The sequence below is a fragment of the Sphaerisporangium siamense genome (assembly GCF_014205275.1).
GTDB lineage: Bacteria > Actinomycetota > Actinomycetes > Streptosporangiales > Streptosporangiaceae > Sphaerisporangium > Sphaerisporangium siamense.
In genome coordinates, this window is sequence record NZ_JACHND010000001.1 from 7,126,149 (window position 1) to 7,587,521 (window position 461,373).

Here is a 461,373-nt window from a genome sequence, read left to right on the forward strand (position 1 = left end):
CGACCAGACGCGCGCACACCCCATCGGCGCGGCCCTGAACGCGGCCCCCAAGTACGTCGCCTCGACCACGCTCACCGCGCCGCGCTGGGAGAACACGACCGTTCTCCGCGGTGACCTCGCGGCGGCCATCGGTGAGCTGAAGGCCACGCCCGGGGGTGAGCTGCAGGTGCAGGGCAGTGGCACCCTGACCAGGTGGCTGCTGGAGAACGACCTGGTCGACGAGATGACTCTGATCGTGGTCCCGGTGATCCTCGGCCAGGGCGCGAGACTGTTCCCGCAGACCGGTCTGGATCTCGCGCTCGACCTGGTGGAGTCGCGGGTCGACTCGAAGGGCGTGACCATCCAGGTCCACCGGCCGGCCGGACGCCCGCGGTACGCGTCGGCCTGAAGCCTCTGCCACCGAACCACGCTGTCCTGACACCACAGGAGATGATCTTTCAGATGCGATACCTGGTTTCCGTGATCGACGACAAGAGCGATCCCGGCAGCACGGACAGGCGGCCTGCCATCAGCGCGTTCAACGAACGACTGATCGCCGAGGGCTACTGGGTCTTCTCGGGCGGACTCGCCGGCACCGACGCGGCCACGGTCATCGACAACCGGGGCGAGCAGGCGGTGTTCAGCGACGGGCCTTTCGTCGAGTCGAAGGAGTACCTCGCCGGCGTCTGGGTGTGGGAGGCCCCCGATCTGGACGTGGCGCTCAAGCTCGCCGCCGAGGCGTCCAAGGTCTGCGATCGCAAGATCGAGGTGCGGCCGTTCCTGTGAGCGACGTCGAGGAGGCGATCACCCGGGCCCACCACGACGAGTGGGCGCGGGTGGTGGCCGCCCTGACCAGGCGCTTCGGCGCCCTCGACATCGCCGAGGAGGCCGCGGCCGAGGCGTTCGCGACCGCCGTCGAGCGGTGGCGGGCCGACGGCCTGCCCCCCAACCCGGGCGCGTGGCTGACCACCACCGCCGGCCGCAAGGCCATCGACCGGATCCGGCGCGAGCACAAGCGCGACGACAAGCACAAGGAGGCGCGGACACTGCACGGCGACACCCCACCCGAGCCGCTCGGCGCCATCGACGACGACCGGCTCCGGCTGATCTTCACCTGCTGTCACCCGGCGCTGGCGGTGGAAGCGCGCGTGGCGTTGACGCTGCGCATGGTCGGCGGCCTGACCGTGCCCGAGATCGCCCGCGCCTTCCTGGTGCAGGGGACCACCATGGAGCAGCGCGTCACCCGCGCGAAGGCCAAGATCAAGGCGGCGCGCATCCCCTATCGGATGCCGTCCGCCGACGATCTGCCGGCACGCGTCTCCGGCGTGCTGACCGTCCTGTTCCTCATCTTCAACGAGGGCTACCTGGCCAGCGGCCCCGGCACCGATCCCGTACGACACGACCTGACCACCGAGGCGATCCGGCTCACCCGCCTGATCCGCGCGCTCCTGCCGCAGGACGGAGAAGTGGCCGGCCTGCTGGCGCTGATGCTGCTCATCGAGGCCCGCCGCCCCGCCCGGGTCTCGGCCGGCGGCGAACTGGTCCCCCTGGCCGAGCAGGACCGCGGCGCCTGGGACGCGGAACTGATCGCCGAAGGTCATCGGCTGGTGCGCGAGCGCCTGGCCGCCGCCGCTGCCGGGGAGGCTCCGGGTCGCTACCAGATCCTCGCCGCGATCAACGCCGTGCACACCTCCGCCCGCGACATCCGCGACACCGACTGGTCGCAGATCCTCGCCCTCTACGACCAGCTCGTCCGCCTCGCCCCCTCGCCGATCACCGCCCTCAACCGGGCCGTCGCCGTGGCCGAGCTCGACGGGCCGGAGGTGGCACTGGCCATCGTCGACCGCCTCGCCGAGGCGCTGGCCGGCTATCACGCCTACCACGCCACCCGCGCCGACCTGCTGCGCCGGCTGGGCCGGAGCCGGCAGTCACGCGCGGCCTACGACCGGGCCATCGAGCTGGCCGGCAACACCGGCGAGACCGCCTACCTCACCCGCCGCCGCGACCAACTGCGGCCCGACGGCCCACACACGGCCCAGAGCCGATGAGACGGCGCGGGCGGACGCACGCCGCCGGCCCCGGACCGTACGGCCCGGCGAGACCGGCTCCGCGCCGCGGCTACAGCACGGGCAGGTAGCGGCCGAGTTCGAACTCGGTGACCTGGCGGCGGTAGTCGCTCCATTCGGCGCGCTTGTTGCGGAGGAAGAAGTCGAAGACGTGTTCGCCCAGGGTTTCGGCGACGAGTTCGCTGTGTTCCATGGTGGTGATGGCCTCGTCGAGGCTCTGCGGGAGCGGGGCGATGCCGAGGGCGCGCCGTTCGGCGGTGGTGAGGGCCCAGACGTCGTCCTCGGCGCCGGGCGGCATCTCGTAGCCGCCTTCGATGCCCTTCAGGCCGGCGGCGAGGATGACCGCGTAGGCGAGGTAGGGGTTGCAGGCGGAGTCGAGCGAGCGGAACTCCACGCGGGTGGAGTTGCCCTTGTGCGGCTTGTACATCGGGACGCGCACGAGCGCGGACCGGTTGTTGTGGCCCCAGCTGATGTAGCTCGGCGCCTCGCCGCCCTGCCCGGCGATGGCCTCCGACCCGCCCCACAGCCGCTTGTAGGAGTTCACCCACTGGTTGCACACCGCGGTGATCTCGGCGGCGTGGCGGAGCAGCCCTCCGATGAACGACCGGCCGATCTTGGAGAGCTGGTACTCGGCGCCGGGCTCGTAGAAGGCGTTGCGGTCGCCCTCGAACAGGGACATGTGGGTGTGCATGCCCGAGCCGGGGTACTCGGTGAAGGGCTTGGGCATGAAGGAGGCCCAGATGCCCTGCTCCAGCGCGACCTCCTTCATGACCAGCCGGAAGGTCATGATGTTGTCGGCGGTGGTGAGCGCGTCGGCGTACCGCAGGTCGATCTCCTGCTGGCCGGGGGCGCCCTCGTGGTGGCTGAACTCCACCGAGATGCCCATGGCCTCCAGCATCATGATCGCGTTGCGGCGGAAGTCGTGGCCCGAGCTGTGCGGGGTGTGGTCGAAGTAGCCGCCCGAGTCGTTGGGCACCGGCCTGCGGCCGTCCTCGGGGCGATCCTTCAGCAGGAAGAACTCCACCTCGGGGTGGGTGTAGAAGGTGAAGCCCATGTCGGCGGCCTTGGCGAGCGTGCGCTTGAGCACCCAGCGCGGGTCGGCGTGCGAGGGCGAGCCGTCCGGCATGAGGATGTCGCAGAACATGCGGGCGGCGCCCGGCGTCTCGCTGCGCCAGGGAAGGATCTGGAACGTCGAAGGGTCCGGCTTGGCCAGCATGTCGGACTCGTACACGCGGGCGAAGCCTTCGATCGCCGAGCCGTCGAAGCCGATGCCCTCGGCGAACGCCCCCTCAAGCTCGGCGGGCGCTATGGCCACCGATTTGAGGAACCCGAGGACGTCGGTGAACCACAGCCGGATGAACCGGATGTCGCGTTCTTCGAGCGTGCGGAGCACGAACTCCTGCTGGCGGTCCAAGGCATCCCCTTCTGCCGGACGGTGATCGTGAACACCATCGTCGTCGCGCTGAGCCGATTGCTGAGTCGGCGGAAGACATGTCTGGTCATCTACCAGTCTGCCCGCTTGAGATTTCGGACACGTTACGAGGGCCCGTCGCGGCGCGTCCCGCGCGGCCCTTGACCCGCATCGCGGCTCCTTTCCGGTTCTGGACACGGCCCGCCTGAGCGGGCGGCGGAACGTCATCGGCGGGTGTATCACGGATACGGGCGGTCATCACGTAATGTGACTGCATGATCTCGTTCTGTATTCGTCAAGGGTGACCTCGGCGCGAGGAGTCGGCAATGAACGCGGATCGACGGCACGTCCGGCGCCCGGCCCCGCGGGCTCCGCTGAGGCGGCGTCCGGCCGGCCTCGGGCGGCGCGCGTCCGCCCTCCTGCACACGGCGGTGGCGCGGCGCCTCGCCTGGGCCGTCTCGTCGGCCGCGGCGCTCGCGCTGGTCGCCCTCGGCGCGCAGACCGGCAGGAACGCCGCCTGCGCGACCACGCTCACCGGCCCGTACGGCGGCGGGGTGCGCGGGCTCGCGGCGGGGTCCCTGCCGCCGCGAGCACGGCCGGGGGACGAGTGCTCCCTGGCGGGCGCGGTGAGGGACGGCCTGCTCGCGGCGGTGTCGGCGCAGGAGTACGCGGGCTCGGCCGCCTGCGGGGCGTACCTGGACGTCGCGGGCCCGCTGGGCGTGGTGCGCGTCCAGGTGGTGGGCCGGTGCCGGACGTGCGCGCCGGGCGAGGTGGACCTCAGCGGCCCGGCGTACGCCCGCATCGCCTCCCCGGGGCGGCGCGTGGTGCCGGTCGGGTACCGCACGGTGCGCAACCCGGCGGTGGCGATGCCGGTGGCGTTCCGGCTCAGGCAGGGGTCCTCGGCGCGCCGGCTGGCCATCCAGGTGGTCGACCACGGCAACCCGCTGGTGCGGCTGGAGGTCCTGCGCGACGGGCGCTGGGTGGAGCTGTCGCGGGACGCGGGCAACTACTGGGTCGCCGGGCGCGGCGCGGGCCCCGGCCCGTTCGTCGTGCGGATCACCGACGTGTACGGCCAGCGGCTCACGGCCTCCGGCATCCGCCTGACCGGCGGCGGGCTGCAGCGCACCCCGTACCGGTTGTACGCCCCGGCGGAGGCGTCGCCGCCTCCTCCCACGCGCACGGCCACGGGCAGGCGGGCGGCGGCGGTCCCCTCGCCCGAGCCGTCGCCGCCCGCGGACGGCGACGCGGCGGCGCCCCGGGAGACCACGACCTCCCCGGCGACCGAGCCCCACGGGGCCTCGCGGGATCCCGGTTCCCGGGGCGGCGCGCGGAACCCCGGATCCGGCGCGCCCGCCCAGGAACCTCGCGGGCCGTCTCAGAGGCCCCGCGTGGCTGCCGACGGGTCCGGCACGGTCGCCCAGGGGTCCGGCACGGTCGCCCAGGGGTCCGGCACGGTCGCCCAGGGGTCCGGTGCGGTCGCCCACGGGCCGGGCGCCGTCTCCCATGGGCAGGAGGGCCGTCCGGTCGCGGCGACGCCGGCCCCGCATCCTTACGGGTCCGCCGGCCGGGCGCGGGGCGAGGCCTTGAACGGCAGCACTGACGGCGGCACGGAAGGCGGCTCGCATGGCGGCGCGGACGGCACCGCGCCGTTCCCACGGACCGGCCACCCGGGCGACCCGCGACGACCGGAGACGCTCCTGCCGGGTGGTCCCGTGCCGCTGGCGGCCCTGCCGTCCGCGCCGCCGTTCTTCTGCTGAGCTCCCGGCACCGCGCTCAGGAGCCGCAGGCCAGGGCGTCGCCGGTGGGGGTGCGGCGGTAGAGGACCTCGCGGCCGAGGCGGCGGCGGGCGACCAGGCCGTTGCCGCTGAGCACGGACAGGTGCTGCGAGACGGCGCCGGGCGTGAGCGACATGCGCCGGGCCAGCGCCGTCGTGGACGCCGGGTCGCGCAGCGAGAGCAGGAGCTGGGCGCGGGTCCTGCCGATGAGGGAGGCCAGGGCCTCGGGCGCGGGCGGCGGACCGTCGTCCCAGAGCGTGCCGATGCCGCGGGCCGGGTAGACGAGCATGGCATGGTAGGGCGCGGTCATGGTGGCGATGTCGGGCCAGCGGAACGCGCTCGGCACGAGCAGCAGGCCGTCGCCGCCCAGCCCGCCGGAGTGGCCGCAGCCGCCGGTGGTCGTGGTCAGCCGGTCGCCGTGCCAGTGGACGGCGGCGTGCAGGTCGGCGAACAGCTCGTGCGCGCCGCCGGTGGCGAGCCGCCGTGACCGCCACATCACGTCGGCCTCCAGCAGGCCGTACACGCGCGGCCAGAACTCGGAGAGGGCCAGCTCCCAGTACGCGTCGAGCGTGCCGGCCACCCGGCGGACCCCCGCGACCGGGTCGGCGCGGAACCGCGCGATGGCCTGCCGGTCTGGGGTCTCCACCCGTCCCGCCTCCTCGGCGGCCTTCTCGGGGACGGCCCTTCGGACGCGGTCGAGCTCGGCGGCGAAGTCGGGAAGGGGGGTGTCCGGCGGCGGGGTGAGGAAGTCGGCCATGTAGCCGCGCGCGGGCACCAGGGCGAGCAGCTCGGACAGGTCGAGCGCGCCGAGCCGGGGCCGTACCGCGCGCAGCCAGGGCAGGTGCACGGAGTGGCGGGCGGGGGCGTGCAGCACGCGCAGGCTGGCCACGAGCTCCCACATCGGGGAGAAGGCGAAGCGCAGCCGCGCCACGTCGCCGGCCGCGAACCGCCACTCGACGCTCATTACGGCACCGCCCCCCGACGTTTTAGTGTGCGCTAAAAGATTGGCACGGCACACGCCCGAGGCTCAACGCTTGTCCGCGTGACCACCCGAACCCACAGCCCCCGCCCCAAGCCGTCGTCCCTGCTCGGATCCAGGATCGGAGGGTTCCCGCGCGCCTTCTGGGTCCTGTTCGGCGGCACCTTCGTCAACCGGCTCGGCACCATGGTCGAGCCGTTCATCGGCGTCTACCTGACGCAGGCGCACGGCATGTCCCTGGCCACGGCCGGCCTGGTGTTGGCGGTGTTCGGGGTGGGGTCGCTGTTCTCGCAGCTCGTCGCGGGCTGGCTGGCCGACCATGTGGGACGCAGGGCGACCCTCACCGGCGGCATGCTGGCGACGGCCGCGTGCATGATCCTCCTCGGGTACAGCACGTCGCTGCCGGCGATCGTGGCGGTGATGGCGGTGCTGGGCCTGGTCGTGGACGCCTACCGGCCGGCCTCACAGGCGCTGGTGGCCGACCTGATCCCGGCCCACGACCGGCCGCGCGCGTTCGGGCTGCTGTTCTGGGCCATCAACCTGGGGTTCGCGGTGGCCATGATCGCCGGAGGGTCGCTGGCCCAGGCGGGTTTCGTCTGGCTGTTCTGGATCGACGCGGTGTCCTCGCTGATCTTCGGTTTCCTGGTGTGGCGGGCGGTGCCGGAGACCCGGCCCGAACGCGCGGAGCAGGCGGGCGGGTTCCGCGAGGCGCTGAAGGACCGGCTGATGGTCGTGTTCGTGGTCACCTCGCTGCTGTACGCGTTCGTCTACCTGCAGGCGTACTCGACGCTGCCGCTGGCGGTCGCCGGGCAGGGGCTGTCCACCACCGCCTACGGGCTGGCGATCTCGGTCAACGGCATCCTGATCGTGCTGGTGCAGCCGCTGGTGGGGCCGTGGCTGAACAGGCACGACCCCGGGCGCACGCTGGCGGTGGGCATGGCCGTGGTGGGCGCGGGGTTCGCGCTGATGGCGCTGGTGTCGACGACGGCGGGGTACGCGGCGGCGGTCGCGGTGTGGACGCTCGGCGAGGTGATCACGGCGGGCATGGCGGGCGCGGTGGTGGCGGCGCTCGCCCCGCCGCACCTGCGCGGGCGCTACAGCGGGCTGTTCGGGTTCGCCTGGTCGGCGGGCGGGCTGCTCGCGCCGCTGGCGGGCACCCGCCTGCTGGCGATCGGCCATGAGGCGCTGTGGGTCTCGGTGGGCGCGGTGGGGCTGGTCGCCGCCGCGGGCCAGTTCGCGATCGCGCCCGCGATCCGCCGCCGCTCCGCCGCCTGACCGGTCCGCCCCGCCCCGGCAAAGCCGTCACCTCCCATTAAGTACCGCGTATCAGTTGAAATGCGATATCAACCGGTCATTGATCGGGCGTTATACGAAGTCCCATACTTTCCGGATGCCTCCCGCACGGACCTGGGAGCGCAGAGGGGGACGGGGCATGCGGCGGCTTGGATGGATGGGCTGGACCGCGGTGGCGGTCGCGACCGCGTCGGCGACGATCGTCGCCGCGGGGCTGGCCGTGCGCCTGCAGATTCCGGTGGCGGACCGGATACGTCCGGGCGTGGTGACCGGCGACGACGTGGTGGGCGTGGCCTACCCGTTGCTCGGCCTGCTGCTGACGCTGCGCAGGCCCCGCCTGCTGCCGGCGTGGCTCATGCTCGGCGGCGGCCTCGCCACCGCGACGCTCTGCCTGTCCCAGGGCTTCTACGAGCAGGCGCACCTCGCGGGCGACCGGACGTCCGTGACCCTCATCGGCGACTACAACGCCGCCATGGGCGCGGTGTGCATCGTCTGCGTCGACCTGCTGATCCCCCTGCTGTTCCCGGACGGCCGCCTGCCCTCCCGCCGCTGGCGGCCGGTGGCCGTGTTCGCCGTCGGGACGATCGTCGTGCTGGCGTTCCTGCACGTCGTGCGGCCCTCGGCGCCCGGCTCCCCCAACCCCCTCGCGGTCCCCTTCCTCGCGCCGCTGGCCGAGCTGACCGCCGCGCCGGACGTGGACTGGTACCTCGTCGCCGAGGGCCTGTGCCTGCTGTCCCTGCTGGACCGTTTCCGGACCACGGACGCCGCGGGCCGGCGCCAGATCGGCTGGCTGCTGTACGCGGTCGCCGCCAACTGGGCCGTGGAGGAGTGGATGCCGTTCTCCGTGCCCGCCATGCTGACGACGGCCGCGATCCCCGTCGCCGTGGCGGTCGCCGTGACCCGCTACCGCCTGTACGGCATCGACACGCTGGTCAGCCGCACGCTGATCGCGGCCGGGCTGGTCGGCGCGGTCGGCGCCGTCTACTTCGCGGTCAGCACGCTCGGCCTGGTCGCGGCCGGGCTCGGGCAGCTCGCCGGCCTCGCCGCCGCCCTGTTCGCGGGCGCGGCGTTCCAGCCGCTGCGGCGCGCGCTGCGGCGGCTCGTCGACCTGGCCTTCTACGGGCACAGCGGCGACCCGCGCCGGCTGGCCGAGCGGCTCACCATGGAGGTGCACAGCGCCGACCCCGCGGGCGCGCTGGCGGCCGTGGTCGCGACCGCGCGCGACAGCCTGAACGTGTCCGGCGTGACCGTGGAGGTGGCCGGGGGGCGTCCCGGGCGCGTGGCGATCGGGACGGTCGGCGCCGCGCCCCGCGAGGTGCCGCTGGTCTGGCACGGCGAACCCGTCGGCCGCATGCTCATCGGCCGCCCCGGCCCGCGCCGGTTCCCCCGCGCCTACGACGAGCGGATGATCGCGACGCTCACGCCGTTCGCGGCCGACGTGGCCCACGCCGCGCGCATGGCCGCCGACCTGCAGCGCTCACGCGAGCGCATCCTCGCCGCGCGTGAGGAGGAGCGCCGCCGCCTGCGCCGCGACCTGCACGACGGCCTCGGCCAGGCCCTCGGCGACATGTCCATGTCGGTCACGGTCGCCAGGAAGCTGCTGCGCGACTCGCCGGAGTCGGCCGAGCCGCTGCTCGCCCGGCTGCGCGGCGGCATGGACCGGATCACCCAGGAGATCCGCGAGCTGGTCTACGGCCTGCGCCCGCCCGCGCTGGACGACCTCGGCCTCGCCCTGGCCGTCGGACGCCTGGCCGAGCCGGACGCGCGGGTGGAGGCGCGCGGCGACCTGGGCGGGCTGCCCGCGGCGGTCGAGGTGGCGGCCTACCGGATCGCGCAGGAGGCGCTGACCAACGCCCGCCGCCACGCCCGGGCCTCCTCGATCCTGGTGGAGCTGTCCCGCTCCCCCGAGGCGCTGTGCCTGCGCGTCCGCGACGACGGCGCCGGGCTCGCGCCGGACGCGCGCGGGGGCGTGGGGCTGGCGTCCATGCGCGAGCGCGCGGCCGAGCTGGGCGGGACCTGCGCGGTCACCTCCGCGCCCGGCGAGGGGACCGTGGTCGAGGTCGTGCTCCCCGTGTCGGAGGACTCGGCTCCCGCCCCCGAGTCCGGCGGACCAGCGGGGCCGCCGCCGGAGACGCCTCCGCGCCCGGAGACGTTCCTCCAGGCTGCGGGGCTGGAGGCCCTCGGCCGGGCGTGACCCGGACGGCCGGGGCGACCCGACACGGCTCAATGGACGAAATATCGCTTCTTGTCGGCCCATAATTCGGTGATGCCGGAAACCACGCGAACGGTACCGGCCCAGGGAAAGGTGCACGGAATGGTCAGGATCACGGCGGCGCGCGCGGTGGCCGTCGTCACGGCGGTGGCGTCCCCTTTCATGGTCATCGCCGGGCTGATCATCTACATCAGGCTCCCGGGGGCATGGCGGCCCGACGTCCCGGCCAACCCCGACTTCGCCGCCGGGCTCACGATCCCCCCGGTCGGCGCGTTCCTCGTCTTCCACCGGCCCCGGCTGATCATGGCGTGGCTGATGTGCGGCGGCGGGTTCGGCGCGGCGATGGACCAGTTCTTCGGCATGATGACCCTCCGCCTGGCCGCCGACGGCGACCTGATACTCGCCGGGTACATCCGCTACCTCTCCCTCGTCGGATGGTTCGCGGCCGGTTTCTGCCTGGCGGTCCTGCTGCCGCTCCTCTCCCCCGACGGACGGCTGCCCTCACGCCGCTGGCGGGCGGTCGTGGCCCTCGGCCTCCTCGCCACCGGCCTGGAGTTGTTCCGCGCGTTCACCAGGCCCGCGCCGATCAACACCCGGCGACCGGCCCTGGTGGCCAACCCCCTCGCCATCGAGGCGCTGCGGCCATACCAGGAACTGATCAGCCAGATCGCCTGGATCGGCATCTTCGGCGCGGTCGTGCTGGCGCTGCTCTCGCTGGTCGTGCGCTTCCGGCGCGCCGACCCGGTCACCCGGCGTCAGATCGCCTGGCCCCTCGTCGCGCTCACCGGGTACGTGGTCTTCCTGCTGATGGGCGAGCGGGCCTGGTTCCTCGCCGTGCTGTGGGCCGCGCTCATACCCGTCGCGATCGCGTTCTCCGTGATGCGCTACCGCCTGTACGGCATCGACACGATCGTCAGCCGCGCCGTCGTCGCCGGTGGCATCATCGCCGTGGTCAGCGGCATCTACTTCGGGGCCGGCGGGCTCGCCGGGCTCGTGGTGTCCGGACGCCACCAGATCGGCGGGCTGGTCGCCGCCCTGTTCGCGGGCGCGTTCTTCCAGCCGCTGCGCCGGACCTTCCAGCGCCTCGTGGACCGGGCGATGTACGGCCGGGTCGGCGATCCGCGGCTGCTGGCCGACCGGCTCACCCAGGAGGTGAGCAGCGCCGACCCCGCCAACGCGCTGTCCTCGGTCGTCGCCGTCCTGCGCGACGGCCTCGCCGTCCAGGGCGCCGCGGTCGAGGTCGTGGGCGGCAGGCCCGCGTACGTCGAGAGCGGCCACGTCGGCGACGCGCCGCGGCGGATCCCGCTGGTCTGGCACGGCGAGACCGTCGGCCGCCTGCTGCTCGGGCCGCCGGGACCGCGCCGCTTCGCCGCCGCGCACGACGAACGGGTGATCGGCACGCTCGCCCCGTACGCCGCCGACGTGGCGCACGCCGTCCGCATGGCCGCCGACCTGCAACGCTCCCGCCACCAGATCCTCAGCGCCCGCGAGGAGGAGCGCCGCCGCCTGCGCCGCGACCTGCACGACGGGCTCGGGCAGACCCTGTCCACGATGGCGATGACGATCAACATGGCCCGCAGCAGCCTGAGGAAGTCCCCCGACTCGGCCGACACGCTTCTTCGGGACCTGCGCACCGGCATGGACGCGGTGTCCGGCGACATCCGCCAGCTCGTCTACGGCCTGCGCCCGCCCGCGCTCGACGACCTCGGCCTCGCCGGGGCCGTGCGCGCCCTGGCCGCGGAAGGGCCGCCCCCCACCCTCGTGGAGACCTTCGGCGACCTCGCCACCTTGCCCGCCGCCGTGGAGGTCGCCGCGTACCGCATCGTCCAGGAGGCCCTGACCAACGTGCGCCGGCACGCCCGCGCCGCGGGCGCCGTCATCACCTTGGACCGCGCCGCCGACGTCCTGCGCCTGCGCGTCCGCGACGACGGCGCCGGCCTCCCCGACCGTCTCCGCGCCGGAGTGGGCCTCCACTCCATGCGCGAACGCGCCGCCGAACTCGGCGGCACCTGCACCACCTCCCCCGCCCCCGGCGGCGGCACCGTCGTCGAAGCGGTCCTCCCCCTGTGACCGACCGCCCCGGGAGAACACGCCGAATCCTCAAGATCGGCGGCGGCCGGTCACGGTGACGTCGGGTGTCGGAACGCCTCTGCCGATCAGGACTTGCGATCTTGCTCTGGGAGGTAGGGGCTGAAATGGTCGGCGACGATGCCCGCGATCGCGGCGGCGTCGCCGGAACCGTCGACTTCGATCACGCGGATGCCGAGCCGGCGGGCGGTGCGGACGGCGTCCTCCGCGACGAGGCGATCCCGGGTGAGGCGGTTGGCCTGCGCGCGGGCCGGATCGCTGAGGCGGTGCCCGAGCGAGGCGGCGCGCGGTAGTTCTCGCAGTTGGTGCCGGCGGAACTCTGGCGTGGGCACCATGACGACCATCCGGCGCGGTGAGTCGATGATGGGGGCGACGAGTTCGGGGCGCAGTCCCCAGCCTTCGGCGATGATCGGGTGGCCTGACACGAGCGCGCGCAGGTCGTCCAGGGCCCACTCGAACCGCTCCGGGAAACCGGCCAGGGTCGCGGCGGCCATCGCTTCCGGGGTGGTGTGCACCCACACCTTGTCCGGGTCGGGCTCGGCGGCGGGCTCGCCGAGCCCGACGCGACGGGCGATCCGGCGAGCGTTGTGACCGCGGGCGTCGTGGTAGTCGTAGTTATAGACGGTGACGCCGTACTCGACGGCCAAGAGCCGGGCCACGGTCGACTTCCCGGCCCACTGTCCACCCCCGATCCACAATGCCCGGCGCAACGTACCGAAGGGATCCCGGACTTCGCCGTCCGCAAGGGAGTCATGGCCGGTCATCTGATGTCCTCCTGTGTCGTGAACGGTCTGCTCCCTGGCGGCGGGCCAACGCACCGGCTCACATCCGCGCGGCGGCCGCTCTCTCCAGTTCGTCGACGGTGCCGGACATGATCGTGCGGAGGTGCTCGGTGATGAGCTCCAGCGGCCAGTCCCACCAGGCCAGGGCCAGGAGGCGCTCGATGTCGGCGTCGCTGTGGCGGCGGCGGATGAGCCGGGCCGGGTTTCCGCCGACGATGCCGTAGTCGGGCACGTCCTCGACGACCACGGCGCCTGAGGCGACGATCGCGCCGTGGCCGATGCGGACGCCGGGCATCACCATGGACCGGTAGCCGAACCAGACGTCGTTGCCCACCACGGTGTCACCCCGTCCGGGCAGGCCGGCGATGAGGTCGAAGTGCCCGGCCCAGCCCCCGCCCATGATCGGGAAAGGGAACGTCGAGGGTCCGTCCATGCGGTGGTTGGCGCCGTTCATGATGAAGCGCACGCCCTCGCCGAGCGCGCAGAACTTTCCGATGATCAGCTTTTCCGGCCCGTAGTGGTACAGCACGTTGCGGGTCTCGAAGGCGGTCGGATCATCGGGGTCGTCGTAGTAGGAGAACTCGCCGACCTCGATCAGCGGCGAGGTGACCAGCGGCTTGAGCAGCACGACTCGGGGCTGCTCGGGCATGGGGTGCACCACGGTCGGATCGGCAGGAACGGGCATCACGAATCGTTTCCTTTCCGAAGAGATGTCGGTGGCGTTGGACCACGTCGGGCCTCGTCGCCGTGGCGCCGTGCGCCTTGGGCTGGGGCACACCGCCCTGGTGATCCGGAAGGGCGGGCTTCAGCCTGTCGGCCCTATCGGAACGGAACGTTCCGTGCGGATAATAGGATCCCAAGCTCGACTTCTGATGTCAAGTACGGAACGAACCGTACCGATAAGGTCTCAGTATGACCGGCACACCCCATCGTCGCGGCGCCGACCGGACCGAATCCATCATGCGGACCACGCTGGAGCTCGGCCAGGAGATCGGCTACGCCAGACTGAGCATCGAAGCGGTCGCCGCCCGTGCGGGCGCCAGCAAGCAGACCATCTACCGCCGATGGTCGTCCAAGGGGGCCCTCCTTCTCGACTCGCTGTTGTCGATGAACGGGCCCCGCCTGGACTATCCCGACACCGGCGACATCGTCGCCGACCTGCGCACACAGATACACGCGGCCGTCGACCTGCTGGCCAGGCCCCCCTTCGCCCCCTTGTTCAAGGCCCTGATCGGCGAGGCCCAGCATGATCCCCAAGTCGCCGCCGCACTCAACGAGCGCTTCATCACCCCGCAGGCGGACAAGACCGTCACCCGACTGAAGACGGCCCGTGACCAGGGCCAACTCTCACCCGCTTTCGACCTCGACCTGGCGATGGCGATCCTGTCCGGCCCGCTGTACTTCCAACTCCTGATCACTCAGGAACAACTGACCCACGAGTACGTCGACCGAATCCTCGACGCGCTTTTCGCCGGTATGGGCCCCCGGCCACACACTCCGACATCCCATGCCAGGCCGCCAAGCCCGTCGGTGCCTCCTGCCTGATCGTGATGCCGCGTCCGGGAAGCCAATACAGATAGACGAGAAACTTGCCGATTGACCAGCGGTTGCACGGCCGGCCGAGCTTGACGGGTCGCGCGCCGGCCTTCGGATCTGACACGGCAATGACCGCCACCACGGACTCGGCCGCGCCTGATCGCAGGGACCCCGACGTGAGACCAGTCCCGTTGGGTGCGTGCTCATAGGGGGTTGACGCTGGTCGGCCGGGACGGAGTCGTAGGGGTGGGAGGTGACGGCGGTGGGGGGCGAAGGGATGGGTGAGGGGTGGTGGGCGGAGGGTTGATGGGGGGTGGGAATCGAAGGGTGGGGGTGGGAGGGGATTGTGAGGGAAGCTCACGGATGGGCAACGGCGCGGGGTGGTGGCGTACGGGGAGGGGGGTTTGGCCCTACGCTATGCGCTGCGATGTTGAAATTTCGTGCTCTTGGGCCCTTTCAGGTACTTCATCATGATTCCGTGCTGGACCTGGGCGGGCAACGCCAGCAGGCCGTGCTGGCGCGGCTGCTGGTGGCGCGCGGGCGGTCCGTGCCCATGAGCGTGCTGATCGACGAGTTGTGGCCGGGCGATCCGCCGTCCCAGGCGCTCTCGACGATCCAGGGTTACGTCTCGCGGCTGCGCCGCGCGCTGGAGCCGGACCGGGCTCCGCGCGAGGAGGCCGCGGTGCTGGTCTCGGCTCCTCCGGGGTACGCGCTGCGCGCCGACACGGACACGGTGGACAGCTGGCTGTTCGAGAACCTGGTCCGCGCCGAGCAGGGCGGCGACGCCGCCGCGGTGCTGGACCGGATGGAGCGGGCGCTCGGGCTGTGGCGCGGCCCGGCGCTGGCCGAGTTCGCCGACCTCCCCTGGGCCGCCGCCGAGGCGATGCGCCTGGACGAGCTGCGCCTGCTCGCCATCGAGCAGCGCGCGGAGGCGGCGCTGCGGCTCGGCAGGGCCTCGGCGCTGATCCCGGACCTGGAGTCGCACGCCTCGGCGCACCCGCTGCGCGAGGAGGCGTGGCGCCTGCTGGCCCTGGCCCTGTACCGGGCGGGACGGCAGGGCGACGCGCTCGGGGCGCTGCGCCGGGCACGGGCGCTGCTGCGCGAGGAGCTGGGCCTGGACCTCGGCCCGACCCTCCAGCGGCTGGAACGTGACATCCTCTCCCAGGCGTCCCACCTGGACACTCCGGCGCCGGACGCCGCCCCCGTGGAGGCGCCGGCGCAGGAGACCTCGGTTCTCCGGGTGGTGGTGGCCGACGACCAGGCCCTCGTCCGCACCGGCCTGCGGGTGATCATGGAGAACGAGCCCGGCCTGGAGATGGTGGGCGAGGCGCAGGACGGCGAGCAGGCGATCGCGCTGATCCGGCGCGCCCGCCCGGACCTGGTGCTGATGGACATCTCCATGCCCCGGCTGGACGGCCTGGCCGCCGCCCGCCGGATCCTCTCCGACGCCGCCCCGCCGAAGGTGATCATGATGACCACCTTCGGCACCGACGAGAACCTGTACGCGGCGCTGCGGGCGGGCGTCAGCGGCTTCATCCTGAAGACCTCGCCCCCCGAGCAGCTGCTGGCCGCGATCCACGCGGCGGCGGACGGCGACGCGCTGATCGATCCCGCGGTCACCACCCGCCTGATCGCCGGGTTCGCCGGGCGCGGCGACCCGGCCGTCCCGGCGGGGCTGAAGGGCCTGTCCGACGGCGACCTCGACCTGGTCAAGCTCGTCGCCCGCGGTCTCACCAACCAGGAGATCGCCACGACCCTGGCCGTCCCCGAGTCCGACGTGGGCGCGTCCCTGGCCCTCATCCTGGACCGCCTGGCCCTGCTCGACCGGGCCCAGCTCGTCATCCTGGCCTACGAGTCCGGTCTGATCAGCCCGGGCACCCACCTCGGCTCCTAGCCCGGCGGACCGTCACCGCTCCGCCCGAGCGCTCGCAGGACGGCGGCGAACTGCTGCTCACGATCATGTTGGACGGCATGCGCCCCCAGGGCTGATCCTCGGCCGGGTCCACGGGAGCGCCGCGCGTAAGGTGGAGATCGTGCCACAACTGCGTATAGCCCTCGCCCAGACCAACCCGGCGGTCGGCGACCTGTCCGCCAACGCCGCCACCCTGCTGGAGTGGACGCGCCGCGCCGCGGACCGCGGCGCGCATCTGGTCGTGTTCACCGAGATGTTCCTGACCGGCTATCCCGTCGAAGACCTGGTGCTGCGCGCGTCGTTCGTGGACGCCTCGATCGCGACGCTCGAGGCCGTGGCCGCGCGGCTGGCCGCGGAAGGGCTCGGCGAGCTGCCGGTCGTCGTCGGCTACGTCGACCGCGCCGGCGTGGCGCCCCGGCCGGGTCAGCCCAAGGGCGCGCCGCTCGACGCCGCCGCGCTGCTCCACCGCGGCCGGGTCGTCGTGCGCACGGCCAAGCACCACCTGCCCAACTATGGCGTGTTCGACGAGTACCGCTATTTCGTGCGCGGCGACCGCATGCCGATCTTCCGCCTGCACGGCGTCGACGTCGCGATCGCCGTCTGCGAGGACCTGTGGCAGGACGGCGGCCCGGTGTCGGCCGCGGCGGAGGCGGGCGCCGGGCTGCTGGTGGTGCCGAACGCCTCGCCGTACGAGCGCGAGAAGGACGACGTGCGCCTGGCGCTGTGCGCCGACCGCGCCCGCGAGGCCGGGTGCGCGCTGGCGTACGTCAACCAGGTCGGCGGCCAGGACGAGCTGATCTTCGACGGCGACTCGATCGTGGTCGGCCCGGACGGCGGGCTCATCGCCCGCGCGGGCCAGTTCCGCGAAGAGCTGCTGGTCACCGATCTGGAGCTGCCCGCGGCCGACCCCACGGCCCTCCCGGGCGCCTTCCCGGTGGACGCCAAGGACGGCACCACGATCACCGTCGAGCGGGTGGAGCTCTCGGCCGAGCCGCTGCCCGCCTACACCCCCGAGCCGCCCGTCGTGGCCCCGCGCCTGGACGACCTGGAGGAGGTGTACTCGGCGCTCGTGCTCGGCGTGCGCGACTATGTCACCAAGAACGGCTTCGGCTCGGTGATCCTCGGCCTGTCCGGCGGCATCGACTCCGCGCTGACCGCCGCCATCGCCGCCGACGCGGTGGGCCCGGACCGCGTCCACGTCGTGCTCATGCCGTCACGCCACTCCTCCGACCACTCGGTGGGCGACGCCCGCGAGCTGGTCGAGCGGCAGGGGCTGCACTCCCGGCTGGTGCCCATCGAGGGGATCGTCGACGCCTTCGAGAAAGAGATCGACCTTCACGGGCTGGCCGCGGAGAACCTGCAGGCGCGGGTGCGGGGCATGCTGCTGATGAGCCTGTCCAACGAGCACGGCCACCTGGTGCTGACCACCGGCAACAAGAGCGAGCTCGCCACCGGCTACTCCACCCTCTACGGTGACTCGGCGGGCGGGTTCGCCCCGATCAAGGACGTGCTGAAGACGACGGTGTGGGAGCTGTCGCGGTGGCGCAACGCCCAGGCGGGCCGGGGCGGCGAGCTGCTGTACCCCTTCGCCGTGCCGCCCATCCCGGAGAACTCGATCACCAAGGAGCCGAGCGCCGAGCTGCGCCCCGGCCAGCGCGACACCGACTCGCTGCCGCCGTACGACCTGCTGGACCGGCTGCTGGCCGACTACGTCGAGCGGGACATGGGCAAGGGCGAGCTGGTGGCCGCCGGGCACGACGCCGAGCTGGTGGCGCGGGTGATCCGGCTGGTGGACCTGGCCGAGTACAAGCGCCGCCAGTACCCCCCGGGCCCGAAGATCACCCCGAAGAACTTCGGGCGCGACCGCCGGCTGCCCATCACCAACCGCTGGCGCGAGACGCCCGCCACCTAGGCGTTGAGCCCCTCCAGGACCTGGCCGGTGATGCGCTCGGCCAGGTCGGCGGGGAGGTCCTCACCGCCGTCGCGCCACTTGCTGAAGAACAGCATCGCGCCGCTGAGGGCGGCCATCGCCACCTCGACGTCGACGCCGGCGCGGAACTCGCCGGTGTCGACGCCGCGCTGGATGATGGAACGCAGCAGGTCGCGACGGGGCTTGACCGCGATCTCGCGGAACCGCTCGGCCAGGTGCGGGAAGCGGTCGGACTCGTTCAGCGCGACGGTCATGATGCAGCGCAGACGCCGGTCGTGGGTCTCCTGCAGCATCGCGCCCAGATGGCGGACGATGTCCTCGCGGGCCGACCTGCCGAGCGGCTCGGGCAGCGGCGGCTTGAGGGTGGCCAGCGCGTCCACGACGAGGTCCTCCTTGTTGGACCAGCGCCGGTAGATGGTGGTCTTGCCGACCCCCGCGCGCGCCGCCACGGCCTCGATGGACAGCTCGGCCACGCTGGTGCCCTCGGCCAGCAGGTCGATCGTCGCGTCGACGATCGACCGCTCGGCCTTCTCACTGCGGGGGCGGCCCGGCGCGCGGGCCGGTCCCGCCTGCCCCATCTGCTGCGTCACCATGGTGCGATCACACTACTGCCGGTTCCGATTTCTCGGGCCGCGCCACCGGCGGCACGGCCTTCTCCTTGCCGGGCAGCCATCTGGCCACCACCGCCGCGCCGACGAGCGCGATCGCGGCGGAGCAGAGCGCCGTCACGTGCATGCCGTCGACGAACGCCTGCTTGGCGGGGGCGACCAGCGCGGCGCCGCGCGCGCCGAGGGACTCGGCGACGCCGAGGGTGGCGGTGATCGACTCGCCCGCGGCGTGCCGGACCCCCTCGGGCAGGACGTTCAGCGTGCCGGCGACGTTCTCGCGGTAGGTCGCCGACAGCACCGAGCCGAGCAGCGCCACGCCGAGCGCGCCGCCGACCTGCCGGACAGTGTTCGTCATCGCCGAGCCCACGCCGGCCTTCTCGCGGGGCAGCGAGGACATCACGGCCTCGGTCGCCGGGGAGCCGATGTTGGCCATCGCCGCACCCTGGACGAAGGCGATGATCTCGAACACCACGATCGGGCTGTCCACCCCCACGAGCAGGTAGGCGGCGAGGGAGGCCGCGACCAGGAGCATGCTGACGGTGGCGACGATCTTGCCGCCGAAGCGCCGGACCATGCCCGCGCTGAGCGGCGAGAAGATGAGCTGGGCCGCCGCGAACGGCAGCATGAGCGCGCCCGCGGCGAGCGGCGAGTATCCCTTCACGAGCTGCAGGTAGAACGAGATGAAGAACATCACGCCCATCATCGCGAAGAAGACCAGGCCGACGCTGGCCACCGCCGTGGAGAAGCGGGGGACGGTGAAGTAGCGCACGTCGAAGGCCGGGTGCGCCGTTCTGCGCTCGTGCAGGACGAACGCCACGAGGACGGCGATGCCGCCGAGGGCGGGCGCCCAGACCTGCGGGTCGGCGACGGTGCCCAGCTCGCCGATCTTGATGATGCCGTACACGACACCGACCAGGCCGACGATGGACAGCAGCACGCCGAGCGGGTCGAGCCGCGCCCTGTCGGGGTTGCGCGACTCGGGCACGATCACCGCGATCAGCACCGAGCTGACGACCACGATGGGGACGTTGACCAGGAAGACCGAGCCCCACCAGAAGTGCTCCAGCAGCAGGCCGCCGACGATCGGGCCGATGGCGACGGCGAGGCCCACCCCGCCGGCCCAGACGCCGATCGCCTTGGCGCGCTCGCGGGGCGCGAAGACGTTGGAGATGATGGCGAGCGTCGCGGGCATGACGGCGGCGCCGCCGAGGCCCATGGCCGCCCGCGCGGCGATCAGCTGGCCGGGATCCTGCGCGTAGGCGCTGGCCAGGGACGCCAGGCCGAAGAGCACCATCCCGATCTGCAGCATGCGCTTGCGTCCGAATCTGTCACCGAGTACCCCGAAGGTGAACAGAAGCCCCGCGAACACAAGGGTGTAGCTGTTGATGGCCCATTCGAGCTGGCTCTGCGACGCCCCGAGCCCCGCGTCGGGGTCGGAGATGACCTTCAGAGCCACGTTGAGAATGGTGTTGTCGAGAACCACGGCCAGCAGGCTGAACACCATCACGCCGAGGACCTGCCAACGGCGTGGGTGACCTGTCGGGTGTTCCACGAATCCCCCAAGTACACGTAAGAGCGAAATTTCGATACGGATGCGTTTCGCTAGCCTACGCTACAAGGCACCGATTCGATACGCAACAGTCCCGTTTCGTAATACTACGCCGACAGGCCTCGGGATCGCGGCGCCGGCGGCCTCCGCCCACGCGCCCCGGGGAGGCGTAGGGGTCGCCGGGCGCGGGTAAAGGACGTCCCTGGACGCGTGAAGGGATGAGTAGAGGGCAGCCCGGGTGTTGTCATAACGGTCAGCCGTGCGATGATCTGACCGTCCGGGGACGCCACTGGGGCGCCTCGAGACCTGGAGGTATCCATGATGTCCTCTACGTCGAGAATCACCAGCTCGCCGACCACGCTCTATGGCGGCCAGGCTGGGCGAAGGGTGACCGTCCGCGACATCGCCGCCGCCAAGGAACGCGGCGAGAAGTGGCCCATGGTCACCGCCTACGACGCCATGACCGCCAAGGTGTTCGACGAGGCGGGTATTCCGGTCATGCTCGTCGGAGATTCGGCCGCGATGGTCGTGTACGGCTACGACTCCACGCTCCCGGTCTCGGTGGACGATCTGCTGCCGCTGACCGCCGCCGTCGTCCGCGGCTCCTCCCGCGCGCTGGTCGTCGCGGACCTTCCGTTCGGCTCCTACCAGGCGTCCCCGGGTGACGCCCTCGCCACCGCGGCGCGCTTCATGAAGGAGGCCGGCGCGCACGCGGTCAAGCTGGAGGGCGGCCGCCGCGTCCTCCCCCAGATCGAGCTGCTCGTCTCGGCGGGCATCCCCGTGATGGGGCACCTCGGGCTCACCCCGCAGTCGGTCAACGCCTTCGGCGGCTACCGGGTGCAGGGCCGGGGCCAGTCCGGCGACGAGCTCATGGCCGACGCCAAGGCCCTGGAGCACGCGGGCGCGTTCGCGGTCGTGCTCGAATGCGTGCCGGCCGACCTGGCCGCACGGGTCAGCGCGGCCCTGTCGGTGCCCACGATCGGCATCGGCGCCGGGCCCTCCTGTGACGCCCAGGTCCTGGTCTGGCAGGACCTCATGGGCCTCACCCCGCACCCGGCGAAGTTCGTGAAGAAGTACGCCGACCTGGCGGGTGAGATGGACCACGCGGTCCGCGCGTTCGCCCACGACGTCGTCTCCGGCGTCTTCCCGGCCCCGGAGCACAGCTACAGCTGACCACCACCGCGCACGGCCGTGCCCACCCGGCACGGCCGTCGCCCTGTCACCGCGCCCGCCGCCCGCCCGGACGAGACAGGCGGGCGGCGGGTCAGGCCAGGGTGGACGGGTCGGTGTTGCCGCCGCAGACCACGACCGCGACGCGCTCGCCCGGCCCGGGGACGTACGCGCCGGTGCGCAGCGCGGCCAGCGCGGCAGCCCCCGCGTGCTCGGCGGCCACGCGGTGGTCCCGCCACAGCTCGCGCCGGGCCTCGACGATCGCCTCCTCCCCCACCAGCACGACGTCCACGCCGAGGGCGCGGGCGGTGTCGAAGGCGATGCGCCCGGCCCGGGTCGCGCCGAGCGCGTCGGCGCCGACCCCGCCGACCTCGACCGGCACCGGGCCTCCCCGCGCCAGCGCCTCGTGCAGGGTCGGGATGCGCTCGGGCTCCACCGCGACGACCCGCGGCCCCCCGTCCTCGCCCGACAGGGCCGCCGCGACGCCCGCGACCAGCCCGCCGCCGCCCACCGCGACGAGCACCGTGTCGACGCCGCCGATCCCGCGCGCCTGGTCCAGCAGTTCGAGGCCGAGCGTGCCCTGCCCGGCGACCACGTCGGCCTGGTCGTAGGCGTGGATCTCCAGGGCGCCGGTCTCGGCCGCCCGCTTGGCGGACGCCTCGTAGGCGTCGGCGAAGATGGCGCCGGTCTGGGTGACGTGCGCGCCGAGCGCCCGCAGCCCGGCCACCTTGACCGGCGCGCACACCTCGGGCACGAAGATCTCCGCCCGGACGCCGAGCGCGCGCGCCGCGTACGCGACCGCGACGCCGTGGTTGCCGCCGCTCGCCGCGATGACCCCCGCCTCGGGCACGGTCCCGGCGGCCAGGACGCGGTTGAAGGCGCCGCGGACCTTGAACGAGCCGGAGTGCTGCAGGGACTCCAGCTTGAGCAGCAGTCCCGGCGCGGCCTCGGCCACCGGGGTGCGCCGGACGTACCCGGCGATCCGGGAGGCGGCCCGCTCCACCTCCGCACGCGTCATGATCATGGGGTCTCCGCCCGGCGGAGGGCCTGGGTGAAGTCGGCCCACAGGTCCTCGGCGTGCTCGATGCCGACGGCCACGCGCACGGTGCCCTCGCCGATCCCCGAGCGCGCCAGTTCCTCGGGCGTCTGCGCGCGGTGCGAGGTGGTGGCCGGGTGCAGGACCAGGGTCTCCACCCCGCCGAGCGAGGGCGCGAGCAGCGCCAGCCCGAGGGCGGCCATGAACCGCTCCCCCGCGGCGCGCCCGCCGGCCAGGTCGAAGGAGAAGACCCCGCCGAAGTCGGGCAGGAGCTTGGCGGCCAGGGCGTGGGAAGGGTGGGAGGGCAGTCCCGGCCAGTGGACGGCCGTGACGGCGGGGTGCTCGTCGAGGCGGGTGGCGAGCACGCGGGTGTTCTCGCAGTGCCGGGCCATGCGCAGGTGCAGGGTCTGGATGCCGCGCAGGGTCAGCCACGCGGCGAAGGGGTCGAGCGTGGCGCCGAGCTCGATGGCGAAGGACCACACCTTCCGGTGCAGGGCCTGGTCGGCGAAGACGGCCACCCCGCCGAGGACGTCGCTGTGCCCGCTGAGGTACTTGGTGACCGAGTGGACGACGACGTCGGCCCCGTGCTCCAGCGGGCGGCACAGCACCGGGGAGGCGAAGGTGTTGTCGACCACCGTCACCAGGCCCGCCTCGCGGGCGGCGGCGCACATCGCGGGCAGGTCGGCGACCTGGGTCATCGGGTTGGCGATCGTCTCCAGGTACAGCAGCCGGGTGCGGGGCCGTACGGCCGCGCGCACCGCCGCCGGGTCGTCCTGGCCGACGTAGGTGACCTCGACGCCGAACCGGTGCGCCAGGTCGGCGATCATCGACGCGGTCCCGCCGTACAGGGCCCGCTGGGCGATCACGTGGTCGCCGGGGGACAGCAGGCCGAGCAGCACGCAGTTGACGGCCCCCATGCCCGACCCGGCGGCCACGGCGGCCACGCCGCCCTCCAGGCCGGCCACCGCGTCCTCCAGCGCCCGGACCGTCGGGTTGGTCAGCCGCCCGTACACGAAGGCGCCGTCCGGCCTGGTCATGCCGTCGGCGAAGACGGCCGGGTCGTCGAAGGCGAAGCCCGAGGTCTGGTAGATGGGGGTGGCGATCGGGGTGCTGCCGTCCAGGGACGGCCGCGGCACGTGGACGGCGCGGGTATCCGGATGCAGGTCGCTCATGCCGCTAAGGATGTATGGATTGAGCCGGATTTGTCAGTTTCATATCGCCCGGCCGCGGGTTCACACGTCCGTGACGCGGATCCCGGCGTGCGCCTTGTACCTGCGGTTGATGGAGATCAGGTTCGCCGTGAACGCCTCGACCTGATGGGCGTTGCGCAGCCGCCCGCCGTAGATGCCGCGCATGCCCGGGATGCGGGCCGCCAGCGCCTGCACGGTGTCGGTGGCCTGCCGGTCGTCGCCGAGCACGAGCACGTCCAGGTCGATCTCGGACACCTCGGGGTCGAGCAGCAGCACCGCCGAGACATGGTGGAACGCCGCGACGACCCGGCTGTCCGGCAGGATGGCCGCCGCCTGCTGGGCCGCGCTGCCCTCCTCGACGTCCAGCGGGTAGGCGCCCTGCTTGTCGAAGCCCAGGGGGTTCACACAGTTCACGACGATCTTGCCCGCCAGCGCCGGCCGGAGCGCCTCCAGCGTCGCCCGGTGTCCCTCCCAGGGGACCGCGATGACGACCACGTCGGACTCGGCCGCGACGACCGCGTTCTCCTCGCCGCGCACCGGCAGCCCCGGGCCGAGGCTCTCGGCCGCCTCGTGCGCGCGCGACGCGCTGCGGGACCCGATCAGGACCTGGTGGCCGACCGCCGCGAAGCGGTGCGCGAGGCCCATCCCTTGGTGGCCGGTTCCGCCGAGGATTCCGATCGACAGGCCGCTGACGTCCAGACCCTCATCCCCCATGATCATCATCCCCTCACGTGCGGTGCGATTCTCCAGATCATGCCAGGTGCCGCTATCCAGGACGGCGGCGGGGCCGGTGATGCACCATGGAGCCCATGGACGCTGCGTCGGTGACCTTCCTGCGCGAGGTGCTCTCCGCGACCGGGTGGGTCGAACGCACCCGCGAGTTCGGTCGATCCCTGCGCGCGACACGCACGCCGGGCGGGCTGCTCGTGGTCGGCACCCCCGAGGAGGAACCCTGGCACCTGGCCGCCCACCTCGGCGACGAGGCCCGGCTGTCCGGGCTCGCCCAGCTCGCCCCCACGCTGGTGCGCTGGTCCCCGCCCCCCGGCGCGCCGCCCCACCTGGCCGTCGGCGTGGACCGCATCCAGGCGGCCCGCCGCGGCGAGACCCTGTTCGTGGTCACCGAGCACAAGGCGCCCGCCCCCCTGCTGGACCGGGTGGACGACGCGCGGCGCACGGGGGCGACCATCCTCACCCTGGACGGCGGCGACCCCGACCTCGAAGGGCTCGCCCACGACGCGCTGGCCGTGCCGCCGGAGGAGGGCCTGTTCACCTTCGACGCCGCCCAGCATCTGGTGAGCATGGCGGCGGGCGAGGCGCCGAGGTCGCGCTCCCGTTTCCTGGACCGTCTGGCCCGCCTGGCCGAGCGCGTCAGCGGCCCGCGGGTCCCCGAGTGACCATCTGTCGCCATATCGCGAGCTTTATGGGGAGCAAAACCTCACCCGGAATGGCAATGCGTTCCGCTCGCTTCTGAAGCCTCACCGCCCGCGTCGCATCCCTGCCCCGACGCCTCCGCGGCCCCGGGCCCGGGCGGGCGTAGCCTGGTGAACGAGCCGGTCAGCGGCATGACCGACCGGAAACCGACCTCTTCGCTGATTGGGGTGAGCTCGGTTGTACCGCAGGGTCTTGAGCCGCGACTATGGCGCGGCGTGGGCGACCGTCCGTCTCGGGGAAGCCTGAGATGGGGTCCTCGGTGGTCTCCTATCTCATCGACGCGTTCGGCATGCTCGGCGCCGCCGCGCTGCTGTACGCCTACGCGATGCTCTCCATGGCGAAGATGTCGGGGGGCGGCCTGACCTACCAGCTCATCAACCTGGGCGGCGCGGTCGCGCTGATGGTCAACTCCGCCTACCACTTCGCCTGGCCGTCGGCCGTGCTCAACCTGGTCTGGTGCGGGATCGGCGTGCTCGCGGTGACGCGGATCATCGCGGCCAGGCCCTGGAAGCGGCGGCAGCCCTCGGGAGGAGGTCCGGGCTGAGCGCCCGGTCCCGCTCTAGTCGCCGTTCCACTCCTTGTCGTCCTCGCGCCACGAGGCGTTGCGAGCGGCGGCGGTCTCCAGCGCCGCGGCCGCCTCGCCCTCGGTGGCGTAGGGGCCCATCCGGTGCTTGTCGGGGCATCCCTTGTCCGACTCGACCCTCATGTGCTTGAGGCAGAACCACCATTGGCCGCCGCTCATGTGCCCTCCTCAGCCGCTGCGCGCCCGCCGTCCACACAGATCCTGCCCTACGGGGGCGGAACTAGACTTGCCGCATGACGACAACGCTCCGGCCAGGACGGCTCTCGCCCACCCGCAAGGTTCCCGCCCACATCGAGCGCCCGGAGTATGTCGGCCGCAAGCAGCCCCGCCGGGGAGAGACCGACGTCCAGACGCCCGAGACGATCGAGCGCATGCGCGTCGCCGGCCGCATCGCCGCCCAGGCCCTGGAGGAGGTCGGCCGGCACGTCGCGCCCGGCGTGACCACCGACGAGCTGGACCGCGTCGGGCACGAGTTCCTCTGCGACCACGACGCCTACCCCTCCACGCTCGGGTACCGCGGGTACCCCAAGTCCCTGTGCACCTCGATCAACGAGGTGATCTGCCACGGCATCCCCGACGACACCGTCCTGCGCGACGGCGACATCGTCAACGTGGACATCACCGCCTACATCGGCGGCGTGCACGGCGACACCGACGCCACCTTCCTGGTCGGCGAGGTGGACGAGGAGTCCCGGCTGCTGGTCGAGCGCACCCGCGAGGCCATGATGCGCGCGATCAAGGCCGTCGCGCCCGGACGGCAGCTCAACATCGTCGGCCGGGTGATCTCCGCCTACGCCAAGCGGTTCGGCTACGGCGTCGTGCGCGACTTCACCGGCCACGGCATCTCGACCTCGTTCCACTCCGGCCTCATCGTGCCCCACTACGACGACCCCTCGCTGGCCGTGACGCTCGTGCCGGGCATGACCTTCACGATCGAGCCGATGCTCACGCTCGGCACCATCGAGTACGACCTGTGGCCCGACGGCTGGACCGCCGTCACCAAGGACCGCAGGCGCACCGCCCAGTTCGAGCACACCATCGTCGTCACCGACAGCGGAAGCGAGATCCTCACGCTGCCCTGACGCCGCGCGGGGTGTGGTTTTCCGCAGGGCCTCGATGCGGAGCACCGCCGGAAGGCCGGTGGTGCTCCTCATGCCCGCATATGTCCGATGTTGCATAGCCTCTCGGGCATGAACACGACGACCGTTGACGGGGTCGCCGGATGGGCGATCGGACTCATGGAACAGCTCGGCGCGCCGGGAGCGGGGCTCGCCATAGCGCTGGAGAACCTGTTCCCACCGCTGCCGAGCGAGGTGATCCTGCCGCTGGCGGGGTTCACCGCGAGCCAGGGCCGGATGGACCTGCTCGACGCGGTGGTGTGGACGACGCTGGGCTCGGTCATCGGCGCGCTGGCCCTGTACGCCGTCGGGGCGCTGCTCGGGCGCGACCGCGTGGTGGCCATCGCGAGCCGGCTGCCGCTGATCAAGGTGTCCGACGTCGAGAAGTCCGAGGCGTGGTTCGCCAGACACGGCCGTAAGACGGTGTTCTTCGGGCGGATGATCCCGATCTTCCGCAGCCTGATCTCGATTCCCGCGGGCGTCGAACGCATGCCGATCGTGTCGTTCACCCTGCTCACCACCTGCGGAAGCCTCATCTGGAACACCGCGTTCGTCCTGGCCGGATACCTGCTGGGCGAGAACTGGTCGCTGGTGGAGACCTACGCGGGCATCCTGAGCAAGATCGTCCTCGGGCTGGTGGCGCTGACCGTGATCGTGTTCGTGTGGATGCGGCTGGCCGAGCGGCGCAAAGGCAGGCATGGCTCTCGCTGAGGAGGCGACCGGCGCGGTCCCGGGGACGACGTGGCGCGGGCGTGCGGTCCGGCGTGCCGTGCGGCTGCTCGCCGGACTGGCGCTCGGCACGGTGACCGCGCCCGCGGAGCTGGCCTGCGCGGTGGCCGGGGCCGCCGCCCTCCCGTTCCGGGCGGGCGGCCCGCGGGGACGACACGCGGGGCGGGCGGTGGAAGGGGCGGCCCGGTGGCTGGCCGCGCTGGAGCTGCGGCGCCTGCGCTTCTGCGGCGCGCGCGGCCTGCCGGAGTCGCCGGCCCGGGGCTCCCGGCCGCTGGCCTACGTGGCGGCGCGCTGGCCGGTGGGCCTGCTCGGCGGCGCCGTGCTGCTGTTGCTGGCGATCGGCGCGGGCACGATGGGACAGGTCGCGGCGGCCTGGCTGACCCGCGGCACCTTCGACGACATCCCGCCCACGCCCTGGATCGTCCTGTACATCGGCACCGGCGCGGCCCTGCTGCTGTTCCTGGACGTGATGGGCATGATCGGGGTGCTCAACCTGGACCGCGCGCTGGCCGTCCGCCTGCTCGGCCCGAGCCCGACCGAGCGGCTGGAACGGCGGATCACCGAGCTGGCCGAGACCCGCGCCGGGGTGGTCGCGGCCGTGGACCAGGAGCGGCGCCGCATCGAGCGCGACCTGCACGACGGGCTGCAGCAGCGCCTGGTCGCCCTCGCGGTGCTGATCGGGCGGGCGCGCCGGGGCCGCTCGCCCGAGCTGCTGGACGCGCTTCTCGCGCAGGCGCACCAGGAGGCGCGGGCCGCGATCGGCGACCTGCGCGAGGTGGCCTGGCGCGCCTACCCGAGCGGACTGGACTCGCTGGGGCTGCAGGAGGCGCTGGCGACGCTCGCCGAACGCGCGGCCGTCCCCGTGCGGGTCGAGTACGGGCTGGAGGAGCGGCCCGCGCCGCACCTGGAGACGGCGGCGTACTTCGTGGCGTGCGAGGCGGTCACCAACGCCGCCAAGCACGCCGGGGCCGGGCTCGTCACCGTCCGCCTGGCCCGTGCGGGCACAATGCTGGTCGTGCGCGTCCATGACGACGGACGGGGCGGGGCCGACCCGGCGGGCGGCGGCCTGTCCGGGCTCGCGCGCCGGGTGGCGGCGCTGGACGGGCGCCTCGCCGTCCACAGCCCTCCCGGGGGGCCGACGAGCGTGACCGCGGAGCTGCCATGCGGGTGATCCTGGCCGAGGACTCGGCGCTGTTGCGCGAGGGGCTGGTGCGCCTGCTCGCCGAGGAGGGCCACGAGGTGCAGGCCGCCGTCGGGGACGCCGCCGCGCTGCTCGCGGCCGTCGCCGAACGCCGTCCCGACATCGTGGTGGCCGACGTGCGGATGCCGCCGACCCACACCGACGAGGGGCTGCGGGCGGCCCTGGAGATCCGGCGGCGCTGGCCGGGCACGCCGGTGCTGATGCTGTCGCAGTACGTCGAGCGCAAGTACGCCACCGAGCTGATGGGCGGCGACGTGGCGGGCGTGGGCTACCTGCTGAAGGACCGGGTGGCCGAGGTGTCGGACTTCCTGGACGCGCTGGAGCGGGTGGGGGCCGGCGGCGCGGCGTTCGACCCGGAGGTCGTGCGGCGGCTGCTGGCCCGCACCACGCACGCCGACCCGCTGGCCACGCTGACGCCCCGCGAGCGCGACGTGCTCGGGCACATGGCGCAGGGCTACACCAACGCCTCGATCGCCGCGCAGTTGCACGTCTCGCAGAGCGCGGTCGAGAAGCACGTCAACGCGATCTTCGACAAGCTGGCGCTGTCCCACGTCACCGGGTACAGCCGCCGGGTGCTGGCCGTCCTGCGTTTCATCGGGACATGACGCCGCCGGCGCCGCGGGCCTGACGGGCGGGGTACCGATCACATACGATCGGATTTCCTATATGTCAACGCCGGCGACGGACGCCGCCTAGCACGAGGAGACACCGCGTGGACGACTTCCGGCCGGCGACGACCGCGGAGCACCTGCTGTGGCTGCTGGCGCAGCACGGCGTCGAGCACCTGTTCCTGAACCCGGGAACGGACTCGGCCCCGCTGCAGGAGGCCGCGGCCACGCTGGCGAAGGCGGGCGTGGTGATCCCCAACATCGTGACCTGCTCCTTCGAGTCGGTCGCGCTGGCGGCCGCGCACGGGTACTGGCAGGTCACCCGCCGCCCGCAGTGCGTGTTCGTACACGTGGACGTCGGCACGCAGAACCTCGGCGCGATGATGCACAACGCGCTGCGCGACCGGGCCGGCGTGATCGTCATCGCCGGCAAGACGCCGTACGGCGAGGAGCCCGACGCCCCGGGCGGGCGCTCCACCCCGATCCACTGGCTGCAGGACGTGCCCGACCAGGCCGGGACCGTCCGCGCGTACACCAAATGGGTGACCGAGATCACCCGCCCCCAGATGCTGGCCCGCGCGATCGGGCGCGCCGCGCAGGTCGCGGCGGGCGGCCTGCCCGGCCCCGCCTACCTCATGGTCTCGCGCGACGTGCTGATGGACCCGCCCGCGCCCGAGCTCGGCCGCACCACCGGCTACGCCGTCCCCCGGCCTCCCGCGGCGGACGCCGAGACCGTGCGGTGGATCGCCGAGCGGCTGGTCGCGGCCGAGCGCCCGCTGCTGATCACCGCCAAGACGGGCAGGCGCCCCGACGGCTTCCGCGCCGTCACCCGGCTCGCGGACCTGGCGGGCGTGCGGGTCGTCGACCTGGCCGAGAGCGGCTGCGTCAACATCTCCACCTCCCACCCGATGAACGTCCTCTCGGCCGCGGACGCGCGGCGGGCCGTCGAGGAGGCCGACCTGATCCTCGTCGCGGACGCCGACGTGCCGTGGATCCCCAAGGTCACCCGTCCCCGCGACAACGCCACGATCGTGCACATCGACGCCGACCCGCTGAAGACCGACATGCCGCTGTGGACGTTCCCGGTGGACCTCGCGGTGACCGCCGACGGCGCCACCGCCCTCGACCAGATCGCCGTGCGGCTGGAGGAGCTCGGGCTCACCCCGGCCGACGACCGGCCCGGCCTCGCCGCGGACGCGCCGTCCGGCGCCGGCGCGCCCCCGCCGCCCGCCGCCCGCCCGGCCGGCGACCACATCACCGTCGAGGAGGTGTTCACGGCGCTCAACAAGGTGCTCGTCCCCCAGGATCTGGTGGTCGAGGAGGCCGTGACCAGCGCGGGGGCCCTGCACGAGACCCTGCACCGCACCCTGCCCGGCACGATGTACGGCGCGGGGACCCCCGGGCTGGGCTGGGGCCTGGCCGGGGCGGTCGGCGTGCGCATGGCCTCGCCGGGCAGCCGGGTCGTGACCGTGGTCGGCGACGGCAGCTTCATGTTCGGCGTGCCCACGGCGGCGCTGTGCCTGGCCGCCGAGGCGAACGCCCCGATCATGGCCGTGGTGGTGAACAACAACGGGTACCGCGCGAGCAGGCTGCCGGTCTTCGAACTGTTCCCCGACGGCCTGTCCGCCGCCCGGGGCGACGCCGAGGGCACCCGGTTCGCCGCGCCGCCGGACTTCGCGGCGGTCGCCCGCGCCTGCCACGCCCACGGCGAGACCGTCACGGCCCTCGCCGCGCTGGTCCCGGCGCTGCGCCGGGGACTGCAGTCGGTGGAGTCCGGCCGCTCCGCGGTGATCGACGTCCGCGTCCTGCCCGACTAGGACGGCGGGGCGCGCGCCCGGGACCTGACGTCCGGACACGCGCCCCGTCGCGCTGTCACCTCATCTGCGACCGGCCTCCCACGTCGACGCGTCTCCCCACGCGCCCGTCGTCCGCGAGGTCGTCCTGCCGTCGCGCCGCCCGCTCCAGCGCGCGGAAGACGCGCTCGCGCCGGCGGAGCAGCCTGGCGGGGTTCCTCGCCAGGCTTCCCTTCAGGTACACCACGTTCGTCGCCGACGCCCCGAGGCCCCCCACCTCCGGCAGCCGGATGACGGCCAGATCCTCGGCGTGCGCGAGCACCCGGCTTCCCGCCGCGTGACCGAGCCCGCTGATCTCGAAGCTCATCACTCCCGCCCGGCAGGCGAACGCGACCTTCATCCCCTTTCCTGTGCAGTGCACGGGCACGGCCTTCCCCAAGAGCCTTTCCCGCGTCGTCAGACCCGCCTCCAACGTGATCCGCATCGCCCGGTCCGGAGCGAGGGGGAACTCCCCGCAGACGCGCTCGCGCGCCGCCATCCCCTGGCGGTGAAGCCAGGAGACCAGGACTCCGAAGACGAGCGTGACCAGGAGGATGGCGATGGTCAACCCCTCCATAGCCGGCTCCTTGCCTGTGTCCGCGCCGTCCGGCCCCGGCATACGGCTCGTACGTATGCCAAGAAAACCGGCAGGTTCGGACAAACCCTCCCTTTAGACATAAGGACCATATCCCCACGGATCATCTCCGGCGTCCACATCCACGGCGGGTTTTCCGGCGAAGCTCTCAGTACTAAGTACTGCCGGCGCCCGGCGCGTGAACACCGGTGAACGCCACGTGCGGAAACACGCGCGGGCCACGCGGCCCGGCCGGATCCTGACCGCGGCGTCCGACGGTAAGAAGCCTTACCAGTGAGGTTCTTCGCTGAAATGCCCGAGCCTGGCGGCGATGCCCGACCGCTGTTCGACGCCGAGTTTCCGCAGTATCCGCGAGACGTGGCCTTTGATGGTGGATTCGGTGACGAAAACACGGGCGGCGATCTCCTTGTTCGTCATCCCTCCCCTGGCGATGAGGAAGGCGATCTCCCGCTCCTTGGAGGACAGCGAGTTGAGCAGGTTCTCCTCGCGCAGCGAGGGGCGGGCGATGATGTCCATCGTCGCGGTCTGCCCCTGCTCGCACCGCCGCCTGAGCCTGCGGACCCGACCGAGCAGCGGCGACCCCTCCAGTGCGGCGGCCTCCTCCAGCTCGCAGATCCCGGCGTGCAGGGCGGCGAGGATGGCGGACACGTCCTGCACGACCTCCATGACGGTGGGCGGGTCCGTCTCGGAACCCGCCCCCGGTGGAGCCAGCTCCTCGCGGTCCAGGGCGTCCTCGCGCTCCCGGGCGAGCACGGTCGCCACCGACCGCGCCGTCCACTCGAACGCGCGCGCGTGCTCGCCGGTGTAGACCCCGGCCTTGTACGACTGCATCGACGCGAGCCCGATCACGACCTGCCCGGCGTCGCGCCGCTCGAAGACGGGGATCGTGACGGCGTCCGCCGAGGGGCGCTTCTCGTCGCCGAACGCGGCCCCGTTGTGCAGCAGCGCGCCGTTGTCGTCGGCGAAGGTGTACGCGCGCCGGTGCCGGAGGATCCAGGCCGCCTGCCCCTTCGGCCCGTAGCCGGACACCTCCGGGGGGATGTACTGCTTCACGGGCAGCGTCACGTCGAAGGTGTAAGGATATACGATTTTCCGGTCGTCCCGGTAAAAGCCAACATAGAACGCGTCCACGGCGCAGAGCGTGCTCATGGCGAAGCGCCAGTAGTCGAACAGCGCGTAGTGATCGCCCACACGCGCCCGGATTCCGCGGTCGGCCTGGCTCAGCGCCGCGGCGACCTCCGGTGAGAACCCGGAGCGCGAACGAGGCACGGACACGCGTCCTCCCATGACTGACTGCGGCGCCGGCGAAACACTCGGTGCCCGCGAAGATCGGACCCGGAGTGAGCCTTCCTGACTGGCACCTGCCATGTCATCATTTCACTGAATTTGGTTGCCATTAAGATATCCTTCACCTTCACCGCCGGCACACCGCAGACACCCCTCAAAGCCGTCACCATGCCCCCTGCCTGCGGATATATGACAGTGGCATGGATTAGAACGCGCCAATTCGCTCCGGAAACGAAAGGCTACGCTCCGCATGCGCTGACTCGATATTGCCGGTCACCAGTCAAGTCCGGCGGAGACCGGTCGACACGCCCGATCACGCCGTTCGTGAAGGGCGTGTTCTCGTCTTCCGTCCGGCCCTCCCCCGGCGCCCGCGCGCCGGCGGCCCGCCCAGGGCCGGCACCGTGCCGGCACCGTGCCGCCGCCGGGCGGCCTCCGGGTGACAGGGCAGTGGATATATCGCTGTTCAGCCGACCTCACTCCCGCCACAATGATCCGGTGAGCATTCGCGTGGCCGCCGTCGGCGAACTCCCCGTGCTGCAGGACATCGAACGCGCCGCCGGGCGGCTCTTCCGCGAGATCGGCATGCCGTCGGTCGCCGACGAGGAGCCGCTCTCCCTGGAGGTCCTCGCCGGGTACCAGGGGGCGGGGCGGGCGTGGGTGACGACCGACGCCGAGGAGCGTCCCCTCGCCTATCTCATCGCCGAGGTCGTGGACGGCAACCTCCACCTGGCGCAGGTCTCCGTCCACCCGGACGCGGCGCGCCGGGGCCTCGGGCGGGCGCTCATCGACCACGCCGCCGCCTACGCGCGGGCCGGGCGGTTCCCGGCGCTCACGCTGATCACGTTCGCGCGGGTGCCGTGGAACGCGCCCTATTACGAGCGCTGCGGGTTCTGGTCCCTGGACGACGGCGAGCTGACGCCGGGCCTGCGGGCGCTGCGCCGCGAGGAGGCCGCGCAGGGGCTGGACCGGTGGCCGCGCGTGTGCATGCGCCGCGACCTCTGACGGACCCTCTGAATTTCAGCCCGCAATATACCGATTTTCAGTGTTTTTCATTACTGCATCGAACCCGTCCACCCCACGGATCGAACGGCCGCGCATATGCCCCCCGCCGCGCGACGCCCCGCACGCACGCCTTTTCGCCCGCGAAGCCGCTGATCACCCCCACGCCGCACGCTCCGGCCGCATATGCTGGACCCCGTGAGAAATCGTTCACGGTCGCGTATTAAATAGCGGTTCCCCCTCGGCGCCCCCCGTCGACCCGGAGGAGATCCGTGTCCTCAGCACTCCCCTCCGCCACCCCGGAAGGCCCGCGTCCCGTGCCGTCGCCCGGCCGGGCCCCCGCCGAGCCCGCCCACACCCCGCAGTCGCGGCGCGAGGGCCTGCAGGAGTTCCTCCGCGTCTTCGACCGGATCCGCATCCGCCCCACCCGGCGCGGCGGCGACATCCCTCTGCCGATCCTGTGGGTGACCGGCCCCTGGGAGGCGACCTCCGCGCTGGCCGACGCCTTCGAAGAGCGGTGCGCGGGCACCCCGCACACCGTGGTCGCCCCGGCCCAGGACCCGCCGGACGAGCGCTCCGCTCCCCCGTACGCCGCGCTGGCCGCCCAGCTCTGGGACGCCACCAGGCACCTCGCCGAGCACGCCGCGCCCGGCGAGGCCCACCTGCGCTTCCCGCTGTTCGCGCAGGTCCAGTGGCTGCTCGGCCTGCACGTGACCGAGGAGGGCCACGAGCTGCGCGACGGGGTGCGGCGGGCGATGAACCAGCGGCGCAGGCAGATCAAGACGGGCACCGAGCAGGAGCGCAGGTCGTTCTGGAAGAACGTCCGGGCGTACGCGGAGGGGCCGCTGCCGGCGTGGGCCGCCGCCACGGCGATCCTGAGCGCGGGCTGGGCCGACCAGCTCACCACCCTGTTCGGCCTGTGCGCCCTGCTGGCGGGCCCGGTCATCGGCTCCCTCCACGTCCTGCTGCTGTCGCGCACGTGGGCGGGGCGGCGGCGGTACATGTGGTTCCTGCGCCAGCCGTACCTCATGCCGGAGAACCGCCGCAACCAGCCCCGCGACCTGACCGGCTTCGCCGTGCGCCTGCTGTCCGCGCGCGACGACGCGGCAGCGGCCGAGCCGCGCCGGTCGCGCGAGGCCGCGCAGGCCAACGACGAGATCGAGCGCCTGCTGGTGAACGCCTTCCTGGAGGATCTGCGCCAGGGGTTCGAGCGGCGGCTGTGGAAGGTCTGGCGGCGGGTGGCCTGGGCCCGCACGTCCTATCCGGTGATGCTGGTGAACGGCGGCGACCCGCGCCTGGTGTCGCGCATAGAAGAGGTGCGCGGGGCCGCCCGCCTGGCCGATCCCCTGCTGGTGGTCGTGACCGGTCCGGGCGAGCGGCCCGGACCGGCTTCCCGGCCCGGCGTGCTGGCCGGGCGTCCCGACACCGCCGAGGAGCTGTGGGACCGGTGGGGCGCCGAGCTGGCCAGGGACCGCGCCCTCGGATCCGTCCGCGACCTGCGGATCGAGCTGGAGGCCGAGGACGAGCAGGCCGTGGCCAAGGCCAACTCCCTGCCCGTGTACCGCAGGCCGCGTCCCCTGCTCGCCCATCCGCTCATCCCCTGGATCGCGGTCACGGCGCTGGTCGCCGTCTCGCTGGTGCGGGTGCTGGCGACCGCCACCGCGACCTGCGGCCCCGGCATCTGGCGGACCTCCACGGGCGAGTGCGTGGGGGTGAGCGAGGGCGGGTTCGAGTTCGCGCCCCACCTGGCGCCCGTGCTCGGGCTGATCGACCGGCAGAACCGGGCGATCCTCACGTCCGGCCATCCGTACGCGACCGTGGTCTACTTCGGCAAGCTGACCACCTCGGGCACCTCGCAGGCCGGGGCCTACGATCCGCTGACCGACATCCACGGCGAGCTCGCCGGGATCGCCCTGGCCCAGGGCCGGCTCATCGAGAACAACACCGACGGAAGCCTGCTGCAGATGCGGGTGGTCCTGGCGAACGCGGGCGCCGACTTCCGGTACGCGCAGGACGTCGCCCGCGAGACGGTGCGCAGGGCCGAGGAGGATCCGACGATCATCGGCGTGATCGGGCTCGGCGAGAGCAGGACGCACGTCCGCGCGGCGATCGAGGAGCTGGGCAGGAAGGCGCTGCCCGTGATCAGCACGACGGCGACGTTCGACGACCTGGACGTGCGGGTGCGGGACGGCAGGCGCGTGCCGTCGTTCTTCCCGCTGGCCCCGCCCAACAGCAGGCTCGCCGCCGTCGCGGCGGGCTGGGCGCGCGCGGGCGTCCCCGAGCGGAAGGTGCGCGGGGCCAGGACGGCGAAGGTGTTCATCGACAGCACCTCGACCGACCTGATCGGCACGGATCTCGGCGCGAAGTTCACCGCCGCCTTCGGGCGGGAGGCCGAGCCCGTCCCGTACCGTCACGCGCGGGACTTTCCCGCGCTGGTCACCAAGGCCTGCGGCCAGAAGACGCAGCCGGACCTGATGTACTACGCGGGGCGGACGGCGCAGTTCGGCGCGTTCGTCACGGCGATCGAACAGTCCCAGTGCCAGGGACTGACCATCATGGCCAACGACGACGTCACCCAGTACGTCAACGACCATGCCCCTGAACTGGGCGGCAACCAGCGCGTGCGGGTGATGTACGTCGCGCTCGCGCCGCCGAGCGCCACCCGCGACCAGCAGCGGGTCTTCCCCGCGAAGTTCAAGACGGACTTCTACCGGCGGCTGGACGCGCTCACCGCCTCGCTGGGCATGACCCGCCTTCCGCGGACGCATCTGCCCTCGCCCGAGTACGCGGTGCAGGCCCAGGACGCCGCGGTGGCGCTCATGGCCGCCGCCCAGGAGGCCTTCGCCGGGCAGGGCGTCACCGCCGCGCCGGACGGCCCGCCTCCCGTGGTGGACCGGGGCGGCGTGCTGCTGGCGCTGGAGAACCTCCAGGAGATCGACGGCGACAGCGGTCTGGTCAAGCTGCACGGCGCCGCCGACCGGCGGCACGCCAAGGACCGTCCGATCCTGCTGGTGGCGCTGGACCCCGACGGCCGCCAGGTGGTGATACGCCAGTGCGGCAAGCTGTACGCCAAGCAGCCGGCGACGGCGGACTGCCGCGAGCCCTGACGTGGACGCGGTCAGATCCGGCCGCTGACGGTGGTGCCCTCTCCCACCACGCTGTTGATCGTCAGGACGCCGCCGACCTGGCTGAACCGCAGCTTCATGAGGTCCATGCCCCGGCCGGTGCGCCCGGGAGGGAAGCCGATGCCGTTGTCGCTGACGGTGAGCCGGAGCCCGGCCCCGCCGGTGGTCAGCGCGATCGACACGGTGTGAGCGCCGCTGTGCCGCTCGACGTTGGTCAGGGCCTCGGTCACCACCGCGTAGACGGCGTCGGCGACCGGCCCGGTGACGCGGTCCTTGGGCATCGCCCAGACCTCGACGGTGATCCCGGTGCGCTCCGACCACTCCGTCAGGTAGTCCTCTATCGCCCGCGCCAGACTTCGCTTTCCGCGCATGGCCAGCTCTTCGTACAACTCCCCACCCTCCGTCCCGGCGCACCGCTCAGCCGACGTGAATCCGGTCCCCACCCGTACGCCCCGCTCATTGATCGGGGCGACGCTACCGGCGCGTGCTTGAAAAGCGGTTGTACCTGAATGGGACAGTGATGGGACGACCCCGGGCGAGGCGTCCGACCCAAGCCCACCCATTGTGTATATGCCCGAAACCCTCACCTGCCACGCTACCCGCAGGTAGGAGGCGGCGCGTTCAGTGACCGGGGGTACCTGGTTTGCCCGGGATCGCCATAGGGAAACCGGGGTGAAACGTCATTCTTTGCCAGTCTTGTCCAGACTGTCCATTTTATTGAGCTTGGCAAGGTAGGCGTTATAGGCGTCCAACGCGGCGTCCCCGGTGCCGCCCACCCGCGCGGCGCGCGCGTCGGCGCGGCGGTCGGCGCGCCGGGCCGTGCGGTCCTCGGCCCGGTACCACTGGAAGGCCAGCGCGATCAGGACGATCAGCGTGGGGATCTCGCCGAAGGCCCAGGCGATGCCGCCGCCGGTGCTCTGGTCGGCCAGCCCCGACGCCCCCCAGGTGCGGCCGAGCTGGTCGTACCACTCGGCGGCGATCACGGTGCCCATGTTCATCAGCGCGATGCCGAAGAACGCGTGGAACGGCATGGTCACGAACAACAGCAGCAGCCGCCCGACGTAGGGCAGCCGGGTGGGCGCCGGGTCCACGCCGATGATCACCCAGAAGAACAGGCAGCCGCTGAGCAGGAAGTGCAGCGTCATCGCGATGTGGCCGAGGTGCTCCTCCATGGCCGCGGTGAACAGCGGCGTGAAGTACAGCATGTAGGTGGAGGTCACGAAGAGGATCGTGGCCACGGCCGGGTGGGTGACGACCTTGGTGATCCTGCTGTGGAGGATCGCCGTGATCCACTCGCGGGGGCCGCGGTCGCCGCGCCGCGCGGCGGGCTTCAGCGCGCGCAGCGCGAGCGTCACCGGGGCGCCGAGCACCAGGAAGATCGGCACCAGCATCGACAGAACCATGTGCTCGGCCATGTGCACGCTGAACAGCACCGGCGCGTACCGGGCGACGCCGCTCTGCGTGACCAGCACCAGCAGGAGCACGCCCACGCCCCAGCTGATCGTGCGGCCCACCGGCCAGCGGTCGCCGCGGCGGGCCAGCCGGACCACCCCCGCGCCGTACAGCCCGGCCAGGACGGCGGCGATCACGCCGAAGAACAGGTCGAACCACCACAGGGACGCGAGGTTGGCCACCGAGACCGGCGGCGGGACGACGTAGCCGAGCAGCTCGAACGCCCGGTCCAGAGGCTGGTCCAGCAGCGGCGGCGGCGCGGTGCGCGAGAGGGCGACCGCCAGGCCCACGGCCAGCAGCATGACGAGGCCCTCGGCCCCCGCGAGCCGGACGAACGCGCCGGGCCTGCCCGCGGACAGCTCGGGCAGCGTACGGCGGCGGTGCCACCATCCGAGCACCCCGAGGGCGGTGAAGGCGACGGCCTTGGCCACGAGGATCAGCCCGTAGGAGGTGGTGAACAGCTCCGCGACGGAGGTCAGGCGGGCCAGCGCGCTGAACATGCCGGAGAGGCCGGTGCCGATGAAGCACCACAGCGCCATGCGGGAGAAGCGGTCGGCGGCGAGGTCCAGGTGCGGCCCGCCGCGCAGGGCGTGGGCGCACAGCAACAGCAGCCCGCCCACCCACAGCGACAGCACCGCCAGGTGCAGGGCGACGCCGGTCGTGGCGAGGCTGTGGTTGGGCGCGGAGGAGGAGTGGCCGGTGAGCGCCGGCGGCATGAGCGTGGCCAAAGCCAGCACCAGCAGGCCGCCTGAGGCGCCTGTGGTGATCGCGCCGCGCGAGAACAGCGCGATGGCGGTGCCGAACAGCACCACGAGCGTGAGCGAGATGCCCTGCGGGACCTGGCTGGCGTAGCTGGTGAGCTCGTTGCCGCCGAGCGCCTCGGCGACGGGGATGCCGAGGGTCTCCGACAGGCTGAACACCAGCGACGAGGCGGCGGCGAGCGCCCAGAGCAGCGCCGTCCACGCCGCGGCCCGCACGTAGACCTGGGCGGGCTTGCCCAGCAGGCCCTTGTCGCTGGGCAGGAAGACGGTGGCGGTGAGCAGCAGGCCGACGGTCAGCACGCCGGCGACGTCCATGGTCAGCTTGGAGACGGGCAACGCCCACCGGGTGAGAGTGCCCTCGTCGGGCAGGCCGGGGATGATGCGGGGGGTGGCCGCGCCGCCCGCGACCATGGCGGCGACCAGGCCCGCGAGCGCCGCGCACACCCCCGCGACGGCGAGACGGACCGCCCTGCTCACGACTTCTTCCGCAGGCTGATCGCCGTGCCGATGCCGATGCCGGCGATGCCGAAGACGGCGATCCACAGCCAGGCGGGGATGCCGGAGCCCTCGTCCTGCTGGTCGGCCTGGCCGGCCACCGGGGTCGGGGTGAAGGGCGGCGGCGAGCTCGTCACGGGCGCGGGCTGCTCGGGCGAGGCCGGCGCCGAGGACGTCTCCGAGGTGGTGGGCGTCGGCGAGGCGGCGGTGGGGGCCTTCACGGTGAAGGGGATCTCCCCCTCGATGGGGTGGCCGTCGACCGAGACCACGCGCCAGGCGATGACGTACTTGCCGGACGGCAGCGCGCCGGAGACCTTCTGCGTGACCGTCGCGCCGTCGAGCTTCGCCTTGCCGTCCTGGTGGGCGCGGCCGTCGGCGTCACGGACCAGGACGACGGGGAACTTCACGCTCTCGGTGAAGGTCAGCGTCACCCCCTCCAGGGTCTCGACCGTGGAGCCCTTCTTGGGGTCGCTGCTCTTCAGGGCCGTGTGGGCCAGCGCCGGCGAGGCCAGGGCGGTGCCGAGCACAAGGGCGGCGAGGAGCGCGAGCGCGGCGGCGAGCGGAGAAGTCCTCATAATGCCCTAAGGCTACTCAGGGGTCAGGCCGGTCCCTACCACAACTCACCCCTACCGGGGGAGGGCGGCGTGGGACCGGCTCCGGAAACACGACGTCCTCGCGGGGACGGCGCCCCGCGAGGACGTGAGGGACCCGCTCAGCGGGCCCGGTGGATCACAGGCCGACGCAGGCCAGGGCCTGCTGGTAGGCGGCCACGCTGGCCTCGCCGTCGTCCATCCGCTCCAGGGCGGTGGCGGCGGTCAGCCAGCCCTCGGCCGTCTTGCGCGTGACCGGCGAGGAGGACAGCAGGTCCTCGGCGGCGACGAGCTCGGCGGCGGCCTCCTCCGTGCGCCCGAGCGAGAGCAGGGCGTTGCCGAGCACGAGGTGGGCGTCCGCGCGCACGGAACGGGGACGCTCCTGGGCCAGTTCGTTGGCCCGGCGGGCGTACCCGGCGGCCTTGTCGGGGTTGTGGAGGGCCATCTCGACCTTGGCCAGCTCGACGGCGCACCGGGCGCGGTCGGCGACGCTGCCGGAGCTCTCGGTCAGCTCGCGCTCGCCGCGCAGGAACAGGTCGCGGCACGCCTCGGCCTCCGCCGGGCTGGCCCGGAACCGCAGGACGGCGACGGCCAGCCGCAGCCGGGCCAGGTTGCGCGGCTCGGCGCCGTTCTCCGACTGGATGGCGAGGGCGCGTTCGCCGAAGGCCAGGGCCTCGGCGATGCGGCCGGTGCGCTCGGCGACGATGGCGGCGTTCCAGCAGGCGGCGACGGTGGCACGGGGGGTGCCGAGCATCTCGGCGGCCGACAGCAGCTCGGCGGCGAACTGCTCGGCCCTGAGCATGTCGTTGCGCAGCTCGTAGGCGGACAGCAGCGTGGCCCCGAGCTCGACGAGGTCGTCGGTCCAGGCGGGGCGGGCCGGGCCGATGATGGCCTCTTCGCCGACGCGCACGGCGGCGGCGAGGTCGCCCGACTCGCGGTAGCACCGGGAGAGCGCGATGGCGACGGCGATGGAACGGTCCGGAGGCAGCGGATCGCTACCGGGCTCGCGCAGCCGGCACAGGACGGAGATCGCCTCGTCGAGGTCCCCGCACGCCTCGCTGGCCAGGGCGTAGCCGTATTCGGCCTCCTGGCGCAGGGAGATGAGGCCGGCGAGGCTGCCGTCCTCCAGCAGCTCGGCGTAGCGCCGCCGCGCCTCGGTGACCTCACCGTTGTTGAGGGCGAGGCTGGCGTACCGCAGGCCGAGCTCCAGCTCCTGCATCTGCTCGGCGGTGACACCGTTGATCAGATATGTCAGCGAGCAATCGAGCTTGGCCGCCAGCAGTTCCAGAACCGCCGCCGTCGGCGTACGCTTGCCACTCTCAATGAGTGACACATAACTGTCTGAGAGTTCAGGGTGCGCCAGTTGTGCTTGCGAAAGACCACGCTGGCGACGAATCGTCTTGATTCGCTGGCCTATGAGATCTTGACCAGTCACTGGCACTCCTTGAAGATGTAAAGCCCCGACAACTGCCACGAACGGGAGTTCTCCATGCGTCGTCGCCGTCTCGCCCTCTCGGCCCTGAGCGTATGCTTCCTCGCCCTGCTGGGCGTCGGAGCCAATGCTATGACTGCCGAAGCTTCCACGTCTTCCCATCTCATGGCAAACGACTTCCCTTGCTGCTGATTTGTGACTCAACAGGCACGTAGCGCGAGAAACAGGTCAACCCTGTCCGCCATAGAGGACAGGTTCCGTCCTGTGAGCTCCTCGACCCGCTGAATGCGGTAGCGCACCGTGTTGACATGCACGTGCAGCCGCGCCGCGCATCCGTTCCAGGAGCCGGCGCAGTCGAGAAACTCCTCAAGGGTACGGACCAGCTCCGACCGGTGACGCCGGTCGTACTCGAAAAGCGGTTCCAAGATCCGCTGCGCGAACGATCGCCGCACCTCGTCGGGCACGGTGGCCAGCAGAAGATCACAGGTGTAGATCTCATCGCTGGTCACCACCCCTCCACCTCGCGCCTCCGCAAGACGCCGCGCGTGAGCCGCCTCTTCCGCGCCCCCGCGGACGGCTCCGGGCCCGGTCAGGACGGCGCTCACGCCGACTGACACCCGCACCTGCCGGTGACCGGCCTGGAGCGTCGCCACTCCGTCCCTCAGCAGGCCCAAAACCGCGTGCACACTACGGTGCACATGCGTTCGGTCTTGCAATTGCACGGTAAGTCGCACGGGCACCTCTGCGCCAGGCCTGTCTTCCCATTTTTCTTTCTTCTCTCGTGCCGTGTTCGGTTCGTCCTCGCGCGCCCCGGAGCCGGAAAACGCCCGCAGAGGGACGATCGCGACGGCTCCCGCCATGTCTCCGGCCTGCACGGCGGCCACCACGCGGCGGGCCAGCGACTCCTCCAGCACCCGCCCGCCCAGCTCGGCCGGGCCCGGCCCGGCCGCCGCGCCGGGCGGCGCGGCCGTCGCGGCGACCATGACGTACGGCTCCGCGGCGCCGATGCCGCAGGTGCGCAGCCGCGCCGCCAACTCGGCCGCGTCCGGGGCCGCTGAGCGGGCGAGCGCGACGAGCTGCCCCGCCAGCCGTCGCTCCACCCGTCGCCCCTCCTCGGCCCGGCCCCGCGCGAGCGCCGCGCAGGCCGCCAGTTCGAAGCCTACGTCCGCACGGTCCAGCAGGTCGGACCCGAGCACCAGCGCCCAGCCCGCCGCCCGGTGCGTGCGATCCACCGCGAACAACGTGTACGGCCCGTCCGGGGTGCGGGCCACGTGCGGCAGCCGGGGCGCGGCGAGGAACTCGCGGGCCAGCCGCGCCGCGAGACCGCCGTCCAGGTCGCCGGCCACCACCGTGCCGGTGGCCGACACGACCGCGCCCTCGACGCCCAGCTCACGGCGGGTCAGCGCGCACAGCTCCTCCAGGCCGCCGCCCTCGGCGACGGCGGCGACGATGCGGCGGTGCAGGCCGAGCGCGCCGCGCGGGTCGGCCAGGCGCGCCTCCACCTTCTCCCCCAGCGTGCGGAAGGAGGTCTCCTCCGGCACGTCGAGCAGCGGAAGGTCATGCGCGCGGCACGCCTCGGCCAGGTCGCGCGGCACATCGCCGAGCAGCGCGCGCCCGGCGCCGAGCGCGGCGACCCCGGCGGCGGCGAGGGCCTCGACGAAGCGGCGCGAGTCGCCCGGCTCGCGCCGCCACATGAGCCCGGTGAGCACCAGCTCGCCGCCGGACAGGTACCTGCCGGGGTCGGGCAGGTCGGTGATGTGCACCCCGGAGAACGGCCGGTCCAGATGGGCGGGATCCGACAACAGGGTCAGCCCAAGCTCCCCCATGGCGATCAGCTCGCGTATCCGCATCTCTCCAGGCTAACCAGGATCTTTTGGAGGAACCTCCAAGTGGCCCGCCCACCCACCCGGGCGTTTCGCGGTCCGGCGCATAGGACCGTCACCGCCCGGCTGATGTACTGCCGTTGTGACGCACACCGCCAGCGGCCGCGGCCAGGACCAGGGCGTCGGGACGAGCGCGCCCCGGCCGGACGGCGCGCTCAAGGTCACCGGCGAGTTCGCCTACGCGTCGGATCTCTACCTGGCCGGCATGCTCTGGGGTGCGACGCTGCGCTCCCCGCACCCGTCGGCGTGGATCCGCGCGATCGACCCCGGCCCCGCGCTGGCGATGCCCGGCGTGCGCGCGGTGCTCACCCACGAGGACGTCCCCGGGCTCAAGTTCTACGGCCTGGAGCACAGGGACCAGCCCGTGCTGGCCGTCGACCAGGTCCGCTACCAGGGCGAACCTGTCGTGATCGTCGCCGCCGACCACCCGGAGACCGCCCGGCGCGCGGCGGCGGCCGTCCGCGTGGAGTACGCGCCGCGCGAGGCCGTCACCGACGCGCGGCGCGCGCTGTTCGACCCGGACTGCCCGGCGGTGGGGCCGGACGGCAACGTCGTGCGCCACCAGCCCGTGCGGGTCGGCCGCGTGCCCGAGCCCGGGACGCCCGGGGCCGCGGAGGTCGTCGTGACCGGCGAGTACGAGGTCGGCATGCAGGACCAGGCGTTCCTCGGCCCCGAGTCCGGCCTCGCCGTGCCCGCCGAGGACGGCGGGGTGGACCTCTATGTCGCGACGCAGTGGCTGCACGTCGACCAGGACCAGATCGCGCCGTGCCTGGGGCTGCCCAAGGAGAAGGTGCGGCTGGCGCTCTCCGGGGTGGGCGGCGCGTTCGGCGCCCGCGAGGACCTGTCCATGCAGGTCCACGCCGCCATGCTGGCCCTGCGCACCGGCCGGCCGGTCAAGATGGTGTACGGCCGCGAGGAGTCGTTCTTCGGGCACGTCCACCGGCACCCCGCGCGCATGCGCTACGAGCACGGCGCCACCCGCGACGGCAGGCTGGTGCACGTCAGGGCCGAGATCGTCCTGGACGGGGGCGCGTACCGCTCCTCCTCCCCCGCCGTCGTCGGCAACGCCGCCTCGCTCGGCGTGGGCCCGTACGAGGTGCCCAACATCGAGATCGACGCCTACGGCGCCTACACCAACAACCCGCCGTGCGGCGCGATGCGCGGATTCGGCGCGGTGCAGGCGTGCTACGCCTACGAGTCGCAGATGGACAGGCTCGCCGAGGCGTGCGGCCTGGACCCGGTGGAGATCCGGGTGCGCAACGCGGTGTCCCAGGGGTCGAGGCTGGCGACCGGCCAGGTCATCGACTCCCCCGCGCCGCTGGCCGCCATGCTGCGCGAGCTGGCCGCGATGCCCCTGCCCGCCGCGGACCGGCCCGCCGACCTGCGGGCGCTGCCCGGCGGGGTGGCCCAGACGACGCACGGCGAGGGGGTGCGGCGCGGCGTCGGGTACGGGGTGGGCATCAAGAACATCTGCTTCTCCGAGGGGTTCGACGACCACTCGACCGCGCGGGTGCGGCTGGAGCTGGCCGGCGACTCGCTGCACGTGCATGTGCACACCGCGGCGGCGGAGGTGGGGCAGGGACTGGTGACGCTGCAGGCGCAGATCGCCCGCACCGAGCTCGGCGTCGAGCTGGTGACCGTCGCCCCCGCCGACACCTCGGTCGGCTCGGCGGGCTCCACCTCGGCCTCCCGGCAGTCGTACGTGACCGGCGGGGCGGTCAAGGCCGCGTGCGAGGCGGTGCGCGAACGACTGGACGCGCTGCGCGCCGGACGTCCCGGGCTCACGGCCGAGGAACTGGTGGCGCGGTACGGGCCCATCGAGGAGACGCGCGAGTACCGCCACCGGCCCACCTTCCCCATGGACCCGGTCACCGGGCAGGGCGACTCCCACACCCAGCTCGCCCTGTGCGCGCACCGCGCCGTGGTGGACGTCGACGTGGAACTGGGGCTGGTCAAGGTGGTCGAGCTGACCGCCGTCCAGGACGTGGGCAAGATCCTCAACCGGTCGGCGCTGGAGGGGCAGATCCACGGCGGGTCGGCCCAGGGGCTCGGGCTCGCGCTCATGGAGGAGATCCAGGTCCGCGACGGGCGGGTGCTCAACCCGTCCTTCACCGACTACCTGATCCCCACCATCCTCGACATGCCGCCCATGCGCCTGTCGATCCTGGAGAACCCCGACCCGCACGCGCCGTACGGCCTGCGCGGGGCCGGCGAGCCGCCCACCCTGTCCTCGACCCCGGCCATCGTCGCCGCCGTCCGCGCCGCCACCGGCCTGCCCCTCGCCCGCGTCCCGATCCGCCCCCACGACATCGCCCTGACCTGAACCCGGCCCTCCCGCCGCCCCACCATCGCCGCAGGCTCGGGCATTCCGGGTGTGGGAGGTCGGGGTCCGGGAGTTCGGGGTCAGCCGTCGCCGCGCTCGCAGGCGACGCCGTCGCCGTCCCGGTCGGGGTACCAGGCGTACTCCTCGTGGACGCCCTTGGTGTAGGGGCCGTAGCCCGCGGCGTTGGCGGCCTGGCAGGTCGGGAAACGCGGGTCGGCGGTGCGGCGGCTCGTCGGAAGGGCGCCCGAGGACTTCGCGTCGGGCGTCCGCCCGCCGGACTCGCTCAAGGTCGGCGTCCGCCCGCCCGTGGCCGCCGGGCCACCGACGGGCTGCGTGCCCGTGGCCTGCGCGGACGGCGCGCCGAGGTACGGGGTGCCACTGGAGGTCGGCGCGATCGGCACCCGGCCGCCGGAGGACGGCTGCCCGGACGGGACGGTCGCCCCGGGCGAGGCGGCGGGGTCGGCCGGACCGGTGGGCGCGCCGGTGGCGCCCGAGCCGGGCGCGCAGGTCGCGGCGGCCCCGGGCGCGCCGGTCGCCGCGGGGTCGGTGACCCCGCCCCCTGGGGACGTCCCCTGACCGGTGCCGTTCTGCGGATCCTGCTGCCCGGTCCCGTTCAACGGCCCCTGCCCCGTGCCGTTCTGGGAACCCTGGCCGCTGCCGTTCTGAGAGCCCTGACCTGTGCCGTTCTGAGAGCCCTGACCTGTGCCGTTCTGGGAACCCTGGCCCGTGCCGTTCTGGGAGCCCTGCTGGCCGGTGGTGCCGGGTGGGGGGACCTGGCCGGTGCCTCCGGACGGGGTGGTCTGGCCGGGGGCGTCCGGGGGCAGCGTGTAGGGCCGGCCGGTGTCCGGGGCGCTGGGCGGGCAGGTGGTGGCGGGGGCGCTGGGGGTGGCGCCGTGGCCGAAGAGGCGGGCCACCATCACGTCGGCGGCCTCCTTGGTCAGGCCGGAGATGCTGAAACTGTCGCCGGTGAGCTTCTGGGCGACCCGCGGCGCCGTCACGACCCTGTCGCTCACCACGACGGCGAGCAGTTCGTTCAACGAGTCCTCGGTGAGGGAGGCCAGCCGGTCGCGGCTCTCGGGCACGGGGACGACGCGGACGGAGTAGGAACCGTCGGCGTCACCGACGGCCTCGACCTTCAGCACGGAGGTGACGGTGACCCCGGGGGCGAGCTGGTAGCAGGTGGTGCCCGCGTCGTCGAGCACGGCGTCCCCTCCGGGGCTCGGGCAGGGGGCGGGCCGGGTGCCGGTCACCGGGGCGAAGTGGATCGTGGCGGCCAGGCGGCTCGGCGCGGGCGCGCCTAAAGGACGGTCGGGCTGGCGGGTCATGAGCACGGCGATGGTGGCGACGACGCCGGTGACGATGACGACCACGATGAGCCCAGCGAGCAGGGCGACGGTGGTCGAGCGCGAGGCGCGCGGCGGCCCCTGCGGGCCGGCGGGGGTCGAGGGGTCGCCGGGCCCGGCCGGCCCTCCGGGGCCGGAGCGGCCGCCGGGCGGCCGAGCGCCGTGCCCCCCGGGGGGACCGCCCGCGCCGGGCACGCCCGTGCCGCCGGTGGGCACGCCGTGAGGATCCAGCGGCGCCTGTGACCGATCACCGTGATCGCCCGCCGACGGATTACGCATCCACACCCCTGTGCCAGACATCGCAGGGCCGAGCCTATCGAGGGTCCCGGCTTCGGGCTAACCGAGCACGAAAGATCCCGAAGCCCGTTCTAGGCTGGAGGCGTCCTGACAATCTGCCACGTACCTGGGCTGATTCCTGCCAACCTGCTCCGTGGTCGGCGCCCGGCAGGGCACGCAAAGTAGGAGAGGACAGGCCGAAAGGGTCACCCCCCGCCCCCGCGGACGTTCATGGCGCCGCCGGGACGGGCGGCACCGGGGGTCACGGCGGGAAGACGGCGCGAGCCGGGGCCGGATCCCGCGATGGTCGCGAGGGCAGCACCAGGCGAATCCCACAGGGAGACAGGGCTCCCGGCGGCGGGCCGCGCGACCGGTCCCGCCGCCACGGGCGGCCACCGAGTCAAGGAGGACTCATGAAAGTCGGCGTTCCCCGAGAGGTGAAGGATCAGGAGCACCGCGTGGCGCTCACGCCCGCGGGGGCGAACGAGCTGGTCAGGCACGGCCACCAGGTGTTCGTCGAGCAGGGCGCGGGCGAGGGCTCGTCCATCCACGACGGCGACTTCCGCGCCGCGGGCGCCGCGATCCTCGGTTCGGCCGAGGAGGTCTGGCGCGAGGGCGACCTCATCCTCAAGGTCAAGGAGCCCGTCCCTTCCGAGTACTCGCTGCTGCGCGAGGGCCAGGTCCTGTTCACCTACCTGCACCTGGCCGCGTCGCGGAAGCTGACCCTGGCCATGGTGGAGTCCGGGGTGACCGGCATCGCCTACGAGACCGTGCAGCTCGCCAACGGCGCGCTGCCGCTGCTCGCGCCCATGTCGGAGGTGGCCGGGCGCCTCGCCCCGCAGGTGGGGGCCTACCACCTGATGCGGCAGGGCGGCGGCAGAGGGGTGCTCATGGGGGGTGTGCCGGGGGTGTACCCGGCCAAGGTGGTCGTGCTGGGCGCCGGGGTGACCGGCATGAACGCGGCGACCATCGCGCTCGGCATGCAGGCCGAGGTGCTGCTGCTGGACAAGAACATCGAGCGGCTGCGCCAGATCGACACGATCTACCGGGGGCACCTGCGGACCGTCGCGTCCAACGCCTACGAGATCGAGCGCGCCGTGCTGGACGCCGACCTGGTCATCGGGGCCGTGCTCGTGCCGGGGGCGCGGGCGCCGAAGCTGGTGACCAACGACCTGGTCTCGCGGATGAAGGACGGGGCCGTGCTGGTGGACATCTCGATCGACCAGGGCGGCTGCTTCGAGGACTCGCGCCCCACCACGCACGCGCACCCGACCTACCGGGTGCACGAGACGGTGTTCTACTGCGTGGCGAACATGCCGGGCGCGGTCCCGACGACCTCCACGTACGCGCTGACCAACGTCACCCTGCCCTACGTCCTGGCGATCGCCGACAAGGGCTGGCGGGAGGCGCTGCGCGACGACCGGGCGCTCGGGCACGGGCTGAACACGCACGCGGGCGTCCTCACCAGCCTTCCCGTCGGCGAGGCCCACGGCCTGGAGGCCGTGGACCCGTCCGCCGTGCTGCGCTGACCCCGGGGCGGGGCCCCGGGACTCAGGAGGAGGAGGGCGACGCCTGCGGCATCGAGCTCGCGGCCGGGCTCGGAACCGCGGTCGGGCTCACCGTCGGGATCGGCGCCTGCGCGGCCGTCTCGCTGGTGCTGCCCTTGCCGGTGCAGGTGGCGCCGTACTCGGGCGTGGTCTCGGGGTTCTGCTTGTACTTGGTGATGTACCTGCTCAGCTTGGGGTCGTCGACGCCCGTGAACTCCAGCTGGTGGTTCCAGGAGCTGGCCACCACGGGCGCCTTGAGGCCCGGGTAAGGGCTGAGCAGCAGGTAGTCGGTGGTGACCAGGGCCTTGAGCTTCTCGACCTGGTCCTTCGGGAGGTCGGGCCGGTAGGTGATCCACACCGCGCCGTGCTCCATGGAGTGCACGGCGTTCTCGTTGTTGAGGGCTTCGTCGTAGACGCCGCACTGCTGCCAGGTCGGGTTGTGCTCACCGCCGACGGGCGGGTTCTCCTTGTAGTTCACCTTGATCAGCGTGTGCTCGCCGTTCTTGTAGGTGAAGCTCTTGACGCCGTCGAGGGAGGTGGCGGCCCGGTCCTTGATGACGTACCAGCCGACCAGCCCGATCAGCAGGACGATGACGAAGGCCCCCGCTCCCCACATGAGCGTCGCCGTGCGCCGCTCCTTGCGCTTCTGCGCGGCACGCAGCTGGGCGAGTTGCTCTCGCCGCGCCTGCGTCCTCTCCTTGGCCATCAGTCCTCCAACGGCTGTTCATGACCCTTGAATGCTCAAGCTCCGATACTTATGTGGAGGATAGTGGGTGGGTAATAAGGTTTGCGCTCAAGCGCCCTGACAATCACTACTCTGGCTGGCAATGGCAACCATACGAACGCGCGTGATCCTCGTGGCCGTCATCACCTGCCTGGCCACGGTCGCGGCGATGCTGCTGATCACGGGCAGGTCCGGTCCCCCCGGAGACGCCTCCGCCGAGGCGGGGTTCGCCCGCGACATGGCGGTCCACCACGCGCAGGCGGTGGAGATGAGCTTCGCGGTCTACGACAAGACCGCGGACACGGCCCTGCGGGGCCTGAGCTACGACATCATCACCACGCAGACGGCCCAGCGCGGCATCTTCATGGGATGGCTCCAGCAGTGGGGCCTGACCCAGGCGACCACCCGGCCGGCGATGGCGTGGATGGCCGGCCACGGGCACGTGGCGCCCGGCACGCCCGCCACGATGCCGGGCATGGCGAACGACCAGGAGATGAAGAAGCTGCAGGCCGCCGGGGGCAAGGACGCCGAAATCCTGTTCCTGCAGCTCATGATCCGTCACCACGAGGGCGGCGTGCAGATGGCCAGGGCCGCGCTGAACCTGTCCAAGCGCTCCGAGGTCCGCTCGATCGCGCAGAACATCGTGGACACCCAGGACAGCGAGATCGGCTACATGACCGAGCTGCTCCAGGCGCGCGGCGCCAAGCCGTACCCCTCGATCCTCAACTGATCACCGGCCTGGAGCGCTCTCAGCGCTGGGCCATCTCCTCCGCGAGCGCGGCGGCGAAGGCGTCCACGTCCGCCTCGGTGGTGTCGAAGGCGGTCATCCAGCGCACCTCGCCCGTGGACTCGTCCCAGGTGTAGAAGCGGAAGCGCTTGCGCAGGCGGTCGGCGACGTCGCGCGGCAGCACGGCGAAGACGGCGTTGGCCCGGACCTCCCGGGTGACGGTCACCCCGGGCACGTCGCGGACGGCCGCGGCCAGCCGCGCCGCCATGGCGTTGGCGTTCCTGGCGTTGCGCAGCCACAGGTCGCCCGCGAGCAGCGCCTCGAACTGCACCGAGACGAAGCGCATCTTCGAGGCGAGCTGCATCGCGGTCTTGCGCAGGTAGACCAGCCCCCGCACGGCCGCGGGGTCGAGCACCACCACGACCTCGCCGAACATCAGGCCGGCCTTGGTGCCGCCGAAGGACAGGACGTCCACGCCGGCGTCGGTGGTGAGCGCGCGCAGCGGCACGTCCAGGGCGGCGGCGGCGTTGGTCAGGCGGGCGCCGTCCAGGTGGACCAGCATGCCGAGGTCGTGGCAGTGCGCGGCGATGGCGGCGATCTCACCGGGCGTGTAGAGCGTGCCGAGCTCGGTGCTCTGCGAGATCGACACCACGCGCGGCTGGGCGCGGTGCTCGTCGCCGAAGCCCCACGCCTGGCGGTCGATCAGGGCCGGGGTGAGCTTGCCGTCGGGGGTGGGGACGGTGAGCAGCTTGAGCCCGGCCGTACGCTCGGGCGCCCCGCCCTCGTCGGTGTTGATGTGGGCCGTCTCCGCGCAGACGACGGCCTCCCAGGGGGCGGTCATCGCGCGCAGGCCGACGACGTTGGCGCCGGTGCCGTTGAACACCGGCCACGCCTCGGCCCGCTCCCCGAAGTGCCGCCGGAACACCTTCTGCAGGTGGGCGGTGTAGGCGTCCTCGCCGTAGGCGACCTGGTGGCCGCCGTTGGCGAGGGCCAGCGCCTCCAGGACCTCCGGGTGGACTCCCGCGTAGTTGTCGCTGGCGAAGCCCTTGACCGCGGGGTCGTGGTGCCGTCGCGCCTGGGTCACGAGGTCAGGTCCCATCGGAGGCCGTTGACCTCGCCGGCCGGGCGGTCCCACAGGGCGGCGACGGCCTCGGCCAGGTCCTTGACGTCGGTGTAGCCGGGGAACTTGCGCTCGGGGCTCGCGGCGCGCATGGCGTCGTTCACCAGGGCCTTGATCACCAGGATGGTGGCCGCGGCGGGGGTGTCGCGCAACGCGTCGGCGAACGCGAGCGTCCACGCCTCGGCGGCGGCCTTGGCCGCGGCGTAGGCCGCGTTGCCCTGGGTGGGGCGCGCGGCGGCCGTGGCCGAGACGATGGCGAACCGGGCGTCGGGGCTGTCCCGCAGCAGCGGCTCGAAGGCGAGCGTGACGTGCTGCAGCGTGCGGACGAGCTGCCGGTGCAGGAAGTCCCAGTCGGCGAGGTCGGTCTCGGCGAAGGTCTTGGACCCCCGCCAGCCGCCGACCAGATGGACGACGCCGTCGGCCCGCCCGTGCTCCTCGGCCACGCGGGCGGCGAACGCGCGCACGGCCTCGGGGTCGGCGAGGTCGACGGCGTGGACGCCGGGGGCCTCGTCCAGCCCGGCGCCGATCACGGTGTCGCCGCGGGCGGCCAGGCGGGCGGCGACGGCCTCGCCCGTGGGGCCGCCCGCGCCGGTGACGACGACGACCCTGCCGGACGTGCTGGGCAACCCGTACGGTCCTGCCTGCTCGGTGGTGCTCACCCGCGGATTCCCTTCGTGGCCTCGACGACGCCGGACAGCTTACGGCGCAGGGCCTCGTAGAACATGCTCAGGGGGAACTCGTCGGGCAGGACCGCGTCCACGACCGCCTTCGGGAAGCCCTCGACGGGCAGGGCCTCCACGCCCTGGTGCCACACCGAGGCCGGGTGCGGGGCGACGTAGGCGGCGACGAGCTGGTGCGCGGCGAGCCAGTGCGCCAGCTTGGAGCGGTCGATGCCGTCGCGGTAGAGCTTCTCGACCTCGCCGCGCAGGTCGGCGACGCCGTCCGCCACGCGGTCCCAGTCGACGGCGAGCCTGTTGTCGGTCCAGCGCACGATGTCGTTGCGGTGCAGGTAGGCGAACAGGAGCTGCCCGCCGAGGCCGTCGTAGTTGCGCACCCGGTCGCCGGTGATCGGGAAGCGGAACAGCCGGTCGAACAGGATGGCGTACTGGACGTAGCGGGCGTGCGGCACGCCTTCCTCCTCCAGCTTCACCGCCTCGCCGAAGGCCGTCAGGTCGCAGCGCAGCTCCTCCAGCGAGTACAGCCAGTACGGCATGCGCTGCTTGATCATGAACGGGTCGAAGGGCAGGTCGCCGTGGCTGTGGGTCCTGTCGTGCACCAGGTCCCAGAGCACGAAGGTGTCCTGGGCCAGCTCCTGGCTGTCCAGCAGGCGGGCGGCGTCCGGCGGGAGCGCCAGCTTGAGCGTCTCGGCGGCGGCGCGGCTGACGGCGCGGAAGCGGGCGGCCTCGCGGTCACAGAAGATGGCGCCCCAGGTGAACCGCGGCGGGACCTCGCGCACGGCGACGGTCTCGGGGAACAGCACGGCGGAGTTGGTGTCGTACCCGGCGGTGAAGTCGACGAACTCGATCGGCACGAACATGGGGTTGTCGTAGCGCTCGCGCTCCAGGTCGGCCAGCCAGCCCGGCCAGACCGTGCGGATCCAGACGGCCTCCAGGTCGCGGTCGGGGTTGCCGTTCTGGGTGTACATCGGGAAGACGACCAGGTGCTCCAGGCCGTCGACGCGCTGGGCGTCGGGGTGGAAGGCGTTGAGCGAGTCGAGGAAGTCGGGCTTGCCGAAGCCCTCCGCCTCCCACTTGCGCAGGTCGGCGAGCACGGCGGCCAGGTACTCGGCGTCGTGGGGGTAGTTCGGGGCGAGCTTCTCGACCCCTTCGGCGACGCGGGCCACGATCGGGGCGGCCGCGGCGGCGTCCTCGATGGAGCCGTCCTTGGCGGTGAGCGGGCGCAGCTCCTCGACGGCCCGCTTGAGCGCGTCGGTGAGCGCGGCCACGCCGGGGTCGGCGGCGGCGCGCGCTCCGGCGGCCTCGGGGACGCGGGCGGCCCAGGTGACGACGTTGCCCCACAGGCGGGCGTGCCGGAGATCGCCGATGGAGTCGTCGCCGAACAGGTCGGAGTCGGCGAACACCACCACGCGTCCCTGCCCGTGGCGCAGCGCCACGGCCAGCGCGCGGCCGGCGGGGTCGGCGGCGGGCGAGGTCTCGAACAGCACGGCGGCGCCGGCGGACGGGGTGAGCACGCCCGCGCGGTAGAAGCACGCCTCGCGCGCCCCGGCGGTGAGGTTCTCGCCCTCGGTCGCGACCGGGCGGCCGAGCACCCAGGTGGCGACGCCGTTGTGGCAGTTGGCCGGGTCCTGCACGGTGGTGTGCTCGATCTCCACGCCGAACCGGGCGAGCAGGTCGGCGAGGTTGTTGCCGTACTTCTCCTGCTCGCACTCGGCGAGGACGATCAGGCCGCCGCCGCCCGCGACGTACCGCTCGATGGCGTCGATCTCCTCGACGGGCAGCGCGGGGCTGCCGCGCCCGATGGTGCGCTCCCAGCGGTCGCCGGAGGGGTGGGCGATGACGAACACGTCGTGGCCGGCCAGGAGGGCGGGCGTCACGGGGCCCTCGGTGTGCGCGGCGACGGCGTGTCCGAGACGACGCAGGACCTCCGCCGCGCGGGCGTAGCTGTTGTCGTCGGGATGAGCCGGGTTCATCGTCTCGGCGACCTCGCGCCGGATCGTCCACGACTCGTTGTGCGCCTCGTCGAACAGCACCCGCGGGAAAGCCCTCATGCCATCCCATCCCTTCGCTAGCGTAATTTCTCCAGCAACGCTGGGATCTATACGGAAAATATACACACAACATGGCTCATCACGGGAAACCTGTCGTCGCGGTGACCGCCCTCCACGGGCCCGGCCGGTGCGGAAACCCCTGTGGCGACGGGGTTTCCGGCGTGACGGCCGCGGTCCGGCTTTTCCGCCCCGCGGGGGACGGCGGGTCACCCGCCCGGCGGACGCGCCGCCCGCCCCCGCCCCCGTAGCGTCCACTCCGACACGGTGAAGAGCACCGTGCCCCCGCCCGGGGACGGTGGGCCCGCATCGGGCCGCCGTCCCCGCCTGCCCGAGAAAGCACGATGAACGTCATGCCGCGACTGTCCGACTCGATCGGCTTCCGAAGGTTCGCGACGGGCGCCGGCCTGATCCTCTCCGGCGCCTTCCAGCTCACCGCCACCCTCGTCGACCCGGGCACCTGGGGCGACTCCCGCGAGACCGTCAGCTTCGGCGACAACCCCGCCCTGGCCCAGCTCCAGTCCGCGCTCTACCACTGGAGCTGGGTGCTGCTCCCGATCTCCGTCATCGGCCTGCTGCACGTGCTGCGCAAGCGCGCGGTCGTGCTCGGCCACATCGCCGGGGTGCTCACCGTCCTCGGCTTCGTCAGCATCTCGGCGCTGCTGATGGGCGACCCCGTCGAGTGGTACTTCGGGCAGCACTACCCGCCCGACCAGGCCGACAAGATGTTCGAGGCGGTCTACGACCTGCCCGGCGTCGTGTTCGCCTTCCAGATGCCGTGGGTGTTCCTCGGCCCGATCGGCCTGGTGCTGCTGCTCGTCGCCCTGTGGCGCGGCGGGTTCGCCCACTGGTGGACGCTCGTCGTGGGAGTCGTGGCCTGGGGGTCGCCGTACGTCACCGAGTACGGCCCGATCAGCCTGATCTGGAGCGCCGGCAACCTGGCCGTCCTCGGCTACTACGGGATCAAGGTGCTGCGCATGGGGAACGCCCGCTGGGCCGAGTACTATCCCGTCCAGTCCGCGCCCGGCCGCACCACGCCCGACTCGTACGCGAACACCACCGCCTGAGCGCGGTCGCGCAGGCGCAGCTTCATCAGGACACGCGCGACATGGGTCTTCACGGTGGCCTCGCCGACGAACAGCTCCGCGGCGATCTCGGCGTTGGTGAGGCCGCGGGCCAGGTGGCGCAGGACCTCCAGTTCCCTCGGGGTCAGCTCGTCCAGCGCCGGCGGCCGCACCGGCTCGGGCCGCCCGGCGAAGGTCGCGATGACGCGGGTGGTGACCGCCGGGTCCAGCAGGCCCTCGCCGGCGGCGACCACCCGGACGGCCTCCACGAGCTGCTCGGGCGGCGACACCTTCAGCAGGAAGCCGCTCGCCCCGGCCCGCAGCGCGGCGTACAGGTTCTCGTCGGTGTCGAAGGTCGTCAGCACGACGATCTTCGGCGGGTCGTCCACCGCGGCGAGGATGCGCCCGGCGGCGGTCAGGCCGTCCATGACGGGCATCGTGATGTCCATGAGGACGACGTCGGGGAGCAGGCGGCGGGCCAGCGCGACGGCCTCGGCGCCGTCGGCGGCCTCGCCGACGACCTGCATGCCCGGCTCGGACTCCAGGACCATGCGCAACCCGGCGCGCACCATGGCCTGATCGTCGGCCACGACGACGCGGATGGACATGCGGGGCTCCTTCCGGTCGGGTACGCGGCGCGGGCCGCCGGGCCCGGCTCCGGCCCGTGGCGCTCCGCACCCCCCTGGCCTGGACCCTAACGCCCCGCCGTCCTCGCCACCACGCCGGACGGCCGCCTCGCAAGCCGTCCACAAGCGGGCTTCAAGTGACCCCTAGATCATTGGCGCTGTCGCAGATCGTTCAACGGGCGATTGCAAGTGCGTGACGGGGGCCGAATCCGCCTTGAACGCCGCCCTCCGCACTGCGACCCTGGAGTCACCCACGGTCCTGAATCAGGAGGCGGTAATGCCCCGCCCGCACCACCTACTCGCGGGGTTAGGCGTCGTCGCGTCGCTCGGCCTCACGATGCACCCGCACCCCAGCGGCTCCACCGACCGCGTGACCCCCGGAACGGTCCGCGTGGAGTCCCGCGCGCACGTGTCGATCAACCTCTCCGACGACCGCGGCAAGATCCGCAACTTCGCCCGCGAGTACGAGACGCCGATCGGCGAGGGCAGCGGCTTCACCGTCACCCCCGACGGGGTCGTGGTCACCGCCACCGGCGTCGTCCAGGCCGGCCGCGACCCGCTGATCTACGCGGCCAACCGGGTCTTCGCCGAGTACTTCAAGGTCAAGGTGCCCGCCGACTTCGACAAGCACCGGCTGGACGACCCCGACCTGGACGCCCGGCTGCGCGCCTGCTACCCGCCGCAGGGCCGCGACTCGATCTGCCTGGCCACGGTCACCACCAAGATCACCGTCTTCCCGTACGCCGACCCGCCCGCGCCCGAGGGGTACCCGGCCGACCTGCTGCACCCGGGCTCCTCGGCGGGCGCCCCGGCCGTGCTGAAGATCACCAAGGGTGCCGAGGACGGCACGCTGCCGACGGTCCCGCTCGGCACCGCCCTCGCGAGCGGCGTCGAGTCCGTGGACGTCGCCGGGCTGCCGTCCCGCCCGAGCGCCAAGGCGCCGCCCAAGGTGCAGACCGCCCACCTCGACCCGCCCGGCGGGCGCACCTTCAAGGCCGCCGAGCGTGAGAAGCTCGACGCCTTCCTCGACGACGACGGCAACGGCGCGGCGGTGGTCGACGACGCCAAGAGCGAGGTCGTGGGCCTGATCACCGGCGGCGACGGCGTCCAGACGCTGACGCCCGTGGAGGACGTGCGCGCGGCCCTGGTCGCCGCGGGCGTGACCGCGCGCAGGGGCCCGGTGGACACCGTCTACGAGACCGCGCTCGGCTCCTACCACAACAAGGCCTACACCACGGCGATCCCCGTGCTGGAGCAGGTGCTGCGGCTGCGGCCCGACCACGCCGTCGCCCAGGACCACCTGCGCGTCGCCCGCGCCAACCGCACCGCGCCCACCACCCGCCCGGCCGCGAGCGCGCCCGCCAAGAGCGGCACGGGCGTGCCGCCCATGCTGCCCGCCGCCATCGGCGTGGTCGCCGTGGGCGTGGTCGTCGCGGTGGCCGCGCCCCTGCTGCTGCGCCGCAGACGGCGGGAGAACCTCGCGCCGGAGGAGCGTCCGCCGGACGCCGTGACCGCCGCCTTCGCCCGGCCCGCACAGGGCACGCAGGCGATCCACGTCGCCGCGGGCGAGGGGCAGGGGGCCCCTCCCGCCGCGACCGACCCCGGGCAGACGCGGTTCTGCACGCAGTGCGGCATGCGCCTCGGCCAGGCGCACCGCTTCTGCGGCTTCTGCGGCAACCCGACCGACCAATGAGAAAGGCAGTCGCGGGGAACGCATGAGCGATCAAGCATTCTCGATGCCGCCGCTGGTCGGCGGGCAGGTGGCCGACTACCTCGTGGAGGCGGTGATCGGCCGCGGCGGGATGGCCACGGTCTTCCGCGCCCGCGACCAGCGCCTCGGCCGCACCGTCGCGCTGAAGGTCCTGGCGCCGCAGCTCTCCCAGGACCAGCGCTTCCGCGACAGGTTCGTGCGCGAGTCGCGCCTGGTCGCCGGGATCGACCACCCCAACATCATCCCGATCTACGAGGCGGGCGAGAGCGACGAGCTGCTCTTCATCGCCATGCGGTACGTCGAGGGCTCCGACCTGCGCAGGCTGATCCAGGCGAGCGGCCCGCTGCCGGTGGCCCGCGGCTACGCGCTGTTCTCCCAGATCGCCTCCGCACTGGACGCCGCCCACCAGCAGGGGCTCGTCCACCGGGACGTGAAACCGGCGAACATCCTGGTCACCGACGGCTCCGACCGCGATCCCGAGCACGTCTACCTGACCGACTTCGGGCTGACCAAGAGCACGTTCTCCGAGGCGGGGCTGACCAGCCAGGGCCACTTCATGGGCACGCCGCGGTACGTGGCGCCCGAGCAGATCCGCGGCCTGCCCGTGGACGGGCGCAGCGACCTGTACGCCTTCGCGTGCGTGGTGTACGAGGCGCTGTCGGGGCTGCCGCCGTTCCAGCGGGACACCGAGCTGGCGCTGCTGTACGCGCACGTCTCGCACGACCCTCCGCCGCTGACCCCGTACCGGACCGACCTGCCGCACGCCGTCAACCGGGTGATGGCGCGGGCGCTGGCCAAGTCGCCGGGCGAGCGGTACACCACCTGCCGCGAGTTCGTGACCGCGCTCAGGGACGCGATCAGCGCCGAGGAGCCGCACAGCCCGCCGGAGGGCCGCCCGTCCTGGCCGCCGTTCCCGGGCGCGCCGTTCACCCCTCCCCCGGGGACGCCGGCGCAGGCGTCCTCCGGCTCGCCATGGAGCGCCGCCCAGCCGGGTGGCCCCACCTCCCACCCGGACCACGGCCCCGCCCCCATCCCAGGTCATGGTTCCGCGCCCCTCCCGGGCCACGGTTCCGCCCCCGCTCCGGGCCACGGCCCTGCCCCTGTCGCGGGTCACGGGCCCGTCCCCGGCCACGGCCCCGCGCCCGCCGCGGGGCACGGTGCCGCCTCCGTCCCTGGTCAGGGCCGGGCGTCGGCCTCTCCGGGTACCGGGCACGTCCACGCGCCGCCTGACGGGGCAGGGCACGTTCCGGCTTCGGGCTCCCTCGGGCACGTCCCCGCGTCCGTACCGCCGGGGCAGGCTCGGGGGGCGGGCACCGTGCCGCCGGGCTTCCCGGTCCCGGGCGGGTATCCGGAGACGGGCGCCTCCACCCACCCCGGCCCTCCGCCGCCGGTCAAGCGGCGCCGCCCGCCCGCCGGGCTGCTGATCGCCGCGGGCGCGGTGCTGGTCTCGCTGGCGGTGGCGGCCGCGCTGCTCCTCGCCCAGGGGTCGCCGGTGGCGCCGGGCCCCAAGCGGTATCCGGGGACCCCTGCCGCCCCCATGGCGTTCGAGTACCCGGGCACATGGGAGTCCCGCACGCACAACGACGAGTACGCCGTGTTCTCCCCGGCGGCGGCCGAGTTCGACACGTTGTTCTCGGTGCCGATCGCCTCGGACTGGACGGCCGTCAACGCGCTGCTCGCGAGCAGTCCCGAGCGGGCGACCGGCGTGTTCGCCGAGCTCAACGACACGATCAGCACCGCCGACGCCCCCGAGACGCTGAAGCGCAGCCTGAGCTTCGTGCTGCCGGGGCCGGCCGACTTCGCCTCGGCGCCGACCTCGGCCACCGTCGGGGGCAGGCCGGCGTTCCGGCTCACGGGCGTGGTGAACGACCCGGCCCAGCAGGGACGCCTGGACCTGGTCGTCTACATCGTCAGCCGCGGCCAGGACAAGCCGGTCGCGCTGCTCGCCTTCTTCTGCCCGCCCGCGAGGTGCGACCAGACCGCCATCGACCGCATCACCTCCACCACGACGTTCCCTTCCTGAGCCCTCCCGGGTCCTCGCGCGGCCGGGCCGGTCGTCACGGCGTGATGTCGTGGGCGGCCGACCAGGCGCGCGCCCCGTCGAGGACGGCGTGGTGGACGGCGCGGGCGAGGCGGGCGCCCCAGATGGACCTGGGCCCGCCGAACGGCTCGCGCGGGCCTTCGGCGCGCACGGCCACGCACACGGCGTCGGAGGCGGTGCCGGTGCAGGCGTACCCGGCCTCGATGAGGGCCTGGGTCTTGGCCTCGGTGACGGTCATCACGGTGTTGACCAGGGCGGCGTCGGACATGGCCACGGGGAGGGCCACGATGATGTTGACGGTGCCGGGGGCGGGGTGGAGCCGCTGCGGGCGCAGCTCGGGGTCGGGGACGCCCTCGGGCGAGGCCGCCCAGGTGGGCACGCGCAGGCCGACGGTGGCGACCGCCTCGGCTCCGCCGTCCTCGGCGCGGGTGTAGCGGTCGACGGAGGCGGCGGTCATCATGCCGACGCCCGTGCCGGGCGGGGCCAGCGCGCGCAGGTGCTCCCTCGGGTCCATGCGCGCGTACCCGGCCACCACCTGGGCGTTCAGCACCCATTCCGCGGGGGCGATGCCGCCGCCGAGCACGGCGGAGGAGATCGCGCGCCGGCCGGGGCCGAACTCCCACAGCAGCGAGGCGAGACGCGCCCCGTCCTCGTGCCGGTGGCTCAGCGACGGCGGGGGCGGCATGGGGGACTCCTCACGGCGGGGTGCTCGCAGCGTACCCCGGGGCCCTCAGGCCGGCTCGGGGGCGTCCTGGCGCGGGCGGACGAGGTTGACCAGCGGGCGGCCGTCGGGGCCGGTGTCGACGCGGACGCGGGCGCCGAAGTGGCGGGCGAGCAGGGGCTCGGTGAGGACGTCGGCCACCGGGCCCGCGGCGGCGAGGGCACCGCGGGCGAGCAGCAGCATGGCGTCGGCGTACTGCCCGGCCAGGCTGAGGTCGTGGATGGTGGTGATCACGGTGAGGCCGTCGGCCAGGCGCAGCCGGTCGACCAGTTCGAGCACCTGCTGCTGGTGGCCGAGGTCCAGGGCGGTGGTGGGTTCGTCGAGCAGCAGCACGGGGGCCTGCTGGGCGAGCGCGCGGGCCAGGACGACCCGCTGGCGCTCGCCGCCGGACAGGTTGCCGAGCGGCCGGTCGGCGAGCGCGGCCAGGTCGAGGCGTTCGAGCACGGACCCGGTGACGCTTCTGTCGCTCCTGGACTCCCGGCCGAGGTAGGAGATGTACGGCGTGCGGCCCAGCATGGCGTACTCGAACACGGTCAGGTGCGGCGGCAGCAGAGGGTCCTGCGGGGCGTAGGCCATCAGGCGGGCGCGCCTGCGCGGGCCGAGGCCGCGCGCGGGCACGCCGTCGACGAGGACCTCGCCGCTCGCCTCCACCAGGCCCATCATCGCCCGCAGCAGCGTGGACTTGCCGGCGCCGTTCGGACCGATCACCGCCAGCCACTCGCCGCCGCGCGCCGACAGCCCCACGCCGGACAGCACGGGCCTGCCGTCCAGCGAGACGCCGAGGTCGCGCACCTCGACGGTGTTCACCGGGTTCACCGGGTTCACCGGGTTCGGCGGGGCGCTCACACGCTCACCGAGCGGGTGGCGCGCAGGATGCCGACGAAGAACGGCGCGCCGACGAACGCGGTGACCACGCCGATGGGCAGTTCGGCGGGGGCGAGCATCGTGCGGGCCAGCAGGTCGGCGAGCACCATGAACGCGGCGCCGCCGAGCAGCGACAGCGGGAGCACCACGCGGTAGGACCCGCCGGCGAGCCGCCGCACGGCGTGCGGGACGACCACGCCGACGAACCCGATGAGGCCGCTGACCGCGACCGCCGAGGCCGTGGCCAGGGAGGCGGCGCACAGGACGACGAGACGGACCCGCGCGGCGTCCACGCCGAGGCTGACGGCCTCGTCGTCGCCCACCGACATGACGTCGAGCAGGCGGCCGTGGGCCAGCAGGACGACCGCCGACACCACCGCGTAGGGGGCGACCAGCCGGACCTGCGACCAGTCGCCCGCGACGCCGCCGAGTATCCACGAGTAGATCTTCTGGAGCTGCTCGACGCGGATCTGCTGGACGAACGCCTGCAGCGCGGCGAGGAAGGAGGAGACCGCGACCCCGGCGAGCACGAGCGTGGCCGTGCCGCCGCCGCGCCCGGCCGTGCTGCCGAGCGCGTACGCCAGCAGCACCCCGCCGATCGCCCCGCCGAACGCGGCGATCGGCACCAGGCCCTGCACCTGGACCAGGACGATCATCAGCGTGGCGGTGAAGCCGGCGCCCGCGGCGGCGCCGAGCAGATAAGGGTCGGCGAGGGGGTTGCGGAACACGCCCTGGTAGCCGGCGCCGGACATGGCGAGCAGGCCGCCGACGACGGCGGCCAGCACGACCCGGGGCATGCGCAGCTCGAAGAGCAGGCCCTTCTCGACCGGCGACAGGCCCGAGTCCACCGAGACGAACGGCAGCCGGTCGAGGAGTTCGAGCAGCATGCCCTTGGCGGGGATGCCGACCGCCCCGATCGTCAGTCCCGCGAGCAGGCAGATCGCGAGCACGACCAGCGCCACCGCGAGCGCCGCCGGCCGTGCGCGCGCCGGAGACGCCGTCGCCATGGCCGCCGGTCTCAGCCCGCGGCCTTCTGGACGGCCTCGCCCACGACCTTGACCAGGTCGACCACGCGCGGCCCCCAGCGGGAGGCGATGTCGTCGTCGAGGGGGACGACCCGGTCGTTCTTGATGGCGGACAGGCCGGCCCAGCCGGGCCTCTTGGCGAGGGTCTCCCTGGACTGGCCGCAGCACTTGGTGTCGCCCAGGAAGATCAGGTCGGGGTCGGCCTTGACGACGAACTCGCTGGAGAGCTTGGGGTAGCCGCCGGCGGGGTCGGGGGCCTTGTCGGCGATGTTGGTCAGGCCGAACAGGCCGTAGACCTGGCCGAGGAAGGTGCTGGAGGTCACCGAGTAGGGGGTGCTGTCCAGCTCGTGGTAGTAGCTCAGCTTCTTGTCCTTGGGCGCGGCGGCGGCGATCGCGTCGATCCGGCCCTTCATCCCCTGGGCGAGCTCGGTGGCCTTGGCGGCGTTGCCGGTGGCGGCCCCGAGGTCGGCGATCTCGTCGTAGACCTCGTCGAACTTGGTGGCGGCGGGCTCCAGCAGCACCGGGACGCCGAGCTTGGTGAGCGCGCCGACGACGCCGTCGATGTCGTTGGACAGGACGACCAGGTCGGGGCGCTTGGCGACGATGGCCTCGACGTTGGGCTTGAAGCCGGACAGGTCGGTCCTCGGCGCCTCGGCCGGTTGGTTGGACTGGTCGTCCACGGCGACGACCTGCGGCCCCGCGCCGATCGCGAACAGCGTCTCGGTGTGGCTGGCCGACAGGGAGATGATCTTCGTGGGCCTGGCGGCGATCGTCACCGGGCCGTTGCCGGCCTGGACGGTGACGGGGAAGCCGGCGGCGCCGGCGGATGGGGCGGGGGTCGTACTGGTGACTGCGCTGGTGGCTGAGGGGGCGTCGGTCCGGCCGCACGCGGCCAGCGTCAGCGTACCCAGCAACGCGCACGCCAGGACCGTGCGTACGGGCCTCACGTGGGTTCCTCCTGTTGCCGGGAAACGAGGACCCGTGGTCATGACGGATCACCCTTTTCCACGAGGGTTGACGGCGTCGGCGCGGGTGGAGGCGACCTGGCTCGATCCGGGGGGATCTCACAGTTGCGGGACAGCGCCGGAATCACACCGGACTTCGCTCCACGCCACGCGTCACACGAACCGTATCAACCAACGGCCAGAGGGGATACGCCAGGTCGTGACGGGCGTACCACCGCGGGTCAGGCGAGCTGGGCCTCGGCCGCGGCGATGATCTCCTGGAGGCGGAGCCCGTGGCGGGCGTCCAGCGGGTGGCCGCCGCCGGCGCGCACGGTGGCGGCGAACTCGGCGGCCATGGCGGGGAAGACCTCCGGGCCGAGGGCGTCCCCGGTCAGCGTGGCGCCGCCCCGGTGGCCGTAGACGGCGACGCGGGAGACGCCGTCCTCGCCGTGCGCGGCCATGGACAGCGACGCCTCGCTGACCGCGCCGGTCTCGTGCTCCAGCAGCAGGCCCGTCCAGGCGAGCGGGTCGCCGTGGGCGCGCACGCCGATGACGGGCCCGAGCGCGGCGTCCAGCAGGTCGATCACGTGCGGGCCGACGTCGAGGATCGCGCCGCGCTCGCGCCGCCACGGGGAGTCGATCTCGTGCAGGGCGCCGGAGACGTTCACGGCGTGCCCGCCGAAGGGGTCGATCTCGGAGACCCGCCGCAGGAAGTCCTTGGTCGCGGGGGCGTACCGGAAGGTCAGCACCATCTGGGAGGCGACGCCGGCCTCGCCCACGGCGTCGGCCAGGCGGCGCGCGGCGTCGAGGTCGGCGGCGAGCGGCTTCTCCAGCAGCAGGGCCTTGCCGGCCTTGGCGGCGAGGAGGCCGAGCTCGGCCTGCACGGCGGGCGGGACGCAGAAGGCGACGGCCTCGCAGACCTCGAACAGCTCCTCGACCCGCTCGTACACCGGGGCCCCGAGGCGGGCGGCGGCCTCGGGCCTGCGCGCCCACACCCCGGCGAGCCGCGTGTGCGGCCCGGCGGCGAGCATGGGGGCGTGTACGGCCTCCGCCCAGGGCCCGGCTCCGATGAGACCCACCGACACTGGTTCCACGACGCTCAGCTCCCCGGGTGTCCGACCGATCGGAGCGAGACTAGCCCAGCCACGCGGGGTGTCCGGCGTCGGGTATCGCGCCCCTGGATTCCGGACTGTACGGAAAAGGCCATTTTCGGCGGTCTAAGTGGTTATTGACCGAAACCTTGATCGCGGTCCGCGATCGTGATACTTCATTGATCATGTGGCATTTTGCCGCACGAAATTACCAATTGTCGCGTTCGCGGTATGCGGTGAGCGGCGCTCGATAGGAGGCCCCGGAGCCGGACCTCCCCGCCGGTTCCGGGCGCCCGCCTCGTGCGGCACAACCGGTCACGGCCTTTCACGGCCTTTCACGCATGACGCGAACGCGGCACGGCCCGCAGCACACCCTTGGAGCACCCCACGATGTCGGTCGCCGCTTCCCCCCGGCATGCCCGAACCGTCCCCCTCCACCGGCTCTTCCCTCAGATCGTGCGCGACCCCGTGAACACGCTGGCGGCGCTCGCCAGACGTTCCCGCGGGACGATCGTCCGTCTCCCGGCGGGATCCACGCCCGTCTACCTGGTCAGCCACCCCGACCACGTCCAGCACGTGCTGCGTGGCAACTGGGAGAACTACCAGCGCCAGGGGATGTTCTGGCGTCCCCTGCGGCGGTTGCTCGGCGCGAGCATCCTCGACGACGGCGCCGCCTGGGAGGCGAGCCGCGGCATCCTCCAGCCGCTCCTGACCGCCAGGAAGGTCGGCTCCCTGGGCGAGGAGATGGCACGTGCCATCGACGAGCGGGTCGGCGAACTGGAGGTCCACGCCGCCTCGGGACGGGCGTTCGACGCGGGCGAGGAACTGGCCGACCTCGTCAACCAGACCGTGATCAAGGTGCTGTTCGGCGGGCGGCTCTCGCCCGAGGACGGGCGCCGCCTGTCCCCCGCCTACGACAAGGCCGCGCGCGCGGTCGCGCTCCGCATGTTCCTGCCCTCCCTGTCGTACTCGATGCGGCTGCCCGGCGACCGGGCCTACCAGGAGGCCATCGAGACGATCGACGAGGTCGTGCTGCCCATGATCCGGCGGCGCCACCCGCGGCCCGGCGGCGACGTGCTGTCCGCCCTCTGCCACGCCCGGCGGGAGCGGGGCGAGGGCGAGCGGCAGATCCGCGACGACGTCGTCAGCGTGTACGGCGCGGCGGCGGAGTCGACCGCGACCACCCTGACCTGGCTGTGGCCGGCGCTGGACCGGCGCCCCGACGTCGCCGCCAAGCTGTACGCCGAGGTGGACCGGGTCGTCGGCGCCGGGCCCGTGCGGGCCGGTCACCTGCCGGAGCTGACCTACACCTCGATGGTGCTGCGCGAGCTGATGCGGCTGTGGCCGTCGGGGTGGCTGTTCCCTCGCATGGCCGAGAAGGCCGACCGCGTCGGCGGAGTGGCCGTCGAGGCCGGGGCGCAGGTGCTGATCACGCCGTACGCCACCCACCGGCTGGACGAGTTCTGGGAGCGCCCGCTGGAGTTCGACCCCGAGCGCTTCGCGCCGGGCGCGCAGGAGCGCCGCCACCGCTATGCGTACTTCCCCTTCGGCGGCGGCCCGCACCTGTGCCTCGGCAGGCCGCTGTTCGAGATGGCCGCGCCGCTGATCATCGCCGCCGTCCTGAGCCGCTTCCGCCCGATCCTCCGCGGCGGCGGGCCCTTCACGCCCTTCCCCGCCGGGTCGCTGCGCCCGCGCCGGAAGGTGGAGCTGGTGCTCGTCCGCGCCCGGCGGGGCGCGGCGTGAGCGCGGGCCTGGACGCGCTGGAGAGCGGGCGCGTCTGCGCGGTCGCCGGACGCTCCCAGCGGCACATGCAGCAGTGGGCGGCGGCCTATCCCTCGCTGTTCTCGGCCCGGCCGTTCGACGCGGCGCTGCACGGCACCGTCTCGATGGCCATGGCCTTCAGCGGCCCGTGGTTCAGCGCGGAGGAGCTGGCGGCCACCAACAAGGCGTGCCTGTGGGCGTTCGCCCTGGACTGGCTGGTCGACTACGTCCACACCTCGCCCGGCCAGGTGCGCGAGCTGGTCGGGGCGTGCCTCGCGGTGGCGGACGGCGCCGCGCCCGCCCTGGACGACGACCTCGCCCGCATGCTGGGGGACCTGCGCGCCGACCTGGCGGACGCCCCGGCGTTCCCCGAGCTGCGGGCCGTCTGGCGCGAGGAGCTGGCGCGGATGCTCGGCGCGATGGCCCGGGAATGGGAGTGGAAGGCCGCCGGGGCCCGGCCGTCCCTGGAGGAGTACCTCGGCAACGCCGACAACCACGGCTTCTGCTTCGTGTTCACCTGCCACTGGATCGCCACCGGCGGGCCGGGCGCGGCGCGGGACGCCGGCCGCGTGCTCCAGGCCGGCCGCGCCGTCCAGCGGGTGATGCGCCTGCTCAACGACCTCGGCTCCTACGAGCGCGACAAGAGCTGGGGAGACGTCAACGCCCTGCTCATCGGCGTGCCCCGCGAGACGGTCGCCCGGCGCGCCGCCGCGCTCACCGGCGAGGCCAGGGGCCTGATCGCCGGGCTGCGCGGCGGGCACGAGCGGCTGGCCGTCTATCTGGAGCGCCAGATGGACTTCTGCGCGGGCTTCTACGAGCTCGGCGAGTACTGGGGCCGCCTGTGAGCGGTCCCGACCTCGCCTTCGCCGCGCGCGGGGGCGAGGTCGGCGTGCGCGACGCCGAGCGCCTGGTCGCCGGGCTCGCCGGGCGGCCGTGGGGCGACGTCACCGTCTCGGTGTACGAGACCGGGCGCGTGGTCGCGCTGGCCCCGTGGCTGGCCGGGCACGCCGAGCGGATCGTGTACCTGACGGCGGCGCAGCGGGAGGACGGCGCCTGGGGCGTCCACGACGACTACAGCCTGGTCCCCACGCTGAGCGCCACCGAGGCGCTGCTCGCCGAGCTGGCGCGCGGCGCCCCCGAAGGGCTGGGCGAGCGGGTCGCCACCGCCGCCGCGCGCGGGCTGCGCGCGCTGTCCGCCCGCCGCACGTCCTCTTCCGCCGCCCCGGACATGCCGGCGCGCGAGCTGATCGTGGCGTACCTGACCGAGGCGATCGGGCGGCGCCTGCACGAGCTCGGCGGGCGGGCGCGGGACCTGTCCGGCGGGCACGGCGTGGAGGGCGTCGCGCTGCCCCCGCCGGACCGCGCGGGCGTGGCCAAGCTGGCCGGGATCCGGGCCGCGCTGCGGTCCGGCGCCCGGCCGCCCGAGAAGCTGACGCACGCCCTGGAGGTCGGCGGCGAGGCGGCGGCAGGAGCCAGAGGCGTGGAGCTCACGCCGTCCGGGACGATCGGGGCCTCGCCCGCCGCCACCGCCGCGTGGCTCGGCGCGCGGACCGTGCCGGGGCCCGGCCATCCGGCCCGCCGGTACCTGGAGACGGTGGCGGGGCTGCACGGCGGGCCGGTGCCGTGCGCGCTGCCCATCACCGTGTTCGAGCGGGGATGGGCGCTGGCCACGCTGGCGCGGGCGGGCGTGCCGCTGCGCGTGCCGCCCGCGCTCACGGCCAGTCTGCGCCCGGCCGCGCGGCCCGGAGGGGTCGCCGCCGGGCCGGGGCTGCCCGCCGACGCCGACACGACCTCCGTCGCCCTGTACGCGCTGGCCCTGCTCGGCGTCCGCGTGGAGCCCGCCGCCCTGTGGGACTACCGGGCGGACGAGCACTTCGTGACCTGGCGCGGCGAGGAGGGGGTCTCCACGACGGTCAACGCGCACGTCCTGGACTGCCTCCACGCCTACGCGGCGGGCCGCGGGGGCGCGCCCGGCCGGTACGCGACCGCGGCGGGCGAGGTGGCGCGGTGGCTGCGCGAGCGGCAGCGGGCCGACGGGAGCTGGACCGACCGGTGGCACGCCTCGCCGTACTACGCCACGATGTGCTGCGCCCTGGCGCTCGACGGCCGCCGCGACTCGGCGGGGGCGGTGCGGCGCGCGGTCTGGTGGCTGCTGTCGGCGCAGCGCGGGGACGGCTCCTGGGGCGTGTGGAGCGGCACGGCCGAGGAGACGGCGTACGCCATGCAGGTCCTGCTGCTGTGCGGGACGGCCGGCGACGAGGCCGCGCGGCACCGGGCGTGCGCGCGGGGCCGGGCCTTCCTGCGGGACACGGGCGGGCGCGCGGGCGGTCCGCCCATGCCCGCGATGTGGCACGACAAGGACCTGTACGCGCCGCGCGCCGTCGTCCGCGCCGCGGTGACGGCGGCCCTGCACCTGGCCTCCCGCGGCACGGAGGTATCCCTACTTACCTGACAAAAGGGACGAAAGACGCAATACTTCACTATAGAAAACCTTCCTAACTAACCCCCTGACAATCTTGACTTCAGGGGGTTCTAGTCCGTTTTCGCCCGTGCTAGGGTGCCTGCGGGCAAGAAGGTGGAATTGCACCTGCCAAGTGGTACGGCGGCCAGCGAACGAGCAAGCCGCTCATATGCCGATATCATTCGCCGTGAACCGCACCGAGGCTTCCTGACTTTGGCCAGGGATGGAGTTATGCGCTTCCAGAATCCGCGGGTCCGGACCAAGGTCACGGCGCTCCTGTTATCCCTCGCGGCGCTCTGGGCCTTCGCGGCCTGGGTGACGCTGCGGGAAGGACTCAACCTTCTGTGGGTCTCGACGCTGGACACGAACGTGTCCCAGCCCGCCGAGCGGCTGATCACCGAGCTGCAGCGCGAGCGCCTGTTCACCGCGGCGGTCCAGGCGGAGCCCTCCTCCCCTGACCAGCGCAGGAACGCCCTGGCCCCCCAGCGGGCGCGGACGCTGGAGGCGGGCGCCACCTTCCACCGGCTCGTCGGCGACGACGGCGTCCGGCGCGCGGCCGGCGCGGTGGTGATCCAGCGGATCGAGGCGGCCGACCGCTCGCTCCAGCGCCTCGTCCCCCTGCGCAAGAAGATCGACGCGGGTGAGCTCGACCGCCACGCGGCCGGCGACGCCTTCACCCAGGTCATCGAGTCCATCTACAACATCTACGACGGGCTGGCCGGCCTGGACGACCAGGACTTCGCGCGGGACACCCGCACCCTGGTCGCGATGGCGCGGGCCAAGGAACTGCTGTCGCAGGAGAACGCGTTCGTCGTGGGCGCGCTGACCTCCGGCGGCCTCGGCCCCAACGACCGGATCAAGTTCACCCAGCTCGTCGGCGCCCAGCGGTACTCCCTGGACGGCGCCTCCGCCGACCTGCCCGCCGCCGCGCACGCCGCCTACGAACGGCTGGCCGCCGGAGACACCTTCGGGCGCCTCCGCGCGCTGGAGGACCAGCTCGTCCGCGTCCCCCCGGACGGCGCCCGGTCCTTCCTGCCCGTCGCGTCGTGGCGGTCCTCCGCCGACGCCCTGATCGCCGAGCTGGACCGGCTCGTCGAGGACGCGGGCGACGCGCTGGTCGACCGCGCGACGCCCCTGGCCACGGCCGTCGTCATCCGCCTGGTGCTGGCGGGCGGGCTCGGCCTCTTCGCGGTCATCGCCTCGATCGTCCTCGCCATCACCACCGCCCGCACCCTGGTGCGCCGGCTGGAGGAGCTGCGCACCGCCGCCCTGGAGCTGGCCGGGCGCAGGCTGCCCGGCCTGGTCGAGCGGCTCGGCCGCGGCGACGAGGTGGACGTGACCGCGGAGGCCCCGCCGCTGGCGGTCGGCAACGACGCCATCGGGCAGGTGAGCCAGGCGTTCAACAGCGTGCAGGAGACGGCCATCCGCGTCGCGGTGCAGCAGGCCGAGCTGCGGCGCAGCTACCGGGGCATCCTGCTCAGCCTGGCCCGCCGCACCCAGTCGCTGGTCCACCGGCAGCTCACCGTCCTGGACGCCATGGAGCGGCGCGAGACCGAGCCGGAGGAACTGGCCGACCTGTTCCGCGTCGACCACCTGGCCACCCGCATGCGGCGCAACGCCGAGAACCTCATCGTGCTGTCCGGCGCCTCCCCCGGCCGCGCCTGGCGCCGGTCGGTGCCGATGGTGGACGTCGTGCGCGGCGCGCTGGCCGAGGTCGAGGACTACACCCAGGTCACGCTCATGCCCATGGGAGAGGCCGAGCTGGCCGGCCGCGCGATCGGCGACGTCATCCACCTGCTCGCCGAGCTCATCGAGAACGCCGTCTCCTTCTCTCCCCCGTACGCGTCGGTGCAGGTCAGCGGCCAGGAAGTCGCCAAGGGCTACGTCGTCGAGATTGAGGACCGCGGCCTCGGCATGAGCCCGGAGGACCTGGCGGACGCCAACCAGCGCATCGCCGACCCGCCGGAGTTCAAGCTGACCGGCACGCCGCGCCTCGGCCTGTTCGTCGTCAGCCGCCTGGCCTCCCGCCACAACATCAAGGTCACGCTGAAGGCGTCCCCGTACGGCGGCACGACGGTGGTGGTGCTGATCCCGCGCGAGCTCATCGACGGCGACGCCGACCTCGACCCCGGCATGGAGCCCATGACCGAACCCACGACCGACTCCCCCGCCGACGCCACTCCCGGGCCCTTGACCGGACCCGTGGCCGGCGACGCCCTGCCGTCCCCAGCCGCCGGCGTGCCGCCCCAGGGATCGCACCACCTCCGCGAGGACCTCCCCCGGCCGCCCTCCCCCGCTCCCCGCGACCTCTCCGATCTCCCCCTCGCCGAGGCCCCGGACCTCGCGCCGTACGTCCCCGGTCCGGCCCTGCCGACGCGCAGCCGTGGCGGCAGGATGGCGGCGCACGACGGCCCGCCCCCGAACGCCGCCCCCGGCCCGCGCCACGCGGAGCCGCGCGCCACGGCCGCCGCCGACGAGGCCGCGCCCGCCTTCACGCCCTCGGGCCTGCCCCGCCGCGTCGCCCAGGCGCACCTCGCGCCCGGGTTGCGGCAGGATCCGGCCGCGCCCTCCCCCGGCCAGGAGGAGGATGACCACTTCTCGCCGGAGGAGATCCGCCGGCTGATGGGCTCGTTCCAGAGCGGCACCGAGCGCGGGCGCTCGGAGGCGGCGGGGCTGCCAGGAAGAGAACACCGTGATCCGGTAACAGAGGACGGCGAGTGATGCAACGGACGAGTTCCCCCGCCGATCTGACCTGGTTGCTCGACGACCTGGTCCATCGGGTGAGGGAGGCCGAGCACGGGATCGTCCTGTCCACCGACGGTCTGCTCCTCGCGGCGTCGCGAGGGCTGAGCCGGCCCGACGCCGAACACCTGTCCGCCGTCGCGGCGGGCGTCCAGAGCCTCGCCCAGGGAGCCAGCGAGCGCTTCCAGGGCGGCGCCGTGCGCCAGACCATCATCGCCATGAGGTCGGCGTATCTGGTGGTCACCGTGGCGGGCGAGGGCGCCTGCCTCGCGGTGCTGGCCGCGCAGGACGCCGACGTGGGCCTGGTGGCCTACGAGATGGCCATGCTGGTGGCGCGCGTCGGCCAGTACCTGACCTCACCCGCACGAACGGAGACCCTTCCCCCGAGGAATCCCCCTAGGAACGAGGACGCCTTATGACGAGCCTCTCCGACGACCCCGCGGACGAGCAGTGGCTCGACGACGAGGCCGGACGCATCGTCCGCCCGTACGTGATGACACGCGGCCGCACGGAGCCCAGCCGGGGCAAGATCGACCTGATCACCCTCGTGGTGACCATCAACCCGGTGATCACGGCCGAGCCCGGGCTCGGCCCCGAGCACCACACCATCGTCAAGCTCTGCGACAGGCCGTTGTCGGTCGCCGAGATCGCCGCTCACCTCGACCTCCCGGCCGGCACCGTGCGCGTCCTGCTCGGCGACCTCGTCGACAGGGGCTTCGTGGCCATCCAGGAGCCCGCGCGGGAGACCGACGTTCTGGACCTGGAAACCTACAAGGCGGTGCTCAATGGACTACGGACGCTCTAGCCGCGACGTCGGCCGGGCGAAGCTGCCCACCGCGATCAAGATACTCATCGCGGGCGGGTTCGGGGTCGGGAAGACCACCATGGTCGGTTCGGTGTCGGAGACCAGGCCGCTGCGCACCGAGGAGATGCTCACCGACCGGGGCGTCGGCGTCGACGACCTGGCCGGCGTCGAGGACAAGAAGACCACGACGGTCGCGATGGACTTCGGCCGCATCTCGATCGGCGAGGACCACGTGCTGTACCTGTTCGGCACGCCCGGGCAGGAGCGGTTCTGGTTCGTGTGGGACGAGCTGGCCCTCGGCGCGATGGGCGCGGTCGTGATCGCCGACACCCGGCGGCTGGCCGACTGCTTCCCCTCGGTGGACTACTTCGAGCGCCGCGGCACGCCGTTCATCGTCGCGGTCAACTGCTTCGAGGGCGCCAGGCGCTACGACCTGGAGGAGATCCGCATGGCCGTCGACCTCGGCCCGGAGACCCCGGTCGTGCTCTGCGACGCCCGGCGGCGCGAGTCCAGCAAGAACGTGCTGGTCACACTCGTGGAGCACGCCATGCAGGCCCGGACGCGGCGCTCCGCGCAGGAGCCCGCGACCCGCTGACGGCACCCCGCCGGCGTCCGTTCCGTCCTCAGGCCCGCTCGCCTTCGAGGGCGCGGGCGAGGGACGCGAGCTCGGGGACGCCGGCGGCGGCCGTCAGGCTCTCGGCGAGCACCGTGTCATGCGTGGGGCGCGCGGCGGCGAGGAGCGCGCGGCCCGCCTCGGTGACCTCGGTGTAGATGCCGCGGCGGTCGGTCGGGCACAGGTAGCGGCCGAGCAGGCCGCGGTTCTCCAGCCGGGTGACCAGTCTCGTGGTCGCGCTCTGGCTGAGCACGATCGCGCACGCGAGCTGCTGCATGCGCAGATGGTGCTCGTCCTGACGGCTGAGCACGTCGAGAACGGCGTACTCGACCACCGACAGGTCGTGCTCGCGTTGCAGGGCCCTCTCCAGCGCGTCCTCGATGCGGGAGTGGAGCGCCGCGAGCCTGCGCCAGCCCTGCGCGCGGGACTCCGCGGCCTCCTCGGCGCCGTGGGCCGCGGGGGCCTCATCGGGGAGCGACATGACGGCCTCCAGATCGAGACATGACATGCCGCATCCTACCGGACAAGCGCCCCTATACCGCGCTTGCAATTACCCGCGTGCGCAATTATTGTCGGCGGTCGATGAAGGCTCGCGCAACCGTCTGGAGTCATGGCATGCAGATCGACCTCAAAGGCCGCACGGCGCTGGTGACCGGCTCCAGCGCGGGCATCGGCCACGCCATCGCCACCTCTCTCGCCCGCGCCGGCGCCCGCGTGCTCGTCAACGGGCGCGACGAGGTCCGCGCGCGCGAGGCCGCCGCCCACATCACCGAGCTCACCGGCAACCAGCACGTCCACGCCCTCGTCGCCGACGTCGCCACGGCGCACGGCGCGAACGTCATCACCGCCGCCGAGTCCGAGGTCGACATCCTCGTCAACAACGCGGGCGTCTTCGCGCCCGCCCCGGTGTTCGAGGTCAGCGACGGGGAGTGGCGGCGGTACTTCGAGGTCAACGTGCTCAGCGGCATCCGGCTCGCCCGCCACTACATCCCCCACATGACCGCCAAGGGCTGGGGGCGCGTCGTGTTCATCAGCAGCGACTCCGCCGTGCTCCCCCCGACCGAGATGGTCCACTACGGCATGACCAAGACGGCCCAGCTCGCCGTGTCCCGCGGCATGGCCCAGGCCGTCGCCGGCACCGGCGTCACCGTCAACTCCGTCCTCGCGGGCCCCACCCTCACGCCCGGCGTCGAGCAGTTCATCACCAGCCTGATCGGCGAGGACGTCCCCTTCCACGAGGCCGAGCGCCGTTTCATCACCGAGGAGCGCCCGACCTCCCTCATCCGCAGGCTCATCCGGCCCGAAGAGATCGCCAACCTGGTCCTGTACCTGAGCTCCGACCACTCCTCCGCCACGACGGGCGGGGCCCTGCGCGTCGACGGCGGCGTGATCCCGACCCTGATCCCATGACCCGGCCTTCGGCGTCGCACCACCCGGCCGTCCGCCACCGCAGGGGCGGAGCGACCCCGATTTGGACGGAGCCTTCCACATTCGTTGTCCGGCCTTTGCGGCAAGCTCCCCCGATGTGCTGGCCGTTACCACCGTACGGTCATATTGTCCTCTTGTGGGCGATTTGCGGCATTCATGGTGCGAGGCCGAGCCAGACGACGGCTCCGGCCCGGCACACCGGTTCCGCACGCCCGCCCACCACGCCGCCGGCTCCGACGGAGATCCCGATGAGCAGGCCGGCTGACGACGCCTCCCACGGCATGTTGCTGGACGAGGAACTGGGCGCGGCGGTCCGCCGCACCGGGGCCTCGGGCGGGGCCGTCTACCTGCTCACCCGGCAGGAGCCGGTGCTGGCCCTGGTGACGTTGTGCGGTCCGCTCCTGGAGTTCGCCCTCCCCTGGCGGCGCCTGCCGCTGGACACCCCCGCCCCGATCACCGACGCGGTGCGCGAGAACAGCCTGGTGTGGATCGGCCGTCAGGAGGCCCTGGCCCGCCGGTATCCGCGCCTGGCCGCGGCCTTCCCCCACGAGCTCTCGGTGGCCGCCGTCCCCCTGACCGGCGCCCGGCGCCGCTGGGGGGCGCTGCTGCTGATCTGGCTCGACGAGCATCCGCCCGAGCTCACCAGGCGCGAACGCACCACCATCACGGCCAGCGCGCGGCGGCTCACCCGCGCGCTGGACGACGCCGCCCAGCTTCCCGTCATCCCCGAGCAGCCCCGCATCGCCCCGCTGGACCGTCCCCAGGCCGCGCAGCCGAGCCTCGCGGCCATCGACTTCGCCGAACGCCTGCCCGGCGCCCTGGCCCTCGACCTGGAGGGCCACATCACCTTCGTCACCGCCCGCGCGGCCGACCTCCTCGGCCGCAGCCCCGACCAACTGCTCGGCACCCTGCCGTGGCAGTCGCTGCCCTGGCTGGACGACCCCATCTACGAGGACCACTACCGCACCGCGGTCGCCACCCGCGAGCCGGTCTCCTACTCCGTGCTGCGCCCGCCGGATCAGTGGCTCGCCATGCAGCTCCATCCGGACGCCTCCGGCATCAGCGCGCTCATCACCCCCGTGGGCGCCGGGCAGACCCCGCCCGCCACCCCCTCGCGCAGCCTTCCGGCGTCCGGCATCGCCGGCGTGGGCCGCCTGTACCAGTTGATCCACCTGGCGGCCGCGCTCACCGAGACCGTCGGCGTGCAGGACGTCGTCGACCTGATCGCCGACCAGGTCCTGCCCGCCTTCGGCGCCCAGGGCATGGTCCTGAACACTTTGGACGCCGGCCGCCTGAAGATCATCGGATACCGCGACTACGACCCCAGGCGCATCGAGATGCTGGACGGCCTGCACCTGGAGAGCGACCTCACCCCCGTCGGCCACGTGCTCGCCAGCGGCACCCCCGCCTTCTTCTGCGCCCCCGAAGAGATGGCCCGCGACTACCCGCAGGCGCCCGCGATCAGCGGCAAGCAGGCGTGGGCGTTCCTGCCGCTGATCACCTCCGGCCAGCCGGTCGGCTGCTGCGTCCTCTCCTACCGCCACCCCCACACGTTCACCGCCGACGAACGCGCCACCCTCACCTCGCTGGCGGCCCTCATCGCCCAGGCCCTGGACCGCGCCCGGCTGTACGACGCCAAACACTCCCTGGCCCACAGCCTCCAGCAGGCCCTCCTCCCGCACATCATGCCGGTCATCCCGGGCCTCACCGCCGCGGCCCGGTACCTGCCCGCGAGCCACGGCATGGACGTCGGAGGCGACTTCTACGACCTCATCCGCCTCGACGACTCCACCGCCGTCGCGGTCATCGGCGACGTCGAAGGCCACAGCGTCACCGCCGCCGCGCTGATGGGCCAGGTCCGCACCGCCGTCCACTCCCACGCCACCACCGGCGTGCCCCCCGAGGAGGTGCTCGCCCGCACCAGCCGCGTCCTGGCCGACTTCGAGTCCGACCTGTTCGTCTCCTGCCTCTACGTCCACATCAACCTGGCGCGTGGCCGTGCCCGCCTGGCCAGCGCCGGCCACCTGCCGCCGGTCCTGCGCCACCCCCAGGGGCACACCGAGGTCCCCGGCATCCCCCCTGGCCTGCTGATGGGCATCGACCCCACGACCACCTACGAGAGCACAGAGATCTCCATGCCGCCGGGCACGCTGCTGGCCCTGTTCACCGACGGCCTCGTCGAGAAGCCCGGCACCGACATCACCGACAACATCGACAACCTGGCCACCCGGCTCCTGCACGCCCCCAACCCGGACGTGGACGCCCTCGCCGACAGCCTGATCCGCCACGCCACCCAGGCCGTCAGCCGCGACGACGACATCGCCCTCCTGCTCATCGCCACCGACCCGGCCGACGGGGACCACGACCACGCCGATACGCCTTCGGGACAGGAATACGGCAAGGTAGGCGATGGAAGGTTACCGTGACGAGACCAAGTGAGGCCAGGCGATGACCATGACTTTCGAGTCATCCGTCCCCGAGGTACGGCTCAACAACGACGTGCGGATTCCGCAGCTCGGGTTCGGCGTCTTCAAGGTGCCCGAGCCGGAGACGGCCGCCGCGGTCACCACCGCGCTGGAGAGCGGCTACCGCAGCATCGACACCGCCGCCGTCTACGGCAACGAGACGGCCGTCGGCGCGGCGCTGGCCAAGTCGGACGTGCCCCGCGACGAGATCTTCGTCACCACCAAGCTGTGGAACGACTCCCAGGGGTACGACGCGGCGCTGGCCGGCTTCGACGAGAGCCTCGCCCGGCTCGGGCTCGACTACGTCGACCTCTACCTGATCCACTGGCCCGCCCCCGCCAAAGACCTCTACCTCGACACCTGGCGCGCCTTCGAGAAGCTGTACGCCGACGAGCGGGTCCGCGCGATCGGCGTGTCCAACTTCCAGCCGGCCCACCTGCGGCGCCTGCTGGAGCACACGGGCGTGGTCCCCGTCCTGAACCAGATCGAACTGCACCCCTACCTCCAGCAGGAGGAACTCCGCGCCCTGCACGCCGAGCACGGCATCGCGACCGAGGCGTGGAGCCCCATCGCCCGCGGCGGCGCGCTGCTCCAGGACCCGGTGATCACCTCCATCGCCGCCCGGCACGGCAGAACCCCGGCCCAGGTCGTCCTGCGCTGGCACATCCAGGTGGGCAACATCGTCATCCCCAAGTCGGTGACGCCGTCCCGCGTGCAGGAGAACATCGACATCTTCGATTTCTCCCTCACCGCCGAAGACCTCTCCGCCGTCACCACCCTCGACAACGGCACCCGCACCGGCCCCAACCCCGACACCTTCAACTGACCCCCTCCTCTCGTCCCACCCGCGTCCAGAGGTCTCGTGCCCACCCGTGGCCGTCCGCTGGGGTCGGCCGCCGCAGGCCCACCCAGAAGTACGCGAGGACTCAGCGCGTGACCGAGGAGGGCGCGACGCGAGAAGGGATAGGAAAGCAACCGGAGAGGTAGAGGCACAGGCAACCGAGGTAGAGCAGAGCGATGAGATAAGAGGCGTGGAGGGGCGAGACGGGAGCGTGGCGATCCAGGTATTCAGGTCGCGTCGATGTCGGCGGCGAAGCGGTCCCAGGCGGCTTGGCGGGAGATGCCGAGGGCTTCGCCGATCCTCGCCCATGTGACGTCACGGTCGCGGAGGACGCGTACCCATGCCCGCAGGTCGCACTCGGCCTGTTCGACGGTGAGCGCCTGCCGGGGCAGGGCGGCGAGCAGATCCTCGTCGCTCATCCCGGAGATCCACTCGTCAGCGTCCGGATCCGGCCCGAGCTGCACCCGCCGGACCCGCCCCGCCACTCCCCGGCCGGCTCGCCCGTCTCGCCACCCGTCGATCTGCCCGTCCGTTTCCCCTCCGGTCCCCTCCTCTTGTCTCCCTCTGGTCCCCTCTTCGTGTCTCCCTTCGGCGTCCTCGACCCGTCCCCCGCCGGCGCGCTCGGCCGCTCCCTCACCGACTTCCGCGCCCACACCGTCATCGTCAGCGCCGCCCCGCCGGCCGGTGGACGGGTCGTCCGGCGCGGCGTGCTCGCAGGGGTGAGGTGCCGGTTCGGTGATCAATCGGTGGCAGAGGGACACGCAGGTATCGCAGATGTAGACGCCCGGGCCGGCGATGACCGTCGCCGACTCGGAGTGGGGCTTTCCGCAGAAGGAGCAGCGGGTCGCCAGTTCGGTGATCGGCGTCACCTGACGGATGCGCTTGCTTCGCGTCACGCGCCAACCATGCCACTTTCCCTCTCATCTGTCAGCCCTGCCTTGACAAGCAATCACGTCAAGGGCAGGCTGACAAATCATGATCCACGACGCACGGCACAGCTCCATGGGCATACCCGCCCTGTATCGCGTTCCCAGCCACAGCGGGCGCGGCCGTGCGTTCGAGGCTAGTGGCATCGACGTGGCGACCCTCGGCTACGCGGAGGAAGAATTCCTCCTTAAAGGCACCGCTTTTTCCTACCGGGACACGACCACGGCGCGCTCCCACGGGGGCACCGGCCCCGGCGCGGTGACCGTCCACGCGCAGGCGCCGTACGTCACGAGGATCCTCGTCCGTACGCCCGCGCGGCGGGAGCGGTTCGCCGGGACGGTCGTGGTCGAGTGGCTGAACGTCGCCGACTTCGTGGACGCGGGCGTCGAGTGGACCTACACCTACCCCGAGTTGGTGCGGCGCGGAATGGCGTGGGTGGGCGTCTCGGCGCAGTGCGCCGGGGTGATCGGCGGCCCCCGCCCCGTCCAGGGCCCGGCCCCCGGCGGGCTCAAGGCGTGGGACCTGGAGCGGTACGGCAGGCTTGAGCACCCCGGGGACGACTGGTCGTACGACATGTACTCCCAGGCGGGCCGGGTGGTACGTGACATGTTCCCCGGCGCGCGGCTCATCGGGGCCGGGGTGTCGCAGGCGGCCTACCGGCTCACGACGTACATCAACAAGATCGACCCGCTCGACCGGATCTACGACGGTTTCCTCGCGCACAGCCGGGTCGGGGCGGCGGCGCCGCTCGCCTTACCGGACCGGCCGGAACGGACCGACTGGCGCCCGGTCCCGTTCCGCGACGACCTCCGCGTGCCCGTCCTGGCCCTCCAGACCGAGACCGACGTCGTCACACTGGGGTACATGGCGGCCCGGCAGCCGGACGGCGAGCGCTTCCGCCTGTGGGAGGTCGCCGGCGCGGCACACGTCGACACCTACAACGACGCGGCCACCAGCGGCGCGGTCACCTCCGCCGTACTAGCCGCCGGAACCCTCCCCGGCCTGACTTCCGGAGCCTTTCCCGGCCACGCCCCCGACACCCTCCCCGGCCACACCGCCGAAGCCCGCCCTGGCCACACCCCTGGAAACGTCCCCGGCCACACATCCGGAGCCTTTCGCGGCCACACTCCCGAGACCCTCCCCGGCCGCATGCCCGAACCTCTTCCCGGCCGTACATCCGACGCCCGTTTCGGACTCGCTTCCGGAGCGTTCCCGGGGCCTGCCGCCGGAGCCTCCTCAGGACGCACGGGATCGTCCCGAGGTCTCACCAGAAGATCATCCCCTGACCTCGCCGCCGGATTCGCGGCCGGGCCCGGGGCGGGGGCCGCCGCCATGGCCGCCGCGCTGGCGCCCCGCACGCGGGCCTGCGGCCTCGACTTCCCGTACCTCGTCAACTCCGCGCCGCAGCACCACTATGTCGCCAAGGCTGCCCTGTACCACCTCGACCGGTGGATCCGCGACGACATCCCGCCGCCGCACGCGCCCCGCCTGGCCACCGTCTCCGGCTCGCCACCCGCTCTGGTCCGCGACGCCTACGGCAACACCCTCGGCGGAATCCGCACCCCCTGGATGGACGCCCCCACCGCCGTACTCACCGGCATCAGCCCCGACGACGGCCTCCTGGAACGCCTCTTCGGCCTGACCGTCCCGTTCTCGAAGGAGATCCTCGCGACCCTGTACGCGGACGACGCCGCCTACCGCACGGCCTTCACCCAGGCCACCGACACCGCCGTCCGCGAAGGCTTCCTCCTCGACTCCGACGCCCCCTTGATCAAGTCCTGGCCCTCACCACCCAGGTGACCAGGCCGCTGCGGCTGAAATGGTTTCTTGGGTGGTTGAGGTGTGTTGACCCCACCCGTGCGGCCCCGTCGTGGCCGGGCACGGGTGGGATCAACACCCCCCAACCAGCCCACAAACACCTCAACCGCCCAGGGATTCCACGTTGACGGTGTCCGGCTGTCCGCGCCCGAGTTGGGCGATCATGAATCCGCTCCTCATGCCGGTCGTGCATTGGGGGGCGACGATCTGGACGGTGATGTTGGGCCGTCGCGTGAGGTCGGAGATGATTTCCAACTGACGGCGCATCGTCTCAGGGGCGGCGACCGGACGCCGCAACACGTACTCGTCGCTGAGCGCCCACACCATGGGCGGGACCTCCCCATCGAGGATGGCCCCCCGCCGCACCCGCGCCCGCACGCGTTCGTCGACCTCGTCCGCGGTGATCCCCGGCGCCCCCAGGAATACCGACCTGGCGTAGTCCTCGGTCTGGAAGAGCCCTGGGACCAGCAGCGGATCCCATGTGCGCAGGACCGAGGCACGGGGTTCGATCTCCTCGGTCCAGCGGGTGAACCAGGCCGGCCCGGGGCTCTGGAGCATGAGGCGGTATAGGCGGTCGAAGTGGCCGTCACGGCCGAAAATCGCACGGCCGGACGAATTCGGACGACGGCGGGCGTTCCCCGCGTTCTATTTTTCCGATCATATCCGGACTGTAGGTGGTTCGTTCGCCGAGCTGAGGCTGTGAAAGCCCTGCCTTCTTCCGGCAGCGGCGCAATTCACTGCCGAAGAAAGCGCCGGGGCCGGCGTTCGGATCCAATGCGCGCTCTCGCCCCGCGAAACCCTCACCAAACCCTCCGCGATCCCGAGAATCCGCTTTTCGGAGTCTCGCACACGCCGACCGGCGAAGCGGGCCGGAACGAAGACGTGATCCGGACAACCATTTGTCGGTGGACTGTCATTACTTTCCGTTACTCACCGTCACGGTGGGCAGAGATGCCGAGGTCACGCGTGACGGGGCGCCCGCCCCCGTTCGTGGCGTCGAGCGAGGAGGCCATCTTGCCGAGGGGCAGGCACGAAGAAAGGGATGGTACGCCCGAAGCAGCACGACGGCGGAGCTGGGAGCCGGAGGCTCGGGCGGAGGCGGAGCGGCTGGGCGCCGCCGAACCCGGATGGGTGATCTTTTATGGGGTCTGGAGCCGGAGGTATTTCGCCTTCGCGATCAAGAAGGGGGTCGAGCCGGCGATGGTGGACGCACCGATCACGCGTGTTCTCCGGCTGCTGATGCGCGAGGCCGAGGGCTCGGACAGAGGCACCGATGAACCCGAGTATCCGGCATGTCGTTGAATCGTGAGGTCACGGCGTCAGCGCGCGAGAACAAGATCGAATTTACGCTCGCTTGACAGTTCGCGATCTATTGCTTTTCTTCATCGATTTCCGCCAGAGCCCACCCCCGGGCGAACAGCATAAACCCGGACAGAGTACTGTTTCCGGGTCATAGACGGCGCGGGCTACCCCAGCGGGCGGGGAGAGCTGCTCCCCGGGCCGCCTTTCGTAGCGACAGGCCATCCGCACCAGACAAGGACTCTCATGATCGGCACACCGGACGGTCCCCAGACCGTGTGCTGGGACATCCCCATGGACCCCGCCATCCTCGCCGACGTCCGTGGCAGGCTCCGGCGCACGCTGACGGAATGGCACCTCGGCGGCTCGCGGGACCTGGCGGACGACATCGTGCTGGCGGCCTCCGAGGTCCTGAGCAACGCCGTGCTGTACGGCCTGCCACCGATCAAGCTGACGGTCCGCGTGAGCGACGACATGCTCTGCGCGGAGGTGACCGACCACGGCCGGGGCCGCCCCGAGCGCAAGACCCCCATGATCGACCACGCCGGCGTCCCGGACGGGGACGACGACACCGAGCACGGCCGGGGGCTCGCCATCGTCGAGGCGCTGTCGGACGAGTGGGGCGTCCAGCCGGCCGGCGACGGCGCCGCGAAGACCGTCTGGTTCCGCAAGAAGTGCCCTTTCCCCGCCAAGCCCGGCGACCACTAACCCGCGGGACCTACTCGGGCCAGGCGGAGCCGCGGATGACCTCGACGAAGTCGATGTGGCGGTAGCCGGGGACGAAGTGTTCGAGGACGTCGGCGTTGACCGTGCCGAAGGTGGTGTCGGGGCGGTCCTTGAAGCCGTCGGTGAAGGCGGCGAGGATCCGGCGCTTGAAGTCGGGGCGCGGGTGGGCGGCGGTGACGGCCTCGATGTCGGCGGGGTCCAGGGCGTCGTGGCCGATGCCGAGCACGTCGGTCTCCACCCCGGCCGTGACCAGCGCCACCTCGGGTTCCAGCCGGGAGGGGATCTCGGGTGTGGTGTGCAGGGCGATGCCCTCCCAGACCTTGCGCACGCTCTCCTCGGGGACGCCGTGCGCGCGCAGGAAGCGGCGTGCCTCGTCGGCGCCGTCCAGCTCGAAGCGCTGGTCGGTGCGCCGGTAGGTCTCGGTGAGCCCCAGGTCGTGGAACATGGCGCCGACGTAGAGCAGCTCGGGGTCGGCGGACAGCCCGAGCCTGCGTCCCTGGAGGGCGCCGAACAGGAAGACGCGGCGGGAGTGGTCGTACAGCAGGGGCGGCGCGGCGTCCCGCACGAGCGCGGTGGCCTCGGCGGCGAGGGCGGAGTCGGGGATTTCGATGCCGGCGATCGTCTCGCTCATGCGTATGCGCTCCTGACGTATGGTCGGACGGCGGCGAGATGCTCTCACGTCAACTTTCGCAAGGGCGTGGTCTCTCCGGTCCCACACGCCGGGGCGTCTTCGGCACAGAAATGGGCATCGGCGGTCCGAGTCCGCGAGGAATGACCAAGACGGCGCAAAGCGCAGGCCATGAATCCGCATAATCTCATGGCCGATCACATTTTGAGTCTCATTTTAACAAATTCGGGGACTTAACTGGATGTACCCGGAGGAAGAAAAAGGAGGGTCGCCCCCGATCAGGGCTTCCCAGGGAGTTGAGTGAGTGGCAGTCCACCTACGGCCCCAGTCCATCCAAGGACGCTTCACGTTGATCACGGCCATCGCGGCCCTGATCCTCTTCGCGTTGCTGGGTGCCGGGATGGCGGCCACGGCGCGGATGAAGATCCAGGACGGGATCTTCCGGGACACGCAGAACGCCGCCACCGACTGGGCCGGCTCCCTCGACCCCTCCGCCGTGCCGCAGGTGACCCACGAGAGCGGCATCGACCTGCTCCAGCTCGTCGACTCCCACGACCGGGTGAAGGCGGCCACCGAGGCGGCGAAGGGCCTTCCGCCACTGAGCCACCTCCGTCCCCCGGAGACCAGCCGTATCAAGAACGAGATCGTGTGCACGCGGGACGACGGATGCCTTCTGGTCACCGCCGTCCGCGTCCCTCCGCTGTCGTCGCGCGTGCTGTGGGCCGGGGAACCGCACTACGTCTTCGCGGGCAAGCCCGAGCCGCCCCTGCTGACCGCGAACCGCCTGGAGCTTCTCACCGCCGCCGCCGTCCTGCTGGCCACGGGTCTGGCGGCGTGGGTGTCCTGGTGGGTTGTGGGACGCACGCTGCGCCCCGTGGCGGCGATCCGGGCCAGGACGGCCGAGATCAGCGTCAGCGACCTGAGCCTGCGCGTGCCCGAGCCGCCAGGGGACGACGAGATCGCCCAGCTCGCCCGCACCTCCAACGAGACGCTGGCCCGCCTGGAGCAGGCGGTGGAGCAGCAGCGCCAGTTCGCCTCCCTGGTGTCGCACGAGCTGCGCTCCCCCGTCGCGGCCCTGCACGCGCACCTGGACGAGGCCCTGATGTATCCCGAGGACGTGGACACGCGGCAGACGTTCCAGAGCGCGCTGGCGGCCACCGAGCGGCTCCAGGCCATCATCGACGACATCCTGGTGCTGGCCCGCATGCGCACCACCGTGCGCTCCGGCCCCGAGCCGATCGACCTGAGCGCGCTCGTGAAGGGCGAGGCCGCCAACTGCCCGCACACCCCGCCGGTGTACACCCACCTCCTGAGCGAGATCACCGTCATGGCCAACCGGATCTCGCTGGTCAGGGTCGTGGACAACCTGCTGGTGAACGCGCAGCGGCACGCCGAGAGCCGGGTCGACGTGACCACCGCGCGGTCGGGCGACCAGGCCGTCCTGACGGTGACGGACGACGGCGACGGCATCGCGCCGGAGGACAGGGAACGCGTCTTCGAGGCGTTCGTGCGCCTGGACGAGGGCCGCCGCCGCGACCCCGGCGGCAGCGGCCTCGGCCTGGCCATCTGCCGCGCCATCGCCTCCGCCCACCACGGCACGCTCACGATCGAGGACTCCCCGCGCGGCGCCCGCTTCGTGCTGCGCCTGCCCCTGAGGAAGACCCAGCCGATCCGCGCGCAGCGTCTCACGCTGAGACGCGACCCCGCCGCTCAGGCACGGTAGGCGGTGGCCATGGCGTGGAAGACCTTCTTGGGTTCCCAGGTCATGTCCGGATAGGTCGTGCCCATGCGGCCCTCCAGGACCTTTACCACGCCGTAGGAGGCGAGGTCCAGGTCGTACCGGGGGTCCTCGCGGTGCGGGTGGCCGTAGGCGGCGAAGGTGAACCAGAACGCGGCGTCCACCCCTTCGGCCTCGAAGACGGGCAGCAGCTCGCGCAGGTAGGTCACCTGCTCGGACTCCTCGCGCCGGAAGTCGCCCGCGAGGCGGTGCGGCTCTCGCGAGCGGTCGACGACGGCCCAGGCCATGCCGCCGCGGTCGGCGGCGCCCTCGTAGGCGCAGGTGCCGAACTCGGTGACGACGACCGGCTTGCCGTGCCGGAAGTGCCGGCGCAGGGTCTTCACGTAGGTGGACGCGGTGCGCCGGTCGCGGTAGCTGTCGACCGAGACGATGTCGAACGGCGTCCAGTCCACCCGCTCCCAGGGGCCGGAGGCGTAGGTGACCCGGCCGCCGAAGTGTTCGCGGGCGACGGCGGCGGCCTCGGCGAGGAACGCGTTCACGCCGCGGGGCACCCGCGCCAGGCGGGCCAGCCGCCATGGCCGCGTCGCGATGCCGGAGAGGTAGGCGATGCGCTCCTTGTACGTCGGGCCGGGGATCCATCCGGCCCCGAACAGGCTCAGCTCGCAGCCGAGCACGAGCACGACCTCGGCGCCCTCCGCGCGCACCTTCTCGGCGCGCCGGGCGCAGTCGGCGAAGTACGGCAGCATCTCGGCCGGGCCCATCTCGCAGGGGAACGGCGAGAACCAGACCTCCAGCCCGGCCTCGGCGGCGTGCCGGGCGGCGGTCTCCAGGCGATCGGGCAGGCCGCCGGAGACGCGGACCGCGCCGCAGTGCAGGTCCTCGGCGATGACGCGCATCTCGCGCCGGACGATCGCGGGGTCGAAGTTCTCCCGCGAGGTCGTCCCGCCGGGCAGGAAACCGGTGTCGTAGTTGATGCCTTTCACGCGCATGGAAAGCCCTTCGCTGATCACGTGCGGTGGCGGGCGCGCGGCCCGCTCACCGGGGATAGAGGTGGCCGACGCCGTTCTCCAGCAGGTCGAAGGCGTGCTCGACGGCGCCGGCGAGGTAGGCGCCCGCGTCCGCGAGGGAGCCGCCGTCGACAAGGAACCGGAAGAAGCCGGCCTTGAGCATGAGGATGGTGCCGGTGATCTGCGCGGCCACCAGGGACGGCGTCAGGTCGCCTGGCGCGGCGCCGGCCTCGGCGGCGAGGAGGCGCGCCAGGCGGTCGCGCTGCTCGTCGAGCAGGCGGTGCATACCGGCCAGGAGCACCGGGCTGTCCATGATCACCCGCATCCATTGGATCACCGCGCCCTCCGAGCCCAGGGCGGGCTGGGAGCCGGGGTCGGCGGCGAACGCCCGGTAGTGGGCGCGCAACGCGCCGACGGGGGTGACGCCGGGCGGCCGTGCGGCGACGATCGGCGTGGGGTCGTCGGCGGCGGCGGACTCCAGGATCAGCGATTCCTTGGTCGGGAAGTACTTGAAGAGGGTGACCTTGGCGACCTCGGCCGCGGCGGCGACCTCCGCCACCGTGACCGCGTCGAAGCCCCGCTCCATGAACAGCCGCATGGCGGCCTCGCGGATCGCCTCCTTCGTGCGCCGCTTCTTGCGCTCCCGCAGCCCCTCGGTCATGCCCGCGACGCTACCGCGAAACGCTTACCGAGTTCAATCCTTAACCCGGTACAGAAATCTCCCGTGGTCCCGTGCCGCACGGACGCCTGGCGCGGCCCGGCGCGGGCATGATGGAGCGCTATGGACGAACTGATACTGCTGCGGCACGGCGAGACCGAGTGGAGCCGGGACGGCCGGCACACCGGGCGGACGGACATCCCGCTCACGCCGAGGGGCGAGGAGCAGGCCCGCGCCCTCGCGTCCGCGGTGGACGGCGGCGCGCTCACGCTCGTCCTGGTGAGCCCGGCGGGCCGTGCCCGGCGCACGGCGGAGCTGGCGGGGCTGACCGGATCGGCGCCGTACGACGTCGAGCCCGCGCTGTGGGAGTGGGACTACGGCGGCTACGAGGGCGTCAGCACGCCGGACGTCAGGAAGGAGCGCCCCGGCTGGTACCTGTGGCGCGACGGAGTGGTCCCGGGGGACGCCGCGCATCCGGGCGAGACCCTGGAGCAGGTGGCCGCGCGGGCCGACGCGGTGATCGCGCGGGTCCTGCGGGTGGAGGGGAAGGTGGCGCTGGTGTCGCACGGGCACTTCCTGCGCGTGCTCACGGCCCGCTGGCTGGGGCTGTCCCCCGGTCTGGGGCGGCACTTCAAGCTGGACACAGGGACGGTGTCGGTCCTCGGCTTCGAGCGCGAGGAGCGGGCGGTGACCCTCTGGAACGCTCCCGCCCGGGGCTGAGCCGCGCCGGGCCCTGGCGGGGAGGGTCGCGGGGCCGTCAGCCGGTGATGGCGGCCGGGGGCCGGGGGCCTCGTCCGGTGAGCCATTCGAGCACTTCGCGGTGACCGCTGCGCGCGTCCTCGAAGTGACCCCAGCGCCAGTAGCGGGGCTGTTCCCTGACGCCGGTCACCCAGGTGCGGTAGGAGACGGGCGAGCGGCCGTCCTCGGTGGAGGCCGCGGACGCGACGCCGTACGTACGGATCACGACGCGGCCCCCCGGTGCGAACAGCACGTCGTCGGCGACCGGGTACAGCGTCATCTGGTCCAGCATCGGGTGCCCCCACGGAACCTCTTCAGGGAAGTGGACACATCCAGTGTGCAGGAACGGCGACGGCCCCCGGTTACGCGAGGCGTGCTCTCCGGTTAACCGGACTCGCGATGTGCGGATCTATGTAAACAGGGTGTTACGCGACCAGATTGTCGAACTCGCCGTCCTTGACGCCGAGCACCAGGGCCCGGATCTCGTCACGGGTGTAGATGAGGGCCGGGCCGTCGGGGTACCTGCTGTTCCGGACGGCGACACCCCCGTCGGGAAGCTTGGCCAGCTCGACGCAGTTACCCTGCGAGTTGCTGTGAACACTCTTGCGCCACGCCACGCCGGTGAGGCTCGTGGCCGGCATTCCGTTGTACGGCTGGTTCATCTAGATCTCTCTGAGTATGTCGCCGAGTATCTCGGCGGTGCCCCCGGGAGTTGTGCTCTCGATGCAGAGCTGTTCCATGGCGGTGAGGTATGGATCGATGTCCTCACGTTTGTCCAGGTAAAGGGCACCCCACAGCTGCTCGACGTAGACCACGTCCGAAAGGTCGGACTCCGGAAAACGCAGGATGGTGAACGCTCCGCCTTCGGCCGCGTGCATGCCGAACTGGAACGGCATCACCTGCAAGGTGATGGTCGGCAGGCTCGCGACCGCCATCAGGTGTTGCAGTTGCTCGTACATGATCTCCTTGCCGCCGATGGGCCGCCGCAGGGCGGCCTCGTCGATCACGGCCCAGAGTTTCGGTCCTTCCTTACGGGTGAGACGCTCCTGCCGTTGCATGCGCAGATGCACGCGGCGCTCGATCTCCTCCTCCGGCACGTCCGGATACCCGAGCCTGATCACCGTCCGGGCGTACGCGGCCGTCTGGAGGAGGCCCGGCACGAACTGCACTTCGTAGGTGCGGATCACCGAGGCAGCCTCTTCTAGGCCGACGTACGTCGAGAACCATGTGGGGAGCAGGTCACTGTATTTGTGCCACCAACCGGGGGTGTTCGCCTCGCGGACCATCTCCAGCAGACCACGGCGATCGGCGTCGTCGTCGACCCCGTACAGCGTGAGCAGGTCTTCGACGTCACGTGTCTTGAACCCGACCCGCCCCAGCTCCATGCGGCTGATCTTGGATTCCGAGGCACGGATGTGGAAACCCGCCATCTCACGGGTGAGCCCGCGCTCCTCGCGCAGCCGCCGTAAGCTGGCGCCCAACATAATGCGCCGAACCGTTGAGCCGGAACCAGGCGGATCGATGGACACGTGCTTCCTCCGGTTGTGGACTGGTTCACAGTCTGTCAAAGATCGCGCGTGTGGTCCCCCTTCGGTTTCACTCCCAAGGCTAACCGTAGCGCTTGCATGCCCCCTATGCACGTGCATTCGACCTTGCACCTGCACGGGAGTTTGCCTCATCATGATCCCGTGCACTCCACGGACCTGACACGTGGGCACAGTCTGTGGTCGGCCGGCGATTGGTGGCCTCCCATCGGCTGGTGGCCCCGTCCCGCTCGCGACCTCACCTCCGCCGGAGCGGCGACGTCGAGCGCGAGCTTCGTCCTGCCCCCGCGGGCGGAGTCGGTGCACGCCGCGCGCAGCTACGCCTCCGGCAGCCTGTGCGGCTGGGGCATGGGCGACATCGCCGGCGACCTGGAGCTGGTGGTCTCGGAGCTGGCCACCAACGCGCTGCGGCACGGCCTGCTGCTGGACCGGCGCGACGCCGCGCGCCGCGCCACCGAGCCGATCCGCATGTCGATGATCCGCAGGGACTCGCTGGTCACCTGCGCCTTCGCCGACCCCGGTGCGGCGCCGCCCGTCATGCGCGACCCCTCACCGCTCGAACCCGGCGGCATGGGCCTGCACATCGTCGAGTCGATGAGCCTGCGCTGGGGCTGGCACCCCCTGCCCCCCGCGGGCAAGGTGGTCTGGGCCGTCCTCAAGAGCTGACCCAAGAACCCCACCCGCACCGTGCGGCGCCGTACCGGCCCGGCGGTGGTTACGGAACTCACAGGTTCCGGTTCTATTCTGCTACGTCGATCCCGTGGGACCGGTGCGTTGCATTACGGTGGCCTCCTGGTGACTCCCGCGAGACCTTGAAAGAGCTGTGATGGATGATCACCTGCTCGACTGGCTGGCCACGCTCGACGAAGACCGGCTCGCGCGCGTCCTGGCGGGCCGGCCCGACGCCATCGCCGCGCCGTGGCCGCGCCGCCTCGACACGCTCGCCCGGCGCTTGGGCGACACCTTCGCCGTCATGGAGGTGATGCGCGGCCTGCCGCTGCCTCCGCTGGAAATCCTTCAGGCGTGCCTCGTCATCGGCGAGCGCGCCACCGCCGACGAGCTGGCGCGCTTCCTCGGCGTCAGCACGGCGGAGGTCATGCCCTGGCTGGACGGCCTGTACGACCGGGCGCTGGCCTGGCCTGGGCGCGACGGCCGCGTCCACCTCACCTCGGCCGTCTCCCGCTGGTGGGCGGCGCCGTGCGGACTCGGCGAGCCCCTCGCCTCCTACCTGGACTCCTGGGCCGTCGACACCGAGGGCCTGCGCCGCCTGAGCCGCGCGCTCGGCCTGCCCGCGCAGGGCGGCAGGCGCCAGCTCATGGCCCGCGTCACCGCCGCGCTGTCGAACGCCGACGCCCTGACCGGCCTGCTGCGCGACGCGCCCGACGGCACGGTCAGCCTGCTGGACGAGTTCGCCTGGGACGGCCCGGTGCGCGGCGTCATCGGCGACCGCTTCACCGCCCCCGGCACCCCGGAGAAATGGGCGGGCGACCACGGCCTGCTGTTCCGCCCGCAGTGGGACATCGCCGAGATGCCCCGCGAGGTCGCCCTGGCCCTGCGCGGCCCCGACTACCACGCCCCGTTCACCCCTGAGCCCCCGAAGCTCGGCACCGTGGCCGTCGGCGCCGAGTCCGTCGACCACGCGATGTGCCTGGCCGCGCCGCACGCCGTCGACCGCGCCGCCGCGCTGCTGGAGAACACCGACAAGACGCCGCTGCCCCTGCTCAAGGCCGGCGGCGTCGGCGTGCGCGAGGTCCGCAGGATCGTCAAGGAGACCGGCTGCGCCGAGGACGAGGCCCGGCTGCTCCTGGAGGTCTGCGCGGTCGCCCGGCTGCTGGCCTGGGACGACGCGGCGGGCGGCCTGGTGCCGACCAAGCGCTTCGACGCCTGGCGGCTGGAGGACGCGCCCTCGCGGCTGCGGGTGCTGCTGGCCGCCTGGTGGCGCATGGAGCGCACCTCCCTGCGCCGCTCGGGCGGCCGCTACCCCACGGTGCTCGGCGACGACCCGTCCGGCGAGACCGTCGCCCGCATCCGCAGGGCCGTGCTGACCACGCTGGCCACCCTCCCCGAGGACGCCGCGGTGGCCAGCGTCCCCGAGCTGGTGCAGGCCGTGCACTGGCGGGCCCCCTTGCTGGACCGCGAGCTGCTCGCCGAGTGCTGCCCGGCCGTCCTGCACGAGGCCCGGCTGCTCGGGCTGGTCGACTCCGACGCCCTGACCGCGCTCGGCCGGGCCCTGGCCGCGCTCGGCTCGGCCGCCCCCGGCGACGAGCAGGACGAGAGCGTGCCCCACGTCGAGCGCGATCCCGGCCTGGTCGAGGCGTCCGTGCACGCCCTGGCCGGGGCGCAGCGCACCGCCCTGTTCGGCGCCGACCTGACGGCCGTGGTCACCGGCCCGCCCGCCGCCGAGCTGGCCGGGCTGCTCGACCGCGCCGCCGACCGCGAGTCCCAGGGCGCCGCCTCGGTGTGGCGGTTCTCCCCCGCCAGCGTGCGGCGCGCCCTGGACTCCGGGTACACCGCGGACTCCCTCCTGGAGGACCTCGGCGCCGCCGGCACGCTCCCGCAGCCGCTGACGTACCTGGTCAAGGACGTCGCCCGCCGCTACGGCGAGGTCACGGTGACCACGGTCGGGTGCATCATCCAGGGCGCCGACCCGGCGCTGCTCGCCGAGATCGCCGCGCACCGCCGCCTGTCGCGGCTGGGGCTCCGGCTGCTCGCGCCCACCGTGCTGGCCGGGGCCGCCTCGGCCGAGCGCACGCTGGCCGCGCTGCGCGACGCCGGGTACGCGCCGGTGCCCGTGGACGACACCGGGTCGATCGCCGTCCGCCGCGAGCCGCAGGGCGGCCGGCTGATCCTGCTGCCCGGCGGCCGGGTGGCCGAGTTGGAGGAGCCCCCGCCGTTCATCCCCGACCCGCCGCCCGACCCGCGCGAGCACGCCAGGCGCCTGGTGCGCGCCGACGACGACCAGCGTCCCGCCGGGCAGACCTGGGCGGTGATCGGCCGCATGGCCACGCGCCTGCCCACCGCGCAGCAGTCGCTGCTGGGGTTCGTCGTGGACCGCGGGGTACGCGCGCTGATCACGTTGTCCGACGGGCTCACCGCGACGGTCAGTCACGGTGAGCTGCGGCGCGGCGTGCTGGACGCCTGGTGCGAGGAGGCCGGCGACTATCTGGAATTTCCGCTGCACGAGATCGCCTCGGTGACCAGCGGCTAACGCACGGAGCACCGCCACCCTCGCCCCCGGCGCGCATGAGGGCCGTCGCTCCGGGCAAGGGGAGGGCGGGGGCCGGCACCTCCGCCGTCCTCCGCCGGTCCTAGGTCGTGGGCGGACTCATGAACTTACGTCAGGCACGGACCCCGGCGCTTCACCTGCGCCACCGCTGGCAGACGATCGAGGCGATCGGCCACGTGGTCACCCAGCGGTGCCAGATGTGCGCGCGCACCCGCGTGCGGGTGAGATCCGGCCCGCTGCCGGTGCGGTGAGACGCCGCTACGGCGTGAGCGTGAGCGTGCCGGCCGCGTCCGCGCGCACGGCCCGCTCGGTCTGGCGCATGGGCGTCGTGCCGCCGTTCCCCCACAGCTCCGCCTGGTCGTGGTAGTTGAGGTGGAAGGCGTGGCCGGACGCGCCGGTCAGGTTGACCCACCGTGACCGGTCGAGGTCGGCCAGGTCAACGATCATGCGCATCGACGGCACCCAGTCGACCTCGTAGCCCGCGACGGCGTCCCAGCCGGTGGCGTCCACGGCGTCCTGGCCGCCGCCGAGCCGCAGCGGCCCCCTGTTGAACAGCCACTCTACGGGGCCGATGCCGGAGGTGCCGAAGGTCTCGTGGGTGAGCTCCAGGGTGTGCAGGTCGCCCCAGCGCCAGTCCTCGGGCGTGCCACCGAGCCGCTCGCGCAGTTCCTTCGCCGCGCCGGTCATCGCGGCGGCGAGGATCTCGTCCCTGCCCTCGGTCCTGTCCTTGGTGCGCGCGTCGTCCCACCAGGGGTCGGCGGGGCGTTCGAGCAGCGTACGCACCACCTCGTACCAGCGGTCGCCGCCGCCCGCGCGCCCGCCCTCGGGCAGTTCGTCGTCGAAGGTCCGCTGGAGGAGCTGCCGCCAGACCGCGTTGAAGTACGCGGCGGGGGCGCTGTCGCGCCGCTGGGTGTGGTCCCAGCCGTCCAGCAGCCGCGCCTCCGGGACCCGGGCGCCGGCCTTGAGCAGGTAGGGCACCAGGGTGGGCGCCATGGTGTTGGAGGAGTCCATCTGGATGTCGGCCATCGTGGCGGCGGTGACCTTGCCGCCGCCCGCCAGGGCGCGGGCGAGCCGGTCGGCGATGCGCTGGGAGCGGTAGCCGTAGGCCCAGTCGGAGGTCAGGAAGCGGTCGTAGCCGGGGCCGATCGCGGCGTTGTTGGCCGTGGCGATGTAGCCCTCGGGCGGGTTGTAGGACTTCGGGAGCTCGTCGAAGGGGATGTAGCCGGTCCACTCCTCCTCGCCCGTCCAGCCCTTGCTCGGCCAGGTGCCGTCCCCCTTGGCGCGCACAGGGATGCGCCCCGGCGCCTGGTACCCGATGTTGCCGTCGATGTCGGCATAGATCATGTTCTGGGCGGGGGCCTCGAAGGCCGCCGCCGCCGTCCTGAACTCCTCGAAGTTCGACGCCGTGTCCAGCATCAGCAGGGCGTTGGCGGTGCGGCCGGGGTCGAGCGCGGTCCACCGCAACGCGATCTCCACGTCGTGCCCGCCCGCCGGCGCCTTGCCCCCGGTCACGGTCCCCGGCCGCTCCCCCGCCCGCGCCGCCGCGCCGGCCAGGGCGTCGCCCGCCGCGCCGAGCACGCCCGAGACGATCGGGCCGTGCGCGGTCGCGCGCACGGTCAGCGTCTCCGGGGCACGCCCGGCCACCTTGATCTGCTCGGTCCTGGTCTCCATGGGCACCCATCCGCCCTTGGACTCGTAGGAGTTCCCCCGGGTGCGCTCGACGTACACGTCGGCGACGTCCGGGCCGAGGTTGGTGAAGCCCCAGGCCACCCGGTCGTTGTGGCCGATCACCACGCCCGGCATGCCGGAGAAGGTGTACCCGACGACGTCGTAGGGGCAGGCGGCAGACTTCGCCCGGCAGTGCAGGCCCGCCTGGTACCAGATGGACGGGATGCGCGGCCCGAGGTGGGGATCGTTGGCCAGCAGCGGCCGGCCGGTGGCGGTGTGCGCGCCGGACACGACCCAGGAGTTGGAGCCGATCCCGGCCCGGTCGCTCCCGCCCGTGCCGAACGGCGACGGCAGCGCGGCCAGCGTCCGGGCCGCCCCGGCCAGCGCCCGTACGGTGGCCGTGTCCGCCGGGGCGGCCGTGCCCCGCGCGGTGGTGGCGGCGGGGTCGAAGGCGCCGTCGCGCACGGCGCCCGCCGTCACGATCGTGCGGTGCCGGTCGAACGGGTAGGCCGGGAAGAGCTGCCGCACCCGCTCCTCGGGCAGGACCGAGGAGTCGAGCGCCCGCTCCAGTTCGGCGTCCAGGTTGGAGCGCAGGTCCCACGCCATCGCCTTCAGCCAGGCGAGGGAGTCGGCGGGCGTCCACGGCTCGGGCTCGTAGGCGCCGTTGGTCAGCTTGAGCACGGCGTATTCGAGGCTCTTCTCGGCGAAGCCCCGGTGGGCGGCCATCCAGGCGTTCACGCCGGCCGCGTAGTCGGTGAACGCCTGGCGCGTGGGCGCGTCGAGCAGGGCCACCTCGCGCTCGGCCGTGCGCCGCCAGCCGAGCGTCCGCACGACCTTGTCGACCTCCAGGGTGGTGGCGCCGAACAGCTCCGACAGCCGCCCGGCGGTGGTCTTGCGGCGGAAGTCCATCTCCCAGAAACGGTCCTGGGCGTGGACGTACCCTTGGGCCATGAACAGGTCCTTGGGGTCGTCGGCGTAGATCTGCGGGATTCCGTACCGGTCGCGCACGACGGTCACGGGGGCGCTCAGGCCGGGCAGCCGCAGTTCCCCGTCGGTCTGCGGGAACGACCGGCGGACGGTCCAGGTCACCGCGGCGGCGAGGAGGAGCACCACCGCCAGGAGGCCGATGAGGACGCGTGCCCCCCAGCGAAGCGGGCGGGGCAGCCTGGCGAAGGGGGCAATCCTCACGAACTCACGGACCTTTCCTGACACATGGGCGCACCACAGTATGCGGTCCCGCCGCCGGGGCGCCGGTCACCGAGAGGTCGCTCTTCGGACACCGCCCGGCCACGTCGCGCGGGACGGCCGTCAGTCCGGGACCAGCGCCGTGATCAGCTCGCGCAGGCCCGCGACCGTGCGCGCCGCGTCGCACGTGCCCCGCAGCGCGGCGGCCATCTCGGCGCCGAGCGGGGCGAGCAGGGCGTGGGCCAGGTAGTCGGCGTCGCGCCCGCGCCCGGCCTCGGCAAGGAGGATGGCGAGGTGGCGGTGCCAGAAGCGGTAGGCGCCGAGGCGGTAGCGGGCGCCGGGGGACGCGGTCTCGGAGACCCGGAGCAGGTCCAGGTGGCCGTACAGGTAGGCGGCGTAGGCGTCGGCGAAGGCCAGCAGGCGCGCGGCGGGCGGCGCGCCGGGGCCGAGCGGCGGCGGGCCGAAGATGACGCGTTCCTGCAGCTCGCGTTCGCGCGCGTCGAGGAGCGCGGCGGCCAGGCCCGACCTGTCGCCGAACCGGCGGAACAACGTGCCCTTGCCCACGCCGGCCTCGGCGGCGATGGCGTCCATGGACACCGCGGCGACCCCGTGCTCGCCGAACAGCCGCGCCGCCGCGGCCAGCACCCGCTCGCGGTTGCGCGCGGCGTCGGCGCGCTCGCGCGGACGGCCCTCGCGGAGCAGGTCCACCAGCTCGTCCCGCGGCGCGCCCGCGTCACCCATGAGGACCGTCGTCGCCGGGCGATGCGTCGAGGTGGCGCTCCAGGGCGTCGAGGTGGCCGGCCCACATGCGGCGGTAGGGCTCCAGCCACTCCAGGACCTCGGTGAGCGGCTCGGGCCGCAGCTCGTAGACCCGCCGCTGGGCGTCCGGGCGCATGCGGACGAGCCCCGCCTCGCGCAGCACCTTCAGGTGCTTGGACGTGCCGGGCTGGGTGAGGCCGAGTTCCTCCACCAGCTCCCCCACCGCGCGGGGCCGCTCCAGCAGCAGGTCGAGGATGCGGCGGCGGTGCGGTTCCGCCAGCACGGCGAACGCGGTGGCCATGCCCCGATCATAACCAGCAGGGCATATAGCCACAAGGCAATGGGTGGGCCACGGAGGCCCGGGGTCGCCCGGCGGGAGCGGTCAGCCGTCCTCCTTGCGTCCCACGCCGCCGACCATCCACACCGACTCGGGCCTGCGCACGGCGAGAGGGTTGGCCGGGCGCCACTGCCGCAGGTAGACGAGCCCCGGCTCGATCAACCGCAGGCCCTCGAAGAAGCCGAGCACCTGTTCGCGGGTGCGCGAAGGATCCTCCTCGCGGCCGAGGATCCGTTTGTAGACGTCCACGATCGGCTGGGCGGACTCCGGGCGCGAATCGAGCACGGCGTGCGCGATGACCATATGACCACCCGCGGGCAGCCGGTCACGGAGTTCCGCGACGCGCTTGAACGGGTCGTCGGCGTCCGGCGTGAACTGCAGCACCCCGAGCATGACCACGGCCAGCGGGCGGTCCAGGTCGATCACGCCGCGCAGCCGGGCGTCGGCGAGCAGGTCGGCGGGATGCAGGATGTCGCCCTCGACGACCGTCGTGCGCGCGTCGAGGGCCAGCAGGGCCCGCGCGTGCGAGAGGACCACGGGGTCGCGGGAGACGTACGCCGTGCGGGCTTCCGGGGTCAGCTCCTGGGCGATCTGGTGGGTGTTGTACCCGCTCGGCAGGCCCGTGCCGATGTTGATGAACTGCGTGATCCCCTCGCCGATCAGGTACCGCAGCACCCGCACCTGGAAGTCCTGGGCCTCCTTGGCCATGGCGCGCACCTCGGGCGCGATGGCCAGGATTTCCTCGGCGGCCTCCCTGTCGGCGGCGAAGTTGTCCTTTCCACCGAGGAAATAGTCATTCATACGCGCCACATTGGGCCTGCTGGTGTCCAGACCCGCCAAGCCCCGTCGGGTCTCTTCCGTCATTTCATCTCCTCGGCCGCACACGACTTCGATGGCACTGTACCGGGTTCGGTAGGGATATTTACCATCATGACCCGACCGTAACCGCTGGGCCTGACCACTACCTCGACCCTATGGTCCGAAACCTATTCAGATTGGCCACCGAAACATGATAAGGCAGGGCCATAAACCGGATAGGAACCAACAAACTACGATTAACGGCCGACTCGGCTTGATCTTCCCCGACTCCGGACACGCGGGACGGACGCGCAGCGGAGGGCAGCTTGGGGTCACTGTTCACCCTCCGGCCGAATAAGCTTCAGACGTGGCTGACCCGAAGTTCGAGATCCAGATGCTCCACGATCGCGTCATGGTGAAGGTCGAGCAGGACCGCGAGGAGCGGCGCAGCTCGGCGGGCATCGTCATCCCCGCGACCGTCACGATGGCCAACCGCCTCATCTGGGGCGAGGTGTGCGGGGTGGGAGCCAATGCCCGCCTGGTCAAGGTGGGCGACAAGGTGCTGTTCAACGCGGAGGACCAGTACGAGGTCGAGGTGCACGGCCAGGTCTACCTGGTCATGCGCGAGCGCGACCTGCACGCCGTCGCCACCCCGCAGTCGGAGCAGGGCACGGGCCTGTACCTCTGACGGCCCGCGCCCGGCCCCGGGAGTCAGCCCAGCGGGTTCAGGCAGTTCACCGCGCCGCGCGGCGCGTCCAGCTCGTCCATCACCAGCCGCTGCACCACCGGGTCGAGGACCACGCCGAGATGGGCGCTGAAGTCCAGCGGGCACACGCGCTGCAGCAGCACGTTCCTCACCCCCGCCCCGCTCAGGAACGACGACGAGAACGGCGTGATCACCTCGTCGTAGCGGGTCGCGATCACCGTCTGGGTCACGCCGGGGACGCCCTCGCCGCCGGAGTTCAGCGCGCCCAGGAACCCCGACCCGGCGAGCTGCTGCCCGCAGGCCGGGCAGGCCGCGGTGACGGGGCCGGTGACGCCGAGCAGGTCGCCGAGCGCGGCCAGGCCGCCGAGCGTGGTGCCGTGGTTGGAGGGCGCGATGCCGACGAGCTTGCGCACCTTGGCGGCCCCGCCGAGGAACCTGAGGTAGTGGCGCGGCATCATCCCGCCCTGGGAGTGGCCCACGATGTCCACCTTGGCGGCGCCGGTCGCGGCGAGCACCCGGTCCACGAACGCCGCGAGCTGGGCGGCCGAGCGCGCGATGTCGCCGGTGCCGTGGACCAGGGCGCCCGGAGCGCCGCCGTAGTCAAGGGCGAAGACGCAGTACCCGGCGCGCCTGAGCGCCGGGGACAGGACGGGCCAGCTCACCGCCATGGTGGCGAAGGTGCCGTGCACGAGGATCACCGGGCGCGGGTGCGCGGCCGTCGGCACGCAGGCCCAGTCGTTCGCCCCCCGGGGAGAGGTCCCGGCCCGGGCGGGGCCGGCGAGCGCCGTGCTCACCAGGGCCGCCGCGACCAGCGCCGCGAGGACGACGCGGATACGCATGCCTTCCCGCCTTCCAGCCATTAACGGCGGGTGTCCGCCCAATGGCTGAGAAGTTAAGCGAGAAGAGCGGAAATAGCTTGTCACCGGCGGCGTAACGCGCCGCGTCATATGTCGCGCGGATGATAAAAAGAGGGACGCTGCGGGCCGACCGCCGTTTTCATCCCTTTTCGCGGGCCTCGGCACGCGCCGTGTCACCGCGGGCGCGCAGCGCTATTTCCAGCTCGAAGCGGTCGTCGGGCGTCCTCAATTGGTCGCCGAAGAGTTCGGCCGCCTGGCGCAGCCGGTAGCGGACGGTCTGCGGGTGGACGTGCAGGCGGGCCGCGACCTCGTTGGCGTTGTGGCCGCACTGCAACCAGGCCAGCAGGGTCTCGGCGACCCGGTCGCGCTGGGCGGGGCGCAGGCGGCGCAGCGGCGCCAGCCGCACCCGGCGCAGCACGCGCACCAGCGCCTCGTCCTTGAAGATCATCATCGTGGAGAGGTGGTCGGCGCAGCGGATCGGCCCCGACGCGTCCAGCAGCCCGCGCCGGGCCAGCGCGAGCGCGTCACGGGCCAGCCGCAGCGACTGCGCGGCCTCGTGCGGCGGCACAGCGGGGCCGACGGCGATGATCCAGTCCCGCAGCGCGGCGTCCAGGACGCCCGCCCGTCCGGGCCCGTCCGGGTCGGGCAGGATCAGGCAGGGGGCGGCCCGGTCCAGATCGGCCAGCACGTCCGGTGGAAGCGCGGGCCGCGCGGCGGCCTGGGCGCGCGGGGCCAGGGCGACGCCCGCGACCGTCCGCGGCACCGCCCACCGCACCGCGTCCGCCAGGTCCCGCACGGCGCGCGGGTCGGCGGGCGGGTCGCTCACCAGCAGGTCCAGCAGGCGCCTGCGCCGCAGCTCCACCTCGCCCGCCACCTTGACCTGGGCCTCGGCGTACCCCTCCGCCGCGGCGGCGGCGATCTCGTCCAGGTACACGAGGATCGCCTCGCCGACCTCGCACACCCGCCGCCGCGACAGGTTCAGCCGCTCGGACTCCAGGGCCAGCCGCCGCCAGGCGACCCGGGCGCAGATGCGCAGCGCCGCCTGCAGGGAGTCCAGCGGGCGGCCCTCGGCGGCCTCGCCCTTGCCGATGGCCCGGTAGACCTCCAGCAGCCGTCCCCGGCCGGCGCCGTCGTCGGCGACCCGCACCAGGAACTGCCGCAGCGCCTCCTCCACCGCGCGCCGCACGGCCCCGACGTACTGGGCGTCCCCGGGCCGCGAGTACTCCGGCACGCTGGCCTGGATCTCCCCCATCATCTCGTCGGCGAGCTCGTCGAGGTGGTCACGGACGACGTCGGCGAACTCGCGCGGCACCTGCGACAGCGCCGGGGTGGCCACGCTCACGCCCGCCTCGTGATGGCGCTCATCGCGATGCACCTCTTCATGCGGCGAGGTCCCTGCCGCCGGAGCGGCCCTGCGCACATTCTGATCGGTTCAGATCACATTTCTTCCTGACTCGCTGTACGCCCGGGTGACAATCCAGTACCCGCACGCCGAAGGCGACACGGCCGGAGGTGGAGGGCGTCAGGTCAGGAAGCCGCGGGCCATCTGCAGGAGGTCGACGCCGGTGGTGAGCCTGAGGGCGAAGTAGACGATCACCGCCGCGACCGCGAGCGTCGCGCCGCCGACGATGATGCGCACGGGCCAGTTCTGACGTTTGAGCCAGTCCGTCCAGGCGGAGAGGGTCTTCTTGGCGAACTCCAGCAGGCGGTGCGCCCAGGCGAACTCGGTGGCGAGAATGGCGAGGCCGGCGAAGACGATCAGCCAGCCGGGGCCGGGCAGCGGGACCAGCAGCAGGCCGCCGATCACCAGCGCGGCGCCGATCACGCCGATGACGATCTTCAGCGTCATGCGGCCCGTGCGGGTGGCGCGGACGCCGTCCAGCCAGCCCCGCCGGTTCTCGGCGTCACCTCGCCTGTCGTCGGTCACGGCCACCGGCACACCCCCGTACTGTTCCTGTCGCGGTCCAGAATATGCGCCCGGCGCGACGGTCCCGCGCGGCACGGGGTATGCGGCCGGGCCGCGCCCCCATGACCGGCGTCCTGACCGGCGTCGGGACCCCGGGCAAGGTTGGGTCTTCTCAAGATTCCCCGGCCGGGTTATCAAAAGCCCAAGTGGACGTGTGAGGGCGGGCGCTCCATCCCATGAATCGGCCGACGCCGGGCTTCCGGCGCGGTGATCCATGCCCGCGTGCCCGATCTCGGATGGAGGACCCGTCATGCGCCCCGCGCGAAGCCTCGCCACACCCGCCCCGGCCTCCTGACGCCGCCCTCGTCCCCTGCTGTCAGCGATCACCCCCCACTCCGATGGAGAACGCCATGCGACGGTTACGAAACGTGTTACTCAGGATCCTGTGCGTCGTATCGGCGCTCGCGGCCGGGCTCACCGCCGCGGGCACGAGCGCGCGGGCGGCGGTGCCCGACCGCTGGGGCTTCGCCGTCGTCGACGTCCAGAACGGCGTCCCCGACCTCTCCCACCAGGCGGGCAGCTGGGCGCCCGGCCCGACCGTCACCGTCACGCCGGGCGCCGTCGGCCAGGTCTACGTGAAGTTCCCGCAGATCGGCATCCCGTCCGGCGGGGTGGTCCACGTCACGGCGATCACCCAGACCGGCCAGTGGTGCCAGGTGCAGAAGTACACCGCCTCGGGGCCGGACGAGATCGTGGCGGTGCGGTGCTACAAGTACGGCGGCACCCCGCAGTTCACTCCCTTCTCCATCGTCTTCTCCCAGAGCACCGGCCTGCTGCCGGCTCCGAAGGCCTTCGGCTACCTGCTCTGGACCGGCGCGGCCATCGGCACGCAGTACAACTCCGCCGGTGGGGGGAACACCGTCACGCCGCTCAGCACGGGCGTGTGGCGGGTACGGCTGCCCGGGCTCGGCTCGGCCGGCCAGGCGGGCGGCTTCCAGGCCACGGCCGTCAACCCCGACAAGCCCGCCCGGTGCAAGGTGAGCGACTGGACGCCGCTCGCGGCCGAGCAGGTGATCATCGTCCGCTGCCACAACGCGACCAACGTCCCGGCCGACTCCGGGTGGACCCTCACCTACCAGCGGGAGCGGGCGATCACGGGCGCCGCCGTGCCGCCGAAGAACTTCGGCTACATCTTCGACACCACGCCGGCCAACCCCGGGCCGTACACCCCCGTGCCGCCGGCGATCACCTACAACTCGCTGGGGTCGTTCAACGAGATCCAGGGCGCGGGGACGGGGCTGCGGCTGGTGACCTTCCACAAGGTCGGCGTGCTCCAGGACGACGTCCAGGCGACCGCGTACGGGCCCGGACCGGAGTACTGCAACCTGCTCGCGGTGTGGGCGACCTTCGGTAACGAGGCGCTCGTGCGGGACGTGGCCTGCTACAACGGCGTGACCCGTGTCGACCGGCAGTCGTTCGTGACGTACGTGTCGGCGTTCTGACCGACCCTGGCACGGTGGCGCGGCGCGGGGCCCAGGTGTGGGGGCTCCGCGCCCGCCGTCCTCATCCTCCGGAAAACCAGCGATTGTCCAGGTGAAAGCAGGAAATTTCGGGGTAGCCGGATGCGCGTGCCACACCACCTCGCTCTCGCGGCGCAGGACCTGAGGCTCGACGTCAACCTGCTCGACTACCTCGTCCTGGCGCTCTACTTCCTCACCGTGCTCGGCATCGGCCTCGTCGTGCGCCGGACCGTCCACACCAGCCTCGACTTCTTCCTCTCCGGCCGCTCGCTGCCCGCCTGGGTCACCGGACTGGCCTTCCTGTCCGCCAACCTGGGCGCCACCGAGATCCTCGGCATGGCCGCCAACGGTGTGCAGTACGGCGTCCAGACCCTGCACTACTACTGGATCGGCGCCGTCCCGGCGATGGTGTTCCTCGGCGTCGTGATGATGCCGTTCTACTACCGCTCCAAGGTGCACAGCGTCCCCGACTTCCTGCGGCGCCGCTTCAACGGCCAGACCCAGCTGCTCAACGCGATCACGTTCGCGCTCGCGCAGATCCTCATCGCGGGGATCAACCTGTACGCGCTGGCGCTGGTCATGGGCGCGCTGCTCGGCTGGCCCCTGCTGCTGTCGATCGTCGTGTCGGCGGCGATCGTGCTGGCCTACGTCGTGCTCGGCGGCCTGTCCTCGGCGATCTACAACGAGGTGATGCAGTTCTTCGTCATCCTCGCCGGGCTGGTCCCCGTCACCGTCCTCGGCCTGATCAAGGTGGGCGGGTTCTCCGGGCTGGCCGACAAGGTGCGCCAGTCCTCGCTCGGCGAACCGGGCCTGCACGCCTGGGCCGGCACCGGGGCCGCCGACACCAACCCGCTCGGCGCGCACTGGATCGGCATCGTGCTCGGCCTCGGGTTCGTGCTGTCGTTCGGCTACTGGACGACCAACTTCACCGAGGTCCAGCGCGGGCTGTCCGCCCGCGACACCACCGCCGCGCGGCTCACCCCGATCGTCGCCGCCTACCCCAAGCTGGTGATCCCGGCCGTCACCGTGATCCCCGGCCTGGTCGCGCTCGTGCTGTTCAGCGACCTCGGCAAGCCCGGCGGCCCGCAGTACAACTACGCGATCCCGCTGCTGATGGGCGACCTGCTGCCGAACGGCGTCCTCGGCGTCGCCGTCACCGGCCTGCTGGCGTCGTTCATGGCGGGCATGGCGGCCAACATCAGCGGCTTCAACACCGTCTTCACCTACGACATCTGGCGCTCGCACGTGAAGAAGGACCGTCCGGACGAGTACTACCTGCGCCTCGGCCGCCTCGCCACGGTCGGCGGCGTCGTGCTCGGCATCGGCACCGCGCTGATCGCGGCCGGGTTCAGCAATATCATGAACTATTTGCAGACGCTGTTCTCGTTCTTCAACGCGCCCCTGTTCGCCACCTTCATCATCGGCCTGTTCTGGCGGCGTATGACCGCGTGGGCCGGGTTCTGGGGGCTGCTGTCGGGGACGGTCGCGGCGTTCGCGTCCTACATCCTCTTCAAGGCCGGGGTGCTGGACTTCGGCACCGAGCTGAACGCCACCTTCTGGGGCGCGGGCACCGCGTTCGTCGTGGACGCCCTGGTCTCGGTCGCCGTCACCCTGGCCACCACGCCTAAGCCGGAGAGCGAGCTGCGCGGGCTGGTCTACGGCCTCAGCGACGCCTCGATCGCCGACGACACGCCGGCGGGCGGCAGGACGTGGTACCGGTCGCCGATCATCCTCGGCACGGGAGCCGTGATCCTGGCCGCCGCCCTCTACATCCCCTTCATCTGATCACGGATCCGATTCGGAGGACCCCTGTGAGCGAGGAGACCACCCGCAAGCGCGCCGCCCGGCGCTTCGACATCCGGCGGATCATCGGCGGCCTTTTCGCGGTGTACGGCGTGATCCTGACCATCACCGGCCTCCTGGACGGCCAGGCCGAGCTGGCCAAGGCCGAAGGCGTCCGCATCAACCTCTGGACGGGCCTGTCCATGATCGCCGTCGGCATCGCCTTCATCGCCTGGGAACACCTACGCCCCTACACTCCCCCGCAGCCACCGCCCGAGGAGCCCGAGGACCGGCCCTGAGCCCTTCTCCGGAGGTGCGGCCGGCGAGGCGGCGGAAGGAAATCCCGTTGCGGCCCGGCGGCGCGCCCGGTCACCATGATGTCCATGTTCCTTCGCGCTCTCCCTGTGACGCCCGCCGCCGCGGGTGCGGGTGAGCGTGCCTTCGACGGCCTGGAGCGTTGACCTCTTTCCGTGCGTCCTGATGTGGCCCGGCGGGGAGAGGTTGATCGCCCGTGTACGGGTCACACGACCTTCAGGTCCTCAGGGAAGGAATCATGGCCAAGCAGGCCTATGTGCGGAACAAGCCGCACCTCAACATCGGCACGATGGGGCATGTCGACCACGGGAAGACCACGCTGACCGCCGCGATCACCAAGGTGCTCGCCGAGCGGGGCGGGGCGACGTACACGCCGTTCGAGAGGATCGACCGCACGCCCGAGGAGGCGCGGCGCGGGATCACGATCAACATCTCGCACGTCGAGTACGAGACGGCCACCCGTCACTACGCGCACGTGGACATGCCCGGTCACGCCGACTACGTGAAGAACATGATCACGGGGGCGGCGCAGCTCGACGGGGCCATCCTGGTGGTCTCCGCGCAGGACGGCATCATGCCGCAGACGCGCGAGCACGTGCTGCTCGCCCGGCGGGTCGGCGTGGAGCACCTGGTCGTCGCGCTGAACAAGGCCGACGGCGCCGACCCGGAGCTCGCCGACCTGGTGGAGCTGGAGCTGACGGAGCTGCTCGCCGAGCACGGCTACCACGACGTGCCCATGGTCAGGGTGTCGGGGCTGCGGGCGCTGGAGGGCGACCCCGCGTGGACGGCGTCGGTCGAGGCGCTGCTGCGGGCGGTGGACGAGCACATCCCCGTCCCGGTCCGCTACGTCGACGCGCCGTTCCTGATGCCGGTGGAGAACGTGCTCACCGTCACCGGGCGGGGCACGGTCGTCACCGGGGCGATCGAGCGCGGGTCGGTCAAGGTCGGCGACACGGTCGAGGTCATCGGTCTCGGCGCGGGCTTCACGGCGGTGGTCACCGGGGTCGAGACCTTCGGCAGGGTGATGGACCGGGGCGAGGCGGGCGACAACGCCGCGGTGCTCCTGCGCGGGGTCCGGCGGGAGCAGGTGCGCCGGGGGCAGGTGCTGGCCGTCCCCGGCTCGCAGACGGCCCGCCGGCGCCTCGCCGCCAGGATCTACCTGCTCACCGAGGCCGAGGGCGGGCGGCGCAAGCCCATCGCCGACGGCTACCGGCCGCAGTTCTACCTCCGGACGACGGACGTGCCCGGCCAGATCGCCCTGGACGCGCCCGCCGCGCCGGGAGACACGGTGGAGGCGGTCGTCGACCTGGGCAAGGAGGTGGCCCTGGAAGCCGGCCTGAACTTCGCGATCCGCGAGGGCGGGCTGACGGTCGGGGCGGGAACCGTGCTGGCCGTCCTCGGCTAGGCGGAGACCCTCCCCTCCACGGCGGGCCCCGGCGTACGCGCCGGGGCCCGCTCCCTCTCAGGGCTTGCGCCGGTCGGGGGCCGGGCTGCCGATGGTCATGCGCCGGGCGATGTCCCACAGGTGTTCCAGGGTCGCGGTGACACGCGGGGTCTCCGGCCCGAGGAGCCGGGCCCAGGCGCCGGCGCCGCCGGGCAGGACACCGGCCCCGCCCGTGAGCCCGCTGCGCGTCGCCGCCTCGTGCAGTTCGCCGGCCAGATCGCCGGCGGCGACGGCGGCGGTGACGACGTACAACGTGGACAGCACGCCGTGGCCGCCGAACATGGCCGGGCCGGTGACCGGGGCCTGGGCGGGGACCAGCCTGACCGGATCGGCGAACAGCAGGTCACCGGCGGGCCGGTGGACGTCCAGATCGCTGCAGTAGGCGGTGTAGGCGTGCCGTTCCCCGCGGGCCAGGCGTCCGGCCAGCATGGTCTCCCCCAGGATCACCGTGGCGGACGGGTCCACGGTCAGCCGGGTGCGCTGGTAGAAGCGCGAGCCGGCGAAGGGGATCACCGGGCCGGGGAGGTACTCCAGGGAGCCGCCGGGTCCCACGGCGATGGAGACGAGCTGGGTGGCGTAGTCCTGCTCCATCCGGTAGATCTTCGTCGCGGCCTGCGTGGTGACGTACACGGACGCGTCCGCGCCGCAGGTCAGGTCCAGCCGGTAGCGGTCTCCCTGCAGCACGCCGCCGCCCACCGCGATGACCATCACGCAGGCCAGGTCCGGTCTGGACGGATCGTGGTAGAGCGGGCGCATGATCTGGAGCGGCGTCTTCTGGTAGTGGCCCGTCAGCTCGGTCCGCTCGCCGCGCCGCTCGAAGACCAGGTCCAGCACGCCGACCTTGCCGGGGCTGCCCACCGGCAGGGTGTCCGGGACCTGCGCGTACCGGGCCACCGCCTCCGGTATCGCGGGGATCGTGTAGCGGTCGGCGGCGAGCCGGTCTATCGGGCGGATCCCCATACCGGCCTGCGGCTGGCGACGAAGTCGGCCACATCGCGTACGCCGGTGCCCCTCAGGGAGTCGGTCAGGATGACCGGGCGTCCCTCGCGGACGCGGTCGGCGTCGCGGGTCATCACGTCCAGGTCGGCGCGGACGTACTGGGCGATGTCCACCTTGTTGATGACCAGCAGGTCGGATTCGGTGATGCCCGGCCCCCGTTTGCGCGGCATCTTGTCCCCTTCGGCGGTGTCCAGGACGAAGATGTAGACGTCGGCCAGGAGGGGGCTGAAGGTGAGGGTGAGGTTGTCCCCGCCGCTCTCGTACAGCAGCGTGTCGATGTCGCCGAAGCGTTCCAGCAGGTCGGCGCCTGCGGCGAGGTTCATCGACGGATCGTCGCGTACGGCCGTGTGCGGGCATGAGCCGGTCTCCACGCCGATGATCCGCTCGGGGTCCAGGACGCCGCGCAGCGTGCGCTTGATGTGGTCGGCGTCCTCCCTGGTGTAGATGTCGTTGGTGACGACGCCCACGCTGTGTCCCTGTTCGAGCAGGATCGGGACCAGCGCCTCGATCAGGGCGGTCTTGCCCGATCCGACGGGGCCGCCGATGCCGACCTTCAGAACGTTCTCCATGTGCGTTGCCCTTCGGGTGGTGGACGGTCAGGTGGTGAAGAGGCGGGCCGCCGCCCGCTCGTGGGCGGCGCTCATCGTGTCCGCGACGGGAGTGGCGGCGTGCAGGTCGAGCGGGCCGCGCGCGGCCAGGGCGTGCCCGGCGGCCCGTTCGATGGCGCCGGCCGCGCCGTGCAGGGTGGTCTGGGCCTGCCGGAAGTCGAGCCTGCGCAGGCGGACGGCGGCGCTGACCCAGCTCGCGGCGAAGGCGAACAGGTCGCAGGTCACCGCGTCGCCCACCGGCACGCCGAGCCCGGCGTGGGCGGCGCCCATGACGACGGCGTGGTTGCCCGGGGTGGTCCTGGTCTCGACCAGGCCGGCGAGCCGGGCGAGCTCGGGGGTGGCGAAGACCAGGGCCGCCGTCCGCAGGACCTGGTTGCCGGTCCTGGTGGCGGCGGACCGGATCTCGCGGTTGAGCTTGAGGGCGTGCAGCCGCCGGTCCACCTCGATGACCGTGTCCCAGTCGCCCGCCGTCACCGCCCGGTGGGTGAGGACCAGGGCGGTGGCGTCCCCCGGCCCGGCGGAATGGAGGAGTACGTCCTCCAGCAGCGCGCCCACGTCGACCGGCCCGGCCTGCGCGTACGCCTCCAGGCCGTGGGAGAGCGTGTACAGGCCGCTCGGGAAGGCCGAGTCGGTGAGCTGGAGCTGGGCGAGCAGGTTCATGCCAGGAAGAACAACTGGGTCAGCGGCAGTTCCCGTGCCGGTTCGATGGTGGCGTGCTCCCCGTCCACGGTCACCTTGTACGTCTCCGGGTCCACGGTGATCCGGGGCAGCGCCGTGTTGCGGAGCATGTGCCGCTTGTCCACCGTCCGGGTGTGGCGGACCCGGGCGATCATCCGCTGGAGGCCGAGCTTCTCCGGCACCCCGGCGGCGATGGCGGCCTCCGGCAGGAACGTCACGTTGCACTTGCGCTGCGCCATGCCCATCGCGCCGAACATCGGCCGGTAGTAGACGGGCTGCGGGGTGGGCAGCGAGGCGTTCGGATCGCCCATCCGGAACCAGTTGATCAGGCCGCCCTTGACCACGAGGGCCGGTTTGGCGGCGAACGAGGTGAACGGCCACAGCACGATGTCGGCCAGCTTGCCGTCCTCCAAGGAGCCGACGGTCTCGGCGATGCCGGTGGTGCGGGCCGGGTTGATGGTCAGCTTGGCCAGGTAGCGCAGCACCCTGAAGTTGTCGTTGCGCTCGGAGTCCTCGGGCAGCTTGCCGCGCTTGTCCTTGCAGTGGTGCGCCACCTGGAAGGTCCGCGTGAAGGTCTCGCCGATCCGGCCCATCGCCTGGGAGTCGGAGGAGGTCATGCTGATCACGCCCATGTCGTGCAGGACGGTCTCGGCGGCGATGGTCTCCGCCCGCACCCGGCTGTCGGCGAACGCGACGTCCTCGGGGATGTCGTGGCTGAGATGGTGACAGACCATCACCATGTCGAGCAGTTCGTCGACGGAGTCGATCGTGTACGGCAGGGTCGGGTTCGTCGAGGACGGCAGGACGTTGGGCTCGCCGGCGATACGGATCATGTCGGGGGCGTGCCCGCCGCCCGCGCCCTCGCTGTGGAAGGCGTGGATGGCACGGCCGTCGATGGCGCTGATCGTGTCCTCCAGGTAGCCGGCCTCGTTGAGGGTGTCGGCGTGCAGGGACACCTGGACGTCGTACTCGTTGGCCACCCGCAGCGCGCAGTCCACCACCGACGGGGTCGAGCCCCAGTCCTCGTGGACCTTCAGCACGCACGCCCCCGCCTCGATCTGGTCGGCGAGCGGGGCGGGCAGGCTCCCGTTCCCCTTGGCCATGAGCCCGATGTTGATCGGCAGCGCCTCGATGGCCTGGAGCATCCGGCCGATGTTCCACGGGCCGGGCGAGCAGGTCGTGCCGCGCGTGCCGTCGGTGGGACCGGTGCCGCCGGCGATCAGCGTGGTGATGCCGTTGGTCAGCGCGTGCTCGGCCTGCTGGGGCGCGAGCAGGTGGACGTGCGGATCGATGGCGCCCGGAGTTGCGATCATGTTCTCGCCCGCCAGCACCTCCGTACCGGAACCGACGATCAGCCGGCGGTCCACACCGTTCTGGGTGTGCGGGTTGCCCGCCTTGCCGATGCCGACGATCCTGCCGTCCTTGATGCCGATGTCGCCTTTGACGACGCCGAGCACCGGGTCGAGCACGACGACGTTGGTGATCACCAGGTCGAGCGCGATCGTGGTGTTCCTGGAGCCGGGATCGGCCGCCATGCCGTCGCGGGCGGTCTTGCCTCCGCCGTAGACGACCTCGTCCCCGTAGGCGCCCACCGCGTGGTCCTTCTCGATCTCGATCACCAGGTTGGTGTCGGCCAGCCGGATCCTGTCGCCCACGGTCGGGCCGAACATGGCCCCGTACTGCTCGCGGCGCATCGTTCCCATCGACGTCAGCCCTTCTTCCTCTTGGCGGGTGCTTTCTTGGGCTTCGGCTTCTCGGCGGGCTTGCCTTCCGACGGCCGCCGGACGACGGCGGAGGGTTCCGGCTCGTCGGCGTAACCGAGCTCGGCCAGCCGCCGCAGGGCGCGGATCCGGCTGTCCCTGGACCTGAGGCCGCCGTTGAGCAGCCCGGCGAAGCCGACCACGCGCATGCCGCCGCCGTACTCGACGAGGTCGACCCGGTGGGTGTCACCGGGCTCGATGCGCACGGCGGTGCCCGCCGGGATGTCGAGGTGCATGCCGTACGCCTTCTCGCGGTCGAAGCTGAGCGCCCGGTTCGCCTCGAAGAAGTGGAAGTGCGAGCCGACCTGGATGGCCCGGTCCCCGGTGTTGCGCACGGTCAGCGTGACCGTGGCCCGGCCCGCGTTGATCTCGATCGGGCCGTCCGCGTAGATGATCCTGTCGGTGTCCGTCATGGCGAACCGTTTCCTTCGTGCTACGGCGGCGTCAACCGCCGATCGGGTCGTGACAGGAGACGAGCTTGGAACCGTCCTTGAAGGTCGCCTCGATCTGCATCAACTTGAGCATTTCGCGCACCCCGGGCATGACGTCGCCGGTGCCGAGCACATGCTTGCCCAGTTCCATGCACTCGGCGACGGTCTTGCCCTCCCGGGCGCCCTCCAGGATCGCGGCGCTGATCAGGGCCACCGCCTCGCTGTAGTTCAGCTTCAGGCCGCGGTCCCGCCGCTTGGCCGCCAGGTCGGCGACCGCGTAGACGAGCAGCTTGTCGATCTCCCGCGGGGCGAGGTACATGGGTTCTCCTTAGGTGGTGGCGCGCCGGACGCCGGAGAAGATCGGCACCGCCGCCAGGAAGGTCCAGGTGACCAGCACGAACGGCCAGGTGAGGGTGTGCCCGCCGACCGGCCGGAACAGGTCGCTGACGAACGCCGTCAGCACCGTCGCCGCCACCACGCCCACCAGGGCGTACAGCACGCCGAGCGGGGTCGGCGCGACGAACGTGCCGCACAGGGCGATCCCGGTCAGCACGGCGTTGTAGCCGTACAGGCCCGCGCCGATGTCCGCCGCGGCCGCTCCGAGGAGCAGCGCGACCACGATGCCGAGGGCACTGGAGACCAGGGCGGCCAGCGCCACGACGGGGCCGGCGAACAGCAGCCCGATCAGGAAGATCACCCCGACGTAGAACTTGTCCTGGAAGAACACCTGGCCGATGCCGTTGAACAATCCCTGCCACAGGTCGGTGAACGTCACCGTCGCGCCGGGGTGGGCGGCGGACGGCGGGGCGCGCCCGCCCCAGACCCGCGCGAACGCCGGGCCGCCCACCAGCATGATCGTGGTGATCACGCAGAACGGCGCGGTCAGCGTCGACAGGTCATGCGGCGTGAGCAGCGCGTTGAGCGCCGCGGTGAGCACGCCGCCCATGATCGCTCCGAGGATCACCAGCAGCACGGTGACCCACCGCACGTCGAAGTACAGCACCAGCGCGACGCCGATCAAGGTTCCGTTGAATCCTTCGAGCCCGCGGGTCACGCGCTCCCGGGGAACGCCGAAGAACCAGGCGGTGAGTGTGGCCACGGCGGTGCCGAGCAGGCCGAAAGTCCCGAACTGCCAGCCACCGGCGAACAATGCGATGACGAAGCAGATCGCCGTCCGGTAATCGCTTTGCAGATCGACCTGGCTGACACCGCGGAGGATGGCCGGCGGCAGATCGGAGATGGTGGCACGCACGTCCGTCCGCTCCTCTTGATCACGACTGGCCATCGGTGGGAGCGTGCCCGGGGAGATATCCACTCAAGCGTGAAAGGCAATTTATTGGACATTCTTTGCGTGTGACACCGGGGCCGACGCTGAGCCCTGAAAGCGGATATTTACGAGTAAAGGCCCTTGGCCGGCACGGCACGGCCATAGGCGCGCGTCGACGCCCGGCGGTGTACGCCGAACATGGTTCGGCGCCCGGAACCTCCACCTGAGCGCTTCATGAGCGTCGCCCCGATCGGGCCGGCGCCGCCCTTATGGGCACGGCCGAGCCAAGGAAGCGACACGCGGCCCCTGATGGGCGCCCCCGAGGGCCGCGCCCGGCCGCGTCCCAGCGCAGGTGTCCACGGGACGACTCCCGGCGAAACGCCTGGTGGAGCGAGGGTTCTCGTGGTGGCGTGGTAGGGCGGGTGGGACTTGAACCCACGACCGACGGATTATGAGTCCGCTGCTCTGACCGGCTGAGCTACCGCCCCGCAAGGGTGGAGTCTCTCACAAGTTGGCACGCGTGTGAGCCCGGGAAGATATTCACTTTAGCCGGTACCTGGACAAGTTTGGGGAAGACGGGCATCGGCAGGGGCTTCTGGACTCGGAGTGGCAGGGTCAGGGGTTCGATGGCGTCGCCCGGGAAGGTGGCGGTGCGCGTGGATCCGCGGCCGTAGCGCCGGCGCTTCATGCGGACGGTGCTTCGCGGGGCGGGAACCACGAGCGGCCGATATGTCGCGGGCCGCAGTCGCGTGAATGCGCTCGGGTACGCCCGATGGCGCTTCGCCGGGCCGTGCGGCAGCGGTTCTTGGCATGATCACGCGTCGTGGTCGCCTGGAGACATTTCCGGGCAGTGTGTTTCATTGGCCGGGCGGGGAGACGGCGGGCTTCGCGGTTCGTCGAACAAAGCCGGATACTTCTGTTTTTCGGGTTGTTTGGCGGGTTCGACGGGTTTTGTGAAGCGCGAATGAATGTCGGTGCGGGTCTGTAGGGTGCCGGGGTGCTTGGAAATGGGGTGCGGCGGGGCGTCGCGGCGGTGGCCGTCATTGTGCTGCTTCTGGGCTGGACGGCGGTGGGTGCGGCCGTGGTCGGTGACAGCGTGATGTGCTCCATGAGTTCCGTCGGGACGTCCGTCTCCGTGAGTTGCGACGACCCTCAGTCCGAGGCCGAGATACGGGCGCAGGCGTTCACCGCGGAGGAGGCCAGGGCCGCGGGTTGCGAGCCCATCGTCTGGGACGACGACGACCCGGACCGCTCGCCCGGGGCGGACTCCGACTTCGAGGACGATGCGGGGGCGGGGTCGGGGGACGGGGCGGGCGTGGTGATCGATACACAAGCCATGGACGAGCCGTCGTATCTTCCGCGCGTGCCGGACGCGGCCGTGGCGGCGCGGGTCGGGCGGGCGTGGGACCGCATCGAGAGATGGCTGGGCGCGCACGCCTCGGCGACACTGCGCAAGCTGCGGTTCCCCGTCGAACCCGAGCGGGTCGCCCGCTGGGAGGACGACCACGATCGCAGGCTGCCCGACGATCTTTACGCTTCCTACCTGCGGCACGACGGCGCCGACGGCAACCTCGGGGAGGGGTTCCCGTTGCCGCCGTCGTACGGGCTTCTCGGCCTGGCCGAGATCGACTACATCAACTGGGGGCGGTGCCAGGATCTCGTTCTCGAAGGGGTGCGGGAGAACGCCGATCCCGAGCACGGGACATGGCACGGCACCCTGATGCCGGTCGGCAGCGACAGCCACGGAGCGGAACTCTTCGTCGAACCGCGCAGCGGGCGGGTCGGGGAATCGCCGTCGGGCGGGAGCCTTCGGTACGACGGCCCCATGGGCTGGCCGTCCTATGTCGCCATGCTGGAGGAGCTCGCGCGGTCACTGGAAAGCGGTGCGGCGCTGCGCGACTGGTACCCCACCGTCACCTCGGGCTGCGAGCTGCGGTGGGCCGATGAGCCGGCCGAGTCCCTGCCCGGGGGGTGCGCGGGCGGCGCCCGGCCGTCGCCGTCTCCCACACCCACCGTGGCACCGACGCCAGAAAAGCTCTCACCCGCGCAGGCCCGTGCCAGCGGGTGCCTGCCCGGACGCCGTGCTCCCGTCGTCCGCGTGCCGGATCCGGCGGTCACCGCGCGGGTCGCCACGGTCTGGCGGCGTATCGAGCGGTGGCTGGCCCGGAAGGCCCCTGTCACCTACAAGACCCTCACTCCCCCGGCCCGCCCCCTCGACATCGCGAAGGCGGAGGCCGCCATGGGCCTGCGGTTCCCCGACGATCTGCGCGCCTCGCTTCTGCGCCATGACGGCTCGGGAGAATGGGGGTTCGGACCCGCGCCGTTCTATGACCTCATGTCGGCCAAAGACACCCGGGCGGGATGGAAGATGCTCTGCGATTTCCTTCTCGGCGGGCCGGAGGAGATGGTCGGCACCTGGTGGGACGGTCACCTCATCCCGTTCGCCGACGCGCACGACGGGGGCTACCTCTTCATCGACACCCGCACCGGCAAGACGGGCGAGTACTACAACGAGTCCGGGCTGACCTTCGAAGGGGACGACGTCTGGCCGTCATACCTGGCATTACTGAAGGCCACCGCCCGCTCCCTGGAGACCGGCCGGCCTATCCGGGGCTGGCGCCCGACGGTGAAGAAGGGCGAACTCGATTGGAAGAGCACGAGAAACCCCCGCTAGCGACCCGTTGCTCATCCATGAACTCCCCCACCCAGCCCGTACGGCCGGTGCCGCGCCCTCAGTCGAGGGACCGGACACGCCCCACACGGGGATGGGGTTCTGGCTCGCAGCACCACGCATGGTGCTCTGAAGCGTGGTGTGTACGGAAAGCCCGGCAGGCAAGAGTCCGTGCGGAGAACCAGCGGCGCCGTACGGGAAGCTGAACAGGCAGGAGCGTGCGCGAGCGGGTGGGAGTGGGCCGGTGAGTGGTGTGCTTTATGTCGTCGTGTGTGCGGCCGGTGCCGCGTCTGGCGTTGGAGAGTTGGTGGCGCGGGCTCAGGGGGACGGGTGGACGGTTCAGATGGTGGCCACGCCGTCGGCGCTGGACTTCATCGATGTTCCCGCGCTGGAGCGGCAGACCGGCCGTCCGGTGAAGAGTCGTTACCGCACGCCGAATGAGCCGAAGCCGCCCCGGGCCGACGCGATCATCGTCGCGCCCGCCACGTACAACACGGTGAACAAGTTCGCCCAGGGGATCGCCGACACCTACGCCCTGGGCCTTCTCGCCGAGGCTCCCGGACTCGGTATCCCCGTGGTGGTCATGGCCCTCGTGAACTCGGCCCTGGCCCAGCGGGCGCCGTTCCGCAGAAGCGTCGAGGAACTGCGCGCGGAAGGCGTCCACGTGATCCTCGGCCCTGAGGAATCCCCCACCGCCAACGGACCCACCGCCCCTTACCCCTGGCACCTCGCCCTCGCCGCCCTCCGCACGACCGACCCGCGCGCACCTCGGTGAGGTCACCAGACGGCGCGTCCTCATGGTGGTCATGGCCCTCGTGAACTCGGCCCTGGCCCGTCGGACGCCATTTCGCGCCGCGCGATCGTCAGGAGGCGGCAGGCCGTTGGTGATCTCTGTGGGTGGGAGGGTGGGGGCCTCGGTAGGGGAGGGTTCGGGTGTAGACGATGTTGGTGGTGGTGCTGCCGAACTGGGCGAGTTCGTCCACGAGGTGTTCCAGGTGGGGCATGGAGGTGGCGGCGATCTTGAGGGTGTAGCAGTCGTCGCCGGTGGTGCGCAGGCACTCCAGGATCTCGTGGCGCTCTTCCAGCAGGCGGCGCAGGGGCTCGTGCCTGCTGCCGGGGTATTTCAGCCGTACGACGGCCAGGATGGGGAAGCCCGCCTTGGCCAGGTCGACGTCGGCGCGGTAGCCGGTGATGACGCCCGCGGCCTCCAGCCTCCTGACCCGCTCGGTGGTCGCGGAGGCGCCGAGGTTGACCCGGCGGGCCAGTTCGGTGAGAGGGACGCGGCCGTCTCGCTGGAGCTCGACGAGGATGGCCCAGTCGGTCGCGTCGAGATTCTCGGCCATTGGGCGAATATACCGGGACTTTCCCGGTGAATAGGGGTTCCGGCAGGGATGTGCCACTTCCCGGTGATTCGGCCCCTCGATAGCCTTGACCAGTGCGAACAGGCGTCAACGTTCCGAATTTCGGACCCGGTACCAGCCCGGAGGCGCTCCGGCGTTGGGCGCGGACCGTCGAAGGGCTGGGGTTCGACCTGCTGATGGTGTCCGACCATGTCGTGGTGACGCCGGACGTGGCCGCGCAGTACCCCGAGCCGTTCTACGAGCCGTTCACCACCCTGTCCTATCTGGCCGGCGTCACGAGCCGGGTGCTGCTCGGGACCACGGTGCTCGTCGCGCCGTACCGGCACCCGCTGCTGGTCGCCCGCATGGCCGCCAACCTGAACGACCTCAGCGGCGGGCGGTTGGTGCTCGGCGTGGGGGCGGGGTGGGCGCATGAGGAGTTCGAGGCGCTCGGGGCGCCGTTCGAGCGGCGCGGGGCGCTCACGGACGAGCTGCTGCGTACGCTGCGGGAGGCGTGGCGGGAGGAGGGCTACCGTGCCGGACGGATCCCGCTCCTGGTCGGCGGGAACAGCGACGCGGCTTTGCGCCGGGCGGCGCGCCTGGGGGACGCCTGGCATCCATTGCGGTTCACTCTCCCCTGGCTGCGCGAGAAGCTGGGGCGCGTGGACGCGATCCTCGGAGGGGAGCCGGCTCCGGCGCTCGTACCCCGGATCATCCTGCGGATCACCGGCTCGCCCGTGACGGGTCCGGAGCGGCTCGCGGGCGAGGGAACGATCGCGCAGGTACTGGCCGATCTGGAGGAACTACGCGCCCTCGGGGCCGAGACCGTCGTGCTGGACCCGTACACCGGTGACCCGGCGGAGACGGGCACCCCGGAGGTCGCCTGGCAGGCTCTGGCCACCGTGTCCGCCCACCTGTCCCGATGAGCGCCCAAGTACTCAGCCCCCCACCCGCACAGACCGCGCGCCCAGACCGATGACGGCCACAGGATCGGAGGCTCGTCGCGTGGAGATCGTCGCCAGTTCGTCGGGCCAGGAATGGAGTGATGATGACGCAGGATGAGGAGCGGCTGTTGCGAAGGGCCGTGGAGTTGGCCGGGGAGGCGCGGGCGGCGGGGAATCCGCCGTTCGGGTCGCTGCTGGTGGGGGCGGACGGGGAGGTGCTGGCCGAGGAGCGGAACACCTCGCTCTCGGACGGCGATATCACCGCCCACCCCGAGCTGAAGCTGGCGAGGTGGGCGGCGCGCGAGCTGGACCCCGGTACGGCCGCGGCCACGACCATGTACACGAGCTGCCAGCCGTGCGGGATGTGCACCGGCGCGATCGAGCGGTCAGGACTCGGTCGCGTGGTGTTCGCGCTGTCCACCGAGCAGCTCAACTCGCTGAAGCGGCCCGGTGCTCCCGGCTTCCCGCAGGTGCCGCACGACGGGCCGGGCCTGTTCGACGAGGCACGCGTCCCCGTCGACGGCTATTACTGACGGCGTCGAAGGACCGCCGCCGACCGGGTGCCGAAGGGCCGGGCAGGGAAGGGTTGGGAAGGGCCGGGCCCCCGACAGGTCCGGCCCTCCCCCGCTCTACGGCTTCCCGTAATCGATGGACCCTCCCCCAGCCTTTCGGACTTTTCGTCCTAATCCAGGATTCCTTCACTTATTCGGACTTGCAGTCGATATCCCGACTTACCGGGTTCACTCCAGCGTCCTTTCGTCATAGGTGCCATCACACCCGCGCCGACGTGCTCGCGGGACGCGGCGCGGGCGGTGGTGCGGCAGCGGATTCCTCCGGGAGGCCGTGGTGAAGCCACCAGCGGGCCAGGGGCTCGGGGGACCACCAGGCGTGGCGGCCAAGGAGGCGCATGGTGGCCGGGACCAGCAGGCCGCGGACGATCGTGGCGTCGACGAGCAGCGCGATGACCGAGCCGACCCCGATCATCTTGATCACCGTGATGCTGGTGGTGACGAACGCCGCCAGGACGACGCCGAGCAGGAGCGCGGCGGCGGTGATGACGCCCGCGGTGTGCCGGACGCCGAGCGCCACCGACTCGACGGGGTCGCCGGTGCGCAGATACTCCTCGCGGATCCTCGCCAGCATGAACACCTCGTAGTCCATGGCCAGCCCGAACGAGACCGCCCCGATGAGGACGGGCATGTTGGCGTCGAGGAACCCGGGCGCGGTGAAGCCGAGGAGGCCGGACAGGAAGCCGTTCTGGAAGATCAGCACCATCGCGCCGAAGGCGGCCGACAGGGACAACAGGTTCATGACGATCGACTTGAGCGGCAGCGTGACCGACCCGAAGGCCAGGAACATCACCACGAACGTGACCACGACGACGATGAGCAGCATCCAGGGCAGCCCGCGGCCGATCATGTCCAGCATGTCGGCGATGGACGCGGGCCGGTTGGTGAACAGCGCGGTGGCGCCGGCGGGCGGGGGCTCGGCGCGCAGCTTCGCGACGACCTCCCGCATCTCCGCGCCGTAGGAGCTCATGGAGTAGCCGAGCGTGATCCGGGCCAGGTTCCCCGAGGCGCCGGTCACCGCGGCGCGGTCCACTCCGTCGATCCGGCCGAGCCGCCCGGCGAAGTCGGCCAGCGCCGCCTGGGCGCCGGGCGCGGTGGCCGGGCCTGGCATGCGGACCACGGTCGTGACGACCTTGGTCGGGTCGTAGGGGAACTCCTCGGCGAGCTGCCGGGTGGCCGCGGCCCCGTCGACGTCGCCCGGCATCGCCCATTCCCCCGGCCGCGACCAGACGACGCCGAGCAACGGCAGGCCGAGCGTGACGAGCGCGAGCCCGACGGCCAGGACGACGGTGAACGGCCTGCGCATGACGCCGTGCGCGACGCGGTACCAGCGCCGCCCCTGCGGGCGGTCGCCCCGGAGCCATGGCAGCGGCAGGCGCAGCGCGTCGACCCTGCGGCCGATGAGGCGCAGCAGCGCCGGCAGCACGGTGAGCGCGGCGATGACGGCGAACAGGACGACGGCCACGCCGGAGTAGGCGAGCGAGGTGAGGAAGCGGGAGGGAAAGACGACGAGGCCGCCGAGCGTGACGGCCACGGTCAGGCCGGAGACAGCCACCGTGCGGCCGGCGGAGCCCATGGCGCGGGACACCGCGTCGTCGACGGTGCGCCCGGCCGCGAGCTCTTCGCGGAACCGGGTGAGGATGAGCAGCGCGTAGTCGGTGGCGAGGCCGAGGCCGAGGATGACCACGACGTTGATGGCCGCCGTGGACAGGTCGACGATCCCGCCGACCACGCGCAGCACGCTGAGGGAGCCGACGGCGACGACGACCGCGACGGCCAGGGGCAGCGCCGCCGCGACGACCCCGCGGAACACCAGCAGGAGCAGGATGATCAGGAAGGGGAAGGAGATCAGCTCGGCCCGGGACAGGTCGCGGGAGTTGATGGTGTTGAACTGCTCCCCGATGGCGGTGAGCCCGCCGGTGCGCTCGGTCAGGCCGGGGGCGTCGAACAGGCCGGCGATGTTCCGGTACACCACGACCTGTTCCTCTTCCGTGGCCCCGGGGAGCTGGAGGGCGAGGTAGGTCTTGTGCTTGTCGCGGGACACGAAGTCGGCGGAGCCGGTGGACCAGTAGGTCTCCAGCCGCACGTAGGCGTCCTTGGGGACGCGGGCGGCGACCTGCTCGACGGCCTGGCGGAAGCGCGGGTCGTCCACGGTCATGGCCGGGCTCTCGTAGATGACGACGACGTCGGGGACGTGCCGGCCGAGGGTGCCGGCGAGGATGCGGTTGGCCTGGGCGGATTCGCTGCCGGGCGCGTCCAGGCCGGCGCCTCCGCCGAGGATGCCGCCGGCGCCCGAGCCCCACGCGCCGCCGATGACGACGAACAGGACGGCGGCCGCGAGGACCCATAACCGATGTCCGGCGGCGAACCGCCCTAGTTTCGCGAACATTTCATCTCCTCGGAAGCGGACACGCAGCGCCGGTGAGGGGCGGTGCGCCTCGCGGGATGATCGGATGCAACATGAATAGTAGAACTCATCACTATCTATATCTCGGACGAAAAGGCGCCGGCGACGGAACGGGGTGCCACGGGCCCGAACCGCCGCCGGCGCCGGTCTAGAGCGTCACCTCCTGCGGCGGAGGGACGGCCAGGGACGGAGGGCGCCACCCGCCGTCGGCCGGGTTGAGGGTCACGCCGGGCGGCACGTCGCCCATGGCGCCGAGGCGGATGGGGCTGACCTTGAGGCCGGTCCGCCCGAAGGGCCGATACTCCACGTCGATCACCTCCCGCGCCGCCGCAATATGGATCGCAATATGGATATGAGAACTGTCTACTATCTCTTCGCTAGACTGCGCAAGGGGCTCTCAGGGATCGGGCCCGAGGGAGGACCATGCGCATCGCCGAGCTGAGCCGCCGCGCGGACGTACCCGTGCCCACGATCAAGTACTACCTACGCGAGGGCCTCCTCTTCCCGGGCGAGCGCACCAGCCACAACCAGGCCCAGTACACCGAGGCGCACGTCCGCCGCCTCCGGCTGGTCAGGGCCCTCATCGAGGTCGGCGGGCTCAGCGTCGCCGCCACCCGCGAGGTCCTGGCCAAGATGTACGGGCCCGGCATGAGCGTGCTCGACTCGGCGGGCAAGGCGCAGTTCGCCATGGTCACCCCGCGCCCGGTGATCGAGGACGAGGCGTGGGAGGCCGCCACCCGGCACACCGACGAGCTGATCGAGCGGCTCGGCTGGCGGGTCCGCGCCACCAACCCCGCCCGCCAGACCCTCGCATCCGCCCTCGCCACGCTGTTCCGGCTGGGCCAGACCGACCAGCTCAAGCTGCTTGACGGCTACGCGCGGGCGGCGCGGCAGGTGGCCGAGGCCGACCTGGCGCAGCTCCGGCAGGAACACGACCCCGACACGCTGCTGGAGACCGCGGTGATCTGGACGGCGCTCGGCGACGTCGTCTTCAGCGCGCTGCGCAGGTTCGCCCAGGAGGACGCCTCCTACGGAGCCGCGGCCCAGGAGCGCCCGGCTCCGAACGGTACGCCCGAGAAGCCCACCACGCCTTCCGGCCAGGACACGTCCGGCAAGCCCACCGCGCCGTCCGAGGGTCAGGCGGGCCGGAGGCGGTAGAGCTCGTCGGCGGCGGCCATGCAGGAGGTGCCGAGCTCGAAGGACGAGAAGAGGTGCAGGCTCTCGGTGGTCTCGATCTCCAGAAGCTCCCAGCTCAGCCCGTAACGCGCGGTGCGCGCCACGCGGATGCCGGTGACGTCCGGCCACGGCAGCCGCCGGCGCCGGGCGAGCCCGGTCACCACCGTCAGCCCCTGGTCGTCGGCGGCGAGCCGCACCGGCGCCACCACGTCGTGCAGGGCGAACCCGCCGAGCAGCAGCGCGCCGCCCGCGCAGAGGATCAGGGCGCGGACGTCCCCGGCGACGACGCCGAGCACGCAGAACGCCGCCGCGGCCGTCCACTTGAGGATGGTGAAATCACGCCGGACCCTCCACTGCCGGGCCTGCCGGGATATGCCGGTCATACCCCGTACGCTACCGCCCGGGCTCCGGCGCGGGCGGCTTCTCCCCCGCGCCGTCCCCCGGCCCGGCTCCGTCCTTGGCTTCGCTCCCGTCTCGGTCCTTGGCCCCGTCCTTGGCTTCGTCCTCGTCCGGGATCTTGCGGGTGTCGCGCGGCTCCATGTACGGCTCCTCGCCGGCGGGGTGGCCGGTGGCGATGGCCCGCCCCCTGGCCAGTTCCGCGTCGAACTCCACGCCGAGCAGCACGGCGATGTTGGTGATCCACAGCCAGACCAGGAAGACGATGACCCCGGCCAGCGCGGCGTAGGTCTTGCTGTAGGAGGCGAAGTTGGCGACGTAGAAGCCGAACGCGGCCGAGGCCGCGATCCACAGCACGACGGCCAGCGTGCTGCCGGGCGTGATCCAGCGCAGCCCCGGCTGGCTGACGTTCGGCGCCGCCCAGTAGAGCAGGGCCAGGACCGCCATGACGACGAGCACGAGCACCGGCCACTTGGCGACGCCCCACACCGTGACCGCGGTGTCCCCGAGGCCCAGCAGCCGCCCGGCCTGCTCGGCGAGCCCGCCGGTGAAGACCACCGCCACCGCGCCCACCGCCATCAGGACGACCAGGACGGCGGTGATGGCCAGGCGCAGCGGCAGCGTCTTCCAGATCGGGCGCCCTTCCGGCATCTCGTACATGACGTTGGACGCGCGCATGAACGCCCCGACGTACCCCGAGGCGGACCACAGCGCGACCGCGATGCCGATGATCGTGGTGATGCCCGCGGCGCGCGGGCTGTCCTGCAGGGCGCGCAGCACGCCGTCGATGATCTCCCGGGCCGGGCCGGGGGCGACCGCCGCGAGGTTGTCCACCAGCGGCCGGGTCGCGGACTCGCCGAACAGGCCGAGCAGGGAGACCGCGGCGAGCAGCGCCGGGAACATCGACAGGACCGCGTAGTAGGTGAGCGCGGCCGCCCAGTCGGTGACCTTGTCCTCCTGGAACTCCTTCACGGTGCGCTTCAGCACCGATCGCCAGGAGCGTCCCGACAGGTCGAAGGGCCCTCGCGGCGCGCGGGCCGACACCTTCGCCCGCGCCACGTCGTGTGTAGCCATGCAATGCACCACTTTCGCAAGAAACGCCGTTCCCGGCCGCTTCCCGGGCCTCCCTGCGCCAAACGCCGCCCGGCACGACGACGCCGCCGCCCCGGGAAGGGCGGCGGCGTCCGGCGTGCCCGCGGATGGGATGTCGCGGCGCGCCGAGACGCGCCGGACGTGCCCGTGTCCTTACGGGGTATGGCGCTCGTTGGGCACGCAGTGCGTCATCGACAGCCCCGTCACGTCGCGCGGGCCGTTCTTGCCGAGGTTGGACAGCCGCTTGCGGTCCTCCTCGGTCAGGTCCTGGCTCGCCAGCGGCTCCAGGTGGGCGACGTCCTCCGGCGCGATGCCGAGGCCCTCCCCCACGCGCAGGCCGAGCTCGTCCTCGACCAGCAGCAGGTGCCACACCATGCGCTCCTGTATCGGCCGCGCGCACTGCGAGAGCAGCGTGACGAAGTTGCGGACGAGGTCGTCGCGCTCCCACTGCTCCATCAGCAGGTAGCGCTGCCCGGCCTGCAGGTAGTCGTTGGCGCGCGGGATGCGCTTACGCGTGAGCCGCCCGGTGATGACCGGCCCCTGCTCGTCCTCGGTCGGGTACTGATCCTCCCGCAGCCCTCCGGTGATGGAGGGCTCGTAGTTGACGTGCGGGTTCTCGCCCTCCCCGTCCACGTGGTAGGTCATCTGGCCGTCGCGCTGGTTGGTGCGCACCTCGGCGTTCTTCGCCTGGTTCACCGGGAGCTGGAGGTAGTTCGGCCCGACGCGGTAGCGCTGGGTGTCGCTGTAGGAGAACGTGCGCCCGACGAGCATCTTGTCGTCGGAGAAGTCCAGCCCGTCGATCAGCACGCCCGTGCCGAACGCGATCTGCTCGTTCTCGGCGAAGAAGTTCCGCACGTTGCTGTCCAGGACCAGCCGGCCGACCGGCAGCGCGGGAAACTCGTTCTCCGGCCACACCTTGGTGTCGTCGAGCGGGTCGAAGTCGAGTTCCGGGTGCTCCTCGTCGGTCATGATCTGCACGCGCAGCTCCCACTCGGGGTGGTCGCCGCGGTCGATCGCGTCCTGGAGGTCCTTGGTGGCGTGCCCGAGGTCGCCCGCCTGGACGGCCGCGGCGTCCTCCTCGGTCATGCTCCTGACGCCCTGCTTGGGGATCCAGTGGTACTTGACCAGGTGCGTCTCCCCGCGCTCGTTCACCCACTTGTAGGTGTTCACGCCGAACCCCTGCATGTGGCGGTAGTCGGCGGGGATGCCGCGCGGGCTGAACAGGTTGACCAGCATGTGCATGCACTCGGGCGTCTGCGACATGAAGTCGAAGATCCGGTTCGGCTCCTGGCGGAAGGTCACCGGGTCGGGCTTCAGCGCATGGATGACGTCGGGGAACTTGATGGCGTCCCGGATGAAGAACACCGCGAGGTTGTTGCCGACCAGGTCCCAGTTGCCGTCCTCGGTGTAGAACTTGACGGCGAAGCCGCGCGGGTCGCGGGCGGCCTCGGAGGAGTCACGCCCGCCGATGACCGTCGAGAACCGCACCGCCACGTCGGTGCGCTTGCCCGGGCCGCGGAACGGCGCGGCGCGGGTGTAGCGGGCGATCGGCTCGTCCCCGAGGTGGCCGGTCGCCTCGAAGAACCCGTACGCCGTGACGCCGCGCGCGTGCACGACGCGCTCGGGGATGCGCTCGCGGTCGAAGTGGCTGATCTTCTCCAGGAACTGGTAGTTCTCCAGCGTGGCCGGGCCACGCGCGCCGACCGTCCGCTGGTTCTGGTTGTCGTAGATGCGGTGGCCCTGCCGGTTGGTCAGCACCGGGCGATCGTCGCCGGATCGCGGTCCGATGCTCGACACGTCCGTCATGACGACGGCTCCCTCCTGTGACGGTCACGGTCTGCGATCCCTATCCGGGATGACGCACGTCAAAGCTCAAGGGCGCGTCAAATGTCCCTGACGTGATGGATGTCACGTCAGATCCAAGCACTCCCGCGACGTGGTGATCTCGGCGCGCATGTTGCGCCTCATCATCGTCAGCGCGGCCTCGGCGAGGTCGGGGTGGATGTGGGCCACGCAGTCCTCCGGGACGCGGACCGCGTAGTGGCGGACGTAGGCGTCCAGCGCGGTGTAGAGGACGCACTGCTCGGTGACCTGCCCGGTGAGCAGCACGGTCTCCACCCGGCGCTGGGCCAGCAGGTACTCCAGCGGGGTGCCGAAGAAGGCGCTGTGCCGCACCTTGGGCAGGAACGCGCAGCCCGGCGGCGGCAGCAGCGGCTCCACCAGGTCGGGCCTGCGGCCCTTGCGGGCGCGGTCCTCGATCTCCTCCCGGGTCGCGGTGAAGTCCCCGTAGTTGTCGTTGACGTAGATCAGCTCGATGTCGTCCCGCTCGTGGGCGCGCCGGACCAGCCGGGCCAGCGGCGGCACCACCCGTTCCGCCGACTTCTCCAGCAGTTCGACGTCCTCGTGCGTATATGGGCTGAGCATGTCGATCACGATGAGCGCGGTGGTTCCCATGGTCCCCCCATGCCCACCGCGCTCCGTGGGACGCCTCAGGCGGGACGGACCGCCGGGACGCGGCGGCGGGCCGGACGCCAGGTGGCGACCATGGCCAGGGCCAGCAGCAGCTCGGCCGCGTCCCCGCCGTAGTACATGATCTCGGCGGCGCCGCGCAGCTGCGCCGCGGGGACGGCCAGCGGCAGCAGGCCCGCGTACATGAGCTGCGCCACCGTGGCGTGCGCGGCCACGGCCACGCCGAGCACGACGAGCCGGTGCGGGACCGACGGCCTGCGCGGCCCGGGGTCAGGGCCGGCGATCGCCCAGGCGAACAGGCATCCGGACAGCAGGAAGTGCGCGTGCAGCAGGTGGTGGAGGATCGGATACGCCGCGACGGCCTCGTACAGCGGCGTGGCGTACAGCGCCGCCATGCCGCCCACGCTGAGCGCGAGCGCCACCCAGGGGCCGGCCAGGACGTGCGCGACCCGGCCGCGCAGCACGCGGCCCACCGCCCGCGCGCCCCGGGGCGGCAGCGACCGCAGCAGCAGCGTGACCGGCGCGCCGAGCACCAGCCCGAGCGGGGCCAGCATGCCGACCAGCAGGTGCTGGAGCATGTGCCCGCGGAAGTCGTGCGCGGCGAACGTGGACACCGGGGGCAGCAGGCCGGCCGCCAGCAGCGCGGCCCCCGCGGCGAAGCTCGCCGTCCTGAGCCCGCTCCAGCCGCGCGGCTCCGCGCGGCGCGCCACGGCCGCCGTGACGTAGAGGCCGGCCATCGCGATGACCAGGGCGGCGGCGGCCGTCGTCCACCCGTCGCCGCCGTGATGCGTCCCGTGCACGGGGCTCACGCCTCCAGCACGGAGTCGCGCTCCAGCCCGGGCGGGTCCGCGCACAGGTCCAGCGGGGGCGCGCCGCGCTGGAGCGCGAGCCCTCCGGCGACGAGCAGCGCGCCGAGGACCAGGAACCCGATGTCCCACCACGTCTGATAGGGGCCGCCGCGGACGTGGTGGATGCCGAGCAGGTGGTGATCGGCGACGCCCTCGACCAGGTTGAACAGGCCCCAGCCGACCAGGCCCCACCCCCACAGCGCCCGCGACCGCCACACCCGCCCGCGTGAGTGCGTGACCCGCGAGTACAGCAGGCCGAGGCCGGCCAGCACGGCGATCCAGGTGACCACGTGGAACAGCCCGTCCCACAGCGTGTTCATCTCCAGGCCGGACACGGTGTGGGGCGAGTAGTACCTCACTCCAATGTTGTCGGTGTCGGTGCTGCTCAGCATGTGGTGCCACTGGAGCACCTGGTGCAGCACGATGCCGTCCACGAAGCCGCCCATCCCCACGCCGAGGACGATCCCGGGCAGCGCGAGCTCCCGTCGTCCCGCGGTGTCCGTCACCATGGTCCCTCCCTGCAGGGCCCGTAGGGGGGCGCGATCCCCATTGACCGCGCCGCCGCCACTCGGACCGTGCCCGGCGGGAGCGTCGGCTAAGCGACGCGATTATTCGGACCGGGAGGGGTCTGGACGGCGCCCGCAGAGTGCTGTCCAGATCGCCAGCGGGGTGACGGGCGTCGCCGTGATCGCGTCCGCGATCTCGGGGAGCGCCGCCGCGACGGCGTTGCCCACCGCGGCGGGCGGGCTCACCGTCCCGGCCTCCCCCACCCCCTTCATGCCGCCCGGCGTGCGCGGCGAGGGCGTGACCAGGAGGCGGACCTCGACGGCGGGCACCTCGCGCGTGGTGGGCGGCAGGTACTCGGCGGGCGGCCCGCCCTCTTCTGCGTAGGCGACCTCCTCGGTCAGCGCCATGCCGATCCCCTGGGCGACGCCGCCGCGGAGCTGCCCCTCGACGATCGCCGGGTTGACCACGACGCCGCAGTCGTTGACCACCCAGTACCCCTCCACCTCCACGGCCCCGGTCTCGGGGTCCACGGCGACGGCGGCGGCGTGCGCGCCGTAGGCGTAGACGTAGCCCGGCGGGTCGTAGGTGGCCCGTTCCTCCAGGCCGGGCGCGACGCCCTCGGGCAGGTCCCAGCCGCGCCAGGCCGAGGCGGCGACCTCGCGCAGCGTGACGTGCGCCACCGGGTCGCCCTTGACGCGCACCGCGCCGCCGACGATCTCGAGGTCCTCGGCGGCGACCTCCAGCCGGTCGGCGGCGATGGTCACGATCTTGTCGCGCAGGCGCTCCGCCGCGCGGATCAGCGCGCCGCCGCCGACGGTCAGCGAGCGGCTGGCGATGGACCCGATGGAGGAGTACGGCGTGACGGCGGTGTCGCCGAGCAGCACCCGCACGCTCTCCAGCGGCACGCCGACCTCGTCGGCGGCGAGCTGGGCGAGGGTCGTCTCGATGCCCTGCCCCATGCCCGCGACCCCGCTGGACACGACGAGCGAGGCGTCCGGCTCCAGGCGCAGCACCGCCGTCTCGAAGCCGCCCGCCTGGATGCCCGCCGCCTTCATCTCCATCGACGGCCCCATGCCGGTCGCCTCGACGTGGAAGGAGTACCCGACCGCGCGCCTGCGCCCGTCCTGGGGCCGGGGCGGCGCGCCGTCCACCAGGTCGCGCAGCTCCCGCAGCGCGCGGGGATAGTCGCCCGAGTCGTACACCTGGCCGGTCCTGGTGGGGAACGGCATGTCGGAGGGGCGGACCAGGTTGCGCAGCCGCAGCTCGACCGGGTCCAGGCCGAGCCGCCGCGCGGCCTCGTCCACCAGGCGCTCGCGGGTGAACGTCGCCTCCGGCTGGCCGAACCCGCGGTAGGAGCCGGTGGGCGTGGTGGTCGTGACGACGCCGCGCACCCGCGCCCCCACCCGCCCGATCCGGTACGGGCCGGGCAGCGTCACGGCCGAGACCGCGATCGGCGAGATGCCGACGTTGGACGGGTGCGCGCCGAGGTCGCCGAGGACGTCGCAGTGCAGCGCGACGAAGCGGCCGTCGTCGTCCAGGGCCAGCCGGGCGCGGTGGACGGCGTCGCGGGCGGGCAGGCTGGCCGTCAGGTGGTCGGTCCGCGACTCGACCCACCGCACGGGACGGCCGAGGCGGATCGCGGCCAGGCAGATCAGCGCCTCGTCGGGGTAGAGGTGCTCCTTGCCGCCGAAGCCGCCGCCGACGTCCCCGCCGATCACCCGCACCTTGTCGAAGGACAGGCCGAGCGCCTCGGCGGCGTGGTCGCGCATGTGGTGCGGGGCCTGCGTGGCGGCACGCACGGTGAGCGCGCCGTCCTCGAAGGAGGCCACCAGGCCGCGCGGCTCCACGGGGCTCGGCGCGGCGCGGCCGATCCGGAAGGTCATCTCGACGACGTGCGCGGCCCCGGCGATGGCGTCCTCGCAGTCGGGGTCGCCGAGCGGGAAGTCGGTGACCAGGTTGGTCCCCCACTCCGGGTACAGCAGCGGGGCGTCGGCGTCCAGCGCCCGGTCGACGCCGACGACGGCGGGCAGCTCGTCGAAGCGCAGGTCCACCAGGGCCGCGGCGTCGTGCGCCTCGGCCTCGGTGGCGGCGACCACGACCACGACCGGCTGCCCGGCGTACCGGACGACCTCGTCGGCCACCGGGTAGGACGTCAGCGGCTGGCCGGGGGCGAGCGTGACGCAGGGCAGGCGGACGTGGGCCGCGTCCGGCGGGGTGATCACGTCGAGCACCCCGGGAGCGGCCCTGGCGGCGGCGACGTCGCAGCGCGTCAGCCGGCCGTGCGCCACCGGGCTGCGCGCCACCACCGCGTGCGCCATGCCGTGGAGGCGGACGTTCGCGATGAACCGCCCTCCCCCGGTGAGTAATCGGGCGTCCTCGCGGCGCGGAGTAGGGGCACCGACGTACGGAGGGCGGTCAGGCATACGCCGATTCTGAACGCCGCGCCCTCGTGAGCCAAGGAGGCTCCCCGTCCCGTCGCCTCCCGCCGGATGGTTCGGCCGGTCGTCACACCGGTCGCGGCGGGGTCTCCGGAGGTACGATCCGGACGTGGCTTCGCACGGAACTTGACCCCGCGCGGCCGTTCGCCGCCGATCCGCCTGACCGGGCCCCGTGGGGCCGACGAGGAGAAGCGAATGTCCCGGCGCGATGAGCTCGTCCAGGCGTTACGCGCCCGCCTGGAGCACGTGATCGCCGCGGAGGACCTCTCCCTCGCGCTGGACCCCGTCGTCGCCGCGGACGCGCGCGAGCTGGCCGAGATCCTGCGGGAGCCCGACGTGGAGGCCCTGTACCTGGTGGGCGCGGCGCACTGGCTGCGCCACCTCGCCCTGCCCGAGGGCGCGGACCAGGAGGACCTGGACAAGGCGCTGGTCATGCTCACGCCGTGCCTGGTCTTCGGCGTTCCCGACCTGCCCGAGGAGCTGCTGCCGGTGCTGGCCGAGCGCGCCGTCCCCATGGTGACGTCGCTCATCCGGGAAAGGGTGCTCGTCGCGGCGGACCCGGAGGCGATGGACGCCGCCGTCGCCGTGTGGCGCCGCATCGTGGACGCCACCCCCGCCGGCCACCCCCGCCGTCCGTCGTACCTGGCCGCCCTGGGCGACACGCTGCGGATGCGCTACGAGCGCACCGGGTCGGCCGACGACCTGGAGGAGGCGGTGGAGATCTGCAGGGAGGCGGCGCGGGGCCTTCCTCCCGGGGTCCCCGAGCATCCGCTGAACCTGAGCACCCTGGGCGTCGCGCTCCAGGCCCGGTACGGCCGCACGGGAGCGCGCGCCGACCTGGACTCCGCGATCGACATCTGCCGCCGCACGGTGGAGGCCGTCCCCGCCGATCACGCGGACCGGTCTCTTTTCCTGTCCAACCTCGGCAACGCGCTCGGCCTCCGGTACGGCGCGGCCGGCGACCCCGCGGACTTGGACGCCGCCGTCGAGGCCGGGCGCCAGGCGGTGGAGAGCTGCCCCGCCGATCATCCGAGCCTCGCCATGTGCCTGTCCAACCTGGCCAACCTGCTGCTCGGCCGCTTCGCCCGCACCGGCGCGACCGGCGACGTGGAGCAGGCGATCGCCGCCGTGCGCCGGGCGGTGGACGCCACCCCCGCCGACCACCCCAACAGGGGCACCTACCTCACCAACCTGAGCGGCGCGCTGTGGGGCCGGTTCGGGCGCACCGGGGACGACGCCGACCTGGAGGCCGCCACCGAGGCCGCGCGCGCCGCGGTCGAGGCGGCCCCGCCCGGCAGCCCGCTGCGCGGCGTGAGCCTGTTCGGCCTCGGCAACGCGCTGTGGAGCCGGTACGAGCGCAACGGGGACGAGGCGGACCTCGACGAGGCGGTGGCCGCCCTGGACGAGGGCGTGCGCGCCTCGGCGGACGGCGGCCCGTTCGCCGCCGCCCACCTGTCGGGGCTGGGCAACGCGCTGCGCGCCAGGTACGAGAGGAAAGGCGTCCAGGCCGACCTGGACGCCGCGATCGACACCGGCCGGCGCGCCTACCACCTCTCCTCCGCCGAGGACCCCAACCGGGGAAGCTACCTGTCCAACCTCGGCAACGCCCTGCGCCTCCGGTTCGAACGCGCCGGGGACCTCGCCGACGGGGACGAGGCGGTGGCCGTCCTGCGGCGCGCGGTCGGCGCCACCCCCGGCGGCCACGCCGCGCTGCCGATGCACCTGGGCAACCTCGGCGGCGCGCTGCTGGTCAGGTTCGCGCGCACCGGCGCGCTCACCGACGTCGACGAGGCGGTCGCCGTCCTGGAACGCGCGGTGGCGACGACGTCCGGCGGCGACCCGAACCTGCCGATGTTCCTCGGCAACCTCGGCAGCGCCCTGTGGAGCCGGTACGAGCGGAGCGGGCAGCGGCGCGACGTCGACCAGGCCATCGCCGTCCTCACCCGGGCGCTGGAACTGGTGCCCGCCGGGCATCCGAACCTCGCCCTGTACCTGTCCAGCCTCGGCAACGGCCTGCGCATGCGGTACGTGCACACCGGAGCGGCGTCCGACCTGGACGAGGCGATCGCGGCGGGGCGGCGCGCCCTGGCGGAGACCCCCGCCGACCACCCTTACCTCGCCCGTTTCCTCGGCAATCTGGGCAGCGCCCTGTGGATCCGGTTCCAACGCTCCGGCGCCCAGGCCGACCTGGACGAGTCCATCGAGATCGGGCGCCGGGCCGTGGACGCCACCCCCGGCGACCACCCCGCGCTGGCGTTGTTCCTGTCCAACCTCGGCGGCAGCCTCCGGATCCGGTTCGAATGGTCCGGGGAACGCGCAGACCTGGACGAGGCCATCACGGCCGGGCGCCGGGCCGTGGACGCCACACCCGCAGGCCACCCGAACCGTCCGATGTACCTCTCCAACCTCAGCGTCTCCCTGCGGGGCCGCGCGGTGCGCACCCGGACGACGTCCGACCTGGACGAGGCCGTCGAGTTCGCCCGCCAGGCGGCCGAGGCCGCGCCCGGCGACCACCCCAACCGGCCCATCTACCTCACCAACCTCGGGATCACCCTCGTCGTCAGGTTCGAGGTGGGCGAGCGGCCCGCCGACCTGGACGCGGCCGTCGTGGCCGCCCGCCAGGCGGTCGCCTCCGCGCCCGCCGGCCACCCCAACCGGCCCATGTACCTGACCAACCTGGGCAGCGCGCTGCGGTCCCGCTTCACCCGCACCGGGAATCCGGCCGACGGGGACGAGGCCGTCCAGGTCGTCCGCCTGGCCGCCGAGACCGCGCCCGAGGGGCACACCAACCGCGTCCAGTGCCTGATCAACCTGGGCGCCACGCTGCGGGAACGGTTCCGCCGCGCCGGCGACCCCGCCGACCTGGACGAGGCGCTGTCGGCGTACGAGCGGGCGGCCCGCACCGTGACGGCCCCGCCCTCCGACCGCGTCCGGGCGGGCCGCGCGGGCGCGGAGCTGGTCGCGGCATCCCGGCCGGGGCGGGCGGCCGACCTGCTGGAGGAGGCGGTGCGGCTGCTGCCGGAGCTCGCGCCGCGGTACCTGGAGCGGTCCGACCAGCAGTACGCGCTGGGCAGGTTCGCCGGGCTCGCCGCCGACGCGGCGGCCCTCGCCCTGGCCGACCCGGACGCCCCCGCGGACCGGGCGGCGGCGCGGGCGCTGAGCCTGCTGGAATCGGCGCGCGCCGTCCTGCTCAGCCAGGCACTCAACACACGCAGCGACCTCACCGACCTGCGCGAACGCCGCCCCGACCTCGCCGGCGAGTTCGTCCGCCTCCGCGACCTCCTCGACCGGCCCCCGGCCGACCCCACCCCCGCCCCCATCCCCCCGGAAGGCGATGCCCTCGCGGAGGTCACCGTGATGGAGGACGGCGGCCTGGTGGAGCCGGTCACGTCGGACACAGCGGACCTGGTGGTCGTGCGGGACGGCGCGGGCCCCGTGGAGGCGGTCGTGGGGGGCGGAGGGGAACTCGGGGAGGCGAGCTTGTGGGAGCACGGGGGACGCGGGGAAGGGGCGGTGGCGCGGGCCTTCGCGCGGGCCGCTCGTGATCGTCGTCGTCTCACCGCCGAGTTCGCCGCCGTGCTGGAGGAGATCCGCGGCCTGGACGGCCTCGGGTCCTTCGCGCTGCCGCCCACCACCGAGGAACTCCTGGCCCAGGCCGAGGACGGGCCCGTGGTGGCGTTGAACGTCAGCGAGCACCGCAGCGACGCCCTCCTCCTCACCCGCGACGGGATCACCGCCCTGCCGCTGCCCGCCCTCACCCACGACACGGTGATCGACAGGGTCGTCGCCTTCCACCGGGCCCTGCGCGCCGTCACGGCCGGCGCGACACCGCCCGACCGGCGGGCCGAGGCGCAGACGACGCTGCGCGAGACCCTGGAATGGCTGTGGGAGGCCGCGGCCGAGCCGGTGCTGTCCGCGCTGGGGTACGACGCGGCCCCGGGCCCCGGCCGGAACTGGCCCCGGGTCTGGTGGGCGCCGGGAGGACTCCTGGGCCTGCTGCCCGTGCACGCCGCCGGCCACCACACCGACCCGCCCGGCCCCGGCCGCCGCACGGTGATGGACCGCGTCATCTCCTCCTACACCCCCACCATCACCGCCCTCCGCCACGCCCGCCGCCACACCCACCCCACCCCCTCCGGCTCCCCGGGCCGGGACGCACGGACGGGGTGGCCGGGCTGGGACCGTCAGGCTCAAGGCCCGGGACGGCCGTCGGAGCCGGGGTTCGCATTGATCGTGGCCATGCCGTCCACGCCGGGCCTGCCGGGACGGGGCGTCCTGCCGAACGTGCCCGCCGAGGTACGCCTGTTACAGGCACGCCTGCCACGGCCCGTGCTGCTGGCCGAGCCCGCACCCGGGCTGCCCGCCGAGGGGGTGGCGACCAAGGCCAACGTCCTCGCCCACCTGCCCGGCGCCGGCATCGCGCACTTCGCCTGCCACGGGCACGCCGACCCCGCGGATCCCTCGCAGAGCAGACTGCTCCTCCACGACCACGAGCAGGACCCGCTCAGCGTGGCGGGCCTCGCCCCGGTCGCGCTCGACCACGCCCGGCTGGCCTACCTGTCCGCGTGCGGCACCGCCGTGACCACGGTCGCCTCCCTGTCCGACGAGGCCATCCACCTGGCGTCGGCGTTCCAGCTCGCCGGGTTCCCGCACGTGATCGGAACCCTCTGGGAGATCAACGACCGGATCGCCGTCGAGATCACCGGCGCGTTCTACGCGGCCCTGGACGCCGGCGCGGGGGTCCTGGACACCGGGCTCGCCGCCCACGCGCTGCACCGTGCCGTCCGGACGGTCCGCGACAGGTTCCCCTCCGCCCCGTCTCTCTGGGCGGCCCACGTCCACGCCGGCGCCTGACCGCCGGGGTCACCCGCGCTTGAGCGGTCGCTCGTTCACCGCCGCGGACGGCCGCGCACGCGGTCTTTCGCGCGCAGGGGACACCGAGGGCGTTACGCACGCGGCAGAACTGGTAGGAAGGGTGTCGTGCCTGCCCTGAAACCTGCAGGCTGAAGGAGCTGACATGCACTTCGAGACAGACCCGCCGCCGGGCCTCACCCTCGTGTCCGAGGCACGGGACGCCGCGCTGGTCGTTCACCTGCGCGGCGAGCTGGACTTCACCGCCGCGCCACTGCTACGCGCCGGACTCGCCCCCGTGTGGGAATCCCCGCCTGGCATGCCATTCGTGCTGGACCTCGATCAGGTGACCTTCTGCGACTCCGTGGGGCTGAGCGAGCTGATCGCCACGCTGCGGCGCAGTCAGAGCACGGGCCGCACCTTCCTGCTCAGCGGCGTCCACGGCGGAGTCCTGCGGGTGCTCACGATCACCGGCCTGAACAACGTGTTCGACCTGCACGACAGCCTCGGGGACGCCCTGCGCCAGGTTCGCGCCTCCACCGTCCCGGACGACGCGCTGCCGGACGGCCCGCTCCCCTTCCCCATGGCCGCGGCCGTCCCTCCGGACACGCTGCCGGACGGCCCGCTCCCATCCCCCGTGGGCGCGGGCGTTGCCCCGGACGCCCCGGTCGCCGCGCCCGTGAGCGCGTCTTCTCCACCAGTCGCGCCCGCCCTGGACGTACGCCACGACTCGCCGCCCGTCGACCCGGCCGCCCCGGTCGCGTGAGCGACACCTGACGCGCCGCGGCGCTACATCAGGCGGCCGCCGCCGACCTCCAGCACGGCGCCCGTCATGTAACCGGCCAGGTCGGAGGCGAGGAACAGCACCGCGCCCGCCACCTCGTGGGGCTCGCCCGCGCGCCGCAGCGGGATGTCGGCCTCGCGGGCGGCGAAGACGTCGGGGGGCATCGCCGCGGTCATGGCGGTCCTGATCAGCCCGGGCTGCACGGCGTTGACGCGCACCCCGCGCGGGCCCAGCTCCTTGGCGGCGGCCTTGGTGAGCCCGACGATGCCCGCCTTGGCGGCGCTGTAGTTCGTCTGCCCGAAGTTGCCGGACTTCCCGGACAGCGATGAGATGTTGACGATCGACCCCGATCGCGCCTCGCGCATCACCTTCGCCGCCGCCCGCACCCCCAGCCACGTCCCCTTCAGATGGACGTCGACGACGGCCTCGAAATCGTCGACGGTCATCTTCCCCAGGGTGGCGTCCCGCGTGATCCCGGCGTTGTTGACCATGATGTCGAGCCCGCCGAACCGCTCCACCGCGTGCGCGACGGCCCCCTCGACGGCCTCTTCGTCGGTGACGTCGCAGGCCAGCGGCACGACCTCGGGCCCGGCGCCGTGCCCGGCCTCCCGGGCCGCCGCCTCCGCGAGCGCCGGGTCCCGGTCGCTCACCACGACGCGCGCCCCGTGCTCGCGGAGCAGCCGTGCGATGGCCAGCCCGATCCCCTGTCCGGCTCCCGTCACCAGCGCCACCCGCCCGGTCACCAGCCCGCCCTCGCCCACGTGCCACCCGCCTTCTGAAACCGCCGAAAGAACACTCAAGGGTATTCAGAGGGCGGTCACCGCCGAGCGCGCGGGTTCCCCGAGGGGTACGCGCTACAGGCGGACCTCGTACTCCGGGGAGCGGCGGCGGCCCGGATGCCCGGGCTCCGCGGCGGGCTCGACCTTGCGGATGTAGCCCGCGGCCTCCAGCAGGTCGAGGGCGGGGACCATCGCCGCGACGGTCTTGAACCGCCGGGCCAGGCGGCGGAAGACGTCACGGCGGCGGAACCGCTCCTCGCCCATCCTGCGTACACACTCCAGCACGGCCCGGGCGTCGTCCGGCAGGGACTCGTCGGGACGGGGCTGCGGGGTGACAGGGCTGATCTGCATCCGCGAGGCGCTCTCGTTCCTGACACGGGAGATCTCCAGGATCAGATCGTCCAGGTCGACGAGCATGCGCGTGGCCGCACGGAAACGCTCAAAGTCATCCTGGATCAACAGCAGCCGCTGCGTTTCCTCTCGCATGGCTGAATAATGTCATTTTTGGCATTTCTGTCAACACCCAACCCAAGAGCCGCGCCTGTCACGTCCGGGAAGGCTCGGCGCCCGTGAGGGCGTAGACAAGGGCGCGGTCCAGGTCGAGTTCGCGTCCTCGGGTGACGGCGTCCCGGTACGTGCGCTCCCCCAGGGCGTCCATCGCCCGTGCCTCGGTTCGCTCGGTGATGCCGTTCGGGAGGGCGCGGCCGATCCGGAGCCCGAAGGCGTCCTCGACCAGGTCGCCGACGCCGAGGAGCCGCGCCGCGCGCTCCATGTCGCCGAGCCCGGCCGCCGCGCCGGCGAGGCTCCTGACGACGGCCGCGATGCCGAGGCTGTCGTGCAGCGCACGCTTGTCGCGCAGCGACGCGCGGCCGAACCGCTCGGCCGCGTGCGGGTCTCCCCGGTCCAGCTCGATGAGGCTGCGCACCCAGTCGCCCGTGGACCGCAGCCAGATGTCACCGTACGCGTCGCACAGCGCCCGCTGCCCGCGCAGGCATGCCAGCGCCTGCTCGTACCTGCCGAGGCGGCGCAGCACGTACGCCTCGCCGGCCAGCGCCACCGCCACCCCGGCGCCATGGTCGCCGCCCTCCTCGTGCGCGCGCCGCGCCCGCTCGTACATCGGCAGCACCTCGGTGACGTACCCCCAGTGCAGACCGGTGTTGGCGCAGCAGATCGTGCCCCACCCCGCCGCCTCACGGTCCCGTCGCGAGAACGCCTGGGAGAGGCACTCGGTGGCGAGGTCGTTGGCCTCGTCCAGGTCGCCCTGGAAGTCGGCGAGCCAGGCGCACACCCACAGCGCCCGCGACCGGCCCGCGGACGGCGCGTGGCTGAGGGCGAGCGCGCGGCGCAGGTGGTGGCGGCCCTCGGCGATGAAGCCGCACGCCATCCAGAAGTACGCGAGCCGCCCGGCCAGCTCCAGGCCGACGGGGTGCTCGGCCTGCTCGGAATGGCAGAGGTCGAGCGCCGAGCGCAGGTTCGGCAGCTCGCGCCGCATGCGGGCGTACCAGGCGACCTGGTCGGGGCCGAACCACGCGGCGTCGAAGCGTCGCGCGAGGTCCAGGTAGTGGTCGCGGTGACGGCGGCGCACGAGGTCCCGCTCGCCGAGCTCGCGCAGCCAGTCGGCGCCGTAGTCGCGCACGGTGCCCAGCATTCGGAAACGGGCGGCCGCGCCGGCGCCGTCACGGCGCAGAATCGACTTGTCGGCCAGCGCGCGCAGCAACTCCGGCACCTGGCCCGGGTACAGGCCCGTGGCGCCGCCGGGGTCGGCGCACACCGCCTGCGCGGCCTCCAGGTCGAAGTCCCCCGCGAAGACCGACAGCCTGGCCCAGAGCAGGCGCTCCAGCGGCTCGCACAGCTCGTGACTCCAGCCGATGGCCGTGCGCATCGTGCGGTGCCGGGGCTGGCCGCCACGGTCGCCGTCCAGCAGCAGGCCGAAACGGTCGTCGATGCGCCCCATGATCTGCTCGACGGACAACGTCCGCAACCGAACGGCCGCAAGCTCGATCGCCAGCGGAATGCCGTCCAACCGCTCACAGATCACCGCGACTTCAGGCGTAGCCACGAACCCCGGCACCACCCGCCCCGCCCTCTCCACGAACAACGCCACCGCCCCACCACTCCCCAACCCCTCGTCCGCGAACGCACCGTCTACGTTTCGACGGTCCACGTTCCCGTCGCCCACGCTTGCGCCATCCACGTTCGCGTTCTTAGCGGTTGCGCCGTTCACAGGTACGCGGTTCACACGTACGCCGTCGGCAGGCGCGCCATCGGCGGGTGCGCCATTCGGGGGCGTGCTGCCGGCGGGTGTGGGGTTCCAAGTTGTGGGGACGGCTCCAGTTGGGCGGGGGTCGATGGGCAGCGGACTGGGCTCGACGGGTAAGGGGGCGACGGGTAGCGGGCTGGGCTCGATGGGTAAGGGGACTACCTCATAGCACGTTTCGCCGGGCATGCCGAGGACGCGCCTGCTCGTTACCAGGGCGCGCAGGCCGGGTGCGGCCTCCAGCAAGGTGACGAGCATGGCCGCGCACTCCTCCGCCAAGTGCTCGCACGTGTCGAGGACGAGCAGTGCGTGCCGGCGTCCCAGGAACCCGGCGAGGACCTCCATCGGCGGACGCCCGGCCTGCTGCGCCACGCGCAGCACCGAGCAGACGGTGTGCCCGAGCAGCTCCGGCTCGCGCAGCGAGGACAGCTCGACGAACCACACCCCATCAGGGAACCGCGGCTGAACGGCCCGCGCGATCCGCAGAGCCATACGCGTCTTGCCGACCCCGCCGACGCCGGTCAGCGTGACGACCCGCCCCCGTTCCAGCAGTCGGATCACCCGGCCGACTTCGCCCCGCCGCCCGACGAAACTGGTGGTCTCCGCGGGAACATCGCCCGCCTTCGTCCAAGCAGGCACCCCACTCGCCGCCCAACGTCGCCTCGCCTCCAGCTGGCCCCGCAATCGTAAATCACCTCCGCCGATCTGGAAAGATCACCAGAAATCCGGCCGTGCAACGTCAAATCAGATAACCGCCCGGCCGTAGCGCCCCATATCGGCCGTCCGCGATCGGCGCCCTCTGTACGGTCTTCCTGGGGCACGCCACAATCGCCCCGTGAACCGTTCCCGCGCATCGACGGCCATGCGCATCGCCGTTCTTTCCGTCGGGCTCGCGCTGATCGCATTAGCCGTGTACTTCATCGCGATAGGTCTGGATAAGGCCGACAAACTAGCCAGCGTCCTGAGCGCTTTGACCGGCCTCACCGGCTTGGCCCTCTCCTGGTACGCCACCATGCGCCCGAGCCGCTCCCAGCCGGCCTGCCCCCCGGACAACGAACCCCCACCCGCCCAAGCCCCGCCCGCCACACGCGAAGACGGCGTCCACAACGTCATCAGCGGCTCAGTCCACGGCCCCGTAATCCAGGGCCGCGACTTCACCGGCCCCCTGACCCTCGGCCCCCACCCTCCGCCTCCGCCCCACGACGACACGCCGCCCCGCTAGCGCCCGAGGGCATGGCATGGTCCGCCCTGCCATGCCGCGAACGCTCAGCAGGCCCTGCCGTCGTTGTCCAGCCCCTCCAGCCGTATGTGGATGTCCCCGGCCTCGGGGAAGGCCGAGCCGCGTCAGCAGGTGGACAACGTGACGCCGACGCTATTGAGGATGTCGGCCTGATTTCTACGGTCGTCGACCTTCACGCACGGAGACGGCCCCGGTTCGTGACCGTGGACGGGCACGTGCGCGTCACCTTGGGGTGAACAAGCCCTAGTCGGGGGTCGGGGTGGTGGCCTCGGCGTGGCGTTGGCGGAGGCGGGTTCGGATTTGGTCGGGGGTGTAGGCGCGGCGGCGGCGTTCGGCGCGGGCTACCACCACGCCGGTCGCGGCGACGCCTGCGAAAGCGGCCAACCCCAGTACTTTCCACCAGCGCATGTCCCTAGGCTACTGGGATGATCCACAGTGGCGGCATCGAACTCGACGAGGCGCTGGAGCTGACGCGTACCGGGGACGTGTGGCTGTTCCGGGGACGGTCGGCGCCGGACCGTGCCATCCAGATGACGACGAACAGTCCCGTGAACCATGTCGGCATGTCCGTGGTGATCGAGGACCTGCCGCCGCTGATGTGGCACGCCGAGCTGGGCAGGTCGTTGCCGGACATGTGGACGGGCACCCATCAGCGCGGGGTGCAGTTGCACGACCTGCGGGACGCGGTGGTCGTGTGGGCCCGGCGGTACGGACAGCGGGCGTGGCTGCGACAGCTCGACGCGGCGGTCACCCGGGAGATGGAGGACGCGCTGCTGCGCACCATCGCGCGCCTGGACGGGACGCCGTTCCCCTCGACGGCGGGCCTGGCCGGCCGATGGCTGCGCGGCCGCCTCCCGCTCGTCCACGGGAGGGGGAGAAAGGCGGACGACAGGGAGGAGTCGGGTAGTAGGGGGGACGCCGCCAGCAGCGGGGAAGTGGGTAACCGGCGGACCGCTTGGCACGAGTGGACCGCCAGAACTGCACGGGTCGCACGGGTCGCACGGGTCGTGGGAAACCGAGGAGCCGACGGGAACGCGGGGCAATCGGGGAGTGCGGCGCTGGAGACGGCTTACTGTGCGGAGGTGGTGGCCGCGACTTATGAGGCGATGGGGCTTCTGCCGGGTGGGCGCAGGCTCAACTGGTATGACCCGGGGCGGTTCTGGAGCGGGGACGAGTTGGTCTTGTCGGGCGGGGCGCGGCTGGGCGGGGAGATCCCAGTACGGATTCCTCCGGAGGCCCGGCCGTCCACGCGGTAGGAGGGCCCCGGGCTGAGTGACACGCGGCCCTGAGTGACGCGCGGCTCTCAGGTCATCGGGGGTGGGCGGCGGAAGGCGCAGTGGGGACGGACCGCCAGGGTCGGAGGGATTCGGAGGGGTCCGGAGGGGGTCAGAGGGCGAAGGCGTGCCGCGGCGGTGGGGCGGTTGGGCAGCGGGGGTGCTTTTCGGCGGGGGCGGGGCGTGTCGCGGCGGTGGGGGCGGTTGCGGCAGCCGGGGGTGCTTGGCAGCGCAGGGGCGGCTGCTGTTAGAGGGTGGGATCTCCGTTTATGCCGTCGAAGAAGACGTAGGCATTTGAGTTCGCGCCTATGAGTGGGATCGGGGTGCCTGAGTTTTTGTCAGGCCGGAAAGCGGGATCACTGTCGTCAGTTGATCATTGGGAGAGGCGGCAGGTCGGCAGCGACACCGGATGCCGATGTCTCGAAGTGGACGGCACGGATTCTTTCTGGAAATTTCTGTAAGGCATTGTGAAGATCCGGGGTTGTGAGTAGCTTCCGGGCAACGTCCGCGAATCACTCCGACCTGTGGAGGTCCTGGTGGTCCGGCCCCTCCCCCCGCACCCCGTGAGAGCGCCGTCCATGCCTCGGAGCCGCCGCGTGGCCGTGCTCCTCGCCGTGGCCCTGTGCGCGCCGCTCGCCGCCGTGTCGGCTCTCTCCCCCGCCTCCGCCTCGGCCGCGCCCCCTGCCCGCCCGGCCGTGAGCGCCATCCGCACCGGCGCGGGCGCGGTCGCGGCCGCCACTGGCGAGGTCGTGTCGTCGGCGTCGCCGGCCGGGGCGCCGTTGGTGTCGCCGCTCAGCCGGGGGGCCGGGCGGGGCGACGAGGGGCTTGCGCGGGATGCGGTGCGGGGGGATCTGACGCGGGAGCGGTTCTACTTCGCGATGACTGATCGCTTTGCCAATGGCGATCCCGGCAACGACCGGGGCGGGCGGGACGGGGGGCGGCTCGTCAGCGGGTTCGATCCGACGGACAAGGGGTTCTATCAGGGGGGTGACCTGGCGGGGCTGATCGGGAAGCTCGACTACATCAAGGGGCTCGGCAGCACGGCGTTGTGGCTGACGCCTGTGTTCGCCAACAGGGCCGTGCAAGGCTCGGGTGCGGACGCCTCCGCCGGGTACCACGGGTACTGGATCACCGACTTCACCTCCATCGACCCGCACCTCGGTACGAACGCGCAGATGAGGCGGCTGGTCCGTGAGGCGCACCGGCGCGGGATGAAGGTCTTCTTCGACGTCATCACCAACCACACCGCCGACGTCGTGGACTACGAGGAGAAGACCTACGCCTACCGCTCCAAGGGCGCGTATCCGTACGTCGACGCCGACGGCAAGGTGTTCGACGACCGCGCCTACGCGGCCGGCGGCACGTTCCCGAAGGTGACCGCGGACTCGTTCCCGTACACCCCGGTCGCCCTGGCGGGCGTCAAGAAGCCGGCCTGGCTGAACGACCCGACGATGTACCACAACCGCGGCGATTCGACGTTCAGTGGCGGCGAGACCGACGAGTACGGCGACTTCGCGGGCCTGGACGACCTGTGGACCGAACGGCCCGAGGTCGTGCGGGGCATGATCGACATCTACCGTACGTGGGTGCGCGAGGCCGGGGTGGACGGCTTCAGGATCGACACGGCCAAGCACGTGAACATGGAGTTCTGGGAGCGGTTCACCCCGGCCCTGCACGGCTACGCCGCCCGGCTCGGCGACGAGCGCTTCTTCATGTTCGGCGAGGTGTACTCCGGCGACCCGGCGGTGACCAGCAGGTACTCCACGCGCGGCGGCATGGACGCCACGCTGGACTTCCCGTTCCAGGAGGCCGCCCGCTCGTTCGCCGGCGGCACGGCCGGGGCGGACCGGCTGGCCCGCCTGTACGCGGGCGACGACTACCACACGAGCGCCCGCGACGACGCGGCGTCGCTGCCGACGTTCCTCGGCAACCACGACATGGGCCGGATCGGCAGGTTCGTCGCCCAGGACGCGCCGGGCGCCTCGGACGCCGAGCTGCTGAGGCGCGACCTGTTCGCGCACGAGCTGATGTACCTCACCCGGGGCCAGCCGGTCGTCTACTACGGCGACGAGCAGGGCTTCACGGGCAAGGGCGGCGACAAGGACGCCCGCCAGACCATGTTCGCCTCGCGCACGCCGAGCTATCTGACCGACGACCTGATCGGCACGGACGCCACGCACGCCCAGGACAACTTCGTCCCCTCCCACCCGCTCTACCGGGGCATCGCGGCGCTGGCGCGGCTGCGCGACGCCCATCCCGCGCTCGCGGACGGCGCGCAGGTCGAGCGGCTGGCCTCGGGCGGCCTGTACGCCTTCAGCCGCGTCGGCGCCAAGGAGCGGGTCGAGTACGTGGTCGCGGTCAACAACGCCCGCACCCCGGCCACCGCGGACGTCCCGACGTACTCGCCGGGCATGGACTTCGCCCGCGTGTACGGCACGGCCGCCGCGCGCCTGACCTCGGCGGCCGACCGCACGCTGCGCCTGACCGTGCCGCCGCTGTCGGCGGTGGTCTACCGGGCCGCCGCGGCGCTCGCCGTCCCGGCGTCCGGGCCCGCGGTGTCGGTCGCGTTGCCGGGCGCCGAAGTCCGGGGCACGCCCGGCGAGCCGAGGATCCCGGTGACGGCCACCGTCCCGGGCACCGGCTTCGACCAGGTGACGTTCGCCGTACGGGCGGGGGACGGCGCGTGGACGGTGCTCGGCACCGACGACGCTCCCACGACGAACGGGACGGCCCGGACCTTCCGCGTGTTCCACGACCTGACCGGCATCGCGCCGGGGACGAAGCTGACCTACAAGGCCGTCGTCAAGGACTCGGCGGGCCGGTACGCCTCGGCCGCCGTGACCGTCACCGTCGCCGCGCCGCCCGATCCCGGGGGGCCGGGGCCGGTGCGACGGGACTGGCTGGTCGTCCACTACAAGCGGGCTGATCACGACGGCTGGGGCCTGCACGTCTGGGGCGACGTCGAGCGGCCCACCGACTGGGGCTCCCCCGTGCCGTTCGCCGGGGAGGACGCCTACGGCCGTTTCGCCTGGATCAGGCTCAAGCCGGGCGCGACCGGCGTCGGGATCATCGCCCACAAGGGGGACGAGAAGGACGGCGGCGACCGGCTGGTGGACCCGCGCCGGACCGGGGAGGTGTGGCTGGCCGAGGGCCGGCCGGAGACGTACGGCTCGCGGGCCGCCGCCCAGGGGTACGCCACCGTCCACTACCGGCGCCCGGACGGGGACCACGGCGGCTGGGGCCTGCACCTGTGGGGCGACGGCCTGGCCGGCGGCACGGCCACCGACTGGGCGAACCCGCGCCCGCCGGACGGCGCGGACTCCTACGGCGCGTTCTGGAGGGTGCCGCTCAAGGACGCCGCGGCGCCGCTGAACTTCATCGTGCACAAGGGGGACGCCAAGGACCCCGGCCCGGACCAGGCGTTCACACCCGCCGCCCGCGCGGATGCGTACGTGAACTCGGGCGACGCCCGGGCGCACCCGACGCGGGCCGCGGCCGAGAACGTCGCGATCCTGCATTATCGCCGCCCGGACGGGAACCACGACGGCTGGGGGCTGCACGTGTGGACCGGAGCCGCGGCCCCCACCGAATGGGCGGCGCCGCTGGCGCCGGCCGGGGCCGACGGCTTCGGCGTGTACTTCAGGGTGCCGCTGGCGGAGGGGGCGACGAGCCTGAGCTATATCTTCCACAAGGGCGACGAGAAGGACCTGCCGTCCGACCGGTCAGTGGACCTGGCCGCGACCGGCCACGAGGTGTGGCGGCTGGCGGGCGCCGAGGGCGACCTGCTGCCCCAGCCCGCGGCGCCGGGCGCCGACGCCGACCTGTCCAAGGCACGGGCCCACTGGATCGACCGGGACACCCTCGCCTGGGACGTCACCCCTTCGGCGTCCTCGCGCTACTCGGTGGCCTTCTCCGCGCAGGGCGACCTGGCGTACGACCAGGGCGAGCTGCGGGGGGACGCCCACCTCATCCGCCTGGCGCCCGGCGAGCTGACCGCGGCGCAGCAGGCCGCCCGGCCGCACCTGGCGGCGTACGCGGCGCTCAAGGTGGACCCCCGTGACGCGGATCTGGTCCCCGGGGCGCTGCGCGGCCAGGTCGTGGCGGTGGAGCGGGACACCTCGGGCGCGCTGCGCGCCGCGACGGGCGTGCAGATCCCCGGCGTGCTCGACGACCTGTACGCCCGGGCGGTGTCCGCCCCGCTGGGCCCGGTCTGGTCCTCGGGGTCGCCGACGGTGTCGGTGTGGGCGCCGACCGCGCGGAAGGTCGAGCTGGCGCTGTACACCGGCCCGGCGGGCGGCGCGCGCACCGTGCACGCGATGCGCCGCGACGACGCCACCGGCGTGTGGTCGGCGCGGGGCACGCCCGCCTGGAAGGACCGCTACTACACCTTCCTGGTCACGGTGTACGCGCCCGCGGCGGGCGGGGTCGTCACCAACGAGGTCACCGACCCCTACGGCCTGGCGCTGGCGGCCGACTCGGCGCGCGGCCGGCTCGTGGACCTGTCGGACCGCTCGCTGCGCCCGGACGGCTGGGCGGACCTGCGCAAACCTCCGGCCACCGACCGGCCGTCGATCTACGAGCTGCACGTGCGGGACTTCTCGGCCTCCGACGCGACCGTCCCGGCGGCCGAGCGCGGCACCTACGCGGCGTTCACCCGTGACTCGGCCGGCACGCGGGCGCTGCGGGCGCTGGCCGCCGACGGGCTGACGCACGTGCACCTGCTGCCGGCCTTCGACTTCGGCAGCGTGCCGGAGCGCAGGGCGGACCGGACCGAGCCGTCCTGCGACCTCGCCGCGCTGCCGCCCGACTCCGACCGGCAGCAGGCGTGCGTGGCGGCCACCGCGGCCACGGACTCCTTCAACTGGGGGTACGACCCGGTCCACTACACGGTCCCGGAGGGGTCCTACGCCACCGATCCGGACGGGTCGCGGCGCGTGGTGGAGTTCCGCGCCATGGTCGCCGCGCTGAACGGGGCCGGGCTGCGCGTGGTCATGGACGTGGTCTACAACCACACCTACGCCGCCGGGCAGGACCCGAGGTCGGTGCTCGACAGGATCGTGCCCGGGTACTACCACCGGCTGCTGGCGGACGGCTCGGTGGCGACGTCCACGTGCTGCGCGAACACCGCGCCCGAGCACGCCATGATGGGCAGGCTCGTCGTCGACTCGGTGGTCACCTGGGCCAGGGAGTACAAGGTCGACGGGTTCCGGTTCGACCTCATGGGCCACCACCCGAAGGCGAACATCCTGGCGGTGCGGGCCGCGCTGGACCGGCTCACGCCCGCCCGCGACGGCGTGGACGGCAGGTCGGTCGTCCTGTACGGCGAGGGGTGGAACTTCGGCGAGGTCGCGGACGGCGCGCGGTTCGTCCAGGCCACGCAGGCGAACATGGCGGGCACCGGCGTGGGCACCTTCAACGACCGGCTGCGCGACGCCGTGCGGGGCGGCGGCCCGTTCGACGCCGACCCGCGCGTGCAGGGGTTCGCCTCGGGGCTCGCGGGGGCGCCCAACGGCTCCCCGGCGAACGGCACCGAGGAGCAGCGGCGGGCCCGCCTGCTCCACTACCAGGACCTGATCAAGGTGGGTCTGGCGGGGAACCTGCGCGACTACCGGTTCACCGCGTCCTCGGGCGCGGAGGTCACCGGCGCGCAGGTGGACTACAACGGCGCGCCCGCCGGGTACACCGCGGCGCCCGGCGAGGCCGTGACCTACGCCGACGCCCACGACAACGAGACCCTGTTCGACGCGCTGGCCTACAAGCTCCCGCCGGACACGCCGATGGCGGACCGGGTGCGCATGCAGTCGGTGGCGCTGGCCTCGGTGCTGCTGTCGCAGGGCGTCGCGTTCCTGCATGCGGGCAGCGAGCGGTTGCGGTCCAAGTCGCTGGACCGCAACTCCTACGACTCCGGCGACTGGTTCAACCGGCTGCTGTGGGACTGCGCGGCGGGCAACGGCTTCGGGTCGGGGCTGCCGCCCGCGGCCGACAACGCGGCCACGTGGCCGTACGCCGGGCCGCTGCTCGCCGACCCCGCGCTCAGGCCGGACTGCGCGGACATCGGCGCGGCGCGGGCCCGTGCGGGCGAGCTGCTGCGGATCCGCTCCTCCTCCCCGGCCTTCGCGCTCGGCTCGCGCGAGGACGTGCAGCGGCGGCTGTCGTTCCCGCTGAGCGGCGCGAACGAGACGCCGGGCGTCATCACCATGCACCTGGACACGGCGGGGCTGGACCCGCGCTGGGCGTCGATCACGGTGGTCTTCAACGCGACGCCGGACGAGCGGCGGCAGGTCGTGCCCGCCCTGAAGGGGGCGCGGGCGGCGCTGCACCCGGTGCAGGCCGCCTCGGACGACCCGGTGGTGGGACGGTCGGCCTTCGACCCGGCGACCGGCGCCCTGACCGTCCCCGCGCGGACCGTGGCGGTGTTCGTCCGCCCGTGACCCTCACAGGTCGAGGCGGGCGTAGAGGGGGGCGTGGTCGGAGTCGGCGGCGTCGCGGCGGGCCGTCGGGTCCTCGGAGATCGACGGCAGGCCGTGGGAGACGACGGAGCGCATCTCCGCGACGCGCTCGATGAGGGCCCGGCTGACCAGGATGTGGTCGATGAGCTCCCCCTTGCCTTGGTGGATCCGCGAGTAGCGGTCGGCCGCGGGCTCGATGCGCGTGGCGAGGTTCCACAGGCGCCAGGCGTCGCCCTTGTCGGGGCGCAGGGCCCCGGGCGTGCCGAGCTCCGATCCCGGGGGGCCCAGCACGATCTGGGTGGTGGCGGCCTGCGGCTCGTCGTTGAAGTCGCCGAGCACGACGAGCGGGCGCCGCCGCCCCTGGCCGTCGAGCAGAGCGTCGGCGAGACCGCGCAGCGTGGTGGCCTCGGCGGCGCGCCGGTAGAGGGCGTAGGCGCCGAACCGGGCGCGCTCGCCCTCGTCGCGGGCGGCGAACCTGCCGCCGGGGAAGCTGAGCAGCTTGGACTTCAGGTGGCAGACGGCGACCGACAGCGTCGTGCCCGGGGTGGGCTCCACCTGGACGGCGAGCATGCCGCGGCTGGTCTGGGAGGTGCCGGGGCCGGTGTCGTCGTTCTGGACGGCGGCCAGGGGCGCGGCGAAGACGCTCACGTCCCGCTGGACGGTGAGCGGGAACCTGCTGATCACGCCGACGCGGATGCCGCGGGCGTCGGGGTGGCCGGACAGCGCGGTGTGCCATTCGCCGCCGAGCTCGGCGGTGAGGTCGTCCAGCGCCTCGGGGTCGCCGACCTCCTGGACGCCGAGCACGTCGGGCGCGAAGCCGGTGATCGTGGTGGCGAGCGCCTTGATCTTGGCCTGGTAGGAGGTGGTGTCGCCGGGGCCGAACTCACCTCCCGGGCGGTACAGGTTCTCCAGGTTCCACGTGCCGACGACGACCATGATCGCTCCCCACCCGCTGTCCCACCCCTGAGGCACGGGCCAGGCGCCGGCCGCGTCCCGCGGCTCAACTATGGGCCTCCGGGCCACGGTGCGCCACGGTTTCGCGGCGAATCGTGACGCGTGTCGCGGGCGATCCACCCCAACGCCCCGTCAACGGAGCATCAGCGAGATTCGACCTTTCCAATCCAGAGATCCGGTTTATCGACCTCAAAGACGGCAAAGGCCGAACTGTTAGGACAAATCGACCCTGGCGAGGAGACGCAATGCTCACGCTGACAGACACCGCCGCCAAGGTGATCCGAGACCTCAACGCCCAGTCGGAATCGACCGACAAGGGCATCCGCATCTCGTCCCAGGGCGACGACGCGGGCTCGCTGATGCTCTCCGTCGCCGAAGGGCCCGAGACGACCGACAAGGTCGTCGAGAGCGAGGGGGCGAAGGTCTACCTCGACCCGGTCGCCGCGTCCGTGCTCGACGACAAGGCTCTCGACGCCGACATCGACGACCAGGGCGGCATCTCCTTCCACGTGGAGGACCAGACGCCCTGATCCCGCACCGTGCGCGACCCACCTCCGGGCGCGCACGGCCTTCACCCGGCCGCCCGCCGCGCGGGCGCCGGCGTCTCAGGGCGCGGGATGAGCCCAGGTCAGCAGGCTCAGCCTCCGCCCTTTCTCCTGGACGACCTTGGGGGGCTCGCCGGTGAGGGCGAAGCCCGCCGCGCGGGCCACCCGCGCGCTGGCCTCGTTGTCCTTCTCGATCTCCAGGCAGACCCGCGAGAGCCCGGCCACGGTGTGCGCGAAGACGGCCATGACCCGGACCGCGCGCGCCGCCAGCCGCCGGCCGCGGTGGGCCGCGCCGACGACGTAACCGATGCTGGCCGTGCCCGCCGGCCAGCCCACCCGGCTCAGCAGGATCTCCCCCTTGGGCACGCCCCCGTCGGTGGTGATCGCCAGGTTCAGCCGTTCCCCTGCCGCGCGCGAGCGCCGCGCCGCCTCCAGGTACCGGCGGGCCGCCGCCAGGTCGAACGGGCTGGCCAGCGGCGTCCAGCGCGCCACGTCGGGGTCGTCGAACAGCTCCGCCATGGCGGGCAGGTCGCCGTCGGTCCACTCCCGCAGGACCAGCCCCTCCCCGCTCAGCCGGATCTCGACGGAGGGCGGGGAGGACGCGGCGGGCGTGCCGTACTCGATCGTCATGGGGGCCTCTCGACGGCGTGGGCCATGGCCGATGACCATGGAGGTGCGGGCGACCACAGGGTGCCAGACCGGCGCGCCGGCGTGGGGCCGGCAAGACCGATCTGCCGGTCATGCCGCCGTTCGAGGGGCGAAACGTCTCGCTGGACGGCCCGGAAGACGCCCGGAAGCGGCAAGCCGTGCCGGGAGGCCGGTCGGCGGCGAACGGGCCTCGGGGACGGGTGCGTCCTCCCGTCCCCGAGGGCTCAAGGTTCCGGCGCGCCCGCCTGCGGCGCACGCGTGCCCGATGGACCCGTCCGCCACCCTAGGACGGCGGCCACGCGGCGGCAATGATCCCGCAGGACACCACCCGGTCACGACCTCATCTCGACACGGGTGCCGCGCCACCCGCCGGCGGCCCGGGTCAGTCGAACAGGCCGGTCTCGCGCCCCTCGGCGTCGAGGGGGCCGGGGGCGCCCGCGAGGCGCGTGTAGTACTCGGCGGGGTAGACGGGGTGGCCGACGTTGTTGGACAGGGCGAAGTGGCCGCCGTTCACCATGATCTGGGTGCGGTGGGCGCGCAGGGCCGCGAGCTTGGCGTCGAACTGGGCGGCCACGTCGACGCGGGTCGTGATCTGCTCGTCGGGGACGCCGAAGCCGAAGTCCTCGACGGACTTCACCCGCGCGAACGGACCGGAGTCCACCGCGCCCTCCAGCAGCGACAGGGGCATGGCGGTGGCGTAGAAGCGCGAGGGCGTCCAGGGCTCGCCCTCGCCGAAGGACGGGTCGCCGGCCTTCTCGAAGGCCCGCCACGCCACCCGGTGGGCCTGGATGTGGTCGGGGTGGCCGTAGTAGCCGTTGTCGTCGTAGGTCACGATGACCTGCGGGCATACCTCGCGCACGATGCCGGCCAGCTCGGCGGCGGCCAGGTCGACGTCGGCCTGCCAGAAGCAGTCCGGGTCCTCGTTGGTGGGGGCGCCCATCATGCCCGAGTCGCGCCAGCGCCCGGCCCCGCCGAGGAAACGGTGGTCGGTGACGCCGAGGGCCGCGCACGCGCGGGCCAGCTCGCCGGCGCGGTACTCCCCGAGGCGGTCCTCGCGGTCGGCGGCGAGGTGGCGCAGCTCGGGCGGGATGACCTCGCCCTCCTCGCCGAGCGTGCACGTCACCAGGCAGACGTGGGCGCCCTCCGCCGCGTACTTGGCCATGGTCGCGCCGGTGCCGATCGTCTCGTCGTCTGGATGCGCGTGGACGAACAGGATGCGTCGTTCGGGCGGCATGCGGCCTGCCTTTCCTTCGGATGGCTGAATCCCGTGGGACGTGCCCGCCCAGAACCATACGCGCGTCGTGTCACGGTCCCGGTACGACTCCGTCGCGGGAACGGCCCCGCGGCTCAGCCGGTGACGACGGCGACGATCCGCGTGCCGGGGGCGAACGCGCCCCGCGCGGCGAGCGCGAAGACGCCGTACATCATCTTGGCGACGTACACCGGCTCCAGGACGCGGCCGTGCCGGGCGGCGAAATCGGCGGCGAAAGCGTCCAGCTCCGGGGTGCGCCGGGCGTAGCCGCCGAAGTGGAAGCCGCACTCCAGGCCGTAGTTGTCCGATGAGGCGCCGAACGCCTCGCGCCGCAGCCGCTCGACCTCGCCCGCCAGGAACTCCCCGCCCTTCAGCGCGGAGAAGCCGAGGGCCCTGCGGGCGGGGGGCAGCCCGGCGGCGATGCCCGCGAGCGTGCCGCCGGTGCCGGCGGCGCAGCAGATCACGTCGAAGGCGACGCCCTGGGCCTCGATCTCGGCGGGCAGCTCGGCGCAGCCGCGCACCGCCCGGGCGTTGCTCCCCCCTTCCGGGATCAGGTGGAACCGGCCGTGCTCGGCGCGCAGCCGGGCGATCACCTCGGGGGTGTGCTTGGCCCGGTAGGTCGTGCGGTCCATGTAGGTCAGCCGCATGCCCTGCGCCGCCGCGTACGCCAGGGACGGGTTGAGGGGCAGGTGCTCCTCCCCCCGGATCACCCCGATGGTCGCGAACCCGAAGAGCCGCCCGGCCGCGGCGGTGGCGCGGATGTGGCCCGAGTAGGCGCCGCCGAAGGTCAGCAGCGTGTCCTCGCCCCGCCGCGCCGCCTCGGCCAGGTTGTCCCTGAGCTTGCGCCACTTGTTGCCCGGCAGGCCGGGATGGATCAGGTCGTCGCGCTTGAGGAACAGGCGCGCGCCGCCGAGCCGCGGGTCGCCGATCTCCTCCATCGGGCTCGGCAGCCGCGCCCCGGGGAGGGAGAGGTGCTCGTCCACAGGCCCAGCTTGGCACGGATGCGGGCCGCACTAGGCTTACGGGGACCCCGAGCGAGGAGAGAGCGTCGTCATGCGTGTCGCCGAAGAATTCCGAGCGGCCTTCGGCCGCGAGCCGGAAGGCGTGTGGCACGCCCCGGGCCGGGTGAACCTCATCGGCGAGCACACCGACTACAACGGCGGGTTCGTGCTGCCGTTCGCGGTGCCGTGGGGCGTGGCCTGCGCCGCCGCCCGCCGCGACGACGACGTGGTCAGGCTGCTCTCCCTGCAGGACGGGTCCGCCCGCGTCCACGAGATCGCCGCCCTCGACGAGGCCGAGGGCTGGACGCGCTACGCGGCGGGCGTGTTCTGGGCGCTGCGCCGGGCGGGGCACGCCGTGGGCGGCGCCGACCTGGTGATCGACGGCGACGTGCCGCGGGGCGCGGGCCTGTCCTCCAGCGCGGCCCTGGAGGTCTCGGTGGCCCTCGCCCTGGACGAGTCGCACGGCCTGGGCCTCGGCCGCATGCACCTCGCCCTTCTGGCGCAGAAGGCCGAGAACGACTTCGTGGGCATGCCCTGCGGCATCATGGACCAGGCCGCCTCCGCGCTCGGCCGCGAGGGGCACGCCCTGTTCATGGACTGCCGCAGCCTCGCGAGCCGCGCCGTCCCGCTCGACCTGGCCGCCGAGGGCTTCGAGATCCTGATCATCGACACCGGTGTCCACCACGAGCTGGCCGACGGCCAGTACGCCCGCCGCCGCCGCGACTGCGAGAACGCCGCCAAGCGCCTGGGCGTCGAGGCGCTGCGCGACGTCACCGACCTGGCCGGGGCGCTGGCGGTGCTGGAGGGCGACGAGCGCAGGCGCACCCAGCACGTCGTGACCGAGAACCACCGGGTCGAGGCCGTGATCGGCCTGCTGCGCGCCGGGGCGCTGCGCGAGATCGGCGCCCTGCTGAACGCCTCCCACCTCTCCCTGCGCGACCAGTACGAGGTGTCCTGCGCCGAGCTGGACGTCGCCGTCGAGGCCGCCGTCCGGGGCGGGGCGCGCGGCGCCCGCATGACCGGCGGCGGGTTCGGCGGCTCGGCGATCGCCCTGGTCGCCACGGACCGTCTCGACGCGGTGCGTCACGAGGTGGCCCGCGCCTACGAGGCCCGGGGCTGGGGCGCCCCGCGTTTCCTGCCCGCGGTCCCGTCCCCGGGCGCCCGCCGCCTGGCCTGATCAGGCCACGCGCGGCACCGTCGGGCCGGCGGTGGCGGCCAGCACGGCGCGGGCGAGGGCGTCCAGCGGCGGCGGGTCGTCGGCGGACAGCGGGTCGGCCCCGGTGGTCCAGCCGCCGAGCGCGAAGCGGCGCGGGTGCGCGGCGCCGCTGCTGTCCACGATGCGGTTGCCCGGCAGGCTCACCTTCAGCCGGCCGCATTCCTCGGCGCACTCGCCCCGGTCGTGCAGGCGCCTGAGCAGCGGGTCGCGGGTGCGGTCCAGGCTGGGGGCGGGGCGTCTGGCGTCGACGAAGGCCGTGGCGGTCACGGCGCCGGGCACGCTGGCCGAGGTGGCGCGCCAGGCGCCGTCCGCCGAGGGATCGACCCGGGCCGCGGCGCCGAGGAAGGTCAGCACGCCGGCCCGGCCGAGCGCCCGGAGCTCGGCGATCCGCGTGGCGGACAGGCCGCCCGCGGCGTGGCGGGCCAGGCGGTGGAGCCAGGCGTCCTGCGGCACCCGCCCGGCCAGGGCGTCCAGCACGCCGCGCAGCCCCTCGATCATGGCGAGGTCGGCGCTGTGGGCGGGGTCGGCGCGGCGGGCCAGGTCGGCGGACAGGTAGCCGTGCATCCACCGCTGCAGCCCCGCCAGGTCGCCGAAGCGCATGCCGGCGAGGGGGCGGTCGAGCCGGGCGAAGGTGAGCCGGTCCTCGAAGCGCGGCACGGCCGCGCGGATCAGCGCGCGCATGGCGGCGCCGTCCCACTCCTCGGGGGCGAAGGCGGCGGCGAAGCCGGGCCAGCCCATGCGGGCCCGGTCCCGGTGGAGGGTGAGCAGGTGGTGGTAGTAGGCGTAGGCCAGGTCCTTGGCGACCAGCGGCCACACCTCGCGCCGGAAGTCGTGCGGCCCGGGGCCGAGCGCGGTGACGAAGCGCGGGGACGGCGGCGGGCCGCCGGTGCGGTAGGCGTGCCGGGCGTGGTGGGGAACCCCGCGCGGGGACCCGACGTGGATCACGGGTTCCGCGCCGCTCGGCAGGTAGACGGGCCCGCCGTCGCGCCCCGGCCGGAACCGCCCGCCCCGTCCGGTGGTGAGCCGGGCGACGACGCCGGACATCACCGCCCCGAGCCCGAGCACCAGCACCGGCCGCCCGCCCGCCACCCGGTCCAGGGAGGGACGACCGCCCGCGTGCCCGGCGGGCCGGTAGTAGAGGCCGTGGTCGCGGGCGAAGTCGCGCAGTTCGCGCTCGCGGGGCGAGGGCAGCACGTCGGGCCAGGCCTGGGCGAGGACGACGGCGCCGGTGTCCAGGCGGGTGCCGTCGTCGAGGAGGACGAAGCGGCCGGACAGGTCGACGGCGCCGGCCCGGTGGGCGTGGACCCGCAGCCCGTCCGGGGACGGCCCCCTGGCCGCCGTACCGGCCGCCTGAGGGTCCACGACGTGGACGTCCAGCGGTCCGGCGGAGGCGTGGGCACGTATCCGCTCCACCAGGCGGATCCCCGTGGCCCCGGCGCCGACGACGCAGATTGACGCGGTCACGCGCGCCTCCCGGTATTCAGCTATCCAGACGGTAGGGATTACAGGAAATCCTCGCCCGTCCATGGTATGACGAACGGCGCCTTCCCCGAAGGGAGGGCGCCGTGCCATGTCGGATGCCGCGCCACCGCGGCGGGGATCAGTGCCGGAGGGCCGCCTGCGCGGCGCGGGCCGCGTCCAGGGTCTCGGCCGGGGTGCGCGTCCGGCGGACGGGGAAGCGGGCGCCGAGGCCGCTGGCCTCCAGCACGCGGAGCACGGACGGGGAGGGCGAGATCAGGCACACCCCTCCGCCGAGGCGCAGCGAGCGCCGCCGGGCGGCCATCAGGGCGGCGACACCGCTCGCGTCCATGAAGGTCACCCCCGACAGGTCCACCTCAAGGCGGGGACGCGGGGGCTGCAGCGCGGCCAGCAGCCGCTCGCGCAGTACGGGTGAACAGGAGATGTCGACGTCACCGGTCACGCGGCAGACCGTCGAATCGGCCTGGATGAGAAGGTGCAGGTCCATCGACGGGACCTCCAATCGATGGACGCGGGGCGGTCGCCACTCGGACGGACCTGCCGCCCGCGTCCCAAGAGTGAGGACGGCGCCCGCCGTCCTCACGGAGCCTCACGGCTCGCTGTGTTCGGTGGTCATGATGACCGGGTGAGAGACGCGGCCCGTCCGGGCGGGGCCTAGCGGCCCCTCCGTGCGAGCACGCGACTCGTCGTCAGGGGGCCTCGCGGCCCCCCTCGCGCGTCGGCGCCCCGCGCGTCAGATCGGGCGGACCTGCTCGGCCTGGGGCCCCTTCGGACCACGCGTCGTCTGGAAGTCGACCCGCTGGTTCTCCTCCAGGCTGCGGTAGCCGCTGGAGTCGATGGCGGAGTAGTGGACGAAGACGTCAGCGCTGCCGTCGTCGGGCGCGATGAAGCCGAAGCCCTTCTCGGCGTTGAACCACTTGACGGTTCCCTGAGCCATGGACTGATTCTCCTCATTGAGACGATCTACGAGGCCCGCGGATGCGGCTCCTCGGGTTGTCCGGCGACCGACCGCCCCTCGAAAGCACGTTGGCTTCGCATGGTGGAACGCCCGCTGTGAGAACTTCGCAGGCGCTGCTACACGTAACGAACCTCTACTACAACCGCTCCCCATTCAACACCATGGCTCGGCGCCCTGGCGAACGCAGGGGCCGCACGAAAGAGGCCGGAAGTGGCCCGCCGGGCGGTGCGGGGCGTCAGTCAGGCGCGCCGAGCGGCGGAAACGCGGGCGGACGGCGTTCCAGATAGCTGGCGACGCCCTCGGCGAAATCGGGCCGGGCGAACGACTCGGTCATGAGCCGGAACGCCTCGGCGGCCGAGACGTCCAGCGTCGTCTCCCAGTCGCCCCAGACCTGCCGCTTGATCACGGCCATGGACGCCGGGGAGCTGTGGGCGGCCAGCTCGCGCGCGTAGCCGGCGACCTCCTCCGCCAGCCGCTCCCCCGGCGTCACCCGGCAGGCCAGGCCGAGCCCGCCCGCCTCCGCGCCGGTGAACGTGCGGCCGGACAGCAGCAGTTCCATGGCCCTGGCCTGCCCGGCGAGCCGGGGCAGTATCCACGACAGGCCGTACTCGGCGATCAGGCCGCGGCGGGCGAACGCGGTGGTCCACTTGGCCTCGGCCGCCGTGAACACGAGGTCGCACACCAGCGCCTGGAGCATGCCGAAGCCGGCGCAGGCCCCGTTGACCGCCGCGATGATCGGCTTGCGGATCGTCGTCGGGTGGGTGCCGGGACGCGTGTCCGGCTCCTCGTCGTAGGAGCCGTCCCGGACGGCGGCCAGCGTCTCGAAGTCGGCGCCCGCGCAGAAGCCCCGTCCCGCGCCGGTGACCACGATGACGCGGACGCCGGGGTCGCGGTCGGCCTCGTCCAGCAGGTCGAAGTAGCGGCGCCCGAGGGCCCCGGTCCAGGCGTTGAGCCGGTCGGGACGGTTGAACGTCAGCGTCAGCACGCCGGCGTCCAGGGACGCCGGCACGAGATCGGACACGGGCCCTCCCCACGGCAACTACTACCGAGTATCGTTCTACAGGGTCTCCCTGTTCTACACCACCGGCTCAGCCTTCGTGCTCGCTCTTGCGCGGATGATGGACGAACGCCGGGGACAGCCGCACGTCGTCGTAGTACCGGTGGAAGACCGGCGTGAGGGCGCCGGACAGCGGGGGAACGATCCACGACCAGTCGGCGGGGCAGACGCGGCCGGAGCGCTCCTCGCGCTCCAGGTGGGTGATGAACCGCCGGGCCTCGGTGTGGTGGTCGCTGATCGTCACGCCCGCGCGGGCGAAGGAGTGCAGCACCGCGACGTTCAGCTCGACCAGCGCCTGGTCCTTCCACAGCGTGCGGTCGCTGGAGGTGTCCAGGCCGAGCCCCTCGGCCACGGCGCCGAGCCGGTTGTAGCGGTCCTCGTCGGCGAGGTTGCGCGCGCCGATCTCCGTCCCCATGTACCACCCGTTGAACGGGGCGCACGGGTAGCACACGCCCCCGATCTCCAGGCACATGTTGGAGATCGCGGGCACCGCGTGCCAGCGCAGCCCGAGCCCGGCGAACCAGGGGTGCGCCGGGTGTTCGAGCGGCACCTCAAGGACCGCGTCGTCCGGGACCGGGGCCAGCAGCGGCGGCGCGCCGCCCGCCTCGACCACCAGCGGCAGCACGTCGAAGTCCGTCCCCCGCCCGCCAGGCCAGCCGAGGCGCAGCGCCGTGGCCGTGAGCGCGGCGTTGCGCGCGTCCCCGGCCAGGACCACGCCGTCCCCGCCGCGGTGGCCGGCGTAGCGGACGAGCTGCTCGTTCCAGATCCGCGGACCGGGACGCCCCGGGCGGTCCTGGGCGAAGACCGTGATCGTGGGGCGGATCCGGCCGCCGCAGGTCGCCTCGCGCAGGTGGCGGACGCACTCCCGCGCGACGCCTTCCGCGGTCTCGACGGCGCGCCGGTCCCGGATCCGCAGCGACCGCCAGTACAGGCGGCCGATGCACCGGCCGCTGTTGCGCCAGGCGACCCGCGCGCCGTACTCCAGCTCCGCGGCGGTGTGGACATAGGTGCCGAACCTGGCGATCTGCGCGGTCACCTCCCGGATCCTCGGCCGCGCCGGACCGGCGGAGGGGTTGTCGGCGTGGAAGAGCCTCAGGAACTCCTCGGCCTGCGCCGGGTCGACAGGGCCCGTGCCGGCGCCCTGGCGGTGCGGAGGCACGGGCCAGGGCCGCCGCGCGGGCACGCCACGGGGACGAAAGGGGGTAGGGGGCCGGGATCTCCACCACGCGAGCATGCGACAACCGCCACGACGAGTCTCACGGGCGTCCGGCGTCGTCCGGGGGTGACGCGAGCGCCCTGCGCGCAGCGGCCCTTCCCCGCTGTCCTTGGCATGATCCGCGGCCACCGGGCCCCAGGCGCCCCGCGGAGACCCGGGCGCGGTCACGGTGCGCGCCCGGACGGTGGCGGGGTGCCACGAAGCCCGGCAAACCCACATCTTCGACCATCGGCTGTGATTTGTCCCGCCATATGGCAAAGAGGGACCCGGAAACGGCGACAGCCCCAGGGTGATCACCCTGGGGCTGTTCGGAGCGTCGCTCCCGCGATAGGACTCGAACCTATAACCTGCCGGTTAACAGCCGGCTGCTCTGCCGATTGAGCTACACGGGATCGCGCGTCACTCGGAGGATCTTTCCGGCCCTTCCTCGCGGCGCGGAACTAGATTAGCGCATTCCGGGGGGTGCGTGTCGCACTCGATCACCCGCCCGGGCCGCCCCGGTAGGCGCCCCGGGCGAAGACGCCGCGACTCGGGACCATAACCGCACGCCGCCGGGGTAGGGGACCCGGCAAGCGGGAAGCCAGCCGCACGCGGAGGTGTGAGAAATGCGATATCGATTTACGTTCGTCGTGGGCCTGGCCGTCGGGTACGTCCTCGGCAGCCGGGCCGGCCGTGAGCGCTACGAGCAGATCAGGCGCATGGGCCAACGGGTCCTGGACAGTCCCAGGATCCAGCAGGCGGCGGGGCTCGCGGGCGCGCAGGCGTCCAAGGCCGCCGAGGTCACCCGGCACAAGCTCGGCGACGTCCTCGGCGACCGGGTGCCGTTCCTGCACAAGAACGGGCGGGTCGTCGGCGAGGCCGACACCGGCACCGGGTGGCCGGACAACGAGGTCCAGCGGGTCACCTGACCCCCCCGCGCACGATCGAGGCCCGCGGCGACGCGGGCCTCGATCGTGTCCGGGCGTCTCCCACGGCCCGCCGGCGCCCCGCTCGCCACACCTGGTGGGGTCCGCCCTCCCCGTCCGTCCATCACCGGCCTCAGACGCCGAGGTTGCGGCGCAGGCCCTCCAGCACCTGCTCGGCGGCGGCGCGCAGGCCGGGGTCGGCCGCGTCCAGCCCGGGGTCGAAGACCATCTCCCACAGCGCGTCGTCCTGGCCGGGCACCCGGCGCGCGACCAGCCGCACTCCCCCGCGGTCCGTCAGCCGCACGTGCCGGTTGACCAGGATGGAGGAGGTGACCCGCTCGCGCACCGCCTCCGGCAGCCGCCCCGGCTCCGGCAGCGGGAGCCGCCACTCGGCCCCGTCGGTCGCGACGACGTGCAGTCCCTGCTCGTCCCACTGGGCCCGGTCGATCATGTACCACGGCAGCGGGGCCTCGCCCGGCAGGCGCAGGGCGCGGTCGGTGGCCACGACGTAGCCGCCGTCCGGCGTGCGGGCGTGGACCAGCGCCCGCTCCCCCGGCTCCAGCGCGACACCGGCCTCGGCGGGAAGGGAGTGGAAACGCCAGGGAAGTCTCATGCGTGCAAGCTACCGGGCGACGGCGGCCGGCCGGCCACCGGGCGGTGGCGGCCCGCGCGCCGTCCACGGCCCATGGCCTGGGTGACCATGGACGGCGCGCGGGCCGAGCCGGTGGCCGGCCGTCGCCGGGCCATAGGGCCGCCCTTTCCGCGGCCCGTGATTCACGCCGCCCGCCCGCCCTCGCCGTTTCCTCTTTTCCGACCATGTATGGGGGCGAACGTGAATCACTCATGAACGAAACCCGTGCCGCGCGACCCCCTTCGGGGTCCATTTCCGAGCCCTTCACGGCGGCCGCGTGAATGGCGCGGCGATCTCAGTCGAGATAGTCGCGCAGCATCTGGGCGCGCGTGGGGTGACGCAGCTTGGCGAGCGTTTTCGACTCGATCTGGCGGATCCGCTCGCGGGTCACGCCGAACTCGCGGCCCACCTCCTCCAGCGTCCGCGGGTGGCCGTCGGACAGGCCGAAGCGCAACTGGATGATGCGCTGCTCGCGGTCGGAGAGGGTGGCGAGGATGTCGTCGAGCTGGTCCTGCAGCATGATGAACGCGGCGGCCTCGATGGGCACGACGGCGTCGGCGTCCTCGATGAAGTCGCCGAGGTCGGAGTCCTCCTCGCCGATGGGCGACTGCAGCGACACCGGCTCCTGGGCGATGCGCTGGATCTCCACCACCCGGTCCACCGGGAGGTCCATCTCCAAGGCGATCTCCTCGGGGGCGGGCTCCCGGCCGAGGTCCTGGTGGAGCTGGCGCTGCACCCGCACCAGCTTGTTGATCGTCTCCACCATGTGCACGGGGATGCGGATCGTCCGCGCCTGGTCGGCGATCGCCCGGGTGATGGCCTGGCGGATCCACCAGGTGGCGTAGGTGGAGAACTTGTAGCCCTTGGTGTAGTCGAACTTCTCGACCGCGCGGATGAGGCCCAGATTGCCCTCCTGGATCAGGTCCAGGAAGAGCATGCCGCGGCCGACGTAGCGTTTGGCGATCGACACCACGAGCCGCAGGTTGGCCTCGATGAGGCGCTGCTTGGCGCGCACGCCCTCCCAGACCAGCTCCTCGAACTCCGGGGTGGGCAGGCGGGCCTCGCAGAGCTTGTCCTCGGCGAACAGCCCGGCCTCGATGGCCTTCGCCAGCTCGACCTCCTCCTCGGCGGTGAGCAGGGGCACTCTGCCGATCTCGCGGAGGTAGATGCGGACGAGGTCGCTGGTCGGCGCGCGCTTGCCGACGTCCTCCTCGTCCGGGCGGGCGGTGTCGTCGTCGCCCTGAGGCTCCAGCACCTCCACGCCCTTTTCCGCGAGCATCCGCACGACGCGCTCCAGCGCGTCGGGTGGCAACTCGGAGCGGTCGAGCGCGGCGGCCACGTCGTCGACGGTGACGCTCCCGCGCTCTCTTCCTCTGGCGACTAGATCCGCCACCTGATCAACCGAAGGCGGTCCACTTGGCAGCACCGATGCACCCACGGTGCATAGTCTGCTGTATGGCCGCCATAAAACGGCAGGCCCTATTTTTGTCACCGATGGTAAGGCTTAATTCATTACCGAATCGATATCAAACAAATGTTTGGTCCCGGTGACCAGCGGAAAGTAAAGATTCTTATGCGCCGACGGCGCGTTCTCTTAACACCCGCCGTTGTTGTTCGAGTGCCACCAGTTCCCCGAACAGACGGTTGTACTCCTGCTGCTGCTCGACCGGGTTCAGCCGCTCCATCCTGGCCTTCACCTGAACGAGCGCGCGGGTCACCGCGATCTCGGCCAGCCGGGCCAGCACGGCGGCGCCGTAGCGCTCCTCGCCCTCCAGCTCGGCGCGCAGCGGCTCGACGGCGAACCTGGTCGCCAGCGCGCGCACCGCGTCGTCCTCGGTGGCGGCGAGCAGGGCGTCCACCCAGTCGCGCCCGCCGGAGCCGCCCGACGACGTCCCCCCCGCCGCCATGACCAGCTCGTACAGCGCGACGTGCTCGGGCGCCGTGAACGCGCCCGTGCCGAGCGCGTCGAACTCGGGCCCCATGAGGGCGGGGCGCTGGACGGCGAGCTTGAGCGCCTCGGCCTCCAGGCGCACCGTGGGGTCGGCGGAATCGACCGGCGGGCGCGGCGCGGGGACCCGCCTGCCGCCGCGCTCGGGGGCGGCGGCGCGGCCGCCCTGGCGTCCCCCGCCCGCGCCGGCCCCGGCGACCTCCTGGATGCGGTGCAGCACCATGCGCTCGTCCATGAAGCCGAGCCAGCGGTCCAGATCGACCGCGTACCTGCCGCGCAGCGCGGAGTCCTTGATGCCGGCGACCAGCGGGGCCGCGGCGTCGAGGGCGGCCAGGCGGCCCTCGTTGGTGTCGAGCTCGTAGCGGGAGATGACGCTGCGGATGGCGAACGCGAACAGCGGCTCGCGCCCGGCGATCAGGTCGCGGACCGCGGCGTCGCCGTGCTTGACGCGCAGGTCGCAGGGGTCGAGGCCGTCGGGCTGGACGGCCACGAAGGTCTGGGTGACGAACTTCTGCTCGTCGGCGAAGGCGCGCAGTGCGGCCTTCTGGCCCGCGGAGTCGCCGTCGAAGGTGAACACGACCTCGCCGCGGAACTCGGCCTGGTCGAGCAGGAGCCGCCGCAGCACCTTGATGTGCTCCTCGCCGAAGGACGTGCCGCACGTGGCGACCGCGGTGGGCACCCCGGCCAGGTGGCAGGCCATCACGTCGGTGTACCCCTCGACGACGACGGCCTGGGAGCGCTTGGAGATCTCGCGCTTGGCCAGGTCGATGCCGTAGAGCACCGTGCTCTTCTTGTAGATCGGGCTCTCGGGGGTGTTGAGGTACTTGGGCCCGTCGTCGCCGTCGAGGAGTTTGCGGGCGCCGAACCCGATCGTCTCGCCGGTGATGTCGCGGATCGGCCAGACGAGCCGGCCGCGGAAGCGGTCCACCGGGCCCCTGCGGCCCTCCCTGGCCAGGCCGCCCTTGATCAGCTCGGCGGAGGTGAAGCCGCGCCCCATCAGGTGGCGGCTCAGCCGGTCCCAGTCGGAGGGGGCGTAGCCCACGCCGAAGTGCTCGGCGTCGACGCGCTCGAACCCCCGCTCGGACAGGAACCGGCGGCCGGGGGCGGCCTCGGCCTCGGCGAGCTGGGCGGCGTAGAACTCGGCGGCGGCCTTGTGGGCCTCGATGAGGCGGCTGCGCTCGCCGTGCTCGCGCCCGGGGACGTACCCGCCCTGCTCGTAGCGGAGCTGGAGGCCGGTGCGCTGGGCCAGCCGCTCGATCGCCTCGGTGAAGGACAGATGCTCCAGCTTGCGGACGAAGGTGATGACGTCCCCGCCCTCGGCGCAGCCGAAGCAGTACCAGTAGCCCCGGGAGGGGGTCACGTTGAACGACGGCGTCTTCTCCTCATGGAAGGGGCACAGCCCCTTGAGGTTGCCGCCGCCGGCGTTGCGAAGCTGGATGTGCTCCCCCACGACGTCGGCGATCGCCGAACGCTCCCGCACGAGCGCGATGTCCTCGTCACTGATCCGCCCTGCCACGCCGCGAGTCTACGACCCACCGCCCGCACGCTGGGCACGCGGCGTCCGTGATGGGAGATTTTTCGCGAATGGGTCGTGTCGGGGTTGAAGGTCGGTTAGAAAGAGAACGCTTGGTTCGGAGCTGGTTTCGGTAACGTCACTCGGGTGGAGATCATGCGATCGGGGCGACTCGCCGCCATTGCCGCGACGATGCTCGTCGCCACCGCCTGCGCCGCGCCCGGCGGAGTGGCCGGCATCAGCACCCGGCCGACGTCCCTTCCGCAGGACGTGCCCAGCGCGCCCGCGGCCTTCGACGACTCCCCGGCCTCCCCGGACGCCGGACGCGGCGCGATCGACGCCGCCACGCTCGGCCCGACCGTCACCCCCAGCCCGCAGGCGCGGGTGACCCCGCCCGCGGGCGACGAGCCGGTCCGGGTGCCCCCGCCCAAGCTGTCGCGCTTCACCTACGCCTTCCCCGTGAAGGGCTGCCGGGCCAGCTACACCCGCGGCCGGCTCGTGCTGCCGAAGGCCACCATCTGGACCGGGAAGGGCTGCGTGTTCGTCGCGCCGGTCGGCGGCGTCGTGCACGAGGTCAACGCCAGGAACCGCTGGACGGCCTCCACCGACAGGGGCGCCGACCGCGAGGGCCGCTTCGTCTCGGTCATCGGCGACGACGGCGTGCGCTACCTCGGCGGGCACCTCGACAGCGTCGCGCCGGGCATACGGCCGGGCACCCGGGTCGCCGCCGGGCGGCTTCTCGGCCGGGTCGGCGACTCCGGGAACGCCAAGGGCGAGGGCACCAACCTGTACTTCGCGCTGTCGTGGTCGACCTCCGCCAAGTACTGGTGGGTGCGCCGGGGCATGGTGGACCCGTGGACGTACCTGGACGCCTGGCTGAACGGCAACGCCACCCTGTCGCCCGCGCCGCGGGTGACCGCCGTGCGCGCCGCCGTCGGGGCTACGCCGCCCTGCCGCACGCTGTGCGCCTCCAAGCCGGTGAAGCGGCCGGCGAAGAAGCCCGTGCCGACGCAGACCGGCGTACCGGACGTGACGCGCGGCTGAGGGCCGCTAGCGGCGTCCGCCGAGGCCGCGGTGCAGGCTCACCGCGGAGCCGTCGGTGAGCGAGGCGATCTGGTCGACGACCACGCGCAGCCGGGCGGCGTCGTCGCGGGCCTCGTCGAAGGCGGGGCGCAGCGCGGGCTCCAGGGTGGCCGGGGCGCCCAGCATGATCATCGAGGCCAGCTCGGCGATCAGCTCGCGCTGGCGGGCCATGTTGGCGCTGTGCTCGTCCCTGGCCATCACGTAGTGGGCCGTCAGCCCCTTGAGCAGCGCGCACTCCAGCCGCGTCGCCCGCGGCACGATCAGATCGGCCCCGTGCCGGGTGAGCGCGCCCGCGCCGTACGCCGCGCGGGTCGCGGCCTGCGCGGACAGGCAGAAGCGTCCGATCAGCGCGCTGGTGAACGACTTCAGCGCGACCAGGTCGCTCATGCCGCCCTCGAAGCGCCACGGCCACAGCGGCTCCTCGGTGAGCCGGGCGAAGGTCTCCTCCAGCTCGGTCATGCCGCTGTCGTCGGCGTACCACTTGAGCGTGCGCTCGCACACCTCACGCCGCTCGCCGGGGTCGCGCAGGCTCGCGGGCAGGACGTGGCCGGAGTGCAGCGCGTCCTCCAGGTCGTGGACGGAGTAGGCGACGTCGTCGGACCAGTCCATGACCTGGGCCTCGAAGCTGACGCTGCCGGCGGGCACGCCCTGCCTGACCCATTCGAAGACCGGCATGTCGTCGGGGTAGACGCCGTACTTGGGGCCGCGCGCGGAGGTCCAGGGGTACTTCAGCGCGGAGTCGAGCGTCGCCCGGGTCAGGTTCAGCCCGGCGCTGCGGCCGTCCGCGGTCAGGACCTTGGCCTCCAGCCGGGTGAGCAGGCGCAGGCTCTGGGCGTTGCCCTCGAAGCCGCCGCAGCGGGCGGCCAGCTCGTTCAGCGCGGTCTCGCCGTTGTGCCCGAAGGGGGGATGGCCGAGGTCGTGCGCGAGGCACGCCGTCTCGACCAGGTCGGGGTCGCAGCCGAGGGCCTTGCCCATCTCCCTGCCGATCTGAGCGCACTCCAGGGAGTGGGTCAGGCGGGTGCGCGGGATGTGGCGGCCGTGGTCGGGGACGTCGCCCGGCCCGACGACCTGCGTCTTGGCCGCCAGCCTGCGCAGCGCCGCGCTGTGCAGCACCCGGGCGCGGTCGCGTTCGAACGCGCTGCGCTCGGGGTTGCCGGCGGGTTCCGGCACCCATCTGGCCTGATCGGACTGGTCGTAGGCACTCATCGGTAGCGGGATGCTACCCGCGCGACGGGTCGGTAATTACTAACATGCGGGAAACTCACGGCATCCACCGCATTTCCGGTATTTCGGCAGATCATCCACCCCGTAGGCCACCCCAGCCCAAGGGGGTCCCACCCCGGCCCGAGCACCCCCAGCGGTGGCCCGGGCCGGAGCCCCGCGTTCAGCGGGTCTCGGACTCCCCGCCCGACAGCGCCGCGCGCCCGGCCTCCAGGCGGGCCACCGGCACCCGGAACGGCGAGCAGGACACGTAGTCCAGGCCGATCTCGTGGCAGAAGTGGACGGACTCGGGGTCGCCGCCGTGCTCGCCGCAGATGCCGAGCTTGATGTCGGGACGGGTGGCCCGGCCCTCCTCGACGGCGATCCGCATGAGGCGGCCGACGCCGCTCCTGTCGATCGTCTCGAACGGCGACACCCCGAAGATGCCGAGGTCCAGGTAGCGCGAGAAGAACGCCGCCTCGACGTCGTCACGCGAGAAGCCCCACGTCATCTGGGTGAGGTCGTTGGTGCCGAACGAGAAGAAGCGCGCCGCCTCGGCGATCTGCCCGGCCGTCAGGGCCGCGCGCGGCACCTCGATCATCGTGCCGATCAGCGCCTCGACGCCGGTCTCCGCCAGGATCTTCTCGGCCTCGTCCCGTACGCCCTCCAGCTCCTGGACGGCGCTCACCAGCGGGATCATGATCTCCGCGCGGGGGTCTCCCCCGGCCGCGCGCCGCTCGGCCGCCGCCTCGGCGATGGCCCGCACCTGCATCGTGAACAGGCCCGGGATCACCAGGCCGAGGCGCACGCCGCGCAGGCCGAGCATCGGGTTCTGCTCGTGCAGGCGCTTGACGGCCGCGAGCAGCTTGCGGTCCCGCGGGTCGGCCTCGTCCCCGGCCACCGCGATCTTCACCGACAGGGCGGTGAGGTCGGGCAGGAACTCGTGCAGCGGCGGGTCGATGAGGCGGACCGTCACCGGCAGGCCGTCCATCGCCGCCAGGATCCCCACGAAGTCGGACTTCTGCAGCGGCTCCAGCGCGCCGAGCGCCGCCCGGCGGTCCTCATCGGACTCGGCGAGGATCAGGTCCTCGACGAGGCGGCGGCGGTCGCCGAGGAACATGTGCTCGGTCCGGCACAGGCCGATGCCCTCGGCGCCGAACCTGCGGGCCCGCGCGGCGTCCTCGGGGTTGTCGGCGTTGGCGCGCACGGCCATGCGGCGGCGCTCGTCGGCGTGGCGCATGACGCGGTCCACGGCCTGGACGAGCTCGTCGGCCGCCCCGCCCACGCCCTCGAAGTACTCCACGACCGGGGAGTCCACGACCGGGACCTCGCCGAGGAACACCTCGCCGGTGCTGCCGTCGATCGAGATGACGTCGCCCTCCTGGACGGTCACCCCGCCGGGGGCGGTGAACCGCCCGGCCCTGGCGTCGACGTCCAGCTCCTCCGCGCCGCACACGCAGGTCTTGCCCATGCCGCGCGCGACCACGGCGGCGTGGGAGGTCTTGCCGCCCCTGCTGGTCAGCACGCCCCTGGCGGCGATCATGCCGGCCAGGTCGTCGGGGGTGGTCTCGCGGCGGACCAGGATGACGTCCTCGCCCTTGCCCGCCAGCTCCGCGGCGCGCTCGGAGGAGAACACGGCCTTGCCGACCGCCGCGCCCGGGGAGGCGTTCATGCCCTTGGTGATGGTCTTCTTCTCGGCGCCCCCGTCGAACCGGGGGAACATGAGCTGGGCGAGCTGGGCGCCGCTGACCCGCCGGACCGCCTCGTCCATGTCGATGAGGCCCTGGTCCACGAGCTGGGTCGCGATGCGGAACGCCGCCGCCGCGGTGCGCTTGCCCACGCGGGTCTGCAGCATCCACAGCTTGCCGCGCTCGATCGTGAACTCGATGTCGCACAGGTCGCGGTAGTGGTCCTCCAGCGTCTTCATGATCTCAAGGAGCCGCCGGTAGGACGCGGGGTCGATCTCCTCCAGCCGCTGGAGCGGCACGGTGTTGCGGATGCCCGCGACCACGTCCTCGCCCTGGGCGTTCTGCAGGTAGTCGCCGTAGACGCCCTGCTGGCCCGAGCCGGGGTCACGGGTGAAGGCGACGCCGGTGCCCGACTCCATGCCGAGGTTGCCGAAGACCATCGCCACGATGTTGACCGCCGTGCCGAGGTCCTCGGGGATGCGCTCCTGGCGGCGGTAGATGATCGCGCGCGGCGCGTTCCAGGAGTCGAAGACGGCGCGGACGGCCTGGCGCATCTGCTCGCGCGGGTCCGAGGGGAAGTCGCCGCCGGTGTGCTCCCTGACGATGCCCTTGTAGGTGTCCACGAGGCGCTGGAAGTCCGCCGCGTCCAGGTCCAGGTCGCTGACCACGCCCTTGCCGCGCTTGAGGTCGTCGATCGCCGTCTCGAAGAGATCGCCCTCCAGGCCGAGGACGGTCTTGCCGAACATCTGGATGAGGCGGCGGTAGGAGTCCCAGGCGAAGCGGTCGTCGCCGGCCTGCTTGGCCAGACCCTGGACGGACTCGTCGTTGAGGCCGATGTTGAGGACGGTCTCCATCATGCCGGGCATGGAGAACTTCGCCCCGGAACGCACGCTGACCAACAGGGGGTCCGCCGCGGCGCCGAGCCGCTTGCCCATACCCTGCTCCAGCGCCTCCAGGTGGGCCTCGACCTCTTCGTCGAGCCCTTCGGGGAGGCCGCCCTCGGTCAGGTAGGCACGGCATGCCTCAGTGGTGATCGTGAACCCCGGAGGCACGGGCAGACCCAGGTTCGTCATCTCAGCGAGATTGGCACCCTTACCACCGAGAAGATCTTTCAGATCTTTGTTGCCCTCGGTGAAGTCGTACACGTATTTGGGCACTCGAGCTCCTTCAACGACTTCGCGGCGTATGATTCCGCCTCGTTGCGGGGGACTCTACCTATGAATCTGACGGGGAAACGTCACCCACGTTTCGGGCTGATGTCTTCGCAGCTAGACCCCAATATAGCGGTCTAATCCATTCCCCCGTGGAAGCCCTCCGGCGGCAAAGTCGAACACCCGCCCACATGGTATATACCAATTACGGGAAGCCGCCGCGAAGATTCACTCCCCATTCCGCGGGCACCCATTGGTGTAGACCATTCTCGGCCGGTACTCCGGCCCGGCCATTCCGGCCCGCCCGCGCCCCGCGGTTCCGGACGCCGGCCGGCTAGAGCAGTTCGCCGAGCGGAGCGTCACGCCGGGGGCGAACACGGCCGCCGCCGGGGTTCGCGGGCGTCGGGACGGTGCCAGGATGGCCGCATGATGGAGTTGAACGGACGTCCGGTCACCGCCGGCGAACTCGGCGCGCTCGCGATGCACAACTACGGCCACTTCACGACCATGCGGGTCGAGGACGGCCGGGTGCGCGGGCTGGCGCTCCATCTCGACCGGCTGCAGGGGGACTGCCGCGTCCTGCACGGCGCCGACCTCGACCTGGACCGGGTGCGCCGCCTGGTGCGGCGGGCCACCGCCGGCGCCCCGCCGGTGGTCGTCCGCGTCACCGTCTTCGACCCCGAGTTCGACATCGCCAGGCCCACGGCCAAGGCCGCCCCCGAGATCCTGGTCGGCACGCGGCCCGTCCCCGGCGACCTGCCGCCCCTGGCCCTCGGCACCGCCGAGTACGAGCGCGACCTGCCGGAGCTGAAGCACACCGGCCTGTTCGGGCCGCTGGTCCAGCGGCGGTTCACCCTGCTCGGCGGCTACGACGACGTGCTGTTCACCGACGGCAGGGCCCGGGTCACCGAGGGGCCGACGTGGAACATCGGCTTCGTCCGCGACGGCCGCCTGCTCTGGCCGGGCTTCGACCGCCTGAACGGCGTCACCATGCGTCTTCTGGAGGGCATCGCCGAGCGCGCCGGCATCCCGTCCACCCAGGCCGAGATCGACATTGACGACCTGCCCGGCATGACCGCCGCCTTCGTCACCAACGCCGCGACCGGCCCGCGCGCCGTCCGCTCCATCGACGGCGCGGAGCTGCGGGCGGACGACGCGATCCTCACCACGCTGCGCCGCGAGTACGCCGCCCTCCCCGGCGACCCCCTCTGATCCGGCCCGTCACCGGGGCGGCCCCTGGACGGGGACGGCGCCGGTCGCGGCGGACAGCAGGTCCTCGTAGACCTCGCGCCCGGTGGTGAACGCGCCGAGCCGGACGGTCTTGTTGTCGCCGTGGTAGTCGCTGGACCCGGTCACGCGCAGGCCCAGCTCGCGGGCCAGCGCGCGGACGTGGGCGGCGTCCCCGGGCGCGTGGTCGACGTGATCGGCCTCGACGCCCCACAGCCCGGCGTCCGCGAGGCCGGCGATCAGCGCGTCCGGCAGGACGTGGCCCCGGCTGCCCGCCATGGGATGGGCCAGCACGGCCACGCCGCCGGCCTCGCCGATCAGCCGTATCGCGGTGAGCACGTCGATGTCGGTCTTGGGGAGCCGGTAGCGCCCGCCGAGCCATTCGGGGGCGAACGCCTCGTCCACCGACCCGACCAGGCCGCGGGCGACCAGGGCGCGGGCGACGTGCGGGCGCCCGGCGGTGCCGCCCGCGACCAGGGCGCGCACCTCGTCCATGGTGAGGTCGATGCCGTCGGCGTTCAGCATCTCGACGATCGCCTCGGCGCGCCGGTCCCGTGAGCGCCGCACCGCGGCCAGCTCGGCGGTCAGCCCCGGGTGGCCGGGGTCGAACAGGTAGGCCAGCAGGTGCAGGCCGATCGTGGGCTCGTCCCGGTACCACCGTCCCGACAGCTCGGCGCCGGGCACCAGCGTCAGCCCCGGCGGCACGGCCGAGGCCGCCCGCGCCCAGCCGGCCGTGGTGTCGTGGTCGGTCAGCGCGATCACGTCGAGCCCGGCCCCGGCGGCGTGCCTCATCAGGGCGTCGGGGGCGTCGGTTCCGTCGCTCGCGGTGGAGTGCGTGTGCAGATCGATCCGCATGCCCCGAGCCTGTCAGCAATCGGGCCCCGGCGTGGCGCCGGCCGCCCCGGGAGACCGGACCCCCGGGACGGTCCTCGCCTCCGGGGAGTCCGGGCACGGCCGGGGGTCAGGGGCGGCGGGTGGACTCGACCAGGCGGTTGAGCTCGGGCAGCACGGCCTCGGACACGGTGATCTTGCGGTCGATGAGCCCGCTCGCGTGGAAGAGGTCGGCGGCGCGCTGCTGCTCGGCGACGAAGTCCTCGGTGACCGGGTTGAGGCCGAACGGGCGGGTGCGCAGGGCGTGCTCCCACGCGTCCAGGTCTCCCCCGTCGTCGGCGGCGAACAGCTCGGCCGCGGCGCGCGGGTTCTCGCGGATCCAGGCGTCGGACTCCTGGAGGGCGCCGACGATCGCGGCCAGCTCCTCGGGGTGGTCGGCGGCGAAGTCGCGGCGGGTGAACCACAGCGAGCGGTGGCTGAACAGCCCGTCGGTGGCGACGAGCTCGCGGACGGTCGTCTCGCGCTCCACGCGGGTCAGCGCGGGGTAGGAGCCGACCCAGGCGTCCACCTCGCCGTCGAGGAAGAGCTGGGCGGCGTCGCCGTAGACGTCGACGGGCTCGATGTCCTTCCAGGTGAGCCCGGCGCGGTCCAGGGCGAACAGCAGGAGCGTGGTCTGCCAGGAGCCGTGGCCGAGCGCGACGCGCCTGCCGGCCAGGTCCTCCAGGGAGTGGACGGGCGAGTCCTGTTTGACGACGAGCCGCCCGTTCTCGTGCCGGGAGCCGGAGACGGCGACGTAGACGATGTCGTGGCCCTTGCCCTGGGCGGTGACGGGCGGGGTGGAGCCGGTGCCGATGAAGTCGTACCCGCCGTCGAACAGGTGGTCGCCGTGCAGGGACGGCAGGGACCTCGTGGGGTCGGGGCGCTCGCCGGCCGGGAGGGAGCGCAGGTCCACCCATTCGACGCCGGGCAGGGAGCGCTCCAGGATGCCGCGGTGGCGCAGCACCCACAGCGAGTTGTTGTGAGGGAAGTAGCCGACACGGACGCTCATGTTCGAGCCTTTCTTCACGCGTGGTCGCGGATGGGAGGTCGGGACGGGGGGCGGTCAGGCGCGGGAGTCGGACAGCGCCGCCCCGAACGGGGAGGCCACGCGCAGGTCGTGGCCCTTGAGCAGGGGCAGGACCTCCTCGCCGACGCGGTAGGCCTCCTCCAGGTGCGGGACGCCCGCGAGGATGAAGGCGCCGACGCCGAGGCCGATCAGCTCGTCCAGCCGCTCGGCGACCTGCGCGTAGCTGCCGACCAGGCCGAACGCCGGGCCGCCCCGCAGCAGGTGGAAGCCGCCCCAGACGTTCGGGGAGACCTCCAGCTCGCGGTGGTGGCGCACCGGCCAGGACACGAACGACTGGCTGCGCAGCCAGCCGACCGAGTCGCCGTCCGGGCTGACCAGCGCGGCCGGGTCGACGTGCTCCCAGCCGCGCCTGATCTCGTCCCAGGCGGCCTCCTCGGTCTCGCGGGCCAGCACGTCGACGCGCACGGCGAACTTCGGGGCGGTGCCGAGTGCGGCGCTGTGCTCGCGCACCTGGCCGAACTTGGCGGCGAGGTCGGGGAACGGCTCCAGCCAGGACAGGTAGTAGTCGGCGTGCCGGCCCGCCGCCTCGATCGCGGCCTTGGAGGAGCCGGAGAAGTAGATCTCGGGGAACGGCTGGCGGGCGAGCGGCTCGGGCAGCCCGGCCCCCTCGACCCGGTAGAACCGGCCCTCGTAGTCGAAGGGCCCGCCGTTCCAAACGCCCTTGAGGACGTCGAGGAACTCCGAGGTGCGCGCGTACCGGTCATCGTGGTCGACGCGGTCGCCCCACCAGAGCTGGGCGGGGCCGCCCCCGCCGGAGATGACGTTGTAGACGACCCGCCCGCCGGTCGCCCGCTGCAGCGTGGCCGACATGCGCGCGGCCTGCACCGGGTGCAGGAACCCCGGCTGGTAGGCGATCATGAACCGGTAGGTCGTGGTCTCGCGGGCGAGCGCGGCGGCCGTGGCCCACGGGTCGTCGGTGAAGGGGAAGGACGGCAGCAGCCCGCCGACGAACCCGGAGACCTCCGAGGCGCGGGCGACGTCGGCCATGTGCTCGACGTAGGAGTAGCCGTCGCGGCGACCGTGCCGCACCCCGGGGGCGAGGCTGCCGGGCACGACGGGCGCCCATTCCCCCCTGCTGGTCACCCGGCGGCGCAGCGACGGCTGGTCGCCGTGGGTGCCGATGCGCCAGTAGATGTCAATGGACATGCGCGGTCTCCCTCTCGAACTCCGTCGCGAACAGTGGCAGCAGGCGTTCGCCGAGCCGGTAGGCCTCCTCGACGGTGGGCCGGGCCGACAGGACGAACGTCGTGATGCCGAGGTCCCGGTAGGCGCGGATCCCGGCGGCGACGCCCTCGTAGGAGCCGACCAGGCCGAGCGCGCCCGGCCCCGCGATCCGGTCGAAGCCCGGCCACAACCCGGTCCGCGGGTCCGGGGCGGGGAAGTCCTCGTCGGCGCCGCCCGCCAGCGCCCACAGGCCGCGGGCGTCGCGCCACGCCTCCTCCTCGTCCTCGCGGGCCAGGACCGGCAGCCGCAGGCCGCAGGCGACCGCGCGTCCCTCTGCCGCCGCGCGGTCGCCCAGGCCGGCGATCCCGACGTCGAGGTTCTGGCCGGGGTCGAACAGGTGCACGTCGGCGTGGCGGGCCGACAGCGCGAGCGCGCCGGGTTCGATGCCGCCGAGGTGGACGCGCGGGAAGGGCAGGCCGGCGTTGGGCGGCTGGAATCCGCCGGCGAGCACCTGGTAGAAGACGCCCTCGTAGGTGAAGCCCTCCTCGTGCCACACGCCCTTGGCGACGGTCAGGAACTCCTCGGCGCGGGCGTAGCGGTCGCCGCCCTGGAGGAAGTCGCCGTGCGCGCGGGCCACGACCGGGTCGAGGGCGACGTCGATCTGCCAGTCGAGCCGCCCGCCGGTGAACCGCTGCAGGGAGGCGGACAGCTTGGCCGCGTACACCGGGGTGGCGATCCCGGCGTGGAACCCGGCGATGACGCGCAGGTGCCTGCTGCCGCGCAGCAGCCCGGCCGCCAGCACCAGCGACTCCTCGCCGTCGGGGTCGAAGGGGACGAGCGCGCCGTCCAGGCCGGCGATCTCGGCGGCCCTGCCGACCTGGGCGATGTGGGCGGACGGCCCGGACACCCCGCCGCGCGGGTCGGTGACGAAGGCGGGCAGCGCGCGGCGTTCCTCCCAGTCGCCGCGGTCGCGGCGCAGCGGGTGGCGTCCGTCGCCGCGCGTGGGGACGGTGACCAGGAACTCGGGCACCGCGGTCATCGCGCCACCGCCCCGGCGAGGTCGCCGGCCAGGCGCGCGCGGGCCGCAGCGAGCGGCTCGTGCGCCGCCCACGCGGCGACGTCGACGTCGGCGTCCAGGAAGCCGTGCACGAGCAGGAAGTCCTTCTGGACGCGGAGCAGGTCCAGGCGATGCTCCGACAGGTCGGGGTGCAGGGAGTGGTGGAAGTCCCCGCGGTAGGCGGTGGCCACCGCGCCGGCGCCGGACCTGGTCTCCGCGGAGAGGATCTCGCGGACCCGCCCGAGGTCGCCGCGCGCCCACTCGGCCGCGCGCAGCGTCTGGACGAGGAATCCGACGACCAGGTCGGGCCGCTCGTCGAGGAGGCGCTCGTGGACGGTGATGGGCCGCGGCGTGCCGTTGTTGACGCGGGTGCGCACGTCCGGGTGGGCGTCGAGGTCCACGGCGACGACCGCGCCGATCTCGGCGGCCTGCTCGGCCGCGCGCGCCCCCTTGGCGTACACGGCGTCGACCTCGCCGCGCGCCAGCTCGGAGATGCCGGGCCAGGCGAAGGCCCGCGCGCCCGCGTCGCGGCCCACGCTCGGCCTGACCTGGGCGGCGACCTCGACGAAGGTGACGTCGTCGAGGGTGAGGCCGCCCTGGGACAGCGCGCCCTTGAACCCGTGCAGGGCCATGGCCCTCGGGAAGCTCTTGGCGCGGGTCTCGGCCCAGCCCGGCAGCGCGACCCGGGCGCCGGCCAGGCCGGCGGCGTTGGCGATCCCGGAGTCGGCGCGGACGAGGATGGACTGCCATTCCTCGATCCAGGTGAGGCCGATCAGCCGGGTCGGGGCGCCGGCGGACCGCGCGGCCAGGGCGGGGACGTTGCCGCCCTCGCGGAACAGGCCGAGCAGGCGGTGGTCGAAGTGGCGCTCGGCCAGCTCGGGCGCCGCGTCCTGCAGGACGCCGATCTCCAGGCCCGCGGCCCGGAACTCCTCGGCGAGCCAGCCCTGGTTGTGGGCCAGGCCGCTGGCGGTGGGGACGGGGCAGCGGGTGTACCAAAGCTTGTCGACGGAGGTCATGGGACTCCTCGGGTGTCTCAGTGGACGGCGGCGGTGACGCCGAGGTGGGACAGGAACAGGCGGCGGGCGCCGGCGAACTCGGGCGCGTTACGGTCACGGGGGTGGGGTAGGTCGATGGTCCTGTCGACGGCGAGCGCGCCGTCCCGCAGCACCACCACGCGGTCGGCGAGCCGGACCGCCTCCTCCACGTCGTGGGTGACCAGGACGACCGCCGGGCGGTGGCGTTCGCACAGCTCGGCGACCAGGTCCTGCATCTGCAGGCGGGTGAGGGCGTCGAGCGCGGCGAACGGCTCGTCCAGCAGCAGCACCTCGGGGTCGCGCACCAGGGCCCTGGCCAGGGCCACGCGCTGCGCCTCGCCGCCCGACAGCGTCGCGGGCCACTTGCGGGCGTACCCGTCGAGGCCGACCTCGGCGAGCGCGCGGCGCCCGGCCTCGCGGGCCGCGGAGGGCAGGCCGAGGGTGACGTTGGCGAGCACCCGCCGGGCGGGGATGAGCCGGGGCTCCTGGTAGACGGTCGTGCGGCGGCGCGCGGCCAGGACGGTGCCCGCGTCGGGCAGTTCCAGCCCGGCCAGGATGCGCAGCAGCGTGGTCTTGCCGGTGCCGCTCGGGCCGAGCAGCGCGAAGAACTCGCCCCTGCGGATGTCCAGGTCGACGCCGTCCAGCACGGTCTTGGCGCCGAACGCCTTGCGCAGCCCCCTGACCTGGACGGCCAGGTCGCCGGCGATCTCGCCGCGCGGCTGGAAGACGGGCTCGCTCATCGGGCCACCACCTGGCCGCGCCACGGCATGGCCAGCCGCTCGACCACGCGGATGGCGCCGTCGAAGATCAGCCCGAGCGCGGCGTAGACGAGCACGCACAGCACCATGTAGTCGGGGCGGAAGTACTGCTGGGCGAGCGTGACCAGGTAGCCGATGCCCTCGGTGGCGCCGATCTGCTCGGCGGCGATCAGGCCGGTCAGCGAGACCGACAGGCTGATGCGCAGGGCCATGAGCACGCTGGGCAGCGCGCTCGGGACGACCACGCCGAGCGCGAGCCGGTGCCCGCGCAGGCCGAACCCGCGCGCGGCCTCCACGACCTTGCGGTCCACGTTCCTGACCCCCAGATAGGTGTAGGCGTACATCGGGATGGCGGCGGCGACCGCGATGAGCAGGATCTTGAAGGTCTCGCCGACCCCGAACCACGAGATGAACAGCGGGACGAGCGCAAGGAACGGCACGGCCCGCAGCATCTGCATGGTCGGGTCGACCAGTTCCTCGCCGAGCGCCGACAGCCCGGCCGCGACGCCGAGCACGAGCCCGAGGCCGCCGCCGGTGAGCACGCCGAGCCCGGCGCGGTGCCCGGAGGCGAGCAGGTAGTCGGTGAGCTGCCCGGTGGCGGCCAGCTCGCGCAGCGCGCCGAGGACCGCGGACGGCGCGGCGAGCACGTCCGGCGGGATGTGCCCGCTCGCGGACCCGTACCACCAGGCGGCCAGGAGCAGCAGGGGGACGGAGATCCGCAGCGCGGCGGAGAGGGCCGCGGGGCGGCGGCGGGCGCCGAGGAACCTCGGCGTCTCCAGCCCCGCCGCCGCGCCGCCCCGGCCCTCCCGCGGGCCGGGCGCGGGCCGCCGCGCGGGCGGCTCGTGTACCTTCTCGATGGTCACGGCGTCACCCCGAGGCGGCGGGCGAGGCGGCGCCGGTCGCGGCCTTGAGGTCGAAGAGGACGTCGGCGGGGTCGATGGGCTTGGTCACGACCCCGTATTCGCGGAACAGGTCGGCCACCGCGGTGATGTAGGCGCCGTCCTCCTTGGTGGCGTACCGGGGGATGTTGGCGTGCTCGGCCGTGTCGATGTCCAGGGCGAGGCGGGCGCCGGTCACGGCGGTGGGCCCTTGGGTGAGGAAGACGTTCTCGAACTTCTCCGGGGTCTTCCTGGCCTCCTCGGTCAGTTCCTGGAGCACCTCCAGGTAGACGCGGACGGCCGCGGGCGCGCGGTCGAGCAGTTCCTCGCGGGCCGCGATGATGGTGAGGTCCTTGTCGTCGAGGTCGCGGCCGTGCACGATCACCCGGGCGCCCTTGGCGACGGCCTCGGGGTAGGCGCGGACGATGGCCCACCAGGCGTCCACCTTGCCGGTGGCGAACGCGGCGGCGCCCTGGTCGGGGTTGAGGTAGACCCGCTTGACCTGGTCGACGGGGACGCCCGCCTTCTCCAGGGCGAGCAGGAGCAGGTACTCGCCCTTGCCGCCCTTGTTGACGGCGACCTGCTTGCCGGCCAGGTCCTTCACGGACCTGACGGGGCTGTCGGGCCGCACCACCAGGCCGTCGGTCTGCGGGGCCGCCGGGTCGGTGACGGGGTCGGTGACCGAGAAGATCCTGATGTCGGGGCTGTTGGCGAGGTAGCCGATGGCGGGCGAGATGGCGCCGGTGAGGATGTTCACCGAGCCGGCGTGGACGGCGTCGACGGTGGCGGTGAAGGATGCGTAGGAGCCGCCCCACTCGACGGTGGCGCCGACGGCCTTGAGGCGCTTCTCCAGGAGGCCCTCGCGCTTGGCGTAGGCCAGGGGGCCGGCGTTTCCGGGGTCCTGAAGCTTGAGGACCGCTCCGGAGCCCTTGGCGGCCGCGGGGCCGCCCGCCGCGGAGGAGGTTCCGCAGGCGGTCGCCAGCCCGGCGACGGTGAGGGCGAGCGCGGCGAGCGCCACGCGCCTGGGACGGGCGTGCGGCCCGGGGGTTTTCCACATGATGGCGAGTCCCTAACGACGAGAGCACGATGAGAGGACAGACGGGGACCGGTGGCGAACCGGCCGCGGGGCATGGTGACGGAGGCCCCCGGGACAGGGGCGCGGACGTGGTCCTGACGGCGGTTCTGAAGGGTCGGGAACAGGCGGTGAGAGGCGTCGTCTCCAGCGCGAGGCCCGCGCGAGACGGAACACGTTCACTGACAGAGGCTGCTGTCCACGTGCATGAAGTCGATCGCGCGCCGGACGGTCAAGTTCACAATCGGCACATTGCCTATATTTCAGGTAGGAAATACGGCAGTCAACCCATGTCTCACATGTCGAGACGCTCGCCGAGTGCGGCGCGCCGGCTCGTGACCGGCCCCTCGCCGCCCGCGCGCACATGTGCGATTCAGAGGTTCGTCCGCGATCAGGGCCGATAGGCTGCTTCGTCATGCCTCAGCCTGGTTCTCCGGCCTCCGCCCGCGACGAAGAGGAGCCGCCCGGCGCGGCGCCGGCCGGCGAGCGGCGCCGGGGGCGGTGGCGGCGGCTGTGGACGGTGGCCGTCATCGTCGTCTCGGTCCCCGCGCTGGCCCTCATCGCGTCCGGGACGGCCCTCTACCTGCTCGGCACGGGCAGCCCGCACGCCGTCACGCGGGGCAGGGACGCCGTGTGGCTCGGGCACGCGTGGGTGGACGGGCGCAACGGCGACCCCGAGGTCGCGGCCCTCGCCGCCCGAATCGGCGGCACCGGCGTGAGCGACCTGTACGTCCACACCGGGCCGCTCGCCCCCGACGGCACGCTGGCCGCCTCCCTCTACCCCCGCGCCGCCTGGGCCGTCGCCGCGCTACGCCGCGCGCTGCCGGGCGTGCGGGTGCACGCCTGGCTCGGGCAGCGGCTGGACCCGGGGCTCATGGACCTGTCTTCGGCCGCGACGCGCGCCACCATCGTCCGCTCGGCCGGGCAGGCGATGGCGGCCGGGTTCGACGGGATCCACTACAACTTCGAGCCGGTCAACGACGACGACCAGGGCCTGCTGGACGTGCTGGACCGCACCCGCGCGGCGCTCCCCCGCGCCGTGCTGTCGATGTCGGTGCACCAGATGGAGCCGCTGCCCGGCATGAGCGCGGCCCAGGGCCTGGTGTTCGGCGAGGAGCGGTGGTGGACGCCGGGGTACATGACGCAGGTCGCCCGCCGCGTCGACCAGGTGGCGCTGATGACCTACGACACCGCCCAGCCGACCGAGGCCCTGTTCACCGGGTACGTCCGGCGGCAGACCTCGCTGGCGCTCGCCGCGGTGCCGCCGTCCACGCGGCTGCTGGTCGGCGTGCCCGCCTACCACGACGACAACTGGACCCACCACCCGTCCGCCGAGACGATGCGGGCCGCGATCCGGGGCGTGCGCCTCGCCCTCGGGTCCGGCGACCGGCGGGACTTCGGCGTCGCGCTGTACGTGGACTTCGCGGCCACCGAGACCGACTGGGCCGAGTACCGCGCCGGCTGGGGCGCGCCCGCGCGCTGAGCGGGGCGCCGGGACCGGCGCGGCGACGCCCTCAGAGGTCGCGGACGGGGGCCGCCAGGCCGGAGCGCCGGTCGTGGTAGGGCCTGGTCAGCAGGCGCCTGCGCCACAGCATCAGAGGCATCGCGCAGGCGAAGCCGCCGACCAGCGGCGTGGCCCCGCCGAGCGCGGCGACGGCGTGCAGCGCGGGCTGGGCGAAGGTGTCCGGGATCGGGATCGTGGTCAGCCGCGAGAACGGCCACACGATGATGAAGGCGCGGCCCACGACCGTGTCCACGGGGATCGCGCCGTCGCCCTTGTCACCCTGGTGGGAGCGCGAGTCGTAGGAGATCTCCCGGTGGTCGCCCATCACCCACAGGCGGCCGGGCTGCACCTTGACCTCGAAGGTCTTGTCCGAGGGCGCGTTGCCGGGGTAGAGGTAGGACTCCTCCTCCAGCGGCACGCCGTTGACCGTGACGCGCCCCTTGTCGTCGCAGCACTTCACCGTGTCGCCGCCGACGCCGATCACGCGCTTGATGTAGTCCTTCTCGCCGGGCGTCACGCCGAAGGCGGTGCCGATCCAGCGCAGCACGGACTCGCCCACGTTGGACGGCGGCGGGACCTCGACCTCGCCCTTCCAGGAGTCGACGCCGGAGAACACGATGACGTCGCCGCGCTCGACGTCGCGGGTGTGGTAGACGAGCTTGTTGACCAGGACCCGGTCGTTCAGCAGCAGCGTGTTCTCCATCGACCCCGAGGGGATGTAGAACGCCTGCACGAGGAAGGTCTTGATCGTCAGCGCCATCAGCAGGGCGGCGATCACCAGAACGGGCAGCTCGCGCCAGAAGGAGCCCTTCTTGCGCTTGTCGCTCTTGGTGGGCCTCTTGGTGTCTTCGGCGACCACGTTCACCCCGTCCTCGACTGGCGGCAAGCGCCCTCTATGCCCATTTTCACCGATGTTTGCTGATACCGGTTGATACCCAGCGACATCGATCGCATCCGCGAATCCGGGCCCACTCGTGCCCGCCGGCGCCACGTCCCCGCGGCCCCGCGCACGGCGGCCTCACGCTCCCTTACGCCCACCAGATCATTGTCCCTGCCCGGGATAAGGCCCGCGTACACGAGGGCCCCGGCCGCGCCGGCCGCCTGGAGCGCCAGGTCCGTCGTTCCGCACGGTTTGACCTCAACAAAGGTTGATGTTTCACGATGGCGGCCGTACGTCCACCGATGAGGGGAGACAAGATGTCCACGACATTCCTGGTGACAGGGGCCACGGGCAACGTCGGCCGCCACGCCGTCGCGCTGCTGCTGGAGGCGGGCGCGCGCGTCCGCGCGCTGACCCGCGACCCGGCCGCCGCGCGCCTGCCGGACGGCGCCGAGGCCGTCGGCGGCGACCTGACCGAGCCCGATTCCCTGAAGGCCGCCCTGGGCGGCGTGGACGGGGTGTTCCTGGTCTGGCCCACCGTGTCCGCCGACCACGCCGCGCCCGCCGCGGTCCAGGCGCTCGCCGGGGCCGCCGGCCACATCGTCTACCTGTCCGCCCGTGGCGTGTCCGACGCGCCGGAGGAAACCCAGGGGTTCATCCTCGGCTCGCACGCCCGCATGGAGCGCCTCATCGCGGACTCGGGCGCGGCCTGGACGTTCCTGCGCCCGTCCGGGTTCGCCGCCAACACCCTGCAGTGGGCCGAGCAGATCCGCACGACCGGGACCGTCCGGTGGGTGTACGGGAACGCGGGGCGCTCGCTCGTCCACGAGCGCGACATCGCCGCCGTGGGAGTGCGCGCGCTGCTCGACGACGGGCACGCCGGGGCCGCGCACGTGCTGACCGGGCCGCGGACGCTGACGCAGATCGAGCAGGTCGCCGCCATCGGGGAGGCGATCGGCCGTCCGGTCCGCTGGGTGGAGACGCCCGCGGAGGACGTGCGCCGGGGGATCCTCGCACGCGGGTATCCGGCGGAGATGGCCGACGCGATCCTCGCGGGCCAGGCCGCGATGGCCGCCTCCCCCGAGCCGGTCACCCCCACCGTGGAACAGGTCACCGGCCGCCCCGCCACCCCCTACCTCCAGTGGGCGGCCGACCACGCCGACGCGTTCCGCTGACCACCGCCTGTCCCCGCCGGCCACGCGGCGGGGACCGTGCCGGGGGACGCTCGGCGGGGCGTGTCAGGCGTGGGTGCGGAGGGTGGCGGCGTGGTCGGGGACGCGGTTGCGTTCGTTGCGCGGGAGGCGGCGGTATCCGGACGACGGCGGGCGTGCCGGGAGCTCCAGGGGCGGGCGCCGCACGTCGTGATAGGGCACGCTGCCGAGCAGGTGCGCGATCATGTTGATGCGCGCGCTGCGCTTGTCCTCGCTCTCGACCTCGTACCACGGCGCCTCGGGGATGTCGGTGTGAAGCAGCATCTCGTCCTTGGCCCGCGAGTAGTCCTCCCAGCGCGTGATCGACTCCATGTCCATCGGGGACAGCTTCCACCGCCGCATGGGGTCCTCCAGCCGGGACCGGAACCGGCGCTCCTGCTCGGCGTCGCTGACGGAGAACCAGTACTTGCGCAGCAGGATGCCGTCCTCCACCAGCAGCCGCTCGAAGATCGGGCACTGGCGCAGGAACCGCGTGTACTCCTCGGGGGTGCAGAACCCCATCACCCGTTCCACCCCGGCACGGTTGTACCAGCTCCGGTCGAACAGCACGATCTCGCCCGCGGCCGGGAGCTCCTGGATGTACCGCTGGAAGTACCACTGGGTGCGTTCCCGTTCGCCCGGCGCCGGAAGCGCCACGATCCTGGCGACGCGCGGGTTGAGGTACTCGGTCACCCGTTTGATCGCGCTGCCCTTGCCGGCCGCGTCCCTGCCCTCGAACAGCACGACCAGCCGCGCGCCCTCGGCCCGCACCCATTCCTGCAGCTTGACCAGCTCGCCCTGCAGGCGGAACAGCTCGGCCTCGTAGACCTTCTTGCCGAGCCGCCCGTCCTTCCCCTTGCCTTCGCCGTGCTTCCCCGCGCCACCGCCGCCGCCCATGCGGACCACCTTCCCGTTCCGTCCGGCGCTCCCCCGCCGTCCCGCCTCGGGAGCCACACGGCGGGGACGCGCCGATCCCGGCACGCCGTGCGCCGTCCTCTACTATGCTCGTCGCCCGTGATCAGCACCAACCCGGCCGTACCGGACAGCGGAGCGCCGGGCCGGGGCGGCGATCACGGACCGGCGGCCCGGGACGGCGGGCGGCCCCCTCTTCTCCTCTCTTCGACCTCCGACGGGCGGGCATCATGAGCGACCACCGGTACTACGAGTTCCTCGCACTGGACCGCCCGCTCGGCCCGGACGAGCAGGCGGAGGTCCGTGCCATGTCGGCCACCGCGGACGTCACCGCGACCCGCTTCACCGACTTCTACGAGTCCGGCGACTTCGGCGGCGACGTCCCGGCGGTGCTGGAGCGCTACTACGACGCGCACCTCTACACCGACGGCGCGGGCACCCGCGAGGTGATGCTGCGCCTGCCCGTGGACGCGCCCGGCCTGCCCGCCGTGGAGGCGTACCTGCTCGACGACCAGGTGGACGCGTGGGTCTCGTCCTCCGGCGACCACCTCGTCCTCGACCTCATCAGCCAGGACGGCGACACCCGGCCCGCCGCGGCCAACGGGACCGCCCTGGTCAACGGGACCGCGCGCGCCGGCGAGCCGGGGAAGGGCGCCGGGGCCGTGGCGGGCGGCGGATCGTCGTCCGCCGTCACGGGCGTCCGGGCCGAGCTCGCCTCCGGCGACCTGCGTCCCCTCTACCTGGCCTGGCTCGCGGCCGTCGGCTCCTGGGAGCGGGACGAGGACGCGTTCGAGGAGGACTTCGAGGACGAGCAGGAGCCCCCGGTGCCGTCCGGCCTGAACAGGCTCACGGAGCCGCAGCGGGCGCTGGCCGAGTTCCTCCGCCTGGACCCCGACCTGCTCGCGGTCGCGGCGTCCGCGGAGACGCCCGCCGACCAGGCGCCCTGGATCGCCGCGCTGCCCGCGAACCAGAAGGACGCGCTGCTGCTGCGGGTGCTGCGCGGCGAGGGCGAGGAGGTCCGGCGGGACCTGCTCCGCCACCACCCCGCCGACGCCTCGCCGCGGCGCACCGTCGGGTACCTGCTCGACAGCGCCGCCGAGGCCCGCCAGGCCCGGGAACGCGCCAACGCGGCGAACTGACGGCCCCGGCCGCCCGCTCCGCACGGCGCGGCGTGGGATCGTGGTCAGGCCACACCATGGAGGCGCACGCCGAGCGGCACTCCGCCCGCCGAAGGGGTGCTTCGCAGGAAAGGTTGTATCAGGATGACCCAGGATCCCGGTCTCGCGCGGCAGATGTGGCACCAGCTCGAACCCGTGCACGCGCCGTTCTGGTACTCCCCCGAGGTGTTCGCCGAGGCGGCGGCGCTCGGCTTCGACGTGGCGACCCGCTGGCCGAGCTACTTCGCCTGGCGGTCCGCGCCACTCGGCGCGCCCGGCGCGGAACTGGTCGCGTCCACGTTCTACAGCTTCAGCCCGCGCATGGTGGGCGAGCACGTCCCCGCCGCCTGGACCGTCGCGTCCTCGGCGCGGGTGCTGGAGGCCCGGCCGCGCGCCGTCGACCGCATGTACCGGGGGCTGCTGGGCGAGGAGAGGCTCCGGGACCCGGGGATCGCCGAGGCCGCGGAACTGCTCCGGGAGGCCGCCGAGTCCGCCGCGCACGCCGGCCGCCCGCTCGCGGCCGCCAACGCCGCCCAGCCGTGGCCGGACGAGCCGCACCTGGTGCTGTGGCAGGCCATCGCCGTGCTGCGCGAGCACCGGGGTGACGCGCACGTCGCCGCGCTGCTGACCGCGGGCCTCGACCCCTGCGAGGCGCTGGTGTCCTTCGCGGCGATCGGCGCCGCGCCGGTGGAGACCTTCGCCAGCCGGGGATGGACGGACGAGGAGTGGGCCGCCGCGTGCGAACGGCTGGCCGCCCGCGGCATGCTGGACGGCGACGGCACGGCGACCGAACGCTGCCGCGAGCTGCGCGAGTCGATCGAGCGGATCACCGACGACCTGGCCTTCGCCCCGTGGCGCGCCCTCGGCGCCGAGCGCTGCGCGCGACTCGCCGAGCTCGTCATGCCCTTGCTCATCGCCGCCCTGGAGTCGGGCCTCCTCCCGTCCTCCAACACCCTCGGCATCGGCAGGGTCCCCGCCCCGTCCCGCTGAGCCGTGACGCCGGACCGGTCACGCCCGTCCTCCGATCCCGCTACGGTCGCTCTATCCGGCGGAGAGGGGATCATCGTGGAAGACATGGTCGGCGGCCTGGAGTTCGGCAGCCGGGTGCGCGGCTGTCTGATCGGCGGGGCGGTGGGGGACGCGCTGGGCGCGCCGATCGAGTTCGACTCCATCGCGGGCATCCGGGCGGTACACGGACAGGACGGGATCGCCGACTTCGTCCACGACCGGCGGGGACGGGTCGGGCTCATCACCGATGACACCCAGATGACGCTGTTCACGGTGGAAGGACTGATCCGCGCCGGCGTCCGCGCGGCCGCCGGGGAACCGGACGGCGAGGTGAGCGTCGTCCGTGACGCCTACCTTCGCTGGCTGGACACCCAGCGGTACGGCTCGCCGCCCCCCGCCGACGGGCGGGTGCGCAGCGGGCGGCTGCGGGAGCAGGAGTGGCTGTACGACCAGCGCGCGCCGGGCAACGCCTGCCTGTCGGGCCTGCGGCAGGACCTCGGCGCGACGGCCGCGCCCGGGGCGGCGGGCGCGGTGAACCCCGATTCCAAGGGCTGCGGCACGGTCATGCGGTCCGCGCCGTTCGGCCTGGCGTTCCGCGACCCCCGCCGGGCGTTCGAGCTGGCCGCCGCGTGCGCGCAGATCACGCACGGCCATCCCACCGGCTATCTCGCCGCGGGTGCGTTCGCCGCCCTGGTGTCGTCGGTCGCCTACGGCGGCACGCTGGCCGGGGCGGTGCGGGACGCGCTCGCCCTGCTGTCGGAGCAGCCGTCGAACGGCGAGACGACCGCCGCGCTCGACGCCGCCGTCGAACTGGCCGCCGAAGGGAACCCCACCCCCGAGACGGTGGAGCGGCTCGGCGGCGCGTGGGTGGCCGAGGAGGCGCTCGCGATCGCCGTCTACTGCGCCCTGGTGCATGAGGACGACGCCGAGCGGGCGCTGCTGCTCGCCGTCAACCACTCGGGGGACAGCGACTCGACCGGCGCCGTCTGCGGCAACATCCTAGGCGCGCTGCACGGCGAGGCCGCGGTCCCCCGGCGCTGGGTGTCGCGGCTGGAGGGCCGCGACACCATCACGGCGCTGGCGGACGACCTCACGGCCTGGCTCACCACCGGCCACGCCGACCCGGACGCCTATCCCGGCTTCTGACCGTCCGTCACCCCGCGGCGGGCGAGGGGTCCGCCGCGGTGAGGGCGCCGGCGAACTGGGAGGCGTACAGGCGGTGGTAGGCACCCTGGGCGGCGAGCAGCTCGGCGTGGGTGCCGTGCTCGACGATGTGCCCGGCCTCCATGACGAGGATGAGGTCGGCGTCGCGGATCGTGGAGAGCCGGTGGGCGATGACGAAGCTGGTCCTGTCGGCGCGCAGGGCGGCCATGGCGTGCTGCACCAGGACCTCGGTGCGGGTGTCGACCGAGCTGGTGGCCTCGTCGAGGATGAGCAGGGACGGGTCGGCGAGGAAGGCGCGCGCGATGGTGATGAGCTGCTTCTCGCCCGCGCTGACGTTGCCGCCCTCCTCGTCGATCACCGTGTCGTAGCCGTCCGGCAGGCTGCGGACGAACCGGTCGACGTAGGTGGCCCTGGCCGCCGCGTGGATCTGCTCGTCGGTGGCCGCGGGGTCGCCGTAGGCGATGTTGTCGCGGATGGTGCCGCCGAACAGCCAGGTGTCCTGGAGCACCATGCCGATGCTCCCCCGCAGGTCCTCGCGCCGCATGGCGGTGATGTCGACGCCGTCCAGGGTGATGCGCCCCGCGTCCAGCTCGTAGAAGCGCATGACGAGGTTGACCAGCGTCGTCTTGCCCGCGCCCGTCGGGCCGACGATCGCGATGGTGTGCCCCGGCTCCGCGACCAGCGACAGGTCCTCGATGAGGGGCCGCTCGGGGTCGTACCGGAAGGACACGTGCTCGAACTCGACACGCCCGCGGCGGGCGGCGGGCAGCGCGGGCTCGGCCGGGTCGGGGGTCTGCTCCTCGGCGTCGAGCAGCTCGAAGACCCGCTCGGCCGAAGCCACGCCCGACTGCAGCAGGTTCGTCATCGAGGCGACCTGGGTGAGCGGCTGGGTGAACTGGCGGGAGTACTGGATGAACGCCTGGACGTCGCCGAGGCTCATCGCCCCGGTGGCGACGCGCAGCCCGCCGACGACGGCGATGGCGACGTAGTTGAGGTTTCCGATGAACATCATCGTCGGCATGACGACGCCGGAGATGAACTGGGCGCCGAAGCCCGCCTTGTAGAGCTGCTCGTTGCGCTGCCGGAAGACCTCCTCGACCTCCGGGCCGCGTCCGAACACCTTGACCAGCTCGTGGCCGGTGAACGCCTCCTCGATGTGGGCGTTCAGGGAGCCGGTGTGCGCCCACTGGGCGACGAACAGCTTCTGCGACCGCTTGGCGATCATGCTGGTGACGACCATCGAGACGGGGATGGTGACCAGGGCGATGAGCGCGAGCAGCGGCGAGATGAAGATCATCATGGCGAGCACGCCGATGACGGTCAGCAGCGAGGTCAGCAGTTGGCTCAGCGTCTGCTGCAGGGTTTGGGAGACGTTGTCGATGTCGTTGGTGACCCGGCTGAGCAGCTCGCCGCGCGGCTGGCCGTCGAAGAACCTCAGCGGCAGCCGGTTGAGCTTGTCCTCGACCTCCTCCCGCAGCCGGTACACCGTGCGCTGGGTCACGTCGTTGAGCAGGTAGCCCTGCAGCCACATGAACACCGACGCCGCGACGTACAGGCCGAGCGCCCACGCCAGGGTGGTCCCGAGCGCGGCGAAGTCGATGCCGTGACCGGGGACGAGGTGCATGCGGGCGAGCATGTCGGCGAAATTGCCGTTGCCCGAGGCGCGGGCGGCCGCGACGGCCTGCTCGGCGGTCGTCCCCTCGGGGAACCGCCTGCTCACGATGCCGCTGAAGATCAGGTCGGTCGCGTGGCCGAGGATCTTCGGCCCGATGACGGACAGGACCACGCTGACCACGGCGAGCGCGATCACCGCGAGGATCCTCGGGCGTTCCGGGCGCAGCCGGCCGATCAGCCGCCGGGAGGACGGCCCGAAGTTCATCGACTTCTCCGCGGGCATCCCGCCCCCGAACGGCCCCCGCCCGAACGGACCGCCGCCCGCGGGCGGCCTCGGACGCGCGGGCGTCACGGTCCGGTCGCTCATTGTGCCCCCTCTTCCCGGATCCGGCTCACGCGGCGGTCTCCGCGGTCATCTGGGACTCCACGATCTCGACGTAGGTCGGGCAGGTGTCCAGCAGGTGCTCGTGCGTCCCGATCCCGACGATGACGCCGTCGTCCAGGACGATGATCTGGTCGGCGTCGGCGATGGTGGACACCCGCTGGCCGACGATGACGACGGCGGCCTCGGCCGTGTGCGGGCGCAGGGCGGCCCGCAGCCGGGCGTCGGTGGCCAGGTCGAGCGCCGAGAACGCGTCGTCGAACAGGTAGATCTCGGGCCTGCTGACCAGCGCACGGGCGATGGACAGACGTTGCCGCTGCCCGCCGGACACGTTGGTGCCGCCCTGCGCGATCGGGGCCTCCAGCCCTTCGGGCATCTCCTCGACGAAGTCGCGGGCCTGCGCGACCTCCAGCGCCTCCCACAGCTCCTCGTCGGTGGCGTCGGGGTTGCCGTACCGCAGGTTGCTCGCCACGGTGCCGCTGAACAGGTACGGCTTCTGCGGCACGAGGCCGATGCGCGTCCACAGCATCTGCGGCTCCAGCTCGCGGACGTCCACGCCGTCCACCAGCACCGCGCCGGAGGTGACGTCGAACAGCCGCGGCACCAGGGAGATCAGCGTGGACTTGCCCGAGCCGGTACTGCCGATGATCGCGGTGGTGGTGCCCGCCGTGGCGTGGAAGGAGATACCCGAAAGGACGGGCGCCTCCGCCCCCGGGTAGCGGAACCCGACGTCGCGCATCTCCAGCTCGCCCCGCGTGCGTCCTCCCGTCACGGGACGCTCGGCGGCGCGCACGGAGGACTCGGTGTCCAGCACCTCCACGATGCGCTCGGCGCAGACGGCGGCGCGCGGGATCATGATGGAGATGAACGTGGCCATCATCATCGCGGTCAGGATCTGCATCAGGTACATGAGGAACGCGGTGAGCGCGCCGACCTGCATCTCGCCGCTGTCCACCCGGGCCGCGCCGAACCACAGGACCGCGACGCTGGAGGCGTTCAGGATCAGCATCACCGTCGGGAAGATGAGCGCGGTGAGCCGGCCGACGCGCAGCGCGGTCCCGGTCAGCGCGTTGTTGGCCTCGGCGAACCTGCGGGTCTCCTCGCGTTCCCTGACGAAGGCCCGCACGACCCGGATGCCGGTGAGCTGCTCGCGCAGCACGCGGTTGACCGCGTCGATGCGGGTCTGCATGGCGCGGAACTGCGGCACCATGCGGACGACGATGAGCCCGATCGAGACGAGCAGCACCGGGACGCACACCAGCATCAGCCAGGACAGGCCGACGTCCTGGTGCAGCGCCATGATGACGCCGCCGAGCCCCATGATGGGCGCGGAGACGAGCATGGTGCACGTCATCACGACGAGCATCTGCACCTGCTGCACGTCGTTGGTCGTCCGCGTGATCAGGCTCGGCGCGCCGAACTGCGAGACCTCCCGGGTCGAGAACCCGACCACCCGGTGGAACACCGCCGACCGCACGTCGCGCCCGAACCCGGCCGCCACCTTGGCCCCGTAGTAGACCGCCGCGATCGAGCAGGCGATCTGCAGCAGCGAGACGGCGAGCATCCAGCCGCCCGCGGTCAGGATGTAGCCGGTGTCGCCCCTGGCCACGCCCTGGTCGATGATGTCGGCGTTGAGGCTCGGCAGGTACAGCGCGGCGATGGTGCCGACGAGCTGGAGGACGACCACGGCGGTCAACGCCGCCGAATGGGGCCGTAGGTGGGTGCGCAACAGCCGGCTCAGCACGGGTCCGCCCCGACGACCCCGGCACGGCTAGAGGACGAAGTCACTCGGGTCAGGCTATAGCAGCACCTATCAGCGGCTCCCCTGGTTTTTCCATGAGCGGAACGCGAGGGAAGCGGCATTATGCCCCGTCCACGGGGGTTTTTCCGGTTGACTCGGCGGCTCACGCTACGACGACGGTTGACGGCAAAGATCCGTCCTGAAGAGGAGGAGCGGCCCGCGAACGCTTGCCAGGCTCTGAAGCGACGGAAATATCCGGATCACAGGAGGAACATCCGCGATGGCGTTCGCTCGCTTATCCCTCCGCAAGACGGTCACCGCCGCAGTCGCCGGCGGCACCGCAATTCTGACCTGGACCGCGACCACCGGGACCGCGACCGCGCAGCCCGTGTCCGCCCGGACCGTGTCCACCGGGACCGTGTCCACCGGGACCGCGCTCGACCGGCAGGCCCTCGCCAGGACCCTCGACGCGGTCGTCGAGGCCGGCATGTACGGCACCTACTCCAGCGTGCGCGACGGGCGGGAGCGCTGGCAGGGCGCGGCCGGGGTCGCCGACGTCCGGACGAAACGGCCGGTCACCCCCGGCATGCTGCACCGGGTGGGGAGCATCTCCAAGACCTTCACGGCCGTCGCCGTGCTCCAGCAGGTCGCCCGGGGCCGGGTCGACCTGGACGCGCCGATCGGGCGCTACCTGCCCGACCTGGTGCCCGGCCCGCGCGGCCAGGCCGTCACCGTCCGCATGCTGCTGAACCACACCAGCGGCATCGGCGACTACATCGCCGGCGCGTTCCCCTCCCTCACCCGAGGGTCCACGGAGAGCGTCGACGACAACCGGTTCCGCACCGTCCGCCCCGAAGAGCTGGTGCGCTTCGGCCTCGAAGCGCCGGCCACGGGCGAGCCGGGCAAGGACTGGTCCTACTCCAACACCAACTACGTCATCGCGGGCCTCCTGCTGGAGAAGGTCACCGGCACCGACGCCGCGACGTACATCACGCGCGACGTCATCCGCAAGGCGGGACTGAAGAACACCTTGTTCCCGCGCACCCCGTTCATCCCGGGGCCGCACTCCAAGATGTACGAGTCGTACTACGGCCTGATCGACCCGCCGCGCGACTACAGCGTCTACGACAGCTCCTGGTACTCCACGGCCGGCGCCGTCGTCTCCACGATGAGCGACCTGAACACCTTCTACCGGACGCTGCTCGGCGGCCACCTGCTCGGGCAGCGCGAACTGGCCGAGATGCTGCGCACCGTCCCGGTCACCGACGGAGACGAGACCTTCCACTACGGCCTCGGCATCTACGCCCAGGACCTGCCCTGCGGCCGGTTCTGGGGCCACGACGGCGCCGTCATCGGCGCGGGCACCTTCTCCCTGTCCAGCCCCGACGGCGCGCGCCAGCTCTCGCTCGGCATCAACCTCATGAAGTACCAGCGCATCGACGAGAACGGAAACATCAAGGACCACCCGATCGACCTGGCCCTCGGCACCCACATCCTCCAAGCCCTCTGCGGCCCCTCCACCCCGAAGGCCCTCACGCAACTCCCCTTCACCCCCTTCCCGACCGAACGCCTCGCGGCCAAGACCCGCTGACGCCCCTGACGGGCGCGGAAGGCGACCCCCCTTCCGCGCCCCCGGGACAGCAGATCCGGCCGCGACACCGGACCGACGGACGAGCCGGCGACCAGACCGGGGAAACGGTGGCCTACCGGAGGAACGGTCAGGCCACCGGGACAACGGTGCGGAACAGGTGAGGGAACCACCTTTTGAACAGGGACGATACAGGGACCGATATCAATACCCGGCTACCGTCGATATTGGACGATCGCCATTTCGGTCTGATGTCCTTCTTTCACTCCGTTCGGTCGAGAGCGAAGGAAGTGAAATGCGAGACCCGTCACCCCGCCGCGTCCCCGTGGCTCTGCAGGCGACCGGCCTGGCCCTCTCCCTCCTGCTGGCGGGCACGGCGTGCGGAGCGCCCCCGGCCTCGGCGACACCCTCGGCGCGCACCACGGTCGCCCCCACCGGAACGGCCACGCCGTCCGTCCTCGCGAGTCCCCAGGCCGCCGCCTCGCGCGAGGCCGACGCACGCCGCCGCCTGCGCGCGCTGGAGAAGTCGTTCAAGGGCCGCATCGGCGCGTACGCCATCGACACGGGCACCGGCAGGACGTTCGCCTACCGCTCCGGCGAGCGTTTCCCCCTGCTGTCCACCTTCAAGGCGACGGCGGCCGCGGCCGTCCTGCACAAGGCCCGCACGTCCGACCCCGGACTCATGAACCGGGTCGTCCACTGGACGCAGGCCGAACTGAAGCCGAACTCCCCGATCACCGAGAAGCACGTGAAGGACGGCCTCACCGTCGCCCGGCTGTGCGAGGCCGCCATCACCCGAAGCGACAACACCGCAGCCAACATGCTGCTGCAGCAGATCGGCGGCCCCGCCGGGCTGACGAAGTACTTCCGCGCCCTCGGCGACCGGACCTCCCGCCTCGACCGCTGGGAGACCGAGCTCAACCAGTGGAGCCCCGGAGAGAAACGGGACACCACCACCCCCGCCGCCATGGCCGTCACCCTGCGAAAACTCACCACCGCGACCTCGTTCGCCCCCGCCGGTCGTCACGCACTCACCCCTCGGGACCGCGCCCGCCTGAACGCCTGGCTCCGCGCGAACCAGACCGGCGACGCCCGCATCCGCGCCGGCCTCCCCAAGACCTGGCTGATCGGCGACAAGACCGGCTCGTCCTCCTCCTACGGCTCGGCCAACGACATCGCCATCGCCCACCCGCCGGGCAGCGCCCCCATGATCATGGCCATCTACACGACCCGCCACGCCCCCGACTCCCCCTACGACGACAAGACCGTCGCCGATACCGCCACCATCCTCGCGCGGGCCCTCGGCAAGCTGTGACGCGACACGGGGCCGCGTCCGTCTTGCGACCGCTCCTCCCCCGGTCACCTTTCCCGCGCGTATGCCGTCATCAGGAATGACCTGTCAGCTCACACGGGAAACGAACGATGCACACCGCCTACCTCATCGTCGCCATCATCACGATCATCGCCAACGCCGGAGTCGCCGTGGCCGACTTCCTCCGGGCCCCGTTCGTCCTCGCGAACTCGGCCGAGGTGGGAGTCCCGGCCCGGTTCATCCCCGTGCTCGCCGCCCTCAAGGCCGCCGGCGCCGCCGGACTGCTCCTCGGCCTCCTCGGCGTCCCGTTCCTCGGGCTGGTGGCCGCCGGCGGCCTCGTCCTGTTCTTCGTCGGCGCGGTCGGCATCCACCTCCGCGCCCGCGTCTTCCACAACCTGGCCTTCCCCGCCACCTACCTCGCCCTCGCCGCGGCCACCCTCATCCTCGGCGTCATGACGCCGGGCTCCCAGATGTAACGTGCTCGCATGAGCGACCTTCAAGGCCTGGCCGAGCGGCTGCGGCAGTTCGTCCAGGCCAGGGAGTGGGAAGAATTCCACACGCCGAAGAACCTGGCCATGGCCCTGGCCGGTGAGGCCGGCGAGCTCCTCGCGGAGTTCCAGTGGCTGACTCCCTCGGAGTCCTCCACCGTGATGGAGGACCCGGAGGCCGCCGGCCGCGTGCGTGGCGAGGTCGCCGACGTGATGCTCTACCTCGTCCGGCTGGCCGACGCTCTCGGCATCGATCTGATCGAGGCCGCACACGCCAAACTCAGCGAAAGCGAACAGCGCTACACCGTACGCGACTACCGCGGCTCCGCCAGAAAAGCCCCACCCCTCCCCTGAACCCCCCATCGCTTCCACTGCAGGCCGCACACCAAGCCAGGGCCAAGGTTCACGACAGTCGAGAAACCCTCCGGACGACTAGGAATAACGACGGCCCGGGGCGGGTTGTCGCGGTCATGACGACTCTGGGACTGATCGGTAGTGGCAACATCGGCGGCACCCTCGCCCGACTGGCGGTCGCGGCCGGTCTGGACGTCGTGCTGAGCAACTCCCGCGGCCCGCACACGCTGGCCTCCCTCGTCGAGGAACTCGGCCCGCGCGCCCGCGCCGCCACCCCCGCCGAGGCCGCGGCCGCCGGGGACTGGGTCGTGGTCACCGTCCCCTTCCACGCCTACCGCCAGATCCCGGCGGAGGCGCTGGCGGGCAAGGTCGTCCTTGACACCGGCAACTACTACCCGCAGCGCGACGGACAGATACCCGAACTGGACTCCGACCAGACGACGACCAGCGAACTGGTCCAACGCCACCTGCCGGAGTCCCGGGTCGTCAAGGTCTTCAACAACATCTACTTCAAGCACCTGGCCGCCCTTGCCCGCCCCGTGGGCGCCGCCGACCGCTCCGCCCTCCCCATCGCCGGCGACGACCCCGCCGCCAAGGCCGCCGTCACCACCCTCCTGGACATCCTCGGCTTCGACACCGTCGACGCGGGCCCCCTGGCCGAAGGCCGCCGCTTCCAACGCGACACCCCCGCCTACGCCACCCTCTACGCCAAGAACCCCGACGGCACCTCCCTCACCCCGGACGACCCAGGCTCCCCGGTCACCGCCGAAACCCTCCGCACCACCCTGACCTCCGTCCGCCACCACGACGACACCGCAGGAGACTGACGACCTCATTACCGGCGCCGGTACATGCCCTGGAAGATGTCCGGCTTCATTCGGCCGGAACAGCGGCGTGACGGATGCGGCCTTTCCAACTCGTCGCCCCGGGGACGCACCACCCCTGGAAGGAGCGCGACGGCCCGTGGGGACATTCCAGCACCGCGACGGACACCGAGCAGCGACTGCCCGGTGTCCGCCTGTGTCACTCAGCCGAAGTTGATCCAGGCTCGGGTGGCGCCGTTTCGGGGGTCGGCGTCGAGGTAGTCGGCCCTGCCGTCACCGTTGAGGTCAGCCAAGCGGATCGCGAGCCGGCCGCCCATCCCGCCGTTCTCGGTGATCTCCGCCTGTATCTCCGGGACGATGTCCCGGATCCACGGAAGGAGGTATGCCGAGGTCGGAGGCGTTGAGGGTGATGGTGACATCCCGGTCGGCCGCTCGCGCCGGCAGGGCGGGAGCGAGGCACATCACCATCGCGGTGGTCAGCACGAAAATCAGGACGCGGCGTAACAATGTTTGTAATTTGCGCGCTTGATGCATATTCCACCTACCAGAGAATTGTTGGATGGGCGTCCGATGACGACGGCGGGCGCGCCACACGCTGACGCGGCGAGCGTCAGCTGTTTCGACGACCGCGTGACAACGCGTCACGCGTGTCGCGCCTCCTTCGGTCAAGACCGCTCAGGGAGAGCCCAGTCGCACTATGGAGCACCGCTCCAAGCATGGCCGTACGGAAACCTCGCTCACCGCGACGCAGGCAGGTGCTCACCCGGGAGCTCATCGTGGAGACCGCCGTCGAACTGCTGGACGTGGCGGGGAAGAACGCCCTGACGGTCCGGGTGCTGACCCGCCGCCTGGCCACCGGATCCGGCGCGATCTACTGGCACATCGGCACCATGGACGAGTTGCTGGACGCGGCGGCCGACACCGTCCTCGCCACCGCCCTGCCCACGCGACCCGCCCCGCCGGCCGAGCCCGCCGAGGGCACGGAGACCACCGATGCCGGAGCGCCACCACGCAGAACTCCCAGCACACCGGGGACGACAGCGCCCCCTCTCCGAAGCCGACCGCACCCGGTTCCTCGACACCGCGTCCAAGGCCTGGCAGGACCTCGACCCCGGCGAATACCCGTTCGTCCGGGCCATCGCCGAGCAGATGCGCGGGCACGACGACCGCGAACAGTTCCTCGCCGGCATCGACCTCGTCCTCACCGGCATCACCGCCCGCCATCCATCCAGCGAGGCGGCCGTCGATCAGACGCTTCACGATCCGCGGTGACGGCCGGGCCGCGGGTCAGGTCACCAGGCCCCTGCGGTAGGCGTAGACCACCGCCTGCACGCGGTCGCGCAGGTCGAGCTTGGTGAGGATGCGCGACACGTACGTCTTGACGGTCTCCTGGCTGATCACCAGCGTGGCGGCGATCTCGCTGTTGGACCGGCCGTCGGCGATCAGTCGCAGCACCTCCAGCTCACGCGGCGTCAGCGCGGCGTGCTCCGGCGCGGCCTCGGCGGGGCGGATCCGCGACGCGTACCGGCCGACGAGCTGCCGCGTCACCTCCGGCGCCAGCAGCGCGGCGCCCGCCGCGACGATGCGGATCCCATGCAGCAGCTGCGCCGGCGGGGCGTCCTTGAGCAGGAACCCGCTCGCCCCGGCCCGCAGCGCCTCGTAGACGTACTCGTCCAGGTTGAACGTGGTCACCACGAGCACCTTGACCGGATGCTCCACCCCGGCGCCGGCCAGCAGGCGGGTCGCCTCGATGCCGTCGAGCACCGGCATCCGCACGTCCATCACCACGATGTCGGGGCGCAGCCGGTGGGCGAGATCCACCGCGGTGCGGCCGTCACCACACTCGCCCACCACCTCCAGGTCGGGCTGCCCGTCGATGATCGTCGCGAAGCCGGTGCGGATCAGCGCCTGGTCGTCGCAGACCAGGACCCGGATCGGCACGGTCACGACGGGCTCCCCGCGGGGATGCGGGCCCGTACGAGGAAGCCGCCGCCCGGCCGCCGGTCGGCGCTGAACTCGCCGCCCAGGGCCTCCACCCGTTCGCGGAGCCCGGCCAGACCCCGCCCGCTCCCACCAGGGGAGGCGGCCCCGGGGCCGATGCCGGGGCCGGTGCCGACCTCCACGCTGATCTCCTTCTCGCCATAGCGCACCGAAACCACGGTGGGGCTGCCGCGGGCGTGTTTGAGGGCGTTCGTCAGGGCTTCCTGGACGACCCTATAGGTGACGAACTCGGCGCTGCCCGCCGATTCCGCCGGGGTCCCCTCCTCGGAGAAGTCCACCGGCTGCCCGGCCTGGCGGGTCCGCTCCACGAGGGTGTGGAGCTCACCGGCGGAAGGCATGCCGGCGTCGGTGTCGTGAGGGGCTTTGAGCAGGTCGAGCATGTGCCGCAGGTCGGTGATGGCCCGCCGGCCGGTGTCGGCGACGTTGCCCAGCGCCGCGTCGAAGCGGTCGGGGGCGGCGGCCAGGTAGCGCGCGGCCTCGGCCTGCACGACCATCGCCGTCACGTGGTGGGTGACGACGTCGTGCAGTTCGCGGGCGATCCGGGTGCGTTCGGCGGTGCGCGTGGTCTCGGCGACGTGGCGACGGCGTTCGGCCTCGGCGGCGCGCGTGGAGCGCACCCATGCCCCGATGCCCCACGCGAGGACCAGGGCCAGGTAGAACACCACGTACCCTTCCGGCCTCTCGGTCGCGCCCAGCCGGCCGAGCGCGAGCGCCAGCGGCACGTACGCCATGGACAGGACGACCACGGTGACACGCCGGTGGCGCTCCAGGTGGGCGCCCGCGCTGATGAGCGCGATGAGCATCGCGTTGCTCGCGAACACGTGGTAGGCGCTGAGCTGGTCGAGGACGAAGCCGAGTGACACCAGAGCCAGACTCGCGGCCGGCCACCGCCGGCGCACGGCGAGCGGAAGGCATTCCAGAGCGATCAGCACGAGCGCCGGCGCGTCGAAGGGGCGGGCCGGGAGGTCGCCGACCTGCGTCCCCTTGCCGTGGAGCGCCGGCAGGAGCGACGCGACGGCCAGCAGCAGCCCGAGCGGCAGATCCCTGACCACGACATCACACCGCCGCCACAGGTCGGTGAGCCGTCGTAGATGGGTCATTCGGCGAGCGTAACGGTCGCGCGGCGCCGGAGCGGGACCATGGTGCCGCGCCGATGGGCCATCCACATGAACACGCCCGTCAGCAGCAGGCCGGCCACCACCGCGTACAGGCTCCCCTCCGGCCCGAACTCACCGCCCGTGAGCAGGGCGGGACCCGACGTCACGCCGTGCAGCAACCCCTCCGGCGTCCCGCTGCCCGAGACCTCGGCGCCGAAGATGCCGGCCGCCGCGAAGTTCCAGCCGAAATGCACGCCGATCGGCACCCACAGGGTGCGCGTGGCGGCGTAGGCGGCGGCGAGCATGCCGCCTGCCTCGATCGCGATGGCGATCGCGCCCCACAAGCTGGCATGTTCGTTGAACAGGTGCGACAGGCCGAACAGCACCCCGGTCAGCGCCAGCGCCAGCCACGTTCCCAAGCGTTCCTCGACGATCCTGAACAGGATGCCGCGAAACAGCAGCTCCTCCGTCACCGCGACGGCGGCCATGACGCCGAGCAGCCCGGCCGCACCCGCCGGCGAACCGGAACCGTCGACCCGGTAGCCCCCCACGAGAGCGATGTTGACGATGACGGCCGCGAACAGCGCGACCCCGACCAGCGTCCCTCGTGCGATGCCGCCCGCGGCGCCCTCCGCCGCCACCTCCATCGGCGCCCGACGCTCGGACCACCGCACCACCCGCGCGTACACGAGCACGGCGGCCACGGCCGTCGCCACGCCGAGCAGCAGCGTCAGAAGCGCGTTCCCCTGCACCGCCCCCACGACCGCGTTGCCGGCGAAGGCGACCACCGCGACGGGCACGAGCTGTTTCAACAACCGCATGACGACTCCTTGACGTGGGAGGACTCCGCGACGGCGCGCCGCCGCCACACCGGGAAACGCTAGGGATTCGCCGGTCTGGAATCGTCCCCGCGTGGTGGACACTCGCCGGTAGCTCGCATGGGGGACAAGCCGCACCTGCGATGCGCCGGACGACATCCCCGCGCGCGACGTCACCGCGGATCGCGTACATCTCCGGCGGCATCCGCACCGCCCGGCAGAGCGCGATGATCATGTCCCCCTATCCGACGGGCCGCGCTCGCCCCCCACAGGAGCCACCCTTGACGGACACACCTGACCTACCGCTGAAGCGCTGTGACCGCGCTGTCCACGCGTTTACTCACATTCCCGTAGCCGCCTGCCTGGGAAAGCACCCTCACAACCGCCCGACGGCCGGCGAACTCATGGTGGCCATCGCGCAGTAGAACCGTGGCGGTGTCAAAGCAAGATCTCCACTATGCCTTGGCACGCAGTTCGGCGGCATGTTCGCCAGCGCAGGCTGGGCGGTTCCGCCATGCCGGCGTCCCCTTGGCATCCGGCACGGCGGTGTAGATAACGATGCCTACCGAGGCCCGGGGAGCCTCGCGAACTCCTGGCAGGGGCCCGCACCCTAGACAGTACGCATCACGTGACTCTTGGAGGGTAAGTATGCCCTCAGAAATGTCGGTCCGGTGGAGAAGAATGCAGGGTGGAGGAGGAGAGATGCCCACAGAACCTCAAGGCTCTGACCTGCCCATCCCCCCACCGAACGGGTGCCGATGGTGCGGCGTGGAAGCACGTGACCATCTACAGCGCTGGAAGGAATCCGTGGGTTGGCACCAATGGGTGGAGCCCACCTCGGAACAGCGTAAGGAGCGCATGCGTGCACGTCGGCGACAAACGAAGCCGAATGACGCCGTCAATGGCGCGGTGGTCAGTCTGCTAGTGCCCTGAGCTCGGCGAACATCTCTCTCAGCGCCGGCGGAACATCCTCGGGCTCCTTCAATGCCAACGCGAAATCGTACATCATGTCCGGCTTGCCCTTAGGTCCACGGTCGCTCTGCACACCCAGCATCTCCAGAACCGCTGAGCTGAACTTACCCGCTCCCCGCTTGGAAGCGAACTCGTTGGGAAGCCATTCGCCATCCTTGGGCCAGATCTGGTTCGCCACCTCGGCCCACTGCTCATCGGTGAAAAGTTCCTCGAACTCGTTTATTCCTCGATCCTCGGCGAGGAACTTCACATATTTCGCCACATCCTTGCCGAAGAAGCTTTCCAGGCGCGCCTGCTTGAAGAGGCCCCCTGTCGCGTTCCGGCTGTCCGCATCAATGGCCAGCATGACGGACCTGTTGTGGGCGACCAGATACCGGGCGAGGTGCAGCGCCCCCACGTTGTTGAAGCAGGCCCACAACGCGATGCCGGCGGACTGCAGGGACAACCCTTCGGACAGGCGGAAGAGCAGCGGAAACGCGCGCTGCTCGGTGTCGCCCTCCACGGCCAGGAAGCACCTCTCGTGCAGGAGCACAGAGTTGCGCAGGCCCAGAGCGGCCGCGATCTGCCGGAGGTGTCCGTCGATGGCCTCATGACCATCGGCGCCGAGTCGCTCGACGACCGTACGTCCGTCCTGCAGCTTCAGGTGCACGACATCGGAGATGTCGACCCCGTCGATCAGGTTCATGGAGTGCGTCGCCACCATCACGTTGACGCGGGGCATCGCGCTCTGTTCCTGGATCAGCCGCATGATCTTCCGCTGGTGTCCGTAGTCGAGATGGGTGTCCGGCTCGTCATAGATCACGATGGTGTGGAGCGGTCCCTGCGTCGGCTCTTCGTCCTCCCCCTGGGCCGCCGTCTCGCACTCGCGGCTTTCTTCGGTGAGCAGTTCGCTGGTCCACTCCCAGATGGCCAGCGAGATCCGGCGCGTGCTACCCAGGCCGGACCGGTCCAGGCTGACAGGCTGGCCGGAGGTCCGCGCGATGCGCAGCGGAGCGCCCTGGAATCCGTGAGTGAACGACACTTCTGGCTCGACGAAGACGTCGGTGAGGTCCGGGCAACGCGTCTTGATGTGGTCACACAGCAACTTCGCGTCGGTCCGGAGACGGTCCTTGACGACCGTCTCCAGCGATTGCACCTGCCCCCGCAGGTGGTCATCGTCCATGTGCGTCTGGAAGCGCCCCAACAGCGCGGACCTGACGGCGTCGTCCGGCCTTTCTGACTTGCCGCCGAACGAGAGGACGCGGGGCATGCGCTTGTACAGGGCGGAGGGCGCCGCGACCCAGCCGTGCGAGTCGGAGTTCTCACGCGCGTAGGCGAGGAGAACCTGCTCCAGGTCGCCCCGCCTCGTGCTCGGCGCGCTGAGGCCCAGTTCCTTGGCCAAAGGCTTCAGGTCGGCCACCCTGTACTGCGACAGGTCTCGGAGCCGCTCGTCGCGCGGAACGGGCATCCAGCACTCGAGATGCGAGTCGAGGTCTTCACCCGCCCTCCTGCGGATGAGCACGGTCTCCGGCAGTCCGAAGGTCGCCTGCTCCCCCTCGTCCAGAGTGAACTCTCCCTGGACCTCCGTCGACTCGCATCGAGGTGGATCAGGGAGCGCCGCCTCCCCCGGTCCGCTGGGCATGTCGTACGTGCGGTCTTCCTCGGTCAGCTTGTACGTCCCGACGAGGAAGCCCAGCGCGGCCAGCACGGCGCTCTTTCCGCCGTCATTGTGCCCGGCGAGGATGGTAGGGGCACTAATAGGAATATCTCGGACATCACTGAGCGAACGAAATCCGCTAACCGTGAAGCTGTTCAGTCGCACCGGATTCGGCCGCTCCGTTCTCTACGTTGAGGAGGCCGGGCCCTCTCACGAGCCGCACGCCCGCTGAGTGGACGCTGCCCCAACGTTCACGACACTTCCCCCGCGTCCCAGAGACCCCATCGTAGAACCTTCTCGGCAACCCCTGAGGGCTCTTCTTCTGACATGGCGCGGAGTGTGCGACCGAATCGGGACATGATTGGTCTGTGGCAGACGGGGGCCGACGTTTAGACTCTCGGCTTCGGCGAGAAAGCTGAGGTGGGCGTGGAGGCCGGAAACAAGCGCTGGGTGGAGGTCACGCCGTCCGAGTATGCCCATGAGCAGGGCGGGCTGGCCGCGATCCGCGAGCTGCTGCCCGACACCGACCCCTACCGCGCCTGGTCGAACTTCACGTTCACCACGCGGAGCGGGCGTCAGTACGAGGTGGACCTGCTGGTCATCGGGCGTGCGGGCATCTATCTCCTGGAGCTCAAGCACTGGTCGGGGACGATCAGCGGTGATCACCAGACCTGGTTCCACAACCGGCGCCCGGAGGACAACCCGCGGCTTCTCACCGACCTCAAGGCCAAGCACTTCAAACAGCTTCTCGTCGACGTCTCGGGCGCGACCCGCGTTCCCTTCGTGCACGCGGGGGTCGTGCTCCACCAGCCGGGCGCGCAGGTCCAGCTCACCGACCGGGGCAGGGCCGGGGTCTACCGGATCGACGGGCAGGGCCCGGCGGGTCTGGAGGAACTGCTCGCCGACCTGGTCGCCCGCCCGCCGCGCGACAGCCGGGACCTGGTCGATCGCCAGCGATCCGTACAGCTCGCCAAGGTGATCGAACGGGCGGGCGTGCGGCGCAGCGTCAGGCATCGCACCGTGGGCAACCTGCTGCTGGACGACAACCCGCTCGCCGAGGGGCCCGGCTGGCAGGACTACCTGGCCAGGCACACCGCGCTCGACCGGGTGCGGCGCGTGCGGTTCTACATCCGCAACGCCCGTGCGTCCGACGAGGAGAAGATGGCGAGCCTGCGGGCCGCCCGCCGGGAGTTCGGCATCCTGGAGAACGTCAGCCACCCGGGCATCGGGCAGGCCATCGAGTTCTACGAGCACGAGCGCGGGCCGGCCGTGGTGTTCGCGCACGACCCGTCCGAGGTCCGGCTCGACCACTTCCTGGCCGCCAGGCCCAACGGCCTCACCATCGAGAACCAGCTCGACCTGGTCCGGGCGCTGGCCGACACACTGGGCTACGCGCACCGGCGCAAGCTGGTCCACCGGCGGCTCAGCCCCCGGTCGGTGTTCGTCCGCCCGATGGCGCAGGAAAGGCTGGGCGTCCGGGTCCGCGACTGGCACACCGCCCTGCGCATGCCCCCGGCCACGCAGGGGTCGTACGTGCCGGGCACCCGCACGCTGGAGGACCTCACCGATACCGGCGTGCGCGGCTTCCTCGCCCCGGAGACCCTGCACAAGCAGGACGCCGACCCGGTGCTGGCCGACGTGTTCGGCCTCGGCGCGCTCGCGTACATGATCTTCACCGGGTTGCCTCCCGCGGACAGCGGCGAGGCGTTGCAGCAGATCCTCGCCCAGTCGGGCGGCCTGGACATCAGCGCGGCCATGGACGGCGCGCCGCAGGCCATGGTGAACCTCGTCAGGGAGGCGACGGCCGGGGACACCGACCTTCGCCTGCAGTCGGTCGGCGACTTCGTCCGCGAGTTCACCAAGCTCGTCGCCGAGCTGTCCCAGCCCGAGGAGGCGGCCGAGCGGGTCGACCCGTTCGACGCCAAGCCCGGCCAGCGCATCGGCACCGACGACGAGCCCACGCGGTTCGAGGTGCTGCAACGGCTGGACCAGGGCTCGACGGCGCTCGCGCTGCTCGTCCGCGACGAGCGGCGTCTGCCAGGCCACGACGCCAACCGCGACACCGTCCGTGGCGAGTCCCGCGAGGTCGCGCCGAAGCGGGCTGAAGCGGTGCTGAAGGTCGCGCTGGACGAGGACGCCGCGCGGCGCCGGCTGCTCGACGAGGCCGAGGTGCTGCCGCAGGCCCGCGACACCCGGATCGCCCAGCTCCTCGAAGGCCCGCTCGTCGTCGGGGGCCGTACGGCGCTGCTGCTGGAGGACGCCGGGCGCGAGAGCCTCGCGGCGATGATCAAGCGAGAGGGACGGCTGTCCCTGGACCTGCTGGAGCGCTGGGGCAAGGACCTGCTGGAGATCCTGGTCTCCCTGGACCTGGCCGGGGTGAACCACCGGGACATCAAGCCGGACAACCTGGCGTTCCGCGAGCTGGGCAAGAGCCGTCAGGTCCACCTCACCTTGTTCGACTTCTCGCTTTCCCGCGCTCCCCTGGAGCACACGGGCGTGGGCACGGCGCCCTACCTCGACCCGTTCTTCGACCGGATCCACCGCCCGCGCTTCGACGCGGCGGCGGAGAGGTACGCGGCGGCGGTCACGCTGTACGAGATGGCCACGGGCCAGACCCCCGAGTACGGCGAGGGCAACCGCAGCCACCCGGCCGTGATCAGCAGCGATGTGACGATCGACCCTGCGCTGTTCGAGCCGACCGTCGGCGAGGGCCTGTCACGCTTCTTCGCGAAGGCGCTGGCCCGCGATCCGAAGAGTCGCCACGACACGATCGAGAGCATGCACACGGAGTGGCGGTCGATCTTCGCGGCCGTGCCTCCCGCGGCGGGTGACGTCCCCGCGCCCGGCGCCGCCGAGCCGGTGGCCGGTGAGGAACTGGACGAGCGGGCCGCCGCCGCCACCTTGGAGACCCCGATAGCCGCCGCCGGGCTGACTCCCCGCGCCGTGGACGCCTTGCACCGCGTGGATGTCCGCACTGTGGCGGACCTGCTCGCCCGTTCTCCGTTCGACATCGCCCGCCTGTCGGGAGTGTCGGAGCCGACGCGCCGCGAGGTCCGCCGCCGCGCCAAGCAGTGGCGTGCCCGCCTGCGGCCCGGGGAGACGGCCACCCCGCCGACCGAGCCGATCGACGTCCCCCTGCACAGCGTCGATGGCGTCCTCACCTCCCTCCTGCCGAAAACCGGCAGGGCGGACTCGTCCGCGTCGGCGGTGATGCGCACCTATCTCGGTTTCGCGGGCGACCATGGCCTGCTGATATGGCCGACCCAGGCGGAGATCGCGCAGCTCCACGGCGTCACCGCGGGTCGCGTCGGGCAGATCGCGCCGCAGACCCGCAAGAGCTGGCCGCGCAACCGGGCGCTGACCGAGGTGCGGACGGAGATCGTCGACCTGGTGTCCCAGGCGGGCGGGGTCGTCGCCGCGTCCGACGTGGCGGAGTCGCTGCTGACCGCGCGGGGGTCGCTCACGGACGGGCGTGAGCGGCTGAGCCGGGCGCTCGGTCTGGTCCGCGCCGTCGTGGACGTCGAGGGCGACCGCGGAGCCGAGGCCCGGCTGCTGACGCGGCGCTGCTTCGGCACGGTCATCCTCGCCCTGGAGGTCCCCGACAACCCGGAGGCCGTCCCCGGCACCGACCTGCTCGACTACGCGGTCCGCCTCGGACGGGCCGCCGACAAGCTCGCCGCCGAGGAGTCGCTGCCGTCCGCGGCGCACTGCGAGGCGCGACTCCGTGAGGTACGGCTCGCGCCGGGCATGGCCCCCCTGTCCCCCGTACGGCTGGCCGCGCTGGCCGCCGCCGCGTCGGAGCGAGCCGCCGCCAACGGACGCGGCGAGGTCTACCCGGCCGGCCTGGACCCAGTGCGGGCGCTGCGCCAGCTCGCCTCGTCGCTGGCCGTCGTCCGGCACGGGCTCGACGTCGACCAGCTCAGGGCTCGCGTCCGGGCCAGGTACCCGCAGGTGGGCGAGCTTCCCGACCGGCCCAGGCTCGACGCCCTGCTGCGCGTGGCCGAGGTGCCGCTGGTCTTCAGCGACGGCCGCTACCTGCCGCGCGACCGCGCGTCGAGCGGCCTCGCCACCGGCCACGGCCAGACCTCGGTCACACGACTCGGAGGAGTCGGCAGGGACCGGAATCTGGCCGCCTTCGAGCAACGCCTGACCCGGTCGATCGCCGAACACGCCTTCGTCACCCTCGCCGTCGACTGGCGCTTCCACGCGCGGGCCGCGGCGGCTCTGGCCGAGCGATTCGGGGTCACGCCGGTCGACGTCACGGCCGACCTGCTGGCCGCCATGCGGCGGGAGGCGGAGGAGCACCAGGTGGACTGGTCGCTCGTACTGCGCAGCGACCGCCCGGACGCCGCGCCCCAGGACGCCGCCAACCTGCGGACTCTCGTCGCGATGGCGGCGGCGTCCCTGGAGTCGCGGCTGGAGGCCGAGACCCGTCCGTTGCTGATCGTCGAGGCCGCCCCGCTGGCCCGTTACGACCGGCTCGCGGTGCTGGAGCGCCTCGCCGACCAGGCGACGGCCCGCCCCGCAGCCCGCTGGCTGCTCCTCCCGGTCGAACAGGACGGCGTTCCGTCCATCGACGGCCGGCCTGCGCCCGGCGCGCTCGGAGCATTACGGCTCTCGACCACCTGGATCACCCGGCCTCGCGACGAGGCCGTCTCCTGACCCGTCGCCGGGCGCACCTCTGCAAGAACCCGGTCCTAGCGGGCCGGATTCACGGGTCCGACTCGCGAGGGCGGGAACGGCCCGGCTCCGGTGCCGCCTCGGTCCGGGCGGTGGCGATGTCGCGGACGGCCGAGGCGACGGCGTCGGCGCCCCGGGCCCCGACGGGCAGAGCACCTGGTTCCCTTACGAGGAACGAGGCTTCGCCGTCGCGGGGCGCGCCGGCCACGGTGACGGTCGCGATCAGGCGTCCGCCGCCATACACATCCAGCTCGGGCGGCAGCACCTCGGGCTTGCGATACCACCCCTCCATGCCGAGGCGCAGTCGTTCGACGGGACGGCAGCGTAGACCGAGGGGCTCCAGTTGTTTGGCGAGGCCACCGAGCGCACCCCGATGCCTATCGACCTGACGCTCGGGCATCCCGAACAGCGACCCGGCGATCACGCCTGCCACCACCCGCCGACCGACGTCACCGGACCACCGATGCCGTGCGCGGCCACGGGTCTACCGGCCGCCGGGTCCCCGATGGCCCGGACCTGGCCAGCCGGGCGCTGACCCGTTCGCATCCGGCTCGCCAGGGCCTGGCTGGTCCGCGCCTGGCTCTTCCGGTGCGGACGCGCCTCGGCTTGGCGCATGAGGGCGCGCAGCTCGTCCGGGTCCGACGCCTCCACCAACCGCTCGGCGACGGTGTTCACACAGGCGATCGCGTAGAAGCGGCGGTAGTACGAACCGTACAGCACCAGCCAGCCGGGTTCGAGCAGGTCGAGCTGAGCGGCGCTGGCCTTCTGGGCGGTGTCCCACTCACGCCGGTCGGGAACGGTCGCCGCCAGGCCGTGACGGTGCCGGCCGGTGGACGGGCGGCGCGTCCGGGCCGGGCGGCCGGAACGCTGCGGGGAATCCGAACGGGCCGAACCGCATGGACGGTCGGACGGCTGGGCGCGGCCGGAGGGGTCCCGGTGGTGGGTCTCCGTGCCGGTCACCGGGAGGTCTCCCGGAGCCGAGGACGTCCACTGCTCGTGGGGGGCTCGCGGTGGGGCATGAATCGCACTCCTGATCGGATCGGGACCGAGTTTCAGAACTGGCGCTCTGTAATTGGTCCATCATTTAGAGTTACCTTGAGGCTCGTGGTAGGTCCCGTCCGGAGCAAGAGCTGATCTACTTCGGTGATCGGCTGGCGATTCCGGCGTCCCCCGGAGGTGAAACGGCATGCCCGCACCACGTAAGAGCACGGACCGATACAGGTCGATGGCGCACTATTTCGGGGCGCTCATCCGCGACCTACGCGATTCGTACGAACTGCGCGTCGGCGAGCCGCTGACCGTCGCCCAACTGTCCATCAGAACGGGCTACTCGCCCTCGATGCTGGGCGCGATCGAACGCGGCGAAAGCCTCCCGGAGTCCGGCCTGCGCGTGCAATCCATCGACGACGCCCTACACGCGGACGGCCAGCTGAAAACCCTGTGGCCCGTGGTGCAACGCCTCGGACATTGCCCCATCGACGACCTGGCGTCCACGACAAACCGGGCTACCGAGAGTTACCGTGAAAACGGCAGCAGCACACTCCTTCACGGAGACGATATGGAACGCCGACACCTATTTCAGCTGGCCACACTTGGACTATTGGCCCAGGCTCCGATCTTCGGCGCCGGTGAGCCGATTCGCCAGCTCCTCGAACAGTCCCTCCAAACGTCCGAAGGCCACACCATCGATGACTGGGAGGCCGTCTGTGCCCATCACCTCTACGCCGTCAACAACCAGCCGCCCGCGAAAGTGCGTGACGATCTCCTGGTAGACCTACTCGCCGTCCAGCGGTCGCTCGCCAACGCGACCCCCGCACAGGCCGGCGAACTCCACCGAATCACGGCCTGGCTTTCGTGTCTTCAGGGCAACCTCCTGACCCGGCTGGGTGAGTACGGAGCGGCCAGGCGCTGGTGGACGACCGCCCGTCACGCCGCCGACGCCTCGCCCGATCGAGACATGCAGGTGTGGGTTCGTGGCAGCGAAGCCGTCTTCGGGCTCTACACCCCACGCGCCACGGAGTCGATACTCCTTCTTTCCCGCAAAGCTCAGCAGCTCGCCGGCGAGCGTGTCACCCCCGGGCTCATCGGAGCAGTCTGCGCGGAAGCACAAGCACTCGCTGTCAGCGGTCATCGAGAAAAGGCCCTCGAACGCCTGAATCGTCTCCATGAACTGGCCGGACGATCCGTCAACCGGCAAGAGTTCGGCTGGAACCCCGGCTCCATGTGGTTCACCACATCTTGGGTCCACTCCTTCAGCGGCACCAGCGAAGCAGCTCGTGAGGCACGTGACAGGGCTGCCTCCTCAATGGGATACCAAGACCAGGCGAACGTGCGCCTGCACGAGGCCATCCATCTCAGCAACGAAGGCGGCCACAACGAGGGCCTCCAGCTTGCCGCGCAGGTCATCGCTACGCTTGAACCTACCTACCTCACTCACATGATCCTTCACACGGCCCGCATGGTCCTCGACACGGTCCCAATCGAGAAGCGCGCCGACCTGCCCGCCCTCGGCGACTATCGAAGCGCTCTGGACGCTCCGGTTCCCAACTGACCGAACGAGTGTTCGGACCGGAGACACAAGACCGCAGAGCGCATGAGTAGCTGGACGCCGGTCGGCCTGAGCGAAGACCATCCCGTTGCGCCAGGTATAGGGGCCGACCGATATCAGGATCCATGCACGCCCAAACGAACTCAGGGCATCGCACACACTCAGACATGCCGAAATTGGGTGATAACGGCTCAAGCCTCACATTCGAGAATTCGAGCGTCAGTGCGATAACGTCGGCCCTGTCACGTCACGTGGTAGTTGAGCTTTCATTCATGTATCAATCTGGAAATACCCGCTGGTCACAGGCGCTGGTAAGGCAAGATTCTGGCTTCGAGTCTTGAGCTTCCGGTGCGTTTCTCTGGTCGGTCCTGAGTGCGTACCGCCTGACGAGGGGTATTCGCCGATGTCTGTGGTCTCTGCGGAGATGTTGAAGGATCTTCAGAGACAGGCTCGTCTCCTGGAAGCCGATCTGCGGGCACAGGCCGAGGAGCGCGAGGAGATCGGCGAACGACTCCGGGAGATGCACGCCAAGGCCACGTCCATCGGCCGCACCGCCGAGACCTGGAACTCCTGGCTCACCGCGCAGGCCGCGCAGGCCGCCAGCTCGTGGGTGCTCGCCTGCGTCTTCGTCCGCTTCTGCGAGGACAACGACCTGACCGCGCACCGCTGGATCGCCTCCGCCGACTACGACTCCGATGCGTCGACCACTGACAACGCGACCGGCCGGCACACCATCGACAACGGGACCGACTGGCACACCACGAACAACGAGGCCGGTGGACCGGCCACAGACCATCGAGTAAGCGGGCCGGCTACCGACAACGGGATAGGTGGGGCCACCAACAACGGGATGGGTGGGCCGACTACCGACAACGAGGTGGGCGGGCCGACGATTGACACCGCGTCGGGTAGGGCGACCACGGCCGCCGCCGACGCCGAGGAAGCCTGGATCGCGGCCAACCCCCGGCTGTCCTCCCGCGAGTGGTTACGCGAGGCGTTCAGATGGCTCCGCTCCACCCGCGCCGGCCACGGCCTCTTCCCCGACACCGACTTCGTCTGGTGGTGGGACATCTCCGCCGACGCCGCCGACGCCCTCATAGCCAACTTCCGCCGCCGCGACCCCTCCGGCATAGGACTCGCCCTCCCCTTCCACTCCCCCACCCTGGACACCCGCTTCCTCGGCGACCTCTACCAGGACCTCTCCGAAGACATCCGCAAACGCTACGCCCTACTACAAACCCCAGAGTTCGTCGAAGAATTCATCCTCGACCTAACCCTCACCCCAGCCCTGGACGACTTCGGCCTCGAGGGCTTCAAACTCATAGACCCAACTTGCGGCTCCGGCCACTTCCTCCTAGGCGCCTTCGGCCGTCTCCTGGATGCCTGGACAGAGCACGCCCCTGGCTTAGACCCTCGCGTCCGTGTTCAAAAGGTGCTCGACAGTATCCACGGCGTCGACATCAACCCAGCAGCCACGGCCATCACCAAGTTTCGCCTGACGGCAGCCGCGCTAAAAGCCTGCGAAATCACCAGCCTAGACGTTCCAGAAGCTCCCGCCCTCCAACTGCGCATCGGCACCGGAGACTCTCTAATCTACGGCGGGGATGGTGGTCGTCAACTGACCCTCGACGACGCCGACCCTCTCAGCGATCACCAGTACGCCTGGGAAGACCTACACCACTATCTCGGCATCCTGCACTACAACCAGTACCAGGTGGTGGTCGGCAACCCGCCTTACATCACCGTTAAAGATAAGGCGCTGAACATTGTATACCGGGACCGCTACGCATACTGCGCAGGCAAGTATGCACTGTCCGTGCCTTTCGCCGAGCTATTTTTCCGGCTGGCAATACAAGACGATCGGCGCCCTGGCTATGTAGGGCAGATTACATCCAACTCCTTCATGAAACGCGAGTTCGGCAGAAAGCTCATAGAGGAGTTTCTTCGAAACAAGGTCGATCTGACTCATGTCGTCGACACCTCCGGCGCCTTTATTCCCGGCCACGGCACCCCCACTGTGATCCTCGCTGGCAAGAACAGAGATCGGAACCGACTCTCCACAGTCCGAGGGGTTCTCGGCGTGCGTGGCGAGCCTTCCCAACCCACGGAACCAGCGAAGGGCCTTGTCTGGCGATCCATTGTAGAAAATACGGGTAACCTAGGCGACCCGCCAGTCGAGACTGAATTCGTCTCAATCAGGGACCTTCAGCGCACTCAGCTTGAGAGCTACCCTTGGTCTCTGTCCGGCGGTGGAGCATCAGCCCTCATGACGCAAGTAAATACGAGGGAATCGACTCTCCTGGGAGACACGGCGCAGGCAACTGGATTCGTGGCGATTACAGCCGAAGATGACGCATTCTTTGCGCCTCAAGATCTAGCTGGCCGTCACAGAGAGGTCGGCCAGCTACGACCAATGGTCGAGGGCGATCAAGTTCGAAACTACGCAATTGAGTTATCCACATGGACAATCTGGCCCTATGACGACTGCCTAAATCCTAAGGATATTGCACAGAATGCTGGGCTAGAAAAATGGTTCTGGCCAAACCGTAGAATTCTGCAGAGACGGAAGCGTTTTGGGCGACCCGTGGAGGAGATCCACACACTGAGATGGTATGAGTTCGGAGAGCTATATCGCGAAAAGTTGACAACACCCCTGTCACTTACTTTTGCCTTCGTGGCTACGCACAATCAGTTCGCGCTCGATCGAGGCGGGAAGGTATTCAAGCAGTCAGCTCCAGTGATCAAACTCCCGGATAGGGCGACCGAGGATGACTATCTACGACTCCTAGGCGTACTCAATTCCTCCACTGCCTGCTTTTGGCTCAAACAGGTTTGCCACGATAAGGGATCTCAGGGCGTCAACGAGGGGTTCAAGTCTCAGGCATGGGAACGCTTCTACGAGTTCACCGGGACAAAACTACAAGACTTTCCACTGCCTACTAATGCATCGTCAACGCGAGCACGACTGCTTGATTCCCTGGCTCAGGCATTGGCCTTAGTTGCTTCGTATGACATCTCCACGCGAATGGCCCCAACACTGGTCTGGCTAACTGAGGCACATAGGCGCTACATAGACATCCGAGCCCAGATGATCTCGATACAAGAAGAACTGGACTGGGAGATCTATCAGCTCTACGCCATCCTAAATGAGGAGCTCACGTACAACGGAGATGATCTCCCCAAATTGAATCTCGGCGAGCGCGCCTTCGAAATCGCTCTGGCTCGCAAGATGGCAGCCGAGGAAGTTGAGACACAGTGGTTCAAGCGGCACGGGTCCGTCCCGATCACCGAGCTACCCGCGCACTGGCCACAGGTGTACAAAGACATAGTGAACCGACGGATCGAGATGATCGGGAGCCATCCGTTGCTTCACCTCATCGAACGCGCCGAGTGCAAGCGCCGCTGGGCGGCTGAGCCGTACGAGAAGAAGCAGGCCGAGGCCCTTCGGTCCTGGATGTTGGATCGACTGGAGGGAGAACACCTCTGGATCGACGGTGAGGATCCGCGTACAGTTTCGGTGGCGCAGCTTGCGGATCTTGTGCGTACCGATGCAGACTTCCGGCAGGTTATGGAGCTGTACCTCAATCGGCCGGACTACGACATGACCGCCGAGTTGGGCAAGCTGCTGAAGGACGAGCACGTCCCCTACCTCGCCGCCTATCGCTACAAGGACTCCGGCCTGCTCAAGCGCAAGGACTGGGAAGGGGTCTGGGACCTTCAGCGTCGTGAGGACGCTGGTGAGAAGGTCACGATCAACGTGCCGCCCAAGTACGCCAGCGCCGACTTCAAAAACGCAAGCTATTGGAAGCACCGGGGCAAGCTAGACGTCCCGAAAGAGCGGTTCATCGGGTACCCGAACGCCGAGCGCGACGGTGACCCGACCCCCGTGTACGGCTGGGCGGGCTGGGACCACCTGGCGCAAGCGAGAGCGCTGGCCGACCTTCTGGTGGACCGGGCCTACGAAACCGACCGGGCGACCCCGCTGCTGGCCGGGATCGCTGAGCTGGAGCCCTGGCTGCACCAGTGGCACGGCGAGTACGACGCCAAGTACAGCGGCAGCCCGGCCGCGTACCTCACCGATTTCCTCAACACCGAACTGCAGCGCCACGGCGTGACCCGTGAGCAGCTCAAGGCATGGCGTCCCCCGGCGGCGGGGCGTGGGCGCAAGAAGGGGGCCTGACGGACATGACGAGGCGTACGAAGAGGGCATGACCATGACGAAGAAGATGCTCAGGGACGTCATCGAGATCCCGGAGGAGCTGAGCGCGAACGACTTCGTGCTCAAGCTCAGCGACGGCGTCTCTCAGGTCAGGGCCACCCTCGCCAGCTACGTGGTCACCCCGCAGCTCGCCGCCTGCTTCGACGAGGCGCTCTCCTACGTCAAGGGCGCACTGGAGAAGGGCCGCAGCGACGCCGCCTTCCTGCACGGGTCGTTCGGCTCCGGCAAGAGCCACTTCATGGCCGTACTGCACGCCATCCTGCGCCACGACCCGGACGCCCGCGCGCTCGACGGCCTGGAGTGGGTGCTGGAGAAGCACGACCGCTGGCTGGCCGGCCGCAAGGTGCTGTGCCTGACGTACCACCTGATCGGCGCGCAGTCGATCGAGCAGGCGGTGCTCGGCGGGTACGTCGACCAGATCCGCCGCCTGCACCCGGACGCGCCGATCCCCGAGGTCCACCGCACCGACGGGCTGCTCAGCGACGCCGACAACCTGCGGACCAGGTTCGGCGACGAGGCGTTCTTCGCCAGCCTGCGCCCCTCCCCCGGTCAGAGCACCCCGCAGCCCGGCGGCTGGGGCAAGCTCGCCCCGAGCTGGAACGCCGAGTCGTACGCGGCGGCCCGCAACGCCCCGGCCAGCGCCCCGGAGCGGATGCGGCTGGTCTCCGACCTGATCCGCGTCCACTTCCAGGGCTACACCGGCAACGCCGGGTACCTCAACCTGGACCAGGGCCTCGCCGTGGTCAGCACGCACGCCCGGCAGCTCGGCTACGACTGCGTGGTGCTGTTCCTGGACGAGCTGGTGCTCTGGCTGGCCTCACGCAGCTCCGACCCGGCGTTCGTCGGCGACCAGGGCGCGCGGGTCGCCAAGCTGGTGGAGGCGTCGGACGCGCACCGCGCGGTGCCGCTGGTGTCGTTCGTGGCCCGGCAGCGCGACCTGCGCGACTTCCTCGGTGACAACGTGCCGGGCGCGGAGAAGTACGCGATCGGCGAGACGTTCCGCTGGTGGGAGGACCGGTTCAACAAGGTCACCCTGGAGGACCGCAACCTGCCGGTCATCGTCGGCCGCCGGCTGCTGCGGGCCTTACCCGGCCAGGAAGGCGAGCTGTCGGCCGCGTTCACGAAGGTGACCCGTGAGCCGAAGATCTGGAACGTTCTGCTGGAGGGCCTGGACGAGTCGGCCGACGCGGCAAGCTTCCGCCAGACCTACCCCTTCTCCCCCGCCCTGGTCTCCACGATGGTCGCCCTGTCCGGCCTGCTGCAGCGCGAGCGCACGGCGCTGCGGACCATGGCTGAGCTTCTGCGGCGCGGCAGGGCCGAGCTGACCGTCGACGACATCGTCCCGGTCGGCGACGTGTTCGACGTGCTGATGGACGCGGGCGTGGTGCCGCTCACCGACGACATGAAGCAGCACTTCGCCAACGCACGCACGCTGTACGCCGAGAAGCTGCTGCCCCGGCTGCTCGACCGGCACAAGCTCGCCGAGGGCGCGCAGCTCGGCTTACCCCGTACCCACCCGTTCGTCACCGACGACCGGCTGGTCAAGACGGCGCTGCTGGCCGCGCTCGCGCCGAAGGTCCCGGCGCTGGCCAACCTGACGGCGGGCAAGCTGGCCGCGCTCAACCACGGCACGATCGCCAGCCCGATCAGGGGCCGGGAGGCCGAACGCGTCCTCGGCCTGTTCCGTGAGCTGGCCGCGTCGGGGGTCAGCGAAATCCACCTGAGCGGCGACCACGCCAACCCGCTCATCACGGTCCAGCTCGCCGGGGTCGACTACGAGAGCGTCCTCGACCGGGTCATGTCCCAGGACAACACGGGCGAACGGCGGCGGCTGCTGCGCGAGCTGGTGTTCAGGTCGCTCGGCCTGCCGCTGAAGGAACTCGACACGATCGGCGGCGGCCTCCCGCACACGGTGACCTGGCGGGGCAGTAAGCGGACCGTGGACGTGCTGTTCGGCAACGTCCGCGACCCGCACGAGCTGCCGGACGCCTCGCTGATGGCCGAAGGCGACCGGTGGAAGCTGGTCATCGACTTCCCGTTCGACACCGCGGGCCACGGGCCCAGCGACGACCTCGCGCGCATCGAGGACCTGGAGCGGTCGGGCGAGCGCAGCCGTACGGTGTGCTGGGTTCCCGCGTTCTTCACCGCCGCCCGGGAGACCGACCTCGGCGAGCTGGTGCGGCTGCGGTACGTCCTCGCCTCGCCCGACCGGTTCGAGTCCAACGCCAACCACCTGTCGGTGCAGGACCGGGCGACGGCCAAGGCGCTGCTGGAGAACCGCAAGCGGACGCTGGAGGAGAAGCTGCTGGGGGTGATCCAGCAGGCTTACGGGGCCGCGAGCCGCCTGGAGGCGGACATCGACGCCTCGCGCGGGCACTCGTCCTTCTTCGGCACGCTCGACCACGGCCTCAACCTGGGCGCCCCGGTGGGCCAGCGGCTGGCCGACTGCATGGAGCACCTGATCGACCAGATGCTGTCGGCGCAGTATCCGGAGCATCCGCGGTTCGCCTCGGAGGTCCGCAAGGCCGACACGGCGAAGGTGCTGGAGTACCTGGAGCAGGCAGCGGCCGAGCAGTCCGGCCGCGTGCCCGTCCAGGCCAAGGACCGCGACGTGCTGCGCAAGGTCGCCAACCCGCTCGGGGTCGGCGAGGCGCTGGAGAACGCGTTCCTGTTCACCGGGGACACGTTCTGGTGGCGCAGGCACTTCACCCAGCTCGCCGCCCAGGAGGGGCTGGGCGACGTGATCCCGGTCGCCAAGCTGCTTGCCTGGATGGACCTGCCGCAGCCACGCGGCCTGGACGCCGGCACCCGGGGTCTGGTGATCGCTGCGTTCGCGCTCATCCAGGACCGGGTCTGGTACCGGCACGGCTCCCGCACCCCCCGGCCGCCGCTGGAGCAGATCACGCCCGACTACGAGCTACGGCTGCCGAAGCTCCCGGACGAGGCGGCCTTCCGTACCGCCCAGGACCGCGCGGCCAAGATCTTCGGGGTGACGGTCACGCCGCTCAGGTCGGCCGCCAACGTGGGCAAGCTGGCCGGTCTGGTCCGGGCGCAGGCCCGCGCGCTCCGCGACCCGGCCCAGGCCCTGCACGACCGGCTCGCCGAGCACAAGAGCGTGCTGAGCGTCGACCCCGCCTGGCCTCGACTGTCCACCGCCGCCGAGGCGCTCGACCTGGTCAAGCTGCTGGTCGCGGAGACCGGCGACACCGAGCTGGTCGAGGTGCTCGCGGCGACGGCCATGCCGGTGAAGGAAGAGGTGCTCGCCAGGTCGCTCAAGTCCGCCCAGCAGACCGCCGAGACGCTGCGCCGGGCCCAATGGGACCTTCTGCGGCCTGTGGCGGCCATGACAGGCGACGCCCAGGCCGCGTCCATCATCGAGCGGTTGCGGGAGACGGCCCGGCGCAACGAGTTCGAGACGGTCGAACGGCCGCTGGCCGTGGCGCTCCGGGAAGCCGGCGCCGAGGCGGCCCGGTTCCTGGCGAGCCGGGTACCGGACGGTGGTTCCTCGGGTGGCGCCACCGGCGGTGGGGACACCTCGGGGACTACTGGCGGCACGGGCGGAGGCGGGAGCACGGACCCCGCCGGGACCACGGGCACCGGCACGGGTTCCGGTGGCTCCGGCAGCGTCGAAGGCGGCACGGGCGGGGGTTCCGGCTCCGGGAGCGACCCGGTTCCGGCGGGCAAGGAGCACGTCTTCCAAGCGAGCAAAGCCGAGCAGGTGCTCATGGACGTCCTCGTCGAGCTCTCGGAGTTCGCCAAGCAGCACCCCGAGATGGAGATCACGATCACGTGGAAAGCCCACTCGTGACGGGTACCCGGGCGCCGCTGGCGGCGGCCACCCTGCCCGTGGTGCGCACCATCATGCGTAAGGTCCACCGGGGCGACCGGGACCGGCGGGTGGTGGGCATCCACGCGCGGCCCGAGTGGAACGGCGAACCCTGCTTCACGCACGACGAGGTCACCGTCCACGTGCGCGCCTGCCCGTCCGCGCTGGCCGTCCGTGAGGCCGTGGTGGAGCACGCGGCCCGCGACGGCGACTACCTTGTGGTGCTCACCGACGTCGGCGACCGTGACCTGGGCATCGGGCTACGGGCACACCTGGCCGGTGGCCACCTCATCGCGATCAAGCCGTGGGAGCTGCTGAAGCAGTCGTTCGACGCCAAGACGCTCGACCCGCTGCTTCTGGAGGAAGGCTGGGCGGCGTCCGCGCTGGCCGCCTGGCAGCCCGCCGAGAACGGCTGGCCCGCCGCTCCGGGAGGGGCGCTCACGCGCGACTTTGCTCTCGGCCGGCTCGGCGAGGTGCTGCTGGGCAGCGGGCCTGACGGCGAGCCGTACCTGACTTCGGGGCACCCCGACGCCGTCAGCCTGCTGCGCTGGACTCTCGACCCGGTGGCCATGAACCGCTTCACCGAGCTGGACGCCGACACCCGTAAGGGCTTCGGCCGCTGGCTCGGAGAGGCGACGGGCACCACGGGCACGTGGACCCTGCGGGCCGTGCAGAGCGGCTACGGGGGGGACGCCGTGCCGCTCGGCCTGGTCGCCGGCCTGCTCGCGCATCCGGATGCGGGCGTGCGGGCGGCGGAGGCGCGCGGGCTGCTGCGCGCCCGGCTCGGCGGGGCCGACCTGCCCGCCGAGGAGGCGAGGAGCTGGGCCCGTGCCGCCGAGGCGTTGGTGACCCAGCTCGACCGGCCCGACAGCCTGCTGGAACGCGCCGAGGCGCTGCTCAGGGAGTTCAACGCCGAGGCGCTGATCGCGCTCTCCCCGCTGCTGCCCGGCGCGTACGACACGCGCCTGCGGAGCTTCGCGCAGGCCGTGAGCGACGCCTTGTCCTCGCCGACCGGACACGGGTGGGGCGCCCTGAGCGTCCCGTCGCCCGCCGCCCTCGCACGGGTCGAGGAGGCGCACACCCAGCTCGTCGCACACGAGCTGGCCGCCCAGCAGCCCCGCACGCCGACGGCCCGGATGGCGCTGCGGCTGCTCCGCTGGCTCGCCACCCCGCCCGGTCCCGCGCCGGATACGCTGGCCGGCGCGCTCTACCGGCAGGTGCAGGACGGGGCCTACGTCGAATGGGCGTACGCGGACGTGTGGACCGGGGACACCGACGACGCGGTGGGAGCCGCCTACCAGCGGCTGCTGGAGGCCGTCGACACCCGCAGGCGACCGGACGACCGGTCGCTCGCCGCCCGGTTCGCGCAGGCCGTGGCGGCCGACGAGCACCCCGGACGGCTGGTGCCGATCGAGGCGGCCATGGCGACCTTGGTACGGCCGCTCGGCCGGGTCCTGCTGGTGGTCCTGGACGGGATGACCGCCGGGAACCTGGCCGAGATCGCGGCCGAGCTGACCCAGTGGGGGCAGCAGCGGTGGCACGAGCTGGTGGACGCCGATCTCGGGCACCGGCAGGTGCTGCTGCCCGTGCTGCCCACCGTCACCGAGGCGTGCCGGACGAGCCTGCTGACGGGCGTGGCCCGTACCGGCGGCCAGGACGACGAGCGCGCGGGCTTCCCCTCGGCCGCGGGCGACCCCAGGGCGCGGTTGTTCCACAAGGGCGACCTGCCGGGGCCGGGCGGCTCCCAGCTCGCCGCCGAGGTCAAGAACGCGATCGCGAGCGACGTCCGCGTGGTCGGGGTGGTGCTGAACACCATCGACGACGCGCTGGACAAGATGAACCCCGGAGGCATGGCCTGGACTCCGGGGCAGATCCAGTACCTGTCCGCGCTGGTGAACGTGGCCGCGACCGCCGGGCGGCTTCTCGTCCTGACCGCCGACCACGGCCACGTGGTCGAGCGGGGTGGCACCATGATCTCGGGGACGGGCGCCGCGTCCGCCCGCTGGCGGCCTGCGGGGCTTCCGGCCGGGGAGGGCGAGGTGCCGGTGCGCGGTCGCCGCGTGCTGCTCGGGGGCGGCTCAGTGGTCCTCCCCTGGAGGGAGGACATCCGTTACACCGGCAGGCGGGCCGGATACCACGGCGGGCTGGCGGCGGCGGAGGTCGCCGTGCCGTTCGCGGTGTTCAGTCCGGCTCCGGTGGAGCAGGTGGCGGGCTGGGTGCAGGCCCCGGCGCAGGAACCGGTCTGGTGGCACGCGCCGCTGGCCGTGCCGTCCGCGCCCTCCGCTTCCCCGGCGGCTCCGCCCGTCGCGGCGGCCCCCCGGGCGGCGCAGTCGCGCGTCAAGGCACGTCCCATACCGGGCCAGGACGCCATCTTCGAGATGGCCCCCGCCGTCGAGAGCGCACCCGGGTCAGGCGGCACGACGCCGGGCGAGGCTCTGGCGACGGCGCGCGCAGACGGGGGATCCTCGCCCGCCGGTACCGGTGGAGCGGCGGACAAGGTCTCCGTCTTCCTCGACGCGCTGGTCGCCAGCGCCCAGTACGCGGCCCAGCGCGAGCGGGCCGGGCGTGCGGCCCCCGACGACGCGCGCGTGGTCGCCGTACTCGGTGCGCTGCTGCGCAACGGCGGGCGGCTGCACGAATCCGCCCTCTCCGCGGTGGCCGGGGTGCCCGCCGCGCGCATGCGGTCGGTGCTCACGGCGATCCGGCGCCTGCTCAGCGTCGACGGCTACGACCCGGTGACCTACGATCCGGACGGGGTCACCGTGCTGCTGTCGGCGGGAGTGCTCGCCGAACAGTTCGGAGTACGGGCACCATGACGGTCATGAACGTGAGCGAACGCCGCCGCAGGGAGGTCATCGACGCGCTGCGCCGGGGAACGGTCCCCGTGGCCGGTCTCGACCTGCTCGCCGTCGGCCTGGACCGCTTCTCCGCCGCCCTGTCCGCCGAACTGGCCACCGCCGCCGACGGCGGGTCGGTGTTCAAGGCCGTGCGCGGCGAGTACGGGTCGGGGAAGACGTTCTTCGCCCGCTGGCTGGGCGAACAGGCGAAGCAGTCCCGGCTCGCCGTGGCCGAGGTGCAGATCTCTGAGACCGAGACGCCGCTGCACCGGCTGGAGACGGTGTACCGGCGGCTGTGCGACAACCTGAGCACGGCCGAGTTCCCGCCGAGCGCGCTGCGTGCCATCGTGGACGGCTGGATGTTCACCCTTGAGGAGGACTCGCTCGCCTCCGGGGTGTCCGAGGACGACGCCGAGGCGCTGGAGGCGGCGGTCGGCGACCTGCTGGAGCGGCGTCTGGCCGAGGTGAGCCGGGCCGCTCCGACGTTCGCCGCCGCCCTGCGCGGCTACCGTACGGCGGTCGCGGCCGGGGACATGGCGACGGCGGAAGGCGTGCTGGCCTGGCTCGGCGGGCAGCCGCACGTGGCCGCGTCCGCCAAGCGGGCGGCGGGCGTGCGCGGCGACCTCGACCACTTCGGGGCGCTCGGCTTCCTGCAAGGGCTGCTCACCGTCTTGCGGGACTCGGGCCATCCGGGGTTGTTACTGGTGCTGGACGAGGTCGAGACGCTGCAGCGGGTCCGCTCGGACGTGCGCGACAAGGCGCTCAACGCGCTGCGCCAGCTCGTCGACGAGATCGACTCGGGCCGCTTCCCCGGCCTGTACGTGCTCATCACCGGGACACCCGCGTTCTTCGAGGGACACCAGGGGCTGCAACGGCTTCCTCCGCTGGCCTCGCGGCTGGCCACCGACTTCACGACCGACCCGCGGTTCGACAACCCGCGCGCCGCGCAGATCCGCCTCCCCGGGTTCTCGCCCGAGGCGCTGCTCGAACTCGGCGGCCGGGTACGCGACCTGTACGCCTCCGGCGCGGCCGACCCGTCGCGCGTGCTGACCGCGGTGGACGACGCCTACGTGGCCGACCTGGCGCGGGCGGTCACCGGCTCGCTCGGCGGCAAGGCGGGGGTGGCACCCAGGGTCTTCCTGAAGAAGCTGGTCGGCGACGTGCTGGACCGGGTGGACCAGTTCCCCGACTTCGACCCCCGCATGCACTACGCCCTGACCATCGCGGGCGGGGAACTGAACGAGTTCGAGCGCAACGCCGCGGCGGGCGGATCGACCTCCCCGGACGAGGTGGAGCTGGACCTGCCGTGACCGGCCTGCACCCCGTCGTGGAGCACCACATCGTCAACACGCTGGGCTGGCCGTCCCTGCGTCCCCTGCAGAGCGCGGCGGTGGAGCCGCTCGCCGGCGGTTCGGACGCGCTGCTCCTCGCCCCCACCGCGGCGGGGAAGACCGAGGCCGCCGTCTTCCCTCTGCTGTCGCGCATGGCCGCGTCGAACTGGCACGGCACGTCCCTGGTGTACGTCTGCCCCATCAAGGCGCTGCTCAACAACCTGCTGCCCCGGCTGGAGGGGTACGCGGCGTGGCTCGGCAGGCGGGTCGCCCTGTGGCACGGCGACGTGCCCACGGGCACCCGTAGGAAGATCCTGCGCGAGCGACCGGACATCCTGCTGACCACGCCGGAATCGCTCGAATCCATGCTGGTCAGCGTCAACGTCGACCACCGGGAGTTCTTCGCCGGGCTCCGGGCCATCGTGGTGGACGAGGTGCACGCCTTCGCCGGCGACGACCGCGGCTGGCACCTGCTGGCGGTGCTCGAACGGCTGACCCGCGTCACGGGACGGCCGCTGCAACGCGTGGGACTCTCGGCGACGGTCGGCAATCCCGGCGAGCTGCTGCGCTGGTTGCAGGGCTCGGGGGCCGGCACGCGCCCCGCGCAGGTCGTCGCCCCCGACCTGAACGGGAACGCCCCGTCCGTGACGCCTCTCGGCCCCTCCGTCAGGGACGCACCTCAGGCTCCCCCACCTGGCGACATCCGGCTCGACTACGTCGGCACGGTGTCCAACGCGGCCACCGTCATCTCCTCCCTGCATCGCAGCGAGAAGCGGCTGGTGTTCTGCGACTCCAAACAACTCGTGGAGGAACTCGGGCACGCCCTGCGCGCCCGGGGAGTGACCACGTTCCTGTCCCACGCGTCGCTGTCTGCCGACGAGCGCCGCCGCTCGGAACAGGCGTTCGCCGAGGCCCGCGACTGCGTGATCGTCTCCACCTCCACCCTCGAACTCGGCATCGACGTCGGGGACCTCGACCGGGTGATCCAGCTCAACGCGCCCATGACGGTCGCCTCGTTCCTCCAGCGCCTCGGCCGTACCGGACGACGGCCCGGGACGCTGCGCAACTGCCTGTTCCTGGCACTGAACGAGGAGGCGCTGCTGCACGCGGCGGGCCTGCTGCTGCTGTGGGGCCGGCACTGGGTCGAGCCGGTCACCCCGCCGCCCGAACCCCGGCACATCGCCGCCCAGCAGGTGCTCGCGCTGTGCCTGCAGGAGCACCGGGTCGGCGACCGGCTCTGGCAGGAGTGGTGGAACGGGCTCGGCCCGTTCGGAGCCACCGCCGCGCCCATCGTGAGCCACCTGATCGACGCCGGATACCTCGACCGGGACGGCGGGATGCTGTTCATCGGGCCCGAGGCCGAGCGCAGGTTCGGCCACCGGCACTTCATGAACCTCACCGCCGTCTTCACCGCCGCACCGGAGTTCACCGTACTGGCGGGACGCACCGAGATCGGGCGCACCGACCCGGCCCTGCTGACCGAGGAGATCGAGGGGCCGCGTCTGCTCCTCCTAGGCGGCCGCACCTGGCGGGTCACCTACATCGACTGGCGGCGGCGGCGCTGCTTCGTCGAACCGTCGGACGGCCACGGCAGGGCCCGCTGGAACGGCGTCGGGATCGGCGGCCTGTCGTTCGCCATGGTCCGGGCGATGCGCTCGGTGCTCCTCGGCGCCGACCCTCCCGTCCAGCTCACCCGGCGTGCCACCGAGCGCCTCGCCGTCCTGCGCGAGGAGGCCGTCGAGTCGGTGCATCCGGGCGGTACGGTCATCACCCGCTCACCCGGCGGGGACGTCCGCTGGTGGACGTGGGCAGGCTTCCGGGCCAACGCGACCCTGGCCGCCACGCTGGCCGGAGTCGCCGACCCGGGGCAACGGGTGGAGGACGCCTTCATACGACTCCGGGAGGAACTCACCCCGGACATGTGGAAGGCCGCCACCGGGGACGCCCCGGAACGGCTCTGCCTGCCCGACGTGGACGAGAAGGCGCTGAACGGCCTGAAGTTCAGCGTCGCTCTCCCCCACCGTCTCGCCACCGCCACCCTGGCCGCCCGCCTCGCCGACCTGAACGGAGCGGCGTCCGTCCTGCGGGAACCAGCACGGTTCAGCATGTTGTGATTTGAGCGGAGCCGCATCGATCCTGCAGGAACCAGAAAGGTTCAGCATGTTCCGATCCAGCAGGACGGAGACGGCGTGGGCTCCCGGGCCGATGTCCGCGATCGAACGGGCGGGCACGCCCGCGCAGTCACTCCCCGAGTGTCTGCGGCTGTTGGATCATGGTGTCGAAGTACCGCTTGGTCTCCGGGTCCACGGCGTATATAGCGGTGCCGACCATGCCGCGGGTGAGCAACACCTTGTAACTGTTGCGGATCAGCCGGTCCGCCTCCGCGTCACTGACCTTCCTCGTGAGCGCAGGGTCCTTGCTCGCGGAGCGGACCGTGATCAGCTTGCCGTCGCGGGCGACGAGGTCCGGGCCGATGATGACACCGTTCCAGTCGTACTCGAAGCCCTGGGCGGTGAAGACGCAGCCCACCTGGCCGAACCCGCCGGGCTCGGTCGCCCACAGCTCGCTCGCTGGGGCGTCACCGACGGCTCGGTCGCCCTTGACGTTCCACGGACGTTCCCATTCGCCGATCCGCACGTCAGGGACCAGCGCCCCATCCTTGGGTTCGCTCCACTTCCAGCAGTAGCCGGCGGTCATGCGAGCGGAGTAGTCACCGTCGCGCTTGGTCCGCAGCAGCGCCTCCAAGTCGTGCGGTGAGTCGGCCAGAGTGACCTCGAAGTGGTCGTCGCCCGTCCATTCCTCCGGAGTACGTCCGCCAAGTCCCAGAAGCCCCAGCACCCAGTTCTCGTACGTCCGGCTGCCTCCGCATCGGAACTGCGCGTCGAGCGACACCTCGTGAACCCGCAGCCCGAGGGACTCGGCGTGCTTCCTGATGTCCGCGACCGTGCCGAGCTCTCCGGGACGTACGACCTGGTGCTCGTCCAGCAGAAAGACCGGAACGCGGGCGGCCGCGATCAGCTCATTCACCTGGGGGCGGCCGGTGCGGTCGCTGCGTCGCGTGAAGCGGTTCGAGGAGTTCTCGCGGATCCGGTGTGCTTCGTCACAGATCAGCACTTCGAATTCGTTCGGCTCCGTCTTCGCGAAGTCGTTGAAGTACTTGAAGAGGGACTGCACACGTTTCGACCCCTTGCCGACATAGCGGCGCATGGTCTGCGTGAACGACCTGGACCCCGTGGCGTGGAAGGCCGCCCGTCCCTGGCGCGTCAGCTCGCCCAGCAGCGCCAACGCGATGACGCTCTTTCCGCTGCCGGGCCCGCCCGACACGATGACGACTTCCTTGGAGTTCGACCGACGGGCCTGCTCCACGTGATGCATGACGAGCTCGTACGCGAGGCGCTGTTCCGCGAGCAGCTTGAACTGCTCGCGGTCCTTGATCTCCGCGGCGGCGAGCTTCAGTAGCTGCTTGGAGGGACGCACAGCGGTGGTGAGCAGCCGGTCGGCGGCCTCCGCGCCGGGCCGCGGAGCGAACCGGTCCCGGAGGTACTCGAGGAACGCCCCCCGCCGGGTCTTGGTGAACATCCGGCTGTGATCGTCCTGGACGAGGTCATACAAGTCACGGACATCAAGGTCGGCGGCGTTGTGGAGGTAGGCGACACCTCGGACCGCCTGCTGGTCGCCTCCCAGAACGGCGGCGAAGTCGGCGATGTACTCGCAGTATCCCTGAACCTGAAGCAAAGGGTGCAGCTGGGGCCGGGACATACCCCCGACGAGGACCAGTTTGTGATCATCCTCGTAGAGATCGGCCTGGCTCCACTGCTTCAACTCCACGACGACATAGGCGTCTTCGCCCGTGCGGCGGTCGACGCCGGCGAGCACCACGTCGGCTCGCTGGCTGGTCAGGGGAAGCTGGTACTCGACCATCATTTCGACCGCGCCCAGCCCGGCGTCGACCAAATCGTTCGCGAGCACGGGAAGGCTGCTGTCCCACGACCGGCGCTCGGCCTGCGAGGGCGTGATTCCCATGGTCATCCGCAGATGCTCGGCAAGACGCTCACTCAACCGCCGTTCCGCGAGCGACTCCGACGCGAGCTTGACCAAACCCTCGGCAGAATGCCGAAACGCCGTCACGAACTACCCCCACGCAGCACGAAATCTCGTGCGGTATGGGGGCATGTCCGTGATCAGTGGATCAGCGGAAGCCCGTCGGGCCGCATCACTTATGTGTCAGGCAGGCTACAGCGATCAACCGTCAAATCCGACCCAATCTGCAGAGCCATCGGAGCTGGGCCACGGGCCGACAATGACGCGCGCGAGCACGGTCGGGCCGCGTCTCGGGGCTGCCTAGATATCAGATTGTGGGTGTACGCCGCTAAGGTACTACCTGTACCATTTAACCCGCCTTCGTCCGTGGCCACGCTGCCGACCTCTTGGCCGGCGCCGTCTTGGGGAGCGCGCTCGTGGCGTTGCGGTGCCTTTACCAGGGCAGTACCGGCGAGCTTGCCACCGCGCTCACCCGCGAAGGCTTCAGTGACGAACTGAAGCAACGCTTCCGAGACGTCTTCTGGCAGGAGCCGTCCGAGCGAGAAGTCCGCTCCTGGACCAACAGCATTCCAAGCGTGGTCGCCCTGCTTGTTGAGGCCGGCCTCGAGGACGTACAGGTGCTCCTGGAGTTGAAGGCTCCGATCACCGACGTGCGTATGGACATGGTTCTCGTCGGCACCTTCCCGCAATCGGACCTCATATCGGTCGTGGTGGTGGAGAACAAGCAGTGGTCCTGGATTCGGCCAGATGCCGGAATGGTGCGGCTGAGCAGGGACGGGATGCCGCAACTACATCCGGCCAACCAGGTATGGGGCTACCTGCAGGTGCTGCACGGCTACGTCCCTATGCTCCGCGACGGGAGACTGTGCGGCATCGTTAACCTGCACAATGCCCCCGCACCTATGGTCGACGCCGTCAGGCCCAAAGTGCAGTGCTTGGAGGAGGTGGTGCAGCGGTGGGTGGCGATGTATGGCGCGGGAGATCAGCGCCAGGAGTTCAAGGAGGTGCTTCGCCGGCAACTGTCGGGCAGACATGCCACGGAGCAGGCCGAACTCCTGCTGCAGGCGCCGGTCAAGCCCGCCGAAGGCCTCATGACGCACGTCGCCCGGTGCGTGCGCGAACGTACGGTATTCCCGCTGCTGGATGAGCAGCGGGAGGCCTATGACTACGTCCGCCACCTGGTGGCCGCGAGCAAGCAGGGCGTGCGTAAGGAGATCGTTGTCATTGTCGGTGGTCCTGGCACCGGCAAGAGTGTGATCGCCGTAGAACTGCTCGGCACACTGACCCGTCAGAAGGTGCACGCCCTCCATGCGACCGGCAGCCGATCCTTCACTCGGACCCTGTGGAAGTATGCGGGCCTGCCCGGCAGGCAGCGAGGAGTCTTCACCTACTTCAACGCCTTCTCCGACGCCACCCCCAACGATGTCGATGTGATCATCGCGGACGAGGCACACCGCATCCGCAGAACCTCGCGTGACCGTATGGATGAGAGGGATCCGCGCGAGCCCCCGCCGCAGATCGACGAGCTGATCCACGCCGCCCGCGTGCCGGTGTTCTTGCTCGACGAGCACCAAGTCGTGCGCCGCGGCGAAGTCGGATCTCTTGAGCTCATCCGTAACAGGGCCAGACATCTGGGGTGCGGAATCCGCGAAATCAACCTGAGTCACCAGTTCCGTTGTGCCGGCTCACCGGAGTACATCCACTGGGTGGAGCGTTTGCTCATGCTCGCCCCCAACACGGGGCGGCCCATGTGGCAACCACTGAAGAACTTCACGCTGTACGTCGCTCGTACCCCGCTGGCGATGGAGAACTACCTCAAGGCACGGGTGGCAGAGAATCACAAGGCCCGGATAGCGGCAGGCTTCTGCTGGCCGTGGAACAAGCCGAACACCGACGGGGGTCTGCCGTGCGACGTGGTCATCGGAGATTGGCGGCGGCCGTGGAACTCGAAGGCCGAAGACTACGTCAACGGTGTGCCGCCATCTCCCTTATGGGCCACCGACCCGGCCGGCTTCGGCCAGATAGGCTGCATCTACAGCGCCCAGGGGTTCGAATACGACTACGCCGGAGTCATCTTCGGCCCTGACCTGATGTGGCGGAACGGGTGGCGGACCGAACGCCGTCATAACAGGGACCCGGACCAGATCAACGCCGATGACTTTCACACGGTCATCCGCAACACCTACCGAGTACTGTCAACTCGCGGGATGCGAGGCACCGTCCTCCACTCCGTCGATCCCGACACCAACCAACTGCTGATCGATTTGGGTGTCCCCCCCTTGGAGGACTGACCTCGCCTGGCGAGCTAAGGGCTATAGCCTGCGCCACTCGGCCTCTTTCGCCCAACACCCGACCTGGCAGGGAGACGCCATAGCGTGTCGTCCCCGCGTGAAACAGCGGGTACTTCGTTGCCTGGCGGCGGACGACCTCACAGCAACGGCGTAAACGTCGTAGGCGTCGGTTACCGTAACCGACATGTCCGAATCTTCTTTCCTCATGGTGCATGTGAGCCAGACTGCTGCAGGGCAGGACAATCTTTCCTTCGGACTCGAGACTCGGACCTGGGGATTTCCGAACCCTCTTGAGAACTATGCGGGCACCAAGATGGACTTCGTCATCCTCGGAACGGGCGCACCTCCGCGGGTGGGCCTCGAGATCTGGCTGCGCAACAGGATCAACCTGTATGTGTGCCAAGCAGTCGGAGACCTCTATGAGGGCACGGCTCCGCACTGGCCCGACGAGATAGAAGACCAGCACGTCAAATACCCGACGCGCTTCGGCATCGAACCGCTCGCCACGCTGGTCGACGTCCCCCTTGGCCCCACCGGCCCATTGCCCGAAGCGGCAAGCGACGCGATCCGCCGGTCAGGTGTCGATCGCGGCAACGGCAAGCCAGTCCGCTTCGATCCCGAGCAGCTGTTCAAACTCATGGGCGTCACTCCCAGGCGCACTTCCGCCGGTGCTGCGGTCATCCCGTTGAGCCGAACTCGCTTTGTCCCACCACCAGTACAACCCAAGCGACCGCGCGGATCCATACACGGTACGGGCGCAGGACGGCAGATCGACCCGCGCAAGCGCCAGGCCATCGAGCGCCACGCGGTTGATCTGGCGATACGGCACTACGAGCAGGCCGGTTGGACAGTGGAGGAGATCGGCAAGCCCTACGACCTTCGCCTGACCAAACCCGGCGCCGAACGGCACGTGGAGGTCAAGGGCACCACGGGCGCCCCCACGTCCGTGGAGTTGACGGCCAATGAAGTCCGCCACGCCCGTGAGTTCCCCGATGTCGACCTGTTCGTGGTCAGCGACATCACCGTCAAGGGCTCTCCCCCTGACTTCACCACCAGCGGCGGCAATGTCACTTTGGTACCCAACTGGGAACCTGCTGAAGAAGACCTACGGCCCACCCGTTTCGAGTACCGCATCCCCTCATGACTACCGCACCATACGGCCCCGACCAGTCGCTCGTGACATCCGGATTCGGGAGAGTGCCAGACGACCGTCCGGAGTGGCGAGGTCAGTTAGTCAGGGTGTTGGGGAGGTGGGGGCCTATGTGGCCGATCCAGATTTTCTTGGTGGGGCCGCCGGAGTCGTCGTGGAAGTGGATTCGGGGGGCTGGGGTACCGCCCTGGCGGAGTTTGATGTGGGCCTCCATCAGGATTTTGCCTGAAGGGTGGACCTCGGCGGGGACGGGGAACATGCGTTTGGCGCTGTACTTGCCGTTGGTGTGGACGGTCTGGGATTCGGTCATGACGACCATGCCGGCGGGGATGGCGTGATCGGTGCTGCACATGCACCATTCGCGGAATCCTCCGCCGGTGAAATCGCCGCTCGAACTGGCTTTGGCGTAGGCGTTGAGGGCGCGCAGGGCGTCCCATGCCTTGCCCGCCCAAGCCCGGGCGAGGACCGGGTAGTCCAGGTCGAGTCTGGTCGCGGCCGAGTCCGTGTCACCAATGCTGACGTGCGTGAGAGTGGCGCGGGCCATGGTGACCGCGTCCATGAGGCTGGTGGGTTCGAACCCGGGCTCATCGGGGGCCAGGCCGTAGTGGGGCTGGCCTGCGGCGGCCAGTTTGCCCTCCAGCCAGCGGATACGCGCGCGGAGTTTCCGGGAGTCGGCCACGACTTCGGCATACTCCTCCTGCAGGATCTCGTACTCGTCCCGCAGGTCGTCGTACTCGTCCCTCTCACGCGGCCGTTCACCGTGCCGGCGGTCGATGACCGCCTCGCGCAGGCCCTCGACGTGCGCTCCGAGGACTCGCATCTGACGGAGCAGCGCTCCGTCAGACGCGTTCCCCTGGGACGAGGCCGCCAGGTTGAGCGCGGCCTCCAACTCTCCGCGTAACTCGTCGGCGACGACCTTCGCGACCCTGGGGGCGAGGTCGGAAACCTCCCACGCGGGCTCGGCCTGCGCGGCACCGGCCGGCTGTCCGAGGGGAGCCGGCTCCGAAGGCGCAGGGTTCACGTCCGGCTCCGCGTGAGCCACCACCTCGGCACGCGCGGCCGGCTCATCGTCCGCCCCTTCCGCGACCGCTGGCGTCGCCACAGATGCGCGGGCGGGGCGTGAGGCGGGAGCGGGGCGTACGGTCAGCGCCATCATGCGGCGGCGTAGTTCTTCTCTCTCGGCGTCGGGGGTGGGCTGCCGTGGAGTGACGGCGTCGTGGATGTCCTTGGGCTGGGACTTGCCGGAGAGGATGCGGGAGACGATTCGGTAGGCGCGCAGGACGTCGTCGGGGAGGGGGCGTCGGGTGGTCTCACCGATGGCGCCTTCCGTGACGATGCGGAGGGCGTCCTGTTCCTGGGTGTGGAGCATGCCGCCGCCGATCGCGCGGTGGCGGTGGGGGGATCTTTCCGTCGCCGGGTCCAACGGCGCCAGGTAGGTGCGGATGCCGCCGCCGTACACGCGCAGGTCGCGGCCGAGGTCCTGGTTGAAGCGGTCCTGGGCGCGCAGGTCGGCGAGGCGGACGACCGCGGCGGCGCCCGCGGCGGTGGTGGCGAGGTGGCCGGCTCTGGCGGTGGCGGCGGAGGCGTCGTGCGGGTCGGGGGACACGACGACGATCGGGACGCGGCGGTCGCGCTCGGCCAGGGTGTGGACCAGCCGGGCGATGTCGTGCTCGTCGATCACCTCGGGCGCGTCGGTCAGGTGTACGGCACCGTCGCTGACGCGCGCGGTGCGCAGGTACGCCGGGAGGAACTCCGGCGCCCGGACGCCGCCCGCCGGGCCGTCCTCCTCGACCGTGACGACGACCCAGCCGCCGAGCCCGGGGATGGGCTCGTGGTAGGTGATCCGGGTGCGCAGCAGTCCCGCTCCGCGCGACTCCTCGACGCGGTAGCGACCGCAGTATGTGCTGCGCTCCATGCGGACGCGCAGACCGTCCGCCTCGAACTCCTGCAGCGGCATGCCGCCGTCCGGGGACGGCAGCCCTCTCGCGGCGAGCCACTCGCCGAAGGTGCGGCGGAGCCGGAGGGAGATCGGCCTCGCGCCGTCGCGAAGTACGACCTGGAACAGGCGGGTTACGTTGGGCATGCGGGCGCTATCCCAACGTGACCGTGGATAAGCGAGCGTGGTCTTCGATCATCGGGACCTCCCTGCAGGCCGATCTCTTCCGATCACTTCCGTGGCCGTCACCGACGGTTGGATGAGATCTTCGCCCAGCGGCGCGTCCGGCGCAGCCGAGATCGGGATTTGGCGTTAGACCGAAACGGCTTCTCGCCGCCGCGCACCGCCCCGAACACGGTCCGAGCACGAAGGGGCCGGCTGCGCCTGTGGCCGTGGCTGCGGGGTTTCAGCGGCGCGTTGAGCCCGCCGCCCGGCCTGACCCTTGGCACGCCCGGGGAAGGCGTACGGATTGCTCGGTGTTGACCGAGGCGTGGACGATCGTTTTGCGGACGAGGTAGTGATCAAGCGGCTTCTCGGGGAGTCGGAGACGTGGGCGTTCGTGGGGTTGGGTGAGGACCCGGAGCGGACGGCCTACCAGCAGGCGCGGTTGCTGCAGGCGCGAGGGAAGAAGATCATTCCTGTTCATCCGTCCGCGACGAGCGTGCTCGGCGAGCGGGTGTACGCGTCGCTGGCCGAGGTGCCAGGGAAGATCGACGTCGTCGGGGTGTACCGGCGGACGGAGTTCGCCGGGCAGGTGGTGGACGAGGCGATCGCGGCGGACGCGGGGGCCGTCTGGCTTCCCCTCGGCGTGATCGACGAGACGGCCGCGCGGCGCGCCCTCGACGCCGGACTCGACGTCGTCATGGACCGCTGCCCGGGAGTCGAATGGGCCCTGCGCCGAGGCGCCTGACCACGTCCTTACCGCACGGCGCGGAGTTCTCTCCGTGTCGTACGGCGCGGAGTTCTCCGTATCGTGTCGCTTGCCGACGCGAGGTTGTGGGTGGGATCGCGGTGCTCAGCCACAATGGCGCCGCACGGGCGGGTTCAACACACCTCAACCACTACAAACCACCTGCCGTCAGGCCCTGTCGATCTCTGTAACGGGTGCGGCCGGGCGGTCGGGGTGGCCTGGGGGGAGGTCATGGGTGTGCAAAGCGTAGCGTTGTAGGTACTGGCAGTGGGGGCCGCGCGGGCCGGGGAGGCGGGGGCGCGGTGGACGCCGGACCTGTAGCTAGGGGGTGGCCATGACGTTCGACGGCCCGCCGAAGCTCCTCGCGGAGCGCGCGCAGTTCATCGACGACCGCCTGGGGGCGGGCTCATGGATGAAGCGCAACCTGCGCAAGGTGTTCCCGGACCACTGGTCGTTCCTGCTCGGCGAGATCGCGCTCTACACCTTCGTGATCCTGATCCTCACCGGCGTCTTCCTGACGTTCTGGTTCAGGCCGAGCATGGGCGAGCTGGTCTACCGGGGCTCCTACCAGCCCTTGTACGGCGTACGCATGTCGGAGGCGTACGCCTCCACGCTGCACATCAGCTTCGACGTGCGCGGAGGTCTGCTGATCCGGCAGATCCACCACTGGTCGGCGCTGCTGTTCGTGGCGGCCATCACCGTGCACATGCTGCGGGTGTTCTTCACCGGGGCGTACCGCAAGCCGCGGGACGTCAACTGGACCATCGGCATCCTGCTGTTCGCCCTGGCCCTCGGCGAGGGCCTGACCGGGTACTCGCTGCCGGACGACCTGCTGTCGGGCGCGGGACTGCGCATCACCCAAGGGGTGATCATCGGGATTCCGGTCGTGGGCACGTACCTCTCGTTCCTGCTGTTCGGCGGGGAGTATCCCGGCGAGGTGGTCATCGAGCGGTTCTTCACCATGCACATCCTGCTGATCCCCGGCGCCCTGCTGGCGCTGGTGTCCGCCCATCTCATGCTGATGTGGGTGCAGAAGCACACGCAGATGCCGGGCAAGGGGCGCACCGAGACCAACGTGGTGGGCGGGCCGTTCTTCCCGTCGTTCATGGTCAAGTCCACCGCCTACTTCGTGGTGACGTTCGGCGCGCTGGCGCTGCTGGCGACGGCCGCCCAGATCAACCCGATCTGGTTGTTCGGCCCGTACCTGCCGTCCAACGTCTCGTCGGGGTCGCAGCCCGACTGGTACATGGGCTTCCTGGAGGGCTCTCTGCGGCTCATGCCGTCGTGGGAGTGGAACTTCTTCGGGTACACGGTCCCGCTGAGCGTGCTCGTGCCCGCCTTCCTGCCGATCGGCATCATCTTCGTCGGCCTGCTGGTGTATCCCGCCGCCGAACGGTGGATCACCGGGGACGACCGTGAGCACCACCTGTGCGACCGTCCCCGCAACAACCCGCACCGCACCGCGATCGGCGTCGCGGCGATCACGTTCTACGGCGTCCTGTGGCTGATGGGCACCAACGACTGGATCTCGGCGCGCTTCCACATCCCCCTCTACTCCACGACGGAGGCCGGGCGGGTGCTGGTCTTCCTCGGGCCCGTCATCGCCTACGTCATCACCCACCGCCTGTGTGTGGCCCTGCAGCGCAGGGACCTGGAGACGCTGGCCCACGGCGTCGAGTCCGGCGTGATCAAGCGGCTGCCGAACGGCGAGTACGTCGAGGTGCACGTGCCCGCTGTGGAGGATCTGGCGGACGTGGTGCGGGGGAAGAAGCCCATCCCGGTGATCCGGGCGGCCCCGGATGGCCACGGGGTGCTGCCGGAGGTCGTACGGCACCCGCTCGGCCGGCTGCGGGCCAAGCTCAGTGAAGGCTACGCCCGGGGGACGACACCAGTCCCGCCCTCGCCGAGGGCCTCGGAGGAGCGGGAGCGGCACGAGAAGGAGATCCCTGGCCCCTCGGGGCGCTCGTAATCCCCGCGACTTCTGGTGGGCGGGCTGTTAAGCTCGCGGGCTTGTGTCGTTCGTTGCCCTAAAGCACCACAAAACCGACGTCCGGGTGCGGGCCACCGTGGCGCTCGCGGCGGGGACGGCCCTCATGAACGCGGCCATGGCGACGGCCGGGGTCACGGCCACCTTCGCCGCCGCCGAGACCCTGGGCACCGCCTGGAGCGGCGTCCCGGTGACCGCGAGCATCGCCGGGACCGGCCTCGGCGCGCTGGTGCTCACCCGGCTGATGGAGCGGCGCGGCAGGCGCCCGGGGCTCGCGCTGGGCTACCTCGCCGCCATCGCCGGGGCCGCGCTGGCGGTCGCCGCGGTGGCGGCCCACCAGATCGTCCTGCTGTGCGCGGGAACGCTGCTGCTCGGGCTCGGCAACGCCGCCGCGCAACTCTCGCGGTACGCCGCCGCCGACTTCCACGCCCCGGAGCGACGCGGCTTCGCGATCGGCATCGTGGTGTGGGGGGCGACGGTCGGCGCGGTGGGCGGGCCGCTGCTGCTCCAGCCGGCCGCCGACGCGGCCGCCGCGCTCGGCGCGCCCCCGCTCACGGGGCCGCTGCTGTCGACGCTGCTCGCGGCGGCGGGCGCGGCGCTGGTCGTCCAGGCACTCCCCCGGAGTTCGACGGCCACGGGCACGGTGCCGTCCGATCAGGCGCCCGTCGCTCGGGCGCGCGGGCTGGCGGGGGCGAGAGTCGTGTGGCCGGCGGTGGCGACCATGGTGACCGGACAGGTGATCATGGTGGCGCTGATGACGGCCGCCCCTCTCGACATGCGCATGCACGGCCACGGGCTCGGCTCGGTGGGGGTCGCCCTGTCGGCGCACACGTTCGGCATGTTCGCCCTGTCGCCGCTCACCGGACGGCTGGTGGACCGCCTGGGGACCCGGCCGGTGATGGCCGCCGGCCTGGTCACGCTGCTCGCCGCCGCGTTCCTGGCCGCCACCGGCGACGCGCACCCGTGGTCGCGGACGGCGGGGCTGTTCCTGCTCGGGTACGGGTGGAACCTGTGCTTCATCGGCGGCAGCGGCGGGCTGGCCCGTGACCTGCCGCAGGCGGACCGTACCCGGCTGGAGGGAGAGGTGGACGCGGTGGTCTGGGTCGTGGCGGCGGTGGCCGGGCAGAGCGCCACGATGATCCTGTCCACGGGCGGGTACGGCGTCCTGGCCGCCGCCTCGGCCGCGCTGGTCGTCCTGCCGGCGGTCCTTCTGCTCAGAGCGGGACGCCCGCCCGTCAGCACGGGACGTGATTGCGCAGGCGAAGGGGATCGGGATACGGCGACAGGTACGACTGCTCGTACACGTAGGCCGCGTTCTCGCCCCTGGCGTGGTGGCGCAGGAGAGTGACGGGCACGCTGAGCGCGACCTGGCGCGCCTGGTAGGACTCGATGACCTCGACCAGGTCGGCGCGGCGGGCGCGGTCCAGCCGTTCGCTGATCATGCCGAGGCAGTGGTGCAGGACGTTGACGTTGCGCCCGACGGTCGCCTTCCTGGCCAGCGCGGCGCGGAAGGCGCCGGCGTAGGAGCGGGCGAGCGGCTCGCGCGGGGCCGTCCCGGCGGTGGCGACGAGCCGTCCGAGCGCGCGGTACGCCTCGGGGGCGTGCGCCAGGACCTGCATCTTGTGGCGGGCGTGGAAATCGACCAGGTCGCGCGGGCGCCACGGCTCGGCGAGCAGGGAGCGCAGCCGGGCCGCGGCGAAGATCCGTTCGACGAACGCCTCGCGCAGAGCGGCGTCGCGCAGGCGGCCCTCGTCCTCGACGGCCAGGGAGGGGTGGGCGTCGATCACCGCCCCGGCGAACAGACCGCGGTTGCGCCGGTCGACCACGCCGTCCCCGGCGTACAGGGGAATGCCGTGGATGCCGCAGCTCGGGCTCTTGGCCTTGAACACGTACCCATCCACGTCGAGCGTGGCGGCGCGGGCCGTGGCCAGGGACCTCATCGGCGCGGTGAGGTCGGCGCGGCCGCGCCGGGTGACCAGGCGCGGGCCTTCGGGCGAACGTTCAAGGCGAAGGGTCTCGCGGGGCGTGCCGAGGCCGATCTCCATCTCCGGGCAGACGCGCACCCAGTCCACGTACTCCGACAGTTCGGTGGTGAGGAACCGGTCGCGGCTGTGCCCGCCGTTGAACCGCACGGGGTCGCCGAGCAGGCAGCTCGACACCGCCAACCGGGGCCTGACGTCCGCGTTCATCATCTTCCCCTTGTCCCATACGAGGCATGAACTTACTCAAAACCTATTCAAGTTCCAGTCGTACCCCGCCACGCCCGGCCGAGGCAACCTCGCGGGCGGCACGCGGACGCCAACAGTGGTCAAAGAATCGGGGCCGGTTCAGGGCCGGGGCGAGACGGCGGGTACGGGGGTGGCGCGGCGATGCAACCGGGACGGCGGGCGCGTACGAAAACCCAGCAAACGAGCCCATGATCCCCGTGGGGACGAAGGAGCGGTGCGCATGGTGACGTCTGCCCGAGAGAAGATCGATGTCCGGGAGCTCGTCGACCGCCGCCTCGAAGAGCTCCTCGCCCAGGAGATGCGGCGGCTGGCCTTCCTCGGGGACGCCGACCGCGAGGTGGTGGGCCGTTACCTCGCCGAGTTCGTGCGCGGCGGCGGCAAGCGGCTGCGGCCGTCCTTCGTCTACTGGGGGTACCGCGCCGCGGGAGGCCCGGAGGAGGACCTGGACGCGGTGCTGCCCGCCGCCTGCGCCGTGGAGATCCTGCACGCGTCCGCGCTGATCCTCGACGACGTGATGGACGAGGCCGGCACGCGGCGGGGCCGCACGACCGCGCACACGGGCCTGACGGCGCACCACCGCGGGCGGGGCTGGTCCGGGGACGCGGGCCGGTTCGGGGACTCCGCCGCCACCCTGCTGGGCATGCTGGCGTTCACCTGGGCCGACGCGGCGCTGCTGCACGGGACGCGACGGCTGCGCGAGGCGATGGAGGTCTTCACCACGCTGCGCGTGGAGGTCATCTCCGGCCAGTACCTCGACGTGGCGAGCGCCGCCCGCGGCGCGGCCGGCCGCGAGGAGACCACGGTGATCGCACGGTACAAGTCCGGCAAGTACACCGTCGAACGGCCGCTGCACCTCGGCCACGCGGTCGCCGGAGGCGACCCGGCCCTGCGTGCGGCCCTGAGCGCGTACGCGCTGCCGGTGGGCGAGGCGTTCCAGCTCCGCGACGACGTCCTCGGCGTCTTCGGCGACCCCGCCGTCACCGGCAAGCCCGCAGGGGCCGACCTGCGCCAGGGCAAGCAGACCTACCTGACCGCGGTGGCACGCGAGCGGGCCGGGACGTACGGCGCGGCGGTGCTGGCGGCGGCACGGGACGACTCCGGCGTCGCGGCGGCGCGCGAGCTGATCGTCTCGACCGGCGCGCTGGAGACGGCGGAGCGCCGCATCGAGACCCTGCTGGACACCGCGCGGAACGCGCTCGTCCGGGCCGCCGTCCCACCGGACGCCGAGGCCGCCCTGCTGGAGCTCGCCGGGCTCGCCACGGCCAGGAGCGCCTGATGGACGGCCGGGGCCGGGCGGGCGCGCGGCGAGCCGGAGGGCCGGCGGGCGGGCGTGGACACGTCGTGGTGATCGGAGCGGGGCTGGGCGGGCTCGCGGCGGCGATGCGGCTGGCCGGAGCGGGCCGCGAGGTGACCGTCGTGGAGGCCCAGGACGTGCCGGGAGGGTGCTGCGGGACCGGCTCCGCGGGCCCGTACCGGTTCGACACCGGGCCTTCGGTGCTGACCATGCCGGACGTGCTCGCCGACACGTTCGCCGCCGCCGGCGCGGAGCTGTCGTCCTGGCTGCCGCTGCGGCGGCTCGACCCGTACTACCGGATGACCTACCACGACGGGTCCCGCCTGGACGTGGTCGCCGGAGCCGAGGCGATGGCCGAGCAGGTACGGGAGCTGTGCGGCCCCGCTGAAGCCGTCCGCTACCTGCGCTTCCGGCGGCACCTGGAAGACATGTTCCACGTCGAATGGAACGCCTTCATCGACAGGGACATGACCCGCCTGCGGGCGCTGGCCCGGCCGTACGCGCTCGCCAGGATCGCCGCGCTCGGCGGCTTCCGCGGCCTGGACGCCCTGGTGCGCCGGCACCTGACCGACGAGCGGCTGATCAGGGCGCACACCTTCCAGGCCCTGTACGTCGGGCTCGCGCCGCGGCGCGCCCTGGGCATCTACGCGGTGATCGCGCACATGGACACGGTCGGCGGCGTCTACTTCCCGGTCGCGGGCGGCATGCACGCGATCCCGCGCGCCATGGCGGGCGCGGCCGAGAAGGCGGGCGCGCGGTTCCGGTACGGCGTGCGTGCCACCCGCGTGGAGACCGGCGGCGCGGGGGTGACCGCGGTCCGGCTGGACACCGGCGAGCGGCTCGCGGCGGACCACGTCGTGCTCGCCTGCGACCGGCTCGCGGCGCGCGGCCTGCTGCCCCCCGAGGCCGGCGACCGCCGTCCGCGCAGGCCGCGGTTCTCGCCGTCCTGCCTGGTCGCGCACTTCGGCCTGGACCGGCCCCTGCCCGGCCGCGCGCACCACACCCTGCACTTCGGGCGGGCGTGGGCGTCCACCTTCGACGCGCTGGCGGCGGGACGCCCGCAGCCGGACCCCAGCCTGCTGGTCACCTACCCCCGGCCGGACGGCGACGCCGCCCCGGACGGCCACGCGACGCTCAGCGTGCTGGAGCCGACCGCGAACCTGACCGGCGGCGGCGACTGGGAACGCCTCACCCCGCGGCTGCTGGACCGCATGCTCGCCCGGCTCGCCGACCTCGGCTACGGAGACCTGTCCTCGGCGCCCCGCCTCGTCCTCGACCCGCCCGCGTGGCGGCGGCGCGGGCACTCGGCCGGCACCCCCTTCGCCCTCGACCACCGGTTCACCCAGACGGCCTGGTTCCGCCCGTCCGGCGCCGCCCGCCGCCTCCCCGGGCTGCACTTCGCCGGCATGTACACCGCGCCGGGGGTGGGGGTTCCGCCGGTGCTGATCTCCGGCCGGCTGGCGGCAGAACGCATCCTGGAGAGCTCCCCATGACCTCGCATCCCCCGCCCCTCACGACCGCGCCTGTCACGCTCACCGCCAGCTACGCGCGCTGCCGCCGGCTGCACGCCGCCTACGGGCGCTCCTACTACCTGGCCACCCGCCTGCTGCCCGCCTGGAAGCGTCCGCACGTCCACGCGCTGTACGGCTTCGCCCGGTACGCCGACGAGATCGTCGACTCCTTCGCGATGACCGGCGACCGGGCCGCGGCCCTGGACGGCCTCACCGCCCGGCTGTCCGCGTGGACCACCGGTGACCGAGCGGCCGCGCGAGCCGATGACCAGGTCGGCGACCCGGTACTGCCCGCGTTCACGCACACCGTGCGGTCCTTCGCCATCGACCCGGACGACGTCGGCGCCTTCCTCGGCTCGATGCGGGCGGATCTGACCGTGACCCGGTATGCCACCTATGAGGAGCTGCTCGGCTACATGGAGGGCTCGGCCGCCGTCATCGGCACGATGATGCTGCCCGTGCTCGAACCCCTGCCGGGCGCCGCGGAGCGGGCCCGCGAGCCCGCCCGGATGCTGGGCCTGGCCTTCCAGCTCACCAACTTCATCCGCGACGTGGCGGAGGACCTCGCCCGGGGGCGCGTCTACCTGCCGCTTGAGGACCTGGACAAGTTCGGCGTCACCGTGGGCGACCTGGCCGACCGCCGGGCGAGCCGCGCCGTGCGCGACCTCATCGCGTACGAGACTGGCCGGGCGCGCGAGCTGTACCGGCGGGCGCTGCCCGGCATCGCGATGCTCGTGCCGTCCTCGCGGCCGTGTATACGCGCGGCGTACGAGCTGTACGGCGGCATCCTGGACCAGGTCGAGGCGGCCGGGTACGACGTGCTGGCGGCGCGGGCGCGGGTGCCGGGGCGGCGCAGGCTCGCCGTGTTCGCGCGGCAGCTCGCCGCCGCCGCCTCGGCGGACCGCGCCGAGCGCCGGACGCGGGCGGAGGCGCGCTGACATGGCACACGACCCGCGGGACCTGCCGGTCGTGGTCGACGCCATGGGCGGCGACCACGGCCCGGCCGAGATCATCCGGGGAGCGGTCCTGGCGCGGCGCGAGCACGGCGTCGAGGTGATCCTCACCGGGCGGCGGGACGTGCTGGACCGCGAGCTGGCCCGGCTCGGCGCGCGCGGCGAGGCCGACGTGGCGCACGCCGGCGACGTCGTCCCGATGACCGAGCGCGGCGCGGGGGCGCTTGCCAGGACCGGGTCCAGCCTCGCCGTGGCCTTCGACCTGCTGGGCCAGGGAGTCGGAGGGGCGTTCGTGTCCGCCGGGTCCACCGGCGCGGTCGTCGCGAGCGCCGTACGGCACCTGGGCCTGGCCGCGCCGGTGCTGCGGCCGGGGCTGGCCGTCGCGCTGCCGACGACGGGCGGCGCGGCCACCGTGCTCATCGACGCGGGCGCCACCGTGGACCCCACCCCCGAGATGATCGTGCAGTTCGCCCTGCTCGGCGCCTGCTACGCCGAACTGGTGCTCGGCGTCGCCGAGCCGTCCGTGGGCCTGCTGTCGATCGGGTCGGAGCCGGGCAAGGGCAACCGGCTCACCCGCCGCGCCGAGGAGCTGCTGCGCCGGGCGCCGCTGCGCTTCCACGGCGTCGTCGAGGGCCACGACGTGCTCTCCGGGACGGTGGACGTCATCGTGACCGACGGGTTCACCGGCAACGTCGTGCTCAAGAACGTGGAGGGGTCGGTGCGGGCGGCCCTGACGCTCGCGGCGCGTCGCGGGGCCGCCGAGCCGGAGCGGCTGCGGGAGGTCGCCCGGCTCTACCACCCCGAGACGCACGGCGGCGCCGCCCTGCTCGGCCTCACCGGCACCGTGGTCGTGGCGCACGGCTCCTCCCGCGCCGCGACGATCGCGCGCGCCTGCGTCGTCGCCCGCGACCTGGCCCGCGGCGGCGTGGCCTCCCGGCTCCGCGACCGGCTCACCGTCAGGACGGCCCCGTGACGACGCACCGGGCCGAACCCGGCCCCGGCGGGCCTACGCGTACGACCGGGGCCATTCCCGGCGGGCTGCCACGTGCGGCCGAGATCGCCTTCGGCGGGCCGTCCGGGGAATGGCGGCGCCGGTCAGGCCGGCGGGGCGTGGAACGTGGCCAAGGGGTCGGCGCCGTCCCAAGTGCCCTCGCTGCCGTAGGGGGTGAAGCGGGCGAACAGTTCCTCGGAGTACCAGTTCTCCGCGCGGACCCGGCCGATCACGCGGCGGTGGGCCTCGCCCGCGTAGGCGAAGGCGCGCACGGCGGCGGCGTCCCGCCACAGCGAGAACGTGGCCTGCCGGGCGAGCGGCCACTCCCCCACGCCGACGGAGGCCAGCCTGCCGTCCTGCGCGCGCAGCAGCTCGTCCACCCCGGGAACCGACCGGTAGAAGGCCGCCAGCCGAAGGGGCCGGATCGCGGCCCGCGTGAGCACCGCCACCGGCCCGCCCGCGCCGGCGGCCCCGCCGACCGGATCGGCCTCTCGCGCGAACCCAAGCCCGTCCTCCTCTCGCGCGATCCCCTCCGCGCGTCGCACCGGCCCGTCGTCCTCTCCCGCGGCGTCCTCTCTCTGTCTCGCGGGTTCGCCGCGGGAGGGGAGTGCGGGGAACGGGTCGGTGCCGCCCCAGGTGCCGCGCGAGGTCACGGGGGTCAGGCGGACCTGCCAGGACTCGGTGGCCTCGCGGCGCCAGCGCGCCGGGATGGGCGAGCGCGCCAGGAAGCGGTCCAGTGCGGTCTCGTCACGCCATACGGCGAACAGGGCCCAGCGGCGCGGGTCGGCGCCCGGCGTCATCGACGGACCCCGCCCGGTGCCGAGCAGCCGCCAGAACAGCAATCCCGGCGTGCGGCGCAGCACCGGACGGTCCAGCGCCATGTGCCGCATCGCCCCCAGGTCCGCGTACCTGGTGAGATGGAATGAAGCGATGACTCCCCTGTTGGTCCAGCTCGCGCTGCCGGTCATCGGCGGCTACCTCCTCGGCTCGGTCCCGGTGGCGGTGCTGGTGGCCAGGGCGCACGGCTTCGACCCCCGTGAGGTCGGGGACCGCAATCCGGGGTTCTGGAACGTGCGCGGCCGGCTCGGCGGGCGCGGCGCGGCCCCGGTGTTCGCCGGGGACATGCTCAAGGGCCTGCTGGCCGGGCTGCTCGGCCTGGTGGCGGGCGGCGCGCACACCTCCGGCCTCGGCGTGGTGGCGGGCCCGAGCGTGCCACCCGTGTACGTGGCGGTGGCGGCGGCGATGATCGGGCACGCCTGGCCGGTCTTCGCGGGGTTCCGCGGCGGACGTTCGATCCTCACCTTCGCCGGAGGCTTCGCCGTCATCTGCCCGCCCGCTTTCGCGGTCGGCCTGGCCATGCTCGGCGGGACCGCCGCGGTGACCCGGTCGTTCGCCATCGGCGCGCGGGCGGGGGTGTTCGCCCTGCCGGTGGCGCAACTGCTGTTCGCGCCGGTCGGCCAGGTCGCCGCCACCGGGGCGCTGATGTGCCTCATCGGCCTGCGCTTCGGCCAGGCGGCCCTGGCCGGCCGCCGCCGGTGACGGTGCCGGCGGCGCGCGTCCGGTCGCGTGCCGGGCCGGGGTAGGTGCGGTTCCGCCAGGTTCGCGGGGGGCGGAGCGTGGCGTGGGTCAGCCGCGCCGCCGTGGCGGGGTCGAGGAGGACCGACAGGGCGACCCCGGCTCCCGGGCGGGCGTAGCTGCCCCGCAGGGCGCCGGCGAGCAGCGCCCGCACCGCGAGCAGGGTGAGGTCCAGCCGGGTCGGGCGGCCGGCGGCGAGCCGGAGCACCGGCAGCGCGGTCGTGAGCCAGACGACGGCGAGGTCGGCGGCCTGCCAGGCGGGTGCGGTGACGTCTGCCAGCGGCAGAGATCTGCCCCATTCGCGCCACACGCCGGAGGGCGACTCGTGCATGTCGACCTCCAGCAGGCCGCCCGCGTCCAGGAAGGCGACCGTCCATCCCTCGGCGGCGAGGGCGCGGGCGAGGGCGACGTCGTCGGTCAGGTGGCGGCGCACCCGGGTGAAGCCGTCGGCACGCAGCATCGCGTCGCGCCGGAAGGCGAGGCACTGGCCGTTGGCGACGATCCGGTGCGGCGGCGGCGGAGCGGGCGGGCCGATCGGGCCGAAGCGGTAGACGAGCGTGGCGAGGAACGAGGCGTGCAGGGCCTGCTCGGCCACCCCGTCGCAGACGAACCGCGGGCCCGCGCTCACCAGGTCGCGTCCGTCCAGCGCGTCCGCGAGCGCGGCGAACAGGCCGGGACGGGGCCTGGTGTCGGCGTCCAGCGTGACGACGACCGTGCCGCGCGCCCGCCGCAGCCCCTGGTGCAGCGCCCACTGCTTGCCGACCCAGCCGGGGGGCAAGGGGGCGCCCGTGACGACCGTCGCGCCGAGGGAGGCGGCGAGGGCGGCGGTGCCGTCGGTGGACTCGTCGTCCACGACGATCACCTCGGTGACGGCCGGGTCGGCGAGCACGGCCGTCAGGCAGGGCGCGACGCGCTGCTCCTCGTCCCTGGCCGGGATCACCACCGAGATCGACGGGACCGCCCCGTCGGCGTGCGACGGCGGAGCGGTCAGCGGGGGGAGGCGCCGCCGGCCTCGCCCCAGCCGTACGGCCACGGCCACGGCGGCGAGCGCCTGGGCCGCGGCGAGCAGGCGCGCGGGGGTCACAGCCGGGCGCCACGGGGAACACCGCCGGGAGGTCGAAGCCGGGCGCGTCATGAAGAACACCGCCGGAAGATGGGGGCCGGGCGGGTCACGGGGAACGCCGCCGGAAGTCGTGCTTGACGAGGTCGGCGACGATGCGGCCGCCCATGGTGACCAGGGGCAGGCCGCCGCCGGGGTGGGCGGACCCGCCGACCAGGTACAGGCCGCGGCGGGGGCCGCGGTTGCCGGGACGCCGGAACGGGGCGAGCGGCCCGCCGTACGCGCTGCCGTAGATGGCGCCGCCCGGCGCGCCGTACCGGTCGCGGATGTCGGCCGGGGTGAACGTCTCCACGAAGCGCAGCCGGCCCGCCAGGTCGTGGCCGCGCGAGGCCAGCCGCTCCAGCACCAGCTCGCCGTAGGCGTCGGGGGACGTGGGCCAGCGCGCGGGGTCGCCCGCGGGGACGTTGACCAGCATCACCCAGTTCTCCGCGCCCGGCGGGGCCTGGGTGGGGTCGTCCACGGCCGAGCAGCCGATGTAGACGGTCGGGTCCTCGGGCGGCCGCCGCCGGTCGAAGATGTCGCCGAACTCCTCGCGGTAGTCGGCGGAGAACACGATCGAGTGGTGCGGCAGCCCTTCGGTCCGACCTTCCACCGCCGCGAGCAGCAGGAACGCCGACGACGACAGGCCGAGCCTGGCGATCCGCCGCAGCCGGGCCCGGTCGGGCAGCAGCCTGCCGTACAGGGCGGCCGCGTCGGCGTTCACCACCACGGCGTCGGCCGCCACCGTCTCGCCGCCCGCCAGCCTCACCCCGCGCACCCGGGCGCGGTCGGCCAGCACCGCGGCGACCTCGGCGCCGAGGTGGATCTCGACGCCCGCCTTACCGAGCAGGACGGCCAGCGCCTCGGCGATCCTGGGCAGCCCTCCGGGCACGTACCAGCCGCCTTCGCCGTGCTCGATGGCGGGGACGCAGCCGAGCGCCGCGGGAGCCCGGTAGGGGCTGGACCCGGCGTAGGTGGCGTACCGGCCGACGTACTGCCGGAGGCGGGGGTCGCGGAAGAAGCGGCGCGCCAGCCCGTCGAGGGTGCGCCCGGGGGCGACGGCCCGCAGGTCGGCGGCGCGCGGCCGCTGCCGCGACGGGGGAAGATGGGTCGGCAGCGCCAGCGGCGCGGAGAAGAACGTGCGCCGGGACGCGGCCAGGCAGTCCCCGGCCCAGCGGTAGAAGGCCCGCCAGCGGTCGCCCTCTCCCGGCGCGAGCCGTTCCACCTCGGCGGCGGTCCTGCCGGGGTCCCGGTAGGCGCGCAGGGTGGAGCCGTCGGCGAACCGATAGCGGCACAGTTCATCCGGTTCGACCAGGTCGAGGGGCACGCCGAGGTCGCGGAACAGGCCGGGCAGCGTCAGCAGCGACGGGCCGAGGGAGAAGGTGAACCCCTCCCGCCGGCGCTCGGCCAGCTTGCCGCCGAGCCGGGGCAGCCGTTCGTACAACCGGACCGCGTGCCCGTCCCTGGCCAGCAGCAGCGCGGACACCATGCCGCCCACGCCGCCGCCGACCACGATCACCTCCGCCATCGGCGCCTCCAGGCGAGCAGCGCGAACGTTCCCATCGCGGCGCCTCCCACGGCGGCGACCAGCGGGTCGGGCGGGCGGAACACCGCCGCGAAGGCGACCGTCTCCATCACCGCCATGACCGTGTAGAGCGCGACCAGGCCGCCGCCACGCACGGGTTCGCCCGCGACGGCGCCGATCACGACCATCACCAGCAGGGACACCACGAGCCACCCCGCGAAGTTGCTGAGCGGCACGCCCCGGTAGGGCCCCGCGTCCGCCCACTCCCACAGGCCGAGGCGCGTCATCTGCGGGTCGAGGAACAGGTCCCACGCGGTCAGCGCGAGCGCCCCCGTGGCCGCGCGCGCCGCCGCCCGGCGGCGGGACCGGCCGGGGACGATCCGGCAGGCGACCGCCCACGCCGCGAGGCCCATGCCGGCCCAGGCCAGGGCGACGATCAGCGGCACCCCGCCGGGGCTCGGCCACAGCAGGCCGCCGTAGCGGTAGTCGCCGAACGGCAGGCCGGTCCTGATGCCGATCCACTCCGCGGCGTAGCCCACCGCAGCGGCGGCGGCGAACGCGCCGGCGGCCCGGGCCGGGCCGTGGCCGGCGGCCGCGTAGGCCAGGGCGCATCCCGCGAACAGGACGACGACCAGCGTGGTCATCCGCACGTCTTCGGGGAGAAGTCCTGTCACCACCTGGGCGCAGATCATGGCGACGAGCAGGAAGGCTCCGGCGGCGGCGAACCGGCGTCCGGGGCCGCGCCGCGCGTCGCCGGTCCGCGCCTCCTCTGGCGTCTCCGTCGTCCTCACGCCCTGTCCTTCGGAGGGCGGCGGAGATCGGATGCACCGAGATCGGGTTCACGGGATTGTCGGGGGCGGCTGGTATCTGTGGGATATGGGCGTCAGCGTGGAAGAGTTTCTGGGCATGCTCGATCGCCTGCCCGAGGTGCGGCAGGGCGACGGGGGCGAGTGGGTCTCGCTGAAGGTGCGGGGCAAGGGCTTCGGGTATCTGTGGGAGCGCACGGAGACCGTGGGGCTGAAGGCGACCATCGAGGAGCAGATGGCGCTGGTGGCGGAACGGCCCGAGGTGTTCGAGGTGCAGTTCACCGCCGGGCGGTTCGGCTGGGTCGTCGTCCACCTGGACAAGATCGAGCCCGACGAGCTGTTCGAGCTGGTCACCGAGGCCTGGTGCCTCACCGCCCCCCGGCCGATGGTCGAGGCGCACGAGGCCGCGCACGGCATCGGCCACTCCGTCTGACCCCGCTACGGCCCGCCGCTCAGTGGCGCAGGGCCTTGGCCAGGTGGGCCCGAGGTCGGCGACGGCGGCCTGCAGCTCGTCCAGGTGCGCGTCGATCGCCTGTCAGCGGGCGATCTCTCGCTGGACCAGGGGAAGGTTGCGTCCACGGACCTCGATGAGCCGCTGGAGAGCCACCGACACTTCGGACATGGAATCTCCTATATAGATGGCTTCCATGGATCGCGCGAAGTGAGTATAGAGAACTTTCCAGCCCTCTACCATTGACTTATTTTTCAAACTAATAGAGGCCCCATCCGGCACATCGATAACACCGTTATGGGCGGCTCCGGAATCCCACTCAGCCCCTCTCTGTGCCTCTACCCAGGGGAATGTCCCTCTTTGAGATCCTTTATGTACATAAAAGATGAAACGTGGTTATTGAAACACCCGTTCCTATGACATGATCACCGCAGATCCGGTTCCTCGGGGGAGGTGGTCACGGGGTGCGTCGCCCCAGGGTGAAGGCCGAGCATCGCCCGCACCGGTTCGCCGACGGGACCGTGCGCATCGGCGGCGAGATCTACGGCGTGGCGGCGGAGATCGACGATCCCGACGGGTGGGCGTGGGCGGCGCTCTCACTCATGGACGGAACCCTCCCGACCGCCGCCCTAGTGTCGCGACTAAGAACCATTTTCCCGGAAATGTCCGGCCAAGTGGCGGAGTCCGTCGTCGCCCAGCTCGTCGATTCCGGATACGTCGAGGACGCCGCCGCCGTGCCCCCGCCCGAGCTGACCCCGCGGGAAGTGGAACGCTACAGCAGGAACCACGCCTATTTCCGGCGCGTCGACCTGACCCCGCGCGTCCACGGCTGGGAGGCGCAGCTCGCGCTCAAGAAGGCGCGCGTCGTGGTGCTCGGCCTCGGCGGCACCGGCAGCCACGCGGCCTGGGCGCTCGCCGCCGCGGGCGTGGGGCGGCTGCACTGCGTGGACCCCGACGTGGTGGAGCCGTCCAACCTCAACCGGCAGGCCCTGTACGGCGAGGCCGACATCGGGCACGGCAAGGCGGAGGTCGCCGTGCGCAGGCTGCGCGAGTTCAACTCCGCGGTGACGATCACCGGCGCCCGGCGCCGCGTCGAGACCCGGCCGCAGCTCGCCGAGCTCATCGCCGGCGCCGACATGCTGGCGTTGTGCGCCGACGAGCCGCGCGGGCACGGCCTGCGGGTGTGGGCCAACCGGGAGTGCGCGCGGGCCGGCATCCCGTGGGCGGGCGGCGGGTACAGCGGCCCCCTGGTGACGGTCGGGGTCTACGCGCCGGGCCATCCGTGCTACGAGTGCGTCAGCGCGGGCGAGCAGGCCCGGCGGCGTCCCGGCAGCCCGGCCGACCTGGGCGGGCCCGGCGTGATCGCCACCTCGGCCGGCATCTCCGGGCACCTCGTCGCGCACGCGGTGATCACGCAGCTCACCGGCGTCCCCGCCATCCCGCCGGGGCGGGTCGGCGGGCTGAACCTGATCGCGCCCGACCAGCTCATCGACGTCCGGCACCCCTCCCGGAAGGAGTGCCCCGTCTGCGGGCCCGGACGCGACGGCCATTGACCTCCCCCGGCGGCGCCAGGACGATCAGGTCAGTCCGTGCGGTCATGCCGCGAGGCCCCTACCGGAAGGCACCCCATGAGTCACGCAGAAAGCGAGATGCAGCCTCCCGAGATCGAACGCGACGGCGAGGTCAGGCCGCCGATCGCGATCCGCAGGCTGGACAAGATCGAGACCACCGCCGACAGCTCCGGCAACTCCAACTGATCCAGAAGTGAATCGGTAGGCGGGTGGGAATCCGCCTACCGACCTGGCGTCGCGCCGTCCCGGCACGCCCTTCCCGAGGTTCCCTTCCGGGGCCGCCACGCGCCCCCGCCGGACGCCCGTCCCACGCCGCCCCCTCTCGCCGGCGACGGGCCCCGTGACCGCCTCGCGCCTCCCGGCGGCGCGCCCGTACCTGACCGGCGGTCATCGACCGACAGAATGGGAGGAAACCTTGGACGCGTTCCACCGGCTCCGGGCCGCGGAGGGGGAAGTGCTCGCCGTCGCCGAGTACCAGCGGGAGTTCGACGAGGTCTTCGCCTCGTCCCGCGACACGGTGTGGAAGCTCGAACGGGCGCAGGTGTTCGACGAGACGGGCCTGGCGAGCTGGCACGCCATGGTCGAGGGCGACTGGGCGCGCTCGCTGGCGCTGATGGAGGAGCACCGCCCGGCGCTGGCGCGCCTGTACGCGGCGCGGCCGGACTTCCGCCGGCTGCGCGTGGTGGAGAGCCCGGTCACGCCGTACCTGCAGTGGGAGATGCACTTCTTCGCGGTGCGGGCGGCGGCCGGCGAGCACATCCGGGTGATGCCGGCGAGCGCGCTGCGCGAGGCCGAGACCACGGCGCCGCTGCCGGAACTGGTGATCTTCTCGCGGTCGCTGTGTTACCAGGTGCTCTACGACGCGATCGGCGCGCACACCGGGGCCCGCAGGGTCACCGACCCGGCGGTGGTCGCCCCGTGCCTGGACGCGCTCGCCCGCCTCTACCACCGGGGCGAGGAGCTGGCCGGCTACCACGCCCGCGCGATCGCGCCGCTGCCTCCGCCGCGGCCGGGCCCCGGCCCGGGGTGAGACCGCTAGGGCCCGGCGCGCGGCGGGCCGAGGAGGCCGAGGTCGTGGGCGTGGACGGCGGCCTGGGTGCGGTCGCGCAGGCCCAGGCGGGTGAGGACGCGGGAGATGTGGTTCTTCACCGTGCCCTCGCTGAGGTAGAGGCGGGCGGCGATCTCCCTGTTGGTCCAGCCGAGCGCCACCAGGCGCAGCACCTCGACCTCCCGGGGCGTCAGCGCGTCCGTCGGCGGGGGCGGCGGTTCGGGGACGGCGGGTTCGGCGCGGAGCCGCAGCCCCCGGGTGAGGTGGGCGGTGGCGGCGGCGTCGAGCGGGGTGACGCCCGCGTGCGCCAGCCGCACCGCGCCGGCCAGCTCGCGGGCGGGCAGGTCCTTCAGCAGGTAGCCGCACGCCCCCGACCGCATCGCCTCGACGACGTACTCCTCGTCGTCGAAGGTGGTCAGCATCAGCACCCGGCACGCGGGCAGGCGCCGGGCGATGACGGCCGCGGCGCGCACGCCGTCGAGGCCGGGCATCCGCACGTCCATGAGGACCACGTCGGGGGTGAGTTCCGTGGCCTTCTCGACGGCCTCGTGCCCGTCGGCGGCCACTCCGGCGACGCTGATGCCGGGCTCGATGTCCAGCAGCGAGGCGATGCTCTCCCTGACCAGCCGCTGGTCGTCCACGACCAGGACGCGCACGGGGCCGTCCGCGCTCACGGCGTGCCTCCGGCCGGGGAAGGCGGCATTCCGGCGGGGAACGGCGGGGTCACGGCGCCGGCGTGGGCGGGCGGGGCGGGGGCGCGCGGGATCGTGATCGTGATCCGGGTGCCCGCGCCGGGGCCGGTGGCCAGGTCGAGGTGGCCTCCGGCCAGCCGGACGCGCTCGCGCATGCCGGTCAGGCCGAAGCCCTCGGCCCCGGCGGCGAACCCGCGCCCGTCGTCGGCGACGACCAGCCGCGCCTCCGCGTCGCCGAGGGCGAGGCCGACGGACACGCGGGTGGCGCCCGCGTGGCGGCGGGCGTTGGTGAGCGCCTCCTGCGCGGCACGGTACAACGTGGTGCGCACGCGCGGGTCGTAGCCGGTCTCGTCGCCGCCGAGGTCCAGCTCGACGGCGGGGGCCTGGCCCGCGGCGCCCGCGGCGAGGTCGGTGAGGGCGGCGAGCAGCGAGAACTCCGGGGCGGGCGCGGCGGGCGCGCGCAGCGTGCGCACCGAGCGGCGCACGTCGTCCAGGGCGCGGCGGGTGGACTCGCGGGCGTCGGCGAGGGCCTGCCGCGCCAGGGCCGGGTCGCGCTCGCCGAAGGCGGTGGCCTTCTCCAGCAGGACGGCGACGGCGGTGAGGTGGTGGCCGAGGCCGTCGTGGATGTCGCGGGCGACGCGCACGCGCTCGGCGGCGGCGGCCAGCTCGCCCGCCTGGCCCGCGTAGGCGGCCAGCCGCGCGTTGGACTCCCGCAGCCGCGCGCGGTCCTCCTCCGCGCCGGCCGCCACGCCCGCGACCGCGAAGGAGAGGATCAGCCCGACGCCCAGCATGAGCAGGTCGGACACGTACTCGATGTCGCCGGGCCAGCCCGGCGCCGCCCACTGGTACCCGGCCAGGACGACGGCGGCGCACGCCACCGCCGACACCGCGCCGGCCGTGCGGCCGAAGGACAGGCGGGCGGTGAAAGGGACGAGCACCAGGAGGACGTGCGACAGGCCGGAGCCGTCGAAGGCCGTCACGAGGACGAACAGCGCCAGCCGGAGGCCGAGCAGTGCCGCGGCGACGCGCGCGGGCGGCGGGCCGGGCCGGAAGCGGCGGGATTCGATCAGGTCGAGCGCGAACAGCGCCCCGATGCCCGCGGCGAACACCACGACGGAGAGCGGCCCTCCGGGCCCCAGGGGCGCCCACGGCCCGGCCGGGAGCGGGGAGCCACCGCCACCGTCCCCGTGGCGCAGCGCCGCGTCGTAGAGCCCCGCGAGGAGTACGGCGGCGTACACGAGGAAGGAGGCCCGCCGGGCGGCCCGCGCCGAGGACACCGGCGACGCGACGGAGGACACCCGCCGCACGACCGGCGGCACGGCCGATGGCGCACGCCGGACGGTCCGGGACGTTGACACGTCCTCAGCGTACGCGGGGAGCTCCAGGGTGCGGGGGCGTGCGCGCGGGGTCTGGCCGTGCGGCACGTGCCGGATGGCACATGGGGCGCGGGCCGCGTGACGGACCCTCGCCGACCGGCACTTACGGGCGGGTGGACGGCGTCCCTACCGTCTGCTGCGGATCTCTTCCACCCGTCGTCCGAAACCGCTCGCGCGGCCGGACCGCAGACCGTGCCCCGGCGCCGTCCGGGGATGTCAGGAGTCCTCATGCAGTCGTTCATGCGTTTCAGCGCGATCACCGGGGTGCTGTGCGGCCTGTTCGTCGCCGTGCCCGGGGCGATCGAGGCGTTCACCGCCGAGACCGCGCCGACCAGCTTCGTGCTGGGTGTGGCGCCGTCGCTCGCCGTGCCGCTGGTCACCGGCCTGTACCTCGGCCAGCGGGCGCGGGCGGGAGGGTTCGGCCTGGTGGGGTACGCGGCGCAGGTCATCGGCCTCGGCCTGTTCGGCGGCGCGGCGTACACGCTGAACCTCGCGCTGTTCCATCTGGACCGCGCCGCGCTCGCCGCGCTGCTGCAGGGGCCGACGCGGGCCGCGCTGCTCGGCAGCGCGGCCGTCTTCGCCGCCGGGACGGCCCTGTTCGCGGTGTCCATGGTCAGGGCGGGCGTCCACCCGCGCGTCCCGGTGGTGGGGTACGGCGTCGCGCTGCCGCTGTTCGCCCTGCTGGCGCCGCTGCCGGACACGGCGCTGACCAGCGCGCTGCACGTGGTCGCGGGGGCGTGCGTGGTGTGGTTGTCGGCCTCGCTGTGGACGCGGCGCGCGTGGCCGGCGGCGGCCCCGGCCGGGGCGCCGGTGGGCTGAGGCGCGCTCAGCCGGCGGCGACCAGTTCCACGGCGTTCACGCCGTTGTTCCAGATCACGTTGTAGGTGGCGCCGGCGGCCGGGTCCACCTGGCCGCGGCCGACGTAGGTGTTGCGCAGGACGCCCATCGCGTCGTAGAGGTACACGGTGACCGAGTAGCCGTAGGGGCCGGTGCCGGCCAGGCGGTACGGCAGGCAGCTCCGCGGGGCCTGGGGCGAGACCTGGATGACGGCCGGCGTGGCCGGATATCCGATCAGCACGTCGGCGCGCTCGAAGGCCGCGCCCTGGGTCAGCTCGTCGCAGACGCTGACCGTGATCCATCCGGCGGTCCGGGTGGCGGGCGTGACCTCCGGCGAGGGCGTGGGGGCCGGCTTCTCGGTCGGGCCGTCCTGGGGCGGGTCGTCGTCGGGGGGAGGCGGCTCGGTCGTCCGCCGCGCGGGCGTAGGGGTGGCGGCGGGCGGCCGTCCCTCGTCCGTGGGGGGACGGGGGGCGAAGTCGCGCGCGGCGCCCGTGCCGCGGGGCTCGGGGACCGGTCCCTTCCTGACCTCGTTGACGAGCACGAGGACGGCCGTGATGAGGCCGAGGACCGCCGTGACCAGCGCGATGACCTTGACCGGGGAAGAATCGGCGGACACGGGTCGCCTCCCGTCCGTGACTCCGGCCGCGCCGTCGCCCTGGATCGCTCGCGTGTGAACTGGAACCCCCTAGGGACAGTGGTACGAGCCCCTGCTTGCGGCGTGGTTGTCCGTCGATTGCAGGCCGGTTTCACCCGTCGGCGCGCACCCGGAAACTCGGGGATTGACGGCTTCCGCAGGTGAGGGTAGCTTCCCGAATTGATAGGAAACTTTCTTATTCAAAACCCTCCCGACGAGCGGTCTTGCGCCGCCCGGCGGGGAGGTCGTGCAGTTGCACGCGCTTTGGGGGGACACGCACGCCCTATCTGCTCCGCTAGAGAGGAAGCCTGATGTCCCGTCTCCGTAAATGGAGAGCGGCCGCAGTGGCGGCCGCGTACGGCGCGGCCGTCATCGGCCTGACCGCGGTCACCGCGCCGCCCGCCAGCGCGGCCGCGTCGCTGACGGCGAAGTTCACGGCCGCCGACCGCGGCACTTGGTGGCAAGGCAGCTACGAGGTCAAGAACTCGGGTGACACCGCCGCCACCACCTGGACGCTGGAGTTCGACCTCAACTCCGGCCAGTCCATCGGGAACTGGTGGAACGGCACGCCGACGATCAGCGGCAGCCACGTCACGGTGAAGCCGGGCAGCGGCAACGCCAACGTCCCGGCGGGCGGCACGACCGGCGCCAACAGCTTCGGCTTCGTCGGGATGGGTGCGACCACGCCCCCCGCCAACTGCAAGATCAACGGCAACCCGTGTGAGGGCGGCACCCAGCCGGACACCCCGCCGACCGCGCCCGGCAAGCCCACGGGGACCTCCACCCCCACGAGCATCACCCTGAGCTGGGCCGCGTCCACCGACGACAAGGGCATCGCCGGGTACGACGTCTACCAGGGCACCACGAAGGTCGTCTCCAGCACCACGACCTCGGCCACGGTGAACGGGCTCACCCCCGACACCGACTACACCTTCACCGTGAAGGCGCGCGACACCGCCGGCCAGGAGTCGCCGGCCTCGCCCGCCACCACCGTGCGGACGCAGAAGCCGACGCAGACGGACCTGCCGCCGAGCGCGCCCGGCAAGCCCGTCGCGACCCCGTCCACCAACAGCGTCGCGCTGACGTGGGCCGCCGCGACCGACGACAAGGGCGTCGCCTCCTACGACGTGTACCAGGGCTCCACCAAGGTCGCCCAGGTCGTCACGCCGTCCGCCACCGTGACCGGGCTCACCCCCGACACCGAGTACACCTTCACCGTGAAGGCGCGCGACACCGCCGGCCAGGAGGGCCCCGCCTCCCCCGCCACCACGGTCCGCACCCTGCAGGACCAGAACCCCGACACCCAGGCGCCGACCGTGCCGGGGACGCCGTCCTCCACCGGCAAGACGACCACCAGCGTGACGCTGCAGTGGGGCGCCTCCACCGACAACCGCGCCGTCACCTCCTATGAGGTCTACAACGGCGACACGCTCGCGGCCACGGTGACCGGGACGCCTCCCGCGACCACCACGACCGTCTCCGGCCTCACCCAGGACACCGAGTACACCTTCAAGGTGCGGGCCAAGGACGCCGCGAACAACCAGTCCGGCTTCTCCCCGACGGTGACCGTCCGGACCGACAAGCAGCCCACCGACCAGTCGGCCTGCCGTCCCGACGGGCTCTACCAGTCGCCCGGCGTGACCAACGTCCCGTACTGCAACGTGTACGACACCAACGGCCGCGAGAAGATGGGCGCCGACCACCCGCGCCGCGTCGTCGGCTACTTCACGAGCTGGCGGACCGGCAAGGACGGCTCGCCCTCGTACCTGCCCAAGGACATCCCGTGGGACAAGATCACCCACATCAACTACGCGTTCGCGCACATCGACGGCCAGAACAAGGTCTCCGTCGGCGGCGCCGGCGCGAACAACCCGTCCATCGGCATGGAGTGGCCGGGCGTGCAGGGCGCCGAGATGGACCCCGCGTACTCCTACAAGGGCCACTTCAACCAGCTCAACAAGTTCAAGAAGCAGCACCCGAACGTCAAGACCCTGATCTCGGTGGGCGGCTGGGCCGAGACCGGCGGCTACATCGACGACAACGGCAAGCGCCAGGCCAGCGGCGGCTTCTACACGATGGCCAGCTCGCAGGCGTCCATCAACACCTTCGCCGACTCGGCCGTGAAGTTCCTGCGTGACTACGGCTTCGACGGGCTCGACATCGACTACGAGTACGCGACCTCCGCCCCGAAGGCCGGCAACCCGGATGACTTCACGTTCTCCGAGCCGCGCCGGGCCACGCTGATGGCCGGGTACGTCAACCTGATGCGCACCCTGCGTCAGAAGCTGGACGCCGCCGCCGCGGCCGACGGCAAGTACTACCTGCTCACCGCGGCCACCACCGCCTCGGGCTGGATCCTGCGCGGCAGCGAGAGCTACCAGGTCACCCAGTACCTCGACTACGCCAACATGATGACCTACGACCTGCACGGCGCCTGGAACCAGTTCGTCGGCCCGCTGCAGGCCCTGTACGACGACGGCACCGACGCCGAGATGAAGCACTGGAACGTCTACGGCACCTACAGCAACATCGGCTACATGAACGGTGACTGGGCGTACCACCACTTGCGCGGCGCCATGCAATCCGGACGCATCAACCTCGGTCTCGGCTACTACAGCCGCGGCTGGAAGGGCGTCACGGGCGGCACCGACGGCCTGTGGGGCCTGTCCAAGCTGCCCGACCAGACCAAGTGCCCGAAGGGCACCGGCTCGGACATCGGCTCCACCGTGCCCTGTGGCGACGGCGCCATCGGCATCGAGAACCTGTGGCACGACCTGGACGCGGCGGGACAGGAGGTGCCGGCCGGCGTCAACCCGGCGTGGCACTACAAGAACCTGCAGGAGGGCAAGCAGGGCAGCTACATCACCCAGTACGGCCTGACGCCCGACACCGACCCGAACGACCGGATCTCGGGCACCTACGCCCGCAAGTACTCCTCGTCCATGGTCGCCCCCTGGCTCTGGAACAACGACAAGAAGGTGTACCTGTCGACCGAGGACGAGCAGTCCGTCCAGGCCAAGGCCGACTACGTGGCCAGCAAGGGCATGGGCGGCATCATGATCTGGGAGCTGGCGGGCGACTACGCCTACTACCCGGAGCGTGACGGCGGCAAGGGCGAGTACTTCATCGGCGACACGCTCACCACGAAGATCTACAACACGTTCAAGACGGCCGCGCCGTACGGGAACCTGAAGGCCGGCACCAAGACCATGCCGACCCAGACCCTGAACGTCAACGCCGAACTGTACGGCTACGCGGTGGGCGACGCGAACTACCCGATCTCGCCGAAGCTGAAGTTCACCAACAACTCCACGACCACCATCCCCGGCGGCGCCACGATCGAGTTCGACTACGGCACCTCCGCCCCGCCGACCATGAACCAGCAGACGGGCTGGACGCTGTCCGTCGTGTCCACCGGGCACACCGGACCGAACGTCGGCGGGCTCAAGGGCGACTTCCATCGGGTCCGGCTGACGGTCCCGACCTACGAGAGCATCGCTCCCGGGCAGTCGAAGGAGATCCAGCTCCGCTACGACCTGCCGATCGCGTCGCCGTCCAACTGGACGATCACGTTCGGCGGCCAGAGCTACCGCATGTCCGTCGACAACCCTCGCTGATCAACCCCGGTTGACCCCGGTTTCGCGCCGCCCGGCCCCTTCCGCCGGGCGGCGCGCCCCTTTTAGGGGGTCTCGGGGGTTTCCGCGGCCCTGCGGCGCCTCGAAGGACATGGTCTGCGCCTAACAGTAATAGGCTTTCCGGCGATCTTTACCGTCGACTCGGAGATGTGCGATGCCGCTTGCGCCTGCCGGACACGGGCCGAGGTCCGTCCTGGCCGCCTGCGCGGCCGGGCTGGTCCTGCTCGCGGGCGCGGGCGCCCTGGCGGCCGACGGGCGGGCGCCCGGCTCCGGCGCCCCCGCGCCGGGCACGCCCGCGGCCGCCGCGCCGGTCGGTCCGGGCCCCGCGAGCCCGGCCCCCGGCCCCTCGGGCAGCCGCTCGCCCTCGGGCAGCCCCTCGCCGTCGGGGGCCGCCGACGGCGTGCCGCAGGCCCGCGCGGGCGACCCCGGCGAGGACACCCCGGCCGGCCGCGGCGAGCGCGCGCGGGTGCGGGTGCCGCGTGCGGCGCAGGGCCGGTACGCGGTGGCCCGCGGCGGCGACGCGCCGCCGAAGGGCCACAAGGGCCCGCTCGTGCGCTACCTGGTGGAGGTCGAGCGCGGGCTGCCCTTCGACCCGGAGGAGTTCGCGGCCGAGGTGCACCGCACCCTCAACGACCGGCGCGGCTGGGGCGCCGGGGGCCGCATGCGGTTCAAGAGGGTGGACCAAGGCCCGGCGCGGTTCCGCGTCGCGCTGTCCAGCCCGGCGACGACGGACGCGCAGTGCCTGCCGCTGCGCACGCTGGGCGAGGTCTCCTGCTGGAACGGCCGGCGCTCGGTCATCAACGCCAAGCGCTGGGCCTTCGGCGTCGAAGGGTACGGCGACGACCTCGGCGCCTACCGCGAGTACGTGATCAGCCACGAGGTGGGCCACGCGCTCGGCCACGGCCACGAGCCCTGCCCGTCGCGCGGCAGGCCCGCGCCCGTGATGACCCAGCAGACCATCTCGCTGCAGGGCTGCCGCCCCAACCCCTGGCCCTACCCGCGCGCGGGCCGGAAGAAGGACCGCGGGTAGCCCCGCCTCCCGTCACGCACCGACACGCCGCGTCACGGACGGTGACCGGCGGCCCGTGATCTCGTAGGGTGGCCGTCGTGCTCCCGGCCCGGCGTCCCCGAGCGCGGGCGAGCCGCACGGGAGCCCGTGCCGGTCGAGCGAATCGGGGTGCCGGATGCGCGCAGCGTTGACCGCCTCGGCGGCGGTGTCCCTGGTCTGGTCCCTCCTTTGGTCCCTGCTCGCCGCCCCGGCGCCCGCCGGCGCCACTCCCCCGCCCGGCGCGTCGTCCCGGCAGGAGGCGTTCCGCGCCGCGGCCTGGCGGTACGGCGTGCCGGAGAAGGTGCTGCTCGGCGTCTCGTACCTGGAGTCGCGCTGGGACGCCAACGACGGCCTGCCCAGCGTCACCGGCGGCTACGGGCCCATGCACCTCACCCTCGGCGGGCCCGCGCCGTCCACCGCCGAGCGGGCCGCCCGCCTCACCGGCATCCCCGCGGACCTGCTGACGCGGGACCCGGCCGCCAACGTGCTCGGCGGCGCCGCCCTGCTCGCCCGCCACCAGAGTGACCTCGGCGCGCCGCCGGACGCCGGCCCCGCCCGCTGGTACGACGCCGTGGCCCGCTACTCGGGCGCCCGGGACCCCGGCACGGCCCGCCGGTTCGCCCGCGAGGTGTTCGCCGTGATCAGGCACGGGGCGAGCCGCGTCACCGACGACGGCCAGAAGGTTTCGCTGCCCCCGTCACCGGAGATCGCTCCGCCCATGGAGGAATCGCGCGGGGCCGGCGGGCGCGGCGAGGCCAAGGACGTCGACTGCCCGCGGCGGCTCGCGTGCGCCTGGATGCCCGCGCCGTACCAGAGGCTGCCGGGCGACGGCCGCACGTACGGCAACCACGACCTGTCGGACCGCCCCCGCACCCAGAAGATCCGGTACATCGTCGTCCACGACACCGAGGAGACCTTCGACAGGACCCTCGGCCTGGTCTCCGACCCGGCCTACGTGAGCTGGCACTACACCGTCCGCTCCGCCGACGGGTACATCGCCCAGCACGTCCGGGCCAGGGACGTCGCCTGGCACGCCGGGAACTGGTACGTCAACGCCACCTCGATCGGCATCGAGCACGAGGGCTACCTCGCCCGCGGCGCCTGGTACACCGAGGCGATGTACCGCGCTTCCGCCCGGCTCGTGCGCCACCTGGCCAAGAGGTACGGCATCCCGCTGGACCGGGCGCACATCCTCGGCCACGACAACGTGCCCGGCACGACGCCGGCGACGATGGCCGGCATGCACGTGGACCCGGGGCCGTACTGGGACTGGGGACACTACTTCGAGCTGCTCGGCCGCCCGATCCGTCCCACGGCCGGCCCGCGCGGGGGGCTGGTGACGATCCGCACCGACTACGCCTCGCACCGGCCGCGCTACACCGGCTGCGAGGCGGCCGGGGTGGACTGCCGCCCGCACGGCTCGTCGGCGGTCCGGCTGCACACCGAGCCGGACGAGGACGCCCCGCTGGTGCGGGACGCCGGCCGCAAACCTGGACGGTCCACCTACGACGTGTACGACCACGGGGCGCGGGCGTCGACCGGGCAGCGGTTCGCCGTCGCCGCCCGCCGGGGCGACTGGACGGCCATCTGGTACCTGGGCCGGATCGCCTGGTTCCACGACCCGCCGGAGGCGCCGACGGCGGTGAACGCCACCGGGCCGGTCGTCACGCCGCGGCGGGGCCTGGCGAGCGTGCCGGTGTACGGCAGGGCCTACCCCGAGCCGGAGGCGTATCCGAAGGGCGTGCCCGTCCAGGACATCGTCCCGCTGCGGTACGAGATCCCCGAGGGGCAGCGGTACGCCGTGGGCCTGTCCACGCGCGGGGAGTACTACTACGCCACGACCTTCGACCCCGCCGACCACCGGGTCGTCAGGGGCCGCGTGCTCTACCACCAGATCCAGTTCGGTCACCGGGTGGCGTACGTCATGGCCGGCGACGTGGACCTGCTGCCCTCGGCGTCGGGGGCGCCCCGGTGACGCGCGGGACGGGCCGGCGTCCCCGTCAGCGGTCCGGGGCCGGTGATCGGATCAGTAGTCGGGCAGGACGCCCTTCAGCCCGGCGCGGGCCTCTGCCGGGTCGTCGGAAGCGGCGCGCACGCCGGTGAGGCGCTCGGCCAGCGCGAGCGCGGCCTCCACTCCGGTCTCCGGGCCGTCCTCGCCGTCCTCGGCGATCAGGCCGAGGTCGCGCATCTCGGCGAAGTGGCGGTCGGGGTCGGCGCCGGACCGCGAGTCGCCGGGGAACTGGGGGTCGAAGCCGAGGATCTCTCTGCCGTCCTCGTAGTAGACGAAGGTCTGGTCGAAGTCGGCGTTGCGGAACACGCTGGCCACGGCGGTGCCCGCGGACAGGGGGCGCAGCAGTTCGTCCATCGTGCCCGCGTAGCCGTTCTCCTCGACCAGCAGGGCGCCCCCGTCGGCGCTCTCGCCGCGCAGGACGCCCCCGAGGACGTCCTCGTCCTCCTCCTCGTCCTCGCTCAGCACCTCGACGCCGATGCGCCGGAAGGCCTCCTCCGGAGTGAGGCCGCGCACGAACGTGAGGCAGAAGCCGAGTTCGCGGGTCGAGAACCAGTCGTATCCGTCCAAGGTGACACCACTCACGTGATCTCCTGGCTTGTCCTCGAATGAGCCCGCCGAGTACCGGTCGAGCCGACCGACAATTGTCGGCCGTACCGGTGTCCACGCCGTGACACGCCCGTGGCCTGGCCATGACGGCCCGGTTGCGGTGCGGGGACGCGCCGCCGCACCCCGAAACAGCACACCGACAAAGACACACTTACGGTGATAATGCGCCACCTAGGCGGATATAACCGAAATCAGGACGAATATACGCGCCGCCGCTTCAGGCAATATTACGGAGTTGTACCGCATCTCACGAGAAGATATTCCTCGGCATTCCTATTCGCTAGCTTTCCAGTCAAGGAACGGGGGGTGGCATGGGAAGGCGGCGCGGCGGCCTGGCGGCGCTCGTGCTGTGGGCCCTGCTGTGCCTGGGAGCCTCCGCCCCGGCCCTGGACGGCGACCCCGCGGGCGACATGAAGGCCGTCTACTGCCTGAGCCGGCCGCACCGCGCCGACCTCATCGAGGCCGCCGTCGTCCTCAAGGCGGGCGCCCGCGACACCGCCACCGGCCCCGAGGCACTGAAGACGCCGGGCAAGGTCTACGCGACGCCGGAGCTGTGGCGCGAGGGCGACTCCGAGGCGTTCGACCGGGTGTGCTCGGCCCTGGTCGCCACCGTCCCGCAGCTCACCGCCCCCGCCGAGCCCAGCCCGCTCGCGGACATGGCCGCCGTCGTCCTCCCGCTGATCCTGGGCGCGGCGCTCACCATCGCCGGCCAGCGCGCCGACGCCGCCCTCGCCCGCCGCGCGCAGGACCACGACGGGGCGCGCGGCGCGGCGGCCCGGTTCCAGCGCGCCGCCCAGGACTACCTCACCGCCTGGGTGGACGACGAGACCGCCCCGAGCGCCCAGGCGTCGGAGGCGGCGCTCGACCTGCTCGCCGCGGTGGCGCGCCTCGGCGGCGGCGCGCGCCGTACGGCCGCCGCCCGCGTCACCGCCGCGCTGCCGGTCCCCTACGACCTGAACGTGATCCACGACGGCGAGCCCGGCCACGAGCGGCGCAGAACGCTCGCCGCCGGGGAGCTCGCCCGCCTGGCCGCGATCGTCCACGCCACGGAGGTGCTCATTCGTACGCGCGCGTTCTGGCCCGCCCCGGCCTCCGATCCCGCACCTCCGCCTCCGGGGGGCGGCCCCGCGACGGCCCCGGGCACGGGAGGAGGCGCCGCGTGATCGAGAACAGCTTCGGCATACCGGAACTGCGCGAGCAGCTCCTCGGCGACGGCCTGGAGCTGGAGAACGTCACCGACGTCCCGCTGTGCCCGTGGCGCATCCGCGGCCACCATCTGCTGCGCGTCGAGGTGGACGACACCGAGGAGGCGTTCCAGAGCTTCCGCCGCCGGCTTCACGACGTGCGCGACCTGCTGGAGGACGGGCGCCTGGTGGTGGTCAACGGCATCGAGGGCAGCGGCAAGACCACGCTCATCCACCGCTGCGTGGACGACCTGCAGAGCAGGATCGTCCAGGCCCTCGGCCACATCCCCGACGACACGCCCACCGGGGAGCCCGGCGACTGGGCGCTCCGCTCCCATGAGGACCGGATCTGCATCGCGGACCTCAGCGACAAGGCGTCCAAGGTCGCCTACGTCAACGGGCAGATCTGCCCGATCTCCGTCATCAACCGGCGGATCTTCGAGCGGGTGGTGGACGCCCTGGCCCGGCGGTTCGGCCCGTCCGAGAAGCTCAGAGCGCTGGCGGCCAACGAGCGGGACTCGCCGGAGATCCTCTACGAGAAGCTCAGCGAGGAGTTCCTGCAGGACCGGAAATTCTTCCTGCTGGTGATCCTTCCGTCCATCAAGCTCGGCCCGAGGCTCGCGCACCTGGAGTTCCTGAGGTCCTACGTCAACTTCACCGATCCGCGCCTGGTGTTCTTCGGAGAGACGACGGAACGCGATATCGCGGGCGAGCTGGGACCGTTCGATTACCGCAAGAAGGACGTCCTGGTGAACGTTTCGGTGGGCGAACTCAAGGACATCGACCTTGAAAAGTTCGTCAAGACCCGGACCAGCCGCAAGGGCCTCGCGAAGTCGCACGTCATCATAGCGCCGCGGACGTTGTCCGATGCCAGGCCCGATATCGACTATAAGACCGTGCGCGTGCTGCAGAACTGGCTGTTCGAGGTCGGCGAGATCGCCCGCGGGGCCTCGCGCGAGGAGATCCTGCCGGACGACTTCACGGTCTACCAGGAACGGCTGCTCGGCACGCTCGTCCGCCACAGGGTCGAGCCTCGATCCGGAGGGGATGGCCAGGGTGAACCCCAAGGATGACAGGGTCGATCCCCGGGACAACCCGTTCCCTTCCGTCCCCATCGCCCGGCTGACGGGCAGCTCCGACCTGCTCCCCGTCGGCCTCCAGGGCGGCCGGGTGCCCATCACCGTGGAGACCGGCGCCATCGCGGCCATGCGCGCCCAGCTCGACGCCTGGCGACGCCAGAGGCTGAACGTGCCGTCCGTGGGCCGCGCCCTGGCCGTGGTCGGCGACCTCGGCACCGGCAAGAGCCACATCGCGCGCGACCTCGCCCACACCGTGATGACCCGGCCCGGTCCCGCCGCGCCCGTGCTGTGGCTGATCGACGAGCCGGTCTGGGACTTCGGCCAGATCTACCGCGAGCGGCTGGTCACCGACCTCAAGGACCAGAAGAGCGTCTTCTACGAGGTCCTGCTGGACTACTACTCCGACGTGACCGCCGAGAGCCTCGCCGGCTCCCGGTCCCTGGACTCGATCGCCGCCGGGCTCAAGGGCCGCGACCTGGACCCGCAGGCGGTCATCGACGCGCTCAACCTGTCGGAGGCCGCGATCCGGGCCGACCTCGAACGGCGGCTCCAGGGCCTCACCGAGCACGGCAAGTTCGCCTCCGCGCTGGCCCTGCTCCAGATCCCGGGGTTCCAGAACGCCGTCTGGGAGTGGTTCATGGGCCATCCCCCCAGCGACATCCTCAGGGAACGCGGCATCGACTCCCCCATCGACGACGTGAGCTCGGTCTTCGAGGCGCTGGCCGTGTTCGCCTTCCTGTACGGGCGGGCGGGACGGCGGTTCATCCTCGTCGTCGACATGCTGGAGAAGGTCCTGGAGTGGCCCATCGACCGGCGGACCGCGTTCGTCCAGGCCTTCGAGAAGCTCGTCAACGTGTACGTCAGCGTGGGCGGCCTGCTGGTCTTCTGCGTGGTCCCCGACGCGCTCGGCATGCTCGGCGAGGGTGTGCAGGAGCGCATCCGGCCGATCCGCACCACGGCCCTGACCGACGAGGAGACCGTCGAGCTGACCCGCCGGTACCTGGAACGCGCCCGCGGCACCAGGGGGGCCGCGCTCGACGCGCCCGGCCCGGAGCCGGACGTTCCCGCCGCGCCTCCGCCGGTACCGGGCGCGCCGGAGGAGGCCCCCGCCGACCTGGCGCCCTTCACCGTCGGCTCGCTGCGCTACATCCGCTCGCTGGCCGGCGGCGTCCCGCGCCGGGTGCTCAAGATCTGCCATCACGCCTGGGCGCAGGCGGCGCGGCGCTCCCCCGGCGACGGGCCGTCCGTCGTGGACGAGGTCATCGTGCGCGACGCGGTCCGCGCCACCTTCGAGACCGCCACGCTGGAACAGGTGCGCGCGTCCATCCGCAGCGTGCTGGAACTGGAGTCGCGGCGCTTCGAGCCGAGCCCGGTCCGGTTCAGCGCCCGCCCGGCGGGCGAGGCGGGCAAGGTCGACTTCTGGATACCCGTGGGACGGCAGGGCGCGGCGATCGCCGTGCTCACCACGGACTCGGTCATGCAGTCGAGCCAGGTGGAGCGGCTGGAGCGCATCGTGTGGGCGGCGCGCAAGGACACGGGGGCGGCCCCGTGTCAGCCGCTGGTGGTGGTCAACGGCTACCTGTCCCCCGCGCTGCGCCAGCGGATCGCCGAGCTCACCGACGCCCAGCCCGTCGTCTACAGCGACCGCGACTTCACGCTCACGCTGCGCGAGGCCGTGCGGGAGCTGGCGCGCCGCCTGGAGGCGGCCGACCGGGACGGCGTGCTGGACGTCATCCGCAGCCGCGTGGAGGACATCTCCTACCAGCAGACCACCGTCCTGGACTACCTGCAGCGGATCGACGGCCGGGTGGAGCAGGCCGACGCGGCGTCCGCGCGGCGGCTCGGCGAGCTGCTCAGGTCACTGCCCGCGGAGCCGGAGCCGCGGGAACGGCGCCGCGAGCATGCCCACCCTCGGGCCGCACGGCACCGGATGCCCGAGGACGTCGAGCGGCACTTCGACCGGGCCTTCGACGCGATCGGGCTGATGAGCGGCGTCCCGGCCACGTTCAGGGACGTGTTCACCGTGGACGAGACGGCGGCGGCCGACGTGCGCCCGCGGCGGCTCGGCTTCACCATGGACGAGTTCCAGGCCGTCGGCGTGGCGGTGCTGCTGGAGAAGCTGCTGGAGGCGTTCCGCGACAGCGTGGCCGCCTGGCTGGAGCAGGCGGACGCCGCGCGGTCACTGCCCGGGGAGACGGTGCCGACGACGGCCCAGGAGCGGCGGCTGCGCACCATCTGCCGGAGTTACGAGATCACCGCGGAGATGCTGCCGGTGTTCCGGCTGGAGAGCATGGCGGCCTTCGGGCCGTTCACCGAGGGGCCCGAGCCGATCGAGCACGCCTCGCGCACGTTCCGCAGGGCCGAGGCGGAGGACGCGCTGTCCCGGCTCGGCGAGCGCGTGCTGGCGGCGGCCATGGCCAGCGTGCGGACCTAGGGCCGCGGCCGGCGTAGGGCGAGAGCCGTCGCGCCGAAGGCGGGCGGCGTCACCGCTTGCGCGCGTGCGAGCCCATGGCGAGGACGTGGCGGACGGCCAGCGGGCGGAACGCCGGGAACGGCGCGGGGCTCGGCACACGGACACCGGTGCGGACCGGGACGGGCACGGGAACCGGGCGGGTGATCCTGTCCCACACGCCGTTCGTGACGATGTGCAGGACGTTGACGGTCAGGATGGCCGGGGCGATCACCCGCACGGCCGCGGGCAGATGCGGCTGCAGGGCCAGGGCCAGGATGATCGCGGTGATGCCGTTCTGCTGGCCGAGGGCCAGGCGGACCCGGTCGGCCGCGCCGAAGCGGCGGCCGATGAGCAGCCCGGCGACCACCTGCGCCCCGAAGGCGGCGAGCCCGAGGATCAGCCCGAGCCGGAGGTCCACGCCGCCGATGAGCAGCATGCCGAGCACGAACGCGGCGAGGTAGAAGGCGACGGAGGTGACGCGGCCGACGAGCGCCTCGACGCCGCGGGGGCGGTAGAACAGGCCCGCGAGGGCGACGCCGAGCATCAGGAACTGCCAGGCGGCGAGGGCGAGCAGCCCGGCGAGCACGATCATGGCGACCAGCGGGAAGGCGGGATGCTCCTTGAGCGGCCGGCGCGCCGGGCGGCGCGCGGCGAGCCACCAGGCGGCCCCGGCCGCCGCGGCGAACGCGGCGTTGGCCGCGAGGCCCGTGCCGTACGACGTCAGGCCGCCCATGGAGCCGCCCGCGGCCGGGCTCAGGGTGGTCGTGACGAGGTAGACGGTGAGCAGGGCCGTGACGGGGTCGTCGAAGGAGGCCCAGGCGAGCAGGAGCGAGCGGGCGCGGCCGGACATCTTCGAGCGGCCGATCATCGCGCTCACCGACAGCGGGTCGATCTGGGCCACGGCGACGCCGAGGATCATGGCCGTGGTACTGCCGGAGGCCAGGTACATGACCACGGCGATCAGCGCCGCCTTCAGCGCCACGCCGACGGTGACCGCGGCGACGACGGTGGGGACGTCCTGCACGGCGTCGCGGGTGATGCCCGAGGCGCTGCCGTACAGGCCCACGGCCAGCAGCGCGTTGACGCCCCACAGGTACCACGGCGAGGTGACGGCCAGGCCGTGGCCGCCGGGGCCGGTGAGACCGGCGGCGGCGAGCCCGAGCGCGGTCACGAGGAGTACGGCCACGAGCCGTCCGGAGGATCGCTCGACGAAAGCGGTGAGCACCTTCACCACGGTCCTCCACATCGACACCGCAGCCCTGTATTAATTAGTCACCACGTATTTTAGTGCTTTCCCCGGCCGCGGTCACCGGTCCTCGGAGGGAAATCAATGATCGAACATGGGTTATGGCCGGGATATTAACCGCCTTTTCCGGCGTCCATCTCATCGGCGGATATATCAGCTTTATCCATGGTTCTTCCCGGTGGCCGTCACCCGGCGACCGCGCCCAGCGCCTCGGCCAGCCGGCGCAGCCGCAGCTCGGCCTGATCCACCTTGTCCTGCAGCAGGGTGACGCCGAACAGGAAGTCCCCGAGGCCGGCGCCCAGCCAGTGCACGTAGAGCGCGCCCTCCTCGACGTCCAGCACGAGCCGCGTGATCGGCGAGTCCCCGGCGCGGCGCAGGGTCTGCCGCAGCCGCGCGACGTCGGTGCGCAGCCGCCCGGCGATCTCGTGGTAGAGGTCCCTGCGCCTGCGCACCCCGACGTTCCTGAACAGGGGGGCGAGCGCGGGGTCGTCGAGCACGTCGCCGGTGTGGACCGGCCACCAGCCGCGGTGGAGGGCCGCGTAGTTGAGGTCGCCGGCGTTGACGGCGTGCGCCCACAGGTCGAACAGCTTGGCCTGGGGCGCCTCCGCCATGCCGGGCTCGCCCCGGACGTAGGGGACGCTCGGCGCGTCGAGCTCGGGCAGCTCGGACACCGGAACGCCGCCGGGGTTCTGCCCGCCGAGGCGCAGGTCCACCACCCGGGTCTCGGTGACCAGGGCGTTGACCGCCCAGTCCATGGCGGACACGCGGTCCGCGGCGAGCGTGGCGCCGACGAGGTACTCCCCCGCGCGGACGCGCCCGCAGTGGAACGCGGCGTCCTCGGTCTGCACCACCGTGCGCATGAGCACGCCGGAGTCCAGCGCCTCCAGCGCGGCGCCGAAATCCTCCACGCGGCTGATGAGCTGGCGGGTGACGTTGCGGTGATTCTCCCGCACCCCGTGGACCGGTTCGGAAAAGCGTTCCGCGTATTCGCCGGACTCGAAGGCGTCGACCGAGAAGTCGAACACGCCGCTTCCGTAATGCGCGACATAATCCAGGCCGGGACCCGCGGCGACGGCGTCCCTGCACCGGTCGATCAGGTTCGCGTACGCCTGCCCCACGTGCGGGTCGCGGGTCACGGTCACGCCGGCGTCGCGTGCCGCGCGCGTCCCTTCGCCGAGAACCTCTGCCATCGTCGTCCCCTTCCCGTCGGTCCAGCGGACCGGGCTTCCCCGCCGTCGCCTCACAGCCCCGGTATCTCAAGGTCGATGTCCGCGCGCACGGCGCGGCCGGTCAGCCCCGCGCCCGCCAGCCTGCTCCTAGTGTCGGAGAGGTTCTTCTCCACCAGCACGGCGTTCGGGTGGCCGGGCACGCCCGCGTCGCGGAAGCCGTCCAGCGCCGCCTGCTCCAGGCCCGCCGCGCGGGCGTGCTCGCCGCGCAGCACCAGCGTGTTGGCGTAGGCCACGCTCGCGGCGATCAACCAGGGGTGGTGCGGGACCAGCCAGCGGCGCAGCCGCCCGAGGGCCTTGGCCCCGATCTCGGCCGCCCCCACCAGGTCGCCGGAGTTGCGCAGGTACGCCGCCAGGCCCACCTCGCACACCCCCGCGTACGGGTGGTCGGGGCCGAGCGTGTCGCGCAGCCCGGCCAGGCACGCCTCGGACTCGTAGGCCGCCGCCTGGTGCTTGCCCAGGGCGTCCAGGTCCGCCGCGAGGCTGGCCCGGCAGATGAGGGTGACCAGGTCGCGGTCGCCCTGGTGGGCGCGAAGGTCGGCCAGGATGCGCTCGTCGCGCTCGCGGGCGTTCTCCGGCCTGCCGAGCCTGCGCTCGGTGATGGCGAGGCCGCTCTCGGCGCGCAGCACCTCCAGGCTGGGGCCGCGGCGCCCGGCGCGGCCGAGCGTGCCCCGGTGCGGCAGCACGCGTTTGAGCAGGGTGAACGAGTCGTCCAGCCGGCCGAGGTCGCGATGGTAGCGCGCCATCGTGATCGCGGTGCGCACGGCCGCGGGGTCGCCCTCGCCGGCCATGCGCACGCGCAGGTCGTAGCGCTCTTCCGCCAGCTCCAGCGCGCGCCGCGCGTCGCCGACCAGGGCCTCGGAGATCGCCAGGTTGTGCATGGCGTTGCCGGTCAGCGGGTGGTGGGCGCCGAGCAGCTCGCGCAGTCCGCGAAGGACGTCGCGCTCCATGTCGCGGGCCTCCTCGAACTCGCCCATGGCGCGCAGCGCCGTCGCGTGGGCGCCCGCGGTGAGCAGCGTGCGCGGGTGGTTGACGCCGAGCACCACCCGCTGGGCCCGCAGCGCCTGGAAGCTGTACCGCAGGTGGTCGTGGTGGTCGCCGCGGCTCCGCGAGACCTCGGCCAGCAGGTCGAGCAGCCGCAGCCGGGGCAGGGACTCGTCGTCCCAGGCGGCGAGCACCCGCAGGCCGATCTCTTTCACCCGGTCGACGGCGAGCTTGTCGTCGGCGCGCAGGACGAACGAGAGCTGGCGCAGGACCCACCGCCGCACCTCGGGCCGCGTGTCGTCCCACGCCTGGACGGCCTCGAAGTGGCGGTCCAGCTCGGCGTGGAGCGCCGGGCCCGACTCGTCCGCGGGATCGGACGGGGAGAGGGCGGCCAGGGCGCCGCGCAGGTCGCGCAGCAGGCCGCGCACCCCGTCCTCGCCCATCCTCTCGCGGACGAGGGCGCGCACCAGGCCGTGCGCGCGGACCGGCTGGTCCGGCCGGCCGAGATCGACCTGGACCAGGCCGTACCGGCCGAGGCTGCGCAGCATGACGTCGACCATGAGGGGATCGTTCAGCTTGTCGGCGTCGGTGAGCAGCCCGAGCATCGGGGCCGAGCGGAGCACCCGCAGGGCGACGCCGCGCGGCGACAGGCAGGCGCACACCCCGAGCAGGCGCAGGGCGGCGTCGCCGCCGAGGTTGTCCCGGCGCAGCGCCCGCCCGCCGATGTCGCCGGGCAGGGTCTCCAGGGCGAGGTCCAGCATGACGCGGGAGGCGGGGGTGGTCTGGCCTCGGCCCTGGCACTCCCCGAGGACGCGGTCGTACTCGTCGGCGAAGCGCGCGACGGCGTGGCTGAGCGCGTCGCGGAAGCGGACGCTGTCCTCGCGCACGCGCGAGCGCATGGTGGAGATCCAGGCGCCCGCCACGTCCAGGACCAGGGGGACGCCGCCGACGCGCTCCACGACGGGCTCGGCCTGCTCCTCCGCGAGGTCGGGCACGTGGCGGGCGAGGAGCGCCAGGGCCTCGGCGCCGGCGAGCGGCCCGATCGCCAGCCCCGGCCTGCGGGAGTCGAGCGGGGCGGCGCGCGTGGTCACGACGACGTCGCAGCGGTCACGGGTGAGGGGGATGTGGGGCGCGAGATCGTCCTCGCCGACGACGCCGTCGTAGAGGAGCAGCCAGCTTCCCGACTCCTCGGAGCCGAGGTGGCGCAGCACGGCCTCGGCCGCGTCGGCGCCGGTGGGGATGCCGAGGGCGACGGCGAGGTCGGCCAGGCCCTGGCGGACGTCGGCGGCGCTCTCGCCCGGGATCCACCACACCAGGTCGTAGGCCCCGGCGAAGCGGTGGCCGTACTCCAGGGCGACCTCGGACTTGCCGATGCCCGGGGGGCCGTGCAGCGTGCACACGCGCTGGTCCTCGCGCGCCGCGGCGAGGGCGTCGCGCAGCGCGTCGATCTCGCGGTCGCGGCCGACGAAGCGCGGGTCGCGCGGCGGGAGGCCGACGGTCGCCGGCGTGCCGGGGAACCGGGCGCCGCCGGGGGTGTCGGCGCGCGGGCCTGTGACGCGCAGCTCGCGCCGCAGCGTGCGCAGGGCCTCGGCCTCGCCGCGCGCGGGCAGTTCGAGCCGCGGCAGGTGGGTGAGGCCCTCGGGGACGCGCCGGCCGTCGACGAGCACCAGGCGGATGCCGGACTCCGGGACGCGGCGCAGCCACGCGACCTGCTCGGGCGGCAGGCCGCCGGGGGAGACCACGAGGATCAGGGCGTCGCCGCCGAGGGCCTGCCCGTCGATCGCGCCGGAGGCCAGGACCCGGACGCGGACCCCGAGGCGTTCGAGCTGGGCGTGCGCCCATTCGGCCCAGGCCCGGTCGCGGGGCGAGTACACCAGCGTCACCCGCCGCAGCGCGCCCGCCCGGCCGCCGGTCAGCTCCGCGGCCAGCCGTTCGTAGGCGACGCGCAGCCCGTCGGCCTTGCCGGGCGGCTCGTTGAGCGTCGCGAGCGTGTCGGAGAAGGAGTACACCGGCGCGTAGGGAATCTCGACGTAGGCCGGCTCGCGGCCCGCGCCGAGCTCGGCGAAGCGGCGCGCGACCACGTTCCTGGCCTGTTCCAGGGGGGCGGCGACGCTGGTCTCGGCCTTGATGCCGAGCGCCAGCACCGCGACGGGGCGCCCCGCGACGAGCTGCACGCGGCGGGCGACGTCGGCGCAGCTCTCGATGCTGCGGATGTTCAGCGGGAAGCAGGCGACGACGACGTCGGCGAGCCCGGAGAACGTCTCGGGGGCCGGGCCGTACCCCTCGCTGGGGGCGTCGATGAGCACATAGTCGAACGCGGCGGCGGCCTCGCGGATCGTCCGGGCCTGGTCCTCCCCCCCGGCGGAGAGGTCGAGCTGGAGCAGGCCCATGCGGCCGGAGAGGCTCACCCCGTCGTCGTCGATGGAGACGGCCCACGGGGCGCCCGGCGGATCGGCGGCGGGCGGGGTGAGGTAGGGGCGCAGATAGTGGTCGGCGCGGATGCGCGAGCCGTGGGCGTCGGCGACGAGGACGTTCAGGCCGTTTCCCGCGAGGATCAGCGCCACGTTGACGATCGCCGTGGTGCGGCCGATATTGTCGCTGGTCGAGCAGAACAGGATGACGCGGCCGGCGCCGGGGGTGTCGGCGACCTCGTTCATGACCCACCACTTCCGCCCGCCGTTCCCTGGGAATGCGGAAACGGCCGCAGCTTTGTCGAGCGCCAGATGGGGGATTAAGTATAGGCACCGGGCGCATGCGACGGGCGCCGTGGGATGCCGCGTTCCGCTTCACTGCGCGGGGGGCGGATCGGCCTCTCGTTCGTAATCGGCGGGATGGGTTCTCTCGTAATCAGTGGAAAACGCGGCCACCCCTCGAATCGCCTCGGCGCGGATCCTTCGCAAGGCAAATATCAGGGCAGATTCGGACATTTCTGCCACAATGTCGAGGGGGACACCGGAAAGGTCGACCAGGTCGGAGTCCAGGCCGCCATCGAAGGCGTCCCCGTCGCCGTCGCTTTCCCGCCTCATTCGAGGCGCCCCTGCGGGTATGAGCCGGACATGCGGGACTCCTGCCGCTGGTCGGGATCACTGCCAGGTGGATTCATAAGGGGGACCACCGCGGTTCTCGTACGGCCCGACGGGCTTCACCATCATAGCCGGGTAATCTTCCCACGGCCCCGGCCGCCGACGCGGCCCGATCATCGGACTTGACGGCGGATCGGCACCGTGAACTACTCTGAAGTGCCGGAGCTGATATCCATGGGGCATATGTGACTGTCAAGCCAGGTGCGGAAGGAAGGGCCGGCGACTCGGGCGACGCGATAAAGCCAGACCATATCAGGGCTTCCGAATGGCCCTATACCTTGGACGTCGGCGCGCGGATCGCGAAAGGGTGGACACCCCGGCCGTTCACGAGTTTCATCCTCAAGCTGCACAGCCGGTGCGATCTCGCCTGCGGTTACTGCTACATGTACCAGGCCGCCGACCAGAGCTGGCGCCACCGGCCCCGCGCGATGCCGAGGTCCACCGTCGCCCACACCGCCGCCCGGATCGCCGAGCACGCCGAGGCGCACGATCTGGCCGAGGTCGGCATCGTCCTGCACGGCGGCGAGCCCCTGCTCGCCGGGCCGGACCTCATCGCCAACACCGTCCGCGCCCTCCGCCGGGCCCTCGGCCCGCGCAGGCGGGCCCGGTTCGCCGTCCAGACCAACGGCATGCTGCTCGACGAGCGCTACCTGCGCCTGTTCGCCGAGCTCGGCGTCACCGTCGGCGTCAGCCTCGACGGCGACGCGGAGGCCCACGACCGCCACCGCCGCCGCGCCGACGGGCGAGGCAGCCACGCCCGGGTCGCGGCGGCGCTCGAACTCCTCCGCCAGGGCCCCTACCGGCACCTGTACGGCGGCCTGCTGTGCACCGTGGACCCGCGCAACGACCCGATCCGCGTCTACGAGGGGTTGCTGCGCTTCGACCCGCCCGCGATCGACTTCCTGCTCCCCCACGGCAACTGGACCTCCCCGCCGCCCGGCCGCTCCCCCGGCGACGCGCGCACGCCGTACGCCGACTGGCTGATCGCCGTCTTCGACCGCTGGTACGCCGCCGAGACCCGGCCCACCGGCGTCCGCCGCTTCGAAGAGATCATGCACCTCCTGCTCGGCGGCGCCGCGCCGGCGGAGAGCCTCGGCCTGGAGCCGATGAGCTGCGTGATCGTCGAGACCGACGGCGCCATCGAGCAGTCCGACGTCCTGAAGACCGCCTACCCGGGCGCCCCGGGCACCGGGCTGAACGTGGCGAGCGCGTCCTTCGACGACGCCCTGCTGCTCGCGCCCATCGTCGCCCGCCAGATCGGCCCGGACGCGCTCGCGCCCGCCTGCCGGTCGTGCGAGCTGCTCCGCGTGTGCGGCGGCGGCCACTACGCCGACCGCTACCGCGCCGGGTCGGGGTTCGCCAACCCCAGCGTCTACTGCCCCGACTTGTACAAGCTGATCACCCACATCCGCCGGCGGCTCGCCGCCGACGTGGCCCGGCTGCGCCGCTCGCTGCGCCCCGTGGCCTCGTGAGCCCGCGTCGGCATTCGCTGCCGGCCGGCCTGTTCGACAGTCTCGCCGCCGGCGGCGGCGGCGCCGCGGCGGTGCGCGCGCTTGCGGCGGCCGAGCACAGCAAGCGGCTGGTCCTGCTGCGCGCCGTCGTCGACACGGCCGCGGCGGCCGGTCATCCCGGGGCGCGCCGGGCCGCCGACGCCTACGCGCTGCTGGCCCGGCTCCAGCGCGCGGTCCCCGCCGCCGTCCGCGACGCGGTGACCTACCCGGCCGTCGGGTTCTGGGCCCTGCGCGTGCTGCGCGGGCTCATGCTCGGCGACCCCCGGGCCGATCCGGCCCAGCTCGCCGCGGTGGCCGCCGTCGCCGCCGTGCGGGGCCGGGTGCCGCTGCGGGTGGGCGTGCCCGTGACGCGGGGCCGGGTCACGCTGCCGTCGCTGGGCGCCGCCCTGCTGCCCGGCACGCCGGAGGCGTGGGCGGCCGTGCGGCCCGACGGGCGGGGCGGCGCCGTGGTCACCGTGGCCGGGCGCGCGGTCACCGTGCCGCGCGACCCGCACACCGAGGCCGGCGCCTGGCTCGGCCTGCGCCGCCTGAGCGCCGGAACCGCCGACGCCGCGGTCACGTTCCTCGTGGACGACACCGACCCGCTGCGCTTCCCGCCGCACCCGCGGGTGGGCCCGCGTCTGTCCCCCGGCGAGGCCGCCGCGTGGCAGACGATGATCGGCCGGGGCTGGGACCTGCTCGGGCGGGCACATCGCGGGGTGGCCGGCGAGGTGGCGGCGGGGCTGTGGGTGCTCGTCCCGCTCCAGGCCCCGCCGGACGGCACCGCGAGCGCGACGTCGGCGGAGGCGTTCGGCTGCGTCGCCATGTCCCGCCCGTCCCGCCCGCTGGACGTGGCCCGGGCCCTGGCGCACGAGGTGCAGCACGCCAAGCTCGCCGCGCTCGGCACGATGTTCCCGCTGATCGCCGAACCCGGCGGCGAGAGGTTCTACGCCCCCTGGCGGGAGGACCCCCGGCCCGCCGAGGGCCTGCTGCAGGGGGCCTACGCCCACCTCGGCATCGCGCGGTTCCTGCGCAGGCAGTGGGAGGGCGAGAGCGACCCGGCGGCCCGCCTGGACGCGCAGACCGAGTTCGCCCGCTGGCGGGAGGCGACCTGGGACGTCGCGCACGTGCTGCTCGGCGGCGGCCTGCTCACCGGGCTCGGCGAGCGGTTCGTCACCGGCATGGTGAGAACGCTCGCCGAGCTGCGGGCCGAGGACGTGCCCCGCGAGGCGGTCGGCCGGGCCGGGCGCCTCGCCGAGGAGCACCTGACCCGGTGGCTGACCCGCGCCGGGACGGGCGTCAGTCGTTGAGGTGCTGGCGCAGGTAGGACTCGACCTGGTCGAGCGCGATGCGCTTCTGCGCCATGGAGTCGCGCTCGCGGATCGTCACGGCGTTGTCCTCCAGGGTGTCGAAGTCGACCGTGACGCAGAACGGCGTGCCGATCTCGTCCTGGCGGCGGTAGCGGCGGCCGATCGCCCCGGCGTCGTCGAACTCGACGTTCCAGCGGCGGCGCAGCAGGGTGGCCAGGTCGCGCGCCTTGGGCGACAGGTCGGAGTTGCGCGACAGCGGCAGGACGGCCGCCTTGACCGGCGCGAGGCGGTGGTCGAGGCGCATGACCGTGCGCTGCTCCATGACGCCCTTGGCGTTCGGGGCCTCGTCCACCGTGTAGGCGTCGATCAGGAAGGTGAGCGTGCAGCGGTCGACGCCGGCGGCCGGCTCGATGACGTACGGCACGTAGCGCTCGCCGGAGTCCTGCTCGAAGAACGACAGGTCGGTGCCGGAGGCGGCGGCGTGGGTGCTGAGGTCGAAGTCGGTGCGGTTGGCGACGCCCTCCAGCTCACCCCACTCCGAGCCGGTGAAGTTGAAGCGGTACTCGATGTCGACGGTGCGCTTGGAGTAGTGGGACAGCTTGTCCTTCGGGTGCTCGTACAGCCTCAGGTTCTCGGGGGTGATGCCGAGGTCGGTGTACCAGCGGAAGCGCTCGTCGATCCAGTACTGGTGCCACTCCTCGTCGCTGCCGGGCTTGACGAAGAACTCCATCTCCATCTGCTCGAACTCGCGGGTGCGGAAGATGAAGTTGCCCGGGGTGATCTCGTTGCGGAACGACTTGCCGATCTGGCCGATGCCGAACGGGATCTTCTTGCGCGAGGACTGCTGGACGTTGAGGTAGTTGATGAAGATGCCCTGCGCGGTCTCGGGGCGCAGGTAGGCCAGGCCGGACTCGTCCTCGACCGCGCCGAGGTAGGTCTTCAGCAGGCCGTTGAACATGCGGGGGGCGGTGAAGGCGCCCTTGGTGCCGCAGTTGGGGCAGACCAGGTCGGCCAGGCCGTTCTCGGGGGCCCGGCCGCCGTGCTTCTCGGCGTAGGCCTCTTCGAGGTGGTCGGCGCGGAAGCGCTTGTGGCAGGACTGGCACTCGGTCAGCGGGTCGACGAACTCCTTGACGTGGCCGCTGGCCTCCCAGACCTCGCGGGCCAGGATGACCGAGGAGTCCAGGCCGACGATGTCGTCGCGGCCCTGCACCATGGACTTCCACCACTCGCGCTTGACGTTGTTCTTGAGCTCGACGCCGAGCGGGCCGTAGTCCCAGGACGCGCGCAGACCTCCGTAGATCTCGCTCGACGGGTACACGAGCCCACGCCGTTTGGCGAGGCTGACGATCGTGTCCATGATGTCGGTGCGGCGGGCCATCGAGAATCTCCATCCGGCTGGCGGTCGGGGTTGGGTCGTGCGATCACAGGGCGCGTCACCTGCTCGATCACACCAAGCTTAGGGGAACGCGCGACGCGACCCGCCCACAATCGCCGGTCAGGCGATCTCCTCCATGATCTCGAAGGCGCTGGGCTCGTTGACGACCATGTCCATGGTCGGATACATGTCCATGCGCGCCGCCGACAGGGCGCGCCGGTAGAAGCCGGCGCCGTCCCATTCGCTGACCAGCGCCCACAGGTTCGGCTCGTCCACGGATCTGCCGATCCTCCCGGAGCGGAACCCGGCCTGGGCGGCCAGCACGGCGAGGACGGATCGGGCGGACCGCGTGAACTCTTCGGCGCGCGCCTCGGGAACGGAGTACCGGATGACCGCGAACATGCCGTTCAGCATGCCAGCACCCGCGGGGTGCCGCCGCGCGGGTCCGCGCCGATAGGCTCGAACCGTGGCCGACAAGCACGACTCCGCCTCCTCGTCCTCGCCGAAGTCCGGGCCGAACTCCGCGCAGAGGTCCGCCCGGGAGCGTTCGGTCCCGGCGCATCCTCTGGCGCGCCGGCCGGCCGGCGGGAACGCACGTCCCGCGGGCCGCCCGCTGCCGCGCGGCGAGCACTTCATGACGCCCGGCGCCACGGGCCTGCGCCGCGCTGTCGAGCGCAAGAGCGCGGCCCCGCTGGTCTACCTGTACGGCCTGCCGCGCTGGATCATCCCCGTGGTGCTGGTGGTGCTGCTGCTGGTGGCGCTCGCCGTGCCCGACTGGCGGGGCGGGCTGGCCGCGCTGCCGGTGCTGGCCTTCGTGGCCTGGCTGGCCTACATGTCGTGGCCGTCGCTGGGCGCGGGAGCGAGGATCCTCCGGGTGGCGCTCGGGGTCTTCCTCGTCCTGCTGGCCGCGGAGCGCTTCGGCCTGATCTTCTGAGCCCGTCCGGGCCGCGCCCCGCGCGGCCTCCGGGTATTCCGGTCGTCGGCGGGTGATTTTGACAACCGTTTTCATTCTGCAGCATACTCGACTTCGTGCCGCCCTTTTCGCCCAAAACCCGCCGAGCCGGACGGCTGTCGTGGCCGCGACGGCGCGCCGCCGCCGTGCTCGGCGCCGCCGCGCTGCTCGCCACCCCCGCCTGCTCGGAAGGCGTGACGGCCTCCGCGGACCAGGCCGAGGGCAGGCCGACGGTGCTCGCCGCCTTCTACCCGCTGGAGTGGATCTCCGTGAAGGCCGGCGGCCAGGACGCCGCGGTGACCGGCCTCACCCAGCCCGGCGTCGAGCCGCACGACCTTGAGCTGACCCCGCGCCAGATCGCCGACATCGAGCGGGCCGACCTGATCGTCTACATCAAGGGCGTGCAGCCGGCCGTCGACGAGGCCGTCATGGAGCACGCCGCCGGCAAGGCGTTCGACGCCGCCTCGGTGGTCGCCACGGTGCCGTCCACCGCCGAGCAGCGCTCCACCGGCGACGGCGTCTCCTACGACCCCCACCTGTGGCTGGACCCGTCCCGGCTCGCCACCGTCGTGGCCAAGCTCGGCGAGCGGCTCGCCGCGATCGACCGCGCCCACGCCGCCGGGTACGCCTCGCGGGCCGGCACGGCGGCCGGCGAGCTGAACGCGCTGGACGCCGAGTTCCGCCGCACCCTGGCCGGGTGCGCCACCCGCACCCTCGTCACCAGCCACACGGCGTTCGGCTATCTGGCGGAACGTTACAACCTGCGGCAGGTCGGCATCAGCGGCCTCGACCCCGAGGCCGAGCCCGACCCGGCCCGCCTCGCGCGGGTGGCCGCCACCGCCCGCGAGGAGGGCGTGACCACGATCTTCACCGAGGAACTCGTCAGCCCCAAGGTCGCCGAGGTCCTCGCCGGAGAGGTCGGCGCCAAGACGGCCGTGCTCAACCCGATCGAGAGCCGTCCCGCCCAGGGCGACTACCTGTCCGCCGCGCGCGCCAACCTCTCCGCGCTCCGCACCGCACTGGGATGCCCATGATGACCGGATCCGCACAGGCGACCGGCGTCGCCCCGCCGCCGGTGACGGCGGACACCACGCCGGCGTTCGCCATGACCGAGGGCCGCGTCGCGCTGGACGGCCGCCCGGTGCTGCGGGGCATCGACCTGCGCGTCACCCCCGGCGAGGTGGTGGCCGTGCTCGGGGCCAACGGCTCGGGCAAGTCCACGCTGATCCGCGCCCTGCTCGGCCTGACACCGCTGTCGGGCGGCTCCACCGAGCTGTACGGCGTCCCGCCGGCCCGGTTCCGGCAGTGGTGGCGCGTCGGCTACGTCCCCCAGCGCCTGTCGGTGGGCGGCGGCGTGCCCGCGACCGTGCGCGAGGTCGTGACCTCCGGCCGCGTCGCCCGTCAGCGGCGCCTGCGCCGCGCGAACGCCGAGGACCGCGCCGCCGTGGCCCGCGCGCTGGACGCGGTGGGCCTGACCGCCCGCGCGGGCGACCCGGTGGGGTGGCTGTCCGGCGGTCAGCAGCAGCGGGTGCTGATCGCCCGCGCGCTCGCCGGCGACCCGGACACCTACGTCATGGACGAGCCGACGGCGGGCGTGGACGCCGAGAACCAGCGGCACCTGGCCGCCACGCTGGCCGTGCTGGTGGAGCGGGGCAAGACCGTCCTGCTGGTCGCGCACGAGCTGGGCCCGATGGCGCCGCTGATCACCCGGTCGGTGGTCCTGCGCGACGGCCTCGTCGTCCACGACGGCGCTCCCCCGCGCGGCGAACCCGCCCACCCCGCCCATCACGCCGCCGACCTGCCGGGGCCGGGGGCCGCGCGATGATCGAGATGCTGCGGTACGACTTCATGTGGCGGGCGCTGGCCGCGGCGCTCCTGGTCGGCCTGTCGGCCCCGGCGGTCGGCACCTTCATCGTCCAGCGCCGCCTCGCCCTGCTCGGCGACGGCATCGGCCACGTCGCGCTCACCGGCGTGGCGCTCGGCTTCCTGACCGGCACCGCCCCCGTGCTCACCGCCGTCGTGGTGGCCGTGCTGGGGGCGGTCGCGATCGAGCTGGTGCGGGCGCGCGGCCGCACCACCGGCGACGTGGCGCTGGCGCTGCTCTTCTACGGCGGCATCGCGGGCGGCGTGCTGCTCATCGGGCTCGCGCCCGGCGGCAGCAACGCGACGCTGACCTCCTACCTGTTCGGCTCGATCAGCAGCGTGAGCGGGCAGGACGTGTGGGTGATCGCGGTGCTGGCCGCCTTCGTGCTCGGCGTGGTCGCGGTCTTCGGCCGCGAGCTGTTCGTGCTGTGCCAGGACGAGGACGTCGCCCGGGTGAACGGGCTTCCGGTGCGCTTCCTCAGCCTGCTCGTCGCGGTCACCGCCGCGCTCACCGTCGTGATCGCGATGCGCGTGGTGGGCCTGCTGCTGGTGAGCGCGCTCATGGTGGTGCCGGTGGCGACCAGCCAGCAGATCACCCGGGGCTTCGTGACCACCATGCTGCTGGCCATGGGCCTCGGCGTGGCCGCGACGGTGGGCGGGCTCACCTCCGCCTTCTACGCGGGGGTCGCGCCGGGCGCGGCGATCGTTCTGCTCGCCTTGTGTGGGTTCGTCATAGCCCTGGGCGTGGGTAGATTCGTACGGCGGGGCCGCGCTCAGCAGGCCGGCCCCTAACCGCGCGCTCGCGCCGTACACAGGAGTGCAGCCCATGACGAGCCGCCGTGACGCCGTACGGGACATTCTCCAGCGAAGCGAGGGGTTCCGCAGCGCTCAGGACATCTACGCAGAGATGCGGGCCGGTGGGGCGAAGATCGGCCTCACCACCGTGTACCGCGCGCTCCAGTCCCTGGCCGACTCCAACCAGGTCGACGTCCTGCGCACGGACGACGGCGAGTCGGTCTACCGCGCCTGCGCCACCGGCACCCACCACCATCACCTGGTGTGCCGGCGCTGCGGCCACACGGTCGAGGTGGCGGGCCCGGCCGTCGAGCGGTGGGCGGAGGCGGTGGGCGCCGAGCACGGCTTCACGGCGGTCACGCACACCGTCGAGGTTTTCGGCACCTGCGGCTCCTGCGCGCGGGTCGCCTCGGCGGGCTGACACGACGCCGGCACGACGGGACGCGCCCGCGCGAAGTCGGGATACGCTTCCGGGAAGGGGTAACCGGAGGGCCGCGCCGCCCTGTGGACCCGCCCTGCGCGCGGCCCGCCCGCGCTCCGCCCGAGGGGGAGCCCATGCCGTTGAGTCATGACATGGTGTGCTCGCTCGCCGCGGCCGCCGATCTCGTCAACTCCGCGCCCGAGACCGGCGGTCCTGACTGGCTCACCGACCTCGCCGGTCTCCACGCCTACCTCGAACGCCACGAGGTGAGCGGCGTCGGCTCCGTGACGGAGGCCGACCTGGCGGAGGTGCGCGCCCTGCGCGCGACCTTCCAGGAGGTGTTCGCCGCGCCCGACGCGGGCGCGGCGGTGGCCCTGCTGAACGTCCTGCTGGAGCGCACCCGCATCGCGGCCCGCCTGACCGAGCACGACGGCTGGCCGCTGCACGTCCACTACTTCGCGCCGGGGGCGTCGGTCGCCGAGCACCTCGCGGCCGACTACGGGGTGGCGCTGGCCCACCTGCTGGTCGAGAACGAGTGGGAGCGGCTGCGCACCTGCGCCGCCCCCGACTGCGACAAGGTCTTCGTGGACGAGTCCCGCAACCGCTCCCGCGTCTACTGCGACAGCCGCACCTGCGGCAACCGCATGCACGTCGCCGCCTACCGGGCGCGCAGGAGGGCCTGAGGGCCTCAGTCGAGGTCGGGGTCGGCGTCGGGGCCGGGCACCGGATTGGGCACGGCGCCGCCGTACCTTCTGTCGCGTTTGGCGTAGACCTCGCAGGCGTGCCACAGGTCGCGGCGGTCGAAGTCGGGCCAGAGCTGGTTGAGGAAGACCATCTCGGCGTAGGCGGACTGCCAGAGCAGGAAGTTAGACGTGCGCTGCTCGCCGGAGGACCGCAGGAACAGGTCGACGTCCGGCATCTCGGGCTCGTCCAGGTAGCGGGCGAAGGTGCGCTCGGAGACCTTGCCGGGCTTGATCCGGCCCGCGGCGATGTCCTCGGCCAGGCGGAGGGCGGCGTCGACGATCTCGGCCCGGCCGCCGTAGTTGACACAGAACTGCAGGTTCAGCGTGGTGTTGCCGCGCGTCATCTGCTCCGCCTCCTGGAGCTCCTTGATGACGCTCTTCCAGAGCCTGCCCGGCCGTCCGGCCCAGCGGACGCGCACGCCCATGGCGTTCAGCTCGTCCCTGCGCCTGCGGATCACCTCGCGGTTGAACCCCATGAGGAAGCGCACCTCGTCCGGGGAACGGCGCCAGTTCTCGGTCGAGAAGGCGTAGGCCGACAGGTTGGGGATGCCGAGCTCGATGGCCCCCTCGATCGCGTCGAACAGCGACGCCTCCCCCGCCCGGTGCCCTTCCGTCCTCGGCAGCCCCCTGGCCTTGGCCCACCGCCCGTTGCCGTCCATGACGATGGCGACGTGCCGGGGGATCAGATCCCGCGGGATCGACGGGGGCACGGCCCCCGACGGGTGGGGGTTCGGCGGACGGACGTTCACGATCTGCTTCTCCTGTGGGTGTCGGGAGTGCCGCGACGACCGGGCGGTCTCAGACGCGCTCGACGTGTCGTAGCGAGCGTATTCCGTGTTCGAGGTGCCATTGCAGGTAAGCCGCGACCAGGCCGCTGCACTCGGCGCGGTGGCGCTGCTCGGAGGCGTCGGCGGAGGCCCAGTCGCCACGGGTGAGGGCGATCATGAGGCCGATGGTCTCGGCCGCGGGGACGGCGGCGCCGGGTGGACGGCAGCCGCCGCAGACCACGCCGCCCGCCGCGATGGCGAAGGCCCGGATGGCGGGCGTGGAGCAGCGCGCGCAGGAGTCGAGCGCGGGGGCGTACCCGGCCACGGCCAGCGAGCGCAGGAAGTAGGCGTCGAGGACCAGCCGGGCCTCGTGGTCGCCGTCGGCGAGGGTGCGCAGGCCGCCGACCAGCAGCAGGAACTGCCGCAGCGCCGGTTCCTTCTCGCCCATGACCAGACGGTCGGCGGTCTCCAGCATGGCGGTGCCCGCGGTGTAGCGGGGGTAGTCGGAGACCAGGGCCTCGCCGTACGGCCTGAGCGTCTCGACCTGGGTGACCACGTCGAGCGAGCGCCCGGTGTGGAACTGCACGTCGATGTGCGTGAAGGGTTCGAGCCGCGCGCCGAACCTGGACATGGTGCGCCGGACGCCCTTGGCGACCCCGCGGACCTTGCCCGTGCGTTTGGTCAGGACCGTGACGATGCGGTCGGCCTCGCCCAGCTTCTGGGTGCGCAGCACGATGCCCTCGTCGCGGTAGAGGTTCACCCGCCCAGTCTAGAGACGTGCGGGAGCGCCGCGACGGCCCCGATGCCGTTCCAGGCCCCTGAATCCCGACATATGACGTTCACAAATATGGACAAACAACGTAAAAACGCTCAAAATTGCCAAAAGGTGATCTGACCCCGCCAAGCGACGAATCGATCTCGGGTCAACCCTCGATGGCATCCTCCCGGCGAACAGTCACTAAACTTTTTTCCCTGGCGACGCCCTGAGATGTCCGCCGCCGGTCCCCGCACGCTGCCTGAAAGGGTGACATGACCCGCGTGGTCCTGCTGGGCGCCTCGCCCGGCCCGATCGCTTACGACGAGCCGAACGTCCCGCCCGCCCGCCTGGCGCTGACGTCGCTCCCCGGCTCCCCCACCGTCCTGGCACGGCTGTACGGCCAGCTCACCGCCATGGACCCGGAGCCCGTCGCCATCGTCCGCCCCGCCGACGCCGACGATCACCGCCGGCACGCCGCGCGGGTCGTCGAGTCCGCCGACACCGCCGCCGACCTGCGGGCGCTCGCCGACGCCGCCGAGACCGCGGGCGACAACCTCCTCCTCATCCCCTCCGGGGCCGTCGTCCACGACGAGCTGATCTACCAGATCACCAAGTCGAAGCGCGGCGCGCTGGCCCTGGTCGCCAAGGAGCCCCGCGAGGAGGACGAGAACGGCGAGCCCGTCGGCTACGACGTCCCCATCGAGGACGCCGAGCCGGAGATCGGCGACCGCGTCCTCGAAGGGCTCATGGTCCGCGCCCGCGTGAGCCGCACCCGCGTGGTGTCCGTGGGCTCGGCCTACCACGCGGTCACCCGCCCGAACGCGATCCTGCTCGGCCCGGTGCACGTCCACCAGCGCCACGCCGCCGTCCTGGCCGAGGCCGCGCGCGAGCTGGCCGACATGGCGCACCTGTTCGGGCCCGAGGACGACCTCGTCCAGCTCCTGGTGCTGGGCCTGGTCCGCAAGGGCGTCTCGGTCGGCATCCGCGGCCGCAGGGACCTGTTCTACGCCCGCGTCGGCTCCCAGGCCGAGACCGACGCCGCCGTGGCCGCCATGGCGGGCATCAACGAGGACCGGGCGCGGCTCAACAACGCGGTCAAGGGCGCGGACGGCTTCTTCACCACGTACTTCGTCAGCACCTACTCGCGCTTCATCGCCCGCTGGGCGGCCCGGCGCGGCCTCACCCCGAACCAGGTCACGCTGATCTCGATCGCGCTCGGCGTGCTGTCGGCCGGGGCCTTCGCGACGGGCACCCGCGCCGGCGCGGTGGCCGGCGGGCTGCTGATCTACTTCGCGTTCGTGTTCGACTGCGTGGACGGCCAGCTCGCCCGGTACGCCCGCAAGTTCGGCGTGCTCGGCGCGTGGCTGGACGCCACCTTCGACCGCGCCAAGGAGTACGTCGTGTTCGCGGGCCTCGCCGTCGGCTCGATCGTCGCCGGCCAAGGCGACGTCTGGACGCTGGCGCTGGTCGCCCTGTCGGTGCAGTCCGTGCGCCACCTGCTGGACTTCTCCTTCGGCGTGGCCAACCGCCGCAAGCCGCCGGTCCCCCTGCCCACCCTGGCGCTGAACGTCCCCGACGACCGTCCTCTGCGCGACGCGCTGGAGAAGCGCCGCAACACCCGCACCGGCGGCGTGCGCGGCCTGCTCAAGCTGTGGACGCGCGCCGGGCGGTTCCGCGCCGTCCACTGGGCGCGCAAGATGATCGTCTTCCCGATCGGCGAGCGGTTCGCCGCCATCGCGATCACCGCGGCGATCTTCGAGCCCCGCATCACGTTCCTCACGCTGGTCATCTGGGGCACGATCGCCGCCGCCTACACGCTCACCGGACGTCTCATGAGGTCGCTCGCATGATCACCCATCCGCAGGCCGCCGCCGCCCCCGTCCCCGACCCCGAGGAGGAGCGCCGCCGCGTGCAGACGGCTCGCCTGCTCGCCTACCGGGACGACGGCCCGCTGGTGGCGCTGCTGCGCGGCGCGATGGGGCCGGGCCTGCCCCCGGTCCCCGCCACGCTCGCCGCCCTGGCGGCCGTGGTCGCGATCGGCGCGACCGGCGTCCTCGGGGACGGCACGGGCGCGGTCATGCTGCTGCCGGTGGCGGCGATGCTCGTGCTGGTGATCCCCACCGCGCCGCGCGACCACCTGGGCCGGTTCGACTGGCTGGTCCCGCCGGTGATCCGGGGCACCGAGTTCCTCACGGTCATCCTGCTCGGCCTCGCGGCGGACACGCCCAAGTGGCTGCTGTTCGTGCTGATCTACGTGGTCGGCTACCACACCTACGACACGGTGTACCGCACCCGCCAGGGCATCTGGCCGGCCCCGTGGGTGTTCCAGGCCGGACTCGGCTGGGAGACCCGCCTGCTCCTCCTCGGCGTGGGCGCGGCCCTCGGCGTGCTCACCTGGGTGGTGGCCGCCCTGTGCCTGTACCTCGGCGTGCTGTTCGCCGTCGAGAGCGTCACGAGCTGGGTGCGCCTCGACAAGCAGGCCTCCCCCGCCCAGGCCTCCGACGACCTGGAGGCCTCCCCCGAGGAGGCCATGGAACAGGCCACCGGCGAGGCCGACAAGGCCTGACCGACAAGGCCTGACCGAAGGAGGCGGGAGCGGTCACGCTCCCGCCTCCTTGTCTTCTCCGGTGTGACCCCGGGATGTGTGCGCGAGGCGTACGGGCTGTATACAGGTGCCCGTGGAGCTGGATGCGCTTGATCGTGCGATCGTCGGGGCCCTGGTCGAGGACGCCCGCTCGACGTACGCGGAGATCGGGCAGCGGATCGGCCTGTCGGCCCCCGCGGTCAAGCGCCGGGTGGACCGCCTGCTGAGCACCGGCGCCATCACCGGCTTCACCGCGCGCGTGGATCCGTCCGCGCTCGGCTGGACCACCGAGGCGTACGTCGAGCTGTTCTGCCGCGGCAAGACCTCCCCCGCCGAGATCGGCGCCGCGGTGGCGCGGCACCCCGAGGTGATCTCCGCCTGCACGATCACCGGCGAGGCCGACGCGCTGCTGCACATCCGCGCCACCGACGTCCGGCACGTCGAGCAGGTCATCGAACGCGTGGCGGCCGAGCCGTTCGTCGTGCGCACCAAGAGCGTGATCGTGCTGTCCCGGCTCATCGACACGCCGCACGCCCGCAACGGGATCGCGCCGTAAACCGGATCGCCGTCCCACGCAACAAATCGCCGTTTCGGCCCGTTATAACGCAACCGATCCCCGATGCCGCGCAATCGGCGCGCCTGGCAGGGCCCGTTACCCGTTTCTAGGCTGATCTCATCCCTGACCAGCCGTTTTCCGACGGAGTGATAGATGGCCCACACCCGGCATTACCTCATGTGCCGTCCCGAGTACTTCGCGGTCGAGTACGCCATCAACCCCTGGATGGACCCGGCCGCCGGCGCCGACGCCGGCGTCGCCGTCCGGCAGTGGGAGAGGCTCAAGGACGTCTACGAGGAACTGGGTCACACCGTCAGCCTGATCGACCCGATCGAGGGCCTGCCGGACATGGTCTTCGCCGCGAACGGCGCCCTGGTCGCCGGGGGCCGGGTCTACGGCGCCCGGTTCGCCAGCGTCGAGCGCGCCCCCGAGGGCCCTGCCTACCTGCGCTGGTTCCAGGACAACGGGTACGGCCCCGTGATGGAGCCCACGCAGACCAACGAGGGCGAGGGGGACTTCCTCACCCTGGACGACGTGATCCTCGCCGGGACCGGCTTCCGCACGGCGATCACGGCGCACAAGGAGGCCCAGGAGTTCCTCGGCCGCCCCGTCGTGACGCTCCAGCTCGTCGACCCGCGCTACTACCACCTGGACACCGCGCTGTTCCCCATCGACGGCGGCAACGTCGCCTACTACCCCGGCGCGTTCTCGCGCGGCAGCCAGGAGGTGCTGCGGCGCATGTTCCCCGGCGCCGTCCTCGCCTCGGCCGAGGACGCCGCGGTGCTCGGCCTCAACGCCGTCAGCGACGGCCACAACGTGGTGATCAACGCGGAGGCCGCCGACCTCTCGCTAGAATTGAAACGCCGGGGACTGAACGTCATCCCCGTCGGCCTGAGCGAGCTGCGCAAGGCCGGCGGCGGTCCGAAATGCTGCACCCTGGAGATCCGCGTATGACCTCCCCGCAGACGACCCGCGACCTCATCGAGCTGAGCGAGCGGCACAGCGCCCACAACTACCACCCGCTGCCGGTCGTCGTGCGCGAGGCGCGCGGCGCGTGGGTCACCGACGTCGAGGGCGCCCGGTACCTCGACTGCCTGGCGGGCTACTCGTCGCTCAACTTCGGCCACGGCAACCCCGTGATCCTGCGGGCCGCCCAGGAGCAGCTCCAGCGGCTCACCCTCACCAGCCGGGCGTTCTTCCACGACCGGTTCGCGGCCTTCTGCCAGGGCCTGGCCGCGCTGTGCGGCAAGGACATGGTGCTGCCCATGAACACCGGCGCCGAGGCCGTCGAGACCGCGATCAAGGTGGCACGCAAGTGGGGCTACGAGGTCAAGGGCGTCACCGCGGACCGCGCCAACATCGTGGTCATGGAGGACAACTTCCACGGCCGCACGACCACGATCGTGAGCTTCTCCACCGACCCCGACGCCCGCGACGGCTTCGGCCCGGCGACCCCGGGGTTCAGGATCGTCAAGTACGGCTCGGCGGAGGCGATCCGCGAGGCCATCGACGCGGACACCGTCGCGGTGCTGCTGGAGCCGATCCAGGGCGAGGCGGGCGTGCTGGTGCCCCCGGCCGGCTACCTCACCCAGGTCCGCGAGATCTGCGACGAGCACGACGTGCTGTTCATCGCCGACGAGATCCAGTCGGGGCTCGGCCGCACGGGCGACACCTTCGCGTGCGACCACGAGGGCGTCGTCCCGGACATGTACGTGCTGGGCAAGGCGCTCGGCGGCGGCGTCGTGCCGGTCTCCGCGGTGGTGGCCGACGCCGGCGTGCTCGGCGTGATCAAGCCGGGGCAGCACGGCTCGACGTTCGGCGGCAACCCGCTGGCCTGCGCCGTGGGCGAGGCGGTCGTGGGGCTGCTGGCGACCGGCGAGTTCCAGGCCAGGGCGCGGGAGCTCGGCGCGCTGCTGCACGAGCGGTTGCGCGGGCTGATCGGCCCGGCGGGAGGGCACGGTGAGGAGGGTGAGCAGGGTGAGCAGGGTGAGCAGGGCCACGGTGTGGTCGCGGTGCGGGGCCGTGGCCTGTGGGCCGGGGTGGACATCGACCCTTCGCTCGGCACGGGCCGCGAGGTCTGCGAGGCGCTGATGCGGCGCGGCGTGCTGGCCAAGGACACCCACGGCTCGACGATCAGGCTGGCGCCGCCGCTGGTGGTGTCGGAGGAGGAGCTGAACTGGGCGGTCGACCGCCTGGCCGAGGCGCTGGCCGAGCTGGCCGGCCGCGCGGGGCGCGCTTAGGCGCCGGTCCGCGGCCACCGGCTGTCACCGCGCGCCGCCGGTGGCCCGCCCGGCTCAGGGCGCGAGCCGGACGGCGGTGACTTCCTCGAAGTCGGGGCGGGCGGTGTGCCAGCGGACGACGGCCGAGCGGCCGTCCAGGTCCAGCGACGCCAGGGCGTTGGGGAACCACGGGCCGTCGGTGATCTTCCAGCGGAGCGTGCGGCGGGGCAGCTTGGCCGTGCGGACCAGGATGATCCCGGCCAGGCTCGCGACGCCGAACGAGCCGATGACGTTGGCCAGGCGCAGCACCCGGCTCAGGGGGTTGCGGATGGGCGAGCAGACGGCCTGGTAGATGCGCGCGGAGTCCAGGTCGGCCGAGACGGGGCCCGCCGCCGCCAGGTAGGAGTAGTGCACGTCCCCCGACATCAGCACGATGGTGGCGGGGGCGCGGCCCTTGCGGCCGGAGGCGACGTCGACCAGGACGTGGCCGAACTCCTCGAACGAGCGGCGGAAGGCCCCCCAGTGTTCGAGGTCGAGCGCCTGGCGCAGCTTCTCGCCCCACCGGGCGGCCCTGCGTCCCCAGGCGCCGTCGGCGACGGCCTCGTTCCAGCTCTCGACGTCGAAGATGCCGCTCGGCAGGAAGACCGGCACCGAGGAGCCGATGAGCAGATGGTCCACGTCGCCGGTGGCCAGCTCGGTGAACCAGTCCCACTCCTCCTGGTCGAGCATCCTGCGGTCGCCGGTGTCGAGCTTCCTGGCGCTGCGGGTGTCCAGCATGACCAGGCGCGTGCGGGAGATGTCGCGGGAGTAGCTCCACCGCGCCGAGGCCGGGTCCGCGTCGGCCTTCGCGGCGAAGGCGTCCAGAAGGGCGCCGCCGTCGCCGTCGCGGCCCTCGGCGACGACCGCGGCGTAGACGGGGTCGGCCTTGCGCTCGGACGGCGAGAGGTTGCCGATGTGCTGGTACACCCAGTACGCGCCGAGGGCCGAGACGATGCGGGTCTGCCACCAGGGCAGCTCGGCGATCTCGCGGCGCCAGGTCTCGGAGGTGTTCCAGTCGTCGCGCACGTCGTGGTCGTCGAAGATCATCGCGGTGGGGACGGTGGACAGGACCCAGCGGACCACCGGGTCGGTCCACGCCTGCCGGTACAGCTCCGCGTACTCCTCGAAGTCGACGATCTCGTCGGGGCCGTCCTGCCTGCGGGCGTGGATGAAGTCGAGCATCTCCTGCGACGGCTCGTCGGCGTAGACCTGGTCGCCGAGGAACAGCATGAGGCTCGGCAGGTCGCCGCCCTCCATCAGGTGCCGGCCGTAGGCGTGCAGGACGTCGACGCCGTGCGTCCTGACGTGCTCGTCGTCGTGGGGGACGCTGGTGCGGCAGGAGCCGAATACCACTTTGCCGACCTCGCCCAGCGGACATATGCGGCTCGGGGGCGCGCCGTCCAGCGGCCAGACCGTCTCGCCGTCCAGTTCCACGGTGTACGGCCCGGTGGCCTCGATGTCGACGAGCGCGTAATGGTGGCCGTGGACCGTGAAGGTGCGATCGGCGGTGCGCAGGCCCCCGGCCTCGATCGTGACCTCGCACGGCGCGCTCGTCTCCACCCATACCGAGGCGCCCGCCTCGTCGACGTACCGCAGCAACGGCCCCACCAGCAGATCGGGCACGTGGCCTCCCCTCGTGAGCATGCAATATGAACCATATGCACGAACTCGCCCGAGGTTAGCGTTCCAGTGCCTCTACCAGAAGTTCGAGGTCGCGCATGAGCCCTTCCGTCCGGGCCGCGCCGTAGGTGGCGAGGATCGCCCGATGGTGCTCGGCGATGCCCGCCTCCAGGCGGCCCAGAAGCTCACTGCCCCGATTTGCCAGGAAAACCGCTACTTTGCGGCGATCTGCCGGATCATGTCCCCGGTAGACCACCGCCCGGTCCACGAGACGGTCCACCGCCTTGGTCAACGTGGGGTGCGGCATGAGCGCGGCCTCGGCCAGGTGACCCATGGAGTGCCCGCGCCCGTCGGCCAGCGCCTGAAGGATGCGCCACTGCTCGACCGTGACGTCCTCGGCCGCCAGCGCGGCGGCCAGCCCGCGGTTGACGGTGCGCTCCGCGCGGGTCAGCAGGTAGGCCAGCGACGAACCGAGACCCCGGGACGCCGGCGCCTCCTGCCTCGCCGGGAGATGAGGTGTCGTCGTCATCGCCGAACTCCCTTCGTGCGCGGGTGTCCGAGGAGGATACTCTTACGTGTGACCCATCCCGTCACGGTCGTCATCGACCCCCTCGAAGCGCATCTGCTCAAGGCCGAGACGTTTCGCGTCGGGCTGGTCGTCCCCGTCTCCGGGGTGCTCGGCCTGGCCGGGCCGTGCGCGATCAACTGCGCCATGCTGGCCGCCTCCGAGGTCAACGCGAGCGGCGGGGTGCTCGGCAAGGCGATCGAGCTGGTCCTGATCGACGCCGGCGCCGCCCCGGCCGAGGTGGCGCGCGAGGTCGCCGGACTGGCGTCCGCCGGAGCCGTCCAGGGACTCGTCGGCACCCACACCAGCGACGTCCGTGTCGCCATCGAGCGGTCGGTCGCCGGCGCGGTACCGTTCGTCTACACGCCTCCCTACGAGGGCGGCGCGCGGCGCCCGGGGGTGTACTTCCTCGGCGAGCCCGCCTCGCGCCAGGTCGGCCCCGGACTCGATTGGCTCATCGACAACCGGCGGGCCAGGCGGTGGTTCCTGCTCGGCAACGACTACGTCTGGCCGCACCTGGTTCACGCCTCGGCCCGCGCCCACCTGCGCGCCAGGTCCGCGACCGTCATAGGCGAGCGGTTCGTGCCCTTCGGAGCCATCGACACCGGCCGGATCATCGAACAACTCGCCGCCGTACGTCCGGACGCGGTGCTGGTCAACCTCATCGGCAGCGATCTGGTGGCCTTCAACCGGGCGTTCACCGCGAGCGGACTCGGCTGCGCGCGGCTGTGCGGCGCCCTGGAGGAGCACGGGCTGCTGGCCATCGGCGGGGACACCACCGGCGAGCTGTACGCCGCCATGGGCTACTTCGGCAGCCTGGCCACCGAGGCCAACCTCGGGCTGGCCGAGCGCTACACGCGCGGCTTCGGCCCGGCGGCGCCGCTGCTCAACGGGCACGGGCACGGCTGCTACGAAGGCGTGGCGATGCTGGCGGCCCTGGCGCGGCGCGCGGGATCCCCGTCCGTGCGGGCGATCGAGACGACCGCGGACGGCACCACGATCACCGGCGGCCGTGGCCGGCTCACCCTGGAGGACCGCCAGGTCAACCAGCGCGTCTACGTCGGACGGGCCGACGGCCTGGACTTCGATGTGGTGACCTCCGTCTGAAGGGGAGGGGCCAAGCGGCATAACGGTCAGGAAAGCGGGCGGCGTCCCCCGGTGACGTCCCCGCGCGCACCCTGGGCAGCGCGCACGAAACCGCAGGTCATCACGGCGGCACAGCACTCGCGCGCCCGGGTGTCCCTTCTGTAAAAGTTTGTCGCGAAACCTTTTCGGTTTCAAGGTTTCGCCCTATCGTACGGCTCTGCCCTGCGTTTGAAGGAGCCGTTCATGACTTCCCCCTTCGATGCGCCGCCGTCGAGCCCCCAGGCGTCGCCCGCCGACTCCGGCGTCGAGCGTTTCGGCTACAAGCAGGAGCTCCAGCGCTCGCTGAGCTTCACCGACCTGCTGATCTACGGGCTCATCTTCATGGTGCCGATCGCGCCGTTCGGCATCTTCGGCAGCGTCTTCCAGGCGTCCGGCGGCATGGTCGCGCTCGCCTACGTCATCGGCATGGTCGCGATGGCGTTCACGGCGCTGTCGTACGCGCAGATGGCGCGCGCCTTCCCGATGGCCGGCTCGGTCTACACCTACGCGGGCCGGGGGATCGCCGCGCCGGTGGGCTTCCTCGCGGGCTGGGTGATCCTGCTCGACTACGTGCTCGTGCCCGCGCTGCTGTACCTGGTGGCCAGCGCGGCGATGGCGTCGTTCGTCCCCGCCATCCCGATCTGGGCCTGGCTGATCGGCTTCATCGTGCTCAACACGGTGGTCAACTACTTCGGCATCGAGACGACCGCGCGGATGAACCGCGTCATGCTGGTCGCCGAGCTCATCATCCTCGCGATCTTCATCGTCATCGGGCTGGTCGCGCTCGCCCAGGGCAAGGGTCACGGCGGCGCCCTCACCCCCCTCTTCGACTCCTCGACCTTCTCCTGGCCGCTGGTCTTCGGGGCCGTGTCGGTGGCCGTGCTGTCCTTCCTCGGCTTCGACGGCATCTCGATGCTCGCCGAGGAGAGCCGCGAGAGCACGCGCAAGCTCGGCCGCTCCATGGTCTACGCGCTGATGCTCGCGGGCGCGCTGTTCATCGTGCAGACCTGGGTCGCCGCGCTGCTCGCGCCGAACCGCGCCGAGCTGCTCGCCAACGGCGACCCGGCCGGCAGCGCCTTCTACGACACCGCCGAGTACGCGGGCGGCCACTGGCTGAGCGTGCTCACCGCCATCGCCACCGCCGTCGCGTGGGGCTTCGCCAACTCCCTCGTCGCCCAGGCCGCCACCTCGCGCCTGCTGTTCGCGATGGCCAGGGACCGGCAGCTCCCGCGCTTCCTCGGCAAGGTGCACCCCAAGCACAAGGTGCCCGTGAACGCCACCTTCCTCGTCGCCGCGGTGTCCCTGGCGCTCGGCCTCTACATGAGCACCCGCGACGACGGCATTCCGGTGCTCAGCTCGCTGGTGAACTTCGGCGCGATGACCGCCTTCCTCGCCCTCCACATCTCGGTCGTCGTCCACTACGTCGTGCGCAAGCGCAGCCGCGCCTGGTGGCCCCACCTCATCGCCCCGGCCGCCGGCTTCCTGATCCTGCTCTACGTCGTCATCAACGCCAAGATCGCCGCGCAGACGGTCGGCCTGCTCTGGCTCGCCGTCGGCGTGCTGATCCTCGTCTACATGCGCATATTCGGCCGGAATCTCAAGCTGTCCGGCATGAACTCGGAGGTCCACAAGTGAACGTCATCTCCTACCGGCCCGGCCCTGACGAGCTGTCGTACACGTTCGGCGGGCGCCCCGCCGTCGGCGCGGTCAAGCCCGGGACGATCGTGGAGCTGTTTACCGAGGACTGCTTCGGCGGCCGCGTCCGCGGCGTGGACGACCTGCCGTCCGAGGTCTGCGAGTTCCCGTACCTCAACCCGGTCACCGGGCCCTTCCACGTCGACGGCGCCGAGCCCGGCGACACGCTCGCGCTGCACTTCGTCTCCATCGAGCCCGCGCGCGACTGGGCGGTCTCGACCACGTTCCCGCACTTCGGGGCGCTGACCGCCACCCACACCACCGCGATGCTGCACCCGCCGCTCGACGAGGTCGTGTGGATGTACGAGGTGGACAGGGAGCGGCGGACCGTCCGCTACCGGGCCAGGCGCGGGGACTTCACCGTCGAGATGCCGCTCGACCCCATGCACGGCACGGTCGGCGTCGCGCCCGCCGCCTCGGAGGCGCGGATGACGATCACGCCCGACGCGCACGGCGGCAACATGGACACCCCCGAACTGCGTGCCGGGGTCACCGTCTACCTGGGCGTCAACGTCGAGGGCGCCCTGTTCTCCATCGGCGACGGGCACTGCCGCCAGGGCCACGGCGAGGTGTGCGGCACCGCGGTCGAGGCGGCGATGAACACGGTCGTCGCCGTCGAGCTGATCAAGGGCGTCGCGACGCCGTGGCCGAGGCTGGAGGACGACGCCCACCTGATGTCCACCGGCTCGGCCCGTCCCCTGGAGGACGCCTACCGCATCAGCCAGCACGACCTGGTGACCTGGGCGGCCTCGCTCACCGGGCTCGACGAGCTGGACGCCTACCAGCTCGTCAGCCAGGGCGGCGAGGCCCCGGTGGGCAACGTCTGCGACAGCAACTACACGATGGTCGCCAAGCTTCCCAAGGCGTACCTCGGCGCCCCCGACCCGTACGAGTCCGCGCACACACGGCTGCGCGGACTGGGCCGGGAGTACCTCTCCTCCCGCTGAGGCCGCGGCCCGGGGACGCCCCGCCGGATTCCCTGAGTCCTCGTGACTCCCTGGTCCGAGGACTTCCGGCGCGGCGTCCCCGGCGCCGCCGAGACCGTGGCCGGCCGCGTACGGCCGGCGTCTTCCCACGCGCCTCCCACGCGCGTCTCACCACGGGGGCGGAGACGCGCGTGGGACCACTCTCCCGCCGGCCGCACCGCCGGTCGTCCTAGCCGGCGGCGGTGACGACGCGCTCGCACAGCTCATGGGTCAGCAGGGCGTCCCGCGCCGAGACGACGCGCCCCGCGCGCACCGCGGCGAGGAACTCGGCGCAGAGCTGCTCGATGCCCCGCTGGCGCCCGACCGGCGTCCAGTCGCCGCGCCGCACCAGCGTCTCGCCCCCGGCGTACTCCACCACGTCCCCGAGGTTGACCACCCGGCGCTTGCGCCCGCCCCCGATGACCTCACAACTCTCCTCGGCGTCCCCGCTCACCCTGCTCATGACCCCGATCGCCGTGAACGCCCCGGCCGCGTGGTCGCCGGTGAGGTGCAGGACCACGTGTTCCAGGAGTCCTTCCCGGACACGGACGTCCACCGTCACGCCGGAGACGTCGCCCGGCGCGAGGAAGCGCAGGGTGTCGACCACGTGGATGAAGTCGTCGAAGACCACCCGCCGGGCGACGTCCTGCTGCCCCGTGCGGTTCTTCTGCATGACGACCAGGTCGCGCGGCCCGTCGAGCAGCGCGGCGTACCCGGGGGCGTGCCTGCGGTTGAACCCCACCATCAGCGACCGCCCGCCCTCCTCCGCGAGCCGCACCAGCTTCTCGGCGTCCGGCAGGTTGTCCGCCAGCGGCTTGTCCACGTAGACGTGCACGCCGGCCCGCAGCAACGTCTCGACGATCTCGACGTGCGCCGCGGTCGCGGCGTGCACGAACGCCGCCTCGACGCCGGCGGCGACCACCTCGTCAACGGAGGTGACCCGCGCCGGGATCCGGTAGGCGTCCCCCAGGCGGTCGAGCGTGGCCCGGTTCCGCGTGCAGAGCAGTACGTCCACCCCCGGCGTCGCCGCCAGCACCGGCAGGTACGCCTTCTCCGCGATGTCCCCGAGCCCGACCATCGCCACCCGCGTCACGTCCATGCCGAGAGCCTACGGGCGCGCATGGCGCCCTACGGGAGCGGCCCCGGTACGCTCCGGCTCAGCGGACGACCTGCAAGAGGCCGAGGTTCTTGGCCTTGGCGGGCTCGGTGAGGGTCTGGAGGCGCTTGCCGGTCGCGTCCAGGACCACCAGGTCGTTGTGCGTCCGGCCGGCGACGCGGACCACCAGGCGGCCGTCCGCGAGATACAGCGCGCCGACGAGCCGGCCCTTGACCGGGATGGGCAGCTTCTTGCCGGTCACCGTGTCGACGACGGTCGGGGTGAACTGGCTCGGCCAGCCGCCGTCGCCCTGCGGCTCGCCCCTGCGCACCATGTGGACGATCACGTTGCGGCCGTTGGGAGACAGGCTCTGCACGTGGGTCGGGTAGGCGATGCCCTTGGCCTTCACCGTCTTGCCGGTCTGCAGGTCCAGCTTGTGGACGCCGTTGGCGGAGCCCGCGTACCCGGCCAGGTAGCGGCCGTCGCCCGACCAGGTCAGGTGGCAGACCCCTTCGGTGACGCCCGCCTTGCGCCTGCCGGTGCCGTCCAGGTTGACGATCGTCACCGGGGAGGCGTCGGTCTTGCTCGGGTTCACGAAGGCCACCCGCCGGGAGTCCGGCGACCACGTCGGCGTCAGGCAGGGGCCGCCGTTCACCGCGCCCTTGGCGATCGTCGTCACCCGGCCGCTCTGGCTCACCTTCACCTCGCCGCGCGGGGTGATCCAGGCGACCTTCCTGCCGTCGGGGGACGCCGCGAACTCGAAGTTGTCCGAGGGGGTGCCGATCCGGGTGAAGCCCTTGCCGGGCTCGTAGCGGTCGATGCCGATGCGGTCGGTGTAGGAGTAGAAGACGGCCGCGCCCGTCAGGGGGCGCACGCGGAGTGCCGTGGCGGCGTCTTTGACGGCGGGCTTGGCGGCGGGCTTGGCGGCGGTGGCGGCGCTCGCTGAGGCGAGGGCCGGGGACGACAGGGTGGCCAGCGTGGCGGCCGTCGCCGCGGCCAACGCCGCGGCGGCCGGGACCCGAAGCTTCACGGGGGTGTCTCCGTCCATGGGTGCGTGCTCGTGTTCGTACTCAGGGTTGGACGCCGCCGAGCCCGGCATTGTTCGCCGCACCGCCCGGTCGCCTCCTCCCAGCCGAGCATGATCCCATCCCTTGTCCTCCGGCCGCGGCGGGGGATCGCCCGTCATGCCGCCTTGGTCGCGCGTATCCACGCGATGGTGCGCTCCAGCGCCTCGTCCATCGGCGTCGGCGCGACGCCGAACGTCGACTCGAACGCCGTGGAGTCCATGACGAACGGGCGCGTGAACTGGTGACGCGTCTCCTCCAGCTCGCGCGGCAGCGGCGAGAAGGCCCCGGCCGCGCGCATCACCCAGTGCGGGATCGGCTTCACCCGTGGGGCGCGGACTCCGGCGACGGCGGCCGCCCGGTCGGCCATCTCCTGGATCGTCAGGGCCGGGGTCGTGGGGACGTGCCAGGGGCGGCCCCACGCCCGCTCGTCGGACCCGGCCGTCATCAGGGCGCGCGCCACGTCCGGCAGGTACGTCATGCTGTGCGGCTGGTGCGGGTCGGCGGGGACGCGCACGGGCCTGCCCGCCAGGATGGGGGCGAGGAACCGGTCCCCGAGGAAGGACTGGCCGGTCATCTCCGGGCCGAAGTAGTCGGATGCGCGCACCTCGGTGGCGCGCAGCAGTCCGGCCCGGTGGGCGGCGAGCGCGTCGGCCCACATGCGGGCGCGGACGCGGCCCTTGGCGCCGGTCGAGGCGAGCGGCGTGTCCTCGGTCATCGGACGGTCGACGGGGCCGTACCCGTACAGGTTGCCCAAGGTGACGAGCACGGCGCCGCTCATCTCCGCCGCCTGGAGCAGGGCGGCGGCGATGGGAGGCCAGTCCTGCGGCCAGCGGTGGTAGCGGGGGTTGGCGCAGTTGTAGAGGGCGTCGGCCTTCCCCGCGACCTTGGTCAGCCGGGCGGCGTCCCCGGCGTCGGCCGCGACCCGCGTCACCCCGGGCAGGACCGGGCCGGAGCCCGACCGGGTCACGATGACGACGTCGTGCCCCGCGTCGGCGAGCAGCCCGGCGAGCCGCGCCCCGACCTGCCCCGCCCCGACGACGACGTGCTTCCCCATGATCATGTCCTTTCCGCGACGGCCCCTTAGTTCGGGGCGCGCCATCGAGCCTTTTGTGGCGATCCTTGTGAGTTCGAGCTACTTGCGGTCTCTGGCGGGTCGTCGTGCGGACGGCCCCGCTATGCGACCTGCTTCCAGGCGACGCGCAGGGCCGCGTTGACGGCGAAGGCCGCCGCGAAGACGAGCGCGGCCGTCGTGAGGCCGGCGGCGGCGGTCGCCATGACGCCCCCGCTGAACCAGAGCACCTCCAGCAGGGCACGCGACGCCCCGCGCAGGGGAACACGCGCCTTGGGCGACCCCAGCAACCCCCACACCACGGCGAACGCCACCGGCCCGCCGACCCCCGCGAGGATCCTGACCGGCCAGGCCGCCCCCAGCGTGAACCCCCAGTACCCGACGGCCAGGTACACGGCCAGTTCGAGCACGAACATCAGCCCCATGTTGGTTCCCTTGGCCACGCCCGTCATCGTGCACTCCCGCAAAGATCTGGATTCCCGCTCCGTTCTGAGAGCAATGCTCTCGCACGAGAACAGCACTCGTCAAGAGCACTGCTCTCGCACACGTCCGCCGCTCTCCTCAGGACCCGCCATAGAGAAGGGATGGAGAAGGCGCGAAGGCGGAGAAGGCCGGGCATGCAGAAGGCACCAGGGTCGGACGGGGAGAAAGCACGCCGTCGTCCCCGGCAGGGTTACGATCCGGCATACGTGCTGCAGGCGACCCCCTTCACCTCTCCCCCGGAGCCGATGTGAGCGAGCTCATGCGTATGCCCCTGTCCGGCGGCGGTCACGTCATCGTGGAACTGCCGGAGGACACGCCGGGAGTGCGGCGCGCGTCGCGGCCCGGGGAGCGGATCGAGGCGGCGGTGACCTCCCTGCAGTCCGCGCTCCAGCCGATCAGGGAGGCCGCCGAGGCCGCCCTCGACACCTTCCGTGCCGCCGGCCCGGACGAGGTGGAGATCGAACTCGGCGTCAAGCTCAACGCCGAGGCAGGGGCACTGATCGCCAAGTCCTCGGCCGAGGGCCACCTCACCGTGAAGCTGGTCTGGCACCGCGCCACGGAGTCCTGACATGCGCCCATGGTCGGTCCGCGTCCACGGCCCCCGAGGCATCTGCGGCGCCGGCGTCCTCCTCGACCCTCACCACGTCCTGACCTGCGCCCACGTCGTCAACACCGCCCTCGGCCGCCCCCCGGACGCCCCGGAACTCCCCGCCAGCCCGATCGAGCTGGACTTCCCGTTCAGCGCGGACGGCCACCGTCTCAGCGCGTGGGTCGCGGACGGCGGCTGGTTCCCGATCCAGGGCGACGAGCGCGGCGACGTGGCCGTCCTCGCCCTGGCCGCCCCGGCTCCGGACGGCGCCGCCCCGGCCGTGTTCCGCGAGCGGGCCGAGCGCGGCACGCCCGTGCACGCCTACGGCTACCCACCCGGCGTGGACACCGGCGTCTGGGCCGTCTCCTACGAGGTCGGCGACCCCGGCGGCCCCGAGTGGATCCAGCTCGACGCGACCAGACCCACCGGCCGCCGCATCGAGCACGGCTTCAGCGGGGCCGCCGTCGAGCGCCTCGGCGACGGCCGCGTCGTCGGCATCGTCGTCACGGAGGACCCGACGGACACGGCCAAGGTCGCCTGGATGCTGCCCACGTCGGTCCTGTCGTCCCGCTGGCGATTACCGCACGTCGAGCGCTCGCCGCACGTCCCCGCGCACGACCGGTCGCGCGGCGGTCCGCCAGGCCCCGCCGCGCGGCCGGCGTGCCTCGCGGACGCGGCGCCGGAAGTGGCCGGGGTGCTCCGCATCATGCGGCAGGTCGCCGACGACCTGCCGTACCCGCTGCGCGGCGGCCACGGCCGCCTGCCCCTGTCCGGCGTCTACGTCCGCCAGAGCGTCACCGCCGCCTCCGAGTCGCGCCGGCCGTGGGACGAGGGAATCGAGGACATGGCGGAGGAGGAGCGGCGCCCCGCCTCCGGGCCGTCCCAGCCCTTCGAGCAGGTCTTCGAGCGGCACGACCACCTGGTGATCGAGGGCGCCGCCGGGCTCGGCAAGAGCACGCTCGGCCGGGTGCTGACCCGGCACATGGCCGAGCGCGTCCTGGACTCCCAGGACATCCCCGCCGACGGTGACCCGGCCCACATGGCCGGGCGCGTCCTGGACTCCCAGAACGCCCCCGCCGACGGTGATCCGGCCCTGGTCCCGATCATGCTGCCCGCGCGCGTGCTGGCCGGCCACCTGGACCGTAGCTGGCCCGAGGCGCTCCAGGCGGCGGTGACCGCGGAGTACGGACGCCCCGACGGCGAGGTACCCGCCGGCGTGTTCTCTCGCCCCCTGCACGGCAGGCGCTGGCTGATCGTCGTGGACGCCCTGGACGAGATCCCCCACCAGGACGACCGGGAGCGCCTGCTGACGGCGCTGGCCGCCCGCCTCCCCGACGGCGACGGCCCGGCCCGGTACCTGATCACGACCCGCCCGCTCTCCCCCGGGGAGATCGACCGGCTGCGCGGCCCCCGGGTCGGCTTCTACGCGCTCCAGCCCTTCGACGACGAGGCCCTGCGCGCGTTCGCCCACAACTGGTTCGACCCCGGGAACATCCCCTCGGGCGACGCGGCGGCCGAGGAGTTCCTGCGCCAGGTGCGGCTGGCCGGCCTGGAGGAGATCCTCGAAGTGCCGCTGCTGGCCACGGTCGCCGCGCACGTCCACCAGTCCCGCCGCGACCGCCCGCTCCCCGCCGGCCGCTACGAGCTGTACGAGGAGTACATGGCGCAGTTCGCCCGGGCTCGTTCCGGGACGGCCGCCACCACCCTGGCGCCCCTCGGCGACCTACCGGGCGGTCCGGCCCTGGCGACGTGGCTGAGCGAACACCAGGCCGACCTGATGGAGGAACTGGCCACCGCGTACACGACCAGCGAGCGTGCGCTGATCGAGGTGGCGCGGCGCTTCCTCGCCGAGCACGCGCCCATGCCCGCGCGCCTGCCGCTCGACTGGGACGACGTCCTCGCGGAATGGCTGTGCCGGTCGGGCATCCTCGGCAGGAGCGGAACGCGCCTGCGCTTCCTGCACCAGACCTTCGCCGAACACCTGGCCGCCACCGCCCGCGCCAAGGCCCTGCCCGACACGTTCGCCCCCGACGAACCGCCCTGGGACGAGCTCGTCCGCGACATGCTGCTGGAAGACGAGAACGCCCGGCGCGTGCTGCTGCACCACCTGCACCTGCGCGGACCGGGCGCGGCGCTGCTCGACTGGCTCCAGCAGGGCACCCTCGACCAGCGAGCCTGCGCCGAGACCCTGATCCAGGAGGGCACCCCCACCTCGGAATCCCAACTCGACGTCCACCTGACCAGGGTGGAGCGGCAGGTGCGGGCGGGCCGGCCTGCGGAACTCAAGAACCTCGCGGGTCTGACCCGCCACGCCATGGTCCGCCGCCGCCTGGAGGCCCTCCTCACCGAGACCACGGCGCTCTCCGCGTACGAGACGATCACCCTGGTCGACCTGCTGCGGGAACGGTCCGACCACGTGCGCCGCGAGGGCCCGTCTCTGCTGCGGACGCTAGCCACCTCGGACGGCTCGGTCCACCTTCCCTTAGAGGCGGCCGTGGTCCTGGCTCGCTTCGGCGGGGAGCACCGCGCCGAGGGCGCCCACGTGCTCTACGCGATCGGCGTCGATCCCTCTTGCGACATCCTCGTCCGGGAGCACGCCGGGGAGGCCCTGGCCCGGCTGGGCCCCGAGAACCGCACGCGTGCCGGAGATGCCTTCCATCGGCTGGCCGCCGATCCGGCCGTCTGGTTCTGGACTCGCCTTCGTTCCGCCGAGCGGCTCGCCGCCCTCGGGGGAGAGCACCGAACCCGGGCGGCGGAGATCCTTCGCGCCATGGCCGCGAACACAGAGGCCCCCGGTTGGGCGCGGCACCCGCCCGCGAAAGAGCTGGCCAAGCTCGGCGGGCGGCACCGTGCCGAAGCACTGGACCTGTTGCGCCGTCTGGCGGACGAGCCGGACGTCGACGCGTACGAACGGGGCGAGGCGCTGGTCGCCATGGCGGAGATCGAGCCGCTGCACCGCTCCGAGGCCGCCGACGCCCTCACGCGCCTGGCCACCGACCTCACGGTGGACGCGTGGACCCGCTTCCGGGCCGCTCGGGAGCTGGCGGATCTCGGCGCCGAGAGCCGTGCGAAGGCCGCGAGGATCTTCTTCGACCAAGCGCGCGATCCGGACACGGACCCGGGCAGCCGGCAGAGCTCCGCCGTCGAGCTGAGCAATCTCGGCACGCAGTTCCATGCATGGGCCCGCGAGGCCCTGCGCCTCGTCGGCACGGACCTCACCATCAGCCCGGACGAGGCCAGGACGGCGGCGACCCGGCTGCCCCTGCTCCGCGCGGAGGGCCACGCGCACGCCGCGGAGATCCTCCTGCGCCTCGCCGCCGCCTCGAGTGTGCCGGTGTACGAGCGATTCAGGGCGGCCACGACGCTGGCCAAGCTGGGAGGCGAGTACACCGATCGCGTACACGGGCTGGTGGTCGGGCTCCTGGACGATCCGCTCGCCCCGTCCTTCGCGCGCGTGCTGGCGGCGGCGATCTGGGCTGCGCTCAGACCCCATGACACGCCCGTGACGGCCGCGCTGGTCCACCAATTGGCCATGGCGCCGACAACACCTCCGGAGGCCCGTATCCTCGGCGCCCGTGCGTTGCTCGGTATGGAAGATCGTGGCCTCGGCCGCGCCGCGGAGGTATTGGGCGTCGTGGCCTCCGACCACTTGGCCGGCGCGCGCGAGCGCGAGCGGGCGGCTGATGAGCTTTTGTCGCTCGGAGACGAGAACCGCGATCGCGCCGCCGTCCATTATGGCGAGATCGCCACCGACCCCACCACCGACGGGGGAGACCGGGTGAACAGCGCCCGGGCCGCAGCGTTGGTGGGGAGTGGCCGTATCCACGGTACCGAGATCCTTTACGGATTCGTTCTCGATCCCACGGTCGAACCCAGGATCCGGATGATCGCCGTCGGCTATTTGGTGATGGGGGGCAGGGAGCATCACCAGCGGGTGATCTCCACGCTATACGGTCTCATCAGCGACCCCGCAGCGCCCGTCGAGTTACGTGTCAGCGCCGCCCGGAGGCTCACCGACTTCGGCCCCGAGCATCGCGAGCGCGCGCTCAAGGTCATCTACCGGCTGGCAGCGGATCCCGGGCTGAGCGACGAGGACAAGCTGGGCTTTCTAACCGCGGTCGACTTGATGGACCGCGAGCGCCGCGCGGAGGTCGCCGTATCGCTCCGCCGGCTCACCACGGATCCGTTCACGCCGGCCGTGACTCGCCGGTCCGCCGCGGTGGAGCTTGGGAAGCTGGGCGGCGAACACACGTCATGGGCCACCGCTGTGCTGCACCGGCTGGCCACCGACCCCGCCCTCCCCCCTGACGCCCGCCGGTCGGCGGCCGAGGAGCTGGCCACGTTGGGCGAGGACGGCAGGCGTCAGGCGGTGGACGTCATGCACGGCCTCGCGCTGGACCCCCGGTCCGTTCCGGAGGACCGTGGCGAGGCGGCGTACGAGCTGGCCAAGCTGAGCGGCGCGGATCGGGACCGCGGCGCGCGTGTCCTTCTCGGCATCGCCGTAGACCCGCGCGTGGCGCCGGGCGACCGGTGCTCGGCGGCCTGGCGGCTCGGACGGCTCGGCGGCGGCCATCGCGACCGCGGCGCGGAGATCCTCGACGACCTCGCCCGCGACCCGGCCGCCGATCCCGACGACCGCCTCATCGCCGCACGCCGACTCGTCACGCTCGGCCCGGCCGCCCAGCCCCGCGCCGTGGACGCGCTGTCCCGGCTCGCCCGCGACCCCGGCGCCGGGGCGTTCGTCCGCCGGTGGGCGGCCGAGTCCCTGGCCGAGCTGCCCTCGCCGCACACCGAGGCCCTCGCCGCCGACTGCCTCGCCTTGCTCGCCGAGGACGGAGCAGCCGACGCCTGGAACCGCTGCTGGGCCATCGAGCGCCTCATGACCCTGGACTCGGCGGCCCGCCGCCGCGCCCTGAAGGCGGCGTACGACTTCACCCGGGAGCAGGCACCCCCGCCCTCGTCACGCGCCGAGCCCCTCCCCCGGGACACGGCTCTCGCACAGATGGTCCGCGCGAGCATGGCCGTCGCGGACACGGTCGCGGCGGACACAGTCGCGGCGGACACGGTTCGCGGTGGCAGGCTGCCGACGGAGGCGGCTCTTGGTGGCAAGGTTTCGGCGGACACGGCGGCCGGTGGGACGGCCGGGTGGTGCGGTCGCGACATGGTGGAGTGGCCTGGTGGCGATGGCGAGCTCGATCTGCCGCGTGTGCTGGCCGTCGCCTGGTTGGCCGATATCGGTGACGAGCATCATCATCGCGCGGTCGATCTGCTCACCCGGTTCTCCGAGGACCGCGCGCACTCGGGCCGCGACCGCATTCTGGCCGCCTTCTCGCTGCTCGGCCTCAGTCACATCCACCGCGAGCGCGGCGCACGCCTGCTCCGGTGGATCGCCGACGACCCGCGCCTGCGGGCCTGGGAGCGCCGCCAGGCCGCCGACGTACTCACGAGGCTCGGCCACGAACATCGCGCCACGGCGGCGGCCCTGCTCGGCGCCATCGTGGCCGACGCCTCGGCCGACCTCTGGGAGCGCGTGGAGGCCGCGCAGGCACTGGACGTGCTGGACCCCACCGGACGGCCCGCCGCAGTGGCCGCGCTACGGCCGGTCGTCGGCGAGTACGCGGTTCCCGTCGAGCAGCGCCTTGCGGCGGTGGACGTCCTTCTCCGGCTCGGCCCCGAGGGACGCTGCGCAGCGATCGACCTGCTCTGGGAGATCGCCGGGGAGGTGGAGGACGAGGCCCGCCGACGCGCCCTCCTCATCCTCGCCCGGATGGAGGACGGACCTCGCGAGGAGGCGGCCCGGCGGCTCGGGGCCCTGGCCGCCGATGCGTACGTCGCCGCGGACGTGCGTCTGCGGGCGGCGCTGGACCTGGCGCGCATGGGCGACGCGTGGCACGCGGGGGCGGTGAAAGCACTCCGCCGACTCGCCGCCGATCCAGAAGTCGACCCCGTACGGCGCGCTCTCACACTGGACGCCCTCGACAAGGCCGTCCACCTCGTCCACCCCCAAGACCCCGACAACCCGGAGAACAATCCCAACGGCCCCGACACACCCGCCGGCCCCGCGTCGTACGGCGGTGCGGCGCCCGCGCCGGCGGGCACGTCACGACGTGAGGTCGCGGAAGCGCTTCTCCTGGCCGCTCGGGACGCCTCCGTACACGTACCGCTGCGCAGGGAGGCCGCGCATGTCCTAGCCAATGATCACGACGGGTACCGGACGCAAGCGGCGGAGATCCTACGAGAGCTCGCCGCGACACGGTCCGCCCCGCCCCGGGAACGCCGGGCGGCTGTACGTGACCTCGCGAGTCTGGGACCTGAGCACCACGCCGATGCCACGCGCATCCTCCAGGAGATCGCCGCCGCACCCGCCGCGAACAGGACGGACACGGTGGAGACAGTGCGGGCCGGATATCCGAAGGGCTTTGCGGAGGACCGGGAGGCCGCAGGCGTTGCGGAGACAGCGGAAGTGGGGGACGGCTCATACGAGCGGGGGATGGCGCTGCTTCTGCTCGCCTCCCTCGATCCGTCGTATCGGAAGGCCGCGGCCGACGCCGCGACGCGAATTCTCGAAGACCCGCGCGTTCCTCCCCGTGAACTTCTGGACGTCGCCGGGGAGCTCCCCGGACTCGGTGCCCGGTACCGGCACCACGCCGCCATGGCGCTCTACGCTCTCGCCACCGACTCCTCGGCGACCACGGAGGACAGGCGCCGCGCGGCGGGAGCCATCGCCGATCTGGTGGGCGGCGAAGGGCGGGTCAGGGGGCCGCTTTGGGTCAGGGAACACGTCGCGTGACGTGCGGATCAGTCCGGAGCGATGCTCTCTATTGATAGCAGTGCTCTGCTATGGTGGAAGGATGAACGCCAGTCGTACCGCGAGGGAGCGGGTCAGGGCCGAGTTGATCGGGGAGATCAAGGAGGCGGCGCGGCGGCAGCTCGCGGTGGAGGGGGCCACGGGGCTGTCGTTGCGGGCCGTGGCGCGGGAGCTCGGCATGGTGTCGTCGGCGATCTATCGCTACTTCCCCAGCAGGGACGAGCTGCTGACCGCGCTGATCATCGAGGCCTTCGACGCGGTGGGCGCGGCGGTCGAGGCGGCGGACGCGGCGTGTCCCAGGGATGCGTATCTGGACCGGTGGATGGCCGCCTGCCGGGCCATCCGAAGCTGGGCGCTGGCCCATCCGCACGAGTACGCGCTGATCCACGGCTCGCCGGTGCCCGGTTACGTCGCCCCGCGGGACACGGCCGCGGCCGCCGCGCGGGACGGCATCGTGATGGCGGCGATCCTGAGCGAGGCGCACAAGGCGGGACGGCTCGCTCCCCGCCCCTCGGAACTCCCGCCTGTGCCGCCCTCCTTCGCCGAGGACGCGGCCGGGCTGCGCGAGGCCCTGTTCTTCGCCCTGCCCGACGACCTCATCATGCAGGCGGTGATGGCCTGGACGTCGATCTACGGCGTGGTCAGCTTCGAGCTGTTCGGCATGTACAACAACGTCATCACCGACACCGCCGCCGCGTTCGACCATCACGCCCTGTGCCAGGCCCGTCTCATGGGCTTCGGGGACTGAGCGAGGAGTCGGCGCCGGGCGGGTGCCCGCGCGCGACAATCGGCGCGGCGAGGGGCTCTCGCGCCATACGATGCGCACACGGGGCGAAAGCATGCGACCCGCCCACCGGCCGGTCGTGAGGCGGGCGCGGGCGGCGGGCTTCGAGGACGAGGCGCGGGCGCGGAACGGAGGAGCGGCGATGGGCGAGCCGGCGACCGAGCACGCCGAGCACGCTGAGGAGGGCTCTGGCCGCGCCGGTCACGCCGATCGGACCGGCCACACCGATCGCGCCGGCCTGTCCCGCACGCAGGTGCCGCGTGATCGGCCGCGTGAGGGGGCCGCCGTCTGGCATCACCGGGGCGACAAGTGGCTGGCGCTCGGGGTGTGGACGGAGCGGCGGGCCGGGCTGGGTGAGGACGCGGACCCGCTGCTGGTGCACCACGGCCCCACCCGCGAGGGCATCGTGGGAGTCTTCGACGGCGCGGGCGGCGCGGGCGCCGCGGTGGTCTGGCGGTCGCGTGACGGGCTTCTCCGGACCGGCGCCTGGGCAGGGTCGCGCATGGCGCGCGCGTGCGTCGAGTCCTGGTTCCTGGACGGCGTCGCGGACGGCACGCCGTTCGAGGCCGAAGAGCTGCGCGGACGGCTCGCGGCGGAGCTGGCCGCGGCCCGTCCCCGCACCACCAGCAAGATCATCAGCTCGATGCGCAGGGACCTGCCGTCCACGATGGCCGCGATCCGCTACAAGGCCGGGAACGGCGGGGTGGAGTGCGAGGCGCTGTGGGCGGGCGACTCCCGGGCGTACGCGCTCACGCCGGGCGCGGGGCTGCGGGCGCTCACCCGCGACCACACCGTCGAGACCGACGCGCTGGAACAGCTCCTGCAGGACCCTCCGCTGACGAACATGCTGTGCGCCGACCGCGCCTTCACCGTCGAGGCCCACCGCACGCCGCTGGACACCCCGTGCGTGCTGGTCTGCGCCACCGACGGCTTCTTCGGGTACGTCGAGACGCCGTCCGACTTCGAGCGCCACCTGCTCGGCACGCTCGCCGAGTCGCGGGACGAGCGCGACTGGGCCGAGCGGCTTGCCGACCGCGTCTCGGGGTACTCGGCGGACGACGCGTCGCTGAGCCTGGCGGCGTTCGGGTTCGCCGGCCTGGACGACCTGAGGGAAGGGTTCGGCCCCCGCCTCCGCGAGCTGGAGGAGGGCTACGCGGGCGCGGAGGACGGCGACCAGGCCGCGCGCACGCGGTGGCGGGAACGTGCCTGGCAGGACTACCGGCGGTGCTACGAGGAGCTCATGCCGCCGCCGCGCGAAGGGACGAGATGAAGTTCGGCGCAGTGATCAGGGGTTACCACGTCGTCAGCGAGCCGACCAACGACGGCGGCGGCAAGTGCGTGTGGGCCTTCGCGGTGCGAGGCGGGCGCGAGTACTTCATCAAGCGCTTCCTGGAGCCGAAGCGGCCCCGCGAGGGGTCCACCGCGTCGGCGGCGAGCAAGGCGCTGCGGCTGCGCGAGTGCGAGGAGTTCGAGCGGCGTCAGCGGGCCATCATGGACCGGCTCTCCTACGACGTGACCGGCGCGGGCAACCTCGTCCTGGCCGCCGACTTCTTCCACGAGGGCACGACGTACTACAAGGTGACCGAGCGCATCGTCCCCTCTCCCCTGGACGAGCCGCACGGCCTCACGCCGCGCGGGAAGTCCGTGCTGTTGAAGACCCTCGGGCTGAGCGTCGGGCTGCTGCACGGCATCGGCGTCGTCCACGGCGACCTGAAGCCGTCCAACGTGCTCATCCAGAAGAAGAACCCGCGCGCCTTCCACACCGCCAAGCTCATCGACTTCGACGACTCCTACATCTCCGGGCGCCCGCCGGGGCGGGAGACCATCACCGGCGACTCGGTGTACGGCGCGCCGGAGTGGCGGCGGTACGTGCAGGGCGACCCGGACTCGCGTCCGGACCACCTGACGACGTCGGTGGACGTCTTCGCGCTCGGGCTCATGGCGCACCGGTACCTGACCGGCGCGATCCCCGGGTTCGACGAGCGGCACGACTCGCCCGCCGACGCCGTGATGGCGGGCGAGGCCCTGCGCATGGACGACCGGCTGGGCGCGCCCGTGCGCGCGCTGCTCTCGGCCATGACGGCCCTGGACCCGGCCGCCCGGCCGCCGGTCTCGGCGTTCCTGGCTACGCTTGGCGATCCGGAGGCGTGCGTGCTGCACGTACGGCCCCCCGAGGGGCCCGGGCCCGCCATGCCCCCTCCCCCGCGGCCGGGCTCGCGCGTGCGCATCAACCTCGGCGACGGCCGTCGCTGACCCCACGGCCCGGCCGGGACGGTCCCGGCGGGCTCGCGAACGATCGGAAGGGACGAACCGGCAATGACAACCGGCCAGCAGCACACCGGGAACCTGCGGTACGCGGTCGACATCGTGCTGTGCATCGACGTGACCGAGAGCATGCGCCCGGTGCTGGACACCGTCAAAGAGAGCGCCCTGTCGTTCCACGAGCGGCTGGAGTCCGTGATGACGCGGGCGGGCAAGGCGATCAGTCAGCTCCGCCTGAGGGTGATCGGCTTCCGCGACTTCGCCGACCGCGCCGACGACGCGATCGAGGAGAGCGACTTCTTCGTCCTTCCCGACCAGGCGCCCGAGTTCGAGAGGTTCGTGCGCCGCCTGGAGGCGACCGGCGGCGGCGACTTCCCCGAGTCCGGGCTGGAGGCCCTCGCGCTGGCCATCAACGCGCCCTGGGAGAAGGGCCTGGACCGGCGGCGTCACGTCATCGTCCTGTTCACCGACGCCCCCGCGCACCCGATCGGCACGCCGGAGGCCATGGCCGCGCACACCTACCCGATGCACATCCCGCGCACCATGGACGAGCTGTTCGAGGAGTGGGGGTACGCGAGCAGCCAGACGGCCGTCATGGAGCACTCGGCGAAGCGGCTCGTCCTGTTCGCCCCCGACACCGAGCCGTGGACCGGCATCACCGACGAGTGGAGCCTCACCATGCAGTTTCCGTCAAAAGCGGGCGAAGGTCTCCAGGACGTCGAAATGGATGAAATCATTAACACCATCGTGCACAGCCTCTGACGCCCGCGCCGCCCGCCCCCGAACCCGAGGACGTACCGTGAGGACGGACGGCGACGCCGAGGGGGGAGAACGGTCCACGCCCTCGACGGGACCGGTCCCCTGAGGGCGAGCGGTAGCGTCCATGAGGACGGAAAGCAGCGCCCCGGAAGACGGCACGCGGGCCGCCGGACGGGGCGTGTTCGGCGGAGTGGGTCGATCGGCAGGGGGTGCCATGGCAGGTACTACATGGCAGTGCGCGGCCTGCGACACCTACAACGACGCGCAGCAGGCCCGCTGCATGGTCTGCGACGAACGCCGCGCCCCCGAACCGCCGTCTCCCGCCGCCGCCCCGCCCGGCGCTCCCCAGGGGAACACCGGTCGTCCCGCGCCCAGCGACGGCCGTACCCAGCCCCGTCCCGGACGACCTCCCGGCTTCCGGGGCGGTCCCGTGCCCCCGGCCGGACCGGTCCGCCCGCCCGCCCCCGGGTACCCCGCACGCCCGGGAGGCTCCCCGTACGGCGGCGCGCCCGGCGGCCGTCCTGTGCCACCACCCGGCATGCCACCGTCCGGCATGCCGCCGCGGCCGGGAACTGTCCCCCCGGGCCGCCCGGGCACGGCCTACCCTCCGTCCGCGGGCCCCACGGGCACCGCTCACCGCCCCGGTCCCGCGGGCGGTGCGGCCGGTCCCACCGGCACGGGGTATCCCCCGTCGGCCGCCTGGCCCTACCCCCTCACGCCCACCGGCCCGGCGAACCCCACCGGCCTGACGGGAGCGCCGTTCCGGCCGCCCGGTCACATGGCGCCGTACGTCCCTCCGGGCACGCCCCTGCGCCCGCCCGGCACCGGCCCCGTGGTCCCCGCCCGCGCCGGCCTGACGTTCGGCGGCTGCCTCGCCATCGGCGCGGCCTGTTTCTTCGGCCTTGTGATCCTCCTCATGGTCCTCGGTCTGCTGGCCAGCCTCTTCTGATCCGGGCGTCCGCATGACCCCGCACCGGCCCGGCGGGGTCAGCGGCCGAGCAGCGTGTCGATTTCGGCGTCGAACAGCAGGGCGGGGTCGAAGCCCATTCCGGTGAAGTGGCCGGCGAGTTCCAGGGACAGGACGCCGTGCAGGCGCGTCCAGCAGGCCAGGGCGAGGCGCAGCGTCTGCGGGGAGACCGGCTTTCCGCCGTCCCAGTGCCGGTGCCCGTCGAGGTGGTCGTCGAAGCCGGTCTTCGCGGCGCCGGTGGACGGGGCCTCGCAGGCGTCGAGCAGGACCGCCATGATCTCGCCGCTGATCGCGGTGATGTCGTCGGGGGCGTGGTAGCCGGGGATGGGCGTGCCGTAGATGAGCAGGTACCGCTGGGGGTCGGCCAGCGCCCAGCGGCGCAGCGCGTGCGCGAGGCCCGGCAGGCCGGCGCCGTCCGCGGCGGCGGCCAGGAAGGCGTCGGCGAGGCTGCGGTAGGCGTCCCTGACCAGCTCGGTGATCAGGTCGTCGCGGCCGGCGAAGTAGCGGTAGAGCGCCGGGCCGCTCATGCCCATCTGCTTGGCGATCGCGTTGAGGGACAGCGCGGACGCCCCGGCCGTGGCGATCTGCTCCCACGCCCGCTCCTTGATCTCCGTACGCACCTGCGTCCGGTACCGCTCACGCGGAGAATCCACGGTCTTCGCCATGCCACCACCTCGCCGTTCGGATGGTTACACCGTATCGCGGACGGTAGCCAATCTAACGAATCTCCCCCGGTCTTCTTGACGGCACGCCCCGGCGCCTGGCAGGGTTATGTTACAAGTTCTAACTAACACAAGAGCATGTAATGGAGGTTCTCATGGCCGGAGAAGAGCGCGTCGAGGTGGTCCTGCCGGGCAAGGTCGAGCCGGACGGGCTCGTGATCCGGCACGTCCCCGTCCCCGTGCCCGGCGCGGGGCAGGTCCTGGTCCGCGTGGAGGCGACCGGGGTGTCGTTCGCCGAGCAGCAGATGCGGCGTGGCCGCTACTACGACCAGCCGCCCTTCCCCTTCGTGCCCGGGTACGACCTGGTCGGCACGGTGGTCGCGACCGGCACGGGCGTCAGGTCCGGCCTGGCCGGCGCACGGGTCGCCGCGCTCACCAAGGTGGGCGCCTGGGCCAGCCACGTGCCGCTGGACGCGGCGGACGTCGTCGAGGTGCCGGACGGCGTCGGCGCCGCCGAGGCGGAGACCGCGGTCGTGAACGGCATCACGGCCTGGCAGATGCTGCACCGCAAGGCGCGGGTCCGCGCCGGGCAGACCATCCTCGTGCACGGCGCCAACGGCGGGGTCGGCATGATGCTCGTCCAGCTGGCCCGCAGCGCGGGCGTACGGGTCATCGGGACGGCGTCCGCGCGCCACCACGACACCCTGCGCGGGCTCGGCGTGACCCCCATCGACTACCGCGCCGGGGACGTCCCCGCCCGGGTGCGGGAGCTGGCGCCCGGCGGCGTGGACGCGGTATTCGACCACGTCGGCGGGCGCAGCGTCCTCGACTCCTGGCGGCTGCTCGCCCCCGGCGGCACCCTCGTCTCCTACGGCAGCGCGTCCACCCGCGACGACACCGGCTCCAAGCAGTGGCCCATCCTGAAGATCCTCGGCCGCACATGGCTGTGGAACGCCCTGCCCAACCGCCGCCGCGCGTACTTCTTCAACGTCTGGGCCGGCCGCGCCCTCGCCAAGGCCCGCTTCCGCGCCCGGCTGCGCGCCGACCTCACCCAGGTCTTCGCGGCCCTGAAGACCGGGGCCATCTCCCCGGCCATCGCCGCCGAACTCCCCCTGTCCCAGGCCGCCGACGCCCTGCGCCTGGCCGAATCCGGCACGGTCACCGGCAAGATCATCCTCACCGCCTGATCCCGTGTTCGGCGGAGCCCCGGGGAGGACCGGCCGCGAGTGGACGGCCTCCGGCTCGGGGTTGCGCGGATTGGGATGATGGGCGGATGGAACGAGATCTGCTCAGCGCCCTCGCGCACCGGGACCATCCGATCGCCGCGCCCGTCTCGGAGGCGAACCTCGATCGGCTGCTGCGGCGGGCCGCGCTGCCGGACGCCGCCCGTGTCCTCGACCTCGGGTGCGGCGAGGGCGAATGGTCGCTGCGGACGCTCGAACTCGTTCCCTCCGCCGTGGCCGACGGCGTCGACATCTCGCCGCACGTCCTCGCCTCCGCCGGGCGGGCGGCGGCCGCGCGAGGGTTGTCCGACCGGCTCACGCTCCACTCCACGCCCGCCGAGCGCTTCTCCGCCCCCGAGCCGTACGACCTCGTGCTGTGCATGGGCGCCACGCACGCCTTCGGCGGCCTCAAGCCGACGATGGACGCGATCGCCCGCCTCGTATGCCCCGGCGGGCTCGCGCTGGTGGGCGAGGGATTCTGGGAACGGCCTCCCACCGCCGAACTGGCCGAGGCCATCGGCGACTACCGCGACCTGGCGGGCACCGTCGAGACGGCCGAGTCCGACGGGTGGCTGACCGTCTACGCCCATGTGAGCACGCTGGAGGAGTGGGACGAGTACGAGTGGTCCTGGACCGGCTCCCTGTCCCGCTGGGCCGCCGAGAACCCCGGCCCCGACGGCGACCAGGCGCTCGCCACCGCGAGAGAACACCGCGACCTGTGGCTCAACGGCTACCGGGCCACCCTCGGCTTCGTCTCCCTGCTCCTGCGACGCGCCCAGGGCCTGAGTGATCAGTAGGCTGCGACGATGGAACGCGTAACCGAGGTGCCCGAGAGCTTCGCCCGGTCCGCGGATCGGGGCCAGGTGAACGACTACGACGCTTTCGCCGAGGCGTACGCGGCGGAGAACGAGAACAACCTCGTGAACGCGTACTACGAGCGGCCCGCGATGCTGGCCCTCGCCGGAGACGTGGCCGGCCGTCGCGTCCTGGACGCCGGTTGCGGCTCGGGCGCCCTGTCCGCCGCGCTACGCGACCGGGGTGCGGTCGTCACCGGCATCGACGCCAGCGCCACGATGCTGGCACTGGCCAGGCGGCGGCTGGGCGACGACGCGGCGCTGCGCGTGGCCGACCTGCGCGACCGCCTGCCGTTCGCCGACGGCGCGTTCGACGACGTGGTCGCGTCGCTGGTGCTGCACTACCTGGAAGACTGGGGGCCGGCGCTGGCCGAGCTGCGGCGCGTGCTCAGGCCCGGCGGCCGGCTGATCGCGTCGGTGGACCACCCGTTCGTGGCCTACACGATCCAGGATCCCCGGCCGGACTACTTCGCCGCGACCAGCTACAGCTTCGAGTGGACGTTCGACGGGCGGTCCGTCCCGATGAGGTTCTGGCGCAGGCCGTTGCACGCGATGACCGAGGCCTTCACCACCGCCGGTTTCCGCCTGGCCGTCATCGGCGAGCCGCAGCCCGACCCGGCCGCCCGCGAGCTGTTCCCCGACGGCTTCCACGACCTTTCGAGCAAACCCGTCTTCCTGTTCTTCGTCGTCGAGGTGCCACCGCCGGCTGCGGGCTCGGACGACTAGCTGTACTGACCACAGAGGTTGGGTACGGGGCGACACGAGCGAATGATCTTGTAATGGGTGAGGGCCTTCGGGTTCGGTGTGGATTGCGACATCTGCACCAAGACCCGAAAGGCCCTCATGCCCCACCGTAACGCCCCCCTGACCGAACTGGGACGCCTTCGCCTGGCCCGGTGCGTCGTCGAGGACGGCTGGCCACTGCGCCGTGCCGCCGAACGCTTCCAGGTCGCGGTGACCACCGCCCGCCGCTGGGCCGAGCGCTACCGCCTGCACGGTGCGGCAGGCATGACCGACCGCTCCAGCCGTCCACGCCACAGCCCTCGGCGTACTCCAACCCGTACCGAGCGGCGCATCATCAAGGTCCGTCTGGCCCGCCGCTGGGGACCGGCCCGCATCGCCTACCTGCTGCGCCTCAACCCCGCCACCGTGCACCGCGTCCTGACCCGCTACCGCCTGGCCCGACTGTCACACCTGGACCGCGCCACGGCCACCCCCATCCGCCGCTACGAGCGCGCCACCCCCGGTGAACTCATCCACGTCGACATCAAAAAGCTCGGCAACATCCCCGACGGCGGCGGCCACAAGATCCACGGCCGGGCGGCAGGCGGCCGCAACAGCTCCGCCCACCGCGACCCGGCCCGGCCACGAACCCGCCACGGCCGCCCCAACCTGGGCTACGGCTACCTGCACAACGCCATCGACGACCACTCCCGCCTGGCCTACACCGAAATCCTGCCCGACGAGACCAAGGAAACCGCCACCGCGTTCTGGCTACGGGCCCAGGCATACTTCACCAGCTGCGGCATCACCGTGCAGCGGGTACTGACCGACAACGGCTCGGCCTACCGCTCCCACCTATGGCGCGACACCCTGACCGCAGCCGGCATCACCCACAAACGCACCCGCCCCTACCGTCCCCAGACCAACGGCAAGGTCGAACGCTACAACCGCACCCTGCTGGACGAATGGGCCTACGCCCACCCCTACCGGTCAGAGACCGAACGCCGCCAAGCACTCCCACAGTGGCTCCACACCTACAATCACCACCGCGGCCACACCGCACTGAACGGCGCACCACCCGCCAGCCGCGTACCCAACCTCACGGGACAGAACACCTAGCCGGTCCCGGATCCGGGACAGGTCCTATTCCTTGGCGAGGGCATCGGCCAGCGTCCCGGCGAACTCGGCGGGCCGGGACCAGTAGCCGGTGTGGTCACCCGGAAAGTCCGCCACGCGCCGTCCCCACCGATCGGCCAGGACAGCACTCGTGCGGTGGCAGAACGACTCGCGTGCCTCGCCCCCGGCCATCACGATCCGTTCCTGCCGAGCGTCCAGCGCGGCCAGGTCGAGGTGGACGCACGGCGCCTGCCGGACCTCGTGCGCGAGGAAGAAGTCGAAGTTGCCCATGACCCGGCGCAGCAGCCCGGCATCGGCGTCGGCCGGTTTCCGCAGGTCGCCCAGTCCCGTGCCCGCGGCGAACGCCTGAATCGCCGGACCGATGCCATCGCGCCGGTAGGTGACGTACACGTCCTCGAAGAAGGTCTGCCACCGGGCGGCGTCCGGGAGCAGCGGTGTCAGGGGCGGCTCGTGGGCGACCAGCCGGGTGACCAGGTCGGGGTGGCCGGCCGCCAGCGCGAGCCCGATGACGGCGCCCGCGCTGCTGCCCAGCACGTGGGCCGGGCCGGTGGCGACGGTCTCCAGCAGGCGCCGGGCGTCCTCGGTGTGCGTCCTGAGCCAGCCGGCGGGGGTCCATCCGTGGGGTGGCGGCTCCTTCAGCGCGCTGCGCGAGAAGCCGCGCCGGTCGTAGCTGATCACGGTGTACCGGTCGGCGAGCAGGCCGGCCAGTGCCTCGTACAGGCCGGCGTCACCGTTGCTGCCGGGAATCAACAGAAGCGCCGGCCCCTGACCGCGAACCTGGTAATAGATATCGGCCCCAGGCAGGTGCAGGTTATCGGTGCGCGGGTCGGGCATCGCGTTCTCCTGACGTTCGAACCTGATCCGACGGCCTGTTCGTGAGCGGAACGCCGTTCTCCGAGGAGGAACGGCGCACCGGAGAACGGCAGAGAAGGAACTCGCAGGTCAGCTGCCACGTTGATTTAACAGTAATAGCCGTTTCGTCGGGATGCGGGGCGGATTTCGGATCGCGCCCGACCGGCGGAAAGAGACCCGTTCCCCATCGCCGCGGGACAGTAGAGTTGAGTGCGGGGGCCAGATCGATCGCCGGATCACGACCGGGCGGGTGGTGAGGTTGCTCTCCGACACAATAAGACTGTTACGAATGCGGTCATGGGTCGCCAGGCGTCGCCGCCTGCCCCCGCGAAACGAAGCCTTGATGGCGCGGTACCGCGAACTGTACGAATCCGCCGGGCAGTTCTTTCTGCCGCATCTCGCCGACGACCTGGACGCGTACCTCACCGCCGCCGCCCCGGCCGGAGGGTCCGACGCGGTACGGCACCTGTACGGACTCCGCTTCTCCTATCCCGACGATCCGCTGGTCACCATGACCGGGCTGCTCGGCCTGAATCCGCCTCCCGACATCCTGATCGGCAGCGTGCCGCGCACGATGCTGTACGACCCGCTGGAGGACGAGCACCGGCCGTTCCTGGTCCCGAACCTGGTCACCTACCAGGTGGACGAGGGCTGCCTGATCATCGGCAGTGCCCAGTTCGTGCGCCTGGTCGACGAGTTCGCGTCGGTCATCTCCTCCACCACCCCGGGCCTGGACGGCCGGCCCGTGTTCAACATCTCTCCCCAGCGCATCATCGACGGGCTCGCCTCGATCGTCAGCGACCGGTGGATGTCGGAGTCCACCCCGCCCACCTTCGGGCACGGCTACCTGCCCGAGGACATCATGGCGAACCCGACGTGGGCCGTCATGAACACCATGGCGTCGCTCGCCTGCTGGTCGTTCCTCGTCCACCACGAGCTCGCGCACATCGAGCTCGGGCATCTCGCCGGCGCCGCGTCGCCCGCCGACGCCGGCTGGTCGGCCGCCCAGGAACTCGCCGCCGACGAGTGGGCGTTGAGGCGGTGCGTCGAACCGTTCCTCTCCTACATGAAGGCGCCGCTCTTCGTGCGGGGAGCGGCCCACGGCACGGCCGGTTTCTGCATCGGCACCGTGCTCAAACTGATCGGGCTCCTGGCGACCCTCGACGCCAGAAGGCCCTCGGGCTCGCACACCCACCCGGAACCGCAGGCGCGGACCGAGGCGGCGGAGCGGGTGATGGCGGAGGAGGCCTACCGGCTGTCGTCCCCCGACGGCCTGGCCACCGCTCTGTTCGGCGCCGCCTCGGCGTTCCACCACATGATCGGCGACCGCCTGCCGGACCTCGACCGAGGAGATCACGCGTGATCGACGACCCCGTCCCCGCGACGTCCGCCGTCCCGTTCGACGGCGCCTCGCTGAAGGAGGTGAGCGACGAGGCGGTGGCCGCGTTCCTGGGAGCCGGGCACGACTCGCGCCAGGTCATCGAGTTCCGGCACGTCGGCAACACCGTGGTCGTGCACAGCAGGTCGTGGAAGAACGTCGTCTACAACTTCCGCAAGGACGTGCAGGCCGTGCTCGGCGCCGCCGGCATGGTCACCGCTCCCTTCTTCACCGAGCCCGTCACCGGCGTGGTCATCACCGGAGTGCTCGCCTGTCTCAACTGCTGGCACCTGCTCGCCTCGACCCGCAAGATAGAACTCGCCGAGCCGCACGCCCTGCTGGTCTCCCGGCTCTCGGTCGCCCGGCTGGCCGGACAGGACGGCAACCCCGCCGTGCTGCGCTACCTGACCGCCGAGTTCCAGGCCAAGGGATGGGACCTCGACAGCGTCATCGACGACCTCCAGTCCATGCGAATCCTCGCCGCCGACCGCGACCGGCAGCGCCTCGTCCTACGCGACCGCATCCTGATCACCCGCCGCCCCACCCCCTGAATCACCCCCGCGCCCCCGGCGCGCTCCGCCCAACCTGACCCGGCGACCAGTGCGTGACCGGACGCCGTTCTCCGAGGAGAAATCGCGACGCTCGGAGAACGGCGGAAGCGGACCTCGTCAGGCCTCGAACCGTCCGGAGCGCACGCCGTTCAGGAACGCCGACCACGCGCCCGGCGCGACGACCAGCGCAGGACCTGCCGGGTCCTTGCTGTCACGCACCGCGAGAACACCCGGCAGATTCGACGCGACTTCCACGCAGTTACCCGTGTCCGCACTGAAAGAGCTCTTGCGCCAACGGGCACCCCGCAGGTCAGCGGTCACGTTGATTCACCACTCTCTCTAGAAGTTTGACCGACTGCTTAAACGGTAAGGCTTCCGCCCTTATCGCGTCATACCGTGCCGTGAGCGCCGCGATGGTCTGTGGCTCGTCCACCGTGCGCCCATGCGGTTGCGCCTCCATGTAGGCGGCATATGGCCAACCGACGCGTTCGGCGACGATGAACCCACCTGCAAGCCCACAGTGCGCCTCGGTCTCATAAGGCACGACCTGTATGGTCACCATAGGGTGCTGCGCGATCTCGATCAGGTACTTCACCTGCTCCCGCATCACTTCCGCCCCACCAATGGAGCGATGCAGCACGGCCTCGTCCACGATGACGCTGATCATCGGAGGCTTTTCGCGACCGAGAATCGCCTGTCGCCGCATCCGTTGCGTAAGGCGTTCGTCCAGCTCTTCCCCAGAGGTGCCGGGTGAGGTCGCCAGGATCGCGCGGGCGTACGCCTGCGTCTGGAGCAGGCCGGGCACGAGCATCGGTTCCCAGTTGTGCAGCGCCGTGGCCTCCTCCTCCACTTCGAGCCACGGCCTGAAGTATTCGGGAGCCGTCCGCCACGTCGTGGCGGCGTACAGCCTGACCATGATGCCGTCGAGCGCCAGGGCCCGATCGCACAGCTCGGCGAATCGCTCGGTCGGCCGGCGTTTGGTCAGCTCGATCAGGTTGACCATGGAGTCCGAATAGCCGGTGAGCCACCCGAGCCTCTTCTGCGAGAGCCCGGCCGCCTGCCGGTAGCGTCGTAATTCGTAGGCGAAGAGGGCGCGCGGCGATTCACGTGGATCTATCTCTCTGCCGGAAGACAATTGCCCCTCCATTTCTCAGAAGCGGACATTTATGCACGATTTACAGAGTCCCACTGACAAAACCCCTAGGGCTGCCGTGGCGGAAATCCGCTGCCGATCGTAACCCGAGGTCACCGAGCCAGGAGTGCGAATTCGTCAAGACGCGAAACCCGCCGGCGACCGAAGCAGGGCGATATTTGTTCCGCGCGCTTCGCGTTGCTCCGCTGGAGCGTCGCCCGGTTCTGGGGTGGGCCAACGGCGAACGGCGTCCTTACAAATTCCGACGCCGTCATGTATTCCGTACCGCATTCCAGCCCTCAGAGACGCCGGGAAAAGCCCCCACCATGGCCTACAGCACTGACAAGACCCATGTTGATGTTGTCGACGTCATCGGTGGCCACGGCAGAGGGATCAGCTCACCCCTCCCACGCTGGCTTTGCCGTCCCGTGCCGCCGCCGCGTAGAACGGCCCGAGGCCCTCGAACCCCTCATAGGCGTCGCCTTCCGGGTCCCGCTGGGCGGGGTCGAAGCCCCATCCCTCGCCCATCAAACCTTTCGCGACCGCGGCGACCTGGGCGGGGTCGAGGACGAACGCCGGGCCGTAGCCGAACTCGTATCCCTCGATGTCGTTCTCGCCGATCTCACCGATCGCCGCCGATCGCCGCCGATCGCCGCCGATCGCCGCCGATCGCCGCCGATCGCCTCGATCAGATCGGGCTTCGCCCGCACGGACTCCAGCAGCTCGCCATCGATCTTCGCGAGGTTCAGCCACATCGACATGGTCACGAATGGTGCTCGGTGAACATCTCGATCAGGCCGTCGGGGACGTCGTCGCCGAACAGGTGCTCGCGGATGTGGGCGTCGTCGGTGGCGGCTTCGACGCTGCGGATGAACATGGCCTGTTCGTATTCGGCGAGGGCGGCCTCGACATCGCCGGGGTGCGCGGCGAGGGCCTTGCCGAGTTCGGCGCCGTCGTACATGGCCAGGTTGGCGCCTTCGCCGTTCGGGGCCGCGAGGTGGGCGGCGTCGCCGACCAAGGTCACCCCGGGCACCCGATCCCACCGGTGCTCGATCGGCAGCGCGTAGTGGGGGCGCAGCACCGGCGGGGTGTCGCCGTCGGTGATCAGCGCGGTGAGCTCCGGGGCCCAGCCGTCGAACTCCCGCGCGATCCGCGCGGCGGCCGCGGCTGCGTCGGTGAAGTCGATGGCGGCGAACCAGTCCAGCGGCTTGGTGAGCACCACGTACGTGTGCAGGGTGTCGCCGCTCTCCCGGTGCGCGTGGATCTCCTTGTCCTGCGCGGGCGCCATGAGCGACCCGCCGCCGACCGCTTTCGCGGCGGCGGGGTGCCGGGTGTCGGCGTCGAACAGGTAGGTCTCGACGAACGACGCGCCGGTGTACTCGGGTGTGGCGGTGGACAGCAGCGGCCGGACCCGTGACCACGCGCCGTCCGCGCCGACCAGCAGGCTCGTAGTGACGGTGGCGCCGTCGGCGAAGATCACCTCGTGGCGGCCGTCGCCGAGGGCACGGGCGCCACCGGCCTTGCGCCCCCACCGGACGGTGCCGGCCGGGAGCGATTCGAGCAGGATCCGTCGCAGCTCGGCACGCTGGACCTCGGGGCGTCCGCCCGTGCCGTCGTCGGCTTTCTCGAACAGGACGGTCCCGTCCGGGTTCAGGATGCGCATCGCCTGGCGGCCCTCCAGGACGAGGCCACGGAACTCGTCCATCAGGCCGGCCGCCTCGACGGCGAGTTGCCCGTTGTAGTCGTGGATGTCGAGCATCCCGCCCTGCGTGCGCGCCGCCGGGGACGGCTCCGCCTCATAGACCGTGGACGGGATGCCGTGGACGTGCAGCACGCGGGCCAGCGTGAGCCCGCCCAGTCCGGCGCCGATGATCGTGACGGGAGTGCGCATGGTGGCTCCTTCGCGATCGAGGCCGCCCGGCGAGATCCGGCACGGCCTGTCTGGGCGTCGTTCCCCCGTTGGAACAGCGCTCCACTATGGAACAGTGCTCCATGTTGGAACGACGCTCCAGATATGTCAAGATGGCGGCATGGCCACGCGAACGCGCCAGTCACAGCGGCGCACAGACGCGCTCTCCCGTGAGCGCATCGTCGAGGCCGCCGTCGAGCTGCTCGACGCGGCCGGCGAGACCGGGCTGACGGTCCGGGCGCTGACCGAGCGCCTCGCCACCGGACCCGGGACGATCTACTGGCATGTGGGGAACAGGGGCGGGCTGCTCGACGCCGCGACCGACGCCGTCGTCGCCGCCGCTCTGGCCACCGAGCCCGCGGGAGCTCCGGACACGCCCCAGGACGAGATCCGCGCCGTCGCGCTCGGCCTGTTCGACGCGATCGCCGCACACCCGTGGCTCGCCACGCAGCTCGCCACGCAACTCTCCCGCAGCCCCTGGGGAGCGGTGACGCCGCGGATCTTCGAAAGCATCGGCCGGCGGGTCCAGGCCCTGGGCGTGCCCGAGGGCCACTGGTTCACGGCGACCTCGGCGCTGGTGCACTACATCCTCGGCGCCGCCGGCCAGAACGCCGCCAACGCCCGCGTCCTCGGGTCCGAAGCGGACCGCGCCGAGTTCCTCGACGCCGCGTCGAAGGCATGGGAAGAGCTCGATCCCGACGACTACCCGTTCATCCGGGCCGTCGCGGACCAGGTGCGCGAGCACGACGACCGCGAGCAGTTCCTCGGCGGGATCGATCTCATCCTGACCGGCGTCACCACCCTCCACCTGCCCGCCCACGACCCCGGCGAGCCAGGGCGCCGGCCGTCCCCGGAGATCAGGCCCGGCGCAGCCGGCGGATCGGGGACGTCAGCAGCAGGGCCGCGCAGACCGCGAAGCTGACGCCGGCGGAGACCAGCAACAGGTCCCGGGGGGCGACAATCTCCGAGACCGGTCCCACCAGTGCCTGCCCGACGGCTATCCCGGACACCGATCCGGCGACCTCGTAGGCGGTGACCCGGTTGAGGACGTCGGGGGCGACCTGGGTCTGGACGCTCGTCGCCCACATCACCGACCAGAACGCCACGGCCATCCCGCCCAGCACGTGACCCGCCATCAGCACCGGCAGCGGCAGTTCCAGCGCCACCGTCAGCGGCATGAACCCGAACCCGAAGATGGCCGCGCCACCGGCGGCGAGCGGCCGTGACGGCCGGAGCCTGATCGCGATCAGCCCGCCGATGACCGTGCCGGAGCCGAGGCCGGCCATCACCCAGCCGTAGGCGGCGTCGCCGAGGCGGTCGCCGATCAGGCGCGAGCCCAGCGGGATGTAGGGGCCGAAGACCAGGACGCCGAAGAACACCCAGATGAGGATCACCGACCACATCCAGCTCCGGGAGCGGAACTCCAGCCAGCCGCGGCGCAGGTCCACCAAGACCGTCGAGCGCATTTTGGCCCCGGCGGCCGGAGCCAGCCGGATGAGGGCCAGGCACAGGCCGCTGAGCAGGAACGTTCCCGCGTCGACCGCGTAAACCGCGCCCGCGCCGGTCAGCGTCATCAGTACGCCCGCGAGGACGGGCCCGCCGAGCTGGGTGGCCGCGTCGGCGATCTTCAACGTGCCGTTGGCGCCCTGCGGGTCCTTGGCGACGAGGGGGACCATGCCGTTCACGCCGGGCTGGAACATCGCGGTCGCCGTACCGGCCAGGAACGAGGCGGACAGCAGCAGCCACAGCGGCGGGGCGCCGGTGAAGAAGGCGATCGCCACCGCGGTCTGGGTGACGATCCGGACGATGTCCGCGCCGACCATCATGGTCCGGGCGCCCAACCGGTCGGCGAACACTCCGCCGAACGGGATGAAGAGCACGACCGGCGCGGTGTAGATGGCCAGCACGTAGCCGACGCCGGCCACCCCGTGAATCGCGCCGACGGCCAGCGCGGTCGCGACGGGCATCATCGCGTCACCGAGCAACGACACCGCTCTGGCGCCGAAATACAGGACGAAGTCCCTGGTCCAGAGCCTGGCCGGTGCGGTGAGGGGTCGTTCGCACTCGGAAAGTGCGGTCATTTCCTGAACTCCATGACCATCTACTCTGGACATCCGATAAGCCCGGCACAGGTGTCCACAATGACATCATTAGGTACATTCATGCCATGAAGCACCGCGTGGTCGCCCTGCTCAGTTCACTCCAGGAGATGTATCCGGTGACCAGCGCCTCCGCGGTCTTCGGCTACCACGGCCCGGACATCCCCGAGCACTACGACTTCACGCTCTGCGCCGAACACCCGGGGCCGATCCGGACCACCATGGGCGTCGACATCATCGTCGAGCGCGGGCTGGAGGCCCTCGCCGAGGCCGACACCCTTCTCATCGCCGGCTGGAGCTCGCCGGTCACGGTCTCCCCCGGCCTCGGCGCCGAGGTCGCCGCGGCCCACGCCCGCGGCATGCGGATCATGGCCATCGCCTGCGGGATCTACGTCCCGGCGAGCCTCGGCCTCCTGGACGGCCGTACCGCCGCCGCCCACTGGGAACTGACCGCCGATCTCGCCGTACGCTTCCCCCGCATCCGGCCCGACGCGTCCGTGCTCTACGTGGACCACGGCGACGTGGCGACGGCCGGCGCCACCGCCACGACCATCGACCTCTGCCTCAACCAGGTCAGGCGCGAGCACGGCGCCGCCCTGGCGATGCGCATCGGCCGCCAGTTGTCGGCCGCCCCGCACCGCGAAGGCTGCCAGCGCCAGTACCCCGAACTGCCCACCACCGGCCCCGTGCCCGACTCGCTCGCCCCGCTGCTGGACTGGATCACCGCCAACCTGGACCGGCCGCTGACGGTCGAGGACATGGCGACCCGTTCCGGGCTGTCCTGCCGTACCTTCAGCCGTCACTTCACCGACCAGCTCGGCATCTCCCCCGGCCGCTGGCTACTCGACCGCCGCCTGGCCCGCGCCCGCGCCCTCCTGGAGGAGACCGACCTCTCCGTAGAGACCATCGCCCAACGCGTCGGCCTGTCCTCCGCGGTGAACCTCCGCCGCCGCTTCCACAACGCCCTGAACACCACCCCCGCCGCCTACCGCCGCTCCTTCCGCTGAACGGCACCCCCATTGCGTCTCCCCACCTTTGAGGGGCGAACCCCGTCGGTCCGGGAATGCATACAGGGTGACGAATCGAAGTGAGGAGCGGTTCCAGCTGGTGGCGTACGGACAGAACGCCGAGGACGTCGTACTGATGCGGGCGTTCGCGCACCGACGGAACGGATTCTTCGTGGATGTCGGGGCCGGTGAGCCGGTCCGTGGGTCATTGACGAAGAACCTGGTCGACCGGCTGGGGTGGCAGGGGGTCAACATCGAACCGCTGCCCGAACGGTTCGAACGGCTGCGACGCGAGCGGCCGACCCAGGTGAACCTCCAGGTCGCGATCGACAGCGAGCCGGGAACTGCGACGTTCTACCGCATCCTCCCCGAAGGGCAACCCGTGGACATGCTGGGGTTGAGCACACTCCAAGCGGCGATCGCCGAACAACACGCCCGACGCGGCGCCCGTGTGGAAGAACTGGAGGTCAGCGTGGAGACACTGGAGTCGGTGCTGGCCACGCACGCGACCCCAGGGTTCGATCTCCTGAAGGTGGATGTGGAAGGCCGGGAGGCGGCGGTGCTGGCGTCAGCGGATCTCGCCTTCTGGCGGCCCCGGGTAGTGGTGGCCGAAGCGACCGTACCGGGATCGCCGGAGCCGAACCACCAGGAATGGGAACCGTGGCTACTCGCGGCTGGATACGTGCTCGCGCTGTTCGACGGGCTGAACCGCTTCTACACGCGTGCCGACGAGCCCGAGTTGCTGGCCCGGCTATCGGTACCGGCGAACGTATGGGACCGATGGATCCCCTGGGCCTGTGCGCGGCGCGGGGGACTGGAACCCTGATCAGCCTGGGCCCGCCACTGGTGCGATCAGAGACAGCAGGTCAGGAGCGTTCATGGACAGCCAATTCGCGAGCCATCGCGCATCCTTGATCTGCCCCTCGGCCCGGACGTCGATCAGCCTGCGCAGGACCATGAGAGGCAACAGAGCGTCCAGCGCCTCCTGCTCGACCGCGGCGGTACCGTACCCCTCCAGCAGCCACTGTGGATGAGCGCCGTGTGGCAAGTCGACGGCAAGGCACCAGGCCAGGTCGAGCATGGGCGGCCCGACCTCCACCGCACCGGGGTCGAAGAAGGCCCGCAGTTCGTCGCCTTCGAACAGGGCGTTGTGGCCGAGGGCCACGTCTCCATGGATGGCCGTCATCGGCTGCCCCGTGCACACCTGGTCGAATAGTCGGGAGAGGCTCGGGTAGGCATGCGGAACAAGGGTTCGTGCAGAGCCGAGCATCACCCCGAGGGCGCCGGGGTCGTCCAGGCGTAACCCTCCCTGATCCCCGGCGTCGTGCCAGCGGCGGATCTGCTCACCCATCTGACGCTGCCGAGCAGGTGTGGGATGGTCACCAGGGAAGCCATCGACCCGTTCCAGGACGAGCCACCAGACGGCCCCGGACGCGGTCTCGAGCGTGCCCGCGTCCAGCAGCGCGGGAACCGAAACTCCCGCATATTCCCGCATCGACTCCATCCGCAGGGCGGTCTCGAACCGTTCATGGAGCCGATGCTGCACTTTGACGATCGTCCGGTGGCCGTAGACCACTGTCGCCTCGAGGTCGTGCCGGTCGCCGAAACCGTCGAATGCCGGACTCTTCAGCGCTGTGGCTCTGGCTTCGGCGACCTCGTTCGGTGGGACCCTGCCGGTGGAGACGATGCCTCGTCTATCGCCAACGTCCAACCGGCCACATGTGGAAGGCGAACTCCGCACCACGTTCATGCTTCGTCTCCCGGCCGCAACCGACGCAGTGGCCGCAACCACCTTTCCTGGGTTGTTCCAGGAAGATCCAGCCATCCTATGCCTGTGAAGTCGTACAGTTCCGGCTGTTCGGTCCAGAGGGCGGTGACGGCTGCCCACGCGGGCAGGAAGGGTTCCTCGACACTCGCCGCCTCGGCGAGGCGGCGAGTGAGATCCCGCGCCTGCTCGTCGCGGCCTCGCGCGATGAGCTGGATGACCTCGACCACGTCGATGGGTAGGAGTTCGGCGGTGGCGCCAACGGTTTCGAAGGTACGGCGGGCCGCGCCGAGGAGGTATTCGGCGCTGTCCCACTCACCCCGCATGGCGTGGGCCATGGACGCGGCCATGTCGCACTGGGCCAGTCCCACGACCTCGCCAAGCGACTGGTTGAGTTCACGGGCCTCCGGAACGATCTGCAGAGTGCGGTCGGGGGCGAACCACATGGAAGCGAGGGCCAGGTGGCGCGCGGCTCGCGCGGCCCAGAGCGGCGCGTCCGCCTGCCGGGCTTGGGCCAGCACCTCCGTGAAGAGTTCCGCAGCCTCCGGGAAACGGGCATTGTGGAGATGCACGTGCCCCAGCAGGTCTTGGGCACCGATACTTTGCAGCCGCGTTGCCGCCGACCAGCCCTCGATCCGCTTCACGACGTCGGTGTAGCGACTGCGGCGGAAGGCATTGCCCGCCAGATCGAACCGGGCTGCGACACCGATCGGCGTGCGCGCCTCGGCGACCACCGTGAAGTGACGGTCAGAGTCCGGCAACGCTCCAGTGAACTGGGCGAGGTCACCGAGCGCGAAGTGAAAGTAGTCGGCGTACGGGCTGGCGTCGATGTCCTCGACTGCGGCTCTCATCGCCGCGTAGCGTTGCGTGGCCTCCTGTCCTGCCTGGGCGCTCAGCCTGGCCACTGCGGTGAGTTCAGCCAGCACGGGTGACGTGCCCTCCGTCAGTTCCGGCAGGGACGCCAGTACCTGCCAGTGCCCCAGGTAGCGGAGTGTGTAGGCCATCTGGCCCAGGCTGGGAGGCAGGACACCGTGCTCGGCCGCGCCGTACAGGGCTAAAAGGAAGGCGGCGACGGTACGGCGGCTGTGGTCGGCGGGGCTAAGATCGGCCGGCGAGTCGTCGCTCCAGATGGAGAGCGTGAAACCGGTCAGATACTCGATGGCCTGAGACACCCGGGCCTGCCGTTCCCGGACGGTCCACCCGTCCAAGGTGTGCGCGTCACAGGCGGTGACACCGCGGCGAAAATTCCCATGCAGGCGGCAAGGCGGCCACACGGTCGGGTCGTAGCGCACGAACCTTCGGGTGAGGAAGTCCTCGATGCGCCTACCGCGTGCCTCGGGCAGGATCGCGGCCAGCAACCGGTCGTCGAATGCTTCCAGCAACGCCGCCGCACGCAGCAGATCTCTGTCCTCCGGCGACAGGTCTCGCATCATCCGCAGGACCAACTCCGGGAACGGCTCGCCGAACACTTCCGGAGCAGGCGTCTCCCCTCGGACCATGTAGCGCTCGAACAACCCCGCCGACAGTTCAAGGTACAGCGGGGAGCCTCCCGAACCGGCGACGATGCGCTCTCGCAGAGGACGTCCGATGGCAGGTGCGTCGTCAACGGTCAGCCGCTCGCGCAGGAAACGGTCGGCATCCTGCGACTCGAGACCGTCGACAGGGAACTGATCAGGCTGATCGTCGGTGTCGGCCATGCCCGGCCACCGGCGTGCCCCTCCGTAGGTCAGTCCGACGCTACGCACCGGATCATGCCATTGCAACGGGCGTCGGCTTCCGACGAGGAAGAACACGTTCGGCATCAAATAGGCCATCCGGGCAACCAGGTCCTCCAGGCCGCCCCGCTCGGATGGCAGCGATTGCACGTTCTCGAACGTGTCCAGGACGCAGAGCGCCAGTACCGGCCTCCTCTGGCGTATCCGTTCAAGGTCCGCACCAAGCAGAATCGGCAGGTAGCCGAGCATCTTGTCCGGGTCGGCTTCCCGGAGGATCGGATCGAACGCCGGCAGGCCGCGGCGAAGTCGCTTGAGGGTGACCGACTGCCGTGCGGAGGTGCCGACCACATCGAGAACCCTGTAGGCCACCGAGACGGCGCCAAGACCGGCGAACAGGCCGTCGACGCTGGAGGCGACCTGCTCTGATAGGCGCAGCGAGTCGGCGACCGCGCCAATCGACGATGACCTGTCCAGGAAGCGGACCAGGGACTCACCGGGGTGCTTACGCTCCCAGTACGCCGAGAGCGCGATGTCGAACGCCGGCCACGGTTTGCCCAGCCGTCCGAGCGCAGCACGTACCCGCAACATGACGGTCTCGAAGCTCTGGCTCGACAGGTCGGCAAAGTCGATCACAGCGACCGCGCAGTCCTCCGGCATACCATCGAGATCGCGGTTCTGCGCGAGCCCCGCGAGGTGGCGGATCAGCGTGGACTTTCCGATCCCGCCTTCCCCGCTCAACACCATCACGTTGTGGGCAGGACGCTGGAAGTTCATCACTTCCGTGGTGGGCCACTCCATGGCCAGATGACCAACAACCCGTTCCTGAAATGCCCGAATGTACCCCTCACGGTTAGTAAAAACCCTATTCGCCTTAAACGGAACCTCAGGCCCGAGTGCGAAGAAATTGTCAAGGTCCACCCACACAGGGGATCATTCGAAAGGCGAGAAAGTAAAGGTAGGTCGCAAAAGACCAGGCTCCTTCAAGGCCGAGCAAGCGCATGGCTAGATGGGCATGGTGACCCGTGACATCGCCTATCGCCCTAATGCTGCTGAGTTGCGATACGAGCCAAGGTCTTCGTAGCTTGTCATGCTTCGACCTGCGCCCGCCTCGGGGTCGAAGGGGCGGAGCCCCTGGGAAAAACAGCCCGGAGCGGAGCGGAGGACCATTTCGGGGATGACCTCCGTCCGCTCCACAAGAGCGGCCTTCGCTGTACAGCCGTGTGCTGAGGGGGGCGGGTGGCCCCCCTCAGCGGGAGTGACGAGAGGTCAGCGGGTGGCGCGGTTCACTGCGGAGAGGATGGCTTTCAGGCTGGCGGTCACCGTGTTGCCGTCGACGCCTACGCCCCACAGGACCTGGTCGCCTACCTGGCATTCGACGTACGCGGCGGCGCGGGCGTCGCTGCCGGCGCTCATGGCGTGCTCGGTGTAGTCGAGGACGCGGACCTCGACGCCGACGCTGCCCAGGGCGTCCACGAAGGCCGAGATGGGGCCGTTGCCGACGCCCTCGACCTCGCGGATCTCGCCGTCGAGGCGGATGTCGGCGCTGATGGCGTCCTTCTCGTCCACCTGGGAGACGTTGCGGTGGGCCAGCAGGCCGAAGCGTCCCCAGGCGTTGTCGGGGTTGGGGAGGAACTCGTCGGCGAAGGCGTCCCACATCTCGGCGGGGGTGACCTCGCCCCCCTGGGCGTCGGTGCGGGCCTGGATGACGCCCGAGAACTCGATCTGCAGGCGGCGCGGCAGGTCGAAGCCGTACTCGGCCTTCATGATGTAGGCGACGCCGCCCTTGCCGGACTGGCTGTTGACGCGGATGACGGCCTCGTAGGTGCGCCCGACGTCCTTGGGGTCGATGGGCAGGTAGGGAACCTCCCACTGGAAATCGTCCACGGGCACCCCGGCGGCGACGGCGTCGCGCTCCAGGGCCTCCAGGCCCTTCTTGATGGCGTCCTGGTGGGAGCCGGAGAAGGCCGTGTAGACCAGCTCGCCGCCGTAGGGATGGCGGGGGTGGACGGGGAGCTGGTTGCAGTACTCGACGACGCGGCGGATCTCGTCGATGTCCCCGAAGTCGATCTGGGGGTCGATGCCCTGGGAGAACAGGTTCATGCCGAGGGTGACCAGGCAGACGTTGCCGGTGCGCTCGCCGTTGCCGAACAGGCAGCCCTCGATGCGGTCGGCGCCGGCCTGGTAGCCCAGCTCGGCGGCGGCGACGGCGGAGCCGCGGTCGTTGTGGGGGTGCAGGGACAGGACGATCGACTCACGGCGGGCCAGGTTGCGGCTCATCCACTCGATCTGGTCGGCGTAGACGTTGGGGGTGGCCATCTCGACGGTGGCGGGCAGGTTGACGATGACCTTGCGCTCGGGGGTGGGCTGCCAGATCTCGGTGACCGCGTTACAGATCTCGACGGCGTACTCCAGCTCGGTGCCGGTGAAGGACTCCGGCGAGTACTGGAAGTAGATCTCGGTGCCGGTCATCTGCTCGGCGAGCTTGCGGCACAGCTTGGCGCCCTCGACGGCGATGGCGGTGATGCCGTCCTTGTCCTGGCCGAAGACCACGCGGCGCTGCAACGTGGAGGTGGAGTTGTACAGGTGGACGATGGCCTGCTTGGCGCCGCGCAGGGACTCGAAGGTGCGCTCGATCAGCTCGGGACGGGCCTGGGTCAGGACCTGGATGACCACGTCGTCGGGGACGCGGCCCTCTTCGATGATCTGGCGCACGAAGTCGTAGTCGGTCTGGGAGGCGGCGGGGAAGCCGACCTCGATCTCCTTGTACCCCATGCGGACCAGCAGCTCGAACATCCGCATCTTGCGGTCGGAGTCCATGGGGTCGATCAGGGCCTGGTTGCCGTCGCGCAGGTCCACGGCGCACCACTGGGGGGCGCGGTCGATGACCTTGTCGGGCCAGGTGCGGTCGGCCAGGCGTACGGGGGTGAAGGGCTGATGGCGGTGGAAGGGCATCGGGGACGGCTGCTGCTGCGGGTACTGCGAATGCATGGACATGCTCCTGGTCGGTGTGGGACCGGCGGCGGCGCGCGTCAGGACGGCATGCCTGAACGTGCTGGTCTCATGGGTTCCGTGGACGTGCACGGGATGGGGGTCGCCACCGGGATTCTCATCCTCGATCGGCCGACGCGCATGGCTCGCTCCGCGGCGAGGGAGCCGGCCTCTTACAGGCCCTCGCCGCGGCGGCTAAGAAGCAGCCCACGCAGCATAGGCATGACCGTACCAGACGGCGGCCGTCCGGCGTGACGGCGGGGCCCGATCAAGGGTCACCCCTGTGCGGGCGCCCACGCCGTAAGCTCCGGGAGGGACATCGAGGAGGTTGGGACATGCAGGACGGCCAGATACTCGCGAAGATCAAGGACCTCATCGCCGAGGAGCACGATCTCCGGGACCGTACCGCGACGGGGGAGGTCTCCTCGCAGGAGGAGCGGGCGCGGATCAAGGAGCTGGAGGATGCGCTCGACCAGTGCTGGGACCTCCTCCGGCAGCGTAAGGCCCGCAGGGAGTTCGGCGAGGACCCGGACTTCGCGAGCCCCCGCCCGGTCAACGAGGTGGAGGGCTACCAGCAGTAGCCCGCATGGCGGACGCCGGCGACGGCCAGGGTTGTCAAAGAAACCCTGGCCGTCGCCATTTGTGTCTTTGCTCGTCGTTTCTCCGTTATAGGCGTTTTGCGCGTTGTAATCGGATTAAACGGAGTAAGCGAGCGGCTCGACGTCGGCGGGGGTGGCATGCGAACGGTACGCGCCCAAGGGCGCCCGCGAACCGGCCCCGCCGAAACCGGGGAAAGCGGCGGGACATCCCGCGTTGTACCGTGGCGATCGGGCCGTACGGCCGGCGCCGCACGACGGCCCGGCCGTACGGTTGGGGGCGCCTCGTGATCTACACGAAGGAGCCCGAGGCTCCCACCGCCAAGCAGGCCAATCTGGGCCGGCTGCTGCTCCGATGGGCGAGCACGACCGACCACAAGGTGATCGGCAACCTCTACCTGGTCACCTCGTTCGTCTTCTTCCTCATCGCGGGCGCCATGGCGATGCTCATCCGCGCCGAACTGCTGCAGCCCGGCATGCAGCTCATGACGAACAAGCAGTACAACGAGCTCTTCACCAACCACGGCGCGCTGATGCTCCTGCTGTTCGCCACCCCCCTGTTCGCCGGCTTCGCCAACGCGATCATGCCCCTGCAGATCGGCGCGCCCGACGTGGCCTTCCCCCGGCTGAACATGATGGGCTACTGGCTGTTCCTGTTCGGCGGCCTGATCGTGCTCTCCGGGTACCTCACCGCGGGCGGGCCCGCCGACTTCGGCTGGACGGCCTACGCCCCCATGTCAGAGGCGACGTACACCTCCGGGGTCGGCCCGAGCCTGTTCATCATGGGTCTCGTCCTGTCGGGCCTCGGCACGATCCTCGGCTCGGTCAACTTCATCACCACGATCATCTGCATGCGCGCGCCCGGCATGACCATGTTCCGCATGCCGCTGTTCACGTGGAACACCCTGTTCACCAGCATGCTCGTGCTGATGGCGTTCCCGGTGCTGGCCGCCGCGCTGCTCGTGCTGGAGATCGACCGCCAACTCGGCTCGCAGATCTTCCGGGCGTCGAGCGGCGGGCCGATCCTGTGGCAGCACCTGTTCTGGTTCTTCGGCCACCCGGAGGTCTACATCGTCGCGCTGCCCTTCTTCGGCATCATCACCGAGATCCTGCCGGTCTTCAGCCGCAAACCCGTGTTCGGCTACATCGGGCTGGTCGGCGCGACGATCGCCATCACGGGCCTGTCGATGACGGTGTGGGCGCACCACATGTTCGTGACGGGAGTGGTGCTGCTGCCGTTCTTCTCGTTCATGTCGTTCCTCATCGCCGTTCCCACCGGGGTGAAGTTCTTCAACTGGGTCGGCACGATATGGCGGGGCCAGCTCACCTTCCCCACCCCGATGATGTTCGCCATCGGGTTCCTGGTGACCTTCCTGTTCGGCGGGCTGACCGGCGTCATCCTGGCCTCGCCGCCGCTGGACTTCCAGGCCAGCGACACCTACTTCGTGGTGGCCCACTTCCACTACGTGCTGTTCGGCACCGTGGTGTTCGCGATGTTCGCGGGCTTCTACTTCTGGTGGCCGAAGTTCACCGGCAGGATGCTGAACGACCGGCTCGGCAAGGTGCAGTTCTGGATGCTGTTCGTCGGCTTCCACACCACCTTCCTGGTGCAGCACTGGCTGGGCGTGCAGGGCATGCCCCGCCGGTACGCCGACTACGCGGCCACGGACGGCTTCAGCACCGGGAACCTGGTCTCGTCGATCGGCGCGTTCCTGCTCGGCGCCTCGACCTTGCCGTTCCTGTTCAACATCTGGTGGACGTGGCGGCACGGCGCCAAGGTGACCGTCGACGACCCCTGGGGGTTCACCAACTCCCTGGAGTGGGCGACCTCCTGCCCGCCGCCCCGGCACAACTTCATCTCCATCCCTCCGATCCACTCCGAGCGGCCCGCGTTCGACCTCCACCACTCGCACCTGCCCATCAACGCCGTACACCCGGCACACCGCGAACGCCCCTCCGACACCGGGAAGGACCGGTGACGGCGCACGTCTGCAGCCTTTGACGCCTCACCGGCCGGGGCCGACCAGGCCGCTCTCGTAGGCCAGGATGACCAACTGGACCCGGTCGCGGACGTTCAGCTTGGCGATGGCCCTGGTGATGTGCGTCTTGGCGGTGAACGGGCTGATGACCAGGCGCGCCGCGATCTCGTCGTTCGAAAGGCCGAGCGCCACGAGCTTGACCGCCTCCCGTTCCCGGGACGTGAGGCCGGCGAGGCGCCGCCCCGCGCCGGGCGAGAGGTCCTGCCGGTGGGCGAAGTGCTCGACGACGCGGCGGGTCACGCCCGGGGACAGCAGCGCGTCCCCGGCGGCGACCGCGGCGACCGCCCGGCGCAGTTCCGCGGGTTCGACCTCCTTGGTGAGGAAACCGCTGGCTCCGGCGCGCAGCGCGGCGAACACGTGGTCGTCGGTGTCGAACGTGGTGAGGATGATGACGCGGCAGCCGGGGCCGGCCGGGTCAACGATGCGGCGCGTGGCGGTGATGCCGTCGGCGCCCGGCATGCGGATGTCCATGAGGACCACGTCGGGACGGGCGCTCACGGCCAGCCGTACGGCCTCGTCGCCGTCCTGGGCCTCGCCGACGACCGTGATGTCCCGGGAGCGAGCCAGCAGGCTGCGGAAGCCCGCCCGGACGAGCGCCTGGTCGTCGGCGATGAGCACCCTGATCGTCATGGGGTCGAGCGTGCCACAGGGATGTCGGCCCGCACGGCGAAGCCGCCGGGGACCGGCCCCGCGGTGAGCGTGCCCCCCAGCGCCTCCACCCGCTCGCGCATGCCGGCCAGGCCATGGCCTTCGACGACAGGCGCGCCGCCGGGGGTGACGCGGCCGTCGTCGGCGACCTCGACGGTGATCGCGCGCGGCCCGTAGCCGATGGTGATTCCGGCCGTGCCCGCCTCCGCGTGCTTGAGCGTGTTGGCGAGGGACTCCTGGACGACGCGGTAGACGGCGATGGCGGACGCGGCCGGGACGGACGCGGGGTCGCCGTGCTCGTCGAGGGTCACCCGCAGGCCGGCGGCGCGCGCGTCGGCGATGAGGGCGCCCAGGGAGGCCAGGTCAGGCTGGGGCGCGGTGTCGCCGGGGGCGTCGCGCAGCACCGCGATGAGGGAGCGGAGGTCGGTCATCGCCCGGTTCCTGACGTCCTTCGCCAGCTGTAGCGCGGCGGCGGCCGCGGCCGGGTCCTCCTGCAGGGTGTCGGCGGCGACGTTGAGCTGGACGCCGACGACGGCCAGCGTGTGGGCGATGATGTCGTGCACCTCGTGCGAGACCCGCAGCCGTTCCTCGGCGGCGCGCGCACGGCTGTCGGTCTCGCGCAGCCGCTCCCGCCAGCGCATCACGGCGGCGTACGTGAGGCCCGCGGCGATGAGGACCGCCAGGAGCAGCCCCTCCCCCGCGACGTGGATCACGTAGCGGGGCACGTTCGTGTCCAGGACCCGGCGGAAGTCGACCGCCGAGTAGACGAGCTGCGCCAGGCCGATGGCGGCGACCCAGCGCACCCGCGGCGTGGTGGCGGCGGTGAAGTAGGCGACCGCGGCCGGCCAGATCCAGCCGGCGGGAGACACGCCTCCGGTGAGGCGGTAGGCGAAGATCCCGGCGATCGACAGCAGGAGCACGGTCATCGGCCGGCGCCGTCTGAACAGCAGGAGCGCTCCGAGAAGCAGAGCGAGGGGGTTCGCGCCGGCCCATGGATTGTGTATGCCGGTGGCCTGGGCGACCGCGACGAAGAAGGCCGTGGTGACGACGGCGAGCGCGACGTCGATGATCCGGGTGAAGTGCCGGACGGGAGCGGGTTCGCGTCGCGGGGGCGATTCGGACATGCGGACGTCCTTCTTGGGGGGTGACGGCGTGACGCCGGGGCCTGGTCGTGCCGAGAAGCTCTGGTCAGACATGGGTGACCATCGGGACGAGGAAACGCTAGGCCGGGCGGCGGGGGGAGCGCGTCGTCCGCCGGCCGTCACTTGGCCGTGCGCGATTCGCGGTACGGACTACACCGAAGGAAGTACAGGACAGGAGGCGCCGACCAGGGCCGGCATGACCATGACCACGGTCATGGTCATGGTCACGGTCACGGTCACGGTCACGGTCACGGAATGATTTTCACGTCGGGGTGGCGCGGCGTGGGGCCGGTGAACAGGGGCGTCGATCGTCCCTTCAGGTGCAGCTCGAAGAACGCGGTGACGTAGGCGCGCTGGGCCGCCACCGAGCGGGCCGGGGCGATCGTCCCGATCAGGTCGCCGGAGGGGATCTTCCCCGACTTCGCGGCGAGCTGGGGCAGGATCACCTGCAGGTCGGTGAACGAACCGTGGCCGGCGCCCGCGAACCGCAGCTCGCGCTTCCAGCCGCGTGAGGCGGTCCAGAACGATCTCCAGGTGGGGTCGGACCGCCGGGTGTGCGCGCCGGCCGCCAGGGCCAGGAAGGGCTTGGACACCCCGGTGCGGGCGACCGGGCCGACGTAGCTGCCGTCGAGGTTCACCGCCGCGTCCACCCGGCGGTCGTCGTGGGCGAGCTGCGCGGCCACCGACCCGCCCAGAGACTGCCCGACCATTCCTACGCGGGACAGGTCCGGCGCGCCGGTCAGCCCGGCGGGCAGCGGAGACGCGTCGGGGCCGCGTCCCCGGCCGAGGTCGGCGAGCCGGTCGAGCACGAACCGCATGTCCGCCAGGCGCACCCGTGCGTGCTTCCTCAGAAGCTTGTCGATCGCCTTCGGGGTGAGCTTGCCGGGGAGAGGCGCGGCCCGTTCGACGCGCCCGCCGGGGAATTCGACCTGGTCGGCCTCGAAGGTGTGGTCCACCGTCACCACCAGGTATCCCCGGGCGGCCAGTTCCTCGACCAGGACGGTGCCGAGGCTGCGCGGGCCGCCGTCCCCTGAGGCGAACAGCACCACCGGCAGCGCCCCCGCCCGCCGGTCGACCGGCGCGCCCAGGCGGGCGTGGGTCCTGGTCGCGGCCCAGTTCACCGTGCCCGGCGGTATCTCCAGTCCCGGCGCGGAGTGAACGTCCCAGTCGGCCGCGGCCCGAGGCGCCATGTGCGGCGCCAGGGGAAAGCGGGCGGAGGGGTGGGCGGCCGGGTACCAGAGGCTCACCATGAGCTCGCGGTAGGGCCGTGACGTCACCAAGGGGTCCCGCCGCGACCGATCCACCAGACGCAGCGCCACCGTCCCGATCGACCGCCGCACACTCGGCGCGGGCAAGACCAACCTGACCGGCCCCTCCCCCGCCGCGTTGAACGTGCCGGTCGAGCCCGACGTGCCTGACGTGTCGGAAGTGTCGGAAGTGCCTGACGAACCAGACGTGCCGGACGTGCCCGGCCTGCCGACGGTGCCCGACGTGCCCGAGCTGCCGGACGTGCCGGTGATGGTGGCGATTTCCGGCGTGCCCGTGGTCGCGGCGGCCGAAGCGGTGGTGAGGGGAGTCGCCAGGGCGGTGGCCAGCCCCAGTCCGGCGGCGACCGAGATGGACGTCATGAAGGCTCTTGGCATGGGTGCTCCTGAAGGTCGTGGTCGGGGGACGTGGTTCAGGAGCCTTTCAGCGGCCTGCGGGCGCGACGAGCGTCCGAGGGATGATCCTTCCGATACAACCCCAGGTTGACCTGCCAGAATGTTCATCCTGCGGGATGACGGCACGCGCGGGGACGGCCACTATGGTGAGCGGCATGAACCGGCCTGACCGCCTCTTGGCCGCGCTCGCCGGCAGGCCGTGGGCGCTCGACGCGCTGGTGGCCGCCGTGCTGTTCCTGGCCACCCTCGGCCCCGGCCGGGTGCCGGACGGCCCTCCATGGCTTCTCGCCTTCCAGGCCGCCCTGGTGCTGCCGCTGGTGTGGCGGCGGCGCGCGCCGCTCACGGTGTTCGCGGTGATCGCCGCGGTGGCCGGGGCGCAGTGGCTGGCCGGTGTCCAGCTCCCCGCCGACGTGGCGTTGCTGGTGGCCCTGTACACCGTCGGCGCGCACTCGTCCTGGCGGCGCACGCTGGCGGCCTGGGTGGTGCTGGAAGGCGGCGCCGTGCTCGCCTCCGTCCGGTGGGCTCCGGAGGGGCGCCTCCTGCCGTCGGTCGCGGCGATGACGGCCTTCACCGTCGCGGCGGCCGTCATCGGCACGAACATGCGCACCCGGCGTGTGTACGTCGCCGGGCTGGAGCGCGACCGGGACCGGCGGGCGCGCCTGGCCGTCGCCGAGGACCGTGCCCGCATGGCCCGCGACATGCACGACATCGTCACCCACAACCTCTCGGTCATGGTCGCGCTCGCCGACAGCGCCCGGTACGTGCGCGACAGCTCGCCGGACAAGGCGGCCACGGCCATGGAGCAGATCTCCGCCACCGGGCGGCAGGCGCTGGCCGACATGCGGCGCTGCCTGGGGGTGCTCCGCCCGGACGAACCGGACGCCGAGCGGCATCCGATGCCCGGCATCGCCCAGCTCACCGCCCTGGCCGACCAGCTCCGCGCGGCCGGGCTGCCGACCCGCGTCCGACTGGACGGCGACGCCGACGGGATCCCGGCCACGGCTCAGCTCACCGTGTACCGCCTGGCCCAGGAGGCCCTGACCAACGCCCTCAAGCACACGACGCCCGGCACCCGCGCCGAGGTCAGCCTGCGGATGTCCCCCGAGGGCGTCACCCTGGAGATCACCGACGACGGCCGCCCCGCCCCGGCCCCCGGCCACGCGCCCAGGCACAGGCCTGGGGACGGGCCGGGGCACGGGATTCCCGGGATGCGGGAGCGGGTGGCCGCGTTCGGCGGGACGTTGCGGGCCGGGCCGCTGCCTGGGGGCGGCTGGCGCGTGGTGGCGCGGCTGAACCTGGAGACGGCCCGGACGGGGGCGCCGTGACCGTCCGCGTCCTGCTCGCCGACGACGAGTCGCTGCTGCGCATGGCCTTCACCATGATCCTGGACGCCCAGCCGGACATGACGGTCGTCGGCGAGGCCGGGGACGGCGCCGAGGCCGTGCGGCTGGCGTCGCGACTGCGCCCGGACGTCGTGCTGATGGACGTCCGCATGCCCGGCATCGACGGCATCGAGGCCACCCGCCGCGTCGTCAGGGAGTCCCCGGCGTCGCGGGTGCTCATCCTGACGACGTTCGACCTGGACGAGTACGCCTTCGCCGGGCTCAAGGCCGGGGCGTCCGGCTTCCTGCTGAAGAACGCGCGACCGGAGGAGCTGCTCGCGGCCATCCGCAGCATCGCCTCGGGTGACGCGGTGGTGTCGCCGCGGATCACCCGTCGCCTGCTGGAGACGTTCGCGCCCCAGTTGATGAACGGCGGCGGCCCGGGGGACGACACGCGCCTCGGCCGGCTCACCGCCCGCGAGCGTGAGGTGCTCGTCCAGGTGGCCCGCGGGCTGTCCAACACCGAGATCGCCGCCGCCCTGCACCTCGCCGAGGCCACGGTGAAGACCCACCTCAGCCGCGTCCTGGACAAACTGGAGCTGCGCGACCGGGTGCAGGCCGTGGTGTTCGCCTACGAGGCGCGGCTCGTCCGGCCGGGCCATGTCCGTGACGAGGGCGGGGCCGGGCGGGGTCAGTCGTAGAAGCCGAGGCGGCGCAGCTGTTTCGGGTCGCGCTGCCAGTCTTTGGCGACCTTGATGCGGAGGTCCAGGTAGACGTGGGTGCCGAGCAGGGCCTCGATGTGCCCTCGCGCCCGGGTGCCGACCTCTTTGAGCCGCGCGCCCTTGGGGCCGATGACGATGGCCTTCTGCGAGGGGCGCTCGACGTACATCTGGGCGTACACGTCGAGCAGGTCGTCACGGCCCTCGCGCGGCACCATCTCTTCGACGACGACGGCGATGGAGTGCGGCAGCTCGTCGCGAACCCCTTCGAGAGCGGCCTCGCGGATCAGCTCGGCGACGAGCACCTGCTCGGGTTCGTCGGTGAGCTCGCCCCCCGCGTACAGCGGAGGGGACTCCGGCAGGCGCGCGGCGAGCAGGTCGCCGAGCAGACCGAGCTGTTCCCCCGACTCCGCCGACACCGGGATGATCTCCGCGAACTCGCCGAGCTTGGAGACGTCGAGGAGCTGTTTGGCGATCTGCTCGCGGCTCGCCAGGTCGCACTTGGTGACCACGGCGATCACCGGGGTCTTCTTCACGGCCGCGAGCTTCTCGGCGATGAAACGGTCGCCCTTGCCCACGGGCTCGTTGGCCGGGAGGCAGAAACCGATGACGTCCACCTCGGTCAAGGTGGACAGCACCAGGCTGTCGAGCCGCTCGCCGAGCAGCGTGCGCGGGCGGTGGAGGCCGGGCGTGTCGACGATGACGAGCTGCGCGTCGGGCCGTGTGACGATGCCCCTGATCGCGCGGCGGGTCGTCTGCGGCTTGGAGGAGGTGATCGCCACCTTCGCCCCCACAAGCGCATTCATCAGCGTCGACTTGCCGACGTTGGGCCTGCCGACGAAGCAGGCGAACCCGGCGCGGAACTCAGCGGCTGAGGAACTCACGCCCCCATTGTCCCCGATCAGATGTAGCGGCCTTTCACGGCGCCGTCGGGGGCCGCGAGGAACAGGACGGCCTCCCCCAGGTCTTCGACGGCGGCGAGGTCGGGCCGCCCGGGCTCGTCCGCGTCGGTGACGAGCGCGGCGGCCTCCAGCGAGACGGCCCCGCTGGACACGGCCATGGCGACCGCGACCTGCACCGCGGACAGCTTCAGGGAGGGCAGGTCCACGTTGGTCGCGGTGTAGGTGCGCCCGGTCTCGTCGCGGACGGCGGCGCCCTCGGCCGTGCCGTTGCGCGCGCGGGCGGCGCGGGCCAACGTGATGATCTTGCTGTCCTCGGGGGCGAGGGAGGTCTCGGTCACGGGCACCAGGCTACTCGGCCGCCTGCCCGACCTTCGCTGCGAGCGCGGCGGCCAGGCGCTCGGTCCGCGCCGGGTCCAGCTTGGCCAGGCCCGTGTGCACGAGCGAGATCAGGACGCCGCCCGAACGCACCACGACCAGGTGCATCTCGTACGGGTAGCCGCCGACCCTGCCCTTGTAGCGTCGCGCCTCCACACCGTCGCCGAGGGCGCGCATGGGCAGCGGCGAGCCGACCAGCCGGTCGCCGGCCCCCGCCGTCCGGACCGAGGCCACCCGGCAGTCGCGCATCAGTCCGCCGACGTTCCGCAGCGCGTCGCGGGCGCCGCCCGGGGCGTACGACGACAGGACGACGCCGGCGGTCTCGCCGAGCAGGTCCCCGCGGAACGTCACCGCCTCCGCCTCGCCCCGCCCGTCCTCGTGCCTGCCCTCGGCCAGGTCGAACAGCTTGCCGCACTGTTCGCTCGCCGGGCGGAACGGGCGCTGCCACGCGGCGGCGGCGCGGTCGGTGAAGCCGTACGAGGGGTCGTCCACCGCGTTCAGCGCCTGGCGTGCCCGCGACATCTCCTCGCGGGCCCGGTATCCGCCGAAGAGGCCGCCCGGCCCGCACGCCGCGGTCGCTCCGGCGATCAGGGCGCAGGCCAGGAGCACGCCGGTGCCGCGCATCGTCCACCCCCGATTCCCCGATATCCCCCGCCTTGACCTGCGGGTTTTCTGCCCGATCACGCAAAGGCGCAATCTCCTGACAAGGCGTGAAGAAGGTGAGGGAACGGAGAACGGCTCGGCGGAGGACGGGAACAGGCGGACGCGAACCGGCACCGTATGATCCGATATTCGCCGAAATATGCGACGGCACAGTGACTAGGCTTCTCGCGCGCGCAACGAATGAGCAGGACGGGGCTGAGCGAATGGCAGGACGGGGTGTCGTCGCCGTCGCGCTGGCGTTCGCGCTCGCCGCGGGCCCGAGCACGGCCGCGGCGGCCGCCGCCGAACCCCAGAGGTGTGCTCCCCCGCGCGGCGGCGTGGAGGTGGGCGAGTCCTGGGCGCAGCGGCGGCTGGCCTTCACCCGCGTCTGGCCGCTCACGCGCGGCGAGGGCGTGACGGTCGCGTTCGTGGACAGCGGGGTCGACACCCGTCACCCGCAGGTGCGGGTCGCCAAGTCCGTCGACCTGACCTCCACCGGCCCCCTGGACTGCGTCGGCCACGGGACGGCGGTGGCCGGGATCATCGGCGGCGCGGACATGAAGGACATCCCCTTCGCCGGCGTCGCGCCCAAGGCGCGGCTCATCTCGATCAAGCAGTCCAACGCCGAGAACGGGGACGTGGCGCTGCTCGCCGAGGGCATCCGCCGGGCCGCCGACCTCGGCGCCCAGGTGCTCAACATCTCCATCCAGACCGGCGACCAGCCCGTCCTGAAGAGCGCCGTCGAGTACGCGCTCGCCGGCGACGTGGTGATCGTCGCCGCGGCCGGCAACATCCGCAAGGAGGACGGCACGCCTGCCCCGTCCTACCCCGCCGCCTATGAGGGCGTGCTCGCGGTCGGGTCCGCCGGGCCGGACGGCAAGCGGACGGACTTCTCCAACGCGGCCACCCCCGTCTCGGTCCTCGCGCCGGGGGCGGCGATCACCAGCACCTGGCCGGGCGGCGCCTACCGCCAGGACCTGGACGGCACCAGCTACGCCGCGCCGTACGTCGCCGGGGTCGCCGCGCTGGTGCGGGCGCGCCATCCCGAGCTGGACAACGTCCGCGTGCGGCGGCGCATCGAGCTGACCGCGGACGGCGCGTCGGGCGCGGGCACCGGGGCCGGCATGGTGAACCCGCTGCTTGCGGTGTCGCAGATCCTCCCCTCGGAGGTCGTGGCCCTCGCGCCGGCGCGGCCCGCGCCGCTGCCGTCCGGGGTCGTCGCCCGGCCGAAGCCGCCGGACACCGAGACGATGACGCGGGCGGGCGGGATCGCGCTGGCCGCGCTGCTGGCCGCCGGGCTGGTGACGGCGGTGAGCGTCGTGATCCCTTTGGGGCGGCGGCGCGGCTGGCGGCCGGGGCGTGCCGCCGTTCCCGGCGATTGAGGTTTGTCCGGGTTTGCAGGGATAAAGCGGGAAATAGCCGTTTCTGGTTACGCGGCGATTCTTCGCGCCTACCGCCCGCGTTCGCCGATGAATGAACTTCTTCCCCATTCATTCGGACATGATTCACGGAAACGTAACAAGTGATGCACGCGTGACAAATTATGTCATGTGGTTCGTGATCATGTGGTGTCATGATGCGCGATGGCGAGCCGTAGGGGAAGGCGATGAGACGAATGCAGCCATTGCTTCCGGGGGATCCCGAGCGAATCGGCGAATACACACTTGTCGGACGCCTGGGCGAAAGCCCACGCGGAACCGCCTACCTAGCCCATCCAACCGCGGCAGGCGCCGCCTCCCCGCCCGGAGAGGAGCCCGCGCCCTCCTCCGAAGCGACCGCTGAGGCCGGCGCGCCCTCGCCGGGCGTTTCCGAGCCCGGCGGCGCCGAGACGGCCGGGGGGCGGTTCGTCGTCAAGCTGCTCCCCCGCCGGCCGGAGGCCGACGAGGAGGCCCGGTCCCGGGTCCTCGACGACCTGTCCGCCGCGCGGCGGGTGTCCAGCGCGTACGCGGTGCGCGCCGTCGACGCCGGATGGGTGGACGACCGCGCCTACGTCGTCCGCGAGTACGTCGAGGGCCGGTCGCTGCGCGAGGCCGTCGAGGCCGACGGCGCGCTGACCGGCGACGCGCTGGAGCGGATCGCCGTCGGCACGCTGACCGCGCTCACCGCCGTCCATCTGGCCGGCATCTCCCACCGCGGCCTCACCGCGGACAACGTCCTCCTCGGCGCGGACGGGCCGCGCGTCGCCGACTTCGGGCTCGGCGAGACCGGCTACCGCTCCCCCGAACAGGTGCGCGGCGAGCCGGCCGGCCCGGCGGCCGACGTCTTCGCGTGGGCGCGCGCCATGGTCTACGCCGCGACGGGCGCCGAGCCGTTCGCCGACGACCCGCGGGCCATCGCCACCACCGCCCCGGACCTCGGCGCGCTTCCCGCGCCGCTGCGCGACGTGGTCGGCGCCTGCCTGTCCAAGGCCCCCGCCAAGCGCCCGACGGCCCAGGGCGCGATGCTGTGGCTCCTCGGCGACGACAAGACCGCCTCGCCTCCGCCCGCGCTCCCCGCCGCCCCGCTGCCGGCTCCCGAGGCCGTCGTGCCCGGGCAGGTCGTCGTTCCGGGACCGGCCGTGGGAGGCCCGGTCATCTCCGGCAGCGTGGAACCCGTCGTCCCTGAGGCCGTCGTCCCCGAGGCGCCGGACGGGCCGGGGCGGGACGTCGCGGCGTCTCAGGCCGGGCCCGCAGCGGTGTGGGAGGTTCCCGCCCAGGCGCAGGCGCCCGCCGAGCAGGTCTGGAGCGCGCCCGCGCTGCCGTCCGAGCCCGGCGCCGCCGCTCCGCCGCGCACGCCCGCCGCCGGGGAGTCCGAGGCGCCCGCCGCCGCCCCGCGCAGGAAGGCGCACTTCCCGGTCGGTCTCGCGGCCGGTGTGGGCGTCGTCGTGGGGCTGGCCGGGCTCGGGCTCTGGGGCGCGGGACACTACTCGGCCACGCAGCAGATCGGCCGGGTCGCCGCCGAGGGCCAGGCGCCGGAGCCGGAGCCGTCCGACGGTCCGGTCGCCCCCGCCGAGGTCGGCGGCACGACCGCGCCGCGCCCGAAGGTCACGGCGCCGTGGGCGACCTCGCCGGCCCCGCAGGACACCGGCGTCTACCCGATGGAGATCACGACGGCCACGCCGTCGGCCGTCGTGCCGACGCTGTCCCCCCCGCCGTTCACCCCGCCGCCCATCCCCACCCAGACGGGTTCGCCCACGCAGGGCTCGCCCACGCCGCGGGCGACGGTCACGGTCACGCAGACCCCGACGCCCACGCCGACCCCGACGGTCGCCCCGTCCGGCGAGCCCTCTCCGAGCCCCTCCGGCCCGTCGCAGACGCCCGACCCCTCGGCGTCGCCCACCGGCTCTCCCACCGGGTCTCCGACGGGATCGCCCACCGGCTCGCCCAGCACCACGGCCGTCCCCAGCGCGACCGCGAGCCCCACCTCCTCCGGCACGGCGCGGCCGACCGCCTCCGGCCCGGTCTACCCCAGGCCCACGGCCTCCCGGAGCGTCACGCCGCCCCCGACCGTCACCCGTCCCCGGCTGACCGTGACCCCGCGCCCCACCACGACCCGGCCCGCGCCCACCGTGACCAGGACCGTCACGCCGCGCCCGATCGTGACCGGCACCGTCGCGCCGCGGCCCACCGGCGCGCCGCTGACCCGCACCACCCCGACGGCCACGACGCGGCCTCCCGCCGCCAACCCCTACACCCCGCAGCAGGTCTGCGGCGCCGGGTTCGCGGTCCAGCGTTCGACCGCCTTCAACGGCGGCGTCGTCCACCAGCTCCGTAACGCGTCGACGGGCGCGGTGTGCGTGGTGACGATGAAGACCGCGCGGCTCGGCACCGCCTCGCCGGTGTCGGCGACCCTGGAGGTTCAGGGCGTGGGCGCCCGCACCGACAGCGGCTCCTACGCGTACTACGCCGGGCCGGTCATCATGCAGGCCAAGGGCAAGTGTGTCCGCTTCTCCGGCACCACCGGCGACGGCTCGGGCGCCGCGCCGCTCGCCTGCGGGTAGGCGTCCCGCGCCATGGCGGACTGGCGGCCCGAGGGGGCGTTCGAGGAGGCGCTCGGCGCCGCGTACGCCGCGGGCGACCTGGCCGCGTGCCTGGCCCTGCTGCGCGAGGCCGAGCTCGCGCTCCCGATCGGGCCGGGCGCGGCGGCGGGGCACGAGCCGGTCGCCTGGCCCACGGTGACCGGCGAGGCGCGCACGTGGATCGTCGCCTGCACCTCCGCCGGGGCCGTACGGGCGGTCGCCGGCGACGCCACCCGGAGCTTCCGCGTCGTCTCCCTGCCCGAGCTGGCCGCGGGATGGCCGGACGCGCGCTGGGGGCTGGCCGTCAATCCCGGGCTGGCCGTGAGCCTCTACCTGGAGCCGGGGACGGTCGCGCGGCTGGCCGCGCCGTCGCCGTCCGAGGACCGCCGCGCCGTGCCGGAGTCCGGCCCGCCGATCATGCAGAAGGCGCTGGGAGCGGCCGGCCTGCGCGATCTGCTGACGGCCGGCGTGTCCCGGGTCTCGGGGTACTGCCACCAGGCGGTGGACGTGGCGCACATCGCGACCCCCGCCGTGCTGGCGGACGCGCTCGGCGCCGAGGGGACGGCCGGCGCGGACGGCTCGGTGAACCTGCTGCGGTGGCGCGCGGCCGGGCTGAACCTGTACCGGCCCCCGTACGGCGGCGCCGACGAGGAGTCCATGGCCGCCGTGGCGGGCTGGGTGATCGAGGAGCCACCGTTCACCGGCATGGGGTACGCCCCGAACGTCGATCAGGTGATCCGCGAGTACAAGATCAGCGGGGTCGGGCTGCCGCACGGCGCGGAGGTGTGGGAGCTGACGGCGTCCGGCGTCGAGCACCGGCGGGCCGTGTTCGACGGGGACCTGGGGCGGTGGCTGCTGGTCCACGTCGTCCCCGCCGGCTCTCCGCCCCCTGGCACGGATGAGCAGCACGGCACGGAGCCCCCGGTCCCCGATCTCGCCCCCGCGGAGCCGTCCCAGGACGCGCCGGCGGCGTGGCATTCGTACCGCGCCCGCCTGGGCGGCGTGGAGTACGAGGCGAGCCCCGAGCCGCGCGCGGACCGGCTGTGGATGCGTCTGAGGAGCGACCGGCCCGCGGCGGGCTTCGTCCAGGTCTCCCCGCGACGGTTCGTGCGCCCGGTGCCCGCGGAGGAGTGCGAGGCGGTGCGCTTCGTGACGACGGTCGCCGAGTGGCGCGGCGCCCCGTGCCAGGTGCACGGCGAGCACGATGGTGAGCTGCTGCTGGAGTACACGGGCGGCCTGCTGCCGGTCGCGCGGCGGCTCGGGCTGGAGCGGGTCGAGCGGGGCGTCCACCGGAGGTGGGTTCCCCGGGACGAGGCAGGCGACCTGCGGGACCAGGCCGTCGACCTCGATTTCTGACCACGGCGTGCCGCACGCGACGAACCGGGCGATTCACCTGCTTGTGACCATCTTGCTTGCCCGCCATGAACGACGGATGCCACACTGATCACTCAAGTACGACTGTTTCCCTGAAGTTGGACCATGGTCGTGGCGCGGTTCAGCGCCGCGACCCTCGTGGGCAGGTACTCGGGGGAGGGTACGTGGAGCCTTTCGGGCGTCCGGACGCGGCCGAACTGCGCGCCTACGCCGACGAACTGCGGGCGACGTTCACACGCCTGCACGAGGAGGCGCCCGCGCTGCACGAGAAGGCGCGCGCCGTCCAGGTCACGGAGAAGTCCCGGGACGGCCTGATCTCCGCGACCGTCGGCCCGCGGGGAGACCTCATCCGGCTCGACATCGACCCCCGCGTCTACCGGCGGCCGGACTCACGGGAACTGGCCGACTCGATCACCGAGACCGTCCACCGGGCCGCCGAGAAGGCCCGGGCGAAGGTCGTCGAGCTGTTCGAGCCGCTCATCCCGGCGGACCAGATGGCGGCGCACCTCGACGGGGACCTCGAACGCGTGCTGGACCAGATGGCCGGCCGGATGCTCGGGAAGGGGTGACCCGCCATGTCCGAACATGTCGACATCCACGCGCCGGCGGCGCACAGGGGGCTCACGCAGTGGGACACCGCGACGAGGGGACTCGCGGCGGTCTGGAAGGACGGGACCGCACGCATCAAGCGGCTCACCGAGGCGGCGCCGTGGGGCGGCGACTCGGCCGGGGCGGCGTTCCTGGCCGCGTACCAGAAGGACGGCGGCACGGAACGCATGATCACCGAGGGCGACAAGGTCATCAAGGGCGTGGACGAGCTCGGCGGCAAGGTGCGCCTCGCCGTCACCAGGACCCGCGGGACCGACGCCGGACAGGCCAGGACCATACAGAGCATCTGACGGTGGCGTCCGCGCGCTCCTGCCGCGCCCCGGCGGTGGCGAACGGGGTGCGGTGACGTGACGATCGACGTGAATCCGAACACCTCGCCCGGCGGATCGACCGCCGGCGGGGGAAGCTCCACCACCGACATCACGCCCGCGTGGGGCGAGAGCCTCCCCGGCTGGGTGGACACGCTCATCGCGCTGATCGTCTCCGGGCAGAGCTGGCCGGAGGCCAGCGAGCGCCTGCTGTGGGAGCTCGCCAAGGAGCACCAGGCGCTCGGCGAAAGCCTCTACGGGGCCGTCGAGCCCGGCGTCACCGCGGTCAGGACCGTCCTCAGCGGGTGGGACGTCCCCGCGACACCGGGCTTCGTCACCGAGGCCGACCGGCTGTTCGCCGAACGGACCGGCGTGGCCGGGCTCGGGGTCCAGAACCTCACCAAGGCGTTACAGGCCGACAACTTCGCACGCGAGACGCAGTACTCGAAGATCTCCATCAATGTCGCGTTCTGGGTGGCGGTGACCGCCGCGTTCATCGCCCTGGTCTCGGCGTTCTTCACCGCGGGCGCGAGCACCCCGATGATCGGGCCCATCGCCGCCTCCGCCCGCGCCACCATCGGGCGCATCCTGCAAAGGCTCGCCGCCGTCGCCGGACGCGACTTCGGCTCCACCATGGTGACCCGGCTCGCCGCGACGAGGGCCGCCCAGGCCGGCGGCGCCGGCCTGTTCCGTACGGCGCTGAGCGGCCACCTCGGCAGGGAGATCATCGAAGAGGTCGGCGAGGAGGTGTTCATCGACGCGTGGACCCAGCGGGAGCAGATGAAGCTGGGGACGCGCGACGACTGGGACTGGAAGAAGACCGCGGCCTCGGCGGTCGGCGGGGCCGGAGGCGCGGTCATCGGCATGAAGGCCGCCGGGCCGATGTCCCGGTTCGGCGACCGGATCCCGCTGCTCAGGGCCCTGAACAACGCGGGGGCAGGGCCGGGCGTCGCCAACGCCTTCGCGCGGTACCCGGGGCGGGCCATCCAGACCGGGCTCAACAACATGGCCGCGTCACCGGGCGGCAGCATCCTGGCCAACGGGCTGGTCTACGGCCAGTGGGAGCTGCCCAACGCGGAATCCCTGCTGGGCGCCGCCATGGGCGGTGCGGGCCGCACCAACACGATCAGCCCCTTCAGCCCCGACGTCCTCAGCGCCGTGACCCACCCGTACACCACCCTCTCCACGGCCACCGCCACGGTCGCCGCGAACGACGCCGCCGCCGCCGCGGACCCCGCTGCCGCCACCGCAACGGCGGGCGTGAACACCACTTCCGCCGCCGACCCCGCTGCCGCCGCTCAGGCCCAGCAGTCCTACCAAGACCCCCGCGACGGCAGCCATCCCGGCATCCCGTCCGCGCAGCCCGCCCAGTCCGTCCCTTCGTCGGACCCCTCGCGCTCCCAGAACCCGTCCGTGCCGACGGGATCCCCCAACGCATCGCAACCCGCTGGATCCCAGCACACCTCCACCCCAAGGGGATCCACCGGACCGCTGCCGCTCTCCCAGCCCACCGGCTCCGGAGGAACAACGGCCGGCCTCGGGGAAACGACCACGACCTCCCCAGCCCCTCACGACCCGCCCCGCTCCTCCATCTCCACGCCGCCCCCTACGGCGGCCAACCCCGGCGCACCTCCCAACGCGAACCCCACGACCCCCGACTCCGGTGCCACGAGCACGAACAACGCCCCCGGCGCGACGACCACGACCGGTGCAAACGGCGCGACGGGCCCCGCCACCACAAGCACCACGGGAGCAACCGGCTCAGGGACGAACAGCACGGGTCCGAACAGCACAGGACCCGCCGGCACAGGTCCGAACAGCCCAGAGCCGAGCACGGGAACAAGCGCCACGGGCACGAGCAGCACGGGTACTACGTCGATGTCGCCCGCCCCGGCGAACGCCGACTCATCCCACAACCCGTCGAGCAACGCGTCGCCCGGTCCGGGCGCGACCACCCCGACCCTGACGCCTCACACCGTCCCGACCACCTCCCAGCCGCACCCGATCGTGACCGGCGCGCTTCCGGCGGCTTCGGTACCGGCTCCGGCGAACTCAGGCCCGGCGCAGGTCTCCGGCCCGGACACACGGGCCGGGGCGGACACGCGGGCCGGGGCGGCGTTGGTCCGGGTGGTTCGTGTCACGGCTCCGGACGCGCTGCCGTTGCAGGACGGCGGCCTGCGGCTCAGCGCGCACGACGGCACGACCGTCCATCTGCCCGGGGAGCGCCTCACCGCGATCCACGAGCACCTGACGGTACGCGCGGGCGACGGCGCGACGTCCCCGCGCCTGGAGGCGGAGGCCGCCGCGCTGCTCGGCATGGAACTCGCCCGCCTCAGCGGCCGGCCTCCGGTCGAGGGAGCCCTCAACACCCTCGCCCAGATATCCGAGGGATCACCCGATCACAGTGATGCCGTCGTCGCGGTGACCCGTGAAGTGCTGGCCGACAACACGACAAGCCGGCCCAATGATCGCCTCACCCCCGCGGCAACCCACCTTCTCACCCTGTCCGCCGCATCCCCGGCACCCGCCCTCTCCGCCCCCGCCCCCGACCACGTTCTGTCGCTGAGTCCTGAAGCTTTGGGCAGGAGGGCCGGGGCGATCGTCCAGGAGGCCGACGCCCTCCCCCTGGCCCTGCGCCTCGACGCCGTGTCGCCGACGGGCAAGCCTCCAACGGGTGGCGAAGATCCGAGCCTTGTCTCGACCAATGCCTCCCAGCCTTCCGGCACGGAGGGTGGGACGGTGCCCGCGCGGCCCATCCGGCGGACGGCCTTCGTCGCCGACGGTCGTCCCGCCCGCGTCGCGGACCTCGACGTGGACGAGACCCGCGCCGCCACGGCCGACCTGCGGGCCACCGATCTGGGACGAGGAGTCAGGGACATCACCTGGCCGCCCGAAAGCGCGACGCTTCGGGTGGAGACCGTGGACCACGGCGTTCAGCACTTCACCTCACGCGTTCGGAACGTGCCCCGCGGACGGCTGGCACGGACCGAGTTGCACACCGGGACCGCCGACGACCCGCACGTCGTCTCGTTCCCTCCGAGAGTGGCGGCCGACCAGGTGCCCAGGGTCTGGGTGCATGAGATCAGCCACACGATGCGGCGGCTGGCGGCGCGCGAGGTGGGCGCGGAACCTCAGGGCGTCGTACGGCGGTATCTGTCCGCGATGAACCCGGCCGCGCCCGTGCGTGCCTCCCGCGACGAGTGCGTGGCGGCGCGGTACGACGAGCACCGGTGGCTCGCCCGGAAATGGGAGTCGGCCCCGACCGAGGAAGAGCGCCTCACCCACCGGGCCGAGATCGAAGGCGTCGCCCGCGAGATCGCCCGCCGCGGCCACGTCCCCCCCACGCCGCCCTGGTCTCCGACCCTCTTCAGCGCCCACGCGACGCCGCCGACGTCCGTGACGGCTCAGACGTCCGCGAACGTGGCCCCCTCCCATGGCTCGACTCCGCGGGCACCGGGGTCGGCGGGCACGGCCGAGCCGGCAGGCGCGCCGTCGTCCCGTACGCCCGATGAAGCGCCCGTGCCGATCACCTCGCTGGCGACGCAGGTACGGCGGCTCGCCGAGTCCCTCGAACAGGCCGAGACGGCGTCGAAGGAAGCAGAAGCGGCGAAAAGGAAGAACGCCGCGGAGGCGCTGGAGCACGCCACCGCCGCCGAGGAGAAGGCCAGAAAGGCGGCAGGTCAGCGTGACCAGGGCGCGGGCGAGCGCCGCCGCAAGGCGCTGGCCGAAGCCGAAGCGGAGAGAGAAGCCGCGGCCCGCTACACGGACGTCGCGGAGGCGTTCCGGCGCGCGGGCGAACGCGCCGCCGAAGCCCGCACCGCCTACGAGAAGACCCTGAACGCCCTCGACGACCTGGCAACGCACACCTCCTCCCGTGCAACCCCCGATCCGGCCGCCCGCACCCCGCAGGAAGGCAAGGGGAGCGCGCCCGAGGCGGAGCAGGTCGCGCGGACTGTGCGGGAAGCCGAGGAGACCGCGCGGGCGGTGGAGAAGGTCGTGCGGGCCGCGCGGGACGCGGAGGGGCTGCTGGAGGCGTATCGAAGGGCGCTCAAGGAGACGCTCCCGCCGGAGATCGCCTTGTCCAGTGGCGTCCCGACGGGACGGCTTCCGCACCTGGGCAGGCTGACCGAGGCGATCAACGCGGAGGTCGGCCCCGATCACCGCTTCACCGAGGACGAGCTGAACTTCCTCCTCCGCGCCGAGTACCGCAGGATCGTCTCGGAGGACGGCCTGGTGCTGCGCCGGGGCCCGCACGAGATCAACATCAGGCTGCGGCCCGGGGATCCCGTCGAGGTCCTGGACCCCGCGGTGAAGGTGTCCGAGCTGATGGTGGGCACGCTGCCGCAGGGCGGCGCGTCCGTGGCGGCCACCTTCGCACGGGCCGTCGGCCTGTCACGCGAGGTGGACGTGGCGTCGCTGGCCAAGCTGGTCGGCGCGGACCATGGTGTCTGGGCGTTCATCAAGGCGGTCGCGCCGTTCGCCATCCTCAAGGGCGGGTACGCCCGCGGCCGCCAGGCGTCCACGACGGGGAGCGCCGCCGAGTACGCCCTGGCCGGCGCGGTCGAGGACAACCGCGGCGAATCCTCCTTGTTCGTCGCCCCCGCGAGCTGGAACCTCCGCGTCCGCGCGACCCCACCCGCCCAGACCACGAGCACCACCCCGTCCGTGGAGAGCACCCCCGAACCACGCGCCCTCCCCGCGAGCGCCCCTGCCCCCAGCCCCACCGGCCACGAGAGCGCTTCCCAGCCGGCCCCCGGCGGACGCGAGAACGTGCGCCGGTGGGAGGGGTTGCCGGTGTGGAGGGACGTCGCTTCCATCTCGTCCGGTACGGCGGAGGATGCGGGGATCCTGCGGCTCTGGGTGTCGCACGCCTACACCCGGCACACTCCCGAGAGCGTCGACCGGCTCCCTCCCGGGCAGCGCGGCAAGACGCCGTTCCCCGAGCATGTCGTCACCGGCCTGACCGGGCTCGAATCACTGGCCGACCGTGTCGCCGCCGCCCTCGGGCGCGCGCCGATCGGCGGTGACACCCGCGACCAGCTCCGCGTGATGCTGACCGACGAGCTGCCGTCCAGGCTCGGCGAGGCGATCAACGACCCGCACGGCTTCCAGCGCGTCGTCACTGGGAACGGCCGCCCGCTGGCGAACATCCGGGTCCGCACCGAGGTCGTCCTGGAACCGGCCCGCGCCACCCCCGACCACCCCGCGCAGGACGGCCCCGAGGCGGTCGGGACGGCGAGCGTCAAGCACCACCAGGAGCGGCTGCGCGTCGGATTCTCCGGCGCGTCCGGAGCCGAGTCGGCCGGCCGTTCGACGAGCGTCAGCGTGAACGCCGGGGCGAAGGCCAAGGCGAACCTGCTCCTGGACGCGACGGGCGCGGACGAACTGCTGGACGCCGCCGGGGTGGACGATTCGGGCGCGGACGGCTGGACGCCGAGGCTCGCCGGGAGCGTCGGCCGGGCGGCTTCGCGGTCCGAGGGGCAGAGCGCGGGCGGCATGGCCATCCACCCGAGCGTACAGCGGTGGTCGGGGCACACGCAGGGGTACCGGATCGCGCTGCGGCACACGATGACCGTCCGCGTGCTCGGCGACCGCGCCGCGCTGCCGCCCGTGCACGGCGCGAGCGAGGGCCTGTTCCGGATCCCGGAGCCGGACGCCTACCGGTACGGCCTGCCGGTGGACGCGGCGGCGGTGGTCCGTGACGAGGCGGGCGACCCGCTCACGAACCCGGACGGTTCGGTGCGGCTGCGCGACGACCCGTCCTTCGACCCGCCGCCGGGGCGCAGGCCCGTGCTGCCGCAGTGGCTCGGCGCGGGTCCGGGCCAGGCACGCGGGGCGGGGCCGGCGTTGGTGCAGCGGGTCACGGGCGTCGACGCCGTCCGCGCCCAGGTCGAGGAGCGGCTGCGCGCGATCGGTGTGCTGCCCGCGCTGGACGCGGACGGCGTCCCCAGGCCGTCCCGTGACCGGCTCGCCGCGGCGGCGCAGTCGCGCAACCTGCGGGAGGTGGCCGAGCAGTTCTCGGCGGCGCGGCTGGAGACGGGCTACGACCAGGCGACGCAGGACGGCATCCTGCTGGACCTGGTGCGCCACAGGACCGGCCAGGCGCCCCGGCACATCACGCTGCGGATCCGCCTGGAGCAGCACACCGAGGCCGCCCGGTACGCCGGGGTGACACCGGCCGAGACGGTGGTCAACCTGGACATCGGCTCGGACACCTCGGCGCGGTCGTCCGGCAGGACGGTGACATGGTCGGGGCGGGGCGAGGTGGGGACCGGCCACGATCCCGCCGGGCCCGGCGACTCCGGCTGGATGTTCACGGGCGGCGCCGCCGGCCGGCAGGTGGCGCACGGGCGCAGCACGGGATGGTCGGCAGGAAACACGGTCAACCAGGTGCGGCTGGCGGAGGCCACGGTCCCGGCGGCGGCCTTCGAGGTCCCGCACACCGTGCACGTCGACCGCCTGCTCACCGGCGGACGGACCAGCCCCTTCCTCGACGAGGACCCGGCCACCCGCCGGATCTCGGCCCGCGTCCTCCTGGCGAGCGACCTGCTCCCCGAAACGACCCCCCATCCGGCGGCGCAGGAGCGGCCGACGTCTGAGGCGGTGCTGGCGCGGGCCACGTTCCTGCACCTGGACGCGGGGGACATGCCGGCGGCCGTCCGGTCCGTCCTGCCGCGGGGGGCGCGGCCGGACTCGGCGGCGCTGCAGCATCTCGCGGCGTTCTCCAACGTCCGTGGCCTCATCTCGCACCCGTGGTGGACCCACACCCCGTACGAGACCGAGCTCGCCGTACGGCCCGGGGGCGTCCGCCCGGTCCGCTCGACGTTGTCGATCCGCGGCGAGCCGGGGACCTCGCGGTTCGTGGGCGCGGTGGACGCGGTGAACGGCCACATCAACCTCACGCTCGCCGGCAGCACCACCTCGGCGGGCCGCCAGCGCACCGTGGCCTGGGACGGCTCGGCGGGGGCGGGCGTGAACCAGGCCGGGGACCCGAAGGGCGGCCTCGGGCCGGGCGGCTCGGCGTCGCGGACGGACGGCTCCTCGCGGTCCGACACCGCCATCTGGGGCAGGGAACGGCTGACGATCGAGGTCGGCAAGCAGTACGTCTTCCAGATGGACGTCGGCTTCACGGTCACCGGCTCCGAGCGCGGCACCCGGGGCGCGCACACCGTCACCCCGGAGAAGCCCGGCGGCGGCACGGTCGTCTACATGCTCCCCGAGCGCGACGCCCTGCTGCTGTACGCGGACGGCACGATGCCGTTGCCGCTCCGCCAGGTGTCCGACGCGGTGGAGCGGTTCGTGGACGGCACGCTGACCCTCGACCCGGTGCTCGCTCCCCTGCTGATCCGCCGCTATCTGACCGACCTGCACGCCGCCCGCACCTCGGGGGAGCCGCTGAGCCCTCTCGCCGGACGGCACACGGCGCGGCTGCTGCTGGCGAAGCTGACCCCGATGTTCGGCACGGACGCGGTCGTGCAGAAGGGTAAGCCGCGGAACAAGCTGTCCCGTCTGCTCACGCACGCCTCCGCCCTGGAACGGACACAGGTCGCGCTGCCCGACCACTACCGGCGCGCGATGGGGCAGACCACGTTCGAGAGCGTCACGCTCCTGGACGGCGAGGGGAGGAAGGTGGAACTGGCCGCCGCCGTGATGGACGCCGTGCGGGCCGTCTCACGGAAGGCGCTGGACGCCGACCCCGCGCTGCGCCGCGCCCTCATGGGCCAGTTCGGCGGGCAGAACTGGTGGGGCTCCGTCGACAACATGATCGACAACGTGACCGGTGACACGGCCCCGGACACCTGGTTCGCCACCGAGTACACCGCGCGGATCGGCGCGCAACGGTCCGAGAAGATCGTCGTACGGGTGCGGGCGCGCATCGACGAGGGCACGCCGGTCCTGGAGGGCCGCAGCGACGAGGTCGGGCAGATCATCCAGAACTACGACTACGCGCAGACCGAGACGTCCCGTTCGACCGGCCGCTCGTTCGCGGGCGACACGGGCGGGGACGGCGTGGTGGGCGACGAGTCCGGGAACGGCAGGGTCGCCACGCACCGGAGCCACGCCTCCACGGGGTCCACCGGCGAGCAGCTCACCCACCTGCAGCGGGTGTCGTCGTTCGACGGCGCCGACCGGGTCCGCCACCCGATCAGGATCAGCGTCGAGGCCGAGCGCATGCCCCTGGCCGGCGGGAGCCCGCGAATCCTCGCCGCACGGGCGGGGACGCTCGTGCGGGGCCCCCGCGTGCACCGGGCGCCCGACCTGCGCGGCGAGGCGGTCCGGCTGGTCCCGGACGGGCTGACGGCGCGCGCCGACCTCGTGTCCGCCCCTTCCCCCGCGGCCCCCGACCCGCGGCCGGCGCCGCGGCCGGACATGTTCCACGTCGACTCCACCGAGGCTCCCACGCTGCTCACCGAGGTGGCCGGCCGCCTCTCGGCGCGGGACATGCTCGGCCGGGCCGGGATGCGGGAGCACCGCACGCATCTGGCCCACCAGCTCTCCGCGATCGCCCGCATGGCGTCCTTCACCTGGATGACCGGGCAGGACGGGCATCGCATGGCGCGCCTTCCCGTCCCGGGCACCCGGGGCGAGGTCGTGGACGTGTGGGTGCGGGCCGTGCTGTCCGAGCCGCACGTCGTCGTCGGCGACCGGGAGAACGTCGAGATCGGCGAGGTGTTCCGCCGCCAGGAGACCACGACCGTCGCCACGAGCCGGAGCCGCGTCACCCCGCTCGGCGGCTCCGTGGGCGGCGGGCACGGTCCCGCGGGCGTCGGCGGGGGTCTGTCGGCCGGCGACCAGGCGTCCGAGCGCGACTCGGCGTCCGGGGGGAACCGCAACGAGACCAGCAACTTCGAGAAGGGGACCGCGGTGACCACGCGGTGGCGGGTGGACTACCACGTCCGCCTCGTCCGCACGACGCTGGACCCCGGCGGCGGCGAGCGCCCCGGACGGACGGTCGCGCTGCCGTCCTCCATCGTCGGCAGCGCCCACCTCCAGCTCATGCGGGACAACCTCGCGGACGTGCTCACCCGTATGGAAACCCCGTCCCCGGCCGGATCCGGCTGGCACGTCCCCGGCCATACGGCGACCACACCCGCCCCCCTGGGGCCGGTCGCGGTTTCTCTGGACGAACTGCTGGCCGAGGCGCAGGGGCGGCCCTCCTTCGCCTCCGACCCCGGCGGGGCGATGGCGGACGCGCTCGGCGATGCCCGAGGCCGCCCAGGGACGCCTGTCCGGCTGCACACGGCCGACGCGGGCGCCTCTCCTGGGGTGGAGGCGGTCACCCACGCGCAGTTGCTGGCACGCGCGCTGCGCGCCGAGGTCCACCTGGACGTGTACGAGACCGACCGTGACCTCCACCGGAGGTACATCGCCTCCCCGGACGGCGCCCTCACCGGCGACCGCCCGGACGGCGGCTTCGCCCCGGCCCTCGCCACGCTCTCCCCGGCCCTGCGCACGGCGGCACGCGACGCCGGCCTCGACCTGCGCGCCCTCCACGCGACCCCGGACGGCCCGGGCACGTTCGCCGACGCGGTGCGGGACGCGCTGGGGACGGGCAACGTGCCTCAGCCGGAGAAGCCGTTCTGGCCGACCAAACTGTGGGGTCCGGGACCGGAGGCGAGCACGGGCTCCTACCTGGGCGGCGCGGGACCGATGACCGCTCCCCCGATCCCGGGGACGGCGTTCACGGCGGACGGGCGGGCCGCGGACCTCTCCGACGTCAGCCCGAACGAGCTGAAGTCCGCGCTCACCGGCGTCACCGGCGCGGACATGCCACGAGGTGTCGGAGCGCCGGTCCTCTCCCCCGACGGCACGACGGTGTCCGTCACCGTGCCGGGCCGGGGCGAACAGCACTTCGGCTGGGAGGTCGGCCACGTGCGGGGCGGCCGGCTCGCCAGGACGATCAAGGGCGACGGCACTCCCGGGAAACCGCATGTCATCCGCGTCGCCCCGAGGGTCGCCCCCCAGCAGCTCCCCCGCGTCTGGGTCCACGAACTCGCCGAGATGACCTACCACCTCGCCACGACACCCCCCGAAGCGCTCGCCACGACACCCCCTGAAGCGCCCGACGCCCCCACGCCCGAGTCCTCGTCCGCAGCCGGAACCCCCGAGACCCAGGGCGCAGGGACGCGAGGCCCCGGGAGCACCGGGAATCGTCCCGAGCAGGGCGTGGTCCGGTTCGTCGGCCAGAGTGCGTCGCCGGACCCGGAAGGCGGCACGGCGGCACACCCGGCGAAGAGCACGTCAGCGAGCACGACGGAGAGCACGGCGGCGACGTGGGACGCGTGCCTCGTGGCGCGTTACGCCGAGCATCGGTGGCTGGTCCGCAAGCTGGGCTCCGCGCGCGGCGACACCGAGCGCGCCGTCTGGACGCACGAGATCGAGGGCGTGGGCCGCGACATCGAGGCACGCGGCGCGGTGCCGCCCGCCCCCTCGTCACGGTCCGGGGAAGCGTCCGTCCCCCCGTCGCCGCCGCCAGGTCCCGCGGGGCCGCCCCCGCCGCCCGGTGCGCCGCCGCCGGGCTCGGGAGACGTTCCCTCCCCCGATGGCGGCCGCGACACGGATGAGGAGTTCTGGGCACGTATGCGGAAGTTGAGCAACTCCACCGGCTGGATTCCCCCAGAAGAGTGGCGCAGGGGCGGGCGGCACGACACCGGCCCGCAGCCGGGGGCAGAGGCTCGTGACGGAGCGGACGGAGCGGTTCGCCGTGGGGCGGAGGGATGAGGATGGCGATCTCTGTGGCGCGGACCAGGGACGAGGCGCACCTGTATCTGGACCTTCATCCCTGCGGGTCCTGCGGCTCGGTGGACACCGAATGGGACGACGGGCTCGTCAGCCTGGACGGGGAGCCGGTCTGCCATTACGCGGGCACGTGCGCGGGCTGCGGCGGGGAGCGGGAGTTCCTCTTCGGTCTCCCGGAGCGGGAGACGGCCGCCGCGCGGTTCCCGTCCTTCGGCGGCCCGGAGCCGTCCGAGCTGCTCGACCCGGGCGAGTGGCTGTGGGTCGCCGACCTGACCGCGGGGAACGTGCCCGCCGACGACCCGCCCGCGGCGCGGCGGGCCCTGACGATCGCCATGGCGGCGGTCGAGGAGGTCGTCAAGTTCATTCCTCCGGGCCGGGAGGAGGTGCCCGAAGAGGCGTTCTGGTCGGACACGGGCCGCCGGGTCCACCACGAGGAGCCGGGGCGTTTCCGCCTCGACCGGCTGCTGGTCGTCCGCGACACCTACCGCTCACTCGCCGCCCGGGAGGAGGAGCGGCTTCCCTGATCGCTTTCCGTGACCGATAGGCTCGAAGGGACCCGCGTGGGACGTGCCGGCTCCGCCGGGACACGCGCACCCAGGCACCAGGAGGCGGCTGAGATGACGGGCGACGTGCCGGTCCTTCGCGCGCGGACGCTGGTGGAGGCGTACCTCTACATCAACCTCACCGTCGCGGCCGACGCCGTGGCCCCGCCCGACGACGAAGAGGCCGTAGAGGGCTCCGAGGGCGAGGAGGCGGCGCGGGGGCGGGCCGCTCGCCGTGCGATCGACTACGAGCGCTGGACGACGTTGACCGAGGGCCGCACCGCCTGGTCGCTGCTCTTCGACGGCCCGGACACCGGCCCCCGCCACAAGATCATCCTCGTGATCCCGTACGACACCGAGTTCGCCGCGCGTCGCGAGGAACTGCGCTTCGGCCCTGGGCGCTCCGAGATCATCGACCCGGGGCAGTGGCAGCTCGTCGGCGCGGGGTACGCGCGCCGCGCCATGCGCGACGACCTGCTGTACGCCGAGAACCCCGGCGACCGGCAGCATTTCCACGAGGTGATCGTGAACTGGACGTACGCCAGGGACGCGGTCGCCGAGGCCGCCAAGTTCCTCCCCGAGGACGGCGACGAGATCCCCGAGAGCGCCTTCTGGTCGGAAGAGGGCGCCGCGACCCGCCGCGACGAACCGGAGCGCTTCACCCGCGAGGGCCTGGAAAGCGACATCGCCCTCTACCAGCGCAACCTCGACCATTTCCTCTCTCTCCACGGCCCGCACACTCCCTGAACGCCCCGCGATTCCCCGTCCATACGCGATGATGTGCGGCGAAGGCGACGGCGGGACTGGGGCTCCTCCCCGGCCTGCTGCCCCCGAAAGGAACCCAGAGCCCCCCGGAGTGGGAGATCTCCGCCTGGCGGAGGCGCGGCCGAGGTCGCGTTCGACGCTGGCGGTGACGCACACGGACCAGCGCGTCCCGCCCGGGGCGCGTCAGTAGCCGACGTAGCCGGAGCCGTTCTTCCTGCCGACGACGCCGGGGACGTTGGACACCGAGCCGTAGCGCTCGATGGCGTAGCGGACGCCGGCGATGATGTTGTCGATCGGGTCGTAGATGTTCTTGTGGCCGGGCAGCGACCAGCGGGAGAAGGTCGGGTCGATGGTCTGCATGAGCCCCTTGGAGGGGTGACCGGCGGCGGCGTTGGAGTCCCAGTTGTTGATGGCGTGCGGGTTGCCGCCGGACTCGTGCTGGATGATCATCCAGATGTCGTTCATGTTCATCTTCTCGACCGGGTAGCCGTGGGCCCTGAGTATCTCCACGGCCTGGCGTATCCACTCGGCGACCTCCCCCTTGGGGGCGGGCCCACCGCCCGGGGGCGGCGGGCCGCTCGGGCCGTACCCGCCGAAACCACCGCCCGAGGAGGGCCCCCCGCCGCCACCGCGCAGTGCCGGGTCGATCTCGCCGGCGGGGACCGGTGTCCACTCGGTGTCGTTCCCGGGGAGGGGGACGAACGTCTGGTCCCCTGCGGCGGGAATGGACGCGAAGGTGGGCGAGGCGCCCTTGAGGTGCTCGCCGATCTCGCCGGACGCCGTGGACAGCGCGGTCTCGGCGCTCCGGACGTACCCCTTGGCGAGCGACACGGCCTTGCCGACCTGCTCGGAGATGCCGGCCTTGAGCTGCTCCTCGGTGGCGTGCGGGTTGCGCCGCCGGTAGTCGGCCACCCAGGCGAGCAGGTCGTCGCAGACGTCCACGACGTCGCCCCGGGCCCGCTCGACCGCTCCCGCGACGGTGTCGAGGGAGTTGGCGCAGGCGCCGAGCGCGTCGTGCAGCGCGTCGCCGGCCCGCACGTACCGCCGCATGTAGGTGACGAAGGCGTCGGCCGAGGCGCCCTTCCACGCCGCGTCCACCCGGGTGACGGCCGCGCCGAGCGTCTCGAACGGTTCGGCGCAGCCGCCCGCGGCCTTGCGCCAGCGTGCCGCGATGCCTCGGATGGCGGCCGGGTCGCCTTTGGTCTTGTCGGCCAGGGCGACGAGTTCCTGACCGCCGGGGAGCGCCGCTACGGCCCCCATGTCGGTCATAGCGCTGGAAGTCCCTTCTTGGTGGCGTGGTGCGCCTTACGGACGTTCTCCTCGATGAGGTCCAAGGCCCGCTCCACGCCGTCGAACCTGCTCGCGACCGTGCCCAGCTCGCCGTCGGCGTGCCCGTCGACCCGTCCGACGGCGCCGACGAGGGCCTCGGCCCCGGCCAGCGTGCCGAACAGGGACGCGGACGGGGCGTCCTTGGGCGGGAAGCCGTCGCCCACGGCGGCGAGCCGGCCTCTCTGGGTGCGCACGGCGCCGCGCAACTTCGCGAGCGCCTCGCGGTTGAGCTCGATACCCGACACCGGAACGGCCCCCTCCCGATGCGACCGGACCCCGTACCATCCGACCCACCGCCACCTTACCCACCACACCGCCCATACGCGATCATTTCCCGCCGTCCCCGCACACGGGGCGTATGCCGATCTCTGCGACGGTGATTGACGGGTTTCGGACGGCAGAAGAGGATGATTTTCGTGACAGAGGGCACTTCCCCCAAGCTTGATCAGAGTCGTCCGAATTCCGCGCGGATGTGGAACTACTGGGTGGGCGGCAAGGACTACTACCCGGTCGACCAAGAGGTCGGCGACAAGATCATCGAGGTGTTCCCGAACATCCTCGACGTCGCCCGGCATTCCCGGGCCTTCCTCGGCCGCGCGGTGCGCCACCTGGCCGGCGAGGCGGGCATCCGGCAGTTCCTGGACGTCGGCACGGGGCTTCCCACGCACGACAACACGCACGAGGTCGCCCAGCGGATCGCGCCCGAGAGCCGCATCGTCTACGTGGACAACGACCCTCTGGTCCTGGTGCACGCGCAGGCGCTGCTGACCAGCAGCCCGCAGGGCAGGTGCGCCTACATCGACGCCGACGTGCGCGACCCCGCCAAGATCCTCGCCGGGGCGGCGGAGACGCTGGACCTCGGCCGCCCGGTGGCGCTGATGATGCTGGGCATCATGGGCAACGTCACCGACGATGAGGAGGCGTACCGGATCGTGCGCCACCTGCTGAACGCGCTCGCGCCGGGCAGTTACCTGGCGCTCAACGACGGCACCAGCGTCGTCCACGGCTCGGCCCGCGACGACGCGATCGAGATCTCCAACGACGAGGGCGGCGAGCCGTACGTGTCCCGCACCCCCGAGCAGATCGCGCGGTTCTTCGACGGCCTCGAACTCCTGGACCCGGGCGTGGTCCCGACCTCCCGGTGGCGCCCGGAGAACACCCCGTTCGGCGTCCCCGACGCCGTGGACGCCTTCTGCGGCCTCGCCAGGAAGCCCTAGACCCCGGAGACGCGAAGGCGCGCCCGGCCCGGCGGAAAAGGTCGCCGGGCGGGCACGCCCGAGGTGCGAGGATTACTGCTTTCTTTGCAGAGCGCGGTGCAGCTTGAGCAGGTTCGAGATCAGCTTGGCGACGTCGTTGTTCTCGGCGTCGGCGGAGTACTGACGGGACGAGTTGATGTCCTCGGTGCGGAGACCCCACTCCTTGGCATGTGCCGGACCAGCCAGAGGCGAGTACGTCTTGCCCTGCCACGTGTGGCCGTATTGCGCGAAGAACTGGTCCATCAATTGTGGTATGACCCCGGCGACCGCCGCGGCCGAGGGAATGGCCGTCCCGAGAACCGCTTCCACGTCGGTGGTCTCAAGGCGGCCCGCGCCGAACCTGGCGATGCCCGCGTCCCCGATGAGCTGCCTGAGCAGCGCGAGGACCAGCTCGGCCAGTCTCGCCCGGGGTACGGTCACCGGCTCCTTCGTCTTCTTCTCGGGAGGAGGCGGCGGCTTGTCTCCGCCGCCCGCCCCCGAAGCCGCCCCACCTTCTGGCAGTATTTCCGTCATGTGACCCCTTCTCGGCTTTTTGGCATTCCCCTGAAGTCCCACAAGTAAACAGGCCCTCAATAAAGAGCGCCAACTTACCTTTGAGTCACATGTAGCATACTTCAAGATACGATATGTTAATAATGCGGCATTAAAGAGCTTTAGAGGGGTATGCCGGATTTACTCAAGGGAAATTCACCCCCATACCCCCCGAAAAGCCCGCACAGCTGAATCCCGGGCATGCCAGGCGAATGGGTCAGCTCTGGGGAGCCGACGGGGCCAGGAAGGCGGTCTGGATCAGGCGGCTGCCGGAGCGGCGGTCCACGTAGTACCCGCGGCCGGGCGGCAGCGCGTGCGGGCGGACGCCGAACAGCACGCCCTCGTCACGGTCGCCGGACAGGATGACGGCCGGGCTGGCCATGTCCTTGAGGCGCTGCATGACCGGGTCGTACATCGCCCGCCCCGCGCCGCCCATCGCGCGGGCGAGCACCAGGTGCAGGCCGATGTCGCGCGCCTGCGGCAGCAGGTCCAGCAGCGGCGCGATGGGGTTGGCCCCGGTGGCGACCAGGTCGTAGTCGTCCACGACGAAGTACAGGTCGGCGCCCTTCCACCAGGTGCGCGAACGGAGTTGGTCGGGGGTGAGGTCCGGCGGCGGAAGCCGCTTGGTCAGCGCCTCGCGCGCCTCCAGGACCATCTCGGCCGCCGTGGTGCTGGAGGCGGCGTAGCCTATGCGGTGCTCGGTATAGGCGGCGTCCAGCAGCGAGCGCCGGTAGTCGATGACGATGAGCCGCGCCTGCGCGGGAGTGTGCCGGGCGACGATCCCTTCCGCGACCAGCCGCAGCAGGTTGGACTTGCCGCTCTCGGTGTCGCCGATAACGGTCAGGTGCGGGTCGGTCTCGAAGTCGGCCGAGACCGGGGACAGGGTGGCCTCGTCGATGCCGATGGGGACGCGCGCCCCGGTCTGCTCCGGCCCCGGCAGCGCGTCGGCGGGCAGGACGGCGGGCAGCAGCCGGACGCGCGGCGCGGGCGGCCCCTGCCACGCCTCGCGGACGGCGTCGACGAGCGCGCGGACGCCCACGGTGAGGTCGTCGGTCTGCCGGACGCCGTCGATGCGGGGCAGCGCGCCGAGGAAGTGGAACCCCTCGCGGGTGAGTCCCCGCCCCGGCATGCCCTCGGGCACGGCCAGCGCCGTCTTGCGGTTCACCTCGGACTCGTAGGCGTCGCCGAGCCGCAGCTCCAGCCGGGAGCCGAACAGGTCGCGGATGCCGGGCCGGAACTCCGACCACTTGTTGGTCGCGGCGACGACGTGGACGCCGTAGCCCAGGCCGCGGGCGGCCAGGTCGGTGATGGTGGGCTCCAGCGCGTCGAACTCCTGGCGGACGGTCAGCCAGCCGTCCACGACCAGGAAGACGTCGCCGAACTCGTTGCCGGTGATCGCGCCCTCGGCGACCATGCGCCGGTAGGTGGCGAAGGAGTCGATGCCCCGTTCGGCGAACTCGCGCTCGCGCCGCTGCATCAGCGCGGTGACCTCGGCGACGGTGCGGCGGACGCGGTCGCCGTCCAGGCGGTTGGCCACGCCGCCCACGTGCGGCAGCCCTTCGAGGGAGGACAGCGTGCCGCCGCCGAAGTCCAGGCAGTAGAACTGCGCCTCGCGCGGGGTGTGGGTGAGCGCGAGCCCGGCGATGAGCGTGCGCAGCAGCGTGCTCTTGCCGCTCTGCGGCGCGCCGACGACGGCGAGGTGGCCGGCCGCGCCGGACAGGTCGACGCCGAGCGGGTCCCGGCGCTGCTCGAAGGGCCGGTCCACGATGCCGAGGACCGCGCGCAGCTTGCCGCGCCCGGCCCAGCCGGTGGTGGACAGGCCGTGCTCGCGGGTGATGCTGAGCGGCGGCAGCAGGTGGCTGAGCGTGAGCGGCTCGGCCAGCGGCGGCAGCCAGATGCGGTGTGCGGGCGGGCCGTGCCCCTGGAACTGGCGGACCATGATGTCGAGCAGGCTGTCCCTGCCCACCGCCGGGGGCCGCGGCTCGGGCTCGGGCCGCCGCACGGGCGTGGGCACGGGGATGTGGGAGGTGCCGTAGACGACGACCTGGCGGCGGTCGGCGGGGGCGCGGCGCTCCTGGCGGCTCTCGGGGGCGAACGCGCCGGAGACGTAGGCGGCCTTGAAGCGGGTCATGCCGCTGTTGTCGAACTTCAGGTAGCCGTTGCCGGGCGCGGGGGGCAGCTCGTAGGCGTCGGCGACGCCGAGCACGACGCGGCTCTCCATGGCCGAGAAGGTACGCAGGCCGATCCGGTAGGACAGGTGGGTGTCCAGGCCGCGCAGCCTGCCCTCCTCCAGGCGCTGCGAGGCGAGCAGCAGGTGGACGCCGAGCGAGCGGCCGAGGCGGCCGATCATGACGAACAGGTCGATGAACTCGGGCTTGGCCGACAGCAGCTCGCTGAACTCGTCCAGGACGACGAACAGCGTGGGCATGGCCCGCAGGTCGGCGCCCTGTTCCCTGGCGCGCTCGTAGTCGCGCAGCGAGGCGTAGTTGCCGGCGGCGCGCAGCAGCTCCTGGCGGCGCACCATCTCGCCGTTGAGCGCGTCGTACATGCGGTCGACGAGGGGTAGCTCGTCCTCCAGGTTGGTGATGACCGCCGAGACGTGCGGGAGCGTGTCCAGGCCGAGGAAGGTCGCGCCGCCCTTGAAGTCGACGAGCACGAAGTTGAGGATCTCGGAGGAGTGGGTGGCGGCGAGGCCGAGCACGAGCGTGCGCAGCAGCTCGCTCTTGCCGGAGCCGGTCGCGCCGATGATCAGCCCGTGCGGTCCCATGCCGCCCTGGGCGGACTCCTTGATGTCCAGCTCGACCACGCGGCCGTCGGCGCCGAGGCCGATCGGCACCCGCAGCCGGTTGCGCGCCGCCCGCGGACGCCACAGCCCGGGGATGTCCAGGCGCAGCGGGTCGGCGACGCCGAGCAGGTCGGTGAGCGTCATGTCGGCGCCGAGGACGTCCTGGCCGTCGCCGCTCTTGGCCGGGGAGGCGCGCAGCGGGGCGAGCTGGCGGGCCAGCGCGTCGGCCTGCAGGTACGTCAGCCGGTCGGGGCGGCCGAGGCCGTTGACGATCTCCTTGCCCGCGTGGTCGAGGACGACGCGGTTGAACCGGTCGGACAGGACCTCCAGCCGCAGCGTGGCGCCCTCCTCCACCGGCGCGGCGGCGCCGCCGAGGTCGATGACGGTGACGCCCTGGATGGCGTCCGCGCCGAGCTGGGAGTCCTGCGGGACGTACCCGCCGTCCAGGATCACCACGTGGTAGGGCAGCGACTCGGCGGAGGCGCCGGGCCGGAACCGGCCGCGGTCCTTCAGCTCGCCGCCGAGCAGCCGGTCGAGGTCGCGCAGGTCTTCGGCGATGAGCCGGACGGGGCCGGCGGCGTCGATCTCCTCGGAGTGCAGGGCGTGCGGCAGCCATTTGACCCACTCCCACTGGGCCAGCCATTCCTTGCCGGCGCACACGGCGATCCGCATGTCCTCCGGGGAGTGGAAGACGGCGAGCTGCCCGATCAGCGCCCTGACCAGGTCGCGCGCGGCGGCGGGGTCGCCGGTGGGCAGGATGCGGGCGAAGGAGTGCAGGGCCAGCGCGATCGGCAGGTCGTCCACGGAGGAGTGGGCGCGGACGAAGCGGCGCAGCGCGCCGGCGGCCATGGCGTCGAGGTCCTCGACGGGCTTGGAGTCGGGCGGGATGAGCTGGACGGCGAGCCGCTGGGTGCCGGTGCCGGCCCGCACGGTGGCGAAGTCGCCGTCGCGGGGGCGCCGCTCCCACAGGCGGGGGCCCATGACGAACGACCAGAGCGCGTCGGGGTCGGGGCCGTTCCACTGGAGCGCCTCGCGCTGCTGCCGCGCCGCCCTGCGCACCTTCCTGCGGGTCTGGGACAGGTAGCGGAAGTAGTCGCGGCGCAGGCCGTTGAGGCGGGACTTGCGCTCGCCGGAGGCCCGGCCGAGCTGGCTCAGGCTCATGCCGACCATGGACAGCGCGAACATGCCGCTGGCGACGTACATGATGGGGCTGCCGCCCGCGCCGGCGGTGAACATCAGGCCCATGGCGGCGCCGCCGGCGACCATCGGCATGAAGGTGAGGATCTGCCCGAACCCACCGGAGGTGGTCTCGGGGATCTCCGGCGGGGACTCCAGCAGGATCTCGCCGCGGGGCGGCGCCGGAGGCGGCCGGCGCTCGGGACGCCGGACGACGACAGTTCCCACGTCGCTCCCCCTGTGTCGCGGACCTGGTCCTCCGCGGCCTCCGTGCCGCGGCCCGGCCGCGGGCCTTCCGGAGACCTCGTGTCTGGGCCAACCGTAGCGAATCCAGATCTTCGTCCCCGCCCGATCTCCAAGAAAGCGCGCATCACTCCCAAAGATGGAAATGTCGGCCATCGCCGAGCCGGTGGGGCCGCTACGGTATTGCGCGTGATGAAGGAGTCGGCGTGACGCTGAACCCCACGGCGGGACCACCCCCCATACCGGGACCGCCGGCCGGACCGCCCGCGCCGGACGGGGCGCCCCGCGCGGCCGTCCTGCATCCGCCCGGCCCGGCCGTGGCGATGAGCCGGGTCACGATCGTCACCCCCCGCAAGCGGGTCGACCTGGCGATCCCCTCCGACCTCCCGCTCGCCCACCTGCTGCCGAACCTCCTGGCCGCCGCGGGCGAGAGCCCCGACCAGGCCGCGTTCACCACGACCGGCTGGGCGCTCCAGCGCGTGGGCGGCAGGCCGCTCAGCCTGGACGCGGGCCTGTCGGCGCTCGGCGTGCGCGACGGCGAGGTGCTGTACCTGCTGCCCCGCCCGTCCGAGCTGCCCGAGGCCGTCTTCGACGACGTCGCCGACACCATCGCCACCGGCATCAAGGAGAGGTCCGGCCGCTGGCAGCCCCGCCACACCCGGGCCACCGGTCTCGGCGCCACCGCGGCCTGCCTGGTCGCGGGCGCGCTCGCCCTCACCGTCGCCGTCGCCGGTCCGCCGTGGCGGCTCGCCACGATCGTCGCGGGCGCGCTCGCCCTGCTGCTGGTGGGCGCGGGGGCCGCGCTGTCGCGGGCGCTCGGCGACGCGGGGGCCGGAGCCGTCGCCGGGTACGCCGCCCTGCCGTACGCCTTCCTGGCCGGGCTCTTCGCCACGGGCGGGGACGCGGGCCTGACGTGGTTCGGCGCGCCCGGCCTGCTCGCGGCGTTCGCCGTCACCGCGCTCGCCGCCACGATCGCCGGCTGGGCCGTCGCCGAAGGGCTCCCCGCCTTCTTCGGCGTCGCGCTCGCCTCGATCACCGGGGCCGCGGGCGCCGCCGCCGTCATGGTGTGGGGCGTGCCCGCCCCGGGCGTCGCCGCGCTGACCGCCGCCCTCGTGCTGGCCTGCACGCCGCTGATCCCCACGCTGTCGTTCCGGCTGGCACGGCTGCCGCTGCCGTCCGCCCCCAGGAACGCCGACGAACTGCGCGCCGACGACCAGGAGCTCGACGGGCCCGACGTCAAGAGGCGCGCCGTGGACGCCGAGCGGTTCGCCACCGGCCTCGCCGCGGGCGTCGCCCTGGTCGCGGTCGCCGCCGAGCTGCTCCTGCTCGGCTCGCCCGGGTGGACCGGCGTGGCCATGCGGGTCACGCTGGCCTTCGCCCTGCTGATGCGCGCCCGGGTCTTCCTCGGCGTCGGCCAGCGCCTGTGGCTGATCGGAGCCGGGCTCGCGGGCCTGGTGCTCCTGCTGGTCGCGGTGGCGCTGACCGGGACCACGGCCGCGCTGCTCGTCCTGCCGGGGCTGCTCGTCATGGCGGCGATCGCGGCGGGCATGGGGCTGTTCCTCCCCCAGCGCCGCCCCACGCCGTTCTGGGGACGCGCCGGGGACATCGTGGAGTTCGTGCTGATCGCCGGGATGTTCCCGCTGGCCCTCGGCGTGCTGGACGTCTACTCCTGGGTGCGCGGCCTGGCCGGGTGACCCGGCGGCCCGCGGCCTCAGCCCGGCCGGTGGTCGTCCATCACGCGGGCGGCCTCCTCCAGCCACGCCCGCACCCGCCGATCATCGTTCACGCACGGGCACGCGGGGTGATCCATCGCTGTAGGGTCCTCGATGTCGGCTTTGCCGCGGCGGCGAAGGAGAGTGGCGCATGACCGAGTTCGGCGACTTCGCCGGCATCGACCTGGAGAAGCTGCTCAACCAGGCCCAGGAGCAGTTCGCCCGCGTCGAAGGGCTGCAACGGCGGCTCGCCGAGCTAGTGGGCCGTGCCCAGGACAAGGACCACCTGGTCACCGTCGAGTACGGCGCCGAGGGGCTGCGCGAGCTGGAGCTGAACCCGCGCGCCATGCGGCTGGCCTCCAACGACCTGGCCGCGCTGATCAAGACGGTGTCCGGGGACGCGGCCCGCGACCTGCGCGAGAAGACGGACGAGGCCATGGCGGAGGTCTTCGGCGCCGAGGACGACCCCATGCGCCTGCTGGAGGACCCCGAGGCCGCGATCGCCCGCGCCAAGGAGGCCGAGGACGCCTACAACCGCGTCTTCGACGACGTCATGTCCGAGCTGGACCGCGTCCGCCGCCGCCTCGACCTCTGACGGACCCGGCGCGGCCCTAGCTCACCCGGGGAGCGCCGGGGAGGGTGCCGTCGGCGGGCAGCCCGGGGACGCCGGGGAGGGTTCCCGTGCCGGGGAGGGCGCTGTCGCCGGTGGTCAGGTTCAGCGTGGCGACCTGGGTGAACATCGGCTGGCCGCCGCCGCTGGGGTTCATCCCCTTCTGCTGGAGCTCCCCCTGCTTGCTCTGGTTCCACATGTAGACGGCGTACATCAGGCCCGACGCGACACCCAGCGCGAGCAGCTTCTTCTTCTGGGCCGCGGCGACCACCCTCTGGAGCCCCGTGGCGATGGCACCCGCGGCGGCCTGCGCCGGGGCCGCGCCGACCCCGGTGGCCATCGCGGCGGCGACCGCGCCGACCAGGGCCAGCAGGATGCCGCCCACGGAGAACACCACCAGCGAGAAAGCGTAGTACAGCTTGGCCAGGTTGTCCATGCTGTCGCCGACGCCCCCGTGGACGTTGCCGCTCTTCTTCAGCTCCTGCTTGAAGGCCGCGACGCTCGCCTCGAACGCCTTGCGGTCCTCGGCGGTCCACTTCTCGTCCGGCACACCGTTGGTGAGGTTGGTCAGCTCGGTGACCAGGCCGTCGAAGTCGGCGGCGACGCTGTGCCAGTCGCGCGCGGCCTTGTCCATGCCGCCGGGGTTGGCGAGCGACGCGCCGGCCATGAGGAAGATGGGCCATCCGCGCGGGTTGAGCGCCGAGAACGCCGCCATGCCCGCGAGCCCGATGGTGTGCAGCGTGACGCCGTTCTCGTAGCTCATGGGGGCCTTTCGCTAGGTGCCCTTGGTGGTGCTGGCCTCCTCGGCCAGCGTCCAGTACCGGGCCGAGGTGTGCAGCATGTCCTTCCACTGGGTGAGGGTCTCCCGCCCCTCCCGCAGGTGGCCGGCCGCGCTGTCGCGGACCTGCGTGTGCGCGCCGGCGATGCCCATGCCGATCACCCCGAACGCGGGGAAGCCGACGTGGATCTGGCTCGTCTTCTGCCGCGAGCCGTCCATCTTGCCGCCGGCCTGGGTGTCGATGGTGTCGCCGAGCCCGCGCAGCGCGGCGGGGTCCGCCTTGCGGGTCTTCCCCGCGTCGGCGGGCAGCGCGGGCCCCTGCGAGGTCCCCGGCTGCTGACCGGGACCGGCCGGCGCCGCGGGGATCGACGGGAAGCCGCCTCCCCCGCCCGACGGGCCCCCGCCTCCGGGCCCTCCTCCCCCGCCGGGCAGGTCCGGCACCGCGGGACCCGAGCCGACGGGGTTCGCGCCGCCCGGCAGGTTCGGGTCCGGGATGGACGGAACCTTCGGATCCGTGCCGGGCACGCTGGGGTCGGGCAGCTTCGGATCCGGGACGGTCGGACCGGGGACGTTGGGGTCGGGAACGTTCGGGCCGGGGATGTTCGGATCCGGGACGGTCGGACTCGGCACGTTGGGGTCGGGGATGATCGGATCCGGTGACGTGGGCCCGGGAACGTTGGGGTCAGGGATGTCCGGGTCAGGGACGTACGGACCCGGATCGCCCGGTTGCCCAGGCTCATCTGGCTGCCCGGGGTCGCCGGGCTGTCCCGGATCACCCGGTTGACCCGGATCACCGGGGTCGCCGGTCACCTCGAACGCGTGCGGCCACCGCGGCTCCAGCGGGTCGATCGGCCCCCCGTCGTCGGGGTCGCCGCCGTTCTGATAGATCAGGTCACGCGTCTCGGGCCGTGACGGCCCCGTCACCTGGAAGAGTGGCCCGCCGCCGTCACCGGGCGGGCCGGACCCGACGGGATCGCCCACCCCGAACGGCATGCCAGAGCCGACCGGCGCCTCGTCTCCGTAGGCGAATCCCTGACCGCCGGGTGTCGCCGGACCGTCGGGCGAGTAGGGGCCACCCTGGAGCCCGCCCTCGGTGGCGGGCCCCCCGTGCACTGGTGCGGAGGCCGCCATACCGGGGTCGTCCCCGTTGAGCAGCGCCTCTATGCGTCGTTCCCCGCTCACTCGCGCCCCCCGTGTCCGCAGGCCCGGTCTTGATCGGTGGATTCGCAGACTAGTCGACGCCCCCGCGCGCCGCACGCGCTTCTATGCTGGCGGCCATGATCCGCCAGGCAAGGCTGGGGTGACATGCAGACCCGTCGCGATCTCTACCAGGCGCACCGGCTGATGATGCAGCGGCTCGGGACGGCGCTGCTCCAGGGCGAGCCCGACGTCCCCGAGTCGCCCATGCGCCGGCACAACGTCGCCATGTTCTGCGGCGTCCTGCTGGCGGTGCTGGTGACGGCCGCGTTCGGCATCTGGGGGCTGATCAGGCCGGGCGGCGCCACCGCGCTCACCGAGCCCGGCACGCTGATCGTCGAGGAGGAGACCGGCGCGACGTACGTGTACAGCGAACGCGAGGCCAGGCTGCTGCCGGTGGCCAACTACGTCTCGGCGCGCCTGCTGCTGGACGCCCCGCAGGTCACGGTGCGCACGGTGTCGTCGGCGTCGCTGCAGGGGTTCTCGCGCGGGGCGCTGGTGGGCATCCCGGGCGCGCCGGACTCGCTGCCCCGGCCCGAGCGGCTGGTCCACGGCCCGTGGTCGGCGTGCGTCGCCGAGGCCGTGGAGCCGGACGGCACGCGCAGGCCGTACAGCACGCTGGTGGGCGGCATGGACGTCGGCGGCAGGCCGTTCGGGCCGGAGGCGATGATCGCCGACGACGGGCAGCAGTCCTGGGTGGTGCTGGCCGACCGCCGCATGCGCGTGCCGGACTCGGTCGTGCGCGCGCTGGCCGAGGGCCGGGACCGCCTGGTGCCGGCGAGCTGGCTGAACGCGCTGCCCATCGGCCCGGACTTCCGGGCGCCCAAGATCCCCGGGCTCGGGCGCGCGACCCGGGGCCCCGACGGCCGGGCGTCGGCGGCCGGGCGGGTGTACAAGGTGCCGGGCGTGACCGGCGGCGGGGACCGCTGGTACGTGCTGCTGCGCGACGGCCTCGCGACGCTGACCCAGACGCAGGCCACCCTCCTGCTGGAGGACCCGGCCACCAAGGCGGCGTACGGCCGCGCTCCCGTGGAGCCGGTCGAGGTGGACGCCGCGCACGCCAACGCGGCGCCCCGGTCGGCCACCTCTCTGGCCGCCGAGGGCCTGCCCGCGACGATGCCGGTGATCGGCGTCCCGGACCGGTCGGCCCCGCTGTGCGCGGTGTACTCCGACACGCGGAAGGGGTCCACGCGGGCGCGGCTGACGATCGGCGGGCGGCTGCGGATGCCGGCGCCGGCCGCGGCGGGCTCCGACCAGGACCATTTCGACCAGGTGCTGCTGCCGCCGGGGGGCGCGGTGCTCGCGGGGCTGCTCCCGGGCGACGGGCAGCTCGACGCGGTGCGGGACTACTCGCTGGTCACCGACCAGGGCCGCAGGTTCCCGCTGGTCTCGGCCGACCTGGTGGCCAAGCTGGGGTACGGCGACACCGACGTCGCGCCGGTGCCCGCCCACCTGCTGCACCTGATCCCCGAGGGCCCCGTCCTGGACCCGGCCGCCGCGCGCACGCCCGTGCCGATCACCGCGACGGACGTCTCGACGGGCACCGTCAGGCCGTGAGACAGGCGAGATAGTTTTTAGTCAGATGTACGGAAAACCGTTATTGACTCGCAATACGACAGATGGCCACCCTGTGGTGATTGATCCTAGTGTTTCAGGCGATCAGCATCGCGGGGGCACGACGATGCGTTATCCGCATTGCGGGCCGCCGTGGGCATGGCCAGGCCGTACTCCATGGAGGTAACCCGTGGGCCAGCAGACCGCTGCGAATCTCCCTCAGATCGTCGAGGCCGCCAAGAAGACCGACACCGCGCACTCCCTGATCGGCGGCATCCAGACCCAGCTCCAGGGCCACGTGACCGACCTGCGCGCGGGCTGGGGCGGCCAGTCGGGAATGGCGTTCGAGTCGGTGTACGACCAGTGGAACACCGAGCTCGGCATCGTGCTGCGTGAGCTGCAGGAACTCGCGAGGAAGCTGCACGCCACCGAGTCCCAGTACCGCAGGACCGAGGACGCGCAGGCCGCCACGGCCCAGCGGCTCACCGCCGACATCAACGGCTGACCCGCCGGCGCGACCGCGACCTGAACCGGAACTCCACGAACGGAGAGCATCATGGCTGGCATCAACAACGACGTCGACCGCACGCTGGTCAATTTCGGCACGATGGCCACCGGGCGCCAGGACTTCGCCCGCCAGTGGCAGGCGATGGAGGGCACGCTCCAGCAGCTCGAAACCGACCTCGACCGCCTGCTCGGCGAGTGGGACGGCGACGCGCGCAACGCCTACTGGTCCGCGCGGGCGCAGTGGGACGCCGCCTCCGGGCGCATGGCCGCCCTGCTCCAGCGGCTCGGCGCGGTGATCGAGCAGGGGCACGAGAACTTCTCGCTCGCCGAGAAGGCCAACGTCGCCATGTTCGACGGCAAGTGACGGGAACGCGCGCTCCCCGGCCGTCCCGGACGGGGCGGTCGCCGAGAACCTAGGGGACAAATATGGGCGAGTACGGAGAGAGCGGCTTCGTCTACAACGGCTTCAAGCTGGACGACAAGTGGCCGGGCCTGGAGCCGCCCAAGGATGGCGTCGACATCCACCATCCCACCGTGAAGAACCTGATCAAGGCGCTGGAGAAGGACATCGAGCGGCTCAAGGGCTACGCCTCCGGCACCTCGGCGCACCTCAAGGGGCACGGGCAGGTGACGTCGGGCCACCTCGGCGAGTGGGACGCGGCCCAGCAGCTCGCCGTGGTCTTCGGCAAGGGGCACACGGCGATCACGGTCAGCTACGACAAGCTGATCGCCCAGTACGAGGCCGCGGTGGTGGCGGCGAAGGCGGCGTTCGCCAACATCGGCAAGGCGGAGACCGCGAGCACGACCGACACGTGACGAGGTCGTGGCCGGCGGCGTGTGAGCGACGCGGCATGTGATCGACAACGAGGCGATGGGTTGGCATGAACCGGATCAGCGACATTCAGCCGATCAAGGCGGGGACGGCGGCGCCGCACGGGGACTCCGGCTCCTACGGGAGCGTCGAGAGCGTGCGGAACAAGCTCCAGAACACCGACCCCGACGGCGTGGCCACGGCGGGCGCCGCCTACATCCGCGCGGCGGAGGTGCTCCACGACACCATGTCGCTGCTGGAGTCGGTCGCCGGCACGATGGCCGGGGACTGGAAGGACAAGTCGTCCGCGCAGGCCCAGCAGGCTCTGCGGATGCTGCACGCGTCCGCCCGCGAGCTCTCGGAGCGGGCCAGGCAGGTCGGCGCGGCGCACAACCTCTACGCCGACGAGCTGCGCAAGGCCAGGGCGAACCTGCCAGAGAGCGGCTGGTTCACCTGGGACGACGACATCGGCGCGAACTGGAAGACCATCTCGCCGATCACCATCGTCTCGGACGCCATCGCCGGGGACACCGACTCCGACAACGACAAGGCCCGCAAGCACCTCGAAGAGCTGAACAAGCAGATCACCGCGGTCTACAACAAGCTTCCCCCAGACGTGACGACCGTCCTGCCCGCGCCGGGGCCGCCGATCACCGTGCCGGTGACCCCGGTGGTCGACCCGTACACGGGCTCGCCGTACACGGGTTCGCCCTACACCGGCGGCGCCGGCATGCCGAAGTTCTCGGGCACGGGCCTCGACGGCGCGCTGCTGAACCCGGACGGCTCCACCGGCGGGCCGAAGGTGCCCGGGCCGGACGTGACCGGTCCCGGCACCGGCGGCCCGGGCGGTCCCGGCACCGGTGCCCCGCCCTCGACCGGCGGCCCCGGCGACCCGGGTACCGGCCTTCCCGGCGGCACGCCGCCCGGCTCGGTTCCGAACGGCGGCCAGCCGCCCGTGCTGGACCCCAACGACCCCAGGTCCACCAACCTGGCGGGCACGAACCCGACGACCATGCCGCCGGGCACGACCCAGCTCAACACGCCTCCGGGGCTCAACCCCAACGCCGTCCCCACCCTCACCAACCCGACGGGCACGATCCCGCCGGGCGGCTACACCGGTCCCCTCGGCACGGTCCCGTACGGCGGCGGCCCGCTCGGCGCGGGCGGCGGGACGTCGTACGGCGCGCCGGGCGGCGGCGGGGCCGGGGCGGCGGGGGTGAACGGCCGCGCGGCGGCGGCGAACGGCGCCATGGGCGGCATGCCGTTCATGCCGATGGGCGGCGCCGGCGGCGAGGCGAACCAGGAGCGCGAACGCTCCACCTGGCTCACCGAGGACGAAAGCGTCTGGGGCGGCGACGGCCCCGTGGCCCCCACCGTCATCTCCTGACCGGCTCCGTGACCACCAGCGTCGTCTGCTGACCGGCTCCGACGCCGAGCGTCGTCTGCTGACCGGTTTCGAACGGAAAGCCCAAAAGGGCGCCCCACCCACCCAGCCCGGGTGGGGCGCCCTTTTGGCGTGGCGCGCCCCGGCCGGTCTCCCGGCCGAGGCCGTCACGCCATCCCCCCGGCTCTGACCGGCCTGCCGCGAACCCCTCCCCGGCACACCGGCCCTCCCCCTTACCGGCGCCCCGAGCCGTTGAGCGCCTGAGAAAAAGATCCCACGCCCCACTTGCAAGCCACTTAAAGGATGCTTGCCGCCAACCACCACATAAGCCGCAACCCACCCGCGTCTCGGGGGGACACCAGCCCTCTGAACAGCACGAATAGGCCCGGGAGGCCCGGCGGACGACGGAAGCCCGGCGAGCGGAACAGGTGACGGTCGTGGACGCGCGGAAGCCGGGCGGCGCCCGGCCCGCCCCTCGGGCGCGGTCAGGTGCCGGACTTCTCCGGGACCTCTTCGGTGGGCTCGGCCGGGTCCTCGGGTGGGGGGACGCGGTGGACGACGACCGTGCTGATGCGGTTGCGGCGGCCGGCGGTGCTCTCGGCGGTGAGGGTGAGGCCGTCCACGGTGGCGCGGGAGCCGGCGATGGGGACGCGGCCGAGGGCGTGCGCGAGCAGGCCGCCGACCGTGTCGACGTCCTCGACGTCCAGCTCGACGTCGAACAGCTCGCCGAGCTCGTCCACCGGCAGCCGGGCGGTGACGCGGGCGCCGCCGTCCTCCAGCCACTCCACGCGCGGGGCCTCCTGGTCGTACTCGTCGGTGATCTCCCCGACGATCTCCTCCAGGACGTCCTCGATCGTGACCAGGCCGGCCGTGCCGCCGTACTCGTCGATGACGATCGCCAGGTGGATCTGGCGCGCCTGCATCTCGCGCATCAGCTCGTCGATCGGCTTGCTCTCGGGCACGTAGGTGGCGGGGCGCATGAGGGAGGAGACCTTCTCGCCCTCCGCCTCGCCGTCGCCGCCGGCCTCGTGGACGCGCCGCACGATGTCCTTGAGGTAGGCGATGCCGACGACGTCGTCCTCGTTCTCGCCGACCACGGGGATGCGTGAGAAGCCGCTGCGCAGCGCCAGGGAAAGGGCCTGGGACAGGGTCTTGCCGCGCTCGATGAACACCATGTCCGTGCGGGGCACCATGACCTCGCGGACCAGCGTGTCCCCCAGCTCGAACACCGAGTGGATCATCTGGCGCTCGTCGGGCTCGATGACCCGGCGTTCCTCGGCCAGGTCCACCAGCTCGCGCAGCTCGGCCTCGGAGGTGAACGGGCCCTCGCGGAAGCCCTTGCCGGGCGTCAGCGCGTTGCCGAGGAGGATCAGCAGCTTGGGCAGCGGCCCGAAGATGCGGGTGAGCCCGTAGACGATGGGGGCGCTGGCCAGCGCGATCGGCTCGGCGTGCTGGCGGCCGAGCGTCCGGGGCGAGACGCCGACGATGACGTAGCTGATCACGATCATCACGCCGGCGGCCACGGCGTACGCCTGGCCCTCGTCGCCCAGCCAGTCGATGAACAGCAGCGTGGCGACCACCGTGGCGACCAGCTCGCAGCTCAGCCTGAGCAGCAGCACGAGGTTCAGGTAGCGGGGCGGGTCGGCGACGATCGCCTGGAGGCGCTCGGCGCCGCGCCTGCCCTTGCGGACGAACTCCTCGGCGCGCACGCGCGAGATGCGCGTCAGCGCCGTCTCCGCGCCGGCCAGCAGGCCACCGACGACGATCAGAAGGGCGGCGGAGATCAGCCACCCACCGGGGGAACTCACGGCTCCCGCCGCACCTCCCGCCACGCGTCCAGCAACTCACCCTGGATGCCGAACATCTCCGCGTGCTCCTCGGGCTCGGCGTGGTCATAGCCGAGGAGGTGCAGGATGCCGTGGGTGCAGAGAAGCTCCAGCTCGTCGGCGGTGCTGTGGCCGGCCTCCGCGGCCTGCCTGGCCGCGACCTGCGGGCACAGCACCACGTCGCCGAGGAGCGCCGGGTCGAGCGGGGCGTCGCCCTCCTGGCGGGATCCGCCGGGGCTCGGCCGCAGCTCGTCCATGGGGAAGGCGAGCACGTCCGTCGGGCCGGGCTCGCCCATCCACTTCTCGTGCAACTGGGACATCGCCGGCTCGTCCACGACGAGGATGGAGAGCTCGGCGAGAGGATGGATGCCCATGCGCCCCAGCACATGACCGGCCAGCTTCGCGAGCGCGGTCTCGTCGACCTCGACGCCCGACTCGTTGGCCACCTCGATACTCATCGCGTTCTCTATCTCTCCCGCGGGCGCTTGCCGCCCTTGATGGCGTGGGGCTCGGCGGTCGCGAGGTCGTGACGGCTGTAGGCGTCGATGATGTCGCTCACCAGCTTGTGCCGCACGACGTCCGCGCTCGTCAGCCTGCTGAAATGGATGTCCGGAATGCCATCCAGGATATCCTGGACGACCTTGAGGCCGCTCTGCTGCCCGCCCGGAAGGTCGATCTGGGTGACGTCGCCGGTGACGACGATCTTGGCTCCGAAGCCCAGGCGCGTGAGGAACATCTTCATCTGCTCGGGCGAGGTGTTCTGCGCCTCGTCCAGGATGATGAAGGCGTCGTTGAGCGTGCGCCCGCGCATGTACGCGAGCGGGGCGACCTCGATCGTGCCAGCGGCCATCAGGCGCGGGATCGAGTCGGGGTCGAGCATGTCGTGCAGGGCGTCGTAGAGCGGGCGCAGGTAGGGGTCGATCTTCTCGTAGAGGGTGCCGGGCAGGAAGCCGAGCCGCTCGCCGGCCTCGACCGCGGGACGGGTGAGGATGATGCGGTTGACCTCTTTGGCCTGCAGGGCCTTCACGGCCTTGGCCATGGCCAGGTAGGTCTTGCCCGTGCCGGCGGGGCCGATGCCGAAGACGATGGTGTGCTTGTCGATCGCGTCGACGTAGCGCTTCTGGTTCACCGTCTTGGGGCGGATCGTGCGGCCGCGGGAGGACAGGATGTCCAGGGAGAGCACGTCGGCGGGGCGGCCGGAGCTCATGCGGAGCATGGCGATGCTGCGCTCGACGGCGTCGGTGGTGAGCTGGGCCCCGGACCTGACGAGCTCGACCATCTCTTCGAACAGCCGCACGACGAGGCTGCTCTCCTCGGGGCTGCCGCTGATGGTGATCTCGTTGCCGCGCACGTGGACGTCGGCGCGGAAGGCGCCTTCGATGACCCGCAGGAGCTCGTCACGGGAGCCCAGGATGGTCACCATGGAGTGATCGTCCGGGATCACCACTTTGGCCTGGGTGCGGGACGGGCCCTTGGCGCGTGGAGGTTCGGTGGCGGGTGCGCCGTTCCTGGCGGCACCGCGGGGTTCTTGTGACTCGGACATGGGCGGCCCTTGCGGCCTGCTCGCCTCCCGGTCTGGATGTGCTGCTGTCTGCGGGTTCGAAGTGGATGCCTGGTCGCGCTCGCCCGGATGACCGAGATGTCCGTCGATGACGCCCTTCGGTGACGTCTCGCACCCGGCCCGGCCGCGCCGCTGACCAAGGCCCATCGTATCCGGGACGCGCCCTTCCCGCAGGCCAGGTGCGCGCCCCTCGGAGCCCCGGGAGGATCAGCCGGGAGGCCAGTGCATCGTCCGGCCGCCCAGCACGTGTCCGTGCACGTGGAACACCGTCTGACCCGCGGCGGGGCCGGTGTTGAACACGAAGCGGTAGCCGTCCTCGGCCACGCCTTCCTGGACGGCGATCGCGTGGGCGGCCGTCAGGACCTCGTCGGCGAGGCCGTCGTCGGCCGCCGCGAGCGCCGCGGCGTTCTCGTAGTGGCCCTTGGGGATGACCAGCACGTGCGTGGGCGCCTGCGGGTTGACGTCCCGGAAGGCGACCGTGCGCGCGGTCTCGTGGACGATCGTGGCGGGGACGTCCCCGCTGACGATCTTGCAGAACAGGCAGTCTGTCACGGCGGAATGGTAGTCACCTCCGTTGCCAATCGGTAATCCCGCGGTGGTCCCGCCGAAAGATCCTCCCGGCTAGGGTTGATGTGCGACACTTCAGCGGCAGACAACGTTCAGTGTCGGCGAGGCCACCGTCGAGGACACAACTGGGTCATGCCCCCTAAAGAACCGGCAGAGCGTAAACCCTCTGGGAAGGCCGCGCGTCCAACAGATGTGACCACCGAGACCCTCGTGGCCGAAAGGTCGATGGGGGCGGTGCCCGTCGGGTGGGACGCCGACACGGCCGTTACGGCGCTTTACAGCGCCCACTATCGGTCGCTCGTGCGTCTCGCCGTGCTGTTGGTACGCGACACCGCGACCGCGGAGGAAGTCGTCCAGGACGCCTTCGTCGCCCTCCACGGAGCGTGGCGCCGCCTGCGCGACCCCGACAAGGCACTCGCCTACCTGCGCCAATCGGTCGTGAACCGATCCCGCTCCGTGCTGCGCCATCGCGCCGTCGTGGAGAAGTACGCTCCCAAGGGCCTGCCCGACGCGCCGAGCGCGGAGAACGGGGCCATCGGCGAGCTTGAGCGGTCGGCCGTCATCGAGGCGCTGCGCGGCCTGCCCACCAGACAGCGCGAAGCCTTGGTGCTGCGGTATTACGGCGACCTTTCGGAAGCGGAGATCGCTGATGCCATGGGCATCAGCAAGGGTGCGGTGAAGAGCCACACAGCCCGCGGAATGGCCGCACTACGCACTGTACTGGAGCAATTGTCATGACCGAGGCCCCCGACGAGTCCGGCGAGATCTTGCGCCGTGTCTTGCGCGCGGAGGCGGAGTCTGTCGTCCCGTCCGCGGACGGACTGGAGATCATTCGCACCCGCATCGAGCAGCGCGGCACGCGCGGCCTGCGAGGCGTCTTCTGGTGGCGTGCCGGCGCGTCGGCGCTGGGCGCGGTCCTGGTGGCCGCCACCGTGGTGATGCTCGTGCCCAACCTGCGCGAGCAGTTCACCCCCGACCAGCACCCCATCGTGCAGGTCGAGTTCACCACCGACCCGCCCGACGAGTCGAGCACGCGCAGGCCCTGGGTCGATCCCAACCGCCGGCCCGTGACCGGCACGCAGCCCGCGGTGCCGGGCGCGACGACCTCGGCGGCGCCGACTCCGACGATCAAGCCGACGCCGTCGCCCACGCCGGGCTCGGACTGCCCGACGGCGGTCCCGCCCCCGGCGGAGCCGGGCGCCCTGGAGTCGGTGGGGCCCTGCGCCTCGCCCTCGCCGACCGGTGGGTCTCCCGAGGAGACCACCCGGCCAGGGCCGTCGCGGAAGCCCACGCCGACTCCGACGCCGACCACGACCAAGGTGCCGCCGCCCACGCCGACGGCGACCACGACCCCGGAGCCCTGCCACAGCTGCACGCCGACCCCGACGGCGAGCACGCCTCCCTCCGCCACCCCGCAGATGACGGCGGAAGGCTCCACGGGGACGCTCACGTCGGAGACCCTGCAGAGCTGACGCGAAAGGCCCGCAGGCGCGCTCCCATCGCCCCCAGGGGGCGTGGAGCGGCGCGTGCGGGCCCTTTCGCGCTTCGGTGGCGTCCTTGTGCCTACCAGCGGCCGGTGCGGGCGAGCAGCACCGCCGCCGCGGCCACGCCCGCCGTCGAGGTGCGCAGGACGGTGGGCCCGAGCAGCGCCGCGGTGGCCCCGGCCTCCTGGAACGCGGCGATCTCGTCGTCGGTGACGCCGCCCTCGGGCCCGACGACGATCACGATGTCGCCGCCGTCCTCCGCCGACGGCACCGGCAGCCGGGACAAGGGCTCGGCGGCCTCCTCGTGCAGCACCGCGGCGGCCGAGGCGTCCTCGATCAGCCGCGCGACCTCGGCGGTCGTGGCCTGCTCGGCGACCTCCGGCAGGTGGAAGCGCCTGGCCTGCTTGCCCGCCTCCCTGGCCGCCGACCTCCAGCGGGCCAGCGCCTTGCCCGCGCGCTCGCCCTTCCACTGCGTCACGCAGCGCGCCGCGGCCCACGGCACGATGACGTCCACCCCGGCCTCGGTCATCATCTCGACGGCCAGCTCGCCCCGGTCGCCCTTGGGCAGGCCCTGCACGACGACCAGGCGCGGCGCGGGCGCGGGGACCTCGTACCGGCCGAGCACCCGCAGCCGCAGCGCGTCCTTGCCGGCGGACTCCACGGCGCACTCGGCGACCGCGCCCCTGCCGTCGGTGAGGTCGACGCGCTCCCCGGCGCGCAGCCTGCGGACGGTGGCGGCGTGCCGCCCCTCGGGGCCGGACAGGAGGATCTCGTCGCCGGACAGGTCGCCGACGAGGAACACGGGGACGCTCACCCGCAAACCTTAGCCGCGCTCCTGCGCCTCCCGGGCGCCACGGGGGCCCGGAAGGACCGGGCCCGCGTCAGCGGCCGTTGAAGGCGTCCCTGAGCCGGGAGAAGAAGCCCTGCTGCCCGGGCGCGAACTTGCCGGGCGGGCGTTCCTCGCCGCGCAGCTTGGCCAGCTCTTTGAGCAGTTCCTCCTGCGCGGGGTCGAGCCGGTGCGGGGTCTCGACGTTGACGTGGATCAGCAGGTCACCCCTGCCGGTCTCGTTGAGCCGCTGCACACCCCGGCTGTAGAGGGGGATGACCTGCCCGGACTGGGTGCCGGGGCGCACGTCGATCTCCTCGGCGCCGTCCAGGGTCTCCACCGTGAGGATGGTGCCAAGGGCGGCGGCGGTCATGGGGATCTGGACGGTGCAGTGCAGGTCGTCGCCGCGGCGCTCGAAGGTGGAGTGCGGACGCTCGACGATCTCCAGGAAGAGGTCGCCGGGGGGGCCACCGCCGGGGCCGACCTCGCCCTCGCCGGCGAGCTGGATGTGGGTGCCGTCCTCGACGCCGGCGGGGATGCGCACCTTGATGGTGCGGCGGGTGCGCACGCGGCCGTCGCCGGAGCACTCCTGGCAGGGGTGGGAGATGATCGAGCCGAAGCCGCCGCACTGCGGGCACGGCCGCGACGTCATCACCTGGCCGAGGAACGACCGGGTGACCTGCGAAACCTCGCCACGGCCGTGGCACATGTCGCAGGTGTCGGGGTGGGTGCCCGGCGCGGCGCCGGACCCCGAGCAGACCCCGCACAGCACGGCGGTGTCGACGACCAGCTCGCGCGTGGTGCCGAACGCGGACTCCGACAGGTCCAGCTCGACGCGGATGGTCGCGTTGCGCCCGCGCCTGGCCCGGGACCGCGGCCCGCCGCGCGTGGCGCCGGCCCCGCCGAAGAAGGCGTCCATGATGTCGCTGAACGGGAAGCCCGCGCCGAAGCCCGCGGCGCCCGCGCCCGCTCCCCCGCCCATCGGGTCGGCGCCGAGATCGAACATCTGGCGCTTGTTCGGGTCCGACAGGACCTCGTACGCCTGGTTGATCTCCTTGAAACGCTCCTGCGTCTCGGGGTCGGGGTTGACGTCGGGGTGCAGCTCGCGGGCGAGCCGGCGGTACGCCTTCTTGATCTCGTCCTGACTGGCGTCACGGCGGACCCCGAGGATGCCGTAATAGTCGCGGGCCACCTAGGACCCCGCCAGGATCTGGCCGACATAGCGCGCCACCGCGCGCACCGCTCCCATAGTCACCGGGTAGTCCATTCGCGTCGGGCCCAGCACTCCGAGCCGAGCCAGTTCGTTGTCGCCCGAACCGTATCCTGCGGCGACGATCGAGGTGCCGTGAAGACCCGAGTACGGGTTCTCCGAACCGATGCGCACCATGAGCGCGGAATGTTCGTCCGCCTCGCCGAGCAGCCGCATGAGCACGACCTGCTCTTCCAGGGCTTCGAGAACATCGCGCAGGCCGACGGTGAAGTCGCCCGCGAGGTTGGCCGCCCCGGCGAAGATGATCTTCTCCTCGTGGCGGTCGACCAGAGTCTCCAGCAACACCGACAGGATAGTGGCCGCCACCGGGCGCTCTTCCTCGGGAAGCCGCTCGGGCAGATCGGCGATCGTGTCGGGCACGCGGTTGAGCCCGCACCCGTCCAGCGAGGCGTTCAGCAGCGCCCGCAGATGCGCGATGCGATCGTCGCCCACCACCTCGGGAAGGTCGACGACACGCTGCTCCACCCGGCCGGTGTTGGTGATCAGCACCAGCATGATGCGCCGCTCGGCGAGCGGCACCAGCTCGACATGGCGCACCGTCGAGCGGGTCAGCGAGGGGTACTGGACCACCGCGACCTGACGGGTGAGCTGGGCGAGCAGCCGGACCGTGCGCGTGACGACGTCGTCGAGATCGACGGCGCCGGCGAGGAACGTCTCGATCGCCCGGCGTTCCGCGGCCGACAGCGGCTTGATCTGGGACAGCCTGTCGACGAACAGCCGGTAACCCTTGTCGGTCGGCACGCGGCCCGCGCTGGTGTGCGGCTGCGTGATGTACCCCTGCTCCTCGAGCACGGCCATGTCGTTGCGGACGGTGGCCGGGGAGACGCCCAGATTGTGGCGCTCGGCCAACGCCTTGGACCCGACCGGCTCGTTGGTGGACACGTAATCTTCGACAACGGCGCGCAGGACGGCCAGCTTACGGTCGTCGAGCAACGTGCTCACCTCCTGCCTCGCGATCGTGCCTGCGTGCACAGCTGGCTGGCACTCTGTGTTCCTGAGTGCCAAGTGTACGGCCCCGGCCGCCGGCGTGCGATAAGACGATGGCACGACCTCACCCGGTCAGTGACAAGCCACTTGCTATCTGATGACAAGGCCCGTCGTCCACACTGGGATCATGACCGAGAAAGAGCCAGGTCCGGGCGGCCCGGCACCCCGGATCCCCCACCAGGGCCCCCCGGAACACCACGGCCGGCCCCCTGTTCCCCCGCCCGGCGGCCCCCGCCCGCACGGCGGTCCCCTCCCCGGCGGCCCCGCGTACGGCCCTCCCCCGGCGGGCGGCCCCACCGCCCCGCCCCCCGGCGGCCCGCCGCGGGGTCCCGTGCCGCCCCCGGGCGGCCCCGTCTCCGGACCACCGCCCGGCGGCCCGGCGTACGGCGTCCCGGGCGTCCCGCAGCCGGCGGCCCCGCTGCGTCCCCGCAGGCGGTGGATCCCGCTCGCCTGGCTCGTCTTCGCCCTCAGCGTCGTCGTGGGCGTCTGGGCGGGTTTCAGCGGCTTCGTGGGCGCCGTCGAGCAGATCGCCCCGACCCATGTCTTCCAGAGCGGCGGCAAGGTGTCCGCCCCCCTGAACCCGCTGGACCAGCCCGTCCTGTACGCCTCGGCGTCCGGGCCGACCAACGTGACCTGCCTCGCCCAGGACCTCACGGGGCAGCCCGTGAAGCTCACCCCGACGACCATCCGTCAGACGATCACGGCGAACGGGCGCACCTGGGAGGGCATGTTCGACATCACCGTGCCCGCGGCCGGCACCTACCAGATCAGCTGTGAGACCCAGGGCGGGAAGGTCCTCTTCGGGATCGGCAAGCGCCTGACCGCCAGCGCCGGCGGCTTCGCCAAGGGCGCGGCGGCCCTGTTCCTGATCCCCCTCGCGGGCTTCCTGTTCGCGTCGATCGTCACGATCGTGATCGTCGTCCGGCGCCGCCGTGCCCGTGCCGCCCGCACCGCCGAGACGCGCGGCGCGTGGCCGCAGGCGCCCCAGGGGCCGCATCCGCGGGTCTGATTTTGCTAGCGTGCCCGGTTATGCGGGACTACGGACGTGACGTGCTCGCCGGCGACTGGCGCAGGCCCCTGCGCGGGAAGATCCCCCAGGTGCCCGCCGAACCCGGCCTCGTGGTCGAGGACGCCGGCGGCGGCTTCTGCGGCGCCGTCGTGGCCTGCGACAAGGAGGCCGTAACGCTGGAGGACCGCTTCGGGCGGCGGCGGCTGTTCCCGCTCGCCCCCGCGGCCTTCCTGCTGGAGGGCGAGCCGGTCACGCTGGTGCGCCCGGCCCCCTCCGCCGCGTCCGGCCCGGCGCGCAGCGCGTCGGGATCGATCGCGGTCGCCGGGCTGAAGGCGCGGGTCGCCAAGGAGAGCCGCATCTACGTCGAGGGCGTCCACGACGCCTCCCTGGTCGAGAAGATCTGGGGCCACGACCTGCGCGTGGAGGGCGTCGTCGTCGAGTACCTCGAAGGGGTGGACGACCTGCCGGCGATCGTCGACGAGTTCGGCCCCGGCCCCGGGCGCCGCCTCGGGGTGCTGGTGGACCACCTGGTGGCCGGGTCCAAGGAGAGCCGCATCGCCGCCGAGGTCACCTCGCCGCACGTGCTCGTGGTGGGCCACCCGTTCGTGGACGTGTGGCAGGCCGTCAAGCCCTCCGTGGTGGGCATCCCCGCCTGGCCGCAGGTGCCGCGCGGCATCCCCTGGAAGGAAGGCGTGATCGCCGCCCTCGGCTGGCGCGGCGAGCCCGCCGACGCCTGGCGGCGCATCCTCGGCTCCGTACGCGGCTACGCCGACCTGGAACCCGAGCTGCTCGGCCGCGTCGAGGAACTGATCGACTTCGTGACGGCCGAGAACGCCTCCTGACCCTCGCCCGGCCTTTCCGGGGTCCCACGGGCCCGCTCAGGTCAGGTCGCGGACCAGCGCGTCGGCGAGCAGGCGGCCCTTCAGGGTGAGGACGGCGCGGCCCGCGCGGAACGGCCCCGGGTCGAGCAGGCCGTCGCCGAGCGCGCGGGCGAGGGCCGTGCGGGCGTCCGGGCCGATCTCCGCCACGGGGAAGCCCGAGTCCAGCCGCAGCTCCAGCATCAGCCGCTCCACGTACCGGTCCTCGGGGGCCAGCACCTCGCGGGCGTGGGCCGGGGAACGCCCCTCGGCCAGGCGCGCGGCGTACGCGGCGGGGTGCTTGACGTTCCACCAGCGCGTGCCGCCGACGTGGCCGTGCGCGCCGGGGCCGACGCCCCACCAGTCGCCGCCGGTCCAGTACAGCAGGTTGTGGCGGCAGCGGGCGGGCTCGGAGGCCGCCCAGTTGGAGACCTCGTACCAGGAGAAGCCGGCCGCCGCGAGCATCGCGTCGGCGATCAGGTAGCGGTCGGCGGCCACGTCGTCGTCGGGCATGGGCAGCTCGCCCCTGCGGATGCGGGCGGCGAGACGGGTGCCGTCCTCCACGATCAGCGAGTACGCCGAGACGTGGTCGGGACCCGCGTCGATCGCGGCGGCCAGCGAGGCGCGCCAGTCGTCGTCGCTCTCGCCGGGAGTTCCGTAGATCAGGTCCAGGTTGACGTGCGCGAACCCGGCGGCGCGGGCTTCCCGGACGGCCTCGGCGGGCCGGCCGGGGGTGTGGCGTCGGTCGAGGACGGCCAGGACGTGCTCGCGCGCGCTCTGCATGCCGAAGCTGATCCGGGTGAAGCCCCCGGCGCGCAACGCCTCCAGCGCGGCCGGGCCGACCGACTCGGGGTTGGCCTCGGTGGTGACCTCGGCGTCCGGCGCGAGCCCGAACTCGTCGCCGATCGCGCGCAGCACCCGCGTCAGGTCGCCGGCGGGCAGCAGGGTGGGCGTGCCCCCGCCGAAGAAGACCGTGCGGACCGGCAGGTCGGCGTCCCCGAGCACGCGGCGGGCCAGCCGCACCTCCTCGACGGCCGTGGCGGCGTAGTCGGCACGCGAGGCGCCGGGGCCGAGCTCGGCGGCGGTGTAGGTGTTGAAGTCGCAGTAGCCGCAGCGCGTGACGCAGAACGGCACGTGCACGTAGAACCCGAAGGGGCGCGTGCCGAGCCCCTCGCGGGCGCTGTCGGGCAGCGCCCCCGACGCGGGGACCGGGTCGCCGTCCAAGAGCGCGGAAGGCACGGGACTACTTCTTGCCGGCCTTGTCGGCGGCGGAGCCCTCGGTGGACAGCGCGGCGACGAACGCCTCCTGGGGGACCTCGACGCGCCCGACCATCTTCATGCGCTTCTTGCCCTCCTTCTGCTTCTCCAGCAGCTTGCGCTTCCGGCTGATGTCACCGCCGTAACACTTGGCGAGGACGTCCTTGCGCATGGCGCGGATGTTCTCGCGGGCGATGACCCGGGCGCCGATGGCCGCCTGGATCGGCACCTCGAACTGCTGCCGCGGGATCAGCTCCTTGAGCTTCTTGGCCATCTCGACCCCGTAGGAGTAGGCCTTCTCGCGGTGCACGATCGCGCTGAAGGCGTCGACGGCCTCCCCCTGGAGCAGGATGTCCACCTTGACCAGGTCGGCCTCCTGCTCGCCCGAGGGCTCGTAGTCCAGCGAGGCGTACCCGCGGGTGCGGGACTTGAGCTGGTCGAAGAAGTCGAAGATGATCTCGGCGAGCGGCAGCATGTAGCGGATCTCGACCCGGTCCTCCGACAGGTAGTCCATGCCGAGCAGCGAGCCGCGGCGGCCCTGGCACAGCTCCATGATCGCGCCGATGTGGTCGGACGGGGACAGCACCGTCGCCTTCACCACCGGCTCGAAGATCTGGGCGATCTTGCCGGCCGGGAACTCCGAGGGGTTGGTGACGACGAGCTCCTTGCCGTCCTCCATGACGACCCGGTAGATGACGTTGGGCGCCGTGGAGATCAGCGACAGGTTGAACTCGCGCTCAAGCCGCTCGCGGACGATCTCCATGTGGAGCAGGCCGAGGAAGCCGCAGCGGAAGCCGAAGCCGAGCGCCGCCGAGGTCTCGGGCTCGTACACGAGGGCCGCGTCGTTGAGGCGCAGTTTGTCCAGGGCCTCGCGCAGCTCGGTGTACTCGTCGCCGTCGATCGGATAGAGGCCCGAGTAGACCATGGGCCTCGGGTGCTCGTACCCGCCGAGGGCCTCCGCGGCCGGACGGACGACGGAGGTGACCGTGTCGCCCACGCGGGCCTGGCGTACGTCCTTCACACCGGTGATCAGGTAGCCGACCTCGCCGACGCCGAGCGAGGCGGCGGGCACCGGCTCGGGCGAGATGACGCCGATCTCCAGCGTCTCGTGCGCGGCGCCGGTGGACATCATGATCGTGCGCTCGCGCTTGGAGAGCTGCCCGTCCACCACGCGGACGTAGGTGACCACGCCGCGGTAGGTGTCGTACACCGAGTCGAAGATCAGCGCGCGGGCGGGCGCCGCGGCGTCGCCCACCGGGGCGGGGACCTGCGCCACGACGTGGTCGAGCAGCTCCGCCACGCCCACGCCGGTCTTGCCCGACACCCGCAGCACGTCGGACGGCTCGCAGCCGATGAGGTGCGCCAGCTCCTCCGCGTACTTGTCGGGCTGGGCGGCCGGCAGGTCGATCTTGTTGAGCACCGGGATGATGTGCAGGTCGGCGTTCATGGCCAGGTAGAGGTTGGCCAGGGTCTGCGCCTCGATGCCCTGGGCGGCGTCGACCAGCAGGACGGCGCCCTCGCACGCCTCCAGCGACCGGGACACCTCGTAGGTGAAGTCCACGTGGCCCGGAGTGTCGATCATGTTGAGCACGTGGCCGTCCCATGGGAGGCGCACGGCCTGCGACTTGATCGTGATGCCGCGCTCGCGCTCGATGTCCATGCGGTCGAGGTACTGCGCGCGCATCTGCCGGTCGTCGACCACGCCGGTGAGCTGCAACATCCGGTCGGCGAGCGTGGACTTGCCGTGGTCGATGTGCGCGATGATGCAGAAGTTGCGGATCAGCGCGGGGTCGGTCTGGCCAGGCTGGGTGCGCACCGGGGTCCGTTTCGGCAGGTAGACGATGATCGGGCGGCTGGCGGGCCAGCCGGTGTCCTTCGTGACGCGCCGGGTCGTCCCCGGGGGCGTCATCCCGGACAGCAGAGCAGCGCGGTCGCACACCGGCGTCGCATCGCCGGAGCGCCGGGGCCGCGCTCTTCCCCCCAGTTTACCGGGCACCAAGAGCGACAAGCTCGTCGCCGGGTTAAGATGGACGGCGCAGGTGTGTGCCGTGGTCTCTCGGGTCGCTGATTTGAGGGCTCACTCGGCATGTTGGTAGCCTGTTCCTCTGCGTGTGGCGCGCCCTCTCTGCCCGCGCGCCCACCAATCCGACCGACTTTCACCGAGGCTTCTTCGTGGCGAACATCAAGTCCCAGATCAAGCGCAACCGGCAGAACGAGAAGGCCCGGCTGCGTAACAAGGCCGTCAAGTCGTCCCTGAAGACGGCCGTCCGCAAGTTCCGCGAGGCCGCCGACCAGGGCAACGCGGAGGAGGCCGCCACGCTCATGCGCGCCGCCGCCCGCCAGCTCGACAAGGCCGCCAGCAAGGGCGTCATTCACAAGAACCAGGCGGCCAACCGCAAGTCGGCCATCGCCAAGCGCGCGGCCGCCCTGCAGGCCGCCAAGTAGTTCCACAGGCAGGCCAATCAGGCCGAACAGGCCGAATTCACACGAACGCCGCGCCCATCACGGACGCGGCGTTTCGTCATACCCTCACCCGGCCACGCGAAACCACAGGTCGGAGGAGGCCGATGACGTGGTGCAGAAGACGTTCCTCCTCGCGTGGAAGAACGTCCGCGGCTTCGAGGGGCGCTCGACCTTCCGGGCCTGGTCGTACCGGCGAGCCGAGCATCTGCTAAAAGTGCACCCGCAGTTCCGCCCGGTGGCGCGCGACAAGCACCGCGAACGCGTTCTCCTCCCCCGCCCGCGCGGCGGCCACCACCACGCTCTCTCTACCACCTTCCTCCCCCTCATCACCATCACCGACCGGCGCTGACAGGCACGCTACGCCAGCCGGACGACAGTCACGGAGGGGCCACGTCGTCGCAGCGCCCCCCGGGGGGTGTCCACGGCGGTGTACGACAAGTCTGATCAGGCCATCGAATCGCTGCTGCCACGGACACCTCGACCGGAGGGGAGGTCCGCCTGTCTTCTCTGGGCAGGCCAGTCCGCGCGAACAACGGGTGTACGCCGAGCTGAACGCGCATGATGTGGCGCGTGACGGCCATGGAGAGCGCCCTACATGGTGCAAGAGGGGTTGTTCGACGAGGTTGAGCGGGCGGCGATTCCTGAGCCCGTGCTGATGGCGCTGCACGCCGAGTTCTTCGATCTGATCTGGCAGGGGCTGAAGACGCACGAGTTCCGGCGCCGCTTCCTGGAGGGGCGACCGACTCGCTGGTCCGTCTATCTCAATGCGCCGGTGTCTCCGCTGGCGGCCGTGATCGACTGGGGCCCGGCGGCTGTCGATGTCCCTGAGCGGATCTCCGCCATCGCGGAAGAGGCGCGGATGGGGAACGGCGTGAGCGTGTTGGAGTACGTGAAGGATCTCGAGCGCGCGTACGCGATTCCGATTCTGCGGGTCGTGGAGTATCCCGGTATGTCGGCGGACGAGCTGCGGCAGGTGCTTGGAAGGTTATACCGCCGTAGGGCTATGCCAGGCTCAACCAGCATCCGGAGCTGTTGCCCGCGTGCGAGAGAGTCGCCGCGGACTCCCCCGAAGGAGCAAGTCAAGCCCGTGGCGGTAGAAGGCTCCGTAGTAGGCCATCCAGTCCCGTACCACCGGATTGATCATCTGGGCGAGGTCCGCCCCGGTGTTGTTGACCCGGCGGTGCAACCGCCAGGACCGCGCCTTCGCGCTCATCTTCTTCAGGGCGTCCTTGCTGACCGCCGGGGGAAAGGACGTTGGACTACTCCCGAGTTCGTAGACACCTATATGCCCGACTTCAGACTCCCGCGAAAGGTGGACCACTCGGCGGCAGGGAATCGCAGGACCGGACACGGCGAGTATCGAGTCGGCTCAGGTGAGACGATCGTCCCCGAAGGAACAAGCGTCTATGTCTACGCGGAGCACGGCGGAAAGATCCCTGACATCGTCGGGCTCGGCATCGAGACAGGAACCGGCCGAAAGCCAGTGCGGATCTACGGCCCCGGAGAGTCGATACCCAACTACACTCTCAAACCCCCCGTGGGACTTACCATTCGCCAAGGATCTCACACGGTTGATACTGCGACCAGCCTGAGCGAGCTACTCAAGCGCAAAATGGGCGCCTGCCACTGGGCCGCCTGTCAAGAAGTGAGATAGATGACCGAGTATTCAGATCTTTCGCCGTACACGTACTGGGAAGATTCGGGATGCGGATCCACCCCGAATCCGACTCCAACAATGCTCAACATCGGATGGCTGGGAAGAAATCAGCAGTTCAATACAGGGCCATGCCCTCCTGAAGTTCTCGAGGTTCTGCACCGTCTCGCTGCCGAGCCGAAGAACGTGATGCGAGGACTTCATTACTGCGAGTTCTGCGACGTGGAGTCGCCCATCAAGATCCCATCATCAGGTAACAAAAAGGGGTTCGCCTGGCTGGGAACCGGCGAAATCCACATCGCGACGACAGGGAACGTGACATACGTGGCGCCGACCCTCGCGATCCACTACATGGAGGCGCATTCGTACTCGCCTCCCATCCAATTCATCGAGGCAGTGCTGCGTTTGGCATGACCTTCGAATTCAAACTCCGCAGCACTGGCCTGCAAAAACAGGCCAGTTGGTGATCACGGTCTAATGGGCGTCCTCGGCGTCCCGCCGGAGACGGCGGACGACGAGGACGCCGCATTTCGCCCAAGGCGCATGTGCGCCAACTGGTGTCCGGTCCCACTGCCGAGCAGTCGCACGGGATGCCTGACGCACAGCAGATACGTCTCGTTCGCCTCGTCGCAACCTGAGCATCGGGCGCTGCAACCTCGCTATCGAGTGGTGCCTCCTCCCGACGGCCATTGTTATCCTGTGACGATGGCTGGTCCCGTGAACCGTCCAATACTGTTCCTCGACGTCGATGGGCCGCTCATTCCATTCGGGGACCCCGGACTGCGTCCAGGTGGACACTCAGGCATATCAGTAGGGCCACGGTCACTGCCGACAGGATCGAATCCGCTGCTCGCCAGGATCGATCCTCGACACGGATCGCAGTTGTCGGGGTTACCGTGCGACCTCGTGTGGGCGACGACATGGATGGCCGAGGCGAATGAAGTGATCAGTCCGTTGCTCGGCCTGCCCGAGTTACCCGTCGTGGACTGGGCGGACGCGGAAGATGAGGGGCCTCTGCACTGGAAGACCCGGGGCCTGGTCGACTGGGCGGCCGGCCGTCCGTTCATCTGGGTCGATGACGAAATCGCTGAGGCTGATCGCGCCTGGGTAGCCGCACACCACGGCCGCCAGGCTCTCCTGCATCGCGTTGACCCGCGCCGTGGCCTCACGCACACCGACTTCGCCATCATCGCCGACTGGTTGGCCCAGCTATGACCGGCAGAGCCACTGTGCCGGATGTGAACCGAACGCAGCGCAACGCGGATGGCTGAATTGATCCGTAGTGTCGAGGACGAGGTGCCGATCTCCTACGGCCGTTTCGATCTGTTCGACGGATTCGGTGGTGACCATGTAGTCGAGCCGGAGGTCGAGGCGGGTGCGTTGCTGGTCGAGCCCGACCAGGTCGCCCTGGGGCAGGTCGGCATGAAAAGCCAGGATGGGCGAGAAAGGCGCACGTGTGGATGGAGGCCTGGGACGCCGAGCCTCCGGCACCTGGCGACCCCTGGGCGGAGGCCGGACAGGTGATCTATCTGAGTCCGGGCGGCATCGTGCTCCTGTGCGGCCCCATGCACAGTCCCTCAGGGCAGATGCTGCTGCTGGGGCCGCCGTTCTTCGCCTACGGCCTGCGTGCCTACGCCGGCACCGTGCGCACCCAAGCTGCCGACTACGACGAGACCGTGACCGAAGCCGTCGAGGAGTCCTGGCTCCTGCGGTTCTGGCCGCTGGCCGACGCCGCCGGTCCGGCTCTACGCGCGGAACCGGAGGGGGACGGGCGGGTCCTCGCCAAGATGGGCGAGATCCTTCCGCTCGAACCCGGCTCCGCCGCACCGCAGACTGTGCCATGGCCCGCGCTGCACCCGCTGCCCGAACCGGTCCCCCCGACCGGAGTGCTGGTCAGGTTCTCCCCACCCGCTCAACCGGAGCGCGTCCCGAGCCGTGAAGCCCCAGGCAGCATCAGCCTCCCCCGGGAAAGGCTCGACCTGAGTCAGCGCATAAAGGACACACTGGCCGACCTGCAGCACGACATGCTGGGGAACCCCCACCCTCCGCTTGGAGGCTTCGAGCGTACGCACGGTCCTGAGCGGACCCGATCGCGGGTTCAGCGGCCGTGCCTGGGTATGGGCGAGCGACGGGAACGCCCACGCCGACGTGTTATCGGTCGATCGACAGGTCATCGCCCGTGACGTTCTCCGCCAGAGCACGCTGCTCACCGGAATCGTCACCATCCTGCGCAACGAGAATGACTTCGTCCAGGTTCGCGCGGCGACCGAGGCGGAGGCCGCCCGCGTGTTCACCGTTGAGCCACTGCGGGACTGACATCGTAGCCGGAGCACTCTACCGAGAAACTGGCAGAACGTATCCTAAACGGTCTCATTGATAGGACATGGCTGCGTGGGAATGTTCAACAGGTTACGGCTGCCCGGGTCGGCGCGTTGTGCGAGTTGTGGTAGTGATGTCGATCGCTGGGTGCAGTTCAAATATGGCGAGCTTGATCTGTACAGCTATGACATCGGAGATGCCCTCGCCTGGCGGGGGGATCAGTACGACGAGGGTGTGCCTGGTATGGCGCATGTTTACATTTTCGCCATTGCGGAGCCATGTCGGGCGTGTGGTTTCGAACCGGAGGTCGATGAATACGACATCGAACTTCGGAAGGATGTCGTATACGGCGTGTCCGCGTCGGCGTACTCCATTGACTACGACATGGAGGGCTGGGTCGTCGTACAAGAATGACTCGGCCGTTTTGATGCACCGACGGGCAAGTAGAAGCCGCTGGTCAGTGATGTGGGGTGACGAGGCCGGAGTCGTAGGCGGTGATCACCAGGTGGACTCGGTCGCGGGCGTTCAGCTTGGTGAGGAGGCGGGTCACGTAGGTCTTCACGGTGGCGACGCTGATGTACAGGTCGGCGGCTATTTCGTGGTTGGAGAGGCCGCGGCCTACGAGGGTGAGGACTTCGCGTTCGCGGTCGGTGATGCCGTCGAGGGGGCGGCGCGGTGGGGGCGCCGGGGGGCGTTCGGCGAAGACTTCGATCAGGCGGCGGGTGACGCTGGGGGCGATCAAAGCGTCGCCGGCGGCCACGACGCGGATCGCGGTGAGGATCTCTTCCAGAGCCATGTCCTTGACGAGGAAGCCGGAGGCCCCGGCCCGGAGGGCGCCGTAGACGTAATCGTCGTCGTCGAAGGTGGTGAGGACGATGACGCGGGCGTCGGTGGGGCCGCTCATGATCTGCTTGGTGGCGGCTACGCCGTCCATTCCCGGCATGCGGATGTCCATCACGACGATGTCGGGCCGGGTCTTCTCGGTGAGTTCGACGGCCTCCGTACCGGTTCCGGCCTCGCCGACGACATCGAGATCAGGGACATCGGCGATGACCATGCGCAGGGCGGCCCGGACCAGCGGTTGGTCATCGACGAGCACGACGCGTACGGTCGTCGGAGTCGCTTCGGTTTCAAGCATCGGACCTCCGCCACTGCCGGTCACCGGCCCCAGCCTGCGGTCACCGCACCTCCATCGCTACCCGCCACCGCACCCCCGCCACTATGGGGCAGCTGAGCCACCCACGGCCATCGGTCACCGTGCCTCCGCCGCAATCGGTCATCGGACTCCTGCCGGTGCGGGGAGGTTGGCCGTTACTCGAAAGCCGCCTTGGGGGCAGGGGCCTGCCGAGAACTCGCCGCGTAGGAGGGTGACGCGCTCGCGCATTCCGACTAGGCCGTATCCGCGATCGGGTAGTTCGTATCCGACTCTGGGCGCGTCTGCGCCGCCGGTCTGCCATCCGGGTCCGTCCGCGGCCACGGCATGCGCCGTGTGCCCGTTCGGGGGGAGAGGGATGTTGGCGGCGTCGTTGTGGACTTCGATGGAGAGGTCTTCGGGGTGGTAGGCGATGGAGAGCCGGCAGGTTCGAGTGTGGGCATGGCGGATGACGTTGGTGAGCGCCTCTTGGATGATGCGATAGGCGGAGATGTCGATCTCGGGAGGCAGGGGACGCCGTTCGCCGTGCCACTGGACGTCGACGTGAACGCCGGCGTCGGTCGTCGTCCCGACAAGGCGCGTGACGTCCGCGAGGCCGGGGGCCGGGGAGAGTGGCGCGACGAGGTCCGCCGCTGCTTGTGGGTCGGTCTGGTGGAGCGCCGCCATGGCTGCTTTCCGGTCGGTCTGGCCGAGCGATGACGCCGCCGGTTCCGTGTCGGGCTGGCGGAGGGCGCCGAGCATGCGTCGCAGGCCGGACAGCGCCTCACGGCCGACGGTTTCGATCTCGCCGAGTGCCTCACGTGCCCGGGGCGGCTGGGTGTCGATGACTCGGCGTGCCGCGCCGGCCTGGAGGGCGATGATGCCGATGCTGTGCGCGACCATATCGTGCAGTTCGCGGGCGATGCGGAGGCGCTCGCCGGTGACGGCCTGGGCCGCGGCCTGGGCGCTCAGCCGTTGGGCGTACTCGCGGGCCTGGCGCGTCGAGTCGCCGGCCAGCCAGGCGATGACGGCGGTCAGTGCGACGGCCAGTTCGGCGGAGGTGCCAATGGTCCAGCCGAGCAGCAGCCGTACGGTGACGTAGCAGGCGAGCGTGGTGAGGGCGACGGTCACGGCGAGGACTCCGGTCCGGCGCGGGCGAGTGGCCGCGATGAAGCACAGCACGACGTCCACGGCCAGGAACTGGGCCATGGGGATCTCTCCCACGCCCAGCGGGAGCGTCGCGAGGGTGGAGGCGGTGAGTTCGAGGGCGAGCGCCGAGATCGGCCGGGATCGCAGGAGGACGGCGCCGGCCAGGGCGAGGGCGGTCGCCACCACGAGGAACGTCAGGCCGTCCCATCGGTAGAGCAAGTAGCCGGCCCGGATGGCGGGCTCCTCCTCGCCGGGCAGCCTGACCCGCATGAGGAAGGTGAACACGACGCCCGCGCACCAGGCGAGCGCCGTCCAGGCGGCCGGCGGCACGCGCTTCAGCAAAGGAAGCTGCGGGGTGACGTGCATGGACGCATCGTAGGCGCGCGGCTTCGCGTCGGGCATCAGACCACGGTCGTACACCCGTGGCGTACCTGCGGGCCGGTGAATGCAGGCGACGGTCCGATGTGCCGGAGAACCGCCGCGCGGCACTGTCAGTCAGGTGACCAGTACCAGTACAACGGCCTGGCAGAAACTGGCTGGGCTCGTTTCGGCGCTGCTCGGTATGGCGCGGGTTGGCGGGGTGCGGCTCGTTGGTGGGCGGCTGGGGCGGGCGTTGTTGGGTGGGGTTGTGGTGGCGTCGGTGGCGGTGCCGTTGACGGGCGCGGCGCGGGCCGCGGGTGTGCGGGCGCCGGTACCGGCCGCGGTGCCGCCGTTGCGGGCCGCGAGTCCTACGGCGCTGGCGGAGCGGTACGCCGTCAGCCGGGGGTCTATTCGGGCGGCGGAGCGTATGGCGGCCGGGGACGGTAATCGGTGGCGGGCCTCGATGCTGCGGGGGATGGCGGATCCCGCGCGGGCGTTCCTGTCGTTCGACGGACGTGATGGGGGCCGTGCCGTCGAGGTGTTCGGTGATCTGTCGCGGGCCGAGCGGATCGCCGTGATCGTCCCGGGGGCGGATACCAATCTCGACAAGTACGGACTTTTGCGCGGCGGTTCCCTTCGGCTGCAGGCGCGGCTCGGTGACCGGTCGGCTGTGATCGCCTGGCTCGGGTACCGCACACCGAGCACGGTGAGCCTCCCGGCGGTGACCACCGGGCGCGCGGACGAGGCGGCGCCCGGCTTACGGTCCTTCGTCCGCGAACTTACCGCGATCAAGCCCGACGCGCGGATCTCCTTGCTGTGCCACTCCTACGGGTCCGTCGTCTGCGCCCGGGCCGCCGACGGGCTCGATGTCGCCGACATCGTCCTGTATGCCAGCGCCGGCGTCGGGGTGGACGACGTGGCCGCGCTGCGCACCCGGGCGACCGTCTGGGCCGGGCGAAGCCTCGGCGACTGGATCGGGGGCGTGCCGCACACGCGATTACCCCTGCCCTTCGTCACGGTCGGATTCGGCGCCGATCCGGTCTCCCCCGAGTTCGGCGCGAGGGTGTTCGCCGCCGGAAACGACGGCCACAGCGATTACTTGAGACCTGGTGTGGCCCTGGAGAACATCGCCAGGATCGTCTCCGGCCGACTCCCGCCGGAATAGACAGGTCAAACGCCGTGGCGGGAGAGGTGGTCGGCGTGGCGGAGGGGGGCGGGGATGCGGTACTTCGGGGTCAGGGTGAGGAGGTGGTGGCAGGCGATGTCGAGGGTCATGCGGTGGCCTTGGGAGACGAAGATCGGTTTGACGTTCTGCCTTGTGCGTAGTGCTCTGCCGAGGGTCTCGTCATCATCCCTGATGGGGGACCATGCGCCTCGGGATGGGGCGGGCATCTCGTAGGCGCCGATGAACGCGGTCTTGGCCACGCCGATGGTGGGCAGGTCGGCGAGGACGCCGAGGTGGCAGGCCAGGCCGAAGCGGTGCGGGTGCGCGACGCCGTAGCCGTCGCAGAGGAGGAGGTCCGGCGTCGTCTGGAGCTTCTCCAAGGCGTCCACGAGGGACGGCAGCTCGCGGAAGGCGAAGAGGCCGGGGACATAGGGGAAACGGACGCGGCCGGAGACGGTGACGCGCTCGACCACCTCCAGCGTCGAGACGCGGAGCACGGCCACGGCGGCCGTCAGGTGATCGCCGTCGGCCGCGTACGCGACGTCCAGACCCGCGACGAGTTCAACGTCGCGCGGGCCGAGGTCGGTGAGGTCGGCCAGAGGGCGCAGGCGCTCCTGCACGGCTCGTGCCTCGGGGATCGTCGCAGGCCAGTCGTGAAGTCTCCGGACGCGCACCCATGGAGCATAACGAGATCATCCGTGCGACCTTCTCCAGCGCACATCGAAGATCCGTCCCGCGTCACGGTGCCAGGGCGACCGACCGGGGACGACCTGCTCGCGGGGGCTGTGGTGTGGACCGTCCGCAGCCTGCCCGCGAGGTCGCCGGTGTCGGTGGTCGCCGGATGGCGTCACAGCGTCTCGTCGCGGCCGAGGATCGCGTTGTGGACGGTGGGGGGGACGGACAGGCGGGCGTCGTCGTGGTAGAGGGCGCGGAGGTCGGTGAAGGTGGAGTCGGGGGTCCGGGTGAGGGTGGCGAGGTGGTCGAAGAGGGACAGCAGTTCGTCCTTGATGGGGGTGTGGGGTTCGGGCATGGCGCCCCAGACGTCCCATGGGAGGAGTTCGACGCTGAGCAGGGCGGCGGTGTCGCGCATCAGGTTGCCGGCGATCCACCAGTCGCCCGTCTCGTTGATCGCGGACAGTCCGAACCTGGCCGGATCGAGCGCGCCGGCGCGGCACTGGAGCCAGGCGTCGCCGGCCGTGAGGAAGCGGTCGCGGGGGACGTCGGCGACGTCGAAGTCGATCGGGAACATGCCGAGCTGGAGGTCGTCGATCTGCGGATCGACCAGGACCCACTGCCGCCGCCCGGCGTTCCAGTACTCGCAGACCCAATGGTCCTCGAACGCGCCGTCGACGAAGTAGGAGGCGAAGCCGCAGCGCGCCCGCGCCGGGACTCCCCTGGCCCGCAGCATGGCGACCATCAGCACGGCGAAGTGGCGGCAGTTGCCCGCGACGCGCATGGCGGGGGGCCGGGCGATGGCCAGGGGGCGGTCGTCGCGGGCGACGATCTCGTCCAGCAGAAGCTCCACCGGGCGGATGTGGACGGGGGCGCGGTCCTCGTCGGACAGCTCTACGCCGTAGAGGGGAGCGATGTGCTCGTGCACGAGCAGGCCGTGCCCGACGGCGGCCAGCCCGGTCATGTCACGGGGCGACATGGCGTCGAGCAGCGGCTTGTGGTGGCCGATCGACGTCATCACGCCCGGCATCGCGTGGAACGTGGACGTGTCCTGCTCGTGGACCTGCATCCTTCACCTCGGGTGTGAGAGAGACGTGGGAGAGGAGAGACAGCGGGGTGCCGGGAGCTCCGTCGCCGCCGGCGAGTCTGCCAGAGAGCTCCGACATTTTCGGTGGACGGATTCAGCGGACGAATTCGGTGGCCCGATTCGGTGGACGGATTCACGACGACTCCACGGACGGCACAGGCCACGGAACCTCGTGGACGCCACAGCGGGCAACCCCACTGAGAACACGGAGCGAGGCGGCGAACGGCACAGGGTTCGCGCGGCGGGTGGCTCCATTGAGAACACGGAGGGTGACGGCGGGCGGCATGGGCTGTCTTGGGCGGCGGAGGGGACGCTGAGCGGGCGGGGGCGGTGAGCGGGCGGGGTGGTGGGTGGGGTGGCCGTTCGTCGCGGAGAGTCGACCGCTCGTCGGGGGGTGGGGGCGCTGGTCGCTGACGCGGGACCGTCCGCCGATCCGCGTCTTTCAGTCAGGGAGTACTCAGCGGATGCTCAATAAATCCGCACAAGCACCTTAAGACGAATAGAGACGACATTCCTCCATAAAGTCGTCTATTTCCTGATTTATCATCACCGAATTTCCATCCGACCAGCTCCCTGACCGAGCCGCGTGGCCTTGCTCCTTTGTTCCGTTCCCCGCAGATCCGCCGTGCAAGGAGGTCCCCACCGGATGAGAAGATCCAGAACAACGACAGCACTGGCCCTGGCCGCCCTGGTGACGGCCACGACGGTGGCGTCGCAGTCGCACGCGTCCGCCGGTCAGACGGCCAAGGCGAGCCAAGCGGCGCTGACCTACGTCCCCGACGAGCCCCTTCCCATCGAACCCGTCCCGCCGCAGCAGTCCCTCGACGGGCTCGGCATCAGCGGCTACCCCGACCGGCTCAGCGTCAGGCCGGGCGAATCCGTCAAGATCATGGTGAGCACCAAGTCGCCCACCTTCACCTCCTCCATCGTCAGGGTGACCCACGGCGACGCCGACCCCGCCGGGCCCGGGCTCAAGGAGAAGGTCGTCGACTCCCCCGTCAACAAGACCTACCCCGGCTCCGACCAGCGACTGCCGCTCGGCTCGTACGTGACGGTGCCGGACGACCGGCGGCTGAACCCTTCGGGCGACTTCACCATCACCGCCTGGATCGCGCCGTCCACGATCCCCGGTTCGCCGTACAACCGGACCGCGCTGAAGCGCACCCCGGTCGGCACGCCGCGGCTGCAGGGCCTGGTGACCAAGTGGTCGGAGGCGGACAAACGCGGCTACGGCCTGTTCATCGACGAGCAGGGCGCCGTCGCACTGCGCCTCGGCACGGGCGATGGGCGCGCCGAGACCGTGACGACCGGGGTGAAGCTCAAGCCGTGGGCCGCGGCGATGGGCGGCCCCGAGGCGTACTTCATCAACAGGCCCCGGCCGCAGCACGTGAACAACTCCGGCTGGTACTTCGTCGCGGCCTCCTACGAGGCGAGATCCCGTACGGTGACCGTGACCCAGCAGCCGGTCTCCACCATGCCCGACGACTCCGGCGCGACCGTCACCACGCGCGTCGCCTTCGGGCAGGTCCGGCCGTCGAACGACCCGCTGCTGATGGCGGCCTACTGGAACCGCTCCGGCGACGCCCATCCGACGGGCTTCTACAACGGCAAGATCGAGTCACCCGCCGTCTACGGCCGGGCGCTGAGCACAGGCGAGCTGAAGGCGATCAGCGCGGGCAAGGGCAGGAACCAGCGTCCGGTGGCCGCGTGGGACTTCTCCCGGGACATGTCCGGCGACCACGTGGCCGACGAGGGGCCGAACCGGCTCGACGGGCGCGCGGTGAACCTCCCGGTCCGTGCGATGACCAGCCACGACTGGGACCGCAAGACGATGGACTACCACCAGGCCCCCCGGCAGTGGGGGGCGATGCACTTCCACGAGGACGACCTGGGCGACGCCGGGTGGAAACCCGCCTTCACCTGGAAGGTCCCGGAGAACGCGCGCAGCGGCGTCTACGCCGCCCGTCTGGAGGCGGCCGGCAAGGTCTACCACGCGACGTTCGTCGTGCGGCCGAAGAAGGCCACCGCCAAGATCGCGATGTTGGTGCCCACGCTGACGTACCTGGCCTACGGCAGGACGGGCGCCACCCTGAGCCAGTACTCCAACCACGCCGACGGCAGCGGCTACGTCTACTCCACCCACCGGCGGCCGATCGACAACCTGCGGCCGCTGACCACCGGCCCCACCGGCGCGGGCAGGCCGTGGGCATTCGAGGCGGACACGCACATCTTCGACTGGCTGGAGACCAAGAAGTACGAGGTCGACTACATCACCGACCACGACGTGGACCGTGAGGGCCGCGAGATCCTCGACCCCTACCGGACCGTGATCACCGGCACGCACCCCGAGTACATCTCCACGACCGAGTCGGAGGCGATCAAGGACTGGCTGGGCGACGGCGGCCGGCTGATGTACCTGGGCGGCAACGGCTTCTACTGGGTCACCGCGCTGGACCGGGCCAGGAACTACACCGAGCTGCGCCGGCACGACGGCACCGAGGCGTGGCAGGCCGCGCCGGGTGAGTACTACCACAACACCGACGGCGAGTACGGCGGGCTGTGGCGGTTCCGCGGCACGCCTCCCCAGGAGCTGGTCGGCGTCGGCTTCACCGCGCAGGGTTTCGGCCACCCGAATGGCAATGCCAACTACAACAAGCCGTTCGACCGCACCGAGGCCAGCTACTCCGACGCCGCGGCCTGGGTCTTCGAGGGCGTCACGAAGAAGGACGGCATCGGCGGCGACATGCCGAGCCTGCAGAGCCTGGGCGGTCCGATGGGCGAGGAGGTGGACCGGGTGGACTACTCGCTCGGCACACCGGCCAACACGATCCTGCTCGGCAGGTCCCAGCCGTTCGGCGAGCAGTACATGCACGTGGTGGAGGAGATCAACACCTCGGCGCTGTTCGAGGGCGGCGACACCAACCCGATGGTGCGCGGCGACATCACGCTCATGCACTACCCGAACGGCGGCGCGGTCTTCTCCGCCTCGTCGATGGTGTGGAGCGGTGGCTTCTTCTACAACGACTACGTCAACGACATGACGCGGATCACCGAGAACGTGCTGAACAGGTTCACGTCGGGGGCCCCGCTGCCGGGCGCGCAGGCCCGCTGAGAAGGACGGCCCCGGACCGGGGGTGGTGTGCGGACCGGCCGCACGCCACCCCCGGCTCCCGGAACTCGACGCGAGAGAGAGGCACCGTGTACATATCGGTTCGCAACATCCCGTCCGGCACCGGTTCGCGTCCGGCCGGGCGGGTGGCGAAGACCGTCGTCGTCCTCGGAATGGTCAGCCTGCTCACCGACATCTCCACCGAGATCGTCACCGCGGTGCTGCCGCTGTTCGTCACGGTCGGGCTGGGGTTGCCGGCGCTGGCCTTCGGCGTGCTGGACAGCGTCTACCAGGCGGGCACCGCCGCCGCCAGGGTCGCCGGCGGTTACGTCGCCGACCGTTCCCGCCGGCCGAAGGCGGTGGCCGTCGTCGGGTACGGCCTGGGTGTGGCGTCCAAGGCGCTGCTGCTCCCGGCCGCCGGGGTGGTCGCGCTGTCGGCCGCGATCGGCGTGGACCGGGTCGGGAAGGGGCTGCGGACGGGGCCGCGGGACGCGCTGATCGCCGGGTGCAGCGAGCCGGGCATGCTCGGACGGTCGTTCGGGGTGCACCGCGCGCTGGACACCCTCGGCGCGGCGATCGGCCCGCTGGCGGCGTTCTACCTGCTCATGGCGATGCCGGGCGACTTCGACGCGGTCTTCACGGTGTCGCTGTGCGTGGGGGGCCTGGGCGTGCTGCTGCTGGTGAGCAAGGTCGCCGAGGCCCCGAGGGCGCCGCGGCCCGCGCGGATCACCCTGGCGGGGGCGGGGCGCCTGCTCGCGGGGCGACGGCAGGTGCGCCGCCTGCTGGTGGCGGCGACGGCCCTGTCGGCGCTGACGGTCAGCGACGCGTTCCTCTACCTGGCGCTGCTCGACCGCGGCGCGGTGCCGGCGCACCTGTTCCCGCTGCTGTTCCTGGGCACGAGCGTGGTGTACCTGGCTGCCGCGGTCCCGTTCGGGCGGCTGGCCGACCGGCTCGGCAGACGCCGGGTCTTCGTCGCCGGGCACGTGGCCGTCGTGGCGGCGTACGGCGTCACCGGCCTGGCCGGCGGGGCCGCCGCCGTCGTGGTGACGCTGGCCCTGCTCGGCCTGTACTACGCCGCGACGGACGGCGTGCTGCCCGCGGCGACCTCGGTCCTGGTCCCGGCCGAGTGGCGGGCGACGGCGATCTCGGCCCTGCAGACCGGCGTGGCGCTCGGCCGCAGCCTGGCGGCGCTCGCCTTCGGCGGCCTGTGGACGCTGGCGGGGCCCTCGGTCGCGCTGGGGACGTTCGCGGCCGGACTCGCCGTCGTCCTGCTCGCCGTCGCGCCCGTGCTGCTCCGCACCCGATCGGAGGTCTCAGATGCGTAGATCATGGATAACGCCGGCGCTGGCGGTCCTGCTGGTGGGGGTGGCCGTGGCGACCGTCCTCGTCTCGGTCCTCGGAGGGAGGACGCCGTCGGCGGCGGGCGAGGTGGACGCGGGGCTGTTCGGGTCCGAGCACGTGGTGTTCCGTTCGCTCAGGCCGGGCGCCGACCTCGGCAGGATCGGGTACGTGGCGGTGACCGGCGGCGCGCCGGGCGCCCCCCGGCTCGCGGGCCCGCGGTGCCTGCGGGTGGCCGCAGCGGCGGGACAGGCGATCTGCCTGAGGGCGGGGCGCGTGCCGACCCGGCCGTACGAGGTGGTCCGGCTGGACGGGCGGCTGCGCGAGGCCGGGGACGAGCCGTTGAACGGCGTGCCGAGCAGGGGACGGGTCGCCCCCGACGGCCGGCGCTTCGCGACCACGGTGTTCGTCAGCGGGCACGACTACATCTCGCTCGGGTTCTCCACCGAGACCGTGATCTATCAGGGCGACGGCGAGCCGCTGGCCGACCTGGAGGACTTCACGTTCCTCATCAACGGGACGAAGGACGAGAGCGCCGACCGCAACGTGTGGGGCGTGACCTTCGCCGCGGACTCGACCACCTTCTTCGCCACCGTCGCCGCGTCGGGCCGCACCTATCTCGCCCGGGGCGACCTGGCCGCGCGCACGCTGACCGCGTTGCAGGACAACGCCGAGTGCCCGTCGCTGTCCCCCGACCAGACCAAGGTCGTCTACAAGAAGCGGGTCAACGAGACGTCCGACGACGCCTGGCGCTTCTACTCGCTGGACCTGCGGACCGGCCGGGAGAGCCCGCTGGGTGAGAAGCGCAGCGTGGACGACCAGGTGGCCTGGCTGGACACCGGGCACGTGATGTACGCCGTGCCCAAGGTCGCCGCCGGCCGTACGGCGGCCGACATCTGGGTCGCCCCGCTCGACGGCGGGCCGCCGCGGATGTTCATCCCGGACGCCGACTCCCCCACCCTGGTCGGCACGTCCGCCGACCAATAGCGGCGCGGCCGGTGGGGCTCTTGGAGGTGACCGAAAAACGAAGACGCTGCAATGTCACAGTTTCGATATCACACGGTAGTTTCCGCTGCATATCGGCTATATCACCGTGATCCCCGGCCTCTTCCCTCGCCCGAAACCATAACTAGGGTGTGCGAAACGGGATAGGGCGGCAGGAGGCGGTTCATGCGGGGGCGAACACCGCTGGTGCTGAGACGTGCGTTCAGCGAGCCGCTTCTCATCTTCGCCGCCTTCGGCTCCATCCTCCTCGCCACGACCACCCTGGTCGCGCTCACCATGTACGCGTCCTCGGTCGCGGACGTGGGCGTCCGGCGGGCGATGGAGACCGCCTCCGCCTCCGTCACCGCGACGAAGATCACCGTCCCGGTGCGGCGCGGCGCCTTCGCCGACGTCGAGAAGGCGGTCCTGAGCCGCGTCGACGCGCTGAAGAAGGACCAGACGGTCCCGCACCAGGTCACGCTGAGCGCGCGCTCGGACTCCTACGCCCTGCCCGGGCAGGAACGCCTGAACCACCCGGAGCTCACCCGATTCGGCACCTACGGCGGCCTGGAGGAGCACGCGCACCTCCTCCAGGGACGCTGGCCGCGGGCCGCCACCGGCGGCACGGTCGAGGTCGCCGCCTCCCAGACCGTCGCGCAGGCGTTGAACCTGGCCGCCGGGCAGACGTTCACGGTCACCGGCCGCCTGGACCGCAAGCCCGTCCGGGCCACGCTCACCGGCGTCTTCCAGATCAACGACCCCTACGCCGAGCGCTGGGACGGCGAGGAACTCCTGCGCAGGGGCGTGGAACGCGGCGACTACACCACCTACGGCCCGCTGATGGTGCCGCGGGAGACGTTCCTGGCCCGGTTCACCTCGGCGTCGAGCGTCACGATGAGCTGGACCGCCGTCCCCGACCTGCGCGACCTGCGCCAGGACCGCCTGCGCCCGTTCGCCGCCCAGGTGGCGGGCCTCGGGCAGGACCTCAGGCGCGACTGCCCGTCCTGCGAGACGTCCAGCCGCCTGCCTGAGATGCTGACCCAGCTCGACCAGGCCGCTCTGGTGGCCCGCTCGACGATGCTGGTCCCGGTGCTGCAACTGCTGCTGCTCGCCGCGTACGCGCTGATCCTCACCGCGCGCCTGCTGGCCGACCACCGCCGCATGGAGGTGGCGCTGCTGCGCTCGCGCGGCGCGGGCAGCCTGCGCCTGGCCGTCCTGACCGGCACCGAGGCGCTGCTGGTCGCCGTGCCGTGCGCGATCGTGGCGCCGTTCCTGGCCCCGCCGCTGCTCACGCTGATCAACTCGCTGCCGTGGATCCAGGCCGCCGGGGTGCGCATCACGCCCGAACCCGGCCCCGCCACCTTCGCGGTGTCGGCCTCGGTGGCGCTGGCCTGCGCCGTCCTGCTGGCGCTGCCCGCGCTGCGCGGCGGCCGCAGGACCTACGTCGAGGAGCAGTCGGCGCGCGGCCGCGGCGACAAGCAGGGCCTGCTGCAGCGGGCGGGCGGCGACGTCGGGCTGCTGGTCGTGGCGGCGCTGGCCATCTGGCAGCTCCAGCACTACGGCGCCCCCGTGACCGCGACGGCGGGCGGCGACCTCGGCATCGACCCGCTGATCATCACCGGGCCCGCGCTGGCGCTGCTGTGCGGCGGCATGCTCGGCCTGCGGCTGGTCCCGCGCGTCTCGCGGATCGCCGAGCGCTTCACCTCGCGCAGGCCGAGCCTGGCCCCGGCGCTCGGGGCCTGGCAGGTGAGCCGCCGCCCGCTGCGCTACTCCGGCCCCGCGCTGCTGCTGACCATGGCGGTGGCGATCGGCGTCGTGTCCATGGCCACGGCGGCGACGTGGCGGGGCTCGCAGACCGACCAGGCGCGCCACCAGGCCGCGGCCGACCTGCGCGTGTCCGGTCCCGTCGAGGGCGCGGAGCTCGGCCCGCTCGGCAGGGGCGGCGCGTACGCCGCGCTGCCCGGCGTCACCGCGATCACCCCTGTGTACCGCGGCTCGGCGACGTACGCCGGCGGCACCGGCACGCTGCTGGCCGCCGACGCCACCAAGCTCGGCCAGATGCTCATGCTCCGGCCCGACCTGGCCGACGACACGCCCGGCGCGCTCGCCTCCCGGGTCGCCGCGGGACGGCCGGACACACGGGCGATCCCGCTGCCCGGCACCCCGTCCAAGCTCACCATGGACGTGCGGCTGCGGTTCGACGCCGCCACGCCCAGCTCCGACTACCAGGAGACCCGCCTGCGGATGGTGGTGGCCGACGCGCTCGGCGTGCAGCGCGAGGTGACGCTCGGCCCGCTGGTCCCGGACGGCCGGCCGCACCGGGTCACCGCCGACCTGTCCGCGCTGGCCGGGCGGGCGGGACGGCTGAGCCACCCGCTGGCGATCCGGGGCTTCATCCTGCAGGTGCCGGTGCCCGCGCGCGGCGGCAGCGGCCTGCAGCTCGCCGTCGAGTCGCCGGCCACCGACACCGGCGCCAAGGTGACGATGCCGGGCGGCGTCCAGTGGGGGCACATCGTGCGGGGCGAGGGCAACCTCACCGGCGAGCGGGTCGCCACCGGCGCGTCGCTGTTCACGCTGACCGTGCCGCCGCCGCCCGCCGTCGACGGCGTGGCCGACCCCGAGTTCGTCGCCCTGGTCGCGGCGCCCGCCGGCGTCGGCGACCAGGAGCTGTTCCAGCCGCTCACCTCGGGCGGGCCAGGGGCGTCCCTCTTCAAACCGCTGCCGGTGGTGGTCACCGAGGACATCGCCGCCAAGGAGCGGCTCGTGCCGGGCAGGAACGGCACGCTCACCCTGGACGGGCAGCCCGTCACGGTGCGCGTCGCCGGAGTCGTCCAGGCCATGCCGGGGACGGCGCCCGGGGTGCCCGCCGTACTCGCCGACCTGCCCACCCTGCTGACCCGCGACCTGGGCGCGGCGCGGGAACCCCGGGCACCCGGCGAATGGTGGATGTCGGCGCGCGGCGGCGACCCCGCGCCGGCCGCGCGGGAGCTGTCCCACCACCCCGAATGGGACCAGACGGTCGTGGACCTGGCCTCGCTGACCCGGCAGTTCCGCGACGATCCGCTCGCCAGCGGCCTGCAGGGCGCGCTGATCCTCGGCTTCGTCGCCGCGCTGATCTTCGCGGCGCTGGGCTTCCTGGTCAACGCGGCCGTGGCGGCGCGGGAGCGGGTGTCGGAGTTCGCGATCCTGCGGGCGCTCGGGCTGAGCTTCCGGCAGATCTTCGGGCTGCTGGCCGTGGAACAGGCGTTCCTCATCGGGTTGTCGCTGGTCGGCGGCACCGTGCTCGCGGTCGCGGTGGCGGCGCTCGTCGTCCCGCACATCGTGCTCACCGGGCAGGCGGCGGCGGTGACCCCGGACGTGCTGCTGGACATCCCGTGGCCGGCGACGCTGGCGATGCTGGCCGGCATGGGCGCGGTCCTGTTCGCGATCGTCGCCGGGCTCGCCCGGTCGCTGCGGCGCCAGGGACTCGGACGGGCCCTGCGCATTGGGGAGGACCGATGAACCCTCTGCTCCTGCTCAGGGTGCACCGGGGCGCGGTCGCCGTGCTCGCGCTGCTGACGCTGAGCGCCTCCCTGCTCGTCGCGGGCCTGCCGCGCGGGTTCGAGGCCGCCTTCGACGAGGCGCTGCGCGGGATCGTCGACGACACCGGCGCCAACCAGACGGACCTGGCGGTGCGGCTGCGGGCGGGAGCCCCCGACCAGTCCATGGCCTCCGAGGACGACTTCCGCGCCAAGGACGTGTGGTGGCGCTCGGCCGTCCCGCCCTCCCTGAAACCGGTGCTCGCCACCGGTCCCGGCTCCGACAGCCACTTCTCCGCCAAGACCGTGGGCACGCCGGTGGCGGGACGGGTCGAAGGCGGCGAGATCCCGCGGCAGTACGTCAACGTGGGCTGGCTGTCCGGGACCGCCAAGCGGATCCGTTACGTGGAGGGGACTCCCCCCGGCGACCCGCGGCGGCTCGCCTCCGTGCCCGGCCACCCGGAGATGAAGGACATCGACCTCTTCGAGATCGCGCTCGTCAGGAGCGCCTCGGAGAAGATGCGCATCCCGGTCGGCACCACGCTGATCCTCGGCAACAGCAGCCCCATGCTGGCCAAGGTCACCGGCCTGTTCGAACCGGTGGCCCCGTCGGACCGGTACTGGGGCCACAACCTGGACGCGCTCAAGGTCACCGTCCGCCAGGACCCCGGGTCCGACACCGAGGAGAACCACATCACGGCGATCTCCTCGGAGAGCTCGCTGGCCAGGCTGAACAACACCGCCCGCGACCTCACCTACAACTGGGTCATCGGCGTCTCCCCCGCGGCGCTCGACGCCCGCAACGCGGTAGACGTGATCAAGGGCGTGGACGACTTCGAGCGCGAGGTCAGAGCGGTCGTCGGGCGGTCCATCGGCTCCTACACCCAGCTCAACGCGTACGCCCCGTTCCGGGTGGACACCGGGCTGCGCGAGGTGCTGGGCGGCTTCCTCGGACGGCTCGCCACGGCGCAGAGTCTGATGGTCCTCATCCTGGGCGGGCTGGCGGTCGTCGCGGCCGGGGTCATCGCGCTGGCCGTCCAACTCCTCACCGAACGCATGCGCGCCGCGCTGTCCCTGGCGCGGGCGCGCGGTGCGTCGCTGGCGCAGGTGGTGCGGACGGCCGCCGGGACCGTCGCGCTCACCGTCTTCCCCGCGGCGCTGATCGGGTACGGCCTGTCGTACCTGCTGCCCGGCCCCCTCACCCCGATCGTGCACCTCGGCCCGGTCGCGGCCGCGGCGTTCGCGACCGTCTTCGCCGCGGCCCGCGTCGCGCTCTCCCACCGCACGCCGCTGCGCGAGCGCCGCGACGACGTGGTGGCCCGGCGGGCGTCGCCGCGCCGGACCATGCTCGAAGTGCTGGTCGTGGTCCTGGCACTGGCGGGCGCGTACCTGCTGCGCACGCGGGGCCTGACCACCGAGGTCGCCGCGATCGGCGCCGACCCGTTCCTGATGCTCGTGCCCGCCGCGCTCACCGTGGCCGCGGCGCTGATCACCCTGCGGTGCTACCCGTACCCGCTGCGGCTGGTGGTGTGGCTGGCCGGGCGGGCGCGCGCCGCGGTGCCGTTCGTCGGGCTCACCCTGGCGGCGCGGGCGCGGTCGGTCACCGCGCTGCCCGTGGTGATCCTGCTGCCCGCCCTCGCCGTGTCGGTGTACGGGGCCGTGGTCGGCGGCACGCTGGACGCCACGCAGCGGCTCGCCGCCTGGCAGGCCACCGGGGCCGACGCCCGCGTCGAACGCGGGGCCGAACTGCCGGCCGACGCCGACGCCAAGGTGCGGCAGGTGCCCGGCGTCCGCGCCGTCGTCCCCGCCGACAAGGGGTCCGCGCAGATCGGGTACACCGGCAAGAGCGCGACCATCGTCGCCGTGGACCTCGACGCCTACCGGCGGCTCGTCGCGCACGCCCCGTTGACCGTGCCCGGCCCGCCCCCGGACGCGCCGGCGCCGTCCATCCCGGCGCTGGTCTCCCCCGACCTGGCCCACCTCAGCACGGTCGAGATCGGCTGGCACGTCCGCATGAAGATCGTCAAGACCGGTGTGATCAGCGGAGGGCTGCCCGGGGTCAGCCTCAGCGCGAACAACCTGATCGTGGTCCCCTACGACGCCTCCCAGCGGGCGGGCTCCCGTATCTACACGAACCTGCTGCTCATCGGAGGCACCGGCTCCGACGGCGGCGGCATCGACGCCCGCGCGCTGGCCGCCGCGACCGGCAACCGGCCGGACGTCCTCGTCGAGACGTTCGACCGCGCGCTGGAGCGGGTGACCAAGACCCCGCTGACCGGCACGATCAAGAGCAGCTTCCTGATCGTCACGATCGCCCTGGCGGTGTACGCGCTGCTGACCGTCGTCATCGCGCTCGTCGTCGGCGCCGCCGACCGGGCCAAAGTCCTGTCCTACCTGCGCACGCTCGGCCTGTCCGAACGCCAGGCCGCCAGGCTCACCGTCCTGGAGATCGCGCCGCTGATCCTGCTGACCGCGTGCGCCGGGCTCGCCCTCGGCCTCGCCCTCCCCTCGGCCCTCGGCCCCGGCGTCGACCTGAGCGCCTACACCGGCGACATCGCCGTCGGCGACTACCGTCTCGACCCGACCACACCGATCCTGCTGGCCGCCGGCCTCGCCGTCGTCGCTTTGGCGGGGGCGTTCATCCACGCCGTGATCGGCAGACGCCGGTCCCTCGGCTCGACCCTGCGAGTGGGTGACTAAATGAACACGCCGACCCTGTCGGAGCTGGAGGCGCGGGCCGGCAAGGCCCAGCCCGCCTTCGGCGAGAGCGCGCACATCCTGTGCGACAACCTCGTCCGCATCTACAAGACCGAGGGCGTCGAGGTCGTCGCCCTCCAAGGGCTCGACCTCCTCATCGAGGAGGGCGAGCTGATCGCCATCGTCGGCGCGTCAGGCTCGGGCAAGTCGACGCTGCTCAACGTGCTGTCGGGGCTGGACGTGCCCACCGCCGGGCTCGCCCGGGTCGCCGGGACCGACCTGCTCGCCATGTCCGCCAAGGACCGCCTGCGCTACCGGCGCGAGGTCGTCGGATTCATCTGGCAGCAGACCGCGCGCAACCTGCTGCCGTACCTGACCGCCCGCGAGAACGTCGAGCTGCCGGTACGGCTCGCGGGCGTGCGCGACCGCAAGGCCGCCGCCGCTGACGACCTCCTGGAACTGCTCGGGGTCGGGTACTGCGCCGACCGCAGGCCCGCCCAGATGTCGGGCGGCGAACAGCAGCGCGTCGCCATCGCCGTCGCGCTCGCCAACGCGCCGCAGGTCATCCTGGCCGACGAGCCCACCGGCGAGCTCGACAGCGAGAACTCCGAGCAGGTCTTCGCCGCGCTGCGCCGCGCCAACCGCGAGCTCGGCGTCACCGCCGTCGTCGTCACGCACGACCCGCTGGTGTCGGAGCAGGTCGACAGGACCGTCGGGATCCGCGACGGGCGGACCAGCAGCGAGACCCTGCGGCGCGAAGGCTCCGACGGCGGCATCATCGCCGAGGAGTACGCGGTGCTCGACCGGGTCGGACGGCTGCAGTTGCCCAGAGACTTCACCCAGGCGCTCAACATGGAGCGCCGCGTCCGGCTTGAGCTGGAACGCGACCACATCGGCGTGTGGCCCGACAGGCCACGGGCGGAGGACGAGGAGTGAGCGAGCAGGTGGACACCACGGCGCGTCCCGAGGCGGCGCCCGACGGCGAGCCGCTGGTCGTCGTACAAGGACTGCGCAAGGTGTATCGGACCGGCCCCAAAGAGGTCGTGGCGCTGCGCGATGTGTCGTTCGAGGCCTACCCCGGGCAGCTCATCGCCATCAGGGGACGCTCCGGGTCGGGCAAGACGACGCTGCTCAACCAGGTCGGCGGGCTCGACCGTCCGGACGCCGGGCGCGTGCTCGTCGCGGGGCGCGCGGTCACCGAGCTGCCCGAGGCCGGGCTGCTGGAGCTCCGGCGCGACGTGATCGGCTTCATCTTCCAGTCGTTCGGGCTCATTCCCGTGCTCTCGGCGGCCGAGAACGTCGGCGTTCCCATGCGCCTCACCCGCACGCCCGTCCCCGAGCGGGAGGAGCGCGTGCGCATGCTGCTCGCCATGGTCGGGCTGGACAAGCACGCCAACCAGCGTCCGTACGAGCTGTCGGGCGGGCAGCAGCAGCGGGTCGCGGTCGCGCGGGCCCTGGCCAACCGGCCACGGCTGCTCATCGCCGACGAGCCGACCGGTCAGCTCGACTCCGGGACCGGGCGGCAGATCATGGAGCTGCTGCGCGCCGTGGTCCGCAGCGAAGGCGTCACCGCCCTGGTCGCCACCCACGACCCCAACCTGATCTCATTGGCCGACACCGTCCTGGAACTCCACGACGGCACCCTGACCCGCACCCCCAACCCCGCAACAACCTGACCCCACCCCTCCCCGGCAACCTCCGCCCCCGACCATCACGAACCGATCCCGGCCTCCTGGCCCTGCTGTGTCTCCCATCCAGGCATTGCCCGCGAGATCACGTGTTCCCGTCCACCGTGGTCAGCGGCCTGCGTAGTGCGGCATGTGCGCGGTGCGGCATGTGACCGTTGCCCACGTGGTCGGCCACCGATGCGGTCAACGGCTACCGCGATCGATGACCACTGCGCGACGGCCGGGCGGTCAATGATCGGTACGGTCAGAGTTGGTGATCAGGGGTTGGTACGGTCAGCGGCCGGTGCGGCTGGCGACGATCGTGTGAATTGTGCGCTCCAGGGCGTAGGCGGGGTCGGTGCCGCCGCCCTTGACCTGCTCGTCCGCCACGGCGACGGCCTGCATGGCGCGGGCGATACCCTCGGGGCTCCAGCCGTTGAGCTGGCGCGTCACCCGGTCGACCTTCCACGGCGGCATGCCCACGTGGCTCGCCAGACGGCCGCCGCGCAGGTTGCGAGGCGCGCTGCCCACCTTTGCCAACGATCGGACGCCCCCCGCCAGCGCGCTGACGATCAGCACCGGCGCGACCCCGGTCGAGAGCGCCCATCGAAGCTGTTCGAGCGCCTCGCCCAGCCGTCCCTCGACGGCCGAGTCGGCGACCGCGAACCCGTTGACCTCGGCGCGGCCCCGATAGTAGCGGGCCACCGCCGCCTCATCCACGGTCTTGCCCGGGGTGTCGAAGGCCAGTTGCGAACAGGCGGCGGCCAGCTCACGAAGATCGTTGCCCACGGCGTCCAACAGCGCCTGGGCGGCGTCCCCGCCGATGGAACGGCCGGCGGCGCGCATCTCGCCCCGGATGAAGTCCAGGCGTTCACCCATCTTGGTCAGCTTGGCGACCGTGATCACGGCCGCTCCGGCCTTCTTGACCCCGTCGACCAGGGCCTTCCCCTTCACACCGCCCGGGTGGACCAAGACGACCACGGCGTCCTCCGACGGCGTCTTGGTGTAGGAGACGACCTCCGCCACCACGTCCTTGCCGAGATCCTGCGCGGACCTGAACACCACCACCGCGCGATCACCGAACAGCGAGGGGGACGTCAGCCGGGTCAGCTCGCCCGGCTCCACCTTGCCACCGAACAGGTCGTGCACCTTGGCCTCGGGGTCGGTGGCGCGCGCCGCCGCGATGACCGAGGTCACCGCGCGGTCGGCGAGCAGCTCCTCGTCACCGATCACAAGCGTCACAGGGGCTGGTTCGGTCGCCATGCGAGCAGCATGCCACGTCCGGAGACTCCCACGGCAATCCACCGACGAACCGGGCAACGTGCTCAGTAACCCCATCTCCCCCATGCGACACAAAAGTTAACGGCTGGTCAGACTGCAAGTAACCAGCAATCCAACTGCAGGTATGCTCTGGGAGTCTTGAGGCACGAAGCACAAAAGAGGAGGTGAGACCCATAATGAAGACCAACCCGCGCAGCCACGACTGTCCGCGCTGCGGAGCGATGCTCGACGAAGGTCCCATCCTCTTCCGCTGCGCCGTCTGCTGCCGCTCCCTCTACGCCGCCGACCTCGACACCGAGTTCCGCACCCACCGCTCCACCTCATCCCGCTGACCCGCGCTCCACAGGTGCCGCCGCACCCAACTGACGCCCCCTGAGCCACAACGGGACTCCCACCACGCCGAGCCCCACCGCCCGACATGAACCTGGGCGCAAGGGCCAAGGTCAGCGGCGCCTCAGGCTTGTCGGGTACTCTCAGCGCGCCGAGCCCCACCGCCTCACATCGAGCTGGGTGCGAGGGCTGGGTCAGTGGTGCCGGGGGACGATGGATAAGTGGTTCTGGGCGGTTGTTACGGCCAGGTCGCCTTGGGTGTCGGTGCGGTAGACGTGGATGCCCAGCGTGCGCAGGCGGGTCAGGGTCAGCGGGGCCGGGTGGCCGTAGTCGTTGTCCTCGCCGACGCTGATCAGCGCCGCGCTCGCCCGGACCGCCGCGAGGAAGCGCGGATCCTGGCGAGCGGAGCCGTGATGAGGGATCTTGAGAATGTCGGCCTGTGGGAGGCCGTGCTTCAGCAGGGCGTCCTGGGCCTCGGTCTCGACGTCGCCGCAGAGGAGCGCGGACCCGGCCGGCCATCGGGCGTGCAGGACGATGCTGGCGTTATTGGCCACCGACCCCTCCCCGGGGCCCGCCATGATCGCCTCCTCGGAAGGCCCCAGGACGGTGAGGGTCAGTGGACCGAGACTCCACGCCATACCAGGTGTCGCGATCCATTCAGGCGTCCGGCGCTGCTGAAGCGCCGCCGTCACCCGGCCCGCCTCCCCTCGTGACCGCTCACCCGGGCTGACCAGGACGGCGCCCACCTGACGTGCCCGGAACACCCCGTTCAGGCCGCCCACATGATCGAAATGCGGATGGGTGAGCACCAGCAGCGGCACCTGTTCGACGCCCAACTCCCGCAGACACCTGTCCACGAACGCCGGTTCGGGCCCCGTGTCCACGACGACCGCCCGGCCCGGCCCCGCCGCCAGGACGAGCGCATCGCCCTGGCCGACGTCACAGGACACCAGCAGCCAGCCGTCCGGCGGCCACGACGCCACGACCGGACGCACCACGAGCACGGCGACGATCGCTCCGCCGGCGATGGCGCACATGGCCAGACGCAACACCGGGCGCCGCAGAAGCAGCCAGAGCGCCACGGCCGCGACAGCCAGCAGAAGCAGCCCCACCGCTCCCCCAGGCCATGACAGGGTGGCCGCGGGCAGACCCGCCGCCTGCCGGGCCACCCAGATGATCCAGCCCACGGCGTACCCGGCGGGCCACACCAGCCAGCGGGCGATCTCGACGCTGACGGGCGCCACCAGCGAGGCCGCGAAGCCCAGCAGCGTGGCCGGGGCCACGGCAGGCCCCGCCAGAAGGTTGGCCGGGACGGCGACCGGCTCCACCTGGCCCGACATCAGCACGAGAAGAGGCGTCACCGCCACCTGGGCCGCACAGGGCACGGCTATCGCCTCGGCGGCGATCGTGGGCATGCGCCGGGCCATGCGGTCGCGCCACCGCGGCGCGAGAACCAGGATGCCTCCGGTGGCGAGCACCGACAGCGCGAAGCCGTACTCACGCGCCAGCCCCGGATCGAAGAGGACCAGTGCGAGCACGGTCGCGGCCAGGGCGGCGAGGCCGTCCCTGGAGCGGCCGGTGCCGAGCGCGACGGCCGCCACACATCCCATCACCAGGGCCCGCAGCACGCTGGGCGAAGGGCGGGCGACCACCGCGAAGCAGAGCATGCCGGCGATGGCCGGCACGGCGCGGGCCGCGAGCGGCAGCCCGGCCAGGCGTCCCATGACGATCACCGCGCCCGCGACGATCGCCAGATTGGCCCCGGACACCGCGGTCAGGTGGCTCAGCCCGGCCGTGGCGAGGTCCCGCCTCACCTGCTCGTCCATCAGAGACAGATCGCCGACGACCAGCCCGGGCAGCAGACCCCGCTCCGCCGGGGGGAGGATGCCCGCGGCCTCGCGCAGGCCGGAGCGGAACATGCCCGCGATGCGCTGGGGTGTGGACGGCCCGGAAAGCACGTCCGGCGCTTTCGAGGCCAGCAGCACCGCGGCTGTGAGCGTCCCCGGCTCGGCGGGGCCGAGCCTGCCACGTACCCGCACACGCTGGCTGGGCAGCAGCGCGTTCCACCCCGGCCCGTTGGCGAACACGACGACCGGGGAATCGGTTCTGGTTCTCGTCCCTGAGGCGCTCTCGACGACCTCGACCGAGCCTTGCACGATCACACGCTCGCGCCGTCCCGCCCCGTGATGTCCCGGCAGCCTCTTGGGGTCGCCGGTAAGCCTCATCTCGACCGTCACGGGAGACCGCGTGACGGCGAGTGCAGCCACCGGGCTGGTAGTGACACTGTGAACCCGGAACCCCACCGCACACGCCACCGCCGCGACACACCCCAGAGCTCCAACGGCGACACTCCCCCACCATGCCCGAGCGCCGTAGCCTCGCGGGGTTTGAGCGACACAGCCCCGCGCGGTCTGAGCGACACAGTCAGACCCCCTATGAGCGACACTCCGCAGCCCGGACTGTCTGAGGACGTCCCGCTCCCCGGCGCATCCGCCGGCGACCGGGATGATCGCCCCACCGTGTCGATGAGGACCGGCAGCAGCCGGATAGCGAGTCACACGCCCCACACGGCAGAACACACCAGCCATGTGACCGAGCACACGACCGACGTGATCGAGCACACGCCCCAGGCAGCTGAGCACATGCCCCAGGTAGCCAAGCGCACAAATCAGGTGACGGGGCGCATGAGCCAGGTGGTGGAGCACGCGATCCAGACGGCCGAGCAGACGGCCCTGGGGAAAGCGCACCAGGCCCATGTGGTGAAGCGCACGACCTTCGCGGTGCCCTATACGACCTGGGTGGCGAGCCGTATGGGCCTCGTCGCCCGCCATGCGTATGAGAGTGATCGCAGCCACGGCCGACAAAGCCGTGACGGCCGTGATCACGCACGTCCGCACAGAGCAGTCCAGCAGCACAAGTGACGTCACCCAGGTGGTAACGGCAGGCGCGACGAGCCGAAGATCCCCGACACTGCGGCCTTTCTCTACCCCTGAATCAGACTTGGATGCCGGTCCGGACCCCATCGAAGTACGCGAACTCCACGACTCAGACGACACCATCGTCCGAATCCTCCGGCCCCACGTGGACACCACCCGAAAGCCGCGTGCCAGGTCGAACGACTCAGCCCACCACCTCACGTGCCCACCCCCTCGACGAGGCGGACCGATACGTCCAAGCGAAGGAGATCGCGCACTTGCACACGGCATGCGTGAAGGCGGCCGTTCTTACGGCCGACCCCACGGCGCAAGTCGTCGGAGAGCACCTGAGCGATCGGAGACTCCACGATGGAGAGGGGCGCAGAGATGTCGGACTGGAGGGCTGTAGCGTCCTTGGGATATGAGGTGACTCGGGAGACTTGGGGCGCCGGTTCGCGGGATCGGGACACCACCGGTTCACCGGGTCGGGGGCACCACCGGTTCACGAGATCGGGGCACCACCGGTTCGCAGGACCACGTGCTTGGGCGGGGTGGTGGGTGGTTCTGCGGCGGCGTGGTCGTGCGTTCTCAATGCGGTGTGTGGGGCGGTAGCGGTTCATACGCGGACCTTGTCGCGGAGCGCGGCGAACTTGCGGTCGCCTATGCCCGATACGTCGCGGAGTTGCGTGATGCTGCGGAAACCCGCGTGGGTTTGGCGGTACTCGATGATGCGTGCGGCGAGGACCTCGCCGACGCCGGGCAGGGTTTCCAATTGGCTTGGTGTCGCCGCATTGAGGTCAAGTGGTTCGGCTTGAACGGCGGTCGGGTCGGCCGGCGGTGATACAAGGCCCTCGCCTGATGCCCCGGTACCGCTAGAGGCATAGTGAACGCCTTGGCCACGGCCGCCGACGACGATCTGTTCGCCGTCGATGAGCTTTCTCGCCAGGTTCAGGGGGCCCGTGCCGCCGGATCTCACTCCGCCGGCTGCCTTCACCGCATCGGCCACCCGGGATCCGATGGGGAGGAGGACGATGCCCGGCTTCTTGACCTTCCCGGTGACATGGACGATCACCTGCGCCGTAGGCGACGGCATGGGGAAGGCACCCGGGGCCGCCGGTTGTGTACCGCCCGATGGGAAGGATGCCTTGGTGGCCGGGAGTGGAGAGCCGGCCATGGGGGACGGCGGGGCAACCGGCTCGGCGGACGGCCGCGACCGCCAGGCGTAGATACCCCCGGCAACTGCCGCGAGCAACCCCAGAACCAACAGCAAACGCAGCCCCTTACGCCCCGGATCGAGAACGGAGCCATACTCGGCCACACCGTTCACCCGGCCACGAAGAGAGTCACCGACCTCGCCATGAACAGCGCCGTCCCTCCGAGCGCGCAGAGGGTCATTCACGCGATCATGCGGGGAATCACGCACCCCACCAGGAATGGTGTCCTCCATCCGGCCGCGTAGGGGGTCATTCACGCGACCATGCAGAGACTCACTCACCTGCTCGTGAGGAGTGCCGTCCTCCCAGCCATCCAGAGGATCGTTCACCCGACCGTGCAGAGAAGCACTCATTTCGGCATGGACAGAGCGGACCATCCGGCCGTGCAAAGGGTCATTCACGCGACCGTGCAGAGAATCATTCAGCCGGCCGCCGGGAGAGTCATCCACCTCGTCGCGCGAGGGGTCGTCCACCGGGTCGTGGAGAGAATCGTCCCCCTGGACGCGGAGGGAGCCGTCTACTCGACTGCTGGGAGAGTCATTGACCTGGCTGTGTAGAGGGGCGGTCGTCAGGGATTTGTTTGTTCGGGTGCGGAGGAAGTTGGTCAGTTTGGTGTGGAGAGGGCGGGGTGGGGTGGGTTCGGCGTGGATGCGTGTCGCGGGGGGCGGGGCGTGTTCGGGATCGCGTGCGCCGGTTTGCGGGACGTCCTCGTGATCGGGAACGTTTTCGTGGGCGGGCCACAGGTCGGATCGGCGTCTGCGGGCATACGCGTCGGGGCCCGATATCTCCTCGACCTCAGGCGCGTCGTAAGGGCGTGCCATGTCCTCCCCCGAGGGTGTCGGATGATCTGCGTGGACGTGTGTGCGGGGCCGCCAGGGCGCTCCTAGAGGAGCGAGCGCACGCAGCCGGGACACCGCGGCGTCGCTCTCCTGAACAGACCTGCTGACCGTTCCCACGAGGGCGAAATTACGTGGGCGTGGACAGCCCTGAATCGGCCGAAGCCGGTTCTGTGGATAACCGAGCCGCTGTATGGAGGGCCGCGCCGCGGAGAACCTCTACGGAGGAGTGACCACCGCTACGTACGCCCGACTGTTCCTTCAGCGGATCCGGGCCGTGTACCTCGACGGGACGACGGTCGGCCAGGTGAACGTCTGGCTCGACCAGCGACTGCGCGCCCTGCACGTCCTGAACGGCTCTTCACGCGGTCCGGGCGTATCCGTCGTCGGTCAGCCCTAACAAAGAAGCAGCCCAGACCGGCAAAGGGCGGTCCTGGCTATAGACGGCGTCTCTGGCCATGGCGGCCACTCCTAGACCGCCCATTCGGTAGAGCCGTCCGCGTGAGGTGTCTGAGCGATCTGGGTAGAGATGCGCCCCTCATCCGCTGCTCGCGCCTTTCGTTCGCGCCTTGCGCTTGTGCCCTTCGTTCGCGCCTTGCGTTGGCTGGTGGCGCAGGTGGTGGGTGGGATCGCGGTGCTTAGCCACGATGGCGGGTCACGGGTGGGCTCAACTCACCTCAGCCATTGAGCCTTCTCTTTGGGCGGGATGGTCTGATGTTTGCGGCGGGGATGCCTGGGCGGTTCGCGGGCGTGAATCCGGCGGGGTTTGCGCCTCGGGTTCGCTGATGGCGCAGGTGGTGGGAGCGATCTGGGTAGAGATGCGCCCCTCATCCGCTGCTCGCGCCTTTCGTTCGCGCCTTGCGCTTGTGCCCTTCGTTCGCGCCTTGCGTTGGCTGGTGGCGCAGGTGGTGGGTGGGATCGCGGTGCTCGGCCACGTAGGCGGGTCACGGGTGGGGGCAACTCACCTCGGCCGTTGAGCCCTCTCTTTGGGCGGGATGGTGTGGGGTTTGCGGCGGGGATGGCTGAGCGGCCGCGGGCGTGAGTACGGGTTCGTTCGTGTTTTGGGTTCGCTGGTGGCGGGTGGTGGGTGCGATCACTGTGGTGGGGCGCGATGGCGGGTCGGGGGTGGGTGGTGGGCTCGTTGGTCGGCGTGCCTGGTTCTGAGCTTTCGGCTTGCCCTCCGCTTTCTGTGGCCGGCAGTTGCCGCTGGCCTGGCCTCATCGTCCGCGCTGGCCTTCAGCTTCGCCTTGGCCCCGTCTCCGCCTTGGCCCCCTATCCGCCTTGGCCCTCTCTCCGCCGCCCTGGCTCCATCTCCGCCCTGGCCCGGTCCTCTGCTCTGGCCCTGGCGCTTTCCTGCTGGTCTGGGGGAATTCAAAGGCGGGTGTCTGGGTGTCTTGGCGGGATTGATAGTGGGGGTAGGGGGGTCTATTCGGCTAGGTGGTTACTGAGTGTGTGTTTAGGGGGTTTAGGGAGGTGGATCGTCTATTGGTGGGTTATTTGGGGGCGGGGGCGTGGTGGGTTGTGTGGGAGGGCTATCTGGGGGCGGTTAGGTCAGCGGGGTTGGGGGTTGGGTGAGGGTGAGGTGGGGTGGCTAGGGGGGAGGTGGGTCAGGGTAGGGGTGATGGCGACGCCGAGCATGCCGGGGCCGACGTGGACGCCGACCACCGGGGCGACCTCCAGGACACGGATGCCGGCCAGGGCGGGGATCCGTTCGGTGAGGTGCTCGGCGACCATGGCGGCGCGAGCGGCCGCGGCGAGGTGGTGGACGGCCACGTCGGCCGGGGTGTCGCCCGCGGCGCGGACGGCGAGTTCCTCGAGGCGGGCGATCGCCCGGCCGGCGGTGCGTACCTTCTCCAGGGGCGCGATCGTGCCCTGGGTGATGTGCAGCAGCGGCTTGATGGCGAGCGCCGAGCCGAGCAGGCTCGCCGCGGAGCCGATGCGTCCGCCCCGGCGGAGGTACTCCAGCGTGTCCACGTAGAAGTAGGTCTTGGTGGCGTCGGCGCGGGCGCGGGCCACGGCGGCCACCTCGTCATGGGAGGCGCCCCGGCGGGCGGCTTCGGCGGCGGCGAGCACGGGGAAGCCGAGTCCCATGGCCAGGGATCCGCTGTCCACGACGTCTACGGGGATGGGGGCGTCCTTGGCGGCTATCCGCGCGGCGTCCACCGTGCCGGACATGTCCCCGGAGATATGGATGGAGACGACGCTCGCGGCCCCCCGCGCGGCTGCGGCCTCGTAGGCGTCCTTGAAACGCTGGGGCGCGGGTCGCGAGGTGGTCACCGGCGACCGTGCCCGGAGCGCGGCGGCGACCCCTTCCGCGTCGATCTGAATGGAGTCATCCAGGGTGCGCCCCTCGATGACGACCTGTAGGGGGATCACGGTGACGCCCAGCCGCGCGGCCTCCGCCCGATCGAGGGAGGAGGTGGAGTCGGTGACCACGACGACCGGTTGCGACATGCCCGAAGGCTACGCGACACGTCACCGGCTGCTCGCCCCGCCTGGACCCGGACCGGGGGCGTCGGGCCCGTGGACCCAAGCCCGCCGGGGGCTTGGGCGCACGCGAGTCGAGGTGGGTGAGTGGTTCTTACTGGACGGGGGTGCCGCCGCGCCAGACGCGGCGGGGCTTCAGGCCGAAGCCCCAGGCGAAGGCGCCCTCGTGGTCGGCGTCCCACTGGACGATGTCGGCGAGGCGGCCCGGGGCGAGGACGCCGCGGTCCGGAGCGCCGAGGACGGTGGCGCCGCCGAGGGTGGCGGCGCGCAGGGCGTCGCCGACGCTGATGCCGAAGGCGGCGACGGCGAGGCTGATCACCAGGGACATCGAGGTGATGCCGCAGTGGCCGGGGTTGTGGTCGCTGCCGAGGGCGATGGTGACGCCCTGGGCGAGCATGCGACGGACCGGGGGCAGGTTGCCCTGCTGGAGGGCGGTGCCGGGGCAGACGACCGCGGGCACGCCGTAGCGTCCGAGGAGGGCGATGTCCTCGTCGGAGGTGTTGTAGAGGAGGTCGGCGGAGGCGCAGCCGAGCTCGGCGGCGAGCTGGACGGCGCCGCGCCGCTTGTGGGCGCCGGCGTGGATACGCGGCAGGAGGCCGACGTTGCGGCCGGAGGCGAGGACCCAGCGGGCCTCGTCGGTGGTGAAGTGGCCTTCGTCGCAGTAGACGTCGACGCTGTCGGCCCCGGCCGCGGCGGCGTCGGCGCACCACGAGCCCACGGCTTCGACGTAGTCGCGCTGGCGGCCGAAGTACTCGGGCGGCACGACGTGGGCGGCGAGGAAGGTGACGTGCACCCGCGGCATCATCGGCTCTTTTTCCAGCTCGCGCAGGAGCCGGACGTCGGCGAGCTCGCCGTCGCGGGTGAGGTGGTAGCCGGTCTTGGCCTCGACGGTGGTGGTGCCGTTGAGGAGCCAGTCGCGCAGGCGCTCCCTGACGCCGTTGCACAAGGTCCACGGGTCGGTGCCGCGGGTGACGGTGACGGTGGAGCCGATGCCGCCGCCCGCCGCGGTGATGGCGCTCAGCGTGGAACCGCCGGAGCGCATGGCCAGCTCGGCGTAGCGGTTGCCCGCGTACACCGGATGGGTGTGGGCGTCGATGAGCCCGGGCGTCACGAGGGCGCCGCCGAGGTTCTCGACGTGATCGACGTCCACGATGTCGTCGACGACACCGGGGACGCTCTGCGGCAGGTCGGCGGCTCGTCCGACCCAGGCGATCCTGTCGTTGTGGACGAGGATCGCGGCGTTGCTGCAGACGTCGTTGCCGGTCCAGAGCCTGCCGATGTTGGTGAGAAGCCGCACCGTCATGGCATCACCACCCGGTTCTTGGCCACCGGAGCCCGCTCCGGGGCGGCCGCGGGGACATTCCAGAACGCGAAGAGGCCCCAGCGTGAGCCGGGCGCCACGCCCGCTGGGTCCGCTCCGTTTCCGGACGTCATTGGGGGGTCTCCTGATCTCATCCGCACGCGATGTGCGATGACGGTACCGTCCGGATCATGGCCGGGCGATTTCAGTTCAGTTACGTTATTTCACAGGTCGGCTCGCTGTACAGGCTTATTGAGAAGAACGCCGGTTCGTCATCCCCTGCGTCAGGTCGGCGATCTCCACACCCCGCGCGTCGATATCTGCCCAAGGGTCACGCCTGGTGTCGACCTAGCCTCTGCTGCACCAGCAGTCACACACGTCATCATGCGAAACCAACGCCAGAATGTCTCGTCAGGGTTTCCATATCGTAGCAATATTCAAGCCTCGCGGGCCACAGCGCTTTTCCTGCACCGATGCGAGGTTTTGCCCACCACATGACGGTTACCGCCTGCTTTGCCCTGATCATCCTGATCTAGAACGGGTGTCGCATATGTCCGGAAGGTGGGATGATCTTGGTCTACCCAGTGTAGCCTCTCTGGAGAACACCGTATTCGCTAGCCACACTGTGGGTTGGCCGGGGAGCCATCTTGACCGTCCAGGACAATACCAGCAGGCATCACATCGAACAGCTGCTTCGTGAGCACGAGAGCCGCATCCTCGACCGCTGGGTGAAGATCTCGAACGAGCCGCTGCTCGGCCGTGTCAACGAGACCGAGACCCGGAAGGAACTGCAGGAGCTCTACCGCGCCTTCCTGCAGACACTGGTCCAGCCCGAGACCGTCTCCGAGCTGCGGGGCCTGCTGGGCGAGCTGTCCCGCTCCCGCGCCCGCCAGGGCTTCACCCCCAGCGAGACCGCGGTCGCCGTCTTCGGGCTCAAGGAGGCCGTCTACGAGATCGTCGAGGCCGACGGCAGCGAGCAGGCGCTGCGCGGCTTCGTCTGGCTCTCCCGCACGATCGACGGCCTCGGCCTCAACACCTTCGAGGCCTACACCGCGGCCCGCGACAAGATCATCACCGAGCAGACCGAGCAGCTCCTGGAGCTCTCGACCCCGGTGGTCAAGCTGTGGGACGGCATCGTCTCGGTCCCCCTGGTCGGCACCCTGGACTCCGCCCGCACCCAGGTCGTCATGGAGAAGCTGCTCCAGATCCTGGTCGACACCGGCTCGGAGTACGCGGTGATCGACATCACGGGCGTGCCGGCGGTCGACACCCAGGTCGCCCAGCACCTGCTCAAGACCGTGATGGCCGCCCGCCTGATGGGCGCCCAGTGCGTCATCTCCGGCATCCGCCCGCAGATCGCCCACACGATCGTCACCCTGGGCATCGAGTTCGGCGACATCGTCACGAAGGCCACCCTCGCGGACGCGCTGGCGTACACGCTGAAGCAGAGCGGGGTGGAGGTCGTGAGCAAGAAGCAGACCCGCGTGGCGATCCGGGCCGAGGAGGCCTGATGGACCGCGTGCCCATCCTGAAGATCGGTGACATCCTCCTCGTCTCGATCCAGGGAGATCTCGACGACCACGCCGTCCTCACCCTTCAGGAGGACCTGGCGGACCGCGTCGTCGCCACCAGCGCGGTGGGCGTGATCATCGACATCACCGCCGTCGAGATCGTCGACTCGTTCGTCGGGCGCATGCTGTCGACGATCGCCGGGATGGCCCGCATGCTGGACGCCGAGACGATCGTCGTCGGCATGCGCCCCGCCGTGGCCATCACTCTGGTCGAGCTCGGGCTGTCGCTCGGCGGCCTGCGCACGGCGCTCGACCTTGAGAAGGGCATCGCCCTGCTCGGCCGCCATGCCCGTGGGGCCGCGGACGAGCTGTCGCCGGTGGGCCCGTGAGCCACCCCCCGCCCCGCATCGTGGAGCCCACGGAGGAGCTCACCATCACGTCCAACGACGAGGTGGTGATCGTCCGTCAGAAGGTCCGCGCGGCGGCCATCGAACTCGGCTTCTCGCTGATCGACCAGACGAAGGTCGTGACGGCGGCGAGCGAGCTCGCCAGGAACACCCTCGTGCACGCGGGCGGCGGCCATGCCCGCATCGAGATCCTCGACCGCGGCGGGCGTCGTGGGCTGCGCCTGGTGTTCGGCGACAACGGTCCCGGAATCGCCGACCTGAACCTGGCCCTGACCGACGGCTGGAGCAGCGGAGGCGGCCTCGGCCTCGGCCTGAGCGGCAGCCGCCGTCTCGTCGACGAGTTCGAGCTCGATTCCGAGCCCGGCCGGGGAACGGTCGTGACGGTGACGAAATGGACCCGCTAGGCCCCGAGCGGGAGGACTCCTGGCTGAGGCTCGAAGACGCCAGCGCGATCGGCGCGGCCCGCAGGATGGCCACCGCGCTCGCCCGGGACAGGGGGTTCGACGACGAGCACGTCGGCCAGGTCGCCGTGGCGGTGAGCGAGGCCGCCTCGAACCTGGTCAAGCACGCCCGGGTCGGCTTGATGCTGATCCGCCCGCACCCGGGCGCCCTCGGGACGGTCGAGGTGATCTCGATCGACAGCGGCCCCGGCATGTCCGACACCGTTGGACCGATCCGGGACGGCTATTCCACCACCGGCACGCTCGGCATCGGCCTCGGCGCGATCACCCGTCTGGCGGACTCCTACGACATCTACTCCCAGCCGGGCAAGGGAACCGTCCTGACCATGCTGTTCACGGCACGTGGCACGTCCGTCCCCGACACCGTGGCGTGCGGGCTGGGACGGCCCGTGGGCGACGAGATCGTGAGCGGTGACGCGCTGGCCTTCGAGGAGACCCCCGACACGGTGACGGCCATCGTCTGCGACGGCCTCGGCCACGGCATCGGAGCGGCGGAGGCGTCGCGCGAGGCCGTCCGGGTCTTCCGCGCCGCCCCGGAGGTCACGCCGGTCTCGATGATCGAGCGCGTGCACCGCGCCCTCGGGCACACCCGGGGAGGCGCCGTGGCGGCGATCCACGTCGACAGGAGGTCGCGCGCGGTGACGTACGCCGGCATCGGGAACATCTCCGGGTGGATCGTCACGCCCACCGGGCGCCAGGGGATGCTGGCCATGCCGGGCATCGCCGGGCACAACGCCCGCCACATGCGGGAGTCCCGCTACGAGCTCCCCCCGCACGCCGTGATCGTGCTGCACTCCGACGGGCTCACCGAGCGCTGGGACCTCGCCGCCTATCCCGGCCTGCTGCGCCACTCGGCGCACGTCATCGCCGGCACGCTGTTCCGCGACTCGGCCATCCGCCGGGACGACGCGAGCGTGCTCGTCATCCGGACCGGCCCATGACCCGCGAGCTGATCACCGTCGTCCTGGAGGACGACCACGCCGTGTTCGCGGTCCGGCAGGTGGGCCGTGACGTCGCCGAGGCCGTCGGCCTGGACGAGCTGGACCGCATCCGGGTGGGCACCGCGCTCAGCGAGGTGGGCCGTGAGATCGTCGCGGGCGGGCGCCGGGCGACGATCACTTTCCGCCTGGACGAGGGCGTGGGCCTCGTGCTGGAGCTGTCCTACTCGGAGGGCCCGCGCAAGGTCGCCGCCGCGGGGATGCTGCTCGCGGGCCGTCTCATGGATACGGTGGACCACGATGACGGGACACGCCGGATCACCATGGTGAAAAGGGTTCCCGGGTCTCGCGACCTCGCCGAGGGGGCGCTGGGAGAGATCCGGGCGAGGCAGGGCGAGCTGACGCCCGCGGGCGTGCTGGAGGAGCTCCGGCAGCAGAACCGCGAGCTCGCCGCCGCGCTGGAGGACTCCCAGGAGCAGCGTCAGAACCTGCTGCGGCTCAACGCCGAGCTGGAGGAGACCAACCAGGGCGTCCTCGCACTGTACAACCAGCTCTCGGAGGAGCTGGAGGAGACCAACAGGGGCGTGGTCGCGCTGTACGCCGAGCTGGACGAGAAGTCCGCCCAGCTCCGCGAGGCCAGCGAGGCCAGAAACCGCTTCTGGGCCACGATCAGCCACGAGCTGCGCACCCCGCTGAACTCGATCATCGGCCTGGTACGGCTGCTGCTCGGGCCGGGCGGCGAGGATTTGAGCCAGGAGCAGCAGCTCCAGGTCGAGCTGATCGGCGGCTCCGCGCAGACGCTCCTGGCGCTGGTGGCCGAGCTGCTGGACATGGCCAAGGCCGAGTCGGGCCGCCTGACCCCGCAGCCGGCGGCCGTGGACGTCCCCGCGCTGGCCGACCGGCTGCGCATGACGCTGAACCCGACGAGCGCCGACCGGGTCCGCCTCACCGTCGACGTCCGCCGGGCGCCGCAGACGCTGACGACCGACGAGGTCCTGCTGTCGCGGGTGCTGCGCAACCTGATGTCCAACGCGCTGAAGTTCACCGAGGCGGGCGAGGTGAGCCTCACGGCCTACACCGACCACGGCGAGGTGGTGTTCGTGGTCGCCGACACCGGTATCGGCATCCCCGACGAGCTCCAGCAGCGCGTGTTCGAGGAGTTCTTCCAGATTCCCGGCCCCGTGCAGACACGGGCGCGCGGCACCGGACTCGGCCTGCCGTACGCGCGCAGGCTGGCCGAGGCGCTGGGCGGCACGCTGCAACTCACCAGCGTTCCGGGTGAGGGCACGACCGTCACCGTGCGGCTGCCGCTCGCCCCGGAAACCGAGACCCCCCAGACCGGTTAGCCTCGGCGTTCCGGAGGCAGAACCCACCCGGACGCCACTCGGTGGCCGGTCTCAGGTACGCCCCGACCCGGTGCTATCAAAGAGGAACGATGACTGAGAAACCAGGAACCATCTTGGTGGTGGACGACACCCCCACCAAGCGGTACATCCTGGGCAGCTGGCTGCGCAGGGCCGGGCATGACGTCGTGGAGGCCACCTGCGGCGAGGAGGCCCTCCGCCTGGTGCGGGCCGTCTCGCCCGACCTGGTGATCCTCGATGTGCGACTGCCCGACATCGACGGGTACGAGGTGTGCGAGCGGATCAAGGCCGACCCTCTCACCATGGCCATTCCGGTCATCCAGATCTCGGCGCACGCCATCGCCGTGGCCGACCGCGCGCACGGGCTCTACCGGGGCGCCGACGCCTACATGGCCGAGCCGATCGAGCCCGAGGAGTTCCTCGCGACCGTGCAGGCCGCGCTGCGCTACTACCGGGCGCGCCAGCGGGCCGAGCGCATGGCCAAGCGGCTCAGCGAGCTGACCAACGTCACGCTGCAGATGAGCGCGAGCACGACGTTCGACAGGCTGCTGCGGGTGGCGGTGGAGGGCACGTCCCAGATCCTGGACCGCAGGGCCGGGGCGCTGGCCATCGCCCTGGACGGCCGTATGCGCCGCTACACCGCGATCGAGCCGGGCGGCATGTCCAGGAGCCGCGGGGCCCCCGACGACAGCCTGGACAAGGTGACGGCCGCGACGCTGGGCACCTCGGCGGGCACGGCCGAGTTCACCATGGCGCGGAACGACTGGCTGGGGATCATTCCCGACACCGACGTCGTCACGGGCATCACCGCCGTCGTCTCGCGCACCCGGTCCGAACGCCCGGCGGTGGTGCTCGGCGTGGACCGCTCGGAGCCGCTGGACTCCGACGAGCTGGACATCCTCAAGCAGCTCGGCCAGGCGCTGACGCTGGCCGTGGACGCGCTCCGCGCCTACGCCGAGGAGCACATGATCGCGCTCACCCTGCAGCGCAGCTTCCTGCCCTCCCACATCCCGCCCACGCCGGGGCTGGAGGTGGCGCTGCGCTACGAGCCCGCCATCGACAACGTGGAGGTGGGCGGAGACTTCTACGAGGTCATGCGCCTCGGCGACCGGCTGCTCGTGGGCATCGGCGACGTGCAGGGGCATTCGCTGCACGCGGCGACGGTGATGGCCGAGCTGCGGCACGCCCTGCGCGCCCTGGTGGTGGAGGAGCAGGATCTCGGGCGTCTCATGGGGCGGCTGAACGACGTGCTCCGCCGCTACCACCCCTCGATGACCGCGACGGTGTGCCTGCTGCTGATCGACGTGGCGAGCGGCGTGGTCGAGATCGCCAACGCCGGGCACATCCCGCCGATCATCGTGGCCGACGGCGAGGCCCACTACCACGACTGGGGCAACCTGCTGATCGGCGCCGCCCCCGAGGAGTACCGGGTGGACCGGCTGAAGCTCCCCGGGAACGGCGCCCTTCTCATGTTCACCGACGGCCTGATCGAGGACCGGGACGTGCCGCTCGACCAGAGCCTGGAGGTCGTGCGGAGCATCGCCGAGTCCTTCGACCGGGACCTGGAGATGTTCTGCGACCGCCTGATCGCGCACTTCGGGGCCCGGGAGGACGACGTGGCCATCGTCGCCCTCCGGCGGACCGGCTGACGGCGGGTCAGACGACGGTCTCGACGGGCTTTCCCGTGCGGTCGAGCTCGGAATAGAGACCGGCCGGAACCCGGGCCCGCAGCACCGTGCCGTCGGCGGTGTGGTCGATCGACAGCACCTCGCCCTCCTTGTGCGCCCGGGAGATGAGATCGCCCCGGTCGTACGGCACGAGCATGTGGACCTCGTGGTCCAGGTGTGGCAGTTCCCGCTCGATCACGGCGAGCAGCTCGTCGATGCCCGCCCCGGTGCGGGCGGACACGACCACGCTGTGCCGCTCGCGGGTGGCCAGGCGGGCCAGCACCACCGGGTCGGCGGCGTCGGCCTTGTTGACCACCACGATCTCGGGGATGTGGCTCACGCCGTCGAGGTCGGCCAGGACCTCGCGGACGGCGGCGAGCTGGGACTCGGGGTCCGGATGCGAGCCGTCCACGACGTGCAGGATCAGGTCGGCGTCGGCGACCTCCTCCAGCGTGGAGCGGAAGGCCTCGACGAGCTGGTGCGGCAGGTGGCGGACGAAGCCGACGGTGTCGGCGATCGTGAACAGCCTGCCGTCCGGCGTGCGGGCCCGGCGGACGGTCGGGTCGAGGGTGGCGAACAGGGCGTCCTCCACCAGGACTCCGGCGCCCGTGAGACGGTTCAGCAGCGAGGACTTGCCGGCGTTGGTGTAGCCGGCGATGGCCACGGCCGGGACCTCGCGCCGCGCCCTGCGCGAACGCATGGTCTCGCGGGCGGTGGACATGCCGCCGATCTGCCGGCGCAGCTTGGCCATGCGCTCGCGGATGCGGCGGCGGTCCAGCTCGATCTTCGTCTCACCGGGGCCGCGGCCTCCGATGCCCACGCCGCCGGCGGCGCGGCCGCCGACCTGGCGGGACAGGTTGCCACCCCAGCCGCGCAGGCGCGGCAGCAGGTAGCTGAGCTGGGCCAGCTCGACCTGCGCCTTGCCCTCGCGGCTCTTGGCATGCTGGGCGAAGATGTCGAGGATCAGGGCCGTGCGGTCGATGACCTTGACCTTGACGACCTCTTCGAGCTGGCGCAGCTGACCGGGCGTGAGCTCGCCGTCGCAGATCACGGTGTCGGCGCCGCTGGAGGCGACGATGTCGCGCAGCTCGGCGGCCTTGCCGGATCCGATGTAGGTGGCGGAGTCGGGGCGCTGGCGCCGCTGGATCAGGCCCTCCAGGACCTGCGATCCCGCGGTCTCGGCCAGGAGCCTCAGCTCCTGCAGGGAGTTCTCCGCGTCGACGACGGTGCCGGTGGTCCACACCCCGACCAGGACCACCCGCTCCAGGCGGAGCCGGCGGTACTCGACCTCGGTGACGTCCTCAAGCTCGGTGGACAGTCCGGCGACCCGCCGGAGCGCCTGCCGGTCGTCGAGGTCGTAGTCGCCGGCGGCGAGGTGTTCGTAGGACTCGTTGGACATATACGTCTTCTCTGTGGTTATGGTCGCGCTCCTCGGCGCTCGTGGGGCTCACCGTTACGCACAGTTCAACACGGGGACCCCGTTGTTGTCTTCCCTTACGATCGTGCCACGCGGACCTCGTCGATTCACCTTGTTATCCGCACAGATCACCGCGAAGCAGACGTTACCCACCGACCACCGAGCATTCCCCCCGGCGGAGCACGGCGCCGCCGCGTCAGCCCTTGAGCACCTTGGCCTCGCCGGACCCCGTCTGCACCATGATCCTGCGCGGCGACGCCGGGTCGTTGGCGACCTGCATGGTGTGGTCGCCGGAACCGGTGGTGAGGCTCACGTGGTAGGTGTTCTGCGGCACGTGCACGATGCCGTCCCCCGAGCCGGTCCCGATCCGCACGTACTCGGGGACGCTGGTGAAGCGCAGCTCCACGTCGCCGGACCCGCTGTCGGCCTCCGCGTACGTGGCGCCGAGCCCGCGCGCGTCGACGGCGCCGGATCCGGTCTTGGCGTCGACCCGGCCGGACAGGGCGCGCAGGGTGATGTCGCCCGACCCGGCCTCCAGCTTCACGTTGAGCCCGCGCGGGACCTCGACCTTGTAGTCGACCCCGCACGTCCAGCCGCCGTTATCGCAGGTGAAGCCGAGCTTGAGCGTGTCGCCGTCCATCGGGTGCTTGGTCTTCGGCTTCTCGCTCTTCCAGTGCAGCGTCTCGGTGACGCGCACCCCCGTGCGCGCGGACTCGGTCACCACGATGTCGCCCGCGCCCCCCTCGACGCGCAGCAGGCCGATCCGGCCGGTCACGTCGTAGGTCTCGGTCGCCTGCTTGGTGGGCCCGGCGATGTTCTCCAGGCCGCAGGCGCCGAGCAGCAGTCCCGCGCCGAGCACGAGCCCGGCGGCCATCATCGGCCGCGCGCGTCCCCGCGGGGGGCGCGGCCCCCGTCCGGAGCCGGGGGAACCCTCCGGGTCGCCGGGGGACTCGGAGGACGGCTCGGAGGACAACGTCTTCGTCATGCTCCAAGCCTGCCGCCCGGCGTGTCCCGCGCCCATCGGGGAACGCCCCGAGACAGCCCTTAGGGATCCCTCAGGGGCACCCGGCGTTGACCCCTGAGCCGTCGCTCGGTAGCGTCGATTCCGTAATTCAGAACTCTTTTTCCATATTGTGGAAGTCCTGGAAAGGATGGCCATGGACGGCGTTGAGATCACCGGCCCTCGGCTGGACCGCTTCGACGAGATCCTCTCCCCCGAGGCCCTGACCTTCGTCGCCACCCTGCAGCGCGAGTTCGACGGCCGGCGCCGCGAGCTGCTGGAGGCGCGGCAGGCACGCCAGGCCGAGCTGTCCTCGGGCGGCACCCTGGACTTCCTGCCGGAGACCAAGGCGATCCGCGAGGACGAGGCCTGGCGCGTGGCGCCGCCCGCCCCCGGCCTGGTGGACCGCCGCGTCGAGATCACCGGCCCCGTCGACCGCAAGATGACCGTCAACGCGCTCAACTCCGGGGCCAAGGTCTGGCTCGCCGACTTCGAGGACGCCAACTCCCCGCTGTGGGAGAACGTCGTCAACGGCCAGCTCAACCTGCGCGACGCGCTCGACCGCACGATCGACTTCGAGACCGGCGGCAAGCGGTACGCGCTGCGCCCCGACGACGAGCTGGCCACCGTCGTGGTCCGCCCCCGGGGCTGGCACCTCACCGAGAAGCACGTCCTGGTGGACGGCGCGCCGTTCTCGGCCTCGCTGTTCGACTTCGGGCTCTACTTCTTCCACTGCGCCCGCCGCCAGCTCGACAAGGGCCGCGGGCCGTACTTCTACCTCCCCAAGATGGAGTCCCACCTGGAGGCCCGCCTCTGGAACGACGTGTTCACCCGGGCGCAGGAGCTGCTCGGCGTGCCGTACGGGACGATCCGGGCGACCGTGCTGATCGAGACCTACCCGGCGGCGTTCGAGATGGAGGAGATCCTCTACGAGCTGCGCGACCACTCGGCGGGCCTCAACGCGGGCCGGTGGGACTACCTGTTCAGCGTGATCAAGAAGTTCCGCACCCGGGGCCGGGAGTTCCTGCTGCCCGAGCGCAACGCGGTGACGATGACCGCCCCCTTCATGCGCGCCTACACCGAGCTGCTGGTCCGCACCTGCCACCGGCGCGGGGCGCACGCGATCGGCGGCATGGCGGCGTTCATCCCCTCCCGCCGCGACCCCGAGGTCAACAAGGTGGCGCTGGAGAAGGTGCGCGCCGACAAGACGCGCGAGTCGGGCGACGGCTTCGACGGCTCCTGGGTCGCCCACCCCGACCTGGTGCCGATCTGCCGCGAGGTGTTCGACTCGGTGCTCGGCGATGAGCCCAACCAGCTCGGACGGCTCCGCGAGGACGTCTCGGTGTCGGCGGGCGAGCTGCTGGCGGTCGCCGAGACGCCGGGCGACATCACCGAGGCCGGCCTGCGCAACAACGTGGACGTGGCCCTGCGCTACCTGGCCGCCTGGATGGGCGGCAGCGGGGCGGTCGCCATCCACAACCTGATGGAGGACGCCGCCACCGCCGAGATCTCCCGCTCGCAGATCTGGCAGTGGATCCACAACGGCATCGAGCTGGCCGACACCGGCGAGATCGTCACCCGCGAGATGGCCGAGCGCGTCATCGCCGAGGAGCTCGCCAAGATCGGCGAGCAGCCCGGGTTCGACGAGCCCCTGTACCGGCAGGCCGCCGAACTGTTCCGGGAGGTCGCGCTGGACGACGACTTCGCCGAGTTCCTGACCCTGCCCGCCTACGCCCGCATGCCATGACCACCGGCCCCGCCGCCCTGCCCGGCCTGACCGCCCGCCTGCTGGAGCTGCTGGGCCCCGGCGGGGTGATCACCGACCCGGTGCGGCTGCGCACCTACGAGTGCGACGGGCTGACCTACCACCGGGCCACGCCGGGCGTGGTCGTGCTGCCGGAGACCGCCGCGCAGGTCGCGGCGGTCGTCCGGGCGTGCCACGAGACCGGCACGCCGTTCGTCGCGCGCGGATCGGGCACCGGCCTGTCCGGCGGCGCCCTGCCGCGCACGGACGGCGTGCTCATCGTGACCTCGCGGATGCGCCGGATCCTGGAACTGGACATCCCCAACCGGCGGGCCGTCGTGGAACCCGGCGTCACCAACCTGGCGATCAGCGAGGCGGCCCGGCCGTACGGCTACTATTACGCGCCCGATCCGTCCAGCCAGCAGATCTGCACGATCGGGGGCAACGTCGCGGAGAACTCCGGCGGCGCGCACTGCCTGAAGCACGGCTTCACGGTCAACCACGTGCTCGCGATCGAGCTGGTCACCCCCGAGGGCGACATCGTGACGCTCGACGCCATGGACCCCGGGTACGACCTGCTCGGCGCGTTCATCGGCTCGGAGGGCACGCTCGGCATCGCCACGAAGGTCACCGTCCGGCTGTCGCGCGAACCGGAGACCGTGACGACGCTGCTCGCCGCGTTCCCCGACGTGGAGTCCGGCGGGGTGGCGGTGTCGGCGGTCATCGGCGCGGGCGTCCTGCCGGCGGCGATCGAGATGATGGACGCGCTGGCCATCGAGGCGGCCGAGGCCGCGGTGCGGTGCGACTACCCGCCCGGGGCCGGGGCCGTGCTGATCGTCGAGCTGGACGGCCCCGCGGCCGAGGTCGCCCACGAGTTCGCCCAGGTGGAGCGCCTGTGCCGCGAGAGCGGGGCGTTCGAGATGCGCGTGGCCGACGACCCGGCGCGGCGCGCGGCGATCTGGAAGGGCCGCAAGTCGGCGTTCGCGGCCGTCGGGCGGATCAGCCCCGCCTACCTCGTGCAGGACGGCGTCGTGCCGAGGACGGCGCTGCCCGCGGTGCTGGCGGGCATCGAGGAGCTGTCGGCGCGGTACGGCATCCGCGTGGCCAACGTCTTCCACGCCGGGGACGGCAACCTGCACCCGCTGGTGCTGTTCGACGACGCGGAGGAGGGCGCGGCCGAGCGCGCCGAGATCGTGTCCGGGGAGATCCTGGACCTGTGCCTGCGGTACGGCGGGTCGATCACCGGGGAGCACGGGGTGGGCGTGGACAAGTCCCGATATATGCCGAAGATGTTCACCGCGGAGGAGCTGGACACGATGCAGCTCGTCCGCTGCGCCTTCGACCCCGCCGGCCTGTCCAACCCCGGCAAGATCTTCCCCACGCCCCGGCTGTGCGGGGAGGCCCCCGGGGTGCGTAAGGGCGTACACCCTCTGGTGGCCTCCGGAGAGGCGGACCTGTTCTGATGCGGCCCCTCCCCCCGTCCCCCGGTCCCGCGCGCGGCGGGAGCCGGTCATGACGCCCGGCGAGTCCCTGGTGACCACCGGCGTCGCCGTCCGCCCCGCCGAGCCGGGCGACGAGGTCGCCGGCGTGGCGCCGCGCTGGGTGGCCACGCCCGAGACCACCGGCGAGGCCGCGCTGGTGATGCGCGCGGCGGCCGATCACGGCCTGGCCGTCACCCCCGTGGGAGGCGGCACCAAGCTCTCCTGGGGCCACCCCCCGGCCCGCTGCGACCTCGTCCTGGACACCCGGCGCCTGGCCCGCGTGCTGGAACACGAGGCCGGCGACCTGGTCGCGCGCGTCCAGGCCGGCATCACCGCCGACGCCCTGGCCGCGGCGCTCGGCGCGGCGGGCCAGCGGCTCGCCCTCGACTTCACCACGGGAGGCTCGACCGTCGGCGGCGCGCTGGCCACCGCCGCGGCCGGTCCGGGCCGCCTGCGGCACGGCACCGCGCGGGACCTGCTGATCGGCGTCACCGTCGTGCTCGCCGACGGCACCGTCGCGCGGGCGGGCGGCAAGGTCGTCAAGAACGTCGCCGGCTACGACCTCGGCAAGCTGTTCACCGGCTCCCTGGGCACGCTCGGGCTGATCACCGAGGCCACCTTCCGGCTCCACCCCCTCCCCACCGCCCGTGCCTGGATCACGGCGACCTCCCCCGGCCCGGGCGTCGTGGCGGCCGTCGCGCGGCTCGCCACGTCGCCGCTGGAGCCGAGCGCGATCGAGCTGGACAGTCCCGGCGTCCGCGCGCCGGTCACCGTGGCCGCGCTCGTCGAGGGCGTCGCCGCGGGCGAACGGGCCGAGGACGCCGCCCGGCTGCTCGGGGACACCGCACGGATCTCGGCGGACCCGCCGGCCTGGTGGGGACGCCTGCCCGGCCAGGCCGCGCCCGGCGCGGGCCCGGCGGGCTACCTGCTGGAGCTGCGCGTCCCGCCCGCGGCGGCCGTCACCGCGCCGGCCGCCGCCGGACGCGCGGCCGGCGCGGCGGGGCTGGACGCCCATATCCGCGGATCGGCGGCCACGTGCGTCCTGTACGCCGCGCTGCCCCCCGACACGCCGCCCGGCGCGGCCGAGATCTTCGTGACGTCCCTGCGTACGGAGCTGTCCGCCGCCGGCGGCAGACTGGTGGTGTGGACCGCGCCCCCGGAGGCGGCCCGGATCGACCGTTTCGGCCCCGTCGGGTCCGCCGCGCTCATGCGGCGCGTCAAGGAGCGCTTCGACCCCGAGGGGCGCATGTCCCCCGGACGGCTGACCGGCGGCGCCGCACGGGCGGGCGCGTGAGGAGGCGGACGTGGACCCCGAACTGATCAAGGACTGTGTGCACTGCGGGTTCTGCCTGCCCACCTGCCCCACCTACGGGCTGTGGGGCGAGGAGATGGACTCCCCGCGCGGGCGCATCCACCTGATGAAGCAGCACGTCGAGGGCACCCCCCTCACGCCCGAGATGGCCGGGCACTTCGACGCCTGCCTGGGCTGCATGGCGTGCGTCACCGCCTGCCCGTCCGGCGTGCGCTACGACATGCTCATCGAGCAGACCCGCGCCGAGGTGGAGCGGGAGCACCACCGCCGCTGGGACGACCGCGCCTTCCGCGCCCTGGTGTTCGGCCTGTTCCCCTACCCCCGGCGGCTGCGGGCGCTGCGCCTGCCGCTGCGGCTCACCGAACGGCTGCGGCCGCGCCTGGGCCCGCTGCTCGAACGCCTGGACCCCCGCCTGGCCGCCATGGCCGCGCTCGCGCCCCCGACCCCCCGCCGCGTGCGGATCCCGGGTCTGGTGGAGGCGCGCGGCGAGCGGCGGGCGACGGTCGGCATGCTCACCGGCTGTGTGCAGTCGGAGTTCTTCCCCTCGGTCAACGCCGCCACCGCGCGGGTGCTGGCGCTGGAAGGGTGTGACGTGGTCGTCCCGCCCGGCCAGGGGTGCTGCGGCGCGCTGTCGGTCCACTCCGGGCGCCCGGAGGAGGCCGCGCGGTTCGCCCGGCGCACGATCGCGACGTTCGAGCGGGCGGGCGTGACCACCGTGGTCGTGAACGCGGCCGGGTGCGGGTCGAGCACCAAGGAGTACGCCGAGCTGCTCGCCGGGGACCCGGCCTGGGCGGAGCGGGTGCGGGCGCTGCGCTTCGTGGACCTGGCCGAGTACCTGGCCGAGCTCGGCCCGCTCGCCGAGCGGCATCCCCTGCCGATCACGGTCGCCTACCACGACGCCTGCCACCTCGCGCACGCCCAGGGGGTGCGGGCCGAGCCCCGGGCGCTGCTGGCGGCCATTCCCGGACTGCGGCTCCGCGAGATCCCGGACTCCGCGATCTGCTGCGGGTCGGCGGGCACCTACAACCTCTTCCAGCCCGAGGCCGCCCGGGAGCTGGGCGAGCGGAAGGCCGGGCACGTGCTGGGCGTCGGCGCCGACCTTCTCGTCTCGGCCAACCCCGGCTGTACGATGCAGATCGCCTCGGCCGCGCGCGGGCGGGGCGAGAGCCTGCGCGTCGCCCACACCGCCGAGGTCCTCGACGCCTCGCTCCGCGGCCTGCCCGCGTCGTCCCTGGGCAGCCCATGAACGCCGCCGCGCGATTACGGACCGACCGCCGCCACGACCCGGGAGAGGAGCGCCTGAGGTGAGCACCGTGCAGAGCGTGGACAGGGCGCTGGACGTGCTGGAGGCGCTGGCCGACCGGGGCGGTGAGGCGGGGCTGTCGGAGATCGCGGCGCGGACCGGGCTGCCGTACGGCACGATCCACCGGCTGCTGCGGTCCCTGCTGGCCCGGGGGTACGTCCGCCAGGAGTCCGACCGCCGTTACGCCCTCGGCAGCGCGCTGGTGCGGCTCGGCGGCACGGCCGAGCGGATGGTCGGGGTGTGGGCGCAGCCGTACCTGGAGAAGATGGTGGCGCTGTCGGGCGAGACCGCGAACCTGGCGATCATGGAGGGCGACTTCGTGATCTACCTGGCGCAGGCGGCGTCGCCCCGGCGGCTGCGCATGTTCGCCGAGGTCGGCCGCCGGGTGCTGCCGCACAGCACGGCGGTGGGCAAGGTGCTGCTGGCCGACCGCCCCGACGCGGCGGCGGTGCTCGGCCGCACCGGCCTGCCGCGCCGCACCGACCACACGGTGACCACCGTCGAGGGCATGCTGGCCGAGCTGGACGCGGTGCGGGAGCGCGGGTATGCCGTGGACCTGGGCGAGGAGGAACTCGGCGTCCACTGCCTGGCCGTGCCGGTGCGCGACGGCGGCCGGGTGGTGGCGAGCATGTCCATCTCCGGCCCGGCCGAGCGCATCGAGGCACTGGACCGCGACCGGCTGGCCGAGGGCATGCGTGAGATCGCCGGCGAGTTCGGCGCCGAACTGGGTCCGGGGCACTGAGGCACTCCGGACCCAGCGAGCGGGAGCGCTTTTCGCTCCGGTGATCGTCAGCCCCGATTACTTGTAGTTCTGCACCCAGTACTCGACGGTGTGCTTCTTGGTAACGCTGAAGCTCGCGTAGTACTTCGAGTGCCCGGCGTTGTGGATGCGGGCGTAGATGTACTTGCCGTTGCAGGGCCCCTGGGCGTTCTTGGCGACCCCATCGCCGGCGCCCCACTTGCGCAGGAACATGAGCGAGATGTACAACCGCGCGTTGTTGCCCCAGCAGCGGGCCTTGACCTGCATCACCCGAACACCCGACGGCCGCTTCCAGAGACCGGTGTCCCCGGACCGGAACGGACCCAGCGCTTCGTGTCGTTGAGTCCGCCATTGTGCCCGAGCCGCCGCGCCCGCGCCGGTGGAGCCCTCGGCGTGCGCGGCCGGCACCGGTTGGGCGGCGGCCGGGGCGAGGGCCGCCGCGGCCGCGGGGCCCGTCGTCACCGCGGGAACGAGCGAGAACGCCGCCGCCGCGACCACGGCGCTGACTCTCGGCGTGAGTTTCATGTCCCTTTCCTTTCGTCGGCCTAGGAATCGGCTCGCTCCCGACCATGCGGGTGGCCGCGTGAGCAGCGCTTTCACCGCGCTTTAGCGGCAGGTCAGTTGTGGCGGGCACGGTGGGTCGCGCGCCGATATAGGCAGGTCTGGGGGGTAAGCGAGGTCGGACGAGTCGGATGCGGGAAACACTTCCGGAGACGTTCGCCTGCCAGCTGCACACCGAGGACCTGTTCGGCTACGAGTCCGAACAGGCCGGGGACGGCGTCGACGTCGACTACCTGGTGTGGACGATCGACCGGCGGCCCGCGTGCGGACGGCTGCGCGTCCCGTACGACTCGCTCGGCGACGAGCCGCGCTGGACGCTCTACCTGAACGTGCCCGACTGCGCCGCCGCCCTCGCCGACATCGTCCGCGCCCCCGCCCACGGCCTGCCGGGGCGGCGCGTGACCGTCCGCGCGGCGGCGGGTCAGTCGTCGTGCTCCTGACGGAACTTGACGATCTTCCCGGTGCGCGCCGAGACGTAGACGTCGTACTCGGTGTGCCGCTTGGTCAGCTCGACCTTCCAGACCCGCTGCCCGTGCTCCCACTCGCGCTCCACCTCGGTGACCCGCGCGCCGGGCACGCGCTTCTTGGCGATCCTGACGGCCTGCCGTGCGGAGATCGCCGCGCTGCCGGTGACCGAGGAGGCGACGGCCATGGTCGTGGCGGGGACGGCGGCGCGTGCCGTGGCCGGGAGGGCGCCGGCGCCGAGGACGGCGAGCGCGCCCGCGCCCGCGAGGATGAGCCGGGCCGTCCTGCCGATTCGTTCGGTGCTCGTGTTGTTCGTCATGGCCCAAGGCTCGCCCCGGCAGCGCTAAGGCCGCGCTGCGGCGTCGTTAACGGCGTCCTAAGAGCAGGACGACCAGCGCGCCGCCGCCCGGCGCGGCGGCCACGGCCATCGACCCTCCGGACCCCTCCGCCGTGCGCCGCGCGATGTCGAGGCCGAGCCCGGTCGACCCCGCGCCGCTGCGTCCCCGCGCGAGGGATCCCGCGCCGAACCCGGGCCCGTCGTCGGCGACCTCCAGCCGCGCCCCCTCAGGGACGGCCGTGAGCCGCACCGCGAACCCGGCGCCCTCGGGGGTGTGGGCGAAGACGTTGCCGAGCAGGGCGTCCACGCAGGCGCCCAGGTCGGCGGCGCCGGCCGCCACGGTGAGCGGCGCGGGCGGAAGCCGCAGGTCCACCGGCCGGTCCTGGTCCTCGGCCAGCACCGACCAGAACCTGACCCGCTCGCCCACGACCGCCGCCGCGTCGCACGATTCCTGGTCGCGCGAGCGGCGGCGCACGTCGTTGATCACCGAGCTGACCGCGCGCTCCAGGGCGTCGACGCGGGCGCCGAGCCGCGCGGCCTCCTCGGGGTCGGCCAGCGACTCGGCCTCCAGCCGCAGGCCGGTGAGAGGGGTGCGCAGCCGGTGGGAGATGTCGGCGGCCGTCTCGCGCTCCTCGGCCAGCAGGTCGCCGATGCGCCCGGCCAGGTGGTCCAGCGCGAGCCCGACGTCGCGCACCTCCGGCGGGCCGCCCGGCGTGGTCCGCGCCGTCAGGTCGCCGGCGGCGAGCCGGTGGGAGACGCGGGCGAGCCCGCTCATGGGCCTGGTGAGGGCGAGCGCGAGGCGGTCGGCGACCAGGATGCCGACCCCGATCAGCGCCAGCCCGAGAAGAAGCATGCCGAGCCACGCCTCGCCGACGCCCCGGCGCAGGTCGGCCTCGGCCAGGCCCACGCGGACCACGGCCGTGCCGCCGGGCAGGCCCTGGACGCTGACCAGCACCTCAAGGCCGGACGGCGTCTCGGCCACCAGGCTGCGCCCCCGCGCGGCGTACTCCACGGCGGGCGACCTCGGGGCGGCGGAGCCGAGGACGCGGCCGTCCGGCAGGAACACGGTGACCGGATGCCCGCCCGACGCGGACGCGCGTTCGGCCGTGATCGTCAGCGCGGCGGCGTCGGCCGTGCCCACCGAGGCCGCCACCGACTGCGCCTCGGCGGTGGCCTGGTCGACCGCGCCGCTCTGCGCGAGCGCGCGCACCAGCAGCGCCATGGGGACGAGCAGCGCGATGAGCACCAGCGAGGTCGTGGCGGCCACCAGCACCGCCAGCCAGCGCCTCACGAGGGGTCGACCAGCTTGACGCCCACGCCGCGCACGGTGTGCAGGTACCGGGGCTCCTGGGCGGTCTCGCCGAGCTTGCGCCGCAGCCAGGACAGGTGGACGTCCACGGTCTTGTCCGCGCCTCCGTAGGGCACCTGCCACACCTGCGTGAGCAGCTCCCGCTTGGTCACCACCTGGCCGGGGCGGGCGGCCAGGTAGTGCAGCAGGTCGAACTCGCGCGGGGTGAGGTCGAGGACCACGCCGCCGAGCGCCGCCTCGCGTCCGCGCGGGTCCAGCCGCAGGCCGCCCACGGTGATCGACGGGTCGGCGGGCCCGCCGTCGGCGCGGCGCAGCACGGCGCGGACCCGGGCGTCGAGCTGGGCGGCGCTGAAGGGCTTCACCACGTAGTCGTCGGCCCCGGCGTCCAGCAGGCGGACCATCTCGGCGTCGCCGTCCCGCGCGGTGGCCACGATCACGGGCACGCGGCTGACGGCCCTGAGCATCCGCAGCATCTCGGCGCCGTCCAGGTCGGGCAGGCCGAGGTCGAGCACGACCAGGTCGGGGCGGTCGGCCACGGCCTGCCGCAGGCCCTCCAGCGCGGCGGGCGCGGAGGTCACGGCGTGCCCCCGATCGCGAAGTCCCCGGATGAGCGCGGTGCGGATCGCCGCGTCGTCCTCGACGATCAGGATGGTGGCCATGTGCGGTTACGCTAATCGGTCAAAGCCCAGGACATAAGTCCGTTATCGCGCTCTTAACCCGGCTTTAGCCGTGGGCCAGGGAGGATCGGCGCATGAAACGGCGCCCGCTGCTGGTCGTCGCCGGGTGGCTGGTCGTCGCGCTCGTGGCGACCGGCGCCGGCGTCGTCGTCACCACGTTCCTCGGCGAGTCGGTCACCGGGGCGGGCCGCGTGATGTCCTCCGCCGACGTGCGGCGCGCCCTGGAGGTCACGCCGCCCCCGGGCACGGCCGTGCCGGCCCCCACGATCCCGTCCCCCGCCGCCGGGACGCCCGCGCCCCGGACGGACCCCGACGCCGGCCGGGCGTTCCGGGGACGGGGCGGGGTCGTCGTCGCGCGGTGCTCCGGCGGGCTGGTCACCCTGCTCACCTGGACCCCCTCCCCCGGATACGCGGTGAAGGACGCCGAGTCCGGGCCGCGCGACAAGGCGCGCGTCAGGTTCGAGGCCGGGGACGACGAGGAGACCGAGATCGAGGTCCGCTGCTCCGGCGGCCGGCCCACCGCCTCCGTGGAGGACGACTGAGACGCCCCCGCCGTCAGCGGCACTGGGCGAGCATGGCGTCCTTGTCCGGGGCCGTCACCGGCAGGTCGTACTTCAGCGCCACCTGGGCGAAACGCACCGCGTACGCGCAGCGGATCGTCTTGGACGGGGGAAGCCAGGTCGCCGGGCCGGAGTCGCCCTTGGAGGAGTTGGCCGAGCCGTCCACCGGCAGGAGGTTCAGCGGGTCGTTGGCGATCCGCATCCGCTCGGCCTTGCTCCAGCGGGACGCTCCCATCTGCCAGTCGTAGGACAGCGGCATGACGTGGTCGATCTGGACCTCGGCGGCGTCGCTCTTGCTCCACTCGATGGTCTTGCCGGTGTAGGGGTCCTCAAGGGTCATCGAGACCAGGACGCAGTTCGAGCCCGACCGGTACTTCAGGTCCTTCCCGTCCCGCTTCAGGATGTCGTTGCGGGTGTCGCAGCCGTTGCGCGCGAAGGGGATGTCCTCCGCGTTGTCCGCCCAGGCGTACCCGAAGTCCTCGCGGTCGTAGCCGGTCTTCGCGCCGCGTCCCTTGGTCGGCACCTTGTCGATCAGCTTGACGGCGGCGGCCCGGTCCTTGCCCGAGCTGATCGCCCCCAGGCCGCGTTCGGTGCCGTCGGGATTGTCGAGCGGGCTGACCCCGGTCGAGCCGCCGCCCTTGCCTCCGGACCCGGCACGGCCGCCGGTGTCCCCGAGGCCGCCGGTCTCGACCGGTCCGCACCCGGCCAGCAGGGCGACCGCGGCGACGCCCGCCATGATCGTGCGAGATCCACGCAGACCCACTGCCACCCCCAGGTAAAGAAAATGCAATGCCTAGGTATAGCAACTACCCCCGAAAAACGCGATCACCGCAGACGTCACCAACGGCCCACGTCAATGCATCAAAGGGACAGGTCTGGTCGGCGCGCACCCACCGTCCACGGCCGAGACGGCGGGTGCGCAGGGTGAGAGGCGGCGGGCCGGAAACGGCGGCGGCGCCCGGTCCACCGGACCGGGCGCCGCGTTCTGAAGGCGGGCGGGCCGCCTACAGGCCGTACTCCTTGACGATGCGCTCGTGCCGCTCGACCTCGACGCCCACGGCGCGGGCCAGGTCCAGCCAGGCCATCGGGTGGCTCCAGCGCTCGGTGGCGTCGTCCAGGACCGCGTCCAGCTCGGACGGGTTCACCTGCGGCGGGACGGCGATCCAGCCGTAGACGCCCTGCAGGCGCTCGCCGGTCGACGGGTGGGCGATCGTGTAGTTCTCGTCGCTGTAAACCCACATCGGCCAGCCGCGCTCGGCCATGACCTCGTTGAACTCGGTCCAGTCCTCCTCGCTCGGGGCCGCGCCGTCGAAGAACCAGCTCGTGAAGCCGCCCGGGCGCAGCATGGACACCCCGGCGAACGGGATGACGTAGCCCTCCTGCGCCTCGGCGTCGTCGGGGACCGGCTCCAGGGGCCGCGGGTCGATGACGAAGACGTCGCCGGCGTTGTAGTCCATGCCGCGGGGCTGCGGGATGAGCAGGCGGGCCGTGGCCGGGCCCGTGCGCACCGACAGCACCTCGCGGCTGCTGCCGTCCGACACCGGGAGGACCACCCGGACCAGGTGCCATTCCTCCTCGATGGGGCCCTCGTCGGAGGCGAGGGGCATGCCGAGCTTGGCGGCGCCCGCGCGGACCAGCGGCCAGTCCTCGGCGGCGGTCGCCATGACGATCATGCGCCAGACGTCCTCCTCCTCGCCGGCCTCCGACTCGACCAGCTCGCGCAGGATGGCGGCGCCCTTGGCGTTGTCGCCGAGCTGCTGGGCCGCGCCGGCCAGCAGGCGGCGGGCCTCCAGCGCGGTGGTGCCCTCGGCGCCCGCCTCAAGGGAGCGCCCGGCCTCGGCGGAGGTCTCCTCCCAGCGCTCCCGGGCGCGGTGCAGCCGGGCGAGGGCCAGGTGTGCCGCGGGGGCCGGGAGCATGGCGGCGAAGCGCTCCAGGCGCTCGTCCTGACCGGCCTCGATGAGCACACCGGTGAGGTAGGCGATGTCCTGGTCCTCGGCGGTGGCCGGGTCGCCGCCCTCGACGACGGCCTTCCACAGGATGTCCGCGCCGACCGGGGCGTACCCGAGGAAGCTCAGCGTGGTCGTGTGACGGCGCGTGGCCGGCAGGTCGGTGCCCGACAGCGGCCACAGCCAGCCCACCCACCGCTCGGGGTCGGCGTTGTGGCCGTCGGCGGCGTCGAAGTACTCGACCAGCTCGTCCTGCGGGCCGGGCGCGGGCGGCGGCGTCACGGCCGCGGCGGCGGCGCGCAGCTCGGCCACGCGCTCGGGCAGCCCGTCGGTGACGCGCAGCGAGCCCAGCCACGACTCGGCCAGGTCGGCCAGGGCGTTCGCCTGCCAGGGGATCTGACGCTTGACGGCGAGGTGCCCGGAGATCAGGGCCAGCTCGACGCGGCCGCGGTGCACGCCCATGGTCTCGAAGTAGGTCATCCACTGGCGCATGACCCGGCCGAGCTGCCAGGTGTTGCTGATGACCTGGTCCAGGCGGCCGACCACGTGCGCCCACTCGACCCAGTCGCGCGGGTGGTCGCCGACGACGTCCAGGTCGGGCAGCGCCTCCAGCGCCTCGGCGGAGCGGCCGGCCGTGGCGAGCACCAGCGCGCGCAGCACGCCCTCGCGGTGGTCCTTGGCGACCGGGTCGTCGGCGGGGAACTCCTTGGCGGAGTCGAGCTCGGCCAGCGCCTCCTCGGCGCGGCCCGCGGCGAGCAGGGCGCGCACGCCCATGGCGGCGAGCTCCCAGCTCACCTGGCCCCCGGCGCCGCGGTGGCCGGCGGCGGCCGACTCGTAGTAGGTGACGGCCTGCTCGCTCTCGCCCGCGTCGATCAGCGCCGCGACGTACTGGCCGGCCAGGCCGCAGAACGCGGGAGAGCCGGGGCTCACGCCTTCGAGGGCGGCGCCGAGGGCGGCGAGGCGTTCCGCGGCGTACCCGGGGCCGTCGACGTTGGCCTGCGTGAGGGCCAGGGCCTCGGCGGCGGCCGGGACCGAGGGGCAGTCCTTGACGTCCTCGCGCGCGGCGAACTCGGCCAGCGCCTCGGCGTCGCCGAGCGCGACGGTGCCCTGGGCGCGGTCGCCGATTCGGCTGATCAGGTGCCAGTAGCGGGCGAACAGCTCCAGCCACGGCCGCTCCAGCGTGCCGGCCTGCTGGGCCACCGCGGGCGCCATGACGTCGAGCTGGGAGTACCGCCCCTCGAATGCCTGGGCGGGCAGGTCGCCCAAGGCGATGGCGAGCCCTGTGTCGCCTGCTTCGTGCAACTGCCGTTGGGTGTCAGCGACCCAGGCCCAGATGTCCACGTCCATGGCAGGCCAGTCTGCCAGTTCGGCGCTCGTGCCCCAAACAGGCGGCCACGCGCGGTGGGGTCTAGAGCCCCGTGACCTCGCCCGAGGCGACCAGGACCGCGGGGCCGGCCAGCAGGCTCGTGCCCGCGCCGAGGGTGACGGTGAGCACGCCGCCGGGAACCTCGACGATCCAGGTGCCCTCCGGCTCGTCCGCGAGCCGCGCCGCCGCGACCGCCGCCGCGACCGTCCCCGTGCCGCAGGAGCGGGTCTCGCCCGAGCCGCGCTCGTGGACGCGCATCACGACCCGCCGCTCGCCCACCACGTTCACCATCTCGACGTTCACGCCGGCGGGGAACACGGCGGGGTCGAAGCCCGGCTGGGAGCTCAGGTCCATGAGGCCCACGGGGTCGCCGGTGACGCAGGCGAGGTGCGGGTTGCCCATGTCGACGACCAGGCCGGTGTACTCGGCGCCGCCGACGGTGGCCCGGCTCTCGCCGCCCACCCGGGGCGCGCCCATGTCCACGGTGACGTCGCCGGTGCGCCCGAGGCTCACGCGGCGCACACCCCCGCGGGTCACGATGTCGAACTCGCCGGGCTCGGCCAGCCCCGAGTCCACCAGGTAGCGCGCGAAGACGCGCGTGCCGTTGCCGCACATCTCGGCCAGGCCGCCGTCGGCGTTGCGGTAGTCCATGAACCACTCGGCGCCGCCGCGCGGCGCGCCCTCGCGGTCCAGGATCTCGCCCGCCTCGGGGCTGAGCTTGGCGGGGACGACGCGGAGGATGCCGTCGGCGCCGATGCCGGCGCGCCGGTCGCAGAGCCGGGCCACCAGGGACGCGTGCAGGTCGAGGCCCGCGTCGAGATCAGGGAGGATGACGAAGTCGTTCTCGGTGCCGTGGCCCTTTACGAAACGCATGTCTCCAAAGCTTACGCCCCCGCGAGCCGGAGGGCCTGTTCGAGCAGGTCAGGGGCGTCGAAGGGCAGCCATACGACCCGGGGGTCGCGGCGGAACCACGACTCCTGGCGGCGCGCGAACCTGCGGGTGGCGCGGACCGTCTCCTCGCGGGCCTGGTCCTCGGTCCACTCCCCGGCGAGGTGGCGCAGCACCTGCGCGTAGCCGAGCGCCCGGCTCGCCGTGCGGCCGTCGGCGAGGCCGTGCCCGGCCAGGGCCCTGACCTCCTCGACGAACCCGGCCTCCCACATGCGGTCGACGCGCAGCGCGATGCGCTCGTCGAGCACCGGCCTCGGCACGTGCAGGCCGATCTGCGCACTGGTGTAGACGGCGTCGTAGGACGGCATCGTGGCGGAGAACGGCCGTCCTGAGATCTCGATGACCTCCAGGGCGCGCACGATGCGGCGGCCGTTGCTGGACAGGACGGCCTCGGCGGCCACCGGGTCGAGCTCCTTCAGGCGCTGGTGCAGGAGCTCGGAGCCCACGGCGGCCAGCTCGGCCTCCAGGCGTGCCCGCACCCCGGGGTCGGTGCCGGGGAACTCCAGGGCGTCCAGCGCGGCCCTGATGTACAGGCCGGAGCCGCCGACCAGGATCGGCACGCGGCCCTCGGCGCGCAGGGCGTCGATGAGGGGGCGGGCCATGCGCTGGTACTCGGCGACGCTGGCCGTCCGCGAGACGTCCCAGACGTCCAGCAGGTGGTGGGGGACGCCGCGGCGCTCGGCGGGGGTGAGCTTGGCCGTGCCGATGTCCATGCCCCGGTAGAGCTGCATGGAGTCGGCGTTGACGGCCTCGCCGCCGAGCCGCAGCGCGAGGTCCACCGCGAGGTCGGACTTGCCCGCGGCGGTCGGGCCGACGACGGCGATGACGGGCGGGCGCTCCACTACAGCTCCCAGTCCAGGGTGGGGGCGAGGTGGCCTTCGAGGGTGAGCAGCCAGCGCTTGGTCTCGATGCCGGTGCCGCTGAACCCGCCGATGCCGTTGCCGGCGACGACGCGGTGGCAGGGCACGATGATCGGGAGCGGGTTGCTGCCCATGACCTGGCCGATCGCCCGGGCGTCCACGCCCGCGCGGCTGGCCGCCCCGAGCTCGCCGTAGGTGATGACCTTGCCGTACGGGACGCGCGTATACAGGGTGCCGAGGACGCGGCGTTGCAGGGGGGACATCAGCCGCCAGTCGACCGGGACGGTGAACCGCTGCAGCTCACCGGCGAAGTAGGCGGCGAGCTCCTCGCGGACGAGCGTGGTGCGTGCCGGGTCGTCGGCCTCGGCGGCGTCGAGGTGCTCCAGCACCCGGCCGCGCGCCTCGGGGCCGTCACGGAAGGCGGCCGCGACCACGCCCGCCCGCGTCACGGCCGCCATCACGGTGCCGACGCGGGTCGGCACTCCGGCGAAGGCCACGTCCAGCATCCGCTTCCCTTCTTCCACGGGGTGCTCCGGTACGGGCGCGATGCCCGCCTTCTCACCGTAACCACGCCGGGCCCTCCCGGCGTCCCGATCTTGGATGTTCGCCGCGGTCACGCCTGGGACCAACTGGCGACGAGGTACCCGACGCCGTACGGCGCCTCGTCGTACAGCGCCTCTCCGGTCATACGGCGGTCCCCGGCCGCGCCGGCCAGCACCTGGAACGCGGCGCGCCCCGCCACCCACAGCTCCTCCGCCTCGGCGGGGTCGAGCGCGGCCAGGGCCCCGGCGTCGGCGCCGCCCAGGGCGCGGACGAGCGCCCGGTCGTAGCCGGCCGCGGCCGGATGGAGGTAGCCGGGGGACTTCACGGTGAGCCTGGCCGAGCCGTCCCCCATGACGAGCAGCGCGACCCGCTCACCCCGCGCCGCCAGGGCCCGGCCGAGCCGCGCGCACTCGCCGGAGGAAGCGTCCGAGGCCACGGCCTGGTGCGCGGCGGGCACACCGGCGCCGGCCAGGTCGAGCAGCCAGCGTCCGATGGTCAGGGACAGGGGTAACACCGGCGGGCCGCTCCCCACGCGGACGTCCCCGCCCCACGGGGCCAGGCCGCCCGCCGCGTCCCCCGCGTAGGAGCGGGTGGCGTCGGCGCCGCCCACCGTGATCAGCGTGTCGGGCCGGGCGGCGGCGAGCGACCGGACGGCCGCCACGCAGGCCAGGCGCAGAGGCTCCAGCTCGGGCGACGCCTCGCCCGCGAGGCCGGGCACGATCAGCGGTGGGTGCGGGCACACGGCCGCGGCGACTAGCACGCCAACAGGCTAGTGCGGCGCCCGCGCACGATGGTCCGACGCGGAGACGCGGAGACCCCGGCGCCGCCGCGGGCGCCGGGGTCTCGTGGCCCTCGTGGAGGGACGGGCGATCAGCTGCCGCCGAAGTCCTGGGTCCACCAGGGGCCGCCGCTGCCGAAGTGCACGCCGACGCCGATGGCCTTCAGCTTGCAGTTCATGATGTTGGCGCGGTGCCCGGGGCTGTTGAGCCAGGCCTTGACGACCGCCTCGGGGGTCTGCTGTCCCCTGGCGATGTTCTCCGCGTACATGTTCGAGGTGTAGCCGGCCGCCTTGATGCGGTCCCAGGGGGTGCGCCCGTCCTGGGAGTTGTGGTCGAAGTACCCCTTGGCCGCCATGTCGTCGGAGTGCCCGCGCGCGGCCTGGCGCAGCTTCTCGTCGATGCGCAGCGGCCCGCAGCCCTGCTCCTGCCGTGCGGCGTTGGTCAGGCGCGCCACCTCGTCCTCGGCGGTGACGATGCTCGACGGCCCCTTGCCCGTGGAGGTCGGCGAGGGCGCCGGCTTGGCCGGGCTCTTGCTGGGCGTCGCGGTCGGCTTCGCGGTGGGGCTCGCGGTCGGTTTGGCGGTGGGGCTCGCGGTCGGTTTGGCGGTGGGACGGTGCCGGGAGGTCGGCTTGGCGGTGGGCCCGCTCGGGCGGAGGTCACGGAAGAAGTCGGCGCCGAGGCCGGAGGCGCGGCCCGGCTGCGCCTGGTAGGGGGCGACGTATCCGACAGGGCCGTCGGGGCCCGGACGCGCGCCCTGCGAGTCGGTGGACTCCCCGCCCGGGTTCTTCTTGTTCTTGGCGCTCTCGCCGCCGGAAGGCCCGGCCGTCTTGGCGACGGGCGTCTGCTCCCGCGAGCCGCCGGACCCGCCCGAGTCGCCCGAGCCGCTTCCGGAGATGTCGAGCGCGCCCCCGGCGCCGCCGGACGAGCCGGGGTCCGCGGCGGCGGGCGCCTCGGCGGAGGCGTCGTCGGAGTCCAGCGCGGTGGCGTCGCCGTCGTCCGCGGCCTCGCCGGCGTCCTGCTCGGAGGCCCGCCACGAGGACTTCTGCGTGGACTGCTCGGGCGTGGAGCCGCCCGTGAAGACGATGACCCCGCCCGCGGCGACGGCGGCCGCGACCACGGCCACGGCGGCGCTCAGCGCGAGGGTGCGCCGGCCTGTGCGGGGACGGGGGGAATGTTCGGAGGAGAGGAATTCGGTGGGGGATGCGGGGCTGGACTCGTTGTAGCGGCCCGGCGACGGTCGGTCGTGCCGATCCATGTGGTGACTCCTGCGGCCAATCGGGGAGAAAGCGCTCCGGCTTCCGCGAGTGGTCGTTCACACTAGCCCCACAAGCCGAATTACCGCACCTCAATCACGGAAGAATCACGACTTGTCATCTCTTGGACCGATCTCAATTCGAACGGCGGCGGCCGTCGGCGGCGTGACGGCGCTCTTCGGTCTCGCGGGCCTGGCGATCACCTCGGGAACCGCTCCAGCGACGCCAGGATCGCCGCCCCCCGCGCGGGATGCGGCGGCACGGCACTCCCCCGCCGTGACCAGGGCGATCACCCGCTCGGGAGCGGAGTCCGGCCCCGGCGATCTCCCGGAATTCGAACACCCGAGCCCCGATCCTCCGGCGAGAATTTCTGACCCGGGTGATCGTCCCGAGGACGGCTGGACGGTCCTCGTCCCGGTGGCCCGCCCTCCCAGGGAAGCGCGACGTGACGGCGTGGGCGCACCAGGGGCGCCCACAGGATCGCGACGAGCGCCCGCGGGGACGCGAGGAGCGCCCACCGAGCCCCGTAAGGCCCCGCGAGCGCCGGGGCCGCCGTACAAGCGCACCCCTCGTCCCACCGCGCATCCCTCACCGCGGCACAGCCCGCCGGCAAGACCGCCCCATGCGACGCCCGCGCCCCCACGGAGCGAGGAGCGGCCTCCCTATCCGATGGGCGACGCGTGCGCGCGGTTCACCGACTTCCGGCGGTACTACTGCGACCGCCTGCTGAGCGGGCGGGGACGCTGAACCGCCTCAGGCGCGGCGCACGACGGGCATGCCCAGCGACACCGCGCCGGGCCTGCCGCCCCCGCCGGTGCCGCAGGCGGCGGCCTCGCGGGCCTCCCAGGCGTCGCCCGCCCGGGTGCGGCGGACCAGCGCCGGGCCGTCGGCCACCAGGTGGTGGGGCGCGGCGTAGGTGACCTCGGTGGTCACCATGTCGCCCGGCCGCGGCGGCGCGGCGTCCGCGGGCGGCACGAAGTGGACCAGGCGGTTGTCGGCGGCGCGGCCGGACATGCGGCGGGTGGCGTCGTCCTTGCGCCCCTCGCCCTCGGCGACCAGGACCTCCAGCGTGCGGCCGACCTGCGCCCTGTTCTCCTCCCAGGAGATCTCCTCCTGCAGGGCGACGAGCCGCTCGTAGCGCTCCTGCACGACCTCCTTCGGCACCTGGTCGTCCATGGTGGCGGCGGGGGTGCCCGGCCGGATGGAGTACTGGAAGGTGAAGGCGTTGGCGAAGCGCGACCGGCGCACGACCTCCAGGGTGCCCTGGAAGTCCTCCTCGGTCTCGCCGGGGAAGCCGACGATGATGTCGGTGGAGATCGCCGCGTCGGGGATGGCGGCGCGGACGCGCTCGATGATGCCCAGGTACCGCTCGGCGCGGTAGGAGCGGCGCATGGCCTTCAGGATCCGGTCCGAGCCGGACTGCAGCGGCATGTGCAACTGGGGCATGACGTTCGGCGTCTCGGCCATGGCGGCGATGACGTCGTCGGTGAAGGCCGCCGGGTGCGGGGAGGTGAACCGCACGCGCTCCAGGCCCTCGACGTCGCCGCAGGCGCGCAGGAGCTTGCCGAACGCCAGCCGGTCGCCGAACTCGACGCCGTAGGTGTTGACGTTCTGCCCGAGGAGGGTGACCTCCAGGACGCCGAGCTCGACCAGCGCGCGGATCTCGCCGAGGATGTCGCCGGGACGGCGGTCCTTCTCCTTGCCGCGCAGCGCGGGGACGATGCAGAACGTGCAGGTGTTGTTGCAGCCGACGGAGATCGACACCCAGGCGGCGTACGGCGACTCGCGCCGGGTCGGCAGCGTGCTGGGGAAGACCTCCAGCGACTCCTTGATCTCGACCTGCGCCTCGCGGGCGACGCGCGCCCGCTCCAGCAGCACGGGCAGCGACCCGATGTTGTGGGTGCCGAACACCACGTCCACCCACGGGGCCTTGCGGACGATCTCGCCCTGGTCCTTCTGCGCCAGGCAGCCCCCGACCGCGATCTGCATGTCCGGGTTGCGCACCTTGGCCGGGCGAAGGTGCCCGAGGTTGCCGTACAAGCGGTTGTCGGCGTTCTCGCGCACCGCACAGGTGTTGAAGACGACCACGTCGGCCGTCTCCTCGTCGTCCGCGCGGACGTAACCAGCGGCCTCCAGCAGCCCGGACAGGCGCTCGGAGTCGTGGACGTTCATCTGGCACCCGTACGTGCGGACCTCGTAGGTGCGGGCGCGCTCCTCGGTGACACTCATCTCAACAGACAAGGGTAGGCGCATCGGGACGCCCGCCGCACGCCATGCGCCCCCCACGGGTACTTCCCGATATCTTCCCTCCGTGACAAGGCCGTGATGCGATCGGTACCGCCTGGTTAGTGACAGGCGGCATTGACCACTTACGTTGTCCAGCATGACGGAGAACGGGGACGCGACTCCTCTCGTCAGAGTCGAGGACGTCAACAAAAGCTTCGGTGCCCTGCACGTGCTCAAGGACATCAACCTGACGGTCAACCGAGGTGAGGTCGTCGTCGTGATCGGCCCGTCGGGGGGCGGCAAGTCGACGCTGTGCCGCGCCATCAACCGGCTGGAGACCATCGACTCGGGGACCATCACCTTCGACGGCCGCCCGCTTCCCGCGGAGGGGAAGGCGCTGGCCCGGCTGAGGTCCGACGTCGGCATGGTCTTCCAGAGCTTCAATCTGTTCGCCCACAAGACGATCCTGGAGAACGTCACGCTCGGGCCGATCAAGGTGCGGGGCGTCGCGCGCGAGCAGGCCGAGAGACGGGGCATGGAGCTGCTCGAACGCGTCGGCATCGCCAGCCAGGCCGGCAAGTACCCCGCCCAGCTCTCCGGCGGCCAGCAGCAGCGCACGGCCATCGCCCGCGCCCTCGCCATGGACCCGAAGATGATCCTGTTCGACGAGCCGACCTCGGCGCTGGACCCCGAAATGGTCCAGGAGGTCCTCGACGTCATGATCGGCCTGGCCAGGGACGGCATGACCATGGTGGTCGTGACCCACGAGATGGGCTTCGCCCGCAGGGCCGCCAACCGCGTCGTCTTCATGTCGGAGGGCCAGATCGTGGAGGAGAACACTCCCGAGGAGTTCTTCACCAACGCCCGCACCGAGCGGGCCAAGGACTTCCTCTCCAAGATCCTCACGCACTGATCGCGTACCTCGACAGCCCCCTGCCGTACAGACCATCATCGCGATCCGGCGCGTACGCGGCGTCGCGGTGGACACCTACCGCACATCCAGCAGGACACCAAGAAAGCTGAGGTACACGCACATGCGTTCACGACAGATCGGAGCCACCCTCCTGTCTGCCGCGGCCCTGGCCGCGAGCCTCGCCGCCTGCGGCAACAGCGGCCCCACGTCGGCGATCGAGAAGGCCAAGAACGACAAGAAACTCACCATCGGCGTCAAGTACGACCAGCCCGGCATGGGCCTGAAGAAACCCGACGGCACCGTCGAGGGCTTCGACGTCGATGTCGCCAAGTACCTGGCCAAGGAGCTCGGCGTGCCCGAGTCCGGCATCACCTGGAAGGAGGCGCGCTCGGCCAACCGCGAGACGTTCCTCCAGCAGGGCCAGGTCGACCTCATCGTCGCCACGTACTCCATCACCGAGGCCCGCAAGCCGAAGGTCACCTTCGGCGGCCCCTTCTACATCGCCCACCAGGACACGCTGGTCCGCTCGGACGACACCTCCATCACCTCCCTGGACAGCCTCAAGGGCAAGCGCATCTGCCAGGTCACCGGCTCCAACTCGTGGAAGAACATCGCCGAGGGCACCAACAAGGAGAGCAAGAAGGTCGACGTCCAGCTCGTCCCGGCGAGCGCCTACGAGGAGTGCGTGACCAAGCTCAAGGGCAACGCCATCGACGCGGTGACGACCGACGACATGATCCTCGCCGGGTACGCCAAGCGTGAGGGCTCCTCGCTCAAGGTCACCGGCGCCCCCTTCACCGACGAGAAGTACGGCGTCGGCCTGAAGAAGGGCGACAAGGAGACCTGCGAGGCCGTCAACAAGGCGATCACGAAGATGTACCAGGACGGGACCATCAAGCAGCTCTTCGACAAGCACTTCAGCGGAACCGGTCTGCAGTTCACCGCGACCGGCGCGCCTCCCGCGGAGGGGTGCGCCTGACCTTGTTCCCCGCGCCGGTGAGGCCACCTCACCGGCGCTTCCCGTCTCCGGTGGAGCACGATGGAATCACTCTTCGACTTCAGTCCACTCGCGCAGGAGTTCGGCACGATCCTCACCGGGTTCTGGTCGACGATCCGCCTGACGCTCATGAGCGGCCTGCTGGCGCTGATCCTCGGCACGATCCTCGTCGCGATGCGGGTGGCTCCCACCCCCGTCCTGCGAGCCGCCGGCACGATCTACGTCAACATCCTGCGCAACACCCCGCTCACGCTGGTGCTGCTGCTGTGCGCGCTCGGGCTGAGCGACACCCTGCAGTACACGCTCTCGTCCGACTCGCCGACCAACTACTACTGGTGGGCGGTGCTCGGGCTGTCGGCCTACACCGCGGCCTTCGTCTGCGAGGCGCTGCGGGCCGGCATCAACACCGTGCCCGCCGGCCAGGCCGAGGCAGCGCGGGCGATCGGGCTCACGTTCACGCAGTCGCTGCGGCTCGTGGTGCTCCCCCAGGCGTTCCGCTCGGTCGTCGCCCCGCTGGGCAGCATCCTGATCGCCCTGACCAAGAACACGACCATCGTCATCGTGGCCGGGTACATCGAGGCGTCCTCGGTGATGAAGCAGATGTTCGACGACTACGGCGGCACGCTGCCCATCTTCCTCGGGTTCGCGGCCGGGTACATGGTCCTGACACTGCCGACCGGGTTCTTCTTCGGCTGGCTCGCCAAGCGCCTGGCGGTGAGCCGATGACGGCCGCGGACCAGCCGGAAGAGAAGGGGGAGGCGTGAGCACCGCCAGCGTCCTGTTCGACGCGCCGGGACCCCGGGCGCGTCTGCGCAACAACATCCTGACCCTGGTCTCGGTCGTCGTGCTGCTCGCCATCGCGTACGTCGTGATCAAGGGGTTGTCCGACAAGGGCCAGTTCGCAGGCAAGCTGTGGGAGCCGTTCCTGCAGGGCCAGGTGTGGACGGGGCAGATCATCCCCGGCATCGTGGCCACCCTTCAGGCGGCCGTGCTCTCGGCCGTGCTGGCACTGGTCTTCGGCGTCGTCTTCGGCCTCGGCCGGCTCTCCGACCACGCCTGGATCCGGGTGCCCGCGGGCGCGGTCGTGGAGTTCTTCCGCGCGATCCCGCTGCTCCTGCTGATCTTCTTCGCGCAGGCGGGCCCCGCGACGATCAGCGGCTACACCGTCAGCGTGCCGGCCTTCGCCGCCGTGGTCATCGGCCTGACGCTCTACAACGGCTCGGTGCTGGCCGAGGTGTTCCGCGCGGGCGTCCTGTCGGTGCCGCGCGGCCAGTCCGAGGCGGGGTACTCGCTGGGGCTGCGCAAGAGCGGAGTCATGCGGCTGATCCTGCTGCCGCAGGCCACGACGGCGATGATGCCCGCGATCGTCAGCCAGATGGTGGTCCTGCTGAAGGACACGGCGCTCGGCTGGGTCATCGCCTACGAGGAGCTGCTGAACTACGGGCTCAAGCAGATCCCGTCGAACTTCGGCAACCTCATCCCTAGCGCGATCGTCATCTCGCTCGTCTACATCGCGATCAACCTGGCCCTGAGCTACGTCGCCACCCGGCTGGAACGGCGCGGCAGGCGCAGCCGCCGCTCCTCGGCGAACGTGGTCGGGGCCCCGGCCGCCGTGGGCGTGCGGACCGGCGAGTAAAGTTTCGGCCCGTTCGCGGGCGAGCACGCCGCGGGGCGGCTCTAATACTGCACGTGACGCTCCCCGCCAGGCCATCGCCCGCGCGCCGCCGGCCGCGTGCCGGGGTGGCGGCGCTGGTGATGGCGCTGCCGACGGCCGCGGCCGTGCTCACGGCGTGCGGCGGCCACGGCACGCTGGTGGTCGGTGTGCGCGAGGGGCGTCCGGGGCTGGCCGAGCGGTCGGCCTCGGGGGTGTACGAAGGGTTCGAGATCGAGGTCGCGGGCTATGTCGCCCGGCGGCTCGGCTACCGCGACGACCAGGTCAGCTACGTGACCGCCCCGGCCTCGCCGCCCGCCGACCTGACCATGGGCGTCCCGGTGCCACGGGACGGCGCGGGCACGGTCGCCGGGCCGTACCTGGTCTCCGGGCAGGACGTCCTCGCCCCGGCGGGCGACCTGTCGGTCCGGGGCCTGCGCGACCTGTCCCAGAAGCGGGTGTGCACGGCCGCGCCCGGCCCGCTGGTGGACCGCTTCGGCGCGGCCTGGCAGCGCGCGTTCCTCATCACCTCGACGGTGGAGGACTGCGCCCGCATGCTCTTCTCGCGCCGGGTGAGCGCGGTCACCGGCGACGCCGCCGTCCTGGCCGGGCTCGCCGCCGCCTCGCCGGGGGCCTTCCGGGTGCTCGGCCGCCCCTTCACGCGCGAGAGCCAGGGCATCGCGGTCACCGGGGACGATCTCCGCCGCCGCGTGGAGGACGCCCTGCGCGCCATGTTCGACGACGGCTCCTGGCGGCGGGCGGTGATCCGCCACCTGGGGTCCCTGGCAGCGAAATATCCGTCCCCGCCCGCTCTGCGGCCCCACGTGGGTCCACGAGCGGCTCCGTAGCGACCACACCGCGTCGCGATTTCCGGCAGGATTCGGCTATGCCCCCCGAGCGCAACACGTCCGGGCGCCCCACTCCCCCGTTCGGTGGCCGGCCTTCGCCGATCTCCACCTCCGACGTCGTCAGGTCCGGCGTACGGCCCGGCTACCCGACCGTCCTGGGCGACGACCTCTGGTGGGAGGAGGACCGCCCCACCGAGGGCGGCAGGCGCACCATCGTCCACCGCGCCCCGTGCGGCGCGCTGCGCGAGCTGCTGCCCGCGCCGTGGGACGCCCGCACCCGCGTGCACGAGTACGGCGGCCGGTCCCACGTGGTCGCGCCCGGGGGCGACGTGGTGTTCGCCCACCACGCCGACCAGCGGCTGTACGTCCTTGCCGCCGGGGCGGCGGCCCCCCGTCCGATCACTCCCGAGCCCGGCGTGCCGTGCGGCCTCCGCTACGCCGACCTCACCGTCCACGACGGCGAGGTGTGGTGCGTCATGGAACGCCACACCGGGGACGGCCGGGTCACCCGGTCGATCGTGTCGATCCCGCTGGACGGCGGCGCCGTCCGCCGGCGGGTGGCGGGCGGCGACTTCTACGCCTCGCCCGTGGTCTCGCCCGACGGCGCGCACCTGGCCTACGTCTGCTGGGACCATCCGCGCATGCCGTGGGTCGGGACCGAGCTGCGCGTCACCCGGGCGGCCGACGGCGCGTCCTGGCGGGTCGCCGGCGGGCCCGAGGAGTCGGTGCTGTCGCCCCGGTGGGACGGGCCGGACGGGCTTTACCTGCTCTCCGACCGGTCCGGGTGGTGGAACCTGGAGCGGGTCGCGCTCGACGGCGGCGCGTCGCGGCCCCTGTGCCCCGCCGAGGAGGAGTTCGGCTGGGCTTCCTACGAGCTCGGCGGCGCGCCGTACGCCGTGCTCGCCGACGGCCGGCTCGCGGTGCTGCACGGCCGGGGCGACCTGCGGCTCGCCGTCCTGGACCCGCGTACGGGCGCCCTGGAGGAGCCCGGCCTGCCGTACGCCGGGTGGCTGCCCTGCCTGTCCGCCGACGGCTCGGTCGTCTGCGGCGTCGCCTACGCCCCGGCCGTCCCCCGGTCGGTGGTGCGGCTCGACACCGCCACGGGCGCCTCGCACTGCGTGCGCGGCGACATCCCGGTGCCTCCGGACCCCGCCCACCTGCCCGTGCCCCGCCCCGTGGAGATCCGGGGCCGCGCCGGGCGGCACGTCCACGCCCGCGTCTACCCGGCCGGGGAGGTCGCCGGCCCGTACGTCGTGTTCGCGCACGATGGCCCCACCACGCACAGCCTGACCGCGCCGGACCTGCACAAGGCGTTCCTCACCAGCCGCGGCATCGGCGTCCTCGACGTCGACTACGGCGGCTCGACGGGGTACGGGCGCGCCTACCGCGAGCGGCTGCGCGGACGGTGGGGCGTGGTGGACGTCGAGGACGTGATAGCCGCGGCCGAGTGGCTGGTGACGGAGGGCCTCGCCGACCCCGCGCGCATCGCGGTCCGCGGCGCCGGGGCGGGCGGGTGGACCAGCCTGGCGGCGTGCTGCGCCTCCGGCCTGTTCCGCGGCGGCGTCTCGATCGCGGGCGTCACCGCGCTCGCCCCGCTCGCCGCCGCCACCCACGACTTCGAGTCCCGGTACGTCGAGTGGCTGGTCGGCCCCGACTCCCCCGGGCTGTACGCCGCGCGGGAGCCGCTGTCGCGGGCCGGCGAGATCGACTGCCCGGTGCTGCTGATGCAGGGACAGGACGACCCGCTGGTGCCGGCCGCGCAGGCCGAGGCGTTCGCGGCCGTGCTCACCGAGCGGGGCGTCCCCTGCACGTACCTGTCCTTCGAGGGCGAGGGGCACGTCTTCCGCCGCGCCGAGACCAAGGGCGCGGCCCTGGCCGCCGAACTGTCGTTCTACCGGCAGATATTCGCGTGAGGCCGGGTCGGCGGTCTCGGTGAACCCGAGCCGGTGGTTCCGTGAGCCCAGGCCGGTGGCTCCGTCCAGCCCGGGCCGGTGGTTCCGTGAAGCCGGGCCGGTGGGAGGTCAGCGGGCGAACTCGGTGGCGCGGGACTCCCGGACGACCGTGATGCGGATCTGGCCCGGGTAGGTCAGTTCCTCCTCGACCTGCTTGGCGACGTCCCTGGCGATCACCTGCGCCTGGATGTCGTCGATCGCCTCCGGCTTCACCATCACCCTGATCTCGCGGCCCGCCTGCATGGCGAAGACCTTCTCCACGCCGTCGTAGGACTGCGCGATCTCTTCCAGCCGCTCCAGGCGCTTGACGTAGGCCTCCAGGGACTCACGGCGGGCGCCGGGACGGCTGCCGCTGATCGCGTCGGCCGCCTGCGTGAGGACCGCCTCGACCGTGCGCACCTCGACCTCGTTGTGGTGGGCCTCGATGGCGTGGACGACGTCCTCGTGCTCGCCGTACCGCCGGGCGATCTCGGCCCCGATCAGGGCGTGGCTGCCCTCGACCTCGTGCGTGAGCGCCTTGCCGATGTCGTGCAGGACCGTGCAGCGCTTGAGCATCATCGCGTCGAGGCGCAGCTCGGAGGCCATGATGCCCGCGATGTGCGCCGACTCGACGAGGTGTTTGAGCACGTTCTGCCCGTAGGAGGTGCGGTAGCGGAGCTGGCCGAGCAGCATGATCAGCTCGGGGTGCATGTCGGTGATGCCCAGCTCGACCAGGGCGTCCTCGCCGGCCCGCACGCACAGGTCCTTGACCTCGTCCTTGCTGCGCTCGTAGGCCTCCTCGATGCGCTGCGGGTGGATGCGGCCGTCCAGGACCAGCTTCTCCAGGGTCAGCCGCGCCGTCTCCCGGCGTACCGGGTCGAAACACGACAGGAGCACCGCTTCCGGGGTGTCGTCGATGATCAGGTTGACGCCCGTGGTGGACTCGAACGCCCGGATGTTGCGGCCCTCGCGGCCGATGATGCGGCCCTTCATCTCGTCGCCGGGCAGGTGGAGCACGCTCACCACCGACTCGGCGGTCTGCTCGGTCGCCACGCGCTGCACGGCCAGCGTCACGATCTTGACGGCGCGCTTCTCGCCCTCGCGGCGGGCCTCGCTCTCGATCTCCCTGACGATCAGCGCGGCCTCGCGCTTGGCCTGGTTCTCGATCGTCATGACCAACTCGGCCTTGGCCTGGTCCGAGGTCAGGCCCGCGACCCGTTCCAGGGCCTCGCGGCGCTGGTCCTCGAAACGGTCCAGCTCGGCCTGCCTGCCGGTCAGCTCGGTCTCGGCCTCGGTGAGCTTCCTGCCCTGCTCGGCCTGCCTGCGGGCCTCCTCGTCGAGGCGTTCCTCACGCTCGGCGAGGCGGTGCTCCCTGCGCTCCAGGTCCGACCTCAGCTCCTTGAGCTCCCCCTTGAGGCTGCGGGCCTCGTCCTCGACCTCCTTGCGCATGCGCAGGGCGTCCTCGGCGGCGGCCTCGGCCTTGCGCACCACCTCGCCGGCGTCGCTCTCGGCCCTGACGCGGATCTCCACGCTCTCGCGGCGGGCCTGCTCCAGCTCGGCGTTGACGCCGGCCAGTTCCTCGGGGGATGGGCCGCGCCGGAGAGAGCCGCCGTTGGTGCGCCGTATCAGTACGGCGAGTGCGACAATCGCGACGATCGCCAGCAGGACAACGGCTACCGCCAGCATGATCACGATCGTCGACCCCATGCGCGCCTACCCTCCTCGCGTCGCGAGCTTTGAGCACGCGAGGGCCACACACGCGGCACGGACCACCCGACCGGGCGATTGTTGTTCAGACAAATATGTCCCACGCCCGGACGCACGACATCCGGCCGTTGGGTGTGATCGGTCTTAATCGTCCGTCGTACACCGTTATGGCAATCCGCACTGCGCGGAGTAGCTCCTCACTGTGGTCGAGATTAAGCGTCAGAGAGGTAACGAGCAAGCAAAGTCCGCCCGTCAAAGCCGTCTGGCGCCCTCGGCCGTGGAGGCGGGGCGTCCGGGCCCCCGATGGGACGCCTGGTCAGTCCAGAAATGTCGCCAGAGGGGCGGAAAGTTACCTTAAATAGGTTTACGGGTGGTTTTCGGGCTTTCGTCTGGTCACCCGCCGGGTTGGGAAGATCTTCGGGGCAGGCCGCACGTTCGGCCGGCGCGGGGGTATGGGGGCGCCATGGCACAGATCGGTTACACGCTCATGTGCGAGCAGACCCCCGCCCGCCAGCTCGTCGAGGACGCCGTCGACGCCGAGCGCGCGGGGTTCGACTACGAGATCATCTCTGACCACTACTTCCCGTGGCTGGAGGAGATGGGGCACTCGCCGTACGCATGGTCCGTGCTCGGCGCGGTGGCGGCCCGCACCGAACGCGTCCCGCTGATGACCTACGTCACCTGCCCCATCATGCGCTACCACCCCGCCGTGGTCGCGCAGAAGGCCGCCACGATGGGCGCGCTGTCCCAGGGGCGGTTCACGCTCGGGCTCGGGGCCGGGGAGAACCTGAACGAGCACGTGCTCGGGCGCGGCTGGCCGCCGGTCAACATCCGCCACGAGATGCTCGGCGAGGCCGTCGAGATCATCCAGGCGCTGTTCGGCGGCGAGTACGTCAGCTACCGGGGCGACCACTACACCGTCGACTCGGCCAAGCTCTACGACCTGCCGGACGAGCCCATCCCGATCGGTCTCGCCGCCTCGGGCCCGCAGTCGGTCGACCTGGCGGCCGAGTACGGCGACGCGCTCGTCGCCGTCGACGCCGACCCCGGGCTGGTCGAGCGGTTCAACGCCTGCGGCGGCAAGGGCAAGCCCGTGTACGGCCAGGTCGGGATCTGCTATGACACCGACGCCGAGGCCGCCAAGGAGCGGGCCCACCGGCTCTGGAGGTGGTTCGCCGCCGACTGGAAGGTCCTCGCCGAACTGCCGGGCCCGGTGAACTTCGCGTCGTACGCCAAGTTCGTCCGTCCGGACGACGTGGCGCGGCAGGTCCCGTGCGGCCCGGACCCCGATCAGGTCGTCGAGGCCGTCAAGAAGTTCACCGACGCGGGCTTCACCCATGTCGCCCTCGTCCAGATCGGCGCCGCCCACCAGCAGGAGTTCTTCACCTGGGCGGAGAAAGAACTCCTCCCGCCCCTCCGCGCCCTCTGACCTCACACCGGCTTCCGCGCCTTGCCGGCGGGGTCCGTCCTCGGCGCGCTTGAGCAGGGACCGCACCGCCTCGACGCCGAAGGCTCCCCGCCCTGGAAGCCGCCGTCGACCAGGTCGTACGCCTTGTCGACGAACAGCACGTCACCGAACGCGCGGGCGACCGCCGATCCGCCGAAGTGATCGCTACCGTGCGTACCGGCAGGTCACTCGTCGAAGGTTTCGGGGAGGTCGTCGGTGGACTGGCCTTCGGATTCGAGGGCCTCGCGTACCACGCGGTAGGCCAGGCCGCCGGAGTAGCCCTTGCGGGCCAGCATGCCGGCCAGGCGGCGGACGCGGGCGGCGGGCTCCAGGTTGCGGGTGCCGGGCAGCTTGCGCGCGACCAGCCTGCGGGCGGTCTCCAGCTCCTGGTCGGGGTCGAGCTGGTCGATCGCCTCGCGGACGGTGTCCTCCTCGACACCCCGCTTGCGCAGCTCGGCGGCCAGCGCGCGCCGTGCCAGACCTCGCCCGGCGTGCCGCGAGCTCACCCACGCCTGCGCGAACGCCTCGTCGTCGATGAGCCCGACGTCGGAGAACCGGGAGAGCACGGCCTCGGCCGCGGCCTCGGGAACGTCTTTGCGCCGGAGGGCCTCGGCGAGCTGGGCCCGCGTCCGCGGCGCGAGCGTCAGCAACCGCAGACACACCGCCCGCGCGACCGCCTCAGGATCGGCCGCCGGCCCCTGCGCCGCCGGCGACCCCTCAACGGGCCCGTCGAACCCGAAAGCCCCGCGCCTCTCCCTCCGTCCACGCCCCCTGCGGCCCTCCCTCTCAGGACCGCCTGACGACTCCCGCGCGCCCTCGAAAGGTCCCTCGAACTCGGCCGCGCCCCGCCTCTTCTCCTGCCCACGAGCGCTACGGCTCCGCTGCCGAGAATCCGCAGGCGCCTCCTGCCCTCTACGGCTCCCCTGCCGAGGATCGGCAGGCGCCTCCTGCCCCGCCAACGCCTCGACCGGCCCGTCGAAGCCGGAAGCGCCCTGACGGCCTCGCACGCCCCGGCTTTCATGGTCGTCCTTCTCCAGAACGCCCGACGGCTCCTGCGCCGCCGACTGCTCCTCTAGAGCTTCATCGACCCTGGCCGCGCCCCATCCCTCCCGCTCTGCACGAGCCTCGTCCTGCCTGGGCCTGCCTGTCGGTGGGTCCGTGAACGGTTGGTCCGTTCGGGGCGGATCTGCGGGCCGTGGCGTCGAGCTTTGGGGGGCTTGTGGCACATCCGCCTGGGGGGAGCGGTGAGCGGCGGGCCGCCACGGGCCGGCTTCCGGGTCCTGGCGAAAGAACTCGTGCGTTCGACGAGGCTCTTGAGGACCCCAAGCCGGCACGTCCCCGGACTTGGCCCGCCGCCCACGAGACCGCGCACGCCCGGAAACGGAGTCAATGGGGCGATCGGGCTTGCCGGGGCGCGCGGATTCTTCGGAAGGCCAAGGCTCTGGGGAGTCCTCAGAAGACCGGGGCTCCCTGGATCGCCGGGGCCCCCTAGGCCGTGACTCTCTAGTGCGCCAGGACTCCTCAGAGGGCCAGCCGCCCTCGGAAGCCCCGGAACTCTCAGAAGGCCAGGCCCCCTTGGAAGCCTCTGGCTCTTCAGAAGTCCAAGGTTGCTCGGGCTCCTCGATCCAGGCTCCCCAGTCCCCTGGCCTCAGGTGGCCAGAGGACTCGTCGCTCGCAGGCATGGAATCGGCTCGATCAGACGTCACCCGGCTTGGGGGCCTTGGCACCGCGACCGGTGGGGGCCGAGCCCGCCGTGGCGCCCGCGGCGGCGCGCGCGGACGGAGCGGCGACGGGCGGCACCGCGGGAGCCTCGGCCGGAGTGTCGAGACGCGGCCCGACGCCGAGCTTCTCCTTGATCTTCTTCTCGATCTCGTTGGCGATGTCGGGGTTGTTCTTCAGGAAGTTGCGGGCGTTCTCCTTGCCCTGCCCGAGCTGGTCGCCCTCGTAGGTGTACCAGGCGCCGGCCTTGCGGACGAAGCCGTGCTCGACGCCCATGTCGATCAGGCCGCCCTCGCGGGAGATGCCGATGCCGTACAGGATGTCGAAGTCGGCCTGGCGGAAGGGCGGGGCCATCTTGTTCTTGACGACCTTGACGCGGGTGCGGTTGCCGACGGGCTCGGTGCCGTCCTTCAGGGTCTCGATGCGGCGGACGTCCAGCCGGACGGAGGCGTAGAACTTCAGCGCCTTGCCGCCCGTCGTGGTCTCGGGCGAGCCGAACATGACGCCGATCTTCTCGCGGAGCTGGTTGATGAAGATGGCGGTGGTGCCGGTGTTGTTGAGCGCGCCGGCGACCTTGCGCAGGGCCTGGGACATCAGGCGGGCCTGCAGGCCGACGTGGCTGTCGCCCATCTCGCCCTCGATCTCGGCCTTCGGCACGAGGGCCGCGACCGAGTCGATGACCAGCAGGTCGATGGCGCCCGAGCGGATCAGCATGTCGGCGATCTCGAGCGCCTGCTCACCGGTGTCGGGCTGGGAGACCAGCAGCGCGTCGGTGTCGACGCCGAGCTTCCTGGCGTACTCGGGGTCGAGGGCGTGCTCGGCGTCGATGAAGGCGGCGATGCCGCCGGCCCGCTGGGCGTTCGCGACGGCGTGGAGCGAGACGGTGGTCTTACCGCTGGACTCGGGGCCGTAGATCTCGACGATGCGGCCGCGGGGGTAGCCGCCGATGCCGAGCGCGACGTCGAGGGCGATGGCCCCGGTGGGGATCACCTCGATGGGGGCTCGTGCGTCATCGCCGAGGCGCATGACAGAGCCCTTGCCGAACTGCCGCTCGATCTGAGCGAGAGCAGTCTCAAGGGCCTTCTCGCGGTCGTTGGCTGCCATGGAGTGCCCCCTGGAGGGTGTGTCGAAGTCGTTTCCGTCGCTGGCAAGCTACGGGGTGCCACCGACATTTTCGCGGAGCGGGCCCACGGAGGTCGGCTTGTTTCAATATAGCCGAACGATTGTTCGATCTCAGCCGGACGCGGCGAAGCTCTCGTGCCGGGTCGCGGGAGCGTGATCAGCGAAGACGGGAGTCCACCTCGGTGACGCCGCAGACGGCGCGCCAGACCTCTTTGGCCGAGATGCCGTCGTCCAGGGCCTGGATCACCGTACGGCCTCCGAGCTCGGCGATCACGTAGTCACGCGCCCAGGACTCGGCGTATCTCTCACCGAAGTGGCGGTTCATCCGGTTCCAGAAGTCCGTCAAGCGCATGGTTCCCAGTATGGTCCCCGCTCCGGACGTCCCGGCCACCGCCGCGTCCGGGCCGGCTCACAGGACGCGGGTGCCGTACATCTCGCCGAGAGGATCGGCCAGCAGTTCCAGCCGGGCCCCGTCGGGGTCGCGGAAGTAGATGGAGGCGTCGCTCTCCAGTTGGTACGGGACGGCGGCGTCGTCCAGCTTGCCGCGGAGCCTCTCCCACGTGCCGCGCTCCACGGAGATCGCGATGTGGTGCAGGCCGCCGAGCACCTCCTTGTAGGGCTCCAGGTCGAGCCCGGGGAGGTCGAAGAAGGCGAGCAGGTTGCCGTTGCCGATGTCGAAGAAGAAGTGGCTCGACCCTTTGTAGTCCCGGTTCTCGAAGATCTCGGTCAGCGGGAACTCCAGCAGGTCCTGGTAGAAGGCGACGGTGCGCTCGACGTCGGAGCAGATGAGCGCGAAGTGGTGCAGGCCACGCGCGCTGCTCTCGGGCCGCCGCGCGTGGAGGTGCCGTTCGCGGATCCGGTCGCGGGTCGCCTCGATGGCCGCGTAGTCGATGTCCATATTTCAGGTGACTGCCCCGCGGCGGCAGATGTCAAGATTCGCTGATATTCGACTGCGCAAACAATCCGTGGTGCGAGGGCCGCCGGGTCAGGGGCACGCACGGTTTTGTCGGTGGCAGGTTGCATGATGAAGCGGTGACCGGATCCGCGCTCGACCACTTCACCCAGGTGACCAGGCAATGGTTCACCGGCGCCTTCGCCGCGCCCACGACGGCGCAAGAGGGCGCGTGGCAGGCGATCGCCCGCGGTGAGAACACTCTGGTGGTGGCTCCGACCGGCTCGGGCAAAACCCTGGCCGCCTTCCTCTGGTCCCTCGACCGTCTGGCCGCCGAGCGCGCCGCGGCCCCGCCGTCCGGCGCGCCCTCGGCCGGCGGGCGCGAAGCCGACCACAAGCGCCGCTGCCGGGTCATCTACGTCTCGCCGTTGAAGGCGCTCGCGGTCGACATCGAGCGCAACCTGCGGGCCCCGCTCGCCGGGCTCAAGCAGACCGCCCGCCGCATGGGCCTGCCGGTGCCCGAGATCTCGGTGGCGGTGCGCTCGGGCGACACCTCCGCCGAAGATCGCCGCCGCTTCGCCGCCCACCCCTCCGACATCCTGATCACCACGCCCGAGTCGCTCTACCTGATCCTCACCAGCCAGGCGCGCGAGGCGCTGCGCGGCGTCGAGACGGTCATCGTCGACGAGGTCCACGCGGTGGCGGCCACCAAGCGCGGCGCCCACCTCGCGCTCACGCTCGAACGGCTCGACTCCCTGCTGCCCGCGCCCGCGCAGCGGGTCGGTCTCTCCGCCACCGTGCGCCCGGTGAGCGAGGTCGCGACGTTCCTCGGGGGCGCCCGGCCGACGACGGTCGTGCAGCCGCCGTCGGAGAAGGTCATCGACATCGACGTGGTCGTCCCCGTCGAGGACATGACCGAGCTCGACCCCGCGCCGCGAAGGCCGTCCGCCGGGGACGGCTCCGAGGGCCTCTGGGAGCCGGAGCCCGCGCCCCGGCGCTCCATCTGGCCCCATGTGGAGGAACATCTGCTCGGCCTGATCGGCTCCCACCGTTCGACGATCGTGTTCGCCAACTCCCGGCGCCTTGCCGAGCGGCTGTGCGCCCGGCTCAACGAGCTGGCCTACGAACGCGCCGAGGGGGCGAGCCCCGAGGGCCCGCCTCCCGCCGGGAGCGTCCCCCCGGCCCTGTCCCCGCCCGCGCTGATGATGGCGCAGGCCGGGTCGTCCGGCGGCGCCTCCGCCGAGATCGTCCGGGCCCACCACGGCTCGGTCTCCAAAGAGGAGCGCGCCCAGATCGAGGAGGCTCTGAAGTCCGGCCGTCTGCCCGCCGTGGTCGCGACCTCCAGCCTTGAGCTGGGCATCGACATGGGCGCGGTCGACCTGGTCGCCTGCGTCGAGGCGCCGCCCAGCGTGGCCAGCGGCCTGCAGCGCATCGGCCGCGCGGGGCACCAGGTCGGCGCGGTGTCCAAGGGCGTCATCTTCCCGAAGTACCGCGGCGATCTGGTGCAGACCGCCGTCGTGGCCGAGCGCATGAAGGCCGGTCAGATCGAAGAGATGCGCTACCCGCGCAACCCGTTGGACGTCCTGGCCCAGCAGATCGTGGCGATGTGCGCGCTCGACGAGTGGACCGTCGACGACCTGGAGACCACGATCCGCCGCGCGGCCTCGTACGCCACCCTGCCGAGGAGCGCGCTGGAGGCCACGCTCGACATGCTGGCCGGCCGCTACCCGAGCGAAGAGTTCGCCGAGCTGCGCCCGCGCGTCGTGTGGGATCGGGTGACCGGCCGCGTCACGGGCCGTCCCGGCGCGCAGCGCCTCGCGGTCACCAACGCCGGCACCATTCCCGACCGCGGCATGTTCGGGGTCTTCCTGGCCGGGGCCGACACCGGGCGCGGCGGCCGCCGGGTGGGCGAGCTGGACGAAGAGATGGTCTACGAGTCCCGCGTGGGCGACGTCTTCGTGCTGGGCGCCACCTCCTGGCGCATCGAGGACATCACCGCCGACCGCGTGCTCGTCACCCCCGCCCCGGGGCAGCCCGGCAAGCTGCCCTTCTGGCACGGTGACACCCCTGGGCGGCCCGCCGAGCTCGGCCGGGCGCTCGGCGCCTTCCTGCGCGAGCTGTCGCGGGGCGAGACCGGCCGCCTGGCCGAGGCCGGGCTCGACGCCTTCGCCGCCGGCAACCTCCTCGCCTACCTCGCCGAGCAGCGCGAGGCCACCGGATACGTCCCCGACGACCGCACCATCGTGGTGGAGCGCTTCCACGACGAGCTGGGCGACTGGCGGGTCGTCGTGCACACGCCGTACGGGGCTCGGGTGCACGCGCCGTGGGCGCTGGCGATCGGGCGGCGCCTGCGCGAGCGCTACGGCATGGACATCCAGGCCATGCACTCCGACGACGGCATCGTCCTGCGCATTCCCGACACCCAGGACGGCGCGCCGTCCGACGTCGCCGTCTTCGATCCCGACGAGCTGGAACAGATCGTCGTGGAAGAACTCGGCGGGTCGGCGCTGTTCGCCTCGCGGTTCCGCGAGTGCGCGGGCCGGGCGCTGCTGCTGCCGCGCCGCAATCCCGGCAGGCGGTCGCCGCTGTGGCAGCAGCGCCAGCGGGCGGCGAGCCTGCTCGCGGTCGCGAGCAAGTACGGCTCGTTCCCGATCGTCCTGGAGACCATGCGCGAGTGTCTGCAGGACGTCTTCGACGTGCCGGGGCTCCTCCAGATCATGCGGGACATCGCCGCGCGGCGGGTGCGGGTCGTCGAGGTCGAGACCGCTCAGGCCTCGCCCTTCGCCAGCTCCCTTCTGCTCACCTATATCGGCGCCTTCATGTACGAAGGGGACGCTCCGCTGGCCGAGCGGCGCGCGCAGGCCCTGGCGCTCGACACCCGCCTGCTGGCCGAGCTGCTCGGCGAGGCCGACCTGCGCGAGCTGCTCGACCCCGATGTCGTCGCCGACACCGAACGCGAACTCGCCCGGCTCGGCCGTCCGCTCCGCGACGCCGAGGACCTGGCCGACCTTCTCAGGACGCACGGCCCTCTGCAGGCCGAGGACGTCACGATCCGCGAGGGCGATCCGTCCTGGCT

General features: G+C 72.2%; 379 protein-coding genes, 2 tRNA genes, 1 pseudogene and 1 riboswitch (2 of these 383 running past the window's edge). Of the genes and pseudogenes, 198 read left to right on the forward strand and 184 right to left on the reverse strand.

Annotated features, from left to right (window positions below; translation table 11 throughout):
- The 3 genes in view from BJ982_RS32475 to BJ982_RS32485 are tightly spaced (at most 53 nt apart) and all read left to right on the forward strand, a layout consistent with a single transcriptional unit that may run on beyond the window.
- Positions 1-388 carry the 3' portion of a dihydrofolate reductase family protein gene (locus BJ982_RS32475; RefSeq protein WP_184886396.1) on the forward strand. 221 nt of this gene lie to the left of the window's left edge, so only the last 388 of its 609 coding nucleotides appear in the window; its start codon lies off the left edge, out of view; its stop codon occupies positions 386-388.
- 53 nt (positions 389-441) lie between these two features.
- A complete protein-coding gene (locus BJ982_RS32480) occupies positions 442-765 on the forward strand; it encodes a YciI family protein (protein ID WP_184886398.1) in 324 nt (107 codons plus the stop codon).
- Positions 762-2,027 (forward strand): RNA polymerase sigma factor, encoded by a 1,266-nt coding sequence (locus BJ982_RS32485; protein WP_184886400.1) that lies wholly within the window; start codon positions 762-764, stop codon positions 2,025-2,027. Before BJ982_RS32480 ends, BJ982_RS32485 begins: the two co-directional genes overlap by 4 nt.
- A 70-nt stretch (positions 2,028-2,097) precedes the next feature.
- Here BJ982_RS32485 and glnA2 read toward each other — a convergent pair whose 3' ends face one another.
- Entirely contained in the window at positions 2,098-3,459 is a 1,362-nt protein-coding gene (gene glnA2, locus BJ982_RS32490; protein ID WP_184886402.1) for a gamma-glutamylpolyamine synthetase GlnA2, read from the reverse strand.
- A 323-nt stretch (positions 3,460-3,782) separates the two neighbouring features.
- Here glnA2 and BJ982_RS32495 point away from each other — a divergent pair, with 323 nt between their 5' ends.
- Positions 3,783-5,213: an expansin EXLX1 family cellulose-binding protein gene (locus tag BJ982_RS32495; protein ID WP_184886404.1), complete on the forward strand. Its 1,431-nt coding sequence runs from the start codon at positions 3,783-3,785 to the stop codon at positions 5,211-5,213.
- Positions 5,214-5,229: 16 nt separating this feature from the next.
- Here BJ982_RS32495 and BJ982_RS32500 read toward each other — a convergent pair whose 3' ends face one another.
- A complete protein-coding gene (locus BJ982_RS32500; RefSeq protein WP_184886406.1) occupies positions 5,230-6,195 on the reverse strand; it encodes an ArsR/SmtB family transcription factor in 966 nt (321 codons plus the stop codon).
- 78 nt (positions 6,196-6,273) lie between these two features.
- Between BJ982_RS32500 and BJ982_RS32505 the strand changes: the two genes are divergently transcribed.
- The 3 genes from BJ982_RS32505 (at position 6,274) to BJ982_RS32515 (ending at position 11,785) form a co-directional block, all read left to right on the forward strand.
- Positions 6,274-7,485, forward strand: coding sequence for an MDR family MFS transporter (locus tag BJ982_RS32505; protein WP_184886408.1), 1,212 nt, complete (start codon positions 6,274-6,276; stop codon positions 7,483-7,485).
- Between the two features lie 157 nt (positions 7,486-7,642).
- The gene (locus BJ982_RS32510; RefSeq protein WP_184886410.1) at positions 7,643-9,697 is read left to right on the forward strand and encodes a sensor histidine kinase; all 2,055 of its coding nucleotides are present in this window, start codon (positions 7,643-7,645) and stop codon (positions 9,695-9,697) included.
- Between the two features lie 120 nt (positions 9,698-9,817).
- A complete protein-coding gene (locus tag BJ982_RS32515) occupies positions 9,818-11,785 on the forward strand; it encodes a sensor histidine kinase (RefSeq protein WP_239122850.1) in 1,968 nt (655 codons plus the stop codon).
- Between the two features lie 86 nt (positions 11,786-11,871).
- On the opposite strand, the gene BJ982_RS32520 is transcribed toward BJ982_RS32515, so the two are convergent.
- Together BJ982_RS32520 and BJ982_RS32525 are read right to left on the reverse strand one after the other, a co-directional pair.
- On the reverse strand, positions 11,872-12,567 hold the full coding sequence (locus tag BJ982_RS32520) for a hypothetical protein (RefSeq protein WP_184886414.1): 696 nt from the start codon (positions 12,565-12,567) through the stop codon (positions 11,872-11,874).
- Between the two features lie 58 nt (positions 12,568-12,625).
- A complete protein-coding gene (locus BJ982_RS32525) occupies positions 12,626-13,270 on the reverse strand; it encodes a CatB-related O-acetyltransferase (RefSeq protein ID WP_184889661.1) in 645 nt (214 codons plus the stop codon).
- Positions 13,271-13,497: 227 nt separating this feature from the next.
- On the opposite strand from BJ982_RS32525, the gene BJ982_RS32530 reads away from it, so the two are divergent.
- The 3 genes from BJ982_RS32530 to BJ982_RS32540 all read left to right on the forward strand — a co-directional run bounded on the left by BJ982_RS32530 (position 13,498) and on the right by BJ982_RS32540 (position 17,945).
- A complete protein-coding gene (locus BJ982_RS32530) occupies positions 13,498-14,130 on the forward strand; it encodes a TetR/AcrR family transcriptional regulator (RefSeq protein WP_239122851.1) in 633 nt (210 codons plus the stop codon).
- A 469-nt stretch (positions 14,131-14,599) separates the two neighbouring features.
- A complete protein-coding gene (locus tag BJ982_RS32535) occupies positions 14,600-16,015 on the forward strand; it encodes a BTAD domain-containing putative transcriptional regulator (RefSeq protein ID WP_239122852.1) in 1,416 nt (471 codons plus the stop codon).
- A gap of 139 nt (positions 16,016-16,154) precedes the next feature.
- Entirely contained in the window at positions 16,155-17,945 is a 1,791-nt protein-coding gene (locus BJ982_RS32540; protein WP_184886418.1) for an NAD+ synthase, read from the forward strand.
- Here BJ982_RS32540 and BJ982_RS32545 read toward each other — a convergent pair.
- Positions 17,942-18,556 (reverse strand): TetR/AcrR family transcriptional regulator, encoded by a 615-nt coding sequence (locus BJ982_RS32545; RefSeq protein ID WP_184886420.1) that lies wholly within the window; start codon positions 18,554-18,556, stop codon positions 17,942-17,944. The two genes, BJ982_RS32540 and BJ982_RS32545, sit on opposite strands and share 4 nt — an antisense overlap.
- 7 nt (positions 18,557-18,563) lie before the next feature.
- The gene (locus BJ982_RS32550) at positions 18,564-20,075 is read right to left on the reverse strand and encodes an MFS transporter (RefSeq protein WP_184889665.1); all 1,512 of its coding nucleotides are present in this window, start codon (positions 20,073-20,075) and stop codon (positions 18,564-18,566) included.
- A gap of 366 nt (positions 20,076-20,441) precedes the next feature.
- Between BJ982_RS32550 and panB the strand changes: the two genes are divergently transcribed.
- On the forward strand, positions 20,442-21,293 hold the full coding sequence (panB, locus tag BJ982_RS32555) for a 3-methyl-2-oxobutanoate hydroxymethyltransferase (RefSeq protein ID WP_184889667.1): 852 nt from the start codon (positions 20,442-20,444) through the stop codon (positions 21,291-21,293).
- A 91-nt stretch (positions 21,294-21,384) separates the two neighbouring features.
- Here the strand turns inward: panB and BJ982_RS32560 are convergent, their stop codons facing one another.
- From BJ982_RS32560 to npdG, 3 genes are read right to left on the reverse strand one after another with little or no spacing between them, the layout of a single operon-like run.
- On the reverse strand, positions 21,385-22,314 hold the full coding sequence (locus BJ982_RS32560; protein WP_184886422.1) for a serine/threonine dehydratase: 930 nt from the start codon (positions 22,312-22,314) through the stop codon (positions 21,385-21,387).
- Positions 22,311-23,498, reverse strand: a complete 1,188-nt coding sequence (locus tag BJ982_RS32565; protein ID WP_184886424.1) for a trans-sulfuration enzyme family protein — start codon at positions 23,496-23,498, stop codon at positions 22,311-22,313. Before BJ982_RS32565 ends, BJ982_RS32560 begins: the two co-directional genes overlap by 4 nt.
- 60 nt (positions 23,499-23,558) lie before the next feature.
- Positions 23,559-24,230, reverse strand: coding sequence for an NADPH-dependent F420 reductase (gene npdG / locus BJ982_RS32570; RefSeq protein WP_184886426.1), 672 nt, complete (start codon positions 24,228-24,230; stop codon positions 23,559-23,561).
- Between the two features lie 95 nt (positions 24,231-24,325).
- Here npdG and BJ982_RS32575 point away from each other — a divergent pair, with 95 nt between their 5' ends.
- Positions 24,326-24,910, forward strand: coding sequence for a hypothetical protein (locus BJ982_RS32575; RefSeq protein ID WP_203958959.1), 585 nt, complete (start codon positions 24,326-24,328; stop codon positions 24,908-24,910).
- A 284-nt stretch (positions 24,911-25,194) separates the two neighbouring features.
- Entirely contained in the window at positions 25,195-25,491 is a 297-nt protein-coding gene (locus BJ982_RS32580) for a CBU_0592 family membrane protein (RefSeq protein WP_184886430.1), read from the forward strand.
- A 15-nt stretch (positions 25,492-25,506) separates the two neighbouring features.
- Here the strand turns inward: BJ982_RS32580 and BJ982_RS32585 are convergent, their stop codons facing one another.
- Positions 25,507-25,689 (reverse strand): hypothetical protein, encoded by a 183-nt coding sequence (locus tag BJ982_RS32585; protein ID WP_184886432.1) that lies wholly within the window; start codon positions 25,687-25,689, stop codon positions 25,507-25,509.
- A gap of 74 nt (positions 25,690-25,763) precedes the next feature.
- On the opposite strand from BJ982_RS32585, the gene map reads away from it, so the two are divergent.
- The 5 genes from map to BJ982_RS32610 all read left to right on the forward strand — a co-directional run bounded on the left by map (position 25,764) and on the right by BJ982_RS32610 (position 31,003).
- The gene (gene map, locus BJ982_RS32590; protein WP_184886434.1) at positions 25,764-26,612 is read left to right on the forward strand and encodes a type I methionyl aminopeptidase; all 849 of its coding nucleotides are present in this window, start codon (positions 25,764-25,766) and stop codon (positions 26,610-26,612) included.
- Between the two features lie 108 nt (positions 26,613-26,720).
- Entirely contained in the window at positions 26,721-27,359 is a 639-nt protein-coding gene (locus BJ982_RS32595; protein WP_184886436.1) for a DedA family protein, read from the forward strand.
- Complete coding sequence (locus tag BJ982_RS32600; RefSeq protein WP_184886438.1) at positions 27,346-28,548, forward strand: sensor histidine kinase; 1,203 nt, start codon at positions 27,346-27,348, stop codon at positions 28,546-28,548. The genes BJ982_RS32595 and BJ982_RS32600 overlap by 14 nt, the downstream gene beginning before the upstream one ends.
- Positions 28,539-29,183 carry a response regulator gene (locus BJ982_RS32605; RefSeq protein WP_184886440.1) on the forward strand — a complete coding sequence of 215 codons (645 nt, stop codon included), beginning with the start codon at positions 28,539-28,541 and terminating at the stop codon, positions 29,181-29,183. Before BJ982_RS32600 ends, BJ982_RS32605 begins: the two co-directional genes overlap by 10 nt.
- 107 nt (positions 29,184-29,290) lie before the next feature.
- Complete coding sequence (locus BJ982_RS32610) at positions 29,291-31,003, forward strand: thiamine pyrophosphate-requiring protein (protein WP_184886442.1); 1,713 nt, start codon at positions 29,291-29,293, stop codon at positions 31,001-31,003.
- A 55-nt stretch (positions 31,004-31,058) separates the two neighbouring features.
- On the opposite strand, the gene BJ982_RS32615 is transcribed toward BJ982_RS32610, so the two are convergent.
- Positions 31,059-31,595 carry a hypothetical protein gene (locus tag BJ982_RS32615; protein WP_184886444.1) on the reverse strand — a complete coding sequence of 179 codons (537 nt, stop codon included), beginning with the start codon at positions 31,593-31,595 and terminating at the stop codon, positions 31,059-31,061.
- A gap of 285 nt (positions 31,596-31,880) precedes the next feature.
- The gene (locus tag BJ982_RS40720) at positions 31,881-32,888 is read right to left on the reverse strand and encodes a helix-turn-helix transcriptional regulator (protein WP_239122853.1); all 1,008 of its coding nucleotides are present in this window, start codon (positions 32,886-32,888) and stop codon (positions 31,881-31,883) included.
- A 507-nt stretch (positions 32,889-33,395) separates the two neighbouring features.
- Here BJ982_RS40720 and BJ982_RS38725 point away from each other — a divergent pair.
- Together BJ982_RS38725 and BJ982_RS32630 are read left to right on the forward strand one after the other, a co-directional pair.
- Positions 33,396-33,902, forward strand: a complete 507-nt coding sequence (locus BJ982_RS38725; RefSeq protein ID WP_203958960.1) for a GNAT family N-acetyltransferase — start codon at positions 33,396-33,398, stop codon at positions 33,900-33,902.
- Between the two features lie 269 nt (positions 33,903-34,171).
- Positions 34,172-37,006, forward strand: coding sequence for a type 1 periplasmic-binding domain-containing protein (locus BJ982_RS32630; protein ID WP_184886447.1), 2,835 nt, complete (start codon positions 34,172-34,174; stop codon positions 37,004-37,006).
- 11 nt (positions 37,007-37,017) lie between these two features.
- Here the strand turns inward: BJ982_RS32630 and BJ982_RS32635 are convergent, their stop codons facing one another.
- The 5 genes from BJ982_RS32635 to BJ982_RS32655 form a co-directional block, all read right to left on the reverse strand.
- Positions 37,018-37,395, reverse strand: coding sequence for a sensor histidine kinase (locus BJ982_RS32635; protein WP_184886450.1), 378 nt, complete (start codon positions 37,393-37,395; stop codon positions 37,018-37,020).
- A 309-nt stretch (positions 37,396-37,704) separates the two neighbouring features.
- A complete protein-coding gene (locus BJ982_RS32640; protein ID WP_184886452.1) occupies positions 37,705-39,714 on the reverse strand; it encodes a bifunctional copper resistance protein CopD/cytochrome c oxidase assembly protein in 2,010 nt (669 codons plus the stop codon).
- Positions 39,711-40,307 (reverse strand): copper resistance CopC family protein, encoded by a 597-nt coding sequence (locus BJ982_RS32645; protein ID WP_184886454.1) that lies wholly within the window; start codon positions 40,305-40,307, stop codon positions 39,711-39,713. Before BJ982_RS32645 ends, BJ982_RS32640 begins: the two co-directional genes overlap by 4 nt.
- A gap of 154 nt (positions 40,308-40,461) precedes the next feature.
- Positions 40,462-41,796 carry a helix-turn-helix domain-containing protein gene (locus BJ982_RS32650; protein WP_307784619.1) on the reverse strand — a complete coding sequence of 445 codons (1,335 nt, stop codon included), beginning with the start codon at positions 41,794-41,796 and terminating at the stop codon, positions 40,462-40,464.
- A 158-nt stretch (positions 41,797-41,954) separates the two neighbouring features.
- Complete coding sequence (locus tag BJ982_RS32655; protein WP_184886458.1) at positions 41,955-43,604, reverse strand: PucR family transcriptional regulator; 1,650 nt, start codon at positions 43,602-43,604, stop codon at positions 41,955-41,957.
- A 115-nt stretch (positions 43,605-43,719) separates the two neighbouring features.
- On the opposite strand from BJ982_RS32655, the gene BJ982_RS32660 reads away from it, so the two are divergent.
- Positions 43,720-45,960, forward strand: coding sequence for a molybdopterin cofactor-binding domain-containing protein (locus BJ982_RS32660; RefSeq protein ID WP_184886460.1), 2,241 nt, complete (start codon positions 43,720-43,722; stop codon positions 45,958-45,960).
- An 80-nt stretch (positions 45,961-46,040) separates the two neighbouring features.
- On the opposite strand, the gene BJ982_RS40725 is transcribed toward BJ982_RS32660, so the two are convergent.
- Positions 46,041-47,519: an excalibur calcium-binding domain-containing protein gene (locus BJ982_RS40725; RefSeq protein ID WP_184886462.1), complete on the reverse strand. Its 1,479-nt coding sequence runs from the start codon at positions 47,517-47,519 to the stop codon at positions 46,041-46,043.
- Between the two features lie 473 nt (positions 47,520-47,992).
- On the opposite strand from BJ982_RS40725, the gene ald reads away from it, so the two are divergent.
- Positions 47,993-49,108 carry an alanine dehydrogenase gene (ald, locus tag BJ982_RS32670; RefSeq protein WP_184886464.1) on the forward strand — a complete coding sequence of 372 codons (1,116 nt, stop codon included), beginning with the start codon at positions 47,993-47,995 and terminating at the stop codon, positions 49,106-49,108.
- Positions 49,109-49,130: 22 nt separating this feature from the next.
- Here the strand turns inward: ald and BJ982_RS32675 are convergent, their stop codons facing one another.
- Positions 49,131-49,832, reverse strand: coding sequence for a thioredoxin-like domain-containing protein (locus BJ982_RS32675; RefSeq protein WP_184886466.1), 702 nt, complete (start codon positions 49,830-49,832; stop codon positions 49,131-49,133).
- 121 nt (positions 49,833-49,953) lie between these two features.
- Between BJ982_RS32675 and BJ982_RS32680 the strand changes: the two genes are divergently transcribed.
- Complete coding sequence (locus BJ982_RS32680; RefSeq protein ID WP_184886468.1) at positions 49,954-50,580, forward strand: DUF305 domain-containing protein; 627 nt, start codon at positions 49,954-49,956, stop codon at positions 50,578-50,580.
- A gap of 19 nt (positions 50,581-50,599) precedes the next feature.
- On the opposite strand, the gene BJ982_RS32685 is transcribed toward BJ982_RS32680, so the two are convergent.
- Genes BJ982_RS32685 through BJ982_RS32695 form a run of 3 tightly spaced genes read right to left on the reverse strand, consistent with a single transcriptional unit; the run spans position 50,600 to position 54,425 of the window.
- A complete protein-coding gene (locus tag BJ982_RS32685) occupies positions 50,600-51,676 on the reverse strand; it encodes a threonine aldolase family protein (RefSeq protein WP_184886470.1) in 1,077 nt (358 codons plus the stop codon).
- Complete coding sequence (locus tag BJ982_RS32690) at positions 51,658-52,356, reverse strand: SDR family NAD(P)-dependent oxidoreductase (RefSeq protein WP_184886472.1); 699 nt, start codon at positions 52,354-52,356, stop codon at positions 51,658-51,660. The genes BJ982_RS32685 and BJ982_RS32690 overlap by 19 nt, the downstream gene beginning before the upstream one ends.
- Complete coding sequence (locus tag BJ982_RS32695; protein WP_184886474.1) at positions 52,353-54,425, reverse strand: DUF6421 family protein; 2,073 nt, start codon at positions 54,423-54,425, stop codon at positions 52,353-52,355. Before BJ982_RS32695 ends, BJ982_RS32690 begins: the two co-directional genes overlap by 4 nt.
- A 350-nt stretch (positions 54,426-54,775) precedes the next feature.
- Between BJ982_RS32695 and BJ982_RS32700 the strand changes: the two genes are divergently transcribed.
- Positions 54,776-55,489, forward strand: coding sequence for a hypothetical protein (locus tag BJ982_RS32700; protein WP_184886476.1), 714 nt, complete (start codon positions 54,776-54,778; stop codon positions 55,487-55,489).
- Here the strand turns inward: BJ982_RS32700 and BJ982_RS32705 are convergent.
- Positions 55,426-56,094 carry a response regulator gene (locus BJ982_RS32705; protein WP_184886478.1) on the reverse strand — a complete coding sequence of 223 codons (669 nt, stop codon included), beginning with the start codon at positions 56,092-56,094 and terminating at the stop codon, positions 55,426-55,428. The genes BJ982_RS32700 and BJ982_RS32705 overlap by 64 nt on opposite strands.
- A gap of 295 nt (positions 56,095-56,389) precedes the next feature.
- Here BJ982_RS32705 and BJ982_RS32710 point away from each other — a divergent pair, with 295 nt between their 5' ends.
- Both BJ982_RS32710 and BJ982_RS32715 read left to right on the forward strand, forming a co-directional pair.
- Positions 56,390-57,805, forward strand: a complete 1,416-nt coding sequence (locus tag BJ982_RS32710; RefSeq protein ID WP_184886480.1) for a hypothetical protein — start codon at positions 56,390-56,392, stop codon at positions 57,803-57,805.
- Positions 57,806-57,827: 22 nt separating this feature from the next.
- Positions 57,828-59,846 carry a serine/threonine-protein kinase gene (locus tag BJ982_RS32715; RefSeq protein WP_184886482.1) on the forward strand — a complete coding sequence of 673 codons (2,019 nt, stop codon included), beginning with the start codon at positions 57,828-57,830 and terminating at the stop codon, positions 59,844-59,846.
- 34 nt (positions 59,847-59,880) lie between these two features.
- On the opposite strand, the gene BJ982_RS32720 is transcribed toward BJ982_RS32715, so the two are convergent.
- The 5 genes from BJ982_RS32720 to BJ982_RS32740 all read right to left on the reverse strand — a co-directional run bounded on the left by BJ982_RS32720 (position 59,881) and on the right by BJ982_RS32740 (position 64,497).
- Positions 59,881-60,549 (reverse strand): adenosylcobinamide amidohydrolase, encoded by a 669-nt coding sequence (locus tag BJ982_RS32720; protein WP_184886484.1) that lies wholly within the window; start codon positions 60,547-60,549, stop codon positions 59,881-59,883.
- A 45-nt stretch (positions 60,550-60,594) separates the two neighbouring features.
- Positions 60,595-61,431, reverse strand: coding sequence for an ABC transporter ATP-binding protein (locus BJ982_RS32725; RefSeq protein ID WP_239122854.1), 837 nt, complete (start codon positions 61,429-61,431; stop codon positions 60,595-60,597).
- Complete coding sequence (locus BJ982_RS32730) at positions 61,428-62,456, reverse strand: FecCD family ABC transporter permease (protein WP_184886486.1); 1,029 nt, start codon at positions 62,454-62,456, stop codon at positions 61,428-61,430. Before BJ982_RS32730 ends, BJ982_RS32725 begins: the two co-directional genes overlap by 4 nt.
- Positions 62,457-62,467: 11 nt before the next feature.
- Positions 62,468-63,421, reverse strand: coding sequence for an ABC transporter substrate-binding protein (locus BJ982_RS32735; protein ID WP_184886488.1), 954 nt, complete (start codon positions 63,419-63,421; stop codon positions 62,468-62,470).
- Between the two features lie 69 nt (positions 63,422-63,490).
- Positions 63,491-63,613, reverse strand: a riboswitch (cobalamin riboswitch).
- Positions 63,614-63,660: 47 nt separating this feature from the next.
- Positions 63,661-64,497, reverse strand: coding sequence for a Gfo/Idh/MocA family protein (locus BJ982_RS32740; RefSeq protein ID WP_239122855.1), 837 nt, complete (start codon positions 64,495-64,497; stop codon positions 63,661-63,663).
- Positions 64,498-64,899: 402 nt separating this feature from the next.
- On the opposite strand from BJ982_RS32740, the gene BJ982_RS32745 reads away from it, so the two are divergent.
- The 7 genes from BJ982_RS32745 (at position 64,900) to BJ982_RS32775 (ending at position 72,873) form a co-directional block, all read left to right on the forward strand.
- Positions 64,900-66,252, forward strand: a complete 1,353-nt coding sequence (locus tag BJ982_RS32745) for a cytochrome P450 (RefSeq protein ID WP_260413886.1) — start codon at positions 64,900-64,902, stop codon at positions 66,250-66,252.
- Positions 66,249-67,115, forward strand: coding sequence for a terpene synthase family protein (locus BJ982_RS32750; protein ID WP_239122856.1), 867 nt, complete (start codon positions 66,249-66,251; stop codon positions 67,113-67,115). The genes BJ982_RS32745 and BJ982_RS32750 overlap by 4 nt, the downstream gene beginning before the upstream one ends.
- Positions 67,112-68,722, forward strand: coding sequence for a prenyltransferase/squalene oxidase repeat-containing protein (locus tag BJ982_RS32755; RefSeq protein ID WP_184886494.1), 1,611 nt, complete (start codon positions 67,112-67,114; stop codon positions 68,720-68,722). Before BJ982_RS32750 ends, BJ982_RS32755 begins: the two co-directional genes overlap by 4 nt.
- A gap of 240 nt (positions 68,723-68,962) precedes the next feature.
- Positions 68,963-71,452 carry a sensor histidine kinase gene (locus tag BJ982_RS32760; protein WP_184886496.1) on the forward strand — a complete coding sequence of 830 codons (2,490 nt, stop codon included), beginning with the start codon at positions 68,963-68,965 and terminating at the stop codon, positions 71,450-71,452.
- On the forward strand, positions 71,452-71,892 hold the full coding sequence (locus BJ982_RS32765) for a roadblock/LC7 domain-containing protein (RefSeq protein ID WP_203958962.1): 441 nt from the start codon (positions 71,452-71,454) through the stop codon (positions 71,890-71,892). The genes BJ982_RS32760 and BJ982_RS32765 overlap by 1 nt, the downstream gene beginning before the upstream one ends.
- Positions 71,889-72,278, forward strand: coding sequence for a DUF742 domain-containing protein (locus BJ982_RS32770; RefSeq protein WP_184613853.1), 390 nt, complete (start codon positions 71,889-71,891; stop codon positions 72,276-72,278). The genes BJ982_RS32765 and BJ982_RS32770 overlap by 4 nt, the downstream gene beginning before the upstream one ends.
- Positions 72,259-72,873: a GTP-binding protein gene (locus BJ982_RS32775; RefSeq protein ID WP_184886500.1), complete on the forward strand. Its 615-nt coding sequence runs from the start codon at positions 72,259-72,261 to the stop codon at positions 72,871-72,873. The genes BJ982_RS32770 and BJ982_RS32775 overlap by 20 nt, the downstream gene beginning before the upstream one ends.
- A 28-nt stretch (positions 72,874-72,901) precedes the next feature.
- On the opposite strand, the gene BJ982_RS32780 is transcribed toward BJ982_RS32775, so the two are convergent.
- On the reverse strand, positions 72,902-73,372 hold the full coding sequence (locus BJ982_RS32780) for a MarR family winged helix-turn-helix transcriptional regulator (RefSeq protein WP_184889674.1): 471 nt from the start codon (positions 73,370-73,372) through the stop codon (positions 72,902-72,904).
- Between the two features lie 134 nt (positions 73,373-73,506).
- On the opposite strand from BJ982_RS32780, the gene BJ982_RS32785 reads away from it, so the two are divergent.
- From BJ982_RS32785 to BJ982_RS32795, 3 genes are all read left to right on the forward strand, one after another.
- Positions 73,507-74,301 carry an SDR family NAD(P)-dependent oxidoreductase gene (locus BJ982_RS32785; RefSeq protein WP_184886502.1) on the forward strand — a complete coding sequence of 265 codons (795 nt, stop codon included), beginning with the start codon at positions 73,507-73,509 and terminating at the stop codon, positions 74,299-74,301.
- A gap of 266 nt (positions 74,302-74,567) precedes the next feature.
- The gene (locus BJ982_RS32790) at positions 74,568-76,745 is read left to right on the forward strand and encodes a SpoIIE family protein phosphatase (protein WP_203958963.1); all 2,178 of its coding nucleotides are present in this window, start codon (positions 74,568-74,570) and stop codon (positions 76,743-76,745) included.
- Positions 76,746-76,773: 28 nt separating this feature from the next.
- Positions 76,774-77,610: an aldo/keto reductase gene (locus BJ982_RS32795; protein ID WP_184886504.1), complete on the forward strand. Its 837-nt coding sequence runs from the start codon at positions 76,774-76,776 to the stop codon at positions 77,608-77,610.
- Between the two features lie 242 nt (positions 77,611-77,852).
- Here BJ982_RS32795 and BJ982_RS38730 read toward each other — a convergent pair whose 3' ends face one another.
- Positions 77,853-78,521: a ClpX C4-type zinc finger protein gene (locus BJ982_RS38730; RefSeq protein WP_239122857.1), complete on the reverse strand. Its 669-nt coding sequence runs from the start codon at positions 78,519-78,521 to the stop codon at positions 77,853-77,855.
- A gap of 79 nt (positions 78,522-78,600) precedes the next feature.
- On the opposite strand from BJ982_RS38730, the gene BJ982_RS32805 reads away from it, so the two are divergent.
- Entirely contained in the window at positions 78,601-80,352 is a 1,752-nt protein-coding gene (locus tag BJ982_RS32805) for an alpha/beta hydrolase domain-containing protein (protein ID WP_184886506.1), read from the forward strand.
- 120 nt (positions 80,353-80,472) lie between these two features.
- Here BJ982_RS32805 and BJ982_RS32810 read toward each other — a convergent pair whose 3' ends face one another.
- Entirely contained in the window at positions 80,473-80,928 is a 456-nt protein-coding gene (locus BJ982_RS32810) for a DUF5753 domain-containing protein (protein ID WP_184886508.1), read from the reverse strand.
- 28 nt (positions 80,929-80,956) lie between these two features.
- On the reverse strand, positions 80,957-81,265 hold the full coding sequence (locus BJ982_RS41035; protein ID WP_373869612.1) for a helix-turn-helix domain-containing protein: 309 nt from the start codon (positions 81,263-81,265) through the stop codon (positions 80,957-80,959).
- Between the two features lie 650 nt (positions 81,266-81,915).
- Between BJ982_RS41035 and BJ982_RS32820 the strand changes: the two genes are divergently transcribed.
- Complete coding sequence (locus tag BJ982_RS32820; RefSeq protein WP_184886512.1) at positions 81,916-82,377, forward strand: ATP-binding protein; 462 nt, start codon at positions 81,916-81,918, stop codon at positions 82,375-82,377.
- 10 nt (positions 82,378-82,387) lie between these two features.
- On the opposite strand, the gene BJ982_RS32825 is transcribed toward BJ982_RS32820, so the two are convergent.
- Positions 82,388-83,026, reverse strand: a complete 639-nt coding sequence (locus BJ982_RS32825) for an HD domain-containing protein (RefSeq protein WP_184886513.1) — start codon at positions 83,024-83,026, stop codon at positions 82,388-82,390.
- 346 nt (positions 83,027-83,372) lie between these two features.
- Here BJ982_RS32825 and BJ982_RS32830 point away from each other — a divergent pair, with 346 nt between their 5' ends.
- Positions 83,373-84,746 (forward strand): sensor histidine kinase, encoded by a 1,374-nt coding sequence (locus BJ982_RS32830; protein WP_239122858.1) that lies wholly within the window; start codon positions 83,373-83,375, stop codon positions 84,744-84,746.
- Here the strand turns inward: BJ982_RS32830 and BJ982_RS32835 are convergent.
- Positions 84,734-85,750, reverse strand: a complete 1,017-nt coding sequence (locus BJ982_RS32835) for a glycoside hydrolase family 113 protein (protein WP_184886515.1) — start codon at positions 85,748-85,750, stop codon at positions 84,734-84,736. The genes BJ982_RS32830 and BJ982_RS32835 overlap by 13 nt on opposite strands.
- A gap of 46 nt (positions 85,751-85,796) precedes the next feature.
- A complete protein-coding gene (locus BJ982_RS32840; RefSeq protein ID WP_184886517.1) occupies positions 85,797-86,429 on the reverse strand; it encodes a TetR family transcriptional regulator in 633 nt (210 codons plus the stop codon).
- A gap of 120 nt (positions 86,430-86,549) precedes the next feature.
- Between BJ982_RS32840 and BJ982_RS32845 the strand changes: the two genes are divergently transcribed.
- Positions 86,550-87,146, forward strand: a complete 597-nt coding sequence (locus BJ982_RS32845; RefSeq protein WP_184886519.1) for a histidine phosphatase family protein — start codon at positions 86,550-86,552, stop codon at positions 87,144-87,146.
- 37 nt (positions 87,147-87,183) lie between these two features.
- Here BJ982_RS32845 and BJ982_RS32850 read toward each other — a convergent pair whose 3' ends face one another.
- The 3 genes from BJ982_RS32850 to BJ982_RS32860 all read right to left on the reverse strand — a co-directional run bounded on the left by BJ982_RS32850 (position 87,184) and on the right by BJ982_RS32860 (position 88,693).
- Entirely contained in the window at positions 87,184-87,456 is a 273-nt protein-coding gene (locus BJ982_RS32850) for a hypothetical protein (protein WP_184886521.1), read from the reverse strand.
- A 133-nt stretch (positions 87,457-87,589) separates the two neighbouring features.
- Positions 87,590-87,826, reverse strand: a complete 237-nt coding sequence (locus BJ982_RS32855; protein WP_184613824.1) for a DUF397 domain-containing protein — start codon at positions 87,824-87,826, stop codon at positions 87,590-87,592.
- On the reverse strand, positions 87,827-88,693 hold the full coding sequence (locus BJ982_RS32860) for a Sco1979 family transcriptional regulator (RefSeq protein WP_184886522.1): 867 nt from the start codon (positions 88,691-88,693) through the stop codon (positions 87,827-87,829). It lies immediately after the preceding gene.
- A 159-nt stretch (positions 88,694-88,852) separates the two neighbouring features.
- Here BJ982_RS32860 and BJ982_RS32865 point away from each other — a divergent pair, with 159 nt between their 5' ends.
- The 3 genes from BJ982_RS32865 (at position 88,853) to BJ982_RS32875 (ending at position 92,185) form a co-directional block, all read left to right on the forward strand.
- A complete protein-coding gene (locus BJ982_RS32865; RefSeq protein ID WP_239122859.1) occupies positions 88,853-89,374 on the forward strand; it encodes an ATP-binding protein in 522 nt (173 codons plus the stop codon).
- Positions 89,375-89,534: 160 nt separating this feature from the next.
- Positions 89,535-91,916 carry a helicase-associated domain-containing protein gene (locus BJ982_RS32870; RefSeq protein ID WP_184886526.1) on the forward strand — a complete coding sequence of 794 codons (2,382 nt, stop codon included), beginning with the start codon at positions 89,535-89,537 and terminating at the stop codon, positions 91,914-91,916.
- Between the two features lie 119 nt (positions 91,917-92,035).
- Positions 92,036-92,185, forward strand: coding sequence for a hypothetical protein (locus tag BJ982_RS32875; protein ID WP_184886528.1), 150 nt, complete (start codon positions 92,036-92,038; stop codon positions 92,183-92,185).
- Positions 92,186-92,192: 7 nt separating this feature from the next.
- On the opposite strand, the gene BJ982_RS32880 is transcribed toward BJ982_RS32875, so the two are convergent.
- From BJ982_RS32880 to BJ982_RS32895, 4 genes are all read right to left on the reverse strand, one after another.
- Positions 92,193-94,790, reverse strand: coding sequence for a penicillin acylase family protein (locus BJ982_RS32880; protein WP_184886530.1), 2,598 nt, complete (start codon positions 94,788-94,790; stop codon positions 92,193-92,195).
- 120 nt (positions 94,791-94,910) lie between these two features.
- Complete coding sequence (locus BJ982_RS32885) at positions 94,911-95,528, reverse strand: TetR/AcrR family transcriptional regulator (protein WP_184886532.1); 618 nt, start codon at positions 95,526-95,528, stop codon at positions 94,911-94,913.
- Entirely contained in the window at positions 95,521-95,847 is a 327-nt protein-coding gene (locus BJ982_RS32890; RefSeq protein ID WP_184886534.1) for an ArsR/SmtB family transcription factor, read from the reverse strand. The genes BJ982_RS32885 and BJ982_RS32890 overlap by 8 nt, the downstream gene beginning before the upstream one ends.
- Positions 95,848-95,928: 81 nt before the next feature.
- A complete protein-coding gene (locus tag BJ982_RS32895; protein ID WP_184886536.1) occupies positions 95,929-96,747 on the reverse strand; it encodes an SAM-dependent methyltransferase in 819 nt (272 codons plus the stop codon).
- Between the two features lie 301 nt (positions 96,748-97,048).
- Between BJ982_RS32895 and BJ982_RS32900 the strand changes: the two genes are divergently transcribed.
- Positions 97,049-97,369: a GroES family chaperonin gene (locus BJ982_RS32900; RefSeq protein ID WP_184886538.1), complete on the forward strand. Its 321-nt coding sequence runs from the start codon at positions 97,049-97,051 to the stop codon at positions 97,367-97,369.
- Between the two features lie 23 nt (positions 97,370-97,392).
- Here the strand turns inward: BJ982_RS32900 and BJ982_RS32905 are convergent, their stop codons facing one another.
- The 3 genes from BJ982_RS32905 to BJ982_RS32915 all read right to left on the reverse strand — a co-directional run bounded on the left by BJ982_RS32905 (position 97,393) and on the right by BJ982_RS32915 (position 100,177).
- The gene (locus BJ982_RS32905; RefSeq protein WP_184886540.1) at positions 97,393-98,226 is read right to left on the reverse strand and encodes an esterase/lipase family protein; all 834 of its coding nucleotides are present in this window, start codon (positions 98,224-98,226) and stop codon (positions 97,393-97,395) included.
- A gap of 157 nt (positions 98,227-98,383) precedes the next feature.
- Positions 98,384-99,586 (reverse strand): PucR family transcriptional regulator, encoded by a 1,203-nt coding sequence (locus BJ982_RS32910; RefSeq protein WP_239122861.1) that lies wholly within the window; start codon positions 99,584-99,586, stop codon positions 98,384-98,386.
- Positions 99,587-99,766: 180 nt separating this feature from the next.
- Positions 99,767-100,177, reverse strand: a complete 411-nt coding sequence (locus BJ982_RS32915) for a TIGR02611 family protein (protein WP_239122862.1) — start codon at positions 100,175-100,177, stop codon at positions 99,767-99,769.
- Between the two features lie 383 nt (positions 100,178-100,560).
- Here BJ982_RS32915 and BJ982_RS32920 point away from each other — a divergent pair, with 383 nt between their 5' ends.
- The 4 genes from BJ982_RS32920 to tuf all read left to right on the forward strand — a co-directional run bounded on the left by BJ982_RS32920 (position 100,561) and on the right by tuf (position 105,172).
- The gene (locus tag BJ982_RS32920; protein ID WP_184886542.1) at positions 100,561-101,652 is read left to right on the forward strand and encodes a hypothetical protein; all 1,092 of its coding nucleotides are present in this window, start codon (positions 100,561-100,563) and stop codon (positions 101,650-101,652) included.
- Between the two features lie 120 nt (positions 101,653-101,772).
- On the forward strand, positions 101,773-103,455 hold the full coding sequence (locus tag BJ982_RS32925; protein ID WP_184886544.1) for a sodium:solute symporter family protein: 1,683 nt from the start codon (positions 101,773-101,775) through the stop codon (positions 103,453-103,455).
- 26 nt (positions 103,456-103,481) lie between these two features.
- A complete protein-coding gene (locus BJ982_RS32930) occupies positions 103,482-103,751 on the forward strand; it encodes a hypothetical protein (RefSeq protein ID WP_221482413.1) in 270 nt (89 codons plus the stop codon).
- A 254-nt stretch (positions 103,752-104,005) separates the two neighbouring features.
- Positions 104,006-105,172 (forward strand): elongation factor Tu, encoded by a 1,167-nt coding sequence (gene tuf, locus BJ982_RS32935; protein WP_184886546.1) that lies wholly within the window; start codon positions 104,006-104,008, stop codon positions 105,170-105,172.
- Between the two features lie 57 nt (positions 105,173-105,229).
- On the opposite strand, the gene BJ982_RS32940 is transcribed toward tuf, so the two are convergent.
- From BJ982_RS32940 to BJ982_RS32975, 8 genes are all read right to left on the reverse strand, one after another.
- Positions 105,230-106,171: an urease accessory protein UreD gene (locus BJ982_RS32940; protein ID WP_184886548.1), complete on the reverse strand. Its 942-nt coding sequence runs from the start codon at positions 106,169-106,171 to the stop codon at positions 105,230-105,232.
- A complete protein-coding gene (gene ureG / locus BJ982_RS32945; RefSeq protein ID WP_184886550.1) occupies positions 106,153-106,779 on the reverse strand; it encodes an urease accessory protein UreG in 627 nt (208 codons plus the stop codon). The genes BJ982_RS32940 and ureG overlap by 19 nt, the downstream gene beginning before the upstream one ends.
- A 27-nt stretch (positions 106,780-106,806) precedes the next feature.
- Positions 106,807-107,478, reverse strand: coding sequence for an urease accessory protein UreF (locus tag BJ982_RS32950; protein ID WP_184886552.1), 672 nt, complete (start codon positions 107,476-107,478; stop codon positions 106,807-106,809).
- Positions 107,475-109,199, reverse strand: a complete 1,725-nt coding sequence (gene ureC, locus BJ982_RS32955) for an urease subunit alpha (protein ID WP_184886553.1) — start codon at positions 109,197-109,199, stop codon at positions 107,475-107,477. The genes BJ982_RS32950 and ureC overlap by 4 nt, the downstream gene beginning before the upstream one ends.
- Before the next feature lie 5 nt (positions 109,200-109,204).
- Positions 109,205-109,669, reverse strand: coding sequence for an urease subunit beta (locus BJ982_RS32960; RefSeq protein WP_184886556.1), 465 nt, complete (start codon positions 109,667-109,669; stop codon positions 109,205-109,207).
- Positions 109,670-109,700: 31 nt separating this feature from the next.
- Positions 109,701-110,006 carry an urease subunit gamma gene (locus BJ982_RS32965; protein ID WP_184886558.1) on the reverse strand — a complete coding sequence of 102 codons (306 nt, stop codon included), beginning with the start codon at positions 110,004-110,006 and terminating at the stop codon, positions 109,701-109,703.
- A 9-nt stretch (positions 110,007-110,015) separates the two neighbouring features.
- Positions 110,016-110,972: an urea transporter gene (locus BJ982_RS32970; RefSeq protein ID WP_184886560.1), complete on the reverse strand. Its 957-nt coding sequence runs from the start codon at positions 110,970-110,972 to the stop codon at positions 110,016-110,018.
- A 393-nt stretch (positions 110,973-111,365) separates the two neighbouring features.
- Positions 111,366-111,442, reverse strand: a tRNA-Ile gene (locus BJ982_RS32975).
- Positions 111,443-112,062: 620 nt separating this feature from the next.
- On the opposite strand from BJ982_RS32975, the gene BJ982_RS32980 reads away from it, so the two are divergent.
- Together BJ982_RS32980 and BJ982_RS32985 are read left to right on the forward strand one after the other, a co-directional pair.
- Positions 112,063-113,628 carry an SMI1/KNR4 family protein gene (locus BJ982_RS32980; RefSeq protein WP_184886562.1) on the forward strand — a complete coding sequence of 522 codons (1,566 nt, stop codon included), beginning with the start codon at positions 112,063-112,065 and terminating at the stop codon, positions 113,626-113,628.
- Between the two features lie 265 nt (positions 113,629-113,893).
- Positions 113,894-114,400, forward strand: coding sequence for a flavoprotein (locus BJ982_RS32985; protein ID WP_239122879.1), 507 nt, complete (start codon positions 113,894-113,896; stop codon positions 114,398-114,400).
- Between the two features lie 88 nt (positions 114,401-114,488).
- Here BJ982_RS32985 and BJ982_RS32990 read toward each other — a convergent pair whose 3' ends face one another.
- Positions 114,489-114,968: an Lrp/AsnC family transcriptional regulator gene (locus BJ982_RS32990; protein WP_184886566.1), complete on the reverse strand. Its 480-nt coding sequence runs from the start codon at positions 114,966-114,968 to the stop codon at positions 114,489-114,491.
- A gap of 92 nt (positions 114,969-115,060) precedes the next feature.
- On the opposite strand from BJ982_RS32990, the gene BJ982_RS32995 reads away from it, so the two are divergent.
- Both BJ982_RS32995 and BJ982_RS33000 read left to right on the forward strand, forming a co-directional pair.
- A complete protein-coding gene (locus BJ982_RS32995) occupies positions 115,061-115,891 on the forward strand; it encodes an LLM class flavin-dependent oxidoreductase (protein ID WP_184886569.1) in 831 nt (276 codons plus the stop codon).
- A gap of 119 nt (positions 115,892-116,010) precedes the next feature.
- The gene (locus tag BJ982_RS33000) at positions 116,011-116,442 is read left to right on the forward strand and encodes a nucleoside deaminase (RefSeq protein ID WP_239122864.1); all 432 of its coding nucleotides are present in this window, start codon (positions 116,011-116,013) and stop codon (positions 116,440-116,442) included.
- A gap of 238 nt (positions 116,443-116,680) precedes the next feature.
- Here BJ982_RS33000 and BJ982_RS33005 read toward each other — a convergent pair whose 3' ends face one another.
- The gene (locus BJ982_RS33005; protein ID WP_184886571.1) at positions 116,681-118,867 is read right to left on the reverse strand and encodes an MMPL family transporter; all 2,187 of its coding nucleotides are present in this window, start codon (positions 118,865-118,867) and stop codon (positions 116,681-116,683) included.
- Positions 118,868-119,033: 166 nt separating this feature from the next.
- Complete coding sequence (locus BJ982_RS33010) at positions 119,034-119,192, reverse strand: hypothetical protein (protein WP_184886573.1); 159 nt, start codon at positions 119,190-119,192, stop codon at positions 119,034-119,036.
- Positions 119,193-119,308: 116 nt separating this feature from the next.
- Here BJ982_RS33010 and BJ982_RS33015 point away from each other — a divergent pair, with 116 nt between their 5' ends.
- Complete coding sequence (locus tag BJ982_RS33015) at positions 119,309-120,043, forward strand: MerR family transcriptional regulator (protein WP_184886575.1); 735 nt, start codon at positions 119,309-119,311, stop codon at positions 120,041-120,043.
- Here the strand turns inward: BJ982_RS33015 and BJ982_RS33020 are convergent.
- The 7 genes from BJ982_RS33020 to BJ982_RS33050 form a co-directional block, all read right to left on the reverse strand.
- On the reverse strand, positions 120,022-120,444 hold the full coding sequence (locus BJ982_RS33020) for a PH domain-containing protein (RefSeq protein WP_184886577.1): 423 nt from the start codon (positions 120,442-120,444) through the stop codon (positions 120,022-120,024). The genes BJ982_RS33015 and BJ982_RS33020 overlap by 22 nt on opposite strands.
- Before the next feature lie 10 nt (positions 120,445-120,454).
- A complete protein-coding gene (locus BJ982_RS33025; RefSeq protein WP_184886579.1) occupies positions 120,455-121,531 on the reverse strand; it encodes a YihY/virulence factor BrkB family protein in 1,077 nt (358 codons plus the stop codon).
- A gap of 171 nt (positions 121,532-121,702) precedes the next feature.
- Positions 121,703-123,355: a catalase gene (locus BJ982_RS33030; protein ID WP_184886581.1), complete on the reverse strand. Its 1,653-nt coding sequence runs from the start codon at positions 123,353-123,355 to the stop codon at positions 121,703-121,705.
- Positions 123,356-123,457: 102 nt separating this feature from the next.
- Positions 123,458-124,003 carry a cysteine hydrolase family protein gene (locus tag BJ982_RS33035; protein ID WP_184886583.1) on the reverse strand — a complete coding sequence of 182 codons (546 nt, stop codon included), beginning with the start codon at positions 124,001-124,003 and terminating at the stop codon, positions 123,458-123,460.
- A 35-nt stretch (positions 124,004-124,038) separates the two neighbouring features.
- A complete protein-coding gene (locus BJ982_RS33040; protein WP_239122865.1) occupies positions 124,039-124,827 on the reverse strand; it encodes a cytochrome c oxidase assembly protein in 789 nt (262 codons plus the stop codon).
- Positions 124,824-125,375 (reverse strand): DUF2243 domain-containing protein, encoded by a 552-nt coding sequence (locus BJ982_RS33045; RefSeq protein WP_184886585.1) that lies wholly within the window; start codon positions 125,373-125,375, stop codon positions 124,824-124,826. The genes BJ982_RS33040 and BJ982_RS33045 overlap by 4 nt, the downstream gene beginning before the upstream one ends.
- Before the next feature lie 99 nt (positions 125,376-125,474).
- Positions 125,475-127,796 carry a xanthine dehydrogenase family protein molybdopterin-binding subunit gene (locus BJ982_RS33050; RefSeq protein ID WP_184886587.1) on the reverse strand — a complete coding sequence of 774 codons (2,322 nt, stop codon included), beginning with the start codon at positions 127,794-127,796 and terminating at the stop codon, positions 125,475-125,477.
- A 210-nt stretch (positions 127,797-128,006) separates the two neighbouring features.
- Here BJ982_RS33050 and BJ982_RS33055 point away from each other — a divergent pair, with 210 nt between their 5' ends.
- Positions 128,007-132,665: a CHAT domain-containing tetratricopeptide repeat protein gene (locus tag BJ982_RS33055; protein ID WP_184886589.1), complete on the forward strand. Its 4,659-nt coding sequence runs from the start codon at positions 128,007-128,009 to the stop codon at positions 132,663-132,665.
- Positions 132,666-132,828: 163 nt separating this feature from the next.
- Positions 132,829-133,428 (forward strand): STAS domain-containing protein, encoded by a 600-nt coding sequence (locus BJ982_RS33060; RefSeq protein WP_184886591.1) that lies wholly within the window; start codon positions 132,829-132,831, stop codon positions 133,426-133,428.
- Positions 133,429-133,451: 23 nt separating this feature from the next.
- Here BJ982_RS33060 and fabG read toward each other — a convergent pair whose 3' ends face one another.
- The 3 genes from fabG to BJ982_RS33075 all read right to left on the reverse strand — a co-directional run bounded on the left by fabG (position 133,452) and on the right by BJ982_RS33075 (position 137,043).
- On the reverse strand, positions 133,452-134,207 hold the full coding sequence (gene fabG, locus BJ982_RS33065; protein WP_184886593.1) for a 3-oxoacyl-ACP reductase FabG: 756 nt from the start codon (positions 134,205-134,207) through the stop codon (positions 133,452-133,454).
- 93 nt (positions 134,208-134,300) lie between these two features.
- Complete coding sequence (locus tag BJ982_RS33070) at positions 134,301-134,711, reverse strand: hypothetical protein (RefSeq protein WP_184886595.1); 411 nt, start codon at positions 134,709-134,711, stop codon at positions 134,301-134,303.
- A 58-nt stretch (positions 134,712-134,769) separates the two neighbouring features.
- Complete coding sequence (locus BJ982_RS33075) at positions 134,770-137,043, reverse strand: LuxR family transcriptional regulator (RefSeq protein ID WP_184886597.1); 2,274 nt, start codon at positions 137,041-137,043, stop codon at positions 134,770-134,772.
- A 274-nt stretch (positions 137,044-137,317) separates the two neighbouring features.
- Between BJ982_RS33075 and BJ982_RS33080 the strand changes: the two genes are divergently transcribed.
- Positions 137,318-137,704 (forward strand): hypothetical protein, encoded by a 387-nt coding sequence (locus BJ982_RS33080; protein WP_184886599.1) that lies wholly within the window; start codon positions 137,318-137,320, stop codon positions 137,702-137,704.
- 261 nt (positions 137,705-137,965) lie between these two features.
- On the opposite strand, the gene BJ982_RS33085 is transcribed toward BJ982_RS33080, so the two are convergent.
- Entirely contained in the window at positions 137,966-138,106 is a 141-nt protein-coding gene (locus BJ982_RS33085; protein WP_184889981.1) for a hypothetical protein, read from the reverse strand.
- A 41-nt stretch (positions 138,107-138,147) separates the two neighbouring features.
- Between BJ982_RS33085 and BJ982_RS39985 the strand changes: the two genes are divergently transcribed.
- Positions 138,148-138,978, forward strand: a complete 831-nt coding sequence (locus BJ982_RS39985; protein ID WP_184886601.1) for a hypothetical protein — start codon at positions 138,148-138,150, stop codon at positions 138,976-138,978.
- Between the two features lie 614 nt (positions 138,979-139,592).
- Positions 139,593-145,427, forward strand: coding sequence for a pullulanase-type alpha-1,6-glucosidase (gene pulA, locus BJ982_RS33095; RefSeq protein ID WP_239122866.1), 5,835 nt, complete (start codon positions 139,593-139,595; stop codon positions 145,425-145,427).
- Positions 145,428-145,430: 3 nt separating this feature from the next.
- Here the strand turns inward: pulA and BJ982_RS33100 are convergent, their stop codons facing one another.
- Positions 145,431-146,381: an endonuclease/exonuclease/phosphatase family protein gene (locus BJ982_RS33100; RefSeq protein WP_184886605.1), complete on the reverse strand. Its 951-nt coding sequence runs from the start codon at positions 146,379-146,381 to the stop codon at positions 145,431-145,433.
- A 263-nt stretch (positions 146,382-146,644) separates the two neighbouring features.
- Here BJ982_RS33100 and BJ982_RS33105 point away from each other — a divergent pair, with 263 nt between their 5' ends.
- Positions 146,645-146,929, forward strand: a complete 285-nt coding sequence (locus tag BJ982_RS33105) for a HesB/IscA family protein (protein ID WP_184886607.1) — start codon at positions 146,645-146,647, stop codon at positions 146,927-146,929.
- A 75-nt stretch (positions 146,930-147,004) separates the two neighbouring features.
- Here the strand turns inward: BJ982_RS33105 and BJ982_RS33110 are convergent, their stop codons facing one another.
- From BJ982_RS33110 to BJ982_RS33120, 3 genes are all read right to left on the reverse strand, one after another.
- Positions 147,005-147,574, reverse strand: a complete 570-nt coding sequence (locus tag BJ982_RS33110; RefSeq protein ID WP_184886609.1) for a GNAT family N-acetyltransferase — start codon at positions 147,572-147,574, stop codon at positions 147,005-147,007.
- Between the two features lie 400 nt (positions 147,575-147,974).
- Positions 147,975-148,826 carry an N-acetyl-1-D-myo-inositol-2-amino-2-deoxy-alpha-D-glucopyranoside deacetylase gene (gene mshB, locus BJ982_RS33115; RefSeq protein ID WP_184886611.1) on the reverse strand — a complete coding sequence of 284 codons (852 nt, stop codon included), beginning with the start codon at positions 148,824-148,826 and terminating at the stop codon, positions 147,975-147,977.
- A 113-nt stretch (positions 148,827-148,939) separates the two neighbouring features.
- On the reverse strand, positions 148,940-149,827 hold the full coding sequence (locus BJ982_RS33120; protein WP_239122867.1) for a 1-aminocyclopropane-1-carboxylate deaminase/D-cysteine desulfhydrase: 888 nt from the start codon (positions 149,825-149,827) through the stop codon (positions 148,940-148,942).
- 70 nt (positions 149,828-149,897) lie between these two features.
- Between BJ982_RS33120 and galK the strand changes: the two genes are divergently transcribed.
- The gene (galK, locus tag BJ982_RS33125; protein WP_184886613.1) at positions 149,898-151,022 is read left to right on the forward strand and encodes a galactokinase; all 1,125 of its coding nucleotides are present in this window, start codon (positions 149,898-149,900) and stop codon (positions 151,020-151,022) included.
- Here the strand turns inward: galK and BJ982_RS33130 are convergent, their stop codons facing one another.
- From BJ982_RS33130 to BJ982_RS33155, 6 genes are all read right to left on the reverse strand, one after another.
- Positions 151,023-152,525 (reverse strand): FAD/NAD(P)-binding protein, encoded by a 1,503-nt coding sequence (locus BJ982_RS33130; protein ID WP_184886615.1) that lies wholly within the window; start codon positions 152,523-152,525, stop codon positions 151,023-151,025.
- Positions 152,526-152,661: 136 nt separating this feature from the next.
- Positions 152,662-153,027 (reverse strand): STAS domain-containing protein, encoded by a 366-nt coding sequence (locus BJ982_RS33135; protein ID WP_184886617.1) that lies wholly within the window; start codon positions 153,025-153,027, stop codon positions 152,662-152,664.
- Positions 153,028-153,273: 246 nt separating this feature from the next.
- Positions 153,274-153,477, reverse strand: a complete 204-nt coding sequence (locus tag BJ982_RS33140) for a cold-shock protein (protein WP_184886619.1) — start codon at positions 153,475-153,477, stop codon at positions 153,274-153,276.
- Positions 153,478-153,733: 256 nt separating this feature from the next.
- On the reverse strand, positions 153,734-154,519 hold the full coding sequence (locus BJ982_RS33145; protein WP_184886621.1) for an enoyl-CoA hydratase-related protein: 786 nt from the start codon (positions 154,517-154,519) through the stop codon (positions 153,734-153,736).
- 67 nt (positions 154,520-154,586) lie between these two features.
- Entirely contained in the window at positions 154,587-155,738 is a 1,152-nt protein-coding gene (locus tag BJ982_RS33150) for a nitric oxide synthase oxygenase (protein WP_239122868.1), read from the reverse strand.
- A gap of 352 nt (positions 155,739-156,090) precedes the next feature.
- Positions 156,091-156,163: transfer RNA gene (locus tag BJ982_RS33155), tRNA-Asn, on the reverse strand.
- Positions 156,164-156,376: 213 nt separating this feature from the next.
- Between BJ982_RS33155 and BJ982_RS33160 the strand changes: the two genes are divergently transcribed.
- Positions 156,377-156,679 (forward strand): YtxH domain-containing protein, encoded by a 303-nt coding sequence (locus tag BJ982_RS33160; protein ID WP_184886625.1) that lies wholly within the window; start codon positions 156,377-156,379, stop codon positions 156,677-156,679.
- A 130-nt stretch (positions 156,680-156,809) separates the two neighbouring features.
- Here BJ982_RS33160 and BJ982_RS33165 read toward each other — a convergent pair whose 3' ends face one another.
- The 3 genes from BJ982_RS33165 to dnaG form a co-directional block, all read right to left on the reverse strand.
- The gene (locus BJ982_RS33165) at positions 156,810-157,289 is read right to left on the reverse strand and encodes a hypothetical protein (protein WP_184886628.1); all 480 of its coding nucleotides are present in this window, start codon (positions 157,287-157,289) and stop codon (positions 156,810-156,812) included.
- A gap of 313 nt (positions 157,290-157,602) precedes the next feature.
- Entirely contained in the window at positions 157,603-158,733 is a 1,131-nt protein-coding gene (rpoD, locus tag BJ982_RS33170) for an RNA polymerase sigma factor RpoD (protein WP_184889692.1), read from the reverse strand.
- A gap of 145 nt (positions 158,734-158,878) precedes the next feature.
- On the reverse strand, positions 158,879-160,771 hold the full coding sequence (dnaG, locus tag BJ982_RS33175; protein WP_184886630.1) for a DNA primase: 1,893 nt from the start codon (positions 160,769-160,771) through the stop codon (positions 158,879-158,881).
- A 153-nt stretch (positions 160,772-160,924) separates the two neighbouring features.
- On the opposite strand from dnaG, the gene BJ982_RS33180 reads away from it, so the two are divergent.
- Positions 160,925-161,812, forward strand: a complete 888-nt coding sequence (locus tag BJ982_RS33180; RefSeq protein ID WP_184889695.1) for a M23 family metallopeptidase — start codon at positions 160,925-160,927, stop codon at positions 161,810-161,812.
- A gap of 6 nt (positions 161,813-161,818) precedes the next feature.
- On the opposite strand, the gene BJ982_RS33185 is transcribed toward BJ982_RS33180, so the two are convergent.
- Both BJ982_RS33185 and ppdK read right to left on the reverse strand, forming a co-directional pair.
- Complete coding sequence (locus BJ982_RS33185) at positions 161,819-163,057, reverse strand: deoxyguanosinetriphosphate triphosphohydrolase (protein ID WP_184886632.1); 1,239 nt, start codon at positions 163,055-163,057, stop codon at positions 161,819-161,821.
- 178 nt (positions 163,058-163,235) lie between these two features.
- Entirely contained in the window at positions 163,236-165,896 is a 2,661-nt protein-coding gene (gene ppdK / locus BJ982_RS33190) for a pyruvate, phosphate dikinase (protein WP_184886634.1), read from the reverse strand.
- Between the two features lie 423 nt (positions 165,897-166,319).
- On the opposite strand from ppdK, the gene BJ982_RS33195 reads away from it, so the two are divergent.
- The gene (locus BJ982_RS33195) at positions 166,320-167,102 is read left to right on the forward strand and encodes an aminotransferase class IV (protein ID WP_184889697.1); all 783 of its coding nucleotides are present in this window, start codon (positions 166,320-166,322) and stop codon (positions 167,100-167,102) included.
- Positions 167,103-167,111: 9 nt separating this feature from the next.
- Here the strand turns inward: BJ982_RS33195 and BJ982_RS33200 are convergent, their stop codons facing one another.
- The 8 genes from BJ982_RS33200 to BJ982_RS33235 all read right to left on the reverse strand — a co-directional run bounded on the left by BJ982_RS33200 (position 167,112) and on the right by BJ982_RS33235 (position 175,022).
- Positions 167,112-167,972 (reverse strand): PHP domain-containing protein, encoded by an 861-nt coding sequence (locus tag BJ982_RS33200; protein WP_184886636.1) that lies wholly within the window; start codon positions 167,970-167,972, stop codon positions 167,112-167,114.
- A gap of 106 nt (positions 167,973-168,078) precedes the next feature.
- Positions 168,079-168,996 carry an ABC transporter substrate-binding protein gene (locus BJ982_RS33205; RefSeq protein WP_184886638.1) on the reverse strand — a complete coding sequence of 306 codons (918 nt, stop codon included), beginning with the start codon at positions 168,994-168,996 and terminating at the stop codon, positions 168,079-168,081.
- Between the two features lie 54 nt (positions 168,997-169,050).
- Positions 169,051-170,220 (reverse strand): LLM class flavin-dependent oxidoreductase, encoded by a 1,170-nt coding sequence (locus BJ982_RS33210; protein ID WP_184886640.1) that lies wholly within the window; start codon positions 170,218-170,220, stop codon positions 169,051-169,053.
- A complete protein-coding gene (locus BJ982_RS33215) occupies positions 170,210-171,277 on the reverse strand; it encodes an LLM class flavin-dependent oxidoreductase (protein ID WP_203958964.1) in 1,068 nt (355 codons plus the stop codon). Before BJ982_RS33215 ends, BJ982_RS33210 begins: the two co-directional genes overlap by 11 nt.
- The gene (locus tag BJ982_RS33220; RefSeq protein WP_184886642.1) at positions 171,274-172,311 is read right to left on the reverse strand and encodes an ABC transporter substrate-binding protein; all 1,038 of its coding nucleotides are present in this window, start codon (positions 172,309-172,311) and stop codon (positions 171,274-171,276) included. Before BJ982_RS33220 ends, BJ982_RS33215 begins: the two co-directional genes overlap by 4 nt.
- Before the next feature lie 17 nt (positions 172,312-172,328).
- Positions 172,329-173,069: an ABC transporter ATP-binding protein gene (locus BJ982_RS33225; protein WP_184886644.1), complete on the reverse strand. Its 741-nt coding sequence runs from the start codon at positions 173,067-173,069 to the stop codon at positions 172,329-172,331.
- The gene (locus BJ982_RS33230; RefSeq protein ID WP_203958965.1) at positions 173,066-173,950 is read right to left on the reverse strand and encodes an ABC transporter permease; all 885 of its coding nucleotides are present in this window, start codon (positions 173,948-173,950) and stop codon (positions 173,066-173,068) included. The genes BJ982_RS33225 and BJ982_RS33230 overlap by 4 nt, the downstream gene beginning before the upstream one ends.
- 4 nt (positions 173,951-173,954) lie before the next feature.
- Positions 173,955-175,022: an NrtA/SsuA/CpmA family ABC transporter substrate-binding protein gene (locus tag BJ982_RS33235; RefSeq protein ID WP_184886646.1), complete on the reverse strand. Its 1,068-nt coding sequence runs from the start codon at positions 175,020-175,022 to the stop codon at positions 173,955-173,957.
- Positions 175,023-175,452: 430 nt separating this feature from the next.
- Between BJ982_RS33235 and BJ982_RS33240 the strand changes: the two genes are divergently transcribed.
- Positions 175,453-176,520, forward strand: a complete 1,068-nt coding sequence (locus BJ982_RS33240) for a glycoside hydrolase family 18 protein (protein ID WP_184886647.1) — start codon at positions 175,453-175,455, stop codon at positions 176,518-176,520.
- Positions 176,521-176,551: 31 nt separating this feature from the next.
- Here the strand turns inward: BJ982_RS33240 and lepB are convergent, their stop codons facing one another.
- A complete protein-coding gene (lepB, locus tag BJ982_RS33245) occupies positions 176,552-177,427 on the reverse strand; it encodes a signal peptidase I (protein ID WP_221482415.1) in 876 nt (291 codons plus the stop codon).
- 311 nt (positions 177,428-177,738) lie between these two features.
- Between lepB and BJ982_RS33250 the strand changes: the two genes are divergently transcribed.
- Positions 177,739-178,596 carry an NAD(P)H-binding protein gene (locus BJ982_RS33250; protein ID WP_184886649.1) on the forward strand — a complete coding sequence of 286 codons (858 nt, stop codon included), beginning with the start codon at positions 177,739-177,741 and terminating at the stop codon, positions 178,594-178,596.
- Between the two features lie 63 nt (positions 178,597-178,659).
- On the opposite strand, the gene ppk2 is transcribed toward BJ982_RS33250, so the two are convergent.
- On the reverse strand, positions 178,660-179,508 hold the full coding sequence (ppk2, locus tag BJ982_RS33255; protein ID WP_184886651.1) for a polyphosphate kinase 2: 849 nt from the start codon (positions 179,506-179,508) through the stop codon (positions 178,660-178,662).
- Positions 179,509-179,753: 245 nt separating this feature from the next.
- Here ppk2 and BJ982_RS33260 point away from each other — a divergent pair, with 245 nt between their 5' ends.
- The 3 genes from BJ982_RS33260 to BJ982_RS33270 all read left to right on the forward strand — a co-directional run bounded on the left by BJ982_RS33260 (position 179,754) and on the right by BJ982_RS33270 (position 182,834).
- Positions 179,754-180,662, forward strand: a complete 909-nt coding sequence (locus BJ982_RS33260; protein WP_184886653.1) for a hypothetical protein — start codon at positions 179,754-179,756, stop codon at positions 180,660-180,662.
- A gap of 123 nt (positions 180,663-180,785) precedes the next feature.
- A complete protein-coding gene (locus BJ982_RS33265; protein WP_184886655.1) occupies positions 180,786-181,670 on the forward strand; it encodes an SCO6745 family protein in 885 nt (294 codons plus the stop codon).
- An 84-nt stretch (positions 181,671-181,754) separates the two neighbouring features.
- A complete protein-coding gene (locus BJ982_RS33270) occupies positions 181,755-182,834 on the forward strand; it encodes an ADP-ribosylglycohydrolase family protein (RefSeq protein WP_184889705.1) in 1,080 nt (359 codons plus the stop codon).
- 7 nt (positions 182,835-182,841) lie between these two features.
- On the opposite strand, the gene BJ982_RS33275 is transcribed toward BJ982_RS33270, so the two are convergent.
- A complete protein-coding gene (locus tag BJ982_RS33275) occupies positions 182,842-184,833 on the reverse strand; it encodes an ABC transporter ATP-binding protein (RefSeq protein WP_184886657.1) in 1,992 nt (663 codons plus the stop codon).
- Positions 184,834-184,858: 25 nt separating this feature from the next.
- Positions 184,859-186,592, reverse strand: a complete 1,734-nt coding sequence (locus BJ982_RS33280) for an ABC transporter ATP-binding protein (RefSeq protein ID WP_184886659.1) — start codon at positions 186,590-186,592, stop codon at positions 184,859-184,861.
- Positions 186,593-186,869: 277 nt separating this feature from the next.
- On the opposite strand from BJ982_RS33280, the gene BJ982_RS33285 reads away from it, so the two are divergent.
- The 7 genes and pseudogenes from BJ982_RS33285 to BJ982_RS39990 all read left to right on the forward strand — a co-directional run bounded on the left by BJ982_RS33285 (position 186,870) and on the right by BJ982_RS39990 (position 192,427).
- Entirely contained in the window at positions 186,870-188,180 is a 1,311-nt protein-coding gene (locus BJ982_RS33285) for a serine hydrolase domain-containing protein (protein ID WP_184886661.1), read from the forward strand.
- A 292-nt stretch (positions 188,181-188,472) separates the two neighbouring features.
- Entirely contained in the window at positions 188,473-189,492 is a 1,020-nt protein-coding gene (bla, locus tag BJ982_RS33290; protein WP_184886663.1) for a class A beta-lactamase, read from the forward strand.
- Positions 189,493-189,599: 107 nt separating this feature from the next.
- On the forward strand, positions 189,600-189,965 hold the full coding sequence (locus tag BJ982_RS33295) for a DoxX family protein (protein WP_184886665.1): 366 nt from the start codon (positions 189,600-189,602) through the stop codon (positions 189,963-189,965).
- 9 nt (positions 189,966-189,974) lie between these two features.
- Positions 189,975-190,331: a nucleotide pyrophosphohydrolase gene (locus BJ982_RS33300; protein WP_184886667.1), complete on the forward strand. Its 357-nt coding sequence runs from the start codon at positions 189,975-189,977 to the stop codon at positions 190,329-190,331.
- Between the two features lie 116 nt (positions 190,332-190,447).
- Positions 190,448-191,158 carry an NADPH-dependent F420 reductase gene (locus BJ982_RS33305; protein ID WP_184886669.1) on the forward strand — a complete coding sequence of 237 codons (711 nt, stop codon included), beginning with the start codon at positions 190,448-190,450 and terminating at the stop codon, positions 191,156-191,158.
- Positions 191,159-191,871: 713 nt separating this feature from the next.
- A pseudogene (locus BJ982_RS41040) lies at positions 191,872-192,057 on the forward strand (TetR family transcriptional regulator); the annotation flags it as partial.
- Positions 192,058-192,148: 91 nt separating this feature from the next.
- Positions 192,149-192,427: a hypothetical protein gene (locus BJ982_RS39990; RefSeq protein WP_239122871.1), complete on the forward strand. Its 279-nt coding sequence runs from the start codon at positions 192,149-192,151 to the stop codon at positions 192,425-192,427.
- A 15-nt stretch (positions 192,428-192,442) separates the two neighbouring features.
- On the opposite strand, the gene BJ982_RS33315 is transcribed toward BJ982_RS39990, so the two are convergent.
- The 4 genes from BJ982_RS33315 to BJ982_RS33330 form a co-directional block, all read right to left on the reverse strand.
- Positions 192,443-193,102 carry a response regulator gene (locus BJ982_RS33315; protein ID WP_184886671.1) on the reverse strand — a complete coding sequence of 220 codons (660 nt, stop codon included), beginning with the start codon at positions 193,100-193,102 and terminating at the stop codon, positions 192,443-192,445.
- Positions 193,099-194,256: a sensor histidine kinase gene (locus BJ982_RS33320; RefSeq protein WP_184886673.1), complete on the reverse strand. Its 1,158-nt coding sequence runs from the start codon at positions 194,254-194,256 to the stop codon at positions 193,099-193,101. Before BJ982_RS33320 ends, BJ982_RS33315 begins: the two co-directional genes overlap by 4 nt.
- Positions 194,253-195,074 carry a CPBP family intramembrane glutamic endopeptidase gene (locus tag BJ982_RS33325; RefSeq protein WP_184886675.1) on the reverse strand — a complete coding sequence of 274 codons (822 nt, stop codon included), beginning with the start codon at positions 195,072-195,074 and terminating at the stop codon, positions 194,253-194,255. Before BJ982_RS33325 ends, BJ982_RS33320 begins: the two co-directional genes overlap by 4 nt.
- A 910-nt stretch (positions 195,075-195,984) precedes the next feature.
- Positions 195,985-197,844: an ATP-dependent nuclease gene (locus tag BJ982_RS33330; RefSeq protein WP_184886677.1), complete on the reverse strand. Its 1,860-nt coding sequence runs from the start codon at positions 197,842-197,844 to the stop codon at positions 195,985-195,987.
- Between the two features lie 261 nt (positions 197,845-198,105).
- On the opposite strand from BJ982_RS33330, the gene pglW reads away from it, so the two are divergent.
- Complete coding sequence (gene pglW / locus BJ982_RS33335) at positions 198,106-202,341, forward strand: BREX system serine/threonine kinase PglW (protein WP_184886679.1); 4,236 nt, start codon at positions 198,106-198,108, stop codon at positions 202,339-202,341.
- Positions 202,342-202,390: 49 nt separating this feature from the next.
- Here the strand turns inward: pglW and BJ982_RS33340 are convergent, their stop codons facing one another.
- Positions 202,391-202,783, reverse strand: coding sequence for a hypothetical protein (locus BJ982_RS33340; RefSeq protein WP_184886681.1), 393 nt, complete (start codon positions 202,781-202,783; stop codon positions 202,391-202,393).
- On the reverse strand, positions 202,780-203,319 hold the full coding sequence (locus BJ982_RS33345; RefSeq protein ID WP_184886683.1) for a hypothetical protein: 540 nt from the start codon (positions 203,317-203,319) through the stop codon (positions 202,780-202,782). The genes BJ982_RS33340 and BJ982_RS33345 overlap by 4 nt, the downstream gene beginning before the upstream one ends.
- Positions 203,320-203,584: 265 nt before the next feature.
- Between BJ982_RS33345 and BJ982_RS33350 the strand changes: the two genes are divergently transcribed.
- From BJ982_RS33350 to BJ982_RS33375, 6 genes are all read left to right on the forward strand, one after another.
- The gene (locus BJ982_RS33350; RefSeq protein ID WP_184886685.1) at positions 203,585-204,910 is read left to right on the forward strand and encodes a helix-turn-helix domain-containing protein; all 1,326 of its coding nucleotides are present in this window, start codon (positions 203,585-203,587) and stop codon (positions 204,908-204,910) included.
- Positions 204,911-205,310: 400 nt separating this feature from the next.
- Positions 205,311-209,087 (forward strand): BREX-2 system adenine-specific DNA-methyltransferase PglX, encoded by a 3,777-nt coding sequence (gene pglX / locus BJ982_RS33355; RefSeq protein WP_203958967.1) that lies wholly within the window; start codon positions 205,311-205,313, stop codon positions 209,085-209,087.
- Between the two features lie 28 nt (positions 209,088-209,115).
- Positions 209,116-212,934 (forward strand): DUF6079 family protein, encoded by a 3,819-nt coding sequence (locus BJ982_RS33360; RefSeq protein ID WP_184886687.1) that lies wholly within the window; start codon positions 209,116-209,118, stop codon positions 212,932-212,934.
- Positions 212,931-215,768: a BREX-2 system phosphatase PglZ gene (gene pglZ / locus BJ982_RS33365; protein ID WP_184886688.1), complete on the forward strand. Its 2,838-nt coding sequence runs from the start codon at positions 212,931-212,933 to the stop codon at positions 215,766-215,768. Before BJ982_RS33360 ends, pglZ begins: the two co-directional genes overlap by 4 nt.
- 5 nt (positions 215,769-215,773) lie before the next feature.
- Positions 215,774-217,099 carry a BREX system ATP-binding protein BrxD gene (gene brxD / locus BJ982_RS33370; protein WP_203958968.1) on the forward strand — a complete coding sequence of 442 codons (1,326 nt, stop codon included), beginning with the start codon at positions 215,774-215,776 and terminating at the stop codon, positions 217,097-217,099.
- Positions 217,096-219,234: a DEAD/DEAH box helicase gene (locus tag BJ982_RS33375; RefSeq protein ID WP_184886692.1), complete on the forward strand. Its 2,139-nt coding sequence runs from the start codon at positions 217,096-217,098 to the stop codon at positions 219,232-219,234. The genes brxD and BJ982_RS33375 overlap by 4 nt, the downstream gene beginning before the upstream one ends.
- A 127-nt stretch (positions 219,235-219,361) precedes the next feature.
- On the opposite strand, the gene BJ982_RS33380 is transcribed toward BJ982_RS33375, so the two are convergent.
- Complete coding sequence (locus tag BJ982_RS33380) at positions 219,362-221,248, reverse strand: DUF2075 domain-containing protein (protein WP_184886694.1); 1,887 nt, start codon at positions 221,246-221,248, stop codon at positions 219,362-219,364.
- 329 nt (positions 221,249-221,577) lie between these two features.
- Here BJ982_RS33380 and BJ982_RS33385 point away from each other — a divergent pair, with 329 nt between their 5' ends.
- Together BJ982_RS33385 and BJ982_RS33390 are read left to right on the forward strand one after the other, a co-directional pair.
- On the forward strand, positions 221,578-223,452 hold the full coding sequence (locus BJ982_RS33385) for a DUF2075 domain-containing protein (RefSeq protein ID WP_184886696.1): 1,875 nt from the start codon (positions 221,578-221,580) through the stop codon (positions 223,450-223,452).
- A 184-nt stretch (positions 223,453-223,636) separates the two neighbouring features.
- The gene (locus BJ982_RS33390) at positions 223,637-224,596 is read left to right on the forward strand and encodes a protein NO VEIN domain-containing protein (RefSeq protein WP_184886698.1); all 960 of its coding nucleotides are present in this window, start codon (positions 223,637-223,639) and stop codon (positions 224,594-224,596) included.
- An 82-nt stretch (positions 224,597-224,678) separates the two neighbouring features.
- Here the strand turns inward: BJ982_RS33390 and BJ982_RS33395 are convergent, their stop codons facing one another.
- Complete coding sequence (locus BJ982_RS33395) at positions 224,679-226,685, reverse strand: amino acid adenylation domain-containing protein (RefSeq protein ID WP_184886701.1); 2,007 nt, start codon at positions 226,683-226,685, stop codon at positions 224,679-224,681.
- 343 nt (positions 226,686-227,028) lie between these two features.
- Here BJ982_RS33395 and BJ982_RS33400 point away from each other — a divergent pair, with 343 nt between their 5' ends.
- The 3 genes from BJ982_RS33400 to BJ982_RS33410 all read left to right on the forward strand — a co-directional run bounded on the left by BJ982_RS33400 (position 227,029) and on the right by BJ982_RS33410 (position 230,783).
- A complete protein-coding gene (locus BJ982_RS33400; protein ID WP_184886704.1) occupies positions 227,029-227,448 on the forward strand; it encodes a CoA-binding protein in 420 nt (139 codons plus the stop codon).
- Between the two features lie 334 nt (positions 227,449-227,782).
- Complete coding sequence (qcrB, locus tag BJ982_RS33405; protein WP_184886706.1) at positions 227,783-229,417, forward strand: cytochrome bc1 complex cytochrome b subunit; 1,635 nt, start codon at positions 227,783-227,785, stop codon at positions 229,415-229,417.
- 85 nt (positions 229,418-229,502) lie between these two features.
- Complete coding sequence (locus BJ982_RS33410) at positions 229,503-230,783, forward strand: MFS transporter (protein WP_184886708.1); 1,281 nt, start codon at positions 229,503-229,505, stop codon at positions 230,781-230,783.
- Here the strand turns inward: BJ982_RS33410 and BJ982_RS33415 are convergent.
- The gene (locus BJ982_RS33415) at positions 230,671-231,627 is read right to left on the reverse strand and encodes a YbgA family protein (protein ID WP_184886710.1); all 957 of its coding nucleotides are present in this window, start codon (positions 231,625-231,627) and stop codon (positions 230,671-230,673) included. The genes BJ982_RS33410 and BJ982_RS33415 overlap by 113 nt on opposite strands.
- 256 nt (positions 231,628-231,883) lie before the next feature.
- Between BJ982_RS33415 and BJ982_RS33420 the strand changes: the two genes are divergently transcribed.
- The 4 genes from BJ982_RS33420 to BJ982_RS33435 all read left to right on the forward strand — a co-directional run bounded on the left by BJ982_RS33420 (position 231,884) and on the right by BJ982_RS33435 (position 236,394).
- A complete protein-coding gene (locus BJ982_RS33420) occupies positions 231,884-232,939 on the forward strand; it encodes a polyprenyl synthetase family protein (protein ID WP_184886712.1) in 1,056 nt (351 codons plus the stop codon).
- Between the two features lie 65 nt (positions 232,940-233,004).
- Complete coding sequence (crtI, locus tag BJ982_RS33425) at positions 233,005-234,450, forward strand: phytoene desaturase family protein (RefSeq protein WP_239122872.1); 1,446 nt, start codon at positions 233,005-233,007, stop codon at positions 234,448-234,450.
- Complete coding sequence (locus tag BJ982_RS33430; RefSeq protein ID WP_184886717.1) at positions 234,447-235,406, forward strand: phytoene/squalene synthase family protein; 960 nt, start codon at positions 234,447-234,449, stop codon at positions 235,404-235,406. Before crtI ends, BJ982_RS33430 begins: the two co-directional genes overlap by 4 nt.
- A gap of 1 nt (position 235,407) precedes the next feature.
- Positions 235,408-236,394 carry a phosphate acyltransferase gene (locus BJ982_RS33435; protein ID WP_184886719.1) on the forward strand — a complete coding sequence of 329 codons (987 nt, stop codon included), beginning with the start codon at positions 235,408-235,410 and terminating at the stop codon, positions 236,392-236,394.
- A 122-nt stretch (positions 236,395-236,516) separates the two neighbouring features.
- Here the strand turns inward: BJ982_RS33435 and BJ982_RS33440 are convergent, their stop codons facing one another.
- Entirely contained in the window at positions 236,517-237,380 is an 864-nt protein-coding gene (locus BJ982_RS33440; RefSeq protein ID WP_221482417.1) for a spheroidene monooxygenase, read from the reverse strand.
- On the opposite strand from BJ982_RS33440, the gene BJ982_RS33445 reads away from it, so the two are divergent.
- Positions 237,343-237,951, forward strand: coding sequence for a glycerol-3-phosphate acyltransferase (locus BJ982_RS33445; protein ID WP_184886721.1), 609 nt, complete (start codon positions 237,343-237,345; stop codon positions 237,949-237,951). The genes BJ982_RS33440 and BJ982_RS33445 overlap by 38 nt on opposite strands.
- Here the strand turns inward: BJ982_RS33445 and BJ982_RS33450 are convergent.
- From BJ982_RS33450 to BJ982_RS33460, 3 genes are all read right to left on the reverse strand, one after another.
- Positions 237,902-239,071, reverse strand: a complete 1,170-nt coding sequence (locus BJ982_RS33450; protein ID WP_239122873.1) for a glycosyltransferase family 2 protein — start codon at positions 239,069-239,071, stop codon at positions 237,902-237,904. The genes BJ982_RS33445 and BJ982_RS33450 overlap by 50 nt on opposite strands.
- Positions 239,072-239,156: 85 nt before the next feature.
- The gene (locus tag BJ982_RS33455) at positions 239,157-240,614 is read right to left on the reverse strand and encodes a phytoene desaturase family protein (protein WP_184886725.1); all 1,458 of its coding nucleotides are present in this window, start codon (positions 240,612-240,614) and stop codon (positions 239,157-239,159) included.
- The gene (locus tag BJ982_RS33460) at positions 240,602-241,402 is read right to left on the reverse strand and encodes a carotenoid biosynthesis protein (protein WP_239122874.1); all 801 of its coding nucleotides are present in this window, start codon (positions 241,400-241,402) and stop codon (positions 240,602-240,604) included. Before BJ982_RS33460 ends, BJ982_RS33455 begins: the two co-directional genes overlap by 13 nt.
- An 85-nt stretch (positions 241,403-241,487) precedes the next feature.
- Between BJ982_RS33460 and BJ982_RS33465 the strand changes: the two genes are divergently transcribed.
- The 4 genes from BJ982_RS33465 to BJ982_RS33475 all read left to right on the forward strand — a co-directional run bounded on the left by BJ982_RS33465 (position 241,488) and on the right by BJ982_RS33475 (position 244,469).
- Positions 241,488-241,850, forward strand: coding sequence for an MmcQ/YjbR family DNA-binding protein (locus BJ982_RS33465; protein WP_184886727.1), 363 nt, complete (start codon positions 241,488-241,490; stop codon positions 241,848-241,850).
- 482 nt (positions 241,851-242,332) lie between these two features.
- Positions 242,333-243,421: a HesA/MoeB/ThiF family protein gene (locus BJ982_RS33470; protein ID WP_184886729.1), complete on the forward strand. Its 1,089-nt coding sequence runs from the start codon at positions 242,333-242,335 to the stop codon at positions 243,419-243,421.
- Positions 243,422-243,496: 75 nt separating this feature from the next.
- A complete protein-coding gene (locus BJ982_RS39995; RefSeq protein WP_260413888.1) occupies positions 243,497-243,625 on the forward strand; it encodes a hypothetical protein in 129 nt (42 codons plus the stop codon).
- Between the two features lie 229 nt (positions 243,626-243,854).
- Complete coding sequence (locus tag BJ982_RS33475) at positions 243,855-244,469, forward strand: DUF6879 family protein (protein ID WP_184886731.1); 615 nt, start codon at positions 243,855-243,857, stop codon at positions 244,467-244,469.
- 5 nt (positions 244,470-244,474) lie between these two features.
- On the opposite strand, the gene BJ982_RS33480 is transcribed toward BJ982_RS33475, so the two are convergent.
- Both BJ982_RS33480 and BJ982_RS40730 read right to left on the reverse strand, forming a co-directional pair.
- The gene (locus BJ982_RS33480) at positions 244,475-245,161 is read right to left on the reverse strand and encodes a response regulator (RefSeq protein ID WP_184886733.1); all 687 of its coding nucleotides are present in this window, start codon (positions 245,159-245,161) and stop codon (positions 244,475-244,477) included.
- Entirely contained in the window at positions 245,158-246,537 is a 1,380-nt protein-coding gene (locus tag BJ982_RS40730) for a sensor histidine kinase (RefSeq protein WP_203958970.1), read from the reverse strand. The genes BJ982_RS33480 and BJ982_RS40730 overlap by 4 nt, the downstream gene beginning before the upstream one ends.
- Positions 246,538-246,783: 246 nt before the next feature.
- Between BJ982_RS40730 and BJ982_RS33490 the strand changes: the two genes are divergently transcribed.
- Complete coding sequence (locus tag BJ982_RS33490) at positions 246,784-247,374, forward strand: hypothetical protein (RefSeq protein WP_184886735.1); 591 nt, start codon at positions 246,784-246,786, stop codon at positions 247,372-247,374.
- Positions 247,375-247,381: 7 nt separating this feature from the next.
- Here BJ982_RS33490 and BJ982_RS33495 read toward each other — a convergent pair whose 3' ends face one another.
- Positions 247,382-248,008, reverse strand: coding sequence for a hypothetical protein (locus tag BJ982_RS33495; RefSeq protein ID WP_184886737.1), 627 nt, complete (start codon positions 248,006-248,008; stop codon positions 247,382-247,384).
- A 362-nt stretch (positions 248,009-248,370) separates the two neighbouring features.
- On the opposite strand from BJ982_RS33495, the gene BJ982_RS33500 reads away from it, so the two are divergent.
- From BJ982_RS33500 to BJ982_RS33510, 3 genes are all read left to right on the forward strand, one after another.
- Positions 248,371-251,643 carry a chitinase C-terminal domain-containing protein gene (locus tag BJ982_RS33500; RefSeq protein WP_184886739.1) on the forward strand — a complete coding sequence of 1,091 codons (3,273 nt, stop codon included), beginning with the start codon at positions 248,371-248,373 and terminating at the stop codon, positions 251,641-251,643.
- A 172-nt stretch (positions 251,644-251,815) separates the two neighbouring features.
- Positions 251,816-252,691 (forward strand): DUF3152 domain-containing protein, encoded by an 876-nt coding sequence (locus BJ982_RS33505; protein ID WP_184886741.1) that lies wholly within the window; start codon positions 251,816-251,818, stop codon positions 252,689-252,691.
- Positions 252,692-252,845: 154 nt separating this feature from the next.
- Positions 252,846-254,684 (forward strand): N-acetylmuramoyl-L-alanine amidase, encoded by a 1,839-nt coding sequence (locus BJ982_RS33510; RefSeq protein ID WP_184886744.1) that lies wholly within the window; start codon positions 252,846-252,848, stop codon positions 254,682-254,684.
- A gap of 51 nt (positions 254,685-254,735) precedes the next feature.
- On the opposite strand, the gene BJ982_RS33515 is transcribed toward BJ982_RS33510, so the two are convergent.
- A complete protein-coding gene (locus BJ982_RS33515; protein WP_184886746.1) occupies positions 254,736-255,302 on the reverse strand; it encodes a DUF6461 domain-containing protein in 567 nt (188 codons plus the stop codon).
- Positions 255,303-255,637: 335 nt separating this feature from the next.
- On the opposite strand from BJ982_RS33515, the gene BJ982_RS33520 reads away from it, so the two are divergent.
- From BJ982_RS33520 to BJ982_RS33530, 3 genes are read left to right on the forward strand one after another with little or no spacing between them, the layout of a single operon-like run.
- Positions 255,638-256,489, forward strand: a complete 852-nt coding sequence (locus BJ982_RS33520; protein WP_184886748.1) for a hypothetical protein — start codon at positions 255,638-255,640, stop codon at positions 256,487-256,489.
- Positions 256,486-257,583: a P-loop NTPase family protein gene (locus tag BJ982_RS33525; protein ID WP_184886750.1), complete on the forward strand. Its 1,098-nt coding sequence runs from the start codon at positions 256,486-256,488 to the stop codon at positions 257,581-257,583. The genes BJ982_RS33520 and BJ982_RS33525 overlap by 4 nt, the downstream gene beginning before the upstream one ends.
- On the forward strand, positions 257,567-260,023 hold the full coding sequence (locus tag BJ982_RS33530) for a hypothetical protein (RefSeq protein WP_184886752.1): 2,457 nt from the start codon (positions 257,567-257,569) through the stop codon (positions 260,021-260,023). Before BJ982_RS33525 ends, BJ982_RS33530 begins: the two co-directional genes overlap by 17 nt.
- A 49-nt stretch (positions 260,024-260,072) precedes the next feature.
- On the opposite strand, the gene BJ982_RS33535 is transcribed toward BJ982_RS33530, so the two are convergent.
- The 4 genes from BJ982_RS33535 to BJ982_RS33550 all read right to left on the reverse strand — a co-directional run bounded on the left by BJ982_RS33535 (position 260,073) and on the right by BJ982_RS33550 (position 266,523).
- Positions 260,073-261,272 (reverse strand): hypothetical protein, encoded by a 1,200-nt coding sequence (locus tag BJ982_RS33535; RefSeq protein ID WP_184886754.1) that lies wholly within the window; start codon positions 261,270-261,272, stop codon positions 260,073-260,075.
- A 200-nt stretch (positions 261,273-261,472) separates the two neighbouring features.
- Positions 261,473-262,477 carry a hypothetical protein gene (locus BJ982_RS33540; RefSeq protein WP_184886755.1) on the reverse strand — a complete coding sequence of 335 codons (1,005 nt, stop codon included), beginning with the start codon at positions 262,475-262,477 and terminating at the stop codon, positions 261,473-261,475.
- A 50-nt stretch (positions 262,478-262,527) separates the two neighbouring features.
- Entirely contained in the window at positions 262,528-266,154 is a 3,627-nt protein-coding gene (fxsT, locus tag BJ982_RS33545) for an FxSxx-COOH system tetratricopeptide repeat protein (protein WP_184886757.1), read from the reverse strand.
- Positions 266,155-266,283: 129 nt separating this feature from the next.
- Positions 266,284-266,523: a hypothetical protein gene (locus BJ982_RS33550; protein ID WP_184886759.1), complete on the reverse strand. Its 240-nt coding sequence runs from the start codon at positions 266,521-266,523 to the stop codon at positions 266,284-266,286.
- Between the two features lie 335 nt (positions 266,524-266,858).
- Here BJ982_RS33550 and BJ982_RS33555 point away from each other — a divergent pair, with 335 nt between their 5' ends.
- Together BJ982_RS33555 and BJ982_RS40735 are read left to right on the forward strand one after the other, a co-directional pair.
- A complete protein-coding gene (locus tag BJ982_RS33555) occupies positions 266,859-268,052 on the forward strand; it encodes an FxsB family cyclophane-forming radical SAM/SPASM peptide maturase (protein ID WP_203958972.1) in 1,194 nt (397 codons plus the stop codon).
- On the forward strand, positions 268,049-269,380 hold the full coding sequence (locus BJ982_RS40735; RefSeq protein WP_184886761.1) for an HEXXH motif domain-containing protein: 1,332 nt from the start codon (positions 268,049-268,051) through the stop codon (positions 269,378-269,380). Before BJ982_RS33555 ends, BJ982_RS40735 begins: the two co-directional genes overlap by 4 nt.
- On the opposite strand, the gene BJ982_RS33565 is transcribed toward BJ982_RS40735, so the two are convergent.
- Together BJ982_RS33565 and BJ982_RS33570 are read right to left on the reverse strand one after the other, a co-directional pair.
- Positions 269,370-270,758 (reverse strand): glycine--tRNA ligase, encoded by a 1,389-nt coding sequence (locus tag BJ982_RS33565; protein WP_184886763.1) that lies wholly within the window; start codon positions 270,756-270,758, stop codon positions 269,370-269,372. The genes BJ982_RS40735 and BJ982_RS33565 overlap by 11 nt on opposite strands.
- Positions 270,759-270,875: 117 nt before the next feature.
- Positions 270,876-271,157, reverse strand: coding sequence for an antibiotic biosynthesis monooxygenase family protein (locus tag BJ982_RS33570; RefSeq protein ID WP_184886765.1), 282 nt, complete (start codon positions 271,155-271,157; stop codon positions 270,876-270,878).
- Positions 271,158-271,221: 64 nt separating this feature from the next.
- Here BJ982_RS33570 and BJ982_RS33575 point away from each other — a divergent pair, with 64 nt between their 5' ends.
- The 6 genes from BJ982_RS33575 to BJ982_RS33600 all read left to right on the forward strand — a co-directional run bounded on the left by BJ982_RS33575 (position 271,222) and on the right by BJ982_RS33600 (position 275,469).
- Positions 271,222-271,689 carry a DUF6703 family protein gene (locus BJ982_RS33575; RefSeq protein WP_239122875.1) on the forward strand — a complete coding sequence of 156 codons (468 nt, stop codon included), beginning with the start codon at positions 271,222-271,224 and terminating at the stop codon, positions 271,687-271,689.
- Between the two features lie 95 nt (positions 271,690-271,784).
- Positions 271,785-272,741, forward strand: a complete 957-nt coding sequence (locus BJ982_RS33580) for a metal ABC transporter substrate-binding protein (protein WP_239122876.1) — start codon at positions 271,785-271,787, stop codon at positions 272,739-272,741.
- The gene (locus tag BJ982_RS33585) at positions 272,741-273,532 is read left to right on the forward strand and encodes a metal ABC transporter ATP-binding protein (protein ID WP_203958991.1); all 792 of its coding nucleotides are present in this window, start codon (positions 272,741-272,743) and stop codon (positions 273,530-273,532) included. The genes BJ982_RS33580 and BJ982_RS33585 overlap by 1 nt, the downstream gene beginning before the upstream one ends.
- A complete protein-coding gene (locus tag BJ982_RS33590; protein ID WP_184886767.1) occupies positions 273,529-274,362 on the forward strand; it encodes a metal ABC transporter permease in 834 nt (277 codons plus the stop codon). The genes BJ982_RS33585 and BJ982_RS33590 overlap by 4 nt, the downstream gene beginning before the upstream one ends.
- Before the next feature lie 34 nt (positions 274,363-274,396).
- A complete protein-coding gene (locus BJ982_RS33595) occupies positions 274,397-274,786 on the forward strand; it encodes a Fur family transcriptional regulator (protein ID WP_184886769.1) in 390 nt (129 codons plus the stop codon).
- A gap of 134 nt (positions 274,787-274,920) precedes the next feature.
- Positions 274,921-275,469, forward strand: coding sequence for a CGNR zinc finger domain-containing protein (locus tag BJ982_RS33600; RefSeq protein ID WP_184886771.1), 549 nt, complete (start codon positions 274,921-274,923; stop codon positions 275,467-275,469).
- Between the two features lie 5 nt (positions 275,470-275,474).
- Here BJ982_RS33600 and BJ982_RS33605 read toward each other — a convergent pair whose 3' ends face one another.
- Entirely contained in the window at positions 275,475-276,278 is an 804-nt protein-coding gene (locus BJ982_RS33605; protein ID WP_184886773.1) for an isoprenyl transferase, read from the reverse strand.
- A gap of 49 nt (positions 276,279-276,327) precedes the next feature.
- Positions 276,328-277,056, reverse strand: coding sequence for a DNA repair protein RecO (gene recO / locus BJ982_RS33610; RefSeq protein ID WP_184886774.1), 729 nt, complete (start codon positions 277,054-277,056; stop codon positions 276,328-276,330).
- A gap of 269 nt (positions 277,057-277,325) precedes the next feature.
- Here recO and BJ982_RS33615 point away from each other — a divergent pair, with 269 nt between their 5' ends.
- The 5 genes from BJ982_RS33615 (at position 277,326) to rocD (ending at position 282,433) form a co-directional block, all read left to right on the forward strand.
- Positions 277,326-278,903, forward strand: a complete 1,578-nt coding sequence (locus BJ982_RS33615) for a CDP-alcohol phosphatidyltransferase family protein (protein ID WP_184886776.1) — start codon at positions 277,326-277,328, stop codon at positions 278,901-278,903.
- Positions 278,900-279,619 (forward strand): DUF5941 domain-containing protein, encoded by a 720-nt coding sequence (locus BJ982_RS33620; RefSeq protein WP_184886778.1) that lies wholly within the window; start codon positions 278,900-278,902, stop codon positions 279,617-279,619. Before BJ982_RS33615 ends, BJ982_RS33620 begins: the two co-directional genes overlap by 4 nt.
- A 112-nt stretch (positions 279,620-279,731) precedes the next feature.
- Positions 279,732-280,193 (forward strand): Lrp/AsnC family transcriptional regulator, encoded by a 462-nt coding sequence (locus tag BJ982_RS33625; RefSeq protein WP_184613527.1) that lies wholly within the window; start codon positions 279,732-279,734, stop codon positions 280,191-280,193.
- A 153-nt stretch (positions 280,194-280,346) separates the two neighbouring features.
- Positions 280,347-281,147, forward strand: a complete 801-nt coding sequence (gene ddaH, locus BJ982_RS33630) for a dimethylargininase (protein ID WP_184886780.1) — start codon at positions 280,347-280,349, stop codon at positions 281,145-281,147.
- The gene (gene rocD, locus BJ982_RS33635; RefSeq protein WP_184886782.1) at positions 281,144-282,433 is read left to right on the forward strand and encodes an ornithine--oxo-acid transaminase; all 1,290 of its coding nucleotides are present in this window, start codon (positions 281,144-281,146) and stop codon (positions 282,431-282,433) included. Before ddaH ends, rocD begins: the two co-directional genes overlap by 4 nt.
- A 54-nt stretch (positions 282,434-282,487) precedes the next feature.
- Here the strand turns inward: rocD and BJ982_RS33640 are convergent, their stop codons facing one another.
- Positions 282,488-284,074 (reverse strand): alkaline phosphatase D family protein, encoded by a 1,587-nt coding sequence (locus tag BJ982_RS33640; protein WP_184886784.1) that lies wholly within the window; start codon positions 284,072-284,074, stop codon positions 282,488-282,490.
- 55 nt (positions 284,075-284,129) lie between these two features.
- Complete coding sequence (locus tag BJ982_RS33645) at positions 284,130-284,600, reverse strand: MarR family winged helix-turn-helix transcriptional regulator (RefSeq protein WP_184886786.1); 471 nt, start codon at positions 284,598-284,600, stop codon at positions 284,130-284,132.
- A gap of 48 nt (positions 284,601-284,648) precedes the next feature.
- Here BJ982_RS33645 and BJ982_RS33650 point away from each other — a divergent pair, with 48 nt between their 5' ends.
- The 3 genes from BJ982_RS33650 (at position 284,649) to BJ982_RS33660 (ending at position 288,403) form a co-directional block, all read left to right on the forward strand.
- On the forward strand, positions 284,649-285,743 hold the full coding sequence (locus BJ982_RS33650; protein WP_184886788.1) for a substrate-binding domain-containing protein: 1,095 nt from the start codon (positions 284,649-284,651) through the stop codon (positions 285,741-285,743).
- Between the two features lie 222 nt (positions 285,744-285,965).
- Positions 285,966-287,396 carry an APC family permease gene (locus BJ982_RS33655; protein WP_184886790.1) on the forward strand — a complete coding sequence of 477 codons (1,431 nt, stop codon included), beginning with the start codon at positions 285,966-285,968 and terminating at the stop codon, positions 287,394-287,396.
- Positions 287,393-288,403, forward strand: coding sequence for an acetamidase/formamidase family protein (locus BJ982_RS33660; RefSeq protein WP_184886792.1), 1,011 nt, complete (start codon positions 287,393-287,395; stop codon positions 288,401-288,403). Before BJ982_RS33655 ends, BJ982_RS33660 begins: the two co-directional genes overlap by 4 nt.
- A gap of 208 nt (positions 288,404-288,611) precedes the next feature.
- Here the strand turns inward: BJ982_RS33660 and BJ982_RS33665 are convergent, their stop codons facing one another.
- The 4 genes from BJ982_RS33665 to BJ982_RS33680 all read right to left on the reverse strand — a co-directional run bounded on the left by BJ982_RS33665 (position 288,612) and on the right by BJ982_RS33680 (position 292,096).
- Entirely contained in the window at positions 288,612-289,520 is a 909-nt protein-coding gene (locus BJ982_RS33665) for a Gfo/Idh/MocA family protein (protein ID WP_184886794.1), read from the reverse strand.
- Positions 289,521-289,578: 58 nt separating this feature from the next.
- Positions 289,579-290,547: a TolB-like translocation protein gene (locus BJ982_RS33670; protein ID WP_184886796.1), complete on the reverse strand. Its 969-nt coding sequence runs from the start codon at positions 290,545-290,547 to the stop codon at positions 289,579-289,581.
- Positions 290,548-290,699: 152 nt separating this feature from the next.
- Positions 290,700-291,638, reverse strand: a complete 939-nt coding sequence (locus BJ982_RS33675) for an NAD-dependent epimerase/dehydratase family protein (RefSeq protein WP_184886799.1) — start codon at positions 291,636-291,638, stop codon at positions 290,700-290,702.
- A gap of 119 nt (positions 291,639-291,757) precedes the next feature.
- Positions 291,758-292,096 (reverse strand): YrdB family protein, encoded by a 339-nt coding sequence (locus BJ982_RS33680; RefSeq protein ID WP_373869613.1) that lies wholly within the window; start codon positions 292,094-292,096, stop codon positions 291,758-291,760.
- Positions 292,097-292,383: 287 nt separating this feature from the next.
- Here BJ982_RS33680 and BJ982_RS33685 point away from each other — a divergent pair, with 287 nt between their 5' ends.
- The 7 genes from BJ982_RS33685 to BJ982_RS33715 all read left to right on the forward strand — a co-directional run bounded on the left by BJ982_RS33685 (position 292,384) and on the right by BJ982_RS33715 (position 304,287).
- Positions 292,384-292,704: a CU044_2847 family protein gene (locus BJ982_RS33685; RefSeq protein WP_184886803.1), complete on the forward strand. Its 321-nt coding sequence runs from the start codon at positions 292,384-292,386 to the stop codon at positions 292,702-292,704.
- A 1-nt stretch (position 292,705) separates the two neighbouring features.
- Complete coding sequence (locus tag BJ982_RS33690; protein WP_184886804.1) at positions 292,706-299,515, forward strand: trypsin-like peptidase domain-containing protein; 6,810 nt, start codon at positions 292,706-292,708, stop codon at positions 299,513-299,515.
- 61 nt (positions 299,516-299,576) lie between these two features.
- Positions 299,577-300,281 (forward strand): TetR/AcrR family transcriptional regulator, encoded by a 705-nt coding sequence (locus tag BJ982_RS33695; protein WP_184886806.1) that lies wholly within the window; start codon positions 299,577-299,579, stop codon positions 300,279-300,281.
- A gap of 178 nt (positions 300,282-300,459) precedes the next feature.
- Positions 300,460-301,587, forward strand: a complete 1,128-nt coding sequence (locus tag BJ982_RS33700; protein WP_203958974.1) for a protein phosphatase 2C domain-containing protein — start codon at positions 300,460-300,462, stop codon at positions 301,585-301,587.
- Positions 301,584-302,570 (forward strand): protein kinase domain-containing protein, encoded by a 987-nt coding sequence (locus BJ982_RS33705; RefSeq protein ID WP_184886808.1) that lies wholly within the window; start codon positions 301,584-301,586, stop codon positions 302,568-302,570. The genes BJ982_RS33700 and BJ982_RS33705 overlap by 4 nt, the downstream gene beginning before the upstream one ends.
- Before the next feature lie 63 nt (positions 302,571-302,633).
- Positions 302,634-303,341, forward strand: a complete 708-nt coding sequence (locus tag BJ982_RS33710) for a vWA domain-containing protein (protein ID WP_184886810.1) — start codon at positions 302,634-302,636, stop codon at positions 303,339-303,341.
- Between the two features lie 211 nt (positions 303,342-303,552).
- Positions 303,553-304,287 carry a hypothetical protein gene (locus tag BJ982_RS33715; protein ID WP_184886812.1) on the forward strand — a complete coding sequence of 245 codons (735 nt, stop codon included), beginning with the start codon at positions 303,553-303,555 and terminating at the stop codon, positions 304,285-304,287.
- A 38-nt stretch (positions 304,288-304,325) separates the two neighbouring features.
- On the opposite strand, the gene BJ982_RS33720 is transcribed toward BJ982_RS33715, so the two are convergent.
- The gene (locus tag BJ982_RS33720) at positions 304,326-304,970 is read right to left on the reverse strand and encodes a TetR/AcrR family transcriptional regulator (protein WP_184886813.1); all 645 of its coding nucleotides are present in this window, start codon (positions 304,968-304,970) and stop codon (positions 304,326-304,328) included.
- Between the two features lie 152 nt (positions 304,971-305,122).
- Between BJ982_RS33720 and BJ982_RS33725 the strand changes: the two genes are divergently transcribed.
- The 4 genes from BJ982_RS33725 to BJ982_RS33740 all read left to right on the forward strand — a co-directional run bounded on the left by BJ982_RS33725 (position 305,123) and on the right by BJ982_RS33740 (position 308,886).
- Positions 305,123-306,154 (forward strand): medium chain dehydrogenase/reductase family protein, encoded by a 1,032-nt coding sequence (locus tag BJ982_RS33725; protein ID WP_203958975.1) that lies wholly within the window; start codon positions 305,123-305,125, stop codon positions 306,152-306,154.
- An 86-nt stretch (positions 306,155-306,240) separates the two neighbouring features.
- Positions 306,241-306,987: an SAM-dependent methyltransferase gene (locus BJ982_RS33730; RefSeq protein ID WP_184886817.1), complete on the forward strand. Its 747-nt coding sequence runs from the start codon at positions 306,241-306,243 to the stop codon at positions 306,985-306,987.
- 9 nt (positions 306,988-306,996) lie between these two features.
- Positions 306,997-307,770, forward strand: a complete 774-nt coding sequence (locus BJ982_RS33735; protein ID WP_184886819.1) for a class I SAM-dependent methyltransferase — start codon at positions 306,997-306,999, stop codon at positions 307,768-307,770.
- A gap of 117 nt (positions 307,771-307,887) precedes the next feature.
- On the forward strand, positions 307,888-308,886 hold the full coding sequence (locus tag BJ982_RS33740) for an IS481 family transposase (RefSeq protein ID WP_184886821.1): 999 nt from the start codon (positions 307,888-307,890) through the stop codon (positions 308,884-308,886).
- Between the two features lie 24 nt (positions 308,887-308,910).
- Here BJ982_RS33740 and BJ982_RS33745 read toward each other — a convergent pair whose 3' ends face one another.
- On the reverse strand, positions 308,911-309,738 hold the full coding sequence (locus tag BJ982_RS33745; RefSeq protein WP_184886823.1) for an alpha/beta fold hydrolase: 828 nt from the start codon (positions 309,736-309,738) through the stop codon (positions 308,911-308,913).
- 361 nt (positions 309,739-310,099) lie between these two features.
- Between BJ982_RS33745 and BJ982_RS33750 the strand changes: the two genes are divergently transcribed.
- Positions 310,100-311,119 (forward strand): phage exclusion protein Lit family protein, encoded by a 1,020-nt coding sequence (locus BJ982_RS33750; RefSeq protein WP_184886825.1) that lies wholly within the window; start codon positions 310,100-310,102, stop codon positions 311,117-311,119.
- Positions 311,116-311,685: a hypothetical protein gene (locus BJ982_RS33755; RefSeq protein WP_184886827.1), complete on the forward strand. Its 570-nt coding sequence runs from the start codon at positions 311,116-311,118 to the stop codon at positions 311,683-311,685. Before BJ982_RS33750 ends, BJ982_RS33755 begins: the two co-directional genes overlap by 4 nt.
- A gap of 117 nt (positions 311,686-311,802) precedes the next feature.
- Here BJ982_RS33755 and BJ982_RS33760 read toward each other — a convergent pair whose 3' ends face one another.
- The 4 genes from BJ982_RS33760 to BJ982_RS33775 all read right to left on the reverse strand — a co-directional run bounded on the left by BJ982_RS33760 (position 311,803) and on the right by BJ982_RS33775 (position 314,708).
- A complete protein-coding gene (locus BJ982_RS33760) occupies positions 311,803-312,006 on the reverse strand; it encodes a DUF397 domain-containing protein (RefSeq protein ID WP_184886828.1) in 204 nt (67 codons plus the stop codon).
- Complete coding sequence (locus BJ982_RS33765) at positions 311,996-312,832, reverse strand: helix-turn-helix domain-containing protein (RefSeq protein WP_184886830.1); 837 nt, start codon at positions 312,830-312,832, stop codon at positions 311,996-311,998. Before BJ982_RS33765 ends, BJ982_RS33760 begins: the two co-directional genes overlap by 11 nt.
- 378 nt (positions 312,833-313,210) lie before the next feature.
- Entirely contained in the window at positions 313,211-313,570 is a 360-nt protein-coding gene (locus BJ982_RS33770) for a hypothetical protein (RefSeq protein ID WP_184886832.1), read from the reverse strand.
- A 10-nt stretch (positions 313,571-313,580) separates the two neighbouring features.
- On the reverse strand, positions 313,581-314,708 hold the full coding sequence (locus tag BJ982_RS33775) for an FAD-dependent oxidoreductase (RefSeq protein WP_184886834.1): 1,128 nt from the start codon (positions 314,706-314,708) through the stop codon (positions 313,581-313,583).
- Positions 314,709-314,847: 139 nt separating this feature from the next.
- Here BJ982_RS33775 and BJ982_RS33780 point away from each other — a divergent pair, with 139 nt between their 5' ends.
- Positions 314,848-315,648 carry a TetR/AcrR family transcriptional regulator gene (locus BJ982_RS33780; RefSeq protein WP_184886837.1) on the forward strand — a complete coding sequence of 267 codons (801 nt, stop codon included), beginning with the start codon at positions 314,848-314,850 and terminating at the stop codon, positions 315,646-315,648.
- Here the strand turns inward: BJ982_RS33780 and BJ982_RS33785 are convergent.
- Positions 315,584-316,807 (reverse strand): MFS transporter, encoded by a 1,224-nt coding sequence (locus tag BJ982_RS33785; RefSeq protein ID WP_184886839.1) that lies wholly within the window; start codon positions 316,805-316,807, stop codon positions 315,584-315,586. The two genes, BJ982_RS33780 and BJ982_RS33785, sit on opposite strands and share 65 nt — an antisense overlap.
- 86 nt (positions 316,808-316,893) lie before the next feature.
- On the opposite strand from BJ982_RS33785, the gene BJ982_RS33790 reads away from it, so the two are divergent.
- Positions 316,894-317,832: a helix-turn-helix domain-containing protein gene (locus BJ982_RS33790; protein WP_184886841.1), complete on the forward strand. Its 939-nt coding sequence runs from the start codon at positions 316,894-316,896 to the stop codon at positions 317,830-317,832.
- A 100-nt stretch (positions 317,833-317,932) separates the two neighbouring features.
- Positions 317,933-318,658, forward strand: a complete 726-nt coding sequence (locus tag BJ982_RS33795; protein ID WP_184886842.1) for an FkbM family methyltransferase — start codon at positions 317,933-317,935, stop codon at positions 318,656-318,658.
- Here the strand turns inward: BJ982_RS33795 and BJ982_RS33800 are convergent, their stop codons facing one another.
- From BJ982_RS33800 to leuA, 3 genes are all read right to left on the reverse strand, one after another.
- Positions 318,659-319,582, reverse strand: a complete 924-nt coding sequence (locus BJ982_RS33800) for a phosphotransferase enzyme family protein (protein ID WP_184886846.1) — start codon at positions 319,580-319,582, stop codon at positions 318,659-318,661.
- Positions 319,579-322,110 (reverse strand): hypothetical protein, encoded by a 2,532-nt coding sequence (locus BJ982_RS33805; protein ID WP_184886848.1) that lies wholly within the window; start codon positions 322,108-322,110, stop codon positions 319,579-319,581. The genes BJ982_RS33800 and BJ982_RS33805 overlap by 4 nt, the downstream gene beginning before the upstream one ends.
- A 468-nt stretch (positions 322,111-322,578) precedes the next feature.
- Positions 322,579-324,300, reverse strand: coding sequence for a 2-isopropylmalate synthase (gene leuA, locus BJ982_RS33810; protein ID WP_239123225.1), 1,722 nt, complete (start codon positions 324,298-324,300; stop codon positions 322,579-322,581).
- Positions 324,301-324,635: 335 nt separating this feature from the next.
- On the opposite strand from leuA, the gene BJ982_RS33815 reads away from it, so the two are divergent.
- Both BJ982_RS33815 and ctaD read left to right on the forward strand, forming a co-directional pair.
- Positions 324,636-324,881, forward strand: coding sequence for a DUF2630 family protein (locus BJ982_RS33815; RefSeq protein ID WP_184886850.1), 246 nt, complete (start codon positions 324,636-324,638; stop codon positions 324,879-324,881).
- 350 nt (positions 324,882-325,231) lie between these two features.
- A complete protein-coding gene (ctaD, locus tag BJ982_RS33820) occupies positions 325,232-326,875 on the forward strand; it encodes an aa3-type cytochrome oxidase subunit I (RefSeq protein WP_260414702.1) in 1,644 nt (547 codons plus the stop codon).
- Between the two features lie 27 nt (positions 326,876-326,902).
- Here the strand turns inward: ctaD and BJ982_RS33825 are convergent, their stop codons facing one another.
- From BJ982_RS33825 to BJ982_RS33835, 3 genes are all read right to left on the reverse strand, one after another.
- A complete protein-coding gene (locus BJ982_RS33825) occupies positions 326,903-327,565 on the reverse strand; it encodes a response regulator (protein WP_184886853.1) in 663 nt (220 codons plus the stop codon).
- On the reverse strand, positions 327,562-328,707 hold the full coding sequence (locus BJ982_RS33830; RefSeq protein WP_184886855.1) for a sensor histidine kinase: 1,146 nt from the start codon (positions 328,705-328,707) through the stop codon (positions 327,562-327,564). The genes BJ982_RS33825 and BJ982_RS33830 overlap by 4 nt, the downstream gene beginning before the upstream one ends.
- Positions 328,708-328,973: 266 nt before the next feature.
- Entirely contained in the window at positions 328,974-330,368 is a 1,395-nt protein-coding gene (locus BJ982_RS33835; RefSeq protein ID WP_184886857.1) for an alpha/beta hydrolase family protein, read from the reverse strand.
- A 173-nt stretch (positions 330,369-330,541) separates the two neighbouring features.
- On the opposite strand from BJ982_RS33835, the gene BJ982_RS33840 reads away from it, so the two are divergent.
- Both BJ982_RS33840 and BJ982_RS33845 read left to right on the forward strand, forming a co-directional pair.
- Positions 330,542-331,711 carry a sensor histidine kinase gene (locus BJ982_RS33840; protein ID WP_184886859.1) on the forward strand — a complete coding sequence of 390 codons (1,170 nt, stop codon included), beginning with the start codon at positions 330,542-330,544 and terminating at the stop codon, positions 331,709-331,711.
- The gene (locus BJ982_RS33845; protein ID WP_184886861.1) at positions 331,708-332,409 is read left to right on the forward strand and encodes a response regulator; all 702 of its coding nucleotides are present in this window, start codon (positions 331,708-331,710) and stop codon (positions 332,407-332,409) included. The genes BJ982_RS33840 and BJ982_RS33845 overlap by 4 nt, the downstream gene beginning before the upstream one ends.
- Here the strand turns inward: BJ982_RS33845 and era are convergent.
- Genes era through BJ982_RS33860 form a run of 3 tightly spaced genes read right to left on the reverse strand, consistent with a single transcriptional unit; the run spans position 332,400 to position 334,328 of the window.
- Positions 332,400-333,311, reverse strand: coding sequence for a GTPase Era (gene era / locus BJ982_RS33850; protein ID WP_239123222.1), 912 nt, complete (start codon positions 333,309-333,311; stop codon positions 332,400-332,402). The genes BJ982_RS33845 and era overlap by 10 nt on opposite strands.
- A 17-nt stretch (positions 333,312-333,328) precedes the next feature.
- Positions 333,329-333,667 (reverse strand): cytidine deaminase-like protein, encoded by a 339-nt coding sequence (locus tag BJ982_RS33855; protein ID WP_184886863.1) that lies wholly within the window; start codon positions 333,665-333,667, stop codon positions 333,329-333,331.
- A gap of 10 nt (positions 333,668-333,677) precedes the next feature.
- Entirely contained in the window at positions 333,678-334,328 is a 651-nt protein-coding gene (locus BJ982_RS33860; protein ID WP_184886865.1) for a hypothetical protein, read from the reverse strand.
- 242 nt (positions 334,329-334,570) lie between these two features.
- On the opposite strand from BJ982_RS33860, the gene BJ982_RS33865 reads away from it, so the two are divergent.
- The 8 genes from BJ982_RS33865 to BJ982_RS33905 all read left to right on the forward strand — a co-directional run bounded on the left by BJ982_RS33865 (position 334,571) and on the right by BJ982_RS33905 (position 352,663).
- Positions 334,571-335,728: a S8 family serine peptidase gene (locus BJ982_RS33865; RefSeq protein WP_184886869.1), complete on the forward strand. Its 1,158-nt coding sequence runs from the start codon at positions 334,571-334,573 to the stop codon at positions 335,726-335,728.
- Positions 335,729-335,961: 233 nt separating this feature from the next.
- Positions 335,962-338,325, forward strand: a complete 2,364-nt coding sequence (locus BJ982_RS33870; RefSeq protein ID WP_184886871.1) for a serine/threonine-protein kinase — start codon at positions 335,962-335,964, stop codon at positions 338,323-338,325.
- A gap of 12 nt (positions 338,326-338,337) precedes the next feature.
- Entirely contained in the window at positions 338,338-339,699 is a 1,362-nt protein-coding gene (locus tag BJ982_RS40010; RefSeq protein WP_239123218.1) for a UCP033725 family protein, read from the forward strand.
- Between the two features lie 182 nt (positions 339,700-339,881).
- Entirely contained in the window at positions 339,882-340,286 is a 405-nt protein-coding gene (locus BJ982_RS33885; protein WP_239123217.1) for a YbaB/EbfC family nucleoid-associated protein, read from the forward strand.
- A gap of 6 nt (positions 340,287-340,292) precedes the next feature.
- Positions 340,293-340,616: a hypothetical protein gene (locus tag BJ982_RS33890; RefSeq protein ID WP_184886876.1), complete on the forward strand. Its 324-nt coding sequence runs from the start codon at positions 340,293-340,295 to the stop codon at positions 340,614-340,616.
- 57 nt (positions 340,617-340,673) lie between these two features.
- Entirely contained in the window at positions 340,674-351,356 is a 10,683-nt protein-coding gene (locus BJ982_RS33895; RefSeq protein WP_184886878.1) for a WXG100-like domain-containing protein, read from the forward strand.
- Positions 351,357-351,358: 2 nt separating this feature from the next.
- Positions 351,359-351,898, forward strand: a complete 540-nt coding sequence (locus BJ982_RS33900; protein ID WP_184886880.1) for a hypothetical protein — start codon at positions 351,359-351,361, stop codon at positions 351,896-351,898.
- Positions 351,899-351,991: 93 nt separating this feature from the next.
- Positions 351,992-352,663: a hypothetical protein gene (locus BJ982_RS33905; RefSeq protein WP_184886882.1), complete on the forward strand. Its 672-nt coding sequence runs from the start codon at positions 351,992-351,994 to the stop codon at positions 352,661-352,663.
- A 201-nt stretch (positions 352,664-352,864) separates the two neighbouring features.
- On the opposite strand, the gene BJ982_RS33910 is transcribed toward BJ982_RS33905, so the two are convergent.
- Together BJ982_RS33910 and BJ982_RS33915 are read right to left on the reverse strand one after the other, a co-directional pair.
- Positions 352,865-353,950, reverse strand: coding sequence for a transglycosylase SLT domain-containing protein (locus BJ982_RS33910; protein WP_184886884.1), 1,086 nt, complete (start codon positions 353,948-353,950; stop codon positions 352,865-352,867).
- Positions 353,947-354,255: a hypothetical protein gene (locus BJ982_RS33915; protein WP_184886886.1), complete on the reverse strand. Its 309-nt coding sequence runs from the start codon at positions 354,253-354,255 to the stop codon at positions 353,947-353,949. Before BJ982_RS33915 ends, BJ982_RS33910 begins: the two co-directional genes overlap by 4 nt.
- A gap of 171 nt (positions 354,256-354,426) precedes the next feature.
- Here BJ982_RS33915 and BJ982_RS33920 point away from each other — a divergent pair, with 171 nt between their 5' ends.
- Positions 354,427-355,227 carry an SAM-dependent methyltransferase gene (locus BJ982_RS33920; RefSeq protein WP_275411720.1) on the forward strand — a complete coding sequence of 267 codons (801 nt, stop codon included), beginning with the start codon at positions 354,427-354,429 and terminating at the stop codon, positions 355,225-355,227.
- A 72-nt stretch (positions 355,228-355,299) separates the two neighbouring features.
- On the opposite strand, the gene BJ982_RS33925 is transcribed toward BJ982_RS33920, so the two are convergent.
- Complete coding sequence (locus tag BJ982_RS33925; RefSeq protein WP_184886890.1) at positions 355,300-355,686, reverse strand: hypothetical protein; 387 nt, start codon at positions 355,684-355,686, stop codon at positions 355,300-355,302.
- Between the two features lie 328 nt (positions 355,687-356,014).
- On the reverse strand, positions 356,015-359,986 hold the full coding sequence (gene eccCa / locus BJ982_RS33930) for a type VII secretion protein EccCa (RefSeq protein ID WP_184886892.1): 3,972 nt from the start codon (positions 359,984-359,986) through the stop codon (positions 356,015-356,017).
- 221 nt (positions 359,987-360,207) lie between these two features.
- On the opposite strand from eccCa, the gene eccD reads away from it, so the two are divergent.
- Both eccD and BJ982_RS33940 read left to right on the forward strand, forming a co-directional pair.
- Positions 360,208-361,695: a type VII secretion integral membrane protein EccD gene (eccD, locus tag BJ982_RS33935; protein WP_239123216.1), complete on the forward strand. Its 1,488-nt coding sequence runs from the start codon at positions 360,208-360,210 to the stop codon at positions 361,693-361,695.
- Between the two features lie 169 nt (positions 361,696-361,864).
- A complete protein-coding gene (locus BJ982_RS33940; RefSeq protein WP_184886894.1) occupies positions 361,865-362,308 on the forward strand; it encodes a YbaB/EbfC family nucleoid-associated protein in 444 nt (147 codons plus the stop codon).
- 16 nt (positions 362,309-362,324) lie between these two features.
- On the opposite strand, the gene BJ982_RS33945 is transcribed toward BJ982_RS33940, so the two are convergent.
- Both BJ982_RS33945 and BJ982_RS33950 read right to left on the reverse strand, forming a co-directional pair.
- On the reverse strand, positions 362,325-363,086 hold the full coding sequence (locus BJ982_RS33945) for a WXG100 family type VII secretion target (RefSeq protein ID WP_184886896.1): 762 nt from the start codon (positions 363,084-363,086) through the stop codon (positions 362,325-362,327).
- 12 nt (positions 363,087-363,098) lie between these two features.
- On the reverse strand, positions 363,099-364,283 hold the full coding sequence (locus BJ982_RS33950; RefSeq protein WP_184886898.1) for a hypothetical protein: 1,185 nt from the start codon (positions 364,281-364,283) through the stop codon (positions 363,099-363,101).
- A 123-nt stretch (positions 364,284-364,406) separates the two neighbouring features.
- Between BJ982_RS33950 and eccB the strand changes: the two genes are divergently transcribed.
- The 5 genes from eccB (at position 364,407) to BJ982_RS33975 (ending at position 368,557) form a co-directional block, all read left to right on the forward strand.
- The gene (eccB, locus tag BJ982_RS33955) at positions 364,407-365,855 is read left to right on the forward strand and encodes a type VII secretion protein EccB (RefSeq protein WP_184886900.1); all 1,449 of its coding nucleotides are present in this window, start codon (positions 364,407-364,409) and stop codon (positions 365,853-365,855) included.
- Between the two features lie 187 nt (positions 365,856-366,042).
- Positions 366,043-366,357 carry a WXG100 family type VII secretion target gene (locus BJ982_RS33960; protein WP_184886902.1) on the forward strand — a complete coding sequence of 105 codons (315 nt, stop codon included), beginning with the start codon at positions 366,043-366,045 and terminating at the stop codon, positions 366,355-366,357.
- A 51-nt stretch (positions 366,358-366,408) separates the two neighbouring features.
- Positions 366,409-366,723, forward strand: coding sequence for a WXG100 family type VII secretion target (locus BJ982_RS33965; protein WP_184886904.1), 315 nt, complete (start codon positions 366,409-366,411; stop codon positions 366,721-366,723).
- Between the two features lie 62 nt (positions 366,724-366,785).
- Positions 366,786-367,175 (forward strand): hypothetical protein, encoded by a 390-nt coding sequence (locus BJ982_RS33970; RefSeq protein WP_184886906.1) that lies wholly within the window; start codon positions 366,786-366,788, stop codon positions 367,173-367,175.
- 65 nt (positions 367,176-367,240) lie between these two features.
- Entirely contained in the window at positions 367,241-368,557 is a 1,317-nt protein-coding gene (locus BJ982_RS33975) for a WXG100 family type VII secretion target (RefSeq protein ID WP_184886908.1), read from the forward strand.
- 482 nt (positions 368,558-369,039) lie between these two features.
- Here BJ982_RS33975 and BJ982_RS33980 read toward each other — a convergent pair whose 3' ends face one another.
- From BJ982_RS33980 to BJ982_RS33995, 4 genes are all read right to left on the reverse strand, one after another.
- Complete coding sequence (locus BJ982_RS33980) at positions 369,040-370,362, reverse strand: hemolysin family protein (RefSeq protein WP_184886910.1); 1,323 nt, start codon at positions 370,360-370,362, stop codon at positions 369,040-369,042.
- Positions 370,359-370,838: an rRNA maturation RNase YbeY gene (ybeY, locus tag BJ982_RS33985; RefSeq protein WP_184886912.1), complete on the reverse strand. Its 480-nt coding sequence runs from the start codon at positions 370,836-370,838 to the stop codon at positions 370,359-370,361. The genes BJ982_RS33980 and ybeY overlap by 4 nt, the downstream gene beginning before the upstream one ends.
- Positions 370,839-370,846: 8 nt before the next feature.
- Positions 370,847-371,803 (reverse strand): PhoH family protein, encoded by a 957-nt coding sequence (locus BJ982_RS33990; RefSeq protein WP_239123214.1) that lies wholly within the window; start codon positions 371,801-371,803, stop codon positions 370,847-370,849.
- A gap of 345 nt (positions 371,804-372,148) precedes the next feature.
- Positions 372,149-372,493 carry a histidine triad nucleotide-binding protein gene (locus tag BJ982_RS33995; protein WP_184613408.1) on the reverse strand — a complete coding sequence of 115 codons (345 nt, stop codon included), beginning with the start codon at positions 372,491-372,493 and terminating at the stop codon, positions 372,149-372,151.
- Between the two features lie 240 nt (positions 372,494-372,733).
- Between BJ982_RS33995 and BJ982_RS34000 the strand changes: the two genes are divergently transcribed.
- Both BJ982_RS34000 and BJ982_RS40740 read left to right on the forward strand, forming a co-directional pair.
- Positions 372,734-373,246, forward strand: coding sequence for a SigE family RNA polymerase sigma factor (locus BJ982_RS34000; RefSeq protein WP_184616318.1), 513 nt, complete (start codon positions 372,734-372,736; stop codon positions 373,244-373,246).
- Positions 373,243-373,980: a hypothetical protein gene (locus tag BJ982_RS40740; protein WP_275411719.1), complete on the forward strand. Its 738-nt coding sequence runs from the start codon at positions 373,243-373,245 to the stop codon at positions 373,978-373,980. Before BJ982_RS34000 ends, BJ982_RS40740 begins: the two co-directional genes overlap by 4 nt.
- Before the next feature lie 91 nt (positions 373,981-374,071).
- Here BJ982_RS40740 and BJ982_RS34010 read toward each other — a convergent pair whose 3' ends face one another.
- From BJ982_RS34010 to hrcA, 3 genes are all read right to left on the reverse strand, one after another.
- On the reverse strand, positions 374,072-374,806 hold the full coding sequence (locus tag BJ982_RS34010; RefSeq protein WP_184886916.1) for a 16S rRNA (uracil(1498)-N(3))-methyltransferase: 735 nt from the start codon (positions 374,804-374,806) through the stop codon (positions 374,072-374,074).
- Positions 374,807-374,873: 67 nt separating this feature from the next.
- Positions 374,874-376,010: a molecular chaperone DnaJ gene (dnaJ, locus tag BJ982_RS34015; RefSeq protein ID WP_184886917.1), complete on the reverse strand. Its 1,137-nt coding sequence runs from the start codon at positions 376,008-376,010 to the stop codon at positions 374,874-374,876.
- Positions 376,011-377,021 carry a heat-inducible transcriptional repressor HrcA gene (gene hrcA, locus BJ982_RS34020; protein WP_184886919.1) on the reverse strand — a complete coding sequence of 337 codons (1,011 nt, stop codon included), beginning with the start codon at positions 377,019-377,021 and terminating at the stop codon, positions 376,011-376,013.
- A gap of 181 nt (positions 377,022-377,202) precedes the next feature.
- Between hrcA and BJ982_RS34025 the strand changes: the two genes are divergently transcribed.
- A complete protein-coding gene (locus tag BJ982_RS34025) occupies positions 377,203-378,084 on the forward strand; it encodes a hypothetical protein (protein WP_184886921.1) in 882 nt (293 codons plus the stop codon).
- Positions 378,085-378,104: 20 nt separating this feature from the next.
- Positions 378,105-378,926, forward strand: a complete 822-nt coding sequence (locus BJ982_RS34030; RefSeq protein ID WP_184886923.1) for a DUF3097 domain-containing protein — start codon at positions 378,105-378,107, stop codon at positions 378,924-378,926.
- Between the two features lie 36 nt (positions 378,927-378,962).
- Here the strand turns inward: BJ982_RS34030 and hemW are convergent, their stop codons facing one another.
- Together hemW and lepA are read right to left on the reverse strand one after the other, a co-directional pair.
- A complete protein-coding gene (gene hemW / locus BJ982_RS34035) occupies positions 378,963-380,180 on the reverse strand; it encodes a radical SAM family heme chaperone HemW (RefSeq protein ID WP_184886925.1) in 1,218 nt (405 codons plus the stop codon).
- Positions 380,181-380,184: 4 nt separating this feature from the next.
- Positions 380,185-382,107, reverse strand: coding sequence for a translation elongation factor 4 (gene lepA / locus BJ982_RS34040; RefSeq protein ID WP_184886928.1), 1,923 nt, complete (start codon positions 382,105-382,107; stop codon positions 380,185-380,187).
- A gap of 263 nt (positions 382,108-382,370) precedes the next feature.
- Between lepA and rpsT the strand changes: the two genes are divergently transcribed.
- The 7 genes from rpsT to BJ982_RS34080 all read left to right on the forward strand — a co-directional run bounded on the left by rpsT (position 382,371) and on the right by BJ982_RS34080 (position 387,048).
- A complete protein-coding gene (rpsT, locus tag BJ982_RS34045; protein WP_184886930.1) occupies positions 382,371-382,643 on the forward strand; it encodes a 30S ribosomal protein S20 in 273 nt (90 codons plus the stop codon).
- A gap of 16 nt (positions 382,644-382,659) precedes the next feature.
- Positions 382,660-383,010 (forward strand): sigma factor, encoded by a 351-nt coding sequence (locus BJ982_RS34050; RefSeq protein ID WP_184889734.1) that lies wholly within the window; start codon positions 382,660-382,662, stop codon positions 383,008-383,010.
- Positions 383,011-383,256: 246 nt separating this feature from the next.
- Positions 383,257-384,315 (forward strand): putative adhesin, encoded by a 1,059-nt coding sequence (locus tag BJ982_RS41105; RefSeq protein ID WP_239123212.1) that lies wholly within the window; start codon positions 383,257-383,259, stop codon positions 384,313-384,315.
- A complete protein-coding gene (locus tag BJ982_RS34065; protein ID WP_184886932.1) occupies positions 384,316-384,729 on the forward strand; it encodes a DUF7919 family protein in 414 nt (137 codons plus the stop codon).
- Between the two features lie 291 nt (positions 384,730-385,020).
- Positions 385,021-385,530 (forward strand): HAD domain-containing protein, encoded by a 510-nt coding sequence (locus BJ982_RS41055; RefSeq protein ID WP_184886934.1) that lies wholly within the window; start codon positions 385,021-385,023, stop codon positions 385,528-385,530.
- A gap of 245 nt (positions 385,531-385,775) precedes the next feature.
- Positions 385,776-386,498 carry a hypothetical protein gene (locus BJ982_RS34075; RefSeq protein WP_184886936.1) on the forward strand — a complete coding sequence of 241 codons (723 nt, stop codon included), beginning with the start codon at positions 385,776-385,778 and terminating at the stop codon, positions 386,496-386,498.
- Between the two features lie 208 nt (positions 386,499-386,706).
- Positions 386,707-387,048 carry a hypothetical protein gene (locus BJ982_RS34080; RefSeq protein WP_184886938.1) on the forward strand — a complete coding sequence of 114 codons (342 nt, stop codon included), beginning with the start codon at positions 386,707-386,709 and terminating at the stop codon, positions 387,046-387,048.
- Between the two features lie 43 nt (positions 387,049-387,091).
- Here the strand turns inward: BJ982_RS34080 and BJ982_RS34085 are convergent, their stop codons facing one another.
- Together BJ982_RS34085 and BJ982_RS34090 are read right to left on the reverse strand one after the other, a co-directional pair.
- Positions 387,092-387,772, reverse strand: coding sequence for a response regulator (locus BJ982_RS34085; protein ID WP_184886940.1), 681 nt, complete (start codon positions 387,770-387,772; stop codon positions 387,092-387,094).
- A 138-nt stretch (positions 387,773-387,910) separates the two neighbouring features.
- Entirely contained in the window at positions 387,911-389,317 is a 1,407-nt protein-coding gene (locus BJ982_RS34090; protein WP_239123208.1) for a sensor histidine kinase, read from the reverse strand.
- A 97-nt stretch (positions 389,318-389,414) separates the two neighbouring features.
- Here BJ982_RS34090 and BJ982_RS34095 point away from each other — a divergent pair, with 97 nt between their 5' ends.
- Positions 389,415-390,440 (forward strand): alpha/beta hydrolase, encoded by a 1,026-nt coding sequence (locus BJ982_RS34095; protein ID WP_239123206.1) that lies wholly within the window; start codon positions 389,415-389,417, stop codon positions 390,438-390,440.
- Positions 390,441-390,445: 5 nt separating this feature from the next.
- Here the strand turns inward: BJ982_RS34095 and nfi are convergent, their stop codons facing one another.
- Together nfi and BJ982_RS34105 are read right to left on the reverse strand one after the other, a co-directional pair.
- Positions 390,446-391,114, reverse strand: a complete 669-nt coding sequence (gene nfi, locus BJ982_RS34100; protein WP_184886942.1) for a deoxyribonuclease V — start codon at positions 391,112-391,114, stop codon at positions 390,446-390,448.
- 173 nt (positions 391,115-391,287) lie between these two features.
- Complete coding sequence (locus tag BJ982_RS34105; RefSeq protein ID WP_203959247.1) at positions 391,288-392,181, reverse strand: transglutaminase-like domain-containing protein; 894 nt, start codon at positions 392,179-392,181, stop codon at positions 391,288-391,290.
- A gap of 664 nt (positions 392,182-392,845) precedes the next feature.
- On the opposite strand from BJ982_RS34105, the gene BJ982_RS34110 reads away from it, so the two are divergent.
- The 7 genes from BJ982_RS34110 (at position 392,846) to BJ982_RS34140 (ending at position 405,521) form a co-directional block, all read left to right on the forward strand.
- A complete protein-coding gene (locus tag BJ982_RS34110; RefSeq protein ID WP_184886944.1) occupies positions 392,846-395,311 on the forward strand; it encodes a N,N-dimethylformamidase beta subunit family domain-containing protein in 2,466 nt (821 codons plus the stop codon).
- A gap of 86 nt (positions 395,312-395,397) precedes the next feature.
- Entirely contained in the window at positions 395,398-396,633 is a 1,236-nt protein-coding gene (locus tag BJ982_RS34115) for an MFS transporter (protein ID WP_203959246.1), read from the forward strand.
- Positions 396,626-397,633 carry a TolB-like translocation protein gene (locus BJ982_RS34120; RefSeq protein WP_184886946.1) on the forward strand — a complete coding sequence of 336 codons (1,008 nt, stop codon included), beginning with the start codon at positions 396,626-396,628 and terminating at the stop codon, positions 397,631-397,633. The genes BJ982_RS34115 and BJ982_RS34120 overlap by 8 nt, the downstream gene beginning before the upstream one ends.
- Positions 397,634-397,816: 183 nt before the next feature.
- On the forward strand, positions 397,817-401,131 hold the full coding sequence (locus tag BJ982_RS34125) for an FtsX-like permease family protein (RefSeq protein WP_184886948.1): 3,315 nt from the start codon (positions 397,817-397,819) through the stop codon (positions 401,129-401,131).
- Positions 401,128-403,848, forward strand: a complete 2,721-nt coding sequence (locus tag BJ982_RS34130) for an FtsX-like permease family protein (RefSeq protein WP_184886950.1) — start codon at positions 401,128-401,130, stop codon at positions 403,846-403,848. Before BJ982_RS34125 ends, BJ982_RS34130 begins: the two co-directional genes overlap by 4 nt.
- Positions 403,849-404,781: an ABC transporter ATP-binding protein gene (locus BJ982_RS34135; protein WP_184886952.1), complete on the forward strand. Its 933-nt coding sequence runs from the start codon at positions 403,849-403,851 to the stop codon at positions 404,779-404,781.
- Positions 404,778-405,521 (forward strand): ABC transporter ATP-binding protein, encoded by a 744-nt coding sequence (locus BJ982_RS34140; RefSeq protein WP_239123204.1) that lies wholly within the window; start codon positions 404,778-404,780, stop codon positions 405,519-405,521. The genes BJ982_RS34135 and BJ982_RS34140 overlap by 4 nt, the downstream gene beginning before the upstream one ends.
- Before the next feature lie 285 nt (positions 405,522-405,806).
- On the opposite strand, the gene holA is transcribed toward BJ982_RS34140, so the two are convergent.
- Positions 405,807-406,775 (reverse strand): DNA polymerase III subunit delta, encoded by a 969-nt coding sequence (gene holA, locus BJ982_RS34145; protein ID WP_184886956.1) that lies wholly within the window; start codon positions 406,773-406,775, stop codon positions 405,807-405,809.
- A 194-nt stretch (positions 406,776-406,969) separates the two neighbouring features.
- On the opposite strand from holA, the gene BJ982_RS34150 reads away from it, so the two are divergent.
- A complete protein-coding gene (locus tag BJ982_RS34150) occupies positions 406,970-407,125 on the forward strand; it encodes a hypothetical protein (protein WP_184886958.1) in 156 nt (51 codons plus the stop codon).
- Between the two features lie 192 nt (positions 407,126-407,317).
- On the opposite strand, the gene BJ982_RS34155 is transcribed toward BJ982_RS34150, so the two are convergent.
- A complete protein-coding gene (locus tag BJ982_RS34155; protein WP_239123203.1) occupies positions 407,318-409,360 on the reverse strand; it encodes a ComEC/Rec2 family competence protein in 2,043 nt (680 codons plus the stop codon).
- Positions 409,361-409,711: 351 nt separating this feature from the next.
- Here BJ982_RS34155 and BJ982_RS34160 point away from each other — a divergent pair, with 351 nt between their 5' ends.
- A complete protein-coding gene (locus tag BJ982_RS34160) occupies positions 409,712-410,044 on the forward strand; it encodes a hypothetical protein (protein ID WP_184886962.1) in 333 nt (110 codons plus the stop codon).
- A 610-nt stretch (positions 410,045-410,654) separates the two neighbouring features.
- On the opposite strand, the gene BJ982_RS40745 is transcribed toward BJ982_RS34160, so the two are convergent.
- Positions 410,655-411,725 carry a ComEA family DNA-binding protein gene (locus BJ982_RS40745; protein ID WP_184886964.1) on the reverse strand — a complete coding sequence of 357 codons (1,071 nt, stop codon included), beginning with the start codon at positions 411,723-411,725 and terminating at the stop codon, positions 410,655-410,657.
- Between the two features lie 592 nt (positions 411,726-412,317).
- Between BJ982_RS40745 and BJ982_RS34170 the strand changes: the two genes are divergently transcribed.
- Positions 412,318-412,488 carry a hypothetical protein gene (locus tag BJ982_RS34170; protein WP_184886967.1) on the forward strand — a complete coding sequence of 57 codons (171 nt, stop codon included), beginning with the start codon at positions 412,318-412,320 and terminating at the stop codon, positions 412,486-412,488.
- 1,151 nt (positions 412,489-413,639) lie between these two features.
- On the opposite strand, the gene BJ982_RS34175 is transcribed toward BJ982_RS34170, so the two are convergent.
- Positions 413,640-414,542, reverse strand: coding sequence for a DegV family protein (locus tag BJ982_RS34175; RefSeq protein ID WP_184886969.1), 903 nt, complete (start codon positions 414,540-414,542; stop codon positions 413,640-413,642).
- Between the two features lie 127 nt (positions 414,543-414,669).
- Positions 414,670-415,878: an amidohydrolase family protein gene (locus BJ982_RS34180; protein WP_184613326.1), complete on the reverse strand. Its 1,209-nt coding sequence runs from the start codon at positions 415,876-415,878 to the stop codon at positions 414,670-414,672.
- A gap of 644 nt (positions 415,879-416,522) precedes the next feature.
- Here BJ982_RS34180 and BJ982_RS34185 point away from each other — a divergent pair.
- The 6 genes from BJ982_RS34185 (at position 416,523) to BJ982_RS34210 (ending at position 422,205) form a co-directional block, all read left to right on the forward strand.
- Positions 416,523-417,386: an STAS domain-containing protein gene (locus BJ982_RS34185; RefSeq protein WP_221482422.1), complete on the forward strand. Its 864-nt coding sequence runs from the start codon at positions 416,523-416,525 to the stop codon at positions 417,384-417,386.
- The gene (locus BJ982_RS34190) at positions 417,386-417,775 is read left to right on the forward strand and encodes an STAS domain-containing protein (RefSeq protein WP_203959245.1); all 390 of its coding nucleotides are present in this window, start codon (positions 417,386-417,388) and stop codon (positions 417,773-417,775) included. Before BJ982_RS34185 ends, BJ982_RS34190 begins: the two co-directional genes overlap by 1 nt.
- The gene (locus tag BJ982_RS34195) at positions 417,772-418,197 is read left to right on the forward strand and encodes an anti-sigma regulatory factor (RefSeq protein WP_239123201.1); all 426 of its coding nucleotides are present in this window, start codon (positions 417,772-417,774) and stop codon (positions 418,195-418,197) included. The genes BJ982_RS34190 and BJ982_RS34195 overlap by 4 nt, the downstream gene beginning before the upstream one ends.
- The gene (locus BJ982_RS34200) at positions 418,185-419,195 is read left to right on the forward strand and encodes an ATP-binding protein (protein WP_184886971.1); all 1,011 of its coding nucleotides are present in this window, start codon (positions 418,185-418,187) and stop codon (positions 419,193-419,195) included. Before BJ982_RS34195 ends, BJ982_RS34200 begins: the two co-directional genes overlap by 13 nt.
- The gene (locus tag BJ982_RS34205) at positions 419,192-420,538 is read left to right on the forward strand and encodes a sensor histidine kinase (RefSeq protein ID WP_184886973.1); all 1,347 of its coding nucleotides are present in this window, start codon (positions 419,192-419,194) and stop codon (positions 420,536-420,538) included. The genes BJ982_RS34200 and BJ982_RS34205 overlap by 4 nt, the downstream gene beginning before the upstream one ends.
- Before the next feature lie 89 nt (positions 420,539-420,627).
- Complete coding sequence (locus BJ982_RS34210; RefSeq protein WP_184886975.1) at positions 420,628-422,205, forward strand: fused response regulator/phosphatase; 1,578 nt, start codon at positions 420,628-420,630, stop codon at positions 422,203-422,205.
- Positions 422,206-422,212: 7 nt separating this feature from the next.
- Here the strand turns inward: BJ982_RS34210 and hflX are convergent, their stop codons facing one another.
- Together hflX and BJ982_RS34220 are read right to left on the reverse strand one after the other, a co-directional pair.
- Positions 422,213-423,622: a GTPase HflX gene (hflX, locus tag BJ982_RS34215; RefSeq protein WP_184886977.1), complete on the reverse strand. Its 1,410-nt coding sequence runs from the start codon at positions 423,620-423,622 to the stop codon at positions 422,213-422,215.
- 214 nt (positions 423,623-423,836) lie between these two features.
- Entirely contained in the window at positions 423,837-424,625 is a 789-nt protein-coding gene (locus BJ982_RS34220; RefSeq protein ID WP_239123200.1) for a DUF4097 family beta strand repeat-containing protein, read from the reverse strand.
- Between the two features lie 166 nt (positions 424,626-424,791).
- Between BJ982_RS34220 and aceB the strand changes: the two genes are divergently transcribed.
- From aceB to BJ982_RS40750, 5 genes are read left to right on the forward strand one after another with little or no spacing between them, the layout of a single operon-like run.
- Complete coding sequence (gene aceB, locus BJ982_RS34225; RefSeq protein ID WP_373869669.1) at positions 424,792-426,387, forward strand: malate synthase A; 1,596 nt, start codon at positions 424,792-424,794, stop codon at positions 426,385-426,387.
- Positions 426,384-427,847, forward strand: a complete 1,464-nt coding sequence (locus BJ982_RS34230; protein WP_184886981.1) for an FAD-linked oxidase C-terminal domain-containing protein — start codon at positions 426,384-426,386, stop codon at positions 427,845-427,847. Before aceB ends, BJ982_RS34230 begins: the two co-directional genes overlap by 4 nt.
- A 49-nt stretch (positions 427,848-427,896) precedes the next feature.
- Positions 427,897-429,159, forward strand: a complete 1,263-nt coding sequence (locus BJ982_RS34235) for an FAD-binding oxidoreductase (RefSeq protein WP_184886982.1) — start codon at positions 427,897-427,899, stop codon at positions 429,157-429,159.
- Positions 429,160-429,169: 10 nt separating this feature from the next.
- Positions 429,170-430,423 (forward strand): (Fe-S)-binding protein, encoded by a 1,254-nt coding sequence (locus tag BJ982_RS34240; RefSeq protein ID WP_184886984.1) that lies wholly within the window; start codon positions 429,170-429,172, stop codon positions 430,421-430,423.
- A gap of 58 nt (positions 430,424-430,481) precedes the next feature.
- Positions 430,482-431,222, forward strand: coding sequence for an IclR family transcriptional regulator (locus BJ982_RS40750; RefSeq protein ID WP_184886986.1), 741 nt, complete (start codon positions 430,482-430,484; stop codon positions 431,220-431,222).
- Positions 431,223-431,279: 57 nt separating this feature from the next.
- Here the strand turns inward: BJ982_RS40750 and BJ982_RS34250 are convergent, their stop codons facing one another.
- A complete protein-coding gene (locus BJ982_RS34250) occupies positions 431,280-431,765 on the reverse strand; it encodes a hypothetical protein (RefSeq protein WP_184886988.1) in 486 nt (161 codons plus the stop codon).
- 167 nt (positions 431,766-431,932) lie between these two features.
- Between BJ982_RS34250 and BJ982_RS34255 the strand changes: the two genes are divergently transcribed.
- Complete coding sequence (locus BJ982_RS34255; protein ID WP_184886990.1) at positions 431,933-432,241, forward strand: VOC family protein; 309 nt, start codon at positions 431,933-431,935, stop codon at positions 432,239-432,241.
- Here BJ982_RS34255 and BJ982_RS34260 read toward each other — a convergent pair.
- Genes BJ982_RS34260 through BJ982_RS34270 form a run of 3 tightly spaced genes read right to left on the reverse strand, consistent with a single transcriptional unit; the run spans position 432,223 to position 434,571 of the window.
- Positions 432,223-432,585 (reverse strand): PepSY domain-containing protein, encoded by a 363-nt coding sequence (locus BJ982_RS34260; RefSeq protein ID WP_184886992.1) that lies wholly within the window; start codon positions 432,583-432,585, stop codon positions 432,223-432,225. The genes BJ982_RS34255 and BJ982_RS34260 overlap by 19 nt on opposite strands.
- 46 nt (positions 432,586-432,631) lie before the next feature.
- Complete coding sequence (locus BJ982_RS34265) at positions 432,632-433,894, reverse strand: sensor histidine kinase (RefSeq protein ID WP_184886994.1); 1,263 nt, start codon at positions 433,892-433,894, stop codon at positions 432,632-432,634.
- On the reverse strand, positions 433,891-434,571 hold the full coding sequence (locus BJ982_RS34270; protein ID WP_184886996.1) for a response regulator transcription factor: 681 nt from the start codon (positions 434,569-434,571) through the stop codon (positions 433,891-433,893). Before BJ982_RS34270 ends, BJ982_RS34265 begins: the two co-directional genes overlap by 4 nt.
- Positions 434,572-434,663: 92 nt before the next feature.
- Between BJ982_RS34270 and BJ982_RS34275 the strand changes: the two genes are divergently transcribed.
- Entirely contained in the window at positions 434,664-435,131 is a 468-nt protein-coding gene (locus tag BJ982_RS34275) for a septum formation initiator (protein ID WP_184886998.1), read from the forward strand.
- Positions 435,132-435,144: 13 nt separating this feature from the next.
- On the opposite strand, the gene BJ982_RS34280 is transcribed toward BJ982_RS34275, so the two are convergent.
- From BJ982_RS34280 to miaB, 8 genes are all read right to left on the reverse strand, one after another.
- On the reverse strand, positions 435,145-435,885 hold the full coding sequence (locus BJ982_RS34280) for an HNH endonuclease family protein (protein ID WP_184887000.1): 741 nt from the start codon (positions 435,883-435,885) through the stop codon (positions 435,145-435,147).
- Between the two features lie 268 nt (positions 435,886-436,153).
- Complete coding sequence (locus tag BJ982_RS34285; protein WP_184887002.1) at positions 436,154-438,442, reverse strand: tetratricopeptide repeat protein; 2,289 nt, start codon at positions 438,440-438,442, stop codon at positions 436,154-436,156.
- Positions 438,443-438,503: 61 nt separating this feature from the next.
- Positions 438,504-439,334 (reverse strand): diaminopimelate epimerase, encoded by an 831-nt coding sequence (dapF, locus tag BJ982_RS34290; RefSeq protein WP_184887005.1) that lies wholly within the window; start codon positions 439,332-439,334, stop codon positions 438,504-438,506.
- Between the two features lie 11 nt (positions 439,335-439,345).
- The gene (gene miaA / locus BJ982_RS34295) at positions 439,346-440,251 is read right to left on the reverse strand and encodes a tRNA (adenosine(37)-N6)-dimethylallyltransferase MiaA (RefSeq protein ID WP_184887007.1); all 906 of its coding nucleotides are present in this window, start codon (positions 440,249-440,251) and stop codon (positions 439,346-439,348) included.
- A complete protein-coding gene (locus BJ982_RS34300; protein WP_184887009.1) occupies positions 440,251-440,775 on the reverse strand; it encodes a methylated-DNA--[protein]-cysteine S-methyltransferase in 525 nt (174 codons plus the stop codon). Before BJ982_RS34300 ends, miaA begins: the two co-directional genes overlap by 1 nt.
- A 107-nt stretch (positions 440,776-440,882) precedes the next feature.
- A complete protein-coding gene (locus BJ982_RS34305) occupies positions 440,883-441,572 on the reverse strand; it encodes a class III extradiol dioxygenase subunit B-like domain-containing protein (protein WP_184887011.1) in 690 nt (229 codons plus the stop codon).
- A gap of 110 nt (positions 441,573-441,682) precedes the next feature.
- Positions 441,683-442,846: a CAP domain-containing protein gene (locus tag BJ982_RS34310; RefSeq protein ID WP_184887012.1), complete on the reverse strand. Its 1,164-nt coding sequence runs from the start codon at positions 442,844-442,846 to the stop codon at positions 441,683-441,685.
- Between the two features lie 751 nt (positions 442,847-443,597).
- Positions 443,598-445,073, reverse strand: coding sequence for a tRNA (N6-isopentenyl adenosine(37)-C2)-methylthiotransferase MiaB (gene miaB, locus BJ982_RS34315; protein ID WP_184887014.1), 1,476 nt, complete (start codon positions 445,071-445,073; stop codon positions 443,598-443,600).
- Between the two features lie 154 nt (positions 445,074-445,227).
- On the opposite strand from miaB, the gene BJ982_RS34320 reads away from it, so the two are divergent.
- The 6 genes from BJ982_RS34320 to BJ982_RS34345 all read left to right on the forward strand — a co-directional run bounded on the left by BJ982_RS34320 (position 445,228) and on the right by BJ982_RS34345 (position 451,392).
- Positions 445,228-445,983, forward strand: a complete 756-nt coding sequence (locus BJ982_RS34320) for an amino acid ABC transporter ATP-binding protein (RefSeq protein ID WP_184887016.1) — start codon at positions 445,228-445,230, stop codon at positions 445,981-445,983.
- A gap of 121 nt (positions 445,984-446,104) precedes the next feature.
- The gene (locus tag BJ982_RS34325; RefSeq protein WP_184887019.1) at positions 446,105-446,962 is read left to right on the forward strand and encodes a glutamate ABC transporter substrate-binding protein; all 858 of its coding nucleotides are present in this window, start codon (positions 446,105-446,107) and stop codon (positions 446,960-446,962) included.
- Positions 446,963-447,022: 60 nt separating this feature from the next.
- Positions 447,023-447,706: an amino acid ABC transporter permease gene (locus BJ982_RS34330; RefSeq protein WP_184887021.1), complete on the forward strand. Its 684-nt coding sequence runs from the start codon at positions 447,023-447,025 to the stop codon at positions 447,704-447,706.
- Between the two features lie 34 nt (positions 447,707-447,740).
- Positions 447,741-448,616 (forward strand): amino acid ABC transporter permease, encoded by an 876-nt coding sequence (locus BJ982_RS34335; protein ID WP_184887023.1) that lies wholly within the window; start codon positions 447,741-447,743, stop codon positions 448,614-448,616.
- 53 nt (positions 448,617-448,669) lie between these two features.
- Positions 448,670-449,479, forward strand: a complete 810-nt coding sequence (locus BJ982_RS34340; protein WP_184887025.1) for a type 2 periplasmic-binding domain-containing protein — start codon at positions 448,670-448,672, stop codon at positions 449,477-449,479.
- A 38-nt stretch (positions 449,480-449,517) separates the two neighbouring features.
- The gene (locus BJ982_RS34345) at positions 449,518-451,392 is read left to right on the forward strand and encodes a S9 family peptidase (RefSeq protein ID WP_184887027.1); all 1,875 of its coding nucleotides are present in this window, start codon (positions 449,518-449,520) and stop codon (positions 451,390-451,392) included.
- Between the two features lie 108 nt (positions 451,393-451,500).
- Here the strand turns inward: BJ982_RS34345 and rny are convergent, their stop codons facing one another.
- On the reverse strand, positions 451,501-453,117 hold the full coding sequence (gene rny / locus BJ982_RS34350; protein ID WP_184887029.1) for a ribonuclease Y: 1,617 nt from the start codon (positions 453,115-453,117) through the stop codon (positions 451,501-451,503).
- A gap of 463 nt (positions 453,118-453,580) precedes the next feature.
- On the opposite strand from rny, the gene BJ982_RS34355 reads away from it, so the two are divergent.
- The gene (locus BJ982_RS34355; RefSeq protein ID WP_184887031.1) at positions 453,581-454,546 is read left to right on the forward strand and encodes a TIGR03557 family F420-dependent LLM class oxidoreductase; all 966 of its coding nucleotides are present in this window, start codon (positions 453,581-453,583) and stop codon (positions 454,544-454,546) included.
- Between the two features lie 203 nt (positions 454,547-454,749).
- On the opposite strand, the gene BJ982_RS34360 is transcribed toward BJ982_RS34355, so the two are convergent.
- The 4 genes from BJ982_RS34360 to BJ982_RS34375 form a co-directional block, all read right to left on the reverse strand.
- A complete protein-coding gene (locus BJ982_RS34360; protein ID WP_307784648.1) occupies positions 454,750-455,226 on the reverse strand; it encodes a regulatory protein RecX in 477 nt (158 codons plus the stop codon).
- Positions 455,227-456,259: 1,033 nt separating this feature from the next.
- A complete protein-coding gene (recA, locus tag BJ982_RS34365) occupies positions 456,260-457,387 on the reverse strand; it encodes a recombinase RecA (protein WP_184887033.1) in 1,128 nt (375 codons plus the stop codon).
- A 175-nt stretch (positions 457,388-457,562) separates the two neighbouring features.
- Positions 457,563-457,757, reverse strand: a complete 195-nt coding sequence (locus tag BJ982_RS34370; RefSeq protein WP_184613265.1) for a DUF3046 domain-containing protein — start codon at positions 457,755-457,757, stop codon at positions 457,563-457,565.
- A 57-nt stretch (positions 457,758-457,814) separates the two neighbouring features.
- Entirely contained in the window at positions 457,815-458,303 is a 489-nt protein-coding gene (locus BJ982_RS34375) for a VOC family protein (protein ID WP_184887052.1), read from the reverse strand.
- Positions 458,304-458,437: 134 nt separating this feature from the next.
- Between BJ982_RS34375 and BJ982_RS34380 the strand changes: the two genes are divergently transcribed.
- Positions 458,438-461,373, forward strand: the 5' portion of a protein-coding gene (locus BJ982_RS34380) for an ATP-dependent helicase (protein WP_239123199.1). The gene runs 1,969 nt beyond the window's last position; the window shows 2,936 of its 4,905 coding nt (coding positions 1-2,936); the start codon lies at positions 458,438-458,440; the stop codon falls past the right edge of the window.

Coding starts and splice junctions, on each gene's coding strand:
- BJ982_RS32480 (WP_184886398.1), top strand. CDS start 442: ATGCGATACCTGGTTTCCGTGATCGACGACAAGAGCGATCCCGGCAGC.
- BJ982_RS32495 (WP_184886404.1), top strand. CDS start 3,783: ATGAACGCGGATCGACGGCACGTCCGGCGCCCGGCCCCGCGGGCTCCG.
- BJ982_RS32500 (WP_184886406.1), bottom strand. CDS start 6,195: ATGAGCGTCGAGTGGCGGTTCGCGGCCGGCGACGTGGCGCGGCTGCGC.
- BJ982_RS32510 (WP_184886410.1), top strand. CDS start 7,643: ATGCGGCGGCTTGGATGGATGGGCTGGACCGCGGTGGCGGTCGCGACC.
- BJ982_RS32515 (WP_239122850.1), top strand. CDS start 9,818: ATGGTCAGGATCACGGCGGCGCGCGCGGTGGCCGTCGTCACGGCGGTG.
- BJ982_RS32520 (WP_184886414.1), bottom strand. CDS start 12,567: ATGACCGGCCATGACTCCCTTGCGGACGGCGAAGTCCGGGATCCCTTC.
- BJ982_RS32525 (WP_184889661.1), bottom strand. CDS start 13,270: ATGCCCGTTCCTGCCGATCCGACCGTGGTGCACCCCATGCCCGAGCAG.
- BJ982_RS32530 (WP_239122851.1), top strand. CDS start 13,498: ATGACCGGCACACCCCATCGTCGCGGCGCCGACCGGACCGAATCCATC.
- BJ982_RS32545 (WP_184886420.1), bottom strand. CDS start 18,556: ATGGTGACGCAGCAGATGGGGCAGGCGGGACCGGCCCGCGCGCCGGGC.
- BJ982_RS32550 (WP_184889665.1), bottom strand. CDS start 20,075: ATGGTGTTCAGCCTGCTGGCCGTGGTTCTCGACAACACCATTCTCAAC.
- panB (WP_184889667.1), top strand. CDS start 20,442: ATGTCCTCTACGTCGAGAATCACCAGCTCGCCGACCACGCTCTATGGC.
- BJ982_RS32560 (WP_184886422.1), bottom strand. CDS start 22,314: ATGATCATGACGCGTGCGGAGGTGGAGCGGGCCGCCTCCCGGATCGCC.
- BJ982_RS32565 (WP_184886424.1), bottom strand. CDS start 23,498: ATGAGCGACCTGCATCCGGATACCCGCGCCGTCCACGTGCCGCGGCCG.
- npdG (WP_184886426.1), bottom strand. CDS start 24,230: ATGGGGGATGAGGGTCTGGACGTCAGCGGCCTGTCGATCGGAATCCTC.
- BJ982_RS32575 (WP_203958959.1), top strand. CDS start 24,326: ATGGACGCTGCGTCGGTGACCTTCCTGCGCGAGGTGCTCTCCGCGACC.
- BJ982_RS32580 (WP_184886430.1), top strand. CDS start 25,195: ATGGGGTCCTCGGTGGTCTCCTATCTCATCGACGCGTTCGGCATGCTC.
- BJ982_RS32585 (WP_184886432.1), bottom strand. CDS start 25,689: ATGAGCGGCGGCCAATGGTGGTTCTGCCTCAAGCACATGAGGGTCGAG.
- map (WP_184886434.1), top strand. CDS start 25,764: ATGACGACAACGCTCCGGCCAGGACGGCTCTCGCCCACCCGCAAGGTT.
- BJ982_RS32595 (WP_184886436.1), top strand. CDS start 26,721: ATGAACACGACGACCGTTGACGGGGTCGCCGGATGGGCGATCGGACTC.
- BJ982_RS32600 (WP_184886438.1), top strand. CDS start 27,346: ATGGCTCTCGCTGAGGAGGCGACCGGCGCGGTCCCGGGGACGACGTGG.
- BJ982_RS32605 (WP_184886440.1), top strand. CDS start 28,539: ATGCGGGTGATCCTGGCCGAGGACTCGGCGCTGTTGCGCGAGGGGCTG.
- BJ982_RS32615 (WP_184886444.1), bottom strand. CDS start 31,595: ATGGAGGGGTTGACCATCGCCATCCTCCTGGTCACGCTCGTCTTCGGA.
- BJ982_RS32635 (WP_184886450.1), bottom strand. CDS start 37,395: ATGCGCGGAAAGCGAAGTCTGGCGCGGGCGATAGAGGACTACCTGACG.
- BJ982_RS32645 (WP_184886454.1), bottom strand. CDS start 40,307: ATGAGGACTTCTCCGCTCGCCGCCGCGCTCGCGCTCCTCGCCGCCCTT.
- BJ982_RS32655 (WP_184886458.1), bottom strand. CDS start 43,604: ATGCGGATACGCGAGCTGATCGCCATGGGGGAGCTTGGGCTGACCCTG.
- ald (WP_184886464.1), top strand. CDS start 47,993: ATGAAAGTCGGCGTTCCCCGAGAGGTGAAGGATCAGGAGCACCGCGTG.
- BJ982_RS32675 (WP_184886466.1), bottom strand. CDS start 49,832: ATGGCCAAGGAGAGGACGCAGGCGCGGCGAGAGCAACTCGCCCAGCTG.
- BJ982_RS32680 (WP_184886468.1), top strand. CDS start 49,954: ATGGCAACCATACGAACGCGCGTGATCCTCGTGGCCGTCATCACCTGC.
- BJ982_RS32685 (WP_184886470.1), bottom strand. CDS start 51,676: ATGGGACCTGACCTCGTGACCCAGGCGCGACGGCACCACGACCCCGCG.
- BJ982_RS32695 (WP_184886474.1), bottom strand. CDS start 54,425: ATGAGGGCTTTCCCGCGGGTGCTGTTCGACGAGGCGCACAACGAGTCG.
- BJ982_RS32700 (WP_184886476.1), top strand. CDS start 54,776: ATGCCGCGACTGTCCGACTCGATCGGCTTCCGAAGGTTCGCGACGGGC.
- BJ982_RS32705 (WP_184886478.1), bottom strand. CDS start 56,094: ATGTCCATCCGCGTCGTCGTGGCCGACGATCAGGCCATGGTGCGCGCC.
- BJ982_RS32710 (WP_184886480.1), top strand. CDS start 56,390: ATGCCCCGCCCGCACCACCTACTCGCGGGGTTAGGCGTCGTCGCGTCG.
- BJ982_RS32715 (WP_184886482.1), top strand. CDS start 57,828: ATGAGCGATCAAGCATTCTCGATGCCGCCGCTGGTCGGCGGGCAGGTG.
- BJ982_RS32720 (WP_184886484.1), bottom strand. CDS start 60,549: ATGCCGCCCCCGCCGTCGCTGAGCCACCGGCACGAGGACGGGGCGCGT.
- BJ982_RS32730 (WP_184886486.1), bottom strand. CDS start 62,456: ATGGCGACGGCGTCTCCGGCGCGCGCACGGCCGGCGGCGCTCGCGGTG.
- BJ982_RS32745 (WP_260413886.1), top strand. CDS start 64,900: ATGTCGGTCGCCGCTTCCCCCCGGCATGCCCGAACCGTCCCCCTCCAC.
- BJ982_RS32760 (WP_184886496.1), top strand. CDS start 68,963: ATGCGCTTCCAGAATCCGCGGGTCCGGACCAAGGTCACGGCGCTCCTG.
- BJ982_RS32765 (WP_203958962.1), top strand. CDS start 71,452: ATGCAACGGACGAGTTCCCCCGCCGATCTGACCTGGTTGCTCGACGAC.
- BJ982_RS32770 (WP_184613853.1), top strand. CDS start 71,889: ATGACGAGCCTCTCCGACGACCCCGCGGACGAGCAGTGGCTCGACGAC.
- BJ982_RS32775 (WP_184886500.1), top strand. CDS start 72,259: ATGGACTACGGACGCTCTAGCCGCGACGTCGGCCGGGCGAAGCTGCCC.
- BJ982_RS32780 (WP_184889674.1), bottom strand. CDS start 73,372: ATGTCGCTCCCCGATGAGGCCCCCGCGGCCCACGGCGCCGAGGAGGCC.
- BJ982_RS32785 (WP_184886502.1), top strand. CDS start 73,507: ATGCAGATCGACCTCAAAGGCCGCACGGCGCTGGTGACCGGCTCCAGC.
- BJ982_RS32790 (WP_203958963.1), top strand. CDS start 74,568: ATGAGCAGGCCGGCTGACGACGCCTCCCACGGCATGTTGCTGGACGAG.
- BJ982_RS32795 (WP_184886504.1), top strand. CDS start 76,774: ATGACTTTCGAGTCATCCGTCCCCGAGGTACGGCTCAACAACGACGTG.
- BJ982_RS32805 (WP_184886506.1), top strand. CDS start 78,601: ATGATCCACGACGCACGGCACAGCTCCATGGGCATACCCGCCCTGTAT.
- BJ982_RS32810 (WP_184886508.1), bottom strand. CDS start 80,928: ATGCTCCAGAGCCCCGGGCCGGCCTGGTTCACCCGCTGGACCGAGGAG.
- BJ982_RS32820 (WP_184886512.1), top strand. CDS start 81,916: ATGATCGGCACACCGGACGGTCCCCAGACCGTGTGCTGGGACATCCCC.
- BJ982_RS32825 (WP_184886513.1), bottom strand. CDS start 83,026: ATGAGCGAGACGATCGCCGGCATCGAAATCCCCGACTCCGCCCTCGCC.
- BJ982_RS32835 (WP_184886515.1), bottom strand. CDS start 85,750: ATGCGCGTGAAAGGCATCAACTACGACACCGGTTTCCTGCCCGGCGGG.
- BJ982_RS32840 (WP_184886517.1), bottom strand. CDS start 86,429: ATGACCGAGGGGCTGCGGGAGCGCAAGAAGCGGCGCACGAAGGAGGCG.
- BJ982_RS32845 (WP_184886519.1), top strand. CDS start 86,550: ATGGACGAACTGATACTGCTGCGGCACGGCGAGACCGAGTGGAGCCGG.
- BJ982_RS32850 (WP_184886521.1), bottom strand. CDS start 87,456: ATGCTGGACCAGATGACGCTGTACCCGGTCGCCGACGACGTGCTGTTC.
- BJ982_RS32855 (WP_184613824.1), bottom strand. CDS start 87,826: ATGAACCAGCCGTACAACGGAATGCCGGCCACGAGCCTCACCGGCGTG.
- BJ982_RS32870 (WP_184886526.1), top strand. CDS start 89,535: ATGGATGATCACCTGCTCGACTGGCTGGCCACGCTCGACGAAGACCGG.
- BJ982_RS32875 (WP_184886528.1), top strand. CDS start 92,036: ATGAACTTACGTCAGGCACGGACCCCGGCGCTTCACCTGCGCCACCGC.
- BJ982_RS32885 (WP_184886532.1), bottom strand. CDS start 95,528: ATGGGTGACGCGGGCGCGCCGCGGGACGAGCTGGTGGACCTGCTCCGC.
- BJ982_RS32890 (WP_184886534.1), bottom strand. CDS start 95,847: ATGGCCACCGCGTTCGCCGTGCTGGCGGAACCGCACCGCCGCCGCATC.
- BJ982_RS32895 (WP_184886536.1), bottom strand. CDS start 96,747: ATGACGGAAGAGACCCGACGGGGCTTGGCGGGTCTGGACACCAGCAGG.
- BJ982_RS32905 (WP_184886540.1), bottom strand. CDS start 98,226: ATGCGTATCCGCGTCGTCCTCGCGGCGCTGGTCGCGGCGGCCCTGGTG.
- BJ982_RS32920 (WP_184886542.1), top strand. CDS start 100,561: ATGCGACGGTTACGAAACGTGTTACTCAGGATCCTGTGCGTCGTATCG.
- BJ982_RS32925 (WP_184886544.1), top strand. CDS start 101,773: ATGCGCGTGCCACACCACCTCGCTCTCGCGGCGCAGGACCTGAGGCTC.
- tuf (WP_184886546.1), top strand. CDS start 104,006: ATGGCCAAGCAGGCCTATGTGCGGAACAAGCCGCACCTCAACATCGGC.
- BJ982_RS32940 (WP_184886548.1), bottom strand. CDS start 106,171: ATGGGGATCCGCCCGATAGACCGGCTCGCCGCCGACCGCTACACGATC.
- ureG (WP_184886550.1), bottom strand. CDS start 106,779: ATGGAGAACGTTCTGAAGGTCGGCATCGGCGGCCCCGTCGGATCGGGC.
- BJ982_RS32950 (WP_184886552.1), bottom strand. CDS start 107,478: ATGAACCTGCTCGCCCAGCTCCAGCTCACCGACTCGGCCTTCCCGAGC.
- ureC (WP_184886553.1), bottom strand. CDS start 109,199: ATGGGAACGATGCGCCGCGAGCAGTACGGGGCCATGTTCGGCCCGACC.
- BJ982_RS32960 (WP_184886556.1), bottom strand. CDS start 109,669: ATGACGGACACCGACAGGATCATCTACGCGGACGGCCCGATCGAGATC.
- BJ982_RS32965 (WP_184886558.1), bottom strand. CDS start 110,006: ATGTACCTCGCCCCGCGGGAGATCGACAAGCTGCTCGTCTACGCGGTC.
- BJ982_RS32970 (WP_184886560.1), bottom strand. CDS start 110,972: ATGGCCAGTCGTGATCAAGAGGAGCGGACGGACGTGCGTGCCACCATC.
- BJ982_RS32980 (WP_184886562.1), top strand. CDS start 112,063: ATGAGTTCCGTCGGGACGTCCGTCTCCGTGAGTTGCGACGACCCTCAG.
- BJ982_RS32990 (WP_184886566.1), bottom strand. CDS start 114,968: ATGGCCGAGAATCTCGACGCGACCGACTGGGCCATCCTCGTCGAGCTC.
- BJ982_RS33000 (WP_239122864.1), top strand. CDS start 116,011: ATGATGACGCAGGATGAGGAGCGGCTGTTGCGAAGGGCCGTGGAGTTG.
- BJ982_RS33005 (WP_184886571.1), bottom strand. CDS start 118,867: ATGTTCGCGAAACTAGGGCGGTTCGCCGCCGGACATCGGTTATGGGTC.
- BJ982_RS33015 (WP_184886575.1), top strand. CDS start 119,309: ATGCGCATCGCCGAGCTGAGCCGCCGCGCGGACGTACCCGTGCCCACG.
- BJ982_RS33020 (WP_184886577.1), bottom strand. CDS start 120,444: ATGACCGGCATATCCCGGCAGGCCCGGCAGTGGAGGGTCCGGCGTGAT.
- BJ982_RS33025 (WP_184886579.1), bottom strand. CDS start 121,531: ATGGCTACACACGACGTGGCGCGGGCGAAGGTGTCGGCCCGCGCGCCG.
- BJ982_RS33030 (WP_184886581.1), bottom strand. CDS start 123,355: ATGACGGACGTGTCGAGCATCGGACCGCGATCCGGCGACGATCGCCCG.
- BJ982_RS33035 (WP_184886583.1), bottom strand. CDS start 124,003: ATGGGAACCACCGCGCTCATCGTGATCGACATGCTCAGCCCATATACG.
- BJ982_RS33045 (WP_184886585.1), bottom strand. CDS start 125,375: ATGGTGACGGACACCGCGGGACGACGGGAGCTCGCGCTGCCCGGGATC.
- BJ982_RS33050 (WP_184886587.1), bottom strand. CDS start 127,796: ATGCCTGACCGCCCTCCGTACGTCGGTGCCCCTACTCCGCGCCGCGAG.
- BJ982_RS33055 (WP_184886589.1), top strand. CDS start 128,007: ATGTCCCGGCGCGATGAGCTCGTCCAGGCGTTACGCGCCCGCCTGGAG.
- BJ982_RS33060 (WP_184886591.1), top strand. CDS start 132,829: ATGCACTTCGAGACAGACCCGCCGCCGGGCCTCACCCTCGTGTCCGAG.
- BJ982_RS33070 (WP_184886595.1), bottom strand. CDS start 134,711: ATGCGAGAGGAAACGCAGCGGCTGCTGTTGATCCAGGATGACTTTGAG.
- BJ982_RS39985 (WP_184886601.1), top strand. CDS start 138,148: ATGATCCACAGTGGCGGCATCGAACTCGACGAGGCGCTGGAGCTGACG.
- BJ982_RS33100 (WP_184886605.1), bottom strand. CDS start 146,381: ATGGTCGTCGTCGGCACGTGGAACCTGGAGAACCTGTACCGCCCGGGA.
- BJ982_RS33105 (WP_184886607.1), top strand. CDS start 146,645: ATGCTCACGCTGACAGACACCGCCGCCAAGGTGATCCGAGACCTCAAC.
- BJ982_RS33110 (WP_184886609.1), bottom strand. CDS start 147,574: ATGACGATCGAGTACGGCACGCCCGCCGCGTCCTCCCCGCCCTCCGTC.
- mshB (WP_184886611.1), bottom strand. CDS start 148,826: ATGCCGCCCGAACGACGCATCCTGTTCGTCCACGCGCATCCAGACGAC.
- galK (WP_184886613.1), top strand. CDS start 149,898: ATGCGTGTCGCCGAAGAATTCCGAGCGGCCTTCGGCCGCGAGCCGGAA.
- BJ982_RS33135 (WP_184886617.1), bottom strand. CDS start 153,027: ATGGACCTGCACCTTCTCATCCAGGCCGATTCGACGGTCTGCCGCGTG.
- BJ982_RS33140 (WP_184886619.1), bottom strand. CDS start 153,477: ATGGCTCAGGGAACCGTCAAGTGGTTCAACGCCGAGAAGGGCTTCGGC.
- BJ982_RS33160 (WP_184886625.1), top strand. CDS start 156,377: ATGCGATATCGATTTACGTTCGTCGTGGGCCTGGCCGTCGGGTACGTC.
- BJ982_RS33165 (WP_184886628.1), bottom strand. CDS start 157,289: ATGAGACTTCCCTGGCGTTTCCACTCCCTTCCCGCCGAGGCCGGTGTC.
- BJ982_RS33180 (WP_184889695.1), top strand. CDS start 160,925: ATGCGATCGGGGCGACTCGCCGCCATTGCCGCGACGATGCTCGTCGCC.
- BJ982_RS33185 (WP_184886632.1), bottom strand. CDS start 163,057: ATGAGTGCCTACGACCAGTCCGATCAGGCCAGATGGGTGCCGGAACCC.
- BJ982_RS33195 (WP_184889697.1), top strand. CDS start 166,320: ATGGAGTTGAACGGACGTCCGGTCACCGCCGGCGAACTCGGCGCGCTC.
- BJ982_RS33200 (WP_184886636.1), bottom strand. CDS start 167,972: ATGCGGATCGATCTGCACACGCACTCCACCGCGAGCGACGGAACCGAC.
- BJ982_RS33205 (WP_184886638.1), bottom strand. CDS start 168,996: ATGAGCGTCCGTGTCGGCTACTTCCCTCACAACAACTCGCTGTGGGTG.
- BJ982_RS33210 (WP_184886640.1), bottom strand. CDS start 170,220: ATGTCCATTGACATCTACTGGCGCATCGGCACCCACGGCGACCAGCCG.
- BJ982_RS33215 (WP_203958964.1), bottom strand. CDS start 171,277: ATGACCGCGGTGCCCGAGTTCCTGGTCACCGTCCCCACGCGCGGCGAC.
- BJ982_RS33220 (WP_184886642.1), bottom strand. CDS start 172,311: ATGACCTCCGTCGACAAGCTTTGGTACACCCGCTGCCCCGTCCCCACC.
- BJ982_RS33225 (WP_184886644.1), bottom strand. CDS start 173,069: ATGAGCGAGCCCGTCTTCCAGCCGCGCGGCGAGATCGCCGGCGACCTG.
- BJ982_RS33235 (WP_184886646.1), bottom strand. CDS start 175,022: ATGTGGAAAACCCCCGGGCCGCACGCCCGTCCCAGGCGCGTGGCGCTC.
- BJ982_RS33240 (WP_184886647.1), top strand. CDS start 175,453: ATGCCTCAGCCTGGTTCTCCGGCCTCCGCCCGCGACGAAGAGGAGCCG.
- BJ982_RS33250 (WP_184886649.1), top strand. CDS start 177,739: ATGTCCACGACATTCCTGGTGACAGGGGCCACGGGCAACGTCGGCCGC.
- ppk2 (WP_184886651.1), bottom strand. CDS start 179,508: ATGGGCGGCGGCGGTGGCGCGGGGAAGCACGGCGAAGGCAAGGGGAAG.
- BJ982_RS33260 (WP_184886653.1), top strand. CDS start 179,754: ATGAGCGACCACCGGTACTACGAGTTCCTCGCACTGGACCGCCCGCTC.
- BJ982_RS33265 (WP_184886655.1), top strand. CDS start 180,786: ATGACCCAGGATCCCGGTCTCGCGCGGCAGATGTGGCACCAGCTCGAA.
- BJ982_RS33270 (WP_184889705.1), top strand. CDS start 181,755: ATGGTCGGCGGCCTGGAGTTCGGCAGCCGGGTGCGCGGCTGTCTGATC.
- BJ982_RS33275 (WP_184886657.1), bottom strand. CDS start 184,833: ATGAGCGACCGGACCGTGACGCCCGCGCGTCCGAGGCCGCCCGCGGGC.
- BJ982_RS33285 (WP_184886661.1), top strand. CDS start 186,870: ATGGCGTTCGCTCGCTTATCCCTCCGCAAGACGGTCACCGCCGCAGTC.
- bla (WP_184886663.1), top strand. CDS start 188,473: ATGCGAGACCCGTCACCCCGCCGCGTCCCCGTGGCTCTGCAGGCGACC.
- BJ982_RS33295 (WP_184886665.1), top strand. CDS start 189,600: ATGCACACCGCCTACCTCATCGTCGCCATCATCACGATCATCGCCAAC.
- BJ982_RS33300 (WP_184886667.1), top strand. CDS start 189,975: ATGAGCGACCTTCAAGGCCTGGCCGAGCGGCTGCGGCAGTTCGTCCAG.
- BJ982_RS33305 (WP_184886669.1), top strand. CDS start 190,448: ATGACGACTCTGGGACTGATCGGTAGTGGCAACATCGGCGGCACCCTC.
- BJ982_RS39990 (WP_239122871.1), top strand. CDS start 192,149: ATGCCGGAGCGCCACCACGCAGAACTCCCAGCACACCGGGGACGACAG.
- BJ982_RS33320 (WP_184886673.1), bottom strand. CDS start 194,256: ATGACCCATCTACGACGGCTCACCGACCTGTGGCGGCGGTGTGATGTC.
- BJ982_RS33325 (WP_184886675.1), bottom strand. CDS start 195,074: ATGCGGTTGTTGAAACAGCTCGTGCCCGTCGCGGTGGTCGCCTTCGCC.
- BJ982_RS33350 (WP_184886685.1), top strand. CDS start 203,585: ATGGCGCACTATTTCGGGGCGCTCATCCGCGACCTACGCGATTCGTAC.
- pglX (WP_203958967.1), top strand. CDS start 205,311: ATGTCTGTGGTCTCTGCGGAGATGTTGAAGGATCTTCAGAGACAGGCT.
- BJ982_RS33360 (WP_184886687.1), top strand. CDS start 209,116: ATGACCATGACGAAGAAGATGCTCAGGGACGTCATCGAGATCCCGGAG.
- brxD (WP_203958968.1), top strand. CDS start 215,774: ATGAACGTGAGCGAACGCCGCCGCAGGGAGGTCATCGACGCGCTGCGC.
- BJ982_RS33390 (WP_184886698.1), top strand. CDS start 223,637: ATGTCCGAATCTTCTTTCCTCATGGTGCATGTGAGCCAGACTGCTGCA.
- BJ982_RS33395 (WP_184886701.1), bottom strand. CDS start 226,685: ATGCCCAACGTAACCCGCCTGTTCCAGGTCGTACTTCGCGACGGCGCG.
- qcrB (WP_184886706.1), top strand. CDS start 227,783: ATGACGTTCGACGGCCCGCCGAAGCTCCTCGCGGAGCGCGCGCAGTTC.
- BJ982_RS33415 (WP_184886710.1), bottom strand. CDS start 231,627: ATGATGAACGCGGACGTCAGGCCCCGGTTGGCGGTGTCGAGCTGCCTG.
- BJ982_RS33420 (WP_184886712.1), top strand. CDS start 231,884: ATGGTGACGTCTGCCCGAGAGAAGATCGATGTCCGGGAGCTCGTCGAC.
- BJ982_RS33430 (WP_184886717.1), top strand. CDS start 234,447: ATGACCTCGCATCCCCCGCCCCTCACGACCGCGCCTGTCACGCTCACC.
- BJ982_RS33435 (WP_184886719.1), top strand. CDS start 235,408: ATGGCACACGACCCGCGGGACCTGCCGGTCGTGGTCGACGCCATGGGC.
- BJ982_RS33445 (WP_184886721.1), top strand. CDS start 237,343: ATGACTCCCCTGTTGGTCCAGCTCGCGCTGCCGGTCATCGGCGGCTAC.
- BJ982_RS33440 (WP_221482417.1), bottom strand. CDS start 237,380: ATGACCGGCAGCGCGAGCTGGACCAACAGGGGAGTCATCGCTTCATTC.
- BJ982_RS33455 (WP_184886725.1), bottom strand. CDS start 240,614: ATGGCGGAGGTGATCGTGGTCGGCGGCGGCGTGGGCGGCATGGTGTCC.
- BJ982_RS33465 (WP_184886727.1), top strand. CDS start 241,488: ATGGGCGTCAGCGTGGAAGAGTTTCTGGGCATGCTCGATCGCCTGCCC.
- BJ982_RS39995 (WP_260413888.1), top strand. CDS start 243,497: ATGAGTCACGCAGAAAGCGAGATGCAGCCTCCCGAGATCGAACGCGAC.
- BJ982_RS33490 (WP_184886735.1), top strand. CDS start 246,784: ATGCAGTCGTTCATGCGTTTCAGCGCGATCACCGGGGTGCTGTGCGGC.
- BJ982_RS33505 (WP_184886741.1), top strand. CDS start 251,816: ATGCCGCTTGCGCCTGCCGGACACGGGCCGAGGTCCGTCCTGGCCGCC.
- BJ982_RS33510 (WP_184886744.1), top strand. CDS start 252,846: ATGCGCGCAGCGTTGACCGCCTCGGCGGCGGTGTCCCTGGTCTGGTCC.
- BJ982_RS33520 (WP_184886748.1), top strand. CDS start 255,638: ATGGGAAGGCGGCGCGGCGGCCTGGCGGCGCTCGTGCTGTGGGCCCTG.
- BJ982_RS33540 (WP_184886755.1), bottom strand. CDS start 262,477: ATGGCAGAGGTTCTCGGCGAAGGGACGCGCGCGGCACGCGACGCCGGC.
- fxsT (WP_184886757.1), bottom strand. CDS start 266,154: ATGAACGAGGTCGCCGACACCCCCGGCGCCGGCCGCGTCATCCTGTTC.
- BJ982_RS33550 (WP_184886759.1), bottom strand. CDS start 266,523: ATGAGGCGGGAAAGCGACGGCGACGGGGACGCCTTCGATGGCGGCCTG.
- BJ982_RS33565 (WP_184886763.1), bottom strand. CDS start 270,758: ATGGCCCGCCGCACCGACATCATGGACACGATCGTCAGCCTCGCCAAA.
- BJ982_RS33570 (WP_184886765.1), bottom strand. CDS start 271,157: ATGTTCGCGGTCATCCGGTACTCCGTTCCCGAGGCGCGCGCCGAAGAG.
- BJ982_RS33585 (WP_203958991.1), top strand. CDS start 272,741: ATGACCGGATCCGCACAGGCGACCGGCGTCGCCCCGCCGCCGGTGACG.
- BJ982_RS33590 (WP_184886767.1), top strand. CDS start 273,529: ATGATCGAGATGCTGCGGTACGACTTCATGTGGCGGGCGCTGGCCGCG.
- BJ982_RS33595 (WP_184886769.1), top strand. CDS start 274,397: ATGACGAGCCGCCGTGACGCCGTACGGGACATTCTCCAGCGAAGCGAG.
- BJ982_RS33600 (WP_184886771.1), top strand. CDS start 274,921: ATGCCGTTGAGTCATGACATGGTGTGCTCGCTCGCCGCGGCCGCCGAT.
- BJ982_RS33615 (WP_184886776.1), top strand. CDS start 277,326: ATGACCCGCGTGGTCCTGCTGGGCGCCTCGCCCGGCCCGATCGCTTAC.
- BJ982_RS33620 (WP_184886778.1), top strand. CDS start 278,900: ATGATCACCCATCCGCAGGCCGCCGCCGCCCCCGTCCCCGACCCCGAG.
- ddaH (WP_184886780.1), top strand. CDS start 280,347: ATGGCCCACACCCGGCATTACCTCATGTGCCGTCCCGAGTACTTCGCG.
- rocD (WP_184886782.1), top strand. CDS start 281,144: ATGACCTCCCCGCAGACGACCCGCGACCTCATCGAGCTGAGCGAGCGG.
- BJ982_RS33645 (WP_184886786.1), bottom strand. CDS start 284,600: ATGACGACGACACCTCATCTCCCGGCGAGGCAGGAGGCGCCGGCGTCC.
- BJ982_RS33655 (WP_184886790.1), top strand. CDS start 285,966: ATGACTTCCCCCTTCGATGCGCCGCCGTCGAGCCCCCAGGCGTCGCCC.
- BJ982_RS33665 (WP_184886794.1), bottom strand. CDS start 289,520: ATGGACGTGACGCGGGTGGCGATGGTCGGGCTCGGGGACATCGCGGAG.
- BJ982_RS33675 (WP_184886799.1), bottom strand. CDS start 291,638: ATGGGGAAGCACGTCGTCGTCGGGGCGGGGCAGGTCGGGGCGCGGCTC.
- BJ982_RS33690 (WP_184886804.1), top strand. CDS start 292,706: ATGCGCCCATGGTCGGTCCGCGTCCACGGCCCCCGAGGCATCTGCGGC.
- BJ982_RS33695 (WP_184886806.1), top strand. CDS start 299,577: ATGAACGCCAGTCGTACCGCGAGGGAGCGGGTCAGGGCCGAGTTGATC.
- BJ982_RS33700 (WP_203958974.1), top strand. CDS start 300,460: ATGGGCGAGCCGGCGACCGAGCACGCCGAGCACGCTGAGGAGGGCTCT.
- BJ982_RS33705 (WP_184886808.1), top strand. CDS start 301,584: ATGAAGTTCGGCGCAGTGATCAGGGGTTACCACGTCGTCAGCGAGCCG.
- BJ982_RS33710 (WP_184886810.1), top strand. CDS start 302,634: ATGACAACCGGCCAGCAGCACACCGGGAACCTGCGGTACGCGGTCGAC.
- BJ982_RS33715 (WP_184886812.1), top strand. CDS start 303,553: ATGGCAGGTACTACATGGCAGTGCGCGGCCTGCGACACCTACAACGAC.
- BJ982_RS33720 (WP_184886813.1), bottom strand. CDS start 304,970: ATGGCGAAGACCGTGGATTCTCCGCGTGAGCGGTACCGGACGCAGGTG.
- BJ982_RS33725 (WP_203958975.1), top strand. CDS start 305,123: ATGGCCGGAGAAGAGCGCGTCGAGGTGGTCCTGCCGGGCAAGGTCGAG.
- BJ982_RS33730 (WP_184886817.1), top strand. CDS start 306,241: ATGGAACGAGATCTGCTCAGCGCCCTCGCGCACCGGGACCATCCGATC.
- BJ982_RS33735 (WP_184886819.1), top strand. CDS start 306,997: ATGGAACGCGTAACCGAGGTGCCCGAGAGCTTCGCCCGGTCCGCGGAT.
- BJ982_RS33740 (WP_184886821.1), top strand. CDS start 307,888: ATGCCCCACCGTAACGCCCCCCTGACCGAACTGGGACGCCTTCGCCTG.
- BJ982_RS33745 (WP_184886823.1), bottom strand. CDS start 309,738: ATGCCCGACCCGCGCACCGATAACCTGCACCTGCCTGGGGCCGATATC.
- BJ982_RS33750 (WP_184886825.1), top strand. CDS start 310,100: ATGGCGCGGTACCGCGAACTGTACGAATCCGCCGGGCAGTTCTTTCTG.
- BJ982_RS33765 (WP_184886830.1), bottom strand. CDS start 312,832: ATGGAGGGGCAATTGTCTTCCGGCAGAGAGATAGATCCACGTGAATCG.
- BJ982_RS33775 (WP_184886834.1), bottom strand. CDS start 314,708: ATGCGCACTCCCGTCACGATCATCGGCGCCGGACTGGGCGGGCTCACG.
- BJ982_RS33780 (WP_184886837.1), top strand. CDS start 314,848: ATGGCCACGCGAACGCGCCAGTCACAGCGGCGCACAGACGCGCTCTCC.
- BJ982_RS33785 (WP_184886839.1), bottom strand. CDS start 316,807: ATGACCGCACTTTCCGAGTGCGAACGACCCCTCACCGCACCGGCCAGG.
- BJ982_RS33790 (WP_184886841.1), top strand. CDS start 316,894: ATGAAGCACCGCGTGGTCGCCCTGCTCAGTTCACTCCAGGAGATGTAT.
- BJ982_RS33800 (WP_184886846.1), bottom strand. CDS start 319,582: ATGAACGTGGTGCGGAGTTCGCCTTCCACATGTGGCCGGTTGGACGTT.
- BJ982_RS33805 (WP_184886848.1), bottom strand. CDS start 322,110: ATGGAGTGGCCCACCACGGAAGTGATGAACTTCCAGCGTCCTGCCCAC.
- leuA (WP_239123225.1), bottom strand. CDS start 324,300: ATGCATTCGCAGTACCCGCAGCAGCAGCCGTCCCCGATGCCCTTCCAC.
- BJ982_RS33815 (WP_184886850.1), top strand. CDS start 324,636: ATGCAGGACGGCCAGATACTCGCGAAGATCAAGGACCTCATCGCCGAG.
- BJ982_RS33825 (WP_184886853.1), bottom strand. CDS start 327,565: ATGACGATCAGGGTGCTCATCGCCGACGACCAGGCGCTCGTCCGGGCG.
- BJ982_RS33830 (WP_184886855.1), bottom strand. CDS start 328,707: ATGTCCGAATCGCCCCCGCGACGCGAACCCGCTCCCGTCCGGCACTTC.
- BJ982_RS33835 (WP_184886857.1), bottom strand. CDS start 330,368: ATGCCAAGAGCCTTCATGACGTCCATCTCGGTCGCCGCCGGACTGGGG.
- BJ982_RS33840 (WP_184886859.1), top strand. CDS start 330,542: ATGAACCGGCCTGACCGCCTCTTGGCCGCGCTCGCCGGCAGGCCGTGG.
- BJ982_RS33860 (WP_184886865.1), bottom strand. CDS start 334,328: ATGCGCGGCACCGGCGTGCTCCTGGCCTGCGCCCTGATCGCCGGAGCG.
- BJ982_RS33865 (WP_184886869.1), top strand. CDS start 334,571: ATGGCAGGACGGGGTGTCGTCGCCGTCGCGCTGGCGTTCGCGCTCGCC.
- BJ982_RS33870 (WP_184886871.1), top strand. CDS start 335,962: ATGCAGCCATTGCTTCCGGGGGATCCCGAGCGAATCGGCGAATACACA.
- BJ982_RS40010 (WP_239123218.1), top strand. CDS start 338,338: ATGGCGGACTGGCGGCCCGAGGGGGCGTTCGAGGAGGCGCTCGGCGCC.
- BJ982_RS33890 (WP_184886876.1), top strand. CDS start 340,293: ATGTCCGAACATGTCGACATCCACGCGCCGGCGGCGCACAGGGGGCTC.
- BJ982_RS33900 (WP_184886880.1), top strand. CDS start 351,359: ATGGCGATCTCTGTGGCGCGGACCAGGGACGAGGCGCACCTGTATCTG.
- BJ982_RS33905 (WP_184886882.1), top strand. CDS start 351,992: ATGACGGGCGACGTGCCGGTCCTTCGCGCGCGGACGCTGGTGGAGGCG.
- BJ982_RS33910 (WP_184886884.1), bottom strand. CDS start 353,950: ATGACCGACATGGGGGCCGTAGCGGCGCTCCCCGGCGGTCAGGAACTC.
- BJ982_RS33940 (WP_184886894.1), top strand. CDS start 361,865: ATGACCGAGTTCGGCGACTTCGCCGGCATCGACCTGGAGAAGCTGCTC.
- BJ982_RS33945 (WP_184886896.1), bottom strand. CDS start 363,086: ATGAGCTACGAGAACGGCGTCACGCTGCACACCATCGGGCTCGCGGGC.
- eccB (WP_184886900.1), top strand. CDS start 364,407: ATGCAGACCCGTCGCGATCTCTACCAGGCGCACCGGCTGATGATGCAG.
- BJ982_RS33965 (WP_184886904.1), top strand. CDS start 366,409: ATGGCTGGCATCAACAACGACGTCGACCGCACGCTGGTCAATTTCGGC.
- BJ982_RS33970 (WP_184886906.1), top strand. CDS start 366,786: ATGGGCGAGTACGGAGAGAGCGGCTTCGTCTACAACGGCTTCAAGCTG.
- BJ982_RS33975 (WP_184886908.1), top strand. CDS start 367,241: ATGAACCGGATCAGCGACATTCAGCCGATCAAGGCGGGGACGGCGGCG.
- ybeY (WP_184886912.1), bottom strand. CDS start 370,838: ATGAGTATCGAGGTGGCCAACGAGTCGGGCGTCGAGGTCGACGAGACC.
- BJ982_RS33990 (WP_239123214.1), bottom strand. CDS start 371,803: ATGGTGACCATCCTGGGCTCCCGTGACGAGCTCCTGCGGGTCATCGAA.
- BJ982_RS34000 (WP_184616318.1), top strand. CDS start 372,734: ATGGGGGCGGTGCCCGTCGGGTGGGACGCCGACACGGCCGTTACGGCG.
- BJ982_RS40740 (WP_275411719.1), top strand. CDS start 373,243: ATGACCGAGGCCCCCGACGAGTCCGGCGAGATCTTGCGCCGTGTCTTG.
- BJ982_RS34025 (WP_184886921.1), top strand. CDS start 377,203: ATGACCGAGAAAGAGCCAGGTCCGGGCGGCCCGGCACCCCGGATCCCC.
- BJ982_RS34030 (WP_184886923.1), top strand. CDS start 378,105: ATGCGGGACTACGGACGTGACGTGCTCGCCGGCGACTGGCGCAGGCCC.
- lepA (WP_184886928.1), bottom strand. CDS start 382,107: ATGACGCCCCCGGGGACGACCCGGCGCGTCACGAAGGACACCGGCTGG.
- BJ982_RS41105 (WP_239123212.1), top strand. CDS start 383,257: ATGGTGCAAGAGGGGTTGTTCGACGAGGTTGAGCGGGCGGCGATTCCT.
- BJ982_RS34065 (WP_184886932.1), top strand. CDS start 384,316: ATGACCGAGTATTCAGATCTTTCGCCGTACACGTACTGGGAAGATTCG.
- BJ982_RS41055 (WP_184886934.1), top strand. CDS start 385,021: ATGGCTGGTCCCGTGAACCGTCCAATACTGTTCCTCGACGTCGATGGG.
- BJ982_RS34075 (WP_184886936.1), top strand. CDS start 385,776: ATGGAGGCCTGGGACGCCGAGCCTCCGGCACCTGGCGACCCCTGGGCG.
- BJ982_RS34085 (WP_184886940.1), bottom strand. CDS start 387,772: ATGCTTGAAACCGAAGCGACTCCGACGACCGTACGCGTCGTGCTCGTC.
- BJ982_RS34090 (WP_239123208.1), bottom strand. CDS start 389,317: ATGCCCGACGCGAAGCCGCGCGCCTACGATGCGTCCATGCACGTCACC.
- BJ982_RS34105 (WP_203959247.1), bottom strand. CDS start 392,181: ATGCAGGTCCACGAGCAGGACACGTCCACGTTCCACGCGATGCCGGGC.
- BJ982_RS34110 (WP_184886944.1), top strand. CDS start 392,846: ATGAGAAGATCCAGAACAACGACAGCACTGGCCCTGGCCGCCCTGGTG.
- BJ982_RS34120 (WP_184886946.1), top strand. CDS start 396,626: ATGCGTAGATCATGGATAACGCCGGCGCTGGCGGTCCTGCTGGTGGGG.
- BJ982_RS34125 (WP_184886948.1), top strand. CDS start 397,817: ATGCGGGGGCGAACACCGCTGGTGCTGAGACGTGCGTTCAGCGAGCCG.
- BJ982_RS34130 (WP_184886950.1), top strand. CDS start 401,128: ATGAACCCTCTGCTCCTGCTCAGGGTGCACCGGGGCGCGGTCGCCGTG.
- BJ982_RS34135 (WP_184886952.1), top strand. CDS start 403,849: ATGAACACGCCGACCCTGTCGGAGCTGGAGGCGCGGGCCGGCAAGGCC.
- holA (WP_184886956.1), bottom strand. CDS start 406,775: ATGGCGACCGAACCAGCCCCTGTGACGCTTGTGATCGGTGACGAGGAG.
- BJ982_RS34150 (WP_184886958.1), top strand. CDS start 406,970: ATGAAGACCAACCCGCGCAGCCACGACTGTCCGCGCTGCGGAGCGATG.
- BJ982_RS34175 (WP_184886969.1), bottom strand. CDS start 414,542: ATGTCGCAACCGGTCGTCGTGGTCACCGACTCCACCTCCTCCCTCGAT.
- BJ982_RS34180 (WP_184613326.1), bottom strand. CDS start 415,878: ATGACGGTGCGGCTTCTCACCAACATCGGCAGGCTCTGGACCGGCAAC.
- BJ982_RS34190 (WP_203959245.1), top strand. CDS start 417,386: ATGGACCGCGTGCCCATCCTGAAGATCGGTGACATCCTCCTCGTCTCG.
- BJ982_RS34200 (WP_184886971.1), top strand. CDS start 418,185: ATGGACCCGCTAGGCCCCGAGCGGGAGGACTCCTGGCTGAGGCTCGAA.
- BJ982_RS34205 (WP_184886973.1), top strand. CDS start 419,192: ATGACCCGCGAGCTGATCACCGTCGTCCTGGAGGACGACCACGCCGTG.
- BJ982_RS34210 (WP_184886975.1), top strand. CDS start 420,628: ATGACTGAGAAACCAGGAACCATCTTGGTGGTGGACGACACCCCCACC.
- hflX (WP_184886977.1), bottom strand. CDS start 423,622: ATGTCCAACGAGTCCTACGAACACCTCGCCGCCGGCGACTACGACCTC.
- BJ982_RS34220 (WP_239123200.1), bottom strand. CDS start 424,625: ATGACGAAGACGTTGTCCTCCGAGCCGTCCTCCGAGTCCCCCGGCGAC.
- aceB (WP_373869669.1), top strand. CDS start 424,792: ATGGCCATGGACGGCGTTGAGATCACCGGCCCTCGGCTGGACCGCTTC.
- BJ982_RS34230 (WP_184886981.1), top strand. CDS start 426,384: ATGACCACCGGCCCCGCCGCCCTGCCCGGCCTGACCGCCCGCCTGCTG.
- BJ982_RS34235 (WP_184886982.1), top strand. CDS start 427,897: ATGACGCCCGGCGAGTCCCTGGTGACCACCGGCGTCGCCGTCCGCCCC.
- BJ982_RS34250 (WP_184886988.1), bottom strand. CDS start 431,765: ATGAAACTCACGCCGAGAGTCAGCGCCGTGGTCGCGGCGGCGGCGTTC.
- BJ982_RS34255 (WP_184886990.1), top strand. CDS start 431,933: ATGCGGGAAACACTTCCGGAGACGTTCGCCTGCCAGCTGCACACCGAG.
- BJ982_RS34260 (WP_184886992.1), bottom strand. CDS start 432,585: ATGACGAACAACACGAGCACCGAACGAATCGGCAGGACGGCCCGGCTC.
- BJ982_RS34270 (WP_184886996.1), bottom strand. CDS start 434,571: ATGGCCACCATCCTGATCGTCGAGGACGACGCGGCGATCCGCACCGCG.
- BJ982_RS34275 (WP_184886998.1), top strand. CDS start 434,664: ATGAAACGGCGCCCGCTGCTGGTCGTCGCCGGGTGGCTGGTCGTCGCG.
- BJ982_RS34280 (WP_184887000.1), bottom strand. CDS start 435,885: ATGGCGGGCGTCGCCGCGGTCGCCCTGCTGGCCGGGTGCGGACCGGTC.
- BJ982_RS34285 (WP_184887002.1), bottom strand. CDS start 438,442: ATGGACGTGGACATCTGGGCCTGGGTCGCTGACACCCAACGGCAGTTG.
- dapF (WP_184887005.1), bottom strand. CDS start 439,334: ATGCGTTTCGTAAAGGGCCACGGCACCGAGAACGACTTCGTCATCCTC.
- BJ982_RS34300 (WP_184887009.1), bottom strand. CDS start 440,775: ATGCTGGACGTGGCCTTCGCCGGAGTGCCGACCCGCGTCGGCACCGTG.
- BJ982_RS34310 (WP_184887012.1), bottom strand. CDS start 442,846: ATGGATCGGCACGACCGACCGTCGCCGGGCCGCTACAACGAGTCCAGC.
- miaB (WP_184887014.1), bottom strand. CDS start 445,073: ATGAGTGTCACCGAGGAGCGCGCCCGCACCTACGAGGTCCGCACGTAC.
- BJ982_RS34320 (WP_184887016.1), top strand. CDS start 445,228: ATGACGGAGAACGGGGACGCGACTCCTCTCGTCAGAGTCGAGGACGTC.
- BJ982_RS34325 (WP_184887019.1), top strand. CDS start 446,105: ATGCGTTCACGACAGATCGGAGCCACCCTCCTGTCTGCCGCGGCCCTG.
- BJ982_RS34330 (WP_184887021.1), top strand. CDS start 447,023: ATGGAATCACTCTTCGACTTCAGTCCACTCGCGCAGGAGTTCGGCACG.
- BJ982_RS34345 (WP_184887027.1), top strand. CDS start 449,518: ATGCCCCCCGAGCGCAACACGTCCGGGCGCCCCACTCCCCCGTTCGGT.
- rny (WP_184887029.1), bottom strand. CDS start 453,117: ATGGGGTCGACGATCGTGATCATGCTGGCGGTAGCCGTTGTCCTGCTG.
- BJ982_RS34355 (WP_184887031.1), top strand. CDS start 453,581: ATGGCACAGATCGGTTACACGCTCATGTGCGAGCAGACCCCCGCCCGC.
- recA (WP_184887033.1), bottom strand. CDS start 457,387: ATGGCAGCCAACGACCGCGAGAAGGCCCTTGAGACTGCTCTCGCTCAG.
- BJ982_RS34370 (WP_184613265.1), bottom strand. CDS start 457,757: ATGCGCTTGACGGACTTCTGGAACCGGATGAACCGCCACTTCGGTGAG.
- BJ982_RS34375 (WP_184887052.1), bottom strand. CDS start 458,303: ATGGACATCGACTACGCGGCCATCGAGGCGACCCGCGACCGGATCCGC.